The sequence below is a fragment of the Streptomyces sp. NPDC096311 genome (genome assembly GCF_044763085.1).
GTDB lineage: Bacteria > Actinomycetota > Actinomycetes > Streptomycetales > Streptomycetaceae > Streptomyces.
Window position 1 is genome coordinate 173014 of record NZ_JBIWFN010000001.1, and the last position, 452630, is coordinate 625643.

Here is a 452630-nt window from a genome sequence, read left to right on the forward strand (position 1 = left end):
ACGTCACCAAGGCCAACATGTTCTTCGCCCGGGGGCTGGCGATGGTCGAGGGCGACGCCGAGGCAATCTTCCTGCCCGCTCTCGCCGCCGTCCTGGGCATGCCCTTCAACGAGCACGGTGTCAGCGTGGTCAACGTCGGCCACGTCGGCCTGTTCCGGTACAGCCGTGTCTTCCAGCGCTCCGGCGAGCAGATCTCCGTCCCCGTTGCCTGCATCCGCGACCGCGACCTCGTTCCCGCCGGCACCCCGGAGGAGATGCGCGGCGGCCTGAAGTGCTGGGACGAGATGACGGAGCAGGAGATCGCCGCGCACGTCGCGGACCTCGCTGGCGACGACGACGGGCCGGTGAAGACCTTCGTGTCGAACTGGTGGACTCTGGAGTACGACCTCGCCGTCACCTCCTGGACCATGGCCAGGCTGATGCACCGGGCGGTCAAGCTCGCATCCGTTGCAGAACGGTCCTGGCCGGACGCCGCCAAGACCGAGCAGGTCATCGCTCGGGCCGACAGGGATATCGACGAGTGGGAAGGCCAGGGTCTCACTCTGGAACAGGCCGCCCTGAAGATCTACAGACCGCTCAAGCTCGACAGAGCCAGCAAGTCGATCACCGCGCAGTTCGCCGCGCAACTCCTCGCCTCCACTCCGCTGACGGAGAGCGACGTCCCGCCCTATCTGGTCGACGCCTTCAAGTACCTGTGTGGCGAGGTGGCCCCGTGACCGGCACGTACCTGCCCGATGCCTTCGCCACGCACAAAGCGGAGGCCATGGTGAAGCTCCTCGGACTCGACCCGCTCGACGCCGAGCAGTGGGACTTCCTGCAGAGCGAGACCACACAGGACCTCCAGGCCGCTCCGGGGTCGGGCAAGACCACCTTGATCGGGCTCAAGCTCGCGCTCATGGCCGACGCATGGACCTCCGTGACGCGCGGGGTGTGCGTGCTGTCCCACACCAACACGGCCAAGAACGAGATCGCCGACCGGGTGGCCTCCCTTGCTGCGGGGCGGAGCCTGCTGCGCTACCCGCACTTCATCGGCACCATCCAGTCCTTCGTGCACACCTTCCTCGCGCTGCCGGCCGTGCGGGCCAAGGGCGTCGAGGTCCGGTCCGTCGACGACGCGGCTTTCGAGACCGCAGCGATCCGGCTCCTGCAACACCCTGACTACTCCACCCTGCGCAGTTACGTGGAACGCCAGCGCGACGGCGCCAGCATCGTGACCGGGGCGACGTTCACCTACAAGGACAGCGAACTCGTGGTCACTGGCGCGACCAGGGAACCCCCCTTCCGCGCCGAGACAACCAGCGGCCAGCAGTTGTCCAGCCTCAAGTGGACTCTGGCCCGTCGAGGTGTCTTCCGCTACCTGGACATGTACGCCATCGCCCAGCAGTACCTCACCGAGCACCCCGGCATCGTCCCGGCCGTCTCCACGCGCTTCCCGTTCGTTCTCCTCGACGAGATGCAGGACACCAGCGCCACCCAGCACGAGCTGCTGGACCTCGTCTTCGCCTCCTCGCCCACCGTGGTGCAGCGGGTAGGCGACACCAACCAGGGCATCTACAGTGACGCCGGCGCCCTGCACGGACCCGCCTCGGTGTTCCCGCTGTCCGGCGCCGCGGAGCTGCCAGTCAGCCGCCGCTTCGGACCGCAGATCGCAGCAGTGGCCAGCCGCTTGGCCGTCCGGCGCCCTCAGCAAATCCACGGAGCCGGTCCCGACGGCCAGGTGGCGGTCTTGCTGTTCGACGAGGCCACAGCAACCGACGTCGTGCCGACCTTCGAACGCATGGCCGCCGTGATCGTCCCCGAGGACGTCCTTCTCAGGCGTCCGCCGCGTGTGCTGGGCGCGCGGCAGGGGCGGGGAGGCTCCCAGGCTTACCCGCAGTCGATCTCCTGCTACGTGCCCGGCTACACCCCGCCCGGCCGCCCGACGACGCACCGCGCCCTGATCGACGCGGCCCGCGCGGCAGGGACCCAGTGGAGGTCCGGCGCGGACAGCCACGAAGCGGCCACCGAGTTGTGGAACGCCCTGCGCGCGTCCTTCACGCCCCTGACCGGCGAAGGGCTGCCAGCGCTCGGCCGCCTTGAGAGGTCTGCGGCGACCCCCGGCGGCAGGGTGCGGATCCTGCTGCGCGAACTCCTCGTCCACGCGCTCGCGTTCGACGAGACGGGCTGGGGCATGATCACCGAGCAGCTCACCGTCCAGATGAAGCTGCTCGCCGACCGGCCGCTGAAGGCCGTCAGCCTTGAGTTCACCCCCGCGGCCGAGGCGGCCACAGCAGCGGGCGGCATCCCCAGGAGCTCCGCCGCAGTGCCGGCAGTGCGGGCCGTACCCGGGACCATTCAGAGCGCGAAGGGCGAGACCCATGCGGCGACGCTGATCCTGGAGTGCCTTGAGAAGAACGGCAAGAAGTTCGACGTGACCGAGGCGCTCCGCATGATCGCTGAGGGGAGCGACCCCCAGCGGGAGCTGAAGAGTATCCAGGCTGCTGTGCAGCTCGTCTTCGTCGGGGCGACACGCCCCACCCACCTGCTGGTGCTCGCTGCCCACCGCGACCGCAGCAAGCGGTACGCGGAGGTGATGATCGACGCGGGCTGGGACGTCCGAGACCTCACCGAGCACTGACCCCTGCATCCGTCCGTCTTTCTCGCGGTAGCGGCGCATGACCTTGGGGCCGGGGCCCATCCGCCCTGTTTCTCCATGCCGGCGTCGCGGTTGCCGACGCGCGCGGACTCGGTCACCAGCCCGCGGCGGGGGCTGTGCCCAGTGGGCCGGATGTCCAGCTGGGTGCGGGCGACGATGCGGGTGAGGACGTCGCCGACGATCACGGGGTCGAAGCCGCCGGACAGGACGGTCTTCCAGCGGCTGTGTACCGCGCGGAACGCGAACGAGTCGGGGGCGACGTCCCGGCCCAGCTCGTCCTTCCAGCGGCGCCAGGCCCTCACCGGGCAGAGGTGCGCCCGGGAGCCGTACGGGACCTCGACCGTGCGCGGGGCGATCTTGGACACCCGGACGTCCACGATCAGCCCGCGGCTCTCGGGGTCCTCGGTGATGGCCTCCTGCAGCTGGAGCTTGAGCTAACACCGCGCGGTGACGGCGACCCCGGACAGAACGCGGTCGATGGTGGCGGGGGCGGTCAGCTTGCCGGGCGGGCTGGAGCCAGCACCACTCCACGAACGCCACCAGCGTCCCGGACCGGACGGCGGCCGGCGGCAGTTCGGCGTCGGCGCAGAACTTGAGCCAGGTGCGCCAGTCGGCGGCGTAGCCGGTGCGGGTGCTCTCGGGGCGGTTGTTCTCGACGTGGGCGGTCGCCTCGTGGTCGATCCGGGTGAGGCGGGCCTCGGTTCGGGTCGTAGTGCTCGCCGTGACCGACAGATCCGCAGTTGTCATGGTCTCCCTTGAGCGCCCGTCGCGCCCGTTTTCCGTAGCGGAGTTTGTGTCGTCTGGATCCCCTACATGTGAGCGGTGGCGGCCACGGACAAGCGCGGTGTTCAACAACCGATCGGTTCATGGACAACAGCGGCAGCCATGGCAGGACCAGCTTCAGGTGTCCAGCCGGCCGATCCTTCCCATGCCGAAGGAGAAACCGTCGCGGCGGGCAGGATGTCCGGATGGACGCAGGGGTGGCCGCAGTCATCGCGGGGATCGCAGGAGCCGGAGGAGCAGCAGTCGGCGGACTGTGCGCTGTGTGGGGAGCACGGATTGGCGTACGAGGTGCCGCGGACTCGGCCCGACAGCAAGTACGCGACCAGGCGTACGCCGAACACGGACGGTGGTTGCATGAGCGCCGCATCGACACGTACGCGGAGTTCCTAAACGTCTGGGACACCGCCGCCCGGTCGCTGCGTCCCGCGTGGGAGACCATCGACCGCGTCGCCCACCTGGACGCCCCCGACCACGACGACTACGTGCGCGTCGCCGAAGAGTTGCTGACGTCGGTCAAAAACGCTGCGGTCCCTGTGGAGGCGATGCTGGAACGGGTGACGATGGTCGGCCCGGCGCCGGCGCACGCCGCCGCGGACGTGATGGTCGCTGCCCTCCATGAGATGCGCTGCGAAACGGAGACGCGCGGTGCGTGGCTTGCCGATCCGGACAGCAGCATCCCCAACCGCGGCTGGGAACCATGGAACGCAAGTGACCGTCAGGCGATGGGTGCACGGCAAACCTTCGTCGAGGTCGCCCGCGCCGTACTTGAAGCAGCACCCCAGCCGCCCGCTTAACCCCGCCGGGTTAGTTGGTGGTGTTGGCGAGCATCCGGCGGACGGCCTCCAGGCGCTGACGACAGCCGCGCCCCGCACGCAAAGCGCCCACCAGTGCGGGCATTTGGCGATCATAAATTAAGCGGGCATGCTATGTTGACGCTCGTTCGGTAAGCGACTAGCCCTCTGAGGGGGGATCATGGCTGGTGAGGTCACGCCGTCGCGGTGGGCCGTTGAGCAGTTTGGTGATCGCGCTGCAGATGTGATGCGGCACGTGGCTACCGGCCTGGCACGTGGCCAAAAGGCGGCCCGGTTGGTTCAGGTGACGGCCGAGTCCGCAGGGGCCGCCGACAAGCGTCCCTACGGCAGTATGTGGGCCACGCGCTACCACCAAGTCGTCTCGCAGTTCGACTTGGCTTCGCTACCTGGCTACGAGGCTCACAAGCCCAAGGGGGCGTCGTACAGCCTGGCGGTGGTCAACGGGCGGGTATTGATCCCCTTCCGGCACGCCACGTCACTGAAGGAGCCGATCTCCTGTGCGAAGCTGAGCACGAAGATCCCTCAGAAGGTGTCCCGTGACAACGGCGTAGACCCTGCTCCGAGTCTGTTCGACACTCCGAGCGCCGCCGAAGCGGAGGCGAACCCAACGGTGGCCGAAGCCGCCGTGGCGGCCAAAGCGGAGAAGCTGACAGTGATCTACGTTGCGTATGTGGCCAACGCCGACAGCGACGAGATTTTGGCCGCCTGGTGGGGCACGCCCTTGTCCCTGGAAGACGACGGCACCATGCGGTGGGAGCCCGAGCGGCTCGACATGAGCATCGCTACCGCGGAAGACTCCAGCCGTTCTCGCAATGATCTGCACGATGCTAGCGCTGTCATCCCTACACAGGGCTGGGCCGGGGGCGAGGTGCCTTCGCTGAATGTCACGCTCCGCGTCGAGGACAGCAAGCATCCGTCCGCCGAACAGGAACCAACGAACCCCGAAGCAGAAGACGGCGATGAGTGAGAAAACCCAGCCACCGCTGTTCACAGCACCAGGTAGCCGCAGCGCTCGCAGAGGCCGCGCTGGTCTGGAACAGCCATCCCCGGCCGCAGTACACGAGGCATTCGATCCCGCCCGGCTGGCCCAGGCGCGCAGCCTCCTGGGGATGACGAAGAAGCGTCTGGCCGATGAGCTTGGGGTGACCCCGGCCGCGGTGAGTCAGTACGAGATGGGCACCAACCGGCCTCGCCCTGACCTCCTGCCACGGTTGGCAGAGATCTTGGATGTGCCGTTGACGTACTTCTTGTCGGGGCGCCCCCATGCACGGCTGGATCCCTCGGCTGCGCATTTCCGCAGCCTGCGCAGCACGCGGTCCTACCAACGTGCCAAAGCCATCGCGTTCAGCGAACACGCATGGGAGCTGACCTATGCACTGGAGAAGCGTGTCCGGCTCCCGGTGGTTGACCTGCCCGGCTTCGCCGGCGGGGAGGTCCTCTCGGGCACCGAACTACCCAGCGACCCAGTTTCCGCCGCCCGAGCACTACGAGTCGCGTGGGGGCTGGGCGCCGGGCCGATCACCCACCTGATCCGGCGGTTGGAAGTGCGCGGAATAGTGGTGATCACCCCGCAGCGCGACGAGGACCTGCGATCCGTCGACGCCTTTTCCACATCGCGCCTTCCCCGGCCGTTGATCGTATTGACTCCGAACAGGACCAACGACGTCTACCGGCACCGCTTCAGCGCAGCCCACGAGCTGGGTCATCTGATCTTGCACGGCGACGCTAGCCCTGGTGACATCGCCCAAGAGCGTGAAGCCGACACCTTCGCAGCGGAGTTCCTCACACCCCGCGAGTCGATCCTGACCGAGCTGCCCGCACGAGCCGACCTGCACAAGTTGTCGCAGTTGCGCGACACCTGGGGAGTATCGGTGCACTCCCTGCTGTACCGCTGCCGAGAACTTGGTCTCCTGTCGGACTCTTCGGCGAGCCGTGCCTATCAGCGCCTGCACGGCCTACAGGGGCAACCCGGTTTCGCTCCGGACCCCCTGGCTGGCTATCCCAGCGAGCAGCCCACGCTGCTATCCCAGGCATTCGCCCTTGCCTGCGACAACGGCCTGACAATCACGGAATTGGCACGTGAACTGGCCTGGAGCGTGCGACAGGTTCGTCGAATGCTCGGCGACGAGGAAGTCCGGCCGGCCCTCCGGCTGGTCGGTAGCACGCCCTAAGCTCGCGCCACCGGCACGAACGCAGGTGCCCCCCGTCTGCTTGACCAGTGGGCTCAGCGCGAGGCTGTCCAGCGGGGCTGGTTGAGCACAACCAGCCCCGCGCCCCGTCGACCAATCGACCGCTGTCTGTCCGGCGTGGTCAAAGCACGCTTACAGCACGCGGAGCAGGGCGTTGTCCTCCCACTGGTCGACGAGTTCGAGGTAGCCGGCCCGGTACGGCGTGGACTACCCGGAGCGGGACTACTTCGCCCTGGAGACCCCGGTGGTCGCCGAGGTCCGCGAGGAGTTGGTCGAGCGGGTCGCCACCGGGCAGGACGTGGTGCTGGACCACGGACTGTAGAGGCGTGCCGCCCGCGACGAGTGGAAGAAGCTCGTCGAGGAGGCCAGCGGAAGTCCGCGGTTGCTGTACTTCCCCGTCCCCCGCGAGGAGTTGCTGCGGCGCCTGCCGAGCGCAACGAGCGGAAGGACGCCAACGCGCTGACCGTCTCGGAGTCGGCGCTGGAGGACTTCTACGCCCGCTTTGAGCCCCCTCACGACGAGGGCGAGGAGATCATCGAGCCCGGCTCCTTCTGACCCCCCGCGGGCGTTGGAGGCCGCCACGTGGCGACCAGTCGTGTCGCCTCCGCCTACCGCACCCGCCGCTTCACCCAGGTGCCCCGTCTGAAGAAGGTGCCGCGGGTGCCGACCCCTGCGGACCGCAATCCGCCAAGCCGTGGCGGCCCGGCACCTCCACGGTGATCTCCCGGACGGCCTCCACCACCTCGATGCGAGTCATCGCGGCCCGCTGCGGCCTTGACCTCTTCGGCCGAGACCTCCGCGGGGTGCATGACCCACTTCACCTCGATACTCGCTGCCCGCGCCACCAGCCGCTCCTCCGGCGGAAGCGCCAGCCGGGCCCTTCCAGAAGAGGCGCTGCGAAGTACGAACGGCGTCCCTGTGGAGTCCCGGTCGTGTCTCCTGGGAGGCGCCACCCGTCATCCCTGCACAGGAGAGTCCTCCGATGGCCTTGTGTGCGACGCCAGTGCGGCACTGCCGGGGCGCGCACGAGACACCGTGGGGACGTGCGCAGAACTCCAAGAGGTACACCGGCATCGATCGGCGTCTTATCGGTGTCCCCGTCGAGTCTCGTTCGTGTACTGGTGAGTCACCTCGGCGCGCTTCCTTGGCCAGACGGTTCCGCTCGTTCTCCTCACGCCGCTGGGCCTTCAGCGCCTTCCTCGCCGCGGCCTCGTCCATCTGCTTCGCCCACACCCGCTGCACTCTCCGAGGAGTCGGCATCCCCGCCACCAGCGCCTCCTACAGGCCGACCGACTTGAGCATGTTCAGCAGGATGTCGGTGTTGCCGATCGCAGTCTCCAGCGCCTCCCAGGCCGCTTCCAGCTGTTCGGCGTGCGCGGCCAAGGTGTCCACGTCGCCCTGGGCGACGGCGTCCTGACTTGCGGCGATCACGTCAAGCAGCAGGTACAGGCCACTCGCCGCGTGTGCGGCGGCCAGCGGGATCGGCCCGGTTCCATGGTGCTGGGCCATCAACCTGAGCGGCGTGCCGGCCCGCCCCAGCCAGGAGGACGCCGCCCAGCTCGCGGACAAGGAGAGGCTGCTGCGGGAGAAGGACACGATGATCGCCGACCTGCGTCAGCAGGTATCGAGGTGTACGAGGTGGGCTGGACCGGGTGACGGTCCCGGCCGCCCGTACGCACTCGGGTTCACGGCCACGCCCGACGCGTCCGGACAGTGCTGCCTATGCCATCAAAGGACCCTGAACCGAAACTTCCCGAACCTGGTCGATGGAGTAGCCGGCTCCGGCCCGCCCAACAGCCGGTCGCTGCTCGTTGCCGTCCTCGGACTCCCACCACTCGGCGGCGATGCGCAGCGCGTGGGCGTCTGAAGTCCTAGCCCGCTCGTACGACCACAGTTCGTAGCGCTCCTGCGGCTTGCTGAGGGGATGGTACGAGCGCAGGTTGCATACGATCACACCAGTGCGGTCCAGGTCACTTGCCAGATCGTCGGGCGGCTGGAGGTCGGTGCCGTAGAAGGGATTTGCTGCCAGGAGGCCGACAACCCAGTCTTCCTCGCCCCAGCGTTGATCGGCGGGCTCGATGATGTACCCCAGCACTTGCAGCGGGATGCGGCCGTCGAAACGTTCTCGGGTGACTGACCGTTCGACCAGCGGACGAAAGTAGCTGCGGCTGGGGACGTCGAACTGCCGGTAGAGCTGCTGCAGTGAGCCAGGGTCCAACGGTATTCCGATGAGCTGGAAGGAGACATTGCAGCGCATGACGTGGCGTGTTTCTTCTGCGGAGATGCTGCCTGACACGGTGTAGAAACCGCCGTCACAGACTTCGAAGTAGACGAACTCCTCGCTGTGGTGGGGATCTTCAAGCTCACTGGTCCGTTCTTCCCAGTTCCTGAGGGCCTCGGCAAAGCCATCGGCGCCACAGCCATGCCAGTTCCGGCCATGCTGCTGGATGCTCCACTGACTCCGCTCTCCCATCCACCCCAGTTCGTTCAGCGCGTCAAGGAGGCGGAAGAGGTCAGGCTGGCCCCATGCGGTGCATGGCATATCCAGGCACACGCCGCTTCCCGCAGCCGGCACCCAGTCGACATCGGGCAGGTCGAGGCAGAAGACCCCGGGGCTGAACCCTCCTGCTCCGTAGAACCATGGCACCGTGTCCCCGCTGCCGTTGAGCAGCCTGTAGCGGCTCACAGGCAGCTTCCCTGCCGTCTTGCGCGAACTGCGGGCGGCCTCCTCGGCCCCACGCTCCCTTTCGCCGCGATGGACACGCCCGTGGACAACGAGCTCATCGTGTTTCAGGCGAAGAAGGCGGTCCAACTCCTGCGGAGCCCTCAAAGCCCTGAGGATGTCGACCTCGTCGAAGACGAGGACCAGCCCATCCCTGCGGTCCCCGACGATCGCCTCGTCCGCTTGCTCGGTGATCCCGGACATCGTGAACAGCAGAGCCACAACAGTGCCGTCCAGACGGCCCAGGCGGCTGCGGACCGCATCGACGACCTTGGATCCAGCAGGTCGGCGCTCCCACTTCGCTTCGACGAGATAGTGCCGGCTGTGGGAGATGACCGCGAAGTCGGTCTGCCGGGGGCGCGCCATCCTCGGATTGTGCACGACCTGGTAGTGAGCCCGTCGAAACATCCGCTCCAGCAGTGATTCGAGCTTGTAGCCGCGGCGCTGCGCGTCGGAGACCGACCGCAGGGCGGCCAGATCCCGGAGCAGATCCGACTCATGCCAAGACTCGGTCTCGAGGTCGTCGTCCGCCGCGTCAGGGCGTTCCTCTTCATGGATCGCCATGACTGATCATCTTGGCGCACGGCTACCACAACGCCGCCCCTCCAGCGGGGCCGGCTGCCCCAGGGCACCCACTCGTCGCTCAAGGCCCGTCATCACGCGGTGGCGGGCTTCCCCTATGCGTTCGCCGACGGGTACATGTCCGCGAACATCTCAGCCGGGAACAGCTCGCCGCGATGCTCGGCCAGGAACGCGAACACACTCCCTGTCGGGATCAGATCCCGACACGTCTCCCCACACATCCGGCCCGACCATCTCGCCGCCCCCCCCTGACCCATCGCCACACAACGAGTTCTGGCCCTGCCGCGTCAGCGGCAGGGCCAGAACCCAAGATCTCCATCAACTTCATAGGCGGGTGCGTCCCGGCTCCCGGGTGGGAGACAAGTGGGAGATGATCATGGCGTGGTGATGCATTCAGGCGCTAGGAAATGCTAGATGGCGCCGCCCTCCCGCCCCCAACGACAGCCCCCTAGCCCCCCGATTCGGCTGCGTGAGGACTGATCACATCGGCGCTGACCAGCGCGATGATGACGATGCCGAGCGCGATCCGGTACCAGACGAACGGCATGAAGCTCTTGTGTGAGATGAACTTCATGAACCACGCGATGACGGCGTAACCGACCGCGAACGCGATCACCGTCGCGAAGATGGTCGGCCCCCACGCCACATGGCCGTTCGCGGTGGCGTCCTTGACCTCGAAGGCACCCGAGGCGAGCACGGCCGGCATGGCGAGGAGGAAGGAGTAGCGGGCCGCCGCGGCGCGGGTGTAGCCCATGAAGAGGCCGCCGCTGATGGTCGCGCCGGACCGGGAGACGCCGGGGATCAGGGCCATCGCCTGGCAGACGCCGTACAGCAGGCCGTCCTTGACGTTCAGGTCCTCGAGGGCCTTGCGCTGCTTGGGTGCCCGGTGCTTCCCGCCGGTCTCGTCACGCGCCGCGAGCCGGTCGGCGATGCCGATGACCACGCCCATGACGATGAGCATCGTCGCGGTGATCCGCAGATCGCGGAACGGGCCCTCGATCTGGTCCTTGAGTGTCAGGCCGAGCACGCCGATGGGTATGGAGCCGACGATGACCAGCCAGCCCATCTGGGCGTCGTGGTTCCGGCGCATCTCCTTGTTCGTGAGCGAGCGGAACCACGCCGCGAGGATCCGGCCGACATCCTTGCGGAAGTAGATCAGTACCGCCGCCTCCGTGCCGAGCTGGGTGATCGCGGTGAAGGCCGCTCCGGGGTCCTCCCAGCCGGAGAACGCCGCCGTCAGGCGCAGATGCGCACTGGAGGAAACGGGAAGGAATTCGGTCAGCCCCTGGACGAGTCCGAGGATGAGGGATTCAAACCAAGACATGAAGTGAGGTGGTCCAAGCGCTGATCGGAAAGGGTGACGGGCACGCCGGGCCGCTGTGTGCGGTGATCACGGGTGTTGGTGGCAGCGTAGCGTCCCCCAAGGACGGCTCGGCCACAGGGGTTTCGTGCGCAGACAGTGGTCGGGCGGTGGTCGGGCGGTGGACGAGCAGTGGGCGGACGGCGGCAGGACCTGGCGGGCGGGCCGTGACGGTCCTGTGCCGGGCCGGTGGGCAACGTTGTCCACGGGGTGACCGGGGTGTTGACCTGCCGCTGGACCGGCACATACGTTGCAGTAGAAGAGAAAGCGCTTGCTGCTGCCGGTTCCGTCTCGGTGACACCATGCGTTGGCCAACGTCTGACGTCACGTCCGGTGGAGCGCTGATCACGTACATGAGTAAGAGCACCGAGTCCGCCCCCAACCGTCCCGCGAGCCCGTTCGAGGGCCGCCGTATCCGGGCCGCTGTCATCGGTACGGGCGCCATCGCGCGCGGGAGCCATGTTCCCGCGCTCGCCCGGCTCGCCGAGGAGGGCGAGACGGAGATCGTCGCCGCGGTCGACATCGCGGAGGACGCCGTCCAGAAGTTCTGCGCCGAGGCGGGCATCCCGCACGCGTACACCGATCTGGACCGCATGCTGGAGGAGCAGCGGCCGGACCTGGTCGCGATCTGCACCCCGCCGACCCTGCACCGCGACCAGACCGTCGCCGCGCTGCGCGCCGGAGCCTGGGTCTGGTGCGAGAAGCCGCCGGTCCTGACGCTCGCCGACTTCGACGCCGTCGAGGCGGAGGAGGGGAAGGCCGGGGGCCCGTACGCGGCCATCGTCTTCCAGCACCGGTTCGGCTCGGGGTCCCGGCATGTGCGGCGCCTCATCGCCGAGCGGACCATGGGCCGCACGCTCGTCGCGCACTGCCAGACCACCTGGTACCGCAACGCCGAGTACTACGCCGTGCCCTGGCGCGGGCGATGGGAGACCGAGGGCGGCGGGCCCGCGATGGGGCACGGCATCCATCAGATGGACCTGCTCCTGGACCTGATGGGGCCGTGGAGCGAGGTGCGGGCGATGGCCGGGCGTCTGGTGCACGACGTGGAGACGGAGGACGTCTCGACCGCACTCGTCCGCTTCGAGAGCGGCGCGCTGGCCACGATCGTCAACAGCGTCCTGAGCCCGGACGAGGTGAGCCGCATCCGTATCGACTGCGAACGCGCCACCGTCGAGCTCACGCACCTCTACGGCCACAGCAACGACAACTGGCGGATCACCCCGGCCCCCGACGTGTCCGACGAGGACGTGGCGGCCTGGCGTGACTTCGGTACGGACGTGCCCAGCTCGCATCTGGAGCAGCTGCGGGAGCTGGTCGCGAGCATGCGCGCGGGTGAGCGGCCGCGCAGCAGCGGCGCCGACGGGCGTACGAGTCTGGAACTGATCACCGCGCTCTACAAGTCGGCGTTCACGGACACGACCGTCCGCGCGGGGGAGGTCGGGCCCGGGGACCCGTTCTACACGGCCCTGCACGGGGGCGCGCCGGGCTGGGCGCCGCCTGCCGCGTCCGCCGGTGAGTCCGCGTCCACCGTGAGCCAGGAGGGGTCGGCATGACCGAGTCCGCGCAGGGTGCGCTCCGTATCGTCCACGCTCATGGCGATCGCATCACGATCAGCGACACGACCACCGGCGTGGAGCTGTTGAGCTACGTCTACCGGCCCGAGGCGGCCTGGGAGGCCCCCAAGCCGTATCTGCACCCCCTCAGGACGCTGGCCGGTGACATCGTCACGGACTACCGGCCCAACGACCACCGCTGGCACAAGGGCCTCCAGATGACGGCCTCCCACCTGTCGGGCTCCAACCTGTGGGGCGGCAACACGTACGTCCACGGGGAGGGATACCTCGAACTCCCGGAGCGCGTCGGGTCGATGGCCCACGTCGGCTTCGACGAGGTGGTCTCGGACGGGAGCCGCGCGGTCATCGCCGAGCGCCTCACCTGGCATCCGTACGACGGTGAGCTGTGGGCCGAGGAGGAGCGCCGCGTCGAGGTGCACGACGTCGATCCCGCGTCGGGTTCCTGGGCGCTGACCTGGACGACCGCGGTCACCAACCGGCGGGACGAGGCGCTGCGCTTCGGCAGCCCGACCACCGCGGGGCGGGAGATGGCCGGCTACACAGGCCTGTTCTGGCGCGGACCGCGTGCCTTCCGGGACGGCCGGATCGTCGGGCCGGACTCCGAAGGGCCCGGCCTGATGGGGCAGCAGGCGCCCTGGCTCGCGTACTGCGGCGAGCACGACGGCGCCGACGGCCACGCGACGCTCGTCTTCGCGCACGGTCCCGAGAACGACCACACCGGGGAGGGCGGCGCCCACCCGGCCCATTGGTTCGTGCGCAACGATCCGTTCGCCGCCGTCGCCCCCTCGTTCGCCTTCTTCGAAGAGCTCGAACTCGCTCCCGGCGCCACCCTCACCCGCCGCTACCGTGTCGTCGTGGCCGACGGGGCCTGGGGACGCGAGGAGGTCGCCAAGTACCTGGAGGAGCACCCGTGGTGAGCGGCGCGCACGAGACCCCGGTGTTCACCGGGCTGCCGGGCGCCGTCGCCGTCTCGCACCTCTGCGTGTACGACTGGCCCGCCCCCGACGGAGTCTCCGGCGGCACCCCCCATCTGCACCTGACCTGTTCGGAGGCGTACGTCGTCACCGGCGGGCGTGGAGCGGTGCAGACGCTGACGACGTCCGGGTACGAGGTCACACCGCTCGAACCCGGCATCGTCGCGTGGTTCACACCCGGCACCATCCATCGCCTGGTCAACGAGGACGACCTGCGCATCACCGTCCTCATGCAGAACAACGGCCTCCCCGAAGCGGGTGACGCCGTGCTCACCCTGCCTCCGCAGTACCTGACCGACCCCGAGACGTACGCGGCCGCGACGGTGATCCCGGCCGACGCGCCCGAGGCCGAGCAGGAGCGGGTCGCCCGGGCCCGGCGAGACCTCGCCCTGGAGGGCTACCGGGCGCTGCGCGCGGCGGACGGGCCCGAGCCGCTCGCCGCGTTCCACCGGGCCGCGGCCGCGCTGGTGCGGCCCCGGCTCGCCGCGTGGCGCGAGCGCTGGCGGCGCGGTGCCGAGGCCGCCGCCGCGGCCACGGGAGAGCAGCTCGACCGGCTGGAGCGGGGCGACGTCTCCCACCTCGCCGACGCCCTCGTGCGGGCCGAACAGCCGTCCGCGCACGGCAAGTTCGGGATGTGCGGACGGCTCGACGTCTACAAGGGGACCGATTAGCCCCTACGGGGGTTCTTCCGGGCCCGCGCCGCCGCAGGCCCGTCCCTGAGCCGGTGCAGGCTCGTTCCTACGCCACCGCAGGCCCCGTCGCCGTCCAGCCCGGGGTCTGCGGGTGGGCCGTCAGGTCGCCGTGCTTGACCACCTCGCCGCACACTCGGCACACGACCTGCGGGACCAGCTCATGGCCGCAGGTGTGCTCCAGCACCATGGGACGGAATCCGCCCTCCTGGAGATGGCGGTCGCCCCACGCCATCAGCGTGTGCAGCACCGGTTCCAGTTCCAGACCGGCCCGGGTGGGCCGGTACTCGTAGCGCTTCGGGCGGTCGCTGTACTCGACCTTCTCCAGTACGCCCGCGTCGACGAGCCGTTTCAGGCGGGCGGTGAGCACATCGCGCGGTGCGCCGATGTTGCGGACGAGCTGGTCGAAGCGGGTGGCGCCGAGCGTCACCTCGCGCAGTACCAGCAGGGAGTACTTCTCGCCGACGAGAGCGAGGGTGTCGGCGATCGAACAGGGGCGGGCGTCCTTCATGCCACCAGTCTAGGGGGTGGGTTGGTTTGTCCAACCCGCTGAGTTACTCTTGAGTCACCTAGTGGGTTTGGAAAACAAACTCGGTGAGTTTGGAGATCAGCCATGCGTGACGCCGTCATCGTCGAAGCCGTACGCACCCCCATCGGCAAGGGCAAGCCGAACGGCTCCCTCGCCCACGTCCACCCCGTGGAGCTCCTCGCCCACACACTGCGCACTCTCGTCGAGCGCTCCGGAGTCGATCCGGCGCTGATCGACGACGTCATCGGCGGCACCGTCAGCCAGGTGGGCGAGCAGGCCGCGAACATCACCCGCTACGCGGCACTCTCGGCGGGCTTTCCCGAGACGGTGCCCGCGACCACCGTGGACCGCCAGTGCGGCTCGTCCCAGCAGGCCGTGCACTTCGCGGCCCAGGGCGTCCTGTCGGGGGCGTACGACATGGTCGTCGCCTGCGGTGTGGAGTCGATGAGCCGCGTGCCGATGGGCTCGAACGTCCGAGGCGCCGAGGATCCCTTCGGACCCGGGATCGCGGCGCGCTTCCCCGAGGGCCTGGTGCCGCAGGGCATCAGCGCCGAGCTCATCGCCGCCAAGTGGGGCCTGTCACGCGCACAGATGGACGCCTTCGCGGCGGGCTCGCACCAGAAGGCGGCCACGGCCTGGGCCAACGGCCTCTTCGACGCCGAGGTCGCGCCCCTGGAGGGCGTGACGCGCGACGAGAGTGTCCGGCCCGCCACCACCACGGAGATACTCGCCGGACTCAGGCCCGCCTACTACGACCCGGCCTACGCCGAGCGCTTCCCGCAGATCGACTGGTCCGTCACGGCGGGCAACGCGAGCCCGATCAACGACGGCGCCTCGGCCGTGCTGATCACGTCGAGCGAGACCGCGGCCAGGCTCGGCCTGCGCCCGCTCGCCCGCCTGCACAGCTTCGCCGTCACCGGCTCCGACCCGCTGCTGATGCTCACGGGCGTCGTTCCGGCCACCGAGAAGGTGCTGCGCAAGGCGGGGCTCGCCCTCGGCGACATCGACCTCTTCGAGGTGAACGAGGCCTTCGCGAGCGTCGTTCTGACCTGGCAGCAGGAGACGGGCGCGGATCTGTCCCGGGTCAATGTGCACGGCGGGGCGATCGCGCTCGGCCACCCGCTCGGCGCGAGCGGCACCCGGCTGACGACCACCCTCGTGCACGCGATGCGCGAGCGCGGAGCCCGCTACGGCCTGCAGACGATGTGCGAGGCGGGCGGACTCGCCAACGCGATGGTCATCGAGGCCGTGTAACCCCGGACGGCACCGGTCGTCCGCCGTCCCGAGAACCGCCGTGCTGGAGACTGATCAGTGCCGGAGGCCGATCAGTCTCCGCGCAGGTGGTGGCGCTTGCGCCAGGCCACCACCGCGCCGACCAGGGCCGGCAGCGCGATGAAGCCCATGGCGATCAGGAAGGCGGGGGAGGTCGGCGCCGAGGCCCGGGCGCCCGCGACGGCGTACGCGGCGGTGTTCGGGATCGATCCCAGGGCGGTGGCGAGGAGGAACGGCAGCCAGCTCATGCGGGAGACAGCCGCGCAGTAGTTCGCCGCCCAGAAGGGCACACCGGGGAAGAGCCGGGCCATCATCATCGTGCGGAAGCCGTGCCGGCTGAGCTGTCCGTCGGCCGCCTTCAGCCAGCGGGCGCGCAGCAGCGGGCGCAGCGCGTCCTGCCCGAGGATCCGGCCGAGTCCGAACGCCACGCCGGCGCCGAGCACCGTGCCCGCGAGCGCGGTACCGAGGCCCAGCTGCGAGCCGAAGAGCGCGCCCGCCGCGAGGTTGAGCAGCGGCCGGGGCACGAACGCCACCGTGCACAGTCCGTACGCCACCGCGAACACCACGGCCGCCGCGGCGCCGCTGAGCTGGGGCGGCCAGCCGTCGGAGAGCAGCCGCTGCGGTTCGAAGAGCAGCACGCTCGACGCGGCCACCGCGAGCAGCACCAGCAGCAGGGAGAGCCGGGACCAGGGCGAGAGCAGGACTCTCGTGCAACGGGCGGCGAGGCCCGTGGGTGTGGAGACGGCGAACTCCGCGGCGAGGGAGAGCTCAGCGACGGGAGCCGGGGGAACGGCTGTGGCGGTGCCCCCAGAGCGGGTGGTGGCATCGAGCATTCGGCGACACTAACCGACCCGTGTGTGTGATCGCCGTATGGTTCGTCTCATGGGCGTCACAGCTTCCGGAACGTCGGGTGCGCGGTTCGAGGTGCCGAACAGTTCCCTCGCGGACACCGTGCTGGAACGGCTCACCGCCACCTACGGCGCGGCGGCCGATCCGGAACGGGCCGTGTCCATGCGCGCGTACATGAAGGACATCGCCCCTTTCCTCGGTCTGACCACGCCCGATCGCCGCGCGCTGTCCCGCACGGTCCTCCTCGCAACAGCGGCCCCCGCAGAGGCCGATTGCACCGCCGTGGCCCTGCGCTGCTGGGCGTTGCCGGAGCGCGAGTACCAGTATTTCGCCGTCGACTACCTGCGCCGCCATGTGAGGCAACTCTCTTCCGGTTTCCTCCCGGTGACGCGCCATCTCGTCGTGACGGTCTCCTGGTGGGACACCGTCGACGCACTCGCCTCCCACGTGGTGGGAGGCCTCGTGGCCGCGGATCCGAAGCTGAGGAGCGACATGGACGCGTGGATCGAGGACGACGACCTGTGGGTCGCCCGTACGGCCCTGCTCCACCAGCTCCGTTACAAGGAGACGACCGACACCGAGCGGCTCTTCGCCTACTGCGTACGGCAGTCGGGGCATCCCGACTTCTTCGTCCGCAAGGCGATCGGCTGGTGTCTGCGCGAGTACGCGAAGACGGATCCGGAGGCGGTACGGGCCTTCGTCGCCCGGGAACGGGAGCGGCTCGCTCCCCTCTCCGTACGTGAGGCACTCAAGAACGTCGGCCCCTGACGCATCGGCAGAAACACCCGCCACATCTGCTTCGGTGGCGAGAAAAACCATTCGACGTGGCCGGATACGTCGGCGATGATCGCCTCATGTTCCGGCACGCCTTCCTCCTCGCAGCATCCGCAGTCGCGGATGCGCCGAAGGCTGCCGTCCCGATCATCGTGGCCGCCGTCGACGGCGCCCGAAGCTGACCCTTCCCGGATCGTCCGGCGGACCCCGCAGGGGGAGGGTCGGCAAGTCCTTGGGGTCCCCGTCCCGGCCGCTGAGCGCCGGGGCCATCACTCAGCTCCGCTGACACTCAAGAGGCTTCGAGGTACCGCCATGCCCAAGACGGCATACGTCCGCACCAAACCGCACCTGAACATCGGCACGATGGGTCACGTCGACCACGGCAAGACCACCCTGACCGCCGCCATCACCAAGGTCCTCGCCGAGCGCGGTTCCGGCAGCAGCACCCGATACGTGCCGTTCGACCGGATCGACCGGGCCCCGGAGGAGGCCGCGCGCGGCATCACCATCAACATCGCGCACGTCGAGTACGAGACCGACACCCGCCACTACGCGCACGTGGACATGCCGGGTCACGCCGACTACGTCAAGAACATGGTCACCGGCGCCGCGCAGCTCGACGGGGCGATCCTCGTCGTCTCCGCGCTCGACGGGATCATGCCGCAGACCGCCGAGCACGTGCTGCTCGCCCGGCAGGTGGGCGTCGACCACATCGTCGTCGCCCTGAACAAGGCCGACGCGGGCGACGAGGAACTCACCGACCTCGTGGAACTGGAGGTCCGCGAGCTGCTCTCCGCGCACGGCTACGGGGGCGAGTCCGTACCCGTCGTACGGGTGTCTGGCCTCAAGGCTCTTGAGGGGGACCCCCGTTGGACGGCGGCGATCGACGCGCTGCTCGACGCGGTGGACACCTATGTGCCCATGCCCGAGCGGTACCTCGACGCGCCGTTCCTGTTGCCGGTCGAGAACGTGCTCACGATCACCGGGCGCGGGACGGTCGTCACCGGCGCGGTCGAGCGCGGCACGATCCGGGTCGGCGACCGCGTCGAAGTGCTCGGCGCGGCCGTCGACACGGTGGTGATCGGCCTGGAGACCTTCGGCAAGCCCATGGACGAGGCGCAGGCGGGGGACAACGTGGCGCTGCTGCTGCGCGGGGTGCCCCGCGACGCCGTACGCCGCGGGCACATCGTCGCCGCGCCCGGCAGCGTCGTCCCCAGTCGCCGTTTCTCGGCCCAGGTGTACGTCCTGTCGACGGGCGAGGGCGGTCGTACGACGCCCGTCTCCACCGGGTACCGGCCGCAGTTCTACATCCGCACCGCGGACGTGGTCGGCGACGTCGACCTCGGCGAGCGGGCCCTCGCCCGGCCCGGCGACACCGTCACGATGGCGGTCGAACTCGGGCGCGAGGTGCCGCTGGAGCCGGGGCTCGGCTTCGCGATCCGCGAGGGCGGCCGGACGGTCGGCGCGGGGACGGTGACCTCGGTGGGCTGACGGCCGAGGGGCAGGACGAGGGTGCCCGCTCCCGCTACCGGGGGAGCGGGCACCGGCCCTTACCCATCGCCGTCGGAGAGGCCGCGGCCCGCGTGGGGTCCGGCAGCGACGACCGCGCGCCTGAAGGGGCGGCACAATGGACCCGTGGACGAGCCGATACCCGTGACACGGACCGTGGACCACGGAACCGCCAAGCTGATGCCGGACGTGGACAGGAAGCGGGCCTGGCTGCTCACGGTCGACGCCGCACCGCAGTCGTACGTCGATCTGGACGAGCCGACCCATCTGGAGTTCGAGTACGCCCGACGGCTCGGGCACGTCCTGGACACGGTCGTGGCGCCGGGACGGCCCCTGGACGTGCTCCACCTCGGCGGCGGAGCCCTGACGCTGCCCCGCTATGTGGCCGCGACCCGCCCCGGCTCACGGCAGGACGTGGTGGAGGCCGACCTGGGTCTGCTGGACCTGGTCCGCGAGTACCTGCCCGTGCCCGAGGACGCGGGCATCACGCTGCACGGCGCGGACGCGCGGGGCTGGCTCGAATCCGCCGCGCCCGCCTCCGCCGACATCGTGATCGCGGACGTCTTCGGGGGCGCGCGCGTCCCGGCGCACCTGACGTCCACGGCGTACGCGGGGGCCGCCGCGCGCGTGCTGCGCGAGGACGGCGTCTATCTGGCCAACCTCGCCGACGCCGCGCCCTTCGCCTTCCTGCGCTCTCAACTCGCCACGTTCGCGACCGTGTTCGAGGAGCTGTCCCTGATCGCCGAACCCGGTGTGCTGCGTGGCCGGCGCTTCGGCAACGCGGTACTTGTGGCCTCCCACCGCCCGCTCGACACGGCCGTCCTCGCCCGCCGCACGGCCGCCGACGCCTTCCCGGCTCGCGTCGAAAGCGGCGCCGCGCTGCGGGAGTTCATGGGCTCGGCCGCACCCGTGCGTGACGAGGACGCGGTTCCCTCACCCGAGCCGCCCGGCGGTGCCTTCAGCATCGGCTGACCGGCGCTCGAACTCCGCCACCGGTGGCCCGTGGGCCACCGCCTCGGTCCGCCGGGGCAGCCTGGGGTGTCATCGCCCTCGGGTGGCAGAGGATCATCGGTGGGCCGACCCGGCTACGTCACGCGACGTGGAGAGCCGGGCACACGGTGAGGCGCCCGTTGGGCTGGGGCCGTGCGGCCGTCGTTACCGCGAGGCGGCTTTGAGCTGAGCGGTGATCTTGTCCAGAGCCTTTTCGGCGGGGTGCTGTTTGATGAGCCCTTCACGGCCTGCGGCGCGGAGCTCCACCACCGCTGCGCCTTCGGGATCTGCGGCCACAAAGGCGGTCACAACGGTGGGGTTCAGGCCCCCGATCCCCACACCGACCACCGCTCGTACGGCGATGCCTCCGTTGTCCCGGGCCTCCGCGCCTATCAGGTTCCCTATGTCGGCCAGGGTCGTGTGGACCAGCTGGGAGACTGCCGTCACCGTTCCGGACAACTCGACAAGAGTGGTACTGACGTCCTTCTTTGTCCATTTGAAGCCTCGCGCGGCTCCACGAGCACCGCCCCGTGCCCCTGCTCGGCCCAAACCGTGCGTTCCGGTGGCCGCCCCTCCAGCGGCAGCTCCTATCGAGCCGCCCTTCGCACCGAGCTGCATCAGCGCGGCGAGCAGGAGCTCGTTCTCGCTGGCCTCATCGAACATGCCCGCCTCCTCAGCACCAACAAGACATGGCCCTACGACCAAAGTCACCCAGTCCTACCACTGGCCGGCAGCCTCCTCTAGATCGGCTGCCGCATGGGGTCCGGCGGCCGCAGCTCCATGGCCGGCCCGCAGGTCACCTCGCATACACAGCACCGCCGGGCAGCCCTGCGACTGCACGAGGACCGCACACCTGCGCGAGGGTCGGCCGCCGTCCGGCAGCTGTCCCCGTGCGGCGGGGGCTCAGGAACCCGTCGGGGTACCGTGCAGCCGTACCGTGCTGAGGATCTTTCGCACGGTCGCGTCCGGGACCTCGTCACTGACGCCCTTCGCGCCGTAGAACGACCAGGACACGAAGTCGCCCGCCGAGTTCTTGAAGCCGAACGAGGTCGCCGTGCCGTCGGAGTCGCACTTGCCCTTCTTGGGGACACCGGCCGTGTACGACGTCGCGACGCTGCCCTTGATGCCCGAAGCCGTCGTGTACGGCTGGGGCTTGCCGATCTTCAGCAGCTTCTCCGAGGCCTTCGCCTGGTCCGTGTAGCCGCCGAAGGCCCAGGAGGCCGAGTCGCCGCGGGCGATGGTGTCGGTGTTCTTGGCGCCGCTCTCCCCCTTGGTGCCGACCGCGGCCAGCGCCGTGTCGTCCGTGCGGCCGTCCTTGTCGTCGTCGGACGTGCACCACTTCTCCTTGAGGAAAGCGGGCGCGGACATGCCGATGTACGCGGAGCCGTCACCCTTCTGCTCGTCGTCGAAGCCGATGAACGTGCCGGGCGTGCGGACGTTCCAGTCCGGGGGGACGTCGAAGGCGGTGCCCCATTTGGGGTTGATGACGACCTTCCAGCCCGCGATCGTCGGCTTCTCCTCCTCGGCGCCGCGCGGGTTGTCACCGCTTCCGCTCGCACTGGGGGACGTGGAGGCGGACGCGCTGGGCGACTTGGACGCGTCCTTGCCCGCGTCGTCGTCCTTCTTGCTGCCGCCCAGGACGAGGAAGCCCGTCACACCGGCGGCCACGACCACGGCGGTGGCCGCCGTGATGGCGATGACCTTGGTCCTGTTTCCGCCACCGCCCGGCGGCTGGGGCGCGCCCGCGGGGGCCGGAGTTCCCCACTGGGGCTGACCCGGCTGGGGCCCGTAGGGGGCCGGCTGCTGCCCCGGCTGCGGGTACCCGGTCTGCTGGTATCCGGGCTGCTGATACGGATTCGGTTGCTGGTAACCCGGCTGCTGGTACGGGTTCTGGTCCTGCGGGTTCTGCTCGCCCCCGGGCGGCTGCTCTCCTGGCCACATGGGCCACAACCCTAGTGGCGCCTGCGACACGTTTCGGTCACCGGAGCTCGTCAGCCATGTACCGGTCAGGAATCGGGGGCGCATTTTTCGATTTCTTCACACTCGGCGACGGAGATCGACCGGTGGGCGCCTGTCGCGATTATCTACTCACGGGTAACATGTGGGTATGAACGCAGACCAGATGACGATCGGCGAGATGCTCACCGCCACGGTGCCGATGGCCCGGACACTGAACCTCGAGTTCGTGGAGACCACGCCGGACAAGGCCGTGGTGGCCCTGCCGGACCAGAGCGACTACCACAACCACGTCGGCGGGCCGCACGCCGGAGCGATGTTCACCCTCGGCGAGTCGGCGAGCGGGGCTATCGTCCTCGCCGCGTTCGGCGAGCAGCTGTCGCGCGCCGTGCCGCTCGCGGTCAGCGCCGAGATCGCGTACAAGAAGCTCGCGATGGGCCCCGTGACGGCCACCGCGATCCTCGGCCGCCCGGCCGCGGAGGTCATCGCCGAGCTCGACGCGGGTCAGCGCCCCGAGTTCCCCGTGGCCGTCACCATCCAGCGCGCGGACGGCGCCGTCACGGGCGAGATGACCGTCGTCTGGACCCTGCGGCCGAACGGCTGAGCCGAGCGAACGGAACGGCGGCGGGTCCGCCCGAACGCCACCCCCTGGCGCCGGCCGGGCCCGCCCGGCGTTCGTCGCCGTGTCACCGCCCCCGCGGCGCGGGGCCCGTGCTGCGGCGTACGACGAGCCGGACCGGCTCGATGTGATCGACCCGGGGCTCCGCCGAACCGTCGATGCGCGACAGCAGCAGCTGAAGCGAACGTCGGCCTGTCGCGGCGAAGTCGGTACGCACGGTCGTCAGCGGGGGCAGCATGTGGGCGGCCTCGGGGATGTCGTCGTAGCCGACGACGCTGACGTCGTCAGGAACGGGCCGCCCGGCCTCGTGCAGGGCGCGCAGCGCGCCGAGCGCCATCTGGTCGTTGGAGGCGAACACCGCCGTGACCTCGGGGCGCGCGGCCAGCCGGCGGCCCAGCGCGTACCCGGAGTCCGCGCTCCAGTCGCCGAAGAGCGGCTCGGGAACTTCGGCCCCCGCCGCCCGAAGGGTGTCCCGCCACGCTTCCAGTCGGTGCTCGGCGGACAGCCAGCCCGTGGGGCCCGCGATGTGGTGAACCGTGCCGTGGCCGAGCTTCAGCAGGTGTGCGGTGGCTTGCCGCGCCCCGTCGCGGGAGTCCGCGGTGACGTAGGAGGCGTCGTCCCCGAGGTCGTTCTCCAGGACCATCAGGGGGACGTCGAGCGCCGCCTCCGCCAGGGCCCTGCCCACCCAGCGCTGCGGTGCGATGGCGAGCAGGCCGTCCGCCCCCTCGGCCGACAGCGTGTGCACGGCACGCACCAGGGTGTCCCGGTCGGCCGTGTCGAGCGCGATGGAACTGACCAGGTAACCGGCTTCCTGGGCGGCGGAGTTGATCGCGGTCAGGATGGAGGCGGGCCCGTAGCGCGCCGCGTCGAACGAGATCACCCCGAGCATCCGCGTCCTGCCACTGGCCAGGGAGCGCGCGCTGCGGCTCGGCCGGTAGCCGAGTGTGCGCATGGCGGCCACGACCGCCTCCCGGGTCTCGGGCCGCACCGCGGGACTGTCGTTGAGCACCCGGGAGACCGTCTGTTTCGAGACACCGGCCAGACGGGCCACGTCGTCCATCACCGGGCGCGCCCCCGCGAAGCTGCGCCGGCTGCGTCCCCTGGGGCCCTCGGTTCCCTGGGGGGCGGCGCCGTCCGTGGCACCTCGGGTCATGGGGGCGCATCCTCCGACGTCACGGCGGCGGTCTGTCCCGATCCGCCCGGCAGGCCCACAGGATAGGGCCCGCCTGGCGCGTCGGCCGCCTAGGCCGTCTCCGTCGTGATCGCCCAGGCGCGGGTGGTCACCCACTCGACGCGCCACACGGCCGCCCGTCCCGTGACGTCGCCCGCCTGCTCGGGCACGTACACCGGAGCACCTGCTTCCCGGGGCAGCAGTCGCAGCGTCAGGCCATGGGTGCGCAGGGCTTCGGAGGGGAGCCGGTCGAGACCGAGGTCCCAGACGCGGCCGGAGAAGAACTGATCGGCGACGAGGGTGTCCCCGACGTACGCGCGGCCCACGTCGCCCGTCCAGTGAAAGCGCAGGAGGGTGCCGGACGGTTCACGCAGCAGCTCGTCCGGGACCTCCACGCGGTACTCGGCCGCGGAGGTCGTGAAGTGCTCGTCCGCCGGGGCGCTCGCCCGGCCCAGAGGGCCCTTCGTGAGCGCGGGCGGCGGTCCCGCGGGGCGCACCAGGGTGGCGGCGAGCGCGGTGTCCTCGGCGTCGACCCCTTCGGCGATCGTGCAGCGAGTGAACGGGCCGTCGGCCGTCGTCGACAGCGGAGTGCCGGCCACCGTCAACAGCCCTTCCGGCGCGGGGAGTACGGCGAAGGAGGGCCGCGTCGCCGAGCTGTGCACGCGAAGTCCGCCCTGGTCGAAGACGACCCCGTCCGGGCAGAGCACCAGCCGCTCGGCGCCCCAGGCCGTGCCCCGGTAGGCGGTGCGCGCGCTGTCGGCGTCGAGCACGAGCAGGCCGATGGCGTCGCCGTCCGCGGTCTTCACCTGGACCAGGGCGTCGGTGCCCGGGCGCAGACCGGTGATCAGGATCCGGTCGCCGGCCTCGGTGACCTCGCCGGAGGGCGTGTCGACGGACGCGACCGTGCCCGCGTCCAGGGCGAGTTCGACCGGAACGCCGTCGGTGGCGGCCAGCACCAGGACCGTACGCCCGTCGTCCTGGACCCGGCACACCGGCTGGGCGGTGGCCCAGTCGAGCCGCAGACCGGCGACGTCCAGACGCAGCGGCCAGCAGAAGTACGCGCCGGTCGGGACGGTGACCGGGGCGCTGGGCAACGTCAGGGCGGGAGCGTCGGGGAAGTCGACCCTGAAGGTCGTGCCCGGGTGGGCCGGCAGCGGCTCGTGCGGCTGGTGGTTGTTGACGAACAGGAAGCCGGAGGCGCCGTCGCCGCGCACCGCCCAGCGCAGGGTGTCCCGGTCAGACTGGGAGGTGGGCTGCCGCTCGGGCAGCACGGACTCCATGGGGGCGATCAGGTCGCCGAAGTCGGCCAGCAGCAGGTGCTGGAGGCGCAGTGCGTGGTACGAGGGCCGGACCTGGCCGTACTCGCCCAGCGGCGCCTGGAAGTCGTAGGTGAGGACGGGCAGGTCGTTGGGGTAGCCGGTGGCGTGGGACTCCTGGAGCGTGGTGAGTTCACCCGCCGGGTTCGTGCCGCCGTGGAACATGTAGTAGCCCTGCCAGACCGAACCACAGCCGATCTTGGTGAGGCCGAGCGCCCCGATGTCGTCGGGCTCGACGCGCGGCCTGCGGTGGTAGGCGACGGCCATGCCGCCGCCGAGCTCGCAGGTGGCCCAGGGAAAGCGGTCCGTGGGCGTGGGGTCGCCGCCGCGTACGGTCGTCGGGCGCAGGTCGGCGCCGATGCCCTCGTCGTCGCGCTGATGGGTGAAGAAGAAGTGCTTGCGGCAGGTGTCCGGCCAGCCGCCGTCCGCCTCCGTCCAGAACGTCTCGGTGTAGCCGCCGTACAGCGGGAGCAGTTCGTCGGGCGGCAGTCGGACCCCGCCCCACGCCGTGGACGTCCACAGCGGCGCGCTCAGACCTGCCTCCTGGGCCATCCGCTTCAGGGTGAGGAGGTGGCCGGGCTGGTCGTAGAGCTCGTTCTCGATCTGGATCGCGACGATCGGACCGCCGTGCGCCCGGTCCAGCCCGCGCAGCTGTTGCGCGATCGCCGTGAACCAGCCGCGGACGGGCTCCAGATAGGCGGGGTCGTCGGTGCGGGGCGCGCTGGTGCGGGCGAGCAGCCAGTCCGGGAAGCCGCCGTTGCGGGCCTCCGCGTGGCACCAGGGGCCGATGCGCGGGATGAAGTCCAGGCCGTGCCGGGCGCACAACTCGGCGAAGCGCCGCAGATCGCGGTCGCCGTCGAAGCGGACGCGGCCCTCGATCTCCTCGTGGTGGATCCAGATGACGTAACTGGCGACGACGGTGACCCCGCCCGCCTTCATCTTCAGCAGCTCCTCCTCCCAGTCCTGGGCCGGGTAGCGCGCGTAGTGGAACTCGCCGGAGACCGGGAACCAGGGGCGGCCGCCGCGCGTGAGGTAGCGGCTGGTCACCTCGATGGGGTCGGGCGCCCCCGGGGCGTCGGTGAAGGGGAGATGGCCGGTCAGGGGCGGTGCGGGGGGCGCGGGGACGCGCAGGAGATGCGGCATCGGGACTTCTCCGGTCCGGGTTGGGGGCGGGTGTCGGTTTCGGCGGGGTGCGGGTGCGGCGCGGTGCGGTGCGAGTGCGGGTGCGACGGGGTGCGGGCGCGGTGGGGTGGGGGCACTCGTCCCCGGTCCCAGTCCCAGTCCCAGTCCCGGTCCCGGTCCCGCTCTTGAGCCTGGGACTCGGGGTTTGGGAGCGTTCCCAGACTCAGTGATGTTATCGGTAACATCGAGCGCGTCAAGGGACTTTGGGGCCGATGGCGGAACGGCCCCGGAAGGCCGTGGTCCGCGTCGCGCCGGACCTCCCGCGGGCCGGGCGACGCCCTCGGAAACACCGGGGCCAAGTGGCGTTCCGCCTGTTCCGGAGGCGTTCACGGCGAGGCCACGCCCGTGTCCCCGCGGCCTGGCTGAGTGGTTCCAGCAAGTGAATCGCTCGGAGGCACCGGAGGGTCGCCCCATGGCCGGAACCGAACCCGTATCCGCCCCCGTCAACCGTCGTCGATTTCTGCTCGCCTCGGGCGCCACGGCAGCGGCCGGCGTCGCCGGAACCAGCGCGGGGGCGCTTTTGCCGCGCCAGCGCCAACAGCCCGCCGTCGAGCCCGCCGCACGGACCGTCGTCCAGCCACCGCCCCGCAGCGCCCCCCGGGCGGCGCCCTACGCCCTGACCACCCTGGAGACGACGGCCCGCCTCGGCGGCAGCGCACACACCGGCACCTACCGACGGCTGGTCTCGGGCCCCGGCTGGCCTCTGGTCGTCCGCAAGGAGCTCGCCACGCCCGGTGCCGGGCGGCAGGACCGGCGTACCCCGCTCGCGTGCTTCGTACAGTTCACCGACCTCCATCTCGCCGACGTGCAGAACCCGCTGCGCACCGAGTTCCTGCGCTCGCGCGGCGCCTCGTCGTGGCGGGCGCAGGAGGCGCTGACGGTGGCCGGGGCGGTCGCGCTCGTCGAGCAGGTGAACGGGCTCGGCGGTGGACCGAACACCAGGCTGCGCCCCGCTTTCGTGATGACCACGGGCGACAACGTCGACAACAACTCCGCGATCGAGCTGGAGTGGTTCCTGACCGTGATGAGCGGTGGCCGGATCACGCCGAACACCGGTGACCCGCGGGCGTACGAAGGCGCCCAGAACTCCGGTCTCCCCCTGTACTGGCACCCCGGGGACCCCCACGTGCGCGACCTGGACAAGCGGCGCGGGCTGCCCCTGATCCCCGGCTTCCTCGCCGCGGCCACCCGCCCGATCACCAGCCCTGGGCTGCGCATCCCCTGGTACTCCACGGTCGGCAACCACGACGACCTGCCCGGCGGCTGCCTATCGCCCGCGCTGAACGACTTCGCCGTCGGGTCCCGCAAACTGTTGTCGGTGTCCGCCGCGGACGCGGCCGCCTATGCCAAGGCGCTCGGGTCGGGCGACGATCCGAAGAGCGAGGTGCTCAAGGCGATCCTGACCAGGAACGCGGCCTCGGCGCGGACCGTGACCGCCGACGAGCGGCGCCGGCTGTGTACCCCGCACGACTATCTGTCCGCGCATCTCGACCCCGCTCACGCCGGTGCCGGTCCGGTCGGCCACGGCTACACCCAGGACAACCTGGACGGCGAGCGGATGTACTACTCCTTCAAGGTGGCCGAGAACGTCCTCGGCATCAGCATCGACACGACGTACCGCAGCGGCCACTACGAGGGTTCACTCGGCAGCGACCAACTCCGCTGGCTGGAAAGGACCCTGGCGGCGCACAGCTCCCGGTCCTACGACGCGGACGGCCGACTCGTCCGCAACACCGGGGCCGACGACGCCCACATCCTGGTCTTCAGCCACCACCACAGCCCCAGCATGACCCGCCGTCCCGACGCCGCCCGTACGGACGAGCCGCGCCACGACGGAGCGGAGGTCATCGCCCTGCTCAGCCGGTTCCCGAACGTGGTGGCCTGGATCAACGGGCACAGTCACGTCAACCGGATCACGCCGCACGAGCACGCGACGCCCGCCCGCTCCTTCTGGGAGGTCAACACCGCCTCCCACGTGGACTATCCGCACCACGCCCGGCTGATCGAGCTGACCGACAACGGGGACGGGACGGTGTCCCTGTTCACCACCCTCGTCGAGTCCGCCGCGCCGCACCGCACCGCCCGGGACTTCGACGACCTGTCCGCGGTGGGACTCGCCTCTCTGTACCGGGAAGTGGCCTACAACGCTCCGGGCCTCGCCGAGAGCATGAAGGGCGGCGTCCAGGAGGGCTGGGCGGGCGGTGCCGGGGACCGCAACGCGGAACTGGTGGTGGCGGGAGGCCCGGCGGCGGCATGACCCGCCCTCGCCGCGGGGTCCGTGCTGCGGTTCCTACCGCGGTCCCCGCGGCGCTCCCTACGGCGCTCGCTGCTGTGGTCCCTGCGGCGCTCCCCGCTGTGGTCCCTTCGGTTGTTGTCGGGGTGTCGGCGGTTCTTGTTCATTTCATTGACACGAGTCACCGACGGTCATAGTTTTCGCGCCGTACTCGTGCCGTGTGACGACGTGTCACGTCCCGCTGATGCCTGGTGTGTTCAAGGGCCGAACGCGGCCGTTGTCGTCGGCGCGTGTACCCGCGGTTCACGACGGCGTGTCCGCGCACCGAAGGAGTGACGGCTCATGTCCCACGCTGCTTCCGATGGGTTCTCCCGGCGTTCGACCCTGCGTCTGCTGGGTGGCGCCATCGCGGTCGCCGCGGCGGCCACCACCGCGGCCGGTCCCGTTCCGCTCGCCCGGGCGGAGTCCAGATCCGGCGCCGGCCCTCGCCTGGAGGGTTTGATAGTCAAACTCACCCTTGACGAGAAGATCTCCCTGCTGCACGGTGCCACCGACCCCGCCTCGCTCGGCCAGGCCGGATACGTACCCGGAGTACCCCGCCTCGGTATCCCCCCGCTCCGCCTGGCCGACGGCCCCGCCGGAGTCCGTGTCACCCGGCACGCCACGGCCCTGCCCGCCCCGGTGCTTCTCGCCTCGGCCTTCGACCCCGGCCTGGCCCGCCGCTACGGGCAGGTCATCGGGCGCGAGGGCCGTGCCCTCGGCCAGGACGTACTGCTCTCCCCGATGGTCAACCTCATCCGCACCCCGTACGCGGGCCGCAACTTCGAGACCTTCAGCGAGGACCCGCTGCTCGCCGGTGACCTGGTGGCGGCCGAGATCCGCGGCATCCAGGGCGAGGGCCTCATCGCGACCGTCAAGCACTTCGCGCTGAACAACCAGGAGCAGGACCGCATGTCCATCGACGTGCGGGCCGACGAGCAGACCATGCACGAGGTCGAACTGCGCGGCTTCGAGGCGGCCGTCGCCGCCCGCACCGGCGCGGTCATGGGTGCGTACAACAAGGTCAACGGCACCTTCGCCTGCGAGAACAAGACGCTCCTCACCGACATCCTGCGCGAGCGGTGGGGTTTCGGCGGCTGGGTGATGACCGACTGGTTCGCGGCCCACAGCACCGTCACCGCCCTCACCGCGGGCCTCGACATGGAGATGCCGGACGGGACGTACTTCGGGGCCGCCCTGAAGACCGCCGTGCAGAGCGGAGCCGTGGCCGAGTCCTACGTCGACCGGGCCGTACGCCGCGTCCTCGCCGTGATGGACCGCTTCGGGCTGCTCGACGGCAGCGTGCCGCCCCGTCCCGCCCGTGACCCGAAGGCGGGCGCGGCCGTCGCCCTGGAGGTCGCCAAGGCGGGCGCGACGCTCCTGCGCAACGAACGACACGCACTGCCCCTGACCGGCGCCGCCGCCCGCAGCATCGCCGTCGTCGGGCCCACCGGCTCCCTGCCGTTCATCAGCGGCGGCGGCAGCGCGCACGTCGTCCCGGACCACGCCGACAGCCCGCTCGACGCCATCCGCTCCCGCGCGGGAGGCGGCGCCCGGGTGTCGTACGCGCTCGGTGAGGACCTGTTCGGCAAGGCGATCCCCGACGGGGCGCTGACCGCGGGCATCGACACCGAGGGCCAGCGTGTCGCCGCCGGAGGGGCCTGGACGTACACGGGGACCCTCACCGTCGCGGACGCCGACGAGTGGACCTTCGTCATCCACTACTCCGGCATCCGGCCCACGGTGCTCGTCGACGGCGTCGAGCTCTTCCCGCCGCTGCCCGGCTTCGGCGAGTACTTCAGCGGCGGTCTGGTCTCCGCAGCGCCCGACGGACTCGCCGTGCGCCGCAAGGCCCTGAACCTCTCCCGGGGCGCGCACCAGGTCTCCATCACCGCGCAGGGCGCCGACACGGGACAGCTGTTCCGGCTGCGGCGTATCACCGGCGCGACCCGCGCGCAGGACGTCGCCGAGGCGGTCGACGCCGCGCGCGCCGCCTACAGCGTCGTCCTCTTCGCCTACGAGGACGCCACCGAGGGCCTGGACCGCGGCACCCTCGCGCTGCCCGGCAACCAGGAGCGGCTGATCAAGGCCGTCGCCGCGGCCAACCCCCGGACGGCCGTCGTCCTCAACACCTCCTCCTCGACCTCGATGCCCTGGCTGGAGGGCACGGCCGCCGTGCTCCAGATGTACTACCCGGGCCAGGAGGGCGCGGCCGCCACCGCCGCCGTCCTGTTCGGCGACTGCGATCCCGGCGGCCGGCTCACCCAGTCCTTCGCGGTCGACGACGCCCACCACCCGGTCGCCGGCGACCCGCACCGCTATCCCGGCGTGAACGGCACCGAGGAGTACTCGGAGGGGATCCACGTCGGCTACCGCTGGTACGACGCGCAGGGCGTGCGTCCGCTGTTCCCCTTCGGGCATGGACTCTCGTACACCTCGTTCGCGTACGAGGATCTGCGGGTCCGGGGGAGGGAGGTCGGCTTCACCGTGCGCAACACCGGGCGGCGCGACGGTGTCGAGGTGGCGCAGGTCTACCTGGGGCCGTCGCCCGATCTCCGGCTCGACCAGGCCGTACGGGTGCTGGCCGGGTACCGGCGGCTGACGCTGCGAGCGGGGGAGCGACGACGGGTGACGGTGCGCCTGGACCCGCGCACGCTGTCGTCCTGGGACGCGGGGCGGCACGACTGGGTCCTCGGCACCGGGCGGCGCGCGGTGTGGGTGGGGTCGTCGTCGCGGGACCTGCGGCTGCACGGCAGCGTGGGGGTGGGCGCGTGAACTGGGGGCAGACCGCCCGGTCCGGCCGCCTGCGCGCGCTGGTGGTGGGGGCGACGGTCTTCGCCGCCGCGCTCGCCGCCCCGACCCCGGCACCGGCCAACGCCGCCCCGACCCCTGCCCTTGCCGCCGCGGCCCCGGCGCACGCCGCGCAGGGCCCGACCGTCGTGCGCACCGCCGCCGGCCTGGTCCGGGGCGAAGTCACCGCCGAGGGACGCCAGTTCCTCGGCATCCCGTACGCACAGCCGCCCGTCGGCGCTCTCCGCTGGAGGAACCCGGAGCCGGTCGCACCCTGGCGCGGTGTGCGCACCGCACGGGACTTCGGCAACCGGTGTGTGCAGACAGCCAGTTGGGACCCCGGCTACGAGCGGCCCAGCCACACCGAGGACTGCCTCGACCTCAATGTGTACGTCCCCGAAGGCGCCGGAAGCCGGCCGGTGATGGTCTGGCTGCACGGCGGGGGGCTCACCGCGGGCGCGGGCGAGGACATCGTGCCCGACACCTTCGCCCGCCAGACCGGCACGGTCGTCGTGACCGTCAACTACCGCCTCGGCGCCATGGGATTCCTGGCCACGGCCGGACTCGACGGCGAGGCACGCGACGGGGTCTCGGGCAACTTCGGGATGCTCGACCAACTGGCCGCGCTGCGCTGGGTGCGCGCCGACATCGGCCGCTTCGGCGGTGATCCCGGCCGCGTCACCGTCGCGGGCGAGTCGGCGGGCGGACGTTCGGTCTGCACCCAGCTTGCCTCGCCGACCTCGAAGGGCCTGTACCGGGCGGGGATCGTCGAGAGCGGCGCCTACGGGAACTGCTCGGCGCGCACCCATGAGGCGGCCGTGACCGCAGGGGCGGCCTTCGCGCGGAAGGTGGGCTGCGCCGATCTGTCGGCGGCGTGTCTGCGCGGCAAGTCGTCCGCGGAGATCCTCGCCGCCCAGGGCGGATTCGACTGGGGGCCCGTCGTGGGCGGCGCCTTCCTGCCGGTACAGCCCTTCGAGGCGTACGCGAAGGGGGCCGCGGCCCGTGTCCCCGTGCTGAACGGGGCGAACGAGGACGAGGGGCGGCTGTTCGCGTTCGCCCGGTTCGATCATGCCGGCACCCCGCTCACCGCCGAGGGGTACCCGGCGGTCGTGAAGGAGGCCTGGGGCGTCGATCCGGGCGAGCGTGTGCTCGAGCGCTATCCGCTCGACGGCTACCCGTCGCCGACCCTCGCCTACGCCACCGCCTTCGGTGACTACCTCATGGCGTGTCCGGCGCTGCGGCTCGACGCGGTGCTCGCCGGGCGCGGGCCCGTGTACGCGTACGAGTTCGCCGACCGCACCTCGCCGCCGTTCGCCTCGCTGCGCGATCTCCACACGGGCTTCGACTTCGGGGCGACCCATGTGAACGAGGTGCAGTACCTCTTCAAGCACTTCGGGCTCATCACCCCGCTGAACGCGGAGCAGCGGGTGCTGTCGCGACAGATGATCCAGTACTGGGGGTCCTTCGTCAGGGGCGGGGTGCCGCGGGCCGACGGGCAGCCCGCGATGCCCGGCGGAGCCGGTCCGGTGCTCTCGCTGCGGACCGCCTCCCGGGGCGGAAACATCGTGAGTACGACCGTCCACCGGGAGCATCGGTGCGACCTGTGGGACGCCGCCGCGCGAGGCTGAGCGGTAGGCTTCCCGGCGTGTGCCCCTCGTCGCGGGCGCACGCCGGGAAGTGTGCGATTCGGGAGGAACCGGCGTTGGACGTCCAGCATTGGCTCGAGACGGTGCCCGCGGTCAGCATCTATGCGCTGGTGGCACTGGTCATCGGCCTGGAGAGCCTGGGCATCCCGTTGCCCGGTGAGATCATCCTGATCTCGGCGGCGCTGCTGTCCTCGCAGCACTCGGGCATCAACCCCGTCATCCTCGGGGCGTGCGCCAGCATCGGCGCGATCGTCGGCGACTCCATCGGGTACGCCATCGGCCGCAAGGGCGGGCGCCCCCTGCTGGCCTGGCTGGGAGCGAAGTTCCCCAGGCACTTCAGCGAGGGGCACGTCGCGACCGCCGAGCGGTCCTTCCAGAAGTGGGGCATGTGGGCCGTCTTCTTCGGCCGGTTCATCGCGCTGCTGCGGATCTTCGCCGGGCCGCTCGCGGGTGTGCTGAAGATGCCGTACTGGAAGTTCCTGATCGCCAATGTGCTGGGCGGGATCATCTGGGCCGGGGGCACCACCGCGGTCATCTACTACGTGGGTGTCGTCGCCGAGTCCTGGCTGAAGCGGTTCTCGTGGGTCGGGCTCGTGGTGGCCGTCCTCATCGGGCTTGCCTCGATGCTGATCGTGAAGCGGAAGGCGAAGAAGGCGGCGGCGGAGATCGAGACGGGGGAGCGGGAGCCGGTGGCGGCTGCCGAGTAGGTTTCCGCCGTCGTGTGTGTGCGGGTTGTACATGGCTGAAGGGGCGCTTCAGCTCTCGTGTGCCTCCTTGTGCGTCTTTGCCAGGTCCACGTAGAAGGTGCCGTTCAGGGTGAGGCCCTGGCGTTCCTCCTCCGTCAGGGGGCGCTTGACCTTGGCGGGGACTCCGGCCACCAGGGAGCCCGGCGGGACCCGCATCCCCTGGGGGACCAGGGCCTGGGCCGCCACCAGGGAACCGGCACCGATCACCGCGCCGTTGAGGACCGTGGCGCCCATGCCGATCAGGCAGTCGTCCTCGACCGTCGCGCCGTGCAGCACGGCGTTGTGGCCGACCGAGACGCGCTCGCCGACCGTGATCGGGAAGCCCGGGTCGACGTGGAGGGTGCAGTTGTCCTGGATGTTGCTGTCGGCGCCGACGACGATCGGACCGAAGTCGGCGCGCAGTACCGCGCCGTACCAGACGCTCGCGCCCGCGTGCAGGGTGACGTCCCCGATCACCACGGACGTCGGTGCCGTGAACGCCTCCGGGTCCACCTGCGGGTCCTTGCCGCCGATCCCCATGATCAGCGCCTGCTGCGTCATCAGCGTCTCCTTGTTGTCGTTGTCGGCGTCGTCGTCGGCGTCGGTACAGCGGCACCGTATGTCATCGCTCCCGGCCCCGGTGGGGCGAAGATCACAGCGGTGATCTCTGCTGGGCCCAGGCCGCCCTGAGTACGGTGAGCGGGTGCCCAGCAACAGGAACGTGTTCTCATCATGGCGGCGCCGCCTCGCGCAGCGCGCCGTCCACGCGTGCTGGGCCTGGGTGCAGCGCACGGGTTCGGTGACGGCCGAGCGCCCTGGGCGGCTGCGCTTCGGCGCGATGGGAACGGGTACCAGACTCGCCTTCCCGCTCGGCACCGTCTTCGGTGAACCCTGGATCCATCTCGGCGCCCACTGCATCGTCGGCGAACAGGTCACCCTCACCGCCGGTCTGATGCCCGACCTCGACCTCGGCGCCGACCCGATCCTGCGCATCGGCGACGGTGTCGTGCTCGGCCGCGGCAGCCACGTCATCGCCGACACGACGGTCACGATCGGCAGCGACTGCTACTTCGGGCCGTATGTGTACGTGACGTCCACGAACCACTCGTACGACGATCCGCAGGTGCCCATCGGCAAGCAGTGGCCCCGGATGGAGCCGGTGGAGATCGGATCCGGCTGCTGGATCGGCACCGGGGCGGTGATCCTGCCGGGGGCGCGGATCGGGCGAAACGTCGTGGTGGCGGCCGGTGCGGTGGTGCGCGGCACGGTGCCGGACCACTCGGTCGTGGCGGGGGCTCCCGCCCGGGTCGTACGGCGCTGGGACGCGGCCTGTGGCTGGCAGCCGCCGCTGCGGACGCCCGCGCCGGTCCCGATTCCCGACGGGGTGACCCCGGAGCAACTGCTCGCGCTGTCGGAGCTGGACGAGGAGACCGTGGAGCGGCTGGCGGAGCTGGACGCCGAGTCGTCCTGAAGCCGATCGGCAGGGATCAGCCGGTGGCCAGCAGTACCGTGCCGACCAGCGCCAGGCCCGCGCCCGCCGCCTGGATTCCGCGCAGCCGCTCGCTGAGGAAGCCCCGTGCGGCGAGGGCCGTGACCACCGGATAGAGCGAGGCGAGGACGGCGGCCACCGTGACCGGGCCGTGCTGGGCGGCGACGGAGTACGTGCCGTTCGCTGCGACGTCCGCGAGGCCGACGAAGGCGAGCGCAGGCAGGGAGCGCCAGGGGAAGCCGCCCTCGGGAAGGGCGGCGGTGCCACGCCGCACGGAGACGAGGAGCGCCGCGCCGCCGGTGGCGACGTTGGTCAGGCGCTGCACGAACAGCGCGAGGAACAGCCCGGTCACCGACGAGGACGCCTCCGCGATCAGCACGAACACCGTGCCGAAGCCGAGCGCGGCGATCAGGGTGAGGAGGACCGCCTGTCGCTGCACGGCGGCGCCTCTCCACTGGGGCCCGCCGGCGAGTACGACGCCCACGACGGCGACCGCGATGCCCGCCACCTGCGTCAGGCCGGGGCGCTCCCCGAGGAAGATTCCCACGGTGATGGGGACGGCCACGGCCAGGGAGCCGAGTGGGGAGACGACGCCCATCGGGCCCAGGGCGAGCGCCTTGTAGAAGGAGAGCAGCGCGACCGGTCCCACGAGTCCGGCGGCGAACGCGAACCACAGCTGCGGTCCCGCCGCGCTCCAGCCGCCGGTCACGACCACGATCGCGCCCAGTACCGCCGCCGCGATCGACTGCGAGACGACGACCACGGTGAGCGCGGGCGTACGCCGGGTCAGCAGCCCTCCGCCGAAGTCGGCCAGGCCCCACAGGAGGCTGGTGGCCAGGGCGAAGAGCGCTGTCAGTGCCGTCATCGGGCCCCTCGCAGTACAGTTCAGTGAACGATCAGGTGCACCACAGCATAGTTCATTCTAGTGAACTCTGTAATCTAGAATATTGGACGCGGACTCATGGACGGAATGTGTCGGATCTCGACCTGCTGACCCAGTCGCTGGCGCGCAACGTGAAGCGCTGGCGCACCGAGCGCGGCTTCACCCTGGACGTGCTCGCCGGCCGCGCCGGAGTCAGCCGCGGCATGCTCATCCAGATCGAGCAGGCAAGGACCAACCCCAGCATCGGTACCGTCGTGAAGATCGGTGACGCGCTCGGCGTCAGCATCACGACGCTCCTCGACTACGAGCAGGGCCCCAAGGTCCGGATCGTCCCGGCCGAGCAGGCCGTACGGCTGTGGCACACGGACGCGGGCAGCTACAACCGCCTCCTCGCCGGTACCGAGGCGCCCGGACCGCTGGAGATGTGGGACTGGCGGCTCATGCCGGGCGACGGCAGCCCCTCGGACCCGCACCCCACGGGGACGGTCGAACTCGTCCACGTCTTGGCGGGCGACCTCACTCTCGTCGTCGACGGGACCGACTACCGCGTCCCCGAGGGCGCGAGCGTGTCCTTCGAGGCCAACACCCCCCATACGTACGCCAACAAGGGCGACGTGCCGGTGGAGATGGTCATGGCGGTGTCGGTCCCGCTCGTGCACTGAGACGCCCCAGCGGGCGGACCGGAGCGGCTGTTAGCGTGCCGCCATGCGCGCTCCCCTCGGACACTTCGACCACGCCACGGCGGCCCCCGACTGCCTCGAGGAACTCACCCGCCCGGTCGCGGACGGTGTACGCCACTGGCGCGGCACCGTCCCCGCCGACCAGATCGTGTACGTCGACACGGACCCCGAGTGGGCCGACACCGCGACCTTCGTCGAGCACTACGGCAAGGAACTGCTGGACCAGTCCGCCAACTGCGTGGTCGTCGCGGGCAAGCGCGGCGGCGAGACCACGCTCGCCGCCTGCGTGGTCCTCTCCGCCACCCGCGTCGACGTCAACGGCGTCTTCCGCCGCCAACTCGGCGCCCGCAAGGCCTCGTTCGCCCCGATGGACACCGCCACCGGCGAGAGCGGCATGGAGTACGGCGGCATCACCCCGATCGGACTGCCCGGCGACTGGCCGGTGCTGGTGGACTCGGCGGTCGTCGAGCTGCCGTACGTCCTGGTGGGCAGTGGCCGGCGGCGCGGGAAGCTGCTGGTGCCGGGCAAGGCGTTCGCCGAACTGCCGAACGCGGTGGTGCTGGAGGGGCTGGGCATCGCCTGACCGGACAGGTCCTAGCTAGGCGACCATGTGATGCGCCAGCGTCAGGTGCGGGTCCGTCTCGCCCGGCGCGGGGGCCGGATCGGCGTGTACGAGGGCCGCGGTGAGCTTCGGTACGGCGTGCAGCAGGGCGTGTTCGGCCTCGACGGCGATCCGGTGCGCTTGTCGCACACTCGCCTCGCCGTCCACCACGACCGCCACCTCGGCGCGCAGCCGGTGCCCGATCCAGCGCAGCCGCAGCTCACCCACCCCGTGCACGCCGGGGATCTCCCGCAGGGCCCGTTCGGCCGAGTCGACCAACTCCGGGTCCACCGCGTCCATCACACGCCGGAAGACCTCGCGGGCCGCGTCGCGCAGCACCAGCAGGATCGCGGCCGTGATCGCCAGGCCCACCAGCGGGTCGGCGAGTTGCCACCCCAGTGCCGCGCCGCCCGCCCCCACCAGCACCGCGAGTGACGTGAATCCGTCAGTACGGGCATGGAGGCCGTCCGCGACGAGGGCGGCCGAGCCGATCTCGCGCCCGACCCGGATGCGGTGCCGGGCGACCCACTCGTTGCCGAGGAAGCCGATCAGCGCGGCCGCCGCGACGACTGGGATGTGGTGCAGGGGGCGCGGGTCGATCAGCCGCTCGAACGCGGTCCAGGCCGCGAAGGCGCCGGACGCGGCGATCGTCAGCACGATCACGATGCCCGCGAGGTCCTCCGCCCGGCCGTAGCCGTAGGTGAAGCGACGCGTCGCCGCGCGTCGGCCCAGCACGAACGCGATGCCGAGGGGGACGGCCGTGAGCGCGTCGGCGGCGTTGTGCACCGTGTCGCCGAGCAGCGCGACCGATCCGGAGACCACGACCACCACCGCCTGTGCCACAGCGGTGGTACCGAGGACGACGAGGGACACCCACAGGGCGCGCATACCGCGCGCCGAGGACTCCAGCGCGGAGTCGAGCTTGTCGCCGGTGTCGTGGGAGTGGGGGGTGAGGCGATGACGGAGACGGGAGAGGGGCCCGGAAGAGGTGCTGTGGGCGTGGGGGTGCGGATGAGGCTGCGGGTGGTCGTGCCCCGAGCGGTCGTGGCCGTCGCCGTGACCGTGGTCATGGCCGTGGGGCGTGCCGTGATCGTGGGAGTGGCCGTGGCCGCCGCTGTGGTCGTGGCCGTGCTGCAGGTCGCTCACGGGGGTCCCCTTCCGGTGCGCGGGAGTGGACGTGTCGGCGTCCATGGGGCCATTATGTGCGTATGAGCGCACGCATGCACCTATCACCTGCGCATGATGCGCATCCGCGTACCCCCGGCGAGGAACAGTTCGCGCTCGCCGCCGAACTCCTCGCCCTCCTGGGCGACCGCACCCGGCTCGCCCTCCTGCACGCGCTGACCGGCCAAGAGGCCGATGTCACGACGCTCACCGAGGCGTGCGGGGCCGCGCGCCCGGCCGTCAGCCAGCATCTGGCCCGGCTGCGTCTCGCCGGTCTGGTGAGCACCCGGAAAGAGGGCCGCCGGGTCATCTACTCACTCGGTGACGGCCACCTGCGCCGGGTGGTCGACGAGGCGCTGAACCTGGCCGACCACCGCCTCACCGATCGCCCGTCGCACGACTGAGCGAACCCCGCCGCGTTCAGTGACCGGTGTCGTCCTCGCCCGCCTCCAGCAGGTTCGCCGCCGCGCCCACGATGCTCGGGTCCGGGCTGCCGACGACCTCCTCGTCCTTGTCCGTGTAGGAGAAGCGGGCCAGGACGCTGCGCATCGCCTCGACGCGCGCCCGCTTCTTGTCGTTGCTCTTCACCACGGTCCAGGGGGCCTGTTCGGTGTCCGTCTCGCGGAACATGGCGACCTTCGCGGCGGTGTAGTCGTCCCAGCGGTCCAAGGAAGCCAGGTCCATCGGGCTGAGCTTCCACTGTCGTACGGGATCGACCTGGCGGATCGTGAAACGGGTGCGCTGCTCGCCCTGCGACACGGAGAACCAGAACTTGATCAGGTCCACCCCGTCGTCGACGAGCATCCGTTCGAAGGCGGGTGCCTGCCGCGTGAAGCGGCGGTACTCGTCGTCCGTGCAGAAGCCCATCACCCGCTCGACGCCGGCCCGGTTGTACCAGGACCGGTCGAACATCACGATCTCGCCCGCGGTCGGCAGATGTTCCGCGTACCGCTGGAAGTACCACTGGCCGCGCTCGCGCTCGGTCGGCTTCTCCAGCGCCACCACCCGGGCACCGCGCGGATTGAGATGCTCGGTGAACCGCTTGATCGTGCCGCCCTTGCCGGCCGCGTCACGCCCCTCGAAGACGATGACCAGGCGACGGCCTGTCGCCTTGATCCAACTCTGCAGCTTCAGCAGTTCTATCTGCTGGAGGCGTTTGTGCCACTCGTACTCCTTGCGCTCCATGCGCTCGTGGTACGGGTAGTTCTCACGCCAGGTCTCGACCGGACTGCCGTCCGACCGGATCAGTACCGGGTCGTCATGGTCGCTGTAATCGACGGTCAAACCCGTCAGCAATGGTGTCATCGCGGCCTCCCCGGCTTCACTTCAGTGGAACTGCGGCACGATCAGGTAAATTCCGTACGCGACGACCGCCGCGCAGGCCAGGAAAGACAGTCCGGCCTGTGCGAAGCCGAGGGCGTGGGTGCCGTCGGCGTCCTTCTCACGTGCCGCCTCGACCTGGGAGACACCCAGTACGCCGAGCGCGAAGACGACCACCACTCCGACAGTGACGGCGATGCTCACCGCGGTGACCTCGCCCAGTGCGGTCCAGTCCAATTGCATCGTACGACTTCCCCTTGGCTCAGGCGACGGTGCCGACGGTCGTCGGCCCAGCGGCACGGACGGTGACCTCGTGGGCGTCGTTCACATTGTCCGCACGCACAGGGTTGCGGCGCGAGGCGACCACGATGAACGCGGCGACGGCGGCGGCGCACAGGGCGATCACCACGGTGCCGAAGGTGCCGCCGTGTTTCACCACGCTCGCCGAGACCCCGCCGACCAGTGCGGCGGCGGGCAGCGTGACCAGCCAGGCGATCACCATGCGGCCCGCCGTGCCCCAGCGGACCTCGGCCAGCCGCCTGCCCAGGCCGGCGCCGAGGATGCCGCCGGAGCAGACCTGTGTGGTGGAGAGCGCGAAACCCAGGTGGGCGGAGGTGAGGATCACGGTGGTGGCGGCGGCCTCGGCCGCGAAGCCCTGGGGCGACTGGATGTCGGTGAGCCCCTTGCCCATCGTGCGGATGATCCGCCAGCCGCCGAGGTAGGTGCCCAGTCCGATGGCGAGACCGGCGGACGCGATCACCCACACCGGGGGACCGGCGTCGTGACCCAGCGCCCCCGCCGAGATCAGCGTCAGCGTGATGACGCCCATCGTCTTCTGGGCGTCGTTCGTGCCGTGCGCCAGGGAGACGAGCGAGGCCGAGGCGATCTGGCCGAGCCGGAAGCCCTTGGTCACCGAGTCCTGGCGGGCCCGTGCGGTGATCTTGTACGCGAGGTAGGTGGCCAGCAGCGCCGCGACGCCCGCCACGACCGGCGAGGCCACGGCCGGGATCAGCACCTTCTCGACCACCTTGTCGAAGTGCACGCCGTGCTCGCCCGCGCCGACCCAGACCGCCCCGATCAGTCCGCCGAACAGGGCGTGCGAGGAACTGGAGGGCAGCCCGAGCAGCCAGGTCAGCAGATTCCACAGAATCGCCCCGACCAGGCCCGCGAAGATCATTCCTGGGGTGACCAGGGTGTCGTCCACGATGCCGCCCGAGATGGTCTTGGCGACCTCGGTGGACAGGAACGCTCCGCCGATGTTCAGGACGCCGCTGATGAGGACCGCTGTTCTCGGTTTGAGTGCCCCGGTGGCGATGGACGTGGCCATCGCGTTCGCCGTGTCGTGGAATCCGTTGGTGAAATCGAAGGCCAGCGCCGTGACGATGACGACCGCCACGAGGAACGTGATGTGGTCCATCCCTTTAGGGAAGCGAGCGCAGGCGTACGCCGGGCGAACCGGAGGCGAAGGCGGTGTGAGCCGGAGTGAAGGTGACGGTAGGGGGGTCGGGCCTTGACGCGGTTGGCTCAGGGATCGGTCTGTGTGCGGTGGCTGAAACTCGTCCTACGCGCGGTACTCGTCCCGCGTCCGGTCCCCGTCCGCGGCTCGGTGCCGTCCTCTGCGCGGCCGCAGTCGGGGCACAGGCCCCGGTAGGTCACCTCGACATGGGAGACGGCGAAGCCGAACCGCTCGGAGGCGGGCAGATCGGACAGGGGGTCGCCGTGAGGGTGGACGTCCCGGACGGCGCCGCAGCCCGAACACACCAGGTGCTGGTGGGGATGGTGGGCGTTCGGGTCGTAGCGCTTGGCGCGGCCGTCGGTGGCCACCTCGATCACCTCGCCGAGCGACACGAGCTCGCCGAGGGTGTTGTAAACGGTCGCGCGGGAGATCTCCGGCAACCGGGCGGTGGCGCGTGCGAGCACCTCGTCCGCGGTGAGGTGCACGTGCTCGCCGTCGAGTACCTCGGCGACCACCCGGCGCTGGGCGGTCATCCGCCAGCCGCGTCCGCGAAGTCGTTCGAGCAGGTCACTCATGCTCACCAGCCTCATCATGCATCGTCCGACGAATGAATCCGTACGGGTCTGGTTCTCGTATTGACTTGGACTGGGTCCATCGTAGGATCAGTTCTGGCGACAGCCAAGGGACCGGACAACAGCAGGGAAAGGCACGTGACGTTCAGAAGACGGGTGGAGCTCGCCCACTTCAGTCGCGAGCGCACCCCCGAGCCCGGCAGCCCGACGCGGTTCGAGCGACGCGTCGGCGACTGCCACCACTACGTCATGCGCCGGTCGTACGGTGTCGTCGACGACGTCCCCAGGGGTCAGTGCCCCGGCTGTTTCGACTGTTTCGACCGACTGTTCCACCGCCCGCAGTTCCTGAGCACAGTGATCCGCCCCGTCCGGAAGGATTCCCATGTCCGAGAACCATGATGCAATCGTGACCGATGCGAAGTCGGAGGGCGCAGGTGGCTGCCCCGTCGCGCACGGGCGCGCCGCGCATCCGACCCAGGGCGGCGGAAACCGCCAGTGGTGGCCGGAGCGGCTCAACCTGAAGATCCTGGCCAAGAACCCCGCCGTCGCGAACCCCCTCGGTGAGGAGTTCGACTACGCCGAGGCGTTCAAGACCCTGGACCTGGCGGCCGTGAAACAGGACATCGCCGAGGTGCTGACCACCTCGCAGGACTGGTGGCCGGCCGACTTCGGCAACTACGGCCCGTTCATGATCCGCATGGCCTGGCACAGCGCGGGCACCTACCGCATCAGCGACGGCCGTGGCGGCGCCGGCGCCGGCCAGCAGCGCTTCGCCCCCCTCAACAGCTGGCCGGACAACGGCAACCTCGACAAGGCCCGCCGCCTGCTGTGGCCGGTGAAGAAGAAGTACGGCCAGAGCCTCTCCTGGGCCGACCTCATGATCCTCACCGGCAACGTGGCCCTGGAGCAGATGGGCTTCGAGACCTTCGGCTTCGCCGGCGGCCGCGCGGACGTCTGGGAATCCGAGGAGGACGTGTACTGGGGCCCCGAGACCACCTGGCTCGACGACCAGCGCTACACCGGCGACCGCGAGCTGGAGAACCCGCTCGGCGCCGTCCAGATGGGCCTCATCTACGTCAATCCCGAGGGCCCCAACGGCAACCCGGACCCGATCGCCGCGGCCCGCGACATCCGTGAGACGTTCCGCCGCATGGCGATGAACGACGAGGAGACGGTCGCCCTCATCGCGGGCGGTCACACCTTCGGCAAGACCCACGGCGCGGGCCCGGCGGAGAGCGTCGGCGCCGACCCCGAGGCCGCCCCGATCGAGGCACAGGGCCTGGGCTGGAAGAGCACGTACGGCACCGGCAAGGGCGCGGACGCCATCACCTCCGGCCTGGAGGTCACCTGGACCACCACGCCCACCCAGTGGAGCAACGGCTTCTTCGACAACCTCTTCGGCTACGAGTGGGAGCTGACCCAGAGCCCCGCCGGCGCCAACCAGTGGGTGGCGAAGGACGCCGAGGCGACCGTCCCCGACGCGCACGACCCGTCGAAGAAGCGTCTGCCCACGATGCTCACCACCGACCTCTCGCTGCGCCTCGACCCGATCTACGAGCCGATCTCCCGCCGCTTCCACGAGAACCCCGCGGAGTTCGCGGACGCCTTCGCCCGCGCCTGGTACAAGCTGACCCACCGTGACATGGGCCCGAAGTCGCTCTACCTCGGCCCGGAGGTCCCGGAGGAGACCCTGCTGTGGCAGGACCCGCTGCCGGAGGCGGAGGGCGAGGCCATCGGCGCTGACGACGTCACCGCCCTCAAGGCGAAGATCCTCGACTCGGGGCTGACCGTCCCGCAGCTGGTCTCCGCCGCCTGGGCGTCGGCCTCGACGTTCCGCGGCAGCGACAAGCGCGGCGGCGCCAACGGCGCGCGCATCCGCCTCGAGCCGCAGCGCGGCTGGGCGGCCAACGACCCCGACCAGCTCGCGGCGGTGCTGCGCACGCTGGAGGGCATCCAGCGGGAGTTCAACACCGGTGACAAGAAGGTCTCCCTGGCCGACCTGATCGTGCTCGGCGGCAGCGCCGCCGTCGAGAAGGCCGCCAAGGACGCCGGTCACGCCATCGAGGTGCCCTTCACCCCGGGCCGCGTCGACGCGACGCAGGAGCACACCGACGCGGAGTCCTTCGCCGCGCTGGAGCCGACCGCCGACGGGTTCCGCAACTACCTCGGCAAGGGCAACCGCCTCCCGGCCGAGTACCTGCTGCTGGACCGCGCGAACCTGCTGACCCTGAGCGCTCCCGAGCTGACGGTCCTCGTCGGTGGCCTGCGCGTCCTGGGCGCCAACCACCAGCAGTCGGCGCACGGTGTCCTCACCGCGAACCCCGGCACGCTGACCAACGACTTCTACGTCAACCTGCTCGACCTGGGCACGACGTGGACGCCGACGTCCGAGGACGCGACCACCTTCGAGGCCCGCGACGACGCCACCGGCGAGGTCAAGTGGACCGGCACCCGTGCCGACCTCGTCTTCGGGTCGAACTCCGAGCTGCGCGCGATCGCCGAGGTCTACGCGGCAGACGACGCCAAGGCGAAGTTCGTGAAGGACTTCGTCGCGGCGTGGGACAAGGTCATGAACCTCGACCGGTTCGACCTGGTCTGATTCTCGTCTGATCATCCAGGACAGGACGTCCAGGCCGACCCGTACCGGTCGGCCTGGACGTTTTTTGGTCCGGCGACCTCCCCCGGCGCCGCGTAAAAACGCTTGCCCCGAGCGTCCCGTCGTCATGAGGATGACGGAATGCCGATCTTCTCCGCCCCCGACGGGACCGAACTGGCCTACCACGTCACCGGCCAGGGAGAGCCGCTGCTCTGTCTGCCCGGTGGGCCCATGCGTGCCTCCGCCTATCTCGGCGATCTCGGCGGGCTGTCGCGGCACCGTCGGCTGTTCCTGCTGGATCTGCGGGGGACCGGTGACTCCGCCGTCCCGGCCGACCCGGCGACGTACCGCTGCGACCGGCAGGTGGACGACGTCGAGGCCTTCCGGGCGCACCTGGGGTTGGAGCGGGTCGATCTCCTCGCCCACTCGGCGGCAGGTGACCTCGCATTCCTCTATGCGGCCCGGTATCCGGACCGCATCCGCACCCTCACCTCGGTCACCGGGCGCGCCCGGGCCCTCGGGATCGACTTCACCGAGGAGCACCGCAGGGAAGCCGCCGCGCGGCGCGGGGCCGAACCGTGGTTCGCGGCGGCGTACGGCGCCTACGAACGGATCTGGGCGGGCTCGACGGCCGATGCCGACTGGGACGCCGTCGCCCCGTTCTTCTACGGCCGCTGGGACGCGACCGCGCAGGCACACGCCGCGACCGAGGTCGAACAGACCAATGAGGAGGCCGCGGACCTGTACGCGTCCGCAGGTGCCTTCGAACCCGCCGTGGCCCGCGCCGCCGTCGCCACGCTGGACGCCCGGGTCCTGCTGCTCGCGGGCGAACTCGACAGTGGCCCACTGCCGCGCGTGGCCGCCACCGTGGCGGAGCTGTTCCCCGAGGGGGAGCCGATCGTCCAGCCGGGGGCCGGCCACTTCCCCTGGCTCGACGACCCCCGGCGCTTCACGGAAACGGTGACGGCGTTCCTCGACCGGGCGCGGTGACCGGGGCGCGGTGACCGGGGCGCGGTCACCGGAGCCGGCCGGGCTCAGGCCAGTCGCAGGTCGACCCACTCGGCCGTTTCGCCCGGCAGCACATACCGCTCGATCTCGACGAACCCGCGCTGCACGGCGAACCGCAGCCCGTCCTCGTTGGACGCCAGTACGACCGTCTCGATCACGTCCGCGCCCAGCGCCCGCGCCTGCTTCAGCCCGCGCTCGTAGAGCTCCTCACCGAACCCCTGCCGACGGTGTGCGGGCAGGACCCGGGCGATCACCGTGGCCGTCGCGCCGCCGTCCTTGGGCGGACGCACGGTCGAGCAGCCCACCAGGACGTCGCCGAGGTACGCGATCTCCAGGTGGTTGCGCCCGGCCCGCTCACGGACCTCGTCGAGCGACAGGGCGGCGGGCGGCACGATCACATTGTGGACGTACTGCCAGTCCTTGAGACCGGCCTCGTCGTCCGACTGCTGAAAGGTGAGTGTGGACACCGGAGCAGCAAACCGATCCCCACCACCGGCCGTCAAGCGGGTTTGCCCCGAACCGGCTCGCCGTGCGGACGCCGCTCAGCCGAGGCGCGGGATCTCGATGGCGGGGCAGCGGTCCATGACCATGTCGAGTCCGGCGGCGCGGGTGCGGCCGTACGCGCCCTCGTCGACGACTCCGAGCTGGAACCAGACAGCCTTGGCACCGGCGGCGGCGGCTTCGTCGGCCACGGGCCCCGCGAGGTCGCTGTTGACGAAGACATCGACGACATCGACGTCGAACGGGATCGCGTCCAGCGACGGGTAGCCCTTCTCGCCGTGAACGGTCTCCGCCTTCGGGTGCACGGGGACGATCCGCTTGCCGTAGCGCTGGAGAACGTCGGCGACTCCGTACGCCGCGCGCCTCTCGTTGGACGAGAGGCCCACGATCGCCCAGGTGTCGCCGAGTTCGGTGAGGATCTTGCGGATCGTTGCCGGGTCGCCGTACACGGTCGGCCTCCTGGGTCTGGTGTCAAGGACTGTCATGGGCCCGCGTGGCCTGTCATGCGTGCTCAGCGGGAGAACAGCATGAGGCACACGGTGATTCCCCCTGGCGCGGGGGCCCTGTCCGTGAGTGACGAGCGGCGGGGGCCCACTGGGGGCATGCTGCCCCTCGTAGGCTGCCCCACCCCCCCCCGAGGCCCCAAGGAAGACCATGACCACCATCGCCATCATCGGAGCAGGACCCGGCCTCGGAGTCGCCGTCGCACGGCGGTTCGGCCGCGAGGGGTTCGACGTCGCCCTCATCACCCGCACCACGGACCGGGCGCAGACCCTCTCCGCCGAGTTGGTGGGGGAGGGCCTGACGGCGCGCGGTTTCGCGGCCGACGTACGCGATCCGAAGGCTCTCGAAGCGGCGCTGGACGCGGCGACCGCGACCCTGGGGCCCATCGAGGTCATGCAGTACAGCCCGGTCCCGCAGCGGGAGTTCATGCGGCCGGTCCTGGAAACCACCCCGGCCGACCTCGTGGGACCGATCGAGCTCTCGGTGTACGGCCCCGTCGCCGCCGTGCACCAAGTGCTGCCCGGCATGCGCGCCCTCGGCCGCGGCACCATCCTGTTCGTCAACGGCGGCACCGCCGCGGTACCCCACCCCGACCGGGCCGGTACGTCCCTCGCCTTCGCCGCCGAGAGCGCCTACGGACACCTGTTGCACGGTGCGCTCGCCGACGAGGGCATCCATGTCGCGCAACTCGTCATCCCCGGCGCGATCAGCCCCGGACATCCCAGGAAGGATCCCGCCGCGCTCGCGGAGGCCCTCTGGAACATCCATCAGGACCGGCACGGCTACCGGCATTTCGCCGACGACCTCGACTCCTGAGGGGCGGCGCCCGAGCAGCCCTCATGACCTTCGGCCTCACTCGACATTGCTTGACTTATGCAAGTAGACGTTAGAGTCGTCCCATGTCGACACCACCGCCCAGACCAGCAGATCCCGCGCTGACGGACGTGGCCGAGATCGAGCGTGCGCTCACCCGTATCTCGTATCTGACCAGCAGGGTTCGTCAGCATGAGCGCCTCATGGCGCTGGCCGGACTGCCGCTGGACCGGGCCGCCGTGGCGCTGCTGCGACAGGTCGCCGACTCCGGCTCGTTGCGGCCCAGTGAGCTGGCGAATCTGCTGTCCGTCGAGGCGTCCCACGTGACGCGGCAGGTGCAGCAGCTGGAGAAGACCGGCTATCTGACGCGCGTCCCGGATCCGAACGACCGCCGGGCCCAGCGCATCGAACTCACGCCGGCCGGCCGGGACGCGGTCGACCGCGTGCGGGAGGCGAGCTGCCGAGGCATGTCGGTCGCGTTGGCGGACTGGTCGCCGGGAGACCTGGAGCGGCTCGCCACGCTGTGCCATCGGCTGGCCGACGACTTCTTCACACACGCCGAGGACGAGATCGACCTGCGGCCCGAGGCTCCTCGCAAGGCCTGACGCCGGGGGTGCCTTCCTACGCGGGGCCACCCAGCTGACGCGGTGGCCGTGCCCCGGCGGACGCGCGGGCCGTTTCTGGCCACAACGCCGTTGCGGTCCTCGGGGGCGGTTTCGCGCTCCTGGGTCCGACTTCTCGGCGCCGAGGCTCGGTCGGGCCTCGGCGCCGCCGGTCAGGGGTGCCTGCCGTACGTCGCTTCCCGCCGCCCCGCAGGACCCCGTACCGTCAGCGGTTCCTGGGCAGCCTGAGGTGGCGCTCCGCGATGATCTCGCGGAGGATCTCGCTGGTCCCGCCGTAGATGGTGCCGACCACCGCCGCCCGGAAGCCCTCCTCGAATCTGCCGCCCGCGGGGGCGCCTGCCGCGTCCGGGGCCAGTACGCCCTCGGGGCCCAGGATGTCGAGGATGTCGCTGGAGTGGCGCTGCGCGGCCTCCGTGGCGAACAGCTTCCACATCGACCCCTCGACACCGGGGAGGTCGCCCTTCTGGGCGCGCCACCGGTTGCGCAAGGCGAGCAGGCGGGTGACCTCCTCGTCGACCGCCATCCTGCCGATCCGCTCGGCGGCCAGCGGGTCGTCGAGGACCGTCGTCCCGTCGGGGCGTCGCGCGGTGCGTGCCCAGGCGGCCAGATCGCTGGCCAGGGAACCGCCGTCCGAGCCGGGGCTGGACGCGGAGCGTTCGTGGACCAGCGCCACGTGCATGACGCCCCACCCGCCGTCGACCCCGCCGAGGCGTGCGGAATCCGGGACCCGCACGTCGGCGTAGAACGTGGCGTTGGTGCGCTGCCCGCCGAGCGTGTGGATCGGCTGGATGTCGTACCCGGCGCTGTCGGTCGGCACGAGGAACATCGACAGCCCCTTGTGCTTGGGCACGTCCGGACTGGTGCGGGCCAGCACGAACACATGGCTGCACAGCTGGGCGGTGCTGGTGAACATCTTCTGGCCGTTGATGACCCACTCGTCGCCGTCCTGGACCGCGGTGGTCTTCGCCGCGGCGACGTCCGAGCCGGAGTCCGGCTCGCTGTAGCCCAGGGCGATCAGCGTGTCGCCGCGGAGCGCGGCCGGGATGTACTCGCGCTTCTGCTCCTCGGTTCCCACGTGCTCGATGGTGCGCAGCACCATGGAGGTCGTGGACCAGCCGTCGGAGGCGAGCCCTCTGCGGCCGAGTTCGTCGAACACGGCCCGGGCGAAGCCGGGATCGACCCCGCTCCCCCCGTACTCGGGTGCCCAGTCGGCCGCGAGGATCCCGTCGCGCGCGAGCAGGGTGTGCAGCTCGGCCGTCTGATGCGTGCCGGAGCGGCGCTGTTCCTCCCCCCACTCCGGTCGCACATGGGCCTCGACCCAGGCGCAGGCAGCCTCGCGGTGCGAGGCCAGTTCGTCGAATTCGCGGAAGTCCATCGTCAGCCCGCCCTCTCTGCCGGTGCCGGTGCCGGTGCCGGTGCCTGGGCCTGTCCCTGGGCCTGTGTCGCGCCGAAGACGCGGTGCGCGAGCCGCGCGTACGCCGCGCGGGAGTCGCCCGCGACGAGTGACCACGCCTTGGCCCGCCGGAAGTAGAGCTGGATGTCGTACTCCAGCGTGTAGCCGTATCCGCCGTGGAAGTGCAGGACCTCCGACGCCGTCTTGTGGGCGGTCTCCGCGGCGAACAGAAAGGCCATGGTCGCCGAGGTGTCGGCCGTGGGCAGGTTCTCGTCCTGGGCCCAGGCCGCCTCGTAGGCCAGCAGGCGGGCGCCGTCGAGGGCGATCGCGTTGTCGGCCAGGCGGTGCTGGATGGTCTGGAACGTGCCGATGAGCACGCCGAACGCCTTGCGTTGCATCACGTAGTCGACGCCGATGTCGAGGGCCTTCGAGCCGAGGCCGAAGAGCGCCGCGCCGGTCAGCAGTTCCCACCGGCTCAGGGCGCGGCGATAGGCGCGGACGGCGGCCGGTCCGCGCGCCAGCACCAGGGCGTGTTCCGTGTCGATGGGGCAGTCGGCGAGCGGAAGTGCCCCGAGATTGTGGACGGCCCCGCCCGGCGCGGCGGGGCCGCGGTCCGGCTGCCGGAGCAGGAGGAGTTCGTCACCCCGCAGGACGGCCACGAGATCGGCCACCGCGCCCGCCGGCACCACCCGCGCGAGGTCGCCCGTCGCCGGGCGCAGGGCCAGGGTCGCCAGGAGCTCGCCCGCGACGGCGCGTGCGGTGAGGGATTCCAAGCGGGCATCCGGCGCGCCGGCCGACGACGAGCCCCCGCCGGGCAGCGGCGAACCTCCGTCGGACAGCGATGCGATGTCGGACAGCGATGCGATGAGGTCGTTCGCCACCGCCGCCTCGATCAGGGGCACCGGAGCCAGGGACCGCCCGAGGCACTCCGCCGCGATCGCCAGTTCCACGAAACCGGCACCGCCGCCACCGAGGTGCTCGGGTACGGCGATCGCGGCGAGCCCCAGGTCGACGACCCTCCGCCACAGCGCCGCGTCGAACCCGAGTGGCTCCGCCGCCCGTACGGCCGCGGTGGACGACTCCTTCTCGAAGAACGTGCGCAACGTGTCGCGAAGCGCACTCTGGTCGTCCGTGAAGTCCAGGTCCACGAGTCGTGCCCCCTAGTGAGTGACATAAGTCACATTCTCCCATTCTGGCATACGGCATTCTCGCCTACGGTGGGGCGCTGTGGCCAGGGGGACGACGTCCGGGCCGGGCTCGCTCACTCCGGGGGCCGTGAGACCCGTACGAGTCCGCACCGGTAGGCGATGACGACCAGTTGAGCCCGGTCGCGGGCGTGGAGTTTGGTCATGGCGCGGTGCACATGGGTGCGGACGGTCAGCGGGCTGACGACGAGTTCCTCGGCGATCTCGTCGTTGGACCTTCCCTCGGCCGCCAGCGCGGTCACCTCTCGCTCGCGAGCGGTGAGAGCCGCCAGCCGTCCGGGAAGCGCCGGCTGGGCACCGGGTGCGGGGGAGGCGAGGAACCGGGTGACCAGGGTGCGTGTGGCCCGGGGGGAGAGGAGCGCGTCGCCCGCCGCCACGGTGCGGATGCCGCTCAGGAGTTCGTCCGCGGTGACGTCCTTGCCGAGGAAGCCGCTGGCTCCGGCACGCAGGGACCGGGCCACGTCCTCGTCGGTGTCGAACGTCGTGAGGACGAGGACGCGGGTGGTGGCGAGGCCGGGGTCGGCGCAGATGGTGGCGGTGGCGGTGAGCCCGTCGGCCTCCGGCATACGGATGTCCATGAGGACGACGTCGGGGCGGTGGGTACGCGCGAGTGAGACCGCTGCCCGGCCGTCGGCGGCCTCGTCGACCACTTCCATGTCGGAGCAGGAGTCGATCAGGATGCGGAATGTCGCCCGCAACAGGGCTTGGTCGTCGGCGAGCAGGACGCGGATGGTCATGGGGATGAGGTCCTCTTCCGGGCCGAAGAAGGGTGAGGAGGGGGGATCTCCGACGTCGACGGGCTGTTGTCCGTCGGGATCAACCCTCCCGTCCCCCGGCCGCGCCCACGAGAGAGCCATCTCCCGAACCCCTGGTGCAGTGGGCTACACCCCCGGGGGCGGACCACCCACCTCCCGTACGCGGGACGGCAGGGGAAGCCCGCGTGTCCGGAATGGGTCCGACCTCCCTGCGCCCGGGCTCCCGCCCGCCTACGCTCGCTCCGTGCTGCGTATCACCGACGCCCGAACGGGCGAGCCCATCGACGCCGTCCCTGCCCGCCGGAGCCTGACCCGCGTCGAGGCGCACGTGGAGCGGGACGATCTGTCCGCCCTACGCGTGCTGCTGGTCGCCGACGTGCTCGCCAGGACCCTGGAACTCGGTGGGACCCCCGTCGTCACGGTGGCCGACCCGCCCCCGGAACTCCGGGCGCGCGCCGACGCGCTCGGCATCCGCCGGGCCGAGGGCGACCGGAGCGGTGCGGGTCCGGCCCTTCATGTGCTCGCGCCCGACGCCACCGCCGTGGACGGCATCCGCATCGAGGTAGCCCCGGTGCACGGCACGGCCGACCCGGCGCTGCTGAGGATGGTCCTGCTCGCGGCCCCGCGCCGGCAGTCCGTCGACCTCGCCGCGGCCGCCGGCCTCGACGGCGCCCGCGAGACGCTCGCGCGCTGGCGCAAGTCCGTCGCGACCTGGGCCACCCGGCCGTCCAAGCCCGTCCCCGAGCGCGTACGCCAGGAACTGCGCGCCGCGTGGGAGGACGACCTCGACGTACCCGCCGTACTCGAGGTGCTGCGGCGCGTCGAGCACGCGGACGACGTGCCGGACGGCGCCCGCTTCGAGACGTACGCCTACGCGGACCGTCTCCTCGGGCTCGAACTCACGCGTGACATCGGGGCGCAGCGGTGATCGCGCGCGCCGGAGCGGGCCCGCTGCGCAGACTCGTCGTCCTGCGGCACGCCAAGTCGGCATGGCCCACGGGTGTCGCCGATCACGAGCGGCCCCTCGCCCCGCGCGGCCGCCGCGACGCCCCGGCCGCCGGACGCGCCCTCGCCGAGTCGGACTGTCTGCCGGACCTCGCCCTGTGCTCCACCGCCGTACGCGCCCGCCAGACCTGGGAGTTGGCGGCCCGGCAGTGGGGCACCCCGCCGCCCGTACGGTTCGACCGGCGGCTGTACGGCGCCGAGGTGCCGGAGTTGCTGGCGGCCCTGCACGAAGTCCCCGACCAGATCAGGACGTTGCTGCTGATCGGGCACAACCCCGGAGTGGAGGAACTCGTGCTCGAACTGGCCGGGGACAGCCTCGACGACGCGTTGGACGACGTACGGACGAAGTTCCCGACCTCCGCGACGGCGGTCCTCGCCTGGCACGGGGACTCCTGGGACGCGCTCGCCCCGGGCACGGCGCTGCTGACGGGCATGACCGTGCCGCGGGGCAAGAAGAAGGACTGAGGAGGCAGAGCTAGCCCACGTGGATCCGGGGCCTGCGCTCCGGGTCCGGCTCGGCGCGCCGGAGCACTTCCCGGGTGACCGGGGCGACCTCGCCGTCGCCGAAGACGAGGAAGCGGACCAGGTGGCTGAGGGGGTTGCCCTCGGTCCAGTTGAAGTAGGCGTGCGGGACCTGGCCGGTGCGGTCGCGCAGCCGCATCATGACGGCCGCGATGGTGTTGGGCACGGTCGCGCCCTCGACGCGCAGCCTGCGCACCCCGTGCTTCTCGTCGCCGTGCACGGTCAGGTCGGCGGTGAAGTCCGAGGAGTCGGTCACGAACACCTCCAGGAACAGCACGGGACGGCCGTCCGGGATGTGCGTCTGCTCGCGCTGGCTGTACTCCTTGGCGCGGTACTCCCGGGTGCTGTGCTCGTGCGGCTCGTTCGCGATCAGCCGCAGCGGTCCGCTCGCCGCGGCCTCGTCGACGAAACGGGCCGCGGCCTCGTCGAACGTCACCTCGGCGGCGCGCAGTTCGAAGGCGCGGCGCACCCGCGAGGCGAACGAGGTGATCAGGATCGCCAGGATGAAGATCAGCGCGATCTTGATGCCGTCGGGGCGTTCGATGACGTTGGTGACCAGGGTGTAGCCGAAGACCGCGGTGATCGCGCCGAAGCCGATCGCGGCGGCGCGTTGGCCCCGCTGATGCACGGCGACCGCCGAGGCGAAGGACGCGGAGAGCATCAGGACCAGCACACCGGTCGCGTACGCGCCGCTCTGGTCGTCGACGTTCGCGTTGAACCACAGGGTGATGAGGACCGCGGCGGCCATGAAGACGAGCACGAGGGGGCGGACGGCGCGCGTCCACTCGGGGGCCATGCCGTAACGCGGCAGGTAGCGCGGGACGAGGTTGAGGAGACCGGCGAGCGCGGAGGCACCCGCGAACCAGAGGATCGCGATGGTCGAGAGGTCGTAGACCGTGCCGAACGCCTCGCCCAGGTGCTGGTGGGCCAGGTAGGCGAGGGCACGGCCGTTCGCCGCACCGCCGCTCTTGAACTCGTCCTGCGGGATCAGGATCGTCGTCGCCAGGCTGGACAGCAGCAGGAAACCGCTCATGATCACGGCGGCCGTGGTGAGCAGCCTGCGGGTCTCGCGGATCCGGCCCGTCGGCTTCTCGTACGTGTCCGTCGGGTCGCCCTCGACCTGCGGCATCACCGCCACGCCCGTCTCGAAGCCGGACATGCCGAGCGCCAGCTTCGGGAAGACGAGGAGCGCCACGCCGATCATGGCGAGCGGCGAGGAGTGTGCGGCCGTCATGGCGTCGGTCCAGTCGCCGATCTTCACCGGGTGGCTGAGCACCTGCCAGGCGGAGACGGCCAGAACGACGACATTGAGGGTGAGATAGGTGGCCACGAGCGCCACCGCGATCCCGATGGCCTCCTTGAAGCCCTTCAGGAAGACCGCGCCGAGCGCGGCTATGAGAAGGAGGGTGATCCAGGTGTTCCCACCGTGCATCCAGTGCGGAGCGAAAGGATTCTCCACGACGTGTGCGGAGGCGTCCGCTCCGGACAGGGTGATCGTGATCAGGAAGTCGGTGGCCGCGAAGCCGAGCAGCACCAGGACGAAGATCTTCCCGGCCCACCAGGGCAGCAGCCGCTCCAGCATCGCGATCGAACCCTCGCCGTGCGGGCTCTCCTTGGCGACGCGACGGTAGACGGGCAGCGCGCCGAGCAGGGTGAGCCCGATCAGGACGAGGGTCGCGAGCGGGGAGAGCAGTCCGGCGGCGAGGGCCGCGATACCCGGCTGGTAGCCCAGTGTGGAGAAGTAGTCGACGCCGGTGAGGCACATCACCCGCCACCATTTGTGGCCCTGGTGCTCGGCGTCCGGGGTGGCGTGCGGGCCGGGGTGCTTGGCCGACTGCTCGCTGAGTCCCTCCAGAAGCCACGCCCGCCAGCGCGGCGCGGCTGCGGAGGGCTCCCGTTCGAGGGGCTCCGCGGAGTCCGAACTGTCCACCTGGGTGCCGGTCATGCTGCGATCTCCCTGCGATCGGTCGGGCCGGCGATCCGGCTTCGGACAACGAGGAGCGAGTATCCACCACCCCGCCCCACGCACCTGAGCCGGGTCCGGACGTCCGCAGGGGCCCCGCCGAGACCGGAGCGGCGACCGGCATCGGCCGCGGGGCGACACGGGTTGTCCGCGAGGCGACCGGGGCCGTCGTGCTCTCGCCGGGGCGATGGCGTGGGGCTTGGGGCGCCTCCACGGGGGGCCTTGTGCGCCCGGAGGGGCGTGGTGCCCTCGCCGGAGGTGATCATCGGCGGACCCGCCGCCGCGGTCGGGCGCGGTGCGCGGCGGAGTCGGCGGCCGTGAGGTCGGCCCGTCGCCGCCCGTGCCGGGACGGGCCGCGCCGCGCGCGGTTGAACGCGCCGCGACCGCCGCGCGGCGAACCGCGCCCTCTCGCCGCGCCGACGAGATCCCCCGGAGCGTGCGGCACGCTCCGGGTCCGGCGTGCCGCACGCGCGCGGGAAGCGCATACGCTGGCGTGATGCAGGACGAGTACCGCACAGTGGCCCACGCGGGCGTGCACGAGACCGAGGTCAACCGCTCCCGCTTCCTGTGCGCTCTCGCCCCGGCGGCCACCGAGCAGGAGGCCCAGGAGTTCATCGCGGGCGTCCGCAAGGAGCACGCCGACGCCACGCACAACTGCTATGCCTACGTCATCGGAGCCGACGCCGCCGTCCAGAAGGCGAGCGACGACGGCGAACCCGGCGGCACCGCGGGCGTGCCCATGCTCCAGATGCTGCTGCGCCGCGACATGCGGTACGTCGTCGCCGTCGTCACCCGCTACTACGGCGGGGTCAAGCTCGGTGCGGGCGGACTGATCAGGGCGTACGGAGGCTCGGTGGGCGAGGCACTGGACGCCCTCGGCACACTCACGCGCAAACGCTTCCGGCTGGCCACGGTCACGGTCGACCACCAGCGGGCCGGCAAGATTCAGAACGACCTGCGGTCCACCGGGCGCGAGGTCCGTGACGTCCGGTACGGCGAGGCCGTCACGATCGAGATCGGACTGCCGGACACCGACGTCGAGCCCTTCCGGGCGTGGCTCGCCGATGCGACGGCTGGGACGGCCGGGTTCGAACTGGGTGGAGAGGCGTACGGGGACGCATAGGCGGGCGGCGCGGACCGATACGGGAGTAGCCGCCCGTGATGTCCGACCCGCCCGTTAGTCTCGGGGATCATGAGGATTCTGCACACGTCCGACTGGCATCTCGGCCGGGCCTTCCACCGGGTGAACATGCTCGATGCCCAGGCCGGGTTCATCGGTCACCTCGTCGCGACCGTGCGTGAGCACGACGTCGACGCGGTGGTCGTGTCCGGGGACGTGTACGACCGGGCGGTGCCGCCGCTGGCCGCCGTCGAGCTCTTCGACGACGCGCTGCACCGGCTCGCCGCCCTCGGAGTGCCCACGGTGATGATCTCCGGGAACCACGACTCGGCGCGCCGGCTCGGCGTCGGTGCCGGGCTCATCGGCCGCGCGGGCATCCATCTGCGGACCGAGCCCTCCGCCTGCGGCACGCCGGTGCTGCTCGCCGACGACCACGGCGACGTGGCCTTCTACGGACTGCCCTATCTCGAACCGGCCCTGGTCAAGGCCGAGTTCGGTGTCGAGAAGGCGGGGCACGAGGCCGTCCTCGCCGCCGCCATGGACCGGGTCCGCGCCGACCTCGCCACGCGCGCGCCGGGTACCCGTTCCGTGGTACTCGCCCACGCCTTCGTCACCGGCGGGGCGGCCAGCGACAGTGAGCGGGACATCACCGTGGGCGGGGTCGCCGCCGTACCCGCCGGGGTTTTCGACGGCGTCGACTACACCGCGCTGGGCCATCTGCACGGCAGCCAGACCATCACCGAGCACGTGCGTTACTCCGGCTCCCCGCTGCCGTACTCCTTCTCGGAGGTCGACCACCGCAAGAGCATGTGGCTGGTGGACCTGGGGCCGGAGGGATTCGTGGGCGCGGAGCGGGTGGACTGTCCCGTTCCCCGGAAGCTCGCCCGTGTCCGGGGGCACCTGGAAGACCTGCTCGCCGATCCGCGGCTGGCGCGCCACGAGGAGGCGTGGGTCGAGGCGACCCTCACCGACCCGGTCCGCCCCACGGAGCCCATGGCCCGGCTGACCGAGCGCTTCCCCCACACGCTCAGCCTCGTCTTCGAACCGGAGCGGGCCCCCGAGGACCCGGACGTCTCCTACGCCCGGCGGCTCGCGGGCCGCAGCGAGCAGGAGATCGCGGAGGACTTCGTGGCCCATGTGCGTGGCGCGGGCCCCGACGCCGACGAACAGGCCGTACTGAGGGACGCGTTCGACGACGTCCGCGCCGACGAGGCCGTCCGGGAGGTCGCCCGGTGACTCCACGTACGCACGACACAGGAGACGCGCCGCGAGACGCGCAGGACCCGCTGGACCCGAAGGAGGCCCGATGAGGCTGCACCGCCTGGACATCACGGCTTTCGGGCCGTTCGGCGGCACCCAGAGCGTCGACTTCGACGAGCTGTCGACCGCGGGGCTCTTCCTGCTGCACGGTCCGACGGGAGCGGGCAAGACGTCCGTCCTCGACGCCGTGTGCTACGCGCTGTACGGGGCGGTCCCGGGCGCCCGCCAGAGCGGCCAGGGCCTGACCCTGCGCAGCGACCACGCGGCACCCGCGACGCGCACCGAGATCACGCTCGAACTCACCGTCGCGGGACGCCGGTTGGAGGTCACCCGGCAGCCGCCGTGGGCCCGCCCCAAGAAGCGCGGCACGGGCACGACCACCGAAAAGGCGCAGAGCTGGCTGCGTGAGTACGAAGCGTCCGCGGCCACCTGGAAGGACCTCAGCCGCTCCCACCAGGAGATCGGCGAGGAGATCACCCAACTGCTCGGCATGAGCCGTGAGCAGTTCTGCCAGGTCGTGCTGCTGCCCCAGGGCGACTTCGCCCGCTTCCTGCGGGCCGACGCCGAGGCCCGCGGCAAGCTGCTCGGCCGGCTCTTCGACACCCACCGCTTCGCCGAGGTCGAGAAGCGGCTCGCCGAGCGGCGCCGGGCCACGGAGGCCGAAGTACGCGAGGGCGACACCGCGTTGCTCGCCGACGCGCACCGCATGCAGCAGGCCGCCGGGGACATCGTCGAGGTGCCGCCGCCCGCTCTCGCGCCCGGTGAGCCCGGCCTCGCCGACGCCGTCCTGACCTGGGCCGCCGTGGCCCGCAGTACGGCCCGCGAGCGGCTGACCCTCGCGCACACCGCGCGTACGGCGGCCGAGTCCGCGCAGGCCGCCACCGACCGCGTACTCGACGACGTACGCGAAGTGGCCCGGCTGCAGCGCAGGTTCACCGAGGCGCGGGAGCGCGCCGCGCGGCTGGAGGAGCGTGCCGACGCCCATCGGGAGGCGCAGACGCGGATGGAGCGGGCGCGCAAGGCGGAGACGGTGGCCCCCGCGCTCGATCTGCGCGACGCCGCCGAGGCCGAGCACCGCGGCGCGGCCACGGACGAGGCACGCGCGCGTCTCGCCCTGCCGGACACCTACGCCGGAGCCGGTGCGCCCGGGCTCGCGGCAGCCGCGCGCAAGGCGGCCGAGGAGCTCGGCGGACTGGAGTCGGCCCGCCGGGCGGAGCGCCGGCTCGGCGAACTCGCCCGGGAGCGCGCCTCCCTGGACCGCCAGGAGCGCGAGGACGAGGACGTCCGCCAGGACACCGAGAGCTGGCTCGCCACGTGGGAGGCGACCCGCGTGGAGCTCCAGGCGCGCATCGAGTCCGCGCAGGAGGCCACCACGCGCGCGGAGCAGCTCGCCGAGCGGCGCGATCCCGCCCAGGCGCGGCTCAGGGCCGCCCGGCAGCGCGACCAGTTCGCGCGGGACACGGAAGCCGCCCACGCCCAGGCCCTCGCCGCCCGTGAACGCGCGACGGACGCCCGGGTCCACTGGCTCGATCTGAAGGAACAGCGTCTTCAGGGCATCGCCGCGGAACTCGCCGCAGGTCTCGTCGACGGCGAGCCCTGCGCCGTGTGCGGCAGCTCCGCGCACCCCGCACCCGCGCGCAAGGACGCCGGACACGTCGACCGGGAGGCCGAGGAGCGCGCCCTCGCCGCGTACCAGCGCGCCGACGAACAGGCCACCGAGGACGAACGTCGGCTCGGCGTCGTACGCGAGGCGCTGGCGGCCGCCACCGCCGAGGCGGGCGACACTCCGACCGCGCAACTCGCCGAGCAGGCCGAGGAGTTGGAGCTGCGGTACGCCGAGACGCGGGCTGCTGGGTCCGGGCTGCACGCCGCGCGGGAGCGGCTCGCGCAGGCGGGACTCGAGCACGAACGGCGGGTCGCGGCCCAGCAGGAGATCGCGCTGCGATCTGCCGCCCGGGTCTCCCACCGCGACCGGAACGACCGCGAAAGGGCCTTTCTGGAGGAGGAGTTGACGCAGGCGCGGGGCGCCGCCGACAGCGTCACCGTGCGCGCCACGCAGCTGGAGCGGCAGGCCGCCCTGCTCACGGAGGCCGCCGAGGCCGTGCGCGCGGCCGAGGACACCGCGCAGCGTCTCAAGGACGCCGACGCGCGCCTGTCCGACGCGGCCTTCCGCGCCGGTTTCGACACCCCCCAGGCCGCGGCCGCCGCTCTCCTCGACGACGCGGCCCACCGGGACCTCCAACGACGCCTCGACGCCTGGCAGTTCGAGGACAGCGCGGTACGTGCCGTGCTCGCCGAGGCCGACACGGCGGCCGCCGCCGAGCGGCCGGCCGCCGACCTGGCCGCCGCCGAACGGGCCGCCGAGTCCGCCGCCCGACGGCTGCGGGAGTCCGCCTCCGCCCAGGACGAGGCCGCCCGACGCTGCACGGAACTGGACCGGCTGTCCACGCGCGCGGCCACGTCCGTACGCCGGCTCGCGCCGCTGCGTGAGGAGTTCGACCGGGTGGCACGCCTGGCCGGGCTGGCCGCGGGCACCTCGGCGGAGAACGAGCGCAAGATGCGCCTGGAGTCGTACGTCCTCGCCGCCCGCCTGGAACAGGTGGCCGCCGCCGCGACCGTACGACTTCAGCGCATGTCCTCCGGGCGCTACACCCTCGTCCACTCCGACGACCGCGCGGGCCGTGGCCGCAGCGGGCTCGGACTGCATGTCGTGGACGCCTGGACCGGCCGGGAGCGCGACACGGCGACGCTCTCCGGGGGCGAGACGTTCTTCGCCTCGCTCGCGCTGGCCCTCGGTCTCGCGGACGTCGTCACGGACGAGGCCGGCGGGGTGCGGCTGGACACGCTCTTCATCGACGAGGGCTTCGGCAGCCTCGACGACCAGACCCTGGACGAGGTCCTCGACGTGCTCGACTCCCTGCGGGAGCGTGACCGCAGCGTGGGCATCGTCAGCCATGTCGCCGACCTGCGGCGGCGCATCCACGCCCAGCTCGAGGTCGTGAAGGGCAGAACGGGATCGGTCGTACGGCAGCGGGGCGTCCAGGACTGAGTCGGCGGATCGCCGGGGGATCAGTGCCCCAGGGGGCGCCGGGGGAGCGGCGAGGAGTACACGACACTCGTGGTCACCGAGCCGAGGGTGCCGATCCGGCCGGAGATCGTCTCCAGGTGGCTCATCGAGCGCGCCGCGACCTTGATGACGAAGCAGTCGTCGCCCGTGACGTGGTGCGCCTCCAGGATCTCGGGCGTCGCCTCGACGAGGTCGTGGAACGGCTTGTAGTTGCCGTTCGGATAGCGCAGCCGGACGAAGGCGAGGATCGGCAGACCGAGGCTCTCCAGGTCGACCACGGCCGCGTACCCCTGGATGACGCCCGCCTCCTCCAGACGGCGCACCCGCTCGGTGACCGCGCTCGCGGACATCGAGACGGCACGGGCCAGCTCCGCGAAGCTGGCCCTGCCCTCGCGCTGGAGGACGTCGAGGATGTGCCAGTCGGTGGCGTCCGGGGAATACGCGGTCATGGGTGAGGGATAGCAGGGAAAACCCCGGCCGATCAAGAGCGATGCCGTGGATCGCCACTTCAGGAAGAGGATCGCCGGCCGTAGATTTCTGGCCAGGAGGTCCCCGTGGGGCCGGTGCCGCGAAGGTGCCGGTTCGGCGGGGCAGGGAGGGAAGGCCGGACGATGACTGAGACCGCCGACACCACTGTCACCACTGTGACCAGCGCCGCGACCAGGACGAACCCCGTGCTGCGGGTCGCCCCGGCGTCCCCGGCCGTGGCCGTCGCCCACTTCGGCGCGAGCCTCGCCTTCCACGCCGATGTCTCCGACGTCGCCGCCGCGCTGGCGGCGGGCGGCGACCCCGGCTTCGTGGTCCTCGACTCCCGCTCGACCGCGTCCTGGGACCAGGGGCACGTGCCCGGTGCGATCCACCTGCCCACCGTGCTCATTCCCGAGCAGGCCGAGCAGCTCCTCGACAGGTCGGTGCCCGTCGTCACCTACTGCTGGGGGCCCGGCTGCAACGGCGCGACCCGTGCCGCTCTCGCCCTCGCCGAACTCGGCTTCCCGGTCAAGGAGATGCTCGGGGGCTTCGAGTACTGGGTGCGCGAAGGCTTCGCGTACGAGACCTGGGAGGGAGACGAGCGGCGCGCGGCGGACCCGCTGACGGCTCCGGTGGACGCGGCGGACTGTGGCTGCTGATCGCTCCTAGGAGCGCGTGAGGCCCGTCGCGAGGCTGACGAACGAGCGGATGAGCGGGCTGGTGTGGGCGCTGTTCCACGCGATCACCAGGTCGCTGGGCGGCGCGTCCGCCAAGGGGATCACCGTGAGGCCCTCGGGCAGGGACTGGGAGTGGGCGAGGGGCATCAGTCCGACGGTGTCGTTCCACAGGACCGACTGGAGGCATTCGTGGGCGGTGCGGATGACGGGACCGTCACGGCGCCCGTCGGCACCGGGCGGGCCCGTCCAGAAGGCCTGCCACACCGGGTCCGTGCCCTCCGGGAACCGGAACCAGCGGCGGTCGGCGAGTTCGTCCAGGCGCAGCCGGTCGCGGTCGGCCAGCGGGTCGTCGGCGCGCAGGACCACACCGACCGGGTCCGACCGCAGCACGCGGGTGGTGATGCCGGTGTCGTCGAACGGCGCCCGCGTCAGGGCCACGTCGACGAGGCCGGCCCGCAGTCCGATGGTCGGGTCGGTCAGGTCGGCCTCGCGGATGCGGATGCGCACGGCTGGGTGTTGGCGCCGGTAGGCGACCGCCAGCCGGGTGCCGACCTGCTCGGCGCTGTCGGCGAGGGTGCCGATGGTCAGGGTGGCCGTGCCGGCCGTGGCGGCGACCCGGGCCCGGGCCTGGTCGGCCCGCGCCAGCAGGGTGCACGCCTCGTCGTGGAGGAGGGCCCCGGCCGGGGTGAGGGTGACGCCCGAGGGTGAGCGGCGCAGCAGTTCGCAGCCGAGGTCGGTCTCCAGCTGCTTGACGGCCCGGCTCAGCGGGGGCTGGGTCATGTGCAGTCGCGCGGCGGCGCGGCCGAAGTGGAGTTCTTCGGCGACCGCCACGAAGTAGCGCAGGGTCCGCAGCTCCATCATCGCTCCATCGCCGTCCCGAGCCGCTCACTCGACTTCGCTCAACTGCGACGATACCCGCGCGGTATCGGGTCTGCGAGATCGGTGTTGGACGCCCCCGGCCGTCCCGCGCTGGACTGGTGGCTCAGTGCAACACCGAGGAGTCGCAGTGTCTGAGGAAGCGGTGACGACGGATCCCGTCGTGCACGTCGAGGGTGTTCAGGAGCTGGCCCGTGACCTGGTGGTCATCCCCGACCGGCGGGTGCAGCTGGTGCCCAACATCGGCGTCATCGGCGGTCACGGTGCCGTGCTCGTCGTCGAGACCGGCTTGGGCCCGAGCAACGGCGAAAAGGTGCTGGAGTTCGCGGCCGACTATGCCGAGGGACGCCGGATCTACCTGACGACGACGCATTTTCACCCCGAGCACGCCTTCGGGGCGCAGGCCTTCGCCGGGGAAGCGACGTTCCTGCTCAACCGGGACCAGGCCGAGGATCTGAAGGTGAAGGGGCCGGGCTACCTGGAGATGTTCAAGGGGCTCGGCAAGCCGGTCGAGCGCCGGCTCCGGGGCGTCGAGCCGGCGCGGCCCGATGTCGTCTACGACCGGGCGTACGACCTGGATCTGGGCGGGCGGGTGGTGCAGCTGCGGGCCACCGGCCGGGCCCACAGCAGGGGCGACCAGGTGGTCAGGGTGCCGGACGCGGACGTCCTGTTCACGGGGGACCTCGTGGAAGCCGGGCAGTTCGCCATCTTCCCGTGGTTCCCGCCGTACGACACCGACGTGTCCGCAACCCGCTGGATCGCGGTGATGGAGAGGCTGGCGGCGCAGGCTCCCCGGATCGTGGTGCCCGGCCACGGCGAGATCGGCGGTGCGGGGCTGCTGGCCGACGTGCGCGACTACCTGCGGCTGCTGCGGGACGAGACGTGGGCCCGCCGCGACTCCGCCGTGGCCGAGCGGACGATCGTCGAGGAGATCTCGGCACTGATGATCGAACGGCACCCGGAGTGGGTCGGCCGGGAGTGGATCGAGAAGGGCGTCGGCTGCCTGTGCTCCGAACACGCCGAACATGCCGAACATGCCGAACACGCCGAGCACGCCCAGTAGTTCCGGTACTCCCCGTACCTGATGTTCCCCGTACTTGACACGCGGCGGCCGGGCTCGCGGTCGTCACCGTGAGCCCGGCCGCCGTCGGTGTCCGTCAGAGCCGGGACAGTTCGTCCACCAGGTCGTCCAGGCCCAGCGAGCCCTGGGACAGGGCCGCCATGTGCCAGGCCTTGGCGTCGAAGGCGGCGCCGTGCCGCTTCTTCGCGTTCTCGCGGCCCAGCAGCCAGGCCCGCTCACCGAGCTTGTAGCCGATGGCCTGGCCCGGGATGGAGAGGTAGCGGGTGAGCTCGCTCTCCACGAAGTCCGCCGGACGGCTGCTGTGCGCGCCGAAGAACTCCTGCGCCAGCTCCGGGGTCCAGCGCTCGCCCGGGTGGAAGGGGGAGTCTGCCGGAATCTCCAGTTCCAGGTGCATGCCGATGTCGACGATGACCCGGGCCGCGCGCATCATCTGCGCGTCCAGGTAGCCGAGCCGCTGCTCCGCGTCCTCCAGGAAGCCGAGTTCGTCCATGAGCCGCTCCGCGTACAGCGCCCAGCCCTCGGCGTTGGCGCTGACGAGACCGACGGTGGCCTGGTAGCGCGAGAGGTCGTCGACCACGTACACCCACTGGGCGAGCTGGAGGTGATGGCCGGGGACGCCCTCGTGGTACCAGGTCGAGACGAGGTCGTAGACGGGGAAGCGGGTCTGCCCCATGGTGGGCAGCCAGGTGCGGCCGGGCCGCGAGAAGTCCGCGGACGGCGCGGTGTAGTACGGGGCCGCCGCGCCGCCGGGCGGCGCGATGCGCGACTCCACCTTCCGTACCGGCTCGGCGAGTTCGAAGTGGGTGCCGTCCAGCGCCTCGATCGCCCGGTCCATCACACCCTGGAGCCACGCCTGGACCTCGTCGACGCCCTCGATGTGCCTGCCGTGCTCGTCGAGGTGCGCGAGCGCCACCCAGGGGGTCTCGGCGCCGGGCAGGATCTTCTCGGCCTCGGACTTCATCTCCGTGAGGAGCCGGTGGTACTCGGACCAGCCGTACGCGTACGCCTCGTCGAGGTCGAGATCCGTACCGTTGAAGTAGCGTGCCCAGCGCGCGTACCGCTCGCGGCCCACCGTGTTCGGCGCGCCCTCGATCGTGGGCGCGTAGACGTCACGCATCCAGTCGCGCAGCTCCACCAGGGCCTGCGTGGCCGTCCGGGCGGCCGTGTCCAGCTCGTCCCGCAGGGCGTCGGGCCCCGCGGACACGAAGTCCTCGAACCAGCCGCGGCCCTGCCCGTCCGGGTCCGACCACTCGGTGAGCTGCTCGATGAAGGTCGCGGTGGGGCGCGGGCCCGCGTACAGCTTGCGCTCCAGGCCGAGGGCGAGGGACTCGCGGTACCCCGTGAGGGCGGTCGGCACCGCGCGCAGCCGCTCGGCGATCGCGGCCCAGTCCTCGTCCGTCTCGGTCGGCGCGATGGTGAACACCTGGCGCACGGAGTGCGCGGCCGTCTGCATGTTGCCGACGGCCCGCAGGCCCTCGTCGGCGTCGTGGACAGCCAGTTCGGCGGTGAGCCGCTCGCGCAGCAGCCGGGCGCAGCGGCGCTCGATGTCGCTGTCCGCCCCCGGCTGCCGCTCCGCCTCGTCGAGCCGGGCGAGCGTCGTCCGCGCCAGCTCCGCGACGGCCTCCTGCCCCGCGGGCGAGGTGTCGGGGAGCTTGTCGGCACTCTCCTTCACACCGAGGTAGGTACCGAGGACCGGATCGAGGGCGATGAGATCGTCGACATACGCGTCGGCGACCTCGCGGGGCAGCGGGCTCTTCGTCTCTGACATGCCGACATCCTCATACGAGGACGGGTGCCGCGTCAGCCCGGTCGACCGGGCATGGGGCGGGCATCAGCCTGATTTTGCCGACGTCGGGGCCGCGGACGAGGGCGACGGAGGGGAGGGCGGGAGCAGGGGGCCGCAGTCCCACTGCTGGAAGATCAACCGGGTCTCCACCCGGGCCACCTCACGCCGGGACGTGAACTCGTCGAGGACCAGCCGTTGCAGGTCGGCCATGTCCGCGACGGCGACCAGGACGAGGTAGTCGTCGGGCCCGGTGAGGTGGAAGACGGTCCGGGACTCCGGCAGCGCCCTGATCCGCTCCACGAACGGCCCGACCAACTCCCGTCGATGCGGTCTGACCTGCACGGACAGCAAGGCTTCCAGGCCCCGCCCGAGCTTCGCCGGATCGAGGCGCAGCTGATGGCCGAGAATCACCCCCGCACGGCGCAGCCTCGCCACCCGGTCCAGGCAGGTCGAGGGCGCGACTCCGACCTGCGCGGCGAGATCGCGGTACGTCGTCCGTGCGTCGTTCTGGAGCAGCCGCAGCAGATGAAGATCCACCGGATCGAGTACGACAGATTCGGCCATGGCCCGAACGTAACACGGAGTGTGCGTCCGGGGCTCCGGCCGGTGTTCAGTCTGCTGTGCATGGAATCCGTGGTGCATGACGTATACGAAGCTCAGGACGACTCCTGCGACCCTCAGGGCGACTCCTATGACGGTCGGGACGACCTCCACGACGTTCAGGGCACCCGTGCCCGCGCGCCGCGTGCTCTCGCCACCGAGGCCGTGCACGCCGGGCGCGAGGACCTCGCCCGGCAAGGACTGCACGCCGCGCCGATCGACCTGTCCACGACCTACCCCTCGTACGACAGCCGCGGCGAAGCCGCTCGTATCGACGCGTTCGCGGCCGACGGCGCCGAGCCGGAGGGCCCGCCGGTCTACGGGCGCCTCGGCAACCCGACCGTCGCCCGTTTCGAGACCGCCCTCGCCCGCCTCGAAGGAACCGAGAGCGCGGTCGCCTTCGCGAGCGGCATGGCCGCGCTGAGCGCCGTACTGCTCGTGCGGAACGCGCTCGGCCTGCGGCATGTCGTCGCCGTACGGCCCCTGTACGGTTGCAGCGACCACCTGCTCACCGCCGGGCTGCTGGGCTCCGAGGTCACCTGGGTCGACCCGGCGGGCATCGCGGACGCCCTGCGCCCCGACACCGGCCTCGTCGTGGTCGAGTCCCCGGCCAATCCGACGCTCGCCGAACTCGACCTGCGCGCCGTGGCGCACGCCTGTGGCTCCGTGCCGCTGCTCGCCGACAACACCTTCGCCACACCCGTGCTGCAACGCCCCGCGGAGCAGGGGGCCCGTCTGGTCCTGCACAGCGCCACCAAGTATCTGGGCGGACACGGGGACGTCATGGCCGGAGTGGTGGCCTGCGACGAGGAGTTCGCCCGTGGGCTGCGCCAAGTGCGGTTCGCGACCGGGGGCGTGCTGCATCCACTGGCCGGGTATCTGCTGCTGCGCGGCCTGTCGACCCTGCCCGTACGGGTCCGGGCCGCGTCCGCCAATGCCGCCGAACTCGTCCGCCGGCTCGCCGCCGATCCGCGCGTCGAGCGCGTCCACTATCCGCGGATCGGCGGTGCCATGATCGCCTTCGAGGTCCACGGCGACCCGCACGAGGTCATCTCCGGGGTCCGCCTGATCACCCCGGCGGTGAGCCTCGGCAGTGTCGACAGCCTGATCCAGCATCCGGCGTCCATCAGCCACCGCATCGTGGCCGCCGGCGACCGCCGCGAGTCGGGGGTCGGTGACCGCTTGCTGCGCCTGTCGGTGGGGCTGGAGGACGTGGAGGACCTGTGGGCCGATCTGGACGGTGCGTTGGGGCGGTGACCAGGCAGAGGCCCCGGGCGAGGTGCCCGGGGCCTCCCGGTGTCCGTCCTACTTCTTCTGCCCCTGCTTCTGCTCCTGGTCGTAGGGCAGTCGGGAGCTCACCGGTGTGGCGTCCAGGCGGGCCGTGATGACGAGGGTGCCCTCCTCGATCTGGTAGTCGAGGGGGAGGTCCAGGCCGCGCATGGCGGCGACCATGCCGGTGTTGGAGGCCTGCGTGACGGCGTACACGCTCTCGCAGCCCGCCTCGACGGCCATCGTCACGAGTCGGCCGAGCAGTTCGGCGCCGATCCCGCGCCGCTGCCAGTCGTCCTCGACGAGCAGCGCGATCTCCGTCTCGTCGCCGTCCCAGAGGAGATGGCCGAGCCCGACGACGCGTCCCGAAGCCGTCTGCACGGCGAGGGTGCGTCCGAAGCGCGGGCTGAGCAGGTGGTTCAGATAACGGTCCGCGTCACCGACAGGCCCGTGGTAGCGCATGCTCAGCGTGCGCGGGGAGCAGCGCTCGTGCATCGCCTTCGCCGCGGCGAGATCGGAGACGTCGGCGCGACGCACCGTGATTGCGGGACCCTCCGGCAGCGTCAGCATGTCCTGGCTGAGCGGGATGCGCGGACCCAGCCGCGCGTCCAGCTCCACCAACGCCCGCGCCCGAGCGAACTCGGTCGGCGTGAAAGGCAGATACGGCCGTTCCACCGTGATCACCCCACCCTCCGGTGCGCGCAACCGCATCACCGTGTCTTCCAGCACTCCTTCGACCGGCGCACCCTCTTGCGCCCGGCCCGACCCGGGGGAGCGGGCGGGCAGCGAACGAATGGTGCACCTACCGAGCAACTGCCGGAGGGCGAGCGGAAGTTCCGCGGCGTCCAAAGCCGTGCGCGTGGCCAGCCCCAGGACGCGTGTCGGAACATCCACCAGGTCGTGGGCGTCGGCCCGTTCGATCCAGGTCCCGGTGCCGCCCGCCAGCGAGACGGCGCGGGTGATCCCGGACGCCTCCAGTTCGACGGGCGCGCGCAGCAGGAACTCGTCGACCGTGCCCTCGGCGAGCGGATGCGTCTGCAGGCTCAGGATGTCGACCCGCTGGTGGGCCAGTGCCACGCACAGCGCGGCCAGCGAACCCGGCTCGTCCTTCACCGTCGTCCGCATCCGCCACAGGACGGTCTCTCCCGTGACGGCCTCCGGCGCCGCCGTGGCCCGGTCGGCCTGCCCGGCCTCTCGCCCCACGGCGAGGGTCCGGGCACCGGTATCGCCCGCGGGCGGCGCGTGACCGTGGCGGCGTGCCCACCATGTGTGGAATCCGGCCGTGGCCACCAGGACCACGGACGAGATCACCAGCAGGGCCGGGCCGTCGGGGCCGTGTCCGATCAGGTTGGCGACGGCGTCGGCGACCGCGACGGCCGTGAACAGCGCGGCGAGCTCGACCACGTCGCGTCGCCAGTGGTGGACGGGGCGTCCGTGCTTCGCCCGGGTCACATCAGACATGTCTGGAGTCATGCGACCACTGTGAAGGAATGGTGTTGCGTGATCACGAACGGTCTGTGACTGATCGGTAAAGTGTCGTTCTATCCTTTTTGCGGTTCTTTTTGCCCTTGTTTTGCCTGCCTCGGATCACCTGGCTTACGTGCCTGGTCACAAGAGCGGCCGCGCACCGGGGGATGACTCCGGTGCGCGGCCCGACCCTTCCAGGGTACGGGAGTTGGGCGCCGTTACTGACCCACACGCCCCGGCTGCAACGCCTGTGTGAACAGCACCGTGCCGTCCAGGTCGCGCAGCCGCACCGTCAGCTCCCCGCTGTCGCCGTCGATGTCGACCTCGCCGAAGAACTGGTAACCGTCCGCCGGCGAGACATTGGCGGTGGCGGGAGCCTTGACGAAGACCCGGTCGGGGCCGAAGGTGCCGTCCAGCGCGTTCGCCTGGAAGGCGCCCGCGTTGAGCGGTCCGGAGACGAACTCCCAGAACGGCTCGAAGTCCTTGAAAGCGGCCCGCGAGGGGTCGTAGTGCTGTGCCGAGGTGTGGTGGACGTCGGCCGTCAGCCACACGGTCCCGGTGATCCGCCGGTGCTTGATGAACCGCAGCAGCTCGGCGATCTGCAACTCGCGGCCGAGCGGCGCGCCCGGGTCGCCCTGGGCGACGGCCTCGATGTTCGGCTTGCCCTCGACCGGGTCGGGCACGACCAGGCCCAGCGGCATGTCGGCGGCGATGACCTTCCACACCGCGCGCGACGCGGCCAGCTCGCGCTTGAGCCACTCCAACTGCTCGCGGCCGAGGATGCCCTGCGGGTCGGTCGTCTGGTCGTCGGGCGAGTTGGCGTTCCGGTAGGTCCGCATGTCCAGGACGAACACGTCCAGAAGAGGGCCGTGGTGGACGGTCCGGTAGATCCGTCCGTCCGGGCGTCCGCTGACGGTGGAGATCGGGAAGTACTCCGAGAACGCCCGCCGGGCGCGGAAGGCCAGGTCGTCGAGTTTCGTGCCGGCCGGGTAGGGAGTGCCGGCCCCGATGACCTCGCCCGGGTACCAGTTGTTGCGGACCTCGTGGTCGTCCCACTGGACGATGTTCGCAACCCGGGCGTTGAACCGGCGCAGCGCCGGGTCCAGCAGGTTGTAGCGGAAGTTGCCCCGGTAGTCGGCCAGGGTGACCGCGACGTGCGACTTCTCCTCGGTGGTGATGCTCCGGTACAGGCTGCCGTCCGGAAGCGGCGCCGTGGCGGAGATCGGGCCGTCGGCGTAGATGTTGTCGCCGCTGCACAGGAAGAAGTCCGGGTCCAGCTTCGCCATGGCGTCGAAGATCCGGTAACCGCCGATGGACTCGTTGATGCCCCAGCCCTGTCCGGCCAGGTCGCCGGACCAGACGAACCGGACGTCGTGGCGCCGCTTCGCGGGCGCGGTGCGGAAGGTGCCGGTCACCGGCTCGCCCGTACGGCGCGGGTCGTCGGGGTCGGCCAGCAGTACGCGGTAGTGGATCTGCTCGCCGGAGGGCAGTTCGCGCAGCCGTGTCGTACCGGTGAAGTCGGAGTCCGCACCGAGCAGCGGACCGTGCCATCTGCGGGGGTTGCGGAACGACTCGGTCGCGGACGTCTCGACGATCATCCGGGCCGGGCGGTCCGAGCGGACCCACACCAGGCCGGAGTGCGCGCTCACGTCTCCGGCCTGGACGCCCCACCCCGCCTCGGGCCGCCCGGACAGCGCGAACGCCGGGGCCGAGCCGAGTGCGGTGGGCAGGGCCAGGGCCGCGGAAGCGGCGAGGGATCCGCGCAGGACGCCGCGGCGACCGGGGAGGGGAAGAGGGCTTTGCGGGCGGTGTGACATGAATGCGCCTCCAGGGACGGAGTCGGCCGATGTGCCTAGTCACAACTACGGGTGCGCCGCAGCGCGCACGGAAACCGCAAGTGAACAACTGGCCCCGCCGGCAAGGGCACCGATGTCCGCCTCCGACCGCGCACTCCCACGGATGCGCAGGCCTTGCCACGCACACGGGCGCCCCCTCGGCGGTCAGGCGCGCAGCGCCCGCGCCATCAGACGTACACCGTCGCGGATCCGCGCGGGGGACTGGTGGGCGTAACCGAGCACCAGCCGTACGTCGGCGCGCTCGCCCGCCCGCCCGTAGTGGGCCAGCGGACGCACGGCCACCCCCGCCGCCGCCGTGCGCTCCAGGAAGTACTCCGGCGGCCCGTACCGCCCGGGCAGCGCGGCGATGACATGCAGACCCGCCGCGATCCCGGACACCTCGGTACCGGGAAAGTGCTCCTCCAGGGCGGATACGAGGGTGTCGCGCCGTTCCCGGTAGGCGCGCTGGCAGCGGCGCAGCTGCCGGTCGTAGTCGCCCCGTTCCACGAAGCGGGCCAGGAGCGCCTGGTCCACGACGGGGTTCCCCAGATCCATGGTGCGCTTGCGCTCGACGACCTCCTCGGCGAGCGCCGCCGGTACGAGCAGCCAGCCGAGCCGCAGCCCGGGCGCGAGCGACTTGCTGACCGACCCCGTGTAGGCGACGCGCTCGGGATCGAGCCCTTGAAGCGCCCCCACGGGAGCACGGTCGTAGCGGAAGTCCCCGTCGTAGTCGTCCTCGACCACCAGACCGTCCACCGAGCGCGCCCAGTCGAGGAGTTCCGTGCGGCGCCGCGCCGAGTAGGCGATCCCCGACGGGAACTGGTGGGCGGGCGTGGTCACCACCGCCCGTACGCTCGACTCCTTCAGCGGCCCGGTGGCCAGCCCTTCGTCGTCCAGCGGCAGCGGTACGGCGTCGAGGCCGGCCGAGGCGTAGAGGGTGCCGTGCTCCGGGCTTCCGGGGTCCTCGACGCCGATCGCGCGCACCCCGCGCGCGTGGAGCACGAATCCGAGCAGGGTCGTCGCCTGCGCGACCCCGGAGACCACGATGACGCGCTCGGGGTCCGCGACCACGCCGCGGCGCCGTGCGAGCAGTTCGGCGAGGGCGGTGCGCAGCCGGGGCAGACCGCGCGGATCCGGGTAGCCGAGCGCTTGGTGGGGCAGTTCGGCGAGGACCCCGCGCTGGGCGGCCGCCCAGGCGGCGCGCGGGAACAGGGACAGATCCGGTGTCCCGGGAAGGAAGTCGGCGCGGGCCCCGGCGGGGCGCGGTGCGAGGTCACGCGCGCGCGGGTGGGCCGCCCGGGCGGCGCCGCCGACCCAGGTCCCCGCGCCCCGGTCGCTGCGCAGATACCCCTCCGCGGTCAACTGCTCGTACGCCTCGGTGACCAGCCCCCGCGACACCCCGAGGTCGGCGGCGAGCTCGCGACTGGACGGCAGCCGGGTACCCGGCGCGAGCCGCCCCGTGCGGACCGCCTCGCGCAGCGCGGCCTGCAAAGCGCGCCCACGCGCGCGTGCCGGTGCCGCGGCGGCCGGCACGAGCAGCTCCCATGCGGCCCCCGACGGCGTCATCTCCCCGGCGGCCCCCGACGGCGTCATGTGGTCCCCGATGGCGTCATGAAAGTGGACCTTAAACCGGACCGCCGCCCTTCGTAGCGTCACCGTCATGAACACCACCGCCCTCCGCGGGTCGCTGCTCGCCGCCCTCGCCTGCGTCCTCGTCGGAGGCTCCTTCACCGCCAACAGCGTCCTGGGCCACTACCCGTACGCGGGGGGTCAGTTCCTTCGCTACGGTCTCGCCTGCGTGCTGCTCCTGCCGCTGGTCGGACGGGGTGGCACGGCACCGCTGCGGCGGCTGGCGGTACGCCGGTGGGGGCGCCTCGTGCTGCTCGCGGCCGTCGGCATGGTCGGCTTCAACCTCGCCGTGATCGCCGCCGAACGCACCGCGGAACCAGCCGTTCCGGGCGTTTTCGTGGGCTGCGCCCCCGTGGTCGTGGCCGTGGTCGTCCCCCTTCTTGAGGGCCGTCGGCCCCGACGTCCGGTCCTGTACGGGGCGTCGCTCGTCGCGGTGGGCGCCTTGACGGTCCAGGGCTGGGGGCGCACCGACGGCACGGGGATCGCGTACTCCGTGTGTGCGCTCGCGGGCGAGGTGGGCTTCGCGGTGCTCGCCGTACCGGTGCTGCGCCCGCTCGGGCCCCGGCTGCTGTCGGCCACCGTCTGCGGGATCGCCGCGGTCGAGTCGGCGGTGGCCGGGATCCTCACCGCGCGCCTCACCGGCGGCGCGTGGCTGCGGATGCCGGACACCACCGAGGCCGCCGCGCTGTCGTGGCAGGCGGCGGTCGTCACGGTCGTCGGCTTCGTGTGCTGGTACATGGGCATGCAGCGCATCGGCGCGGAGCGCGCCACGCTCTTCTCCGGGCTCATCCCCGTCGCCGCGGCCTGCACGGCGCCGCTGGTCGGCACGGGCGTCGTCCTGGGCTCCGGCGCGTGGCGCCTCACCCGGCGTCGGTCAGCGGCTGCCGTCGAGGATCACACGGGCGACGAGCGCCGGGTCGTCGTTCATCGGGACGTGACCGCAGCCCGGCAGCCGCACCAGCCGGGCCCGGGGAATGATGTGCTTGGCCCGGATCCCCTGGCGGCGCACCAGCAGCCGGTCCCGGGTGCCCCAGGCCACGGTGACGGGCAGCCCCGGGATGTCGTCCGTGAACTGGACGGTGGTGCCGGCCCGGAGGGTGTCGGCGAAGCCCTCGGCGCGGGCCAGCGCGAGGGTCTCGGCGACCACGGCCTCAGGTGAACGGCGGCCGGGCCGGGCGTAGATGGTGCTGGTCAGGGCGGCCCGCCCGGCCGCCGAGCGGGAGAGCCGCTCGATCACCGGGAGCGGCAGGCGCCGCGCGCCCTGCCGCATCGCGAGCAGCACACCGAACGCGTAGCGCCGCTCGACCGGCGACCAGAACCCGGCGGGCGAGATCGCGGTGACGGACCGTACGAGCTTCTCGCGGCCCAACTCCAGGGCCAGCAGGCCGCCCAGGGAGTTGCCCGCCACGTGCGGACGCTCGATCTCCAGCGCCTCGCACAGCGCGCCGAGCGTGGGCACCACCGTCCCGAGGTCGTGCCTGAGCCCGTCGGGCAGCGCCGGGGACTCGCCGAACCCGGGCAGGTCGACGGCTATCACCTCGCGTTCGGCGGCCAGGATGTGCACGACCGGGTCCCAGGCCTGCCGGTGGTGGCCGATGCCGTGCAGCAGGAGCAGCGGTTCGCCGGTGCCCACGCGCGCGTAGGACATGGTCACGGTCCGCGGACCGTGCGCGGAGGGAAGGCTGAAGGAGACCGTGGCGGACATGATGCTGCTCCTCTTCTGGTGGCACGTTGAGGCACGTTGACGAACCGTCTTCGTAGACAGCTTGTCAGCAACTGCTACCGACGGGTAGCCCCCGGTCGTCACGAGACCGACGCGTTCACCGGCGCCGCCTGGACACAGCGGGATGTGGCGGGATGGGATGGAGCCGTGACCATCGACACCGCGACCGAGGTCTTCGAAGAGCACCGCCCCGTCCTGATGGGCGTCGCCTACCGCATGCTGGGGCGGGTTGCCGACGCCGAGGACGTCGTCCAGGAAGCCTGGCTGCGCTGGTCCGGCGCCGACCGCGCCGAGGTGCGCGAACCACGCGCCTACCTGGTGCGCATCGCCACCCGGCTCGCCGTCGACCGGCTGCGCCAGGTGCAGTCGCGCAACGAGGCGTACGTGGGACCGTGGCTTCCCGAGCCGTACCTCACCGACTTCGGGGACACCGCCCCCGACACCGCCGAGCGGGCCGTGCTCGCCGACTCCGTCTCGCTCGCCGTCCTCGTCGTCCTGGAATCCCTGTCCCCCCTGGAACGCGCGGTGTTCGTCCTCAGAGAGGCGTTCGGTTACCCGTACGCGGACATCGCCGCCGTCCTCGACCGGGGCGAGCCGGCCGTGCGCCAACTCGCCGGACGGGCGCGCAAGCACGTCGAGGAACGACGCCCGCGTTACGAGGTCGACCCGGCCGAACGCCGCGACCTGACCGAACGGTTCCTCGCGGCGGCGGCCGGAGGAGACCTGGAGGGGCTCATGTCCCTGCTGGCCCCGGACGTCCGTCTGATCGGCGACAGCGGTGGACTGTCCAAGGCGCCGCTGCGGGTCATCGAAACCGCCGACAAGGTGGGCCGTTTCCTGTACGCCGTCGCCCAGCAGGGTGTTCCCGACCCGTCGTACCGCTCCCTGGAGCTCAACGCAGGCGCCGCGCTCCTCGTCCTCTCCGGCGGCAAGCCCGACAGCACCGTCCAGCTGGATGTCGTGGACGGCCGGATCCAGTGCGTCTACATCGTGCGCAACCCCGAGAAGCTGGTGTCCCTGGGCAACCAGTAGCCCCTGCGGTCCCCTCACGCCCCCTCGAAAGCCCCCGTTTTCTGGACGGGGGCTTTCGACGTCGTGTCACGGACATCACCCCGCGCGAACGCCCTGTGAACGCTGCGCGGCACGGCGCCTCCGCAATCCGTAAGGGATCGAGGATTGGTCTTGACCAAGGGTGGGGGCGGCCCTATGGTCGCAGAGATAGTGCAAGAACCTTTAATAAACAAGGGCGCTAAAACGCCGCCGGGCCACGGCGATTGCGGAGGACAGGGTGGGGACCACGCAGCTGGAAACGGTGCCGGAGCCGAAGTACTGGCATCTCAAGACGGTGCTCACCGAGGCATTGGACTCGGAGTTCTCCGTGGGCGAGGTCCTGCCCAACGAACGTGACCTCGCGGCCAGGTTCGGCGTCGCTCGCGCCACGCTGCGCCAGGCGCTGGAGCAGCTGGAGCTCGAAGGGCGACTGCAGCGCCGCCGCGGGGTGGGCACGACCGTCGCGCCGCCGCGCGTGGGCGTGGCCGTCGGAACCGAGCAGCATGTGTGGCCGGGCGCGGTCGGCGACGCCTGGCGGCCCGTGGACTGCGCGGTGGCGATCCCGCCCGCCGCGGTGGCCGAGGTCCTGGAGACGGACCCCGACCACCAGGTGCACACGATCCGCCGCTCCCGTGTGACGCACGGCCAGCCGGTCGCCGCCGAGCTGCTCTACATCCCGGCGTCCTCGGTGCCCGGCCTCTCCGCGATCGACGCCCCGTCGGGGGCGACCCTCGCCCGTGCCGTGCTGCGCGAACTGCAGCACCTCGACCTGGAGGGCCAGGACCGCGCCGTGGAGCTCGGCTCGGCCCGCGCGGACGACGCCAAGGAGCTGGACCGGCTGCCCGGGGCGCCCGTCCTCGTCGTCACGACGCGTTACTTCGCCGAGGGGCGCACCGCCGCGGTCTCCGTGGCCACGTATCGCGCCGACACCTGCCGGCTGACCTTCGGCGACTCCGGCGGCGTGGAGATCCACCACGACCCCGAGCGCCGCGCCTCCTGAGCCGCGGCCGAGGTCCCAAGCCGTCACGCCCCGCGACACTCCGGGGTGTGACGGCCTTCCCGTACCCGTGAGACCGCTGGTCAGCGGCGTGCGGTCACGGTCCCCTCCACCGCGAACAGCTGCTCCTCCACATGATCGAGGGCCAGCCGCAGGGCGCCCGTCGCGATGGCCGCCTCGCCCAGCAGGGAGAGCGCCACCTTGGGCGGGCGCAGACAGTAGCGCGCCAGCTCGCGCCGCAGCGGTTCCAGTACGCCGTCCAGACCGGCCGCCCAGCCGCCGATGACGACCAGCTCCGGGTCGAGGGCGAGGACGAGGGCCGCCACGTCGTGCACGAGGCGCTGGATGAAGCGGTCGACCGCCGCGCGAGCCCGCTGGTCACCGCCCTTGGCCAGCGCGAAGACCTCGGCGACGGCCTGCTCGTCGAGCGGGTGCAGCGGTTCGTCCGTGGTCGACAGCAGCGTCTCGGGAGTGGCTCCGCGGCCGAGCAGGTGGAGCGCCCCGATCTCCCCGGCGGCGCCGCCGTATCCCCGGTGCAGCCGCCCGCCGATCAGCGAACCGGCCCCCGGACTCAGCCCGGCCAGCACGAACACCACATCGTCCGACTCGGTCGCCGAACCCTTCCAGTGCTCGGCGACCGCCGCCGCGTTGGCGTCGTTCTCGACGAGCACCGGGCATTTGAAGGAACGGTTCAGCCGGTCGCCCAGGCGCAGCCCCGTCCACTCGGGCAGCGCCGTGCCCAGGCGCACGGTGCCGTCCGCCTCGACGATCCCCGGGCTGCCCACGCCCACCGCACGCAGGGAACTGCGCGCGACACCCGCGCGGCGCAGCAGATCGGCGACCGCCGTGCGCAGCCGTTCCAGCCGCTCGTCCGCCGACGCGGTCTCATCCACTTCCTTGGACATGGCGCCCAGCACCCGGCCGTCCAGATCGGCGAGGAGCCCGGCGACGCGATGGGGACCGATCTCCAGGCCCAGCAGATGGCCCGCCTCGGCCCGGAAGCGAAACCTCCGCGCGGGACGGCCCTGACGCCGTGCCGCGCCCTCCTCGGCCGCCTTCTCGACCACGAGCCCGGCCTCGATCAGCCCTTCCACGACACCTTCGACCGTGGGCCGGGACAACCCGGTCACCCGGGTGATCTCGGTCAGCGTCGCGCAGTCCGTGGCACGCAACGCGTGCAGCACCACCGCGGAATTGATCCTTCGCAGCAGAGAGGGGTCCCCGCCGGTCAACCGCCCCAACGTCCGTCCTCCCAGCTCGCGCGCGTGTTGGCCGGATCGTACTCGGCGCGGCGCGCCCCGGCGAGAGCCGGGGACCTCCTTTGCTACCGACCGGTCGCTTCGGCCACCGGCGGACCGCCGTTTCAGCCGGGAGCCACGAACCCCGACTCGTACGCCGCGATGACCGCCTGCGTGCGGTCCCGGGCTCCCAGCTTCGCCAGTACGGCGCTGACGTGCGACTTGACCGTCTCGGTCCCGACGATCAGCCGCCCGGCGATCTCCGCGTTCGACAGCCCCCGGGCCATCAGCCGCAGCACCTCCGCCTCCCGCTCGGTCAGCGCGGCCCGCTCCATGGCCGCCCGCGCCGCCGGATTCCCGCCGCCGTCCCCGTACTCGGCCGCCAACTGCCGTACGGACGCCGGGAACAGCAGCGACTCGCCCTCCGCGACGAGCCGCACGGCGTGCACGATCTCGGCGGGCCTGGCCCGCTTCAGCAGAAAACCGTCGGCACCCGCGCGCAGCGCCTCGTAGACGTACTCGTCGTTCTCGAACGTGGTGACGACGAGGATCTTCGGGGGATCGCTCACGGTCCGCAGGACCGCGCGCGTGGCCTCGATGCCGTCCATGAGCGGCATGCGGACGTCCATGGCGACGACGTCCGGCCGCAGCCGCCGCACGAGCGGGATCACCGCGGCGCCGTCGGCCGCCTCGCCGACGACCTCGATGTCGGGCTGCGCCTCCAGGACGGCCCGCAGACCCGCGCGCACGAGCGGTTCGTCGTCGACGAGGAGAACGGTGACCGGCATCCGGCCAGCGTAGATCAGCGCAACGGCAGCTCGACCCGCACCTGCCAGTCACCCCTGTCCGGCCCGGTCCGCGCGCGCCCGCCGAGCAGCGCCGCCCGCTCCCGTATGCCCCGCAGGCCACTGCCGCGGCCCGGCCCCGGCATCCCGGCCGTCAGCGGATTGCGGACCTCCAGGCCCAGAGTGCCGTCGTCGACCGCGATACGGACCCGCACCGGCACGCTCCCCGCGTGCCGCAGCACGTTGGTCAAGGACTCCTGGAGGATGCGATAGCCCTCGCGGGAGACCGGTCCCGGCACGGTCTCCAACGCACCCGTCACCTCGGCGTCGACCTTCGCGCCCGAGCCGCGCGCCGACTCCAGGAGCCGGTCGGCCTCGCTCAGTGTGGGTCGGCCGCTCGCGGGGCGCCCCGCCTCGCGCAGCACGCCGAGCACGCGCTCCAGGTCCTCCAGGGCGGCCCGGCCGGTGTCCTCGATCGTGAGCAGCGCCCGATCGGTGAACGCGGGGTCACCGGCCGCCCGTGCCGCGCCCGCCTGCACCACCGCCACGGTCAGCGCGTGCCCGATCGAGTCGTGCAGCTCACGGGCGATGCGCGTGCGTTCCAGGAGCTGTTCGGTGCGTTCCTCCAGAGCGGCGAGGCGCTCGGCGGGGGAGGGGCCCAGCAGCCGACGTGCGATGACCGTGACCAGCTCGCCGAGGCCGACGACCGCGCCGTACAGGGCGAGCAGCGGCACGGGTACGAGCAGGGCGCAGGCCCACGGCGGGGGCGACAGGGGCAGCAGTGTGATGTCGACGGGGCGACCGCAGGCGGCCCCGGCCAGTTCGATTGCGGTCGCCGGGAGCCAGACGGTGACCCCCGTCGCCACCGCCCCCAGGCCCATCCGTACTTCGAGCCACAGCACGGTCCGCAGCCGGTCCCGCCAGGTCGCCGACGGCGCGACCGAGATCGCCGCGTCCCGGTCGCCCCGCTCCCGCGGCTCGTCCGGCGCCAGCATGTACCGCGCCTGCACGCCCTCGCCCCGACGCACGGCCGGGACCAGCCCCAGCGGGATCAACAGCACCGCGGGCACCCACGGTCTCGACATGTCGATGAACAGCCACACACTGACGAACAGCATCGGCACCCACAGATGCAGCAGGCGCGTGTAGGTGGTCCCCAGGAACATCGGGCGCAGAAAGCGGGCCATCGCGCCATCGTCCCAGCCGGCCCCGGCAACCGGCTTCCCCCGAGCGGGGGAGACGATCTCCACCGGCGGGGGAGTACCGACCGCGCAAGCGCCGCCAGGCTGGGTCCATGACCAGCATCGACGTCCAGAACCTGACCAAGGAGTACGGCAGTCTGCGCGCCGTGGACGACCTCACCTTCAGCGTGCTTCCCGGCCGCGTCACCGGCTTCCTCGGACCCAACGGCGCCGGAAAGTCCACCACCATGCGGCTCGTCCTGGGCCTGGACCGGCCCACGTCCGGCACCGCCACCGTCGGCGGCCGGCCCTACGCCTCGTTCGACGAACCCCTGCGCCAGGTCGGAGCACTGCTCGACGCAGGGGCCGCGCACGGCTCGCGCACCGCGCGCGACCATCTGCGGGCCCTCGCCGCGAGCAACCGCATCTCCGAACGCCGGGTGGACGCCGTGCTGGAGGAGTCGGGGCTCGCGTCCGTGGCGCGGCGCAGGGTGAAGACGTACTCCCTGGGCATGCGACAGCGCCTGGGCATCGCGGCCGCGCTCCTCGGTGACCCGCCCGTGGTGCTGCTCGACGAACCGTCGAACGGGCTCGACCCCGAGGGGATCGTCTGGATCCGTGAGGTGCTGCGCCGACTGGCCCGTGAAGGCCGCACGGTGTTCGTCTCCAGCCATCTCATGAACGAGACCGCGTCCTTCGCCGACCACCTCGTCGTCCTCGGCCGGGGCAGGCTCCTCGCCGACACCCCCTTGCGGGAGTTCATCCACGCGCGCGTGCGGCCCCGGGTACGGGTGCGCAGCACGGACGGCGCCGCTCTCGGCGCGCTGCTCGCGCGTCACGGTCACGAGGCCGTCGAGGGTGCGGACGGACGGTGGACCGTCCCGCACGCACGTGTGGAGGACATCGGGCTCCTCGCCTCAGGCGTGGGCCTGCCGATCCTCGAACTCGTGTTGGAGGAAGGCACGTTGGAGCAGGCGTACCTCGACCTGACGGCCACCGAGGCCGAGTTCACCGCCGTACCGTCGCCCACCCGGCCCCAGGAGGCCCGATCATGACCTTCGCACCCGTACTCCACGCGGAGTGGATCAAAATCCGTACGCTGCGGTCCCTCGTCGCGGGACTGCTCGCCGTGCTCCTGGCGACGGCGGCGTTCTCCGCGCTCGCCGGCCTTGACGACTCCGGGGGCCAGGACTTCGACCCGCTGTACTCGGTGTTCTTCGGTGTGAGCTTCGGGCAGATCGCGGCGATCACCTTCGGCGCGCAGGCCGTCGCGGCCGAGTTCCGGGGCGGCGCGCTGCGGGTGTCGCTGGCCGCGGTGCCCCGGCGGGGACGGTGGTTCGCGGCCAAGGTGGTGGCGATCGGGGTTCCCGCGCTGGCCGTCGGCCTGCTGACAGGGCTCGTGAGCCTGCTTGTGGGCGAGGCGGTCCTCGGAACCAGGGCGAGCGGGCTGACGTGGGGCGAAGGAGCGCGCGGGGCCGTGGGCTGCGGCCTCTACCTGGCGCTGATGGCCCTGTTCGCCGCCGGGCTCACGGCCGTACTGCGCAGCGCGGTCGCCACATTGGGCATCCTGGTGCCGTTCCTCCTGATCGTCTCCTTCGTGATCGGCGGAGTGTCGGGCGGCGCGGCCGACTTCCTGCCCGACCGGGCGGGCCAGGTGGTGCTCCACGAGACGTGGGACGGCGCCCTCGGCCCCTGGAGCGGGCTCATGGTGACCGCGGCCTGGACGGCGGCGGCCCTCGCGGCGGGCGCGTGGAGCGTACGGCACAGGGACGCCTGACGGCACGCCAATTGTCAGTGGCAGCGGCTTTACTGGATCTCATGACCATCGCACGGCAGCTGGCCACGATCGACCGGCTGTGCTCCCAGGACTTCCCCCTGGAGCACGGCGGGTCGTTCGGCAGTCCCGGGGGACCCGGTTTCCACCTCGTCGAGTTAGAGCGGAGCGCCGGCTTCGCGGAGGGCGACGACGGGGAGCGCGAGGAGCAGATCGAGGCCTGGCGGGAGGGCCTCGCACAGCGGCTCGCCGACCGGTGGGGGGAACGGGGGCACATGAGCCTGGACGGCGTCTTCCTGCGCGCTCAGCAGGGCGACGAGCACATACCGGAGCCGTGGGCCTCCCTCGGTGCGCACGTGCGGAACGTGTACGTGTGGCAGGCGCGCGGTCATGGCCGCTGGGTCGCCCTCGGCATCTCCCGGCTGGGCGCCGACCCGGAGTTCAGCCTGCTCGCCCTGGTCACCGAGATCGACCCGCCGTGACCTGATCCGCTACCCCTCGGCGGCAGCCACCCGCAGTCGTCCGAACTCCTCGGCCATCGTCGCCGCCGTCCAGTGCGCGTTGAGCCCACTCGGGTTGGGCAGCACCCAGACCCGGGTGTCCCCGATCGTCCGCTCCTGCGGGCCGATCACGGCCTTCCGGTCTTCGAAGGCCGCCCTGTAGGCGGTCACCCCCACCACCGCCAGCCACCCCGGCCGCAGGCGCTCCACCTTGGCGCTCAGCAGCCGTCCGCCCTCGCGGTACTCCTGCGCGGACAGCTCGTCGGCCCGGGCGGTCGCGCGCGCCACCACGTTCGTGATGCCGAGCCCGTACGACGGCAACTCGCCCTGCTCCGACGGCTTCATCAGCCGGGGCGTGAACCCCGACAGATGCAGCACGGGCCAGAAGCGGTTGCCGGGACGGGCGAAGTGGTGGCCCGTGGCGGCGGTCATCAACCCCGGATTGATGCCGCAGAAAAGCACCTCGAGGCCGTCCCCGACGACGTCCGGCACCAGCCGGTCGCGGGCGGCCTCGAGGTCCGCGGGAGTGAGCCGCGTCAGAGGATCGCCCCCGGCGTGTAGCCCGCGGCCTCCGGGTGCTGCTTCACGATCTCCTCGATGCGGCCGACGACGGCGGCGACCTGGTCGGCAGCGGCGCCGGTGAACGACAGCTTGTCGGCCATCAGCTCGTCCAGTTGCGCGCGGTCGAGCGGAATGCGCTGGTCGGCGGCGAGCTTGTCGAGGAGTTCGTTGCGCTCGGCGCCCTGTTCGCGCATGGCGAGCGCGGAGGCGACGGCGTTCTCCTTGATCGCCTCGTGCGCGACCTCACGGCCGACGCCCGCGCGCACCGCGCCCATCAGGACCTTGGTCGTCGCGAGGAACGGCAGGTAGCGGTCCAGCTCGCGTGCGACGACGGCCGGGAAGGCACCGAACTCGTCGAGGACGGTGAGGAAGGTCTCCAGCAGGCCGTCCAGCGCGAAGAACGCGTCGGGCAGTGCGACCCGGCGGACCACCGAGCAGGAGACGTCGCCCTCGTTCCACTGGTCGCCCGCCAGCTCGCCGGTCATCGAGGCGTAGCCGCGCAGGATGACCATGAGGCCGTTGACACGCTCGCAGGAGCGGGTGTTCATCTTGTGCGGCATCGCCGAGGAGCCGACCTGGCCCGGCTTGAAGCCCTCGGTCACCAGCTCGTGCCCGGCCATCAGCCGGATCGTCTTGGCCGTCGAGGACGGCGCGGCCGCCAGCTGCACCAACGCGGTCACGACCTCGTAGTCCAGCGAGCGCGGGTAGACCTGGCCGACGGAGGTGAAGGCCTGCGAGAAGCCGAGGTGCCCGGCGATCCGCTGCTCCAGCTCGGCGAGCTTCGCCGCGTCCCCGCCCAGCAGGTCGAGCATGTCCTGAGCGGTGCCGACCGGGCCCTTGATGCCGCGCAGGGGGTAGCGGGCGAGCAGCTCCTCGACGCGGCCGTACGCGACGAGGAGCTCGTCGGCCGCGGTCGCGAAGCGCTTGCCGAGGGTGGTGGCCTGGGCGGCCACGTTGTGCGAGCGGCCGGCCATGACCAGTTCGGCGTACTCGCCCGCCAGCTTGCCGAGCCGGGCCAGGACGGCCACCGTGCGGTCGCGCATCAGCTCCAGCGAGAGCCGGATCTGCAGCTGCTCGACGTTCTCGGTGAGGTCCCGGGACGTCATGCCCTTGTGCACGTGCTCATGCCCGGCGAGGTCGTTGAACTCCTCGATCCGCGCCTTCACGTCGTGCCGCGTGACCTTCTCGCGCTCGGCGATCGAGGCCAGGTCGACCTGGTCGAGGACGCGCTCGTAGTCGGCGATCGCGGCGTCCGGGACCTCGATCCCGAGGTCCTTCTGCGCCCGCAGCACGGCGAGCCAGAGCTGACGCTCCAACTTCACCTTCTGCTCGGGGGACCAGAGCGTGGCGAGCTCGGCGGAGGCGTAGCGTCCGGCGAGGACGTTGGGGATACGGGGCTTTGCAGGCGCGGCAGTCACGTGGACGGAGTTTACCCGGCGTCCGGAGGCGCTCCGGAACGTCCGCACGCTCCGGAGCCCAGGTCAGCGGTGGTGGCCCTGGCCCGGCCCCCTAGGGGCGGATGCCGTCGCAGGCGATCGGCAGATGGCGCGGGCCGCGCAGGACCGCGTTCTGCCGGTAGGGCGGCGGGTCCTCCAGCAGCCGGGGGTTCTCCAGTCTGCGGGCCAGCTCGCTCAGCGCGAGCTGTGCCTCCAGGCGGGCGAGCGGGGCGCCGAAGCAGCTGTGGATGCCGCTGCCGAAGCCGAGGTGCTGGATGTCCCCGCGGTCCGGGTTGAAGCGGTCCGGATCCTCGAAGCGGTCGGGGTCGCGGTTGCCCGCCGCCAGCACCAGCCACACCGACGCGCCCTTGGGGATGGTGACCCCGCGGACCTCGATGTCGGTGAGGGTGGTGCGCTGCGGCACCAGCTGCACCGGCGGCTCGAACCGCAGCAGCTCCTCGACGACGGGCACGGCCAGGTTCGGGTCCTTGCGCAGCCGCTCGAGCACGTCGGGGTTGCGCAGCAGGGTCAGCATGCCGTTGGTGATGAGGTTGACCGTCGTCTCGTGGCCGGCGATCAGCAGGAGCGCCGCGGTGCTCAGGACCTCCATCGTCGTCATGACACCGTCCGGCCCTCCCGCCGTGGACAGCTGGGACAGCATGTCGTCGCCGGGCTTCTTGCGGCGTTCCTCGATGAGCCCGGCCAGATACATGCCCAGCTCGGTGCGGGCGTTGTGGGACACCTTGGCGCGCTCGTCGGTGTCCGCGCCGGGGTCGGGGTCCAGGCTGGCGGCGATCGTCTCCGCCCAGGAGTGGAAGCGCGCCTCGTCCTCGCGCGGTACCCCCAGCAGCCGGCAGATCACGGTCACGGGGAAGGGATAGGAGAACTGGTCGACCAGATCGATCCGGTCCGGGTTGTCGATGCCGTCGATGAGCCCGGAGACGATGTCCTTCAGCTCGCCGTGCATCTCGTGGACACGCCGCGGGGAGTGCGGCGGCCCGAACGGCCGGTTCGTCATGCGCCGCAGCCGGTCGTGCTCCGGCGGGTCGAGGCGCAGAAAGCTCGGCGGAAGAGCCGTCTCGTCGTCCGCTTCGGCGGCCAGCGGGTTCGCGGTCGCCGGCGTCTTCAGATTGCGGGCGTCGGAGCTGATGCGCGGATCGTGGAGCAGGCTCTGGATGTCGTAGTACCTGCTGAGGACGAACGGTCCGTCCGCGTCGTGGTACACCGGCGTCTTGCGCAGCTCCTCGTACAGCGGATACGGATCGGCGCGGTGGGCGTAGTCGATGATCTGCCGCAGGATGGCTTCGGTCATGGGTGCGTCCTAGGGAGCGTCGGATCAGTGCCGAGCGGGGGTGAACGTCAGCCGTCGGTCGTCCGGCGCGTATCCGCTGAGGGTGACGGTCGGGCCGTGGGTGGGCACGGACGGGTCGGGGAAGTCGGCGGGCATCGGCTGCTGCCCCTCGGGGCGGCGGTCCACCGTGGGGAAGGCCGGTGGGAAGGGTGCCGTGGTCTCGATGAGCTGCTGGTAGAACTGCAGCCACTTCGTCTGGTCGAAGGTGACGGCGCCGATGACGCGCCCCTGGTACCCGTAGACGCCGGTGAACCGGTGCTCGCTGCGGGAGCCCTGGGCGATGAGGATCTCCGTCCCCATCGACGGCACCCCGACGGACTTGATGTTCACGCCGAACTGGGAGGACCAGAAGGCGGGCACCCAGATGTGGGGGCGACGGTCCGCGCTCTCGCTCAGCATGTTGTGCGCGGCGGTCTCGGCCTGGGCGACGGCGTTGCCCCAGTGCTCCAGGGACAGGAACTGGTATCCGAACAGTGGGTGCGGGGACCGTGCGACGTCACCGGCCACATAGATGTCGTCGGTGACGATGCCCCGGATGTCGAAGGCCCGGCACCCGGCGTCACAGGCGATGCCCCGCAGACCCGCGCCGAGTCCGGACCCGGCGAGCCATTCGGTGTTGCGCTGGGCGCCGAGGGAGACGACCACCACGTCGGCCTGGACGGTGTTCCCGTCGGAGAAGTGCGCGGCGCGGACGTGTCCCGCGGAGTCGCCCTCCAGACGGGTCACCATGACGCCGCAGCGCAGGTCGACGCCGTGTTTGCGGTGCAGTTCGGCCGCGACCTCGCCGACGACTCCGCCGAGCGCTCCGACCAGCGGCGCGTCGGCCCGCTCGGCCACGGTGACCGCGATTCCGCGTTCCCGGCAGGCGGAGGCGATCTCGGAGCCGGTGAACCCGGCGCCGATGACGAGCACGCGGCGGGGGCCCTGCGCGAGCGAGCGCTCCAGCGCTTCGGCGTCGTCGCGGGTCCGCAGCACGAACACCCCGTCGAGCTCCGCCTCGTCCTCCTGGGGCCAGGGTCTGGCTCGTACACCGGTGGCGATGAGCAGCCGGTCGTACTCCACCTCGTCGCCGTCGGCCAGCCGTACCCGCCGGGCCGCGATGTCGAGGCCGGTGGCCGGAACCCCGAGGCGCCACTGCGCGTCGATGGCGTGGTGCCGGGGGAGACCGGTGCGGTCCGCCGTCGCCCTGCCCAGCAGGACCTGCTTGGACAACGGCGGTCGGTCGTACGGCTCGTAGGGCTCGTCCCCGATCATCGTGAGGGAACCGGCGAACCCCTTCTCCCGCAGGGTCTCCGCGGCCCGAAGTCCCGCCAGTGAGGCGCCGACGACGACGATGCGACCGTCACGCTTGAGCCGGTCCAGCGATCCGTCGGCGCTCACCGGCCGGCCTCCCGGTCGGTTCCGGGGTTCCCGCCGGGGGAGTTCGCGTCCACCATGATGGCCTGGACGGGACACGCGGCCACGGCTCGCGCCATGTCCTCGCGCCGGTCCTCCTCGACCTCGGGGTTGTAGAGCAGGGACTCGTCCCCGTGCATGGCGAAAACATCGGGAGCCAGGAACGCACACTGCGCGTATCCCTGGCAGCGGTTGAGATCGACGACAAGCCTCACCGAGGATCAGCCTTTCCGTGGCCCGTGCTCGCCCCCTCCTCCACAGCATGCGCGAGAGGGTGCTCAGCCGCTCGCCGGGGCGCGCAGGCCGACACGGAGGATGTGCAGGCTGACGACCAGTGCCCAGGCCGGGAAGACCAGCTCCGACCAGGGCAGTGAGGATCCCGCGACGAGCAGGACAAGCCCCGCGAGATAGCCGAGGAGGGCGAGCGGACGGGGGAGGACGCCGAGACGGTGACCGATGGTCGAGGTCGTGAAGACGAACACGGCGGCCATCCGGAGCGCGTACGTCGTCATCAACGTGTAGGCGAAGTGGCGGCCGAAGCCGGAGGGCTGGCTCAGGACACTGCCCGCCGCGGCGCCGGCCGCGAACATGGTGGCCACGTAGACCAGTCCGCTGCCCATGAAGACGGTGGCGATGAATCTGTCCTCGGCATCGCCGACCCGTGCGCGCAGCGCGCCCATGAACCACAGGAAGAAGATCCCCGCGAACGGGAGGATCTCCAAAGCCGTACGCACCGCCCACCGTTCGTTCGGCGCGACGGTCGCGTCGGCGGCGTTCCCCGCCGGGATCGCGATCCGCACCAGCACGATCGCCGCCGCCAGCAGCAGAGCGAACACCGTCCCCGCCAGCCCGGCGGCGCGCGGCGTCCGCAGCCGTTCTTCCCTCGGCTCCATCGGCGCTCGCTCTCTACCCGAAGCCCCCGTTCCCCTCTCGGTCCAGCAAGCAGGCACCGGTGCGCCCACGCCACCGGGGACACCCGTGGGGGTGATGCCCCGCTCAGCCGGAGGCCGGTTGCGGGAGTCGGCCGCGCTACGAGGCGTCGGCCAGCTCCGCCAGGATGTCGCCGTGGCACAGCTCGGGTGCGCACCAGCAGGCCAGCGTCTTGCCCCGCAGGGCGGGCACCTGGTCGAGGAGGTCGGGGCGTTCGAGGAGATACGCCCGGTACTTCTCCATGATCTCGGCGCGGGTGCCGTCGCGCTTCTTGGCGGGGGTGTCGTAGGCGAAGGGGTTGTAGAGCGGGTGCTGCGGGAGGTCCCAGTGGCCCATGGTCCAGCGGCGGCCGATGTAGACGAGGTCCGCGGGGGCGTGTTCGAGCCGGGGGCCGAACTCGTGGATATGACCCTTGAGGTTGATCACGGTGGTGGGCATGGGATTCCCTTCGGCCGTCCGCCTCACCACCAGTGTCTACCCCATGGACCCCTCGTACGGCAGCAGCTCCGGCCGCTTGGCCGGGCGTCCGTCCCCGGCCGCCGGGCCGGACAACCCGTGCGAGGTGCAGCGGGTCGGCGCCGATCGTCAGGGCTTCGTGCAGTACCCGGTCGCCGTGGATGCGTTCGAGGCAGACGCCGCGGTGAAGGAGGGGCCGCTTGAGGTATGCGGTGCTGACGGGCCCGGTCCCCAGGGCGGTCTTGGCGTTGATGAGCATGTGTCGGTTGGGGGTCTTCGGGGCGCTGTCACGTTGTCGGGCGCGTGGGTGTCTGACGGTGAGTCTGGACATGGATTTCGGCTGCTGCCTGTGCTGTGGAGGGACTGTCGCCGCCGTGCCGCTCGACCCTCGATGCCGGAGCTACCCCCGCGTGTGCGGGGCCGACGGCGCCAAGAACCGCAAGCACTGGTCCGCGACCCGTGGCAGCGGCGCTATGTGGGCCGCTTCGTTGGTTGACCTCGGCCTGCGGCGTGGACGGACCAGCCGAGCGCGGCTCCGACGGCGTACCAGAACAGGTCGGGCGTGTGGAAAGTGGAGCCCAGAACGAGGCGGGCGACGACGCTCCGCCGGGACAGCTCCGCGGGCGCCCCGCTGAGCTGGAGGAACTCGACCGCCCAACTGATCCCCAGTGCGATGCCGGCCGCCGTCAGGGGCTTCGCCCGGGGCGTGGCCAGGACGGCAAGGGCGTAGATGAGGGTGGTGTAGAGCGCGTCCCCGGCGTACTTGGCGATGTCTCCTTCCATCCCGGCCCTGGCCCCGAGCCCCACGGCAACTGTCAGCACGGTCGCCCCGGCCGCGATGAGGCGGGTGCGCACCGGGCCGCCGCCGGTCACCGGTGGATCTGTCATGCGGACACCCTCTCATCCGGCCGCGTCGGGGCTCAGCCGCTCTCGTCGTGCTCGCGCGAGCGCCGGCGCTTGGCCGGGGACGGATGGGGTGGCGGAGAGCCAGGCAGGCCGTGGCCACCATCAGCCCGAGCACGAGGGCCGACGCGCGCCCCGTAGCACCCCGGAGCCGGTGGCGGCGTGTTCGGTGAACCACGCCACGGCAAGGCACCAAAGCAGCCCATTGCCGAGTCTGTCGGCCCATCGACGCATTCGCCTCCCCAGCACGATTCCTGGAAATGCGAGCGAGAAGCAGTCAGATCGCCCATGGCGAAAGAAAAAGTGACGGTGTGCCTTCCCCCCTGCGCCAGGGGGAGGTCCACGAGGCCATCAGCGCGGCCATGGCCCCCTACGATTACCACCGCGAGGGCGTCCCCGATGACCCTGAGTGGATGGGTGAGTGGGACTACTGGCAGATCGACGGCCGTGGATGTGAGTTCCCCGTGTTCCCCGGATCCGAAGACGATCCGCGCCTCATCAGGGGCGAGTTGGATCTACGATGCGTACCCCCGTGTCTTCCCGCCCGGCACCTGCGACGGCGGCCCCCGAGGGCTCCTGGACTTCGACGCCGCCCGTCGGCCCGTGGCCGCCGACATCGCCGCGACGGCGGGTTACTACGACCAGTCACACATGACGGCCGAGTTCCGCCACTTCATGGGTGTCCCAGCGGCCGCGTTCACCGCGGGCCGGCGTCTCGCCCCGACTCCGTGCACTGCTTGAGTTCCAAGACCGGCAACGGTGGGGTCGCAGCAGCTTGTCGAGGATGGTCCGGTCGCTGATCCGCGTACGGTGGCAGCTCAGCGGGTGCGTTGGATCCTAGACGGGCCGCTGTGGCAGCGAGGCCGCGAATTGATCCCACAGGGGTTCGGGCAGCCATGATGGCAAGGCAGGCACAGGGCTCCCGGTGATTACAGAGCGTTGCAGCTCAGCGACTCTGGTGGGAGGCTGACGGGTGCCGGTGGTGAGACCGGTGTGACCTTTCGGTCCGGTCGGGGGCATGGAGCGGGGGGCTATGACGCCAGCCGCGGATCGGCGAACAACAGCGGGCGCTGGCAGGGAGGAAGGCTGCGCCCCGCGCTCAATCGGTGCATGTCTGGCGGTCCGGGTTCCGGGTCAGGGCCCCACCTGTCGCCAGTCCGTCACAGGGCCGGGGTTTGTGTGGTCCACCGGGGTGACCCAGAAGGCTTTGCCCAGCTCAGCGCTGAACTGGGCGCCTGTCCGGCCGTCCCCCGATGAGCGTCCCGTCAGCCGTCGTCCTATCCACGGCAGCAGGTGCTGCCTGGCGAAGCTGGCGTCGGCGGCGCGGCGGGCGACCCAGCCGGGCGGCGCCGACGGCGGCATCGGCGTACGCCACTCCTTGTCCTCGGGTTCGTACCCGAGCGTCTGCCAGACGGCCTCCGCGACCCGGCGGTGTCCCTCGGCCGTCAGATGCAGCCGGTCCACGTCCCACATCCGGGGGTCGGCGAGCGAGGGCGCGCCGTAGAGGTCGGCCACCAGCGCGCCGTGCCGGTCCGCGAGCTCGTCGACGACGGAGAAGAGCTCCTCCATACGCGGCCGGAACCGTTCGAGCACAGGACCGTTGCGGCCCGGGCTGCGCATCAGGACGAGCCGCTCGCAGGCGGGGGCGAGCCGCTCCACGGCCTCTTCCAGGAGAGCGCGGACGCGTCCCATGTCGACCTTGGGGCGCAACGTGTCGTTGAGTCCGCCGACGAGGGTGATCACGTCGGGCCGCATCGCGACCGCCACGTCCACCTGTTCCTCGACGATCTGTCCGATCAGCTTGCCGCGCACCGCGAGGTTGGCGTATTTGAAGCCGGGCGTCCGCGTGGCCATCCGGCCGGCGAGGAGGTCGGCCCAGCCGCGGTAGGAGCCGTCGGGCAGCCGGTCCGACATGCCCTCGGTGAAGGAGTCGCCGACCGCGACAAGACTGGTGTAGGTGGCATTCGTCTGCATGGCGGACAAGATGCTAACCCGCACGCATACTCGCCGGTCGGTCGGGCCTCCTCCGGGCCCGGCCCGCCGCGCTCACACCGTCTGTCCGAACAGCTCCCTCAGCACGTCCTCCATCGTCACCAGCCCCGTCATCCGTCCGTCGCTGCCCATGACGGCCGCGAGATGCGTACGACTGCGGCGCATCGCCGTGAGCACGTCGTCCAGCGGGGTGCTCTCCCGTACCCGCGCGATGGGCCGCATGTCCTCCACCCGGAACGGCGCCTCGCGCGGTATCGCGTCCAGCGCGTCCTTGACGTGCAGATAGCCCACGATGCGGCGCCCCTCGTCCACGACCGGGAAGCGCGAGAAGCCGGACTCGGCGGACAGCCGCTCCAGCTCGTCCGGAGTGACGCCCACGCGCGCGTAGACGACACCTTCCAGTGGCAGCACCACGTCCCGTACGGGCCGGCGGCCGAGCTCCAGCGCGTCGTGCAACCGCTCCAGAGCGCGGTCGTCGATGAGCCCCGCCTCGCCGGAGTCCTTGACCAGCCTGGCCAGCTCGTCGTCGGAGAAGGTGGCGACGACCTCGTTCTTCGTCTCCACCCGCAGCAGCTTCAGCAGGCCGTTCGCGAAGGCGTTGACCGTGAAGATCACCGGGCGCAGCGTCCGGGAGAGCGCCACCAGCGGCGGTCCGAGCAGCAGCGCGGTGCGCACCGGTTCCGCGAGCGCGATGTTCTTCGGCACCATTTCGCCGAGCAGCATGTGCAGATAGGTCGCCAGGGTGAGCGCGATCACGAACGAGATCGCGTGGCCCGCGCTCTGCGAGACGCCCACCGCGTGGAACGCCGGTTCCAGCAGGTGCGCGATCGCGGGCTCGGCCACGATGCCGAGGACCAGCGTGCACAGGGTGATGCCCAGCTGCGCTGCCGCCAGCAGCGCGGACACGTGCTCCAGGCCCCACAGAACGCTGCGTGCCCGCCGGTCGCCCTCCTCGGCATGCGGCTCGATCTGGCTGCGGCGCACCGAGATCAGCGCGAACTCGCCGCCCACGAAGAAGGCGTTCACGACCAGCGTCGCCAGCCCGATCAGAAGTTGCACGACGGTCATCGCGGCCCCCTCTCCTCGTCGTACCGCTGCTCCTCGTCGCGCGGCGCGTGCAGCAGCACCCGCGCGGCCCGCCGCCCGGAGGCGTCCACCACGTCGAGCCGCCACCCGGCGACCTCCATGGCGTCGCCGACGGCGGGGATGCGGCCGAGCCCGGTCGCGAGGAAACCGGCCAGGGTCTCGTAGGGCCCCTCGGGCACCCGCAGTCCGACGCGGGCCAGCTGGTCGGTGCGGGCGGACCCGTCGGCCGAGTACAGCGCCCGCCCCTCCTCGTCCGTGCCGGCCGGGGCCAGGTCCGGCGTCTCGTGCGGGTCGTGCTCGTCGCGGACCTCGCCGACGACCTCCTCGACGATGTCCTCCAGGGTGGCGACGCCCGCCGTGCCGCCGTACTCGTCGATGACGGCGGCCATGGTGCGTCCGCCGGACAGCCGGTCGAGCAGCCGGTCGACGGTCAGTGACTCCGGTACGAACAGGGGTTCGCGCATGATCCGGGAGACGGGGGTGCGGGGCCGCGACTCGGCGGGTACCGCCACCACGTCCTTGATGTGTGCCACGCCCACGACCGAGTCGAGGTTGCCGCGGTAGACGGGGAAGCGGGACAGACCCGTCGCCCGGGTCGCGTTCGCCACGTCCTCGCAGGTCGCCTGGACGTCCAGCGCGATGACCTGGACGCGCGGGGTCATCACGTTCTCCGCGGTCAGGTCGGCGAGGTTCAGGGTGCGCACGAACAGCTCGGCGGTGTCCGCCTCCAGGGCGCCCTCCTTGGCGGAGTGCCGGGCCAGGGCGACCAGCTCCTGAGGTCCGCGCGCGGAGGCCAGCTCCTCGGCCGGTTCGAGGCCGAAGACCCGTACGACACGGTTGGCCGTGTTGTTGAGATGCGTGATGAACGGGCGGAACGCGGCGCTGAACCAGCGCTGCGGCGTCGCCACCCGCTTGGCCACGGCGAGCGGCGAGGAGATCGCCCAGTTCTTGGGGACCAGCTCGCCGACGACCATCAGGAAGACCGTCGACAGGGCCGTACCGATGACCAGTGCCACCGAACGGGACGCGGAGGACGAGACGCCGATCGACTCCAGCGGACCCGCGATCAGCTTGGCGATCGACGACTCGGAGAGCATGCCGACGACCAGGTTGGTGACGGTGATGCCGAGCTGGGCGCCGGACAGCTGGAATGTCAGATTCCGTGCGGCCTTGAGGGCGCCCGACGCGCCGCGCTCGCCGCGCTCGACGGCCCGCTCCAGCTCGCTGCGCTCGACCGTCGTCAGTGAGAACTCCGCCGCGACGAAGGCGCCACAGGCCAGCGAGAGCAGCACCGCCACCAGGAGGAGGAGCACTTCGGTCATCGGGTCACCTCCGTCCCAGGATCGGCCAGGGGCGGGGGGATCGCGCGATGTCGGGTACGGGGAGGCTCGCCCATCGGCGGACGCTCACACCTTTCATGGGAGGACCGGATGATCCTCCCATGGTAAAGGATCGGCAAAGTACCTTCTTGGGTGCTGGACGCCGATCCCGCATCCGCCCGCGTGCCTACAGAGGCTTGACCCAGCGTCGCCAGTGGTCCTCGCGATGGTAGCCACCCGCGGCCCAGGTGTGGTGGGCCCGTTCGTTGGCTTCCAGGACCATGGCGTCGACGCGTCGTCCGCCCAGGGCGGCGAAGCGTCGTTCCGCGGCTTCCAGCAGAGCGGTGGCGATGCCTTGCCGACGGTGGCCGGGGTGGACGGCCAGTCGGTAGGCGGAGCATCGCCATCCGTCGAAGCCGGCTATCACGGTTCCGGTGAGGAGGCCGTCGCGCTCCGCGAGGAGCAGGGCTTCGGGGTCTGTGGTGAGGAGCCGGGCCACCCCGTCGTGGTCGTCGCTGATGCTCGTTCCTTCCGCGGCTTCGCGCCAGAACCGCAGCACGGTGTCGATGTCCGAGAGGGTGGCGTGGCGGATGTGGAGATCACTCATGGGGCGAGCCAAGCAGAAGGCCGACCCGTTCGACGAACGGTTTCCGTCACGTCTTCGGCACGGCCAAGGGCTGTCGCACCACTGAAATGATGAGTTCCCGCAGTCGTTCGGTGCACAGGCGCATGTTCTTGTAAGCGATGTCGGTGTCCGGATAGCGGCAGGCGAATTGCACGCCCTCGTGGAGCCTGGTGAGCCATACGCACACCTGGTCGCCGTACGACACGCGGATCAGCCCGCGCGCCTTCAACTCCTGCCAGCGCTCCGACCCCGGAATGTCGCGCGCGTCGACGAACGAGACGATCGAGTACAGGTCCGGGGACGTCGGTCGGAAGTCGGATCCCAGCAGTCGGAGCACACGGGCGACGGGCATCTGGGCCAGCGGGCGGTTCTCCCGCAGCGCGGCGCGGACCATCCCCAGTGCGCTGTCGAAATCCTGCGCCTGCGCCACGGGAATCTCGATCGGCGCGGCACCCACGTACCAGCCCACCGAGTTCGTCCACCGGGACTTCACCCGGGTGTGGAACGGCACGACGGTGCGATACACCTGCAGCCCGTTGAGCTCCCGGACGATGAGACCGATGGCCGCGAGAACGCCCACCAGGCTTCCGCCGTACGGCCGGCAGTACGCCTCGAAAGCCATCGCGTCCGCGTCGTCCACGAGCATCTCGTGCATGAATCTCTGGGTGGGCAGCGGCCCCTCGGCGACGAGACCGAGGTCGACGGGGAAGTTCGGGAGCCGCCCGCCGCACCGGGCGATGAACTCCCGCCAACGGGCCACGATCGTGTGCGTGGCGTTGATCCGGTCTGCGTCCGTGCGCTCGGTCGCGCAGAAGTCGACGTAGCTGGCGACGGGTGCCGTGTCCACGGCGCGCCCCAGAAGACCGGCCGCGTAGAGCTCGTGGATCTCGCCGGGGATGCGCTGGATCGAGACCGCGTCGACGTTACTGTGGTCGAACGCCATGTAGACGCTGGTGCCGTCGTCTCTGACGACCGCGGTGAAGATGAAGTTCGGCCAGATGAGCGCGTCGGCCGTGACATCGAAACGGTCCTGCAGATACCTGGTCAGCACCGCCGCGTCGGGAAAGTCGCCGATGTCCTCGCGGTGCAGTGCGACGGCGTCGGCGTCCAGTGTGAAACGGCGCATCTCGTCACCGACCCAGCGGAAGCCGCTGCGCAGTGTCTCGTGCCGCAGTGTCCAGGCTCGCAGGGCACCCTGGAGGACGTCGAGATCGACCCGTCCCGGCATGTCGAATGCCGCGCCGAGCCAGGTGGGTACGAACAGACCGTCCTCGCGCACCGATCGCGACGTCCTGATGTGGGACTCCTGTACGTACGCGGGAGGGCGGGAGTCGTCCGGCAGACCCGTCGCCGCCTCGACGACCGTCGGATGCAGCGTCCACTCCACCAGACGTCCGGGGCGGATCTCGCAACGCTGGATGTCGGTCATTCGCACGGGGCTCTCCGTTCACCTGCCCGTCGGAGGCCGCCACCGGGCACGACTGTCGATCCACGCCTCCATGCCTCTCCGGCATCGCTCACTGCACGACGAGATCAACGATCGGATATTCGGAAGGCAACGCCGTGAACGAGACCCGTGCCGAACGGGCGCGACCACGGAGCGTGGCGGTGAGACAGGAGGGTCCGATGTCAGGTCGAGCCGGCGAAGCCCGCGATCCGGACGGTCACTCGCCCCGCAGCGCCTCGACGACGGGGGCGAACGCCTCCATGTTCGGCTCCAGGACCGTCAGATACGAGAATCCGTACCGTTCCCGCTGCGCCCGCACCTGCGCGACGATCTGCTCCAGGGTTCCCAGCAGCACGATCGGCAGCTCCAGGGCCTCGTCCTCGGTCAGGTTCGGGAGACGGGGCAGCCAGGGCCCGGATCGCGGCGCCGCGATCCTCGGTGACGGCGAGGACCTGGATCAGCAGATTGAGCTCGGCGGGCTCCTTGCGTCCCTCGGCCGCCTCCCGGTACCGGGCGACGCGTTCGTCCAGTGCGGCGGCCGTGATCGGCTCCAGCGTGCCGCCCGGGCTGGTGCGCGCCCCGGTGAACGCCGCGATGTCCGCGCGCTCGGCGGTGAGCCGCAGCATCCGGTCGCCGTTGGCGCCGATCAGCAGCGGCACGCGGGGTCGCTGCAACGCTCCCGGCTGGTGCTCGTCCGAACCGAGGAGGCTCTCCAACTCCTCGACGGTGCGCCGGAGATGGTCGACCCGCTCGCGCGGTGAGCCCCAGGGGAGGCCCGCCGTGTCGTGCTCCGCCCGGATGTAGCCGGTGCCGAGCCCGAGTTCGAGGCGACCGCCCGTCAGCGTGTCCGTGGTGGCGACCTCGCGGGCCAGCAGCGTGGGATTCCAGAAGCCCGCGTTGAGCACGAAGGTGCCGAGGCGGGGCCGCTCGGTTACCTCCGCCGCGGCCACCAGCGAGGGGAAGGGCGCGGGCATGCCCAGGTGGTCGGGGACCAGGATCACGTCGTAACCGAGATCCTCGGCGCGTCGGCACTTGGCGCGCCACTCGTCGAGGGGCGCGGGGGCGAGCAGATTGACGCCGAACCGGAACGGGCGAGAGGAGCCCAAGGACTGCGACATGAACTCTCCTCATTCACAAGCCACCTGTGCGCACGTGGCGAACGGGGTGGGCCGGACGCGAGGACATCGGTGGACGGGGCACGCACATCAACAGGATGCGGACACCACAGGACGCGTACATCATTCGTGCGCGATGGCCGCCAGGACGTTCATGCGCGAGGCACGCAGCGCCGGCAGCAGCGCCGCCACGATGCCCACGACCGCCGAACCCACGACCACGGCGACGATGGTGGTCCAGGGGATGGCGAGCGACTTCATGCCCTGGAGCGCGAGGACCCGCTGCACACAGACGCCCCAAACCAGCCCGAGCGCGAGGCCGAGGACGGCGCCGAACACGGCGATCACCACCGACTCCAGCCTGATCATCCGGCGCAGTTGGCGCCTGGCGAGCCCGATGGCGCGCAGCAGCCCGATCTCACGGGTGCGTTCGACCACCGACAGGGCGAGGGTGTTGACCACGCCGAGCACCGCGATCACGATCGCGAGTCCGAGCAGCGCGTACACGAGGTAGAGCAGCACGGCGATCTGGTCGTGCACGAGCTTCTTGTAGTCGGCCTGGTCACGGACCTGCACCTGCGGATACGGCTTGAGTGTCTGCTCCAGTTGCGCGCGCAGCCGGTCGGGGCTCGTGCCGGGAGCCGCGTTCACGTACAGGGCCGAGTCCTGCCCGCCGGGCACGTACTTCTCGACCGTGCCGAAGCCGAAGACCAGCCCGCCCTGCATTCCGAACCCCCCGGAGCCGCCCTGGTCGGTGAGCGCCCCCACCGTCAGCTCGGTCTTCCGCCCGGCGGGGAACTCGACGGGGATCACACTGCCGACGCGCACGCCGTGCTCCCGCGCGAACTGCGCGTCCATCGACAGGTGCCCGGCACCGAGCGCCGCCGCCGTGTCCCCCTGGGTGTACGTGACGTGGGCGACGTCGTCGAGCCGCGGATCGTAGCCCGCCGCGGTCGTCTCGACCCGCTTGCCGTCCGGCAGCCGCACCGCGACCGGCGTGAACCGCTGGCGGACGACGAGCCCAGCACCCTGGGTGGCGCGCACCTTGTCCGTGATCTCCCTGGTGAACGGCACGAAGTTGCTGTTCTGGATCACGAAGTCGGAGCCGAGCGTCTTGTCGATCTGGTGATCGAAGGACTTGCTCATGGACGCGCTCGCCACGGACATCCCGCCGACCAGCGCGAGGCCCACCATCAGCGCGGCCGCCGTGGCGCCGGTGCGCCGCGGATTGCGCAGCGCGTTGCGCTGGCTCATCCGGCCGACCGGGCCGAACAGGGCGGGGAAGGCACCGCCCAGGACCCGGATCACCGGCCGTACAAGGAGCGGACCCGCGATCACCGTCGCGATGAGGGTGAGTACGACACCGAGACCCAGCAGGGAGGCGGAGGTCGCGGTCCTCGACGCCGTGGCGCAGCCGGCCAGCGCGGCGGCTCCGGCCACGCCCACGACCGAGCCCACCAGGGCGCGCGTCCGCAGCGGCCGTCCCACCCCGGCGACCTCGGCGTCCGAGAGGGCCGCCATCGGGGAGACACCGGCCGCACGCCGGGCGGGGAGATACGCCGCCACGAAGGTGACGCCGACCCCGACGACGTACGACGTGACGGGGGTCGGCCACCCGATCACCATCTCGGTGGACTTGAGGTTCATCCCGAACGCGCTCATGAGCCGGATCAGCCCGAGGGCGAGACCGATCCCCGCGGCGAGTCCGAGCGTCGAGCCCACCAGACCGAGCAGCAGCGCCTCGGTGAGCACCGACCGCCGCACCTGCCGCCGGTCGGCGCCGAGCGCGCGCAACAGGCCCAGCTCACGCGTGCGTTGGGCGATGAGCATCGAGAAGGTGTTGACGATCAGAAAGACGCCGACCAGTACGGCGATGCCGGCGAAGCCGAGCATCACGTACTTGATGACGTCCAGGAATCCGCCGAGCTGCGCGGCGGCGTCCTTGGCCTGCTCGTCGGCGGTCCTCACCTCATACGTCCTGGTGCCCACCTGCGCCGCGACCCGCTGCTTGAGCGGAGCGTCGGCGACCCCGGGCGCCGCGTCCACCGCGATGCTCGTGGCGGCGTCCGGGCTGCCGAGCAGGTTCGCCTGCGCGGTGGGGGTGTCCAGGAACAGCAGCGCGGCACCGGGGTTGGTGGTGGTGAAGGTGGCGACGCCGACGATCCTCACCGGGAAGGTGCGCTCGGCCTGCACCGTCAGGGTGTCGCCGATCGCCACATGCTTGCGCTGGGCGGTGTCCGCGTCGAGCAGTGCCTCGTCGGCGCCGTGCGGGGCGTGGCCGGAGGTCAGTTTCACCGGGCTGCGCTTGGTGACCTGCCAGTTGGTGGCGATGGTCGGCGCGCCCGAGGTGGGTCCGATCGACTTGTTCTCGCGGTCGACGATGGTGAGGTTCTCGACGCTCACGTCCACATGGGTGGCCGCCACGCCGTCGACCTTCGCGAGCCGGTCCGCGAGCGAGGCGGGCAGCGTCGGCGTGGCGCCGGTCGCCACCCGCGACTTGAGGTCGTTCTTCGGCGACACGGTCACATCGGCCGCTGTGGAGGCGAAGAGGCGGTCGAACGTACGGGTGACCGTGTCCGAGAAGATCAGGCTGCCCGCCACGAACGCCACGGACAGCACGACGGCCAGCGCCGAGAGCAGCAGTCGTCCCTTGTGGGCGAGGAAGCTCCGCAGAGTCGCCTTGAGCACGGCCGCCGCCTCAGTCCTTGTCGAAGGTGTCGAGAGATGCGTCGTCCGAGTCGGCGGCCAGGACCACGTCCACGTCGTCGGAGGCGCCCCCGGCGGCCGGGCGGCCTGTGGAGAAGTGGCGCATGCGCTCCAGCACCGCCTCCGCCGTCGGCCGTTCCATCTCGTCCACGATCCGCCCGTCGCCGAGGAACAGCACCACGTCGGAGTGGGCCGCCGCGCCCGGATCGTGCGTGACCATGACGACGCTCTGGCCGAGGTCGTCGACCGCCTCGCGCAGGAAGCCGAGGACCTCGAGCCCCGCACGGGAGTCGAGGTTGCCGGTCGGCTCGTCCGCGAAGATCAGCTCGGGCCGGGAGGCGAGCGCCCGCGCACAGGCGACGCGCTGCTGCTGTCCGCCGGAGAGCTGCGCGGGCCGGTGCTTCAGCCGGTCCCGCAGCCCGAGCGTGTCGATGACCTGGTCCAGCCACTTCTGGTCGGGTTTCTGGCCCGCGATGTCCATCGGCAGCGTGATGTTCTCGGCCGCGTTCAGCGTGGGGATCAGATTGAAGGACTGGAACATGAACCCGATCCGGTCCCGGCGCAGCCGGGTCAGCTCACGGTCCTTGAGCCCCGTGATCTCGGTGTCGCCGAGCCACACCTGTCCGGCCGAGACGGTGTCGAGTCCCGCGAGGCAGTGCATCAGCGTCGACTTCCCGGAACCCGAGGGGCCCATGACCGCGGTGAAGCGGCCGCGCGCGATGTCCACGTCGACCGAGTCGAGGGCGAGGACGGTGGTCTCGCCGGATCCGTACGCCTTCGTCAGGCCGCGGGCGCGGGCGGCGACCGCGTCGGCGTCCCGTCGTCCGACGGCGTGCTCCGCAGCAGGTGTGGACAAGGCCGCCTCCTCCGTGATGGACGTCCTGACTCCCCGGTCCCGGCCGAGCGTAGTGTGACCCCGCCCACAGCCGGTATCCCCCCGAGGTACCGGCTCCGGCGAGTCGCGCCCTTGCGGGTGCTAGCACTTCGGCGCTAGCTTCGAGGTATGGCGAAGACTCAGCTGAACGTGCGGGTGGACGAGGGCACGGCCCGGGCGGCCCGGGAGCGGGCCCTGGAGCGCGGCATGAGCGTGAACCGCTACATCGAAGAACTGGTCAGACAGGACACCGGGGAGGTCGGACACACTTTCGTCGACGCCGCCTCCGACTTCATGAAGCAGTACGGAGACGTCTTCGCCGAGGAGTTCGGCGCGGACCGGGAGGGCTCACGGGACACGTTCCGGGACGGCTCGCGCGAAGGTCGTCGTTGATCCCTTGAGCAGTCTCAGAGTCGACCTCGCCTGGCTCCTCATGATCGCCGAACAGAAGACGCCCGGAGATCCCCAGGTCACCGACTGGGGAGCCCTCGTCGCCGCCGTCAGCCGGCACGAGGCGGAGATATTCGGCATTCCCGTCTACGACAGCCCGCACGCCCGCGCCGCCGCGCTGCTCCAGTTGCTGCTGCACGTCCCGGCGCTCGAACGGTCCAACGCGATGTTCGCCTCGGCCGTCGCGTACGCCTATCTCGTCGCCAGCGGCCTCAAGGTCGTCACCTCGCCCGAGCAGGTGCGCGAACTCGCCCGCCTGGTGAAGGGCGGCGACGCGACCGTGCACGAGATCGCACAGGAGCTGCGGCAGTGGAGTCTGTGACTACTCCCCGACCAGCGGGCGCCTCGCGCTGCCCAGCACACAGTACGACGTGGGCAGCCGCGGCCCCTTCTCGGGAATGAACAGCCGCCGGTAGGGGCCCAGTTCGAACCCGGCCTCGCGCAGCGCGGCGATCGGGTCGCGGGCCAGATGGCAACCGCCGTTCAGCCGCGGCCACACCGTCCGGTCCAGTCCGCGCTGGACGGACGCCATCACACGTCCGTCGCCCTTGCCGTGCTCGAAGAACCACACCGTGCCACCGGGCCGCAGCACGCGCCGCACCTCACCGAGGGCCCGCGGCACATCGCGCACACTGCACAGCACCAGCGAGAGCACCGCCCCGTCGAACGCCTCGCTCTTGACCGGCAGCGCCTCCGCCGCGCCCGGCACCACGTCCACGGGCACCTCGGAGCGCAGCGCGGCCTCCACGGCCAACTGCCGCAGCAGCCGCTCGGGTTCGATCGCCACCACCTCGGAGACGGCGCTCGGGTAGTGCGCGAAGTTCAGCCCGTTGCCCGCGCCGATCTCGATGACCCGCCCCGAAAGACCGGTGAGCAGCCGGTCGCGTACCGCACCGATGCCCATCCTGGTCTCGGCCGTCACGCTGATGCGGGCGTAGTAGCGGGCGAACAGCGGATGGTGCACGGCGTCGTGCGACAGCTTGGCGGAGCCGGCTGACCTGAAGGGCATGACGGACCTCCCGGGAGGACGGGGTCTTACCGGGATTGTCCCCCCGGGACGTCCGCCACACGCTTGACGACACTCGACCTGCGTCCTACGCGGGTCGGCCCACGCGTCAGGCGATGAAGTCGCGCACCTGCTCGTAGACGCCGTAGTCGTTGTTCATGTCGGTGTGCGAGATGCAGCCGGCCTCCACATTGGTGGCACCGCTCAGGATCGCACTGGTGTCCGGGTTGATCAGCTCGTCGCAGTTCGACCAGTAGCTGGCGTACGAGACACTGCCCGGCGTCTCGTCACCGGAGTTCAGCGCGGTCAGGAAGGAACTGCCGGTGTACATCTCGGCGCACGAGGTGTAGAGCCACTTGCACCAGCTCGCGACCGTGGTTCCGTGGTTCACCCCGGCGGTGGACACGAAGTCGTCGACGTACGAGGTCCCGCCGAGGTTCTTGAGGTAGTAGCGGGCACTCAGCGCTCCCATGGAGTGGACGACCAGGTCCACCTTCGACGCGCCGGTCTGCGCGAGGACGTTCTTGACCTCGGTGGAGAGCTGCTGGGCCGTGGTCACGTTCGACTGTCCCCAGTCGTACGACCACGCGAACAGCTCGGAGCCGCTGTAGCCGTCGGCCTTGAAGTCGGCGATCCAGTCGTCCCAACTGCTCGCCGAACTGCTGAGGCCGTGCACGAAGATGACGGGGTTGTGGGTCGCGGCCCGGGCGGGCACGGCGGACAGGGAGAGCGACGCGAGGAGCGCCGCGACCATGGCGGAGAAGAACGTGGCGATGCGACGCGAGCGGCGTTGCATGGTGCCTCCAGACAAGGGTGGGGTGCCTGGAGTGTCAACCGGGGTCTACGCGCGCCGCATCGGTGAAATCGCCGGTCTTTACTTGCCAGTTAACTCACCAGTAACGTCATTCGGGTGGTGACTTCGGTGAACCCCGTACGCGGCCCCGCACAACCCGAGCTCGGCCCCTCGCTTCCCGAAGGCGTACGGGTACGGATCCTGCGCACCGCGCACGGCGACCGCCGCGCCGCCGCGGAACTCGCCTCCGCGCTGACCGAGCGTCAGCTGACCGGCCTCGACCCGCTGCCGGCCCAGCCTCCCGTACTCCTGCGCGCGTACCGTCAGGAGGTCCGCGCCCTGCCCGACACCACCCGGCGCCTCCTGCTCCTCGCGGCGGCCGACCAGTACCCGGTCGACACCCATGCCTTCCTGCGGGCCGTCACCGCGGCCCGGCTCGACACCCGGCCCCTCGTCACCGCCGAGGTGGCCGGAGTCGCCCACGCCACGGCGGGCGGGATCGTCTTCCGCGATCCATGGACCCGGATAGCGGCCTACGAGACCGCCTCCGTGACGGACCGGCGCGCCGTCCACCTCCTGCTCGCCCGCGTCCTGCGCGGCGAGGGCGAGTCACCCCGGCGGTCCTGGCACCGGGGCGCCGCGGCGCTCGGTCCCAGCCGACGCCTCGCCGCCGAACTCCGGGCGGCGGCCCACACCGCGCGCACCGCGGGCGACCCCGTCCTGGCCTGCGCCCTCGTCGAACGCGCCGCCGCGCTGTCCCCCGAGCCGGGCGAGCGGGCCCGCCTGCTCGCCCGCGCCGCCGCCGACGCCTGGCGGTCGGGCGACGCCGACCGTGCCCGCCGGCTCGTCGCCGCCACCGACGACGACGCCCTGGGCGGTCTGCTCGCGCTGCGCGCGGGCAACGCGACGGACGCGTTCGACGCGCTGCTGACGGCCGCGGTGCGCTACGCCGACGACGGCACGGAGCCGACCCGTACGGACCACCCCCAGCACGCCGCCGTCCATCTCCTCGCCCGCGCCACCGAAGCCGCGATCTACACCGGCGACCTGCGCCGGTGCCGGGAGGCGGCGGCCGTCGCCGACCGGCTGGGAATCGTGCCGCCCGGCACGCTGGGCGGACTGGCCGCCGCGTTCGAGGGCCGGTACGACGACGCGCGGGACCTGCTGAAGGCGGCGGCCGGGCGCTGCGGTCCCGGGGGCGATCCCACCCTGCTGATCCACTCCGGGATCGCCGCACTCATGCTCGGCGACCACACCGCGGCCGCCACCGCCACCGTCCGGGCCGCCGCCTCCGCCCGGGCCGGGGGAGACGGGGTCACCGTTCCCCAGGCCATGGAGTTCCGGGCGTACGCCGACTTCTGGACCGGTCGGCCACGGGCCGCCGAGGCGGCCACCCTGGAGGCCCTCCGCCAGGCGTACACCACCGGCCAGGACAACGGGGCCTGCCATCTGCAGGCGGCCCTCGCGATGTTCGCCGCGGTCACCGGCGACGAGGACGTCTGCCGGGAGCGCGCCGAGGCCGCCCGCTCCTACGCCCTCGCCCGCGGGCTCGGCCTGCCCGCCGCGCTGGCCCTGTTCGCGCTCGCCTTCCTCGACCTGAGCACCGGCCGCTTCGCCGCCTCGGCGGCCCGGCTGCGCGCCCTCGCCGGATTCGGCCCCGGGCACGGGCACCGCGCCATCCGGCACATCGCCACCCCGCACTACGTCGAGGCCGCCGTCCGCACCGGCGACACACGGGTCGCCCGGGCCGCCCACGCCGACTACGACCACTGGGCGCGTACCGTGCGCAGCCCCGACGACCTGGCGCTCAGCGCCCGCTGCCGCGCCCTGCTCGCCTCCGGCGCGGAGGCCGTCGAGCACTACCGCACCGCCCTCGACCTGCACGCCTCGGGCACCCGTGACTTCGAACGCGCCCGCACGGAGCTGCTGTTCGGCGGTGCGCTACGGCGACTGCGGCACCGGACGGAGGCCCGTGACCGGCTGCACAGCGCCCTCGAGGCGTTCGAGCACTTCGGTTCGCCGCAGTGTGCGGCTGCGGCGCGGACCGAACTCCGCGTCCTGGGGGAGCCCGTCTCGCCGGTGCGGGGCGCCGACGATCTCATCGCCCGCCTCACCGCGCAGCAGTTGATGGTCGCGCGCATGGCGGCCGACGGGGCGACCAACCGGGAGATCGCGGCGCGGTTGTTGCTCAGTCCGCGGACCATTGATCATCATCTGCGGGGGGTGTTCACGCGGTTGGGCATCCGGTCGCGGATCGAGTTGGTGCGGTTGTTGGGGGAGGGGTGAGGGGCGGTTGGTGTCGTTGGTCGGCTGCGGGGCGGTTGTGGCTGGGCGCGCCCACGCGACGGAGCCGCACAGTGTCACAGCCCACGCCCTAGGGGGCGCCTGCTGCCTGCGTCGCATGGAAAGTGCGCGGATCCCAGCTCCCCCCGAGCCGCGGCGCCAGCCAGCTCGGCGCGTCCGTGCGGAAGGCGGTGACGTCGTAGGACCCGGCCCCCGCGGGTAGCGCACCCAGGAGCGGGGTTTCGGCCACGAGGGGCAGATCCGCGAGGTTGCAACGCGACGCCAGGTCGGGGGCGTCGGGCCAGCTGCCGATGACGATTCCCGCCAGGTCCAGCCCACGGCGCCGTAGTTCACGAGCCGTCAGCTCGGTGGTGTTCAGGGTGCCGAGGCCCGCTGACGCCACCACCAGCACCGGCGCGCCCAGCAGGCTCGCCGCGTCCGCCAGCGTGCCGCCCTCGTCGTCGAAGCGGACGAGGAGACCGCCCGCTCCCTCGACCAGCACGAGGTCGTGCTCGGTGGCCAGTTCGGCCGCCGCCTTCGCCACCGCGACCTGGCTCACCGGGGGCAGCGAGGCCCGCCGCGCGGCCGTCGCCGGAGCCAACGGCTCCGGATAGCGGGCGAGTTCGAGCGTGGTCACGGCGCCCGCGAGTCGGGCCACCTCGTCGGCGTCCCCGCGCTCGTCCGGACGTACCCCCGTCTGCGCCGGCTTGAGCACGGCCACGGAGCGTCCGGCCGCGACGGCCGTGGCGGCGACGGCGGCCGTCGTGACCGTCTTGCCGACCTCCGTGCCCGTCCCCGTGATCACCAGAACCGCCATGTCATCCCTCCCGTGCCGCCGCGCACACCGCGCGCGCGATCCGTGCCACGTCCGCGTCACCCGTGACGTACGGCGGCATCGTGTAGACGAGGTCGCGGAACGGGCGCAGCCACACGCCCTCGCGCACGGCCGCCGCCGTGGCCGCCTTCATGTCGACCTCGTGGTCGAGCTGGACGACGCCGATCGCGCCCAGGACACGTACGTCCCGGACACCCGGCAGCGAGGACGCCTCCGCAAGGCCGTCCCGCAGACCCGCCTCGATCCGCTTGACCTCGGTCTGCCAGTCCTGTCCGAGGAGCAGGTCGATCGAGGCGCAGGCCACCGCGGCGGCCAGCGGATTGCCCATGAAGGTCGGGCCGTGAGCCAGCACCGGGACCTCACCGCGTGAGATGCCCTCGGCCACCCGCGCCGTGCAGAGCGTGGCCGCCATCGTCATATAGCCGCCGGTCAGCGCCTTGCCGACGCACATCACGTCCGGCGTGATACCGGCGTGCTCCGCCGCGAACAGCGCACCCGTCCGGCCGAAGCCGGTCGCGATCTCGTCGAGGACGAGAAGCACGTCGTGCGCGTCGCACGCCTCCCGCAGCACCCGCAGATACGCGGGGGAGTGGAACCGCATCCCGCCCGCGCCCTGTACCACCGGCTCCACGATCACCGCGGCGAGCTCGTCGGCGTGCCGCCCGATCAGCTCGCGCAGCTGGTCGGCGTACGACTCCTCGTACGCGGCCGGCGGGGCGTCGGCGAACACCTGGCGCTGGAGCACGCCCTGCCACAGCTCGTGCATCCCGCCCTCGGGGTCGCACACCGACATCGGCTGCCAGGTGTCCCCGTGGTAGCCGCCGCGCCAGGTCAGCAGCCGCTGCTTGCCCGGGCGGCCGAGCGAGCGCCAGTGCTGGAGGCACATCTTGACGGCGACCTCGACCGACACCGATCCGGAGTCGGCGAGGAAGACGTGCTCGAGACCCTCGGGCGTGATGTCGACAAGTCGCTTCGCCAGCCGCACGGCGGGCTCGTGCGTGAGCCCGCCGAACATGACATGGCTCATGCGCTCCAGCTGGTCGCGCGCCGCGTCGTTGAGGACCGGGTGGTTGTAGCCGTGGATGGCCGACCACCAGGACGACATGCCGTCGACCAGCTCGCCCGAGCCGTCCGCCAGCCGCAGGCGTACCCCGCTCGCCGACTCCACGACGAGCGGTTCCTGGCGCCCGGGCATGGGGCCGTACGGATGCCAGACGTGCCGCCGGTCCAGCTCCAGCAGTTCGCGCACGGGCAGCGTGGACGGCTCGGACCGGTCAGGCATTGGGCGCGAGATCCGTTCCGGCACCTCGGCGGCGTACGGCGACGAGATCCGTACGCGCTTCGGAGGTCTGCTCCTCCTCGGCCTTCACCTGCACGGAACCGCACACGCCGCCGCCCTCGTGCGACCCGCACCCGGCGTCCGCGTGCGACCCGCACCCGGCCTCGGCATGCGCACCGCAGCCCGCGCCCGCCGTCGCGCGGTGCTCCGGCAGGGTCACCTCACCCGCGCCCTCCACCTCGAATCCGGCGTCCGCGATCATCTCCAGGTCGGCCTTGCCCGCCTGGCCCTCGCTGGTGAGGTAGTCGCCGAGGAAGATCGAGTTGGCCAGGTTCAGGGCGAGCGGCTGCATCGTCCGGAGGTGGACCTCGCGGCCGCCCGCGATACGGACCTCCGCGTCCGGGCAGACGAAACGGACCATGGCCAGGATGCGCAGGCACCGCTGCGGGGTGAGGTTCCACTCCTTGGCGAGCGGGGTGCCCTCGAAGGGGATCAGGAAGTTCACCGGAACGGAGTCCGGGTCGAGCGCGCGCAGCGAGTAGACGACGTCGACGAGGTCCTCGTCCGACTCGCCCATGCCCGCGATCAGACCCGAGCAGGCCGACAGACCGGCCGCGTGCGCCTTCTGGACCGTGTCCACCCGGTCGGCGTACGTGTGCGTGGTCGTGATGTCCCCGTACGTCCCCTCGGACGTGTTCAGGTTGTGGTTGTAGGCGTCCGCTCCCGCCTCGCGCAACCGCTCGGCCTGGCCGTCGGAGAGCAGACCCAGGCAGGCGCACACCTCGACGTTCTCGTGTCGGTCCTTGATCGCCTTGATGGTGTCGGAGACCCGGTCCACGTCACGGTCCGTCGGACCGCGGCCGCTGGCCACCAGGCAGACCCGCTTGGCGCCCCCGGCGAGCCCGGCCGCCGCGGCCTGCGAGGCCTGGTCCGGCTTGAGCCAGGTGTACTTGAGGATGTCGGCCTTGGAGCCGAGGCGCTGCGAGCAGTACGAGCAGTCCTCGGGGCACAGACCGGACTTCAGATTGACCAGATAGTTGAGTTTCACTCGACGGCCGAACCAGTGCCGGCGGACTTTTCCGGCCGCGGCCACCACGTCGAGCACGTCGTCGTCGGACGTGGCCAGCACGGCCAGCGCCTCGTCACGGGTCGGCAGCTCGCGCCGAAGCCCCTTGTCCACCAGCGTGTTCAGCAGGTCCATGAGATCTGATCCTGACGTATGCGAGCCGCTGCGGCCAAGGAGAGTTTGCACAACAGAGACGGTTCGACGTGTGGGTATTGCCACATCATGGGCGCCGCGTCGCCCCGCTAGGGTCTGTGCACTGCCTACAAAACGACCACCTTCATGACCCCTTCACGACCACTCCCAGGGCCCGGAGGCACCAGCATGGCCGGATCGCCGTTCGCGTGGATCGACGAGCAGGCGCACCAGCGCCGCCAGGCCGGACTCGTCCGCACCCTGCGCCCCCGCGCCGCCGACTCACCCCTTCTCGATCTGGCGAGCAACGACTACCTCGGGCTGGCCCACCACCCCGAGATCACGGCGGCCGCCGCACAGGCCGCGCGCCGCTGGGGCGCCGGTGCGACCGGCTCGCGGCTCGTCTCCGGCACGACCGAACTTCATGGCGAACTCGAACGCGAGCTGGCGGAATTCTGCGGCTTCGAGTCCGCGCTCGTCTTCTCCTCCGGCTACGCGGCCAACCTCGCCGCCGTGACCACGCTCGCGCCGCACGGCTCGCTGGTCGTCTCGGACGCGGGCAACCACGCCTCCCTCATCGACGGCTGCCGGCTCGCCCGGGGCACGACCCAGGTCGTGGCGCACGCCGACCCCGACGCCGTGCGCAAGGCGCTGGGCACGCACGAGGGTCCTGCCGTCGCCGTGTCCGACACGGTCTTCTCGGTGGACGGCGACGCGGCCCCGCTGGCCGAACTCGCCACCGCCTGCCGCGAGCACGGCGCGGCGCTGCTCGTCGACGACGCACACGGGCTGGGCGTCCTGGGCGACGGCGGCCGGGGCGCCCCGCAGGCCGCGGGGCTCGCGGGCGCGCCGGACGTGGTCGTGACCGCCACGCTCTCCAAGTCGTTCGGCAGCCAGGGCGGAGCCGTCCTCGGACCCGCCCCGGTCATCGACCACCTGGTCAACGCGGCGCGCACCTTCATCTTCGACACCGGTCTCGCGCCCGCGGCGGCGGGCGCGGCCCTCGCGGCGCTCAGGCTGCTGCGCCGTGAGCCGGAGCGCGCCGCCCGGGCTCGCGCGGTGGCGACGGCGCTGCACACCCGGCTGACCGCCGAGGGCCTGGAAGCCGTACGACCGGACGCCGCCGTGGTCTCCGTGCGCGCACCGTCCGCCGAACAGGCCGTGCGGTGGGCCGCCGACTGCCGGGAAGCGGGACTCGCCGTCGGCTGCTTCCGCCCCCCGTCCGTGCCCGACGGCATCTCCCGGCTGCGGCTGACCGCCCGCGCGGACCTCACCGACGCGCAGATCGAGCACGCCGTCGGCGTGATCAGTTCAGTCCGGCGACAAAGCCCTCCCAACTGGCGGGAGTGAAGAGCAGGGCGGGGCCCGCTTTGTTCTTGGAATCGCGCACGGCGACCAGTCCGGCCCAGGGTCCTGGGCCGGGTCGGGCCGTCTCGACGCAGTTGTTCATTCCCGTACTGCGGCTGCTGCGCAGCCATCGCACGTCGTGGAGTGAAGTACTGGAAAGTACGTACCGAGGCAGTGCAGTCATGGGGGTGCCTCCTTACGCGCCGTCACCTATCCCGGCGATGTAGTCCAACGAGTCCTCGGGCGAAAGGGCGTGGAACTGAAGGGCGTTGAAGGCCTCGGTGTAGGCCTGAAGGTCTTCTTTCCGTTCGAGGTAGAGGCTACTCGTCAAGTGGTCGAGAACAACCACATCCAGATCAGTTGTGTTCGGAAATGAGAAGATAACGAAAGGCCCGGTGACGCCGATATGGGCTCCCGCGGCGAACGGCAGGACCTGAAGCCGCACTTGAGGCAGGGTGGCGGCCTCCCGCAGACGCTCCAGTTGCCGAGCCATCACCTCCGGGCCGCCGACCTCGCGTCTTAACACGGCCTCGTCCAGGACCGCGGTCAGTTCCAGCGGCGGATTCGAACGCAGGACGTCCTGCCGGGCGAGGCGCACCTCGACGAGCGCGTCGAGCTTGCCGTCCTCCAGGCCGCCGACGGCGACCCGGGTCACCTCCCGCGCGTACTCGGGCGTCTGGAGCAGTCCGGGTACCACCGAGGTCTCCAGCGTGCGCATGCCGCTGGCCTGCGACTCCAGACTGATGAAGTCGCGGTACGTGGGCGGCAGGACGCCGCGGTAGGCGTGCCACCAGTGATGGCGGCCGTTGCCCTCGGAACCCGCGAGGCCGACCAGGAGCTCCCGTAACTCGTGCCCCGTGACGGCGTAGACGTCCAACAGGCGCTCCACATCGGCCGGTTTCACTCCACTGATACCGGTCTCGATCCGGCTCACCTTCGACTGGTGCCAGCCGACGAGACGGGCCGCCTCACCACTGGTGAGACCCGCATCGGCGCGCAGCGCGCGCAGTTCGGCACCGAGCTTGCGGCGGCGCACCGCGGGACCGTGCTGCATGGCTGTACTCCTTACTCCTCCCGAGCCGCCCAAATACGCTCCGCCGTCGCAGAGTTCACCGCATCGAGCGACAGATATATGCATATCTCGGTGGATCGCACCCGTGACCGGCCCAGTGATGGCAGTCTGGCGCGAAGCACCAGTCCGGGACCGTACTCGAACCATCCGCTCCGTGTCGGACTCCGGTCCCGTGGGAAAGGGACGACGTCGCCATGGCAGATCACCAGGAAGCATCCGTCACTCTGCCGAGCGATCCCGCCTCGGTCTCCGCGGCCCGGAAATTCGTCGCCGATGTGCTGGCCGAATGGGGCCTGCCGTGCGACGCCGAAGTCGCGGACACCGTACGCCTGATCGTGTCAGAACTAGCCACCAACGCCGTCCAACACACGTTCGGGCAGTCGCCCACCTTCACGGTGGACGTCCGGCTCGACCGGGATGAACACCTGCGGATCGGCGTCACCGACAGCCATCCGCGCTTTCCCAAACGTCTGCCCGCCGCCGTCCAGCAGGACAACGGGCGCGGCATGGTGATCATCCGCTGGCTGACCGCCGAATGCGGCGGCAGACTCGTCGTCCGGCCCACCCGCGAGGGCGGCAAGACGGTCGCCATCGAGCTGCCCTGGACGGTGCCGGCCCAGCCGGTGACGGCCGGTGGCCCACAAGAGCCCTGAGGAGCGGCTCAGTTGTCGTGTCTGCCCCGTCCGGCGCCTCGCGGCGGGGCCCGGAAGACCTCGGTCGGCGGCACCGACCGGTCCCCGGCCCGGCGGGCGACGGAGAGCGTACGGCGCGGATCTCCCGGTCCCGGCGACCGCGGCCCCACCGGAGCCGCCGCCGTCCCGGCCACCCTCTGCGCTACGACCGCGCTGTCCGGCTGGTTCGGCCGGCGGCAGTCGGGATGAACCGCCCGCCGCGGCAGGGGCTCGTCACCGACGCGCTCGACCCGAAGGCGCCGAGCACCTTCCTCAGCCGACTGCCGCGGTTCGTGCCCGCGGGTGGTCCGGCGATGAGCGCGCTCACGGTTCTCGTTCCGGTGCTTCTCTCGGAGCCGGCGCTCCGCTGACGACGGCACGGTGCACCAGGCCGGGCAGGAGGCCCCACAGCGCCACACAGACGAGCAGGGTGCCCGCGCCCGAGGCGATCCCGGCGGCGCGTCCCAGCGCCACGTCCACGACGAGCAGCACCGATCCCGTCAGCGTCAGCATGAGCACGCCCATCCCGACCGTGGCCAGGACGGAGGAGACCCGCACGATGGTCGGCTTCGCGCCCTGCCGGAACAGCGACCTGTGCAGCGCGGCGGGCGCCGTGAAGAGCGCGGCGGCCGCCACGGCCAGCAGGAGGGTGGTGACGTACGTGGCGCGCTGCACCGTGTCGAGGGACGGGAAGCGCGGGGTGAACGCCAGCGTCAGCAGGAACGCGAAGAGGATCTGCACACCGGTCTGCGTGACGCGCAGCTCCTGGAGCAGCTCGCCGAAGTTGCGATCGGCGCGCTCCAGGGGCGTCTCGTTCCGTTCCTCGGGGGAAGGTCGCTCAGCCATGGTGAACGAGTAACCGGTTCGTCCGCTTTTCACGCCCGGGGGTGGAACCCCGAGGGGGTGCCGGCCGGCCGGCACCCCCTCGGGCAGGTCAGCTGACCCGGCCGTACCAGACGCTCTTCGTCCAGATCTTCTGCAGCTTCACGACCTCCCCTGTCTTCGGGGAGTGCCAGATCTTTCCCTTCCCGGCGTAGATGCCGACGTGGTACACGTTCCGGCCCGAGTGGAAGAACACCAGGTCTCCGGCCTTGCGGTGGGACGCGGAGATGTGGTGTGTCTTGTTGTACTGCGCCGCGGCCGTACGAGGCAGCGTCTTGCCCGCCTTCTTGTACGAGTAGAGCGTGAGCCCGGAGCAGTCGAAGCGGCGTGGCCCGGCGGCGCCGTACTGGTACGGGGAGCCCTTCTTGGAAGCCGCGACCTGAAGTGCCTTCGTCGCCAGCGTGGCCGCTTCGGCGTCGGATGCGACGCCAGGAACCACAAGGCTGCCGCCCACGGCGGCGAGGGTGAGCGCCGAGGCCGTACCGGCCCGGGTCCACAGCGACGGGACACGATTGAGCGCAGTCATGCGCAACCCTTCGTCAGCCGCCTGTGAAGGATGACCTGTCGGATTCGGGCTGGCGAAGTAGCCCGGCCGCTTGCGCGGCTTCACCCCAAGGGCCGCCCGGATCTCTCCGGCGACCCGTCTTGCTGGGTCCTCCACTCCTGCCGATGCACTTCTGTCGACCGGTCATCCGGGCAGCGGCAGGACTCGGCGTCCGCCCGGACCGCCCCGCCGCTGTGGCGGGGGCTTGTCGTCGGAAGGGATCTTCACGCATAGCGGTCGGAAAATCCGAGCGGAACCGGCGATTTGTGGCGTTACTCACCACTCACCCGTTCGGGTGGACGACCCTCTGTTCGGGCGATGTTGGGGACGCCGACGACGGTCCCACCAGCACCGGAGCGTCTCATTCCGCCTCCGGGCTACGCGCGTTGCGCAACTTTTTCGGTTCCCCGAAGGGGCCTGTGACTACTCCATCAGGGGGTACACCATCTGGTCCGTTTGAACCCCGGGCCGGACGCCTCGCTGACTTGGCGTACACGGCGACCCGGGTGTGGGTGTGTCAGTTGTCGGCGTCGGGCGGCAGGGTGACGCGGGCCGCCCGCCGCTCACCGTCGAGGACGCGCAAAGCCTGCGCCAGCGTCGGCGCGTGCACCTCGCTCTCGCCGCGCTGGTGCATCAGCGCGAGGGCGTCCCGCAGCTCGGTGGCCTTGGCGACCAGCGCCTGGGCGGCACGCAGCCCGCGGTAGGTGTCTCCGGGCCTGGCCGGGTTGATACGGCCCAGTAGGTCGACCACGTCGAGGTAACGGTCGATCAGCTCGGCCTCGGCGCGCGTCAGCGCGGGCAACGGGGGCAGTTCGGGCACCATCGGCGGATCACCTCGCGTCGGGTGTGGCGTTCCTCGCACCGGGCGCGGTGCGCGAGGTCTTGCGGCTGGGGATGATCCCGTCCACCAGTCCGTACGCCAACGCGGCCTGAGCGTCCAGGATCTTGTCCCGCTCGATGTCGGCGGCGACCTGTTCAGGACTCTGCCCCGTGTGGCGGACGAGCATGTCCTCCAGCAGCCTTCGAGTGCGCATCAACTCCTCGGCCTGGAGGGCCAGATCGCTCGCCTGTCCCTGTACCGGCTCGGGAAGTGACGGCTGGTGGATCAGCACCCGGGCGCCCGGCAGTGCGAACCGCTTGCCCGGCGCGCCGCCGGCCAGCAGCACGGCGGCGGCCGAAGCGGCCTGCCCCAGACAGGTGGTCTCCACGTCGCAGCTGACGAACTGCATCGTGTCGTAGATCGCCGTCATCGCGCTGAACGAGCCGCCGGGGGAGTTGATGTACAGCGCGATGTCCTGGTCCGGTGCCAGATATTCGAGGTGCATGAACTGCGCCATCACGTCGTTCGCCGAGGTGTCGTCGATCGGCGTCCCGAGGAACACGATCCGCTCGTCGAGCAGCTTCGCGTACGGATCCAGGGTCCGGTGCCCCATGCTCGTCCGTTCGGTGAACTCGGGCAGGACGTGACGGGCGGACGGTTCATTCATGGCACGCGCCTCCTGTGAAGGGTTCTGTAAAAAATGTACAGGACGTACAGAGTGGGGGAAGGGTGCTCGGCTGACAGCGAAATTCCCCGTGCGCCGCCGGTGGAGAGGGTCGCCAGATCGTGCGCACGCATCGTTTTCGGTGGAGCTGAACGAGATCGTCCACTCTGTGGAGGTGCCGGGGGCCCGGACTAAGCTGGTGGGCATGGCCTACGAGATTCCGGTGACGCAAGCCAGGGCTGAGCTCGCCGATCTGATCAACCGGGTGGTGTACGGGGGCGAGCGCGTCGTGGTGACACGGCATGGCAAGCCCCTCGTCGCCCTGGTCTCCGCCGCCGACCTGGAGCGGCTCGAGGAACTCCCGGAGTCCGCCGACGAGCAGGTGGTCAGCTCCCTCTCCAGCGTCCGCGAGGTCGCGTCCGCCCCGCGTGAGCGCCAGCGCTTCGGCATCGCGGCGGAGCACCGGGGGCACGGCGCCTCGTAGGGTCCCTTCGGCGGCGACGGTGAGGGTGACGGCCGCGTCGAAGGCGAGCGGCCGTCGCGCCGTATACGGTCCGGCCCATGGCCTCGTCCCGGGCCGCGGCCTCGACGACGGCCCGGGAGCGTCCACGTCGGTCATGTGTGCAGCACAGCGCGGTTAACGTCCTCGAAACGACGGCCAACTAGCGTGCCCATCCACGCCACCAGGGGTTTTGGTGGCTGCGGCCACCGGACCCCGCACGGTCCGGAGCGAGGACTGTGAGGTGGGACGCCGTGCAACTGACCCCGCACGAGCAAGAGAGGCTGCTGATCCATGTGGCCGCCGACGTGGCCGAGAAGCGACGGGCCCGCGGGCTCAAACTGAACCACCCCGAGGCGGTCGCCCTCATCACGTCGCACATCCTCGAGGGCGCGCGCGACGGCCGTACGGTCGCCGAGCTGATGTCCTCCGGACGCAAGATCCTCACCCGGGACGACGTCATGGAGGGCATCCCCGAGATGATCCATGACGTCCAGGTCGAGGCGACCTTCCCGGACGGCACCAAGCTCGTCACCGTCCACGACCCGATCGTCTGACGGGGGAGCGAGAGCCATGATTCCCGGAGAGATCCTGTTCGCCGACGGACCCGTCGCCTTCAACGAGGGCCGTGAGGTCACCCGGCTGACCGTCCTCAACGCCGCCGACCGGCCCGTCCAGGTCGGCTCCCACTACCACTTCGCCGAGGCCAACCCCGGTCTGGACTTCGACCGCGCCGCCGCGCGCGGCAAGCGGCTCAACGTCGCCGCCGGCACCGCCGTGCGCTTCGAGCCCGGGATCCCCGTCGACGTCGAACTCGTTCCGCTCACCGGCGCCCGTGTCGTGCCCGGCCTGCGCGGGGAGACCGGAGGTGCCCTCGATGCCTGAGCTCTCACGCGCCGCATACGCCGACCTGTTCGGCCCCACCACCGGCGACCGCATCCGGCTCGCCGACACCGATCTGCTGATCGAGATCGAGGAGGACCGTTCCGGCGGCCCTGGGCTCGCCGGTGACGAGGCCGTCTTCGGCGGTGGCAAGGTCATCCGCGAATCCATGGGCCAGGCGCGCGCCACGCGCGCGGAAGGCACTCCGGACACGGTCATCACCGGTGTCGTGATCGTCGACCACTGGGGGATCGTCAAGGCCGACGTCGGCATCCGCGACGGCCGGATCACCGGCATCGGCAAGGCCGGCAACCCGGACACCATGGACGGGATCCACCCCGACCTCGTCATCGGCCCCGAGACCGAGATCATCGCGGGCAACGGACGGATCGTCACCGCGGGTGCCATCGACGCGCACGTCCACCTGATCTGTCCGCAGATCGCCGACGAGGCGCTCGCCTCCGGCATCACGACGCTGGTCGGCGGCGGTACAGGTCCCGCCGAGGGCTCGAAGGCGACGACGGTCACTCCCGGCCCCTGGCACCTCGCCCGGATGCTGGAGGCGATGGAGCAGTACCCGCTCAACTTCGGTCTGCTCGGCAAGGGCAACACCGTCTCGCGCGACGCGATGCTGTCGCAGATCCGGGGCGGGGCGCTGGGGCTCAAGCTGCACGAGGACTGGGGCTCCACGCCCGCCGTCATCGACGCCGCGCTGACCGTCGCCGACCGCACCGGTATCCAGGTCGCCATCCACACGGACACCCTGAACGAGGCCGGGTTCGTCGGCGACACGCTCTCCGCGATCGCCGGCCGCGGCATCCACGCCTACCACACCGAGGGTGCGGGCGGCGGGCACGCGCCGGACATCATGACCGTCGTCTCCGAGCCGCACATACTGCCCAGCTCCACCAACCCGACCCGGCCGTACACCGTCAACACCGCCGAGGAACACCTCGACATGCTGATGGTCTGTCACCACCTCAACGCGGCCGTCCCGGAGGACCTGGCCTTCGCCGAATCCCGCATCCGGCCCTCCACCATCGGGGCCGAGGACATCCTGCACGACCTGGGCGCCATCTCGATCATCTCGTCCGACGCGCAGGCGATGGGCCGGGTCGGCGAGGTCATCATGCGGACCTGGCAGACGGCCCACGTGATGAAGCGGCGGCGCGGCGCCCTCCCCGGTGACGGGCGCGCGGACAACCACCGCGTACGTCGATATGTCGCCAAGTACACGATCAACCCGGCGCTCGCGCAGGGCCTCGCCCGCGAGATCGGCTCCGTCGAGACCGGCAAGCTGGCCGACCTCGTGCTGTGGGAGCCCGCGTTCTTCGGGGTCAAGCCGCAGCTCGTCATCAAGGGCGGGCAGATCGCATACGCGCAGATGGGCGACGCCAACGCGTCCATCCCGACACCGCAACCGATCCTGCCCCGGCCGATGTTCGGGGCGATCGGACGGGCACCCGCCTCGAACTCGTTCAACTTCGTGGCGCCGCTCGCCATCGAGGACGGACTGCCGGAGCGGCTCTCGCTGGGGAAACGGTTCGTGGCGATCGACTCGACGCGTGGGGTGACCAAGGCCGACATGCGGGAGAACGACGCCCGGCCGCGAGTACGGGTCGATCCCGACAGTTTCGCCGTGCACATCGACGGGGAGCTGGTCGAGGCCACTCCGGCCGCCGAACTGCCCATGGCCCAGCGTTACTTCCTCTTCTGATGTCCCGCGCGGCACTACTCGTCCTGGCCGACGGCCGCTTCCCCGCCGGAGGGCACGCCCACTCCGGCGGGGCCGAGGCGGCGGTCAAGGCCGGGCGGATCAGCGGGGCGGCGAGCCTGGAGGACTTCTGCCGGGGGCGACTGCAGACGGCGGGGCTGGTGTCGGCCGCCCTGGCCGCGGCGGCCGCGCTCGGGGTCGATCCGGCGCTGCTGGACTCGGCCGCGGACGCGCGCACGCCGTCGCCGGCTCTGCGGGTCGCCGCGCGGCGGCTCGGGCGGCAGCTGATGCGGGCGGCTCGGGCGACCTGGCCGTCCGGGGAACTCGACGCGCTGGCACGGGACTTTCCCAAGGGAGCGCACCAGCCGGTCGTCCTGGGGCTGGCGGCGCGGGCCGCCGGGCTCGGGCCCGAGGACGCCGCGTACTGCTGCGCGTACGAGAGCGTCAGCGGTCCGGCGACCGCGACCGTGCGCTTGCTGAGCCTTGATCCGTTCGACGCCACGGGGGTGCTGGCCCGGCTCGCGCCGGAGTTGGACGTCGTGGCGCGTGCGGCGGCCGACGCGGCGCGGAAGGTGGTCGACGGTGGGGTCGACGCGTTGCCGTCGGCGTCGGCGCCGTTGCTGGAGATCAGTGCGCAGGCGCATGCGGCTTGGGCCGTACGGCTCTTCGCGTCGTAGGTGGATCGCCCACGCCGCCCCTGCCCATGCCCACCCCTGGGGCTCCGCCCCCGGACCCCCGTACAGGCCTGCAAGACGACACCTCGGAGCCGCCATCATGCATCTCGACCACGATCACTCCCGCGACGGGGCCTCCGCCGTCGGTGCCGACGCTCGTCGGCCCGACGGCTCGCGGCGCGCTCTGCGCATCGGGCTCGGTGGGCCCGTCGGGTCCGGGAAGACGGCGACCGTCGCCGCGCTCTGCCGGGCGCTGCGGGAGGAGCTGTCGCTCGCGGTCGTCACGAACGACATCTACACACGGGAGGACGCCGAGTTCCTGCTGCGGGAGGCCGTGCTCCCGCCGGAGCGGATCACCGCCGTGGAGACGGGGGCGTGCCCGCACACCGCGATCCGGGACGACATCTCCGCGAACCTCGAAGCGGTGGAGGACCTGGAGGACGAGGTGGGGCCCTTGGACCTCATCCTCGTCGAGTCCGGGGGTGACAACCTCACCGCGACGTTCTCCAGGGGACTGGTGGACGCGCAGGTCTTCGTCATCGACGTGGCGGGCGGGGACGACATTCCGCGCAAGGGCGGGCCCGGTGTCACCACCGCCGACCTGCTCGTCGTCAACAAGACCGACCTGGCGCCGTACGTGGGGTCCGACCTGGGACGGATGGCCGCCGACGCCAAGGCGCAGCGGGCCGAACTGCCCGTCGTCTTCCAGTCGCTGCGGACCGAGGCCGGGGTGACGTCCGTCGCCGACTGGGTGCGGGAGCGGCTGGCCGCGTGGACGGCATGACCACAGCGGGAGTACGGGCCACCGCACGGATCGGGGCACGGGCCGACGGGCGCGGCGGTACCGCGCTGCCCGTGCTGGAGGGAGAGGGGCCGCTCGCCCTGCGGCGCACCCGGGCGAGCGGGGACGAGGCACGCGTCATGCTCGTCGGGGCGATGAGCGGGCCGCTCGGCGGTGACCGCTTCGCCGTGCGGGCGGAGGTGGGAGAGGGGGCACGGCTGCACGTCGGATCGGCCGCCGCGACCATCGCTCTGCCGGGACAGGCCAAGGGCGAGGCCCGATACGACGTGCGGCTCGACGTGTCCTGCGGGGGTGAACTGCGCTGGCTGCCCGAGCAGTTGATCTCCGCCCAGGGAAGTGACCTGTACGTGTCCTCGCGCGTCGAGCTCTGCTCGGGCGCTCGGCTCGTCTTCCGGGAGGAGCAGGTACTCGGGCGGGTCGGCGAGCAACCCGGACGGCTCACCAGTCGTCTTACCGTACGGCTCGACGGACGGCCGCTGCTGGACCAGGAGCTGTCGTGCGGTCCCGGCGCACCCGGCGGCTGGGACGGTCCCGCGGGGCTCGGGGGACATCGGGCACTGGGTCAGCTCGTCGTCGTACGGCCGGAGTTCGTGAGTGAGCCGCCGCAGGCGCGGCTGTTGGGGGAGTACGCGGCTCTCATGCCGCTCGCCGGGCCCGCGGTCCTGGTGAGCGCCCTGGCGCCGGACGCGCTGCGACTGCGGCGCGTGCTGGACGAGGCCTTGCGCGCACTCGACCGATAAGTGCTCTCCGCTCAACGGGACTTGGTACTCCGGTTATCGGAATGGTAAAGAAGGCCGGTCGCCCCTGTTCTCAGGGACCTCACAGCAGAAAGGATCCCCGTACCAATCGCAACGATGTACGGGGAGGTCCCACTTGAGGGCTAAGAGACCGACGAGACGCCTGACCGCGTTCGCTTCGGCCGGAGCACTCGTCACGGCGACCCTGATAGCCGGAGCCGTCGCGGCGCCGTCGGCCACCGCCGACTCGCGTCACGGTCAGGACCGCGAGGCCCGCGGTGCGGCGATCGCCGCCGCCCGAGCCGCGAAGGCCGGGATCAACTGGCAGGACTGCCCTGCGGACTGGGGCTTCGAGAAGCCGATCCAGTGCGGCTGGGTGTCCGTCCCGCTCGACTACGCCCACCCCTACGGCAAGCAGATCAAGCTCGCCGTCGACCGTATCGGGAACACCGGGACCAAGGCGGAGCGCCAGGGCGCGCTCGTCTACAACCCGGGTGGCCCCGGCGGTTCGGGCATGCGCTTCCCGCGCCGTGTCACCACCAAGGCCCCCCTGTGGGTGAACACCTCGAAGGCGTACGACTTCGTGGGCTTCGACCCGCGCGGTGTCGGCCACTCCGCCCCGATCTCCTGCATTGACCCGCAGGCGTTCGTGAAGGCGCCCAAGGCCGACCCGGTCCCGGACTCCGAGGCCGACAAGCGCGTCCAGCGGGGGCTCGCCGCCGCGTACGCGGACGGCTGTGCCAAGCGCAGCGGCAAGGCGATGCTGGCGCAGATGACCACGCCCAACACCGCCCGCGACCTGGATGTCATCCGGGCCGGACTCGGTGAGAAGAAGCTCAACTACCTGGGCGTCTCCTACGGCACCTACCTCGGCGCCGTCTACGGCACCCTTTTCCCGGGCCACGTCCGGCGCATGGTCGTCGACAGTGTCGTCAACCCGGCGAAGGAGAACATCTGGTACCAGGCCAACCTGGAGCAGGACATCGCCTTCGAGGGCCGCTGGAAGGACTGGGAGGACTGGGTCGCGGGGAACGACGCCGCCTTCCACCTCGGCGACACCCGCGCCAAGGTCCAGGACCAGTGGCTGAAGCTGCGGGCCACCGCGAAGAAGAGCCCGCTCGGTGGCGTCGTGGGCCCCGCCGAACTGATCTCCTTCTTCCAGAGCGCCCCGTACTACGACTCGTCGTGGGTGCCGGTCGCGACGGCGTTCAGCAAGTACGTCGCCGGTGACACCCAGGCGCTCGTCGACGCCGCCGCCCCCGACATGTCCGACACCGCGGGCAACATCGCCTCGGAGAACGGCAACGCCGTCTACACGGCCGTCGAGTGCACCGACGCCAAGTGGCCCACCAGCTGGTCGAAGTGGGACAAGGACAACACGAAGCTCCACAAGAGCTACCCGTTCATGACGTGGGCCAACGCGTGGATGAACCTGCCCTGCGCGACCTGGCCGGTCAAGCAGCAGACCCCGGTGAACGTCAAGACCGGCAAGGGCCTGCCCGCCGTCCTGATCGTGCAGTCCACGCGTGACGCCGCCACTCCGTACCCCGGCGCCGTCGAACTGCACAAGCGCTTCAAGGGCTCCCGCCTGATCACCGAGAACGGTGCGGGCTCGCACGGTGTGACCGGCCTGGTCAACCCGTGCATCAACACCCGGGTGGACTCCTACTTGCTCACGGGCAAGACGGACGCGGCCGATGTGACGTGCACCCCGCACGCCACGCCGACCCCGTAACACCCCACGCACAGAGGGGCGGCCGGATCCCCGGCCGCCCCTTTTGCCTGCCGTGCCCCTCTCAACTCAACGGTATCCGAGGGAACTTGCGGGCCTGGGCCGCGACCTCGGCCGCCTCCTCCGCTTTGACGACGGCCGCGTACCGGTCGACGTACTCCTGCTCGGAGAGGGTGAGGATGGCGTACATGATCTCGTCGGTGACGGCGCGCAGGATGGCCTTCTCGTTCTCCATCCCGGCGTAGCGGGAGAAGTCGAGGGGCTTGCCGAAGCGGATCACCACGGGGTGGAGGCTCGGGATCTTCTGGCCCGGCGGCTGCGCTTCGAAGGTGCCGATCATGGCGCAGGGGATGACCGGAACCCCGGCCTTCAGCGCCATGACCGCGACGCCGACCTTGCCCTTGTAGAGGCGCCCGTCGTGCGAACGCGTCCCCTCCGGGTAGATGCCGAGCAGTTCGTCCTTGCGCAGCACGCCCAGTCCCTCGCGGATCGCGGCCTGGCCCGCGTCCTTGCCGGAGCGGTCCACCGGGATCTGCCCGGCGCTGCGGAAGAAGGCGGCCGTCAGCCGTCCCTTGATACCGGGTCCCGTGAAGTACTCGGCCTTCGCCAGGAAGGTGATCCGCCGCTTCAGGATCGCGGGCATCAGGAAGTGGTCCGAGAACGAGAGATGGTTGCCGGCCACGATGGCGGGACCCGACGCCGGTATGTGCTCAAGGCCCTCGATCCGAGGCCGGAACACCAGCCTCAACAATGGACCCAGAAGCACGTATTTGAGCACGTAGTAAAACACGGTGTCTCTCCAACTCTACGGAATCGGCTCTGGGGCCGCGTTCTTCCGGACGTCATCCCTGAGGATGCTCTACTGGCCACGTGGGGGATAGGGGCGGCTCGTGACGCTCGTCAAACGCCGCGTGCCCGGTGGCGGCGTACCGCGTCGCGGTTGGCGCAGCGTGGGGAGCAGTACCGCTGCCGTCCGGTGCGGGAGGTGTCGGCGAAGATCGTGTTGCACTCGCTCACGGCGCAGCGTCGGAGGCGGTGCATGCCTCGTCCGGTCAGGTGCAGTGCGGTACCCACGGCGATGAGCGAGAACAGTACGGCGCCGAGTGTCTGCCGGTCGTCGCGGAAGTGCAGGTGCCAGCCGCTGCCGGCGTGGTTGGTCATCCGCGGGTGGGCTGCGGCCGCCGCCAGCATCCGGTTGAGGAGTTCGGCGCGTTCCTGTTCGTCGGTGGCATCGACGACCTCCTCCCACGCCTCCAGTGCGTCCTGGGCGCGGACGAGGTCCTGGGGAGTGGCCGGGTTCTCCAGCACCAGCCCGGCGGCGCGGCAGCGCTCCGCGAGCTCCTCGGTGCCGGCCGGGCGTCGGTTGGCCAGATCGGCGGCCAGGTTCACGGCATCCTCGCCGTAAGGGTTGAGGTGCATAAGACCATTACATCAGTCTGGTCGGCATGGGACAACGCAAAGGAAACGGGCCGGCCGTGCGGCAGGCGGTGGAGTACGACCTGGTGGAGCTCGTACGTCTGCGGGCCCTGCTGTTCGAGAACCTCGGTGGTCACTTCTTCAGCCCCGCGTCGGCGGACGAGGACTGGCTGGACGCCCTGGCCGTGGTGCTGAAGGAACAGCTGACCGCGGATGCCGTGCGCATCCTCGTGGTGGACGGTGACGGTGACGGTGACGGTGACAGCGACGGCGACCGTGGCCTGGCCGCCTGTGGGATCGCCACCATCGAGCAGCGGCTGCCCGGCCCGCATCTGCGCAACGGCCGGATCGGGCACGTGATCGGCGTGGTCACCGACCCGTCGTACCGGCGCCGCGGTCACAGCCGCTCGATCATGCGGGGCCTGCTCGACTGGCTCGGGGAACGTGAGGTCGCCCGAGTGGACCTGTACGCCTCCGCCGAGGGTGAACCGCTGTACCGCGAACTCGGCTTCACCAACCACCCCGACCCCGCGCTGTACTGGCGCCCGTGAGTCACCGGCCTCCACGGGGGCGCGGGGCTTGTGGTGTGGTGGGTCGCCGGTGGGCCGGGAAGGCGGTGGGCGCGCTCTCCCGGCCCGTCGTACGGGCTCAGGACGCGGACAGCTCCGCGCGGACCGTCCGGGCCGCGGTGACCAGGTTCTCCAGCGAGGCGCGGTCTCGGGCCAGGCGCGGGTCTTCAGGCCGCAGTCGGGGTTGACCCACAGTCGTTCCGCGGGAATGGCCTCAAGTCCCTTGCGCAGCAGGGCCGCCGCCTCGTCCGCGCCGGGTACGCGTGGGGAGTGGATGTCGTACACGCCGGGTCCGGCCTCGCGCGGGTAGCCGTGGCCCGCGAGTTCACGGGCGACCTGCATGTGGGAGCGGGCGGCCTCGAGGCTGATGACGTCGGCGTCGAGGTCGTCGATGGCCTGGACGATGACCGAAGTCCCGGCCGCCTCAAGGTCGTTCACCTCCTCGCGCAGGGCGAGGGCGACCTGTCGGGCGGTGTCGGCGAGGGGCTGGTCGTCGCGGACGAAGGACCAGGCGAGCATGGTGACCGGGCCGGTGAGCATGCCCTTGACCGGCTTGGTCGTGAGGGACTGGGCGTACGTCGTCCAGCGCACCGTCATCGCGTCCGGGCGGGAGATGTCGCCGGCCAGGATCGGCGGGCGTACGTAGCGGGTGCCGTAGGACTGGACCCAGCCGTGCCGCGTGGCGAGGTAGCCGGTGAGCTGTTCGGCGAAGTACTGGACCATGTCATTGCGTTCGGCCTCGCCGTGCACAAGGACGTCGAGGCCGGTCTTCTCCTGGAAGGAGATCACCTCGCCGATCTCGGCCCTGATGCGTTCCTCGTACCCGGCGCTGTCGATCCGGCCCGCGCGCAGGTCCGCCCGCGCGGTGCGCAGTTCGGAGGTCTGCGGGAAGGAGCCGATGGTGGTGGTCGGAAGCAGGGGCAGCCGCAGGTGGGCGCGCTGGGCTGCGGTCCGTTCGGGGTAGGGCTGGGAGCGGCGGGCGTCGGCATCCGGCCCGGCGAGGTCGTGCGGGCTCTCACCGAGCGGCTCGTCGACGGGCACGGCGTGCGGACGGCCGCGGAGTCCCGCGATCGACTGCATCACTACGACACGGCGTCCCGCACTCTCCCTCTGTCGGGCCGTCTGCGACCGGGGCAGCGGGCGTTCCGTCCGGCGACTCAGCTCGCCCTGCTCGAGTACGGCGACGAACTCGACCAGCAGGCCGCCGCCGACTTTCCCGCCGGTTCACCGTCGCATGCGCTGGCCCGGATCGGCATCGCCAACTACTTCGCCGCCGCGCTGATCCTGCCCTACCGCACCTTCCACGCGGCGGCGGAGGAGGTGCGGTACGACATCGAACGCCTCACCGACCGCTACGGCCTCGGCTACGAGACCGTCTGCCACCGTCTGAGCACCCTCCAGCGCCCGCGGCTGCGCGGAGTTCCCTTCTCCTTCGTCCGGGCCGACCGGGCCGGCAACCTGTCCAAACGGCAGTCCGCGACCGACTTCCACTTCTCCCGGGCCGGCGGCACCTGCCCCCTGTGGAACGTCTACGGGGCGTTCGCGGCCCCCGGCCGTATCCACGTCCAGATCGCCGAAATGCCCGACGGCCAGCGCTACTTGTGGACGGCACATGCCCTGACCCGCCACCGCGGAGGCTGGGGCGAACCCGGCAAGACCTATGCCATCGGCCTGGGCTGCGAGATCCGCCACGCCGCACGCCTCGTCTACGCCGACGGACTCGACCTCGGCAATGCCGCCGCCGCTACCCCCATCGGCATGGGCTGCCGCAGCTGCGAACGCACCGACTGCCCCCAGCGTGCCGTACCCCCGCTCGGCCGGCGATTGAGAATCGACGAGAACGACAGCACGTTCGTCCCGTACCCGGTGGTCGACCCGTCGCCTTGAGGGCAACGGGAAGGCGTCCGGCGGGGACGCGAGCGTGTGAGTGCTCCAGCCGTCAGGTGTCGAAGCGGCGGCGGGCGGCCTCGATGTCGCCGAGGTACCGGTGGGTCCAGCCGCACATGGCATCGACCGTGGCGCGAAGGCCCTGGCCCGATGCGGTGAGGGTGTATTCGACCCGCGGCGGCACGGTGGGGTGCACGCGGCGCTCGATCAGGCCGTTGCGTTCCAGCATGCGCAGGTTCTGGGTGAGCATCTTGTGGCTGATGCCCTCGATCTCGTTGCGCAGCTCGGTGAAGCGCAGGGTGCGTTCCCCGAGAGTCTCGATGATCAGGAACGCCCACTTGTTCGCGACGTCGGAGAAGATCTCCCGCGCCAAAGAGTCCGCGCGCCTCAGGTCCGCATCCTCGGGCAGGCCTCTGAACTGCTTGGTCACCATAAGGTTCCCCAGTCACTGAAAAGTGCGTTCTTCCAGGTCAGCGGCCACTCTCCTACAGTTCCCGAGTAACCACAAGAGAGCGAGGGCCTCTTGGCTCGGTGGATGCGAGCCCATGGGCGCTCATGGCAAGGAGGCAGGCAGCATGGCCATCACCCTGGTGAACCCCGACGGATTGCCGAAGATCCCGGTGTACCGGCAGGTGGCGATCGCGACCGGGTCGAAGCTCGTCTTCATCGCCGGGCAGGTCGCCTGGGACGCCGAGGGGGTCACGGTCGGCGAAGGTGACCTCGCCGCTCAGGTCGAGCGGAGCTACCTCAACGTCGGTACCGCACTGGCCGAGGCCGACGCCTCCTTCGACGACGTGGCGAAGCTGACCATCTACGTCGTCGACTGGAGCCCCGACAAGATGCCCCTGGTCCTGGAGGGAGTCGCGCGGGCCTCCGCGAAGCTGGGGATCACCCCGATGGCGCCGGGCACGCTGATCGGCGTGGCGGCACTGGACGTCCCCGACCATCTGGTGGAGGTCGAAGCGACCGCGATCCTCGACTGAGGAGCCCGCTCTTTGCCGTCGCCCGTCACCCGTCGCCCGTCACCCATCGACGGAGATGACACACATATGTGTCATCTCCGTCATTGGTGTTAGGTTCGGCGGTGTGCCGAGTGACAGCCAGTTGATCTTCGCCGACCACGTCGGGCGGTTCTATGCCCGCCAGTACGGGTTTCCGCCGATGGCCGGGCGCCTGTTGGGGTACCTGCTCGTCTGTGATCCGCCTCATCAGACGATCGACGAGCTGAGCCAGGCGCTGCTGGCGAGCCGGAGTGCCATCACCGGTGCGGTGAAGCTGCTTGAGAGCTACGGGACGGCGCGGCGCTCGCGTGCCGCCGGTGAGCGTATGGACCGGGTGAGCCTGGATCCGGCCAGTCGGCAGCCGCAGAACTTCGACGCCGCCGTCCACCAGGAGCATGCGGCGCTGTTCAGGGAGGGGCTGGCGCTGCTCGCCGATGATCCACCGGAGCGGCGTGCGCCACTCGAAGAGATGGTCGCGCTGGCCGAGTTCCTGGCCGAACGCCTGCCCAGGCTGGTGGACGAGTGGCACGCGCACCGCGACACGCTGCGCGCCTCGGGAAAGCTGCCCAGCCCCGGCGCGTAGCCGCACCAGGTCCGGGGCCGGCCGGCCCCGGAGCGAAACCATGGAGAGGCTGCCCGTCATGACCCAGCCCGACCTGTCCGCCTTGCGGGAACGCGCCGAGCACGGCGACGCCTCCGCGGCCGACGAGCTGATCGAACTCGCCACCGAACTCGGCGACCTGAACGAACTGCGCCGCCTCGCGGACGCGGGCAACCCCACCGCGACCGACGAACTCATCCAACTCGCCGCAGAGCAAGGCGATCTCCAAGAACTGCGCCGCCTTTCGGACCGCGGCAACGCCACGGCCACCGACCAGCTGATCGAACTCGCCACCGAACTCGACACCCTGGACGAGCTGCGACGCCTCGCCGGCCAGGGCAACACGACAGCGGCCGAGCAACTCGCGGAGCTCACCGCCGAGTGAGGGGTTTCCTCAAGGGATCGTTGCTCCGCTCGTCGACGGTGACCTCGGCACCGGCCCGGCCGCGCCGCCCGTTCGGCGCAGTCGGTCAACGGCGGCGGCATCTCGGCGGGGGCACGGCGTGCCCATCGCGTCGGCTGCCGCCGCCGGCGTCCGGGGCCGGTGTCAGACCCCCTGTGACAGCACCTTCTCCAAGGCGCCCAGGGCGGAGTGGAGTTCCTCACCGGTGATGGTCAACGGCGGGGCCAGCCGGATCGTCGATCCGTGGGTGTCCTTGACCAGAACTCCCTCACGCATCAGGCCCTCGCTGATCTCGCGCCCGGTGCCGATGGCCGGGTCGATGTCGACGCCCGCCCACAGCCCGCGAGAGCGGAAGCCTTCCACGCCCCGGCCCACGAGCGCCGTCAGACCGTCCCGCAGGACCACGCCCAACTCCGCCGCCCTGCTCTGGTATTCACCGGTCTCCAGGAGTCCTACGACCGCGGAGCCGACCGCGGCGGCCAGCGGATTGCCGCCGAAGGTCGAGCCGTGCTCACCGGGCCGCAGCACCCCGAGCACGTCCCGGCGGCCGACCACCGCCGACACCGGCACGATGCCACCGCCGAGTGCCTTGCCGAGGAGGAGCAGGTCGGGGACGACGTCCTCATGTTCCACGGCGAGCGTGGTGCCGGTGCGGCCCAGGCCGGACTGGATCTCGTCTGCGATGAACAGACAGCCGGCGCGCCGGGTCAGCTCCCGGACACCGGTCAGGTAGCCGTCGTCCGGGATGACGACGCCCGCCTCGCCCTGGATGGGCTCGATCAGCACAGCCGCGGTGGTCTCGTCGACGGCCGCCTCCAGCGCGGCGAGGTCGTTGTACGGGACGACGCGGAAGCCCGGGGTGAAGGGGCCGAAGCCGGCGCGGGCCGTCTCGTCCGTCGAGAAACTCACGATCGTCGTCGTACGGCCGTGGAAGTTGTCCGCGGCCACCACGATCGTCGCCCGGTCCGGTGCGACGTTCTTCACCTCGTACGCCCACTTGCGGGCCACCTTGATGGCGCTCTCCACCGCCTCCGCGCCCGTGTTCATCGGCAGGACCATGTCCAGGCCGGTCAACTCGGCCAGCGACTCGGCGAACTCGGCCAGCCGGTCGTTGTGGAAGGCGCGCGAGGTGAGCGTCAGCCGGTCCAGCTGACGGTGGGCCGCGTCGATCAGCACCGGGTTGCGGTGGCCGAAGTTGAGGGCCGAGTAGCCCGCCAGCATGTCGAGGTAGCGGCGGCCCTCGACGTCCTCGACCCAGGTGCCCTCCGCGTGGGCGACGACCACGGGAAGCGGGTGGTAGTTGTGCGCGAGGACGGGCTCCTCGGCGCGGATCAGGTCGGCGGAGGAGCGCGGACCGGCGGCGGAGGACGCGAGCGTACGGGCGGGAGCGGTCATGAGCGGATCTCCTGGGTGCAGCACTTGATGCCACCGCCGGCCTTGTGGAACTCGGAGAGGTCGACGGGGACGGGGACGTAGCCGTGGCGGGCCAGCCGGTCGGCGAGGGCCTCGGCGCGCGGCGCGATGAACACGTGGCGGCCGTCGGAGACGGAGTTCAGGCCGAAGGTGAACGCGTCCTCACGGGTCGCGAGCACCGCGTCCGGGAAGAGCCGGGTCAGGACCTCGCGACTGCCGGGCGAGAACGCCTCCGGGTAGTACGCGATGTTCGCCTCGGGCCCGTCGTCCAGGACGAAGAGTGCCGTGTCCAGATGGTAGAAGCGCGGGTCCACCAGTTGGAGGCTGACCACCGGGACGCCGAAGAACTCCTGCACCTCGCGGTGCGCCTCGGGGGTCGTTCGGAATCCGGTGCCGGCCAGTACGTACCGGCCCACCGGGACGAGGTCGCCCTCGCCCTCGCAGACGGATTCGGGACGGTAGACGTCGAAACCGGCCGCCTTGAACCAGGTCTCGTACGCCGTGGACTCGGGGCGGCGCTGCGGCGCGTGGAAGTACGAGCCGAAGACCCGGCCCGCCAGGACGAGCGCGGAGTTCGCCGCGAACACCATGTCCGGGAGTTCCGCCACGGGCTCCACGGTGTCCACGGTGTGGCCATGGGCCCGGTAGGCGCCGATCAGCGCCGCCCACTGGTCACGGGCCAGATCGACGTCCACGTGGGCGTCGGTATGCATCCAGGGATTGATCGCGTACTGCACGGCGAAGTGTCTGGGTTCGCAGACGAGAAAGCGCCGAGGGCGCGGCACACGGCTGTCGGGCACAGAGAGGTTCCTCCGCTTCCTGCGGTGTCGACGGGGGGTGCCTCCAAGGTAGGAAACGGGGGATACGGGGGACAAGCGACAAGAGCTGCGTATGTGCGCAGCATCGCTGCGTAATCACTCAGGTCAACGCAGGTTTGATGCGTCCTGCGCATCCTGTGGGGCCGCGTGGGTGGCGCCCGCCTCCGGGGCCTCCGGCAGCAGATGCGACAGCACCATGTAGCTGATCGTCTTCCGGATGAAGGGCTCGGTGCGGATCCGCTCCAGCACCTCCTCGAAGTGGTCCACATCCGTGGCCCGTACGTGGAGCAGCGCGTCCGCGCCGCCCGTCACCGTCATGGCCGCGGTGATCTCCGGATGGTTGCGGACCACCTCCGCGAGCCGCCGGGGCGGCGCCGCGCCTTCGCAGTACACCTCGACGTACGCCTCCGTGCGCCAGCCGAGCGCCGTCGGCTTCACCGTGGCCGTGAACCCGGTGATCACACCGGTCTCGCGCAGCCGGTCGACACGGCGCTTGACCGCGGTGGCCGACAGTCCGATCGCCGTGCCGATCTCGGCGAAGCTCGTCCGGGCATTGGCCATCAGGGCCGTGATGATCTTGCGGTCGAGTTCGTCGAACATCGCGGGCTTGCTGTTCATGGCGGCACTGTATCCAGCGAGAACGCCCACGCAACCAGCGACAACGTCCGCATGTCCAGCGACGACGTCCACGTCCCGCACATGTCCAGGCATGCCGATCGCTCCTACACTCCACTCTCATGCTGCGCGCGCTCGCCGTCGACGACGAACAACCGTCCCTCGAGGAACTCCTCTACCTCCTGAACGCCGATCCCCGGATCTCCAGCGCCGAGGGCGCGAGCGACGCGACCGAGGCGCTGCGCCGGATCAACCGGGCCCTGGAATCCGGACCCGGCGGGCCCGAAGCCATCGACGTCGTCTTCCTCGACATCCACATGCCCGGACTCGACGGGCTCGACCTCGCCCGGCTGCTCACCGGCTTCGCCTCACCGCCGCTCGTCGTGTTCGTCACCGCCCACGAGGGCTTCGCCGTCCAGGCCTTCGACCTCAAGGCCGTCGACTACGTCCTCAAGCCGGTACGGCGGGAGCGGCTGGCCGAAGCCGTCCGGCGGGCCGCCCAACTCCAGGACACCGCACCGCGGATACCCGTCCACGAGCCCGACCCGGACCACATATCCGTCGAACTCGGCGGCGTCACCCGCTTCGTGGCCGTCGAGGACATCACCCATGTCGAAGCACACGGCGACTACGCACGTCTGCACACCGCCCAGGGCAGCCATCTCGTCCGCATCCCGCTCTCCACCCTGGAGGAACGCTGGCGCTCACGCGGCTTCGTCCGCATCCACCGGCGCCATCTCGTCGCCCTGCGCCACATCGGCGAACTCCGCCTGGACGCGGGCACCGTGAGCGTCCTCGTCGACTCCGTCGAACTCCAGGTCAGCCGTCGGCACGCCCGCGAACTGCGCGATCTGCTGATGCGCCGGACCACGAGCTGAGAGGGGGAAGCGGCGTGCCGCAGGACCCGACCGAACGCCGGGTGGTCGTCACCGGGGTGCCCCGGCGCACCCGGCGCACCCGCCGCACCTCCGGTTACTACCGGCCCAGGACCGAGATCGACGAACAGACCACGCTCGGCCACACCTACGTCCGCTCCCTGATGCGCAGTCAACTCCGCACCGCACTGGTGGTGTTCGCCGTCCTGGTCCTGCTGGTCGGGCCACTGCCCCTGGTCTTCGCCGCGATGCCGGACGGCGCGAGCCCGGAGTGGGCCGTGCTCGGCTTCTGCGTCTACCCACCCCTGGTCCTGCTCGCCCGCTGGTACGTGCGGCGCGTGGAGCGCAACGAGAAGGACTTCGTGCGCCTGGTCGAGGACCGCTGAGCCGAGAACGAGGACCGCCGAGCCGTGAATCAGAACTACGCCGTCCCCGCCGTCGCCCTCGTCGTCGTGGCGACCGTCCTGGTCGGCGCGTTCGGCTTGCGCATCTCCCGGACCACCTCCGACTTCTACGTCGCCTCACGCACCGTGGGCCCCCGGCTCAACGCGGCCGCGATCAGCGGCGAGTACCTCTCCGCCGCCTCCTTCCTCGGCATCGCGGGCCTCGTCCTCGTCCAGGGCCCCGACATGCTCTGGTACCCCGTCGGCTACACGGCCGGTTATCTCGTGCTGCTCCTGTTCGTCGCGGCCCCGCTGCGCCGCTCCGGCGCGTACACCCTGCCCGACTTCGCGGAGGCACGCCTCGGCTCACCGGCCGTGCGACGCCTCGCCGGTGCCTTCGTGGTCGGGGTCGGCTGGCTGTATCTGATGCCCCAACTGCAGGGTGCCGGGCTGACGTTGGCCGTCCTGACCGATGCGCCCGACTGGTTCGGCGGGGTGCTCGTCGCGGTCGTCGTGGTCGCCACCGTCGCCGCCGGAGGCATGCGCAGCATCACCTTCGTGCAGGCCTTCCAGTACTGGCTCAAGCTCACCGCCCTGCTGGTCCCCGCACTCTTCCTGGTCCTCGCCTGGCAGGCCGACGGCGCCCCGCGCCAGGCCTTCACCGAACCCGCGACCTTCCGCGAGCAGCGCGTCGTCCGCATCGACGCCGGTCTCGACCTGAGGCTCTCGGCCCCGCTCGGCGTCACGGCCACCGGCAAGGTCGACGGCCACCGCTACGACGGCGAGCGGCTGCGACTCCCCGCGGGCGTCCACCACATCGAGCGCGGCACCCGGCTGACCTTCGCCAAGGGCGACCCCGTCCCGGCCGCCGACCGGGGCAGCAACGGCGGCATGTCGACCTCGCTCGCTGCGGGCCGCGAGGAACGCCCGCTGTACGCCACGTACGGACTGATCCTCGCCACCTTCCTCGGCACGATGGGACTCCCGCACGTCGTCGTCCGCTTCTACACCAGCCCGCACGGCGTCGCGGCCCGCCGCACCACGGTCGCCGTCCTCGGCCTGATCGGCGCGTTCTACCTGCTGCCGCCCGTCTACGGGGCACTCGGCCGCCTGTACGCCCCCGAACTGAGCCTCACCGGGAACGCCGACGCCGCCGTCCTGCTGCTGCCCGACCGCGTGATCGGCGGGCTCGGCGCGGATCTCCTGGGCGCGCTGGTGGCGGGCGGGGCCTTCGCGGCGTTCCTGTCGACCGCGTCCGGACTGACCATGGCGGTGGCCGGGGTGCTCACCCAGGACGTGCTGCCCTCGCGCGGCGTACGCCACTTCCGGCTGGGCACCGTACTCGCCATGGTGGTACCCCTCGCGGCGAGCGTGATCGTCGGCGGACTGCCCGTCGCCGACGCCGTCGGACTCGCCTTCGCCGTGTCCGCGTCCTCCTTCTGCCCGCTGCTCGTCCTCGGCATCTGGTGGCGGCGGCTGACCCCGCCGGGCGCGGGCGCCGGAATGCTCGTCGGCGGCGGCGGCGCCTTCGTCGCCGTCGCCGCGACCATGGCGGGCTATCCGGGCTCGGGCGCGCTGCACGCACTGCTCGCCTGGCCCGCGCTCTGGTCGGTGCCGCTCGGGTTCCTCACCATGATCCTGGTGTCGCTGGCCACGGCCGGACGGGTGCCGGCCGGGACGGCGGCGATCCTGGCCCGGTTCCACCTGCCGGAAGAACTGGCCGGAGGAGACAGGCGCGCGGACGCCGACGCACGCGGGGAGGCCAAGGCATGAGCGAATCATCGAGCGGGGCGATGACGGCATGAGCGGATTCCTGGCGGGCCTCTGCGTCGCCGTGCTCCCGCTGCTCGCCGCCGGGTTCTGGCTCGGCAGGCGTACCGCGCGGCCCGAGAACCTCGGCGGCCTCGGCACCCCCGTCGAACACGCCACCTTCGAGACCCTGCACACCGCCTCGCTGGCCGCGCCCCCACTGCGCGCGGGCCTCACCGGCGAGACCGCCCGCAAGTCCGCCCGACGACTGCGCACCCTGCTCGGCACGGACGCCCTGTGCCTCACCGACCAGGACACCGTCCTCGCCTGGGACGGCCTGGGGGAGCACCACCGCACCGAGATCATGGAACGGCTCGGCAGCCCACTGGAGACCGGCCGCGGCGAGGCCTTCCGGCTGAAGTGCGACGAGCCCGACTGCTCCCTGCGCTGGGCCGTCGTCGCACCGCTCACCGTCGACGACCGCGTCCACGGAGCGCTCGTCGCCTGCGCGCCCCGCGAGTCCGCCGTCCTCGTCCGGGCCGCGGGTGAGGTCGCCCGCTGGGTCTCCGTGCAACTGGAACTCGCCGACCTCGACCAGTCCCGCACCCGTCTCATCGAGGCCGAGATCAAGGCCCTGCGCGCCCAGATCTCCCCGCACTTCATCTTCAACTCGCTCGCGGTGATCGCCTCGTTCGTCCGCACCGACCCCGAGCGTGCCCGCGAACTGCTCCTGGAATTCGCCGACTTCACGCGCTACTCGTTCCGCAGACACGGCGACTTCACCACCCTCGCCGACGAACTGCACGCCATCGACCACTACTTGGCACTGGTCAGAGCCCGCTTCGGCGACCGCCTCTCGGTCACCCTGCAGATCGCCCCCGAGGTGCTGCCGGTCGCGCTGCCCTTCCTCTGTCTCCAGCCCCTCGTGGAGAACGCCGTCAAACACGGACTGGAGGGCAAGGCGGACAAGTCGAACAAGAGCCACATCAGCATCACCGCCCAGGACGCGGGCGCCGAGGCGCTGGTCGTGATCGAGGACAACGGCACCGGAATGGACCCCGACCGGCTGCGCCGCATCCTCGCCGGGGAGGTGAGCCCGTCGGGCGGCATCGGACTGTCCAACGTCGACGACCGGCTCCGCCAGGTGTACGGGGACGAGTACGGCCTCGTCATCGAGACCGCGGTGGGAGCGGGCATGAAGATCACCGCCCGGCTGCCCAAGTACCAGCCGGGGGTGCACTCGGCGGGACCGCTGCCCAGGCAGTGACAGTGACCAGCGCGCGGTCAGGCGTTGCGCGAGGCGACCATGCCGACCGTGAGCAGACCGAGCACCACCCAGCCGAACCACAGCCAGCCGTTGCTGCCGAGCGCCACCGTGTAGGCCGTCACCATGACGAGTCCGCCGACGGTGAGCACCCCCATCGCCTTCGTCGAACCGGGCATCGCAGTACACCCTTCTCCCGGCGGGGTCCGCGACGCGGGCCGTGGCCTGCGCCCATTTTCACCCGAACGGGCGTGGTTCGCCAGGGCCGGGTGTGCTACTCGCCTCCGTGCATGAGGGCCTTGTCCAGACGCTCGATGCTGCAGACCACCAGGTAGTACCCCTTCCTCCACAGTCCTGTGCTGCGCAGGCCATGACTCACATAGGTGTCGGCGGGATAGCCGCGTTGCTGTGGCGGGGCGTCGGCCGCGCATTGCGCGTCCGCCTCAGCATCGGGCTTCTTGCCGGGTGTGAGGGTGGTGAGGTGCGTGATCCGGAAGACCAGGCCCGCATGGTCCTGGTCGCAGGAGACGAGCTCGTAGTGGGTGTATTCGCTCGCGTCCCCGCGGGCATGGCCGAGGCAGTCGTCCTGCTGCATCTGGGTCGCGTCCTCGAATGCCATCCCGTACGGGCGGAGGCCGCCGAGCCTGCCGTACACCGGACCGTGCCTCCCGACCAGCAGGCATGCGACGTTGCCGCCGGTGGCGTCGAAGCCCTCGCGGGTGGGCACCACGGCCAGGCTCTGGACATGCCAGGCGAGTTTGTCGGCGGTCGCCTTCGTCCGCTCCGCGCACTGGTCCGGTCCGTCGCTGCCGGCCTCCTCGAAGGAGCGGGCCTTGTACAGCTCCATCACCTGCCCGTCGGGGCGCAGCGCTCCGCAGCTCGGATCCAGTTGCAGACGCGGGGTGCCCGAGGACGGTGCGGGGGACGGGTCGCTCAGTACGCAGTCGCCCTTCTTGAGCGGTGCGGAGAGTCCGACCTGGGCGCCGTACGGGGCCATGGGCGTCCGCGTTCCGCCGTACCGGGCCATACCCCAGATCACTCCCGCCGTCAGCGACAGCGCGAGGAGCAGTGCCGCGGTCACCTGCAGGAGCACCGTCCGCTTGCGGCGCCCCCCGCCGGGCTCCGGGGCGGGTGCGGCAGGGCCCGGGTAACTGGGCGGACCGAAACCGGCACCGGACCGCGGGGGGTGCGGGGTCGGCGGACCGAAGCCCTGGCCCGGGCTCGGCGCGTACGCGGTCGGGGCACCGGCACGGGTGCCGGCCGCCTGTGCCACGGGTGTGTACGCCGCGTGGTGCGCCGGCGCGGGAGAGGCCTGGGCCGTGGGGACGTACGAACCCGGCGCCGCGAAACCCTGGTCCTGGGCCGGCCCCTGATCCTGGGACAGCCCCTGGTCCCGGGCCAGTCCCTGGTCCCGGGCGGGGGACGGGCTCTGGTCGTGTGCGGGCGGCGCGTACTCGTGGTCCCTGTACGGGCCGCCCGGGGTCCGGCCCGGTGGCGCCGGACCGCCGGGCCCGTCGGAGGTGACGAGCCCCGCCCACGCGGGCTGCGAGCCGGTGTCGACCTGGGTCGGCGGATGGGGCTCGGGCAGGATGATCCGGGCCAGGGCCGCCGCCGTCCGCTCCGCGGAGATCCGCAGGCCGGGGTCCTTGACCAGCAGCGCGTCGATGATCGGCCCCAGCGCACCGGCCCGAGGGGACGGCGGCGCCTCCTCCGAGACCACCGCGGCGAGCACCCCGAGGTGGCTGTCGCGGTCGAAGGGGCCGTGGCCCTCCACACCGAAGTACAGAGTGCAGCCCAGCGAGAACAGGTCGGACGCCGCGGTCGGCTGCCCGCCCTGCGCCCGTTCCGGTGCCAGATAGCCGGCCGTGCCGACGAGGACGGAGGTACGGGTCCAGCGGGTCTCGGGGGAGTCCGGCTGGACCGAGACGCCGTAGTCGGTGAGGAGGATGCGCGCGCCGGGGGTACCCGCGCGGTCCGGGGCGAGCAGGATGTTGGCCGGTTTGACGTCCCGGTGCATGATGCCGCGCTCGTGCCCGGCGGTCAGCGCGTCCAGCACCGCGAGGCCGACCCGGGCGCACTCGTCGGGGGCCAGCGGGCCGCGCCGGGCGAGCCACGCCCGCAGGTCCTCGGCGCCCGCCACGTACTCCATCACGATCCACGGCAGGCCGTCGTGCTCCAGGACGTCGTGGACCGTCACCACGTGCGGGTGGCCGCGCAGCACCGCCGCGTGCCGGGCCTCGGCGCGGGCGCGCGCGATGCGCGACTCGTGCTCCTCACTCCCTTCCCGGACATCGCGGAACCTGATCTCCTTGAGCGCCACGTCACAGTCGAGCCGCTGGTCGTGGGCGAGCCAGACGTGGCCCATCCCGCCGGAGCCGACCTGCTTCAGTAGCAGATACCGGCCGTCGATGATCCGACCCACTCCCGACTGCGCTGATCCTGCTGTCATCCGGTTGCCCCCGGGTTCTGCGTTGTCGTACGCGGGTCAGGCCGCGCTCTCGGTGGGCCCACCGGGCGCGGAGTCGCTCGTACCCGGGTCGACCGGGGCGGGCGGTGTGCTCGACACGGGCTCACTCGGCGGTGGCGCGCTGCTGACGGTGGGCCTGGTCGAGGTCGGTCGGTGCGAGGTCGGTTCGGTCGTCGGCACGGTCGGGGCAGTGGCCGTGGGGGTGATCGGGGCACTGCTCGCAGGTGAGCCGGTCGGAGCGGTGTGTGACGGGGAGGACGTCGTTCCGCCGCCCGTTCCGCCGCTCGTGTCCGTGGGGGTGTCCGTGGGCGTGGCGGGCTTCGTGGGGGAGGAGGTGCCCGTGTCCGTGGGGACACCCGATCCGGTGCCGCTGTCGGACGGCGAGGCACTGCCCGCCGACGCGCTGGCGGACGCGCCGCCGGACGAGGGGCCGGACGATCCCCCGGACGGGGTGGGCGGGGTCGTCCCGGGATCCGAGCCCGTTCCGTTCGTGCCGCCCGAGCCCGTTCCGTTCGTGCCGCCCGTGCTCGTGCCGGAATCCGACGGCGTGGTCGGACCACCGCCGCTCTCGGGCGGGCTGTCGGACGGCGCCGACAGGACGACCGACGTGCCCCAGGCGACCTGGCTGCCCTCGGTCGGCCGGGACGCCGTCACCTGGGCGTCGTCGGCCGGCAGGGTGTCACCGGAGTACGACATGCCCAGCCCCGCGTCGGTCAGCCGCCGGGTCGCCTCGGCGAAGGTCATGCCGGTGACCGGTGGCACGGCGTGCTTCTGCTGGGTGTCGAAGGACTTGTCCTGGCTGCCGTCGCTGCCCACCGGGCGGGCGATCCCCCGGTCGGGGTTGTGCACGTCGACGAGCTGGAGCTTGCGGATCTCCTGCGCTCCGGGCGGCGGCTCGACGAGCACGACGCGGTCCTGCCGGTAGTCGGCCCACTGCTTGTTGCCGTCCTTGAACCGCACGGCGGTCTTCGAGGCCTTTCCCTCGAAGGGGAGCAGCGGATTGCCGCAGGAGCACTTCACCGCGGGCAGTCCCTGTTGGTCGACCAGAATGGCGATTCCGGCCTGCAGCAGTGCGGCGTACGAAACCGCCTTGCCGTTCTTGTAGTCGTGATTCGTCACGAGAGTGTCGTGACGCAGTACGACGGGTGTGAGTTGATCGATATAACTCGGGATCTGATCGGTGCTTATATGCAGGACCCGCGCCCATTCCTGGGCCTTCGCCGAGTTCTTGGGGTCGGTGAGGAATTTCTTCAACTTCGCCACGGCGCAGGTGCCGGGTTTCGTGGTGCCGCCCCACACGCCGGTGTCGGTGTCGGTGCCTGTGCCTGTGCCTGTGCCGGGTGCGGTACCGGGGTCGGGCGCCGGTGAGCCGCTTCCGCCGCTGCCGTCAGGGGCCCCGCCGTACAGCCCGGGGCTGTTACTGGCCTGCACACCACCGCTGGGCCGGGCCTCGGGCAGATGGATGTCCGTGCCGAGCTGTCGGTCCTCCTTGAAGAAGGGGGAGACCGAGGAAACCCCCGCCGCCACGGCCCGCACTACGAACAACTGATCGGATTTGCTGCACCCGCTGACTATCAGTACCGAAACCAGCAGTAGAGCGAGCCTTCGGGCGGCGGAAATCCCCGCCCTCTGCATGGACGCACGAATTGACATGACCGCTCCCCCTGCGGTTTCCCCCGTTGTCCCCCCATGCTACTGAACCGAAAAGCCCTGCACGCAAGGTGAATTGCAAAGTTAATTCAGCGGCCGCGTGCGTTGAGTGAGGCCAGATAGGCGTTGTACGCCTCGAGTTCCTTGTCGCCGTCGCGGTCGGCGGCCCGGTCCGTGCGGCGGGCCTGCCGCTTCTCGGAGGCGTACCACTGGAAGAGCAGCGCGATCAACACGAGGACGGAGGGGATCTCGCTGAACGCCCAGGCGATGCCGCCCGCGGCGCTCTGGTCGGAGAGCGCGTCGATGCCGAGCGAGGCGGGCGGGTTCTTGTACGTCTCCACCATCGGCGCGGACGCCATCATCAGCGCGATACCGAAGAACGCGTGGAACGGCATGCCCGCGAACAGCTCCAGCATCCGCATCAGATAGCCCGGCCGGTGCGGTCCGGGGTCGACGCCCATGATCGGCCAGAAGAAGACCAGGCCGACGGCGAGGAAGTGGCACATCATCGCGATGTGCCCGGTCTTGGAGCCCATCAGGAAGTCGAAGATGGGGGAGAAGTACAGCGCGTACAGGCTCGCGATGAACAGCGGGATCGTGAACGCAGGATGCGTGATGATCCGCATGTAGCGGCTGTGCAGGAACATCAGCAGCAGTTCACGCGGACCCTTGTTGCCTCGCGTGGCGGCCACCGGCAGGGCGCGCAGCGCCAGTGTGATCGGCGCTCCGAGCAGGATCAGGATCGGCGAGAGCATGCTGATCACCATGTGCTGCACCATGTGCACGCTGAACATGACCATGCCGTAGTCGTTCAGCTTGGTGCACATCATGAGCATCACGGTCAGCACGCCGAGCACGAAGGCGATGGTCCGCCCGACCGACCACTTGTCACCGCGCCGCGCGAGCCGCACGACCCCCCAGCCGTACAGGCCGAGTCCCACCAGGCAGGCGACGAGGAAGAACGGGTCCGCGGACCACTCGAGCCCCCGCCCCAGCGTGAACGGCGGCAGATCCATGGTCATGCCGTGCCCGCTGTGATCCATCCGCCGGCTCCTGATTCGTACGTTGTGCGCTGTCTGTCCGAACCAGAGTAGGACTGACCCCTGCCCCAACGGTGACCGGGGTCAGCGCAGCGCCCCGTCAGCGGCGCGGGGCTGTGTCACTATGCGGCTCCGCCGCGTGGGCGCGACACGCCACGACGCTCCCGCAGCCGAGAACGAACCCTCAGAGCACGCACTCCGCCTCGGCGTACCGCTCCTCAGGAACCGTCTTCAGGCTCTCCACCGCCTCCGCGAGCGACACCATGACGATGTCCGTCCCCCGCAGCGCGGTCATCTTCCCGAAGTCGCCGCGATGCGCGGCCTCCACCGCATGCCAGCCGAACCGCGTGGCGAGCACGCGGTCGTACGCCGTCGGCGTCCCCCCGCGCTGGACGTGCCCGAGGATCACCGGCCGGGCCTCCTTGCCGAGGCGCTCCTCCAGCTCCAGGGAGAGCTGCCGGGCGATGCCGGCGAAGCGCTCGTGCCCGTAGACGTCCTTGCCGCCCTCGTCGAACTCCATGGTGCCCGGGCGAGGCTTCGCCCCCTCCGCGGCGACGACGATCGCGAACCGCTTGCCTGCCTCGAAGCGCTCGCCGACCCGCGCGGCCAACTCCTCGATGTCGAAGGGGCGTTCGGGGACGACGATGGCGTGCGCGCCCGCGGCCATGCCGGAGTGCAGGGCGATCCAGCCGGTGTGGCGGCCCATGACCTCCACGATCAGCACCCGCTGGTGGGACTCGGCCGTCGTCTTCAGCCGGTCCAGGGCCTCGGTCGCGACGCCGACGGCCGTGTCGAAGCCGAAGGTCACGTCCGTGACGGCGATGTCGTTGTCGATGGTCTTCGGCACGCCGACGATCGGCAGGCCGTTGTCCGAGAGCAGCCGGGCCGCCTTCAGCGTGCCCTCGCCGCCGATCGGGATGATCGCGTCGAGGCCGAGCTCCTCGACATGGCCCTTGGCCCGCTCCACGCCGTCACGCAGCTGCGCGGGCTGGACCCGGGAGGAGCCGAGGATCGTGCCGCCGCGAGCCAGGATGCCGCTCACCGCGTCGAGGTCGAGCTTCAGGTAGTCGCACTCCAGAAGCCCCTTCCAGCCGTCCCGGAAGCCGATGACCTCGTCGCCGTGGTCGACGACGGCGCGGTGCACGACGGACCGGATGACGGCGTTCAGGCCGGGGCAGTCGCCGCCGGACGTGAGGACACCAATGCGCATAGCCCGAAATACCTTCTCAATGTGGGCCGGGTACCGGACCACGCTGTCCGGCTGGAATCCCGGTCACCCTACCGGCGGGACGGGGTGGTGCCGTAGCGGGCGTCCGCCTGGTGGACGCGGCCGCACAAGTGAGCGGACACCCGGTCAGGCGGGCCCGACCTGGGTACACCGTGCCGGAAACGCCTAGGGCGCGCTTGAGGTATCCCTCGAGCGCGCCCTGTGGACATCCGTACCGTTTGTCCGTTGTTGGCCGACCGTTCAGGCGGGCTGCTGTGCCGCGGAGATGCGCTCGCCCCGGAGCGCCTCGTACCAGCGGTCGTCGATCGGTGGCAGCGCGTTCACGTCGAGTGCCAGCTTCAGCAGCAGGTCCGCGATCTGCGGGTTGCGGGCGAGCACGGGCCCGTGCATGTACGTGCCGAAGACCGTGTCGTTGTACGCGCCCTCGGTGCCGTCGCCGGTGCCGTTGCCCTTGCCGAGCCGCACCTGCGCGAACGGACGCGCCGTGGGGCCGAGGTGGGTGACGCCCTGGTGGTTCTCGAAGCCGGTCAGCTGCGGCAGGCCCAGGCGCGGGTCGATGTCTCCGAGTACGTCGCCGACGCAGCGCTCGCCCTCGCCGCGCGTCGAGACCACGTCGAGCAGGCCGAGGCCGGGCTCGCGCTGCCCGAGGTCGTTGATGAACTCGTGGCCGAGGATCTGGTAGCCGGCGCAGACCGAGAAGACGATCGCGCCGTTGCCCACCGCGCGGTGCAGACCGCCGTCACGGCGCAGACGCTCCGCGGCGAGCCGCTGCGGCCGGTCCTCGCCGCCGCCGATCAGATAGATGTCGCCGGAGGTCGGGATCGGCTGGTCGCTGCGGACGTCGAGACGGGCGACGTCGAGACCGCGCTGGCGGGCCCGGCGCTCCACGACGAGGGCGTTGCCCTGGTCGCCGTAGGTGCTCAGCAGGTCCGGGTAGATCCACACCAGGCGCAGGCTGTTGTCACTCATTCTCTTGGTCCTCCGTGGCTGCTCAGTTGCCGACACGACGCCTCAAATCCTGGAATGCGGTGTAGTTCGCGATGACCTCGATGCGACCGGGCGGGGCGAGCTGCACCGCCTGGTCGAGGTTCTCGCAGACCTGGAAGGACTGGTTGGCGACCTCGAGACGCACGGCGAGGTCGAGCTTGCGGTCGCCGAGCACGAAGATGGGGTGCCCGGTCAGACGGGTGTAGTCGACGTCCCACAGCCAGGAGGTGTCGGTACCGTCGGCGCCCCGCGCGTTCACGGACAGGATGACCGGGGTCGGCGGAGGGTCGATCAGGGAGAACGTCTCGAGCCAGCCCGCGGGGTTCTTGGCGAGCAGCAGACGCAGGTCGCGCTGCATGAACTGCACCACGTCGTAGCGTCCGGCGACCGCCTGCACCTGGTACATGCGCTCCAGGGCGACCTGCGGGGGCACTCCGAAGACCGCGGCGACGGCGGCCGACGAGGCGGCGTTCGCCTTGTTGGCCCGGCCGGGCAGCTGGAGGTGGATCGGCCACGCGGAGCCGTGCGGGTCGAGCACGTGGTCCCCGGACAGCGCCCAGGTCGGCGTCGGACGGCGGAAGCCGCAGTCGCCGCAGAACCAGTCGTCGCCGGGGCGCTGCATCACACCGCCGCAGGACGGGCAGGACCAGGCGTCGTCCTTCCACATCTGACCGGCCGCCACCCACATGACGTTCGGCGAGGAGGAAGCGGCCCACACGACGAGCGGGTCGTCGGCGTTGGCGACCACGACGGCCTTGGAACCGGCCAGGCCCTCGCGCCAGTGCTCGGCCATCATCCGGGTCTCGGCGGCCCGGTCGAGCTGGTCGCGGGAGAGGTTGAGCAGCGCGATGCACTTCGGGTCGGTGTCGCGGGCGACACCCGCGAGGTACTTCTCGTCGACCTCGATGACCGCGAACTTCGCGTCCGAACCCCCGGCGAGAGCCGAGGTGATACCGGCCGGCATGTTGGCGCCCAGCGCGTTGGACACGACCGGGCCCGCGGCGCGCAGCGCCTCCGCGATCAGCCGGGTCGTCGTGGTCTTGCCGTTGGTCGCCGACACCAGGATCACGTCCAGGTGGGTGGCGAGCCTGGCCAGCAGATCGGGGTCGAGCTTGAGTGCCACCCGGCCACCGATCACCGATCCGCTGCCGCGTCCGGCGGCCCGCGAGACGGCCGCCGCCGCCTTGCCCGCCGTCACGGCCAGCTTGGCCCGCGGCGTCAGCGGGTCCGAGTTGCCTGACATCGTTTCTCGATCCTCCTTGCGTACGCGCCGCGCCTCTGCCCCCGGCACCGTGTGGGCCTCAGCCTATCGAGATCCACTCACGTGCCCGAATCGCGGCACCTCCACGGTGCCCGCGCGACATTCGCGCGCCCATGAGGACCGTACCCTTGCCGCCATGCGACACGGCTCCATCCCCGGCACCCGAGGGCGCGTCCGGCCGGTGACTCTGCTCGGCGACCCCGTTCTGCACACACCGTGTGAAGACGTCACGGACTTCGGTCCCGAACTCGCCCTACTCGTCGAGGACATGTTCGCGACGATGTACGCCGCCCAGGGCGTCGGCCTCGCCGCGAACCAGGTCGGCGTCGCCTCGCGGGTCTTCGTGTACGACTGCCCGGACGACGAGGACGTCCGCCATCTGGGACACGTGGTGAACCCCCGTCTCGTCGAGGCGGACGGAGTGGTGCTGCGCGGGCCGGAGGGCTGTCTCTCCCTGCCCGGCCTGGAAGCGGGGACGGAGCGGTATGACCACGCCGTTGTCGAGGGTTTCACGGTGGACGGGGGGCCGGTGCTGGTCCATGGCACGGGGTGGTTCGCCCGGTGCCTCCAGCACGAGTACGACCACCTGGAGGGTGGTCTGTACGTGGACCGGCTGAGTGGGTGGCGCCGGCGCCGGGTGATGAGGCGGGCGGCGCGGGCGTCTTGGGGGCGCTGAGCATTGCGGGCCGGCTGCGGGTTGTTTTCGGCTGAGCGCGCAGTCCCCCGCGCCCCTGGAGCGGCGCCGACCTGAGCGCCCCGGTGTGAGGGGCGCGGGGAACTGCGCGACCAGCCACGAGCAACCCGCAGCCGACACCCGACCTCAGAACCCAGGACCCCCGACACGATCGCCGGCCGCGGCCAGCCGGCCCCACAGCAGGTCGGCCAGACTCCGTACCAACTCGGCCCGGGAGCAGGGCTGCTCACCGAGCCACCAGTCCCCGGCGGCATGCATCATGCCGACGATCCCGTGCCCCCACACCCGCGCCAGCTGCTGACTGCCCGGTCCGAGATCCACCCGTTCCTCGATGACCTCGGCCAACTCCTCGCCCATGCGGCGCAGCAGCGGCGCGGAGTGCTTGCCCAGGTCGAAGCCCTGATCGGCGGACGAGGCGCCCTCCGTGGGGTGCATCAGGAAGCGGTAGACCTGAGGGTGCGCCTCGATGGCCGCGAGATACGTGTCGAGCGTGGCCTCCACCCGCTCCCGGCGCTCCGCGGGCGCGTCCAGCGCGGCCCGCAGCGCTCCGAGGAGGGCGTCGGTGTGCCGCTTGGCCAGGGCCGCGTAAAGTCCACCCTTGTCGCCGAAGTGGCGGTACAGGATCGGCTTGGTGATGCCCGCCTCGGCGGCGATGGCGTTCATCGAGGCACCGGGGCCGTCGCGGAGCACCACTCTGTCGGCGGCCTCCAGCAGCTCGCGCCGGCGGCGGTCGGCGGACCTCTGCTGATCGGTCCGCTGTGTGGTGTCCATGATCTCTCCCCACCCGTGGTGATTCGGTGACGCCTGCGCAAAGTAACACTCATCGGCCCATGCGTATCGAACGGGCAGCCGAGCGGAACGTGGGAGTTGACTTTTACTACTGATCAGTAACAGACTCCAGTTACCGCAAGTAACGCTTTAGTGCAGTGCTGGAGGGGACATGGCCGAGTTCACCATGGAGCTCAACGACGAACAGAGGGAGGTCCGCGACTGGCTCCACGGGTTCGCCGCCGATGTGATCCGCCCCGCGGCCGCCGAGTGGGACGAGCGCGAGGAGACTCCCTGGCCGGTCATCCAGGAGGCCGCGAAGGTCGGCATCTACTCCCTGGACTTCTACGCACAGCAGTACTTCGACCCGACCGGTCTCGGCATACCCATGGCCATGGAGGAGCTGTTCTGGGGCGACGCGGGCATCGCCCTGTCGATCGTCGGCACCGGTCTCGCCGCCGTGGGCGTCCTCGCCAACGGCACCGAGGAACAGATCGGCACCTGGATCCCCCAGATGTACGGCGACGCGAACGATGTAAAGGTCGCCGCGTTCTGCTCCTCCGAGCCCGACGCCGGCTCCGACGTCGCCTCGATGCGCACGCGTGCCGTCTATGACGAGGCCAAGGACGAGTGGGTGCTCAACGGCACCAAGACCTGGGCGACCAACGGTGGCATCGCCAATGTCCATGTCGTCGTCGCGGTCGTCGACCCGGATCTCGGCTCCAAGGGGCACGCCTCCTTCATCGTGCCGCCGAACACGCCGGGCCTCTCCCAGGGCCAGAAGTTCAAGAAGCACGGCATTCGTGCCTCGCACACCGCCGAGGTGGTCCTCGACAACGTTCGCATCCCCGGTTCCTGCCTGCTCGGCGGCAAGGCGAAGCTGGACGAGCGCCTGGCCCGCGCCCGGGAGCGCGCCAAGGCGGGTGGCGGCGAGCGGGTGAAGAACGCCGCGATGGCCACGTTCGAGGCGTCGCGTCCGGCCGTCGGGGCCATGGCGGTGGGCACGGCCCGCGCCGCGTACGAGGTCGCCCTCGACTATGCGATGACGCGTGAGCAGTTCGGGCGTCCGATCATCGACAATCAGGGTGTCGCGTTCCAGCTCGCCGACATGCGTACGTCGGTCGATGCGGCGCGTCTGCTGGTCTGGCGCGCTTCGTGGATGGCGATCAACGGGAAGCCGTTCACCGCGGCCGAGGGGTCGATGTCCAAGTTGTTCGCCAGTGAGACGGCGAAGAAGGTCACCGGTCAGGCGATCCAGATCCTGGGTGGAAATGGCTACACCCGCGAGTATCCGGTGGAGCGGATGCATCGGGATGCGGCCATTTACACCATTTTCGAGGGTACGAGTGAGATCCAGCGGCTGGTGATCGCCCGGACGCTTTCCGGGATGCCGATTCGGTAGTCACCCTGCGCCCCCGAGAAGGGGCGCTGCGGCTAGCGGTGTTTCAGAGGGGTGAGCTGCTCGATGTCGTATCGCGCCCTCAGTTCCTCGATGGCCGCGTGGTCGGGTGGGCCGCCCGAACCCAGGATCTCCAGCAGCTCCTCGAAGTAGCGCTCGTGGTCCGGGGGCGGGGAGGCCTGGAAGAACATCTTCGCCTGGGTCTCGGTGGGGTTGGCGAAGGCGTGTGGACAGCCCGGGGGCACGACGATGACGGTGCCCGGGGTTGCCCGTACCGCCCGGTTGCCCGAACTCGACTCCCACTTCTGCCAGTTGTCGGGGGTCCGGATCCGGGGCTCGAAGGCGAGCACGTCCAGCTCGCCTTCGAGCACGTAGAACAGCTCCTCGCTGCGTGAGTGCACGTGGGCGCCCACGTCGAAGCCGGGCGGTACCAGCACCTCGAAGGTGGACGCGGTGCGCGAGTGCGAGCCGGTCACCTTGAAGGTCACGTGCTGGGCGGGGGTTTGTACGATCCGGCCGTGACCCGGTGGTACGAGGAGTCCTTCGGTCATGGTCATCGGTCGCTCACCACGTCACGGGCAGAGCCTCGGGGCCACGGATCAACGCGCCTTTCCTGAACGGGACCTGGCGTGGGGGGACGGCGAGCCGCAGCCCCGGCATCCGGTCCAAAAGCGCGTCCACCAGGAGTTCCGACTCCAGCCTGGCCAGCATCCCGCCCGGGCAGTAGTGCGGGCCGAAGCCGAACGCCACGTGCGGGTTGGGGTTGCGCTCGAAGTCGAGGTGCTCCGGGTCCGGGAAGACCTCCGGGTCGCGGTTGGCGGCCAGGTACGAGACGTAGACCGGATCGCCGGCCCGGATCAGTACGCCGCTGATCTCGACGTCCTTCCTCGCGATCCGTGACAGGCCGACCATGTTGCGGTGCGGGATGTAGCGCAGCAGCTCGTCGATGGCCTGGGGGCGGATCCGAGGGTCGGAGCGCAGCCGGTCGGCCAGCGCCGGGCGGGTCATGAGCAGGTAGAACATCTGCCCGCTGTTGTTCGTGACCGCCTCGCCGCCGATCTGGAGGAGGACGGCGAGTCCGACGGCCTCCTCCAGATCGATCTCGTCCCGGCCCACGGCGGCACCCAGCAGCGAGGTGACGTCCTCGTCCCTGCTGTGGTTCCGGGCGCCGATGAGCTTCCTGAAGTAGGCGCCCATCTCGTCCTTGGCCTTCTCGCTGACCTCGGCGCCGTGCGCGGAGGACAGGATCGGCTGCGTCCAGGTGTGCATGCCCTTCCGGTCGTCGGGCGGGACGCCCATCAGTTCGCAGATGACCGAGATGGGGAAGGGACTGAGGACCGCTTCGGTGAGATCGGCGGGCGGTCCGATCCGCAGCAGCTCGTCGACCATCTCGTCGAGCGTGCGCCGGGCCTTGTCGCGGACCCGCTCCACCCCGCGTGCCGTGAAGGCCGCAGCCACCGAGCGGCGCAGCCGGGTGTGGTCGGGCGGGTCCAGGAAGCCCACCGCGCCACGGGCCGGGATGAAGTGCGGGGCGAGCCGGGTGACCTGCTGGTCCAGGACCGCCTCGCGGCCGAAGCGTGGGTCGTTGGCGACCTTGCGCACATCGTCGTGGCGGGTCACCAGCCAGGCCCAGCCCTCGCCGTTGGGCAGTTGGATCCGGGTGACCGGTCCCTCGCGCATCAGCTCGGTCAGGACCGGGTCGAAGTCCACGCCCTTCAGGTCGAGGGCGGGCCAGTGCCGGACAGGCGGCAGTGGCCCGATGATCGTCTTCTCGGTCATGTCCGTTCACACCGTCTCGTCGTTGGTGTCCTGCCAGCGGCCCAGGGCCATCTCCGCGGTGATGCCGGGGCCGAAGCCCGCGAGCAGTCCGCGTGCGGAGTGCTCGGCGCCGCCCTCGTCGAACAGCCGGCGCAGCGCGTCCAGGACGACGGCGCTGGCGATGTTCCCGTACTCGGTGAGGGTGGCCCGGCTGAAGCGGAAGGCCTCCGGCGGGACCTCGAGGAACTTGCTGAGGTCGTCGAGGATCCTGGGGCCGCCCGCGTGGATGATGTAGAAGTCCAGTTCGGAGGCGTCCCAGTCGTGCTGTCGCGCGAGGGCGTGGAGGGCGGGGGCGAGCGGTTCCATCGTCCCGGGAACCCGCTTGTCCAGCAGGAAGTGGAAGCCCGTGGCGCGGACGTCGTACATGATCCAGTCCTCGGTCTTGGGGACCAGGTAGGAGCCGTTGCGCTCCAGGTGGACGCCGGTGCCGCCGTTGCCGCGGACGACGGCGGCGGCTATGCCGTCGCCGAACAGGCCGTTGCAGAGCAGCGAGCCGACGCTGAGATCGGTCGGCTGGTAGCAGAGCGAGCAGAACTCGCAGGCCACGATGAGTGCGTTGGCGTCGGGGTACGCCGTGCAGAAATCGTGGGCCCGGTTGATCGCGGCGCCGCCCGCCGCGCAGCCCAGCTGGGCTATGGGTATTTGCCGGGTGTCGCTGCTGAAGTCCATCGAGTTGATCAGCCAGGCCGTGAGCGAGGGCATCATGAACCCGGTGCACGAGACGTAGATGATCATGTCGATGTCGGTGGTGAGCAGCTCGGCGTCATCCAGCGCCCGCTGTATGACGGCGGGGACGCGGGCCTTGGCCTCACTCTCGTAGACCTTGTTGCGTTCTTCGAAGCCCGGGTGTTTCAGCGTCTCCTCGATGGGCTGCACGATGTGCCGGGTTTGGACACCGGTGTTCTCGATCAGTCGGAGTGCCAACGGCAGTTGCGGGTGGTCCTCGTGACGGGAGCGAGCCAGCTCCAGCGTCTCCTCCATCGTGATCACGTATTCCGGTACGGAGACCGAAGGTCTGCACAAAGTCGCCATGACGCGCGCCTTCTTTCGCCTTCCGGGGAACTCTCGTCCCCCGGCGGAAGAGTGGTTCACCCTCGGGGGTGGTTCACCCACAGGGGTGGTCCACCCACGATCACCCGGAAGCGTGGGGATCTCTCGTCGGGTTACTCCATTCCGGGGATTCTTGGGAGGGTGCAGGAGTACGAGGGAAGAGGCCCCGGGACGGCCGAACCGAAGGAGTACGCCATGGTGCGCACGGCCAGGGAACTGCTGGAGGACACCACGGGGAAGCTCGCCCCGGACCCCCACGCCAACCGGCTGTTGCCCCTCATCGCCCGGGGCGCGGCCCAGCGTTCCACGCTCGCCGCCCTCGCCCTGGAACAGCGCCATGTGATCGCCGCGGACCGCCGCGCGTTCCTGCATCTGGTCGAGCGTCCGGACGTCGAGCCGCAGAGCGCCGCCTTCTTCGCCATGCTCGCGGAGGGTGAGGCTCTGGCCCAGGACAAGCTGGATGTGTTCGCCGCCGCCTGCGGGGTGGACGAGGCGCGGGCGGCGTCCTACGAGCCGCTCGCGGACTGCCAGGCCTATCCCGCGTACGTCGCCTGGCTGGCCCTGAACGGCTCAGGGGCCGACGTGGTGCTCGCCCTGAGCGGCAACTTCACGACGTGGGGCGGCTATTGCGCGGTGATCGCCGAAGCCCTGCGCCGCCACTACGGCTTCGGCGGCGAGGTGTGCGGCTTCTTCGACTTGTTCGCGGCACCCGCCCCGGAGCTGGAGCGGAAGGCGCTCACGGCTGTACAGGCGGGGCTGGACGCGGGGCGGATCGGGGAGACCGAGGTCCTCCGGTACGGGCGACTGCTGCAGAGCTATGAGGCGAAGTTCTGGCACGCCCTGTGGGAACTCGACCAGCGGCCGACCTGAGGGCGCGTCGGCCCGGCGCGCGGACCGGGCGGACGCGCGCCGTCAGTCGGACGTCGTCCCGCTGCTGTGCGCGATGCAGGCCACGTCGATGCGGTCGGCGAGCTTGGCGAGTTCGATGGTCAGCGTCGCCACCGTGTCCTCGTCGAGTCCGTCCTGGCCGGCCTCCACCAGGTGCAGCCACCGGCCGCCCACCGTGCGCAGCAGTTTGCTGACGTCGGCGGCCGCCACCTGCAACGTGCCGCGGTCGTCGACGATCAGAGGCAGGGTCACTTCGCGGTTCACAGGGGGATGGTAGCTGCGGAACGCTTACGCTCCGTGCCATACGGTGGTGATGTTGCAGAACTCGCGGATTCCGTGTCCCGACAGTTCACGCCCGTAGCCGGATCGCTCGACCCCGCCGAACGGGAACGCCGGGTGGGAGGCGGTCATCCCGTTGAAGAACACGCCGCCCGCCTCCAGGTCGCGTACGAACCGGTCCGCCTCGGCCTCGTCGTTCGTCCAGACGTTCGAACTCAGCCCGAACGGCGTGTCGTTCGCGAGCGCCACCGCCTCGTCCAGATCGGCGGCGCGGTAGAGCGTGGCGACCGGCCCGAAGGTCTCCTCCTGGTGGACGCGCATCTCGGGGGTGATGTCGGTGAGGATGGTCGGCGCGTAGTACCAGCCGTGCTCCGTGAAGCCTTCGGGGCGCTCGCCGCCGCAGAGCACGGTGGCGCCGTTCTCCACCGCGTCGTCGACGAGTTCCTCCAGGTCACCGCGGCCCTGTTCGGTGGAGAGCGGGCCGATGTCGGTGTCCTCGGCCAGCGGATCGCCGACCTTCAGCGCCTTCATGCCCGCCGTGAAGCGCTCGGCGAAGGCGTCGAACACGTCCGTGTGCACAATGAACCGCTTGGCGGCGATGCACGACTGCCCGTTGTTCTGCACCCGGGCCGTCACCGCGGTCCTCGCCGCCCGGTCCACGTCGGCGGACGGCATGACGACGAACGGGTCGCTGCCGCCCAGCTCCAGCACCGTCTTCTTGACCTCGTCCCCGGCGACCGAGGCCACCGCGCGACCCGCCGGTTCACTCCCGGTCAGCGTCGCCGCCTTGACCCGGGGATCGCGCAGGATGCCCTCCACGGCGCCCGAGCCGATCAGCAACGTCTGGAAACAGCCCTCCGGGAAGCCCGCCCGGCGGAACAGGTCCTCCAGGTAGAGGGCGGTCTGCGGCACGTTCGAGGCGTGCTTGAGCAGGCCGACATTGCCCGCCATCAGGGCGGGCGCCGCGAACCGGACCACCTGCCAGAGCGGGAAGTTCCACGGCATGACGGCCAGCACCGGGCCCAGCGGCCGATAGCGCACCAGGACGCGGGAGGCGCCGGAGTCCTTGACGTCGGAGCCGGCGGGTTCCTCGTCGGCGAGCAGCTCCTCGGCGTGGTCGGCGTACCAGCGCATCGACTTCGCGCACTTGGCGGCCTCCGCGCGGGCCTGCTTGACCGGCTTGCCCATCTCCGTGGTCATCACCCGGCCGATGTCGTCCCGCTCCTCGTCGAGGAGGTCGGCTGCCCTGTGCAGCAGCCGTGCACGCTCGGCGAAGGACGTGGTGCGATAGGCGCGGAACGTGGTCTCGGCCGTGGCGAGCCTGCGCTCGATCTCCTCGGCGCCGAGCGCGTCGTACGTCTTGAGCCTCTCGCCGTTCGCCGGGTTCACCGTCGCGATGGGCATGGCCGACCTCCTGAAGCGGGCTGTTCCTCGAGCCTGTTTTCCGACCCTCCCGCGCGGCGAGGTGCGGCGCAACGCGGAGGGCGCTGTCAGTCCGAGTGCTCCGCCAGCCGGTCGAGAAACGCCGTCTGCGCCGGCACGATCAGCTCCGCGGCCCGGTCCAGGCCGAACCATTCCACCCGGTCCAGCTCGGGAAACTCCTGGCGCCGCCCCGACTTCGGCGGCCACTCCATCGCGAAGGTGCCCGGGACCACGGTCGCCGGGTCGAGGTCCGCCTCGATCGCCCAGGCCGTGACGACCTTGCCGTTCTTCTGTTTGACCTCGCCGAGCGGGACGGCCTCGCCGTCGGGCGGCGGCAGCCCCAGCTCCTCCTGGAATTCCCGGCGCGCCGCGTCCCAGGCGGTCTCGTCGGGCTCGTACTCGCCCTTGGGCACGGTCCACGCCCCGGCGTCCCGCCGCGCGAAGAACGGGCCGCCCATGTGGCCGAGCAGCACCTCCGGGCCGTCGCCGGCGCGCCGGTACAACAGAAGCCCCGCACTGCGCTTCCCCGTCACGGAGCCACCTCCGGGTGTGCGGCGAGCAGGGTCTCGACCGTGTCGGCCTCCGCGGGCGCCTTGTCCTCGCGGTAGCGCACCACGCGGGCGAAGCGCAGGGTGACCCCGGCCGGGTAGCGGGTGGACCTCTGCAGACCGTCGTAGGCGATCTCCACGACGAGTTCGGGCCGTACGGTGACCACGTGGCCGCTGTCCTCGACGGCCAGCTCCTGGAGGCGCTCGGTCTGCCAGGCCAGCATCGCGTCCGTCATGCCCTTGAAGGTCTTGCCGAGCATCGCGAAGGAACCGTCCGCGGCGCGGGCCCCGAGGTGCAGGTTGGAGAGCTTGCCGGTGCGCCGTCCGTGGCCCCACTCGGCCGCCAGGACCACCAGGTCGAGGGTGTGCACGGGCTTGACCTTCAGCCACGACGCCCCGCGTCGGCCCGCGCTGTAGGGGGCGTCCAGGGCCTTCGCCACCACGCCTTCGTGACCGCGCTCCAGCGTCTCGGCGAGGAATCGTTGTGCCGGGGGGATGTCCTCGGGCCCGTGGGCGAGGGCGCGCCGCACCCGCATCGGCTCGGGCACCAGCCGCGCCAGCTCCGCGTGCCGTTCGGCGAACGGCAGATCCAGCAGATCCCGCCCGTCGACCGACAGCGCGTCGAAGAAGACGGTGGAGACGGGCACGCTCTTCGCGGCCGTGGCCACATCCACCCGCGAACCCACCCGCCCGGCCGTCTCCTGGAAGGAGCGTGGCCGCCCGTCCTCGTCCAGCGCGATCACCTCGCCGTCCAGGATGAACCGGGTGCCCTTCAACTCCATCGCGGCGGAGGTGAGCTCGGGCAGCCGGTCGGTGATGTCGTCGAGGGTGCGGGTGTAGATCCGTACGTCGTCGCCGTCGCGGTGCAGCTGTACGCGGATGCCGTCGAGCTTCTCCTCGACGGCACACGCGCCCAGCTTCTCCACGGCCTCGGACACGGACGTGGCGCTGTGGGCGAGCATGGGCAGCACCGGGCGGCCCACGGTGAGCCGGAAGTCGTCCAGGGCTTCCGGGCCGTCCGTCAGCAGCGCCTGCGCCACCGTGTGCAGCGATCCGGCGAGCATCACCGCCCGCCGTACGTCCGCGGCGGGTGCGCCGGTCGCCGCGGCGAGCCCCTCGACCGCGACCGCGTCCAGCGCGCCCTGCCGCACCTCGCCGGTGAGCAGCCCGAACAGGAACCGCTGCTCGTCCTCGGTGGCCGCCGCCCGCAGCTCGTCCATCAGCCGCCTGCGCTCCGCCTGCGAGCCGGCGCCCGTGACCGCGCCGACCTCCGTCAGCCGGGCGTCCACGTCCCGCACCGTGAGCGAGGGCTCGGGCGCGGGCGGCACAGGCCCGCTCAGCAGCTTCCAGCCGATGCCGAGCCGCCCCTGTGGGAGACGGCCCGCCAGATACGGGATCACGATCGGCACGTCGTCCGCGTCGGCGTCCCGGAACAGCTCGGCGAGCAGAGCGATCTTCCGGGACCGCGCCGAGGTGGCGGCGACCTCCCGGGACACATGGGCGAGCCGGGCGAGCAGCATGGAGCCATGGTGCTACGGAGGGGCGCCGTCCACACCCGGGCCGTCAGCTCCGGGGCCAGGACCTGTCCGGCCCGTAACGGTGCAGGCGCGGGGTGCCGATGGCATCAGCCGCTCCGCGGCGGGCGCGCCTCTCGCGCCGTGAAGGGGCGCGGGGAACGGCGCGACCAGCCACGACGGCGCCGCAGACGATCGACGGCACGTCCCGGCCCCTCCAGCGGAGCGCTCAGGCGGCGTCGAGGTCGGCGAAGAGCAGCTCACCGTTGAGCGTGGCCGCCGCCCGGTAGCCCGCGCCCGCGGCGTTCACGACCTGTTCGGCGAAGCCCACCGCGTTGCCCGCCGCCCAGACGCCGGGCACGGTCGTCAGGCCCGTCTCGTCGACCACCGGGTACGTGCCGAACGGGGTCTCGCGCAGCTCGGCGCCCAGCCGCTCGAACAGGTCGTTGCGGGGGACCGCGCGCGGCGCCACGAAGAGCGTCGAGCGGTCGTGGACGGTGCCGTCCGTGAGCCGGACCCCCGTGAGCCGGTCGCCCTCGACGACGAGCCCCGCGACCTCACCGGGCACCACGACGACCCCGGCGGCGGCGAGCCGTCGCGTGTCGTCGGCCGCCAGCTCCCCCTCGGCGACCGTGTGCAGGAAGAGGGTGACGTCCTTGGACCACTGGGAGACCATCAGTGCCTGGTGGACACTCATCGGCGTGGCGGCCAGCACCCCGAAGGACTGGTCGCGGACCTCCCAGCCGTGGCAGTACGGGCAGTGCAGCACGTCCCGCCCGAAGCGCTCGGCGACCCCCGTGACCGTCGGGAGCTCGTCCGCCAGCCCGGTGGCGAGGATCAGCCGCCGCGCGTGCACGGTCCGTCCGGCCGCGAGCGTCACGAGGAACTCGCCACTGTCCTGCCGGGACACGTCCACCGCCCGGTCCCGGACCAGCTCGACGCCGTACCGCGCGATCTCCTCGCGCCCCGCGGCGAGGAACTCCGCGGGCGGCATGCCGTCCCGGGTCAGATAGCCCTGCAGATGCGCGGCGGGCGCGTTGCGCGGCTCGCCCGCGTCGACGACGAGCGTGCGGCGCCGGGCCCGGCCGAGGACCAGTGCGGCGGACAGGCCGGCCGCGCCGCCTCCGACGACGACGGCCTCGTACCTCTCGGTCATGTCGGTCATGGTGACCACCTCCACCGCAGACGGTCGCCCCACCGGTGCGGCATTGACAAACAGCTTTGCCGAATCTGCAATATGGGCATGAGCAAGGGCATGGATGACGAGGAACGGACGGACGAGGTGCTGGCCGAGGTCGGGCCGAGGCTGCGGCGCATCCGCAAGGAGCGGGGCGCGACACTAGCCGGCCTGTCCGAGGCGACCGGCATCTCCGTGAGCACGCTGTCGCGGCTGGAGTCGGGGCTGCGCAAGCCCAGTCTGGAGCTCCTGCTGCCGATCGCCCGGGCCCACGAGGTACCGCTGGACGAGCTGGTCGGCGCGCCCCCGGTGCGCGACCCGCGCGTACGCGCCCAGCCGATCGTGCGCGGCGGCCGCACCCACTGGCCGCTCACCCGGCAGCCCGGCGGACTCCAGGCGTACAAGGTGCTCGAACCGCAGCGCAAGCTCGAGCCGGAACCCCGGACCCACGAGGGTTATGAGTGGCTGTACGTGATGTCGGGGCGGCTGCGGCTCGTGCTGGCCGACCATGATGTGGTGCTCGGTCCGGGGGAGGCCGCCGAATTCGACACGCGGGTGCCGCACTGGTTCGGGTCGACGGGGGAGGGGCCCGTGGAGTTCCTGAGCCTGTTCGGGCCACAGGGGGAGCGGATGCATGTGAGGGCGCGTCCGGCCCGCCCGTGAGGGCGTGACGCACGCGACTGTTCCCTCATCGGCAAGCGACCGCTTAGTATGCGATCGAGCCCGGTCAGACAGAGCAGTCCCGTGGAGGCCCCGCATGCAGGCATGGCAAGTGCACCAGCTCGGCGAACCGAGCCAGGTGATGCAGCTCCAGGACGTGGAGCGACCGGTGCCCGGTGAGGGGCAGGTCCTGCTCAAGGTGCGCGCGGCGAACATCAACTTCCCCGACGTGCTGATGTGCCGTGGGCACTACCAGGTCAGGCCGCCACTGCCGTTCACGCCCGGTGTGGAGATCTGCGGCGAGACCGAGGACGGACGCCGCGTGCTGGCCAACCCCGCGCTGCCGCACGGCGGTCTCGCCGAGTACGCCGTCGCGGACGCCGCCGCCCTGCTGCCCGCGCCCGACACCCTCGACGACGCCGAGGCCGCAGCCCTGCACATCGGCTACCAGACGGGGTGGTTCGGTCTGCACCGCCGGGCCCGTCTCGAAGCCGGCGAGACGCTGCTCGTCCACGCCGCCGCCGGAGGGGTCGGCAGCGCGGCCGTGCAGCTGGGCAAGGCGGCGGGCGCCACCGTCATCGGTGTGGTCGGCGGGGCCGACAAGGTGGCCGTGGCGCGCGAGCTGGGCTGCGACGTCGTCATCGACCGGCGTACCCAGGACGTCATCGCCGCCGTGAAGGAAGCCACCGGCGGCCGGGGCGCCGACGTGATCTACGACCCCGTCGGCGGTGAGGCGTACACCCAGTCCACCAAGGTCGTCGCCTTCGAGGGCCGGATCGTCGTCGTGGGCTTCGCCAGCGGCTCGATCCCCAGCCCGGCGCTCAACCACGCCCTGGTGAAGAACTACGCGATCCTCGGCCTGCACTGGGGCCTGTACGGCACCAAGAACCCCAAGCTGATCCAGCACTGCCACGAGCAGCTCACCGAGCTGGCCGCGCGCGGCGCCATCAAGCCCCTGGTCAGCGAGCGCGTGCCGCTGGGCGGCGGTGCGGCCGCCGTGCAGCGGGTCGGCGACGGTGTCACCACCGGCCGGGTCGTCGTGGTGCCCTCTCTCGAGAACGGAGCAGCCGCATGACCGACGCAGCCGAACTGCGCACCCGTGCGAAGGAGTTGCTGGCGGCGCACCCGCCCGCGACCACGGACCGCCTCGACTTCCTCAAGGCCCGTTTCGACGCCGGACTCGCCTGGGTGCACTACCCCGAGGGCCTCGGCGGGCTGGGCGCCCCGCGCGCCCTCCAGGCCGTCGTGGACGCCGAACTGGAGGCCGCCGACGCCCCAGACAACGACCCGCGGCGCATCGGCATCGGCCTCGGCATGGCCGCGCCGACCATCCTCGGCTTCGGCACGGAGGAACAGCAGCGGGACTTCCTGCGGCCGTTGTGGGTCGGCGAGGAGGTCTGGTGCCAGCTCTTCAGCGAGCCCGGCGCCGGGTCCGACCTGGCCGCGCTCGGTACGCGTGCCGTCCGGGAGGGTGACGACTGGGTGGTCAACGGGCAGAAGGTGTGGACCTCCAGCGCCCACCTCGCCCGCTGGGCCATCCTCATCGCGCGCACCGATCCGGACGTGCCCAAGCACCGCGGCATCACGTACTTCATCTGCGACATGACCGACCCGGGCGTCGAGGTGCGGCCGCTGCGCCAGATCACCGGCGAGGCCGAGTTCAACGAGGTCTTCCTCACCGACGTCCGCATTCCCGACGCGCACCGGTTGGGTGAGGTCGGCGACGGCTGGCGGGTCGCGCAGACCACGCTCATGAACGAGCGCGTCTCCATCGGCGGCATGCGCATCCCCCGCGAGGGCGGCATGATCGGCCCGGTCTCCAGGACCTGGCGCGAGCGTCCCGAACTGCGCACCCACGATGTGCACCAGCGGCTGCTGAAGCTGTGGGTGGAGGCCGAGGTCGCCCGGCTCTCCGGCGAACGGCTGCGCCAGCAGCTCGCCCTGGGCCAGCCCGGCCACGAGGGCGCCGGGATGAAGCTCGGATTCGCCCGCCTCAACCAGGAGATCAGCGGCCTTGAGGTCGAACTCCTCGGCGAGGAGGGCCTGCTGTACGACGACTGGACGATGCGCCGACCGGAACTGGTCGACTTCACCGGCCGCGACGCCGGCTACCGCTATCTGCGCTCCAAGGGCAACAGCATCGAGGGCGGGACCAGCGAGGTCCTGCTGAACATCGTCGCCGAACGCGTGCTGGGCCTGCCGTCCGAGCCGCGCACCGACAAGGACGTCGCGTGGAAGGACCTCGCCCGATGAAAACGACGACAACGACGACAACGACGACAACGACGGCGACACAGAGCACCCAGCCCGATCTGCTGTACTCGGAGGAGGAAGAGGCGCTGCGTGCCGCCGTCCGCGACCTCCTCTCCGACCACTGCGACGCGGCGGGCGTCATCACCCGGACCGAGACGGACACCCCGCACGATCCCGAGCTGTGGAAGGCGCTCTCGGACGGGATGGGCCTGGCGGGCCTGCTCGTACCCGAGTCGCTGGGCGGCCAGGGCGCCACCCACCGCGAAGTCGCCGTGGTGCTGGAGGAGTTGGGGCGTGCGGTCGCGCCGGTGCCGTATCTGACCAGCGCCGTCGTCGCCACCGAGGCGCTGCTGGCCTACGAGGGCGAGGAGGCCGCCGCGCTGCTGACGGCGCTGGCGTCGGGCCGGACGATCGGCGTGCTCGCCGTCGCGCTGTCCGTGGCACCCGGCGGCGCCCACCAGGCCGTACGGAACGAGGACGGCTTCCTGCACGGGGAGCTGACGGGGATCGCGGACGCGGCGGTGGCCGACGTGCTGCTGGTTCCGGCGGACGACGGCGGACTGTACGCGGTGGACGGGGACGCCGTGACGGTCACCCCGCAGGTGTCCCTCGACCTCACCCGGCCGCTCGCCAGGGTCACCTTCGACGGGGTGCGGGCACGTCGCCTCGGCGCCGCGGAACCCGCCGTACGACGGGCCCTGCGCAGCGGCGCCGGACTGCTCGCCTCCGAGCAACTCGGCCTCGCCGACTGGTGCTTGACCGAGACGGTCCGCTACCTCAAGGAACGCAAGCAGTTCAACCGGCCCGTCGGCGGATTCCAGGCGCTCAAGCACCGGCTCGCGCAGCTGTGGCTGGAGGTCGTCAACACGCGCGCCGCCGCCCGTGGTGCCGCCGACGCGCTCGCGACGGGCAGCGAGGACACCGACGTGTCGGTCGCCGTCGCGCAGGCGTACGCGGCGCCCGTCGCCGTCCACACCGCCGAGGAGGCCCTCCAACTGCACGGGGGCATCGGGATGACCTGGGAGCACCCGGTTCACCTCTATCTGAAGCGGGCCAAGGCGGACTCGATCGCGTACGGCACGGCGGGAGCCCACCGCGCCGCGCTGGCCGAACTGGTGGACCTGCAAGCCCCCTGACGTACATCTGCCAGAGGCCCGTCCCACCGGGGGCGGGCCTCTCGGTGTGCGCACCGCGGGTGAAGTGAACGGACAGCGGCGGTCCGGCCAACTCCCCTCAGCCCAAGGTTTGTTGGGCCTCCGAGGACCGCATACTCGCTGAGTTCCGTAGCGCACCCCTCAGGGAGGCAGAGCATGGCCCTCACCACCCGTCGCAGAGCCCTCACCACCCTCGGCGCCGCCCTAGCGGGCTCGGTCGCCCTGCCCGCCTCGCGGGCACTGGCGGGGGAGGAGAAGCACCACCACACGCGCCCCCTGTGGCGTGCCCACGCGCACAACGACTACGAGCACCCGCGACCCCTGTTCGACGCCCTCGACCACCGCTTCGGCAGCGTCGAGGCCGACATCTACCTCGTCGGCGACCAACTCCTCGTCGCCCACGACCCGGTCGACCTCGACCCGACCCGCACCCTCGAATCCCTCTACCTCGCGCCCCTGGCCGCCCGTGTGAAGGCCAACCACGGCTCGGTCTACCGGGGATACCGGAGGCCCCTGCAACTCCTCATCGACATCAAGACCGAGGGCTCGTCGACGTACCTCGAACTCGACCGCCATCTGAGCCGCTACCCACACCTGTTCACCACCTACGCGCACGGCCGGGTGCGCCCGGGGCCGATCACCGCGGTGATCTCCGGTGACCGCGCCGCCCGTACGCCCATGGAGGCGCAGAGCGTGCGGCGCGCCTTCTACGACGGCCGGCTCACCGATCTCGGCAGCGCGGCCCCCGCCTCCTTCATCCCGCTGATCTCGGACAACTGGACGCTCAACTTCACCTGGCAGGGTGACGGTCCGTTCCCCGACGCCGAGCGTGCGAAGCTGCGCGGCATCATCGCGGCGGCGCACCGACGCCACCAGAAGGTGCGGTTCTGGGCCACGCCCGACCTGGCGGGCCCGGCGCGCGAGGCCCTGTGGGGCGAACTACTGGCCGCCGACCTCGACTACTTCAACACCGACGACCTCGCCGGGCTCGAAGCCTTCCTCGACGCGCACGAGTAGACGCGCACGAGCAGGCGCACGCGCTGGTGTGCGAGTGGGCGTAGACACCACACGTTCGGAGGACACGTCAGCCGCCCGGGCGAACCCTCCGCTACGCGACACTTGCGGCCGAAAGCCGCGGTGTCGACGTGGCGGAGGAGGTTGACGATGGCCATTTCCATCTCTGTGGTGGTACTGCTCCTGATCCTCGCGGTGGTCTTCCTGCGCAACGGCGCGCTGAAACCCTCGCACGCGGTGGTCTGCGTACTGCTCGGCTTCTATCTGTCGAGCACCAGCATGGGGCCGACCATTCAGAACGGGCTCACCGCGACGGCGGACATCGTGAGCAGCCTGCGCCCCTGACGTGCGGGTCCAGGTGCGTGTCAGGCCCTGTGTCAGCTGCCTGAGAACACTCCGATGCCGTTGGGGACCGGGCGTTCGGCGCCGCCGGAGGGGTGGTTGAGGACGCTCACCGCGCCCGCTCCCGGCATCCGCGCGACCATGGTCGTGGAGCCGCCCCCGTCCAGACTGAACGCGTCGACGGAGCCCAACGTCCGCATGGTGTGCGCCACTTCGGCGATGGTCAGTCCGCCGCGGTGGGCGGGCGCGCCGTCGAGGGCGAGCAGAAGCAGGCGCCGCCCCTTGTTCGCGATGCCCACGGCGGTCCGTACGGCCGAGGTGGTGTTGTTCAGACCGGGCAGCGGCTGCCCGTGGGTGAGGACCGGATAGCCGCCGATGGCGAAGCGGTACCGGATCCGGGTGCCGGCCGCGACGAGCCAGTGCTGAATGCGGACCGCCTGCCCCTTCGCCAGCTCGCGCAACTGCTGCGCGCCCGCCTCGCGCCCCACCAGCACGGTGGTGCCGGACGCGATGGGACCGCCGCCGGGTGTGGAGGCCGCCGACACGACCCGGCCGCGGCGGACCGTCACCTCGTAGGTGTCCGCGCTGCAGGGCGCGGCGCGGTCGATGTCGGTGCCGCAGACGGCCCGCTTGCGGGAGACACCGCCCCAGGCTGAGGTGAACGCGCCGATGGAACCCTGCGGCAGCGCGTACTGGTTGAGCCCACCGAGCGCCCACCGCCCACGGGAGCTGCGCACGGAACCGTCGAGGGCCAGACTGTCCAGCCGCGCCCGGCCGTCCAGGCCCACGCCGAGCACGTTCTTCGTGGTCGTGCCGGGCGGCAGGGCGGGGCCGAAGCGCTGACCGTCGGGGACCGCCGCCTTCAGGGTGCGGCCGTTCGCGATCGCGGGACCCACGGTCGCGCCCGTGGCCTCGACCCCAGGATGCTGGGCCTCGGAGATGTCGAAGAAGTCACCGTTGACACCGGCGACGGCGCCCTGCGCCTCGGCCAGCCGGGAGACGGCCGCTCGGGAGGCCACGGCCCCGGAGTGGAGGAGATCGACACGCACATGACGGTTTGTCAGATCGACGCTCAGTACGTGTGCGCGCGCCACGCCCTGGGCGGCCGGGAGGTCGAACTCCTTGTACGTGATGCCCGGGGCGACGGCCTTGCCGACGCGAGCCTTCGCGTCCGCGACGGTGCCGTTCCAGGTGTGGGCGCCTTCCACGCCGCTGGCCGGTGCCGCCCCCACCAGGGCCGCACCGGCCAGCGCGCTCCATGCCGTGAGAACCGTCAGTGCTGTTCTGAGTCGTCCGTCGCGAGGTGTCACGGTGCCCCCTGAGGTCTCGTCAACTGTCTTCGGACTCAAGGGGATTGCAGCAGACTGTGACGACCTGCGCGGGGCCTAGGCGTCTACGACGCGGGAACGGATGAGAAAACGCACTCCTTCGGGTGCTTCCAGGGAGAAACCGCTGCCGCGGCCCGCCACGACGTCGACGATCAGTCGCGTGTGGCTCCACAGCTCGTACTGGCTCTTCGACATCCAGAACGTCACCGGCTCGTCGAGCCCCTCGACGTCGAGCTCGGCGAGCAGCACGTCGGAGCCGCCGGTGCGGAACTCGCCCTCCGGGTAGCACATGGGCGCACTGCCGTCGCAGCAGCCGCCGGACTGGTGGAACATCAACGGTCCGTGGACCGCCCGCAGCTGCCGCAGCAACTCGGCGGCCGAGGGCGTCAGCTCCACGCGCGGGGCGGCGTCCGTCGTCTCCTGCTGGTCCATGGCGTGTCCCTGCCTTGATGCGCGGAAACGGATGCCACCGCTTCGCGCGAGGGTCGGTCGGTCCGGCCCAGTCAACTCCCGGCTTGGTTGCAGACAGGTTGCACGGCAGGGGGGAGGATCAGGTGGCAGGGCGAGGGAGGAGCCACGTGCGCCCGGTGCGCGCCGGCCGCCCGTCAAGGCTGGTGTGTGACCCTCACCTCTACGGTCAGCGTGCCTCTGTTGTCCTCGGAGCAGGACCCGGCGGCGTCGTTGATCCCCAGTTGCAGGGGGCCGTTTTGAGCCGCCCGGAAAGTCAGTTTCCGCCCGACGGTGTGGACGGGGGCGTCCTGACTGTCGGAGAGGCGTGCCAGCAGGGTGCCGAACGGCGCCGCCGGCTTGATCTTGCAGCTCTTCGCCCCGTCCAGCGACTGGTCCGTGAGCGCGTCGTAGCCGGTCGGCCCGGTCACGGGCTTGTTCCGGTAGTCGACCGTCCATTCTCCGGAAACGAACCGCACGGTGACCCGGTCTCCCTGCTGGACGGTCAGTCGGGTCACCGACTGCCAGCCGGTCGTCGAGCGGACGACCTGACTGACGGTCGCCGTCGTGGGGTCCTCCTTGAGCGGCAGCACCCCGGTGAGGAAGAGACCGCCGCCGACGCCCGACGCCAGCACCGCCGTACCGGCCAGTGCCCACCAGAGCCGCTTCGGTCCCCTCGGGCGGGACGACTGCCGTGACGCGGGCCTGAGCGACGTGGTGTGCAGGGCCGTCGGTACGGGCTCCCCGGCCGGGACGAGTCGCTCCTGGCCGCTGGTCACGGTGTCCGCGTCGGTCGACGCGGCAGAAGGCTGGAACACGCGCACGGTCGGTGACGGCAGTGGCCCGGGGTCCGCCTCTCCCGCCGCGACACGCCGCAGCGCGGAACGCGCGGTGGCCGCCGAAGGGCGCTCGTCGGGGGACTTGCGCAGCAGTGCCTCGACGACCGGGCGCAACGGGCCGAGCCGCTCCGACAGGACGGCTTCCTCGTACGCCACCGCGTGCAGCGTCGCGGGCCGTGCCGGTCTGCGGAACGGGGACTGTCCGCCGCAGACCGTGGCGAGGGTCGCGCCCAGGGACCACAGGTCGGAGGCCGGGCCGACCGGCGATCCCATCACCCGCTCGGGTGCCATGTACTCGAGCGAGCCGATCAGTTCACCGGTGGTCGTCAGGAACTCCCCGTCGTCCAGGGCCGCGATACCGAAGTCGGTGAGGACGGCGTCGCCGTCGCGGCGCAGCAGGACGTTGGCGGGCTTGACATCACGGTGCAGGGTGCCGGCCGCGTGCACGGCCTCCAGCGCGTCGAGCAGTTGCACACCCAGGGCGGCGGTGTGCTGCGGCGTGAGCGGCCCGCTCTCGGTGATCCGGTGGGCCAGCGAGGGCCCCTCGACGAGTTCCATGACGATCCACAGCCGGTCCTCGGACTCGACCAGGTCGTGGACACCCACCACATGGGGATGCGACACCCGGGCGACCGCGCGCGCCTCACGGACCGCGCGGCGCACCCGTATGCGCTGCTCCTCGTCGCCCTGGGTGAGGATGTGCAGTTCCTTGGCCGCGACCGAGCGGTCCAGCAGCTGGTCGTGGGCGCGCCAGACCGTGCCCATCCCGCCTCTGCCGAGAACGCCGTGAAGGAGATACCGACCGGCGATCAGCCGCCCTGAGCCTCGTTCCGAACGCGTTGCCGCCTGGTGATCGCCATCTCCGGGTATCACGCGCTCTCTCACGTTTCCTTCGCGGTGGACTGGGCGCCCGCCGGTCGTCGTTCGATCAGTTGTTGTTCGTTCGCTCGGTGTTCCGGGCTGAGCATAGCGGAGTGCATTGTGGCGATATGCCGTCAACTCGCGTGCGGAGAGGGGCTTTTGACGGCCGGCGTTCTCCGGATGTCCGGCTGCCTCTCCGTCGAGACCGCGGCGGGAAGGTCGCCGACCGCGATGATCTGTGCAGGGGGTGTCAACGGGCGTCCAGGAGATCGCGCCGTACTCGGTCGCGTTCGGACGGATCGTCGTCTACGGCCGTGCGGGCTGCCCAGGGGCCGGTGGTCAGGATGCCCAGGGCGAGGATGGCCAGGCCGCAGCCGGCGATGATCCACCAGGCGGCCGGGCGTGCCCCGGCGGCGATCACGGCGCCGGTCACCGCGATGCCGAGCGCGGCGCCGACCTGACGGCTGGTCGCGGCGATCGCGGCGGCCACCCCGGCCTGGGCGCGCGGCAGGCCCGAGACCGCTGTGTGGGTGATGGGCGCGTTGACGAAGCCGAAGCCCAGTCCGAACAGTGCGTACGCCGCGTAGAGCAGGATGTCCGAGCGCTCGGCGGATCGGGTGGCGACGATGGCCAGCAGGCCGCCGGCGGTGATGCCGGCTCCGGCGAGCAGCAGCGGGAGGCGCGGGCCGCGGTTGCCCACGATCCGCCCGGCCAGTGGCGGGCACACCAGTGACAGCACCGCCATCGGCAGCAGGTGCACCCCGGTGCTCAGTGCGCTGAGCCCCCACACCTGTTGCAGGTAGAGGGTGTTGGCGAACAGGAAGCCGCCGAGTGCGGTGAAGGCGCACACCGCCATCACCGTCGCCCCGCTGAAGGGCGCACTGCGGAAGAGGCGCGGGTCGACCAGCGGTTCGGCGCGTCGCTTCTCGTAGGGGATGAAGGCGGCCAGCGCGCCGGCCGCGGTGATCAGGCAGATCACGATGGCGGGGGAGGTCCAGCCCCGGCCCGGTGCCTCGATGATGGCGTACGTCAGTGTGCCGAGCGCGGTGATCACCAGCAGTTGGCCCACCGGGTCCACCCTGCGGGGCCGTGGCGCGCGTGACTCAGGGACGAACAGGGTGGTGAGCAGGAGCGCGGCCAGCCCGATCGGCACGTTCAGCCAGAACACCGACCGCCATCCGGCCGTCTGGATCAGTACGCCGCCGAGGATCGGCCCGGCCGCCATGCTGATGCCCACCACCCCGCCCCAGACGCCGATGGCCCTGGCCCGCTCCCGCGGTTGTGGGAAGGCGTTGGCGAGGATGGCCATGGCGACCGGGGTGAGCATGCAGCCGCCCACCGCCTGCGCCATGCGGAACACGATCAGCCAGTCCAGCGATGGTGCCAGGCTGCACAGCGCCGATCCGCCGGTGAACAACACGAGCCCGAGGAGGAAGACGCGCCGTCTCCCGATGCGGTCGGCCGTGGATCCGGCCAGGATGAGCAGCGAGGCCAGCACGATGGTGTAGGCGTCGAGGGTCCACTGCAGGCCCGGCACGGAGCTGTGCAGGTCTTCCTGTATCGAGGGCAGGGCGACGTTCAGGATGGTGGTGTCGAGACTGACCAGGAGCACGCTCAGGCAGCAGGCGGCCAGGACCAACGCGGGTCTGCTGCGGCCGGGTTGAGACACGTCGGCCGCACTTTGCGGGGTCAGTGCCGCGGCCGGTCGGTGGCGTGGGCCTCGGCGAAGTCCCAGAGCACCGGGAGGAACTGCTCGGGCGTCTCGGTCTGGGGCATGTGGCCGGTGCCTTCCAGCAGCCGGAACTCCGCGTCGGGGATGGCCTGCGCGTACGCGCGTCCGTAGTCGGGGTCCACGACCTGGTCACTGGCGCCCCACGCGACCAGGGTCGGACGGGTGATCTTGGCGAGGCGGTCGGTCAGGGTGGGGTCGGCCATGGCGTGCGGGCCCGAATAGAGCTGCAGGGTCGCACGGTTGGCGGCCATGACCGCGCGCTGCGCCTCGGTCAGTTTGCTGGGATCGAAACGGAACTTCGAGGGGTCGTGGAAGGACAGGCGGGACAGCTCGACGGGCGTCAGGGAGAAGGTGTCGGCTATCGGGAGGCCGGGGACGGGGATGCCGACGGCGTTGACGAGGGTGACACTGCTGATCCGAGGGCTGCTCAGGGTCGCGAGTTCGGCGGCGATCCAGCCGCCGATCGAGTTGCCGACAACGGCGACGTCCCGCAGGTCGAGTACGTCGAGCAGGTGGGCGTAGACCTGGGCCAGGGTCGTGACGTCGGTCAGCCACTCGGGGCGGGCAGTGCCGTCGAAGCCGGGGTGCACGGGGGTGAACACCCTGGCCGGACGCTGTTCGGCCAGCAGGCCGGCGAACGGGGTGACGGTCTGCGGGCCGCCGCCTCCGTGCAGCAGCAGGAAGGGGTGCCCCTCCTGCCCGAAGAGATCGACGGTGACATCGAGGGTGCCCTGGTCGAGCGTGAGCGTGTGGGTGCTGCGCGTCATACGGTGCTCCTCAAGTGGGCTGTGTCGAGGGGAAGTTGCCGTCACGCGAAGTCGGTCGCGGGGACGGTGGCGTAGCGGCTCATCACCGCGACGGTCGACTCCGGGGTCAGTTCCCGGCCGCCCGCGATCATGTTCCGCAGGTCGCGGAAGTACTGCACGTACAGGTCGGGCGTGAAGGTGTTGAGCATCACCGCGGGCGTGTTGCCGAGGTTGGCGAAGGTGTGCGGGGCGCCGGGCGGGATCATGGCGAGCGTGCCGGCCGGGGCCACGTGGGTCGTCTCCCCGATGGTGAAGTGCACGGTGCCGGAGACGACGTAGAAGCCCTCGTCGTGCTGGGCGTGACGGTGCTGGGGCGGGCCCTGGGTGTGCGGGGCGATGGTGATCTCTCCGATTCCGAGGCGGTGCCCGGTGGTGCTGCCGTCCTCGAGGATGCGCATCTGTGTGGGGCCCAGCTGGATGGTCTCGCCGCCGTCCGGGCCGACCACGGAAACCGTACTCATCGCTTCTCCTTCGTGAGAGTTGACTCTCATGAGATTAGGGAGTCGAGTTCTGTAATGCAAGACAACTCTCACGACGAGGGGCGGCTGCTAAAATGCGGGTGAGTCAACAGGAGGAGTCCCACGATGACGGCGCAGGCGGGCACCGGCCGCACCAACCAGAAGCAGCGCACGCGAACGGCGATCGTGGCGGCCGCCCGGGATCTCACCGGCACGGGCGCCGAGGTGACCATGCCGGCGATCGCCCGCGCGGCCCTCGTCTCCGAGGCCACCGCCTATCGGTACTTCCCCGACCTTCCGTCGCTGATCAGCGAGGCCCTGGCCGGCGTCTGGCCGCCCCCCGCCGAGGCGCTCGCGCCGGTCGCGGACTCCGCCGACCCCGTCGAACGCGTCACCTTCGCCTGCGAGTTCCTCCTCCGCGGCATCCTCGCCCGCCAGGGCTCGGTACGCGCGATGATCGCCGCCACCATCACCCGGCCCGAGACGGTGACCACGCGACCGGGCATTCGTTTCGGACTCATCGACCATGCGCTCCTCCCTCTGGAGGAGACGCTCGGCGCGAGGGACCCGGACGGCTTCACCCAGCTCAAGCGGGACCTCGCGGTGGTCGTGAGCGCCGAGGCGCTCTTCACCCTCACCGATCTGTGCGGGCTCGACCCCGACGAGGCCATCACCAGCGCCGTACGGACCGCGACCACCCTGACCGAGGCCGCGGTGCGCGCGATCGCGTAGCGGTGGGGCGCGGTCAGAAGGGTGGCGTATCGAGCGCGGCAGGACGCAGGGCCACCGCGCGGCTGAACCGCATCCACCTGGCCGTCGCCCGCAGGACCCCGCACTTGCCCGGCAACTTCGACGACGTCGACGACTTCGTCTATCCCCTGGTGCTGCTGGCCACGTTCGGCGACCGTCCGCAGACCTCGCTGGGCCTGCCCGGCACGAGTGAGCCCATGAAGGCCGCGTGGCATCGCTGGGCGCAGGCACTCTTCCGCACACTGGAGCGCGAGTCCGGTCCCTTGGCCGACGAGGCGTTTCCCGTGGACTGGAGCGCGATGATCGAGTTCGCCCTGAAGTTCGAGTCCCGGCCTTACGAGCAGACGGACTCCGGCCACCGCGTGGCGAGGGCGATGATGGACTTCTTCTCCAGGCGCTGGTTCCCTGCTCCCTTACGGGCGTTCGGCAACGACCTGACCCGCTACCTCGCCGGGGAGCGGGTCTGCCGACTCCACCGGATCGGTGGATCGGCAGGTCGGCGGAGCACCGCGGCATGCGGATCCCGACGGTGACAGCCGACCCGCTCGGCCAACGGTATGGAGAGCGACAGCCGCGTCGCCCGGACCCCGAGACCGATCGTTGCGGGTTTCACCCGACGGCTGCCCGAAGGACGGACCTGGGGCCGAGGCGGGCGCACCCCGGTCGTGACGGTGAGCGGGTGGTGCTCGGGGCGGCTGTCGGTCGCCGGGCTGATCGCCATGCGGCCCAGGTCCCGCACCCGGCCGTGCCACCGTGAACGCGGACCTCATCAATGGAGCAGCGACTGCCCAGGCGGACCAGTTGGAGTGGACAGGACCCGAGTACCAGGGGCCAACTGGGAGAAGAGGTCCGCCGGCCTCGTTTCCCGCGGCTGCCTGGATGCGCCGTCCGACACCATGGAGCGCTCATGAAAGGAATGGCCGCGGCGACAGTGCCGACGGCTTCCGCCACGCAGCTTGCTGCCGCAAGCGGCTGTCCCAGCCGGACGACCTCGTCCGCCTGCGCCAGGCCCGCCTCTGGAGCGCCGGCGGCAGGCATCCCCGTGGTACGTCGTCAACGCATCCGGCAGCAAGGTCGACCCCGATCGATTGGGGACTGATGACCGGGCACATGGGCGCGCGGACGCGGCGTCCCGCACGAACGGTGGCGGGCTTCTTGGCTGCTTTGCTGCCGGTCGCGGTCGCGGTCGGGCTATATGTGTTCGGCCGCACGCACACACCCGACTACACCAGCGGCCTGTTCGGGCAGCACGGCGGCGTCTACGAACTCAAGGCGCGCCTGGGCAGCGCTCTGATGGGACTCGCGGTCGTCCAACTGCTGCTAGGGCTGTGGATGTACCGGCGCCTACCGGGAGCGGGGGCCGCGCCGCACCGGGTGCACCCCACACACCGGCTCATCGGCCTCCTTGCCTTTCTGCTCTCGCTGCCCATCTCCTACCACTGCATCACCGCCTACGGAGTTGAGTTCACGAGCAGCCGAGGGGCGGTGCACTCCATCACGGGCTGCGTCCTGTACGGCGCGTTCGTCGCCAAGGTGCTGGTGGTGCACAGCCGCCGACTGCCCGGTTGGGCGCTTCCGGCCGCCGGCGGCGCCCTGGTCGTCGCCATCGCACTGCTGTGGTACACAGCCGCCTTGTGGTTCTTCACCGGCTCCGCCCCCGGCTTCTGATGAACCGACAGCTCACGGTGCGGAAGTTCCCACACAAGCTCGCCCGGGACATCTGCCACGGCAAGCGCGGGCAGATCATGCAGGCGTACCGCACGCGAACCTCACCTGCCTCGGCGTGCCTCTCGGCCTCGCGCGCACTGGAGCGTGATCGAATACGGCATGGCATCGTCCTGGACTGGTGAACGGGTACGCCTACGCGCTGTCGAGCCCGACGACTGGACAGCGTTCGCGCGCTTTGCCGACGATGACGGGCGGCGAGGGAGCCGGCTGGATCTACCGAGGTCCGCCGAGAGCTACCGTGCCTGGGCGAAGGAGCAAGCCGTTGCCCCGTGCGATGACGACCGCTTCCGGTTGGCGGTCGAAACGACGGCCAGGGGAGAGCTGGTTGGCGCCGTCGGCTCACATCGCACCGGCCGTCGTTCAGGCTGGTTCGAGTTTGATGTCACGATCGGCGCTGACCACCGGCGCAAGGGCTACGCATCAGAAGCCGTAGTGCTGCTGATGCGCTTCATGTTTGCCGAGCGGCGCTATCACAAATGTCTAGGAGCGATCTTCGCCCACAACGAGGCATCGCTGGCACTCACCCGTCAGCTCGGCTTCACTGAGGAGGGGCGCTTGCGGGAACACGTCTACTTCGCCGGCCGGTACCACGAACTCGTCATGATGGGCATGCTCGCCAACGAGTTCGACCAGCTACACGCGATGAGCGAACCATGAGCCGGGGCCATGAGCTGGTCATCCAAGCGTGTGCGGAACGGCACTCGAACTTGTTCAGCGTTCGCTGTTGGCGGGTGGACGCGGCCTGTCACTGCAAGCAGGCCTGACCTCAGGTGCGCAAGGTGGCGCGCAGGCGCAAGCCGACCGTTGCGAGACCTTCCAAGGTGGTGACCTGGTAGCTGGGTTCCGGTCCGGGCGGCTCGCTCAAGTGGTAGCGGCGGGCGGTCTGTGCAGTCAGGAGCGTCAGCATCGCCATGGCCAGAGCGGCTCCCTCGCAGCCGTGCGGCCCGGTGCCGAAGGAGAGGAAGACCCCGGGTTTCGCCGGCGAGCCCGAATCATCGAGCCAGCGCTCGGGCTGGAACCGGTCCGGATCGGAGTGTTCCCGTGCGTCGCGGTGGGCGGTGTAGGGGCAGACGAGAACGGTGGACCCGGCGTCGATGGTGTAGCCGGCAAGCTGAGTCTCTCGCGTGGCGCGCCGGGTCAGCAGCCAGCTCGGGGGGTGCAGTCGCAGCACCTCGCGCACCAGCGCCTGGGTGTATTGCAGGCGGTCGAGGTGGGTGCTGGTCGTCGCGGCCGGGTCCGCGGGCAGCAAGGCGGCTTCGGCCGCGACGCGTCCCGCTGCCTGGGGGTATCGGGCCAGGTGGAGCAGGATCCATCCGGCCGCCCGGGAAGGTGTCTCGAAGGTGGCGACGGTGATCCCGGGGAGAGTGTCGATGATGGCCTCTTCCGGCAGCAGGCCGTAGCGGGCGGAGGGCCGGAGCATCTGTCCCAGCATGTCGTCACCGAGCCGGCCCGATGAACGGCGCCGGCGGACGATGGGCCGCAAAGCGTTGACGAAGGCGACTTGCTGCCGTGTGCGGAACCGCCGTGCCGGTGTGGGGATCCAGCGCGGCCATACCCAGCGAGAGGGACGTACGAGCACCTCCCGGGCCAGGAAGAGCTGTGAGGCAAAGGGCAGCAGGGTGGGAGCGTCTTCGGAGAAGAGGTAGCGCACGCCGATCTCTGCCAGGGCGTGCCGGACCGGGGGCAGAATCTCGACGTCCTGGCCCGTGGGCCACTGGTCAGCAAATCGAGCGGCACTGGGCGCGATCTCACCGATCCGGGCTGCAACCGCCTGCGCGCGCAGTCCGCGCATGCGGGCGGCGTGAGCGCGCGCACGCTCCTCAGACGTCGGTGCTCCGCCCGACCGCTTCAGCGGCGGGAAGAGAGGTGAGGATGCCTTGGGGAAGTCCTGCGCGCGGCGCAGGACTGCTTCACACGGCTCGGCCGTAGCGGCTACGTAGACACCCGGCTCCAGCTGCCAGACGTCCCCGCACTCGTCAGCGCCACGGCGAGCCAGGGCAAGCCGGTCGCGGCTCCAGGCCGCGAAGCTGCCATCAGGCAACCGCGGCGGCTCATTCATTCGGCCCATGAGATCGTGCCTGACTCTCGTCCCTGTCCAGGTCGATATCGTCGGCAGCGTGGCTGGCAGCCGGCGGGCACGCAAAGGCGCCCGCCGACAGTGCGGTCAGACCGAGTCGTCGCCGGCGTACGCATCCCATTCATGGGCCCCGTACGCACCGTAGTGGCGGGTGAAGGACAGTCTGCCGAGCAGCTTGGCGATCATGATGCACTCCTCTCGCCTGTCTGAACCCTCCCAGTCGAGGGTTCAGCAAAGAAGTTCCCGCCAGCACTCAATGGCACGCGTACCATTTTCTCACACATGCCCCATATGTCATATTCGGATCATCGGCCACACGTACGGAAACCTGGTCGCCAGAACCTTCGGCAACGGGTGCAGCGGCCATCGAGCGTGCAATTCAGCCCGACGCCGGTCGATCCCTGTCGATCCGTGCAGAATCTTGACCGGCACGCGGGATGGCAAGAGGGCTCTGCGACCGCCATCGGCCGGATGCCGGACAGGTGACGAGCTCACACGGTGCGATCCATGCTCGCCAGACCGTGACGTAGCGCCGCGGCGGCAGCGCGGTGATCAACCGGACGAGGGTGACGCGCTGCGACTGGCCACCGGGAAGTTCGGCAGGTTTGTGGTGGGCGAGGTGGAGGATGCCGAGCTGGTCGGGTCAGCGGTGGGCCCGTCGAGCGCCCGTACTGCGGCCGCGTCTCATCCGAAGCGAGCCACACCAGGCAGCGCCAGGCGGCGTGTTACACCAGCGTCTGGTGAAGGACGCGCACGACCCGCCCCTTTGACGGTGCCCTCCGCGCGCGCTCTCTGCTCCCTGCTCGCAGTACTAAGCTCCGCCGGTCCGCTGAGTCGGCTGCTCCAGCAGCTCTGCGTCACAGGCCTTGGGGCAGTCCCGGCCGTATGGTGCGGCGTCCCCGGCGGGCCGTGTCACGACGGCGTCGTGCAACGTGAGCCGCGGCCCCTGTGCCGGCCACGAAAGGTCCGCCGACTCCGGCTCTCCTGGCCCGCAGACTCGTGCTGGGTGTCCTCGGTCGCGGCGCTGATGGGCACCGCCTGCCGACTGCGCGGAGTTCCTCGGGCCCGCCAGTGAGATTCTCTCCTGGCACCCCAGCCCCGCCTCGCAGTTCATGGCCCAGACCATCGGCGCCCTGGCGGCTGATGAGGCGTCCGGCTCTTCGCGCGAAGCGCCATCCGGTGTACCGGACGTGGTTCACAGCCGCACTGAAGCGACCGCGTGGTTGATTACGTGAGGGGGTGGGATTGTCATCGCCGCGCGACGACGTCACTCAGGTGCGTTCCGCTCACTGCCCACCGCTGCAAGGTCGGGCCGTCGATCAGCCGGACGCGGTCTTCCGAGGTGGACCAGACGCGGCAATCGGTGGTGAAGCGGCCGTTGGTGACCAGGAACGGCCGCGGATGGGGACGCATGATTGCGGCGGCCCCGAACAACTCCCGCGCCACGTTCGCGGGGACGCTTCTCTTGACCCCGTGCTGGAAGTGCTTGCACTGCACGACGATCGGATAGCCCAGGGAGTCATACGCGAGGACGTCTACGCCGCCATCACCGCTGCCTCCCCCGGCCTGCTCCACCCGAAAGCCGTCCCGGTGCAGGAGTTCGGCGACGAACCGTTCGAAGTCGGCGTGATGGAGGGCGTCGATCTTGGCTCTCGACCACCCCTGCGCCTCCTGATCAGCTGCCTGCCGGACCGGTGCGCCGGCTTCACCCAGCCGTAGCGCTGCGGCGATGGTGTCACCCAACGCCCGTGCCACCTGCGGGGACGACGCGGTGGCGATCTGCCGGACTACTTCTCCTCGAGGGCCCTGGAAGATCCAGTCCGTGGGGAAACCGCGGACGAGCGCGGCTTGGTCCAGCGCGAGACAGGGGCCATTCGGCCCCCGAAGGCCAGTCTGAGGATCGGACACAACGCGTCGGATGTCGATGCCGCAGGCGCGCCAGGCGCAGATGTCATTGCGGTAGCGGTCTTCATCGGCATCCTCCGGGATGTCCACCAGCATGGGCACGGGATTGCCCCGCGCCCTGGCCGCCCAGGCTTGATAAGCATTCCGTGCGTCCGGACGAGCGGCGGCGGAGGAGAAGCGCTCTCGCATGCTCGAGTCGAGCAGTGCGAAGGTGTCCGGCTCCTGAACCTCGAAGGCAGGACTGGGAGGTGTGAAGAACGGTGCTGTCTCGGAAAACAGGGCCGCCATGACGGCACTGCTCCAGGGACTGGCCCCTCCGAACTGGAGTGCATCATGAACCGTCCACGTGCACAGCACATATCCAGCGCGCTCCAGACACTCCCGCACGAACGCGCGGTAGTCATCGAACTCCGTGCCGAGCAGGCCGAGGGGCATCTCCAGCAGAAACGCCTTGGGACGCAGAGCGTCAACGAGGCTCAGAAGGGCGGGTACGTCGTCGCGTTCACCCTCGCGATGGGGTGTCTCCGCACGGGCGTGGAGAAGGTCGAGCTCCAGAGGTTCGTAGTCCCCGACGGGGAGGTACTCCGCTATGTGGCTCTGGACGACCCGGCAGTCGGGGAGTTCCGGGCGAGGGTCTCCGCAGCGTACTTGTTGCCTTCGACCAGCTCTAGGTTGCGAAACCCGGCTTGACGACGGGCGGTAGGCGTCGTTCAACCTCTTGAAGACCACCCCCTCCCTCCCGACCGACGCCCACGGCAGCCACTCGCGCACGACGTCAGCCTCGGTGGTCGACGGGCACAGCGCCCACGGCGCCGACAGCTGGCGGGGGGCGAACACGGACTCCAGCGCGGCTCGGCGCCGCCGGTATGGCCACCCGGTCGTGTCCGTCCCGGACAGCCGCGGCAGATCGATTGCGACGAAGTGGGTCGGCCGCTCCTTCGCGGCCCGGGCAGCCCCGGCACCGCGCCGGGCAAGCCGGTTCTGCAACCACTCGAACGCGAGGCGGCCCGCGGCATCCCATACGACCAGCTCGCCGTTTATGTGAGCTGTTTCAGGTGTCTCATGAGCGGGTGCCAGCCAGGGCCCGTCACCGCAGCAGGTCGACTCTGACGGTCGAGCCTCGGAGTCCTTCACTCCTGTTGCTCCGCGGCTCCGTCGTCGGGCGAGAACTTGGGAGCGCCCGGTGCCGGGTCCCGGGACAATGATCGGCATGACGTCTCTCCACTCCAACCCACTCTTCACTCGGCTTGCCGATGCCGAACGGATCCTCGTCGCGGGCGCGGGTGGTGGATTCGACATCTACTCCGGCCTGCCGTTGGCTCTTTCCCTCCTGCACCAGGGCAAGCAGGTGTACCTCGCGAACCTCTCCTTCAGCGCACTCGAGGGTCTTCCGATAGACGACTGGGTCGCCCCCGACCTGGTCGCGATCACCCCCGACTCCGCTGTGCACCAGAGCTATTTCCCCGAGCGGACCCTTGCTCAGTGGCTGCGCCAGCACGGCTACCCGTTCACCGTGTACGCCTTCCCCCAGACCGGGGTTCGTCCGCTGCGCGCCGCCTACCAAGCACTGATCGAGCTGCACTGCGTCGACGCTGTGGTGCTGGTTGACGGCGGTACGGACATTCTGTTGCGCGGTGACGAAGCGGGGCTCGGCACTCCGGAAGAAGACCTGGCCAGTGTGGCGGCGCTGGCCGCGCTGGACGGTATACCGACCCGCCTCGTCGTCTCAGTCGGCTTCGGTGTGGACGCGTACCACGGCGTAAACCATGTGCAGGTATTGGAGAATATCGCCACGCTGGAGCGCGACGGCGCGTACCTCGGCGCGTTCTCGATACCGCGCGCGACTCGTGAGGGCGCTCTCTACCTTGACGCGGTGACACATGCTCAGCACCACACCCCGGAGCACCCCAGCATCGTGAACGGTTCAATCGCGGCAGCCGTGCGCGGCTCGTTCGGCGACGTCCGGTTCACTGATCGCACCCGGGGCAGCGAGTTGTTCGTGAACCCGCTGATGTCCCTGTACTTCGCCTTCGACCTGCCGGGCCTGGCAGCCCGCTGCCTCTACCTGGATCGCATCGAGGACACCCACCTGATGCGCCAAGTCCATTCGCGAATCGCCGAGTTCCGCGAATCCATAGTCACTCGCCCACCCCGCCGCTTCCCACACTAGTGACGAGGCCCACTGCGCACTGCCCAGTGACATCGCTGCGTCCGCCAGGAACGACGCCATAGTCAGCGGGAATTCAGCGGCACCACCAGCTCTCGGGGCTGTGAATCAGCTGCTCATGCGCAGCAGACCGCGTTTGAGATCTGGGTCCGTGGCCTCTCGGAGTGTGTTCTAGGCTCAGCCACGTGATCTTCGACAGGTTCCCCTTCGTCGGCGGCTTCAAGGAACTGGAGTACGGCAGGCCGGACGGGCCGTCGATCCGGGCCGCTGTGCAGGCCGCCGCGCCGGAACATGAAGGTGATCTGGTTCGGTACCTCCGCGGGGGCGCGGCTTTGATCGCCACGCCGTCGATGGTGCCCGACGTGCTGAGTGGGACTGGCGCGGTCATCGGTGGGCTTCACCTGCTCACCGATGGGCAGTGGCTGTGGTACTCCGACCTGGCCCACTACGTACGGAACTACCACGTCGCGCTCGACCCCAGGTTCATTGAGCACGCACGGCGCAACGACTGGGACCGTCCCGGAGATCGCTGACGAGGGCCTCGAAGCGATGCTGACGTTGCTCCTTGAAGACGAGGACGAGCCGGACTGAGGTGGGTGCTGTCCGTGCCTCGCGATCACGCCGAACTTCGGGTCAACGGGCGCGACCCCGGCCGGGAAGCCGGCCCCATCCGGGTGAGTCGGCGGACCCTGAGGCCGATCATCGCCCACTGGATCATGGTCTTTGATCGGGCCGGGCTGGCCTCGTAGCCCCTGGCCAGGCGCCGGTGGGCGGTGAGCCACGAGAAGGTGCGTTCCACCGCCCACCGTTTCGACCGAGCCTGGAAGCCCCGTTGGTCGGGGTCCTTGCGGACGATCTCCAGTTCACGGCCGAGAGCCTGGGCCATCCAGTCGACCAGACGGCCGGCGAAGCCCTGGTCGGCCCGGACCTTCCGGACACCTGGGTGATCGAGGCGAGCCACAGCAACGGATGCCTGGCGCCGTCGCGGCCTTGAACGTTCGCCGCCAGGACGTGGACGGCCGGCGGCCCCTGGCGTCCCCGTGGCGGCCGTACTGGAGACCGGCGAGGACGGGCGGAGGAGGTCACCGCCTGGTGCGTGGTCGTGCGGGTGTGGCGCAGCCGCCCCCCCCGCCGAGGCGCGGGTGTCGCCGAGCCGACCGGGCCGGGGCTGTCGGTACACCTCATGGCAAATCCCTGTGAAACAGCCTCTGACCTGCGATAATGAGGACAGGGCGCAGGTGTAAGAGCCATACCCGGCTTACTTTCTGGCCTTGCTCTGAGAGATACGCAGTGACGTGAACGCCGCCCGGAGTTCGTTCGTGAAGATGCCCGGAACTTCCCAGGCCGCGAAGTGGCCGCCGTTGTCGACCTTGTGGTAGTAGAAGAGGTCGTGGTAGGCGCGTGACGCCCAGCTTCGAGGGGCCTGGTAGATCTCGCCGGGGAACACCGTGATGGCGGCCGGGATGGACACCGACACGGCGTTGAAGTTGTTGGCGTTGTTCTCCCAGTAAAGACGCGACGAGGAGACGGCGGTGTTCGTCACCCAGTAGAGGGTGATGTCGTTGAGCATCTCGTCCTTGGTGAGTACGCGCTCGGGGTGGCCGCCGCTGTACGTCCATGCCGCGAACTTGTCGTACATCCAGGAGGCCAGTCCGACGGGCGAGTCTGTCAGTCCGTATCCCTCGGTCTGTGGACGGGTGACCATCATGGCCGAGTAGCCGGATCCAGTCTTGTAGAAGGTGGCCAGCTTGTTGTAGGCAGCCTTCTCGCCGGGGCCGAGATCGGCTGGAACCGGGTAACCGCAGGCGAGTTTCTGCGCGATGTCGGGCGGGACGGTGGCCGGGAAATTGACGTGGATCCCGAGCAGCCCTGCGGGCTTCTGCACGGCCATCTTGTCTGAAATCACGGCACCCCAGTCACCGCCCTGGGAAACGTAATGCTTGTATCCCAGACGTTCCATCAGCACGGCCCAGGCGCGCGCAATGCGGTCGGGATTCCACCCCGTAGTCGTCGGCCGCTCCGAGAAGCCGTAACCGGGCATCGACGGTATGACGAGGTGAAAGGCGTCCTCGGCGCGCCCTCCGTGGGCTGTGGGGTCGCTGAGCGGCCCGATGACCTTCAAAAACTCCAGAATGGAGCCAGGCCAACCGTGGGTCAAGATGATCGGCAAGGCGTTCGCGTGGCGCGAGTGAACGTGGATGAAGTGTATGTCCAGTCCGTCGATCTCCGTTATGTATTGCGGCAGGGAGTTGAGTTTCGCCTCGATATTCCGCCAGCTGTACGCCGTTGACCAGTAATGGGCGAGTTCCTTCATCGTGGCCAGCTGGACGCCCTGGGACTGATCGCGGACGGTTTCCCGGTCAGGCCACCGAGTGGCCTTGATGCGTCGACGCAGATCAGCCAGATCCGTCTCCGGAATGTTCACGTGGAAGGGGCGGATGCTCTTCCTCTCACTTGCTGAGACCGGCTTACCCGAATATTCCCAGGATCGCAGACCGAGAGCCCCTGTCGCCGCCACGGTCACAGCGGCGGCCGAAGTGGAGATGAATTTTCGACGGGAGTACGAACGGAGAAATTCGGGCATGGCGGATCTCCTTGAACTATTTCTGAGTCCGGAGTCGCGGAGTATGCGGAGGGGGTGAGCGCTTCCTCGATGAGGTCCATACTCACGGGCGCGAACGGGAATTCTGTACACACCGAGTTACTGCACCGCAGGTGAACTGAATCAAGCTTGGAGTCGCCGGGCACCTACCGCTCATGCAACGCAACAGGCTTATTACTGTCCGTAACGCTATCTTCCTCTCTGTGAGCAAGCAACTCGGTCGAGGGCACCAGGTGCGCGAGATCATCCGACGGGCTCGCGCTGGCGAGAACCAGAAGGTGATCGCCGAAGAGTTCGGCATCTCGCAGACGCACGTCTCGAACCTCAAGAACGGCAAGGCTTGGTGGCGGATCACATATCGTCGACGGCCTGGTCGCAGGCGGCCTGCCCCCCCGAGCGGGCCGTTACTTACTCGGGTACCGCGCGATCTGGTGTTTGAAGTTCCCCCGTAGTCGTGGACAGCAGATGGTTAGGCTGCGGGGGTGAGGTCTTGTGCTGTCAGGGTCCTGGTTTCGACCGGGGTGACGTATCCGTAGACGGGATGCTTCCGCGGGCGGGTGCGGTGGTACTCGACCTCGGTGAAGCGGGAGACGTCGGCGCGAGCCGCCTCGTGGGATGCCCAGATCGTGGTCCCGGTCTCGGCTTTCAACGGCCCGAAAAAGCTGTCAGTTGCGGCGTTGTCGTGACATGAGCCCGTTCTTCTCATGCTCTGCCGAAGACCCGACTCCCGTATGAGAGTGGGGTATTCGCGTGAGGTGTATTCCGGACCGTGATCCGAGTGCGCCATGCGGCCCTCCTTCGGCCCGCCTCGGGCGGCGGCCATCCTCAGCGCGTCGATGACGAGCCCGGCCCGATGATGGTCGGCCATCGCATAGCCGACGACCTCGCGGGTGGCCAGGTCTATCACCGTGGCGAGGTACCAGCAGCCGGCCGGCGTGGGCAGGTAGGTGGTGTCGGAGACGAGTTTCGTGCCGGGCTCGGTGGCGGTGAAGTCCCGTCCGACCAGATCCGGTGACGGGGCCGCTTTCCGGTCCGGCCGGGGCAGGCCGCGATGTCGGCGGCGGGTGATCCCGCGGATGTCGTGCTCACGCATCATCCGCTCGACCCGCTTGTGGTTGGCCTGGTGCCCGTTCCTTCGCAGCGCGGCTGTTCCTCGGGGCTCGGTAGGCCCGCCGTGACACGTCATGGATGTGCCGGATCCCGGCGACCAGCTCGTCCTCCTGGCGGGCCCGTTCCTCGGCCGCCGGACGGGCGGCGAGGCAGGCGTAACAGCCCGAGCGGGCCACGCCCAGCACTCTGCACATCAGGGCGACACTGTGACCACCGGGGTTCGTCCCGGTAGCCTTCTGCGCGTCGATGAACGCGTGGCGCACGGCTACTTCGTCGACTCCCTCGCGAGGAAGGCCGCGGCTTTTTTCAGGACCTCGATCGTCTGCTGCTGTTCCCGGTTCTCCCGCCGCAGACGACGCAGTTCTTCCTTCTCATCGCTGGTCAGAGCACCCGCGGCCCCCTGGCCCCGATCCGCCCTGTGCTGGTTCACCCGGTTCCGCAGGCCCTCCGGGCTCACCCCGATCTCCCGGGCAGCCTCCGTCACCGTCTTCCCCGACGAACGGACCAGCGCGACCGCGTCCCGCTTGCACTCGGCCGTGTACCGCTTGCTCGTGTTGCTCTTCTTGCCCACTACCTGGAACTGCTTCCTCCGGGACCAACCGCCCCAGAATCAGGCCGTCCAGCCCCACGGGGGAACTTCAGGGTGATGACCGGTAGGTTTTCTCACCGAAGGTTGAGTGATCGTTTAGGGCTGGCTGTCCGGGGACAAAGTGCGGTCCTGATCAACTCGACATCGCGCGGTCCGCGGACGAGTTGACGGCTGCTGACGGGATCGTGAAGAAGGCCAGTGCTGAGAGAACCGCCGCACTCGCTGCGAGTGCCAAAGTACCTGGAAGGGACCGGGTCATGACCGGTCCGGCAACCGCTGCCCCCAGGGCGAATCCGGTGATTTTCAAGCTGGCGCCGGTGGTGAAGATCTGGGCGCGGAGGTGTTCTGGGGCCTCCCGGTGGCGGATGGTGAACAGGGCGGACAGTTGGGGTCCTTCACCGATCCCCGCGATGAGTACGGCCACGATGAGCACGACTGGCTGACGCCACGTGGCCAAGGCCAGCGCGGCAGCCTGGACGAGAGCACTGGCCCAGATGATCGTGTCGGGGGCGACTGAACGCGGAAACCGGGCGAGCACGGCGTTGGCCACAAGGGCGGAGATCGCCGCGCAGGAGAGCAGCACCGCGCCGCGGCCGGCTCCGCCCAGGACGCGCTCGCCCAGGAGTGGGATGCACGCCGTCAGTATGCCCTGGGCGACACAGGAGACGACCGAGGTGAGGGTCGCTCGGGCCAAAGACGGCCGTCCGACGATGACCCGCATTCCGGCAGCGAGGTCGCTGATCAGTGAGGTTGTCCGAGCGTCCCGCGCGCGACCGGGGCGGGCGGGCAGCATCCACGCGGCGGGCAGTGCCAAGGCGATGAGCGCCACGGAGACCACCACGGCCGTCGGGGCTCCCAGCGCCTCTGCCACGCCGCCGGCGAGAGCCGGACCGGCCAGACTCGCCACGCTGAACGTCATGGCATCGAGCGTGTTCGCCCGGGGCAGGTGGTCGCCCAGCACCACACGCGGAAGCTGGGCCGTCCAACCGCCCGACAGGGCCGGCCCCAACAGCCCCGTCAACACTGCGATCAGGATGATGACAGCGAACGGCAACCGGCCCAGTCCCACGAGAACCATCCCCAGCCCCGCCGCATACAGGACGAGAGCCGCGGCCAGCAGGCGTCCCGGCCGTCGTGTTCTGTCGAGGAGCGTCCCGAGCACCGGCCCCCCTACCGCGGCAGAGATCGTGATACCCGCGAGCAGCGACGACGCGTCGGTAGTCGATCCGGCCAGGGCGAATCCCGCCAGCATCAGCGCCGGTCCCGACATCTCGTCCCCGGCACGAGCTGCCACAGCCCCGGCCAGATAGAAGCGGAGCGAGTAACGCTTTTTCATCGCCAAGACGTTACGGAGGTAACTCAAAACTCGGCAAGATGCGTTACATTGCGCGCGTGTCCTCCAACAGCGACGACTGGTCCACCCGGCACTCTGTGCTGACCACGGCTCGGCGGACCGCCGCACTGATCAACGCTCTCGCTGACGACTGCCCCGACCCGGCCGAAGTCGCCGACGTGCTCCGCGCATACGGTGAGACAGACCCCATCGACCTCACCACCCGCGATGTTGCCGGGATGCGCGCAGCCGCCGCCCTCTTGCGGCAAGTCTTCGCCGCCGAGCACGCCGATGACGCCGCAGCCACCCTCAACCGTCTCCTGCAGGAACACACCAAACCCCTCCGTCTGACCTCGCACGGCGGCAGCAGCCCCTGGCATCCCCACCTCGACCACGACGACAACGCCCTCTGGGACGAGTGGCTCCTCGCCTCGTCCTGCATGGCCCTGACTGTCCTCGTCTGGGACCGTCAACGTCCGCCCGGCAGGATCTGCGCATCACCCACCTGCCAGAACGCCTTCATCACCCAGGGCAGCGGTCCCGAACGCCGCTACTGCTCCCGCCGATGCGCCACCCGCGAACGAGTCGCAGCCCATCGACGCTCCCACTCCGCCGAGCTGAAGTTCCCCCGTGGGGCTGGACGGCCTGATTCTGGGGCGGTTGGTCCCGGAGGAAGCAGTTCCAGGTAGTGGGCAAGAAGAGCAACACGAGCAAGCGGGACGCGGTCGTGCTGGTCCGTTCGTCGGGGAAGACGGTGACGGAGGCTGGCCGGGAGATCGGGGTGAGCCCGGAGTGCCTGCGGAACCGGGTGAACCAGCACAGGGCGGATCGGGGCCAGGGGGCCGCGGGTGCTCTGACCAGCGATGAGAAGGAAGAACTGCGTCGTCTGCGGCGGGAGAACCGGGAACAGCAGCAGACGATCGAGGCCCTGAAAAAAGCCGCGGCCTTCTTCGCGAGGGAGTCGACGAAGTAGCCGTGCGCCACGCGTTCATCGACGCGCAGAAGGCTACCGGGACGAACCCCGGTGGTCACAGTGTCGCCCTGATGTGCAGAGTGCTGGGCGTGGCCAATCCCCTCATCGAGCAGTCCATGCAGGAGTGGGACCGCGTCGGTCAAGGCGTAGCTCCTGCGGGGTGAGCCAGGATTTGGACCGGAAATAGACCGGAAGAGCTGGTCGGGGGCGGGACAGGCGTCGAAGGAGCTGGGAGTTATCGTGCAGACCGGACCTAGCGCTGAGTGAGCCGCGCGAATGGCGCCTGAGGGGGAAGCCCAGCTCAGGCGCCATTTCTTGTGCCTCTAGAAGAAGCCCAGCTTCTTCGGTGAGTACGACACCAGCAGGTTCTTGGTCTGCTGGTAGTGCTCCAGCATCATCTTGTGCGTCTCGCGGCCGATGCCGGACTGCTTGTAGCCGCCGAACGCCGCGTGCGCGGGGTAGGCGTGGTAGCAGTTCGTCCACACCCGGCCCGCCTGGATCGCACGGCCCGCGCGGTAGGCGATGTTGATGTCGCGCGTCCAAACGCCGGCCCCGAGGCCGTACAGCGTGTCGTTGGCGGTCTTGATGGCGTCGTCGAAGTCGTCGAACGACGTGACCGAGACGACCGGGCCGAAGATCTCCTCCTGGAAGATCCGCATCCGGTTGTCACCCTCGAAGATCGTCGGCTGGACGTAGTAGCCGCCCTTCAACTCACCGTCGTGCTCGACACGTTCGCCACCGGTGAGGATCCTGGCGCCTTCCTGCCGACCGATGTCCAGGTAGGAGAGGATCTTCTCCAACTGGTCGTTGGAGGCCTGTGCGCCGATCATCGTGTCGGTGTCGAGCGGGTGGCCCGGCTTGATCAGCTCGGTGCGGGCGACCGCCGCCTCCATGAACTCGCCGTAGTGACCGCGCTGGACGAGTGCCCGTGACGGGCAGGTGCAGACCTCGCCCTGGTTGAGGGCGAACATCGTGAAGCCCTCGAGCGCCTTGTCCCGGAAGTCGTCGTTCTGCGCCCAGACGTCGTCGAAGAAGATGTTCGGGGACTTGCCGCCGAGCTCCAGCGTGACCGGCTTGATGTTCTCCGAGGCGTACTGCATGATCAGCCGCCCGGTCGTGGTCTCACCCGTGAACGCCACCTTCGCCACCCGCGGGCTGGACGCGAGCGGCTTGCCCGCCTCCACGCCGAAGCCGTTGACGATGTTGACGACGCCCGGCGGCAGCAGGTCCGCGATCAGGCTCATCCAGTAGTGAAGGGACGCCGGGGTCTGCTCGGCGGGCTTGATGACGACCGCGTTGCCCGCCGCCAGCGCCGGGGCGAGCTTCCAGACCGCCATCAGGATCGGGAAGTTCCAGGGGATGATCTGCGCGACGACCCCGAGCGGCTCGTGGAAGTGGTACGCGACGGTGTCGTCGTCGACCTCGCCGAGCGAACCCTCCTGGGCACGGATCGCCCCCGCGAAATAGCGGAAGTGGTCGATGGCCAGCGGGATGTCGGCGGCCAGGGTCTCGCGTACCGGCTTGCCGTTCTCCCAGCTCTCGGCGACCGCCAGCTTCTCCAGGTTCGCCTCCATCCGGTCGGCGATCTTCAGCAGTATGTCGCCTCGCGCGGTGACGGAGGTGCGGCCCCAGCCGGGCGCGGCCGCGTGCGCCGCGTCCAGCGCGCGCTCCACGTCCTCGGCGGTGCCCCGCGCGACCTCCGTGAACGGCTGTCCGTTCACCGGACTCGGGTTCTCGAAGTACTGCCCACGAGCCGGCGGCACGTACTCGCCGCCGATGAGGTGGTCGTAACGCGCCTGGTAGGAGACGATCGCGCCCTCGGTGCCGGGCGCCGCGTAACGGGTCATGCTGGTCTGCCTCCCGGAGAAGCGCTGCCCGCCGTTGGACAGCTCTCGCCGCGAGGCTAGGAGCGCGGACGTTGCAACGACGTTGCGGACGCGGCAGGCCGGCCCTGCCCGGCAACCGACCGACGCCGCGCCGCGAGCGCCGCGGGATACGGTCGGCCCGGCGGCGCGGCCTGTTCGCGCTCCAGCGCCTCCAGTCGGGCCCGCACCGCCGCCGTCGGGCGTACGGCGGCCAGCGCCCGCCACACGTCGAGGTCGTCCTCGCCCCACGGCGCGCGCGCCCAGTCCGCCAACAGGTCGGGGTCGCGACGCGCGATGAGCGCCGTACGCAGCCCGTCGGCGAGGCGGCGCCGCAACCGCACCACGGCCGGGGCCCCCGAACCCGGCAGCAGCGGACCGGCGTACGCCGCCGCGGCCGCCGTGACCGCACCGGCAGCGAGCCGCCGTTCGACGACCGCCACGTCGGACTCGACCGGCCCCGTGAGCCGGTAGGGCCGCGAGCCCAGCAGGCCGGGGCCGAGCAGCCGGCGCAGTCGGGTCAGCTCGGCGCGCAGGGTCACCGGCGTCACCGACTCCTCCTCGTACAGCGCGCACAGCAACTCGTCGCCCGAGAGTCCCTCCGGGTGTCTTGCCAGCAGCACCAGGATCTCGCTGTGCCTGCGGCTTAGCCTGACCTTCCGCCCGCCCGCGACCAGTTGAGCCTCGTCGCGGCCCAGCGCGGTCAGCTCGACCGTGTCGGCCGCTGCTTCCGCCGGTACGAGCAGCGCCAACTGGGACTCGGCGGCCCGCGCCACCGCCTGCACGAAACCGAGACTGTGCGGATGCGCGAGCCCGTCCCCGCCTGTGATGTCCACCGCGCCGAGCACCCGCCCCGTGCGCGGATCGTGCACCGGCGCCGCCGCGCACGTCCAGGGCTGGACCCGGCGGATGAAGTGCTCGGCCGCGAACACCTGCACCGGTCGGTCCACGGCGACCGCCGTTCCCGGCGCGTTGGTGCCGACCGAGGTCTCCGACCACCGCGCGCCCGGTACGAAGTTCATCCGCCCAGCCTGCCGCCGCGTCGCCGGATGTCCCTCGACCCACAACAGCCGGCCTTGCGCGTCGCACACCGCGAGAAGGTGCTGGCCGTCCGCCGCGAACGTCCCCATGAGCTCCCGGAAGAGCGGCATCACCCGGGCCAGCGGATGCTCCGCCCGGTAGGAGCCCAGGTCGCCGTCCGTGAGCTCCACCCGTGCCGTGCCGTCCGGTGCGACACCGGCCCGTGCCGATCGCCGCCATGAATCGGCCACCACGGAGCGCACCGGTCGCGGCACCGTGCCCGCCTCGGTGAACGCCTCGTGCGCGCGGCGCAGTACCCGCACCCGCTCGACGGGATCGGCTCCTGGTTCGAGGGCCACCCACGGTTCGGTCAACTCGGCCTCCCGGTAGGCGATGCGGCTGAGACCATCGTCACTCCCGGTGCGGGCGCGGACAAGCATCGTGACGGAGCTCCTCACGTGGCGCTCACATCGGCGTGGGTCGTCGGGGAGCCGCGGCGGGCGCTCCGTCAGGCGAAGTTGACGAGCTTCATGTACCGCGTCCAGTCCCAGTTCGGCCCCGGATCCGTGTGGTCGGTGCCTGGTACCTCGTAGTGGCCGATGATGTGAGCCCGGTCCTTGGGGATGCCGTGCTTCGCGCAGATCGCGGCCGTGAGCTTGGCGGACTCCTCGTAGAGCGCGTTGGTGAAAGAGGCGGGCCGGTCCACCCAGCCCTCGTGTTCGATGCCGATGCTGCGGGTGTTGTAGTCCCAGTTCCCCGCGTGCCAGGCGATGTCGCGCTCCCTGACACACTGGGCGACATGCCCGTCGGCTGATCGCACGAGGTAGTGCGCGGACACCTTCTTCTGGGAGTTCTGGAAGATGGCCACGGTCGTTGGAAAGGTCTCCTGCGTGACGTGAATGACCACGTAGTCGAGCGGATAGGCCGTCGGCCGGGTGGACGCCGTGTAGTTGGAGGTGCTTGCCGCTGCCCATTCGGCGAGCGGATAGTCGACGACCGCCGTCTCCGCTGTTGCCTGTGCGCCGGGAAGTAACGCGTAGGGGAGGGCGGCGAGGGCGGCGCCGCCCTTGAGCAGGCGCCGCCGACTCGGGAACGATCTGGCCCGTTCCATGGGGGAGTTGCCTTTCGGGGATGGGGGGATGAGGGTCAGCCGCGCTCAGCGTCGCAGCGTCGCGGCGGTGTCACGCAGTCGCGCGTGCAGGCCGCGGTGTGTCTCGCGCGCGGGCAGCCACTCCTTGCGGATCTTGGCGACGCACGTGTAGTTGGTGTCGCAGACATTGGCGAGCGGCGATTCGACCGCCTGGGTCGCGAACTGGTAGGCGTCGAGTTCGCTGAACCCGTAGTCGCGCACCAACCACTGCACCAGGTCGAGCTGCGATATGCGGAACGCGTCCTCCAGCGGGCGTGCCGAGCCGGTCGAGATGATGTGTGTGTCGGACTCGATGCGTGGCCAAGGGGTGGCGACTCCCTTGAGCAACTCGACGATCACCACCGTGTTCATCGCGCACTCGACGGCCACACCACATGTCTCGCCCTCGCCCTGTCGGGCATGCCCGTCACCGAGGCTCAACAGCGCGCCCTCGACGTTCACTCCGAGGAAACAGGTGACGCCCGCCCGCATCTCCGGAGTGTCCATGTTCCCGCCGTGCGCGTCGGGCACCAGCGCGGAGCGCACCTCGAGGTTCGCGGGCGCCACGCCGACGGTGCCGTGCATCGGGTCCATGGGCAACTCGATCCGGATGTCACTGTCCCGGGCGCTGAACAGGGCGGTGCGCCGCTCCCGGTCGAGCTGCCAGATCCACACGGTCTCCGGCAGCGGAGGCTGCAGCGTGGCCGTGGTGTGCGTGGAGGTGAGCGCGCCGAACAGCGGGACCGTCGTCGAGGCCGCCCAGTCGCGAGCGGGCTCGATCGACACGAAGTGCACCGCCACGGTGTCGCCCGGCTCCGCGCCCTCCACATGGAAGGGGCCGGTCTGCGGATTGAGGAACGGGAACTCGCACACCTCGGACACCAGGTCCTTCTCCGAGCGCACCCGCCCGGCGAAGCAGTCCTCCGTGTACAGATCGAGGACGGTGCCCGGTGCGATGCGTGCCACGGGCGGCGCGCCGCCGAACGTCCAGGCGTACTCGCCCGGTCCGGGGCGCACGGTCAGGATGCGTGGGTCACTCATGGCTGCACGGCTCCGCTCTGCCGAAGGTCGGGGGACTCGGGGGACGAGGTCTCGTCGAGGTGGACACGGGCGGTCTCGGCTATGCGCCCGGGGTGGCGGCGCGACAGGACGATCAATACCACGACCCCGGCCGTCATCCAGGCTCCGACAACCGGTCCCGCGTACGAAACGGGCGCGGTGAGCTCCGAAACGAAGTCGAAGACGGGCAGGCCCGCGGCCGTCAGCAGCGCGGGCACGAAGGCGACGATGCCCAGCAGAGGGAAGAGCAGATGCCGCACCGGTTTGAGCAACTCGCGTCTGCGGCGCAGGAAATAGCCCGCACAGGCGAGGTTCACCACGATGTACACGCCGATGACGACCGTGACGATGATCGTCGCGAGCAGCAGGAACGCCGTGACGGGGTCGTAGTACAGGCCGAGGCCCAGCGCAGCCGCGACCGCCACGCCGCACTGCGCCGCGACGCCGGCGACGGGGGAGCGGTGCCTCGGATGCACCTGCGCGAAGAGCCGCGGGAACACCTTGATCCGGGCCAGGGCGAAGGCCGTGCGAGTGGAGACCGTCGCACAGGCGTTGGCGTTGGCGATCGTGGAGTTGACCACCGCCAGAAACACCAGCACCCAGAACACTCCGAAGGAAGTGCGGGCCACGCCTTCCCAGGACGCCGCGCCGGAGGCTCCGAAGCCCCCGAAGCGGTCGGGGCCGAAGTACACCGACATGGCATACGTGGTGAGGACGTAGAAGAGACCGATCCCCAGCGCCGCGCCGAGGACCGCGCGGTGCATGGTCCGGCGGGGATCCTTCGTCTCCTCGGCGAGCGGTGCCGCCGCCTCGAATCCGGCGAAGGCCAGCACCGTGTAGACCGATCCCGCGAACACACCACTGACGCCTTCGTATCCCTCGGCCGTGTGAGAGGTCCCGAACACCGACAGCGTGTTGCCGCCCCCTGCCTTGACGATCAGCCATATCGCGAAGACGAGGAAGACCAGCACCTCGAAGACGCCGAGGACGGTGCCGAAGCGGGCCGAGGCGCGCACTCCGAAGTATCCGGCGACCGCGATGATCGCCGCGCCCGCGAGCGACCACGGCCACCACAGGTCGTCCGGGTAGGAGGACCATTCCTGATGGAGTGTGCCCGCCGTTGTGAACCCGAGTTGCAGGAGCAGCAATGGTGGCACCAGCGCCTCGACGAACACATAGCCCCAGCCCACGAGGAACCCCACGGCCGGGTGCAGTCCCTGGGCCGCGTACGTGGCCACCGAGCCCGCGGCGGGCAACTGTCGTGCCAGCTCGGCCACACAGGACGCGGTGAAGAGGCAGGCGACGAGGGCTATCAGCACGGAGAGGGGAAGACTGCCGCCCGCGAAGGCAGCGCCCGACGGAATGGACGCGGCGACCGCCGCGGCCGGCGCCATGGCCGTGATGCTCTGGAACAGGACCTCCCGCAGCCCAACGGCCTCGCGGCGCAGTCCTGGAACCGTCTCCCCCGACATCTGAACCCCCGATCCCCAGATTCGCCCGGACAACCAGCCATCGGCCCGACTGCTGCGCCTCGCGTGAATTACGGTACGGCGCTTGCCGGTTGGGCGGGAGGGGCATGGCGTTCGTCAGTGGACAACTCCGGGACTGTGGACAACTCGGTCACCCGTGAGGGGGAAAGGGACCCTGAGTACCGCGCCGTCGACCGCGATGGCGATGACTGCAATGGCGGTCATGACCGTCAGGACCGTGCTACGCCCGCTCCGCGAACCCCGCCGGATCGTCGAGCACCGCCCGCACCACCGAGTGGGCGGCCCCCAGCAGGGGCCCCTCGGGCCCCAGGGGTGACACGGACACGGTGCAGGCGGGGCCCGCCGTGCGCCGGGCCAACTCGCCCTTCAGCGAAGGCAGCAGCCACGGTGCGAGACCGGACAGCGCTCCACCCAGCACGACCGTCTCCGGATCGAGGAGGTTGACCGCGCCCGTGAGCGCGATACCGAGCGCGGTCCCGGCGTCGCGCAGGGCAAGCCGTACCTCCGCGTCGCCCTGGGCGGCGCGCTCGGCCAGCAGCCCGACCCGGTCCTCACGCGGCTCCAGACCGGCCGCGCGCAGCACGGCCTCCTCACCCGCGTACTGCTCGAGGCAGCCCCGTCCGCCGCACGGGCAAGGAGGCCCGTCCGGCCACACCGGCACATGCCCCAGCTCGCCCGCGAAACCGCGGGTTCCGCGCAGCAACCGTCCGTCCACGACCACGGCCGCGCCGATGCCGATCTCCGCGGACACATGCAGGAAGTCACGTGGGGTGGCATCGCCGAGCCACAGTTCCGCCAGACCACCGAAGTTGGCCTCGTTGTCCACGGTCAGCGGGAGGTCCCCCGGCAGCAGCGCGCCGAGATCCGTGTCATGCCAGTCGAGGTTGGGGGCACGGACCACGGTCCGGTCGTCGCGGGCCACCAGACCGGGCACCGCGACCGCGAGGCCCGCGGGCCACAGCCCTTCCCGTTCGGCCTCGGCGACGACCTGCCGCACCAGCGCGGTCAGCTCCTGGAGCACCGGCTCGGGCGGCCGCCCGCGGTTCGTGCCGTGCCGCACCGCCCGTGCCCGTACGTCACCGCGCAGATCGACGGCGCACACCGCCAGATGGTCGACGCCCACCTCCGCGCCTATCCCGGTGGGGCCGTGCCCGCTGACGGCGAGTGCCGAGCCCGGTCGCCCCACCCGTCCGGGCCGCTCGGGGCCCAGCTCTTCGAGGAGCCCCGAGCGGATCAGCTCGTCCACCAGCGTCGAGACCGCCGCCCGCGTCAGACCGATGCGCGAGGCGACTGCGGCACGCGACAGCGGCCCCTCCGCGCTCACGGTGTGCATGACACGGGAGAGGTTGCGGCGGCGCATGCCCTGTTGGGTGTCGGGCAGTCGACGGCCGGAACCGGTCGGGTGGGCCTCGTGCAGTGGTGCGGTCATGCCTCCGTCAGTCCTCGTCCGGCCGGTCCTACTAGGGGCTGTCCTCGTCCGTGCTCGCTCAGCGTTCGCTCAGTCCTTGTTCGGTTCCCGTTCCAGGAGCGGGGCCGCGTCGGAGAGTACCCCGGCGATCCTGGCGAGCGTCTCCTCGTCCCGGTCCACGGCATCGAGCACCGGCCCGTGGGCCGTTCCCCAGCGGCGGGCCACCGCGGCCGGGTCCTCGCCGGTCAGCAGGCCCGCGGCCTGCGCGGCGGCGCCCAGCGCGACCAGTTCCTTGGCCTCGGGCACCTGAACCGGACGTCCCGACAGCCGGCGTACGGTCTGCTGCCAGGCCGTTCCCCGGGCACCCCCGCCGATGAGCAGCAGCGGCGCGGAGCGGTCCGCGTCCGGGTCGAGCACCAGGTCGAGGGCGCCGAGGAGCGAGTGGACCGCGCCGTCGTACGCCGCCTGCAGCAGCTGGCCGCCCGTCGTGTCGTGCCTGAGGCCGTGCAGCAGCCCCGAGGCATGGGGCAGGTTCGGGGTGCGCTCGCCGTCCAGGTAGGGGAGCAGTGTCACGCCGGCGCCCGGTTCGACGGCCTCGCGGTCGAGGCCCAGCAGCGCGGCGACACGATCGACGGCGAGCGTGCAGTTCAAGGTGCAGGCCAGCGGAAGCCAGTCGCCGCGGGCGTCGGCGAAGCCCGCGACGGTGCCGGTCGGGTCGGCGGGGCGTCGCGTCGAGACGGCGTACACCGTGCCGGAGGTGCCGAGGCTCAGTACGGCGGTGCCGGGGCGCAGTCCGAGGCCGAGCGCGGCGGCGGCGTTGTCGCCGGTGCCGGCGGCGACCAGCGTGCCCTTGGAGAAGGGCAGATCATCGCGGGCGTGCACGGTTCCGGCCACCTCGCCGGGCCGTGCCATGCGGGGGAGCAGCGCCGGGTCGAGTCCGACGTGCGCGAGGACTTCTTCGTCGTACCTCTCCGTACCGGATGCCCACCAGCCGGTACCGGAGGCATCGCCGCGGTCGGTCGTGCCCTCTCCCGTGAGGCGTTCGGTGAGGTAGTCGTGGGGCAGCCGTACGGCCGCGGTCGCGCGGACGGCGTCGGGTTCGTGCTCGGCCAGCCAAGCCCACTTCGTGACCGTGAAGGAGGGGCCGGGCACGCTGCCGGTGCGCTCGGCCCAGGCCTTCGGGCCGCCCAGCTCCTCGACCAGCCGACGGGCCTGTGGCGCCGAGCGCACGTCGTTCCACAGCAGGGCCGGGCGTACGGGATCGCCCTGGGCGTCGAGGGTGACGAGCCCGTGCTGCTGGCCGCCGATCGACACCGCGGCGGCCTCGTGGGCCGCCTCGCCGCACTGGTGCAGCGCCTCGCGGAGCGCGTCCCACCACTGCCGCGGGTCGCTCTCGCGGCCGGCCCCGGTGGAGACGGTGTGCGGCGCCTGCCCGCTCGCCACCACCTGTCCGGTCGACGCGTCGACGACCAGGGCCTTGGTGGACTGGGTGGATGTGTCCACCCCGACGACGAGCGGACCCTCGGCTGCTGACATCGGGCTCTCCCTCTTCCGCGGCTCCGCGGGATCTGTCCGGTCTGTCTTGGTGATGGGGCTCCCGGACCGGTGTGGCCCAGGTTTCGCATTTCGTCTCTTCCCAGAGATGCCTCCGCATACTAATTTGTTAATCGCCATGACGAAATAGTCGGAGCTAGCAAGGAGCTGCAGCATGAACTACCAGCCCACCCCCGAGGACAGGTTCACCTTCGGCCTGTGGACCGTCGGCTGGCAGGGAAGGGACCCGTTCGGCGACGCCACCCGGCGGGCCCTGGACCCGGTCGAGTCGGTACAGCGCCTGGCCGAGCTCGGCGCCCACGGTGTGACCTTCCACGACGACGACCTGATTCCCTTCGGGTCCTCGGACAGCGAGCGCGAGTCGCACATCAAGCGCTTCCGTCAGGCCCTGGACGCGACCGGCATGCGGGTGCCGATGGCCACCACCAACCTGTTCACGCACCCCGTCTTCAAGGACGGCGCGTTCACCGCGAACGACAGGGACGTGCGTCGCTACGCGCTGCGTAAGACGATCCGCAACATCGATCTCGCGGTCGAACTCGGCGCGCAGACGTATGTCGCCTGGGGCGGCCGTGAGGGCGCCGAGTCCGGCGCCGCCAAGGACGTGCGCGTCGCACTCGACCGCATGAAGGAGGCCTTCGACCTCCTCGGTGAGTACGTGATCTCCCAGGGTTACGACCTCAAGTTCGCGATCGAGCCGAAGCCGAACGAGCCGCGCGGCGACATCCTGCTTCCCACCGTCGGCCACGCGCTCGCCTTCATCGAGCGCCTGGAGCGCCCGGAAATGTACGGCGTCAACCCCGAGGTGGGCCACGAGCAGATGGCCGGGCTGAACTTCCCGCACGGCATCGCGCAGGCCCTGTGGGCCGGCAAGCTCTTCCACATCGACCTCAACGGCCAGTCCGGCATCAAGTACGACCAGGACCTGCGCTTCGGCGCCGGTGACCTGCGCTCCGCGTTCTGGCTGGTCGACCTCCTGGAGAGCGCCGGGTACGCGGGGCCGAAGCACTTCGACTTCAAGCCCCCGCGGACCGAGGACTTCGACGGGGTGTGGGCGTCGGCAGCGGGCTGCATGCGCAACTACCTGATCCTTCGGGAGCGTACGGCCGCCTTCCGTGCCGACCCCGAGGTCCAGGAGGCGCTGCGCGCGTCGCGCCTCGACGAACTGGCGCAGCCCACCGCGGCGGACGGCCTGACGGGGCTGCTCGCGGACCGTGCGGCGTTCGAGGAGTTCGATGTGGAGGCGGCCGCGGCGCGCGGGATGGCCTTCGAGCGGCTGGACCAACTCGCCATGGACCACCTGCTGGGCGCGCGGGGCTGATCGTGCCCCAGTGAGGTCTGGCCCGTCTCCTGGCGGGCCGGGTCTCACATCTCGCTGCGCGGATCCTGCGGGGAATGATCCGGAATCATGCGATCCATGGCATGAGTCCGTATCAACTTCGGCACAGGGGTCGCGCCATGACCGGTTCGAGGCGAGTCTTGACGGTATGGCCACCCCGCCCTTACCGCCCCAGCCTCCCCGGCCGCCAGGAAACACGCCCCCTCCGGGAAACGGTGGCTTCGGCCCGCCGTCCGGAGGCTACGGGCCTCCTCCGGGAGACCAAGGTCCCCCTTTCGAGGGCTACGGTCCCCCTCCGGGGGGTGACGGTCCCGAGCCTCCCTCTGGATTTCCCGCTGGTCCGGGAGGCCCTGGTAGGGGGCGGCGCCGTAGCCCGCTGTTCCTCGCGCTCGCCGCACTCGTGGTCGTTGCGGTTGTCGTCGCCGTGGTGCTGATGGCCCGCGGCGGCAGCGACACGCCCGAGAAGAAGGGGTCGACCGAGAGTGGCGGCACTCAGGGATCGTCTTCCCCGTCGCTGAGTATTCCGTCCGAGCTGCCCAGCGAGCTGCCCTCGTCGCTGCCTTCGTCCTTGCCTTCGTCCTTGCCCTCGGAGCTGCCGAGTGATCTGCGCAGCATTCTGCCGAGCGACCTGCAGTCGCTCCTGCCGACCTAGGGGGGCGGTGCGCTGCCGTAAGCCGCCGAGATGATGGGCACGCGCGCGTGGACGCCGATGCGCGACTCACGCACGCGTGCCCGACGAAAGGATCCTGAGGTCAGATCCCGTGCGGCAGTCGTACGTACGTGACCGTCGTCTCGATACCGCTGTCCACCAGGCGGCCCTGCGCGTCGAACGCGCCCGCCCCGTCGGTCATCCCGAAGTCGTTGTCGTTGATCAGCGCGAGTGTGTCGTGGTCCACGCGCGCGACGCCCTCGATCTTTCCGGGTACCCCCGCGACCGTTCCCAGGTCCACGACCAGACGCTTGGCGAGCACCGGGACGCCGGAGGCGGCCGGGTCGTCGAGCTGTTCCAGAGAGGGGGACGTCGTGTCGCTGTCCCAGGGGCCGCCGAGGATGTTCACGCCGCGCGTGAGTTCCACCACCTGCAACCGCGCCGCCTTGTCCGTGCGTTCCTCCACCAGCAGTCGATCATGGCCGACGGCCACCACGGAGGAGATCTTCAGCTCCGACGTGTCGTCCTCGGTGGGGTCGACCACGTTCACCGGGTCGAAGCGGTAGGCGTACTCGGCGGTGACGGCCCGCTTCTTCGGGGAGAAGCGCAGCAGCCGCGTCGTGCGCGAGGCGTCCGCCGCGTTGCTGTCCGGCAGGGAGAGCGGGCTCTGCACGGCCAGCACCAGGTCGCCGCCGGGAAGCTGGGCGAGCCCTTCGAAGCCGCGATTGATCTTCCGGTGCAGCAGGACGGCCGGCAGCGCCTCGACCACCGGGTAGTCGGTTCCGGTCAGGTTCAGTCCCTTGGGCACATAGCGGGTGAGGACCTTCCCGCGCACGGAGACATGGATCAATGAGGGTCCGTACTCGTCGACGAGCCAGAAACTACCGTCGGCGGAACGGACGATGCCTTCGGTGTCCACACCGTTCGGGTCGTACGTGAGGGGGGTCTGCGCGTCGTAGGAGTACGGCGCCTCGTCGCGCCCCGCCTGGTTGGACAGCCCGGTGACGGGCTTCCCGGAGGACGTGGTGATCGGGAGCGCGTCCAGCACCTTCACGGTGTCACCGGACACCTTGATCTTCACGATCGCCGGGTCGAAGCCGGGCACCGGGAACGTGCGGCGCTTCTTGCCGTCGACCTTGATCTGCCCATTGGGGCCGCGGTCGGTGACCGTCCAGAACTCGCCCCGGCGCCCAGCCGGGTAGATGTCGCTGCCGATCCCACCGAGGTCCACGTCCCGGTCGTCGCCCACCGTGCCGGGCAGCAGCGCGTTGCTGAACATGCCCAGGGGGATGTCGCCGAGGGTCGCGGTGCGCGTGACCCTCGGCTGCGAGGGGTGGCCCTGAGCGTTCGCGGTGCCGACCGCCACGAAGGCGGCCAGCATCGCGAGCGGTACACCCGCGGCGACGGTTCGGTGGACGTGACGCCGACCGACGGCATGCGGGGACATCGAGCCTCCTGAGGCACAAGTTCGTTGACAGCGGCCAGAGTTGGCCGCCGCGCCGAACGTCGTACGACTTACTGATCGTTTCAGAATGAAGTTCGGAGTCGTCTCAAGCAGATGATGCTGCAGGCGAGTTGGAGCAGGCTGAGGTGGATGTCGGCGCGTACGGATGACGCTCGCTCGCGCCGTGCCCGCGCTGATCGACCGCGACGACCCGATACAGGGCAACCAGCCGCGAGGCCACCACCTCCCACTCACCCGCATGACCGGCCAAGCCGTGCAGCAGCACGACCGGCTCCCCCGGCCCGCCCCGGTCCCGGCAGACAAGCCGAACCCCGTCGCGCACCACCACACGCTCGGACCACATCACGACCGCCCCCAGGAATCGTCTCGCCCCGATCATGCCCCGACAGCCACGAGCCGCGCTCAAGGCCGCCCTTCTCGAAGGCGCGCCGCCATGAAACACCGGCCACGTCCGCGGCGACGGTGCCCTGCGACCGCAGCGGGGCAACTGCCACTGTCAGACCCAGGTGGCAGCATCACCGAAGTGAACGCCCTGAGGCGTCCTCAACTCACCTCCGTAGCAAACGAAGAGGAGCATTCCCCTTGCGACTGCATCGCGTAGCGCCCGGCATCGCCGCGGGCATCCTCGCCCCGGCCCTCCTGCTCGCCACCCCGTCCTTCGCCGCCACGGCGGCACCGACCGCGGTGACGGTGCCCGCGGTGTCCTCGTCCGCGGACGAGCCGGACGCCGACGACCTGAGGGTGGCCATAGTCCGGATCCTCGCCGATCCGGACAGCGGCCGGCGTGTGACACGAGAAGCCAACGCCCTCCTGGACGCCAACGACCCCGAGGCGATGCGCGCCTGGCTGGAGACCGGCTACCGGATCGCCCAGGCCGAGGACGACCGCGTCGCCATCGCCCGCATCCTCGCCGACCCGTCCATCAGCCCGGCCCTGCGCGCGGCAGCCAACGCCGCCCTCGACGACAACACACCCGAAGCACTGCGCCACTTCCTGGAAGTCGGCAGGTACCAGGTCGCCTGACCGGCACGGCGCCGCACCACAGCGAGTCGCCCGGGTGGCACCCCCTGCCGCACGCACGGTCGCCGGAACGCCGAGAATCCGGGCGGGGCCGCCTGCACCTCTGTGTGCCGGCGGCCCCGCCCGGCAGGCCCTGTGCCGGCTCGGCGCCCTCCACCGCAGAGCTCTGTGGTCTCGCCGCCTGGTGCGGCATGGGCCACTGACACCTCCGACAGCAGAAAGCACATTCTTCGATGACCACACAACCTCTACGCACCGAGCGCAGCGGTCCGCAGACCGCTTCCGTCGTGACCGACCTGCCGTTCAAGCCTCAGCTCGTCAAAGCGGTGTTCAGGGACGTGACCTCGTTGCACGTCTCCCGGCCGGCCGCGTGGGCCGCCGCGTCGGTGACGCGGACCGTGCTGACGGAGATCATCGACGGCGCGAGAAGCGCGGCGGCCGAGGAGGCCAGGAAGAGGCTGATTCCCAAGGACCTCATCTCGGCGATCGACCGGAACGTCGAGGTGGAGGTGGGATCGGCGTGGTACCTGCACAGCCCGACCTTCCACGGCCTGATGGGCGAGGTGCGCAACGCCGATGGTGCGCTCGTGTCTCTTCGTGAGCGCCGCGGGGCGCGTACACCGAGTGGTGTGGCCGGCGCCCACCGGTTCGAGGCCGGGGTGAGACGGCTGCTGGGGAGCCGGGGGGTGAGGGCGGTCCCGGCGATGGTCCGCGACCTGGACGGAATCGCAAGCGTGTTCCTGACGGCCCTGGCCCGGGACGCGGCCAAGGTCGTCCGCGAGGGCGGGGTCAAGCGGTTCGGGACGGTCAGTCTGGTGGTGCCGGGCGAGCCAGCCCCGGCCCCGCTGCTCAAGGACCCCCTCCTCGCCCTGTCCACCCGCCGCGGGGACGGGCGGACTGTTGGCGGGGACGACGTCCTGGCCGCCGTCACAATGCAGCTGTTCGGCGATCTCAAACAACGCGCCATCACCGAGGCAGCCGAGATGACACGGAACACGTCGGCCAACTGATCGGGCCCGCCCCTGCGCTCTGCCCACTGCACACGGTTCCCACGTGTGCGCGGCTCCCGGAATCTGCCGCCCGCATTCGGCTCCGGTCGGCTCGCGAGAACGGGCTCGTCGCATGGGCGCGGACCGCCGGCCGCCGGACCGCCGGCCGCAGGCACCCCACGGGGAAGACCTCCCTTTACTGATCGTTTCAGAATGAGTTGAGCTCGGATCTTGTGCTCGGCGATCTTGGTCGGCAGGGTGTCCGGAGTGCGAGCTGATCTTGTTCCTGACGACCTGTGGGAGCGGGTGGCCCCGCTTCTACCGCCCGCCCCTGAGCGCCGCCGCCGCTACCCCGGGCGGCTGCGGGTTCCCGACCGGGCCGCACTCGCCGGCGTCATGTACGTGTTGCGAACCGGTGTCGCGTGGCGCGATGTCCCCGCAGAGGCCGTGGGCTGCTCCGGGGTAACGGCCTGGCGCTGGCTGCGAGACTGGACCGAGGCCGGCGTCTGGCCACGACTGCACGCCGCTCTGCTGGCCGAGCTGCGCCGCGCCGACCTGCTGGACTTGGACGACTGCTCCGTGGACGGGTCGCACGTCCGGGCCCTCAAGGGGGGATCACGTCGGTCCCTCGCCCGTAGACCGCGCCCGTTCCGGCTCCAAGCACCACCTGATCGTCGACCGCCACGGAACCCCGCTCGCCGTGACGCTGACCGGCGGGAACCGGCACGACGTCACCCAACTCCTGCCCCTGCTGGACGCCGTCCCATCGATTCGCGGTCGGCGGGGACGCCCCCGCCGCAAACCCCGGCGTCTGTATGCAGACCGGGGCTACGACTTCAACAAGTACCGCCGCCTGCTGCGCAACGCGGCATCAAGCCGCTGATCGCGCGACGCGGCGTCGCCCACGGTTCCGGACTGGACAAGGTGCGCTGGGTGGTCGAGCGCACCTTCGCGTGGCTGCACCAGTTCAAACGGCACCGCATCCGATACGAACGACGCGCCGATCTCCATCAGGGCCTGCTCGAACTGGCCTGCAGCCTCATATGCCTCCGCCGCATGCGAACCTCATCCTGAATCGATCAGTTGGCTACGCTGAACCACCCCGGCCGCACCTCGGTCAGAAGCGGTTGCAGGGACCGCACTGCGGACCGCAGGTCCTGATCCGTGACGTCGAGAGGCTCCGGCAGGCTCAGCCCGTAGCAGCGCAGCCGCCAGAGGTCGAAGACTTCGCTCCCGTCGGCTGCGAAGTCCACATCGACCTCAGTGCCGTTGTCGCTGACGAAGCGGCATCCTGCCCCGTGAACCGTGAAGGAGTAGGTGCCGATGTGCCCACTCCGGCTGATTTGGCGACGCGAACGGGCCAGGCCGAGGACATCTGCCAGTCGCTCCAGCGAGGGGATCGTCACCTTCATGGCCTCGTCAATCGCGTTCAGAGCGTGGACGTAACCGAGCACGAGGTCTCGCGCAGCCCCAACCCGTTCCATACGGCGTAATCCCCCCTGAGCCCGTGGCTGAAGGGATTGTTCCATGGGCCGCCAGCGTCTCCGCAGGACGGCATTCTGAAACGATCAGTTAGAGGTGAACGTGGGGCGTCAACCACTTATCGGGCCGCCGCCCGGGTCTGCCTGCGCCGTCGCGAAGGCGGTGGCCGGGTCCCCTGCCGCCGGCCCCGCGGGCGTCCAACGGCCCCGCTCCTTGCGGTACGGCCACCATCGGCCGTCACGCCCCAGACGCAGCTGGGCAGGTGCGCCGACGGCGGTCCAGCGGTTGCGGGTGGCACGCAGTCGCGGCCACTCGTCCACGTCCCAGGCCGCCTCCAGGGCGGCACGCGCGCGTGCGAGTACCTCCGCTTCCACGGTCCACTCGTCCTCCAGCACGGCCAGAGCGACCACACCCCCGTGGTGCCAGGCGCGTACGGCGAGCGCCAGTTCCTGCCTGTCGCGCCTCGATCCGTCGGCCAGCCGCTCCACGATCGCACCCTCGGGGGCCGCCGCCGCAAGCCGGACCGCGTCCTGCTCGACCGTCAACTCCGCCGCCGGTGCTTCCTGCCCGTGAGTCGGTCTGAGCGCCTCGGCGAGCAGCCGGTGCGCCTCGGCCGCGGTCGCGGTAGCGAGGAACTCCAGGGCGGCCGGGTCGACGCCGGGTGCGGGCGCGGCCTCGGTGTCCAGGGAGTGCGACAGACCGGGCACCTGGGGCAGTATCGGAGGAGCGGGCAGGGGCGGCAGGATGTCCCCGGCCGCGTACGCCTCGCCGGCGTCCACGTCCTGCTGAGCGGATTCCTGGGCGTCCGGCCGATTCTTCGCGGTCGCGCTGCCACGCGACTGAAGCTCGTCCAGCAACGTGCGTTCGGCGCGGCCGCGCATCAGCAGCAGGGCGAACGGATCCTGGTCGAGCAGCCGCGCCATCTGATAGCAGAGCGCTGCGGTGTGCCCGCAATGGTCCCAGGCCCCGCAGTCGCACTCGGCCTCCAAGTCACCCAAACCCGGAAGCAGCTCGACTCCCGACGCCGCCGCGTCCTCCACCAGATGCGGGGGCATCTCGCGGTCGAGCAGTGCCGCGACATGCCCGGCCCGCTCGACGGCCATGTCCAGGAAACGGTCCCACTGCTCCTCGGACAGTTCCTGAAGCAGCACGTCCGAGCGGTGTGCGGTACCGTCCCGGTCCCGAACGACGGCGGTGACGCGCCCCGGCCGCACCCACACGGCGCCCACCGCCCCCGTACGCGCGAGTCTGCGGCCCGTCTTCACCGCCTTCGAGTCCAGCGCCGCGTCCTCCAGCGCCTTCAGCCAGGCCCGGCCCCACCACGTCTGCGCGAAGCCCTGCCCCTGTGCGGGCGGCAGCGCTGCGAACGTACGCTCCTCGTTCCCATCCGTCATCGTGCGTCCCCTCGAAGCTCCACTAGGTCGGCCAGTTCGGCGTCGGTCAGCTCCGTGAGCGCCGCCTCTCCGGCGCCGAGGACCGCGTCGGCCAACTGCTGCTTGCGCCGCAGCATCTCGGCGATGCGGTCCTCGATGGTCCCCTCGGCGATCAGTCGGTGCACCTGCACGGGCCGGGTCTGGCCGATGCGGTACGCGCGGTCCGTGGCCTGCGCCTCCACGGCCGGGTTCCACCAGCGGTCGTAATGCACGACGTGCTCGGCCCGCGTCAGGTTCAGGCCCGTGCCCGCGGCCTTCAACGACAACAAGAAGACCGGGATTTCGCCCTCCTGGAAGCGCTCCACCATCGCCTCGCGCTCATGGACGGGCGTTCCGCCGTGCAGGAACTGCGTCGCGACGCCGCGCACCGCGAGATGGCGCTCGATGAGGCGCGCCATCCGCACGTACTGCGTGAAGACCAGAACGCTCGCTCCCTCGGAGAGGATGGTGTCGAGCAGCTCGTCCAGCAGCTCCAGCTTCCCGGACCTGCCCGGGATCTTCGGCCGGTCCTCCTTGAGGAACTGCGCCGGGTGGTTGCAGATCTGCTTCAGCCCGGTGAGCAGCTTCACGATCAGACCGCGCCGCGCCATGCTGTCCGCGCCCGAGATCTCCGCGAGGGTCTCGCGCACCACCGCCTCGTACAGACCCGCCTGCTCCTTGGTGAGCGAGACCGCACGGTCGGTCTCGGTCTTCGGCGGCAGCTCGGGCGCGATGCCGGGGTCCGACTTGCGCCGCCGCAGCAGGAACGGCCGGACCAACTGGGTGAGCCGCTCGGCTGCCGCAGGATCCTGAGCGCCTTCGACGGCCTGCGCGTAACGCGTCCGGAAGGAGCCGAGACTCCCGAGCAGGCCCGGCGTCGTCCAGTCGAGGATCGCCCACAGCTCCGAGAGGTTGTTCTCCACCGGCGTGCCGGTGAGCGCCACGCGCGCGCGTGCGCCGACGGTGCGCAGCGCCCGCGCCGTCGCCGAGTAGGGGTTCTTCACGTGCTGCGCCTCGTCCGCGACGACCATGCCCCACGACACCGCGGCCAGTCGCGGCGCGTCGAGCCGCATCGTGCCGTACGTGGTGAGCACGAACTCCCCGTCCACCAGGCCTTCCAGACTGCGCCGCGAGCCGTGGAAACGGCGCACCGGCGTGCCGGGCGCGAACTTCTCGATCTCGCGCTGCCAGTTGCCCATCAGGGAGGCCGGACAGACCACGAGGGTGGGGCCCGCCGCCGACGTGTCGGTCTGCCGGTGCAGATGCAGGGCGATCAGCGTGATCGTCTTGCCCAGCCCCATGTCGTCGGCGAGACAGCCGCCCAGTCCCAAGGAGGTCATGCGGGCGAGCCAGTTGAGGCCCCGCACCTGGTAGTCCCGCAGTGTCGCGGTGAGCGCGGCGGGCTGCCCGACCGGTTCCTGTCCCTCCGGGTCCGAGAGCCGCTCCCGCAGCGTCGCCAGCCACCCCGTGGGCCGTACGGCGACCCTGCGGCCGTCGACCTCCGTGGAGCCCGTCAGAGCGGCGCTCAGCGCCTCGACGGGCGTGACCTTGCGATCCTGTTGCGCCCGGGCTCGGCGCACCTCCTGCGGGTCGATGAGGACCCACTGGTCGCGCAGCCGCACCATGGGGCGGTTCGCCTCCGCGAGGTGGTCCAGCTCCTGTCGGGTGAGTCGCTGATCGCCCAGCGCGAACGACCAGTTGAAGGCAAGCAGCGCGTCCGCGGACAGGAAGGAGGGTGCGGCCGACGCGACCTTGTCCGGACTCCGCTCGTCGTCCGGCGGGCCGATGACGGCGCGCGCGGTCAGCTTGCGCGCCAACTCCTTGGGCCAGTGCACGTCGACGCCGGCGGACTCCAGCATGCGGGCGCCCTCGCGGAGGAGTTCGGTGACCTCCTCGTCGGCGAGTTCGACGGCGTCCGGCACCGTCGCCGAGAGCAACGGGGTGAGCGGGGGCCAGGCGCGGGCCGCACGGCGCAGGGCGAGCAGGACGTCCATCCGCGCGCGCGGGCCGAAGGCCGCCGATCCGGCCCAGACGGCGGAGGCGTCCGCGACAAGGCCCGGGTCGTTCACGCTGTGCACCTGCAGCACCCCACGGAACGGGAGCGGTGTCTCGTCCGCCCCGGCCGACGCCAGCCCAGGGACCTCGACGCGCAGCGAGACGCGTACGCCCGCGTCGTGCCCCGCTGCCACGTCGGCGGCCCAGGCGCGTTGCTCCGGCACATACTGCGGCTCCGGCGCCGCGAAGGCCACGCCACCCGCGGCCTGCGACGCGGCGGGGGAGCGGGGCAGCGCGTCGGCGACCGCGTCGAGGAAGGCTCGCAGCAACCTCTCCGGGTCGGGCAGCCGCACCGGCTCACGGCCGTCCACCGGTACGGCATGCGCGTCGGGCGGCATCGCCGCGGCGAGTTCGCGTACGCGCTCCAGGTCGTCGGCCCGCAGTGGACCGGCACGCCACGCGTCGTGGTCGCTCGCCGTCAGCCCCGGCAGCAGCAGCCCCCGTGCGGCGAGTTGCAGGGCGAGCACGGCGGCCGCGCCCCAGAACGAGGTCGCCCGGTGTGCGTGCGCGGCGGCACGCGCGCGCGTGAGGACCGGCAGCGCGGCGCGCACCGGGAGCAGGACGGCGGGCACGGTCACGAGCTCGACACCGTCGTCTCCGGGCAGTGCGACGGTCAGGTCGTCCAGGGCGCCGGGCGCCACCACAGGGGGCACGTCGCCGTCGGGCCGCCAGAAAGCGACGCTTCCGGTACGGGACGGATCGGCGGGCATGAACACGGCACAGCATGGGGCCAGTTCGGAGATCTCGGCGGGCGTCGCCGCAGGAATTCTCTGCACAGCGATGGCGCATTCCTCAAATTTGACTACTGGGTCGGAGTCGCCGAGGGTACAGCACCGCGTGCACCGGGCGGGGATGCCCGGACCGTGAGGTGGCTCCCCCCGGGCTGGGGGTGTAAGTAACCCCCCTCGATGGACGGGGAAAGCCTCAGTACGGACGCGGGTGGTGGCGTCATGGTCGCCGAGGGTCACTGGTTCGTACGTTTCATCAGGTCAGTCCCTTGCCTGAGAAACCGGAGACCCGCCATGCCCCAGACCGCCACAGCCGTCGTGGAAGACCTTCCAGGGGTGGGTGCCGGGCAGAACCCCGGAAGCGACTTCGCGCCCCTCCTGCGCACCGTCAGGGCCCGGGGTCTCCTGGACCGGCGCCACGGCTGGTACGCGCGCGTTATCACCGTGAACGCGCTGGCCCTGGCCGCGGTCGTCACGGGGGTAGCCCTGATCGGCAACTCCTGGTGGGAGCTCGTCCTCGCCCCACTGCTCGCCGTGTTCTCCGCCCGCACGGCATTCATAGGCCACGACGCGGGCCACACGCAGATCACCGGCAACAAGTCGGTCGGCCGTGCGATCGGCCTGGTTCACGGCAACCTGCTCCTCGGACTGAGCTATTCCTGGTGGAACCACAAGCACAACCGCCACCACGCCAACCCGAACCACATCGACAAGGATCCCGACGTCGTCGCCGACGTCCTGGTCTTCACCGGTGAGCAGGCCGAGGTCCGGGTGGGGTTCCGGCGCTGGCTCACCCGCAACCAGGCCTGGCTCTTCTTCCCGCTCACTCTCCTGGAAGGCGTCGCCCTGAAGGTCCACGGCTTCCAGGACCTGCGCCGGCAGCCCCCGCGTGAGCGGGTGGTGGAGGCACTGCTGCTGGTGACCCACGTCGTGGCCTACGCGACCTTGCTGCTCACTTCCATGTCCCTCGGCAAGGCCCTGGTCTTCGCCGCTCTGCACCAGGCGCTGTTCGGCCTGCACCTGGGCATGGCCTTCGCGCCCAACCACAAGGGCATGGAAATGCCCGACCCGGACGGCGAGCGCTGGGGTCATCTGCGCCGCCAGGTGCTCACCTCCCGCAATGTTCGCGGTGGCACCCTGGTCGACTGGTTCCTCGGTGGCCTCAACTACCAGATCGAGCACCACTTGTTCCCCAGCATGCCCCGGCCCCATCTGAAGCTCGCCCAGCCGCTGGTGCGCGCACACTGTCGGGAATTGGGTATCCCCTACGTGGAAACCGAGCTCGTCGACTCCTACCGGCAGGCCCTGCGTCACATGCACGAGGTCGGCGAACCCCTCAGGGCCGAGGAGCCGCAGAAGGTCTCAGGGGGTGAGTGAGCCCGGACGATCTCAGGGGTGAGTCAGGGGAGCGCCTCAGGGATGTCTCAGGGTCGCGCACTGGAACCGTGAGAGGCGCGGACCCGTTTTCAGGACAGAGAGCGGCAGCAGCCGCGAAGGAGGCGACACATGTCGAAGAACGCGAAGATCGCCGCAGGTGGTGTGGCGGTCGGCCTCATCCTGCTGATCTGGTTGCCCTGGTGGGTCTCCTTCCTGATCGTGGTGGGAGTTCCGGCGGCCGCGTACCTGACGCTGGACCCCTCGCAGCGGCGCAGGCTGCGCCGCATCACCCGCAAGGAACTCGGCCGCTGAGGCGCTGCCGATCGGGTGCGCCTCCCGGCATGCGGGAGGCGGCTCGGTCGCCGCTCGCGGACCGTGCCGTCGGCAGGGTCCGCGAGCGTGCGCGTGCCCCGCTTCGTCCGGGGTGAGAAGCGACCCGCTGCGCGTCCGCTCAACTGGGGCGTACGGCCATCTTGTCTAGGGCCTCCAGGAGACCGGGCAGTTCCGGGCCCCGGCCGACGGGCAGGACCTCTCCGGGTTCCTCGTCGAGGAGGACGAAGGCGATGTCGTCGGTCCGGGCGACCATGGACCAGCCGGGGCCGTCCGCGCGCAGGGTCCGGGCATCGCCGGTGGCGAAGGACGAGCGGACGCGGCCCAGGGGCGGCGGGGTGTCCACGTAGGAGCGCGCCTCCGCGAGCACACGGCGGATTCCGCCGCGGGTCTCGCCGCTGTCGCCGTCGCCGTCGGTGCTCTCCGTCTCGTCCGGGTGGGCGTCCTCGGGCTCGGCGGTGTCCTTCGACGTGACGAAGTCGCCGTCGTCGATCTGTTCTCGCCAGATCGCCCACTGGAGGGCGATCTCGTCGGCTCCGAGGCGCCGTTGGGCCGGTCCCCAGACTGCGGTGTTCGGTGGGGTGAGCGCCGGCCGATCCGTGAGCTCGGGCGCGGGATCGTGCGGGGCCGGCACCCCAGGAGCCGCGACGGCGACGTCCAGGGGCCAGCCGGGCAGTGCGGAGACGACCGTGCGCTCGTCGGGCGACAGCTCGTGCTCCATCCCGCAGTCCCAGGACGCGATGGCGACGGCGACCAGCGAGACGTCGTCGATCACGACCGTCCACCGTGCACCCTCGCCATCCTGGCCGAGCACGAGACCGTACCCGTCGGCCAGGGGGGCCAGGTCGAGCGCCGCGCAGGCCTCCGGGTAGTCGTCCCCCAGCACGCTGGGGAACTTCGCGGGCGTCAACAGCACCGCTGTCAGCACATACAGCGCGTCGTCGTCCCCGGTGGCGACGGCGCCATCGTCCGTCCCGGCCATCCCAGCCTCCCGATCGCTACGTTCGTCGGCGCACCATAATGCGACCCGAAGGCGCTTGTCACGAGCCCGAAACAGACGCGGAGCTGCAGTTATCCGGCTGGACGGGGGCGAAACGCCCGGCCCGCGCCCACCGCGGTCAGGCGGCGGGCAGGCCGAGCAGCGTCCGCGCCACCGTCCGAGGCGACTCGTCGCGCTCCCGCGCCAGAGCGATGACGGCACGGCAGGCCAGCTCGTTCACCCCGAACGACAGCGCCTCGGGCGACACCCAGGCCGCGGCTTCGTCGATCCGCTCCTGGTCGTCCTCCGCGCAGGCCGACACGTAGGCCGCGGCCGCCTCGAAAAGATTGTGTGTACGTTTCTCCGGTCGCCGTTTGGCGGGCTGCTGCGCCTCGGCCTCGTCGGCCGCCTTCCGGCGCCATATCTCGCGGAGTCTGCCGAACATTCCGGTCATCGGGCCACCTTCCCCCTGCGCGGTTGCCATCGCTGATCGTTCACCTGCTGCTACTCAACGTAGGGTTGAAGGTCCGGCGGCAGAAGAGGGACGACCCGGTGAAGCGTCGCGAACGTTCCCTTCGAGTGAGTCGATCGTGGCCCGCAGCCAGGTGAGTTCGGCCTGGCTCGTGGCTCGGGCGATGGTGAGAATGCCCTGCCGGAAGGGATCGTCGAGTTCTTCGGCGCGCAACGGCCGGTCGCCTTCGTAGAAGAAGCTCGCCGGCTCCTCCAGGAAGGCGAGCCTGCGGCGCAGTACCGCGGCCTGCGCCGCGGGGTCGGCCAGGTGCCTGAGGAAGGCGAGCACCGTGAACCAGCGGTTCTCGTCGGTGATGTCGCGCTGTACGGGGTCCGCGAGTCGGCGGCGCAACTCGCTTCCCCCCTCCTCGGTGAGCGTCAGGACATGACGAGGGGCGGCCACGGAGCCGGGCTGCGTCGCCCGCGCCAGCAACCCCGCCTTCTCCAGCCGCTTGATCGCGGGATACAGCGTGCTCTCTGCGACGGGCTTCACATGGCCGGTCAGCGCGGTGATGCGCTTGCGCAGCTCGTAGCCGTGCAGCGGGGCGTCGTACAGAAAACCGAGGATGGCCAGCTCAAGCATGCCCCGCATTCTGCCGCACCAGCGGTGTACATCACTGCCTTGGTACATCGCTTCCTCTATACATCGAACCCGATGTATTGTCCTGGGGCACGAGAAACGATGAGGCAGACCTGAGGGAGAGCGATGAGGCAGGCCGAGTTCGACAGCAAGGGAAGCTGCATCCGCTGGACGGAGGCGACGGGCGCTGAACCGGCCCGGGTGTACGTACACGGACTGGGGTCGGCCTCTACGGTCTACAACGCCCACATCGCGGCCCGGCCCGAACTGGCAGGGCGCCGGACCCTGTTCGTCGATCTGCCCGGTCACGGCATCAGTGATCGGCCCGCGGACTTCGGCTACACCCTGGAGGAGCAAGCGGACGCGCTAGCGGCCGCCCTGGACGAGGCCGGTGTCACTGCGGCCGAGCTGGTCGCGCACAGCATGGGCGGCGCGGTGGCCATCGTGCTCGCCCATCGGCGTCCCGAGCTCGTGTCCAGGCTGGTACTCGTGGAGGCGAACCTCGACCCGTATCCACCGGTCAAGGCGGGCAGCAGCGGCATCGCCTCGTACACGGAGGAGGAGTACGTCGAAAACGGTGGCCACGCGCGCGTGCTCGACAAAGTCGGCCCCTCCTGGGCGGCGACCATGCGGCTCGCCGACCCGCGCGCGCTGCACCGCACCGCGATCGGCCTTGCGCGCGGCACGGTCCCCACGATGCGCCACCTGCTCGAAGAGCTGTCGGCGGACCGTGTCTACCTTCAGGGGGCACTGAGCGGTGAACTGGCGAACAGGGAGGGGCTGGAGGCCGCCGGAGTCCGGGTGGTGACCGTTCCCGGTGCCGGGCACAACGTCATGTTCGACAACCCCGACGTCTTCGTGGCCGAGGTCGCCGGTAAGGTCTGAGCCCTCAGCCCCGCCGTGTGGCCAGCGCCAGGAAGCGGGCGTCCTCGTCGACGTATGAGGTCATGTCCCAGCCGGAAGCGGCCAGCAGAGGGCGGAGATTGGCCTCCGCCCTCAGGTCGTCCGGTGTGATCCGGCGCCCCTGGCGCGCGGCGAGGCGGGCCCGGCCGATCGGATGGAACAGCGCCAGCGTGCCACCGGGCCGCACCACCCGCCACAACTCCCTCAGATTCTCAGCGGGGTTGGGCAGATGCGCGATCAGCCCCGCCCCGAAGGCGGCGTCCAGTGATTCCGTGCGCAGCGGCAGCGCAGTGACGTCGGCCAGCAGCAACTGCCCGTCGCGGTGCCGTCCGGCCCGTACCGCGGCCGCCAGCATGGCCGGGGTCAGATCGGCTGCGACGACCACTCCGGAGGGCCCCACGGCCGCGCGCAGCGGCGGCAGCGCCCGCCCGGTACCGCAGCCCGCGTCGAGAACGCGGTTCCCCTCGTGCAGCCCGAGTTCGCCGACCGCCGCCGCATAGGCCGGCCCGTCGTCGGGGAACCGCGCGTCCCAGTCGGCCGCGCGCGCAGTGAAGAACTCCTGGACGTGTGTGTGGTCGTCGCTCATGTTCCGCATGATCTCTCACCGACACGAAGGACGACGCTGTGCACACGTTCGAGCGTCACGCGATCGGTCACGTACCTGTCTGCGTCATATTTCAACACCTTTCGAAATGCGCCCCCTTTGCGCGCCCCTGACCGGGCTAGCGTCCCTGGGCCATGGGACACCTGGACCACGCCGCCTTCGGCTGGCTGACCCCCGTGCTGTCGTACGTGATGGCCTGTATAGGCGCCGCCCTGGGGCTGCGCTGCACGGTCCGCGCGCTCGGCGCCACCGGGCGCTCGCGCCGCAACTGGCTGCTCACCGCGGCCTCCGCGATCGGCACCGGCATCTGGACGATGCACTTCGTGGCGATGCTCGGCTTCAGTGTCAGCGGTACGGAAATGCGTTACAACGTGCCGCTGACCATCCTCAGTCTGCTCGTCGCGATGGTCGTCGTCGGCGCGGGCGTCTTCGCCGTCGGCTACGGCCGCGACCGGGGCCGTGCGCTCGTCCTCGGCGGGCTCACCACCGGACTCGGCGTCGCGAGCATGCACTACCTGGGCATGGCGGCGCTGCGGCTGCACGGCGCCGTGCGCTACGACCCGGTGCTCGTCGGGCTCTCCGTCGTGATCGCCGTGGTCGCGGCCACCGCGGCCCTGTGGGCGGCACTCAACATCAGGTCGCCCGTCGCGGTCGCCGTCGCCTCCCTCGTCATGGGTGGGGCGGTGAGCAGCATGCACTACACCGGAATGATGGCGGTGAGTGTGCGTGTCAGCCCCTCCGGGGAGGCCCTTCCCGGGGCCACGGCGATGCAGTTCATCTTCCCCCTCGCCGTCGGCCTCGGGTCCTATCTCTTCCTGACCTCGGCATTCGTCGCGCTGTCTCCGACGGCCCGCGAGCGCGAGGCATCCGCATCGGCCCAACGGCCGGTCGAGGGCGTCGCCCGCTAGTGGCGGGTCCGAGCCGCGACGGCTCGGACGACACGCCTCGAACCACTCCGAGCGAGGAGGCCATGCGTACACCCCGTAAGACCCCATCAGCCGGCGCCGAGCCGTCGGCCCCACCGCCGCAGCGCGGCCGCCGCGCTCACGCGGGACCGCCCGCGGACGAGTACACCGACCCCGACGAGGACGCCACAGGGACGCCGCCAGAGGCATCCGCGCGCGCGGGACAATGGCGCATACGTCCTCGTACGGTGCGGGCCAAGATCGTCTGTCTGCTCATGGTGCCGGTCGTCTCGCTGCTCGCCCTGTGGGCCTACGCCACGGTGAGTACCGCCCAGGACATCGCGCGGCTGCGGCAGTTGCAGCGTGTGGACTCCACCGTCCGAGCCCCGGTCGACGACGCCGTCGCCGCGCTCCAGGCCGAACGCGCGGCCGCCGTCCGCCATGCGACCGACCCGACCTCCGAGCCGCAGAGCGATCTCAAGACACTGGCGGAACGCACGGACCGCGCGGTGGCGAAGCTGCGACTGGGCGGCCGCAACACCGTCGCCGACGGCGCCGACCTGCCCGCCGGAGTGGCCGGACGCCTCGCCGCCTTCGTCAACGGGGCCGAGAGCCTGGGGCCCCTGCGCTCCGCCGTACTGGAACGCCGTACCGGATGGGACGAGGCGTACGGGCAGTACACCAGGACCATTTCGGCAGCCTTCGCGGTCGGCGGCGCCCTCACTGGCATCCAGGACGCCGACCTGGGCTCCGACGCGCGCGTACTCCTCGAATTCTCCCGGGCCGGCGAAGCGCTGGCCCAGGAGGACACCATGCTGTCCGGTGCCCGGCTCGCCCACACCCTGGATGGTGAGCGACTGCGGCAGTTCACCGGGGCGGTCGCCACCCGCCGCGCCCTGACCGACGCCGCAGTCCCGGATCTGCGTGGACCCGAACAAACCTCCTGGCGCGACCTTGTGACGGGGAGCGCGTACGTCGACGTACGCGCCGTCGAGGACAAGGTGCTCGCGTCGAGGCCCGGCGGAAACGCCGTCGACGCCGCGCCGGAAGCCGACTGGAACACCGCCCACGCGCGCGTGCAGGACGCCATGCGCGCCATCGAGGCGAAGGCGGGCCGGGGTGTCGCGGACCGGGCCGACCCCTTGACCCGCGGTCTGCTGACACCCGCCGGCGCCGCTGTCGTGTTCGGCCTCGCCGCCGTCGCCACCTCCCTCGTGATCTCCGTACGTATCGGACGCGGCCTCGTCGTCGAGCTGGTGCTCCTGCGCAACAGCGCCCTCGAGATCGCTCGACGCAAGCTGCCCGAGGCGATGCGCAAACTGCGCGCGGGGGAGGAGATCGACGTCCGCGCGGAGGCTCCGCCAGGACCACCGTCGGAGGACGAGACCGGACAGGTCGCGGAGGCCCTGGGCACCGTGCACCGGGCCGCCCTGCGCGCCGCCGTCGAACGCGCGGAACTGGCCAGCGGGATCTCGGGGGTCTTCGTCAATCTCGCCCGGCGCAGCCAGGTCCTCGTGCACCGCCAACTGAGCCTGCTGGACAGCATGGAGCGCAGGTCCGAGGACCCGAACGAACTGAGTGACCTCTTCCGGCTCGACCACCTCACCACCCGGATGCGGCGCCACGCGGAGAGCCTGATCATCCTTTCCGGCGCCGCACCCGGCCGGGCCTGGCGCATGCCGGTCTCGCTGACGAACGTGGTCCGCGCGGCCGTGTCCGAAGTCGAGGACTACGCGCGCGTGGAGGTACGACAGCTGCCCGAGGCATCGGTGGGCGGCGCCGCCGTGGCCGACCTCACCCACCTCCTGGCGGAAATCGTCGAGAACGCCGCCCAGTTCTCCCCGCCGCACACCCGCGTCCGCATCACCGGCGAACCGGTCGGCAACGGCTACGCCGTGGAGGTCGAGGACCGAGGGCTCGGCATGGGCAAGGAGACACTCGACGAGGCCAATCGGCGCATCGAACAGTCCGAAGCGCTCGACCTGTTCGACAGCGACCGGCTCGGCCTCTTCGTGGTCAGCAGGCTCGCGGCCCGGCACGGCATCAAGGTGCACCTGCGCACCTCGCCCTACGGGGGCACCACCGCTGTCGTCCTGCTGCCGACCGCCCTGCTGCACGGAGGCGCGGTGGAACGTTCCCCCCGCAAGACAGACGACGAAAGGCCCGACGAACGCGAGTACGCGCGTGTGGCGGCCGCTCCGGAGCACGACTCCGTCCAGGCTCCCATTGAGCGGCCCGCCCTCGTGCCCCTCGTGCAGACCGCTGTCGAACCCGCACCGCACGGCTTGCCGGAAGCGCCCGTGAACGTCTCGTCCGAAACTCCTCTGAACGGCTCGCCGGAAACGACACCACCTGGAGTCACCACTTTGCGGCTGCACCGCCCTCCGGACGACTCCGAGGGGTCCGACGACCTCCCACGGCGCGTACGGCAGGCGAGCCTCGCGCCCCAACTGCGCGCACAGCGAACCGAGGAGTCGGCACAAGTGGCGGCCCACCAGCACGACGACACACGCACCCCCGAACTCGTACGGGACCGTATGGCGGCCTACCGCGACGGCTGGGCACGCGGCGGCGGCAGATCATCCGGTCGCGGCGCCACTCCAGACCCCGACGCGGGCAGCGACAGCAGTGAAGGAGACCCCGCATGATCCAGGACCCGGGCATGAGGGCAGCCCAGCGATCCGGCGAACTCGACTGGCTGCTGGACGACTTGGTGCTGCGCGTTGCCGAAGTGCGGCATGCGGTGGTGCTGTCGAACGACGGACTGGCGGTGGGTTCCTCCACCGGCCTCAGGCGCGAGGACGCCGAACACCTGGCCGCCGTCGCCTCGGGCTTTCACAGTCTGGCCAAGGGCGCGGGCCGCCACTTCGGCGCCGGGGGTGTACGCCAGACGATGGTGGAGATGGACGACGGCTTTCTGTTCGTCGCGGCAGCGGGCGACGGCTCGTGCCTCGCCGTCCTCACCGCGGTCACGGCCGACATCGGTCTGGTGGCTTATGAGATGGCGCGGCTGGTCAAGCGCGTCGGCGAGCACCTCTACACGCCGCCGCGGGTCGCCGCGCAGCCGCCCGCCGCCGGATGACCGAGGGCGGGCGGCGCAGATGACCGAGGACCTCGCGGGCAGCCAGTGGTACGACAGCGAAGCGGGACCGCTCGTCCGTCCCTACGCGATGACGGGCGGCCGCACCAAACCGGGCCCTACCGGAGTGCGCTTCGACCTGATCGCCCTGGTCACCCTTGACAAGGGTGCACCCGGAGTCGACGAGGACTCCCTGCTCGGGCCGGAACACCGGGCCCTCATCGACCTGTGCCGCACGGAGACGCAATCAGTGGCCGAACTCGCCGCGGGCGCGGATCTGCCGGTGGGCGTGGTCAGGGTGCTGCTCGGCGACCTGCTGGAACTGGGCTGCGTCACCATCAGCCGCCCGGTGCCGCCCGCACAACTGCCCGACGAGCGGATCCTCCGCGAGGTGATCGAGGGACTGAGGGCGCTCTAGATGAACGACGCGACTCCACACATCCAGGGGAACTACGCGACTCCGCACACCCAGATGAACCACGCGATTCCACACACCCGCACCGACGCACACCCGGCACCGTTCGACCGACGCCGACCGCTGCCGCCACTCCCGAGAGAAGTGATCGATGGTCTCCGAGAACTCCGACGCCTCGGCCGACGAAACGACCGCCCTGGCGTTGAAGATACTGGTCGCCGGCGGGTTCGGCGTGGGCAAGACCACCCTGGTGGGCGCGGTCAGCGAGATCAGGCCGCTGCGCACCGAGGAACTGCTCAGCGAGGCGGGTCAGTCGGTGGACGACACCGACAGAGTGACCCACAAGGTCACGACGACCGTCGCCATGGACTTCGGACGCATCACCATCCGGTCCGGCCTCTCCCTCTACCTCTTCGGCACGCCGGGCCAGGACCGGTTCTGGTTCCTGTGGGACGAGCTGTCGCAGGGCGCGTTGGGGGCCGTCGTCCTCGCGGACACCCGCAGGCTCGAGGACTGCTTCCCCGCGGTGGACTACTTCGAGCACCGGCACATCCCGTTCGTGGTGGCCGTCAACTGCTTCACGGGCGCCCGCGCCTACGGCGCCCAGGACGTGTCCCGCGCCCTCGACCTCGACCGTGGCACGCCCGTGGTGCTCTGCGACGCCAGGGACCGCGACTCCGGGAAGGAGGTACTCATCCGGCTCGTGGAGTACGCCGGGCGGGTACACACCGCCCGGCTGCTCGACTCCGTCGGTTGAGGCCACGGAAAAATCGGGCCGAGGCCTCCGAAGGAGAGACCTAGTCCGTCATCGAGGCCCTAGCCACGACCTTCTCGATCCTCACGCGGACGAGGAGTTCACCGGGGACGCCGTTGCGCTTCCCGAACTCCTCGGCCCGGTCCTCACCCATGTAGCGTGCGCCGATCCGAGCTGCCCAGTGACGCAGCTCGGCCGGATCCTCCGACAACTCGGCACGACCCTCCAGAACCACGAAGTCGAACGGTGGCCGGTCGTCGTCCACGCAGAGGGCGACTCGCCCGTCGCGGGCCAGATTCCGTCCCTTCACAGTCTCCTTCGCGGTGTTGAAGAGCACATGGTCGCCGTCCAGCAGAAACCAGATCGGCGCCACGTGCGGGCTTCCGTCGGCGCGGACGGTCGACAGCTTTCCGGTGCGGGTGCCCTGCGAGACGAAGGCCCGCCATTGCTCATCGGTCATCTTCTGTGCCATGCGCCCATCCTCCTTGCCCGGAGGGCGGCTGTGGGGAAGGCTGGCTGGTCGGATCCTCCAGCCAGGGGGAAAAGCAACACGGGGAGATGGAGCATGGCGCAGAACACGGGGCTCGGCTGGCTGCTCGACGATCTGACCGAGCGCGTCGAACACGTACGGCACGCGTTGGTGTTGTCCAACGACGGGCTGGTGACCGGCGCGAGCGCAGGACTTCGACGCGAGGACGCCGAGCATCTCGCGGCGGTCTCGTCGGGGCTGCACAGCCTGGCGAAGGGGTCAGGTCGGTACTTCGGCGCCGGTCAGGTGCGCCAGACGATGATCGAGTTCGACGACGCGGTACTTTTCGTCACCGCGGCGGGCGCGGGCAGCTGTCTGTGTGTCCTCAGCGCCGCGGAAGCCGACATCGGCCAGGTTGCCTACGAGATGACACTGCTCGTCAACCGTGTCGGCGAACACCTCGGCGTGGACGTACGCCAACCGGAACGTTCGTCTTCCGTAGATCTCTGACCTGCGGACACGTCATCGCGGTCAGAGTTATCCACAGGCTGGCCGCGAGATCCGCCGAACCGGCTACGGTTTTTCTCGAAGCAAGCGCCCGACGGCGCGAGCACCTCACTCCACGGGGGAGAACCGTCATGTCCGGCAACACCATCACGCAGTCCACCACGCCGCAGTCCACCGCATCGAGGTCCGCCACATCGTCGCTCGCACGCGCCGCGCGAGAACTGGAGCTCAAGCGCGGCGAGTTCGACCTCGCCCTGCATCTCGGACGCGTCCGCACCGTTCCCGACGAGGGCGGAGGCGGACGCCGCGTCAATCGTGCGGAGATCGAGCGGGTGCGCTCCGAGGACGGCTTCCCCGAGGCATTGCGGGAACGTGTCAAGGCCGTCGGCACCACGGAGGGCGCGGCACTCATGGGCGTGACGGCCGCCAGGTTCACGCGCCTCGCGCGCCTGGGCCTGGTGGTGCCCGTGAAATTTTACCTGAACCGGTACAGGGCTGTGGTCTGGCTGTACCTGGCCGAGGAACTGCGCCAGTTCGGGGCGGACGAGCAGAACGCGCCGCTGCTGAAGGGCCGTACCCCCGAGGGACTCCGCGACCAGCTCGAAGCCGGCCTGGACCTCCGCCCCCGCAACTGGCGGGGCCGGCACATGGGATTCCTGCTGCGGCAGACCGAGGACCCCTGGGCGCGGGCCGCGATCGTGGCCTCCCTGCTCGACCCCGTTCAGGTGGCCGAGATCGTCAGGGACCCCTACGAGCGCGCGTATCTGAACCGCTTCCGGCCCGAGCGGGCTGCCCACGGCGCCGCGCCGGACACGCCCGCCGCGCACCTCGTCTCGCGCATCATGACGGCCGAGGATCCCGACGAGATCAGCTGGCTTCGTGCCGATCTGGGCCAGGCGCTCGTCGAGGCCCGAGAACTCCGCCCCGCGCCCCGCCCGACGCCGAAGGCATCGCCGACGTCGGTCTCCGCCTTGAGCGGGGCGGCTCCGGCGGTCTCACGACCGCGGGAAGCCACCCTCGACGACCCGGCCCCGAGCGTGGAGCCCGAGCGGCCACGCAGGCTCCTCGGGTGGCTGCGCCGCAGAAACCCCTGACCCTTTTCCTGCACCCCTACTGCGACCCTTTTCCTGCATCCCTACAGCGCCCGGAAAAGCCCCTCCTGGACGACCGAGACGAGCAGGCGTCCCTCCAGGTCGTAGATGCGCCCGCGGGCCAGCCCGCGACCGCCCGTCGCGATCGGCGACTCCTGGTCGTACAGGAACCACTCGTCCGCGCGGAACGGCCGGTGGAACCACATCGCATGGTCGAGCGAGGCCATGTCGAAGCCGCGCTGACCCCACAGCGGCTCCACCGGGATGCGGACGGCGTCGAGGAGGGTCATGTCGCTCGCGTAGGTGAGGGCGCAGGTGTGCACCAGCGGGTCGTCGCCCAGTGGCCCGACGGCACGCATCCACACCGCGCTGCGCGGCTCCGCGTCCTTTATCTCCTCCGGGGTCCAGCGCAGTCCGTCCACGTACCGGATGTCGAACGGCTGGCGGCGTGCCATGCGCTCCAGCGACTCGGGAAGCGCGCCCAGATGCTCGGTGATCTCCTGCGAGACCGTCGGCAGCGACTCCGGGTGCGGTATCTCGCGGGCCGGCGGCAACTGGTGCTCAAAGCTCCCATCCTCAGGCTTGTGAAAGGAGGCGGTCAGATTGAAGATCGTGCGCCCCTGCTGCACGGCGGTGACGCGACGGGTGGTGAACGACCGCCCGTCCCTGACCCGTTCGACCTGGTACACGATCGGCACGCCCGGGCGGCCCGGGCGCAGGAAGTACGCGTGCAGTGAGTGCACCGGCCGGTCGCCCTCGGCGGTGCGCCCGGCCGCCACCAGGGCCTGGCCCGCCACCTGGCCGCCGAAGACCCGCTGCAGTGATTCGTCTGGACTGCGGCCACGGAAGATGTTGACCTCGATCTGCTCCAGGTCGAGCAGGTCGACGAGCCTCTCGGCTGGGTTCGTCATGTGTGGGATTCTCCTGTGCTCACAGCTGGCCGACGTCGGTGACCTTGACGACCGCGCGACCCTCCGCGTCGGAGGCCACGAGGTCGACCTCCGCGCTGATGCCCCAGTCGTGGTCACCGTTCGGGTCGGCGAAGGTCTGACGGACGCGCCACAGACTGTTCTGCGGCTCCTCCACGATCGAGAGCAGCTTGGGTCCACGGGCGTCGGGGCCCGTGCCGAGGTCCTCGTACTCGTCCCAGTACTTGTCCATCGCCTCGCCCCAGGCGTCGGCGTCCCAGCCGGATTCTCCGTCCATCTCGCCGAGCTCGTCGACGTTGTCGAGTGCGGCGAGTTCGACTCGGCGGAACATCGCGTTGCGGACGAGGACACGGAAGGCGCGGGCGTTCGACGTGACCGGCTTGACCTGGTCGGCCCTCTCCTGGGCCTCCTCGGCCGTCATCTCCTCGGGGTTGGCGAGCTGCTCCCACTCGTCGAGGAGGCTCGAGTCGACCTGGCGCACCAGCTCGCCCAGCCAGGCGATCAGATCCTCCAGGTCCTCGGACTTGAGGTCGTCCGGGACCGTGTGTTCAAGCGCCTTGTAGGCACTCGCGAGGTAGCGCAGGACAATGCCCTCAGTACGGGCGAGCTCGTAGTAGGAGACGAACTCCGTGAAGGACATGGCCCGTTCGTACATGTCACGGATGACGGACTTCGGCGACAACGGATGGTCACCGACCCACGGGTGGCTCTTGCGGTAGGTGTTGTAGGCGTGGAAGAGCAGCTCCTCCAGCGGCTTGGGGTACGACACGTCCTGGAGCCGCTCCATGCGCTCCTCGTACTCGACGCCGTCCGCCTTCATCGCCGCCACGGCCTCGCCGCGCGCCTTGTTCTGCTGGGCCGCGAGGATCTGCCGCGGGTCGTCCAGGGTGGACTCCACGACGGACACCATGTCCAGGGCGTAGGAGGGGGACTCGGGGTCCAGCAGCTCGAACGCGGCGAGCGCGAAGGTCGACAGCGGCTGGTTGAGCGCGAAGTCCTGTTGCAGATCAACGGTGAGGCGCACGATGCGACCCGTGGCGTCCGGCTCGTCGAGTTTCTCGACGATGCCGCCGTCGAGGAGCGAGCGGTAGATCGCGATCGCCCGCCGGATGTGCCGCAGCTGTTGCTTGCGCGGCTCGTGGTTGTCCTCCAGCAGATGCCGCATCGCCTCGAAGGCGTTCCCGGGCCGGGCGATCACCGCCAGGAGCATGGTGTGGGTGACGCGGAAGCGGGAGGTGAGCGGCTCGGGATCGGAGGCGATGAGCTTCTCGAACGTGTTGTCCGTCCAGCCGACGAAGCCCTCGGGAGCCTTCTTGCGGACCACCTTGCGGCGCTTCTTCGGGTCGTCGCCCGCCTTGGCGAGCGCCTTCTCGTTCTCGATGACGTGCTCGGGCGCCTGCGCCACCACGAAGCCCGCCGTGTCGAATCCGGCGCGCCCGGCGCGGCCGGCGATCTGGTGGAACTCACGGGCACGGAGCGTGCGCACCCGGTTGCCGTCGTACTTCGTCAGTGCGGTGAACAGCACGGTGCGGATCGGCACGTTGACGCCGACACCGAGGGTGTCCGTGCCACAGATGACCTTCAGCAGACCGGCCTGGGCCAGCTTCTCCACCAGTCGCCGGTACTTTGGCAGCATGCCCGCGTGGTGCACGCCGATGCCATGGCGTACGTACCGGGAGAGGTTGCGGCCGAACTTGGTGGTGAAGCGGAAGTTGCCGATCAGCTCGGCGATCTGGTCCTTCTCCTCGCGCGTGCACATGTTGATGCTCATGAGCGCCTGCGCCCGCTCCACGGCCTGCGCCTGAGTGAAGTGGACGATGTAGACCGGAGCCTGCTTGGTCGCGAGCAGCTCGGTGAGCGTCTCCGTCAGAGGGGTCAGCACGTATTCGTAGGAGAGCGGCACGGGCCGGGTCGCCGAGCGGACCACCGACGTGGGCCGTCCGGTGCGCCGGGTGAGGTCCTTCTCGAACATCGAGACGTCGCCGAGCGTCGCCGACATCAGGATGAACTGCGCCTGCGGCAGTTCCAGGATCGGGATCTGCCACGCCCAGCCGCGGTCGGCCTCCGCGTAGAAGTGGAACTCGTCCATGACGACCTGGCCGACGTCGGCGTGCTTGCCGTCCCGCAGCGCGATGGACGCCAGCACCTCGGCGGTGCAGCAGATGATGGGAGCGTCGGAGTTCACGGAGGCGTCGCCGGTCAGCATGCCGACGTTCTCGGTGCCGAAGATCTTGCACAGCTCGAAGAACTTCTCCGAGACCAGTGCCTTGATCGGCGCCGTGTAGAAGGTGACCTCGTCGCGGGCGAGCGCAGCGAAGTGGGCGCCCGCGGCGATCATGCTCTTGCCCGAGCCGGTGGGCGTCGAGACGATCACGTTCGCACCCGAGACCACCTCGATCAGCGCCTCCTCCTGATGGGGGTAGAGCGTGAGACCGCGTTCCCCGGCCCACGACTCGAAGGCTTCGTAGAGGGCGTCGGGATCTGGGGTCTGCGGCAGCTGATCGATGAGGGTCACGCCCCCATCTTGCCTGTCGACCCGCTCGATGGGGGAATCGGATGCTCGTCCAAAGATCACGACCGTTACGCTGTGGCGCCGACGAAGCGTCAGCGTATGCGGGCAACTGGACAGCGGCTAAAGAAGAATGGGGCGGGGAACGGTCATGATGGGACCAGCACACTCACTCTCGGGAGCCGCGGCCTGGCTCGGTGTCGGAGCGGCAGCGGCCGCCACCGGTCACACGATGCCCTGGCCGGTGCTCCTCGTCGGCGCCCTGATCTGCGCGGGAGCCGCGCTCGCCCCCGACCTGGACCACAAGGCGGCGACGATCTCGCGGGCCTTCGGGCCCGTCTCACGGACCCTGTGCGAGATCGTCGACAAGCTCTCGTACGCCGTCTACAAGTCGACCCGCAAGCCGGGCGACCCACGGCGCAACGGCGGCCACCGCACACTGACGCACACCTGGCTGTGGGCGGTGATGATCGGCGCGGGCACCGCGGTCCTTGCGATCACAGGTGGCCGCTGGGCCGTCCTGGCCATCCTCTTCGTGCACATGGTGCTCGCGATCGAGGGACTGCTGTGGCGGGCCGCCCGCGGCTCCAGCAGCGACATCCTGGTCTGGCTGCTGGCCGCGACCAGCGCCTGGATCCTCGCCGGAGTCCTGGACAAGCCGGGCAACGGCTCGGACTGGCTGTTCACCGCACCCGGCCAGGAGTACCTGTGGCTCGGCCTGCCGATCGTCCTGGGCGCCCTGGTGCACGACATAGGCGACGCGCTCACGGTGTCCGGCTGCCCGGTCCTGTGGCCCATCCCGATCGGCCGCAAGCGCTGGTACCCGATCGGCCCGCCCAAGGCGATGCGCTTCCGGGCCGGCAGCTGGGTCGAGCTCAAGGTGCTCATGCCGGTCTTCATGCTGCTCGGCGGAGTGGGCTGCGCGGCAGCGCTCAACGTCATCTGAGCGAGCGCGTCAGCCCCGCATGCCCGAGGAGGAGTGTCAGCTCCTCGTGCCCGAGCGCGGGGGGCAACCCCTCACGCCGTCCCGTCCTGGCCCGCTCCCTGCCCCGCACCCCCGTACCGCCTCTCGAACTGTGCGATCCGGCCCTCCGAGTCCACGGTCCGGGCCTTGCCCGTGTAGAAGGGGTGGCTCTCCGAGGAGATCTCGACCTCGACGACCGGGTAGGTCTCGCCGTCGTCCCACTCGATGGTCTGGTCGCTCGTCGCGGTGGAGCGGGTGAGGAACGCGTACCCGGCGGCGCGGTCGCGAAAGACGACGGCGTGGTAGTCGGGGTGCTTGTCCTGCTGCATGGGTGCTCCTTGGGGGAGAGGGGCGGGGGCCGGTCAGCCGGACGCGGTGTCCTCGTCGACGATGTGCATCGCGGCCTCCTCGGCCGAGGCCGCGGCCCCGTCGATGCCGACGTCGGTGGCGATCAACCCGCTCTCGTCGTCCTCGTGCGCTCCTTCATTGGGGGCGACGAGACGACCGGAGCGGCTGGCGCCCACTTCGTTGTCCCAGGCTTCGCCGTCGGTGCCCTGGCAGTCTCCGATGCCGTCCCCGTCCGGCTCGGCGACGTCGGGCATCTCCTCCGCGAGGCGCTGGTCCAGGCTCTCGCCCTGTCGGCGCTCCGCGGCGGTCACCCCGGAGTGCTCCACCGCCCACGGCCGCTCCGGTGGGGACCAGCCCCGGTCGAGCGGGTCACCGACACCGTCGGAGAGCAGGGTGTCCTCGGAGTCGAGCAGCCCCGCGTCGTCCTGTACCTCGGATCCGTCGGGCTGGTAGACGTCGTCTCCCCATCCGTCGACGCTGTTCACGGGTACCTCCAGGTGATGCGGGCGAGCCCGATCCCACCGCGCTCGACGGCGGGCGCGCGGGCCACTCGACACAGGCTTCGCCCTTCGCGAACCGGGTGGTTCCCGGGCGTTCCCCGAGCCGGTGCCGATATCCAGCCTTCCACTCCGGTTCGGCACTGCGCAACGCCACAAGGTCCGAGGCGGTACGGGCCCGCCCGCGCAGGCAGGTCCAGGGCGCCGGTGCGACCGCTGTCGCACACGAGCCCGGACCGCACCGGCAGGGCACCCTCACCCGTGCCAGGACCTCCACAGCGCCGCGTAGGCGCCGTCCGCCGCGACCAGCTCGTCGTGACTGCCCAGCTCACAGATCCGGCCGTTCTCCACGACGGCGATGACGTCCGCGTCGTGGGCGGTGTGCAGCCGGTGGGCGATGGCGACCACGGTGCGTCCCTCGAGGACGCGGGCCAGCGAGCGTTCCAGGTGACGGGCCGCGCGCGGGTCGAGCAGCGAGGTCGCTTCGTCCAGGACCAGGGTGTGCGGATCGGCGAGGACCAGCCGGGCCAGTGCGATCTGCTGAGCCTGGGCAGGGGTGAGCGCGATCCCGCCCGAGCCGACCTCGGTGTCCAGACCGTCGTCCAGCGCCCGCGCCCAGCCCTCCGCGTCGACCGCCCCGAGCGCCGTCCACAGCTCGGCGTCGACCGCTCCCGTCCTGGCGAGCAGCAGGTTGTCGCGCAGGGAGCCCACGAAGACGTGGTGCTCCTGGTTGACCAGGGCCACGTGGGAGCGGACCGCCTCGGCGGGCATCCGGGACAGTTCGGCCCCGCCGAGCGTGACGCGGCCGTCCCGGGGCGCGTAGATCCCGGCGAGCAGCCGGCCAAGGGTGGACTTGCCCGCACCGGAGGGTCCGACCAGCGCGAGTCGGGTACCCGGGGCGACCTCCAGAGAGACCTCGCGCAGCACGTCCACCCCGGCCCGGTAGCCGAAGCGCACCTCGTCCGCGCGCACGTCCCGCCCGTCCGGGATCATCTCCGCGTCGCCCGCGTCCGGCTCGATGTCCCGGACACCGACCAGCCGGCCCAGCGACACCTGGGCGACCTGCAGCTCGTCGTACCAGCGCAGAATCAGGCCCACCGGATCGACGAGCATCTGCGCGATGAGCGCGCCCGTCGTCAGCTGCCCCACACCGATCCAGCCCTGAAGGACGAAGACCCCGCCGATCATCAGGACCGAGCAGAGGATCATCACGTGCGTGACACCGATGACCGGGAAGAGCACCGTGCGCAGCCAGAGCGTGTAGCGTTCCCAGGCCGTCCACTCCTTGATCCGGCGCTCCGACAGGTCGATGCGGCGCTCGCCCAGGCGGTGCGCCTCGACGGTGTGGCCCGCGTCCACGGTCTCGGCGAGGGCGGCGGCGACGGCGGCGTAACCGGCGGCCTCGGAGCGGTAGGCGGACGGTGCGCGCTTGAAGTACCAGCGGCAGCCGATCAGCAGGATGGGCACGGCGACCAGTACGGCGGGGGCGAGCGGCGGGGCGGTCACGGCGAGCCCGCCGAGCAGCAGAGCCACCCACACCACGCCGATGGCGAGTTGCGGTACGGCTTCGCGCATCGCGTTGGCGAGCCGGTCGATGTCCGTGGTGATGCGGGACAGCAGGTCGCCCGTGCCGGCCCGCTCGAGGACACCGGGCGGCAGCCCGACCGACCGTACGAGGAAGTCCTCGCGCAGATCGGCCAGCATCCGCTCGCCGAGCACGGCCCCGCGCAGCCGCACCTCGCGTACGAACACAGCCTGCACGACGAGGGCGACGGCGAACAGCGCGGCGGTGCGCTCCAGATGGAGCTCGCGCGCGTGGTCCGCTACCCGCTCGACGATCGAGCCCAACAGGTAGGGGCCGGCCATCGAGGCCACCACGGCCACCGTGTTGGCGGCGATGAGCAGCAGGAAGGCCCGACGGTGCCGCCGGAAGAGTTCGGTCACGTAGGCGCGTACGGTCGCAGGGGCGCCGACGGGCAGGGTGTGCGCCGTCGTCGGGGCCGCCGGGTCGTAGGCCGGTGGGGCCAGGCCGATCATGCGGTCTCCTCGATTTCTTCCAGTTCCTTCAGTACGCCGCCCAGGTCGGCCTCGTCTTCTTTCCGCACGTGGCTTCGCGCGGGTCCGTCCTCTTCCCGCGCACCGCTTCGCGCGGCCTCGTCATCGGTCTCCCGGGTCACCACGGCCCGGTACCGCGGCTCACCGCGTACCAGCTCGCGGTGGACGCCGACCGCCGCGACCTCGCCGTCGTGCACCAGAACGACCCGGTCCGCGTGGTCCAGGAGTAGCGGCGAGGAGGTGAGGATGACTGTTGTGCGTCCGGCGCGCAGGGCGCGCACCCCGTCGGCGATCCGGGCCTCGGTGTGCGAGTCGACCGCGGAGGTCGGCTCGTCGAGGACCAGCACTTCAGGGTCCGTGATCAGTGACCGGGCCAGAGCCAGGCGCTGGCGCTGGCCGCCGGAGAGGGAGCGTCCACGTTCGGTGATGCGGGCCTCCATAGGGTCCCCGGCGTCCAACGACCCCTGGGTGAGCGCGTCCAGGACGTCGCCGCACTGCGCGGCGGTCAGTGCGGCCTCGGCGCTGACAAGACCCGAGGAAGGCACGTCGAGCAGCTCGCGCAGCGAGCCGGACAGCAGCACCGGGTCCTTGTCCTGGACGAGGACGGCCGTACGGGCGGAGTCGAGCGGCAAGTCGTCGAGGGGTACGCCTCCGAGGAGCACTGAGGTGCCCCCCTCCGTGGGGTGGCCACCCAGCCGCGCGGCGAGCACACCCGCCGCGTCCGGGTCGCCGCACACCACGGCGGTGAGCCGCCCGGCGGGCGCGAGCAGCCCGGTCGCGGGGTCGTACAGATCACCGGCCGGCACCTCGGCCGAGCGCGATCCGCCGCTGTCCATGGCCCGTTCCAGGGACAGCACCCGGGCGGCGCGCTTGGCGGACGGGCGGGAGAAGGAGTAGGCCATCGCGATCTCCTCGAAGTGCCGCAATGGGTACGTGAGCAGCATGACCGCGCTGTACACGGTGACGAGTTCGCCGACCGTGATCCGGCCGTCGCGGGCCAGGTGAACGCCACGCCAGATGACGGCGATCATCAGCAGGCCGGGCAACAGCACCTGGATGGCCGAGATCAGCGACCACATACGGGCGCTGCGCACGGCCGCGCGGCGGACCTCCTGGGAGGCGCGGCGGTAGCGGTCGAGGAACAGTTCCTCGCCGCCGATGCCGCGCAGCACGCGCAGGCCCGCGACCGTGTCCGAGGCCAGCTCGGTGGCGCGGCCGGCCTTCTCGCGCTGGAAGTCCGCGCGCCGGGTGGCACGGGGCAGCAACGGCAGTACGGCGAGCGCCAGGACGGGCACACCCACCGCGACAAGTATGCCGAGCGCGGGCTGGTAGACGACCAGGCCGGCACAGACCAGCACGACGGTCAGGGCGGCTGCCGCGAACCTCGACAGGGCCTCCACGAACCAGCCGATCTTCTCGACGTCGCCGGTCGAGACCGCGACGACCTCGCCGGCCGCGACACGTCGCGTCAGGGCGGAGCCCAACTGGGCGGTCTTGTGGGCCAGCAGCTGCTGGACGCGCGCGGCGGCGGTGATCCAGTTGGTGACCGCGGCGCGGTGCAGCATGGTGTCGCCCAGCGCGATGCAGGCGCCGCACAGCGCCAGCAGCCCACCGGTCAGGGCGAGTCGGGTGCCGGAGCGGTCGACGACTGCCTGGACGGCGAGGCCGACGCAGAACGGCAGCCCGGAGACGGCCACGAAGTGCAGCAGTCCCCAGGCAAGGGCCTTGAACTGCCCGCCGAGCTGATTCCGGCCGAGCCACCACAGGAATCGGGGACCCGAGCGCGCGTCCGGCACACCCGGGTCGGGATAGGGAAGGTCTTGAATCTGCATGACGTCCCAGTGGCTCGTGTAAGGGGTGGGGTCAGGGGGTGGGGCCGGGGCGATGCCGTGGCGTTCCGGCGACCGGCCGACCGTGGGGGGTCGGCAGCAAACCGTGAAAGGTTCGCGTCACGGCGCTACCGGAGGCAAACGGTTTTTCATCCCAGGACATGGATTCAGGACAGAGAATCGGGACACGCGTTCGGGAGACAGGAGTTGGGTCAGGGGCTCCGAGACAAGGCTGGGACCGCTTCCGGCCCATCGAAAGAGTGCCCGGAAAGGCAACACCTGACCGAGAAGTCGGGGGGGTAGGCGTTATTCGTCCGATACGTGATGCAACGATGGGCCGCATGCGAAAAGACGGTGCGAGGCGTACGGGGTTCACCGCTGTGGCGTGCGGTGTCCTCGCTGTGTTCCTGTCGGCCTGTGGTGGTTCGGAAGGGGGGAACGGTGCGGCGAAGGGCCACGGCGGAGCCGGTGCCAAGGGAGAACACGCCCCCGCGCGCACCGTCGATCTGACCCGGATACCCGAGGTGGGCAACCGTCTGCAGGCCCGGATTCCGTCCAACGCCCACCAGGTGGTGGCGGTCTACGGCGAGGGCAGGGACTCCGCCGACGCCACGGTCGTGCTGTACGCGAAATCCGGATCCACCTGGGACGAGCGGCGTTCCTGGCACGCGCACAACGGGACGAAGGGCTGGACCACCGACCATCATGAGGGCGACAAGCGCAGCCCCGTCGGGGTGTTCTCGCTCACCGACGCGGGCGGAGTGCTCGACGACCCGGGCGCCCTGCTCCCGTACGACCACTCGGCGGCCTATCAAGCTCCCCGCGACTGGGCCAGGTCGCACTGGCACGACTTCGACTACGTCGTCGCCATCAACTACAACCGCCGTGTGGGAACCCCGCCGGACGACCCGGACCGTCCCCTGGGTCAGTCGAAGGGCGGCAGCATCTGGCTGCACATGGACCATGGCAGCGGTACGTCCGCGTGTGTCAGCGTGCCCAAGCCGGCCATGGAATACCTCCTGCGGACGCTCGACCCGCATCAGCACCCCGTCATCGTGATGGGGGACAAGGCCGATCTGAAGGTGTAGCGGCCGCGGCCGACCGGGCCGTCCCGCGTGGCGCGGTGACCGAGTGCCCATTGCGGGCGGGCCGACTCCCCCGTAGAACACCGCACATGAGAAGACGGATCGTCATGTCCATGCTCGCCGGAGTGATCCTCTCGGCGAGTACCTTCCTGGGAGCGGGCCCGGCCCCGGCGGCAGTGCCGGCGGACGCAGCCCGGCCCGCCGCCTCCCCCGCCCGGTCGACGGACCGGGTCGCCGCCACGCCCCGCGACGCGCCCTTCGATGCGCCCGCCGGGACTGCCGCTGACACGCCCGCCGAGTTCGGCACCGACTGGCACGACCCGCTGACCGCCGCCCCGCCGGTGGCGAGACCGGCCACCACGTCCTGCGCGGTGACGGTCGCCGAGGCGCAGTTCCGTGACTTCACGCCGTACCGGGGCACGTACACACCGCCGAGCGGCTGCGGCGACCGCTGGAGCAAGGTCGTCCTGCGACTCGACGGCAACGTCAAGGGGCGCCAGTTCGACCGGCTCGGCTATCTGCACATCGGCGGCGTGGAGATCTTCCGTACCTCCACCCCGGAGCCTTCGCCCGACGGCATCGAGTGGTCCGTCGAGAAGGACGTGACCAGGTACAGCGACACGTTCCGGCGCGGCGGCGACGTCGAGATGCTCATCGGGAACGTCGTCGACGACACGTACACCGGAGTCCTCGACGTGAAGGTGACCCTGACCTTCTACGCGCAGGGCGGCGCGGTGAAGTCCGCCGCGACCCCCGACCGTGTCCTCACCCTCCAGGACGGCACCCTCACCACCCCGCGCAACAGCGAGCGCATCGTCGCCGAGGTGTACGCGACCGGCTCCGGTGGCGGCTGCGAGGAGTACTGGTACCTGACGGTGCCCGACCCCGCCCCGTACTCCTGCAAGGCGGACAAGGGCCCCTATCGCGAGGTGCAGATCAAGGTGGACGGCCAACTCGCGGGCATCGCGGAGCCGTTCCCGACCGTGTGGACCGGCGGCTGGTCCAACCCCTTCCTCTGGTACGTGATCCCGGGCCCACGCGCCTTCGACATCAAGCCGATCGAATACGACCTCACGCCCTACGCCGGTGTCCTCAACGACGGTCGCCCGCACCGGATCGACGTCTCCGTCGTGGGCGTCCCCGCGGGCCAGTCCGGCTGGAGCGCCCCGGTCGACGTCCTCGTCTGGCAGGACGCGAAGCGCGCGCACGTGAGCGGCGCGCTCACCGAGGTCAGGGCGGGCGACCTCACCAACTCCTCGACGTACACACCTGGTTCACAAGAGCGGCTCGACACCGTGGGCGGACACTGGCTGACGACCGCCGGATACGTCGACACCTCGCACGGCCGGGTGTGGACCACCGTGCGCCGCACACTCGCCAACACCTCCGCGCACCACTGGACCGACGGCGAGAACACGGACGCGCTCAAGGCCACCTGGACCGACGACGAGACGGTCACCGTCGATGGGCGCGGACCGGTCGGCGTGCGGCGCACCCACCGCACGTACACCATGGACGGCACCACGACGCTCGCCGCGGACGACCGGTTGCGGACTGTGCTGACGCTCGGCGACCGGGCCGCGGCCGACGAGACGCGCGGCGGCCGGCGCATCACGTGGTCCCGGCTCGACGACACGTACGCGGGAGACGCGACGTACACCGCGAACGTGCCCCGCGACCAACGGCATGCGGTCGGTACGACAAGCGAGCGGTACCGGCTGTACGGCTCGGACGGCTGCTACGACCGCGTTCTGGTCACCGCGCAGGGAGTGCTGACGCGCGATCGCGGCGACTGCTGAGCCTGCTGGGGCCCCGCGCGCGGAACGGCACGTCTGTTCCAGGATTTACATGGACGTGACACAGAGGTATCCGGCGGCACCGGCAACTCCTCAAGAGTGATCGCTGCGGAAGGAAGTTTCCGCATACCAGAAGTCCCCTCTGGAGGAGTGCCCGTGCCGCCGTCCGTACCGTCCCCGCGACGCGTCGCACGCATACTGCGTACCTCACTGTTCGCGCAGGTCGCCTGTGCGCTCGTACTCGGAATCGTCGTAGGAAGGTTGTGGCCGGACACGGCCACGACCTTCCAGCCGCTCGGGGACGGTTTCGTACGCCTCATCAAGGCGGTCATCTCACCGCTCGTGTTCTGTGTGGTGGTCGTCGGCATCACCAAGGCCGGTGACCTGAAGGCCTTCGGCCGGATCGGGCTCAAGGCCCTGGTCTGGTTCGAGGTCGCGTCCACCGCCGCACTGCTCCTCGGTCTGATCGCGGCGAACGTCGTCGGCCCGGGCTCGGGCATGCACGCCGACCCCTCGAAGCTCGACGCCTCGGCGGTCGACGGCAGGACCGGCGGCGGCTCGCTGCCGTCGACCGGCGAGTTCATCCTGAACGCGCTGCCGCAGAGCGCGGTCGGGGCCTTCGCCGAGAACTCCCTGCTCCAAGTCCTCGTCCTCGCCTGCCTGGTGGGCGCGGCACTGCTTCACCTCGGCAACTCCAAGGTGCCCAAGGTGCTGCCGGCCGTCGAGCAGGTCCAGGACGTCGTCTTCGCGATCGTCGGCTTCCTCATGAAGCTGGCACCGCTCGCGGTGTTCGGCGCGATGGTCCATCTGGTGGGGGAGTACGGGCTCGGCGTCATCAAGACGTACGGCAAGCTGATCGTCCTGTGCTACGCGGTCGCGCTGGTGTTCCTCGCGCTCCTCGCCGTCGCTCTGAAGGCGGTCACGGGGCTCAGCCTGTGGAAGTTCGTCCGTTACACCCGCGAGGAGATGCTGCTCGCGCTCGGAACCGCCTCCAGCGAGACCGTCATGCCGCGCATGATGCAGAAGCTGCGCCAGGCGGGCTGCCGCGACGACGCCGTGGGCCTGGTCCTGCCCACCGGCTACTCCTTCAACCTCGACGGCGCCTCGATCTACCTGTCGATCGGCACGTTGTTCATCGTGCAGGCGGTGGGCGTGGATCTGAGCCTGGGCCAGCAGATCACGGTCGTCCTCGTTCTCATGCTGACCAGCAAGGGCATGGCGGGTGTGCCGGGTTCCGCCTTCCTCGCTCTGTCGGCGACGGCCTCCTCGCTCGGTGTCATCCCCGCCGGAGCCGTCGCCCTCCTCCTCGGCGTGGACCGCATCATGGACTCGATGCGCGTCGCGACCAACCTCCTCGGCAACTGCGTCGCCGTCTTCGCGGTCTCCCGCTGGGAGGGTGCGCTCGACACGGAACGGGCGAAGAAGATGCTGGACGGCGAGATCGCGTTCGTGGAGGAGGATGACGAGCCGCCGACGCGGCAGTCGCCGACGGAAGAACCGGGGCCCGAGTCGACCAAGGCGGAAGCCCCCGGCCGTTCGACCAAGGCGGAAGTCCCCGCCCACTCGGTCAGGCCGGAAGTCCCCGTCCATTCGGTCGAGCCGGAAGTCCCCGCCCGGTCGGCCAAGGGGCCTGCCCCCGAGGCCGGTTGACCGACCCGGGACGGGGCACCGCCCCGGCGCCTCCGGAACGGGCCGCGCGCACGCACTCCAGTCGTACGGAGTGGGGCCGCGGCCCGTCGCGTTGTCCGCCGCGTGACGAGGCCGCCCGCGGCAACCCCCTCAGCAGCGGTGCTCAAGCCTGGGCATGCCGTCCACCAGCGTGTCCAGCAGCCCCCCGAGCACCTCGCGCTGCTCGTCCGTCAACGGCGCCAGGATCTCCTCCGCGGCCGACCGGCGTGCGCCGCGCAGCTCGCGCAGTGCCTCGCGCCCCTCGTCCGTGACCTCGATCCGGATCACCCTCCGATTGGTGGGATCGGGGACCCGACGCACCTTCCCGCTCGCCTCCAGGCCGTCGACCAGCGTGGTCACGGCCCGGGGCACCACCTCCAGGCGCTCGGCGAGATCCGCCATGCGCGGCGGTGAGCTGTAGTGCGCGAGCGTGCGCAGCAGCCGGGACTGGGCCGGGGTGATGCCCAGTTCGCGCTGCTCCAGGTGCCGCTTCTGGATGCGGTGCACACGTCGGGTCAGCCGCAGCAACTGCTCGGCGAGCAGGCCGTCGGCATCGGGGGTGGTCATACGGGAACAATAACAGGATGCGGTTCATTGTGAGTATAGGTAACAATGAGCTAAGCTCCGCCAGTCATTGTTTCCCTGCCCTGTGTCACCGTCGTCTCACCTCCCGTAGGAGCCCATGCGTCCCGACCAATCCACCTGGACCCCGTCACCCGCCGAGGGCGAACAGCCACGGCAGGTGCGCCGCATCCTGAAGCTGTTCCGGCCCTACCGCGGCCGCCTCGCGATCGTCGGCCTGCTGGTCGGCGCGTCGTCCCTCGTCACCGTCGCGACCCCCTTCCTGCTGAAGGAGACCCTGGACGTCGCGATCCCCCAGGGCCGCACCGGTCTGCTGAGCCTGCTCGCGCTCGGCATGATCCTCAGTGCGGTCGTCACCAGCATCTTCGGTGTCCTGCAGACCCTGATCTCCACGACCGTCGGCCAGCGCGTCATGCATGACCTGCGCACCGCCGTCTACGGCCGGCTGCAGCGCATGTCGCTCGCCTTCTTCACCCGGACCCGCACCGGCGAGGTCCAGTCCCGCATCGCCAACGACATCGGCGGCATGCAGGCGACCGTGACCTCCACCGCCACCTCGCTGGTCTCCAACCTCACCAGTGTGGTCGCCACGATCGTCGCGATGGTCGCCCTGGACTGGCGGCTCACCGTGGTCTCGCTGCTCCTGCTGCCGGTCTTCGTGTGGATCAGCCGACGCGTCGGCAACGAACGCAAGAAAATAGCGACCCAGCGCCAGAAGCAGATGGCCGCGATGGCCGCCACCGTCACCGAGTCGCTCTCCGTCAGCGGCATCCTGCTCGGCCGCACCATGGGCCGCGGCGACTCGCTCACCAAGGCGTTCGAGGCCGAGTCCGACAGCCTGGTCGACCTCGAGGTGAAGTCGAACATGGCGGGCCGCTGGCGCATGTCCGTCATCGGCATCGTCATGGCCGCCATGCCGGCCGTCATCTACTGGGCCGCGGGCATGGCCCTCCAGTTCGGCGGCCCGTCCGTGTCGATCGGCACGCTCGTCGCCTTTGTCTCGCTCCAGCAGGGCCTGTTCCGGCCGACGGTCAGCCTGCTGTCCACCGGCGTCCAGATCCAGACCTCGCTCGCGCTCTTCCAGCGCATCTTCGAGTACCTCGACCTGCCCATCGACATCACCGAGCCGGAGCGCCCGATCCACCTCGACCAGGTCAAGGGTGAGATCCGTTTCGAGGACGTCGAATTCCGCTACGACGACAAGAGCGGCCCGATCCTCGAGGGCATCGACATCACCGTCCCCGCGGGCGGCAGCCTCGCCGTCGTCGGCCCGACCGGCTCCGGCAAGTCCACGCTCAGCTATCTCGTGCCACGGCTGTACGACGTCACGGGCGGCCGCGTCACGCTGGACGGCGTCGACGTACGGGACCTCGACTTCGACACGCTCGCCCGCGGGATCGGCGTCGTCTCCCAGGAGACGTACCTCTTCCATGCCTCGGTCGCGGACAACCTGCGCTTCGCCAGGCCCGACGCCACCGACGAGGAGTTGCAGGCGGCGGCGAGGGCGGCCCAGATCCACGACCACATCGCCTCACTGCCCGACGGGTACGACACGGTCGTGGGTGAACGCGGCCACCGGTTCTCCGGCGGCGAGAAGCAGCGCCTCGCCATCGCCCGCACGATCCTGCGGGACCCGCCGGTCCTCATCCTCGACGAGGCGACCAGCGCCCTGGACACCCGTACGGAGTACGCCGTGCAGGAGGCCATCGACGCCCTGTCGGCCAACCGGACCACGCTGACCATCGCGCACCGGCTCTCCACCATCCGTGGCGCCGACCAGATCGTCGTCCTGGACTCCGGCCGTGCGGTCGAACGCGGCACGCACGAGGAGTTGTTGGAGCGGGAGGGGCGCTATGCGGCGCTGGTCCACCGGGACGCCGAACTGGAGCCGACAAGATGACGATATGCCGGGTTTGTAGGCTTTAGCGGGTTACCGTGCCCGCATGCAGATGAACACTCCGCCACGGAGCACGATTCGACTGACGCGCCGGGGCCGGGTCGCCCTCATCGCGACCGGAGCCGTCGTGGCGGCCACCGCCGTGACGGTGCCGCTGCTCACCCTGACCACGGAGGACGAGGAGACGCGACCCACGTCCCTCGTCATCCCGGAGGGCTGGCGCACCGGCCAGGTCTACGAGGCTGTCGACAAGGCCCTCGCGCTGCCCCTGGGATCCACCAAGAAGTCCCTGGCCAAGGCCAACCTCAAGTTGCCCAACGACGCGGAGGGCAACCCCGAGGGGTACCTCTATCCGGCGACGTACCACCTCGACAAGACGGTGACCCCCGAGTCCCTGCTGGCGCTCATGGTGAACACCGCGAACAAGAAGTTCAGCGGCAGCCCCCTCACCGCGGGTGCCCAGCGCAACGCGATGAACCTCTATCAGGCGATCACCATCGCGAGCATCATCCAGGCCGAGACCTCCACCAAGGCCGACATGGGCAAGGTGGCCCGGGTCATCTTCAACCGCCTGGAGCGGGGCATGCCGCTGCAGATGGACGCGACCCTCGACTACGCGCTGAACCGCTTCACGCCGACCACGACCACGAACGACACGAAGCTCGAGAGCCCCTACAACTCGTACCAGCGCATGGGGCTGCCACCCACACCGATCTCCAACCCCGGCCAGGCCGCGATGCGTGCCGCGATCAACCCCACCCCGGGCAACTGGCTGTACTTCGTCACGGTCAAGCCGGGCGACACCCGGTTCACGGCCAGCTACGAGGAGCAGCAGAGGAACGTCGCCGAATTCAACCGGCTCCGGAGGAGTGCCTCACCCTCGACCTCGCACGCACCCTCGACCTCGATTTCGACCCCGGTTCCGGGCTCGCCCTCCGCCTCCGCCCCGAGCTGAGGCCCGCTGCCCGCCTCGACACCGCCCACCAGGTCTCCGAGCCGGCCACGGGGCATCAGGCGCCGACGGTCACTCCCGCCAGCAACCGCCTGATGTCCCGTACCGCCGCGCGCCCGGCCCGGTTGGCGCCGATCGTGCTGGCGGAAGGCCCGTACCCGACCAGATGGATCCGGGGATCGGCGAGCGCGCGCGTCCCCTCGACGCGGATGCCGCCGCCCGGCTCACGCAGCCGCAGCGGCGTCAGATGATCGAGGGCGGCGCGAAAACCGGTCGCCCACAGAATGACGTCCGCGTCGACGTGACGCCCGTCCGCCCACTCGACACCGTCCGGGGCGATCCGGTCGAACATCGGCTGCCGGTCCAGCACGCCGTCGGCCAGCGCCTGCCGGATCGCGTCGTTCAGCGGCAGCCCCGTCACCGACACGACACTCTTGGGCGGCAGTCCCTGCCGTACCCGTTCCTCCACGAGCGCGACGGCCGCGCGCCCCACGTCCTCGGTGAAGGGTCCCTCACGGAAGACGGGCGGCCGCCGTGTCACCCAGGTGGTCGCGGCCGCGTACGGGGCTATCTCCATCAGATGCTGAGTGCCGGACGCGCCGCCGCCCACGACGATCACCCGCTGCCCGGTGAACTCCTCGGGCCCCGGGTACTGCGCCGTGTGCAACTGCCGCCCCCGGAAGGTCTCCTGGCCCGGATAGCGCGGCCAGAACGGCCGGTCCCAGGTGCCCGTGGCATTGATCAGCGCCCGCGTCGACCACGTACCGTCGGAGGACTCGACCAACAGCCGCCCGCCGGCACCCTCCCGCACGGCCCGCACGTCCACCGGCCGCCTCACCCGCAGGTCGAAGGTGCGCTCGTAGGTGTCGAAGTACTCCGCGATCACCTCGGAGGACGGCCGCGCCGGGTCGGCGTCCTCCAGCTCCATCCCGGGCAGGGAGTGCATCCCGTGCACCTTGCCGTACGTCAGTGACGGCCACCGGAACTGCCAGGCGCCGCCCGGACGCGGTGCGTGATCCAGCACCACGAAGTCCCGTTCGGGCTCGAAACCGCTCCGCCGCAGGTGATAGGCGCTGGACAGTCCTGCCTGCCCAGCGCCTATGACGACGACATCGACCTCGCGGACTTCACGCGCCTGCGCCCCGGTGTTGTTCACGCTTCCACCAACTCGACCGGGGTGCGGGATCTTCCCGAACGGCGACGCCTGTGAGCCACTCGACGCGCGATCTGCCGGCCGGGAACCTGGAGGGACGGTCCTCAGGAGTCCTTGTCAGACGCGGGGCGTGGTGGTGGAGGGGGGCAGGCCGCCGTTGAAGCGCGTGTCCACGAAGGCGGCGAAGTCGACCTTGCCCGGGATCAGCTTCAGCTCGGTGAAGGTGTCCGCGATCTGCTGCTCCGACGCGATGAGCGGCTCGTCGACGGCGACCGCGATCCGGCTGGCGTTGGTGCGCTTCACCGAGGCGAGCGCCACCTCGTACGGCAGGCCGGTGTCCTTCGCCCACACCTTGGCCCAGGCGTCCGGATGCCGGTACACCCAGTCCTGGGCGCGCCGCAGCCGCTCCAGATAGTCCTTGACGGCCGCGGCCTTCCTGGTGTCCTTCAGTGCACTCGGCGCCGCCACCTGGAAACTCAGCCCGTTGACGACGCCGTCCCCGTCGGCCAGGATCCGGCCCTGCTTGGTACTGAGGACCTGTGAGGTGTACGGGTCCCACACCGCCCACGCGTCCACCTTGCCGCCGGTGAACGCGGCGAGCGCGTCGGCGGGCTGCAGATACGTGACCTTCACATCGCTCAGCTTCAGACCGACCTCCTTGAGCGAGGCGATCAGCTGGAAGTGCGCGGACGAACCCTGCGCCACGGCGATGGACCTGCCCCTGAGCTCCTCGGGCGTCCGCAGTGACGAGTTCTTCGGTACGAGGATGGCCTCGCCCTTGGACGTGCCGTGCCAGGCGGCCGCCACCGAGACCTTCGAGCCCGCGCCGGCCGCGAAGACGGGCGGGGTGTTGCCGACGCCGCCGATGTCGACGGCCTTGGCGTTGACGGCCTCCAGGAGGGGCGGCCCGGAGGTGAACGTCGACCACTTGATCTTGTAGTCGAGGTTCTTGAGTTCTCCGGCCGCCCGCAGCACCGCCTCGGAACCTCCCTTCTGGTCACCGACGTTGAGCGTGAGGGAACCCTTGCCATCCGTTCCGGCACCAGCGGTGTCGGCGGCCGAGTTCCCGCCGCAGGCGGCCAGGAGCAGGGTCAGAGGCAGGAGCAGAGCGGCGGGGACGAGGTGTCGGCGCATGACGATTCCGTTCGATTGGTTCGGGCGAGGTGAGGTGAGGCGAGGTGAGGCGAGGTGACGGTGAAGTGAGGGTGAGGCGATGGCGAAGGGCGACTGAGAGGGGAGGAGGAGCTCAGGCGACGGTGTCCACGCCCAGGCGCTCCAGGAGGCCGGCACGCAGGTCGGCGAAGCGGGGGTCGGCGATGTCGCGCGGGCGGTCCAGATCGACCTGCGTCTCGTACGCGATGACACCGCCGTCCATGACGAGGACCCGGTCGGCGAGCAGCACGGCCTCCTCGACGTCGTGCGTGACCAGCAGCACGGCACAGCCGCGGCGCCGCCACAGTTCGCCGACCAGCCGCTGTGCCTTGATGCGGGTGAGGGCGTCCAGCGCGCCGAACGGCTCGTCTAGCAGCAGCAGATCGGGTTCGCGGACCAACGCACGGGCCAGCGAGGCGCGTTGCGCCTCGCCGCCGGAGAGCGTCTTGGGCCAGGCGTTCGCGCGGTGAGTGAGTCCGACCTCGGTCAGCGCTTGCTCGGCGACGGCGCGTTCGGGCTTGCCGGGCAGCCCCAGCAGGACGTTGCGCCACACCTTCTTCCATGGCATCAGCCAGGGCGCCTGGAACGCGACGGCCTTGCGCCGCGGGACCAGCACGGTGCCCTCGATATCACGGTCGAGCCCGGCGAGGATGCGCAGCAGCGTGGACTTGCCGCAACCGCTGCGGCCGAGCAGGGCCACGAACTCGCCCGGACGCACGTCGAGTTGGAGGTCGTCGATGACGGCGCGCCCGTCGAAGGAGCGGGTGAGCCCGTGCACGCGTACGGCGGAGGCCTGGGCGCTCGGGTGTTGCCGGCCGGTCGCGGTCTTCTGCTGGGCGGTGGCGCCCTTCTGGAGGGTCACCGGCCCGTGAACGTCGGTCGCCATTGCAGCAGCAGCCTTTCCAGGGAGCGGACGATGAAGTCGGCGAGCAGGCCGAGGAAGGCGTAGACGATCAGGCAGGCCACGATCACATCGGTCCGCAGGAAGTCACGGGCCTGCACCATGAGGAAACCGATTCCGGCGTCCGCGTTGATCTGCTCGGCGAAGACGAGCGCGAGCCAGGCGATACCGAGGGAGTAGCGAAGACCGGTCATCGCCCCAGGTAGCGCGCCCGGCAGTACGACATGCCGGACGAGCCCCCACCGCGAGAGTCCGAGGGACTCCCCGGCCTCGATGAGCTGGGAATCGACGCCGCGGATACCGGCGTACACGTTCAGATAGAGGGGGAAGGACACCCCCAGCGTGATGATCGCGATCTTCGGGGCCTCGCCGATCCCGAACCAGATGATGAACAGCGGGATCAGTCCCACGAAGGGCACTGTCCGCAGCATCTGGACGCTCGCGTCCACGAGGTCTTCGCCGATCCGGAAGAGCCCGGAGACGAGCGCGAGTCCGGTACCGACGAGGGTTCCGAGCAACAGCCCCACCGCGACGCGCTGCACGGAGACGCCCATCGCGTTGGGCAGCGAACCGTCGGCGATCAGATGGCCGACGCCCCGCGCGATGGTGCCCGGCGAGGCGAGGATGTCTGGGGTCAACACCCCTGTGCTGCTGAGGAGTTGCCACAGCGCGAAGAGCAGGAGCGGGCCGGAGGTGCGGCGCAGCCAGCGGGGTACACGGGTGCGGCGGGTGGAGAGGGGGACGATCGGAACGAGCTCGGGTGGCGCCGGCTGGGCCGCACCACTCCTGGAGATGTCCGAAATATCGGGCTCGGAGGGGGTGGGCGGGGCGTGGCTGATGCTCATGAGTGCTCCACGGGGAGGAGAGCGGCCGGAGAGGAATACGCCATGGCTCCGCCGCGTCAGCGGCTCAGGCGGAGCCGCGACGTGCGGGTGGAGCGGAGCGAGGGCGGGGCGGAACGGGGGAGTGAAAGGGCGTCAGCGGCCGCGGTGACACGCGGCGGAGGCCACCCGCAGCAGGTCGATGTGACCGCGCGTGGTGAGCATGGCTGAACGCAACATGCGGGTGAAAGTAGCCAGGTGGTCCATGCCCGGTCAATGGTGTCTCGCGGAACGGAACGCGTATGCAGTGCAATCGGACGCGTGGGCACGGGCGCGAGCTGTCGGTCGTGTGCGGAAGCCGCGGGCGGGTGAGAATCGGGTCATGCCCGATGCCTTCATCACCCGAGTCCTGAACGTCACCACCGGTTCGGCGGAGACGGTCTTCGACCTCACCCGCGACTGCGAGGCCTTCCTCCGAGAGGCGGCGGCGGGCCGCGACGGCCTCCTGAATGTCTTCGTGCCCCACGCCACCGCCGGTGTCGCGATCATCGAAACCGGCGCCGGAAGCGACGACGACCTCCTCGCCGCGCTGCACTCCCTGCTGCCCGCGGACGACCGCTGGCAGCACCGCCACGGCAGCCCCGGGCACGGCCGTGACCACGTACTCCCCGCCGTCGTCCCGCCCCACGCGACGCTTCCCGTGCTGGGCGGGAGGCTGGAACTGGGGACGTGGCAGTCGGTGTGCCTGGTGGACACGAACCGGGACAATCCTCGGCGGCAGGTGCGGTTGTCGTTTCTGGGCTAGAGCGTTCCTGGCCGACGTGTGTGCGGGAGTTCGGCGTCGGTCGTGGGAATCAGCTGTCCAGGCGGGTGGCCCGAGCCTTCAGCTCTTCCACGAAATGATCCCAGTCGGGTCCGAAAGAGAGGAGATCGGCCGCTGCCTCGCGCAGCAGTTCGGGATCGTCCGGGCGCTGCAGGCAGGCCAGCCGGTACGCGAGATTGCGGGCCCAGACCGGCATGGCCATCCAGTCCTCGGCCCATGCGCCGCGCAGCGCCGGGAGGATTTCTTCAGGAGTGGCGAACGTGATCTTCTCGATGAAGTCCCGGACCGGGGCCGGGATGCGCGGCGCATCCTCCGCGTAAGTCGAACTGATCAGTTCTTCTGTCGGCTGCGTCAGTTCAGGCATGATCCATCTTCGTTCACGGGTTGAGCCAGTATGTGGCCAGACGGTACACGGAGTCGGGTGTCTGGGAGACGCGGTAGCCGATGTCATGGCCACCGATCTTCACCGATCCGTCCATGGGACCGGTGAAGCCCGGCCCCACACGGGGCATGGTCCCGCCGTTCATCATGTGGTCGTAGACGGAGTTGACGATTCCCTGCTCGATCTGGTCGGGGGACAGGCCGGTGGTCCGCAAGTCGTTCGGGAACGCCGTTCGCGCCCGTGTGCGCCCGGTCGTATCCGCGCAACTACTTCCGGCATTACGACCCGGGCGCAGGGGGTGTACGTGGTCGCGCTCGCGTTCCACGTGGTGGTGCCCCAGAGGGTGCTTCGGGTCCGCCATGCGATGTCGCCGTGTTCGTCGACGAGTTCGCGTGGGGTGCCGACGAGGTCGGTGACGATGGCGAAGAACCGGGAGTCCAGGTGAACGTCACGCGCTCGACGACCGTCGTGGCGTCCGCCGCCATGCGGAGTTTCGCCGTACGCCGCCCCTTCGGGGCGTACGTGTAGCGCCACACCGTCCCGTCGGGAGTGGTGACCTGGGTGGGAGGCGGGCCAGGTGGCCGTGGTCTGGTTGCCTGCCGCGTCGTAGGCGTAGGTCTCGGTCCAGCCGGTGGCACGCACGGGGGTTCATGATCCGGCGGAGTCCCCCGTGGGCGGACGGGGGTACGGTGGCGCTACCCAGCGCACCTTGCATGCCGTCATCCGTATTCCGTCCCGCGCCCCGCGTTGACGGACTCCTTGGTTCTCACGCCTGGGCGACCATGAATCACTGGAAACGCCATCGAAATTCGCGATGGCGTGATCCAGAATCCGAAGACCCTCTCCTTCCAGCACCGGTCGGCGCTGTATCCCCACGACCTCGAGGTCCCGGCGCCCCGCCCCGCCGCTCGGGTGGCCTGACGGCGCCTGGGAGAGCCCGCTGGGCAGGCCTGCGTGGGCTCGATCGGCCGGCCTGCCGGTCGGGTAATGGTACTTTTCGTGTCCGGACGCGCGTGCCGTGCTAAAGTTGAGGCCAGTTGTGGTTCGCGTAAAATCCAAGTGCCTTTGATGACTTTATGTCGTCGGGCATTTTTGCATTTCGCAGAGCGTGGACCCCTGGGTACCGCCCGGAAGTCGGATTCGGTTCGTTCTTGCAATTCATTCGGTTCATCGCTGCCGAGAATTCCTCGATACGTGCCATATCGAGGAAGGTTCTCCATGAACCGCTCAGCTCGCACGAGTGACCGTTTCGCCAAGCCCCGTCGGCAGGGCGCCCAGGGTCGCCCCGGCGCCCGTTCAGGCGGCGACGGCCGCCGTCCCGCCGCACCGCAGGGCGAGTTCGCGCTGCCGGAGACCATCACCCCGGCCCTTCCTCCGGTCGCGGCCTTCGGTGAGCTGGATCTCCCCGTCGAGTTGCTGAACAAGCTCACCAGCCTCGGAGTGAACGAGCCCTTCCCGATCCAGGCCGCCACGCTGCCGAACTCCCTCGCGGGACGCGACGTCCTGGGTCGCGGGCGCACCGGATCGGGCAAGACGCTCGCCTTCGGCCTCGCGCTCCTCGTGCGCACGGCAGGACAGCGGGCGGAGGCCCGCAAGCCGCGCGCCCTGATCCTCGTTCCCACCCGCGAGCTGGCCCAGCAGGTTACCGACGCGCTCACTCCGTACGCCCAGCTGCTCAAGGTGCGACTGGCCACCGTGGTCGGTGGTATGTCGATCGGGCGGCAGGCCGCCGCGCTGCGGGCCGGGGTCGAGGTCGTCGTCGCGACCCCGGGCCGGCTCACCGATCTCGTCGAGCGCAATGACTGCCGCCTCGACCGGGTGAGCATCACCGTCCTGGACGAGGCCGACCAGATGGCCGACATGGGTTTCATGCCCCAGGTCACCCAGCTGCTGGACCAGGTGCGCCCCGACGGTCAGCGCCTCTTGTTCTCCGCCACCCTGGACCGCAACATCGACCTCCTGGTCCGTCGATATCTCCATGACCCGGTGGTGCACTCGGTCGATCCCTCGGCGGGCGCGGTGACCACGATGGAGCATCACGTACTGCAGGTGCATGGCGCCGACAAGTACGCCACCGCCACGGAGATCGCCGCCCGCGACGGGCGTGTGCTCATGTTCCTGGACACCAAGCACGCTGTCGACCAGTTCACCAGGCACCTGCTGGGCAGTGGGGTGAAAGCCGCGGCACTGCACAGCGGCAAGTCACAGCCCCAGCGCACGCGCACGCTGGCCCAGTTCAAGACCGGTCACATCACGGTCCTTGTGGCGACCAACGTCGCTGCCCGCGGTATCCATGTCGACGATCTCGACCTCGTCGTCAACGTCGACCCGCCCAGCGACCACAAGGACTACCTGCACCGAGGCGGCCGTACCGCCCGCGCCGGGGAGTCCGGCAGCGTCGTCACGCTCGTGGTGCCCGCCCAGCGCCGCGACATGATCCGTCTCATGTCCGACGCGGGCATCCGGCCACATGTCACCCAGGTCCGTTCCGGCGAGGCGGAGTTGAGCCGTATCACCGGCGCGCAGGCTCCCTCCGGTGTTCCCATCGGCGGCAGCCGGCCGGCCGCGGAGCGACCCGAGCGCGGCGGTGCCCCCTTCCGGGGCCTGGGCACCCGCCCGGGCCGCGCCGGTGGCGAGTCCCGCCGGGCCGCCGAGGCACGTCAGACGGCCGAGGCCCGCAAGGCCGCTCGGGTTCGTCGTGGCGCATAGGCCGAGGCGTGGCAACGGAACCTGTGCGTGACGAACTGTGTCCCTCCCGCGCCGAGGTTCACACGCAAGAGGGACACGCGAGTGACGCGGTGACCTGTCTGGAACGCCTCGAACGCATCTCCGGCTGGATGGGCAGCGGAAGGAAACGGCTGAGGTTTCTGCTCGCGATCCTGATCGCCGAAGGGCTGACCAACCGCTGGACGGCCAGGGTGCTGCGGCTCAGCGAGGAAGCGGTCGCCGGCGGCGAGAGCGGCCAACTTCCCACGATCGCAGGCCACATGGCGGTTCGGGCGCACTAGCACATGAGTCGGCCCGGGAAGCACATGTGTCGCACATATCTGCGCGACAGGAGCATCCGGTTCCACTCGTGCGTACTATCTCTACACTGCTGCAGGCCGTGGCAGTTGTGTCCTGCGAGTGATTGGCCCATGTCATGACTGAAGTCAGCTCCCCTTCCCACTCCACAGAACTCACGTCGCAGTACATCGCCCAAGTGACGGGCGACCTCGACCGCAATGCCAAGGAGCAGGAGCGTGTCGCTGCGGAGATCGAGGCCCTGCAGGAGCAGTTGAGTGCCCTGCAGCACGATCACACCGTGCTGGTGAACATGCAGGACGCGCTCGGTGGTCCCAGCCCGGACCCCGGGGCGGAGGCCGCGACTGCGCCCACCGTGCCTCACCAGGCCTCTGCCGAACCCAAGCAGAGCAAGGGCAAGAAGGCGGCCGCCGCGGGCGCCAAGAAGACGGCGTCCAAGAAGCCCGCCGCCAAGACCTCATCCGTGAAGGCGTCCCCGGCCGCCGCCAAGCCGACCCTCGTCGAGCTCATCCGAGGACACCTGGAGAAGCAGAGCGAGCCGCGTTCCGCCGCCGAGATCACCACCGCGCTCACACAGGCCCACCCCGACCGGAGCGTGAAGACCACGGTCGTGCGCACCACCCTCGAAGGACTCGTCGCCAAGAGCCACGCTCACCGCACCAAGCAGGGTTCGTCGGTCTTCTACACCACGGCAGTCACCTCGGAGCCCGCGTCGGCCGAGCCGCAGCAGGAGACGGTGTCCGACTGAGCATCCGCAGGAGCACGTGACACCTGGCAACTGGTAGCCGGCAACTGGGAACTGACACCGGCATCGGGCCGCAGGTCGGTCCGCGAGCAGGGCCGTGCCGCCAGGAGAATGCGCGCCGTACGACCGAGTAGTCGCCCTCTTGGGCCGAGGCGGCGCACAGGTGGTGGCCGTGCATCGAAACGGCGAGGGGCTCGGGGGAGCCCGTCACCGCGGCGATGCGTGACGGCAGGTGCTCGCCCACCGGGTCCGTGACTGCCACCCAAGCGCAGTGGTGCCACTTCTCGTCCAGCACACGGAGATCACAGCGCTCCAGGTGGGCCGGCCTCGGGGGGCGAAGGTTTCGTCGAGGTAAGGGCCGTACGCGGTGTCAGAGACATCGACTCCTGGCTGTAGTCCACGCCGCCGTACGCGCTGGGTCGTCGTACCGCTCGGTCTCGTAGTAGGGGCCCGCGGACAGTCCGCTCCTCACCGCGAACCCGTTGCCCACTCGCGTGCCGCCTCGCCGTGTGCCACGGCGTAACGGGCCAGTGCCCGTTCGTCGGAGAAGGCCAGGGCGAAGCGGATGCCCTTCGGATCGGCGGTCAGGAAGCCGCGCCATGGTCCGGACCGGGCCCGTCGTCGACGCTCCCGCGAAGACGTCACGGGCTCCGGCACGGCCGGTCGGCCCGCCCTTTCCGCGTAGTCCGCAAGCCGTGACCTCGGAATTCGCGGCTCCCCTGCCCCGTCCCCCTGCTCAGACCTGCGTCCCCTCGTCACGACCGCACACAACACGTCGCAATGGCGCGCGCGGCACACCCCTGTCGCAACGGAGCACGGACCAAATAGACGGGGAACAGGCACTGGCCGGGGGCTCCGTGGTGCGGGCTTTGTCGCTCTATACGATGAGGCGTCCTGGGGGGGGGATTGGGGGAGAGACCATTGGGTTGGGCGGTCGACGAGCGTCGCGGTGATACCGGAGACGCTCATGCGTACGGCGACGGGCTCGACGACGACCGGTCGCCGTCCGCCGCGAGTGACGACGCGGGCGCGCGGCCGCGCGACCCGCTACGCCGGTTCGTGTCGTTCGTCGGGCGCACGCTGTACGGCGAGTGGCACGGCATCGTCGTGGATCCGGTACGGCAACTCGTGCGCCGTGGGCTGTCCGGACTCCTGCTGGCGTTCGTGGCCGTCTTCGGGGTCATCTTCTTCCACGCGCTCGCCCAACATCCCACCGGTGCGGTGATCGTGCGGCTGACCGGCGGAGTGAAGGCCTGTCTGCCGCTGCCCCTGGCTCTGCTGCGTACTCCGGTGTCGCTGTACGTGCCCGCTCTCGACCTTCCCGTGTGGGCGGGCATCACCCAGCTGTTCTTCGCCTTCGCGCTCGCGGAACTCGCCCTCGGCCGGGCCCGGACACTGTTCATCGCGTACGCCACCACCCTGGCCGGCACGCTCACGGTCCGCGTGATGATCGCGCTCGGCCCGGGCTGGTGGGGGCTCGGCCTGCCGCCCGAGATCGGGCAGGTGCTCGACACCGGACCCTCTGCCGCGGTGGTGGGACTGTTCACCTACCTCTCGGTCATCCGGCGCGCCCCCATCGTGTTCGCGCTCACCGGCGGCTCGATGGTGTGGGAGTCGATCGTCAAACCCAATCTGGCAGGCCGTGAGCACCTGATCGCCGTGGGCGCCGCGATCGTCCTGGCGGTGCTGCACGGGCGCTGCCGAAGACTGCGGGAATCCCTCGGCGCCCTGCTTTTCTCGGCATGGTCACGCAGCGGCCTGGAGCGGCTGTTCCCGCCCCGTGGTGAGGGGCGTACGCAGGGCACGAGGACTCAATCGCGCTGAGGGTCCCCGACCGGGGACGGCCGTCCCCGGTCGGGGAGGAGAGGCGTGTTCAGAGGGCGCGCTCGAAGAGGTCGAGCAGGGCTGCCCAGTGGCGTTCGGTGGCCTTGGCGTCGTACACGGCGGTGTCGGCCATGGTGTAGCCGTGGTGCGCGCCGGTGTAGACCTCGCTGCGGTGGCGGACACCCGCCTCGGTGAACGCCTTGTCGAGGCGCTCGATCTGCTCGGGAGGCAGGGAGGCGTCCTGGTCGGCGTGGCCGAAGTACAGCTCCGCGGTGATACGGCCGGCGAGCAGGTGCGGGCTGTCCGGTGCGTCGGTCGCCAGCCGGGCGCCGTGGAAGCCGGCCATGGCCGCGACCCGCTCGGGGTAGGTGCCGGCGGTGCGCAGGGCCAGGCCTGCGCCCATGCAGTAGCCGGTGGTGCCGACCGGTCCGTCGGCGGCCTGCGGGCAGGCCGCCAGCCAGGACAGATAGGCGTCGGCATCGCGCATGGCCAGGTCGGGGGTCAACTCCTGGATGAGCGGCATGAGTTGCCCGAACAGCCCCGGACGGTGGGCCGCGTCGATGAAGTCGGGCAGCTCCACCACCGGGGCAGGACCGTGGCGGTAGAGGAGGTTGGGAACCAGCACGGTGTAGCCGGCCCCGGCGAGCCGGTCGGCCATCTCCTTCAGCCGGGGGCGCAGTCCGATGGCGTCCATGTAGAACAGCACCGCCGGGTGGGCGGTGTTGTCGTCGGGGTGGGCCAGATAGGCGTCGGCCGAGCCGTCCTGGGTGGGGATGTTCACGGAGGTTCCGCGTACGTCACGTACATCGGTCATGGGCGTCCCTCTTCCTTCTTCTCTCGGGTGTCTCCGGGGCGTCTTCCGGGTGTTTCGGGGTGCCGCGCGGATCTCCGCGGCCACCTGATCGCGGCGGTCCCGTCGTGCAGTCTGGCACTCGTGGTGCGGTCGGTTCGGCAGGGCCCCGCTGTCGTTCCCGTGCCCGGAGCCGCCGTCGTGCGCGGACGGATTCCTGGCGCGCCGCCGGACGCGTGCGAGCCTGGTACCGGCAGTCCCAGGAAGACCGGGCTACTGGCTGCGCACATCGTCCGGTCGCAGGGTGGAGTCATGACGACCACACTCATCACCGGAGCGAACAAGGGGCTCGGCCATGAAACCGCCCGCCGGCTCGTCGCCGCGGGCCACACGGTCTACGTCGGCAGCCGGGACGCCGAACGCGGACGCCGGGCCGCCGAACAGCTGGGCGCCCGGGCCGTCCAGCTCGATGTCACCGACGACGCGTCGGTGCAGGCCGCCGTGAAGGCCATCGAGGCCGAGGGCGGGCTTGATGTACTGATCAACAACGCGGGTATCGAGTCCAGGGGCGAGGGCAACTCCGTGATCGGCGCCGCGGAGGTGACCGCCGATGTGATGCGGGAGACGTTCGAGACGAACGTCTTCGGCATGGTGCGCGTCACCCACGCCTTCCTCCCGCTGCTCCAGGCCTCGGCCGCCCCGGTGGTCGTCAACGTCAGCAGTGGGCTGGCCTCGCTGGCCCGGGTGAGCGATGCGGGCACTGCGGCGTACGCCTACCCCGGCGTCGCCTACCCGGCTTCGAAGACCACCGTCAACATGATCACCGTGCAGTACGCGAAGGCGTTCCCGAACATGCGGATCAACGCGGTGGAGCCCGGCTTCACCAAGACCGACCTGAACGGGAACACCGGCATCCAGACCGTCGAGCAGGGCGCCGAGATCATCGTACGGATGGCGCAGATCGGCCCCGACGGTCCCACCGGGGGCTTCTTCGACGCCGAAGGCACCCTTCCCTGGTAGTCCGAGCCGGTACGCCACCACGTACGCGTGCCGGATCCCGCGACCGCCACTCAGCCCCACCGCCCCATCGCCCCACCGAACGATCAGGAGCATCGACATGACCGTGCAGTCACTTCCCGGCGGAACGTTCACCATGGCCAAGGACCTGACGGTCACCCGCATGGGCTACGGAGCCATGCAGCTCGCCGGTCCGCACGTGTTCGGGCCGCCGGCCGACCGGGACGCCGCCGTGGCCGTTCTGCGCGAGGCGGTCGAGCGGGGGATCACACACATCGACACCTCCGACTTCTACGGCCCGTACGTCACCAACCAGATCATCAAGGAAGCGCTGCACCCCTACCCGGCCGGCCTGCACATCGTGACCAAGGCCGGAGCACTGCGGGACGCCGAGGGAGGCTGGCCGAAGGCGCTGTCGCGCGACGAGCTGCGCCAGGCCGTGCACAGCAACCTCGAGAACCTCGGCCTGGACGCACTCGACGTCGTCAACCTGCGGGTCGGAGGGCTGGACGCTCCCGAGCCGGGTTCGCTCGCCGAACCGTTCACCGTGCTTGCGGAGCTCCAGCAGGAGGGGCTGATCAGGCATCTCGGTGTCAGTACCGTCTCCGCCGAGCAGATCAAGGAAGCCCAGTCCATCGCGCCCGTCGTGTGCGTGCAGAACTTCTACAACCTCGCGAACCGCGCTGACGACGCGCTGATCGACTCCCTGGCCGAGCAGGGCATCGCCTACGTGCCCTACTTCCCCATCGGCGGTTTCTCCCCGCTGCAGTCGGACACCCTGCACGCGGTCGCGGGCCGGCTGGAGACCACTCCGGTCGCCGTCGCCCTGGCGTGGCTGTTGCAGCGTTCCCCGAACATCCTGCTCATCCCCGGCACCTCCTCGGTGGCGCACCTGCGTGACAACATCGCCGCTGCCGCCCTGGTCCTTCCCGAGAAGGAACTGGCCGAGCTGAACGGGATCGCGGTGTGAGGAACGTGGGATCGTCACGCCCGGGGTACGGGCGTGGCGGCCCCATGGCGGTGTCCGGCGCGCCGGGTGACCGCACCGTTCGATACGAACTTGTTTCTCACGAACATGTTCGTTATCCTTGTGCGGCATGACTCCAGAGAAGCCCGCTCCGGTCAGCCGACGGGAACGCCCGGCGAAGCCCGCCCTGACCAGGCAGGGAATCATCGACGCCGCGCTGGCGATCCTTCGTGACGAGGGACTGGGCAAGGTGACGATGCGCCGCATCGCGGCGGCTCTCGACACCGGCCCCGCGTCGCTCTACGTCTACGTCCGCAACACGGGGGACCTGCACGCGCAGATCCTCGATTCCCTGTTGGGGCCGGTGAAGGTGCCCGCGCCGGAGGCCGGGACCTGGCGGGACCGGTTGAAGGCGCTGCTGGTCAGCTATGGAGAGGTGCTCTTCCTGCACCCGGAGATCGCCCGGATGGCGATGTCCACGCAGCCGAGCGGCCCGAACTACCTGGCGCTGGCCGACGCGCTCCTCGGTCTCCTCGACGAGGGCGGGGTGTCCGGCAAGGAAGCGGCCTGGGCCATGGACCTCCTGCTGTTGTATCCCACCGCCGTGGCCGTCGAACACAGCTCCCCGAAGTCCGCCACGCAGGAGGCCGACGAGTTCTCCGCCCTGGCCGCGAAGATCGCCACCGCGGACCCGGCGCGCCACCCCCACCTCACCCGGCTCGGCGACACCCTCGTGTCGGGAGACGGCCCGAGCCGCACCGACTGGGCTCTGGACGTCATCCTGGACGGAGTCCTCGCCGCGGCCTCTCGCGCGTCGGCCGAACAGCGTGGCGGGTGAGAGTGGGGTGTGTGTTTCCCCTGTGCGGCAAGTCGCGCTCGAATGTATGTCTAGGGTTGATCCGTAAGCGCGGGAAAGCAGCGAGGGCCGTGACCAGGCCCTCGGAACATGTCTCCGGCGGTACGGACAACGCGAGTTCAGTGCCTCGCACCTGAGAGTGGTTGTCGTGGCGGCAGGCGATTGAGTGCCGGAGCCCGCGGAGAACCGCCCGCGGTCTGTGCCGCGGGTGAGGGAACGACAAGGGGTTTTGATGGAAGGCGCGGATCTTCCAGTGGGGGACCGGTGCGCGCCGGTCCGTGGCGTCGCCGATCAGTTGGCGCGGTAGGCGCCTGTGCGGTGGGACGAGGGCCGCGAGGGCGCGGGGGGACCGACACAGGCGCAGGACCCGGAGCAAAGTCACCGCGGAACCGGTGGCCGCCCCGCGGGCCGGGCCGTCCCCTGGGTCATGCGACAGGAACGCAAGGGCATACGACCCCATATCGTCGTCCTGGCCGCGTGGACGTTGCTCTGGTTCCTGCTGGTCCAGAGACACGGGGGGATCTCCTGGCACTACCTGCGCACCGGGGGCCAGCTGCTCTTCGGCGCCGTTCCGGGTGGCGGGCTGGCCATCTACGCCAACCATCCGGAGTTGCAGATCGGCCCCGTGAGCTTTCTGGCGGCCGCACTGTTCGCCCCGCTGCCACCCCACATGGCGGAGGTGCTGGCGGAGGCGGTGATGTCCGCGCTCGGCCTCTACATGCTGGTGCTGGTCGGCCGCAGTGCGGCCGACCACAACCGCGGCACAGGACTCAACCACCGCCGACTCCAGCAGCGGGTGCTCGTGGCAGGGGTGGCCTTCATTCCCATGTGGGTCGAAGTGGCGGTCCGCTTCGCCCACTTGGACGACGTACTCGCGCTGTTCTTCACCACTCTGGCCGTACGTGCCCTGGTGCGGGGCCAAGGGCGCACGGTGGGCATCATGCTCGCGCTGGCGGTGGACTCGAAACCCTGGGCGCTGGCGTTCGCGGCACTGCTGCTCGCCCTGCCGGCCACGCAACGACGCAACTCCGCGCTCTGGACGGTCGGCCTGGTGGCCGTCGCGTGGCTGCCGTTCTACGTCACCCACCTCAACTCGGCCGCCGCCGCCAGATTCACCATCGCCAACCAGCCCGCCTCGGCGCTGCGTTGGCTGGGCGTCCTGGCCCCGGCCACGCCCTGGTGGGACCGCCCGGCCCAAGTGCTCCTAGGACTCGGTCTCGGCGCGCTGGCGGTACTCAGAGGCCGCTGGCCCGCGGTCGTGCTGCTCGGCGCCGATGCCCGCATCGCACTGGATCCGAGTGTCTACACGTACTACAGCGCCTCGATCCTGCTCGGCACCCTGCTGTGGGACGCGGTCGGGCAGCGTCGTCTGGTGCCGTGGTGGAGCTGGATCGCCCTGCTCTCCCTGTACGGCAGCACCTTGCTGGTGCCCTCGGACCGTGTCTGCGGTCTGATCCGGCTGGCCTTCGCCGCCGGTTCGGCGGGCTACGTCCTGCTGGGGCCCGTGCCACGCCGACGGCGAACCGTGACGGAGGCTCGTTCTCCGGCGTCCCCTCAGGTGTGACCATCCATCCGCAGGGATGAATGGGTTGATGAATGTCACACAGCCAAAAACCTCCTAATTCGGACATATGCCTTTTACTGCGCACCGGGGTCTCTTCTGTCCCTGTAGCGTCGCCGTCATTCGGGAATCGGGATGAGCCCGCACATGGGCTCCCGTTGTGACCGCAGACACAGAGCAGGGAATCTTCATGCCGGACATGCACGCACTGCGCCGCGCGCGGCGTGGACTGGCCGCTACCGCGGCGGCCGGGTCCGCGCTCGCGGCGCTCTTCGCCGCCACCCCGGCCCAGGCGAGCACCGCCGACGCCGCCTCCGAAGCCACCGCCACCGTCGGCGGCTCCCAGGTGAAGTGCACCTCGCAGCGGCCAGAGCTCGCGGCCCGGCTGTCCAAGGACATCGCGGGTGCCCTGCACGGGCGGGACCACGCCGCGGCGCTCGCGCTGTACGACCGCACCACGGGGACCTCGTGCGGCTTCCGGGCCGACACCGCCTTCGACTCGGCGAGCGTGGTCAAGGTCACGATATTGGGGGCCCTGCTGCGCCAGAGCATGGAGCAGCAGCGGGCCCTGACCGCTCACGAGGTGGAACTGACCACCGCCATGATCACCAAGTCGGACAACGACGCGACGAACGCCCTGTGGCACCAGATCGGCCACACCGGCATCCAGCACTTCCTGACCCTGGCCGGGATGGGGGACACCGTCCCCGGGCCCAAGGGTTACTGGGGGCACACCCAGGTCACGGCCGGGGACCAGCTGAAGCTGCTCCGGCTGCTCACCTCGGACAACTCCGTCCTCGACCAGGGCGCGCGTACCTACGCCCTCCAGCTCATGAACCAGGTCGTCCCCGAGCAGCGTTGGGGAACGCCCGCCGGAGCCCCCGCGTCGGCGACCGTTCAGGTCAAGAACGGCTGGCTGCCGCGCGACACCCACGGCTGGCGGGTGCACAGCGTCGGTGTGTTCACCGGCGGCGGCCACGACTACGGACTGGTCGTGCTCTCCCAGGACAACCGCACGATGGCCGACGGCGTCGCCACCATCGAGAGCGCCGCCCGTGCCGTCAACCGGGACCTGAACACCTCAACTGCCGCGTAGGTATTCCCCTTTCGCGCCGATCAGTCGGACGTTAGGGTGCGGGCAGCGAGTGTGATCCCCGAGGAGTCGAGACATGGTCGGTCGTCCGGGCGCGCGTTGACGTCGTAGGCCCTCAGCGGCCCGTCATCGCGTGCTGCCCTTGATGCGCGGCACAGCGAGCCTTCCCCCACCCGAACCGTCGGCGTCCTCGACGTGCGCCGGGTGGCGGGCTCTGTCTTGCGCGACCCAAGGGGTTTCCAGTGCCGGACGCTTCCTCCTGTCAGCCCTCCTCGTCATCCCCGTCCTCCTCGTGCTCCTCGTCATCTCCGTCCTCCTCCGCGTCCGGCCCAGGGCGTCCGGATGCGCCGGCCCTCCGGCGCGACGCCGACTTCCGCCGGCTGTGGGTGGGACAGACGGCCTCCCAACTCGGCGAACACGCGAGCCTGGTGGTCCTTCCGCTGATCGCGGTTCTCACACTCGACGCCGATGCCGGCCGGCTGGGCGTCCTCCGCGCGGTGGGGCAGGCGCCGACCCTGCTGCTCGCGCTCCTCGTCGGCGCGTGGGTGGACCGATGGCGGACCCGCACGGTGATGGTGCTGGCGGACCTCGGCCGGGCCCTGGTGCTGGGCGCCGCCGCCCTGGCCGGACTCCTCGGCGGGCTCGGCCTGTCGGCACTCCTTGTGGTCGCCTTCACCGTCGGGGCCCTGTCGGTGTTCTTCGACGTGGCGTACCAGGCCTCTCTCGTACGACTGGTGGAACGTGACCGGTTGACGCTGGCCACCAGCGCGATCGAGGGCAGCCGCTCGGCGGCACAGATCGTCGGCCCCGCCCTGGGCGGCGCGCTGGTGTCCCTCCTGTCGGCGCCGATCGCCGCCGCGTCCTGCGCCCTGTCCTTCGCGGGGTCGTTCCTTTCGATCCGGCGGATCCGGCGCCGCGAAGCGGTCCCCGAGCGGTCGGGACCGGCCCCTCGGGTCTGGCGCCGGATCCACGAGGGCCTGCGCTTCGTCGCCGGGGACACCTCGCTGCGGACCGTGGGCCTGGCCTCGGCCGCCTTCCAGTTCTCCTTCGCGGCGACGATGACCGGCTATCTGCTCTTCCTGCCACGGGACTTGCACCTGTCGGGCAGCGTCGTGGGGCTGACACTCGCCGCCACGGGGCCGGGCGCGCTCCTGGGTTCTGTGCTGGCCGCCCGGCTCCCGAGCCGGTTCGGTCACGGCGTGGTGCTCGTGTCGGCGGCGGCGCTCGGCGACGGCGTGATGCTGTGCGTGCCCGCGCTGAGCGGCCCCTCCGCGGTGACGATCGCCTCGCTCGTCGCGGTCAACTTCGTGTTCGGGACCTTTGGCCAACTGGTGAACGTCACGGTCATGGCCGTGCGGCAGGCCGTCACCCCGGACGGGATGCAGGGCCGCGTGGCCGCGACGATCACGTTCGTCGGCATGGGGGCCGCCCCGCTCGGCTCACTGCTCGGCGGCTTTCTCGCGGGGGAGTGGGGGCTGCGCACCAGCCTCCTGGTGACGGCCGCCGGCATGATGCTGTCCCCGGCGCTGATGGCCCTGTCCCCACTCGCCCGCCTGGGACGCGAGCTGCCCCCGCGGGAGGCGCCGCCCGGCCATCGCCCCCTCTCGTCCGGCCATCGCCCCCTTCCGCCCGGCTGAGCGGTCGCGGGAGCGGTGATCGGCCGCCGGGGCAGCTCACCTCTCCGTCTTCGACCCGTTCGGGTAGCGGTCGCGCATGGCGGGGCTCGCCGCCGGGCCTGCCGCGAAGACGAAGGCGTCGCTGTCGTCGAGCCGGTGGCCGGTCCTGGCGTCGACGACGACGGGCTCGACCTCCTCGCCGCTGTCCGCGTCGACGAGGATCATGCTGCGGTCCTGCGGCGCCAGCCGGGAGTTGCCCCAGGCGGCCAGGGCGACTATCACCGGGCGGAGCGAACGGCCGAGCTCCGTCAGGACGTACTCGTGGCGTACAGGGTTGGTCTGGTACGGCCGACGCTCCAGCAGTCCGTCCGCGACGAGGCTCTTGAGCCGGGCCGTGAGCATGCTGGAGGAGATTCCCAGGTTCTCCTGGAACTGGTCGAAGCGGGTGTAGCCGTCGAAGGCGTCGTGGAGGATCAGCAGCGTCCACCACTCGCCCACGTGTTCCACCGTCGTGGACAGCGGGCACTCCCGGTCCTCCAGCCTGATGCGGCTCGCCACGGCGACCATCCCCTCGGTTACTGCTAAAGTCGAAGTTATTAGCTTCTATTTTAGCAGTAACGGGGCGGCGGTGTTCGGCATGCCCGCACCCGGGAACGGAGCGCACCATGGCCATCCACCCCGGCGAATCCCTCGCGGGCCGTCGAGCCCTGGTCACCGGCGGCACCAAAGGCACCGGAGCGGCCATCGCCCGACGCCTCGCCGAGGCCGCGGCGACCGTACTCGTCACCGCCCGCAGCCGTCCCGACGAGGTCGACGAGAAGACGTTCATCGCCGCCGACCTGTCCACGGCCGACGGCGCCGCACGGGTGGTCGGTGAGGTGGAGGCCCGGCTCGGAGGTGTCGACATCCTGGTCAACACCCTCGGCGGCTCCGAGGCGCCCGCCGGGGGCTTCGCGGCACTGGGCGAGGACGACTGGGCCAGGGAACTGAACGTCAACCTGATGGCCGCCGTCCGCCTGGACCGCGGACTGCTGCCCGGCATGATCGCGGCCGGAAAGGGCGCCCTCGTGCATGTCACATCGATCCAGCGCCGCATGCCGCTGTGGAACGGAACCCTCGCCTACGCCGCCGCCAAGGCCGCCCTGACCACCTACAGCAAGGGCCTCGCCAACGAGGTCGCCCCGCACGGCGTCCGCGTCAACACCGTCTCGCCCGGCTTCGTCCAGACCACCGCGGCCGACAACCTCGTCGCCAGGATCGCCCACGACGCCGGCATCACCCAGGACGCGGCACTGGCCCAGCTCATGGACTCCCTCGGCGGCATCCCCCTCGGCCGTCCCAACCGTCCCGAGGAAGTGGCCGAACTCGTCGCCTTCCTCGTCTCCGACCGCGCCTCGGCCATCGTCGGCGCCGAGCACGTCATCGACGGCGGCACCACCCCCACGGTGTGAACCGCCCTCACCGACAGCACCTGAAAGACGCCACCACCGAGAGGCCCGTCATGCAGCACGACCAGCCCCAGGCCATCGCTCCGGACACCCTGCCCGAGGTGATCACCCGCTACCTCGCGGCGCACCGCGCCCACGACACCGCCGTGGCCGTCGCCACGTTCACCCAGGACGCCACGGTGATCGACGACGGCAACACCTACCAGGGCACCGCTGCCATCGAGCGGTGGCTGAACCGGTCGGCGACCGAGTTCACGTACACCATCGATCTCACCGGGGCCGAGCGCACCGACGCGAGCCACTACACCGCCACGCACCACCTCGAAGGCGACTTCCCCGGCGGAACCGTCGACCTGCGCTACCGGTTCACGCTCCGCGGCGGCCTCGTGGAACGCCTCGTCATCGAACCCTGAAGCCACTCCAGCCCCTAGCGCGAGGCCAGTTTTCGGAGTATCAGGGCGCAGAGCGGCGTGGGGAGAGCGCGCAGGGTGCGGACCAGGGCGGTCGTGGTCCAGGGGAAGTACGCCTGTGCCGGTTCCCTTTCCAGGGCGCGTACGACGTGTCGTGCCGCCCGGTTCTGGCCGACCTGGAAGGGCTTGGGGAGACCGTCGGCGCCGACGCGGTCGGTTGCGACGAAGCCCGGGTGGATGCTGGTGAACCGGATGCCGTGGGGCGCGAGTTCGACGCGTGCGGTGTCGATGAGGGTGCGGGCAGCGGCCTTCGCGGCGGAGTAGGGGCCCTGGCGGGGGATGCCCATCAGGCCGGCCAGCGAGTTGGTGTGGGCGATCAGGCCTCCGTCGCGCTGGGTCTTCATCTGCGCGATCAGCGGGACGAGGTAGTGGACGACGACGTCGTAGTTCAGGGCCGTGATCCGTGCGATGTCGGCGACGGTGACCTGGTCCATGGACATGTCCGGGCCCTGGCCGGCGTTGAGGAGCGCGATGTCGACGGATCCGTACTCCGCGACGCACGCGGCCACCACGGCGGAGGCCGCCCCCGGGTCCAGGGCGTCGGCGGCGATGTCCAGACAGGCGCTGCCCGCGGCTCGGATCTCCTTGGCCACGGAGGCGAGTTCGGGGGCCCGCCGCGCCGTGATGACCAGCCGGTTGCCGTGGTGCGCGAGTCGGCGTGCCACCTCCGCGCCGATGCCCGAGGAGGCACCGACGATCAGCACGGTTCGGTCGGTGATGCGGGTCATGGTGTCACCTCGCCCGGAGGACGGGCCGTCACAGGAAGTGCCGGCCCTCGCCCCGGTACGTCGGTACGGTGTCGACCACCTCGCCGCCGCTGACCAGGTGGAGTTCGCCGACCCGCTCGCACAGTTCACCGGCCTTGGCGTGCCGCAGCCACACCCGGTCTCCGATGCGCAGGACCTGCGCGGGCTTGCCGAGCAGTGGGGTCTGCACCTCGCCCGCCGCTTCGGTGGCGGTGACGCGCAGGCCGGGGGGCCAGGCCAGGGTGGGCAGCCGGTCCTTGCCGGGCGGCCCCGACGCGATCCATCCGCCGCCCAGGAGCGTCGCGATCTTCGGGGAGGGGCGGCGTACGACGGGCAGCACGAAGTACGCGGCGGGGGCGGGCCGGAAGGACCGGTAGAAGTCGAAGAGCCCGGGACCGTACAGGCCGGAGCCCGCCGCGAGCTCGGTCACGGCGTCCTCCCGCGTGGTGGTCTCCAGGCTGCCGGTGCCGCCGCCGTTGACGAACCGCAGCGGGGTGACGGCACGTACGGCGGCGACCGCGGCCTCCCGTCGGTGGCGCAGTTCCTCGACGGAGGAACGCTGCATCGCGCGCACGACGGCCCGCTTGAGCAGCGAACCGGGCTGGTTGTCGCCGAGGCCGGCGACCTGGCCCTCGTACCCCATGATCCCGGTCAGTTCGAAGCCCGGACGGGCGGCGACCTCGCGCGCGAACGCGGCCGCCTCCCGCGGCGTGTGCACCGGGGACCTGCGCGGCCCGAGGTGGAGACGGCCGCCCGCCAGTCGCAGGGCGGCGTCCAGTTCCAGGCAGACCCGGACGCGGGTCTGCCGGGGGCCGGTCGCCGCGTCCACGAGGTCGAGGTGCTCGACGGAGTCCACCATGAGGGTGATCCGGGAGGCGAGCCGTTCGTCGTCGGCCAGCCGGCGCAGCGCGGTGGCGTCGGTGGTGGGGTAGCCGACGACGACGTCCTCGCACTCCTCGGCCAGCCACAGGGCTTCGGGCAGCGTGAAGCCGAGGATGCCCTGGAAGCCGGGGCGGGCGAGAGCCCGGCGGATGAGGGCGCGCGAGCGCAGCGACTTGCTCGCGAGCCGTATCGGTTTGCCGCCCGCGCGGCGTTCGAGGTCGACGGCGTTGGCGTCGAAGGCGTCCAGATCGATGACGCCGAAGGGCGGCTCCAGGCCCGCGGTCGCCGTCCGCAACCGGTCGAAGCGCCCCTGTTCCGTGGGGGCGGACCGGGCCGGCGTGGTGGCGGTGTCGGTGGTCATCGGTTGTTGTCTCCTCGCTCGCGCACCACGGCCGTGGCCGGGGCGATGCTCCTGCTGCGGCGTTCCGCCATGGCCGCCACCCTGGGGATCACGAAGCGCATCAGCCGGGGGAACACCCCGGCGACCCGCTGAACGCGTCCGCCGACGGCGGGGTGGACGACTTCGACCGGCTTCTTCACGATCGCGTCGACGATGACCGAGGCGACCTTCTCGGGGGTGAGCGGCTTCTCGGCGAAGGTGATCACCGCGCTGGGGTCGGCCATCTCCTGCTCCAGCATCGGCGTCCGGGTGCCGGGCGGGTGGATGATGCTGAACGTCACCGGCCCGCCCCGTTCCTCGATCGCCACGCTGTGGTGGAAGGCGCGCAGCCCGTGCTTGGTCGCGCCGTAGGTGGTGTAACCGGACAGCGGCAGGAACGAGGTCATGCTGCAGACCGTGATGATGTGCCCGTGCCCCTGGGCGCGCATCCGGGGCAGCGCGGTCAGCGTCCCGGTCATCGGGCCGAGCAGGTTGACCTCGACCATGTGGCGGTGCTGTTCCAGGGACAACTGGCGTGCGTATCCGGTATGGATGATCCCGGCGTTGTTGACGAGAACCTCGACGGGGCCGAGCCGGGACGCGACGGCGTCGAAGGCCTCCTCCCAGGCGTCCTGGTCACGGATGTCGAGGGGGATCGCGCAGGCGGCGGGGCCGAGTCGGTCGGCGAGGCGGGTGGCACCGGTCAGGTCGATGTCGGCGAGGGCGACCCGGTGGCCGCGGCGCACCGCCTCGCGCGCGGTGGCGGAGCCGATGCCACTGGCCGAGCCGGTCACCAGGACGACGCTCATCGAGGCCTGCCCTGACATGTGCCGCCGCTGCCGTACGAGGTGTCGTCGTCGCCGTACGAAGGGTCGTCGTGGGCGCGGTACGAGGTGTGGTGGGCGCCGTCGCCCGTTCGATGTCCGTGCATGTGAACTCCCAGGAGGCGGACGGGGGGTGGCCCCGTGGACGGAGTGCCGCGTGTCCGCGAGCGGAGGGGGCGGGCCGACTGTCGGGGCGGGCCCGTGCGTCCGCGGTCAGGACGGCAGGACGTACGCCTCCAGGCGTGCGCCGCCCAGCTGTGCCGCGCGCTCCGGGTCGTCGGTGGGGACGGTGGCGGCGTACAGGGTGTCGCCGCGCGGGCCCGCGACCAGGCAGCTGAGCGTACGTTGGCTGGTGGCGACGCGGTCCAGGACCGTGCCGCCGGGGCCGACCCGGACGCACTCGCCGCGCAGCGCGTTGGCGACCCAGGCCGTGCCGTCCTGGCCCGGTGCGATGCCGTCCGGTGCGATGGGGGTGTCGGAGCGGTCGGCGATCGCCTGGTGGTCCAGCAGGGACGAGACCCGCCGGGTGATCCGGCCGCGCAGCCCGGGACTGTTGAGGGACTTCCACAGCCAGGCCGGGACCAGCGGAGCCCAGGGGCGTGGCGGGCCGAGCCGTCCGTCCGGCAGGACGGGCAGCGCGGTGAGCCGCATCGCCAGTGTCTCGGCGACCAGCAGGGTCCGGCCCTCGTCGATGAGGAAGCAGCCGTTGGGGAACACCAACGGCTCGCTCAGGCCCAGCAGTTCGCCCTCCGGTGACAGGCAGGCGAGCGGCGCCCTGGGCGGGCCCGGCGGTGCGTAGAGCATGGCGTTGGGCCGCTGTCGGACGAAACCGTGGTAGTCGAAGCCGAAATTGCCCACGTAGGCGCGGCCCTGCTCGTCGACGAGCATGTCGTTGACCGGGCCGCCGGCGATGTCCCCGAGGTCCGCGTGCACGACCAGGGAGCCGTCCGGTTCCTGGCGGTGGACGCGGCGTCCGTCCATCGAGACGACCAGCATCCGTCCGTCGGGCAGCCAGCCGAGGCCGCCGGCCCGGCCGGGGACCTCCAGCACGGTCTCCGGCTCCCCGCGGGTGTCCCAGCGGTGCACCGTCCCGTGGGCGAAATCGCAGAACCACAGCGCGCCGTCGTGCCAGCGCAGGGACTCCAGCGTGCCGAATCCGTCCAGAACGACAGTGGCTTGCGGTCGCACTTCCGCCTCCTGAGGGGGCTCGTGCCAGGCGTCGGGTTCCGCTACGGTCGCCCACCGCGTAGAAGTAAGTCAAGAGTCTTGGACGCTTGACTTACTTCTACGCGGATCCGAACTCCGAGCCGACGCGCGGCCCGTGGGTCTGGCTATCCTGGCGGACGAACCCGCAGGTGAAGAGGGGAGATCGTGTGTCCCGTATGGCGGCGAGCGACCGGAGGGCCGAGCTCCTCGAGGCCGCGATCCGGGTCATGACGCGTGACGGCGTGGCCAAGGCCACCACCCGTGCGATCGTCAACGAGGCCGGTATGACCCTCGGGGCCTTCCACTACTGCTTCGACTCCAGGGCGCAGCTCCTCGAACGCGTCACCGAGACCCTCACCGAGCGCTACGTCGCCGAGGTCCGGGGCCTGTTCGCGCCGCACAGGGACATCCGCGACAGCGTCCTCGACAGCCTGCATGCGTTCTGGAAGGGGTTCGAGGCCAACCCCGGCGAGCACCAGATCAGTTACGAGCTCACCCAGTACGCGCTGCGCAATCCCGGCTTCGAGAACATCGCCCGGAGACAGTACGAGATCTTCCTGGCCGCCTTCGCCTCCCTGCTCGAACTGGCCGCAGACAACGCCGGGATCGAGTGGACGCAGCCCGTGCCGATCCTCGCGCGGTACGTGCACTCGGTGATCGACGGCCTGAACATGACCTGGCTCGTCGACCGCAACAGCGACCACAGCCAAGCGGTTCTGCACCTGCTGGCCGACCACCTTCTCCAGTACGCCCGGCCGTCGGCCGTCTGACGCGTGCGCCGTCGGCGGCTTGGAATGCGCTATGATTGATCTTGAGCAGACCGCTGGAAGTCTCGGCGGCAGGCCTCGCGTTGGTGGTCCAAGGAAAGACGCCCCGCTTCCTGCGGGGAGATGCAGGTGCAAGGCCTGCCCGGCGCTCCACAGAACCCCGCCCCCGGATACCGGAGGCGGGGTTCGCTCGTTGCGGCCGGTGCCGTCAGCGGTCCCGGAGGGGCGCGTTCGGGGTGCGGGTCCAGGAGAGGACACCGGTGAGCGCGATCCGCAGGAGGGCGCGCAGTTCGACGTGCAGGGGGGCCCTGCCGTCGGCGGCCTGCGTCCAGCGGTAGAGAAGTCCCAGGTAGGCGTCGCGCAGCATGTTGCCCGCCACCACCGGGTCGATGTCGCGGGCGATGTCCCCGCGGGTTTGCCCCATCGTGATGACCCGGGTGAAGACGTGTCCCGCGTAGTCGGGCTCCTCGAGGAGGGGCTGGCCCGATCTGACCCAGGCGGTCAGCATCACCCGGGTGAGGTCCGGCTCGGCTTCGTTGAAATCGGCCAGGGCGGCCATGCACCGCTCCAACTGGACGGTGGCGTCGTCGTCCCTGTGCGAGAGCGACTTGTCCATGAAGGCCCGCAGGTCGTCCTGGCGCTGCTCCGCCCATGTCGTGACGACGTCTTCCTTGCGCTGGAAGTGATTGAAGAACGTTCCCCGGGCGACATCGGCGCGTTCCGCGATCTGGTCGATCGTCGTACGTTCGTACCCCTGCTCGGCGAAGAGCTCCAGAGCTGCCGTGTACAGGCGGTCGTGCATGCGCTGCCTGCTCCGTTCCCGCCGGCCGGGGGGACGTACGGGCTGGGAATTCTCAACCGTCATCGGCTCTCTCATTCTCTCGGCTCCGACCGGACGTCTCCGCGAACCTTCGGAGTCGACGACGGGCATCCCTACCGTCGTGCCAAGAGACCGGGTCCACGGCGACCGTATCGGTATACCGTAGTCCATTAATGCATCGCGGTTCTAGGTGCGGTACGTGACGCGTTGAACGCCGGAGCGGTCGTACCGCGTGGAGTGCGGTACGACCGCTCCGGCTGAAGGCGACCTGGTCGCCCCTGGGCAGGCCTCAGCGGCTCCGGGGCTCGGGCGCCGCCTCCTCGCGGAGGTCGGCCGCGATGGCGGCGGCGCTCTCGTTGCCCAGCAGACGGCTGGTCGGGAGATCCACCCCGAGTTCCCGGTGCAGGATGCGCCTGAGCTGGGTCGCCATCAGCGAGTCGAGGCCCAGGTCGCGCAGTGACCGCCGTGGATCGACCCGGTCGACGGTGGTGCCGAGCATCGTCGCGGTATGGATGAAGAGGCGCTCCGCGGGCGGACGGGAGGCGTGCGACCGGCCGGCCCCCGGTTTCGGCAGTTTCGGCAGGGGAACCCGCTCGACGGGAGGAAGCGCCGCGCCGGCAGCCGTCATCGCGTCGGATTCGTGGTGTGCCGCGTCGGTGCGACCCGGCGACCGGACCATCGCGATGCCCTCGAACTCGGCGAGCACGCGCCCGTCCGGCGCGGTGAGCAGGACATCGCAGCGAGTACGGTCCCGGTCGGCTTCGGGGGCCGAGCGGGCCGTGCTCCAGTACTCGCCGCCGGGTGCGTCGGCCAGCAGGACGCGGGCGAAGGAAAGGGGCAGATGGGCCCGCGTCGGGTCGTCCGCCGCCGTGGAGTGCGGCCAGGCTCCCAGCATGGCCAGCAGACCGGCCTCCAGAGCGCCGCTCACCGCACCCGAGGGCGCGTGCAACCGCGCCACCGCCTCGATGGCCGTCTTCAACGCCTGGTGCGACCGCGTACCGCTGTTCGTACTCGGCGGCAACGGCCCCGTCGACGCCGGCAAGCGCCGCCCGTGGATCGACTGGATCCACACCTCGCAGAACATCGAGTCCGTCGTCAAGGACTACGTGAAGTGGTGCGACCAGCCCATCGGCCAGCGGGCCACGGTCGAGTCCCTTTACCGCGCCTTCAAGCTGATGAACACCCCCGATGCAGGCGCCGGTGTTCGTGGCGCTCGACTTCGACGTGCAGGAGCAGCCGCTCGAGGACGGCGTACGGCTGCTCCCCGCGCGGGCCACCGAGGCCGCCCGGCTGCCCGCGCTGAACGGCGCCGACCTCGACGACCTGACCGGGCGACTGCTCGCCGCCCGACTCCCGGTCCTGGTCGTCGACTTCTCGGGCCGTGACCCCGGTACCGTCGCGCAGCTGGTCGCGCTCGCCGACGCACTGGGCCTGGCCGTCGTCGACCGCGGCAACCGGCTCAACTTCCCCAACACCCACCAGCTCAACGTCAGCCACACCTCGGGCACGCTCCTGTCCGACGCCGACCTCGTCCTCGCCCTCGAGGTGCAGGACCTGGTCGGCGCCCTCGGCTCCTTTCTCACGCTCACCGACCAGGGAGCGCCCGCGAACGGCGCCGACATCGTCACCGTCGGCTTCAACGAACTGCTCACCAGCAAATGGGCCGCCGACTACCAGCAGTTCGTGCCGGTCACCCGCGCCGTCGCAGCCGACACCGCGGACTCGGTGGCCGCGCTGCGTACGGTCGTCGAGGACCCGGCCGGTCCGTTCGCGGCGCCCGCGTTCACCGAGCGCCGCGAACAGCGCATCAAGGCCCTCACCGACCTGCACACCGAAGCCCGCGCCGACTGGGCGCGCCAGGCCGAGGAGGCGAAGGGCCGCGACGGTATCCACGTGTCGGCTGCCGTCGACGAGATCCACCGTGCGGTCCGCGACGAGGAGTGGATCCTCACCAACACCGGCAGCCTCACCATCGACGGCTGGGTGAAGAAGCTCTGGCCGCTGGAGCGACCCGGCAGTTACCTGGGCCTCAACGGCGGCGGCGGCCTCGGCTACGGCCTCGGCGCGTCGATCGGCGCGGCGCTCGCCCACCAGAGCGACGACACGCTCTGCGTCGACCTCCAGGCCGACGGCGACTTCCTCTACACGCCCAGCGCGCTGTGGACTCTCGCCGCCTACGACGTGCCGCTCCTGGTGATCGTCATGAACAACCGCCTCTATCTGAACTCCACCCAGCACGCCGAGCGCATCGCAGGCAACCGCGACCGGGACATCGACCGCGCGCACATCGCCACCAGTTTCTACGACCGGCCCGTCGACTTCGTGACACTGGCCCAGTCGTTCGGTGTCCACACCCTGCCGCGGGTGGAGCGCGTCGACGCCGTCGCGCCGACCGTGCGCGAGGCGGTCGCCCACATCAAGGAGCACGGCAAGCCCGTCCTCGTCGAGATCCTCATGGAGTGACCGGACCGGCCCGCCCGGACCGGGCCACCGCCTTCCCAGCCCGCGACTTCCCAGGAGGCACCCACCATGACGGTGGTCTTCGAATGCATCTACGACGACGAGCGGCACTTCGGACTGGGCGTGCCGGAGGCCGGAGCGCCCCTGCGCCTGTATCCCCTATCCGGTGACACCCTCGCCGCGCTGCTCACCACGGCGGTCGGCGAGGGGGCGGACACCGCCGCGCTGCTCACCCTGGGCCGGGCGGCCGTCGACGTACCGGCCGCGGAACGTCACCGGGCGCGGCTGCTGCCGCCGCTGCTGCCCGCGCACGTGGGGGACGCGCTGGTCAGCGGCTTCATGATGACGCACAACGTGAAGGTCGGCGCCGAGGTCCCGGACCAGCCCAACTGGTTCGTCAAGGGGCTCGGGGACGTCCTGAAGGTGCCGGGCGAGGCGCTGTCCGTACCCGGCGACGCCGTGGCCGTGTGCGAGGAGGCCGAGGTGGTCCTCGTCTACGTGGGCGACGAACGAGGCACGCCCCGCTACGCCGGCTACACCTTCGGCAACGACGTCACCGACATAGGCCGCTTCAAACAGCACGCCGGACACCTGTCGTACGCGAAGCTGTGCGATGCCGGGGTGTCCCCCTGGCTGCACCTCGGCGAACCGCCGCGCTCGGTGACGGGCGAGGTCACCGTCGAGCGTGGCGGGGCACCGGCCTGGAAGGGCCCGTTCACCACCGGTGCCGACGCCCTCCACTACGACCTGCCCACGATGATGTCGCGCCTCTTCTCCTACGAGGCCCTGCACCGCCCCGGCCGGGTGCACTACGTCTACATCGGCGCCGACCGCAGCAGCTTCCACGCCGGGTTCCGGACCGCGGACGGCGACCGGGTCACCATCGACGTCGCGAGCCACGGTGTGCGGCTGTCCCACCCGCTGGTGTGGACGCGCCGCCCCGGACAGGACTGACGCCGTGACCCCGCTGCGCCGGCTCAGTGACGTCGAGGCGGCGTTCGCCCGCACCCACGCGCTGATGCACGGCACCACGCAGGTCACCACCCATGTCACGGTGCGCGGCGACCTCGACCCCGAGCACTTCCGGCGCGGCGCCGGGCGGTGGGCCGCCGAGCTGCCGCTGCTGTCGTTGCGCATCGAGGAGCGGCCCGACGGTCTGTGGTTCACCACCGGCCCCGGACCCCGGACCGGACAGATCCGGCACGACCCGCTCGGCGCGCCGGACTTGCCCGACGACGTACTGCGCCGGGAGCTCAACGGCGTGCTGGAGACCGGTGGTCCACTGTGGCGGCTGCGCCTCGTCCGCGACCCGGGCGCGGGGGTGTCGCACCTCTACTTCACCCGCAACCACGCGATCTCGGACGGCCACTCCACCGGTGCCGTGGTCCGCGCTCTGCTGGACGCGCTGTTCGCCCCGACCGAGGGGGTGAGCGGTCACGACGTCCGGACCCTGCCGCCCAACGGCGACGCGTTGACGTACCGTCCGCCCGCGTCGCCGGACGCCCCGGTACGGAAGCCCGTGCCGGGGCCCGATCCCCTGCCGTTCGAGGCGCACCGGCCGTGGGACGAGCGGGCCGCGGACTTCGTCCCGCTGGCGTTCACCCGGGAGGAGAGCCTGGCCCTCAAGTCCTGGTGCAGGGAACGGGAGGTGACGGTCAATCAGTTCTTCGCGGTCGCGCTGGCCGAGTCGTACGCCGAGGCCACGGGCCGTTCGGAGGTGACTCTGTGCACGGCCGTGTCGCTGCGGCGACGATACGAGGAGAGCGCCGAACTGCCGGACGTGGGCTGTTTCATCAACGTCCTGAACGTTGCCGTGCGGGTCGGCCGGGGCGATCCGGCCGACGAAGCCCGTGACTACGCCGCGGCGCTGGCGCGGGCGGACTCCGCGTGGCGCCCGCCCCGCCGGGACCACGCGGTGATCCGGCGGGCGGTGGAGGAGACTGCCGCCGCCCGGTCGGCCGCCGGTATCTGCATCACCAACGTCGGTGTCGTCGACCCGGCGCTCGGCCCGCACACCGCGCGGGTCACCGGCTATCGCACCGTGGTCAACCGCGTGGGCGCCAACTACGGGGTGGTCCTCCATCTCGCCACCCTCGGCGGGGCGTTCACGACGGCACTCGCCTTCGGTACCCCCAGCACCGACCCGGACACGGTGCGCGCCGTGGCGAAGGCACTGCGCGAGCGCGTGCTGCGCCCCGCCGCGGCGGCACGGGGACTGTCGGCGGGAGCCTCCCGATGAGGTGCTCAGGCCTTGTTCTCGGTGTCCTTGGTCTCCCAGGCGTCCTCGGTGCGCAGGACCAGGGCGAGGAGGCCGGGGAAGCGCTCGTCGAACTCGGCGCGGCGCAGCCGGTTGAGTCTCTTGGGTCCGGCGTCGCGCTGCTCCAGGAGGCCGGCCTCGCGCAGTACGGCGAAGTGGCGGCTGAGGGTCGCTTTGGTGACCGGCACGTCGAAGCTGCCGCACGACCGTTCCCAGTCGGCGGCCCCGGCCAACTCCCGTACCAGGGTCTGGCGGACCGGGTCGGCGAGGGCGAGCAGCGCCGCCTCCAGCTGTACCTCGCCCGGGGGAGTGTGGATCGGTGGCGTCCGGTGACTCGAGGCTGCCGTCGGCTGTCGGCTTTCCACGGTCGACCGCCCGCCCCGTGTCGTCGACTCTCGGCTCTGTGCCGTCATGGCTGGTTGCTCCGTCCCGACTCGCTTGGTCCGTGAGGCGTGCCGTACACGGATTGCAGAGTGTTCGATGATCTGCATACACTCGGACTGTTCGCTTGTAGACGAACAGTCTACCGGAGCCCGCTGCGTATCGCCCGGCTCCGGCCCCCCACCGCCCTCCGGCACGACGGAAGGAAAACCGTGCCTCAGACCCAACCCCACAAGACCCGGCCGGGACTGACGCTGTTCGCGGCCTGCCTCGGTTTCGTGGTCGTCATCCTGGACGTCAGTGTCGTGAACGTCGCCACCAAGGCGCTCGGCGCGGACTTCGGCGGCAGTCTGTCCGGTCTTGAGTGGGTGATCAACGGCTACACGCTCACCTTCGCGGCCTTCCTCCTGACCGCCGGTGCCATGGGCGACCGTTACGACCCCAAGCAGATCTTCATGGCGGGCTTCGCCCTGTTCGCCGTGACGTCCCTGGCCTGCGGCGCCGCCCCCTCGTTGGTCGCCCTCATCACCGCCCGTGTGGTCCAGGGCGTCGGCGCCGCGATGATCGTGCCGTCCTCGCTGTCGATCGTGAACACCAACTTCCCCGACCCGGCGGAACGCACCCGCGCCGTGAGCCTCTGGGCCGCGGCCGGCGGACTCGCCCTCGCGCTCGGCCCGGTCGTGGGCGGCCTGCTGGTCGACTCGCTCGGCTGGCGCTCGATCTTCTACGTCAACGTCCCCATCGCCGCCGTCGGCATCGTGCTCGTGCGGGCCCACGCCCGGCCCGCCCCCGTGCGCGATGCCTCGGTCCGCCGCTCGCTGGACCTGCCCGGTCAGCTGCTCGCCGTCGTCGGCCTGGGCGCGTTCACCGGAGCGATCGTGGAGGCCAACGCGCAGGGCTGGTCCTCGGCCATCGTCCTGACCTGCCTGGCCGTCTTCCTGGTCGCGCTGGTCGGCTTTCTCGCGGTGGAGCGCCGCAGTGGCGACCCGATGCTGCCCCTCCACCTGTTCGGCCGACGGGCGTTCAGTTCCACGTCCCTCATCGGAGTGCTGCTGAACTTCGCCTTCTACGGCCTGATCTTCGTCTTCAGCCTCTTCTTCCAGCAGTTCTGGGACTACTCGCCCATCGGTGCCGGACTCGCGTTCCTCCCCATGACGGCCGCCATCATGATCGCGAACCTGTCGTGCGGTCCGCTGGTCAAGCGCTATGGCGCCCGGACCGTACTGATCACGGGCAACACCCTCGCCGTCCTCGGCTACCTGGCCACGGTCCCCGTCGTCGACTCCGGGGCGTACGCGCAGATGACCGCGCAGTTCGTCGTCGCCGGATTCGGCATCGGCCTGGTCGTCCCCTCCATGACCAACGCCATGCTCGGCTCCGTGGACCCGGCCAACGCCGGTATCGCCTCCGGCGTGCTCAACGCCTCACGTCAGCTGGGCGGCCTCATCGGGGTCGCGGTGATGGGTCTGCTCGTCGGCCAGGCCGCATCCGACCACTTCCTGTCCGGCCTGCGCGCGGCCCTGCTCTGCGCCGTGGTGGCCCTCGCGATCAGCGCGGTGCTCAGCGCGGTCGGCCTGCCCAGGCGTCGGGCGACCACGGCGACGGCCCCGGCGGACGCCGTGTCCAAGGCCGGGTCCGAGCCCGAGCCCTCTCTGAAGACCGCCGACGCGCGTTGACGGCCGCCGCCCGGTCGCCCTACCCCAAGGAGTCCCCGTTCCATGCCTCACCTCGTGCTCGAATACTCCGGCAACGTCCGGAAGCGCATAGACCCGGTCGCCCTCTTCGGGAAGCTGCACACCGAACTGGCCTCCGTCGGAGGCTTCCGCATCCAGGACTTCAAGAGCCGTGCCGTCCGCATGGACCAGTACTTCATCGGGGACGGCGCCCGCGAGCAGTCGTTCGTCAACCTCGACGTACGGACGTTCGGCGGCAAGTCCCCGGAGGCCAGGACGGCGGTGAGCGAGGCCGCCCTGAGCGTGCTCGCCGACGCCTTCGAGGCGACCCTGCGCGAGACGGCCTGCGACATCTCCGTCCAGATCACCGAGCTGGACCGCCCGAGCTTCGCCCGGACCCGGTCCGAGGACCACAGCGGCCGTCCCGCGGCCTGACCGGCCCCGCCCCCTCCACGTACAGGAGCAGAACCAGTCATGAGCGCATACGCAGACCAGCGCGTCCTGGTCGTCGGCGGCACCTCCGGTGTCGGCCTCGCCGCCGCCCGGGAGTTCGTCACGCAGGGCGCCGACACCGTCATCGCCTCGCGCAGCCCGCAGCGGCTCGACGCGGCCCTCGCGGTGCTCGGCGGGCTCACCGCGTCCGGCGGCGGGGCGGTGAACGGGCAGACCCTGGACATCCGTTCCGAGGAGGAGGTGGAGAAGTTCGCCGCCACCGCCGGGGAGTTCGACCATGTCGTCGTCTCGGCGGGGGAGACCCCCATGGGGCGGGTCGACGCCCTGCCGCCGGCCGACGCGTACGCCGCCATGGACAGCAAGTTCTGGGGCGCGTACCGCATCGCCCGGTCCGTCCGCGTCCGGCCCTCCGGGTCGCTGACACTGCTCGCCGGCTACCTCTCCCAGCGGCCGGGCCGGGCCTCGGCCCTGCAGAGCGCCATCAACGCGGCCCTCGAGGCCCTCGTGCGCGGCCTGGCCCTGGAGTACGCGCCGCTGCGCGTCAACGCCGTCTCGCCGGGGCTGCTGCGGACCCCGCTCTGGGAGGGGATGGACGTCACCGCCCGCGAGCGGATGTACGAGGCGGCGATGCAACGACTGCCCGTGGGGCGCGTGGGGGAGGCGGCCGACGTCGCCCAGGCGGTGCTCTTCGTCACCGGCAACGCCTACGCGACGGGCACCACCGTGTACGTCGACGGCGGCGGAACCATCGCCTGACGACACATGACCTGACGCCCCTCGCCGTACCGCGGCGGGTGCGCTGTGAGGCCCCGTCTCCGGTACTCGGGAGGCGGGGTTTCCCGCAGATGTGACAGATCTCTTCTCCAGCGACCTACCGGCCGGTATACAAGCGATGTTGAGCCTGCAAGCAACGCCGCGTCAGTGTCGACGGAGGAGAGATGATGAACCATCACGTGGTCCGGGACGACGTCACCCGAAGACGACGGCACGCCTCCGCGCTGGGAGCCGCCCTCGGTAGTGGTGTCCTGCTCCTCGGCGTCGCCTCCGCGTCTCCCGCCGTCGCGAGCGGACCGCACTCCCATCGGGGAGCCGACTACGTGGCGCTCGGCGATTCGTACACCTCCGGACCCCTGATCCCACGTCAGGTGGACGCCAACTGTGCCCGGTCCGACCAGAACTACCCCTCGCTCGTCGCGACGCGGCGGCCGACCAGAACGTTCACGGACGTGAGCTGCGCCGGTGCGACGACCGACAACATGTGGAAGGCGCAGGGAACCAACGGACCCCAACTGAACGCCGTCGAGCGCTCCACGGATCTGGTGACCGTGCAGATAGGCGGCAACGACATCGGCTTCGGCTCCATCATCGGCACCTGCGCCGCGCTGAGTTCCAAGGACCCGTCGGGCAACCCCTGCCAGCAGTACTACAACTCCTCGGGCTTCGACCAGCTGACTCGGAACATCATCGAGACGGCTCCCAAGATCGCGCGGGTGCTGCGCGCCGTGCACGACAGGGCCCCGCACGCCCGCGTGCTCGTGGTCGGTTACCCGGACCTCCTGCCCGACGACGGCAGCGGCTGCTATCCGTCCGTCCCGTTCGCCGCCAAGGACTTCGCCTACCTGCGTGACGTCGGGAAGCGGCTCAACCTGATGATGCGCACGATGGCCCTGTTCAGCCGTGCCGAATACGTCGACACATACAAACCAACTGTCGGACACGACATGTGCAAGGCACCCGCCGACCGGTGGATCGAGCCGCTGCAGCCCGCTTCACCCGCCGCCCCCGCACACCCCAACGCCAAGGGCGAGGCGGCCATGGCCGGGGCGGTGCTCCGGCGGCTGTAGCTCCTGTGCGGTGCGCGATCTCCATGGATCCCACGAACTCCACGAACTCCATGGACCAGGCATGTTTACACGATCCGCCCAGGGTCACACGGGTCAGTGAGCACCTGATCCGAGAGCACCGAGAGGTGAGTTCCATGGCTCGCGACCAGAAAGCCAAGGCCAAGGCCGAGCAGGCCAAGGGCAAGATCAAGGAGACCACGGGTCGTGCCGTGGGCAACGAGCGGATGACGGCCGAGGGGCGTGTGGAGAAGGCCAAGGGTGACGCGCGTCAGGCGAAGGAGAAGACCAAGGACATCTTCCGCGGCTGATGCCCGGCGGGTTGATGCCCAGCCGGTTGATGCCCGCCCGTGGGGCGCACGGCTTACGCGGAGCAGGGGGCCCGTCGCATGGAGCGACGGGCCTCCTGCTCCGCTCCGCGCGCACCCGCGCCGAGCGGTGGAGGTTCGTAGGCTTTCCCCGCCGAAGATCGTAGGCTTGCCCCTCCGGAGACTGTGTGGGGGAGCCATCTATGACCACGGCCAGGGACCTCTTGATCACCGCCATGGACGTGGACCCGGACCGCCCCGTGGGCCAGGGCGACCTGTCCCTCGCACTCGCCGGAGCCGAGGTGATCGACCTCCTGGCCGCTGACGCCGTCCACCTGGACGGCGACCGCCTCGTGCCGGCCCCGGAGCCGACGACGGAGGACGGCCTCCTGGCCGAGGCCGCGTCCTCACTCGTACGGCAGGTGCCCTACGAACCGGTCGAGGACTGGCTGTGGCGCAGGGGGCGCGGCCTGGCCGCGGTCCATCTCGCCGCCCTCGAGGCGGACGGTCAGCTGACCCGGCAGCGCCAACGCCGGCTGCTTTTCGGGGCCGTCCGGATGGTCGTGGTCGACTCGCCCGCCCGGCGCCGGGCCCTGCACCGCTGGGCCGCCGACGAGCCCGTCCTCGTCTCCCTCGCGGCGGCCGTCGGGATTCCGGCCGAGCAGGGCGCGGACGTACCGGTCGTGACCGACGACGCGGTGACGACCGTGCTGGCCGCCGTCAACGACGCGGTCATGGAACTGGAAGCGGTACGCCAGCGCCGGTCCATCGAGAACGCGGCGTTCGCCAATCTCTGGCGAGGCGCGTGACACGAGCGGGCACGCCGCGTCACGCTGGTTTCAGAGGGTGGCCTCGGGGCGGCGCCGGTTTCCGGTAGCGATCACTCGCCCTTGCCGGGCCCGTTCTCGGGCGTGCCGGTGCCTGTCCCAGTGTCGGTGCCCCTGCCCGTGGCCCGGTCCGGGCCGTCGTCGCGGGCCGTGCGCCGTGCCCGTACGGTGCCCGCGACCCGCTGGAACGTCCGCGTCAGCTGGTGCAGCGGGTTGCCCTCCTGACCGGCGGACGTCTCGTGCGCACCGGACGCCGTCGTCCGGAGGTCTCGGAGCTCGGCCAGCGCCGCATGCGCGAGTTCGGTCGCCTCGCGGTACTGGTCGCGCGACTTCGTCATGGTGTCGAGTGCCTCGGCGTAGACAGCCACCAGCGCCCGCGCCTCCTCCAGCGTCAGCAGCTTCCAGTCCTCCCGGAGGCCGGTGAGGGCGTCCTGTGCCGTTTCCGGCAGCGGCCGGGGCAGCGCCGCGTACCGTACGACCTTCTCCAGGAGCTCCGTCGGCTCCGAGCCGTCGAGGAACACACTGCGTACGGTGCAGTCCTGCTCGTCGTACCCGGGCCGGGCCGGGGAACCGGGCAGGATCACGGCGCCGCCGCGCGGCACCCGTACGCCCAGGTCGTACAGCGCCCAGTTGACCGCCTGGAACTGCTCGGGTGCGGCGCGGTGTTCCACGACGCGGTGACGCAGACCGGGCGGGAGCAGCCGGGCCAGCGGGAGGCGACCGCGTTCGTCGGTGGTCATCGCCTCGTGGATGACGACGTTGATGCTCCAGCTGTGCTGCGCGGCCTCCTTGAGCAGGCGGCGCAGTGCCTTGTCCTCCTGCGGGAGCGGGTTGATGTCCCGCAGGCGGAGCCCGGCCACGATGTCGTGGTCCCAGGGGACCTCGTGTCCCTCGGGCCAGAACATGGTCGCGGGAGAGGGCCACGCGAGGTCCCAGGGCCGTTCCGCCTCGGCCACCAGCGTCCAGCGGGTTCCCTCGGCGGCGTGTTCGCGTCCGTCCGTCGTGAGCCGTGCGCGAACCGTGACGGCGTCGTCGACCAGCCAGCGCGCCTCGAAGACATGTCCCTCGGAGTCCGAGGAGTTCTCTGCGTCCAGGAAGTCGTGGATCGTCTCGTCGGCCTTCAGCCTCCACAGGTTCTCCCTGAGGATCTCCTGCGGGGCGGGCCCGACGTGGCGCCCGCCGGCCAGCCAGACGGTTTCCGGGGCGGTGGCGCGGGCGGTGGAGGGCTTGGGCATGAGTCACTTTGCGGTGGGAGGCGGCGTGGCCTCCCAGTATGGTCAGCGCGGGTGGCCGGTCGGGCGGCGAGGCCCGCGTGGATCACGTACATCCCCTCTTGCGGAACTTTGACCGCTCCAGTGCCTTATGTGTGCTTTGAGGCGCCGGAGATGTCGCTGCGTCCGTCACGCCGGGCGCAGCGCGCTGTGAATCGCCTTCTGTCCGGCGAAGAAGAGGGACTCTTCGCGTATCGAGGCACCCGGGCTGGGGGCGTGGATCATCATGCCGTTGCCGGTGTAGAAGCCGACGTGGCTGACGTTGTCGTAGAAGAAGATCAGGTCGCCGAACTGGATGTCGGTCAGAGGAATCGCCGCACCGGCGGTCGCCTGCCCGTGCACGGTACGCGGGAGCGCGACCCCGGCGGCCCTCCAGGCGGCCTGGACGAGGCTGGCGGAGTCGTACGAGTCCGGTCCGGTCGCGCCCCAGACGCACGGCTTGCCGATCTGCTCGCGGGCGAAGGCGAGGGCTTTGGCGGCCTTCCCGCCGTACGCCGACTCCGCGGTGCCGACGGCCGTGTTGACCGCACCGGCGGAGACACCGGTGCCCACGGGCATACCCGCGGCCAGGGGCATTCCCGTGCCGAGGGACATGTCCGCGCCGGGAAGCATGCCCGTGGTCAGGGGCATCCCGGTGCCGAGGGACATGTCGGCAGCGAGAGGCATCCCCGCACCCATGGTCATGTCCGCGGCCCGCGGTAGGCCTCCGCCGAGGGACATGTCCGCGCCGGGAAGCTTGCCCGTGGTCAGGGGCATCCCGGCGCCGAGGGACATGTCGGCACCGAGCGGCATCCCCGCACCCATGGACATGTCCGCACCGGGCGACATGCCCGCGGCCAGAGGCATCCCCGTGCCGAGGGACATGTCTGCGCCGAGCGGCATTCCCGTACCCATGGACATGCCCGCACCGAGCGGCAGCCCGGTGCCGAAGGACATGTCCGGGCCGAGTGCGGTCGACTGCTGTCGCTGCCACTCCTCCGCGGCCTGCCGGCGAGCCTGATCCTCCGGGGTGGGCCAGACGGCCTCGGCCGGACGTGACTCGATCGCCGCGGGCCCGGGGTTCCAGCGCGCGGCGTGCTGGGACACCAGATCACGGGCCAGCGCCAGCTTGCGCTGGATCTTCTCCTTGGACGTCTTCAACGAGGACTGCCCCGGCCCGGCGGGCAACGCGGGCAGCAGGGCCGTGGCGGCCTCCAGTGCGGGTTGCGGCGCAGGCTCCGGCGCGGCCGGCAGTGCGGCGACGGCCCTGGCCGTCAACTCGGCCACGGGCCCGGCGGCCGCCTCGGCGGAGGGACCCGCGGTCAACTCCAGAACGGGGCGGGCGGTCAACTCCCGCCCACGGTTGGTGAGCTCGTCCTCCAGCCGCTTCGCCGGGCCCGTGGGCCGCGCCTCGGCCGGGCGGTTCGGCATCCGGTCGGCCGGCAGCCTGGCAGGCGCGGACGGACCCAGCTGCGCGCGCGCCGCGTCGAACCAGGTTCTGGTGATGTCGTCGAGGGCGGGGTCGCGGCGCCCGCGCGCGGTTCCCGGTGCCGGGTTGACGCGGCTTCGGCTCCCCGTGGTCATCGCGCGGGTCCCGTTGACGAACCCGACGGCGTTCTCGGCCTGGTCGTAGAGGGAGCTGATCCGCTGCTGCACCTCCTCGCGGCTCGGACCGTCCGCGCCACTGAGGGCGGCCGCCGCGCGTGCGGAGTCAGGCATGCCAGGGAGGCTGTTGCCTCCAGGGCGCGGGGTTCGTTCCGGCGCCATGGGAGCCGTACTCCTTCCGTACTCCGCCTATTGGGTCGGCCGTCGGGTTCGGGCGGAGGATTCAGGAAGGCTGCCCTACAGCCCTTGCCCGATCGGGCAGTTGGGCCGATTCACCCCAAGGTCGGTTGGGTCCAGGTTCCGGTTGCCACGGGGGCACCGGATTCGGCGGAGGTCGCGCGACCCGGCGAGGTTCGCCGGAGGGAGTCGTGCGGCCTACCGCCAACTTAGCCAATTTGTGTGCCTGATGTGAAGATTGGAGCGCGAACTGTCCGATATGTAATTGTGACCTTCGTCTACGTGTCCCGGCCACGACCAGGATGTCGTACGACCGCCGTGCGCCCCACGGTCGCCGCGAGCGTGCGCAACCGGCGCCAGTCCAAGGGGGGTTGGGCCTCCGGTACACCGGGCCGTTCCTTGGGGACGCGGACGCGCAGGGCGCCGGGTTCGACGCGGCAGCGCACCGGGACGGGCAGGACCAGGGCCTCGCCGTCGATGCCGGCCTCGATCTCCGCGCGGTCGGCGTCGATGACCACCTCACGGGTGGTCAGGACCGCGAGTCCGTCCGGCGCGGGGTCCAGTACGAGCGCGGCGGCCTCGGCCGCGCTGTCCACCGTGATGCCGAGGACACCGAGCAGCCCGGAGTCGAGCCGTTCGCGGCGACCGAGACCGGCCGGATCGTTGGTGCGGTAGGGGTTGTTGCTCACCAGTACGGCCTGCGGGGCGTCGAGCGTCGTGTCCGCGGCGCGAGCGGTCAGTCGCGGCCCGCGCTGACGGGTGAGCAGGTCGGGCAGGAGGTCCAGGATGGTGCCGATCTTGTCGTCGCGGTACGCGGGACTCTGCACGACCGCCGCGTACGCGCCGAAAGAGGCGTTGTTGACGAACGGGTGGCCGCCGGCGAAGCCGAGGTCCACGCGGAGTTCGACGCCGTCGGTGAGGGCGTCCAGGCAGGTCGCCGGGTCGTCGCGGTCGAGGCCGAGGTCCATCGCGAAGTGATTGCGGGTGCCGGCGCAGACCACCAGGAACGGCAGACCGTGTTCGGCGGCGACGGCCGCGACCAGTGCCTGGGTACCGTCACCGCCGGCGACGCCCAGCAGATCCGCGCCGTCCGCGACGGCGGCCCGGGCCAGCGCGGTGACGTCCTGGTGCTGGTCAGGGTCGAGGAGCACGACCTGCGCGCCGAGCCGCTCCGCCTTCTCCCGCAGTCCGAACTTCGCCACCTTGCCACCGCCGGAGTGCGGGTTCATGAGGAGGAAGGGGCGCCGCGGCGGCGGTGCCCTGCGTTCCTTCGGGCGCGGGGCGCGCGTCCGGTCGCTCCGCAGGGCGTACCGGCCGCTCCAGACGGCCACGGTCCACAGTGCCAGGGACACGGGAACGGCCCAGAGCAGCCCGGCCACGGCGAACAGGGTGAGCACGGCGCCGGGCACGACGGCCGCCAGCACGGCCGCCACCCAGCGCAGCGGGCCGCGCCGGGTCAGCGCCCACCACAGCGCCGCCGCCGTGACGGCCACGCCGAGGAGCGCGACCAGGAGCAGCAGTACGCCGTCCACGCCTCCGTAACCGAGCGGCAGCAGCACCGCCAGCGCCGCCGCGACCAGCGCGCCCCTGGCCGCCCACCGTTTCCCGTGGCCGACCCGCGCGCTCGTGTCCACACCCATCGCTCCTCCACGGACGTCGTAGAAGTCCGGCCCTGGCGGGTCCGGCCGCACGGAGGCCCGGTTCGGCGGGCCGTTGGCTGTGTGCGGGGTCGGCCATCGACGACACAGTCGTATGCAACCGTCGGGTCAGGCCCCGCGCAACCGCCACGCTCCGCCTGGCCCGCGCCGACCGGGGCCGGCCCGGACGGTTCTCACCGAACCCTTGGTCCACCCCTCGGGGCCGGGACCGTCGCGGCTGATGCACGATGGGCGGCGGCGGGCCCCGGCAGGACGCCGGGTGTGGCGGGGAGGGTCAGTGGTGAAGAGTGGGCAGCGCGGCCGTGTCCTGGTCGTGGACGACGACGCGGCGATCCGCCGCTCGCTGGAGCGGGGCCTGAGGCTCGGCGGATTCGCCGTGGATCTCGCCGACGGGGGCCGGCCGGCCCTGGCGGTGGCCCGGCGGACGCCGCCGGATGTGATCGTGCTGGACATCTCGATGCCCGACCTCAACGGCATCGAGGTGTGCAGGGCACTGCGGGACGAGGACAACGACGTACCCGTGCTGATGCTCTCCGCACTCGACGAGACCGCCGACCGGATCGCGGGCCTGCAGGCGGGCGGCGACGACTACCTCGTCAAGCCCTTCGCCCTGCAGGAGCTGGTCCTGCGGCTGGAGGCACTGCTGCGGCGCCGGCCGCCGCGGGACAGCGGCACCGTACGGGCCGGCGGGCTGCTCCTGGATCCCGCCGCCCGCAGGGTGAGCCTCGACGGGCGGCCGGTGGAACTGACCCGGCGCGAGTTCGAACTCCTCCACTTCCTCGCCCGCAACGCCGGCATCGTGCTCAGCCGGGACCAGCTCCTCGATCGCGTATGGGGCTACGACTTCGAGGTGCGCACCGACGCGGTGGACACCTTCGTCAGCTATCTGCGCCGCAAACTGGAGACGTCGGGGCGCTCCCGGATCATCCACACCGTACGAGGCGTGGGCTTCGTCCTACGCGACGACGACCCGCAGGAGCGGCCGTGAGACTGTCCACGCGGATCGCCCTGGCCGTAGGCGCCACCGTGCCCGTACTGGTACTGGCCACCGGCTGGCTGCTGCTGCGGCTGGTCGCCGCGGATCTGCACGATCAGCAGGACACGCATCTGCGTGAGCGCGCGGTGGCCGTCGCCAAGGACGCCCGGGGGCTGCTGCGCGCGAGCGCCGCCGACCGGTCGGCGGCGGTGGAGCAGGCCCGCGAGCGCCGGGTGTTCACCTCGGCCCTGGACGTGGGCGTACGGCTGATCGGCCCCGAGGAGACCTTCACCGGCGGCCCGCAACCGGCGGCGGACGTGGCGCTGCCCGCCAGGGCGCCCGTGCCGGTCACCCTCCGTGCCGACGGCAGGAGCTGGCGGATCCTGTCGACCCGGGTGACCGGGGCGCGCCCCGGCGTGCGCGGCACCCTGTGGCTGTTCGCCTCGGACACCGCCGCCGACACCCAGGTGCGCCTGGTCCGACGGCGCGCGGTGACCGTCGCCCTGCTCGCCGCACCGCTGTCCGGGCTGCTCGCCTGGGCCGTCGCCACCCGGGCGAGCGCACCGCTGCGCCGTCTGCAACGCCGGGCGAGCGGCCTCGACCCCCGCTCCAGTTCCACCCGGCTGGACCACAGCCCGACGCGGATCGTCGAGGTCGACGACCTCGCACACACCCTGCAGACCGTCCTGGCGCGCTACGACGAGCAGGCGCTCAGGACCGCCGAGGCACTGGCCACCGCCCGCTCCTTCGCCTCGGCGGCCTCGCACGAACTGCGCACCCCGCTGATGAGCATGCAGACCAACCTGGAGATCCTCACCGAGCATCCGGAACTCGCCGGACCCGACCGCGACGAAGTGCTGCACGACCTGAGCCGCGAACACGCACGCCTCCTCGGAGTCCTCGTCATGCTGCGCGACCTCGGCCGCGCAGACCTTGTCGAGGCGGACGCCTTCGGCCCGGTCGACCTCGCCGATCTCGTCGAAGCGAGCACGGAGGAACAGCGGCGACGCCATCCGCACGCACGGGTGGCCGGCCACTGCGCAGCGGGGCTGCGCGTACACGGCTGGGAGGCGGGACTGCGGAGCCTGGTGGACAACCTGCTCGTCAACGCCCTGGTCCACGGACACACGGACGGGCAGCCCCCGCAGGTCGAGGTGACCTTGCGCGCGAGCGGCGCCGAGGCGCTCCTGGTCGTCGAAGACCGGGGCCCTGGCATCCCGCCCGCGCTGCGCACCGAGGTCTTCGAACGCTTCCGCCGCCGACCGGACAGCCCTGGCTCCGGCCTCGGACTGACCCTGGTCGCCCAGCAGATCGCCCTGCACCGAGGTGGGATCCGGGTACTGGACCGGCCCACGGGTCCGGGTACCCGCGTCGAGGTCACCCTGCCGCTGGGCGACGGCACCGGGGACACGGGGGCCACGCTTCCGCTCCCGCGCAACTGGATGATCACGGCCGCCGACCGGCCACAAGAATTCCACAAAGACGGCTCCTAGCTTTCCCGGCGACAGGGCAGTCGCCCGTGAACGCGGAGGAGTTCGTCATGCCAAGCACCAGGAAGACCGTGATCTCGGTCGTCTCGTTGGTCGCCGCCGGATCGCTGTTCGGCGCCGCCGGCGCCGCTACCGCCGACGCCGCGACTCCCGCGCCGTCCGGCACCCCCACGGGCGACGGCGCGGCGGCGCTCTGCAAGCGCGCGCCGAAGATCGACCGGCGGATCGACCGGATCCTCACCCGGCTGCGCGCGGACGCTTCCCAGCGTGGCTCCATCGCCCGTCTCGAGCAGCGGGTGGCGAACGCCAAGTCCGCGGGGCACACCCAGATCGAGACCTACCTGAACGACCGGCTCACCGCCCGGCGCTCCCTGGTCCCCACCCTGGAGACCCGCCAGAAGGACCTGGCCGACGTCGAGAAGTGGTGCGGCGCCCACGACAACGGTCGTACGAACTGATGCGCGCGCGCCACACCGTGCCGGCTGTACTGGCCGCCCTGCTGTTGCTGGCCGGATGCGGCCATGGCGGGAGCACAAAGAGCACACAGAGCACGCAGGGCACACAGACCGCTCAGGGCACGCAGACCACTCGGCAGCCCGCACCCTCCTCCTCCGCGGACCTCGGTCACCTGCGGAAACTCGTCGACGACGCCGATTCCGCGGCGAGCGTGGCGGAGTCGGACATGGCCCGGGAGTGAGGTCAGCGTTCCGTCGACGGGGGCGATCCGGTGGGATGGAGCCGGTGGTGGCCGTCGACGGAGCGGGTGGCGAATTGCGGTCGATGCGGGTGGTGGGAGGTGGTGCGTTCGATGACCAGGAGGGCGGCGTCGTCGCCGGGGTGGTCGCCGACATGCTCGAGGAGGTCGTCGTGGATGTGCCGCAGCAGGGCGTCGGGGCTGGAGACGGGAAAGGAGGCGACCCGATCGAGGAGCGGGTAGAAGGCGCCCGACGGTGAGCGGGCTTCGATGACGCCGTCGGTGTAGAGCAGGAGGATGTCACCGGTTTCGAAGGTGAACGGGTCGGGTCGGTGGCTCGCGGCGGGCAGTTCGCACATGCCCAGCGGGGGGAGGGGGTGGCGCGGGTGCAGGACCGTGACCTCCCGGTTGTGCAGCAGGATGGGTGGTGGATGACCGCAGGTGATCATCCAGGCGTCCGGCCCCTCGTCGGGGATGTCGAGCACGAGCGCGGTGATGAAGTGCTCGCCCGGGTCGTGCTCGGTGTCGGCCACGTCCTCCAGGTCGCGGCACACGCTGACCTCCAGCGCAGCCGTGAGCTCGGGCAGGGTGGCGTACCGGTGAGCGCCCTCCCGGAACGAGCCGAGCACCACCGAGGCCTCACCGATGGAGGCCAGACCCTTGCCGCGTACGTCCCCGATGATCACCCGCGTGGAGGGCTGGGCGGCGCGGGAGACCGCGAACAGGTCGCCGCCGATCTGCGTCTCGTCCTCGGCGGCCAGATACAGCCAGGCCACGCGCAAGGGACCGATCCGGCGGGGCGGCGGTCGCAGCAGGACCCGCTGAGCCGTCTCGGCCACCGACCGTGCCCGGCTCAGCTCCCGGGCACGCCGCTCACGTACATGGCAGACGAAGACCACCAGCGCGGAGAGCACGGTCAGGGCGATGATCTGCGCGACGTGGTTGGAGGTGGTCAGCCCGCCGTGGAACACCGCGATGAAGACCTGGGCGGCCACGGCCAGCACCCCCACGGCCGCAGTCAGCCGTGGCCCGGCCAGGGAGGCGGTGAGGGCGGGGGCGATGACCAGCAACGGACCCAGGTGCACATCGGTCGGGGAGTGGAGGTCCACCACCGTGATCACTACGATCAGCGCGAGTGGGATTGCCACCAGTCCGCGGCCCGACGGCTGCTCCACGAGGCGGTCCACTGACACACGCCGGACACCCACAAAGCCTATTTTGCCCCCGATTCCGAGGCCTGTGCTCCCCGGCGACGAGTCATAAGATCGGCTTATGAGGTCATAGATCCCACCCGACTACTGACTAAGGTTTGCCTTAGTTTAGGCTTCCCGACGAGCCACCCTGCCACCGTTCGAAGGGAACCTGATCATGCCTCGCCCTCTGCGGGTAGCCATTGTCGGAGCCGGCCCCGCCGGGATCTACGCTGCCGACGCGCTGCTGAAGTCCGCAGTTGCGGTCGAGCCCGGTGTGTCCATCGACCTCTTCGAACGGATGCCGGCCCCCTTCGGTCTGATCCGTTACGGCGTGGCCCCCGACCACCCGCGGATCAAGGGCATCATCACGGCCCTGCACCAGGTGCTCGACAAGCCCCAGATACGTCTGTTCGGCAATGTCGACTACCCCGGGGACATCAACCTCGACGACCTGCGCACCTTCTACGACGCCGTGATCTTCTCCACGGGGGCGACGGCCGACCGGGCCCTCGACATACCCGGCATCGGCCTCGACGGCTCCTACGGTGCAGCGGACTTCGTCTCCTGGTACGACGGCCACCCGGACGTGGCGCGGACCTGGCCGCTCGAAGCGGAGAAGGTCGCCGTCCTCGGCGTCGGCAACGTCGCGCTCGACGTCGCCCGCATCCTCGCCAAAACCGCCGACGAACTGCTGCCGACCGAGATCCCGCAGAACGTCCACGACGGCCTCAAGGCCAACAAGGCCCTGGAGGTCCACGTCTTCGGCCGCCGCGGTCCGGCGCAGGCGAAATTCAGCCCGATGGAGCTGCGGGAACTGGACCACTCCCCGAACATCGAGGTCATCGTCGACCCCGAGGACATCGACTACGACGAGGGCTCGATCGCGACCCGGCGCGGGAACAAGCAGGCCGACATGGTCGCCAAGACCCTGGAGAACTGGGCCATCCGCGACACCGGTGACCGCCCGCACAAGCTGTTCCTGCACTTCTTCGAGTCCCCGACCGAGATCCTCGGCGAGAACGGCCAGGTCGTGGGCCTGCGCACCGAGCGCACCGCACTCGACGGCACCGGCAACGTCAAGGGAACCGGCGAGTACAAGGACTGGGACCTCGGTGCGGTCTACCGCGCCGTGGGCTACCTGTCCGACGAACTGCCCAAGCTCCCCTGGGACGCCGAGTCGGGCACGGTCCCGGACCAGGGCGGCCGGGTGATCGAGGAGACCGGCGAGCACCTGCAGTCGACGTACGTGACCGGCTGGATCCGACGCGGCCCCGTGGGTCTGATCGGCCACACCAAGGGCGACGCCAACGAGACCGTCGCCAGCCTGCTGGACGACCACGCGAACGGACGTCTGCACGCGCCCGGCTCGCCCGACCCGGAGGCCGTGGACGCGTTCCTCGGCGAGCGGGACGTCCGCTTCACCACCTGGGAGGGCTGGTACCGCCTGGACGCCGCGGAGAAGGCGCTGGGCGAACCGCAGGGCCGGGAACGCGTGAAGATCGTCGAGCGCGAGGACATGCTCGACGCGAGCGGCGCGTAGGCTTCGGGGGCTCCTCAGGCTCCTCAGGCTCCTCAGGCTCCTCAGGCCCCTCAGGCCCCTCAGGCCCCTCGGCCCTTCGGCCTTGGAACCCGCTGGCCTCAGGACCCTTTGCTCGCGTTGATGGTGTTGATGACGGCGTCGGCCATACCGCGTTCGCCGCGTGCGTTGGGGTGGACGGGCGCGGCGGGGGCGAGCGGCACGAGGGGTTCGACCCAGCGGGTCTCACGCGCGGAACACGCCTCGTGACCGTTCGACGGGGCGTAGGTGTCGACATACCCGGCACCTGCGGCTTCGGCGCGTTGCCGCAGGGTGGCGTTGAGCCGCTGCTGCTCCTGGTGGAGGAAGGTGACGTCGCCGGGTGCGAGACCCATGTCGCGGCCGCAGTCGCCGGCCGTGGCGGGCAGGATCGCCGGGTACCCGACCACGTAGACGCGTGCCCGCGGCGCGCGGCGTCTGACCTCGGCCAGGGTGTCGGCGAGGCGGTCGCCCACGGTGTTGACCTTCTGCCGGACGGCGTCGGTGGTGCCGTCGACGTACTGGCTGCGGCAGGGGGCGTGGTCGCCGGTGTACTTGCCGCTGCCGGTGGCGAAGTAGAGGACGCCGGATGTGGCGCACCGTGTGATCAGTTCGCTGAAGCCGATGTCGTTGCCGCCGATGCCGAGGGTGACGAGGGCGGTGCGGGTGGTGAGGGCGGAGAGCTGGGCGGGGTTGGTGCCGTGACCGGTGGTCTGGGGTGCCGTGAGGTCCTCGACGGTGGCGCCGGTGCAGCTCATGTCGTGGAAGTCGGCTGTTTCGACGCCGAGTTCGTGGGCCACCAGGGTGGGGTAGTTGTGGTCGGAGCGATCGCATCCCGTGGGGGTTCCGGTCCCTGAGGGGATGCCGGCGCCGGCGGTGTAGGAGTCACCCAGCGCCACATACGGACCGGGACCTGCCGATGACCCGGAGGCGGGCGTACTCTCTGGCGCCCCGGAGACCGTCGAGTGGCTCGGCTCTCCGGAGACGGCCGCGCTTTTCGGGGCGGCGGTGGCCGAGTCGTCGTTGTCTTCCAGGCTGGTGGCGGCGAAAAAAATGCCGCCCGCGGCCATGACGGCGAGCCCGGCTCGTGCGGAAGTCCTCATGTGTCAACGATCCCGGCGCGGGCTCGCCGTCACGAGAGAGCCCACTCCCGAACCGATGGTGTAGCGGGCTACACCATCGGTTCGAGCGACGCCCTTCAGTCCACGTAGTCGGCGACCAGAGTCGCGAACTCGTCGGGGGTGACCAGCCGGATGCCGAGGTCCTCGGCCTTGGCGCGCTTGGATCCGGCGCCTTCGCCGGCGACGACCAGCGTGGTTTTCCTGGAGACGCTGGAGGAGGAGCGGCCACCGGCGCGCTCGATGAGTTCGTTCATCTGGTTGCGGCTGAGCTTCTCCAGCGGGCCGGTCATGGCTCCGGTGACGACGACCGCCATCCCGGTCAGCGGCCCGCCCGCCGGCTCCGCGCCCTGGGCGCCAGTATCGGTGTCGGTGTCGTCGGCGGTGACGGGCGCAGTGGCACCGGGCTCGGTCATGTTGACCCCGGCCGCGGCGAGCTTGTCGATGAGCGGGGCGAGTTCGGCGAGTTCGGCCACGATGGACGGGGCCTTTTCCGTGCCGATGCCCTCGACCCGCTGCATCGCTTCGGCGTCGGCGGCACGGATGTGGTCCATGGTCGCGAAGTACCGGGCGATACGACGGGACATGGAGCGGCCCGTGCCGCGGACGCCGAGCGCGCACAGCACCCGCGACAACGGCTGCCCCTTGGCCGCGCCGATCGCCGCGAGGAGATTGTCGGTGCTGGTCTCGCCCATCCGTTCCAGGGCGAGGAGCTGGTCGCGCGTGAGGGCGAACACGTCGGCCAGATCGGCGACCAGGCCGGCCTCGACGAGCTGGACGACACGGGTGTGGCCCAGGCCCTCGATGTCGAGCTGGTCGCGGCCGGCGGCGTACGAGAGGGCGGCGACCAGGTGGCAGTTGCGGCCGTTCTCGCAGCGCCAGCGCTGCTCGCTGGTGTCGATGGTGGAGCCGCACCGCGGGCACACCTCGGGGAAGACGATCGTCCGCTCTTCTCCGGTGCGCAGATGGGCGACGGGGGCTTCGACGCGGGGAATCACGTCCCCGGCGCGGTGGACCATCACGTGGTCGCCCAGACGCAGGTCGCGGCGGGTGATGTCGGCAGGGTTGTGGAGGGTGGCGTAGGTGATGGTGGAGCCGTCGATCTCGACCGGTTCGAGGACCGCGCGCGGAGCGATGATGCCGGTGCGGCCCACGTTCCACTCCACCTCCAGCAGCCGGGTGATCTTCTCCACGGCCGGCAGCTTGTAGGCGATCGCCCAGCGCGGTGCACGCGAACCGGATCCGGCGGCCTCCTGATCGGCGGCGAGGTCGGCCTTGATGACTATCCCGTCGATCCCGAACGGCAACTCCGGCCGAAGCGCGGCGATCTCCTTGACCCGGGCCAGGACCTGCTCGGCGGTCTCCGCCGTGGTCCCGGGCACGGCGGTGGCGGTGGTCGTGTTCACGCCGAGTTCGCCGCACCGGGCCATCAGCTCGCTGTGCGCGGCCTCACCCAGCCGTGTCGCGAGGGTCTCCTCGGTGCCGGGCAGTGGCAGCAGGGCATAGCCGAAGAAGGTCATCGGCACGGTGTAGGCGCGGTCCTTGGCGCGCAGCGTGCCCGCCGCGGCGTTGCGCGGGTTCGCGAACGGCTGGCCGCCGTGCGCGGTGCGCACCTCGTTGGCGTGCTCGAACTGGGCGGTGGTCATCAGGACTTCGCCGCGCACCTCCACCGTGACCGGCTCGGTCAGTTCGGCCGGGAGGCCTTCGACGGTGGCGATGGCATGCGAGACGTCCTCCCCGGCCGTCCCGTCGCCACGGGTGATCAGCCGGGTGAGGCGACCACGGGTGTACCGGGCGGCGATCGCGAGCCCGTCGAGCTTCGGCTCGACACCGAACCGTGTGACGTCATGGCCGATCCGCCGGGCCAGTGACGCGGTCCAGGCGGTGAACTCCTCCGGCGAGAAGACGTTGTCCAGGCTCAACATGGGCACCGTGTGCGGGACATCGCCCTCCGCGGCGCCACCGGCGACCTTCCCGGTCGGTGAATCGGGCAGCACTTCGTCGGGATGAGCGGACTCCCACGCCGCGATGCCCCGCACGAGCCGGTCGTAGGTGTCGTCGTCCAGTACCGACGTGCCGCCCGCGTAGTAGGCGGCCGAAGCCTTCACGGCGTCCTCGACCGCCTGCGCGTAGGCGGCGGCATCCACGATCACTGCGGCTGGTGTTGTCATACCCGCCATCCTGCACGCCACCACTGACAACGCCCCGGTACGCGTCTGGCGCACGCGGGAAACCAGGTGACCGCGAGGGCGGTGACCACTACGGTGAACTCGTTCAGGTGCGAAGGTTTCGGCTACTTCTCCTGTCAAGAGAGAGACGCGGGTTCGAATCCCGTCGCCCGCCCCGGCGGGTGTCGTCCAGCGGCCCAGGACACTTACGTCGCCGACACCGATCCCGATCTCTGAACACCGCGACACGAGCCGTCCGCCACGGGGGAGTACAGGCGGACGGCTTCGTCGTGCGCATAGGAGCGGCTGTCGGTGACGACGGGCCGCCGCTCCCGCTCCCGCCCGCAGTCCGCAGGCCGCGGCTCGGCTTACTCGGGCGGCGCGGAGCCCGGCGCGCCCACCCGTAGACCGTCCATCACGAGGTCCAGAAGGCGGGTGGCGCGCGGCTGCCAGTCCCCGTCCGCGTCGATCTGCCAGAGACCGGCGATGAAGAGGAAGAAGTCCTCCGGGGTCACTCCGGGGCGGATGGTGCCTGCCTTGTCGTTCGCCGCCAGGAGCAGCGCGATGGCCGCGGACATCCCGCTGTGCCCCAGCCGGGTCAGGGTGCCGTGCGCGAGGGTGGTCGCGCGCAGGGCCTCGGCCAGGCCGACCTTGGTCATGGCGAACTGGGCGAGGCGGTCCATCCACTCCCGCAGGGCCCGGTCCGGCGCACGCGTCTCGAGCAGCTGCGCCGCGGTGTCGGCGACCTGCTGCACCTCGTGGCGGTAGATCTCCAGGAGGAGTGCCTCGCGATGGGGGAAGTTGCGGTAGAACGTCCCTTGCCCGACCCCCGCCTTCTTGGCGATCGCGCTGAGCGGGGTGTCGGCCGACCTCGTCAGCTCGGCCAGGGCCACCTCGAGAATGCGCTCGCGATTGCGTTGCGCGTCCGAGCGCAGCGGGGTGGCCTTCTTCTGCTGCACTCGGGCCTCCTTCGTCCTTCGCCCGCCCAGGCGAGTACCTTGCTAACCGGACAGCTGTCCGGTAGGTTCGGGATGAACGGACAACTGTCCGGTTAGAGGTTCACCTTACCGCCGGATCCGGCCAGTGTGGACCATCGGTGCCCCCTTTTCCCGGCCCTCTCGCGACTTCCTTTCCCCCTCAGACAGGCGAAAGAAGGCTGATCATGGCCCCCACGACGTCCAGCGCCACGACCTCGACGTCCAGCACCATCACCCTGCACGTCAACGGTGAGAAGTACACGCTGCCCGTCGACCATCGCACCACCCTGCTCGACGCCCTGCGTGAGCGCCTCGATCTCACCGGTACCAAGAAAGGCTGCGATCAGGGCCAGTGCGGCGCCTGCACGGTGCTGCTCGACGGACGCCGGGCCGTCTCCTGTCTGCAACTCGCCGTCGCCGCCGAGGGACGCGAGATCACCACCATCGAAGGGGTGGCGGACGGTGAGCGGCTGCATCCCGTGCAGCAGGCCTTCCTCGACCTCGACGGCTACCAGTGCGGTTACTGCACGCCCGGCCAGATCTGTTCGGCCCTCGCGGTGATCGAGGAGCACGCGGCGGGCTGGCCGAGCGCCGTGACCGCGGACGTGCGGCCCGAAGCGGGGGTTCCGCAGCTCACGCCCGAGGAGATCCGTGAGCGGATGAGCGGCAACCTGTGCCGGTGCGGCGCGTATGTGTCGATCGTCCAGGCCGTCGCGCGGGCGGCGCAGTCGTCCGATACACGGTCGTCCGAGACCAAGGAGGCGGCGGCATGAGGGAGTTCGACTACGAGCGCGCCTACGACGTCACCGGCGCGGTCGCTCTGCTGGGCGCCGACCCGGACGCACGCTATCTCGGCGGTGGCACCAATCTCGTCGACCTGATGAAGAGCGGGGTGGAGCGGCCCGCCCGGCTCGTCGACGTGCGTGAACTCCCCCTCGACCGCGTCGAGTTCACAAGGAGCGGCGGGCTGCGGATCGGCGCGACCGTGACCAACAGCGACCTCGCCGCCCATCCCGACGTGCGGCGCCACTACCCGGCATTGACCCAGGCCGTGCTGGCCGGAGCCTCCGGTCAGCTGCGCAACATGGCCACGGTCGGCGGAAACCTGCTCCAGCGCACCCGCTGCGGCTACTTCGCCGATCTGGCGAAGCCCTGCAACAAGCGGGTCCCCGACAGCGGTTGCCCGGCCGTCGAGGGCGAGCACCACAACCACGCCGTCCTCGGTGCCTCCGCGCACTGCGTGGCCACGCACCCCTCGGACATGGCCGTGGCCCTCACCGCCTTCGACGCCGTCGTCTCGTACGAAACGGCGGACGGGCCGGGGGAGTTGCCGCTCGCGGAGTTCTATCTGCCGGTGGGTGACACCCCGCACCTGGAGACCGCCCTGCCGCCCGGCGCGCTGATCACCGGCGTCACCCTGCCGGCCGCCCCGGTCGCCGCCCGCTCCCGCTACCGCAAGGTGCGCGAGCGCGCCTCGTACGCGTTCGCGATCGGCTCGATCGCCGCCGCCCTCGACGTCCACGACGGTGTCGTACGCGAAGTGCGCCTCGCCTTCGGTGCCGTGGCCTCCCGGCCGTGGCGGGCCCGCGCGGCCGAACGGGCGCTGACCGGGGGACCGGCGAGCGCCGAGGCCTTCGCCGCCGCCGCGGACGCCGAGCTCGCGGCCGCCCGGACGCTGCCCCACAACGGATACAAGGTGCCCCTGATGCGCAATCTCGTCGTGGCGATGCTGACCGAACTCACCGAGGAGGCAGCCCGATGACCGGTACGACCGCGACCACGACCGCGACGACGGCGGCGACCGCGACGTTCGGGGCCGTCGGCGCCGCCCACACCCGCGTCGAGGGCGTGGCCAAGGTCACCGGGGCAGCGCGCTACGCAGGCGAGGTCCCGTATCCCGAACTCGCCCACGGCTGGCTGGTGTTGTCCACCGTGGCCCGTGGCCGGATCCGCGCGGTGGAGTCCGCGCCCGTCCTCGCGATGCCGGGCGTCGTCGCCGTCCTGCACCACGAGAACGCCCCACGTCTCAACGGCGACTACACGAACGCCTTCGGGGCGCCCGACCCGATCGCCCAGATCTTCCAGCACGACCAGGTCCCGTTCGTCGGCTGGCCGGTGGCGCTGGTCGTGGCCGAGACGCCCGAGCAGGCCAGGGAGGCCGCCGAGGCCCTCGTCGTCGTGTACGACGAGGAGCCCCACGACGTCGTGTTCGCCGCCGGGCTCCCCGGGGTGTACGCGCCGGAGAGCGCCCCCGCCGCGCAGAAGGGCGACCTGGAGGCCGAACTCGCCGCGTCCGCCGTCGTCGTGGACGCCGAGTACAGCACTCCGGAGGAGCACCACAGCCCCATGGAGCCGCACGCGGCGATCGCACGCTGGGACGGCGGCCGGCTCGAGGTCGTCGACTCCAACCAGGGCAGCAGGTTCGTGGCGGACGAGCTCGCGAAGCTGTTCTCGCTCGACCCCCAGTCGGTGCGGGTGCGCTCGGAACACGTCGGCGGCGGCTTCGGCTCCAAGGGCACCCGCCCGCACTCGGTCGCCGCCGCGATGGCCGCGACCGTCCTGCAGCGTCCCGTGCGCGTCGTACTGACCCGCCGCCAGATGTTCTCGCTGGTCGGCTACCGCAGCCCCACAGCCCAGCGGGTCAGGCTCGGCGCCGACGCGGACGGCCGGCTGCGCGCGTTCGACCACCGGGCCGAGTGCCTCACCTCGACCGTGTACGAGTTCGTCGAGCGGTGCGCCGAGTTCGGGCGCGCGATGTACGACTCCGACGCGCACTACTCGCAGACCCGAGTCGTACCGCTCGACGTGCCGACCCCGAGCTGGATGCGGGCGCCGGGCGAGGCGCCGGGCTCGTTCGCGCTGGAGTCCGCACTCGACGAACTCGCCGAGAAGTGCGGACTCGACCCGATCGCGCTGCGCGCCCGCAACGAACCGGCCGTCGGCCCCGTCTCCGGGCTGCCGTTCAGCGGCCGCAACCTGCTCGCGTGCTTCGAGGAGGGGGCCCGCCGGTTCGGCTGGGCGGACCGTGACCCGCGTCCCGGTATCCGCCGCGAGGGCCGCTGGCTGCTCGGGACCGGCACCGCCGCCTCCACGTTCCCCGTGCTGTCCGCCCCGTCCACGGCGGCCGTGACGGCCGAGCCGGACGGCAGCTTCACCGTACGGATCACCGCGTCCGACATCGGAACCGGGGCCCGGACCGCGCTCACCCTGATCGCCGCGGACGCGCTGGAGGTGGCGCCGGAGCGCATCCGGATGCGCATCGCGGACAGCGACTTCGGCTTCGCGATGATCGCCGGCGGTTCGATGGGCACCCGCTCCTGGGCCTGGGCGATCAGGGTCGCGGCGGACGAGCTGCGCGAGCGGCTGGCCCTGGGCGGCGGCATTCCGCCCGAGGGGATCACGGCACGCTCGGACACCTCCCAGGCGGTCGGCGCGCTGGAGCAGAAGGAACGGCACTCCTTCGGGGCTCAGTTCGCCGAGGTCGCCGTCGATGTCACCAGCGGGGAAGTGCGGGTGCGGCGGATGCTCGGCATCTTCGCGGCCGGCCGGATCGTCAACCCGCTGACCGCGCGCGGGCAGTTCGTCGGAGGCATGATCTGGGGCCTGTCCATGGCCCTGCACGAGGAGGCTCACCGGGACCGGGCGAGCGGCGGCCATGTGGGCGCCGACCTCGCCGGCTACCACTTCTCCGCACACGCCGACGTACCCGACATCGAGGCGGACTGGGTCGACGACCCCGACCCCGGGGACCCGGTCGGCATCAAGGGCATCGGCGAGATCGGGGTCGTCGGAGCGGCGGCGGCGATCGCCAACGCGGTCTGGCACGCGACGGGTGTACGCCACCGGAACCTGCCGATCCGCCCGGACCGGGTGCTCCTGGCGGGCACGGGAGGGGATCGGGATGCTTGACATCGCCGACGAGCTGAACCGGTGGGCCGAGGAGGGCCGGGACTTCGCCGTCGCCACCGTCGTGAGCGTCGGCGGCAGCGCTCCGCGCGGCCCGGGCGCCGCCCTCGCGGTCGACAGCGGCGGCACGGCCATCGGCTCGGTCTCCGGCGGCTGTGTGGAAGGCGCCGTGTACGACCTGTGCGTCCAGGCGCTCCAGGACGGCCGGACGGTGCTGGAACGGTTCGGCTACAGCGACGAGGACGCCTTCGCGGTGGGGCTGACCTGCGGCGGGGTCATCGAGGTCCTGGTCACCCCGGTGCGCGCGCAGGAGCCTGAGCGGCCGGTGTACGCGGCGGCCCTTGCGGCCGCGTCCCGGGGTGAGGCGGCGGCCGTCGCCCGGGTGGCCCGGGGACCGGCGGAACTGCTGGGCAGGGTGCTGCTCGTCCGCCCCGACGGCTCGTCCGACTCCTCCGAGGCGTCCACGTCGTACGCGGGAGGCCCGGACGTCCTGCACGAGGGGAGTCTCGGCGGTCGCCCGGAGCTGGACCGCACGGCGGTGGCCGAGGCTCGTGCCCTGCTGGCGGCGGGCCGCACCGGCACCCTCGAACTGTCGGAGGACGGCGCGCGCTGCCCGGGTGGCGTGACCCTGCTCGTCGAGTCGAGCGTGCCACCGCCCCGAATGATCGTCTTCGGCGCCGTGGACTTCGCGACGGCGCTGGTACGGGTGGGCAGGTTCCTCGGCTATCACGTGACCGTGTGCGACGCCCGCCCGGTCTTCGCCACCCGGGTCCGCTTCCCCGACGCCGACGAGATCGTGGTCGACTGGCCGCACCGCTACCTCCGGCGCACCGCGACCGACGACCGCACGGTCCTGTGCGTGCTCACGCACGACGCCAAGTTCGACGTACCGCTGCTGGAGTCGGCCCTGCGGATGCCGGTGGCGTTCGTCGGCGCCATGGGGTCACGCCGCACGCACGAGGACCGTGAGCGGCGGCTGCGCGAAGTCGGCCTCGGCGAGCGGGAGCTGGCCCGCCTGAGATCCCCGATCGGGCTCGACCTCGGGGCCCGTACGCCCGAGGAGACCGCGCTGTCCATCGCGGCGGAGATCGTCGCGGCCCGGGAGGGCGGGACAGGCGCTCCGCTGACCGGCTCCAGAACACCGATCCACCGCGACGGGGGCGGACGGGGGACCGGTGCGCAGGGGGCGCGGGAGGCTGCCTGAGAACGGCGCGTGTGGTCGAACGACCCGAGCGGGAGGTGCACGGGTCGACCACTCTGGAGGTACCGCCGGTTCCCGGCCGGCACGACCTGGGAGGTTGGAATGGACACCATGCACGCGGTGCGCGGCCACCGGCGGGGCGGCCCCGAGCAGCTGACCTACGAGGTCGCCCCGCGTCCGGCGCCAGGCCGGGGAGAGGTCCTGGTCGAGGTGCGGTCCGCGTCCATCACACCGGACGAACTGGCCTGGGACGCGACCTGGACCGACAGCCTCGACGACAGCGGCAGCGAGCGGGTGCCCATCGTGCCGTCGAAGGAGGTGTCGGGTGTCGTCGCCGAGCTCGGCCCCGAGGTGTCGCACTGGGACGTCGGCGACGAGGTGTACGGGCTGATCCCGTTCACCCGGGACGGGGCCGCGGCGGAGTTCGTCGCCGTCCCCGCGGCCGTACTCGCCGCCAAGCCCGCCAGGCTCGACCACGACCACGCGGCGGCGCTGCCGCTGGCCGGGCTGACGGCCTGGCAGGGTCTGGTCGAGCACGGCGGCCTGCGCCCCGGTGCCCGGGTGCTGGTGCAGGGCGGCGCGGGCGGGGTGGGCTCCTTCGCGGTGCAGGTCGCGGTCTCACTCGGCGCCTCGGTCACCGCGACGGCCGGCGCCGAAGCCGCCGACTTCGTACGCGAGCTGGGCGCCGAACAGGTCATCGACTACCGGAGCGAACGCTTCGAGGAGCAGGTCAAGGACGTCGACCTGGTCTTCGACACCGTCGGCGGCGACACCCAGGAGCGCTCCTGGAGGGTATTGCGTCCCGGCGGCCGTCTGGTGAGCATCGTCGCCCCGCCCGACGCCACGAAGGAGGGCGGCAGGTTCTTCATCGTGGAACCGGACCGCTCCGGGCTGGAGGAGCTGTCCCGCCTGGTCGCGGACGGCGAACTGGCCCCGCCCGTCGACCGCGTCTTCCCCCTCGATCAGACCGCGCAGGCGTATGCGGCACTGGAACAGGGCCACCGCCGGGGCAAGATCGTGCTGCACGTCTCCTGAGCCCACACCGGACACGCAGGTCGTCGAGCCGTGGCCGCGGCTCAGGAAGCCGAGGCCGAGCGAGTGAGCCAGTCGTACGCGGTCTGTGCGGTGAACTCGCGCTGACCGCCGCGCAGGAGCAGACCCGCCGTGGCGAACTCCCGGTCGTCGGCCTGTGCGGCGACGTACGGGACGGCGATGCAGCGCATCCCGGCCGCGTGTGCGGCGGCGGCGCCCGGAGCGGCGTCCTCCAGGACCACGCAGTCCGCCGGGTCGGCGTCCAGACGGCGCGCCGCTTCCAGGAAGACGTCCGGGGCGGGCTTGCCGTGCGCGACCTCGTCGGCCGAGACGACGGTCGTCAGATGGGCGGCCAGGCCGGTGCCCGTCAGGATCGCCTCGATCGCGGCGGGTGCGGAGCCCGAGGCCACGGCCGTCGGAACGCCCTCGGCGGCCAGCAGTTCCACGAACTTCCGCATCTCCGGGTACACGTGCGTGGCGGCGCGGGCCAGCTCCAGATAGCGCCGGTTCATGTCGGCGAGCAGGGCGTCCAGCGGGGGCCGCAGGCCGTAGCGCTCCCTCCAGAGCGCCACCGTCTCCCGGGTGCTGATGCCGACGTAGCGCTCGTGCTCGGTCCAGGTGAAGCCGGTGATGCCCTGCTCGGCGAGCGTCTGGCGGCCGGCCTCGAAATAGTTCGGCTCGCTGTCCACGAGTGTGCCGTCGAGATCGAAGATGACCGAAGTACGGCCGAGAGTGCTCATGGGATCCAGGATGCCAAGCGAGGACCGGGCGCGGCCGATCACCCCTGTGCCACCCGTCAGCTTCTGGTCGCACGCCCGATCGACTCAACCAGCGGCAGCACCCGGTGCGGAACCCGCTCGCGCAGTGCCACCTCGGTGCGGGTGCGGACGACACCGGGCATGCTGATGAGCGCCTGGATCACGTCCTCCAGGTGGGCGTTGTCGCGCGCCACGACCCGGGTGAGCAGATCGCCGCCGCCCGTGATCGAGAACGCCTCGATGATCTCCGGTACGGCGGACAGCGCGTCGCCGACCTCGTCGAGGTGGCCCTGCGTGACCTCGATGTGCACGAAGGCGAGGACAGGGTGGCCGAGCGCCGCGGGGGACAGCGAGGGGCCCGTACCGGTGATCACCCCGTCCCGTTCCAGCCGGTCGAGGCGGGCCTGGAGCGTGCCGCGGGCGACGCCGAGCATGCGGGCGTACTCGCGCACGCTGGTGCGCGGCTGCTCCAGCAGGAGCCGCAGGATGCGGGTGTCGAGTTCGTCCACGGCCATGATCCACCGGCCTCCCTGCCGCCTGGGCTGATCTTCTTCGACCGTACCAATGGCTCAGCCCGCCGAGAGCCCGGTGGGCCGGTTCACCTCCTCCCGCTCAGTTGTCCGCCGCGCCGCGTTTGCCGGTGCGCCGCCCACCGCGTTACCTGGAGAGGTGGCGCAGGGCTCGAGGAGCGGCGAGGAGCGACGATGATCACGCAGGAGCAGGTCGACCGCATTCTCCGGCTCGGCGGGAGCGGGCTCCCGTTCGTCTCCCTCTACCTTCCGGTGCAACCGGACCAGCCCGGCCGTCGTACGTACCGGGCCCGGCTGGCCGGCCTGCTGGAGGGCATCAGGCCGCTCGCGGACGACCGCTCGCTGGAGCACGCCGTACGGCTCTCGCTGCACGACGACATCGCGAAGATCGAGCAGAGGCTCGGCGAGGAACCTCAGCGGCCCGGCACCGTCGTCGTCTTCTCCTGCAGTGGCCACGGCGTCTACGAGGAGGTGTGGCTGCCGCGCGCCACCCACGAACGCGTCGTGGTGGACGCGGACCCCTATGTCCGTCCGATGCTGGCGGTGCTCGACGAGTACGACCGCACCTGCGCGGTCGTCGTGGACGAGGTCACCGCACAGGTCTGGGAGTACCACCTGGACGAGGTCCGGGAGCTGGAGGCGATCCGTGACCGGATGCTGCGGGAACCCGAGCACGCCGAGGGGCTCGACGAGGTCCGGGTCCGCGACAGGGCCGACGAGCTGAGCAAAAGGCACTACCGGCGGCTCATCGGCGAGCTCAAGCGCCTGTTCAAGGAGGGAGGCTTCGATCTGCTGGCCATCGGCGGGCACCTCTACCAGGTACCGGCCTTCATCGAGTTCCTCCCCCGTGACCTGCACGACCGGCTCGTCGGCCGCTTCACCGTCGACCGCGGCACCGCGACCGCCACCGACATCCGGGACAAGGTTCGTGTCCTCGTCACCGACCGCGCGTACCAGGAGCAGGAGCGGCTGGTGGGCGAGATCCTCGAGTCCGTCGCGACCAAGCACCACGCGACGGTCGGGCTCGACGACACCCTGTGGGCGGGCTCGCTGGCCGCGATCCGGACGCTGGCCGTGGACGCGGAGGCCGTCGCTCCGGGAGTCGTCTGCGACCGCGACGGGCTGCTGGCCCGCACGGGGGAGCGGTGCCCCCTGTGCGCAGACGCCCTGCGCGAGGTCCCCGACGTCATCGAGGAACTGGTGAAGAGCGTCAACGAGGACGGCGGCGAGGTCCGCCACATCGAGAGGGAGACGGACCTGCACACGCACCTGACCGGGGCCCTGCTGCGCTTCGAGCTCCCCGCGCACCCGGTCGACACGGAGTGATGCCAATGGCATCCACATGGCTCCCCGCACCGCTCGTGTGACTGTGCCAATGGTCCAGTCATGCGGAGTCCACTTGAGCCGACAGCCCCGATGATGCTGTGATGGGCGGGTCGATGGCGCTGCGGGACCCCCGCGGCGCCTTTTGCATGCCTGAAGTACAGGCTGAGCTCAAGGGGCGGGGAAACAGTGCTGAAGAGGGTGTTCGTGGCACCGGACCCGGGCCGGCTGCGGCTGCGCGGCGCCATCCGGGCCGTCCTCGGCATCGGCCTGGCGGTGGCCCTGTGCGGCGTCACCGGTTCCTCCCTCGCGGGTGCGGTCGCGGGAGGACTCGCGGCGCTGCTCGCCCTCTTCACGGTCACCGACGCCACGGTGCGCGGACAGCTGGCGACGACGGCGCTGCTGCCCGTGGCGGGCCTTCCTGTCCTGGCTCTCGCGGCCACCCTGCACGACCATCCGACGGCGCGCGGCGCGGCCTTCCTCGCCGTCGTCGGCGCCGGTGTGTACGCCCGGCGCTGGGGCGCGCGCGGCCATGCCCTCGGCGTCTTCGGGTTCATGGCCTTCTTCATGGCGCAGTTCCTGCACACCGTGCCCGCGCGACTGCCCGAGCTGTACGGCGCCGTACTGCTCGCCCTCCTCGCGTCCTCGGCGGTCCGATTCGGACTGTGGTGCTACGAGCGCCGGATGCCGCCCGCCGCCCCGCCCGTCCCCCCGGCCGGCCGGGGCCTCACCCGTCCCACCACCCGCCAGGCGGTCCAGGCCGTCGTGGCCGCCGCCTTCGCCCTGGGCGTCGGAAGCCTGCTGTCCCAGGAGCGCTGGTACTGGGCCGTCGGCGCCGCCTGGTGGATCTTCGTCAACACCACCTCGCGCGGCGAGACCCTGATCCGCGGCTACCGCCGGGTCCTCGGAACGGTGATCGGCATCGCCCTCGGGGCCTCGGTCGTCGTCCCCCTGCACGGTGCGCCCGTACCGACCGTGGTCCTGCTCGCCGTGTGTGTGTTCGTCATCTTCTACAGTGCCGCGGTCTCGTACACCTGGATGATGCTCGCGGTGACGGTGATGGCCGAGCTGCTGTACGGGATGTTCGGCGTGCTGGACCAGCACCTGGTCGTGCTGCGTCTGGCAGAGACCGGCATCGGGGCGATCGGCGCCGCGCTGGCGGTCCTGCTCGTGCTGCCGGTCACCACGCACGCCACGACGGACGCCTGGATCGTACGGGCGATCCAGTGCGTCCACGCCTGCACGACCGAGGCCGCGGCCCGTCTGAACGGCTCCTCCACCGCCGACCCCGCGGCACGCGTCGCGGAGCTGGAGACCGTGCTGAACAAGGTGCGGCTCTCGCTCACACCCCTTCTGCACCCCCTCAATCCCCTGCGCGCCCGTGGCCGCAGGGCGCGCCAGGTACTCGCGGCGCTGAACACCTGCGCCCGGGAGGTACGGGGCCTCGCCGCCATCGCGTCGGACCCCGTGGCCTCCTGCGACAACCGCCTCACCGTCGCGTGCGAGCGCGTCGAGAGGGCCGTCGAGGCACTCACCTCATCCGAACCGCGTCGGATCACGGTCCAGGCCGGAACACCTCCCCTGGAAGAGCCGGTACTCGCACACCTGCACGGACTCGAGCGGGCACTCGCCGAACTCGCCGCGCCCCTTCTGCACCCCCGCGCTTCGAACCCCGTGCGCGTCTGACACGCGCGAGGCACGTGCACGGGCCACGTAGAGGGTGGATCACCGCCCGGGCGGGGTAACCCCGCGGCTATCGGACGCACGGAACCCGCGGACCGTGCGGGAGCGGCCCGCGGGCCAAGCCGCTTGGGGGTGGCACCATGCGGGACTTCCCGCGAGGAACCGGACAGGGAGAGCGCTTCGGCGAGGACGGGAGCGCGCGGCACCCGATGCCGTGGGCCGACGGGCCGGGCGGCTGGCTGGACCGTGTTCCGGCAGGTCGCAGCGCCCGCGCAGCGACCCCGACCGCACTGCCTTACGCCGGCGGTGCCCGGCGGACGCAGCCGTCCGTCCCGGGTCTCGGCGGGCGCCTGATACCCGTGCCGGGCCGTTTTGACGCCCCGACGTCGCACGACGACTCCCCGCCGTACGCACTCCTGCGCGCCGCCGCCGAGTTCCTCACCCTCCGCCACACCGAGGAGCGCCTCGGCGACCCGGCCCGGCGCATCGCCGCCGCGCGGGCCGAGATCGCGGAGACCGGCACCTACCGCCACACCACCGAGGAACTCGCCTTCGGTGCCCGGGTCGCCTGGCGCAACGCCAACCGCTGCATCGGGCGCCTGTACTGGCGGTCCCTGTGCGTCCGTGACCGCAGGGACGTGCGGACGGCCGAGGACGTCGCCGAGGCGTCGGCGGACCATCTGCGGGAGGCCGGCGGCGAGGGCAGGATCAGGGCGCTCATCACCGTCTTCGCGCCCGACCGGCCGGGCCGCCCCGGGCCACGGATCTGGAACGAACAGCTCATCCGGTACGCCGGCTACGCCCGCCCGGACGGTGGCGTGACCGGCGATCCGCGCAACGCGGGGCTCACCGCGCTGGCCCGGCGGCTCGGCTGGCCCGGTGGCCCCGGCACCCCGTTCGACGTCCTGCCGCTGGTGATCCAGGGTGCCGACGGCAGGCCCGACGACCCACCCCGCTGGTTCACGCTGCCGCAGGACGCGGTGCTCGAAGTGGAGCTCGCCCACCCCGAGTACACCTGGTGGCGCTCGCTCGGACTGCGCTGGCACGCCGTGCCCGCGCTCGCCAACATGTGCCTGGAGATCGGCGGCATCTGCTACCCGGCGGCCCCGTTCAACGGCTGGTACATGGGCACCGAGATAGGCGCCCGCAACCTCGCCGACACCGACCGCTACAACCTCCTGCCGTACCTCGCCGACCGCCTCGGCCTCGACACCCGCACCGACCGCTCGCTGTGGAAGGACCGCGCCCTCGTCGAACTCAACCGCTCCGTCCTGCACTCCTTCGACCGCGCGGGCGTCACCGTCACCGACCACCACACCGAGTCCCGGCGCTTCCTCACCCACCTGGGCCGCGAGGAGAGCAAGGGCCGCCGGGTCGGCGCGGACTGGTCGTGGATCGTGCCGCCCATCTCCGGCAGCGCCACCCCCGTCTTCCACCGCACCTACGAGACCGTGGAACGGCATCCCGCGTACGTCCACCACCCGCAGGCGCGCGCACGGGCACTCGGGGAGACGGGCGGGCCCTTGGTCTAGACCGTTGGTCGCCGACTGCTACCGTCGGCCCCGGACAGCGCGGGACCGAGAGGGGAACGGCAGTGGCAGACGGCGGCACGCGGGAACAGCGGGCGTTCATCGGCTCGTTCACGGCGGCGGGAGGCCCCGGCGTCCTCACCGCGGCCGTGGACCGCGGCAGCGGCGCACTGACCCTCCTGAGCGCGGTGGACGGCGTACCCGATCCCTCGTACCTCGCCCTGTCGCCGGTCCACGACATGCTCTACGCGGTCAGCGAGACGGCCGACGGCGCGGTGGCCGCGTACCGGGTGGACGGCGACGAGCCGAAGCCCGCCGGGCCGTTGGTCTCCGTCGGAGGCAGCGGCCCCACGCACCTCAGCGTGTGCGCAGGACACGTCCTGACCGCCAACTACGGCTCCGGCAGTGTCACGGCCCTGCCCGTGCGCGACGACGGCACGCTCGTCGGCGCCGCCTCCAGCGTGCTCCAGCACAAGGGCCGCGGCCCGCACCCCCGGCGCCAGCAGAACCCGCACGCCCACCAGGTGCAGCCCGACCCGAGCGGGCGCTGGGCCGTCAGCGTCGACCTCGGCACGGACTCCGTGCGGGTGTGCGCGCTGGACGGCGGCCGGCTGACACTGCACCGCGAGATCGCGCTGCGCCCCGGCTCCGGGCCCCGCCACCTGGCCTTCCACCCGCGCGGCGAACACGCGTACGTGCTCAACGAACTCGCCCCCACGGTCACCGTCTGCCGCTGGAGTGCCCAGGAAGGCTCTCTGCGTACCGTCGGAGAGACGCCGGTGCTCTCAGGGGTTGCGGACGGTGACGCGTACCCCTCGGGCATCGTGGTGTCGCCCGACGGGCGCTTCGTGTGGACCGCCACCCGCGGCCAGGACGTCGTCTCCGTGCTCAGGCCCGACGCGGTGGGCGAAGGGCTGCGGCTGGTCGCCACGGTGCCCTGCGGCGGCACCTGGCCGCGCGCGCTGGCCCTCGACCCCTCGGGGCGCTTCCTGTACGCCGCCAACGAGCGCTCGGGGGACGTGACCTGGTTCGCGGTCGACCCGGACACGGGGGTGCCGCGACGGGGCGGCTCGGTGGAGGTTCCGGCGGCGTCCTGCGTGGTCCTCGGCTGACCCGCCCGGCGGTGGCCCGCTGCCGCGGCGGGAGTCGCCGACGTACGACCCGCCGACGTACGAGAGAGCCGACGAGAGAAGGGCCCGCTCCGGTGAGAGGAGCGGGCCCTTCGACGTGCGAGGGGTGGTGCCTGGGCGGTCAGCGGGCCGGCGCGCCCTGCGGCTGCTGCGGGGCGATGCCCAGCGCCGTCGTGTACTTGGCCAGCGCGAGCTTGCCGATCGCCGGGTACGGGCCGAGCGCCTCGGCGGCGGAGCAGCCCGCCTCCTTGGCGGCCGCGTCCAGCAGACCGGCGTCGATCTCCGGTCCGATCAGGTACGGAGCCAGGGCGAGCTGCTGAGAGCCCGAGCCGCGCAGCTGCTCGGCGGTGGCCGCGATCGCGCCCTCCTCGTCCAGCGCCGCCGCCATGACCGGCACGGCGAGCCGCGCGGCGAGGAGCATGCCGGTGATCCCGGCCGCCTGTACGGCCTCTTCGCCGCCCACGGAGGCGAGGATGATGCCGTCGGCGGCCGTGGCCACGGTGAACAGCCGGGCACGGTCGGCGCGCGCCAGACCCGCCTCGGACAGACGTACGTGCAACGCCTCCGCGAGCAGCGGGTGGGGGCCGAGAACGTCGGTCAGGTCGGCCGCGATCCGGCTCTCCATGACGGCCTGGCGGACCCGGCGCAGCAACGCGTTGTCCGGGCCGGCGAGCAGCGGCACCACGACGGCGACGGGGCCGTCGGGCTCGGTCACATCCGCACCGGCGGCACGAGCCTGCTCATAGCGGGCGGTGCGCTCCTCGGCGGCACGCGTGAGCACGGACTGCAGCGTGGGGAACTCGGCGTCGTCCCCGTCGAGGTACCCGATCCGGGCGTCGAGGCCGGGCAGCTCGGAGCGCGCGATGCTCACGACCTCCTCGGCGAGGCTGCGCGTGGCCGCGCTGGAGGTGCCCGGCACCGCGAGGACGAGCGCAGGCGCGCCCTCGGGAGCCGCCAGCGGCTCGGGTCGGCGGTGCCGCCCGGGCTGGCGAGGCCGCGGCATTCGTACTGGCAGGCCGGACGCGGGCCCAGTGGGGGAGCTCATGGCGACGCATGTTACTGGTTTCTTGGGCTCCCCTGTTCGGGGAGGGTGCAGGTGAGCGGTATCCGTCCCCTTTTGTCTGATGAGTTACGCGTGGATCAGAAATGATCAGTGTGGCCGGACTCTCCGGTGCGGTGGTGCTCCCGTCACGACCGGCGCGGGAGCCGACTTCACTTGTCCGACAGGGTGGATGAATCCCCCTTTCGGGGGACGGATGGCGAGGTCGTGCCCTTTTCGGTCATCACATAGAGCATGTGTACGTCTCGGGGGAGCGTGAGCCGGTCGCCCGCCAGGTCGACGGCGATACGTACGGCGCCGTCCAGCGGGGTGCCCGCGGCAGGTACCTGCCGGGCGTGCGGCAACCGCTCCGTCAACTCCGCGCGCAGCGGTACGAGGAGAGGGGCGCCCATCTTGAACAGCCCCCCGGTGAGAGCGACCCGGTCCTCCCCGGTGTCCGGGCAGACGGCGGCCGCGGAGTCGGCCAGGTGCCGGGCGGCGGCGCGCAGCACGTCGCGCGCGACGGGGTCGCCGACGGCGGACGCGGCGCATGCGGCCACCTCGGGCGCGAAGGAGGCGAGTACGGCGGGCCGGTCGGTGCGTGGATACAGCTTGCCCGGCAACCCGGCCACCGGCCCGAACATCTCCTCGGCCCGCGCCAGTAGCTGCGTCGACCCGCCTGGGCGCCCGTCGAAGGCCCGCAAGGCCGCCTCGAGCCCGGCGCGGCCGATCCACGCCCCGCCGCCGCAGTCGCCGAGCAGATGGCCCCAACCGTCCGCCCTTCGCCAGCTGCCCAGATCGGTGCCGACCGCGATCATGCCGGTGCCCGCGGCGATCACCGCGCCCGGCCGGGGGCCGAGCGCGCCGACGTACGCGGTCACCGCGTCAGCGGCCAACGCGAGCCGCCGCACGCCGAGTTCGCGCTCCAGTGCGGAGGGCAGCTCGGCGCGCAGCGCGTCGCCGAGGGTGGCGAGACCCGCCGCTCCGACGGCGACGGCCCCGAGTTCCTCCGTCCCGTTGGCCGCCATCAACTCCCGGGCCATCGGGAGCAACTGCTCCAGCAGATGTGCGGCGTCGATGCCGCGCGGGCCGGTGCGGACCGGCTCCTTGGAGGTCAGCGGAACGCCCACGACATGCCCGCGCACGGCCAGCGCCGCCCGCAGCCCCGAGCCACCCGAGTCCACCGCCAGCACACCGGCCGACACGTGGGAGGGACGCAACAGGCTCCCCTCCTCTCTGCTGACCGGCCGCCGGTCGATCGGTTGGGTGATCGGCTCGATGATCTCGGCGCGGAGGAAGACTAGCGCCGAGAGGCGGGTCCGCGCGCGGCGCTCGTCCGTATGAATCCGTAGGAATGTGTCACGGCGTGTGCCAGTAGAGTGGCACGTCGTGGCACCACGACCCTTGCATGAACTCATCGAAGCAGGCTGGGCGAAGGCTCTGGAACCTGCGGCCGAACGCATCGCCGCCATGGGGGACTTCCTCCGGGCCGAGATAGCGGCGGGCCGGACCTATCTCCCGGCCGGGGCGAATGTCCTACGGGCCTTCCAGCAGCCTTTCGACGACGTCCGCGTGTTGATCGTCGGCCAGGATCCTTACCCCACGCCGGGGATGGCCATCGGGCTGAGTTTCGCCGTGTCGCCCGAGGTGCGTTCACTGCCGGGCAGCCTGGAGAACATCTTCCGGGAACTGCACACGGACCTGGGGCTGCCGAGGCCCTCCAATGGCGATCTGACGCCCTGGACCGAGCAGGGGGTGCTGCTGCTCAACAGGGCGCTGACGACGGCGCCCCGCCAGCCCGCGGCGCACCGGGGCAAGGGCTGGGAAGAGGTCACGGAGCAGGCGATCCGGGCGCTCGTCGCGCGGGAGAAGCCGCTGGTGTCGATCCTGTGGGGGCGTGACGCCCGCAATCTGCGGCCGCTGCTCGGGGATCTCCCGGCGATCGAGTCCGCGCACCCCTCACCGATGTCGGCCGATCGCGGCTTCTTCGGCTCGCGTCCGTTCAGCCGGGCCAACGAGCTGTTGGAGAGGCAGGGCGTCCAGCCGGTGGACTGGCGCCTGCCGTAGAGCGGTCACCGGATCTCGTGCCACCCGCGAGGGTTTTGGGGTTCACGGCGACGATCCACCCTGCGGTCACGAACACCGTCCGCGGGGTGGGCGAGCGCCTCGCCGTGGGGGCAGGCGCTGGGCCAACTGGCGTGCCCGGCCGACGACTTCGCGTGGGGCGCGCTGGTCACCGTGTACTCGGAGCCCCTGGCCGATGACCGGGTGCCTCGAGGAACTGGTCGCGGGATGCCGCCGGTTGGGGCGCGATCGCCACGGAGCTCCCCGACGGCCTGACCGGGCCGGCGGCCGAGGCGGTCCACGTTTTCGGGCGGCATCGTGCAACCCCGCCATCGCCGAGCGCGTCGACGTGCACGAGACTGTGCTCCGCGACTGCGTTCCGCAGCTCGTCCGCACCGGCCCGGGAGGGACCAACAGCATGATCATTTTTGGCACCAGGGGATACCTGTACCAGCTCGCGATACTGACGCTGGTGTGTGGCAGCTGCGGCAATCCCTCGGCGCACACGCTCCGCAAGCGTGTCACGAAGTTCACGCTGTTCTTCGTGCCGCTGTTCCCGATCTCGTCGAAGTACGCGACGCAGTGCACCTTCTGCGGCGTGGAGCAGAAGGCGACCAAGGAGCAGGCGGAGCAGCTGCAGGTGCAGGCCGCGAGCGCGCACGCCGCCCAGCAGTACGGCCAGCCGCAGCAGCCCCAGCAGCCGTACCAGGCCTGAGCCGGGGGCGGGGGCCGGCGCGGCGGTTCGTCGACGGCGCCGTGCCCCCCGCGGACGGCGCCGGTCCGCCGCCGACCCCTTCCGCGCGAGTCGTCCAGGCCACATTCCGTGCCGCATCGGTCGGAAATGTCCCTTGTCGGGCCATGATGGACTACTTGGACATGGCTTCTCGACGGAAGGGAACCCTCTCATGGGTCTGATCGGATCGATCGGCCTGATCCTGCATCCCCGGCGCAATCCGGGACCGGTCATCGAGTCGGTCGTGCAGTGGGCCCGCAAGAACGATGCCGAGGTGCTGGGGCTGCCGGACGAGGTGGGCCGTATCGACTGCAGCGCCGTGGCCGTACCGGATGAGGACCTCGTCGCCCGGGCTGACCTGGTCGTCAGTCTCGGCGGGGACGGGACCATGCTCCGTTCCATGAGGCTGCTGTCCGGAAGCGCCACTCCGGTGCTCGGCGTCAACCTGGGCCGGCTGGGCTTCCTCGCGGAGATCGATGTCGACGAGCTCCAGTCGGCGCTGGACCGGATCGACAGCGGCCAGTTCACCACCGAGGCCCGGATGGCCGTACGAACGCGCCTCCCGGACGGGCGCGAGGTCCGTGCGTTCAACGACATCGCCCTCGTACGGGTACCCGGCAGCGGCATGGCCGCCATCGCGATCCGGCTCCAGGGCGAGGAGTTCATCCGCTACGCCGCCGACGCCGTCGTGGTCTCCACCTCGACCGGATCCACGGCGTACAGCTTCGCCGCGGGCGGCCCGATCCTCTCGCCCCGGGTGGAAGCCATCCTGGTTGTTCCCGCCAGCGCGCACTCGTCGTTCGACCGGGCGCTCGCCCTGCCCGCGGACGAGGACGTCACCCTCGAACTGCTCCCCACGACCGGGCGACTGGCGGTCGAGGTCGACGGCGAGGTGCTCGGCTACCTCGACGCGGGCGACCGGGTCACCGTGTCAGCATGCCCCGCGGCTGCTCAGGTCGTACGCCTGGGCGGTACGACGTTCTACCAGCGAGCACGCAGAAAACTCGGCATCAAAGGAAGTATCGAAGCGGGCGCGCGCACCTCCCAGGACCCCGCAGACCCCATGGCAGGGCCCTGAAGAGCGGGCCGAGGAACGCGTCGTGAGCGGCACAGCGGCCGACCCGGGGAGGCCCGGGCACCGCGACCCGACTCGGCGACCGGGGCTCAGTCCTGCCGGCCGACCCCTTCAAGCGCCGCCCGTTGCCGCGCGGCGCGCACCGCCGCCGACAGCGAGGCGATGTCGTAGGCGCCGTAGTGGCGGCGGCCGTTGACGAAGAACGTCGGGGTGCCCGAGACACCGCTGAGGTCGGCGGACTCCACGTCCGCCGCGACCCGGGCCGTCCCCGTGCCTTCGCGGAGATCCTTGCGGAAGCGTTCGGTGTCGAGGCCGATCTCCTCGGCGTAGCGGAGCAGGTCCTTCGGCCGCAGGTCACCCTGGTGCTGCATCAGCAGATCGTGCATCTCCCAGTACCCGTCCTGGTGGGCCGCGGCCTCGGCGGCCTCCGCGGCGAACTGGGCGTTCGGATGGACGTCGGTCAGCGGCAGATGCCGCCACACGTAGCGCACGTCGCCGAAGTCGGCGAGCAGCTCGCGGACCACGGGCTCGGCCAGGCCGCAGTACGAGCACTCGAAGTCCCCGTACTCGACGAGCGTCACGGGCGCCTTCAGCGGGCCGCGTACGTGGTCGCGGTCCACGTCCACGGGGTCGCTGAGGTCGACGATGGTGGTGCCCGTACCGAGGAGGGCCCGGATACGGGAACGCTTGGGAAGGGCGCCGATCACCGAGGTGACCAGCCAGGTGAGGAGGAACGCGCCCACCACGGCGGCGAGGATGCCGACCTTCGCCTCCGCCAGCCGGGCCCCGTCGAAGGCGAGCGTCGCGATGAGCAGGGACACGGTGAACCCCACTCCCGCCAGGGTGCCGCCCGCGGTGACGGCGCCCCAGCCGACCGGCGGGTGCAGCCGCCCGCGGCTGGCGCGTGTCGTGAGCCAGGTGGCGCCGATGATGCCGAGCGGCTTGCCGAGCACGTAGCCGAGGAGGATGCCGAGGGCGATCGGTGAGGTGAAGGCATGGGCCAACTGGTCGGCGCTGATGGTGATGCCGGCGTTGGCGAGGGCGAACAGCGGCACGATCACATAGCTCGTCCAGGGGTGGAACATCCGTGTGAGCCGGTCGTTGGGCGAGAGCGTCGAGGCGATCCCGCGCCGTACGGAGCGCTCCAGTTCCGGCGTCGGCTGCTCGCGGAAGCGCCGGAAGAGATGGCTGGCTCGTTCCAGGTCGACGCGCTCGGCGGGGTAGGCGTAGGTGAGCAGGCCCATCGCGAGCCCGGTCACGACCGGATCCACCCCCGACTTGAGCAGCGCGACCCACACCGCCGCGCCCAGCACCGCGTACAGGGCGGGAATGCGCATCCCGAGGGTGCGCCGCACCAGCACGACGGCCGCGAAGAGGCCGAGCGCCGTCAGCAGCGCGGGCAGGGCCAGGGCGCCGCTGTAGGCGACGGCGATCACGGCCAGCGCCAGAAAGTCGTCCACGACGGAGACGGTGAGGATGAAGACCCGCAGACTGTTGGGCAGCCGTGCCCCGAAGAGGGCGAGCATGCCCAGGGCGAAGGCCGTGTCCGTCGACATGGCGGCGCCCCAGCCGTGCAGGGAGTCGTGGCCCGCATTGAGAGCGAGGTAGATCGCGATCGGCACGACCATGCCGCTGAGCCCGGCGAGCAGCGGCAACGTGACCCTTCTGCGCTCCCGCAACTCGCCCAGGTCGAACTCCCGGCGCGCCTCGAGTCCCACGACGAAGAAGAACAGCGTCATCAGCCCGCTGTTCACCCACTCCCGCAGGTGCAGGGAGACTCCGCCCGCCCCGATGCGGACCGACAGCTCGGTGCTCCAGAAGGCCTCGTACGTGCCCGGCCCCAGGTTGGCCCAGGCGAGGGCCGCGAGCGTGGCGGCCAGCAGAACCGCGGCACTGCCGGTCTCGGTCTGCAGGAAGGAGCGCAGCGGACCGCGCCCGCCCTTGCCGCACACGGTCTGCCCCGACATGGGCGAGGTCTCAGCTGGCACAGTCACTCCCTGATTCTCGCCCCGCGCGTGGTCCGGCACGCGACGAAACGGTGTCGGGGAGGAGATCCGCTCAGTGGTCGGCGACGAGGTCCCTGATGGCCTTGACGACGTCGGCGGGGGCCTCCTCGGCCATGAAGTGACCGCAGGAGACGGTCGTGTGCCGCAGGTCGGGTGCCCAGGCGCGCCACCGCGCGGCGGCGTCGAAGCCGAGGGCCGCGCCCCAGTCCTGCTGGAGAACGGCCACGGGCATCCGCAGCCGGTTCCCGGCAGCACGGTCGGCCCGGTCGTGTTCGACGTCGATGCCGGCCGAGGCGCGGTAGTCGGCGACGATGGAGGGGACGGCCGCGCGGGAAGCCGCCAGGTAGGCGGCGCGGATCTCGTCCGGGATCGCCCTCGGGTCCCGCGTCCAGATGTCGAGGAAATGACCGAAGAAGACGTCCGCGGCGGCGTGGATCATCCGCTCGGGCAGACCCGGCGGCTGGGCCATCAGGTAGAGGTGGAAGCCGACGGCCGCGCCGGTGCCCTGCATCACGTCCCACATGTCCAGCGTGGGCAGCACGTCGAGCGAGACGAGATGGGTGATCGCCTCGGGGTGGTCCAGGCCTGCGCGGATGGCGACCAGCGCGCCCCGGTCGTGTCCCGCCAGCGCGAAACGCTCGTGGCCCAGGGCGCGGGCGAGCGAGACGACGTCGGCGGCCATGGTGCGCTTGGCGTACGCGTTCCCGTCGGCGCTGGTGTCGGCGGGCTTGTCGCTGGCACCGTAGCCCCGCAGGTCGGGACAGATGACGGTGTGGTCGGCCGCGAGGTCGGCGGCCACGTGCCGCCACATCAGGTGGGTCTGCGGGAAACCGTGCAGCAGCACGATCGGACTGCCCGATCCGGCGACGGCGACGTGGAGCGCGACCTGGTCGGCGACGGGGACGCGCCGGTAGTCGAAGCCGGGGATGGTCGGTGCCATGGTTCGCCCTTTCTGGAAGGCGGAAGCGGAAGGTGTCGGACACGACGAGCCTGCCGGGCGCGAATCAGCAGATGATCAGCGCGTGATCAGTACGGGGTCAGCACGTCGTCGGCGCAGTACCGTGGCGAGGGTGTCGGGAGAGGCGAGAGGGGTGCGGGTCGCGTTCGGTGTGCTCGGACCGACCGTGGCCGAGAGCGACGGCCGCGCGCTCGCGCTGAAGGGACCGAGGCACCGGGCCGTGCTGGCTCGGCTGGTGGTGGCCCGCCGCAGGGTCGTCCCTGTTGCCTACCTGGTCGGCGACCTGTGGACGGATCCCCCGCCCGGCGCCGTGGGCGCCGTACAGACCTTCGTCGCCGCGCTGCGACGCGTCCTGGAGCCGGACCGGCCGTCCCGGGCCCCCGCCCGGCTGCTGGTCACGGACGGCCCCGGGTACGCGCTGCGCCCGGAGCCGGACGCCGTGGACGCCTGGTGCTTCGAGACGGCCGTCGGCGCCGCCGCGCGACTGCCGGCCACGCAGGCGCTGCCGCGACTGGAGGAGGCGCTGGCACTGTGGCGCGGGCCCGCCTACGCCGAGTTCGAGGAGGAGGACTGGGCCCGGGGCGAGCGCTCCCGCCTCGCCGAGCTGCGGCTCCAGGCGGTGGAGCAGCGGGCCCGGACGCAGCTGGACCTCGGCCTGGCCGCCGAGGCGGTGCCCGACCTGGAAGTACACCTCGCCGCTCACCCCTGGCGCGAGGACGCCTGGCGGCTGCTGGCGCTGGCGCTCTACCGGCAGGACCGCCAAGGGGATGCTCTGGGCGTGCTGCGCAGAGCCCGGGCGGTCCTGGCCGACCAGCTGGGGGTGGACCCCGGGCCCCGGCTGCGCCACCTGGAGGCGGACATCCTCGCCCAGGATCCGGGGCTCGATCCTCCGGCCGGGCCGACGGCGACCGCGGCCCGGCTGTGGACACGGACGGCGGCGGCCTACGACCGTACGGTCGCCGCCGGTGCCCGGGCCCGGTTGGAGACGACGGTGAGCCTGATCCGCAACCTCGCGGTCACCGGGGGCGGTGGGCTCGCGGCCGCCAGGCAGCACCGTATGGAGGCCGTCGCGGCGGCGGAGGAGTTCGGCGACCCGGACCTGACCGCCCGGGTGATCGGCGCCTACGACGTCCCCGCGATCTGGACCCGCAGCGACGATCCGGAGCTGGCCCGACGGATCGTCGAGGCCGCCGAGCGCGCCCTCACCGCTTCGCCGGGCGACGCGCACGAGGCCGCGCGGTGTCGCCTGCTGGCCACGATCGCCCTGGAGACGCGCGGCAGCCGAGCACCACGCGGCCCCCAGGCCGCCCGCGAGGCGGAGGAGATCGCCCGTCGTCTCGACGATCCCGCGCTGCTGGCGTTCGCGCTGAACGGCGCGTTCATGCAGTCCTTCACCCGCGCGGGCCTGGCCCCACGGCGTGACGAGATCGGCGCGGAGCTGGTCGAACTGGCCGCCCGGCACGACCTGGTGACCTATGAGGTACTCGGTCACCTCATCCGGCTCCAGGCACGCGGCGCGCTGGCCGACTTCGCCGCGGCCGACCGTCATGCCGCCGCCGTGGACCGGCTGGCCGAGCGCCACGAGCTGCCGCTCGCGGGCGTCTTCACCCAGTGGTACCGGGCGTTGCGGCGGGCCGCGTCCGGGCAACCGGCGGGGGCCGAGACCGCCTATCGGGATGCCGCCGCACGGCTGGACGGCGCCGGGATGCCGGGCCTGGCACGTGGGCTTCTCCCGTTCGCCCTGCTGTGCCTGCGGGTGCGGCACAGGAGGACGTGGTCCGACACCGGTCCAGGGGGTACCGATTCGGGGGGTACCGGTCCAGGGCCGGTCGAGATCGACCTGGGGGAGGACTGGGGCCCGTACCGCCCTTGGGCCGCGCCCTTCGCCCTGCTGGCATCCGGACACCGGGCCGAGGCACGGGCGGCACTGCGCGCGCTCCCGGAGCCGCCACGCGATCTGATGTACGAGGCGTGCTGCTGCCTGGAGGCCGTGGTCGCGCGGGAGGTCGGTGACCGGGACGTCCTGGAGCGGGCCCGCACCCGCCTGCTGCCGGCCGCCGGGGAACTCGCCGGCGCGGGCAGTGGCCTGATCACCCTCGGCCCCGTCGAGGACCACCTCGCCGACATCACCACCGCGCTGCGGACACCGACGAGTCCAGTTCCGCCCAGATGATCTTTCCCTCGTGTGTGTGCCGGGTGCCCCAGCGGTGCGCGAGCTGGGCGACGAGGAAGAGGCCGCGTCCCCCTTCGTCGGTGGTCCGGGCGTGCCGCAGCCGCGGGGAGCTGTTGCTGGTGTCGGTGACCTCGCAGATCAGACGGGATGCGCGCAGCAGCCGCAGTCGCACGGGGCCCGGTGCGTAGCGCACCGCGTTGGTGACCAGCTCGCTGACGACGAGTTCGGTCTCCATGGCCAGCTCTTCCAGTCCCCATGCACGGAGTTGGCGGGTGGCGAGGGCGCGGGCCCCGGCCACGGCGGCGGGATCGCAGGCCACGTCCCACGAGGCGACGTGGTCGGCGCTGAGCGCGTGCGTGCGCGCCACGAGGAACGCGACATCGTCGGACTGCGGCGTGGAGGTCAGGCCCCGCACGTTGGCGCAGAGCGTCTCGAGCGGGAGATCGCAAGGGCGCAGGGCGTCCCCGAGGTGGGCCATTGCGACGTCGACGTCCCGCTCGCCGCCTTCGATGAGGCCGTCGGTGTAGAGGCCGATCAGGCTGTTCTCGGCGAGTTCGATGTCGACTGCCTCGAACGGGAGTCCACCCAGCCCCAGTGGCGGACCGGCCGGCAGTTCCGGGAAGCTGACCCGGCCCTCCGGAGTCACGAGGATGGGCGGCGGATGGCCGGCCCGGGCGAGCGTGCACTTCCGTGTGACCGGGTCGTAGATGGCGTACAGGCAGGTGGCACCCATCACCGCGGTCCGGATCAGGTCGGCCGACGCGTCATGGGACTCCTCCTCGCTGAGGCGGAGCACGAGGTCGTCGAGGTGGGCCAGGAGCTCGTCGGGCGGCAGATCCATGTCGGCGAGCGTCTGCACCGCGGTGCGCAGCCGGCCCATCGTGGCGGCCGCACTCAGACCGTGGCCGACCACATCGCCCACGACCAGGCCGACTCGGGCTCCGGACAACGGGATGACATCGAACCAGTCCCCGCCCACACCGTCCTTGGCGTCCGCGGGCAGATACATGGAGGCCACGTCCACGGCCATGCCGCCCTCCAGCGTATGGGGCAGAAGGCTGCGCTGGAGCGTCAGCGTGGCGTGGTGCTCCCGTGTGTAGCGGCGGGCGTTGTCGACGCAGACGGCCGCTCGTGCGACCAGTTCCCGGGCGAGCAGGACGTCGTCCGAGGTGAAGGGAGCCGGGTTCTGCGAGCGGACGAAGGTGGTGAGGCCGAGGACGGTGTCCCGGGCCCGCATCGGCACGGAGATGAGTGAGTGAAGTCCGAACTCGCGCATGCTCGATGTCCTGGACGGCTGTTCGACGACCCATTGAGGGTTGTCGGGGTTCAGCACCGGTATGAGGACGGGCTCGCCGTTCACGAGGAGGTCGAGATCGTGCGGGGGAGGGATGAAGTCCACCGGATCGCCGACCTGGGCGATCGCTTCCGGACACCCCTCCCGGACGGAACTCATGCCCGCCCGCCGCATCACCGGCCCCGTCACCGCCGGACCCGCGTCGGACAGCCAGGTTCCTCGCCCCTCGGTGCCCTCGGTGCCCTCGGTGCCCTCGGTGCCCTCGGTGCTGAAGACCGGCTCCAGCAGATCCACGATGGCGAAGTCGGCGAACCGGGGCACGGCGAAGTCGGCCAGCTCCTGAGCCGTCTCCATGACGTCCAGGGTGCTGCCCACACAGGCGCCGGCCTCATTGACCATGGAGATCAGTTGGCGGGCGTTCCACCGGTCGGTGACGTCGAGCACCATGTAGCAGATGTCCGTGACGGCGCCCTCGACGTCCACCAGGGGAAAGAACGACGTGGAGTAGGCGTGCTGCCGATGCGGGTCGGCCCAGCTCCAGCCCAGGTACTCGAAGTCGCTGACCGGCTCGCCGGTCCGCAGTACCTTGCGCATCACGTCCTCGATGGTCTCCGCGTGGAGGCCCGGGAAGAGGTCGGTCAGGCGCCGGCCCAGACGCTGCTCACGCGGTATGCCGCCGATGCTCTCCAGGGTGTTGTTGACCCAGGTGCAGCGCAGGTCCATGTCCACGATGGCCATTCCCACGGGCGAACGGATCAGGAACCCGTCCAGCACGGACTGCCCCATGGCCCAGCGCGTGATGCGCTCCCGTGCCGAGAGGAGAAAACACTCGTCGTCGCCGACCTGGAACGACGCGGAAACCCGCAGGTTCACCGCGACACGACGGCCGTCGCGATGCGACAGCGTGACCACACCGCTCCAGGCCCGGCCCCCACGGCAGCGCTCCATGATCGCCGCTACGCGGCAGGGGTCTTCGGGCACCGCCAGCAGACGGCCGACGGAGCCCCCGACGACCTCGCGGGCCGAACGGCCGAGGAGTTCTTCCGCGCTTCTGGTCCAGCCGATCACCATGCCGGCCAGGGTGACGATCGCCGCCGCGTCCGAGGCTGCTTCTTCCACACCGATACAGGGCTCTGTGCCGGGACCTTCGCCCGATTCCGGAATCGCAGGTGTCACGTCTTCACCGCCATCCCCATACCTCCATGCTCGCGCCTCCTGCAGCGGCGCGCCAGCGGCACAAGGGACCGTTCGACGCGGTGAATTCGCTACCGGTCGGGTCGGCACCACCACGGCGGGTGACCGACGCCGGATGTCGTCCCAGGGGCGGCTCCCGGGCCTCAGCCGACGACCGCGGCGCGTACGCACAGCACGTCCGGCAGATGAGAGGCCAGTTGCCGCCAGCTGTCCCCGTCGTCCGCCGACGCGTACACCTCGCCGTTGCGATTGCCGAAGTACACACCCGCCGGGTCCGCGCCGTCCGTGCAGAGCGCGTCGCGCAGCACCGTGCCGTAGTGGTCCTCCGTGGGCAGCCCCGCCGTCAGCGGATCCCAGGTCCTGCCGGCGTCCTGCGTACGGAAGACACGACAGCGCCGGTCGGCAGGGACGCGGTCCGCGTCCGCGTTGATCGGGAAGACGTACGCCGTGTCGCCGCGGTGCGGATGCGCGGCCACCGCGAACCCGAAGGTGGACGGCAGGTCCGCGCCGATGTCGGTCCACTCACCGCCCGCGTCGTCGCTGCGGTACACACCCCAGTGGTTCTGGAGGTAGAGCCGGTCCGGGGTCGACGCGTCCTGTGCGATCTTGTGCACGCACTGACCGAACTCCGGGTTCGGATCCGGCAGGAACACCGCGGAGACACCGGAGTTGGACGGCTTCCAGCTCGCCCCGCCGTCGTGCGTACGGAACACCCCTGCCGTGGAGACGGCGACCGTGACGGCCGCTGGGTCGCGCTGGTCGGTGAGGACGGTGTGCAGGCCCTCGCCACCGCCGCCCGGCACCCACTGCGACCGGGTGGGGTGCTCCCACAGGGCCCGGACCAGCTCGAAGGACTCGCCCCTGTCCTCGGAGCGGTACAGTGCGGCCGGCTCCGTGCCCGCGTACACCACGTCCGGCTCGGCCGCCGCCGGGTGCAACTGCCACACCCGCTCCAGCGAAGCCCCGGTGTCCTTGGGGAACTTGACGGCCGGCTGGGCCGGTTCGGTCCATGTCCGCCCCAGGTCGTCGGAGTGGAAGACGGACGGACCCCAGTGCGCGCTGTCCCCTCCGGCCAGCAGCCGTGGTGTCTCGCCGCGGGTGTCGATCGCGACCGAGTACACGGCCTGCGCGTTGAAGTACGGACTGTCGTCGAACTCCCAGGCGGCGGCGCGCCGCCGTCCGATGAACAGCCCTTTGCGTGTACCGACGGTGAGCAGTACTTCGGCCATGCCGATCACCTCCGCGACGACGTCGTCTCAGACATCGGCCAGTCTGCACCCCGGCACTGACAGTCTCCCCTGTGCGCTGAATTTCCGCAGGTCAGCCGGGTGGCGTCGGTGATCGGCGACGTCTCTTCCCGGCCGGCGCGCCTACGGGTGGTGGATGGCCGGAATCCTGGAACGCACGGGTCGTGGGACTCGTTGTGAGCATCGGAGGGACCGATCCCGTATGGGAGGGCGATGTGGCATGTCCGTGCGGTCGTGAGGAGGACGCCATCGATGGCGGCATTCCGTGGTCCGAAGGCTCCGAAGGTGTGGCTGTGGCGATGGCGGCGCAATCCGCTGCGGCGTCGCAGTGACGCGCTGGAGGCCTGGATCGTGCTCGTCGCCTGGGCGCTCACCGCGCTCGGCGGGGTGCTCACCGGTCTGCTGGCGACGCAGTCCGTGGAGAACGGCCTCGCCAGGCAGCGGGCCGAGTGGCACTCGGTGCTGGCGTTGCTCAACGACGACGTGCCGAAGTCGACCGCGTCGGCGAACGACGCCGACATGGTCTGGGCGAAGGTCCACTGGTCCGCGGCGGACGGCTCGCCGCACGCCGGCCAGGCTCGGGTGTCCGTCGGCAGCCCCGCGGGCACCCCGGTGACGGTATGGACGGACGCCCACGGCCGCCTCGTCACCAAGCCTCCCACGCCCTCCCAGGCCCAAGTGCGTGCCGCGCTGGTGGGCGTTCTGGTGGGGGTGAGTGTCGCGGGTGTGCCGTTCATCGGCGGACAGCTGGTACGCGGACGAATGGAACGGCGGCGCATGGCGCAGTGGGACGAGGACTGGCAACGGGTCGGCCCCCTGTGGGGGCGGAAGACAGGCTGAGGGGAGCGGGGTCTGGGTGTGGAGCGGGGGCCTGGGGAGGGGGAGGGTTACGGGGCCGGGGCGCCGGACGCTTGGCCTCCGCCGCCCCCACCCCGCAGGACCCCCGCGGTCAGGCCGGATCGTGGTTCCCCTCCGGTGCCCACGCGGCCGTGAGGAGGGATGCCGTGGCGGCCGAGGCGTAGGTGGACGACGCGAGCCAGGCGCGGACGTACGCCTCAGGGTCGGCCGGCCGCAGTCGGCCCAGCGCGTCATGGCGCCGGTCCGACGCGGTGTCCACCAGCGCCCGCGCGCACGCGGCCCCCGTGGTCAGACCCACCGCGGCGAGCCGACGGGGGAGTTCGCCGTCGGTCACGCCGGCGGTGACGGCGCGGCCACCCGCGACCGCGCGGTCCACGGCCCGCCGCAGGAGGTCGAGTTCCGTGGGGAGCGCGGGCGCCGGGGCGGAAGGGATGACGGCCGTTCCGGTCCTGGGCAGGTGGGTGCGATTGAGGCGGCGCAGGCCGAGGTCCGCGCGGATCGGGTCGCCGTCCGTACCCTGCCAGGCCGCGGCGAGCGCGCGTACACCGCTCGGCCGGTCCGCCGTGAGCCGCGCGACGAGGCGCAGGGACAGACCGTGGGCCCCCGCCAGAAGCCGGAGGTTCTCGACGTAGGGGAGTTCGGGACGCTCGTCCGGCGCCAGGAGTCGCACGGTGGGGCCACCGTCCACGGCGAATTCTCCGCCGGTGATCGTCCCGGTGAGAAAGAGCAGGTCACCACCCGCGTCCCGGTCGTCGGCGGGTTCGGCCGACCACCGCAGCGCGGCGGCCACCTGGTCGGCCGGGGAACGCCGCCAGAGCGTGCCGAGCGGCTCCTCGTGCCAACGGGCCCCCGACGCCCGTACCGAACGGACCGCGCCGCCACCGCCGATCCGCCCGTCCGGCGAGACGGTCGGGTCGGTGAGGATCGCCCCGCCGTGGTCGCCCAGTTCCCGCAGGGTGAGGGCGCTGCCGCCGGGGACCGCGGAGCCCGCGGCCTGCCGAGCACGGTCGGCGTCGCCCGGCGCCACGTCGGACAGCGAGCGGAGCCGGCCGTCCTGCGCGAGGGCGTACGTGACCGCCCCGGCGTACCCCGAAGCGGTCACCACCGGCTCGGTGAACAGACCGTGCAGCCGCAGCGAACCGTTCGCCGTATAGGCCCGACGTGCGGTGCCGATCAGATCCGGGTCCGGCGCGCGGTCCAGCCCGACGGCGACGGTCAGCAACTCCGCCAGCTCCGAGGCCAGTTCGGGCAGCCGGAACGCGGGGTCCGCGGTGCCCGCCTCGGCGAGCCGTCGCGCCACCCGGAGCGCCGCGGCCGCGGCGCGGTGGAGCCCGGCGACGCGCGCCGAGTGGGCGGCATGGAGGAGCGTGGCGCGGTGCACGGCACCGGAGCCCGTCACTCCGGCTGTCAGTACGGCGGTCGCGGCCGCCCGGAGGGCGTGCACCGCCGCGGACTGCGGGGGAGTGAGGCCGAGGGCCCCGGTCTCCGGAGGGACTGGGGTGGAGGCGCCGGCGTCCGACGGCACGACAGCCGTCGCGGCCGGTCCGTCCGTCTCCTCCGCCAGCGGTGCCAGCGTCAGGACCGCCGCGCGATGCAGACACGCCGGCGCGAGCAGACAGCTGCACACGGCATCCTCGGCGGACGTCACCACCCCGGCTGTGGTGGTGAGCGTGACCGTCGTCGCGTCGTCGACCCGCACCACGACCGTCGCGTCCGTCACGGCGACGGGCCAGTTGGCCGCCTTGGCGGCGGCCGAGTCGGCACGTTTGCGCAGACGCGTCGGGAGCGACTCCAGCGCGGCGGCCGCCACTTCGGCCGTCACCGGGGGAAGCGTGGTCATCGGTGTGTACCTCCCATGCGTTCGCCCACCCAGCGGGCCAGTTCCAGCGGGCTGAGGGCCGCCACCGGCATGCCCGCGGCCACCAACTGTCCCGCCACTCCGGCCGAGTAGCGCGGTCGGCCCGCGTCGTCCAGTGAGGCGCAGCCGAGGACATGGCAGCCCGAGTCGACGAGCGCCCGCACCTCGGACAGCAGTGGGCCCACCGGACCCCCCTCCTCGAAGTCGCTGATCAGGACGACCAGCGTGCGGGAGGGAACCGTCACCAGTGAGCGCGCGTGCCGCAGGCCCCGGGCGATGCTCGTCCCGCCGCCGACCCGCACCTCGAGGAGCAGCCCAAGGGGATCGTCCACCCGGTCGGTGAGATCCACGACCTCCGTCGAGAACGCCACGAAGTGCGTGCTCAGTGCCGGGACCCCGGCGACCACGGACGCGGTGAGCGCCGCCCAGATCGTCGACGCCTCCATGGACCCGGACACATCGACGACCAGCACGAGCCGCCAGTCCGCCGCCCTGCGGGCCCGGGTACGGAAGACCGGCCGTTCGGGCAGCACCGTCACCGCTCCCGTCGCCGGATCCCGGCGCGCCGTCGCGAGGTTCGCGCGCACGGTGCGGGCGAGATCCAGGGGGCCGCCCGGTCTGCGGCTGGGCCGCGGATGCGCGAGACCGGCGAGGGCGGGCCGCAGTCTGTGGGCGAGAGCGTCCGTGAGCTCCTTGACCAGCCGGGCCACCAGGGGCCGAAGCCGCGCCAGTTGCTGCTCGGGCATGCCTCCCGCGTACGAGAGGACCGTCCGCAGGAGCTCGACCGAAGGGCGGGCCGAGGCGGGGTCGAGTTCCTGCAGGGCGTCGACGCGTCCGGCGTCGGCCGCCGCGGCCAGCACCTCTTCCCGTACCCCGGGTCCGAAGAGCGCCGCGAGCTCCTCGGACCAGCTCCGCACATCCGGGAACGACGCCTCGCTCCCGCCGCCGGCACCGTCATCGCCGGGCTCTCCGACCCCCTCGCCGCGCCCGCTCCCGTACAACTCGTCGAGTGCGCGCGCGATCCGGCCGGCCCGCCCCGTCAACTTCCGTGCCCTGCCCAGCAGGAGCCGCCAGCGATCTCCGGGGCCGAGACTGTGGGGTGCGGCGGGATGGTTGGGCACGGCGGGACTGTTAGGTACGGCGGGGCTACTGGGTAGGGCAGGGCTGTTGGTTACGCCGGGGTTGTCATGCGGGGTCTGATGCGAGGTCGGTGTCGGGTCCGTGCCCAAGGGGTCCAACCCCACCGTCGCCAACGCCGTCCGCCCCGCCAGATCCGCCGCCGCCATCCGGGCCAGGAACCCCGGCTCCGCCACCGTGTCCGGCAACTCGCCCACCGCGTGGCCGGTGCGGTCCTCCACCGCGGCGAGCATCCGGGACCGGGCCGCCGGCGCCAGGACGTCGAAGCCGGCGCGCAGGGCCGGCAGGCGGTCGAGGAAGGCCCGGTCGGTGAGGGACTCGACGCGCTCCAGCAGCGGGTCCACGGCCTCGCCCGTCTCGAGCAGCGGACCGGCGGCGAGCAGTGTGCCGCGCAGGAACGCGGCGAGGTCGGAACGGAGTTCGGGAGTCACGGCACCGTCGACACGGGAGGCCAGCCGGGTGCCGAAATCCGTCGCCTCCCGCAGCCCCAGCAGCACCCGGGCGGCTCCCGCGGCGCCGCGGATCAGCGGCGTACCGTCCTCGTCCAGCCGGCCGAGGGCGTCCGCGAGCCGGAGTCCGCCGCCCGCGCCGTCGACCCGGGTGGCGAGGTCCACCAGAGCGCGCGCGTCGGCGGTGTCGGTGGAGCCGGTCAGCCCGTCGAGCGCGCGGACACCGGCGGCGCCCAGCTCCTCGTACGCGGCCTCGATCCGCTCCTTCTCCCAAGGGGCGGGCAGCCCCGGCACATGCCCCGCGCCGATCCGGCTCAACAGGTCGAGCCCGCCCAGGAGTTCGGGCAGGGTGCCGGACGCGGGCAGCAGTTCGGCGACTTCCGTGAGGCGCTCCGAGGCGAGCCCCGGGAGGGCGCAGCGGGCCGCGTCCTCGAGCCCGGCGAGCACCTGGGCCGCGGTCGGACCGCCGTCGCGCCGCTCCGCCGCCCGTCGTCGCGCCAGTACGCCGCCGGCCGCCTGTTCCAACGTCACTCCGTGAACGCCGGTCACATCCAGCATCGCCGCGGTCGAGGGCGTCCAGGTCACCGTCCACCGTGTGGTGAGCGCGGCGCCGTCGCCGACCCGCGCGACGGCGGCCTCCTCGCCGTAGGGAACACGGCAGACCGCCATCCTGCGCAGACAGATCTCGCGCCGGCCGTCGAGTTCGGAGCGCAGCGCGTCGAGCCGCAGCTCACGGCGGGCGGGAGCGGTGGGGGAGGGCAGGGAGAGTTCCGCGAGGAGGCCTTCGACCGCCGGGCCAAGGCCGGAGCGTGGCGTGCCGGGAGCGAGTCGCCCCTGCCGGTCACCGACGAGCACCCGCTCCATGGCCGCGGCCACCACCCGTCCCCGACCCAGCAACCGGCCCTGCGTGAGTACCGTCTGCACCGCCTCGACCAGCTCGCCGCGGCCCGCGGCGGGCAGCCCGCGCAGCGTGGCCAAATCCCGCGCCACCCGCACCACTTCCCGGGCGTCGGCGGGGCCACTGGGATGTCCCGCCTCGCGGACGGCGGCGCAGATCCGCACGGCCGTCGCCGTCAGCAACTCGTCCAGCCGCCCCGGCTCCCCGGCGGCCCGGAACACCCCTCGCTGCCACTCCGGATCACGGATGCCGGCCGGATACCCGGACCTCTCGTCGAGCAGCGGGTACGAGTAGGGCACGAGGGAGGTGATGACCGAGGGGACAGCTTCCGCGGATCCGGCACCCGAACCCACCGGCCCGGCACCCGAACCCACCGGCCCGGAACCCGAACCCACCGGCCCGGAACCAGCCCGCAGCAGGGCGGGCGCGTGAAACGCCCCGATCACCGCTGCCGTACGCCGCCCCGCGTACTCCGCCAGTCGTCCCCGCATATTGGCCTCGCGCCGCAGGTCGTACGGGTCCACGGCGTCCTCTCCGGTGTCCGCCCGCAGCGCCCAGCCGACGAGCAGCGCGGCGCGCCGCAACTCCTCCGCCCCGGCGCCCGGTGCGCCCGACTCCACCAGTCGCGCCCACAGGTCGTCCTCCGTCCGGCCCCCGGCGCGCGCTCGCAGGGCGGCCGCCAGCCGCCCACGCCCGCCACCCGCGCGGCCCGCACCCGGCTCTTCCGCCACCTCCCGCGCCCGCTCCTCCGCGTCCCGCGCGGCCAGGGGCAGGTCGAACGGCACGACCGGCACCCCTGCCTCCCTCGCCCAACGAATCGCCGCGAGCTCCGGGGAGAACTCGGCGAAGGGCAGAAAGACCACCCCGCCGTGCTCCCGGCTCCCCGCCAGCGCCACCGGTGGCACCGTCGCCGGATCCCCCAGGTGTTCCAGCCACGGCGCGAACTCCTCCGGAAGCTCGATGAGGAGCACCTCCGGCGCCGCCGCCGACAGCATCCCCGGCACGGCCGCCGCGAGCGCCGGTGAATGGTGTCGCACGCCGATCAGGAACGGCTCCCGACACCCGGCCAGCGCCTCCAGAGCCACCTCGGGCGACGCCGCCGAGTCGGCCGCTGCCTCACACGAGGTCATCGCGCAGCTCCCACAGCGTCCGCCACAGCGCGGCGCCCTGCTCCGCGCGCCGCCGCACCGGACCGTCCCAGTAGCCCAGCAGTCGTGCGTGATCGGCCGGGTCGTCCTTGCGCACCGTGCCGAGCAGATGGCCGGGCAGGGTGCGCACGACATCCCTGCCGTCCCCGAGATACGCGGCGCCCAGGCCCATGGACGTGGCGACCTGCACCGCCTCCGCCGTCGACATCACCGTGGTGGGCCGCTCGACCTCCCAGCCCTCCGCGCTGCGGCCCGAGCGCAGATCCCGGAAGGCCGTGACCAGTGCCTCCAGCACCGCGTCGTCGACGGAGAAACGGGCACCCGAGCGGGCGAGCGCCCCCGTGGCCTGGCCTCGGACCAGCTCCGTCTCCGCGTCGAGGTCGTCGATCGGTCCGACGGTCTCGAAGTTGAAGCGGCGCTTGAGGGCGGCGGACATCTCGGAGACACCGCGGTCACGGAGGTTGGCCGTCGCGATCAGCGTGAACCCCGGCACGGCGTGCACCGTGCCGTCCCCGTCCGGGCCACCGGCCAACTCCGGTACGGCGATGCGCCGTTCCGACAGAAGGGACACCAGGGCGTCCTGCACCTCGGGCAGACAGCGTGTGACCTCCTCGATCCGGGCGACGGCTCCGCGGGTCATCGCCGTGAGCACGGGTGAGGGGACCATGGCCGCTCGGCTTGGCCCCGTGGCGAGCAGCATCGCGTAGTTCCAGCCGTATCTGAGCTGGTCCTCCGTGGTGCCCGCGGTGCCTTGCACGGTGAGCGCGCTGGTGCCGCACACGGCGGCGGCCAGCAGCTCGGAGAGCATCGACTTGGCGGTGCCGGGCTCGCCGACCAGCAGGAGTCCCCGCTCGCCCGCGAGCGTCACCACGCACCGCTCGACGAGTCCCCGGTTGCCCACGAACTTCCGTGACACGACGAGCCGTCGCCCGTCCGCGCCGCTCAGCGTCTCGCCGTCCGAACCGCACACGAACGTCACCACGGCGCGCGGGGTCAGGTGCCAGCCCGGCGGTCGCGGCCCCTCGTCGTACGCCGCGAGAAACGCCAGCTCCTCGGCGTGACGGTCCTCGGGCAGCTCGATCTGCCGCGCGCCGGTCACGTTCGACACGCCTGACACGTCCGTTACGCCCATCGCCTCCGTCACGTCCGTCCTGGCCGTCGCACCCGCTGCCGTCATCCCGCTCGCCGTGCTCTGTCCGCCGCTCATGCCCTGCCTCCGCTCCGGCCGACCCGGCCACCTCTGCCGCCCCGGCCACCGCGCCCGGCGAACTCCTCGAACCCGGGCGCGTCACCCTCGACGACCCGCCGCCAGGCCCGCGCGAACAACTCCGGCACCGGGCGGTCCGGCACCACGAAACCGTGGGCCGTCTCCGGCAGCAGCGGGGTCTTCCAGCTTTCGACGGGCAGCCGCGGCGCTTTGCGCTCCAGCCAGCCGCCGGGCAGGAACTGCGCTCGCCCGGCCCGGGACCGCTTCGCCTCCACCACCAGCCCGGCGGCGGCCAGTTCGGCCCGGGCCCGCTTCAGCCGCGCGGGCTTCCAGCCGGTCCAGGCCGCCTGGTTGCGGTCCGTGGGGTCCGGGAGTGCGAGCAGCATCAGATAGAGCCCGGCCGCGTCCTCGGAGAGCCCGCACCGCTGTGCCGCCTCGGACACCAGCTCCGGCACGCTGTGGGCCGGGTGCTGTGCGGCTCCGGGAGGGCCGTCCGCCGTGATCAGGGCGGTGAACTCCTCGCTCAACAGCGTGCGCAGCGACTGCAGTTGCCCGCTGTCCCGGCTCAGTGCCGCGAGCAGCTGCAGCGCCGGGTGATCGGGTCCGCCCTCCTCGCCCGCCTGCGGCAGTACGGCCGACGGCCGCAGCCATACGGTGTCCCACTCCGAGCGGTGCCGCATCGGCGCCAGCACGATCGCCGGGCCCGCCCGCAGCAGGCCCTCCGCGTCCCCGCCTCCCTGGGCGGGCAGCCCGAACGTCTCCCGTACCCGGGTCGACACCGTGTTGCCGTCATGCCCCCAGGTCACCCCGAGGTCGAGCAGCAGCCCGGGGTCGGTGAGGCGCTCGCGGAGCATGCGCAGGGTCTCGGGCAGCGTCGCGCGCAGCGGATCGCCGTACGGCAGTCGATAGGCGAGCCAGCGCAGCATGCTGACGTACGCGGCCAGGGTGGAACCGGTGAACAGGGCCTGGGTGTCCAGCGGTTCGAGTCCGTTGCCCCGCATCCGCTGCTCGGTGCGACCGGTCAGTTCAGGGCGCGCCTGGGGGTTGAGGACGGCGTCCAGCATCCGGCCCGGCCCGATCTCGCTCACCATCCGCGCGATCAGCTCGGGCGGCGCCGCCCGCCGCTGCCCCCGCCGCTCGATCCAGATCCGTACGACGGGCTCCAGGTCGAAACCGTCGGTCCACAGCCGCTCGATGTGTCCGGGATCCGTGGGGACCAGCGCCGCGGTGAACAACTGTCGTTCCGTGAGGGAGAGTTCGCCGAGGGCGCTCCGGGCGGCCTGCGCCTCCGCGCTCTTCGCGCCCAGCGGCTGGAGGTGCTCCGCGGGCAGGAGCCCGTCCTTGCCGTAGGAGTTGAGCCCGGGCAGCCCGAGGAGCAGCAGCGCTCCGGCCACCGCGCTCACCCCCACCCGCTCGGCGAACTCCCGTGCCTGCTCCGGCCGGTAGGGCAGCGGTCCCCGCTCCCTCACGAGCGCCACCAACCGCCGTACGGCGGGCGCCAGGACCTCGTCCCCGGACGTGCCCCGGATCTCCGACTCGACGATCGCGAAGCCCTCCCAGGGGCCGAACTCGCCCGCCGGGTCGTACTCGACGGCGTTCCAGTACGCGTCGTCCGCGTCGACCTTCTGGCAGGACAGGATCAGCAGCCGCCGGTCGCCCGAGGCCAGCACCTCCCCGACGCGCTCCGGGCGCTCCGACCGGGAGGCCTTGAGCTGCATGACCCGCAGTCGTCCGCGGGGATCGACGAGTACGCCGTCGCCGACCGACAGGACGACGTCGAGGAATTCCAGCAGCCCGGCGCGCCGGCCCTCCGGCGTGGTGGGCGCGGCGGCGCGCAGGGCGGCAGCCGCCGTGCCGGGACCGGTCAGCGAGAGCCAGGCGACGCCCGTGCCGACGAAGGGGAACTTCGCGGGCGGTGTGCCCGGGACCAACAGTGAGCGCAGCGCTTTGAGCTGGTCGACCGCGGTGGTGGCGTGCTGCTCGTTGCCGTAGTAGCCGTAGAAGTGTCCGGGAGCGGTGAGCTCCCGCAGCGCCTCGCGCAGGACGTGGTCGTACGCGTGCCGGACTTCGTCCTCCTCGTCCTGCGGCGCGGCGACCGGCCGCTCGGCCCGCTCGGCCCGCTCGCCGAGCGTGGCGATTCGCTGGGCGCAGCGGGCCGTCTCCTCGACCAACCCGGCCACCCCGAGGGCGAGCCGCTCGTAGGTGACGGCGGGCAGCAGCCGGGCCACGGCCTCCCGGGGGCTCTCGCCGTCCCGGACAGCGGCCAGCAGCGCGGTGGCGTCCGCGTCGGTCACGGCCCGCAGCGCGGCCGAGCCGTGCTCGTCGCGCGGGCGCAGCGCGTGCCAGTACCACAGCGGCGGCAGGAAGCGGGTGCCCGCCGCATGTGCGCTGCCGCGGTCGCCCAGCTGGACGCGGGCCAGCGACAGGCCGTCCCTGTCGCACAGTTCGACGATCGTGCGGTTCCAGCCCATCTGCACGGGGTGCAGGGCGGCGCCGCCCGGCAGCCGCAGGGGCGGGGCCGGAACACCCTTGGTGGTCGCAGGACTGCGGTTCCCGTCGACCGAACAGGCGGTCCAGGCACCGGAGTTCTCGTCGTGCGTCACCCACCAGCCGAGCAGCCCGTCCTTGCTGCCGAACGGCGAGCCCTCCAGACCCGGCTGGACCGGCAGCAGCCGGCAGTCCGTCTGTGTGAGGACGATGCCAGGGCGGGCGTCGGCGAGCGCCGAGTCGAAGAACGCGGGCACCGACATCCGGCCGCGCTTGGCGGAGGCGGGGTCGTACTCGTGCCAGCGGTTCTCGTGCAGCACCCAGTACGAGATGCCGTCCGAGGCGATCTCGCGGTGCTGCTCGGCGAACGTGGTGTCCCCGGCGTGCACGGGCCGGCCGCCGAAACAGCGGCCGCCGTCGGGCAGCGCGAGCGACACCGGGTGGCCGCCGTACCAGCCGCCCGGCAGGCCGGTCGGCCTGAACACGTCGGCGGGGCGCCCGGACCAGACGGCCCGCTGTTCGTTCCCGTACCCCGACGCGACGAGCCACTGGCCGTCCACGTGACGCACCGTCGGCTCGCCGTACTGGCGTCCCTGGGACGGCAGGGTGAGCGTGCGCGCGTCGAGCAGCGCGTCGGGGCCGGCCAGCGCGACCTGGGTCTCGACACGGACGATCAGTGCGGGCCAGGCGTCCGCGTACTGGTACGAACGGCCGTGCTGGTGCGGCCACGGGTGTTGCCCGCTCGTCGGCGGGGCGACCTTGCCGAGGGTGTTCAGGGCCTCTTCGAGGGCGGGCCAGCCCAGTTCGTCGAGGATTCCCGTACGCAGGGTGCGGCCCAGGACCGGCGCCGGATCGAAGCCGACGATCCGCCGAACCGCCTCCGGTGCCGTCGCCAGTACGCCGGGTGCCGAGAAGCGGGAGACCTTGCTCAGCAGCTCGTCGAGCCCCGGCAGGCCGACCGGCTCGGCCAGTTCGGCGGCACGGTCCCGAAGCCAGCCCGCCACGGCCGTGCGCAGCGCCGGATGGTCCGCGAGCCGCCGCACGCGGGCCGAAGGCCCGGACCCGTCCACGATCGACAGGCTCTCCACCGCCCTGCGCAACAGAGGAGCGAAGCGCGGGTCGGTGGTGACCGCGAGCAGGTCCCGGCGGCCCGGGCGCTCGTCGTCCGTCCAGTAGCGCAGCTCCAGGCCTTCGGTCCCCGGCGAGGGGTCGGCGACCGGCACACCCGCCGCCAGGGCGGTGTCCAGGAGGTCGAGATCCACGTAGGAGTTCCAGCCCTGCTCGCGCAGCAGCCGCACCGGCTTGCCGTCGGCGATCAGCCGGGGAGCCAGCCGCTCCACCAGGGCGAGTTCCTCGACGAGCCGCTTGCGCTGCCGCCAGCCACGCTGACGGTGCCGGTCCCAGGAGCTCAGCCAGTCGGCGGCGTCGACCGTGCCGTCGAGCAGCAGACCGATCGCCCCGCAGGCGTCGAGCAGCGCGAGCCACGCCGCGTCGAACTCCTCGCGCTGATCACCGCCCGTGGACGGCATCAGCGTCAACAACCGCTCCCGTACCGCCGGATCCTCGTGCGCCAGCTCCGCCAGAGCGGCCAGCGCGGACTTCCAGAAGCTCCCGGCCGCGCGGTTCATGGCGCCCGAGGGGAGGATCTCGGCGAGCAGTGCACGCTCCTCGGCGCGCGGATCGAGTCCCGCACCCTTCGCCAACCGCCGCAGATCCTCCAGCATGCCCGCGTAAGGAGCGATCCCGGCCGCACAGCGCTGCGACGACAGCGTCCTGAACTGCTCGTAAGCGGCTGCCCCGGACAGTCGTGCCGCCAGCCCCTTGGCGTGGTCGCGCAGCGCCTTCCCGCTCAGCGCGCCCGCCCCGGCGAACTCCAGGAACACCTCCCGCAGCCGGTCCTCGTCCACGGCGAGGGCGTGCCGCTGCTCGGCTGCCCGGGCCTTGCCGAAGAACGACGCGGCGTGCTGGCGCGACTCCGCCGCCAGGAACGACCGGGCCACCTGCTCGTAGTACGTCGGCAGGAAGTGCGGCACCGAGCGGTCCAGCCGGGCGCCGATCTCGTCGAAGCCGTCCTTGGCGTGGCCCGGCTTGCTCGACACCATCCGGGTGAGCCGCTCCATCTCCTTGACCACGGCGAGCGCATGGTGCCCGTTCACCGGGTCGTTGACCAGCGCCCAGGCGGGGAAGCCCAGCGACTGGCGCCTCACCCGGCCCACCGGCGCCGAGTCGGCGGTGCCGAAGCCCAGGTACTCCAGGGCGAGGTCCTCGGCGGGCCCGATCGCCTCGGGAACCAGCCGCACCACCGTGCGCCCCTCCAGCACGGGATGCCCGTACGTCCGCGCTGTCAGCACATCGCCGGGACCCTCGCCCAGCGGCAGTACCGCTCCCGACTCCAGCAGCTGATCCCCGCTCACAGCTCCCCCTCCTCGTCCTCGCCGTTCACCACACGCCCCGCGTACACCAAAGCCGCCATCCGAACCCCCTCCGACCAGGCGACCGGCCCCACCTCCCGCAACGGCAGCCGACGCCCGCCCGCGGCCCGCCACTCCAGGCCGCCGGTGCGGGTCTCGGACTCCGGGTAGTCGGCGCCGATCCAGTAGGCCGCCTCCACCGCGACCCCGTTCTCGATCAGCGGGCACACCGCGTACCCGCCGCGCACCCGATAGCCGTACGAGCCCGCCCGCGCGGTCGCGTGCCGCAGTTCCTCGAACTTCCCGTCCGCGTAGGCACTCCACTCGAAGGCGGCGCCGTCCCTCTCGTCCGGCCGCGGCCAGACCTCCCGGAACAACTGGCCGGCGCCCTGCTCGACACCGAGCTCCGCCGCGAACTCCCGCAGCTCCTCCAGGTCTTCGAGGAGCACCGGATGCGGTATCACCACCGTCCGCGCGGCGAGCCGGACCGAGTCGCCGTCCAGGTCGACCACGCCGAGGCCCTGCTCCGGATCCGCGTCCCGCAGGAACCCGGCGCGCTCCAGCGCGACCGTGCCGTCCGTGTCCACCGGCGCCACCACCAGGTCGCGCAGCGCCGCCTGCCAGGCGGCGTCGGGCCATACCCGGGCCAGCAGGTCCGTCGGCACGGGCAGGGAGCGGACGATCCAGGTGTCCACCTGGGAGCGGCACTCCCGCTCATGCCGCTCCAGCCACTCGGTCAACTGCCGCAGCCGGGCGACCTCCACGTCGTCCCGCAGCTTCGCGGGCACCTGCTTCAGCATGCGTCCCGCCGCGTTGCGGCACCGCACCTGTGCGCCGTCCAACGTGACGGCGTACCCACTGGATGTCTCGATCCAACCCATGACAGGACCCCTCCCGAACCCACCTGCCGACGATGGTGATCACAGTAGGGGAGGGGTCTGACAATGCCTCGACGAGCTGTGCTCAAGCGGCCTTGAGCTGCGGCTTCTACGCGGCGTCCAGGGCGGCGCGGCAGGCACGCAACAGCTGTTCGTCCTCGCCGATGTTGTCGCTCCCGTAGGTGCCGGCCCGTGCCTGGTGCCGCCGTGGCATGGCGAGTTCCGTACGGAGCAGATCGTGGGCGGGCGCGCCCGCCGGACCCATCCTGGTCAGACAGCCGGCGAGGAGGATGCGGGTGTGCGCGTTCTGCTCCCAGGCGGAGCGGAGCGCCGGGAGGACCGGTCCTGGATCCCCGGCGATGTCCCACAGAGCGCCCGCGGCGCTCGCACGCGGCCACACCGTCCCGGAGTCGGCCATGCCGCGCAGTGCCGGCAGCGCGGACCGGGCCGCGGGCCCCAGTCGGCCCAGGGCCTCGGCCGCGTTGCGTGCGTGGAACTGTCCCGCCACCAATTCCCTTCGCAACGTGGGCAGTACGGCCTCCGCGTCACCCTCCAGCGACCAGAGCGCACCGGCCGCCGCCACCGCGCACGACCCGTCCAGCAGCTCACGCAGGGCCGGGATCGCCTCCCGAGCGTCCGGGCCGCACCTGCCGAGCGCGTCGGCGATCGCCCGCACGAGCCACTCCCGGCTCCGCAGCCCCTCCGGCGCCCCGTGCAGCAGCCGCAGCATCTCCGGTACCGCCGGCGCGTGTCCCAGCCTGCCGAGCGCGAACAGGAGCGGCACCGCACGGTCGTAGGTGTCGAGTGCGTTGAGGGGGACCTCGCGGAGCCGCTCGCGCAGCAGCGGAGCGAGTGTGGCCGCCGCCGGACCCAAGTGCTGGACCTCGTACCCGGCTTCGGGGGGCACGACCGGCCCGTCCAGCACCTCGGCGAGCGCCGCCACCGCGCGCGGATCGCCGGCTCTGGCCAGCGCCTTGAGCGGGGCGGCGAGGGCCGGTGCCCCGTGCTCCCACTGGCGTATTCGGTGCTCGGGGCCGACCGCCACCAGGGCGGCCAGGTGGTCGGCGGCCGGGGCGGCCAGACCGAAGAGTGTCTCCAGGACGGAGGCCGCGGCATCGCGCAGCCGCTGCTCCTCGGTGACGACCTGTTCGCCGATCAACGCGACCAGCTCTTCGTACGAGCCCCGCCATTCGCGGAACAGACCCGCCGCCATCCACACGCCGTTGCACCGGTCGGCCGTCTCGTCGCTGCTCAACTGCCCCGTGAGCAGGGCGATCCGGTCGGCGGTACGGCCGCCGAGCGCGGTGTGCAGGGTCCGCAGGAGATGGCCCCCCTCCTCGTCGGCGGGGCGCAGGCGTCGCAGGTGGCCGATGAGGGTGTCGGTGTCGGGTCGCTCGGGCTGGTCCGGCACCCGGGGGCGTGGTGATCTGGCCCGGAGCAGCGCGATGACGGTAGGAACGAGGTCGGCCGGAAGGCGATCGGGTGCGCAGCCGGCGAGTTGGCCGAGGGCGGCGAGCCGCAACCCGGCGTCGTGCGGAGCGGCACCGAGTTCGACCAGGTATTCCACCGCGGGAGCGGCGGACGCGGGGTGCAGACGTGCGAACAGTCCCAGGCCCTCGGCCAGGGCCGGCCGGACCTGTTCCTCCTCTTCCTCCTCCAGTCGTCCCGCCAACAGCCCGAGCACGCGCTCCGGTTGGCCGAGGAACCGCACGAGCGCCGTCGGTGCCGCCCGGCGGACCTCCGGGTCCCGGTCGGCGAGCAGGCCGATGAAGGCCGCGGCGCCCGACCGTACCGCCGTGCGGGCCATGGCGTAGTTGCCCTCGGCGCCGTCTCCGTCTTCGAGCGGGCCGTCGTCGAAGGCGTCCCCGCCTGCGATGCTGACGAGCAGCTCCACGACGCCGCCCCGGTCGCAGAGTTCTTCGTGCCCGACGAGTTCGAACAGGAACGGGATGCACGCGAGCGTCGAGTCGTAGACATCGCCCTGGTGGTGCACGGCTCCGTACATCCCGTCGAGCGCTCTCTCACGCTCCTGAGAGCACGCGGAGGCCAGTCCTCGGAGCAACTCCGGGACGTCCTCGGCGCTTCCGTAGGCATGTTTCATCGAGGCCCAGCCGACCTCGTCCATCCCGGTGAACACGGCATCCTCCCCAGGCGTACGACAACTCATCGTGAGTGTGCACCAAGGTACTGACAGTCACGTGTGCCTTTGGGGGCGTGTTCCGGCGACAGGGCCGGCAACGGCCCGCCGCCCTCGCCCAGGGGATTCGCATCGGGGCGGGGACGGCGGGGAGCCGACGGGACGCGTCAGACGCCGACGCCGAAGTCGGAGGCGATCCCGGACAGACCCGAGGCGTACCCCTGGCCCACCGCACGGAACTTCCATTCCGTGCCGTTGCGGTACAACTCGCCGAAGATCATCGCGGTTTCGGACGCGGCGTCCTCCGACAGGTCGTAGCGCGCGAGTTCGGTGCCGCCGGCCTGGTTGACGACACGGATGAACGCGTTGCGGACCTGGCCGAAGCTCTGTCCGCGCGCGTCGGCGTCGTGGATCGAGACCGGGAACACGATCTTGGCGACCTCGGCCGGTACGCCGGCCAGGTTCACCTTGATCGACTCGTCGTCGCCCTCGCCCTCACCGGTCAGGTTGTCGCCGGTGTGCTCGACCGAACCGTCCGGGCTCTTCAGGTTGTTGTAGAAGACGAAGTGCTGGTCCGAGAGGACCTTGCCCGACTCGTCGACCAGCAGCGCGGACGCGTCGAGGTCGTAGTCGGTGCCCGTCGTGGTCCGCACGTCCCAGCCCAGACCGACCAGCACCGCGGTCAGGCCCGGCGCCTCCTTGCTGAGCGAGACATTGCCGCCTTTGGACAGGGAAACTCCCACGCTGCTCTCCTCCGTGCTGCCGTCGGCCGGGCGAGTGGATGCCCGGCGCTGGATGGATCGACACCAAAAAACTACATCACTGTAGAAATAAAGCGGGAGTTGCCGGCCGAAACGCAGTGGTCCTACGTGCTCCTCGCCACGGTGCCGGGCGGGACCAGGCCCGTTGCGTACGCCGTGACGACCGCCTGGACGCGGTCACGGAGGCCGAGTTTGGCGAGGATGCGGGCGACATGGGTCTTTGCCGTCGCCTCGGCCAGGTGGAGGTGGGCGGCGAGTTCGGTGTTGCTCAGGCCCTGGGCCGGCAGACGCAGGACTTCGAGTTCGCGCGGGGTCAACGGGGCCAGGTCGCGAGAGGTGCGGCCGTGTCCGGGGACCGGCGGGCGTGGCGTTCGACCGGACGGCGGGTGATCGTCGGTGCCAGGAGCGCGTCGCCGGAGCGGACCAGGCGGACTGCGGAGACCAGGTGTTCGGGGGCGACGTCCTTGAGGAGGAACCCGCTGGCCTCGGCGGCCGGCGCCGCGTACACGAGGTCGTCGAGATCGAACGTCGTCAGGATGATCACGCGGGGCGGGTCGGACGCGCCGGCCAGGATGCGGCGGGTGGCCTCCAGGCCGTCCAGTCCCGGCATCCGGATGTCCATCAGCACCACGTCGGGGCGGGTGCGGCGGACCGCCTCCACGGCTTCGGCGCCGTCGGCCGCCTCCGCGACCACGTCGATGCCGTCGGCCATGGGGATCATCCGGAAGCCTGTACGGGCGAGGGTCTGGTCGTCGGCGACCACCACGCGCAGCGGTGACGTCATCACATCACGCCTGCCCTGGGGCGCAGCGCCGGGCTGAACCTGCCCGAGTCCGTCATCGCCGTCTACCGCACGCCCGAACTGATCCTGCCCGCCCTCGGTGGACTGCTGATCGCGGTCCTGGGCGCGCCGCTGCCCGTGGGCCGGGCCGCCCGGACCCGCACCGCCGTCGCCCTGTGCACGGAAGGGCGGCGGAACAGGAGCGGAACGGGAACGAAAGAGGGGCGGAAGAGGGTGCCGGGAGCCGTCCGATCCGCACCCATGGTTGTACTGTTGCGCAAAGCGGCAATCTTCAAGTGGGTGGCGGCCAGTGGGGCGTGCCCTCGACCGAGGCGAAGAAAGGCGGGCGCGCGATGCTCCGCAACGGACTGGAACCCTGGCACCTGCTGATCGTGGCGATCGTGCTCATCGTGCTGTTCGGTTCGAAGAAGCTGCCGGACACCGCCCGGGCACTGGGCAAGTCGATGCGCATCCTCAAGAGCGAGACCAAGGCGATGAAGGACGAGAACCCCGAGTCCGCCGTCACCGCCGAAGAGGGCATGGCTCCGGTGACTCCCACGGCGGTCATCAAGAACTCCGCCGAGCAGGCCGCCCCGCGAGCGACGGCCGAGGCTCCGAGCGCCGCGCACTGAGCCCATGGGGTCCGTGTCCGAGGACGGCGCACACCGCCCCCGGACACGGACACGTCTGAGGACTCAGTCCTCTTCGCCGCCTTCGTCGTCGTCGCCCTCGAAGAAGTCGCCCACCTCGTCGATGACTTCGGCCGCGACCAGCCCGCCCACCACGCCCACCGCGAGTCCGGCCGCGCCTGCCGCGACCGCGGTACCGAGGCCGGGCCCGGAGCGGTGGCCCTCATGACCGGACCCATGGCCGGATTCATGACCGGACCCATAGCCTGGCTCATGCCCGGACCCATGGGCCGAGTGATGCCCGTACCCGCTTCCGGCGGCATACGGATCGGCGTGGCCGTACGTGGCGTGGGAGCCGTACGACGCCCGGTGCTCGACCAACTGCCTGATCCAGCCGTCGACTTCGCCGTTCCAGTCGCGGGCCCCGACATCGTGATGGCTCACCCAGAAGCGGGTGAGGGTGTCCTGCCCGGACTCGAAGAGCCCGCCCCGCTTGTCGGCCTCCAGGACGATCTCCATGCCGGCCGGGGTGGCGAGGAAGGTCAGCTCGATCTCGTTCACCACGTGCGTGTACTGCGGCGCGGGCGTCAACTCGATCTCCTGGTAGAAGGGCAACTGCTGCCCCGTACCTCCGATGTGGCCGAGTTCGAGGTCGGCGGACTTGAAGCCGAAGCCCAGCTGCCCCAGCGCCTCCAGGACCGCTTCCTGGACCGGCAGCGGACGCACCGCGAGCGGATCCAGGTCGCCCTTGTCCCTCGCACCGGCCACCGCGAGCTCGGTGCGCACACCGAGGACGATGCCCAGCGGCTGCCCGTACAGCTCGCTGACCGGTGTCTCCCACGGCAGGGACACGCTGAACGGAACGCTGTGCCGCTCCTGCTCGGCGAGGCGGAAACCGCCGCCGACCGTGAACCGCTCGAAGACGACGGCGCCCTCGCTCTCGCCGTCCTCGTGCTCGGCCTCCACCCGGGCGATCAGTTCGAGCCCGATGTGCTCGATCTCCACGTCCGTGCTGCCACCCTGGAGATGGACCTGCCCGGACAGGATCCCGCCGGGCACCACCGCGCCGCCGTCGAGAACCGTGTCCACCGAGGGGCCGCCTGCGCCCATCGCGCCGAGCAGCCGTTTGAACACCATGTCGGTGTGGCTCCTTCACTGATCGCACTCATCGCTTCGAACCGGCTCGGAGCGAGCCCCGATCCGGTGTGATCAGAACTGACGGCATCGGCAAAGAAGTTCCCAAGTCACCTGGACGGAGGCATCTTTCACGACTTCGTGCGCCCGAAGCAGCGCTCCAGCTCGGCCAGGTCGTAGAACGCGCTGCCCTTCGCCACGGGCGCGCAGCCCGCCTTGAACGCGGTCTCCTTCTCGTTGTAGAGCATCCGCACCAGATAGGTGTCGCCCTTGCGGAACACGTCCCACTGGATGTTCGCGGCCATCGGGGCCACCGAGCCGCCCCGCCAGGGGTTGTCCGTATAGGTGTACGGCTGAGTCGTCGTCACCGGCTTCGTGCTGCCCGGCAGCCGCATGAGAGCGGCGAGCGGGATGATCTCCTCGGCGTGGGTGAAACGCAGCTCCGCCCCGAGGCCGCCGGTTCCGTCACGCTTGGCCTCGGCCTTCTTGAAGAAGTCGTCGAGCAGGACGTCCGCCATCTTGTACGTGATGTCGCTGTCCGCGAAGCCGGGTCCCTTCTCGTAGAAGTCCTCGGCGTCGCTGAGGTAGCCGAACCAGGCGGCGTCGCGCGGGGCGAGGTAGCGCTCCAGGTGCCAGCTGCCCTCGTCGGTCATGGCCGGGGCGATGCTGTAGAGGTTGTAGACCGCCTGGGCCGCGTCCACGTCGCTGCCGATGGAGGCGAACTCCCCGGCCGAGATCCGCCGCACGAAGGCCGGGGTGAAGATCCTCTTCAGGATGTCGCGGGCCGCGCGGTGGGTGGCCGGCTGCTCGGAGACGCTCTTGAGAGTGGTGGCCAGCCGCTGGTCGTGGGCGATGTAGTCGCGGTAGGCGGCACCGCCCGCGGACTTGTGGAAGTAGAGCAGGTCGGGGTCGGTGCGCGCCGGGCCGATGAGGGGTGCGAGAGCCGGGTCGGCGTCGGCGAGGGCCGAGGCGAAGAGGGCGCCGCTGTCGACGGCGCGGCCCTGGCCCGAGCTGACCACGTCGATCGGCTCGGAGTCCTTGGCGATCCGCGCGAACAGTCCGGGCAGCCGCTGCGCCATGCGGGCCGCCGTGCCCTGGATCTCCCGCTTGCCCCGGCCGCTGAGGTTGCCGTATCCGACCTTCTCCATCGCCGCTTGCAGCGAGCGGACCTGCGGGCCGAACTCCGCACCGGCACGGGTGAGTTCGCCCTCGCTCTCGGCCTTGTCCCACAGCTGGAGGATCAACTCTCCGTCCTCGCCGCTCGTCGCCGCGCGCGAACCGTGCCGGGACACGTTCTCGGTGAACACCGGGACGAACCCCTTCGGTGCCCGCTGGTACGTACGGGGGTTCTGCTGCGGCGCGTACGGCGTCTTCGTCCCGTAACTGCCCGCCGCCCCGCCCGCCGCCTGCGCCGGGAGCGGGGACATGAGGAGGACGGAGAGCGCGGAGAGGGTGAGGGCCAGGGCGGGGGCGGCCGCGATGCGTTTCATGAGGGCGTCGATTCGTCCGGGGGCGGGCTCGGTGATCGGCCGCATCGTTTCCGGACGACGTGAACGTCGGATGACCGTGACATGGCGGGCGCCGGGTGTGCGTGCCCCGGCGCCCCTCCCTCGAACAGGCCCGAAAAGTTACCTGGTTGACGAGGTGCTGGTCGGGGAACTGCTCTGCTGTCCGGGGATCTGCCCGCTGCCGTGCGGGGGTTGTGACCGACCTCCCGGCCTCCGCAGGAGCGGGCGGCGGCCGAGCGCGGGCAGCGCGGGCGGAGTGAGGAAGCCCTCCGCGCGGGCGGCGGCGATCCCGATGCGGGGCAGGTCGCTGCTCTTCTCGAACAGGAGGTAACGGGGCTCCCAGACGGGCCGGTACTTGGCGTTGGCCCGGTAGAGAGACTCGAGTTGCCACCAGCGGGAGAGGAACGTCAGCACCGCGCACCACAGACGCAGTACCGGTCCGGCGCCCAGCCGGGAGCCGCGCTCGAAGACGGAACGGAACATGGCGAAGTTCAGTGAGACCCGCTGCACCCCGATCTCCTCGGCGCGCAGCAGGAGTTCGATGACCATGAACTCCATGAGGCCGTTCTCGGAGTCACGGTCCCGGCGCATCAGGTCGAGCGACAGTCCCTTGTCTCCCCACGGTACGAAACTCAGCACGGCCCGCGGTGCGTCCTGGCTGTCGCGGCACTCCAGCATCACGCACCGGCCGTCGCCCGGGTCGCCGAGCCGGCCGAGCGCCATGGAGAACCCGCGCTCGGTCTCGCCGTCCCGCCAGTGGTCCGCCCTGTCGATGAGGGTGGCCATGTCGGCCTCGGGGATGTCCTCGTGGCGGCGGATGCCGACGGTGTACCCGGCCCGGCGGATGCGGTTGTGCGCCTGGCGCACTCCGCGCATCGCGCGCCCTTCGAGGGTGAAGTCGGCGCGGTCCACGATGGCTTCGTCGCCGAGTTCGAGGGCGTCGAGGCCGTGCCGGGCGTAGATGGTGCCGGCCTCCTCGCCGGCGCCCATCACAGCCGGCGTCCAGGCGTGCCGCCGCGCCTCGTGCAGCCATGCCTCGATCGCACCGGGCCAGGCCTCGGGGTCGCCGATCGGGTCGCCGGAGGCCAGGGTCACTCCGCCGACCACCCGGTAGGCGATCGCCGCCTTGCCGCTCGGGGACCACATGACGGCCTTGTCGCGGCGCAGCGCGAAGTAGCCCAGCGAGTCCCGCTCACCGTGCTTGGCGAGAAGGCCGCGCAGACCTCGCTCGTCGTCCTCGCCGAGGAGTTCCCGCCCGCGCGGGGCGCGGAAGCAGGCGTAGAGCACGAGCAGGAAGGAGGCCGCGATCAGGATGTTGACGATCACGTCCACCCAGCGGGGCGCGACCACCGTGTCGAGGCGGTCGGCGAGCGGGCCGACGCTGACCCCACGCAGCAGCGTGTACGCGATCCGGTCGCTCAGGGGTGCCCCGGACACCTTGTTGGTGGCGCTCACCAGCAGCGTTCCGAGGGTGCCGCTGACCAGGAAGCCACCGGCGCCGACGGCCAGCGCCAGCCGGGGGTTGGAGCGGTCCCCGACGGCCTGGAACTCCTTTCGCCCCACCAGCAGCGCGACGACGAAGAGCCCGGTGAACACGGTCGAGAACCAGTTGAAGCCGTGCCGTCGGTACTGCTCCTGCGTGAGGGCCAGGACGTACAGACCGAAGAGCGGTCCCGCCAGCAGCATGTTGAAGATCCATGCGGCCCGTTTGCGGCGCCGCATCACCAGGGCCAGGAACAGCGCGAGCGCGGCCGAGACCAGCCCGGCGGTGGCCAGGTACGGCGTGAAGAACTCGCCTCCGTTGTGCTCGTGCACCTCTTCCCGGAACGGCAGCGACGTGACCGCCACCAGGTTGAGCAGCGCGAGCAGTCGCAGGTACCAGACCGTGGCCGCGGCCGCCCGTGGCCGCAGCCGGTCGCCGATGGCCGGCCGTCCGGTCGGGTCGGTCCGGCGCGACTTCGAGTTCCTCTGTTCCGGGACGAGTACTGGCTGTTGTGCAGACACCGTGGAGCATCACCTTGGGGAGAGGGCGGTGGGGGAGAGCTGTGGGAGCGGGGGCGGGTAACCCTGTGTGTTCGCTGAGAGCGACACAGCGGGGAAACCCTACATGCTGTAAGGAAAGGGTGAGTTGTGGTCGCGGTGAGGATTGCCGCCGAGGGTCTTAACGAGTGGCGGTCGGCGGTGTTGCGGGGAAAGACTGCCTGGTCCCGGCGGTGTCGAGGGGTAAGCAGCTGGTAAGAATCGAAGCGCGGACGGACTCTTCGTGGCCTGGGTGCGACCGCGCCGCCACGCTGTCGCCGTGCACCCCGCGCAGGGACGCGGACACGGGGCCTCTTGTCCGTCGCTCTCGTGTTCCCGCAGCTCAGAGGCGTGATTCTCGCCTTGCGTGGCCCTCGCGACGACTGATCGGCCGATCCGCCCTCGACGCGGCCGACCCGGGCCCGGCGGGTGATCCGCGTCCACTGTGTCGCGATTTGCACGCTCTCTTGACCGTTAGTTAGGCATGCCTACACTAAGCCCCGCCCTTGGCCGTCCGGCCTGGTACTTGCTGCATCGGAGAGAGGCCCGAGGTGTGGGACGACGCGTTTCCCAGCTTTCTGATCGGTCTGCGTGAGGGGCTGGAAGCGGGACTGATCGTCTCGGTTCTGGTAGCCACGCTCGTACGGTCCGACCAGCGCGCCCGACTGCCCCATGTATGGACGGGAGTCGCCGCCGCCATCGGGTTGTCGATGAGCTTCGGTGCGGTCCTCACGTTCACGGCGGCGAACCTGCCCGGGAAGTCGCAGGAGGCGTTCGGGGGCACGCTGAGTCTGGTCGCGGTCGTGTTCGTCACCGCCATGGTGTTCTGGATGCGGCGCTCGGCCCGTACGTTCTCCGGCGAGATCAAGCAGAAGGTCACCGCCGCGCTGGGCATGGGCGCGGGCGTACTGATCGCCACGTCGTTCCTCGCCGTCGGCCGCGAGGGCCTGGAGACCGCGTTGTTCCTGTGGACCACCGCGCAGGCCGCGGGGAGTTCCTCGGGTCCGCTGGCCGGAGCGGCGGTCGGACTGCTGATCGCCGCGGCGCTGTGCTGGGGCCTGTACCGGCGCGTCCTGCACATCAACCTCACGCGGTTCTTCAGCATCACCGGCTCCGTGCTCATCGTCATCGCCGCGGGCGTCCTCGGCTACGGCATGCGCGACCTCCAGGAAGCCACGGTGATCCCGGGCGGCACGTCGTACGCCTTCGATCTGTCGGCGCATCTCGACCCGGCCTCCTGGTACGTCACGGTCGTCCAGGGCACGCTCAACCTCACCCCGCAGATGACCTGGCTTCAGGTCGGTGTCTACGGCGCGTACCTGGCGATCGTGATGACGCTGTTCGTGCACGGCGTCCGCGGGGCGGCCCCGGCGAAGCCGGTGCCTGTGGTGTCCGCCGCCGCCGTGGCCGCCGCGCCGACGGCCGGGGCGTCCGCACCCGCCGAGGGCACGAAGCCCGCGACGCGGGCCGGAAGTGTCGTTGCGTCGACCGCCGTCGAGGCCGAGCGGTCCGCCGCGCCCGCTCCGGCCGAGGGTGCGGCCGGGTCTGTTTCCGCCGACGCCGACAAGGCCGCCACGTCGGCCGCGATCGAGGCCGAGGCCGGCCGGTCCGCCATGTCCGCCGCCGAGGGCGAGCGCGCCTCCGAAGGCGAGCCCGCCGCCGAAGGCGAGAAGTCCGCCGAGCCTGTCTCCTCCGGCCCCGAGAAGCCGTCCGCTCCCGCCGAGGGCGCCGCGGCCACGCCGTCCACCCCCCGCCGCTTCCCCCGCTGGACGGTCCCCGCCGCTCTCGTCGCCGCGCCCGCGCTCATCGCGGGGATCACCATCGCCGCCGGCAGCGGAAAGCCCGCGTCCGGGACGCCCGTCGTCGAGGTGTCCGCGGCCGCCTGCGGCAAGGGCTTCACCGCGCCCAAGCCGGGCCGACAGACCTTCCAGGTGCGCAACACCGGCTCCCGTACCTCCGAGATCTATCTGATCGATCCGGTCAGCAACGCCGTCTACGGCGAGGTCGAGGGCATCGCCCCCGGCACCACCCGCGCCCTGATCGCCACCGTCGGGACGGGCTCGTACGCCTGGCGCTGTGTGCCCAACGGCGGGAAGGCCGTCACCTCGGCGGCTGTCCGCGTCAGCGCGGGCGGCGGTTCCGTCCAGGCCGTGCTGCCGGTCTCCGAGAAGGACCTCGCCGCACCGCTGGCCGCCTACCGGACGTACGTCGACCAGGGTCTGGCCGACCTGCAGACCAGGACGCGCACCCTCCAGAGCGACCTCGACGCCGACAAGCTCGACCAGGCCCGCAAGGACTGGCTGCCCGCGCACACGCGGTACGCCTCGCTCGGCGCCGCCTACGGGACGTTCGCCGACTTCGACGCGAAGATCAACGGCCGTACGGCCGGACTCGCGGGCGGGGCCGACGACCCGGCCTTCACCGGCTTCCACCGCATCGAGTACGGCCTGTGGCACGGTCAGTCCGCCGCCACCCTCGCGCCGTACGCCAAGCAACTCGCCGCCGATGTGGACGCCCTGCGCAAGGACTTCCCGAAGCAGGACTTCGACCCGGCAGACCTCCCGCTGCGCACCCACGAGATCCTCGAGAACACCCTGCACCGCGAACTGAGCGGCAACGCCGACTACGGCAGCGGCACCGAGCTGGCCACCACCGAGGCCAACCTCGACGGCACCCGCGAACTGCTCACCCTGCTCCGCCCGCTGATCGACCAGCGCAACGCCAAGGTGATCCCGGCCGTCGACACGTGGATGCGGCGCACCGAGCAACTCGTGCTCGGCCGGCGGGCCGAGGACGGCACCTGGACGCCGCTGGACAAGCTGTCCGACACCGACCGGCAGCGCCTCGACGGCGCGGTCGGCCAGTTGCTGGAAGAGCTCGCCCCGATCCCGGACCTCCTGGAGATCCGCAAGGCCGCGTGAGCGGCCCAACGCCTGCTTGAGCGACCCCAAGGCCGCGTCAGCAGCCCGGCGCGGCGGCGCCGCCCCGAGACCGTCGGCCCACCCGCACCGAACCACCGCCCCCGCAGTACCGGGACCATGTGCCCACAGGAGAGGACCTCCCCCGATGACGACCCCGAGCCAGGACGACCAGGCCGTGCCGGGCGGCTGCCCCTTCGGCCGCCGTACGTTCACCAAGACAGCCCTCGGCGTCGGCGCGGCCGGAGCCGCCCTGGCGGGCGCCGGGCTCGTCGGGGCCCAGGTGGCCGCGGGCAGCACTCCCGCCGCGGCGGCCGACTCGGGCAGCGGCAGGGTGTCCTTCCACGGCGCCCACCAGGCCGGCATCACCACCCCCGCGCCCACGGCCGCCGTCTTCGTCTCCTTCGACGTCATCGCCGAGGACCGCACCCAACTGGTCACCCTGCTGCGCACGATCACCGAACGGGCCCGCTTCCTGACCACCGGTGGCACCCCGGTCGACCTCGGCGTGGGCGCACCGCCCTCCGACAGCGGTCTGCTGGGACCGGACCTGCCCGCGGACGACCTCACCGTCACCGTGGGCGTCGGGGCCTCGCTCTTCGACGACCGCTACGGCCTCGCCGACCGCATACCGCGCCACCTCAAGCCGATGCGCACCTTCCCCAACGACAACCTCGGCGCCGCCGAGTGCCACGGCGACCTGTCGTTGCAGCTGTGCGCCGCCAACTCCGACACGGTGCTGCACGCCCTGCGCGACATCACCCGGCACACCCGCGGCGCGATTCAGATCAAGTGGCGCATCGACGGCTTCCAGAACCCGTCCCGTCCAACCGGCGCGCAGCGCAACCTCCTCGGGTTCAAGGACGGCATCGCCAACCCCGACACGACCTCGTCCCGCGAGATGGACAAGCTGGTCTGGGTCACCGCGGCCGACGGCGAGCCGGCCTGGGCGGTCGGCGGCAGCTACCAGGTCATCCGGATCATCCGGATGCTGGTCGAGTTCTGGGACCGGGTCTCGCTCACCGAGCAGGAGAAGATGATAGGCCGCCGCCGTGACACCGGCGCTCCGCTGGACGGCGCCCAGGAGACCGACCTCCCGCGCTACACCAAGGACCCCAAGGGCGAGGCGATCCCGCTGGACGCCCACATCCGGCTCGCCAACCCCCGTACGGCCAAGACCGACACCGCCCGGATCCTGCGCCGCGGCTACAACTACGACCGGGGCGTCGACAAGGCGGGCAACCTCGACATGGGCCTGGCCTTCTGCTCCTACCAGCAGGACGTGGTCCGTCAGTTCGAGGCGACCCAGACGCGTCTGATCGACGAGCCGCTCGTCGACTACATCAGCCCCACCGGAGGCGGCTACTTCTTCGCGCTGCCCGGGGTGAAGGACACGTCCGACTGGCTGGGCCGCTCCCTCGTGGAGGGCTGAGGCGAAGGGGGAAGAGGGGGTTGGGCCGGGGCCGGCAGCGGGGGCAGGCACGAGGCCGTCCCGTCCAGCGTGCCGAGCAGAAACGGCATCACTCCCCGCTCCAGCAGGGCCAGTTGCCACTCCTCATGGGCACGCCTCACCTCGGGATCGCGGTCCTGCGAGGTGGGGCGGTCGCGCGTCGCCAGTGACCAGAGAAGGTCGCCCAGCGCCGCGCCCGCCGTCACCGCGGCCAGGATCACCACCACCATGATCAGCCCGTCGTTCAGATGCGGGCGTACGTCGAGGGCGTGCAGGTCGAACCCGCTCAGGACGTACACGCCCGCGGCGACGACACCGAGGCTCGGCACGAGCAGCGCCGAGACGGACACGGAGCCGTCTCCCACACGCACGGTGGCCTTTGAGGGGCCCTCATGCCGTCCGGACGCCCGCACCCGGAGGTACCGGTCGTACTCGACCGCGGCGGTCCGGGAGAGCGAGGGGCGCGCCTGAAGGGCTTCGGCGCGCAGGCGCTCGCGCGTGTCCCGCGCGCCGACGCGTTCCACGGCTGCCATGATCTCGGGGGAGTGGAGGGCCCGGTCCAGGATCCGCTCGAAGGTGCCGTCGCTCGGCGCCGCCGGACCGTCGTCACGTTCCTTCATTTGGGGGTCCCCCGAGACGTAAGAGGCTCACGATGAGGCAAACCCTACAGTATGTAGGGTTTCTGCTCGTCAACCTCTTCGGTGTCGTGTCTCCCTCGGGTCGCGGGATCTTCCCGGGCAATTCGGCACGGGACACGTCGCCCTGCGCCGAGCGTCACGGCCTCCCGGTGGCCCGGTGCACGAAGGCCGGCGGGAGGTTCGGCCACACCACGGGTGAGCGTTCCAACCGGTCGAAGCGGCACGCCAGTTCGGCGGTGAAGTCACGGGCGGGCGGAGTCCAGGCCGCGTGCAGATACGCGAAGGTGGTGAACCGACCGCCGGTCGCCAGGACTTCGCTCACGGCGTCCAGGACGTGCCCGCGCCGCTCTCGCGACATGACCGTCCACGGCAGCCCGGATACCACCGCGTCGACCGGTCCGCTCACCACGGCGGGCAGCTCGGCGGCCGAACCCCGCACCACGGTCAGCCGATCGTCGCGCCGTGCGGCCGACAGCCGTGCCGCGAGCACCGGATTGAGCTCGACCGCGACGAGCCGCGCCTCGGGCGCGAGCCGGGCGAGGATCGCGTCGGTGAACACCCCGGTCCCCGGGCCCAGTTCGACGACGAGCCGGGCTCGCTCCAGACCGATGCCCTCGGTCATCGCGTGGGCCAGCCGACGTGAACTGGCCGCCACGGCACCGGTCATGAGGGGCCGTCTGAGGAACTCGGTGGTGATCGACATGGCGGCCATGCTGGAAGCGCGCCGGGTGGCCGCACGTCGTATCCCCGGCCGGTGCGCGTACGACCGCGGGAGGACCCCGTGACGCCCCGCAGGACGATGCGGCGGAGCGGGCCCCGGTCATAGCGTGAGGCGGTGCATCGGCTGATCGAGACCCTGCTCCGCCGGCGGCGCGGCCACCCGTGGCTGACCGACGTCCTGTTGGTCGTGCTGGTGGCCGTGCCCCCGGTCATCCGCCCGGAGCCGGGCTGGCGGCCGGTCTGGGTACAGGCAGGCGTGTACGTCGCCCTCGTGCTGCCGCTGCTGTGGCGCCGCCGTCGGCCGGTGCTCGTCGCGGTCCTGGTGACGGCGGCCTTCTGGGCGCAGTACCTCGGACACGTGTGGGGACAGGAACCGGGGCGCGGCGCCGTCGCCCTGGCCGCGGTCCTGGCCACCCTCACCGTGCGCGGTCTGCGCCGCGCCGCCGCGCTGACGATGGTCTGCGCCGCCGCCTGCGTAGCGCTCTGGATTCCCGCGTGGCAGCGGGAGTACGTGGGTCCGGGCGCCCGAGGTGCCTGGCTCACCCCGCTCGCGGTGGGGCTGCTGCTGACCGGGGCCTGGGTGTTCGGCGAGTACGTCCGTGCCCGGCGCGCCTATCTCGCCGAGTTCGAGCGGCGGGCCGTACTCGTCGAGTCGGAGCGCCTCGCCCTGGCCCGGGTCGCCGTCGCCGAGGAACGGGCGCGCATCGCCCGCGAGATCCACGACGTCCTCGCGCACAGCGTGAGCGTGATGGTGGTCAACGCCGAGGGCGGCAGGCTGATGCGGCATGTCGACCCCGCCGTCGTCGACCGCACCCTCGGCATCATCAGCGCGACCGGCCGCGAGGCCCTCGGTGAACTGCGCCGGCTGCTGGAGGTGCTGCGTACGCCCGACGCGGACGCCTCAGCCGATCTTCCCGACGTCGACCACAGCCCCGACTCCGCTCTCGGCTGCGGCCCCGATGCGGCTCCCGAGCCCCTCGCGGCCGATCTGCGTCGGCTGATCGGACGCCTCAACACCAGCGGCACGCGCGCCCGGCTGGACCTGCGCGGTGAGCACGGCGGCCTTCCGGCGGACCTCACCGTGCAGACGTACCGCATCGTGCAGGAGGCGCTCACCAACATCGTCAAGCACGCGCCGCCGGACGCCACGATCCACGTACGGGTCGACACGGGCACTCAGGGGCCCGGGCGGCTGGTCCGCGTGCGGGTGGAGAACTCGGCCGGAGCCTCAGCCGCAGGGGGTGCCGTCGCCGAGCGCCCCGCCCCGCTGCCCTCGTCCGGTCGCGGTCTCACCGGCATGCGCGAACGCACCGCCCTGTACGGCGGGAGTGTCGACGCCGGGCCCACACCCGACGGCGGCTACCAGGTCGCCGCCACCCTGCGCGCCGCCGAGCCCGAGCCCACCGGGACGGGCTCATGACCGGCCCGACCTCGATCCCGACCTCGACCCCGTCCCCGTTCCGCGTACTGATCTGCGACGACCAGGAGCTGATCCGGATGGGGCTGCGCATGGTCGTCGACAGCCAGCCCGACCTCACCGTGGTGGGCGAGGCCGCCGACGGCGACGCGGCGATCGCGGGCGCGGCGGCCCTGGCGCCGGACCTCGTCCTGATGGACGTACGCATGCCCGGTCTGGACGGACTCGCCGCCACCGAGCATCTCTGCGCGCAGCCCCAAGGACCCCGGATCCTCGTCGTCACCACCTTCGACCTCGACGAGTACGCCTACGCGGCCCTGCGTGCCGGCGCGAACGGCTTCCTCGTCAAGGACGCCCCGGCCGAGGAGATCCTGGTGACCGTCCGGGCGGTGCTGCGGGGCGAGGTCATGGTGGCGCCCGCGCTCACCCGGCGCCTGGTCGAACGCTTCGTCCTGCACGGGCCCGCGTCCGCGTCCACGCCCGCCCAGCGCCGCCGCCTCGCCGCCCTCACCGAGCGGGAACGGGAAGTCCTCGCCCTGGTCGCCCGGGGACTGGCCAACGGCGAGATCGCGGCCCGCCTCTTCGTCGGCGAGACGACCGTCAAGACCCACCTCGGCCGCATCCTGACCAAGCTCGGCCTCCGGGACCGTATCCACGCGGTGATCTTCGCCTACGAGAGCGGGCTGGTACGGGTCGGGGACTGAGCGGTGACGGGCATCCCGCCGTCCGGCGGGACTTCTCCGCCGTCTGGCGCTGCCGTGGGACCGCGGGCGCGCGGCACGATGACAGCCAGTGGTCACAGGGACGTGGCCCGGACGCAGGGAGAGCCGATGACCACCCAACCGTCAGCCGAGGCACAGGGCTCCCAGGTCGGACCGCCCCCGCCGTTCGACCCGGAGCTCGCTGCCGCCCTCGAGATCATCCGCGAACAGCTGCCGTCCTCGTTCAGCATCGAGATGATCCCGGCGCTGCGCGAGGGCATCACCCTGTCCGACGGGACGGACCTGGACCTGACCCGGGACGGCGCCTTCGCGGTGGAGGAGCGCACGGTGCCCGGGCCGCAGGGCGCACCGGACATCTCCCTGCTCATCTGCCGGCCGACCCGGGCCGCCGGGGCCGTGCCCGTCGTCTACAACGTGCACGGTGGCGGCATGGTGATCGGCGACAACCGCACCGGCGTCGGGGAAATGCTCGACTGGGCCGAGGAGCTGGGCACGGCCGTGGTGTCGGTGGAGTACCGCCTCGCGCCCGAACACCCGCATCCGGCCCTCGTCGAGGACTGCTACGCCGGACTGATGTGGACGGCCGAGCATGCCGGGGAACTGGAGTTCGACCCAGAGCGGATCATCGTCGCGGGCGCGAGCGCCGGGGGCGGTCTGACCGCGGCGGTCGCCCTGCTCGCCCGGGACCGCGGCGCACCGGCGCTCCTGGGGCAGGTGCTGCTGTGCCCGATGCTCGACGACCGCAACGACACCCCCTCCAGCCATCAGATGGCCGGTCTCGGCGTGTGGGACCGCGCGGCGAACCACATGGGGTGGACGGCCCTGCTCGGTGACGCCCGCGGCGGCCCGGACGTCTCTCCCTACGCCGCCCCGGCCCGCGCCGACGACCTCTCCGGGCTGCCCCCGGCCTTCATCGACGTCGGCTCGGCCGAGACCTTCCGGGACGAGGCCGTCGCCTACGCGAGCGGCCTGTGGCAGGCGGGCGGCCGGGCCGAACTCCACGTGTGGCCCGGTGGCTTCCACGGATACGACCTGATGGCGCCGCAGGCCGCCCTGTCCCAGGACACCAAGGCGGCACGGCTGCGCTGGCTGCGCCGGCTCCTGGAGAACTGACCCCCTCCACCGGGCGTTCCTGCCGGTGACGGCTTGGCATCGGGCGCCGGAGGACGGAGCATGAGGGGCGACGCTTTCCGGTGGCCTGTGCGAGGTGAGTGAGTTCGGTGAAGGAGCTGGCGGGCAGGCTCGCGGCGCTCGACCCCGACGCGGGTGCCGCACTCCAGGTGATCTCCTACTTCGACCGGCTGATCGAGGGCCGGGCGGGTCTGGAGTCCCTGGTGCGCGGCGCGGCCGTGCTGTCCGGCAGCCCGGCCCGGCTCGTCGACGAGGAGCGCGGGGTCCGCGTCCGGGTCGAGGCCGACGGGACACGCCGGGACGACGGCGGCCCCCTCGACCCGGCCTGGCCCTCGGCCCCCTTGACGCCGGACGGACCACCTGCCGTCTGGCTGGAGCGCACGGGAACCTTCGACCGCACGGGAGTCTCCGACGGGGTCCACGCGATGGTCCTCGAGCGCGCCGCGGCCGCCGCCCGGGTGGTGCTGGACAGGACGCGCGGGCGGGCCCCGGCAAAGACCCGCCAGGCCGACCCCGCCTCGGTCGAGGTGCTCCTGGACGCCTCCGCCACCGAGCACGCCCGACGGCAGGCGGCCGTCCGGCTCGGCCTGCGGGACGTGGCCGCCGCCCGTGTGGTGGCGACCGCCGAGGGCGGGCCGCTCGTCGAAGCGGTGCCCGCCACCGGCGACAGCACGCCCACCACCGGTGGCCGTCGCGCGGGCATCGGCCCCGCGGTGCCCGTACGGGACCTCCCGGCGTCGTGGGCCGCCGCCCGGACCGCCCTGCGGTTCACGGCGGAGGGCACCGACCAGGACCCCGGCCCCCGCACGGTGTACGCGGACGAGCTGGGCGGCCTCGCGCTGCTCGCGGACACGGTCGGCCCGACCACGGAACCTGTTCCCGACGTCCGCGCCCTCGAACACGCCGTCGCGACGGCCCCCTGGGCGGCGAGCACGCTGAACGCGGTCGCCTTCAGCACGAGTCTGCGAGCCGCCGCGGCGGAGCTGAACGTGCACCACTCCACACTCCAGGACCGCCTCGTCCAGGCCGAGCACTGGCTCGACTGGCCGGTCCATGACCCGCACGGCCGGCTCCGCCTCCAACTGGCGCTGGTCCTACGACGGTTGCACCGGAACGCGGCACGCTAGCGCGCGCTCCCGGGACGGCCCACGCGGGGCGGTCGTAGCGCTACACGGAGCGGTGGTACTGGTCGGGGACGTGGACCTGGACCTCCGCGCCCAGTTCACGGGCCGCCAGGCGCGCGAACGAGGGGTTGCGCAGCAGCTCGCGCCCCAGCAGCACGGCGTCGGCCTCGTCGTTGGCGAGGATCTTCGCGGCCTGTTCTGCGTCGGTGATGAGACCGACGGCGGCGACGGGCAGCGAGGTCTCCGCCTTGACCCGGGCGGCGAAGGGGACTTGGTAACCCGGCCCGACCGGAATGCGTACGCCCGAGACGTTGCCGCCGGTGGAGACGTCCAGCAGGTCGATGCCGTGCGCGCGCAGCTCGCCCGCGAAGCGGACGGTGTCGTCGGCGCTCCAGCCGCCCTCCTCCAGCCAGTCGGTGGCGGAGATCCGGAAGAACAGCGGCTTGTCGTCGGGCCAGACCTCCCGCACCGCGTCCACGACCTCGAGGGCGAAGCGGACACGGTTCTCGTACGAGCCGCCGTACGCGTCGGTGCGGTGGTTGGAGTGCGGGGAGAGGAACTCGTTGACGAGGTATCCGTGGGCGCCGTGGATCTCGGCGATCTCGAAACCGGCGTCCAGGGCGCGCCGTGCCGCGTCCGCGAACTGGCCCACGATCTCCCGGATCCCGGCCACGGTCAGCTCGGTCGGCACCGGGTGCCGCTCGTCGAAGGCCAGCGCGCTGGGAGCGAGCGGCTGCCAGCCGTACGCGTCCTCACCGACCGGCGCGCCGCCCTTCCAGGGACGGTCGGTGGCGGCCTTGCGGCCGCTGTGCGCGAGCTGGATCGCGGGCACGGTGCCCTGGCTCCTGAGGAAGCGGGTGATCCTGCGGAAGGCCTCGACCTGTGTGTCGTTCCAGATGCCCAGGTCGTAGGGGCTGATCCGGCCCTCGGGGGAGACGGCGGTGGCCTCGACGACGATCAGCCCCGTGCCGCCGGCGGCACGGGCGGCGTAGTGGGCGAAGTGCCAGTCGTTCGGCGCGCCCGCCGAGGGTCCCTCCGGCGCGGCCGAGTACTGGCACATCGGGGGCATCCACACCCGGTTCGGGATGGTCACCTCGCGCAGGGTGAAGGGCTCGAAGAGCGTGCTCACGGCGGACTCCGTTCGTCGAGGGTGCCGAGCTGCATCTCGTACGATAGACGTCGTAGTACGGCGTGTGTCAAACTACGAGAGATGTCGAACAATCCTCGTACACTGAGGTTCCTGGACGAAGATGAGGTTCCTGAACGAAGTGGAGCCACCGTGACGACCGCAGACCCCCGCAGCCGCAACCTGCCGCACCCCGTGCGTGCGGACATCCGCCTGGAGTCGGTGCTGCACGCGCTCTCCGACCCCATGCGGCTGCGGATCGTGCGCGAGCTCGCCGCCGCCGTCGGCGACGAGCTCTCCTGCTCGCACTTCGACCTGCCGGTCACCAAGTCCACCACCACGCACCATTTCCGGGTGCTCCGTGAGAGCGGGGTGATCCGGCAGGTCTACCGGGGAACGGCCAAGATGAACGCCCTGCGCGGAGCCGACCTGGACGCGCTGTTCCCCGGGTTCCTCGACAGCGTCCTCGCCGCGATCGAGCGGCAGGGCGAGCGGCTCGGCGAACCTCGGCGAACGGCTGGGTGACCGGCCGGGCGATCGGCCGGGCGATCGGCCGATCGCCCGGTGGGGATCAGACTGAGGCGGCCTTCGGTTCGGCGGCGGCCCCGGCCGAACCCGCCTTCCCCGGCAGGTGGTTGAAGAGCAGGTTCAGGACGATCGCCGTCAGGCACCCGGCGCTGATCCCGCTGTTCATCACCGTCTGGAACCAGTCGGGGAACTTCGCGTAGACCGTCGGCACGCCGACGGGGAGCATGCCCACGGCGACCGAGACGGCCACCACCGTCAGGTTGTCGTTGCCCTTGAAGTCCACCTCGGCCAGCGTCCGCAGCCCGCTCGCGGCGACCGTCCCGAACATGACCAGACCCGCGCCGCCAAGGACCGGCGCCGGCACCGCCGCGACCACCGCGCCCAGTTTGGGCAGCAGACCGAGCAGGACGAGGATGCCGCCCGCGGTCGCCACCACCCAGCGGCTGCGCACCCGGGTCATGCCGACCAGACCCACGTTCTGCGCGAACGCCGTGTAGGGGAAGGTGTTGAACACACCGCCGAGCACCGTGGAGAGACCGTCGGCGCGCAGACCGTCGGCCAGCGTGCGCGGCTCGACCTTCCGGTCGGTCATCTCGCCGACCGCGATGAGGTCACCGGTCGTCTCCGTCATCGTCACCAGTGCCACGACCAGCATCGAAACGATCGCGGAGGCGTGGAAGGTCGGCGTGCCGAAGTGGAACGGCGTGCTGATCCCGACCCAGTCGGCGTCCCCGACCCCGCCGAAGTCCGTGAACCCGAACGGCACCGCCACGGCGAGGCCCACCGCGATGCCGACCAGCACCGCGATGCGGCTCAGGAAGGGCGGCGCGAACCGCTGCACAGCCAGCACCACGGCCAGGACGAAGCCCGCGAGCGCCAGGTTCTTCGGTTCCCCGAAGTCCTTCGCGCCCACGCCGCCGGCCGCCCAGTTGCCCGCCACCGGCAGCAGCGAGACCCCGATGATCAGGATGACGGTGCCCGTGACCAGCGGCGGGAAGAAGCGCAGCAGCCTGCCGAAGACCGGCGCCAGCAACACGATCGCGAGCCCCGCGACGATCACCGATCCGTAGATCGCGGTCAGTCCGCCGCCCGTCGTCCCGATCAGGACCATCGGCGTGACCGCCGCGAAGGTGCAGCCCTGCATGATCGGCAGTCGTACACCGAACCGCCAGAAGCCCACGCACTGGATGAGGGTCGCGATACCGCACACCAGCAGGTCCGCGGTGATCAGATACGCGAGGTCGGCGGGCGAGAGCTTCATCGCCCCGCCCACGATCAGCGGCACGGCCACCGCGCCCGCGTACATCGCGAGCACGTGCTGCAGCCCGAAGGCGGCCAGGTGGCGTACGGGTGGGACCTCGTCGACGGGATGCACGGGATGCGCGGGTGCGGTGGTCGCCATGGGCACTCCAGGAGCGGCGGGTGGGGACGGGGACGGCCGGACGGCGCGAGGAACGTCCGAACAGCACGAGACCGTAAAGGGCTTGAACAGTTTGTTGATTTCCGGCCCGTTGCCGCTATGTGTCATGCCCACCGAGTCGCGCCCGACCCCGCCGGAAACGCCCTAGGACGAAGTCGCCGTCCGTGCCGCCGCCAGCAGTGACGTCCAGTCGGGCAGCTTGACCACACCCCGTCCGAGCGAGGCCCCGAGCTCCGCCTCCGCCCGCTCGATCGCCTCCCATCCGGCCCACGGAACCGGTGTCGCCCCGGCCGCCCGCAGCCCCGCGAGGGGATCCTCGGCCAGCTCCCGTCGTACGAGTTCGGGGGCGTCCTCGACGAGCGAGGTCACCGTCTCCTTGGCGCACGGCCGGTTGGTGCCGATGACTCCGGTCGGGCCCCGCTTGATCCAGCCCGCCACATACTCGCCCGGCGCGACCACGCCGTCCCGCAGCACCCGGCCCGCGCGGTGCGGCACCGTGCCGTGGTCCGTGTCGAAGGGCAGTCCCTCGAGGGGGACGCCCCGATAGCCGACCGAGCGCAGCACCAACTGCGCCTCGATGTCCTCGTACCGCCCCGTGCCCGTCACCCCGCCGTGCCCGTCGGGCGCCGTACGCTCGAAGCGCACCGCGCCCACCCGGGTGCCGTCGCCCTCGTCGGGAAGCAGCTCGACCGGGCGCAGGAAGAAGCGCAGCCGGATCCGGCGGGCCCGGTCCTGCGCCGGCGCGGCGGCCCACCCCCGCAGCACCTCCACATTGCGGCGCTGCGCGGCGGGCAGGTCCGACGGGTCGGTGTACTGCGGATCGAGTGCCAACTCCTCGGGATCCACCACGACTTCGGTGTCCGGCAGCGAGCCGAGCTCGCGCAGCTCCTTGGTGGTGAACCGCGCCTGCGAGGGACCGCGCCGCCCGATCATGCTGATCTCGGTCACCTTGCTCGCGGCCAGCGCGCTCAGCGCCGCCTGCGGCACGTCCGTGGGGCTCAGCTCGGACGCGCCGCGGGCCAGCATCCGGGCCACGTCCACGGCGACGTTCCCGACGCCGACGACCACCGCCGAGCGCGCGCCGAGCACGAAGCCGTCGGTGACGGAGTCGGGGTGCGCGCTGTACCAGGACACGAACTCGGTCGCCGAGCAGCTGCCCGACAGCGCCTCGCCCGGCACTCCGAGATGGCGGTCGGTGGCGGCCCCCACGCAGTAGACCACCGCGTGGTACAGCTCCCGCAGCCGGGTCACGGGCACCCCGCCCGGGCCGACCTGGACACCGCCCAGGAACCGCACCCGCTCGTCCTCCAGGACCGCCCGCAGATTGTTCTGCAGCGACTTGATCTTCTCGTGGTCCGGCGCCACGCCGTAGCGCACCAGGCCGTACGGGCACGGCAGCCGGTCCAGGACGTCCACCCGGACCTCGGACAGCCCGCTCTGGACGAGGCTCTGGGCGGTGTAGACCCCGCTGGGCCCCGAGCCGATGACGGCGACATACAGCACGGCGGAACTCCCAATCCGAAACCCGAACAGCTCGAGGAGATCGCTGATGGCTCCAGCATCGCACCACCGACGCTCCGCTGACAGGGTCCGGCGCGCGGCACACGCCTACGGGTTCATCCGCACGGGAAGTCATGACATGAATACATATGGTGATCGTTCCGGTGGTCGCCGGAGGTGTCGCCGAGCGTCACCGCAACGCGCGCATCCTGCTGATCTCGCTCGCCTGCTGGGCGATCACGTCGTCGGCCATCTCCTCGACCTGGATGTTGTTGCCCTGGGCCTTCACCTCCGTGGCCATGGCGATCGCCCCGTCGTGATGTGTGATCATCAGCTTCAGGAAGAGCGCGTCGAAGGCTTTGCCCCGCGCCGCGCGCAACTCCTTCAGCTGCGCCTCGGTCGCCATGCCGGGCATCGCCTCGTGCCGGTGCTCCGTGGCCCGCTTGTCGCCGCGGTGGGCCGTGAGCCAGCCCTTCATCGTGGTGATCTCCGGCCCCTGCGCGGCCGCGATCCGCGCGGCGAGCCGCTTCACCTGACCCGACGCTGCCTGCTTCGGGGCGAGTCCGGTCATCTCCAGGGCCTGGGTGTGATGTTCGATCATCTTCCGCGCGTAGGCGAAGTCCGCCGTGTTGGGGGAGTCGTCCTCGTTGCGCTGCTTCGCGGCGTCCGCGGCGGAGAGTGTCTCGGCCGCCTCGCCCGGCTTGCCGGGGGCGATCACCGAAGGCCCGCTCGTCCCGGCGGACCTGGGCGCGGAAGTCGAGCCGGAGTCGCAGCCCCCGAGCGCGAGCACGGCGACCGTCAGCGAGGCCGCGCCCAGGAGCGCACGGGACGCGCGGGACGTACGACGGAGCAACACATCGACCTCCAGGGGCACATGAAGCGCCGGACACCTCACGGGTGTTTCATGACCGTCCTAGCACGCCGGTGAACGTTACTGATTGAAAACCTTCATTACGAGTGCGTTGCCATCTGTTGATCAACGCATGGTCCGGACAATACTTCTGGGGTCCGTGAACCGTTCGACTGCGAACGGCTACAAGGGAGGACGCAGTGACCCTGTTGATCGATCCCCGAACGCGGCGCAGACGCCTGGGAGTTGCGGTGGCCGCGGCCGGACTTCTGGCCGCCCTGCTCACGGCCGGCCCGGCGGCCGCGACCCCCGATCCCGGGGACGGCCCCGCCGTTGCGGAGAAGGTGTCCCGCAGTGACGTCATCGAGACCAGGACGGCGATCGCGAACGGCGAGATACCCGGGCAGGACGAGATCGTCCACTCCGACAACATCGAACACCTCACCAACATCCCCAAGGACGCGCTGCCCGGCACCAATTCCGACCTCGCCTTCCAGGGCACGTACGCCTTCGCCGGCAACTACGACGGCTTCCGCATCTTCGACATCAGCAACCCGAAGGCGCCCAGGACGGTGGCGCAGGTGCTCTGCCCGGGCTCGCAGAACGATGTGTCCGTCTCCGGCAACCTGCTCTTCCTGTCCACCGACTCCTCGCGCAGCGACAACTCCTGCAACAGCACCACGCAGCCCGCGACCGAGAAGTCCTCGTGGGAGGGCATGAAGGTCTTCGACATCACCGACAAGGCGAACCCGAAGTACGTCGCCGCCGTCGAGACCGCCTGCGGCTCGCACACCCACACGCTGGTGCCCGAGCGCAGGAATGTCTACATCTACGTCGCCTCGTACTCGCCGAGCGCCACCTTCCCCGACTGCCGGCCCCCGCACGACGGCATCTCGGTCATCAAGGTGCCGCGCGAAGCCCCTGAGAAGGCCGCCGTGGTGAACTTCCCGGTGCTGTTCCCGGGCGAGGGACCGGACGGCGGCGGCAACCCGGGGGCGCCCACCAACCCGGGCGTCTCCAAGACCACCGGCTGCCACGACATCACGGTCCTGCCCTCCAAGGACCTGGCCGCCGGTGCCTGCATGGGCGACGGCATCCTGTTCTCCATCAAGGACCCGGAGCACCCGAAGGTCATCGACCAGGTCGAGGACAACGTCAACTTCGCGTTCTGGCACTCGGCGACCTTCAACCAGAAGGCGAACAAGGTCGTGTTCACCGACGAGTTGGGCGGCGGTGGGGCGGCCACCTGCAACGCGGCCATCGGCCCGAACCGCGGCGCCGACGGCATCTACGACATCGTCGGCAAGGGCGACAAGCGCAAGCTCGTCTTCAAGAACTACTTCAAGATCCCCCGCCACCAGGCCGACACCGAGAACTGCGTGGCCCACAACGGCTCGCTGATCCCCGTCAAGGGCAAGGACCTCATGGTCCAGGCCTGGTATCAGGGCGGTGTCTCCGTCTGGGACTTCACCGACTCCTCGAACCCGAAGGAGATCGCCTACTTCGAGCGCGGACCGCTGACCACCGACAAGCTCACGGTCGGCGGCTCCTGGTCGGCGTACTACTACAACGGCTACATCTACTCGAACGACATCGCCAAGGGCTTCGACGTCCTCAAGCTCAGCGACCGGCGCACCGATCCGGCCAAGTGGGTCCACCTGCGCGAGCTCAACGTCCAGACGCAGCCGCACTACTTCGACTGATCGTCGGGCGGCTGCTCGTCCGGTCGCCGGCCGGTCGTGAAGAACCGTGACAGATCGCTCTCGCACGTCCCGCCGGGCACCTCGGTGTCCGGCGGGACACCCATCTCCCAGTCGAGGTGGTAGCGCTCGAACAACTCGGCCCGCAGCCTCGGGACCGGCATCGGCGCACCCGGCACCAGGGCCGCGTATACCGCGCCCATGAGCACCGCCCGCAGCATCGGGTAGTCGGTGTCGGCGTCCTGGGAGCCGTACTTGGCGACGGTCTCCCGCAGGAGCTGCGCGAGGCGCTGCTGCTCCGGACACTGCACGAACCCCTCGCCCTGCAAGATGCCCGCCATGTGCTGACGCATCAGCACGGGCCGGTCCCGCGCCAGGCCCAGAATCGCGTCGATGGCCCGAGCCAGCCGCTCCCGGCCGTCCTCGGTACGAGGCTCGCGCTCCAGCCCCTCCTCCAGCGTGCGGTGCATCATCCGGTGCACGGCGGACTGCAGGAGCTGGCGTTTGCCGGGGAAGTAGTACGACACCAGTCCGCGCGCCGATCCCGCGCGATCCGCGATGTCCCCGAGCGTCGTCGCCTCGTAGCCGCGCTCGTTCACCAGCTCCACCGCGGCCTGCAACAGCCGCTCCCGGGAACGCCGCCGCAACTCTTCATTGACCGACGGGCTGCGCGGGGACATGCTGGAACTCCTGTGTTGACTGGCTGCCAGCCAACTATACTCAGAGCGTCCGGGCCATGACCCACCGCGGGGGAGGCTTCGGGCTGCCGTCCGCCTGGGGCGACGCGGGGGATCGTCTCAGGCGGACGGGCACAGGGCGAGCGGAAACTCCCGGGCGGGCAGGATTCCCGAGCGAGTCGCACAGCCGCCGTGGCCTCCTTAGAGTGGGCGAAGGTGCCGAGGAGGCGGGTGGAGATGGATCAAGAGCAGATCCTGGCCAAGATCACGGCGATGGTGGACGACGAGCGCCGGCTGCGCGACGCCGTCGCGTCAGGGCAGATCGACAGCGCCACGGAACACGAACGGCTCGGACAGCTGGAGCGCGACCTCGACCAGTGCTGGGACCTGCTGCGCCAGCGGCGCGCGAAGTCCGAGTTCGGGGAGAACCCGGACGAGGCGCGCGTACGACCGTCTTCGCAGGTCGAGGGCTATCAGAGCTGATCGCGAGGGGTCGCCCCCGGGCCTGCGGGCCGTCCCCGGGCCTGCGGGTCGCTCCCGGGCCTGCGGGCCGTCCCTGGGCCTCCGGGCGGTCCTCGGGCCTCCGGGCCGACATCGACGGCCCTCGGGGCCCGCGGGCGCTCCCGGGAAGCGGCACGGGTCAGCCGACCAGGTCCAGCACCGGCCGCAGTCCCTCCGGGCGCCGCGCCGCGGGCAGGTGGTCCACGAAGTGCACCGCACAGCCCAGCGCCGCCGCACCCCCGTCCGCGCGGCGGTCGTCCCCGACCATCAGTGTGTCCTCGGGGGCGACGCCCAGCGTGTCGCAGGCGGTCGCGAACAGCCGGGCGTCCGGCTTCTGGATGCCGTGCTCGTACGACAGCACGTACGCGTCCACGTACCGGTCGAGGCCGTGCTCACGGAAGACGGGCCGCAGATCCCAGCCGATGTTGCTGACCACCCCGACCGCGACCCCGCGCTCGCACAGGGCGTCGAGCACCTCGGCCGTGTCGGGGTAGGGCCCCCATGCCGCCGGGAGCATGTGACGGTCGTACAGCGCGTCGTGCAGCCGGGCATCGGGCAGCGGCACCTGGCGGGAGATCGCGGTGTACATGGCCCGGTGCCGCTCGGCGCTCTCGTCCCGCCTGCGCCACAAGTCCTCCGAGCCCTCCGGCAGTCGGGGTGCGACGCCCCCGCCGGGCAGCGCGCCCACCGTCTCCAGGGCGTCCGCCGCCTCGGTCAACTCCCGCTCCGGCAGGGTGAGATCGGCGTCCCTGAGCACCGCGCGCAGCCAGGACTCGGTCGGTTCGGCACGGAACAGGGTTCCGGAGAAGTCGAAGAGCACGCCGTTGATCGTCATGAGGGAGATCCTTCGGGCGCGCTCCGCGCAGGTCAAGCACGCTCCGGGCGGGTCTAGCACACTCCGCGCCGGTCAAGTACGTTCCGAGCCGAAGAGGCGCTCATGGGTCATCACCGCCAGGGCGACCACCAGCGCGCCGAGCAGCCAGCCGCCCAGGACGTCCGAGGGCCAGTGGACGCCCAGCCAGACACGGGTCAGGCCGACACCCACGACGCAGACCACGGCCAGCGCCAGTGCCGTACGTCGCAGCGCGCGCCCGGCGCCGTACAACTCGAGCAGCCACAGCAGCAGCCCGCACACCACCGTCGCGGTCATGGCATGGCCCGAGGGGAAGGCCGCGTAGTGCGCGGAGTCCACGGGGTCGGGCCAGACGGGGCGTGCGCGGCCGACCGCCGCCTTCAGTGACTGCTGCGCCACCGTGCCCAGCACACAGGTGGCCGTCACCCACAGCGCCGGCCACCGCGCCGAACGCCGCCACACCAGCCGGAGCACGACCAGCGCACCCAGCGCGCGCATCGTCCACGGGTCCCACACCCAGTCCGTCAGGACGCGGAACACCTGCGTGGCACCCGGTTCGTCGACCGCCCAGCGGTGCGTGGCGCGCGCGATATCGTCGTCGAGGGCCAGCAGCGGTCGCCAGGAGAACGCGACCAGCAGGAGAAGCAGCACGGACGCAACGGCGAGCACCGCCGCGGTGACTGCCGCGGTCCGTGGGGTCGGAGTACGAAGCGGAGGGTCGAGGGGCGGGGAGCGCATACGGTGATCCTCGCCGACGTACGGGGCCGGAGGCCAACCCCGTGGCGCCGAACCGCCGCCGGCGCGGCTAGCCGAGCGCCCGCAGGCCCGGTACGAAGGCCACCAGCAGGGGGATCACCGGCACCAGCGTGGCCGCCGCCGTCAGTCGCAGCCGCCGCGACGGCGTCAGCCGGTCCGGGGGAGCGAGCAGGCGGTGCACCCGCTGCGGGACGTGGGCCTGCGGAGTCGGACAGGGGCCGAACACGCCCCGGTCCTCGTTCAGTTCCACCAGCGCGAGGGCGGTCGTGAGGCGGCCGAAGCGGCGGGAGGCCATGTCGTCGGCGGCGAGTTCGACCAGGCGGTGCATCTCGTCGCGGAACGCGGCGAACACGGGCACCTGCGGAAAACCGACGGCGAGCGCGGCCGAACAGTGCAGCAGCCAGTCGTGCCGGGCCTGCGCGTGACCCTGCTCGTGGGCGAGCACGGCGTCCAGCTGACGCCCTTTGAGACGGCGCAACGCGGCTGTGGTGACGACCAGTTGAGGAGCGGTTCCGGGCAGCCACCAGGCGTCAGGACGCTCACCCTCCAGCACCACCAGCCGGTCACTGCTCGGCTCCTCACCGGGCAACAACGGCGCGCGTACGAGGAGTTCGTCACGGCTCTGCCGACGGTGGGCCCGGGCCCGCAGCACCTCGCGGACCAGCATCGCCGCGGTCCAGGCACCGCCGCAGGCGAGCGCCACGGCGGTCGTCGCGGCCCACGGGCTCCCCTTGCTCAACGCGTAGGCGTCCACGACGGAGTGCGGAGCGGGGGCGAAGACATGGCCGCGCACCGCCACCCACGCGGCGGCCGCGCTGAGCGTCATCGACAGGGCGCAGCACAGCAGAACGGCCGCCACCACGCACTGCCACGCCCACAGGGCGACCACGGGTTCATGGTCCGGCCAGTCCGCCCGGGCGAGCAGTCGTGGAGCGACCACGGCGGCCAGGGCGCCGAGCAGCAACAGTGCCGCGGGGACCATCATGGGTGAAGCCTATGAGCGGAGCGTCGCCGGGGGATACGGCCCGCGACGACAAAGTGACGTACGCCACGGTTTCACATGGCCGGGGCCGGAGCGGCGCTCAGAGCGTGACCAGCATGGCCAGCATCGCGATCCCCATGGACAGGCGGCACGCCTGTGACAGCTCGGGGCGGTCGCCCCAGCCGAGGGGCCGGGGGGTGCCGCGGAGCGTCCCCGAGTCGCCGGCCACCGCCGCGACCGGCAGCAGTCGGGCCCCGGAGCGCAGCACGTACCCGATGAAGTAGACCAGGAGTGCCCCCGTGACCAGCGGAATCCCGGAACCTCCGCCACCGTGCTCGTGGTGTCCGGGGGAGGCGGCCATCGAGGCGGCCATGTAGACCATGGCGCAGGCCCCGACCAGATGGTGCAGATGGTGCGGGCTGCTGCGGACCGACCACAGGGCGCGCAGAGCGGCGGCAGCGAACACCACGGCGTACGCGAACCAGGCCCAGCGCGGCGGAGTGGCCGCCGCCGCGGGCACGGCCATCGCGGCCATGCCGAATCCCATGAGCGCCTCGGCGCCCGCGGTGCGGCGCTGCTCCTCGACGGGGCTGCGCATCCGCAACAGGCAGTAGGCCCCGCTCGCCGCGCACAGCGCTACGAGCAGCCAGCCGGGTGACGCCGGTCCGTGCACCGCGTACCTCCCCGCTCGACGGAGTCGGACAGTCGTTGATGTCGGACAGTCGGTCAGGGCATGCCCGGGCCGGACGGTGCGCAAGCGAGCGCACAGGTGTACACGGGGGAGCGTGCGGGAGTGCGTCGCAGGTGGGCGCGGGTCGTGGGCGCAGGTGGGCGTGGGTGGGCGTGGGTGGGCGTGGGTGGGCGGTGACGGGAGAAAATATATTTCACGAGTAAAACACCTGCTAAGCTTGGAGGTATGAGCAGTGCGACCCCCCAGATCCCCCGTGTACATCGACGTCCCCATGGACGTCACCGCTCTCGTGGACGTCGCCTCCCGCTGGCCGGTGTGCTGCGGCTCGGCCGCCCCGCCGACATCTGGTTCAAGCCCGCGCTGAGCGCGGTCGTCTCGGTCGCTCCGCCGAATCTGACGCTTCTTGCGCTCGGCCGGCTCGACCTGGCGATGTACACCATGGCCGGATCGCTCTGCGCGCTCTACGCCCACAACCGTCCGTACGCCGCCCGCGCCCGCGCGCTCGCCTGGGTCGTCCTCGGCATGCTCGGCGGCCTCGCCGTCGCGCTGACCGCGGCCTCGCTCACGACGAACGCCGTCGTGCTGGTCACCCTCGGCGCGTTGCTGGCCGCCGTGCAGAAGGCGCTGTGCGACGCCACGCGCATCGGGCCGCCCGGTCACGTGGTCCTCGCCTTCATCAGCTCCGCGTCCCTGTTCGTGCCGCAGACGCTCGGCCAGGTTCCCGGCCATCTCGCGCTGGGCGCCGCAGCGGGCGCCTGGGCGTGGATCGTCGGCATGGCGCCCGGACTCATCCGCCCGCACGGGCCCGAGCGCCGCGCGACGGCGCACGCGCTGAACGCCGCGGCCACCTACGCCGAGACAGCGGGCACCGGTGACGGGGCCGCCCGGGCCCGCGCCGCCGCGGCCGCCGCCGTGCACGGAGCCTGGCAGTCGCTGCTCTCCACCGGCGCCCGCAGCGCGCCCCGGCGTGCCCTGGAACGGCTCGTCGTACGCGCCGAGGTGGCGATCGCCGCGCCCGCCGACACGGAGCCCGAGCGGCTGCGGGCGTGGGCGCGCGAGGTGCGGGGCGCCGGGCCCGTACCTCGTCCGGACGACCTCGGGGAAGCCGCCGACGAACTCCTGGGTGTGGAAGTCGAACTCGCCGTGCCCCCGACCCCCTTGTTCCGTCGCCTGGGCCCACTCGCCCCGATCGCCCTGCGCACCGCGCTCGGCTGTGCCCTCGCCGGATACGCGTCGCTCGCGCTCGGCGTCGGCCGCCCCTACTGGGCGCTGGTCACCGCCGCCTCGCTCTACCAGGCCAACATCACCCTGACCTGGAGTCGGGGAGTGCAGCGCGTCTTCGGCAACCTGATCGGCGTCCTGTTCTTCGCCGTGCTCACCCCACTGGCCCATCTCAGCCAGGCGGTCCTCGTCCTGCTGTGCCTCGCCCTCAACTTCGGCGCCGAGGCCCTGATCGGCCGCAACTACTGGCTCGGCAGCATCTGCGTGACCCCCATGGCGCTGCTCATCACCGAGTTCGCCCGCGTCCAGCAGCCCGGCGAGCTGATGACCGACCGGGTCGCGGACACCCTGGTGGGTGCGCTGGTCGGCTTCGTCGCGGCCGTCGCGGTCACCAACCGGCGGGCCGGCGCCCGTATCGAGGACGCCCTCGACGCCGTCGAGCGGGCCCGTGAACGTGCCGTGGGCCTGCTCGACGCCGAGCGGCCCGAACCCGGCGCCCTGGAGTCCGCCCGGCGCGCGCTGTCCGGTGCCGTCGTGGAACTGCGCGCCACCGCCGACGCCGCCGCCGGCGAATGGTGGCAACGCGCCCTGCCGGAGGAGCGGGTGATGCGGGCCGAGCAGTCCGGACACCGTACGCTCGCGGCGACGGTACGGCGGCAGGGACTGCACTCCTTGGAGGGCGCACAGGCATGACGGCAGCGGATGGGCGCGCGACGGACGCGGCACTCGGCCAGAGCGGCACTGCGATCCCGGCGGCACCTCGGCGCGCGGCGCCGCAGGGGCAGTCGAGTCGGATGAGCGAGCCCCCGGCCGGGCGGTCGGGTTCGGCGGGCGCCGTGGTCGGTGATGCTGCCGACGCGGACAGTCCGGCGACCCGGCGCTCGGCGTCGGCGGACGCGCGCGCCGGTGGGCGCGGCCCGTCGGGCGACTCGGCCGGACGGGGGCTCTCGGCGGGTGCTCCGCTCGGAGCAGTGGCGTCGACGGACGACGGGATCGGAGAAGCGGTCCGCGCGGGTACCGCGGCCGGGGGGTCCACGCCGGCGCATCCGCAGGCCGGCCGGTCGGCGTCGGCGGAGCCGGGCCCCGGGCCTGCGCGGGCGGTCGGATCGGGTACGCCCGCCGCTCGCCCCAGCACCACACCGGCCACCGAGACCGCCCCCCAGACTCCCTCGGGTGCCTCGGGTGCCTCGGGTACTCCGGCTCCCTCGGGGAGCCCATCCGCCTCAGGCACTCCGGCCGCTTCGGGTAGCCCGGCTGTCGCGGGTACTCCGGCCCCCTCGGCCAGCCCGGCCGCCGCGGGTGCCCCGGCTCCCTCGGACAATCCAGCCCCCTCAGGTACCGAGACCCCCTCAGGTCCCCAGCCCGCCTCAGGTGCCCCCACCCCCACACCCCCCGGCACCCCACCCCCGGTCGACACCATGGCCGCCGTGGTGCGGCAGTGGCAGGCCGTGCATCCCGGGATCGACACCGGGCCGATGGAGATCATCGGCCGGATCAACCGCTCGGCCGCGCTGCTCCAGCAGGCCGAGGACGCCCCGTTGCGCCGGGCCGGGCTCACCCGTCCGGAGTTCGACGTCCTCGGGACTCTGCGCCGCACCGGTCACGAGCTGACCCCCAGTGAGATCGCCCGCGAGACGTTCTCCTCCGGTGCCGCCGTCACCAAGCGCCTGAAGCAGCTGACCGAGCGCGGCCTGGTCGAGCGCCGCGGTGACACCCGCGACCGCCGGGTCGCGCACGTCCGGCTCACCGACGCGGGCCGCGACCTCGTCGACGGCATCCTGCCCCAGCAGCTCGCCTACGAGACGACGGCCCTGTCCGGGATCGACCTGGACCGACAACGCGAACTCGCCGACCTGCTCGGTGAGTTGCTCGGTCAGCTCGAAGGCCGTCTCGGAGTGCCACGCGTCTGAGGCGGCCCGGGGCCCACTGGCTTCGGGGGCACGCGCCGTTGACACGAGCCGCGCGCCGCTCCTACGTTCAGGCTCGCCCGGTTCGGAGTTCCGGCTGGCGTACGGAATGTCGAACAAGCAGCGCGACCGCGGAGGCGCAGTGGCAGCAGACACCGAGACGCTCACCATCGACCTCGGCACCGACACCGGCGCCTTCCACGGCGGGGCGAGCGGCACGCTCTACGGCCTGTACGGCGACGGAGTGCCCAGCCACAACGTGGTCGAGGGCATGTACGTGCGCACGGTGTCGACCAAGGCCCAGGACGGCACCCAGCACCCCGGCGCCGACGCCCTCGACATCCTGCCCTCCTTCGTGGACTGCGGCGGCAGGGACGTCTACCTCTACATGACCGACATCTACCGCGGCTTCCCCTACCAGTGGCCGGGCGCCACCGGCGAGGAACGCCTCGCCGACTACCGGGCCAGGGTGGAGAAGCAGGTCAGGCAGGTCCTGACGACGGGTCCCCTCAAGTCCCACATCGTCTACGTACCGTTCAACGAACCCGAGGGCAACATGTTCGGCACGGGGGAGTGGAGCTACGACAAGACTTCCTGGCACACCGACCCACGGCACTACTTCGCCGCCTGGAAGGACCTCTACCACCTCATCAAGGGCCTGGACCCGCACGCGCGCATCGCGGGCCCCAACACCTGCGTCCTGTACGAGGAGGTGCGGGGCTTCCTGGAGTTCGCCAAGGCCCACGATGTCCTCCCGGACGTGGTGACCTGGCACGAGCTGTCGACACCCGCCGCGATCCGTACGAACGTCACCAAGTACCGCGACATGGAACGGGAGGTGGGGATCGGCCCCCTCCCCGTCAACATCAACGAGTACGCGCACAACTACCACCTGTCCGTGCCCGGGCAGATGATCCAGTGGATCTCCGCCATCGAGGAGTCGAAGATCGACGCCGACATGGCGTACTGGAACATCGACGGCAACCTCAACGACTCGGCGGTCGAGGCGAACAAGGGCAACGGCCAGTGGTGGCTGTTCCACACCTACGGCCGGATGACCGGCCGCACGGTCCACGTACGGGCGCCGCACCCCAATGCCCAGTACACCCTCCAGGGCGTCGCCACGCTCGACCGGGACAAGCGCCAGGCCCGTGCCCTGTTCGGCGGCAGCGGTGGCGCCGCGGATCTCGTCTTCGAGAACGTCCCCGCCCAGATCTTCGGCGGCACGGTCCACGCCAGGCTCCATGAGATCCCGTGGACCGGCCAAGTCGGCGCCTCGGCACAGCCCTTGCGCATCAAGGACCTCGAACTACCGGTCGGCGAAGGCAGGGTGGTCCTTCCCCTCGCCGACCTCGACGCGATGTCCGCCTACGAGGTGATCCTCTCGCCCGGCGGCGACGGGGCCCTCGCCCCGCCCTCGATCGGCTGGCGCCGCTCGTACCACGCGGAGAACGCGACCTGCACGGGCGAGGGGCACAGGAGGAACGGGCCCGAGGGATCCCCCTGCGACGTCGACAGGTTCGCCACCTCGGGCACCTATCACGTCGGCGGACTGCGCACCGGCTCCGACCTCGCCGTCGCCTTCTCCATCGAGGTCCCGCAGGACGGGACGTACGACCTGAGCGTCCTCGCGGGCTCCCACAACCTCCACGAACTCGTGCGGGAGCAGGGCCCCACCAACGTCTTCCTGCGTGTCGACGCGGCGGACCCCCAGGAACTGCGCCTCCCCCTCGGCTACAAGCCGGTCGTCTGGGGGCACACCGACACCCGGGTGGAGCTGACGGCGGGCGCGCACACGCTCACCCTGTCCGCGCGGGACCCCGACCTCGGCGCCACCAAGGGCGACGCGATCATCGACCGGATCGACCTCGTCCTGCGGGACGCGCACGTGAGGGCGCCCGCGCTGTACGAGGCCGCGTACGCGGGTCTCGGAGCCGGCGCCCGTGTGACGTACGAGCACCGCGGCGCCCGCGGGCCGGGTGCCGTACTGCTGCCGCCAGGAGGGACCGCCACGTTCTGGGTGCACGCGGCCGCCGACGGCGAGGCGCTCGTGACGGTCGATCACATCGGTCCGGGAGAGGGGCTGTTGACCGTCAACGGGGTGGAGGTGGGAGGCCTCGACCGGGACGGGATCCCGCTGTTCCTGGCCGGCGGCATCAACAAGCTGACGGTGACCGGCACTTCGGAGCGCCTCGTCCTCGACCGGCTGTGCGTGGGACCGGGAACCGGACGCCTCGAGACCACCGTGTACCCCGCCGAGGAGGGCACCGTGACCGGCGAGGCCAAGGTGACCGGCGCCCACACCTTCGCCACCGGCGGGAAGGCGGTCGAGGGCATCGGCAGGGGGCCGGACAACGCCCTCACCCTGACCGTCACGGCGGCACACACCGGACGTCATGCCGTGACCGTCCGCTACTCCAACGGCGAGCAGCCCCCGGCCACCCACTACAACCCCGATCCGGTCTGCCGCCACGCGGACCTGTCCGTGAACGGGGAGCCGGCACGCCGGATCCTCTTCCCCACCACCTTCCACTTCAACAACTTCTGGGACCTCGCCGTCCCCGTCACCCTGAACAAGGGCACCAACACCCTCACCTTCACCGCCGACGAACGGCCCGACTTCGACGGCGACACCGCCAACGCCCACCAGCAGCGCTCCGCGTACGCGCCGGTCATCGACCAGGTGGCGGTGACACCCCTTGGCATGAGTTCCGGCCGAGCGTCCGGCTAGCCCTCCTCGCCCGCCACATGAACCCCGAAGTTGGCCCCCTGCGGGTCCCGCAGGACGGCGATCCGGGGGCCCTGCGGCACGGACGTGGGCTCCATGAGAATGCTGCCGCCCGCCCCGACGGCGGCGTTCGCGGCGGCGTCCACGTCCTCGACGGCGAAGTACGGCAGCCAGTGCGGCGGCACCGCGTGCGGGAAGTTGTCGTCCATCGCCACCATGCCGCCGAAGTCGGCTCCCCCGATGCCCCACTGCGTGTAGTGCTCGGAGGCGTTCACGGTCCAGCCGAAGACCGTGGTGTAGAACTCGACGGCCCGGTCCGGGGCGCGCGTCAGCAGCTCCACCCAGCCGAGCGCGCCCGGCGCGTTGAACAGCCCCGCGCCCGGGAAGGCCCGCGCCTGCCACAGCTGGAAGGCCGCTCCGATCGGGTCGAACGCCACTGCGAAACGCCCGACGTCGAACACGTCCATCGGGCCGAGGACGACCGTGCCGCCCGCGGCCTGCACCGCGTCCACGGCGGTGTCCGCGTCGGCCACGGCGAACGACACGTTCCAGGCGACCGGCTGCGACTCCTGGTACAGCGGGGAGATCGCGGCGACCGGTGCGTCGCCGAGGTGCGCGACCGTGTAGCCGCCCGCCTCCTGGCGCGGGTCGGTCTCCGGGCGCCAGCCGAACAGATCGGCGTAGAAGCGCTTGGCCGCCTCCAGATCGCTGGTCCCGAGCTCGGTCCAGCACGGACCGCCGGGCACCGGCTTGTCGAGCTTCATGACGTTCCTCCGCCCTTCCGCCAGAAGGCCCCTCCAGCACGCTATGCCCGTGCCCGGGCCGTGGCCATCCGGCGCAGGGCGTCGTGCGATCAGATTCCGGGGCGGTAGCGCAACGGATGATCCGCCGGGATCTCCACGAGCACGATCTCGACACCGTCAGGATCGGCGATCCACATCTCGATCAGCCCCCACGGCTCCTTCACCGGCGGGCGCACGATGTCGACCCCGGCCGCCGACAGTTCCTCGTACGCCGCCTCGGAGTCGGCCACCTGGAGCCACAGCCTGAGCGCGGGCGAGGGCGGGGTCGGGGAGCGGCCCGAGACCTCCAGGAAGCCGCCGCCGAGGAAGTAGACCGTGCCGCGTTCGGGCCCCGTCCCGAACTCCCGGTGGATGGCGAGCCCCAGCCGCTCGCCGTAGAAGGAGCGGGAGCGTTCCGGGTCGGTGGGCCGCAGAAGGATCCGACTGCTCAGTACATGCACCATGCACCCGGAGCCTAGGGCCTCAAGGGCGGGGGCGTTACGCTCAGCGGTGCCCGAGCCGCGCCAGAGATTTCGGAGAACCGTTCCATGGACACCGCCGCCGCCACCGGACTGACCTTCCGCGATGCCACCGACGCCGATGTGGACGCCCTCGTCGCCCTGATCGAGTCGGCCTACCGCGGGGACTCCAGCCGGACCGGCTGGACCACGGAGGCGGACATCCTCGAAGGTCAGCGGACCGACCCGGAGGGCGTGCTCGCCGTCATCAAGGCGCCGGGCAGCCGCCTGCTGACCGTGGAGCGGGACGGCGCCGTCGTCGCCTGCTGCCAGCTCGAACACCGCGGCGACCACGCCTACTTCGGCATGTTCGCGGTCAGCCCCGCACTCCAGGGCGGCGGACTCGGCAAGGTGATCATCGCCGAGGCGGAGCGGCACGCCCACGAGACCTGGGATGTCACGGAGATGCACATGACCGTGATCTCCGCGCGCGAGGACCTCATCGCCTGGTACGAGCGACGCGGCTACCGCCGTACGGGAAAGATGACCCCCTTCCCGTACGGCGACGAGCGCTTCGGCATTCCGCAGCGCGACGACCTGCAGTTCGAGCTGCTGGTCAAGCCTCTGGCACAGCCGGCGGAGTGATCCTCAGGCCGTGAAGCGGCCGGTGCGTTTGATCTGGGGGTAGTCGGTGGTCGCGCCGTCCAGCTCCAGGGCCCGCACCAGCCGCAGGTGGTCCTGGGTGTTCACCACCCAGCCGATGATCCGCAGATCCGCCTTGCGGGCGCGCTCGACGACCTCCAGGGTCAGCCGGCGGATGTTGAGGCAGACGGTGGCGGCGCCGGCCTCCACGGCGCGGTCCACGACATCGACGCCGTAGCGGCTCGCGATGAGCGCCGTGCGGACGCCCGGCACGAGCCGCGTGATCTCGGCGATCGCCTCGTCGTGGAACGACGACACCTCGACCCGCCCCACCAGATCGCGCCGGTGCATCACCTCGGCGAGCGCCCGCGCCGCCGCCGTGTCCTTGATCTCGGCCTGCAGCGGCGCCCTGACGGCGTCCAGGACCTCTTCGAAGACGGGCACGCGTTCACCGTGCCCGGCGTCCAGGGCGCGCAGCTCGGCGAGGGTCATCTCGGCGATCGGCCCCGAGCCGTCGGTCGTACGGTCCACGTCCGCGTCGTGCATGACGACCAGCGCGCCGTCCTTGCTCAGATGCAGATCGAGTTCGATCAGGTCGAGGCCCGCGTGCTGGGCGGCGATGAAGGAACGGAGGGTGTTCTCGGGTTCGACACCCATCACTCCGCGATGACCGATGGTGAGGAAGTTCAAGATTCGACTCGCTTCCGTCGACGGCGGCTCGGCTCGCGCGTGGTCTCGGCGGCACCCACGCGGCAAGGCCGCAGCCTAATCGTCCCGCCGCGCGATGTACCCGTTCGTACGCCAGGCAGGGCGTGTCTGCCGCAAGGGGAGAGCGGGCCGTTGCGCCGGCGCGCGTCACCCGGGCGTGGGCGAGTCTTTCCGCGGTTGACCCCGAGCGCCCCGGAGCCGTTGCTCCTGCCACTTCCCGGCCCTCCCCGCGGATGCCCGTGTGCCCGGCGCCTTATAGGGGAAGTAGTCGCCTCCACGGTATCCGGCAGGAAAAAGAGCGGTGAAGACGGGGTGGTGCAGGATAATCTATCGAGTCTCCCCTTGCGGGAAGGAACCTCGTTTACATACGGTGTGCATACGCGAGGTTCTCCCGTGGAGGGTGAGAGATGACGGAAATTCTTGTGCCAGTGGGTGTGGAGGAGCGGGTTCCTCCCGTGGGCAGGGTGGTGGAGCACCCGGCTTGGCCTGTGCTCAAGGATGCCGTGGAGGAGATCCGGCCCTGGCAGTCCAAGGACGGGTCGATCGACTTCGAGGCCGAGGGCGCCCCGGACGCGGCCGACGCGGCTCTGGCCGTACGCCGTGCCGTAAACGCCGTCGAGCAGCTCGCCCCGCTGCTGCCGCACGACGCCGAGTACCACGAGGCGCTCGTGAAGGATCTGCGCCGCTGGGCCGACGGTGGCTTCCAGGTGCCCGACTTCCTGGACTCCCTGCTGGCCTTCCAGCCCGCCGCGCACCGTGAGGACGGCCTCCAGCACCTGGTCGTCTTCCCGATGTACACGCAGAACGGCAACCCGGACCGCAACTTCGAGGCGGTCGTGCTGCGCATGGTCTGGCCGGAGTGGCTGGCGGAGCTGGAGCGCACCCGCTACGACAACCCGCTGTTCTGCGGCATCACCTTCGAGGACTTCACGGCGGGCTACGACACCAACTCGGCCGTCCTCTTCCCGGAGACGATCGCCGTGCGCGAGGCGCCGGAACGTTTCTCCTGGGGTGGCATCTTCTGCGACCGCGAGGCTGCCCGCTTCCGCGCCGTCACCGACGCCGCCGTGGACGTCCTGGGCCTTCAGCTGCCCGAGGACATCGCCGCGATGGTGCAGGACCAGGAGCGCTGCGAGCAGGCCTTCGTGCTGTGGGACATGGTCCACGACCGCACCCACAGCCACGGCGACCTGCCGTTCGACCCCTTCATGATCAAGCAGCGACAGCCGTTCTGGATGTACGGCCTCGAAGAGCTGCGCTGCGACCTCACCGCCTTCAAGGAGGCCGTGAAGCTGGAGGCCGAGGGCCACCAGCACGGCCGTGACGTGCAGTACGCGGTGCTCTTCGACCGGATGTTCCGCTTCCCGGTCACCGGCGACCGCGTCCGCAACTACGACGGTCTCGGCGGCCAGCTCCTCTTCGCCTATCTGCACCAGCACGACGTCGTGCGCTGGACCGACAACAAGCTGCAGATCGACTGGCAGCGTGCCCCGCAGATCACCAACCAGCTGTGCGCCGAGATCGAGGAGCTCTACCGGGCCGGCATCGACCGTCCCAAGCTCGTCCACTGGTTCAAGGCGTACGAGCTCGTCTCCACCTATCTCGCCCCGCACCCCGGCTCCCGCTGGGCCAAGGGCCCGGACGCCCTCGATCTGACCCAGCCGCCGCGTAAGCTCGTCGACGACGTGCTTCCGGACGAGTTTCCGCTGAGCATGTTCTATGAGGCGCTCTCCAAGAAACTGAAGAACGTGATCGCCTCCACCAAGGGCATCACCGCGACGAGCGCCGAGCGGGCCGCCGCGTGAGCGCTCGTACCGGGGATGTTCAGGAGGCGAAGGCGATGTCACACGGAAACGGCAACGGACCTCTCAGCGGCGCGGTGATCGCGGTCGCCGGAGCGGGTGGACCCGCCGGGCGCGCGACGCTGGCCCGGCTCGCCGACGCGGGCGCGACCGTCATCGGATCGGACAACGATCCCGAGCGGCTCGCGGAGGCCGTGGACGCGGCCCGCTACGGGCACGGCGGCGCCACCGTCGTGGGCGACACCGTCGACCTGCTCGATCTCGAGTCGACCCGCGACTGGGCCGTCCGCGTCGAGAAGGACTTCGGCCACGTCGACGGCCTGGTCCACCTGGTCGGCGGCTGGCGGGGCAGCGAGACCTTCACCAGGACGAGCCTCGACGACTGGGACTTCCTGGAGCTGCTGCTCATCCGCACGGTGCAGAACACGTCCCTCGCGTTCCACGAGGCCTTGCAGCGCAGCGACCGTGGCCGCTACCTCCTGATCAGCGCCGCGGGTGCGAGCAAGCCCACCGCGGGCAACGCCGCCTACTCCGCCGCCAAGGCCGCCGCCGAGGCGTGGACGCTGGCCATGGCGGACTACTTCCGCAAGGCCGGGGGCGAGCAGGGCCCGACGTCCGCGGCTGCCATCCTGGTGGTCAAGGCACTGGTGCACGACGCGATGCGCGCCGAGCGCCCCAACGCGAAGTTCGCGGGCTTCACGGACGTCGAGGATCTGGCCGAGGCCATCGCCGACGTCTGGTCGCGGCCCGCCGGTGAAGTGAACGGAAACCGTCTGTGGCTGACCGAGAAGCCGTGAACCCTGCGAAGACCGACGCCCGGCGTCACCACGACCCGGCCGTCCGCGGCTTCGCCAGCGACAACTACGCGGGGGCCCACCCCGAGGTGCTCGCCGCCGTGGCCCTGGCCAACGGCGGGCACCAGGTCGCGTACGGCGAGGACGACTACACGGCGAACCTCCAGCAGATCATCCGCAGCCACTTCGGCGCCACCGCCGAGGCCTTCCCGGTCTTCAACGGGACCGGCGCGAACGTGGTCGCGCTCCAGGCGGTCACCGACCGCTGGGGCGCGGTGATCTGCGCGGAGAGCGCGCACATCAACGTCGACGAGGGCGGCGCCCCCGAGCGCATGGGCGGCCTCAAGCTGCTCACCGTGCCCACGCCCGACGGCAAGCTCACCCCCGAGCTGATCGACCGTCAGGCCTACGGCTGGGACGACGAGCACCGTGCGATGCCGCAGGTCGTCTCGATCACCCAGAGCACCGAACTGGGCACCCTCTACACGCCCGACGAGATCCGAGCGATCTGCGACCACGCCCACGCGCACGGCATGAAGGTGCACCTGGACGGGTCCCGGATAGCCAACGCGGCCGCCTCCCTGGACGTCCCCATGCGGACGTTCACCAACGCGGTCGGCGTCGACCTCCTGAGCCTCGGCGGGACGAAGAACGGCGCGCTGTACGGCGAGGCCGTCGTCGTCCTCAACCAGGACGCGGTCAGTCACATGAAGCACCTGCGCAAGCTGTCCATGCAGCTCGCCTCCAAGATGCGCTTCGTCTCCGTGCAGTTGGAGGCGCTGCTCGCCAAGGACCTGTGGCTGCGCAACGCCCGCCACTCCAACGAGATGGCCCAGCGGCTGGCCGAGGGCGTGCGCGCGGTGCACGGCGTGGAGATCCTCCACCCGGTCCAGGCCAACGCCGTCTTCGCGCGTCTCCCGCACGACGTGAGCGAGCGGCTCCAGAAGCGCTTCCGCTTCTACTTCTGGGACGAGGCGGCGGGCGACGTCCGCTGGATGTGCTCCTTCGACACGACCGAGGACGACGTCGACGGGTTCGTGGCGGCGCTCAAGGAGGAGATGGCTCACGCGTAGCCCGAGCGCAGCGTCTGCATAGGTATGCGGTCACCTGAAAAGTCATTGACTCTCGGGTGATCGCATTCCTATGCTCTCCGGGCATGGAGCTGATCCAGAACACTGCCGACCTGTCTGCCTACTTGGCCGACGACGAGGTCATCGACCATGACCATCCGCTCGTACGGGAGACGGCCGCCCGGCTGGCCAAGGAGGCCGTCGACTCGTATGCCTATGCGCGGGCGGCCTTCGAATTCGTGCGCGACACCATCCCGCACTCGCAGGACTCCGGCGATCTTCGGGTCACCTGGCGTGCCTCCGACGTGCTGGAGCGACGTACCGGCATCTGCTACGCGAAGGCCCACGCCCTGGCCGCGCTGCTGCGGGCCGAGGACATCCCCACGGCGTTCTGCTACCAGAAGTTCGACCAGGTGCACGGGCTCGTCGCCGTGCGGTTCAACGGTGCCTGGCACCGGCAGGACCCCCGCGGCAACAAGCCGGGTGTGGACGCCCAGTTCTCCCTGGACGGCGAGCGGCTGGCCTTCACGCCCGACCCCGAGTTCGACGAACTCGACTATCCGGTCCTGTACGCCGAACCTCACCCGGTCGTGCTGAGCGCCCTCAAGGCCGCCCCCGACCGGCCGTACCTCTGGAAGACGCTGCCCAGCGCGCTCTGAGACCGGCCGCCCATCACCCGGACGCGGGCGAGGTGGTCCGGTGCGACGGGGCGCGGTGGGGTGCGACGGGGCCGAACTCGCCGCACTCCTGGAGTAGTTCAGCCCCGGGGCGCGGCGTGGGTCACCGGCCACGCCCCGGCGTGACGATTCAGCGGGCCTCGGCCGCCTTCACCTCTTCGGGGGTCGGCGCCGTGCCGCCGAGGTGCGCGGGCATCCACCAGGTGTCGTCCGGGCCCTTGGGGCGGACCGGATAGGAGCGCTGCGCGGCCTCCAGGAGTTCCTGGGCGCGCTCGCGCAGCCGCCGGGTGATGGCGCCCGCGTACTGGTCCTGCGGCGCCTCCACCGGCTCGCCGACCCGGATGGTGATCGGCGTGTGGCTGCGCTTGAAGTTGCGCGGGTGGCCCTTGGTCCACAGCCGCTGGGTGCCCCACAGGGCCATCGGGATCAGCGGTACGCCGGCCTCCTGGGCCATGCGCGCGGCACCCGACTTGAAGCTCTTCAGGGTGAAGGACTGGGAGATGGTCGCTTCGGGGAAGACGCCGACGATCTCGCCGGACCGCAGTGAATCCAGCGCGTGCTGATACGCCGTCTCGCCCTGCTTGCGGTCCACCGGGATGTGCTTCATGCCCCGCATCAGCGGACCGGAGATCTTGTGCCGGAAGACCGACTCCTTCGCCATGAAACGCACCAGGCGCTTCTGCGGCAGGGCGGCCAGACCGTCGAAGATGAAGTCCAGATAGCTGATGTGGTTGCTGACCAGCACGGCGCCGCCCGAGCGCGGAATGTTCTCCGATCCCTTGCAGTCGATCTTGAGGTCCCAGGCCTTGAACAACACTTGGGCGAGACCGACGACGGGACGGTAGACAAGCTCTGCCATGGACGGGGTGGACCCTTTCTCTCTGCTCGGGAAGGGGTCTCCCGGCGGGAAAGTTACGCAGCCGTAGGTTTACGGCATTGCGCAGATCGTGCCCCAAGAACGGACGAGTGGCCAGTCCCAGTGCCGCGATGCGGCGAGATCCTCGTCACGTGTCCCCTGATCGACCTCGGAGTTCTCACACACCGTCACTGGGCGCGTACCGTCACTCGACGTACAAGCAGGTACGTCTCGCAGCCGAGGCAGTACCCGAACGCCGCGTTGAGGAACGCGGCCGCCAGCGCGCAGCCAGTCGCGCCGAACCCCAGCCAGTTGGGCCCCGCCGTGAAACCGATCAGCCCGACCACGGCGAACACGAGCCCGACGGCCTGCGCGAACTGCGGTGGCTGCGGCGACTCGAACTGTGCGGGCGGCCCGAGTCGGGGGCGAACGGCCTTGCGGAACAGCCAGCCGTAAGGAGAGCGCGCCACGCCGCCCGAGGCGCCCAGCGCGAACGCCAGTACCTGCCAGGCCAACAGCCAGGTGCTGCCGGTGATCAGAACGGCCGCCAGTACGACGGTCGTCACGGCCGCACCGAACCGCGGCCCTCTTGCGTCAATGTCCATGAATCAAGCATTCCGTATGAAGGGCGGTCCAGGGACCCGGGAATCTTTGCGGTCTCGTGAATGCTAGTGCTGGAGATGACCGGACTTGTGGTGTGCGTGGTGGTGCTCGCGGCGGCAAGCGCGTTCGGAGTGCTGCATCGGCGGCGGAACGGGAGGGTGAGAGTGCGCGGGCGTGACGGTGGAAAGCGGCTCGGCGCGGCGGAGTTGGGGGAGGGGCTCGGTGAACGGGCCACGCTCGTCCAGTTCTCCAGTGCTTTCTGTGCTCCGTGCCGGGCCACCCGGCGGGTGCTCACCGAGGTGGCCGGAATGGTCCCGGGCGTGCATCACGTGGAGATCGACGCCGAGGACCGCCTCGAACTCGTCCGCGAACTCGAGATCCTCAAGACCCCGACCGTGCTCGTCCTCGACGCCGACGGACGGATCGTGCGGCGCGCCACCGGACAGCCGCGCAAGGCGGATGTGATCGCGGCGCTGGGAGAGGCCGTCTGACTCGTGGCGATCATGGTGAGGCATCTCGCAGATGACCGGACGTACTTGACTGCACGCACCACCTATCGTCAACCTGACCGTATGCCCCCGGAACTCCTTCTCTTCGAGCGCGTCCACGTGGACCTGGCCCGCACCGCGAGTGCGCGCTGTCCGGCCTGTTGAGCACCGACGGATCTGCTCTTCACCACTCGCAGAAGGACGACTCCATGACGGCCACGCCCGACCTGGACACTTTTCGGCTCGCCTCTCCCGATGCGCAACTCGCCTCCCCCGACCTCCTGCGCTCCGCCTTCCGGCAGCACGCGGCCGGTGTCGCCGTGATCACGGCGCAGGGCGGCTCGGGTCCCGTGGGCTTCACCGCCACCTCGCTCAGCTCGGTCTCCGCCGAGCCCCCGATCGTCTCCTTCGGTATCGGTGTCGGCGCCTCGAGCTGGCCCGCGATCTCCGAGTCCGACCACGTCGGCATCCACATACTCGGCGAGCACCAGCAGGAACTCGCCGCCACCTTCGCCCGCAGCGGCGCCGACCGCTTCGGCGCGCCCACCCGTTGGCGCAAGGGCCCGGAAGGTGTTCCCGTCCTCGACGGCGTACTGGCCTGGCTCGTCTGCCGGGTCGCGGCGCGGGTGCCGGCCGGGGATCATCGCATCGTGCTGGCGGAGGTCGTCCTCGGTGATCCGTCGGGCGTGGGCCGCCCGCTGCTGTACCACCAGGGGCGTTTCAACGGCCTGCGCGACTGAAGCTACTCGCCGGTCCTACTGGCGGGTCCTACTCGCCGGTTACGCAGCGTTGCCAAGGTCACAGTTCAAAGCGCTTGCTTAGTGGGCAGGAACTGGGTGTACTGGCGAGTAATATTTCGTTCGGAGCGCGGGCCGCCCCGACCGGGATCGGCCGCTTCAGGCGCCTATGCTGCCTGAAAGAAGGCAGCCCAGAAATGACGATGCAGTAGGAGAGCCGGCGTGAGCTTGAGGATCGTTGTCACTGTGAAGTACGTGCCCGACGCCACTGGCGACCGGCACTTCGCCGATGACCTGACCGTGGACCGTGACGACGTGGACGGTCTGCTCTCGGAGCTCGACGAGTACGCGGTGGAGCAGGCGCTGCAGATCGCCGACGAAGCGGACGACGCCGAGATCACCGTGCTGACCGTCGGCCCCGAGGACGCCAAGGACGCGCTGCGCAAGGCGCTTTCCATGGGCGCGGACAAGGCCATCCACGTCGAGGACGACGACCTGCACGGCACCGACGCGATCGGTACGTCGCTGGTGCTCGCCAAGGCGATCGAGAAGGCCGGCTACGACCTGGTCATCTCCGGCATGGCGTCGACCGACGGCACCGCCGGTATCGTCCCCGCCCTGCTGGCCGAGCGCCTGGGCGTACCGCAGGTCACGCTGCTCTCCGAGGTCTCCGTCGAGGACGGCGTCGTGAAGGGCCGCCGTGACGGCGACACCGCCTCCGAGCAGCTGGAGGCCTCCCTCCCGGCCGTCGTGTCGGTGACCGACCAGTCGGGTGAGGCGCGCTACCCCTCCTTCAAGGGCATCATGGCCGCCAAGAAGAAGCCGGTGGAGTCCTGGGACCTGGAGGACCTGGAGATCGAGGCGGACGAGGTCGGTCTCGAGGGTGCCTGGACCAAGGTCGACTCCGCGACCGAGCGCCCGGCGCGCACGGCCGGCACGATCGTCAAGGACGAGGGCGAGGGCGGCAAGCAGCTCGCCGAGTTCCTCGCGGGCCAGAAGTTCATCTAAAGGCCCGTTCGAGGCTCGCTGAACCTCCACTCGCTGACCGCCCCTCATCTTTCGTAAGCAGGAGAGAAGAAGTCCCATGGCTGAAGTTCTCGTCTACGTCGACCACGTGGACGGCGCCGTCCGCAAGCCCACCCTGGAGCTGCTGACGCTGGCCCGCCGCATCGGTGAGCCCGTCGCCGTCGCCCTCGGCTCCGGCGCCGAGGCCACCGCCCCCGCGCTCGCCGAGCACGGTGCGGTCAAGGTCCTCACGCACGACGCCGCCGAGTACGCCGACTACCTGGTCGTCCCGAAGGTGGACGCGCTCCAGGCCGCGTACGAGGTGGTGTCCGCCGGGGGCTCCCTGGCCGCCGTGCTCGTCCCGTCCTCCGCCGAGGGCAAGGAGATCGCGGCCCGCCTCGCGGTCCGCATCGGCTCCGGCATCATCACGGACGCGACCGACCTGGAGGCCGGTGACGAGGGCCCGGTGGCCACGCAGTCCGCGTTCGCCGCCTCCTTCACCACCAAGTCCCGTGTCGCCAAGGGCACGCCGGTCATCACGGTCAAGCCGAACTCGGCCGCCGTGGAGGCCGCCCCGGCCGCGGGCGCCGTCGAGGCCCTCGCGGTCTCCTTCTCCGAGAAGGCCACCGGCACCAAGGTCACCGCGCGCACCCCGCGCGAGTCGACCGGCCGCCCCGAGCTGACCGAGGCCGCGATCGTGGTCTCCGGCGGCCGTGGCGTCAACGGCGCCGAGAACTTCTCGATCATCGAGGCGCTCGCCGACTCCCTCGGCGCGGCCGTGGGTGCCTCGCGTGCCGCGGTGGACGCCGGCTGGTACCCGCACACCAACCAGGTCGGCCAGACCGGCAAGTCCGTCTCGCCGCAGCTGTACATCGCCTCCGGTATCTCGGGCGCGATCCAGCACCGCGCCGGTATGCAGACGTCGAAGACGATCGTGGCGATCAACAAGGACGCCGAGGCGCCGATCTTCGACCTGGTCGACTACGGCGTGGTCGGCGACCTCTTCGAGGTCGTCCCGCAGCTCACCGAGGAGATCAAGACCCGCAAGGGCTGATCGAGTCCGGCTCCGGCCGTACGAGGCCCCCGTGACCGCCGGCGCGGTCACGGGGGCCTCGCTCATGCCAGGCTCAGCCAGGCCTGCACGGGCAGATGGTCGCTCGGGAACTGGCCGTCCACCGAGAAGGTGTTGACGGCCGCCCGGTGCACGGTCACCCCGGGTCCCACCAGGATCCAGTCGATACGGTCGCCGTCCGGTGTCAACGGCTGGTAGCCGTGGAAGGTCCCGTAGAGCGTGCCGCGCTCGGCCGCCGCGTCCCAGGTGTCGACGAGCCCGGCGCCCAGCATCGCTTCGTACACCGGGTTCTGGTGGGCGACGGCATTGAAGTCGCCGGTCACGACGAGCGGCAGCACGCGGTCGAAGCGCGCGATGCGTTCGGACATCAGACGCGCGGCACGCATGCGTGCGTACTGACTCGCGTGGTCCAGATGGGTGTTGAGCACATAGAACTCCCGTGCGTCCCGCAGGTCGCGGAAGCGGACCCAGGTGACGATGCGCGGGAAGGCGGCGCCCCAGGTGTTCGAGCCGATCAGCTCGGGGGTGTCGGAGAGCCAGAAGCTGTCGTGCTCGACCGGTGCCAGCCGACGGGTGTCGAAGAAGATCGCCACCGCCTCGTCGTGGCTGCCGCCCACGCGGCCCGTGCCGATCCAGTCGTAGTGCGGTCCGAGGTCGGATTCGATGTCACGCAGTTGCTGGTAGATGCCCTCCTGGGTGCCGATGACGTGGGGCGCCTCCCGGCGCAACAGCGCGCGCATCACCGGGCGGCGCACGGCCCAGCTGTTGGGCTCGGCGGTGCTCGCGAAGCGCAGGTTGAACGTCATGACCTCCAGACGGTGGCCGCCGCGCCGGCTGGCGGAGGCGGACGCCGTGGTGAGCAGGGGTACGACGACCGCGGCGGCCACCACCGTCCGCAGACCCATGCGTCGCGTCACTCTGCGGGTGTTCGACATGTGTGATCCCCTCCCCTCGGGGCCAGCATGAGGGGTGTGCCCCGCGCCGCGAAAGAAGGCGTGGGACAGGAGTGCACATGACGGACCATGCCGTGGACAGGTGTTGACCATCGGGAAGGGCCATGGATAACTTCGCTCTACGGATTGTTGATTCCGTGGAGCGGAAAACTGGAGGGTGTGGGATGGGTCAGGGCCAGCAGGAGAACGTGGCGACGAGCCTCGCGGGCGCCGTCAGCGAGGAGATCAGCGCCTCCCTCGCCCCGGTCGACGCCGAACTGGCGCGCCGCTACCCCGGAGACCCCGGCACCCGGCAGCCCGTCCACACCGTGTACGTCCCCGGCGATGTGTTCACCGCCGACACCATCCGCTCCTGGGGCGACCGGGCCCTCGCCGCCCTCGACGAGCACGCCCCCGACGCGGCGTCCTTCGCCGCCGTCCTCGGCCTCACCGACGACCTCGCCGAACCCGTGTACGACCGCGTACGCGCCAAGCTGGAGCGCGAGCCCATCGAGGACCTGCGGGTCGACTTCGAGGACAGCTACGGCCCACGCCCGGACGCCGAGGAGGACGAGGCGGCGGCCCGCGCGGCCCGTCTGATCGCCGAGGCGTACGAGAACGGCACGGCTGCCCCGTACATGGGCATCCGCATGAAGTGCATGGAGGCACCGGTACGAGACCGGGGCATCCGCACGCTCGACATCTTCCTGACGGGCCTGATGGAGTCGGGAGGCCTGCCCGCGGGGCTCGTGCTGACGCTGCCCAAGGTGACGTACGCCGAGCAGGTCACCGCGATGGTCCGGCTCCTGGAGGAGTTCGAGAAGGCGCGCGGCCTGGAGCCCGGCCGCATCGGCTTCGAGATCCAGATCGAGACCAGCCAGTCCATCCTCGCGACCGACGGCACCGCGACCGTCGCCCGGATGATCCAGGCCGCCGAGGGCCGCGCCACCGGACTGCACTACGGCACCTTCGACTACAGCGCCTGCCTCGGCGTCAGCGCCGCCTATCAGGCCAGCGATCATCCGGCCGCCGACCACGCCAAGGCGATCATGCAGGTCGCGGCCGCCGGCACCGGCGTTCGCGTCTCGGACGGCTCCACCAACGTGCTGCCGATCGGTCCCACCGAGAAGGTCCACGACGCCTGGCGCCTCCACTACGGCCTCACCCGCCGCGCCCTGGCCCGCGCCTACTACCAGGGCTGGGACATGCACCCCGGCCACATCCCGACCCGTTACGCCGCCGTCTTCGCCTTCTACCGCGAGGGGTTCGAACAGGCGGCCGCCCGCCTCTCCCGGTACGCCAACCACACCGACGGCGACGTCATGGACGAGCCCGCCACCGCCAAGGCCCTCAGCGGCTACCTCCTGCGCGGCCTGGACTGCGGTGCCCTCGACATCGCGGAGGTGGCGCGGGTGACGGGTCTGACGAGGGCCGACCTGGAGGGCTTTGCCGTGCCGAGGCGGGGCGATCTGACCATCTCGGGGAAGTGAAACTCCCTGCTTTCAGGGGCGCGAGGCTGTGCCACCGTGTGGCTCCGCCGCGTGGGCGCGACCAGCCACGTTTGGCCCGCACTGTGGCGACGGACCCTCTACGCGCATCTCTCGAGCCCCGAAGCCATGGTGAGCCCCTCTGTGGCGAACAACTGCGTGCCCCGCGCACAGAGCGCGGCGTCGCCGCGAGCCCGCGCGCAGAACTCCTCCGGCGTCTGCCCGAACAGCTCCCGCAGCCGCTCCGACCCGGCGAGCAGTGAGGCGAGCAGCGGGCGCTCGCCGGGGTGCGCGCGAGGTGATCCGGAACCGTTGTGGAGCACTCCGCGGCGGTTGACGTACACATGGGCACCCGGCAGGAGCTCACCGGAGTCCAGCTCGATCCGCACGTCGGAGGCGGACAGCCACGCCCGGCCGTACGCCCCCTCGGCCACCGCAGCGCCCTCACTCGCGTCCACCACCGCGAGCTGCGCCGCGTCCAGCCACGTGAGGAACAACTCGGCGACGGCGCCCGGCGCGTGGAAGGGCGACGCGGAGACGTACCCCATCAGACTCACATGGGCCGAGACGCCGACCCCGAGGCCGAAGACCCGCGTCCGCACCATCGGGATCGTGCCCGACACCCCGGACTGCGCCATCTTGTGCCGGAGTTGGGCCGGGCAGGCGTTGGAGCCGACCGCGAGGACCGGGACGCGGTCCTCGTACACCCTGCGCGTGAGCGGCAACAGCCGGTCCCCGTCGAGGAGTACGGACTCCTCGGGCCGGGCGCCCGGGTAGCTCAGCGGGTGCTCGCGGGGCGCCTCGGCGAGGCCGAGCGCTTCGAGAGTGCGCGGGTCCGGCGCGGCCACGGCTCAGTCCGCGGGCGGCAGTTCGCCCGAGCCGCGGGTGATCAGACGGGTCGGGAGTTCGATGCGTTCCGGAGTGATGAGGGTGCCCTCCAGCTGGCGGAAGAGGCGTTCGGCGGCGGTGCGGCCGAGGGTGGCGGCGTCCTGGGCGACGACGGTGACGCCGGGCTCGAGGAGGTCGGCGAGCTCGATGTCGTCGAAGCCGACGAGCGCGACGGGCCGGCCGCGCTCGGCGATGACACGGACGACCGTGACGGTGACGCGGTTGTTGCCGGCGAAGACCGCGGTGACGGGGGAGGGGCCGGACAGCATGTCCTCGGCCGCCTTCCGCACCCGCTGCGGGTCGGTGACGCCCAGGGACATCCAGTCGTCCTCGACGGGTATGCCCGCCTCCTCCATGGCCGCCCGATAGCCGCGCAGCCGTTCGGCGGCGGTGTGGATACGCGGCATGTCGCCGATAAAGCCGATCCGGCGGTGGCCGTGGGCGATCAGATGGGCGACGCCGCCGCGGGCCCCGCCGAAGCTGTCGGACAGCACCACGTCGGCGTCGATCTGTCCAGCCGGGCGGTCCACGAACACCGTGGCGACGCCCGCCTTGATCTCGGGCTCCAGATAGCGGTGGTCGTCACCGGCCGGGATGATCACCAGCCCGTCCACGCGGCGTGCGCACAGGGCGAGAACCAGTTCCTGTTCGCGGTCGGGGTCCTCGGCGCTCGAGCCGTTGATCAGCAGCGCGCCGTGGGCGCGGGCCACCTCCTCGACCGCGCGGCTGAGGGGGCCGTAGAAGGGGTCGGCGAGGTCCTCCAGGACCAGGCCGATGCTCGCGGTGCGGCCCTTGCGCAGCACCCGGGCGCTGTCGTTGCGGCGGAAGCCCAGCGCGTCGATGGCCTCCTGGACGCGGCGCTCGGTGTCCGGAGTGACTCCGGGCTCACCGTTGACGACCCGCGAGACCGTCTTGAGGCCCACCCCGGCTCGTGCCGCCACGTCCTTCATGGTCGGACGGTTGCCGTAGCGGTTCTCGGATCGGCGGGCGGTCTCTGCCACGATGCGCTGTCCTGTCCTGTCGTCCACGGTTCCCGTCGTCCACGCGGCGGTCCCTGTCGGCCACGGGTCCTGTTGTCCACGGGGGTGCGTCGGTCCATGGGGTTGTATGAGGATGTGGCGTCGAGCATAGAGCCTGGACAACGTTGTCAGATGCGGGAGACACTGTCCACCGCATTCTCCGGCCTGCGCCCCCCATCGCGAGACCGGTCTGCCCCTTTCACCAGGTTCACCGGGAGAACTGACACTGATGCACACCGACCTCGTGGCCGCGCTCGACATCGGCGGCACCAAGATCGCCGGAGCGCTGGTGGACGGCCGCGGCCGTATTCTTCTGCGCGCGCAGCGCGCGACGCCCGCGCAGGAGGACGGCGACACCGTGATGGGGGCCGTCGAGGAGGTGCTCGGAGAGCTGACCGGGTCACCGCTGTGGAGCCGGGCGGGGACCGTCGGCATCGGCAGCGCGGGGCCGGTGGACGCCTCCGCGGGCACGGTGAGTCCGGTGAACGTGGCGGGCTGGCGCGACTACCCGCTCGTCGAGCGGGTCCGTGCGGCGACCGGGGACCTGCCGGTCGAGCTGATCGGCGACGGGGTGGCCATCACGGCCGCCGAGCACTGGCAGGGTGCGGCGCGCGGCCATGACAACGCCCTGTGCATGGTGGTCTCGACGGGTGTCGGGGGCGGGCTGGTCCTGAACGGTCAGCTCCACCCCGGTCCCACGGGCAACGCGGGCCACATCGGGCACATCAGCGTGGACCTCGACGGTGACCCCTGCCCGTGCGGTTCGCGCGGCTGCGTGGAGCGCATCGCGAGCGGTCCGAACATCGCGCGGCGGGCGCTGGAGGGCGGCTGGCGGCCGGGGTCCGACGGTGACACCTCGGCCGCCGCGGTGGCCGCCGCCGCGCGCGAGGGCGACCCGGTGGCGGTGGCCTCGTTCGCACGCGCGGCGAAGGCGCTGGCGGCGGGCATCGCGGCGACCGCGACCCTCGTCGAGATCGACATCGCCGTCATCGGCGGGGGAGTGGGCAAGGCCGGGGACGTGCTCTTCGAGCCGCTCCGCAAGGCGCTGGCCGACTACGCCACCCTGTCGTTCGTGCAGCGGCTGACCGTGGCGCCGGCACTGATGGGCACGGACGCCGGTCTTGTCGGCGCGGCGGCGGCCGCGCTCAGCAGGCAGCCGAGCACGTCCGCGGAGCGGGTCGCGGGCTGATCACCGCGCCGGGCCGCGGCTGATCGGCCGGGGTCTGTGGGGGCCCCTGGTTGGGGGCCGGTGGTCTGAGCCGGGTCGGTTGGGCGGGTGTGCGCCGCGGTTTGTGTGTGCGGGCCGGGTGGGCCGACCGGGGGTGTGGGTGAGCCGCCGGAGGTGAGGGGAGGGTGGTCGCGGCTCGAGCCGTGACCGGGTTTGCGGTCCGGGACCGACGCGCCCTGCGGGGAGCCTGCTTGGGGCAAGTCATCCGGCGCGGTCGGCTCGGCCCCGGTCGGGCCGAGTACTTCGATGGTCGGCGGAGTGTCCGGGGCGGGGTGCCGACGTGAGGCGGCCCGACGGCCGGCAAGCGGCCGATCGGCCGGGTTTCCGTCCGCTGCCGAGCCGGAGGAGCCCCCCGGCTCGGCGCACTGGTCAGCAGGTCAGTCGGGCGTCCGCCCAGTCCGCGTGGTCCGAGTCGACGCCGTCGCCGCCGTCGGTGACGACGAGGCGAACCACCTGGGCGCCGGTCACGTCGGCCGAGACCGGCTGGGCCGGCATGGCGTTGGTGAGGACTCCGGTCGAGGCGACCAACGCGTCATCCGCCCAGATCTCGAACGCGACGGTGCCCTTGGCGCCCTTCTCGTCGTCGACGCCGACATCCGCGGTGACGGTTTGGCACCGTTTGCCGGTGTAGTACTCGATGGCGCTCGGGGCGTGCGCACCGAGTCCCTTGGCGTAGACGACTCCGCCGAGAGTGATCGGATGACCGTCGCCCGCGGCGCTCTCCCCGTTGCTGGTGTTGCGCTCAACCGGGCCGAATCCATTGGTCGTCGACAGCCATGGCAGGTCGCCGAGGTACGAGACGCCCGAAGGGGGAGCCACGACGACCGACACCGTGAGCGGGAGCACGCTCTCGGCGCGTATGCCGGTCGGCGAGCGGTACGTGGCCCTGAGCGCCAGGTCGTACGATCCCGCGGCCGTGCCCTCGGGCGCGGTGACCCGCCACTTCGTACGCAGGGAGTGTCCCGTGCGCACCGTGCCCGCCGTGGTGGGTGAGCCGGCCGCGACCTTCCAGCCCGCCGGACCGCTCAGCGCCACCGAGACGCGCCGCGCGGCCGTACGGCCCAGGTCGGTCACCGCCGACGTCAGGGAGACCGGCTTGGCCGCCTCCACCAACGGGCTTGCGTCCAGGCCGAGTTCGACGGCGGGCGGGTTCTTGGCCCAGTGGCGGTCGGCCGAGACGCGGACGAGAACCGTGCCGTGCGCGGGGACGGTCGCGGAGATGGCACCGGCGGTGTTGTAGCTCCGGTGCTGCCACAGGTCGCGCAGGGTGTAGCCGTGGGCGGCCGGCAGCCCCACGGCCGCCGTGGTCGTGGCGATGTGCTGGGCGCTGCCGGTCTCGTTGAACAGCGCCACCGTCCGGCTGCCGTCCTTCATCTCCTTGGCGACGACCCAGCGTCCGCCCTCGGACGAGAGCACGGTGCCCTGCTTGCCCTGCGGGTCCTGGTCGACCGCGATGACTTCCTTGTTGTCGAGGATGTCGAAGGTGGCGGGCGACGCCTTGCGCAGATCCGAGCCGATGAGCAGCGGAGCCGCCATGACCGACCACATCGAGAAGTGCGAGCGGTACTCGGTGTCGGTCATGCCACCGTTGCCGACCTCCAGCATGTCCGGGTCGTTCCAGTGACCGGGACCGGCGTGCGGGGCGAGGGGCAGGTTCTGCTTGAGGATCGACAGCATCGAGCCCCAGTTGTCGCTGATGTCACCGGTCGTGCGCCACAGATGTCCGACGTCCGAGGCCCACTCCCAGGGCTTGTTCTGGCCCCATTCGCAGAGGCTGTAGACGATGGGCCGCCCGGTCGCCTTCAGCGCGTCCCGCATGGTCGTGTAGCGCAGCTTGGCGTCCACGCCCTGGTTGTTGCAGTTGTCGTACTTGAGGTAGTCGACGCCCCAGTCCGCGAACTGCTGGGCGTCGCTGTACTCGTGGCCGAGGGCGCCCGGAAACCCGACGCTGCTGCACGTCTTCGTGCCCGCGCTGGTGTAGATGCCGAGCTTGAGCCCCTTGGCGTGCACGTAGTCGGCGACCGCCTTGATCCCGTTCGGGAAGCGCACCGGGTCGGGGACCAGCTTGCCGTCGGCGTCCCGGGACGGCAGGGCCCAGCAGTCGTCCAGATTGACGTACTGGTACCCGGCGTCCTTGAGCCCCTTCTCCACGAAGAGGTCCGCGATCCCCTTGACCATGGTCTCGTTGAACTCGGCCCGGCAGTGTGTGGAGTTCCAGTTGTTGAAACCCATCGGAGGGGTGAGCGCGAGGCCGTCGGCCAGGGCGGGGGACGCGGGGGCTTCGGTGGGGGCGGGGGCGGCCAGGGCCTCCGGGGCGGTCAGGCCGGTCGTACACAACAGGGCCGTCGCGAGTGCTCCGACCACTCTTCGGCGGGTTGTGCGGGTGGGAAGGTGACGCATCGTTACGTTCCTCCGAACTCGCGAAAGATAGGATGACTGCATGTCCGCGACAAGGGTGCGCGCTTACGGTAGGACCTGTCCAACTCTGTTGGAAGAGAAGTGGTAACGGTTGTTCGATATCTCGTCTGAACCCTTGACGACACTCCGACATGGGAGTGAGATCCAAGCCTCGCGTTCGGTTGTGTTGGGTGGCACCCCGAGGAGGGGGACATGGCACAGTCATCGTTGAAGGGGATTGTCGTGCCCGAAGGCACCTCAGGTCATCGGATGTCCCGGCGAAATCTCTTGCGTGGTGCGGCAGTCGGCGCCGGCGCGCTCACGCTCCCCGCCCTGCTGTCCGCCTGCGGCGACGGACCCGGCGGAAACAAGAACGAAGTCACCGTGGGGTCCAACGCCTCGGACCCGGTCCCCAAGAAGGCGTACGGGGCGGCCTTCTCGGCGTACGAGAAGAAGTCCGGCAAGAAGGTCAAGGTCAACACCAAGGACCACAACGACTTCCAGGAGAACATCAACCGCTATCTCCAGGGCACGCCCGACGACGTCTTCATGTGGTTCGCGGGGTATCGCATGCAGTACTTCGCGGAGAAGGGGCTCCTGCACGAGATCAGCGACGTGTGGAGCGGCTTCACCGGCTTCTCCGACGCGCTGAAGGAGCAGTCCACCCACTCCGGCAAGCAGTACTTCGTGCCGTACTACTACTATCCGTGGGCCGTTTTCCACCGCAAGAGCCTCTTCCAGTCCAAGGGCTACCAACAGCCCAAGACCTGGGACGACTTCATCGCGCTGGCCAAGCGGATGTCGAAGGACGGGACGCCGGTCGCCTTCTGTGACAAGGACGGCTGGCCCGCGATGGGCACCTTCGACTACATCAACATGCGCCTGAACGGCTACGACTTCCACAAGTCCCTGATGGCCGGCACGGAGGCATGGACCGACACCAAGGTGAAGAACGTCTTCGACACCTGGCGCGAGGTCATGCCCTACTACCAGAAGGGCGCCCTCGGCCGGACCTGGGAGGAGGCCGGGCAGAGCCTGCAGCAGCGCAAGACGGGGATGGCGGTCTTCGGAATGCCGCATCCAGGCACCCAGTTCCCCGAGAACGAACGCGACGACATCGACTTCTTCGCCTTCCCCGAGATCGATCCGCAGTACGCGCAGGACGCCGTGGAAGCACCCATCGACGGCTTCCTGGTCGCCAAGAAGTCGAAGAACCTCGACGGCGCCAAGGCCCTCCTGAAATGGCTGGGGACCCCCACCGCCGAGAACACCTACCTCGCCCTCGACCCCAACAACGTGGCCGTCAACGACGGGGCCGACACCACCAAGTACAGCGCCCTGCAGAAGAAGTCGGCCCAGCTCGTCTCGGGCGCCAAGCAGATCTCGCAGTTCATGGACCGCGACACCCGTCCGGACTTCGCCTCGACCGTGATGATCAAGGCGATCCAGGACTTCATCGGCAACCCGAAGGACGTCGACGGTCTCTGCAACAGCATCGAACGACAGAAGAAGACCATCTTCTCGTCGCCCGTCGGCTGATCACTGGGGGAAGACGTTCCGTGGCGCTCAACATCCCACGGCGCGCCGGACGACGGCGGCTGCGGCGGTTCACCCGCCGCGACACCGTCGTCCTCGGCGTGCTCCTCGGCATACCCGTCCTGCTCGACATCGTCATCGTCTGGGGCCCGACCCTCGCCTCCATCGGGCTCTCCTTCACCTCCTGGGACGGCGTCGGCGACATCCACTGGGTGGGCGGCGACAACTACAAGAACGTGTTCGAGAACTACCCGGCGTTCTGGCCCGCCGTCCGCCACAACGTCCTGTGGCTGCTCTTCCTCGGCCTGATCGCCACCCCGTTCGGACTGTTCCTCGCGGTGCTCATCGACCGCGGAGTGCGCTTCAGCCGCTTCTACCAGTCCGTGATCTACCTGCCGGTCGTGCTCTCGCTCGCCATCGTCGGCTTCATCGCCCAGCTGATCCTCGGCACCGACCAGGGCGTGGTCAACACGATCCTCAACAACCACGAGAACCCGATCGACTGGCTCGGCGACGCGCACCTCAACATCTGGATGATGATGATCGCGGCGAGCTGGCGGCACACGGGTTACGTCATGATCCTCTACCTCGCCGGACTCAAGTCCGTCGACCCGCAGCTGAAGGAAGCCGCCGCGATCGACGGCGCCAACGCCCGCCAGACCTTCTTCCGCGTCGTCTTCCCGACCCTGCGCCCCGTCAACGTGATCGTCGGTGTCATCACTGTCATCGAGGCGCTGCGCGCGTTCGACATCGTCTACGCGGTCAACAAGGGCCGCAACGGCCTGGAACTGCTCTCCGTCCTGATCACCGACAACATCATCGGGGAAGCCAGCCGCATCGGATTCGGCTCCGCCATCGCGGTCGTCCTGCTCACCGTCTCCCTGGGGTTCATCGTGACGTTCCTGGTCCAAGAGCTGCGAGGTGCGCGCGAACGATGACCGCCGACATCCGCACCGGCGCCCCCGTGCGCCCGGCACCCGCTCCGGAGCCGAGGCCCGCTCCCCGCCGCCGGCCGCGCCCCGGCCGCTTCGGCGTCCACATCTTCCTGATGGGTGTCTCGCTCGCCTTCCTCGCGCCGCTCCTGCTCGCCGTCTACGCCTCGCTGCGCCCGTACGAGGAGACGGCGCAGAACGGCTACTTCTCCTTCCCGAAGCACCTGTCCTTCGAGTACTACCGGCGCGCCTACAGCGAATCCGGCATGGGCAAGTACTTCACCAACACCCTGCTCATCGCCGTGCCCGCCGTCCTCGTGACCCTCTTCCTCGCCTCGTTCGTCGCCTTCGCCGTGTCCCGGCTGAAGCTGCGCGGGGGTCTCGTCCTGCTGATGTTCTTCACCGCGGGCAACCTGCTGCCCCAGCAGGTCATCGTCACCCCGCTGTACGTCCTGTTCAACAAGATCCCGCTGCCGTGGTGGATGTCCGACTCGCTGACGATGTACGACTCCTACTGGGCCGTCATCATCGTCAACATCGGGTTCCAGATGGGCTTCTGCGTCTTCGTGCTGGCCAATTTCATGCGGACGCTGCCGCAGGAGATCCTCGAGGCCGCCATCGTCGACGGCGCGGGCGTGTGGACCCAGTTCTGGCGCATCACCCTCCCGCTGTGCCGCCCCGCCCTCGCGGCCCTCGGGACCCTCGAGTTCACCTGGATCTACAACGACTTCCTCTGGGCCCTGATCTTCATCTCCAATCCCGACAAGCTCCCGATCACGTCCTCCCTCAACAACCTCCGCGGCCAGTTCTTCACCGACTACAACCTGCTGGCCGCGGGCTCGGTCCTGGTCGCCCTCCCCACGATCCTGGTCTTCCTGCTCCTGCAACGGCACTTCGTCGCGGGCCTGACCCTGGGCTCCACCAAGGGGTAGGCCCTGACCTGCAGACTTACGGGGCGTCAGGGAGCCACTGGCGCCCCGTCGACGTGACCGTCGCCCCGCACGGCCAGGGCCTGCGACGGAGACTTCAAGGCAAACCAAGCGTCCATGGCCTGCCGTCCGCGGCCGTCGGCCTCCGGCATGAAGTGCGTATGAACCCGGAGGGTGATCGACGGGTCCGCAGGGCCGAGCCACTTCGAGACCGACACGACCAACTCCCGCGCGTCCAGCCGCACGCCGGCGAAACGGCCATCTTCACCGGCAACGTGAAGTAGGCCCACACGGCGCGCCCGCGGCCGGATGGGCGCGGGGGCGCTCGCGGTGACCCCACCCTGGCGCATCCCGCAGTGCGCCACGTCGGTGCACCCGTCGGCCTCGGGCTGGGCCGCTCGTCACGTCGGCGGAGACCACGCTTCAGGGCCGCCGCCGTGCCACTCGATCACGTTTGAGTTGGCTACATCGACTTCGTCGATCCCTTCCAGCCCGGCGTAGCGGAGGAAGGCGGCCAGGTCGCGCAGTGAGTGTGCGGTGAGCAGTTCTCCGTTGACGCGCACCTGTCGGCTGCCGTCGGTCGGCGATGGTGGGTACACGATCACGTGCAGCTCTCCGGGCATGGTTTCAGGCTCGCTCGGCCCGCCCGGATGCGCATCCGGAGCGCGGGCTCAGAGCGCCGCGCGCGGCACGTGCCGGACGGCGTGGGCGCTCGTAGGCTGATGTAGTTTCTTGCCGCACACGGCATGTTGATCTTCGGTGACCCGTGGGTTCTGGGTGGCCTTAGACCCTGGTCGTGGGTGCGCGGGCGGATCCGGTGACGGTGTCACCGTTCCGGGTCGATGGCGCGCTGCTGCTCGCGCGCGGTCACTTCCGTTCCAGCGCGGCCAGCCGCAGCTCAAGCTGGTCGACCCGGTGCCGTAGCAGGGTGACCTGGGCTTCCAGGCTGACTTCCCGTTCCGCCCTGCGTTGAATGCGCGGTGACGCGGCTGCGCGCTCGATCACCGCGTCCAGCTGGACCAGGCGCTGTGGCCCGTTGGGGCCGTCCACCAGCCGGGACTGTATCTCGCCGTTGCGGTACCAGGACCGCAGGGCCGAGCGGGAAACGCCGGTCTCGGCTTCCGCCTTGGCCAGCGTGACCCAGGGTGTCTCGTCCAGCTGCTCGAACAGCTCCAGCTCGTTCTGCCAGCGCGCGAGCCGGTCCTCCCAGTCCGACGGTGTCTCCATCACACCCTCCCTTCAGCAGAGTGACCCTATCAATAACAGTGTATTGACATGGTGGAGACCATGGAGCCATGCCATTTGAACGGTTCACGGTGGAAGCCCGCAAGGTGGTCGTCACGGCTCAGGAGGAGGCGAGGCTGCTCAAGCACCACCACATCGGCACGGAGCACATCCTGTTGGGGTTGCTCGACGCGCCGGACAGCACGGCGGCGAAAGTTCTGCACCGGCTCGGGTACGACAAGGAGACGGCGCTGGTCGATGTCGCGGCGGTCGCCAAGCCCGGCGCGGAGCAGCTGAGCGGCCACATCCCGTTCGCGCCGAGCGCGAAGAAGACGCTGGACCTCGCCCTGCGAGAGGCGCAGCAGCTGCACCACACCTACATCGGTACGGAACACATCCTGCTTGCCCTGGTCACCGGGGAGGGTGAGGGCCTCGGCGCGAAGGTGCTTGCCGAGCGGATCGATCCGGTCAGCAAGATCCGTGCCGCGGTGTTGGCATCAGTGGAGGGATCGCAGGACGTCGCGACCGGCCCATGGCCGGCCGGCACACCTGCCACCCAGGACACCGTGTCCGCCGCCAGCGCGCTGGCCGGTGGCGCACCGGTCGGCAGCCATCACCTGCTTGAGGCGATGCTGCGGGCGGAGAACAGCATGGCGGCCAGGGTGCTGCGCGAACTCGGGGTCGACCCGGACGCGGTCGCCGCCAAGATCGACGAACTGGATCCGGAGACGACCACGGACGCGAACCCGGAGGAGGCCGCTGCGCGCAGGATGGACATCCGGCTGGTCGACGACGAGGTGCACCTGATCCTGCGGGACCCGGCAACGGTCACGCTCGCCAAGAAGGTCACCGAGCTGTCCGACGGCCCGATCCGAGGCGTCGGGCCGGTCGCCGGCATGTTCGTCCCGCTGTGGCGGTCGACCCACCAGGTGCTGCTGCAGATCCAGCGTGTGCTGGAACCGGAACCCGCGGCAGAGGACGGATCCGCCGCGAGCAAGGCGGCCAGGGTCGTGCGCACGGTCCTGGCGCCCCGGCTCCGCCGGTGAATCGTCTGGTCAACGGGCCGGAACCGGTCCGTGGGACGGGTGAGGACGGGGGCGTGGTGGGCGACGGTGCGCCGGTGCCGTTCTCGCCGACGACCAGGGCGTCGTTCACAGGCGCGTGCGCCGCGCCCACCGTGGCGCAGCGTGGCGCCTGGCAGGCCGTCCCCGCCGGCCGGCTGGCGCTGGTGGTCGCGCCTCGCCGGGCCGGTCGAGGCCGGCCTGCCGACCAGGTTTCCGGCCGTGGCGATCGGCGAGCCCGGTATCGCGTTCGGCGCCCCGCCGCCGGTGGCCCGCGCGCACCACGGGTTGATGTCCCACTAGCAGGCCATACGGCGAATCGGAGGCAACCATGACCATCACCATCGTCGGAGCCGGACTGGGCGGCCTGGCCCTGGCCCGTGTGCTGCACATGAACGGCATCGACGCCGTCGTGTACGAACGGGAACCGTCGCGCGGCGCGCGCGGTCAGGGCGGCATGCTCGATCTGCACTCCGGGACCGGGCAGCGAGCGATGCGCGAGGCCGGCCTGATCGACCAGTTCCACGCGATTGCCCGTCGTGAAGGCCAGGACCTGCGACTTCTCGAGCCGGACGGCACCCTGCTGCTGCAGGAGGAGACGCCCGACGACGCCCCGCTCGAGCGGCCTGAGGTCGACCGTGCCGATCTGCGCAACCTGCTGCTGGACTCTCTCCCCGAACACGCGGTGCGCTGGGGGCACGCGTTCGAGGCCGCCGACCATGGCCTGCTGCGCTTCGCCGACGGCAGCAGTGCGCCGTATGACCTGCTGGTCGGCGCCGATGGCGCGGACTCCCGGGTCCGCGCGCTGCTCACCGACGCCCGCCCGGCGCACACGGGCCACAACGTCGTCGAGCTCGGTATTCCTGACATCGACCGCACCCACCCGGACCTCGCTGCGATGGTGGGGCGCGGCAACTACTGGGTGCTCGGCGACGGACAGTCCCTGTCGGCGCAGCGGAACGGCGACGGCCGCGTACGCATCTACCTCGGCTTCTACAACACCACCGAGGACTGGTTCGCGACCAGTGGGGTTCCGTTCGGCGACCCAGCCGCCGCCCGGGTGCGGCTGATCAACCTGTTGACCGGCTGGGACTCACGGTTCACCGCACTGATCGCAGCCTGCGACGACACGGTCGTGCCGCGGTCGATCACCACTCTCCCGGTCGGCCTGACCTGGCCGTCGAGGCCAGACGTCACGCTGCTCGGCGATGCCGCGCACCTGATGCCGCCGGTGGGGCAAGGGGCCAACATGGCGCTGCTCGACGGCGCCCTGCTCGGCCTCGGGCTGGCCGCGCACCCGGACGACATTCCCGCCGCCGTCAAACAATACGAACGCGAGATGTTCGAACGCACCAGCGCTGCCGGTCGGCAGTCCGCGCACGTCCAGGACATCCTGATGTCGCCGGACGCCGGCCGGAAAATGCTCGCGTTCTTCCAACCTGGCGTCTGACAGGCCCGCCCTGATCGCTTTCGTCTGCCGGCCCGCGTTGTCAGTGGCCGCCCGTAGCATTGCCGTCAACATCCCAACGATCCAGTCGGGTTGTTGCTGATGCCCCGCCCGGAACAGCGCCCGGTGCGGGGCTCGCTGCTGTCAGAAGCCTTCCCGGCCGGTGAGGCAGGTCTGCCCCAGGCCGCGTTGCGGCGACTGCGTCATCGCCTTCTTCACCGACTACAACCTGCCGGCCGCGGGCCCCGTCCTCGTCGCCCTCCCCACGATCCCGGTCTTCCTGCTCCTGCAACGGCACTACGTCGCGGGCTTGACACTGGGGTCCACCAGGGACTGATCCGCGCGTCACTCGCAGCCGACGCCGTCTCCGTCGCGGTCGAGGTGGCGGCCGTAGCCGGGGTCTCCCACGTGGACAGGCGCGGCGCCCGCCGCCCGGGCCGCGGCGCAGTTCTCGTAGTACACGGAGCCCCCGCCACTGTCGTCGCTGCCGCCACCGCCCGCGACGGCGGGCTGCGCGGTGACCGTCGCGCGTACGGTCTCCGTGCTCCGCACGGTCACGGTCGCGGCGGGCGTCGCCATGACCGTCTCCGTGGCCGTCCGCGTCGCTGTCGCGGTCGTCGTGGTGGTGACGGTGGTGGTCGGACCGGGCTTCGCCGCGGCGGACTCGGTGGTGTTCCCGCCGCTGTTACTGATGCCGACGCCGATGAAGAGGGCCACGGCCAGCGCGGGCAGTACGTAGCGCTTGCGGGCCCAGCCCGGTGCGGTGCGGGCCCGTGCGGCGGGTGGTGCCGTGTACGGGTTGGTCATGTCGTCCCCCTGAGGTGTTTCGAGTGGGATGACGGTAGTGCCGCTGATGTGTCCGAAGGGGAGGAGCGGGAGTTGCGTGACCCACCCGTGACTCCTCGTCGCGTGCGGAGTTGAACCGGGCATGAAGAAGCGCAGCATGCTCGCCATCGCCTCCCTCGCCACCGGGTTCGTCGTCGCGGCGATCACCCCGTCCCACGCCGTCGACGGCGACTCCCTAGGCGACCTGCCCGTCAAGGACACGCTCAGCAGCCTCGACCACACGCTCAGCAGTGACAGCCTCGCCGTGGACGACACCGCGCTCGGCCAGGACGGCTGAGGCGCCGGGACGGACACACGGCGCCGGTGCTCCCCGGGACGGAACACCGGCGCCGCGCCGTCGGCTCCCTCATCTGCGGCTGGTTTCCGTGGCAGGGTGAAGCGGGCAAGCCTCAGGGGGCCAATAGAAGAGGGGGAACTGTCCGTGATCGTCTGGATCAACGGAGCGTTCGGTGCGGGGAAGACCACCACCGCACGGGAACTGATCGACCTGATCCCGAACAGCACGCTCTTCGACCCCGAGGTGATCGGCGGCGAGCTCGCGCACCTGCTGCCCGCCAAACGCCTCGCCGAAGTCGGCGACTTCCAGGACCTGCCGATCTGGCGGCGCCTGGTGGTCGACACCGCGGCCGCCCTGCTCGCGGAGCTCGGCGGCGTGCTCGTGGTTCCCATGACCCTGCTGCGCCAGGAGTACCGTGACGAGATCTTCGGCGGCCTCGCCTCGCGCCGGATCGAAGTACGCCATGTGCTCCTCGCCCCGGCGGAAACGATCCTGCGGGCGCGCATAGCCGGCCGGGAGATACCCGAGGACCTTCCCGACGGCGAGATACGCGTGCGCCAGTGGTCCTACGACCACATCGAGCCCTACCGCGCGGCGCTCGCCTCCTGGCTCACCGCCGACGCCCACCTCGTCGACACCAGCGCCCTCACCCCGTACGACACCGCGCTGCGCGTCGCCGAAGCCGTACGCACCGGTGACGCGTCGGCGTGCGACATCGTGCAGACCCCCGAACCGACCTCCGAGACCGTCGCCGCCGGAGTCCTCCTCTTCGACGAGGAGGACCGGGTGCTGCTCGTCGACCCCACCTACAAGGCGGGCTGGGAGTTTCCCGGCGGCGTCGTCGAACCGGGGGAGGCTCCCGCGCGCGGGGGCATGCGCGAGGTCGCCGAGGAGACCGGCATACGGCTCGAGGACGTACCCGGTCTGCTGGTCGTGGACTGGGAGCCGCCCGCACCCCCGGGCTACGGCGGTCTGCGCCTTCTCTTCGACGGCGGCCGCCTCGGCTCCGACGAGGCCGGCCGGCTGCTGCTCCCCGGCCCCGAACTGCGCGCCTGGCGCTTCGTGACCGAGCGGGAGGCGGCGGACCTGCTGCCACCGGTGCGCTACGAGCGGCTGCGCTGGGCCCTGCGGGCGCGGGAGCGCGGCGCCGCACTCTACCTGGAGGCCGGCATACCGCTCGGCTGACGTCGATGCCGGGCCACCCCTCGGCCGGCGTCGGCGGTGTACGGACATCGGGTGATCCGGCGTCGGCGGTGTACGGACATCGGGTGATCCGGCGTCGGCGGTGTACGGACACCGGGTGATCGGGTGCCGACGGTCAACGGCGCACGGAGTGGAGGCCGTTCAGCAGGCCGAGCCAGAGGGTCCTCGCCGGGTGGCGAGGACCCTCTCTGCCGGGTGGTCAGCTCGCGGCGTACTTCTGGAGGAACAGCGCCTCCGTGACCGAGAGACGCTCCAGCTCGTCGGGGGAGACGCTCTCGTTCACGGCGTGGATCTGCGCCTTCGGCTCGCTCAGGCCGATGAGGAGGATCTCCGCGTGCGGGTAGAGCGAGGCGAGGGTGTTGCACAGCGGGATGGAACCGCCCTGGCCCGCGGACTGCATCTCCTCGCCCGGGTACGCGACCGCCATCGCCTCGGCCATCGCCGTGTACGCCGGGCTGGAGGTGTCGGCGCGGAACGGCTGGCCCTGGCCGATCTGCTCGGTGCTCACCCGCGCGCCCCACGGCGTGCGCGCCTCCAGATGCGCCTGCAGGAGCTTGGTCGCCTCGACCGCGTCCACGCCCGGCGGCACCCGCAGGCTCACCAGCGCCCGAGCGCCCGCCTGCACGGACGGGGTGGCGCCTACGACCGGCGGGCAGTCGATGCCGAGCACGGTGACGGCCGGACGCGCCCAGATGCGGTCGGCGACCGTACCCGAGCCGATCAACTCGACCCCGTCCAGCACCTTGGCGTCCTTGCGGAACGCCTCTTCCTCGTACTGCAACCCATCCCAGCGCGCGTCCCCGGACAGCCCGTCGATCGTCGTAGAACCGTCCTCGGCGCGCAGCGAGTCCAGTACGCGGATCAGCGCGCCCAGCGCGTCGGGCGCCGCCCCGCCGAACTGGCCCGAGTGCAGATTGCCTTCCAAGGTGTCGATCTGCACGCGAACGAGGGTCATCCCGCGCAGGGTCGAGGTGACCGTCGGCAGACCCAGCCGGAAGTTGCCGACGTCGCCGATGACGATGGTGTCGGCGGTCAGCAACTCGGGGTGCTGTTCGGCGTACTGCTCAAGACCGCCAGTGCCCTGCTCCTCCGAACCCTCGACGATCACCTTGACGCCTACCGGAACGCCACCGTTCGCCTTCAGCGCGCGCAGCGCGAGCAGGTGCATGATGAACCCGCCCTTGCAGTCGGCGGCGCCGCGCCCGTACCAGCGGCCGTCGCGCTCCGTCAGCTCGAACGCCGGGGTCGTCCAGGCAGCCTCGTCCAGCGGCGGCTGCACGTCGTAGTGCGCGTACAGCAGCACGGTCTTGGCGCCCTCGGGCCCGGGCAGGAAGCCGTACACCGACTGCGTGCCGTCCGGGGTGTCCAGCAGCGCCACGTCCTGAAAACCCTCGGCGCGCAGCGCGTCGGCGATCCAGTTCGCGGCGCCCTCGCTCTCACTCCTGGGGTACTGGTCGAAGTCCGCCACCGACTTGAAGGCCACCAGTTCGGTGAGCTCCGCCTGTGCCCTGGGCATGAGCGAGGCGACGGTCTCGGCGACCGGATTCGACGACATGGGCACGCTCCTTGTAGGTGCGACGTTGTACTTCTGTGTACAAGTGATCGGGTGGTGCGTACGCGCGTCCCTGGTGTGCAGGGCGCATACGCCCCCGATCCTCCCACAGTGGCCTGCGGCGATGCCCGCCGTAGGATGCTCGGGACCGTGGCGGCAGACGGCTGGACTGGGAGCAGTAGACCATCGTGAGCAGCGAGAACTCTTCGGCGGACGACGAACAGCGGGTGTGGGACGTCGTCGTGGTGGGCGCGGGGCCGGCGGGCGCCTCGGCCGCCTATGCGGCAGCGGTCGCGGGACGCAGCGTCCTGCTGCTGGAGAAGGCGCAACTGCCCCGCTACAAGACGTGTGGCGGCGGCATCATCGGCCCCTCGCGCGACGCCCTGCCGCCCGGCTTCGAGCTACCGCTCCAGGACCGGGTGCACGCGGTCACGTTCTCGCTCGACGGCAAGTTCACCCGCACCCGGCGCTCCAAGCAGATGCTGTTCGGGCTCATCAACCGGCCCGAGTTCGACCAGCAGCTCGTCGAGCACGCCCAGAAGGCGGGCGCCGAGCTGCGCACGGGAGTGACGGTCTCGCGGGTCGAACAGCACGGGTCCGCCGTGCCCGACCGGCGCACCGTCGCCGTCGTCCTCCAGGGCGGCGAGGCCGTGCTGGCGCGGGCGGTCGTCGGCGCGGACGGCAGCGCCAGCCGCATAGGGGCGCACGTCGGGGTGAAGCTCGATCAGGTCGACCTCGGCCTGGAGGCGGAGATCCCGGTGCCGGAGACCGTCGCCGAGGACTGGCAGGGACGGGTCCTGATCGACTGGGGGCCCATGCCGGGCAGTTACGGCTGGGTGTTCCCCAAGGGGGACACGCTCACCGTCGGCGTGATCTCCGCGCGCGGCGAAGGCGCCGCCACCAAGCGGTACTTGGAGGACTTCATCGCCCGGCTCGGGCTCGCCGGCTTCGAGCCGAGCATCTCCTCCGGGCACCTGACGCGCTGCCGCGCCGACGACTCCCCGCTGTCGCGCGGGCGCGTGCTGGTCTGCGGCGACGCGGCGGGGCTGCTCGAACCCTGGACCCGCGAGGGCATCTCCTTCGCGCTGCGCTCCGGTCGGCTCGCGGGGGAGTGGGCGGTCCGGATCGCCGAGGCACACGACGCGGTGGACACCCGGCGCCAGGCGCTCAACTACGCCTTCGCCATCAAGGCGGGACTCGGCGTGGAGATGGCCGTCGGCAAGAGCATGCTCGCGGCCTTCGAGCGTCGGCCGGGCATGCTCCACGCGGCGATCACCAGTTTCCGGCCCGCCTGGAGGGCGTTCGCCGGGATCACCCGCGGTTCGACCACGCTGGGCGAGATGGTGCGTTCCCACCCGATGGCAGGGCGCGCCCTGTCCGCGTTCGACCGGCGATCGGCCGTCGCCGCGCCGACGGCCGCCGAGAGCACTCCGACCACGGAGTGACCGTGGGGCGCGGAGCCTCGCCCGTGGAGTGGCCGGTGGCTGACGGGGGGTGGCGGTCGGCTTGCGGCCGGTCAGCCCGTGACCGTGATCCGGAAGACCGGGTGGTCGGGGGCGATGCGCCGCAGCTCCTCGGGGGACGAGTCGGGGCCGACGCCACCGAAGAAGACACCGACCTCCGCCTTCCAGCGCTTGAGGTAGGCACGCAGCAGCGGAACCTTGTCGTCGTCGCCGACCTCGGTCGCGGTGAACGTGTCCACCCTCTTGCCGAGGCGCAGCTCGCCGCCGCCCGCGGCCCGCATGTTGTGCGTCCACTGGACGTGGCCGCGGGGGGCGACCAAGTACTGCTGTCCGTCCACGGTGAGCAGATTGACCGGGGTGGTGCGCCACGCGCCGCTCTTGCGGCCACGGACGGCCAGGACCCGGGAGCCCCAGATGCTCAGGCCGCGGCGGGTCATGAACGCCACGCAGCGGTTGAAGACGTTGACGGTGAACCAGCCGGGCTTCTGGACGTGCGTGGACATGATGACCCCTGTCGGTTGCGAGAGCACCGCTCTCTGAGTGGGAGCGGTGCTCGCTTTTGTGAGCACTGCTCTCGCTTGTGAGCAGTCTGCATGAGATCGGTGATCCAAATCAAGAGCGGTGCTCTCGTTTCCGTGCACCGCTCTCGAATGTGTGCGCCCGATCTACTTTGTGTGCACTGCTCTCGTTTGTGTGCACTGCTCTGAAAACGTGGCACACTTTCCCGCATGAGCACCGCACGCGGAGCACGCGCCCGAGCCAGGATCGAGGTCACCGCGGCCATCAAGGAAGAGGCGCGCAGACAGCTCGCCGCGGAGGGCGCCGCCAAGCTCTCGCTCAGAGCCGTCGCCCGGGAGCTCGGCATGGTCTCCTCCGCGCTCTACCGCTACTTCCCCAGCCGTGACGACCTGCTGACCGCGCTCATCATCGACGCCTACGACTCCCTCGGCGAGAGTGCGGAGGCGGCGCACGCGCAGGTCGCGGGCGCCGGGCCGCGCGAACGCTGGATCGCGGTGTGCGTGGCGGCGCGCCGCTGGGCCTTGGCGCAGCCACACGAGTACGCGCTCATCTACGGTTCGCCCGTGCCCGGCTACGCCGCGCCGGACACGACCATCCCGGCCGCCTCCCGCGTGGGGCTCCTGCTGGTCGGCATCGTGCGTGACGCGTACCGGGGCAAGGGGGTGGCCCGCACCCCGCTGTCGCCCGAGCTGAAGGCTGAGGCGCAGCGGATGGCCGCCGACCTCGCCCCCGACCTGCCGCCCGAGGCGGTCGCGGGGCTCGTCGCCGCCTGGGCCCAGCTCTACGGGCTGATCGGGTTCGAGCTCTTCGGGCAGTTCAACCGGCTCGTGGAGGACCGCGAGCCGTTCTTCCGGCACGCGGTGGACCAACTCGCCCACGGCGTGGGCCTGGTGTACCCCGAGCCGACCGGGTCCTCGGGCAAGGGGAACGGCACGAGCGGTCCCTGACGACGACCGGGTGGTGATCCGTGGAGAGACCGGGCGGTTACTCCGTGGAGAGAGCGGGTGGTACTCCGTGGGGAGTACGCGTGATCACCTCGCCCGGCTGACGCTCCCGGCGGCCCGCGCCGTCTAGCGTGACTGGCATGGAAGAGCAGCGAACCCCCAGGTCCCCGGTGTGGGGCGGGGTACCGCCGTGGTGGCGGCACGGGCCACCGGGGTGGCACCGATGGAGCGGCGAGGACCATGGTGGCGGTCGCGGTGACCGGTGGCCGTGGCGCTCCACCCTGCTGCTGACCGTGTTCGTGCTGGGCGGCTCCCAGTTCGCGGCGCACGCCCAGGACGGCGAACGCACCCCCCTGGACCTCTTCGCGAGGGCGCTGCTGATCCTCGGCACCGGCCTGCTGCTGTGGCGGCAGCGGTACCCGGTGCTCGTCGCCTTCGGCACCTCCGCGGCGGCGCTGGTCTATCTGGCTGCCGGATATCCGTACGGGCCCGTCTTCGTCACCGTGGCCGTCGGCTGCTTCGGCGCGGTCGTCGCGGGGCACCGCTGGGCCGCCTGGACGGCCGTCGGCATGCTGTGGGCCAGTCATCTGCTGGTGGGGCACTGGCTCTACCGTTGGTTGCCGCCCGCGGGGGACCGGGCCGCCTCCTGGAACCAGGAACTCGGCATCATCACCTGGGGCGTGGTGATCGTGGTCGTCTCGGAGCTGGCCCGGATACGCCGTGAGCAGTGGGCCCGCGACCGCGCCGAACGCGCGCGGGCCGCCGCCCGGCGTGCCGACGAGGAACGGCTGCGGATCGCCCGTGAACTGCACGACGTCCTCGCCCACAGCATCTCCGTGATCAACGTCCAGGCGGGCGTCGGCCTCGCGCTTCTCGACTCCGACCCGGAACAGGCGCGTACAGCGCTCACCACCATCAAGGAGGCCAGCAAGGAGGCGCTCGGCGAGGTCCGCCAGGTGCTCGACACACTCCGTACGCCGGGGGAGGCGCCGCGCGCGCCGGCGCCCGGGCTCGACCGGCTCCCCGAACTCGTCGAACAGGCGGCGAGCGCGGGTCTGACGGTCGGGATCGAGAAACCCGGCGGCGTTCCGAAGCTTCCGCCGGGTACCGACCTCGCCGCGTTCCGTATCGTCCAGGAAGCCCTCACCAACGTCGTACGGCACTCGGGGTCGCGGCACGCGCGGGTGCGGCTCGAAGCCGCAGAGGGCACGCTGCGGCTGCGGATCGACGACGACGGGCCCGCGACCGGCACCGACGCGGGCGGCAGCGGCAACGGGCTGGCCGGTATGCGGGAGCGGGCCGTCGCCCTCGGTGGCACGATCGAGGCGGGCCCACGCGACGACGGAGGGTTCCGGGTGCTGGCCGTGCTCCCGCTGAAGGTCAAGGAGGACCGGTGAACGGTGAAGGAGAGCCGGCAGATGGCGCAGGAGAGCCGGTGGGTAGCCGGGGAGGGTCGGTGGGCGGCGCGGGAGGACCGGTGGACGGCGCGGGGCGACCGGTGATCCGCGTCCTGCTCGCCGACGACCAGTCACTGGTCAGGGCGGGCTTCAAGGCGTTGCTCGACGCACAGGCGGACCTGGAGGTGGCCGGTGAGGCGGCCGACGGCGAGGAGGCGGTGCGCAAGGTGCGCGAACTGCGCCCCGACGTCGTCCTGATGGACATCCGCATGCCGCTGCTCGACGGCCTCGCCGCGACTCGCCGTCTCACCGACGACCCGGACCTGAAGGACGTGAAGGTGGTCATGCTCACCACCTTCGAGCTCGACGAGTACGTCTTCGAGGCGATCCGTTCCGGCGCCTCCGGCTTCCTCGTCAAGGACACCGAACCGGACGAACTCCTGCGCGCGGTACGGGCGGTGGTCGGTGGCGACGCGCTGTTGTCACCGGGCGTGACGCGCCGTCTGATCGCGGAGTTCGCGGCCCGCTCCAAGGAGCCCGCCGCCGCGGAGTCGCTCGTCCGGCTCACCGAGCGGGAGCGGGAGGTGATGGCCCTGGTCGGTATCGGACTGTCCAACGACGAGATCGCGCGGCGTCTGGTCGTCAGCCCGCTCACGGCCAAGACCCATGTCAGCCGCACCATGGTGAAGCTCGGCGCCCGTGACCGGGCCCAACTGGTCGTGCTGGCCTATGAGTCGGGGTTGGTGCGGCCGGGGTGGCTCGGGTGAGTGCCGGCCGCGCGGCCGAAGCGAACAAGTACCGTGACCACGCGTACCGCGAAGAGCGCGGTCGCCAGCAGTACCCCCGAGGTGATCAGGCCCTTCTCGATGGTGAGAGGGAGATCGAAGAGCAGGGCGGGGCCTGATACGGCGCCCAGCGCCAGGCCCGCCGCGAAGGTCGCGCTGAGGAGCGCGTACCCGATCTCGACCGTCATCGCGTCCCGCTTTTCCTGCGCGCGTCTCCCCATGGTTCGAGTCTGTCACGACAGCGCGCCCGGCGGGCAAGGGGTTGCCCGCCGGGCGCGTCGGGTCGAAGCGGCGGTTCGAAGTGCCGTGCCGGTGCGGAGAGTTGAGGTCGCCGGCGAACCGGTTCAGTCGCCGATCGCCACCCGCCCCTGCGAGTCCTCCCGTACGGAGTCGTCCCCCACGGAGCCCTTCCCCATGGAGTCGTTCCCCATGGACCGTGCGACCACGACGGTCTGCCGCGGGCGCGGGGTCCGCAGCCCCGGCAGTGTGATCAGCAGCCCCGCCACGGCGATCCCCGTCACCACGATCAGACCGGGCCGGTAGCTGTCGAGGACGGCCTGCGGCGAGGAACCCGCCGAGGAGTTCGCGGTCACGACGGCCGTCACCACGGCCAGGAAGAGGGCGCCGCCCACCTGGACGGAGGTGTTGAGCAGACCCGAGACCATGCCCTGCTCGTGGTCCTCGACACCGTTGGTGGCCTGGATGTTGAGGGAGGGGAAGATCAGTGCGCAGGCCGCGCCGATCAGCAGCATGGTCGGCAGGATCACGGCGGCGTACCCCGGGTCGAGGCTGATGCGCAGGAACAGCGCGTAGCCGACGACCATCAGCACGAAGCCCACCGCGATGAGCCGCGGGGTCCCGAAGCGGTCGACGACGGCGCCGACCTTCGTGGAGGAGAGCGCGACCAGCGCGCCGGCGGGCAGGAAGGCGAGCGCGGTGTGCAGGGCCGACCAGCCGAGCAGCGACTGCATGTACAGCGTCACCAGGAACTGGAATCCGACGTACGAGCCGAAGAACGCCATCGCGCCGAGCTGGGCGCGGATCTGACTGCCGGAGCGGAGCACGCCGAGCCGGATCAGCGGCCCTGCCGAGCGCCGCTCGACACGGACGAAGACGGTGAGCAGGACGGCCACGGCGAGGAAGGACAGGAGGGTACGGGTCGAGGCCCAGCCGACCTCGGGGGCCTGGACGACGGTGAACACCAGCAGCAGCATCGAGGCCGTGCCGAGGACGGCGCCGGGGATGTCGTAGCCGTTGTGGTCCTTCTCGCGTTCGCTGCGCGGCAGCAGCTTCAGACCGACGAGCAGGGCGAGCAGCGCGATGGGCGCGGGCAGCAGCATGGTGAGGCGCCAACTGGCCTCGGTGAGCAGGCCGGACAGGACGAGGCCCATCGAGAAGCCGGTGGCCGCGCAGGTCGTGTAGATCGACAGGGCGCGATTGCGCAGGGGGCCCTCGGCGAAGGTCGTGGTGATGATCGACAGACCCGCCGGGGCGGTGAACGCCGCGCTCAGGCCCTTGATGAAGCGGCTGGCGATCAGCAGCGGGCCCGAGTCGACGAGCCCGCCGAGCAGCGAGGCGAGCGCGAAGACACCAAGGGCCACCAGGAAGACCTGGCGGCGGCCCAGCAGGTCGGCGGTGCGGCCGCCGAGGAGGAGCAGTCCGCCGTATCCCAGGATGTAGCCGCTGACGATCCATTGCAGGGTCGAGGTGGAGAGGTCCAGTTCGGAGCCGATGGACGGCAGGGCGACGCCGACCATCGACACGTCCAGTGCGTCCAGGAACATCGCGGCGCAGAGCACCAGCAGGGTGCCCCACAGCCGCGGGGTCCAGCGTCCCTCGGTGGTGGGGATGGTGAGCGGAGAGGTCATGCGGGAGACAGTACATGCGCATGCATCGGATGCAAGCGCATTTAATTCTGATGCAACAAACTCGATTCTTTGCTACGGTGCGCCCATGGCGGCGAAGAAGGCCGAGCAGGTGCTCGTGGACCAGTGGCGTGACATCCTCGCGGTGCATGCGCGCACCCTGTGCGAGCTCGACCGCGAGCTGCACCGGCACGGCCTGGGCGCAAGCGACTTCGAGGTGCTGGACGTGCTGGCCGGGGGTGCCGCGTCCGACGGTGACCGCTCCTACCGCGTCCAGGAGATCTCCGACCGCGTCCATCTGAGCCAGAGCGCCCTCTCCCGGCTGATCGCCCGCCTGGAGAAGGACGGTCTCGTGACGCGCGGCATGTGCGCGGAGGACCGGCGGGGGGTGCGTGTCTGCCTCACTCCGAAGGGGCGAACGCTCCATGCCGAGGTGCTGCCTGCGCAGCGGGCGGTGCTGACGCGGATGCTCGCGGGCGGGACGGCCACCGGCGACTGACACCGCGGAACGCAGGCCGGAGGCAGCCGCACGCGGACCGCCACCGCATGCGGACCGACCCGGGCCGATCGGGGGCGGGCCCCGGTGTCTCAGCCCCAGGTGATGCCGGACTTCTCCCGCCACAGCGCGGCGAGCGAGGCGTCACCGGTCACGTCCGGGAACGGCAGCCGGTTCCACAGCGCCAGATAGAGCCGTGCCGCGGGCCCCGCCAGCTCGCAGTCGACGTGCCCGCCCGCCGCCGCGCTCCGCTCGCTGACCGGCGGCTCGGGCGACAGCCGTACGGTCCACACCGCGTCCACGTCGGTGGCGCGCACCCGCAGCACACGGGGCGTTCGGGAACGCACCTGGCTCCTCGGACGTCCGTGGAAGCCGCGCAGCAACTCGTCGATCCCGTCCACCGCGAAGCCCCGCGTCACCGTGTCCGGCGTCTCGCCGAGCGCCGACTGCGCGTCGACCCGGTGCATGGCCGTCTCGTGCGCCTGCCGCCGCGCCCAGAAGGCGAGCGGTGAGGGTGCGGGCAGAAAGCTCCAGCAGGACAGGTCGGGCGGAGCGGCCGCGAGCGTGTCGACCAGGCGACGGTGGCCGTCCCTGAACCAGGCCAGCAGTTCGGTGCCGTCCAGCTCGGGCAGGCCGCCGTCCGGGTGGTACGCGGCGTATCCCTCGGCGACGAACGCCGTCGCCCACCGGTGCACCATGCCCGTGTGCCGCACCAGATCCCGCACCTGCCACCCCGGGCAGGTCGCCACCTTGGCGTCGGGCCCCGCCTGCTCGGCCGCCGCGGCGAGCGACCGGCCTTCCTCGTCCAGGGTCTCCACGAACTCCGGAATCTCCATGCGGCGAGTGTGCCGGACGGAGTGGGCTCCGGGGGACCGTGGACGCGTAATCGCGTCACCTGACGGGGATCACTGCCGACGGCACGGTGGGCCGCCGCCCCGGCGGCCGGCGTCGGCGGCGGGCAAGGAGAAGCCCCGGCTGGACGGGGGAGACCAGCCGGGGCCGTATGTCGTGGCCGACGGAGGGCGGTCGCCTCGCGGCGGAACGCTCCATGGGGCATCGCCGGACGATCGTCCCCATGGGCTGTAGGTGAGACCCGGGGACACTGTCCCCTCCGCAGCCACGTACGGATCAACGGCCGACCCCCCTGAGTTGTTCCCGCCCGGCCCCGTCGCCCGCTGTGAGGTGGAGCACGCCCGTCCGGTCCGCGGGGGCGTCCGCCAGGGCCCGGGGGCGGCGCGCCGTCAGCTCACGGCGGCCCGGCGCGTCCCGAATCCGATGAGTGCGGCCAGCGCCGCCAGCACCGTCACGCTGGTGAGGGCGATGGGCAGCGAGAACCAGCCGGCCATGAATCCGATCGCGGGCGGCCCCAGGAGCATGCCGCCGTAGCCCAGCGTCGAGGCGATGGCGACACCGCCGGGGCCGGCGAGGGAGCCCGCGCGTTCGACGGCGACGGGGAAGATGTTGGCGAGTCCGAGCCCTGTGATCGCGAAGCCGAGCAGGGTCGCCCACACGGAGGGGGCGAGCGCGCCGAGCAGCATGCCAGTGGCGGCCGTGGCACCGCCCCCCACCAGCGTCCGTGTGCGGCCCAGCCGTTCCAGTAGCGTCGTACCGCCGGCCCGGCCGATGGTCATGGCGAGCGCGAAGCAGGAGTAGCCGGCGGCCGCGACGCCCGGGTGGGCCCGCAGGTCCTGTTCCAGGTGGAGGGCTCCCCAGTCGGCCAGGGCGCCCTCGCCGTACGCGGTGCACAGGGCGATCAGGCCGAAGACGAACACCAGCCGCCGGGTGCGTGCGTCGAGGCGACGCGGGGCGCGCTCCTTGTGCGACTGTCCGTGCTCCGGGGGCGCCGGAGGCTCGTGGCTCAGCAGGACGCGTCCGGCGAGGGCGGTCACCAGCAGGCCGATCACGGTGAGCGCGAGCAGATGCCGGGTGGGGGACAAGGAACCCGCCACCAGTGCGCCGAGCCCCGCGCCGACCATGCCGCCCAGGCTGAACGCCGCGTGGAAGCTCGGCATGACAGGCCGTCGTAGCGCGGCCACCAGGTCGACGGCGGCGCTGTTCATGGCGACGTTGATACCGCCGTACGCTGCTCCGAACACGAGCAGGACCAGCCCCAGCGTGACCGCCGAGTGCGTCAGCGGGGGCAGGGACACGCTCAGCGCCAGCAGGATGCCGCAGACGACGGTCACCGGATGGCTGCCGAAGCGGCGGCACAGCCGGCCGGTGAGCGTCATCGTGATCACCGCTCCGGCGGAGACGCCGAGCAGCGCGAGCCCCAGGGCGCTCACCGAGGCGCCGGTCTGCTCCTTGATGGCAGGGATGCGGACCACCCAGCCCGCGAAGACGAAGCCGTCGAGGGCGAAGAAGGCGGTGATGGCGCCACGCAGGCGGGTGAGGTCGTCGGGGCCCCGCACGGCACTGTGCGATCGGGTTTTGTTTATTAGCGGCACAAACTCAGCGTAGGTGGCGGGCGGGGGGTGGGGCAAGGGAGGCGCTCGGCGGCATGCGCCGGGGGTGTGCCGGCCTGTCGCGCCGAGCGGGTGACCATGATCGACCCTATCGGCCGACAGAGGTGGCACACAGGTGGCACAGAGGTGGCGAGGAGCGGCCGTGCACTTCGCGCCGGCCGCCGATTGAGCCGCGATGGTGGTCGCGGGCCGGACCGAGAGCACGTTGAAGGACACGGTCGGGGAGAGCGTCGAACGTGGCGGCCTCGCCCACACGGTGGTGGGGGACGTGTGCGAGCGCGGTGACGTCGACGGCATGGTGGACGAGACCGCACGGGAGTTCGGGGGCGCTGGACGTGCTCGTCAACGACGCGCAGTCCTCGGTGCAGCGCCGCTGGAACAGACCTCGTACGACGACCTCGAACGGACGTACCGCAGTGGCCCGTTGGCGACCTTCCACGCGATGCGGGCGGCCCTGCCCCAGCTGAGGACGAGCCGAGGCGGCGTGGTGAACCTCGGCTCGTCGACCGCCGTGCGGGGCGAGTCGGCCTTCGCCGCGTACGCGATGGCCAAAGAGGCGATCCGGGGCCTGAGCCGGATGGCGGCACGGGAGTGGAGCGCGTACGGGATCCGTGTCGACGTCGTCTGTCCGGCCGCTCAGCCCGGCCGCGGAGGTGCACCTCGCCGCCCACCGCGACAAGGCCGAACGGCTCGTCGCCGGCATCCCCCTGGGGAGCCTCGGCGACCCCGAGGAGGACATCGGCCGGGCTGTGGCGGCGCTGGTGAGCGACGACATGGGCTGTCTGACGGGGGCGACCCTGATGCTGGAGACGGCCGGAACCTCCTGGGCTGATGTGACGTCGTGCCTCAGGCGGCCGGTTCGCGAGCGAACATGCGAGTGGTGCACGAGGTGCGAAGGAGGTCTCAGCGCCGCAGGTGCCTCAGTACGGATCGCACCGCGCGCTCCACTGCCTCGCGCGCCCGGTCGGTATGGTCGATGGTCTCGAAACCGTGGTGGCCGAGCGGAACGTCGATCACCTCGACATCGGCGTCGTACTTCTCGGCGGCGGCCAGGAATTCCTCGACCGTCACCGCGATCTCCGCGCGCTCCAGCTCCACCCGGGTCAACACGATCGGCAACCGTCCCGCGGTACGCACCGCGTCCGCCGGGCGGAACCGGGAATCGACGAGCCCCCAGTTCGGCATCGGTGCGAGTATCGGATAGCTCACCGCGACGCACCGCAACCACGGCGGGGGCGCCGCGAGCCAGTCCGCCGACAACAGCCCGCCACCGGAGAAGCACCACAGCGCCACGCGATCCCCGTCGACGCGCGGATCGGCCCGTACGAGGTCGATCGCATCGGCTACGTCCTCGGCGGCCCGCGCGAAGTCGGCGAGACCGTGCAGCCGATGGTCCAGCGTCACGCCGATGGCCCCCATACCCGCCACGTACCGTCCGTAGCCGATGAAGCCCGGCCAGTCCCGGGGAGTCGGCCGTACGTCGGGGTGGACCGGGCCACCGTGGACGAACACCACCGCCGGCCTCGGGCGGTCGGCTTCAGCGAGGTCGTCGGGGAGGTGGAGATCGACCCGTCCCACCCGCTCGCGAGGCCGCTCCGCTACATCCATCAGGAAGGGGCGGAGGTGCGCCGGTTGTTCGTTCACCTTCGCGGCCACCCGGTGCCCTTCTCCCGCGGCGGCCCGGACCAGGGTCTCGGCCACCTCGTCGGGGCAGGAGAGCATCGGCCAGTGCCCGGTGCCGAGTTCGAAGAAACTCACCCGGGGGTCGGTGAGCACCTGGAAGCGGGGATCCCCCATCCCCACAAGGGCCTCGACCATGGCGATGCTCGAACCGTTGGCGATGCACAGCACGCCGGTCTTCGGCAGCTCGGAGACCGCTTTCGACAGGCGGAGCGGCTGAGTGAGCGTGCCCACCGGCTGCGGAACGGCGTCTGCCGCCAGCCGAGCCAGCACGGCGGGCGAGAGGCCGGCGACGCTGCCCCAGCGCTGCCACTCCTCAAGCGGCGGCGGCGGGATCCGCCAGTCGTCTTCGGCCGGCTCGGCCCGGTGCAGCAGCCGGTCGCGGACCGCTTGGTCGGGAACCAGAGTGAGGGCCTGATCGCCGTGCTGGGGCATGCCCGCGTCCAGGTGGACGATCCGGGCGATCCGTTCCGGGCGCCGGTCGGCGGCGCCGAGCACCGGGTGGATGCCGTAGCAGTGACCGACCAGCACCACCTCTGCCGCGTCCGTCCGGTCGATCGCCCGCAGCAGATCGTGGATGTGTGTCTCCAGGTCCGTGTCAGGTCCCGCCGCATGGCGGTGGTCCCCCATGCCGGTGAGCGTCACCGGATACGCCTGTGCCCCCGACTCCCGCAGCCGAGCGGCCACCGCCTGCCATATCCAGCCGCCGGTGTGGGCGCCCGCCACCAGGATGAATGCCGTCATCGATGTCTCCTCGTACGCCGTGGTCGCAGGGCCGTCCGTACCGGCCGTCCGCGCTCGTCGGTACGGTAGGAACTCCCCCTGAGGGAGGTTCAAGACGTGCGCCCGGAAAGCCCATGGAGCATCGGAGAGCTCGCCGAGCACGCGGGCGTCACCGTCAAGACGGTCCGCTTCTACTCGGACCGCGGTCTGCTGCCCGAGGCCGCCCGCAGCGCAGGCGGCCACCGCAGGTACGGCCCCGAGGCACTCGACCGGCTCCACCTGATCCGCTCCCTGCGCACCCTCGACCTGCCGGTCCCCGAAGTAGGCCGGATCCTCGACCAGGAGGACACGCTGGAGGACGTCGTCGCGGGGCAGCTGCGGCAGATCGGCTCGCGGCTGGCCGCCCTGCGCTGGCAGGAGGCAGCCCTCCAGCTGCTCCAGGAGTGTGCACCCGAGGAACGCGCCGAGCGGCTGCGGCTGATCGGCGCCGTGTCCGTCCCGCCCAGCACGGCCGCGCTGGCACGCTTCTGGCGGCGCTGGCTGCCGGCGCGGCTCCCGGCCCGCTTGGTCTCCGCCATCGTCGAACAGGCGGTTCCGCAGCTCCCCGAAGGCCCGACGCCGGCCCAGGTGCTGGCCTTCACCCGGCTGCACGCCCTCGTGTCCGCCCCCTGCACCGGCAGCGGTCACGGCCAGCCCGCGGCGCACGGGCCCGACGGGGGCCGCCCGGCCGTGCTCTACGACGGTCTCGTCGAGGCGTATGCGCTGGCATCGCCGTGGCTGCGGGCGGGGCGGCCACCGCACGAGGGTGAGGCACTCGACTGCTTCGTCTCCGCCTACGCCCGCTCACGCGGCACGCGGGACACTCCCGCCTTCCGCCGGGTACTCAGTCGGCTGTTGGCCGCGGATCCCCGTATCGACCGCTACTGGGAACTCACCGCCGAGCTGTCCGGCCAGTCGGAACCGACCGCAGGTGCCGCCCACGACTGGCTCTGCGCCGCGCTGGACACCCAGACCGCCCGATCGGCGGACTGGCGCTCGACGACCAACGGAGCGAGACCGAGCGACAGTTAGTTGCCGGACATTGCGGACCGGGTCTGCGTACTGCGCCGCGGCCGCGTGGAAATGGCCGGTCCTCCACGGGAGGACTGAGTCCGTCGCCCCGGAGTCACTCGGCCGTAAGGGCGGCCTGCGAGGCTGCGCCCATGGACATGACGGCGCTCGCGCGCACCCTGCTGGACCCCATCCAGGCCCATCGCACCGCCGGTATCGAGGTGATCTCCGCCGCCGACGGCGCGGCCGAGATCGCGCTGGAGACACCCCGGGCGCTGACGAACGTCATCGGCTCGCTGCATTCCTCGGGGCTCATCACCCTGGTCGACGCGGCGGGGCTGGGCGCGATCCTCGCCGCGAGCGCGGACGCCGCCGACTTCCAGGGCGTCGTACCGCTGGGCAGGTCCGCGTCCCTGGAGTTCCTCGCTCCCGCGCGAGGACGGCTGGTGGCCCGCTGCCGCCTCTCCGAGGAGGCGCTCGGCGTCCTGCGCCCGCTGCTGCGGGGCGAGACCGACCGGGCCAGGTTCGCCACGCACGCCGAGATCACCGATGCGACGGGCACGCCCGTGTGCCGCGGGGGCTTCGACTGGAGCGTGCGCCGCATGGCGTGACGCTTCCCGGTCGGCGCCGGGGTGGTGGAACGACGCGCCGTGGAAGCGCGAGGCCTTCGCCGCCCAACGCGAGCGCGTCCCGCTGCTGTGCACCCGGGCGGAGGAGACCGGCGTACGCGAGATCACCGGCTTCGCCGACCTCGTTCCCCTGTCGCTCTCGCCCACCGGCTACACGTCGTACCCCATCTCCCGCGTCACCGGCGACCGGTGGGACCGGCTCCTGCGCCGGGTGAGCGATGAGCGAATCGGCCTCCGATCCGCGGTCGGGACGCGAGCGCCGGACGGCCTGGTCGGGTCCGGGCAGGCCAATTCCCACTCTTCCGTTACGACAGACACCCTTGACAGCTTGCGTACTGATTCGCGACGTTTGAGCCTCGCGGAACAGTTCGAGACGCGTCATGGGGGAATGGGGGCGGTCGGCCGTGCGATCGATGAACAACGATCCTCACGCCTTAGGGGTCCGCGCTGCGAACGGTACGTCCCTCGCGGAGCCCGCGGAAGGGCGGTTGATCTGAGGTGGAGATCACGATCCACAGACCGGAGGAGCTGGGCAGTTCGCTCCTCCTGGCCTGGCATCGGGTGATGGACGAGTCGCCCGACTACGCCAACCCGTTCCTGGCCCCGGAGTTCGCGGCGGGGATCGACAGGTACCGAGGCGGGGCGCATGTGGCGGTCCTCCACGAGAGAGGGGAGCCCGTCGGCTTCTTCCCGTACGAGCGCAACTCCCTGGGCGTCGGACGGGCCATCGGTCTCGGTCTCTCCGACTGTCAGGCCCTGGTGCACCGCCCCGGGGTCACCTGGGACACACAGGAACTGCTGCGGGCCTGCGGGCTGTCCGTCTTCGAGTTCGACCACCTCGTCGAGGAGCAGAAACCGTTCGGCAGACATGTCACCGGGACGTTCGCCTCACCGGCGATAGACCTGAAGGTCGGCGAGGGCACCTACGCCGAGTGGCTGCGCGGCGCCTACCCAGGACTGGCCAAGACGACGTTGAAGAAGGAACGCCGCCTGGGACGCGACCTGGGCGAGATGCGGTTCGTCTACGACGAGCGCGACCCGCGGGTGCTGCGCACCCTCATGCGCTGGAAGTCCGCCCAGTACCGCAGGACGGGACGGATGGACCGGTTCGCGCGGCCCTGGATCGTGGACCTGGTGGACCATCTCTTCCGGGTCCGCGAGGAGCACTTCAACGGCGTGCTGTCCGTGCTGTACGCAGGTGACCGGCCGGTGGCCGCACACTTCGGACCGACCTCGCGCACGCTGTTCGCGGCCTGGTTCACCGCCTACGACCCCGAACTCCGCTACTACTCGCCAGGGTTGATCATGCACCTCCGGATGGCCGAGGCCGCCGGGCGGGAGGGTGTGCGGCTCATGGATCTGGGCCGTGGCGACAAGGAGTGGAAGGACTGGCTCAAGACCCGGGAGCTGCGCGTGGGCGAAGGGTTCGCGACCCGCCCCCACCCGATGGCCACGGCGCACCGGCTCTGGCGCAGGCCGGTGCGGGGCCTGCGTAACACTGTCCTGGCCCATCCCAGGCTGCGGGATCCGGCCGACCGGCTGCTGAAGACGGTCGGCACGCTGCGTACCTCGGGCCGGCCGGACTCCGGCGCGGCGGGCCCCCGCGCCCGCTGAGCCGGTTTCTCCACCGAGGGTCCGGGTGGCCGTGCGGCATCGGCGGACGCGTCCACCCGGAGGGTTTCCGGGTGGTGTCGCGTGGCTCTCAGTGGCATGGGCGACGTGGTGGGTAATCTCGCGCTCCGACCGGCGGCATCGCTGCGAGCGGACCCAGGAGAAGACCCATCACCGAACCGGAGCCCGTAGGGGCGGAGCCCGCCCCGGGAGATCAGCCCCGCGAGGCCGAGCAGCTGAGGGACATGCTGCGGCAGCCCGCGTACCGGCGGACGTTGCTGTTCTGCGGACTGATCGGGATCCCGGTGTCGTTCGTCGCGTTCTGGTTCCTCGTCCTGCTGCACGAGCTGGAGCACCTGATCTGGGTGGACTGGCCGCACCGTCTCGGGTGGTCGAATCCGCCGTGGTGGTGGCCGTTGCCGCCCGCTCTGGTGTCGGGTGCGGTCGTCGCGCTGGTCGTCCTGCGGTTTCCCGGCCGGGGCGGTCACATCCCGGCGGGGGGCCTGCAGCCCGGAGGTGCGTCGAAGGCCGCCGTTCCCGGCGTGGTCCTCGCCGCGCTGGCGAGTCTGCCGCTGGGAGCCGTGCTCGGACCCGAGGCGCCCCTGATCGCCCTGGGCGGTGGTCTGGCGCTGCTGTTCCGGGATCTCGTACGCGTTCCCGCGACCGAGGCGAACACGGCGTTGCTCGGTGCCGCGGGCGCCGCGTCGGCCATCTCCGTGATCTTCGGAAGTCCGGTGGTGGCGGCCGTGCTGCTGATGGAGGCGTCCGGAGTGGGCGGGCCGCAGCTGTTCGCGGTGATGCTCCCCGTCCTGCTGGCCGGCGGAATCGGCGCCATCGTGTTCACCGGCTTCGGACACTGGACCGGACTGAAGACCGGGAGCCTGGAGATCGGACTGCCCGCGCCCTCCGTCCTCGACGCCGGGGACGTGGTGTGGTCGGTGCTCATGGCGGTCGTCATCGGGGCGGCCATCCACTGGATCATCGCGGGCGGGCGGATCGCGGCGCGCCTCGTGGTCGCGCATCCGTTGCGCAACACGGTGCTCTGCTCATTCGGTGCGGCCGTCTGCGCGGCGCTCTACGCGGGCCTCACCGGCCGTTCGCCGTCCGACGTCGCCCTGTCGGGCCAGTCCATCCTGGGTCAGGTCGCCACCCACCCGCACGCCTGGCCGGTCGGCAGCCTGGTGGCGGTCCTGGTGTTCAAGGGCATCGCGTACGCGCTCTGCCTGGGCAGCCTGCGCGGTGGTCCGGTGTTCCCCGCGCTGTTCCTGGGCGGCGCGATGGGCGCCCTGCTCGCGCCGCTGCCGGGGCTCGGCGTCGTGCCGGGCGTGGCGGCGGGCATGGCGGCCTCGTCCGCCGCCGCGCTCCGGCTGCCGGTCAGCTGTGTGGTGCTGGTCGTGCTGATGGTGGGCAACTCGGGCACGGTGCCGGTGATCGTGCTCGCCGCCGTGGTGTCCTTCGTGACCACCGAACTGCTGCCGCAGGGGCAGGCCATCCCGGAGTTCAGGGACGGAGGGCGTCGAGCGCCTCGTCCAGCGTCGTCGCGGCCATGATCAGGGAGAGATGGGTGAAGGCCTGCGGGAAGTTGCCGAGTTGCTCCCCGCTGGGACCGATCTCCTCGGCGAACAGGCCGACGTGGTTCGCGTACGTCTGCATCTTCTCGAAGGCATAGCGGGCCTGGGGGAGGCGTCCCGCGCGGGCGAGGGCGTCGACGTACAGGAAGGTGCACAGACTGAAGGTTCCTTCGGAGCCACGCAGTCCGTCGGGCGAGGCCCCGGGGTCGTAGCGGTAGACCAGGCTGTCGGAGACGAGGACGCGGTCCATGGCGTCGAGGGTGTTGAGCCAGCCGGGGCTGCGGGGGGCCAGGAATCCGACCCGGGGGACGAGCAGCAGGGAGGCGTCCAGGACGTCGCCGCCGTAGTACTGGACGAGGGCCTGCTCCTTGTCGTTCCAGCCGCGCTCCATGACCTGTTCGAGGATCGCGTCCCGGGCCCGGGTCCAGCGCACGGTGTCGGCCGGCCTGCTGAACTCCTGCGCCAGCTTCAGCCCGCGGTCGAACGCGGTCCAGCACATCACCCGGCTGTAGGTGAAGTCCTTTCGCCCGCCCCGGGTCTCCCAGATGCCCTCGTCGGGCCGGTCCCAGGAGTCGGCGAGCCAGTCGAGGGTGGCGGCGAGCCCCTTCCAGCCGTGGTAGCCCGCCTGTTCGCCGACCTGGCGGCCCTCGGCCAGGGCGTAGAGGACCTCGCCGTAGATGTCGAGCTGCAGTTGGTCACAGGCGGCGTTGCCGGCCCGGACCGGGTAGGAACCGCGATAGCCCTCGAAGTGCTCCAGGATCTCCTCCGTCAGATGAGGGTCGCCGTCGACCCGGTACATGATCTGGAGGGGTTCGTCGTCGGGGCCCTCGCGGGCGCCCAGACGGTCGCCCAGCCAGCGGGTGAAGCGGGTGGCCTCCTCCACGAAGCCCAGGTCGAGCAGGGCCCGCACCGAGAGGGAGCCGTCCCGCACCCAGGTGTAGCGGTAGTCCCAGTTGCGCTCCCCGCCGAGCTGCTCGGGCAGTCCCATGGTGGCGGCGGCGACCGGGGCACCCGTGGGGGCGTAGGTGAGGAGCTTGAGGGTGATCGCGGAGCGGTGCACCATGTCCGTCCAGCGGCCGTGATAGCGCGAGGTGCGCACCCACTGCTGCCAGAAGTCGACGTTCCGCCACAGATCTTCGGTGATCCCTTCGACGGTGGGGGGCGGGGGCGCCGCCCCGTCCGGCGCGCAGACGGTGAACACCACGGCCGCCGTCTCCCCGGCGTTGAGGGTGATGGCCCCACGGACGTCCTGTCCGTCCCGTTCGAGCGGGATACTGCCCTGGAGGTAGGCGGTCGTCCCGGGAGCCCGGAACGTGGCCGTCTCCTGCAGCGGCCTGTCGTGCGTCAGGTCGAGTTCGTGGGAGGCCCGCGCGTAGTCGAACCGCGGCCGGCATTCGAGTGTGAAGCGCACGGTGCCGCGCACCGAGCGGACGACCCGCACCAGGCTGTGCCGGTCGGTCGCCGTCGGGCCCGGCTGGACCGGCATGTGGTCGACGATCTCGCCGACTCCGTCGGGCGACATGAAGCGGGTCACCACGACGGCGGTGTCCGGGTAGTAGAGCTGTCTCCAGGTGCCCTCGGGGCGTTCGGGCGCGATGACGAAGTAGCCGCCGCCGTCGTGGTCGAGCAGCGCGGCGAAGATGCTCGGTGAGTCGAAGCGCGGTGCCGCGAACCAGTCGATCACCCCCTGGGACGAGACCAGAGCCGCGGTCTGAAGGTCCCCGACGAGCCCGTGGTCGGCGATGGGCGGATAGCGATCCATGCTGCTCTCCTTGTCAGGCGTGTCAGGCGGTTTCAGCCTTGACCCGCCCGGAACGGACGGCGTCGACGAGTGCCCGGTGGTCCTGCTCGTTCTGGTCGGCATAGCGCTCGGCGAACGTCACCAGCGCCCGGTCGAAGACCTCGCCCCCGCCGAGGTAGGCGGCGACGGCGATCCGGTCCCCCGACCTCGCGTGCGCGCGGGCCAGCGTGGCACCGCACAGTTCACCGAAGGACCGCATCCCGTCCGGCACCATCGACTCGGGCTCCGCGATGCCCTTCCAGTCCCGCAACTGCCGTACGTAGAAGTCCCGTCGGCCGCCGTCGATGCCGTCAGCCCGGGCCCAGCCGAGGAAGATGTCGCTGGTGGCCTGCATGAGCCGCTGACCGCGGACCACGCGCTCGCCCTGCGTCCGACAGTCGCTCGCCCCGGTGAACGGCGCGAGTACCGACTCGTCGGCCTCCTTGGCCTGCAGGAGCAGGGGATCCTGGTCGTCGCGGCCGAGCAGCAGAATGATCCAGCAGCGGGTGCCCACGCTGCCGACCCCGACCACCTTGCGGGCCACGTCGACCAGCCGGTACTGCTCCAGCAGCAACCGCCGGTCCGACGGGAGGCTCTGGCCGTACCGTTCGATCATCCGGCGGATCAGCTCCTCCAGCGCGTCGCGCTCGACGTCCGCAAGCAGGTCCCGGAGCGGTGTGACCAGGGGGGGATCCGCAGCGATGCGGACCCTTCCGTCGACGACGTGGGTGAGTTTGTCGAAGGCCTGGAGGCTGTCGCGGGTGCGTGCCTTCGCCACCGACCGTGACCAGCGCGCGCGGGCCCGCGCGCTCACCTCCGGGAAGACGTGGGTCCGCACCCAGTCCTCGTCGAACCGGGCGTACCACACGGGGAGATTGCCCAGCGCGGCGAAGCGCCGCTGCCACTCGCGGTACGACCGCACCGTCGACCGCACGACGCCGGCCCGCTCCTTGGCGCTGAAGCCGTTCGCCCGGCCGACGATGACGAGACTCGTGGTCAGCCGCTTGACGTCCCACTCCCACGGGGCGGGCAGTGTCTCGTCGAAGTCGTTGATGTCGAACATCATGCGGCGTTCGGGCGAGGCCAGCAGCCGGAAGTTCAGCAGGTGCGCGTCGCCGCACACCTGCGTCGTGATCCCGCTGCGGGGAGTGCCGGCGAGGTCCCCAGCCATGATGGCGGCGGCCCCCCGAAAGAAGCGGAACGGTGACTCGATCATCCTCCCGTAGCGGATCGGTACGAGCTCGGGCACCCGGGTCGCGGACTGCGCCTCGATGACGTCCACGGGGTCGGGCCGCTTCTGAGCGGGAGCGAACTCCGCGTGACTGGAGCGGGGTACGGCGGCCCGGGCGGCCTTGCCGGTCTCGGCACGCTCGCGGGGCGTGCGGTGCGGGACGACGCCGTCGGCCGGGTGGTGCGAGGTCATCGCGGTCGGCCCGCGATGCGATCACCGACCATGTTGTTCTTCTCGGCCAGGGCCAGATGGATGCCGCCGAGGGGATACTCCCAGTCGTCGGATCCCAGGTACCAGTCGTGCAGGGCCAGGGTCTTGTGGAACCTGGTGTCGTTCGGTTCCTCGGACACGGCCCTTGGGGCGAGGTTGTTGTGCCGCATGTAGTGCAGGCCCACGACATCCGAGCTGTTGGCCGGCCCCTGCGGATGCCGGTCGCTCGCCGAACGCGGCGGCAGGACAGCGGAGTTGACGGAGCCGCGGGCGACGACCGAGGTGACGCTCTCTGCCTCTCCGTGTTTGTCGAACCGGAATTCCGGCGCGCGGTGTTTCCCTTGGACGAAGACGGCGGTGGAATCCCGGTGGTCGCGTTCACGAGGAAGATGGTCCCCGCGTTCTGGAAGGAGGATCCGCTTCCCCGTGGGCACCAGCCGGTGGCCGATCGTGCCACCGCCCGCACCGGTGCCGACCACGATGACGTCGTAGTGCTGTGCCTCGATCATGCAGGCCACCGTCCCCACTGTCCACCGTGGGCATCTGCCCCGAAACCCAAGGTATCCCTGGGGGATATTTCCGGCGAGTTGGACTATTCGGGTGAACCGAGGTGCCGGGACACGGCGGGTTCCCGCGCGATCACCGCCCCGGCGGTGATCGCGGCGGCGATGACGACGCAGAGCCCGATCAGCCATGACAACACCGTGAAGACCGCACCCAGCGACCCATAGCGGTCCAGGCTGCGGTTGAGCGCGCTGGGCACGTACAGCTTGGCGACCACCGACAGTGTGGTCATGGCCACCCCGGTCAGGAGCGCACCGGGCAGCAGGGGCAACCAGGGGACGCGCGCGGCCAGCAGCAGGTGCTGGGACCACCACCAGACGCCCACCTGGGCGACCAGCAGGAGCGGCACGCCCAGCCACGCCCCCACGCCGAACCCGGTGCGCAGCGGTCCCTGCAGGGCGAGGATGACCAGCCAGGCCGCGATCCACACGAGCCATCTCCAGGCGGCGATCCGCGCGCTCGCACCCGGCAGTCGCCAGGCGCGTTGGCACAGGCGCTGCATCGCCCGGCTGCACGCCGTGGCGGAGAGCAGCACCATCAGCGAACTGACCACTCCGGCGCTCTGCTGCAGGTTCGCGGGATCGGCGTCGAAGACCTTCTTCAGCTCGAGTTCGGAGGAGCCATTGATACCGAAGACGTCATGGAGAGAGGAGACGATCTCGTCGCGCACCGCCCGCGGGGCGAAGGACGCGACCACGAAGAGCAGCGGAACGGCGGTCAGGAACAGCTGGGCCGCCAGCCGGGTCGCGGAATCCAGCAGGTTCACCGCGATCAGGTGCGAGGTGAGACGGGTGATCACCGGGAAGCGCTCCTCGGCGCTGCCGCGCAGCCGCCGCAGCCGCGCCCCCAGCTCCGTGGCCCGCCCGCGCAGGCGGCCCGCCCCTCCGTCGGTGGACGGGCCGGGTCCTCTGCCTGCGTGCAATTCCGCTCCCCGGGTCCGGACTGGGCTCCACGCCCCGAGGCGTGACCACGCACCAGGGTGCCGTCCCGGGCAGCCGCCCGCCTGCGGCGCGAGCGCCGTTGCGCCGTACGGGGGAGAGGCCGCCCGAGGCGTTCCGTACGGCACCGCTGGATGGTGGGTGCGGGCGGGAGCGGTGACGATGGGGCCATGCGCGCATCCGGCGGCGCCCCGAACCCCGCGCGGCCCTGCGGAGGCAGCGATGGTCCTTGACCTGGTCCTCATCGGTCTGGCGATCGCCGTGAACCCCTTCTCGGTCACCGCGTTCGTGCTGGTGCTGTCCGCGCGGGGCGGGATCTGGAACGGGCTGGCCTTCGTCCTCACCTGGCTGGCCAGTTTTGTCGCGATCATCGCCGTGGTGCTGCTGATGACCGGCGGGAAACCGCCGCCGCCCAAGTCGGCGCCGTCCACGGCCGCCCTGGCCGCCAAACTGGCCATCGGCGTGGGCCTCGTCTGGTACGGCGAGCGCACCCGCCGCAGGAGGGGCAGGCGGCGCACGTCATCCGGGACGATGTCCCGGCTCGACCGGATCTCCCCGTGGACGGCGGCCGGGCTGGCGCTGTTCCTCCAGCCCTGGGGGCTGGTGGCCGCCGGTGCCGCCACCGTGGTGGAGGCGGACCTCTCCCACGCCGCCTCGTACGCGGCGTTGATGGGCTACTGCCTGCTGGCCAGCTCCAGCCTGCTGGCCATGGAGATCTACGCGACCTTCGCCCCCGAGTCGTCCCGCGTCCGGCTCGGGCGGCTGCGGACGTGGTTGGAGGGCCATCAGGACGAGGCGGTCGTGACGGTGTGCCTGCTGCTGGGGCTGTGGCTCGTGGGCAAGAGCATCTACCAGCTGACCGCCTGACCCTGACCGGCCATCACCGCACCGCCCGGGTGACGGCCGCGATCACGGCACCACCAGGGCGAGCGCCGGCCACCACGGGACCGCCGGGTGAAGACCGTTGTCACAGGATCGCCAGGGGATTGACGGGCGAGCCGGTGGCCGCGGGCATCCGGAGCGGAGCGATCACGCACAGGAACGACCAGCGGCCTTCCCGCGCGCAGATCGGCGCGAGGTCCTCGAACCGCAGATAGTCGAGCAGATGCAGTCCCAGGGCGTGGACGGCGAGCACATGCACCGGGAAGGCAACCCCTCGCACCGCGCTCGGGGCCGTGTCGCTGTTGCTGTCACTGCCGAGCACCGCCACCTCCCGGTCGGCCACGAACTCCATCGCGGTCGGATGGAGTCCGGCACGGGCGGCGGCCACGTCCCAGGGGCCCAGCTCCTCGCGGCGCCGGCGGTGTCCGACCCGTACGAGCAGGATGTCGCCGCGGCCGACCCGTAACCCCTGCCGGGTCTCGGCGGCGCTCAGGTCCTCGGCGGTCACGTTCGATCCGGGCTCGAGCCAGGAGAGGCCGTGCACCCGGGGTATGTCGAGGAGGACCCCGCGTCCGACGATGCCGTCGTGGGCCGGCTCGACGGACAGGACGCTCGCGCCCTCCGGCGACAGCGCGTCCGCCGCCGGTATGCCGCCGTGCAGCGTGCCGTCGTAGATGACATGGCACAGCGTGTCGAGGCGACTGTCCACATCGACGTGAACGTTCATGGCGAAGCGGTCCCGCGCGAAGTCCGGGCCCTTCGCGACCGGTTCGCCGTCCGCCGGAGCGGTGAGCCGGTGCTCGGCCGGATCGGCGTCGTCGGGTTCGGCACGGGTCTCCACGGGGGCGGCGAGCGACACCGTACGTCCCGACCGCACCTCGCTCAGGGCCGCCAGCACCTGTTCCGCGGTGATCGTGTCCAGGGCGCCCCGGCGCCTGCCACCGCCGGAGACCGTGCCGCGCAGTCGGCGGTAGAGCGACCGGAACTCGGCCTCGCTCAGCTCGTCGGGCATCGGCATGGCACCAGCCTCCGACAGAAGCCGGATTCCGGCACGCCGAGTTGCCGGGGGCAGGCACCACCGCGTCGATGAAGAAGCAACGCGCGGCCTGCGGGACCTGGGTCTTGAGCGCCTCGGCTCCCTCGTCCTCGATCCGGTGGGCACGGCGCCAAGTGTCGGCGCGAGGTCAGGCGGACGGCGTAGGGGTGGACGGCGTCGGAGGGGACGGTGTCGTAGCGGCCGCGGCCGAGGGAGCGCCGGTGTCCAGGAACTCGCGGATCGCGAAGGCGACCAGCACGATCACCACGGTCCACACCACGACCCATGTGGTCGGGTAGTTCCAGGTGAACAGCACGATCGCGGCGACCGCCAGGATCGCGGCGCCGATCCACCGCTTGAAGCGGTGCACGAACCCGCCGACCGGACCCAGCGGGAGCCCCGCCGACACGGCGACGTCGCGCAGGGCGCCGATGCCCCTGCGACAGCCCGTACGGGTGAGGACGGCGATCCGGGACGGCCCGACGAGGAAGGCGCCGGCAGCCGTCACGAGCGCGAGCGCGCCGACCGTCCGAACACCCGCGCGCAGGAACCTGACGAGGGAGTCGAACACCGTGGCGGCGGCGTCCTCGGACGTCCCGACGGGCAGATGGTCGAGATAGACCGCCCGCGCGACGGCCAGGACGATGCCGAGCACCACCATGGCCGCGAACACCCCGAGCGCGGCCCCGATCAGGGCCCGGCGACGGCTGGTGGCCAGATACACGCCCACGGCGGCGATCAGCACGGCGATGACGGGGAGCCAGCCGCCGATGATGTCCAGCACCCGCAGATAGGTCTTGATCTTGCCGATGTCCTTCGACGCGAACACCACGAAGTCCGTGTGGACGGCCGGGATCCGAGCGGCCGGCTTGAAGCCTGCGCTGACCAGCCGGTCCTTGACCTGGGTCACGATCGGCGCCACGTCGATGGTGACCTGACCGTTCTTGGCGGACACCGCACCGGAGGAGTTGCCCGTGAGGGCCTTGTCCAGCGCGCCGTGGGCCCGGCGGTTCGCGTCCACCCAGACGGTGTCGAAGGCCTTGCTGGACACCACCCGCTGCACGGTGTCGCCGACCAGACTCTTCAGACCGCTGGTGATCGGGCCGCCCAGGTCGCCGAGCAGCGTGGCGAGCCTCGGCGGGGCACCCTTCTCCGCCGCCGCCCGCTCCAGATCCTTGACCAGCGCGTCCACGTCGATCTGCGCCAGCACCGCGGTGGTGACCCGGTTGGTGACCGCCTTCTGCACATCCGGATCTCTCGCCAGCGGCCCCACGGTGGCGACATAGCGGTCGGTGTCCCGGACGATGCTGTTCGCCCAGACCGCGACGACGGCCAGCAGCGACAGCAGCGAGGCGAGGAGAATCAGCAGGACCGAACCCGTCGAGCGGAGCCAGTGGTGCCGCGCGGCCCCCGACGGCCCCCCGGTCTCCAGAGCGCTCACCCGGTGCCGCAGCTCGTCCAGTTCGTTGCGCTCCCGCGCCGACAGCCGCTGCTCGCCGGACGGTTCTGGGGGCTTTTGATCCGGGTCCGGTGGAGGCGGGCTGCTCGTCATGGTTACAGCAGAGGCGGACGGATCCGATCCCGCGACCCGGAACCGGCCCGGCGGGTGAACACCGCACCGAAGTGCGGCGCCTTCCGTCCGATGCTGCAATGGAATTAAGGGCCCGTGGATGCGCAGGCATTCGGGGACTGGGGAAATTCCATGACCACCCAGAGGTGAAGCCGTGAGCGATTCTGCCGTGAGCGATGAATTCGCCGAAATGGGTCCGATCGACTATCTAGTCGTCGAGTTCCCCGGCAACCGCATGACCGGCGAAGGCCTTCCCCTGCTGGTCGACCTCGTGGACCGCGGCGTCATCCGGATCCTCGATCTGATGTTTGTCAGAAAGGAGGAGGACGGATCCGTGGTCGGCCTGGAGATCGCCGACCTCACCGGCGACGGAGCCCTCGACCTCGCCGTCTTCGAGGGCGCCTCCTCCGGCCTGCTGGGCGAGGACGACATCGAAGAAGCCGGCAGCGCCCTGGAGCCCGGCAACTCGGCCGGAATCCTGGTCTACGAGAACCTGTGGGCCGCTCCCTTCGCCACCGCCCTGCGCCGCGGCGGCGCGCAACTGGTCGCCTCCGGGCGGATCCCGGTGCCGGCCGTGCTGGCCGCACTGGACGCGACGGAATAGCACCCGGCGCCGCCCGCGCGTTCGGGAGGCATCGTCGCCGTACTGGTGAGCGCCCGATCCCTCAGGGGCCCGGGCGCCCGGCGCAGCGCTCGACGGCGGCCCGCACCCGGGCGAGGTTCACCGGCAGGCCGGCCGTGGCATCCAGGGTCATGCCCGGCTCGTCCCGCTCCAGCGGCTCCAGCGTCTCGAACTGCGAGTCGACCAGGTGGGCGGGCATGAAGTGGCCGGTGCGCCGGGACACCCGGTCCCGGGCCGTCGCCCGGTCCAGGGCGAGGTACAGGTACTGCAACGCCGGCCCCCCGGCCTCCCGGAACTCGTCGCGATAGGCGCGCTTGAGGGCCGAACAGGCGACCACCAGTCCCTCGTGGGCCTCGGCGGAGCGACGGATGCGGTCGGAGAGGGCACGCAGCCAGGGCGCGCGGTCGGTGTCGACCAGGGCGTGGCCCGCGGTCATCTTCGCGATGTTCACCGCGGGATGGAAGTCGTCGCCCTCGACGAACGCCAGGCCGAGCTCCCCGGCGACCGCTTGGCCGAAGGTGGTCTTCCCGGATCCCGACACGCCGAGGACCACTATGATCGGGGGCCTTTTCCCGTCCCCTTCGCCGCCTCCGGCGCTGCCCCCTGCCCCGGTCACGGGTTCTCGGGTTCCCGGCCTGGTGCCGTCTGCCGCAGGTCCGCCTCGTTGAGGGGCTGGAGGGCCCCGCGGGTGTCCAGCCGGTAGAGCAGAACGAGCGGCGGCCCGACGAGCACCACCGCGATGACCGTGACCAGCATCAGCCAGCGCAGCGTCGTCGACGCGCCGGCCGCCTGGGACACGGTCAGCGAGGTGGGGATGAGATAGGGCCGCTGGGCCAGTCCCCAGGCCACGACGACAAGGGCCACGCTGCCGATCGCGGTGACCCTCGCCCATCCCGTCGCGACGTGGTACAGCAGCCAGGCGGTGGTCAACGCGCTGACGACGGCGAGGAGCACGAGGAGGAGACCGACACCGCCGGTCAGCCCGTCGTGGACGTAGGGCGCGTCGTCGTGGGTCACGGCGAGGCCGACGATCGCCAGCACGGCGAGGACGACGAGAGCGCACCAGGCCCGCAGCCGGAAGTATCCGACGAGGTCGGGGGCGTCGAAGCGGCAGGCGTCGGCGGTCAGGAACACCGCCCCGAGGAAGGCGGTCGCGGCGACGGTGAGCAGCCCGGCGATCACGGAGGTCCCGTTGGACCAGGCGTCGGCGGACGCCTGTGTGCCGGGAGCCACCCGGCCCGTGGCGATCCCCCCGACCGCCGCGCCGAGGAAGAAGGGGGTCAGCAGCGAGGAGACGGCGAAGGCGGCGCCGTAGACCCTGCGCCGGGCGAGGCGTCGCGTGGGCTTGCGCAGAGCGAAGCCGGCACCGCGCAGGACGAGTCCCACGGCCGCGAGTGCCAGCGGGAGCCACATGGCGGAGAAGACCGTCTGGAACAGGACCGGGAACCCGGTCCACATGATGACCAGGATGAAGATGAGCCAGACGTTGTTGGTCTCCCAGACGGGTTCCATGGCGTGGTCGATGAGCCACCTAGGGCGCTTGCCGCGTTCGGTGCCGCCCGCGACGAGGTCCCAGAATCCAGCACCGTAGTCCGTGCCACCGGCACACGCGTAGGCGGCCACCGCCACCAGCAGCACCCAGGCGACGACGTCCTCGATCATTCGTCTCCCCTGTCCCCGCCCGCGGTGGCCGACAACGGGCGGGGCCCGTAGGGAGTGTCGCCTTCCACGTCCTCGGCGGCGGCACCCGCGGGCGCGCCCTCGTCGGCCAGCCGCCAGCGGTGGCTCATCTTCGCGAGGACGGTCAGGAAGGAACCGAAAGCAAGGACGTAGACCACCACGACGATGCCGAACATCGTCCACAGGGACGCGGCGCGGGTGCCCGTGACCGCCTCCGAGACCCGCATGTTCTGGTAGACGATCCAGGGCTGCCGGCCCACCTCGGTCGTGATCCAGCCGCACTCCACGGTCAGCAGACAGGCGGCGCCGGCGAGGGCGGCACACCGCAGGAACCAGGGCGACCGGGGCAGTTCACGACGCCGCAGCCGGCACCAGCCGTACCAGAGCGCGAGCAGCACGAGCAGGCTTCCGACGGTCACCATGATGTCGAACGCCCAGTGGGCGATGGTGGCCTGGATCACCGTCGGGCGGTCGCTCGCCGGGACCGACGTCAGTCCGGTCACCTCGGTGGCCGGTCTGAATCCGGCGAGGACCGAGTCCAGTTGGGGGATCTTGATCCCGCCGGAGACCGACCCGTCGGCGTGCAGACGCCCGAAGACGTACTCCGGTACGTGGGTGTCGGTCTTCCACACCAGCTCGGTGGCCGCGAACTTCACGGGCTGCTTGTGGAAGACGGAGCGGGCGATGGAGTCCCCGAGCACGAACTGCACGGGGGTGAGGATCGCGGCGACGGTGAACGGCACGGTGAAGCCGAGCCGGTGGTAGCGGTCCCGGCGGCCGCGCAGCAGGCCGACCGCGTACACCCCGGCGACGACATATCCGGCGGTCAGGATCACGCCGACCACGAAGTGCCAGTACTCGGGGCCGAACATCGGTGTGAAGACCGCCTGCCGCACATCGACGTTCACCGGCCTGCCGGACGCGTCGAGAGTGAAGCCGCGCGGGGTGTTCATCCAGGCGTTCGCGGCCACGATGCCGAACGCCCCCATCAGGGCGGCCAGCGGCAGCGGCAGGCCGAGCCAGAAGTGCGTCCACGGCTTGAGCCTGCGCCAGCCGTACAGGTAGATGGCGATGAGGATCGCCTCGAGGAAGAACGCCCAGGCCTCGATCCCGAAGCCGAGGCCGAAGACATCGCCCCACCGGCCCATCATCCCCGGCCACAGCAGACCGAATTCGAAGGACAGCACGGTGCCCGTCACGATGCCGATCGCGAACTGGACGGCTATGACCGCCGACCAGCGTCGTGCGAGCAGCAGGGCGACGGCGTCGCCCTTGCGCAGCCCGCGGTAGTGCATGAGGAGCGTGATGGCGGGCAGGGCCACGCCGAAGGGTACGAGCAGGATGTGGGAGGCCAGGGTGAAGGCCATCAGCTCCCGGGCCGGGAGGAGTTGTGGTGGACCGTCCGCGAGAAGGTGGCCGACTGCGCTGTTCACATGACCTCGGTGGTTCGTACGGGATGGCGGAGGGGCCCTGCGCTTCAGCCGCCGGTGGCGAAACCGGGAAACAGCGTCATGCCGCCGTCCACGTAGATCGTGGTGCCCACGACGTAGTCGAAGAGGTCGGACGCGAGCGCCGCCACCGCGTTCGCGATGTCGTCCGGGTCGCCCACGCGGCGGTAGGGGATGAGCCGGAGGAGGTCGGCCTCGGCCTCGGGAGTGTCCCAGGCGTCGCGGTTGATGGGCGTGCGGATCGCGCCCGGGGCGACGGCGTTCACCCTGATCCCCTGCGGCGCGAGCTCCTGAGCGAGGGTCGCCATGAGCATCTGCACCCCGCCCTTGGACGACGCGTAGTTCACATGGCCCGCCCACGGGATGATCTGGTGGACCGAACTCATGCAGATGATCTTCCCGGCCGAACGGGAGACCTCGGGGACGACGCCCCGCCGCAGGAACTCCTTGGTCGCTTCGCGGGCGCACAGGAACTGTCCGGTCAGATTGACGTCCAGCACCTTCTGCCACTGGGCCATGGTCATCTCGGTGACGGGGGCGTCACGCTGGAGCCCGGCGTTCGCCACCATGACGTCGATGGTCCCGAACTCCTCGACCATGCGGGACACCATGTCGACGACCTGGTCCTCCTGGGACACGTCCGCCTCGTGCGCGTAGGCGCGCACCCCGAAGCCCTCGATCTCGCGTACGACCTCTTCCGCGGCGTCCCGCCCGGACACGTAGTTCACCACCACGTCGGCGCCCACCCGGCCGAGCCCGATGGCCGTGGCCTTGCCGATGCCGGAATTCGCGCCCGTCACCAGCGCCTTCTGCCCCTTGAGGAGCGGGAAGGCAAGGGGTTGGCGACCATCACTGCCGCTGGTTTCCACTCATGTCTCCCTGTGGGTGCCGACGCGGACCATCGGAGGAATCCGCTTTTCGGAGGAATCCGCCCCACAACGAAAACACTGGTGAGTCGGGCCGGCTCGTCGGCACGTCCGCTGTCAGCCGCTCGGGGGGCCGACCCGGGCTGAACGGCCGAATGCCCACCCGCGGGGTCCACCCGGGACGGCGCGCTCGGCTACTCGGTGCGGGGCTGCCGGCTGATTCCGACGCACAGCGCCCAGATGACGAAGGCGTCGACGGCGATCAGCACGATGGCCCAGACGGGGTAGTACGGCAGCCACATGAAGTTGGCGATCATCGACAGGCCCGCCAGGACGATGCCGACCACGCGTGCCCACATCGCTCCGGTGAACAGGGCTGCGCCCGCGAGAACGACCAGGACGCCGAGGGAGAGGTGGATCCAGCCCCAACTCGTCAGATTGAAGTTGTACGCGTAGTTGCGGGTGACGACGAAGACGTCGTCCTCGGCGATGGCGGAGATTCCTTCGAATATCGCCATCACTCCACCGAAGATCATCATGACTGCGGCGAAGGCGGTCCAGCTGGACGCCCACGCTCCGCCGCTCCCGGTCTCGTGTCGCTGGTGCGTTCCAGTCGTGGCCATATCGAGCTCCTCCCACGTAGACCTCACCACTGACCTGTGACCGGTCGGTGGTCCACATTTCAGCTTGCCATGAGAGTCACCGACCGGCAGAACGGTGGAATTCCCGTGGGGTGGCGCCGATGCCGATGTGCGGGGGAATCCGTGCGGTGCTCCAATGGAGGTGTCCCATGCGCCGAGAATTGCCCGCCGACAATTGTCCGTCGGTCAGGGAGTGTGGATATTTCGCAGGCCGCCTTCCGGATTCGCGGGCCGCTTTTCCAGAAAGGAAACCGCCGTGCCAGGTCTCCTTCGCGGGGTCGCCCGCACAGCCGTGGTGGCCGGTACCGCGACCGCCGTGTCGAACCGTGTGTCACGCCGTCAGCAGGGGCGATGGGCTCAGCAGGAGTACCAGGAGGCCCCGCCGCAACCCGCGCCCGCCGCGCCGCCCCCGCCCCCCGCCCCGTCGGCCGACGACATGAGCGGCAGGATCGATCAGCTGAAGCAACTCGGGGAACTCAAGGCCCAGGGTGTCCTGACCGAGGCCGAGTTCGAGGAGCAGAAGCGCCGGATCCTTGGGTAGTGAGGTGCCATGAACCTCACAACTCCGCAAGGCCTGCGGTGGGAGCCCAGCGGGCGCTGGGTGCGCGGGTGCAAGGGCGAGGTCACGGTCGTCGACAGCCGGCACCCGGTCCTCGTCTGGGAGCCCGAAGTGCCCGTTCCGCTGTACGCGTTCCCTCGCGAGGAGGTCCGCGAGGACCTGCTCCGCCCGGCGAAGAACCCGCCGACCGGCACCCACAGCGGATCGCGGGTCTTCTACGACCTCGAAGTCGACGGCGAACTGCTGGAGAACGCGGCCTGGACGTTCCCCGCCGACGACCTGGCCGGCCACATCGCCTTCGAGTGGTTCAGCCGCAGCGGCCGGGGGCTCGACCACTGGTACGAGGAGGACGAGGAGATCTTCATCCACCCCCGCGATCCGCACAAGCGGGTGGACGCCCTCCCGAGCAGCCGTCACGTCCGGGTCGAGATCGACGGCACGGTCGTCGCGGACACCCGCCGTCCGGTGCTGCTCTTCGAGACCGGCCTGCCGACGCGGTACTACATCCCGCGTGAGGACGTCCGCCTCGACCTGTTCGTCCCCAGCGACCTCAGCACGGGGTGCCCCTACAAGGGCACCGCCGCGTACTGGTCGTGGCGAGGTGGCGGCGACGACCCCGCGAACCTCGTCTGGAGCTACCCGGAGCCACTGCCCGCGGTGGGCGCCGTCAAAGACCTCCTCGCCTTCTACAACGAAGCGGTCGACATCACCGTGGACGGGGAACGACTGGAGCGCCCCGTCACTCCGTTCACCTCGACACCCCCGGCGCGACCGGCGCCGTGACGGCGGCGTGGGCTGTCAGCCGGCCTTGTCGACGAAGTCGTCGGTGCAGGTCTTGGACAGGCCGACGGTGTGACCCTTGACCGTCGGGTCGAAGGCGGAGAGGACCTTGTAAACGGTCTTGGGACCGTCGGCGGGCATCAGACCGTCGGGGGAGAGGAAGGTACCGGGCTCGTGCCGACGGGCTGGGGCCGACCGGGTGGCAGGCACCTGGGCGGCCCCGTGATCGGCGAGGGCTCAGCCGTTCGGTCCTGCCGGGGTCGTGGTGGTCTTGAAGCCCTCGGTCTTGTTGGCCTGGAGGGCGAAGTCATTGGTGAACGTCTTGCCGAGGTCCACCGACCCCTTCACATTGCCGACCAACTGCTCTGTCGCCAGAGAGGTCTTCGGACCGCCGGCCGGCATCAGACCGTCCGGGAGGAACTGACCCTTGTCCGCGGTCAAAGCCGAGATGTAGTCGGCCTTGGTCACCAACTGGTTCGACACGTACGACGCCGGCAGCTTGTTCGCGATGTCGGCCGCGCTGTGCGTGTTGATCCAGTGCATGGTGGCGACGAGCGCGTCGACGACCTTCTGCGTCGCGTCCTTGTGCGAGTTCACCCAGTCGGTGCGGGCTATGACACTGGCCGCGGGGTAGGCACCGCCCATCGCCGCCGTGGCACCGTTCGTGGTGGCCAGGTCGATCGCGGAGGCACCGACACCCTTCTTCTGGATCGCGGCGACCGTCGGCTGCGTCGTCATGACGCAGTCGACCTTGCCGTTCTGCAGCGCGGCGATGGCCGTGGACCCCGAGCCGACCCCGATCCGGTGGTACTGGCTGGTCTTGACGCCCTTCTTGGCGGCCAGGAACTGGGTGAGGGTGTCGGTACCCGAGCCCAGGTCCGTGACGCCGAGGGTCTTGCCCTTCAAGTCGGCGCCCGAGGTGACGCCCGACTTCTTGGTGCACATCTCACGCTCGCCCGGCGCGCCGGAGAGCTGGACGACGTCCTCGACCGCCTTCCCCTTCGCCTGGAACTCGATCGTGTGGTTGTACCAGGCGCCCGCCATGTCCACCTGCCCCGAGGCCATGGCTTCCTCGGCGCCGACACCGCCGTCCTGCTCGGTGCTCAGCTGGACGTTGACGCCGTACTTCTTGTAGAAGCCGAGCTGCTGGGCGAGTTGGTACGGCAGGTAGATCTGCTTGTCGAGGCCGCCGGCCATGAGCTTGACCGTCGGCGTGGAGCCCGAACCGCCGCTCGCGGCGGACGAGTTCCCGGAACAGGCGCTGACCGCGCCGAGGGCGAGAATGGTGAGCAGAGACGCGGCGACGGCGACGGGTCGTCTGGACATGGCTGACCACATTCCTTTGCTGAGGGTTCTGAGATGGAGCTGAAAGTTCTGAGATGAGGAGGGGAAGTACGGGGGCGTCAGAGGGAGTTCGCCTCGGACGGCGCCGGCGGGCGCCAGGACAGCAGCCGGCGCTCCAGCTTGCTGATCAGCCACTCGGCGCCGAGCACGATGACCGAGATGACGAGCATCGTCGCGAACACGCCGTTGGGGTCGAACTGGTTCTGCGCGGTCTTGATGACCAGGCCGAGCCCGCTCTGTGCGCCGAGCACCTCGCCGACCAGCGCGCCGACGATGGCGAAGCCGAAGGCGCTGTGCAGGCTGGCGATGATCCAGGTGAGCGCGGAGGGCACGGTGACGTGCCGGATGATCTGCAACTGCGAGGCGCCGAGCACCTTGGCGTTGGCGAGGATGTTGCGGTCGACCTCACGGACGCCCTGGAAGGCGTTGAAGAAGACGATGAAGAACACCAGCACCGCGGCCAGCAGGATCTTCGGCAGCACACCGATGCCGAACGCGACGATGAAGATCGAGCCGAGCACGATACGCGGGATCGCGTTGACCACCTTGATGTAGGGGCCGAGCACATCGGCGAGGAACCGGCTCTGGCCGAGTGCGACGCCGAAGATCACGCCGGCGACGGCCCCGAGGGCGAAGCCGGCGAGCGCCTCCTGGATCGTTGTCCAGATGTTCGAGTAGAAGGACCCGAACTCGGTGCCGTGCTGGAAGAGGTCGACCAGCCGCTTGGCGATGCCCGACGGCTGCCCGAAGAAGAACGGGTCGACGATCCCCCAGGTGGTGAACGCCTGCCAGCCGCCGATGACGAAGGCCGCGAGGCCGATACGGCCAGCCCACACCAGCGCGGTGCGCCGCCGGGCGGCCCGCTTCGCGGTGGCCGCGGCCGAGGACGGTGCGCCGTCCTTGACCAGCGCGGCGGAAACTGCGGACGTCGTGCTCATGCCGTACCTCCTGCGGTGCGTGCGTAGGCGCGCTCCACCTCCTCGCGCAGCGTTTCCCAGATCTGGTGCTGAAGTTCGATGAAGCGGGGCTGGAAGCGGATCTCCTGGACCGCGCCGCGCGGGCGGGGCAGGTCGATGTCGAAGACCGCCTTGACCGATCCGGGGCTGGACGTCATGACGACGACCCGGTCGGCGAGCGCCACGGCCTCGTCGAGGTCGTGGGTGATGAAGATGACCGACGGACGGATCTGCTCCCACAGGCCCAGCAGCTCGGTCGACATGATCGCCTTGGTCTGCACGTCCAGGGCGCCGAACGGCTCGTCCATGATCAGGATCTTCGGTTCGTTGATCAGCGCCGCGGCCATCGCCACGCGCTTGCGCATACCGCCGGAGAGCTGGTGCGGGTAGCGGTCCTCGAACCCGGACAGGCCCACCCGCCGCAGCCAGTCGCGCGCCGAGACCTGGGCCTTCTGCTTGGGGACGCCGCGGAAGACCGGGCCCATCAGCACATTGCCGAGGACGGTCTTCCAGGGCAGCAGCGCGTCGGTCTGGAACATGAAGCTGACGCCGTCGGTGACACCGTCCACCTCACGGCCGCCGACCTTGACCGAGCCCTCGCTGGGCCGGTCGAGCCCGGAGACCATGCTCAGGGTCGTCGACTTGCCGCAGCCCGTCGGGCCCACCACCGCGCAGAACTGGCCCGGCTCCACGGTGAACGAAACGTCCTGCAGCGCCGTGAACACCTCACCCGCGGGAGTCAGAAATCGTTTGGTGAGCCCTGAAATCTCGACTCGCGCGCTGTCCTGGCCGCTTTTGTCGGCGACCGTGCTCAACGCGGCATCGTTTCGCGAAGCCATCTGAGGCCGTCTCCTTCCCTAACCTCGGGGTCGAGGAAGGCAGACGCTAGAGGCCGCCCCGAATTACGTCGCTGTTTCAGACGTATCTCGCGTTAGTTGTGTTAACCGGGGTTCTGCACGTTCTGCTCAGCGGGCCAAGGGTGGGCAGGATGTCCCTGGTGGGGCACAATCACGCCACCACGGGTTACGGCGAAGGGGCCGGGCCCGGCAGCAAGACAAGGGCGAAGGCACCTGTGATGCCCATCCGAATCCGGATCGGCCGCGCCGGGAAGGGGAGGCTCTCCGCGCGGATTCTGGCCAACCAACTGGCCATCCTGTCCCTCTCCGGAGCCATCGGTTTCGTACTGTTCGCGTTCGCTCAGCGGGCCGAGATCGACCGCTCCTACGAGCAGCGGGCGCTGGCCATCGCCCAGACCACGGCCGCCGAGCCGCAGATCCAGCAGGCCATGGAGTACGGCGGTGGCGGCGACATCGTGCAGACCGTCGCCGAACGGATCCGGAGAGCGTCCGGGGCGTCGTACGTGGTCGTGATCGACCTGCACGGCATCCGCCACTCGCACCCCACCCCGGCACTGATCGGCGAGCCGGTGGGCGAGCCGATCGCGGTGCTGGACGGCCTCCCCCACGTCGGCTCCGACCAGGGCGCGACCGGGCGGTCCGCCAACGGCAAGGCTCCGCTCAAAGGGCCCACGGGCACGCTGGTCGGCGAGGTGTCGGCCGGCATCCCGGAACACGACGTACTCAGCGAGCTGTGGCGGGAGCTGCCCACCTTCGGCCTGTACGCCACGATCGCCACCGCGCTCGGTTCGGTGGCCGCGTTCCTGCTGGCCAGACGCCTGAAGCGGACGACGTTCGGGCTGGAGCTCGAGGAGATCGCCGGGCTGCTGCAGGACCGGGAGGCGATGCTGCACGGCATCCGGGAGGGCGTGGTCGCCTTCGACCCCGAGGGCCGGGTCACCGTCATCAACGACGAGGCGCGCCATCTGCTCGGTCTGGGCACGGCACTGGGCGGCCGGCTGGACGAACTCCTGCCCGAGGGGCGGCTGCGCCGAGCACTGGACGGCAGCCTCACCGGGACCGACATCACGGTCCTCACCGACGACCACTGCCTGGCCGTCAACCGGATGCCGGTGACGCTGCACGGCCGCGCGCTGGGAGCGGTGGTCACCGTGCGCGACCGCACCGAACTGGTCGGACTGCTCAGGGAGCTGGACTCGGTGCGTGGGCTGACGGACGCGTTGCGGGCCCAGCAGCACGAGTTCACCAACCGGATGCACACCCTGGCCGGGCTGCTGGACGTGGGGGAGTACGAGTCCGCGTACGAGTACGCCGTCGAGCTGGCCGGAGCCGACCAGGAGCTGACCGAGTCGGTGCGCGAGCACATAGGCAACGCCTTGATGGTGGGTCTGGTCGTGGCCAAGACGACGGTCGCCGCCGAGCGTGGCGTACGGATCGTGCTGGGTGAGGACTCCGCGCTCGGCGAGCAGCCGCCGCATCTGCACCGGCTGCTGACCATCGTCGGCAACCTGCTGGAGAACGCCCTCGACGCCGCGGTCGGCGGACCGGCCCCGGCAGGCGGCCGGGAGGTACGGCTCACGGTCGTCGAGGCCACCACGGAGGTGCTGGTGCGGGTGGCCGACACCGGACCCGGCATCCCGCCGGGCGCGGCCGAGTCCATCTTCGAGGACGGCTGGTCGACCCGGCCGGACCGCGGCACCGCCCGGCGCGGCCTCGGACTGGCTCTGGTCCACCGGCTGGTCCAGCGGCACGGCGGCACCATCACGGTCAGCGAGGGGCCCGGGGCGGTCTTCACCGTGACGCTGCCCCTGCCGGATGCCGCGCCCGCGCCGCGGGGCGCACTGTTCACGACGGCCCTGCCGGTACCGGCGGGCGCCCTGGCCGCAGCCGATGGAGGGGAGCGCTGGTGATACGGACCCTGGTGGTGGACGACGACTTCCGGGTGAACGGACTCCACTGCACATACGTGGCCCGCGTCGAGGGCTTCGAGGTCATCGGCCAGGTGGCCAACGTGGCCGAGGCGCTGGACGCCGTCCGTACGCTCCACCCGGAACTGCTGCTCCTCGACATCTTCCTGCCCGACGGCAGTGGCCTCGACGTGCTGCGACAGCTGACCGGCGACGCGGGTGGCGCCCGCCCCGACGCCATCGTGATCACGGCCGACCGGGACATCACTTCCGTACGGACCGCGATGAAGCTCGGAGCCGTCGGATACCTCGTCAAGCCCTTCGGCGCCGACGCCCTGGCCGAGCGGCTCGCCGCCTACCGCGCACTCCAGCACCGGGTGGACGTCCTGGGCCCGGAGGCGGAGACCGACCAGGCCGACGTGGACGCCCTGTTCAGCGTCGTCCGCCCCACCGCCCTGCCCGCCGTCCCGGCCAAGGGCCACTCCGCGCCGACCCTCGCCCTGCTCCACGAGACGGTCCGCACCGCCCGCCGGGACGTGTCGGCGGCCGAGGCGGCGGAACTCACCGGCGTCTCCCGCGCCACGGCCCAGCGCTACCTGTCCTACCTCGTCCGGGAGGGCATGGTCCGACTGGAACTGCGCTACGGTGCGACCGGCCGCCCCGAACACCGCTACCGCACCGTGTCCTGACGTCGCGGCCGGTGCTTGCGGCGCACACTGAAGGCATGCTCACGGCGGGCCGCTCCTGCTCGGCCTCCACTCACAGGAGTCACGCATGCCCCTGCTGCGTACAGGCGACCTGGACCTTTACCACCAAGTCGTCGGGGAGGGCGACCCGCTCGTCCTCGTCCACGGTTCGTGGAGCGACCACACGTCGTGGCAGCCCGCGATCGAGGCCGGTCTTCGGGCGTCGTTCCGAGCGGTCACCTACGACCGCCGAGGTCACGGGAAGAGCGAAGCGGGGCCGGGCCAGGGCACCCGCCGGCAGGACGAGGACGACCTCGAGGTTGATCGAGCGGCTCGGACCCGCGCCCGCGCACGTGGCGGGCCGTTCCTTCGGCGGGTCGATCGCTCTGGGCCTTGTGGCGCGCCGGCCGGAGTTGTTCCGCGGCATCACGGTCCGCGAGCCTCCGCTCGTCGCGATCGTGACCGAGGATCCGGACGCCCTGAGGCAACTGCGCCCGACGCGAGCCTCGATGGACGCCGTCCTCGCCCATCTCGGCAAGGGCGAGGACCGGCAGGGCGCACGGCAGTTCGTTGAGGAGGTGGCCATGGGACCCGGCACCTGGGACCGGCTGCCGGCCGCCGTGCGCGAGACGTTCCTGCACAACGCGCCCACCTGGCTGGACGAACAGCCCGACCCCGGCTGGGCGGAGATCGACACCGACGCCCTCGCCCGGTTCGCCGCACCGGTACTGCTCAGCGGAGGCACGCAGAGCCCGGTGTGGTCGGCGGCGATCCTCGACCGGCTGGCCGCGGCCCTGCCACGGGCGCGGCGGCAGACCGTCGAAGGAGCGGGACGCATTCCCCATGTCACGCATCCGCAGCGGTACGCCGCCGCCCTCACGCGCTTCGTTCGGACGTCCTGAGACGCGGGCCCCGTCACTCGTCGGTACTGTCGGAAGTGATCGCCGCTCGCTCTCCGCTCCTGGTTCACCGACCGGGCGGCGGAGCGAAGGAGGCAGGGTGTCGTGACCGTGATCTCCCTGAAGTCCGCCCAGGTGCGGGAAGGGCTCACGCTGCCCTACGCCGAGGCCGGCTACCCCGGTGGCACACCGGTCGTCTTCGTGCACGGCCTCGGCGACTCCTGGTGGGCCTTCGAGCCCCTCCTCAGACGCCTTCCGGCCGCCCTGCGCGGATATGCGCCCACCCAGCGCGGCCATGGCGACGCCGACCGCCCGTCCGAGGGCTACACACCCGAGGACTACGCCGCCGACCTCGTCGCCTTCCTGGACGCCGTCGACATCGACCGCGCCGTGCTCGTCGCGTCCTCGAGCGGCGGCGTGCCCGCCCGGATGGTCGCGGGCAGCCATCCCGACCGGATCTCGGGGCTGGTGCTGATCGGCGTACCCGGCACGCTCGAGGACAAGCCGGCGGTGACCGGGATGCGGGAGGCCGTCGAGGGGCTCTCGGACCCCGTCCCCCGGGAGTTCGTCGAGGAGTTCGTCTCCGGCGCGGTGGACCGGCCCGTCGCCAGGGGCCTCGTCGAGACGATGATCGACGAAAACCTCAAGGTCCCCGCGTACGTCTGGCAGCAGACCCTGCGCGGACTGCTCGACACCGATCTGCGCGCGACCCTCGCGGGCATCCTGGTGCCCACCCTCGTCATCTGGGGTGACCAGGACGACCTGCTGCCCCGCGGCGACCAGCGGACCATCCTGGACGCCATCCACGGTTCACGCCTGATCGCCTACGAGGGCGTCGGGCACGACGTCCACTGGGAGCAGCCCGACCGCGTGGTCGCCGATCTCGCCGCCTTCGCCGCACACATCGAACACCCCGGGGCTCCCGGCACGTCATGAAGGCGTGGGGGACGGCAGTTTGGCCAGTTACCTATTGAATACCCGGGGTTACATCCACTGGGCCGACAAGTCTTGCTATCGTGTTACTCGTTAGTAGCAAGCCGAGCGGGGGGCGCGAGGGGCCGGCGTATGCATCGCCGCCGTTCCTCGGGCGGGTTGGTCGAGACGGACTGTCCGGCAAGGGGGCCGGGCGGCCGGCGACCCCTGTGCGTACGCACCCCGCGGCCTTCGAACTCTACTTTTCTCGCTCACTCATTCGAACAGGTGAGACTCCTCATATGGCTCGTTCCCTGGTCGACTTACTGACCACGCACGCCTCGCAACAGCCGGAGCGGACGGCATACCGCTACCTCGTCACGGGCGACTGCGACGGAGAGATCCAGGACATCTCGTACGGACGTCTGGCCCGTCGGTCCCGAGCCGTCGCCGCCTGGCTGCAGGAACGCGGCCTGGCCGGATCCCGTGCCCTGCTGCTGTACCCGCCCGGCCTGGAGTTCATCTGCGGCTACCTGGGCTGTCTTTCGGCCGGGGTCGTCGCCGTACCGGGCGTTCCCCCGCAGGGGCGGTCGCAGAACCACCGTGCCCTGACCCGCATGAAGCGCCTCATCGCCGACGCGGACGCCAAGGTGATCCTGGGCGGCCGTGAGGTGCTCGCCACCCTGGCCGCCCAGGCGGAACACCTGCCCGAACTGGACGGGCTCACTTGCGTCGCCACCGAGGACATACCCGACGAGGCGGCCGACTCCTGGCGCGAACCCGACCTCACCGCCGACTCGGTCGCCTTCCTCCAGTACACCTCCGGCTCCACCTCCGCCCCGCGCGGCGTCATGGTGACGCACGGGAACCTGCTGGACAACCAGCGGGCCGTCACCGAGCGGATGGGCCACACCCCGGACACGCTCGCGCAGTACGAGCACGAACTGTTCGTCAGCTGGCTGCCGGTGTACCACGACATGGGCCTCATCGGTCCGGTCCTGAACACCGTCCACCTCGGCGCCACCGCCACGCTCTTCTCGCCCCTGCACTTCCTCCAGCGGCCCGCGCGTTGGCTGACCGCCCTCGGCCGCTACCGCCCGCACACCAGCGGCGGCCCCAACTTCGCCTACGAGTTGTGCCTCAAGCACGCCACCCCCGAACTCCTCGACGGACTCGACCTCGGCCGGTGGAAGGTCGCCTTCAACGGCGCCGAACCGGTACGGGCCGCCACCCTGCGGCGCTTCACCGAGACCTTCGCCCCGGCCGGCTTCCGACGCGAGGCCCTCTATCCGTGCTACGGCCTCGCCGAAGCCACGCTCATCGTCACCGGTGGCTCGGTCGACACCCCGCCCACCCTCGCCCCGGCCCCCGGGTCAGGGCCGCACGTGGGCGCGGCCGACGCGGCCGCCGTCGGCTCCGGGCGGCCGGTCCCCGGTACGACCGTGGTGATCGCCGACCCCGAACGGCGGGAGGAGTTGCCCGAGGGGGAGGTCGGCGAGATCTGGGTGAGCGGCGCGGGCGTCGCCAAGGGCTACTGGCGCAACGCCCTCGCCACCCGCGAGACCTTCCGGGCCACGCTGAAGGACCGCCCGGACCGTTTCCTGCGGACCGGCGACCTCGGTTTCCTGCGCGAGGGCGAGCTGTTCGTCACCGGCCGCCTCAAAGACCTGATGGTCATCGACGGACGCAACCACTACCCGCAGGACCTGGAGCTGTCCGCCGAGATGTCCCACGGGGCGCTCCGGCCGGGCTGCACCGCCGCGTTCTCCGTGGACGGCGGTGTCGAGGGCGAGCAGCCCGTCATCGTCGCCGAGACGGTTTTGGACGCGGCGGCCGACTCCGAGCGGATCACCGAAGTGATCCGCAGCGCGATCGGCGAGGCCCACGGCCTCGCGGTGCGTGACGTCGTGCTGGTCCACCCCGGCACCATCCCCAAGACGTCCAGCGGGAAGATCCAGCGCCACGCCTCCCGGGCGGCCTACCTCGCCGACGCCCTCGCGGTGGTCGGCGCGCCCGCCGCGACATGAGGTAGACGAGGTCACCCCCCGTCGGCGCGGACACCCGCGCCGACGGGGCACCCCGGTCGTACCCGCCGTACGCCAGGGGTTCCTCAGTCGCGCGCCGGTGTCTGCGCCGTACACCAATTGCCGTACACCAATTGCCGTACACCAGTTGCCGTCCACCGGTCGCCGTCCACGGTCGCCGTACCCGTCGTACGGAATCCGCCTGAACCCTAGTTCACGAGGACACCTTTCCCGATGCCTGCGAGCGAGTCCCCGAAGCAGTTCCCCGAGATGTCCCTCACGGCCTCCGAGGACGTGACCTCCGAGGACGTGCGGGCCTGGCTGACGTCGGCCGTCGCCGAGGCGGCCGGGCTCGACCCACTGGCCGTCGCCCCCGAGCGGCCGATCGCCGAATTCGGCCTGGGATCACGCCAGTTGGTGACCTTGGCCGCGGAGCTCTCCGGGCGGATCGGCCGCGCCGTGGAGCCGTCTCTCGTCTTCGACCACCCCACCGTCGCGGCGCTCGCCGCGGCGGTCCTCGACGAAGGGCCCGACGGCGCGGCGGCGCCGGTGCCGGCGGACGCGCCCGTACGCGGCGACGAGGACATCGCCGTCATCTCCATGGGCTGCCGCTACCCCGGCGGCGCCGACGACCCCGAGGCGCTGTGGCGGCTGCTCGCCTCCGGCGAGGACGCCATCACCGAGGTGCCCGCGGGCCGTTGGGACACCCGGGGGCTCTACGACCCCGACCCGCAGGCCCCCGGCAAGGCGTACACCCTGCGCGGCGGCTTCCTCTCCGGCATCGACCGTTTCGACGCGTCCTTCTTCGGGATCTCACCGCGCGAGGCCGCGGCCATGGACCCCCAGCAGCGGCTGCTGCTCGGGACCGCCTGGGAGACGATCGAGCGCGCCGGGATCGTGCCGGACACGCTGAACGGCAGCTCCACCGGCGTCTACATCGGGCTGTACGACAGCGGCTACCAGGCCACGGCCGCGCTCGGCCGGCTCGACGGGCACGTGGGCACCGGTTCCGCGTCCAGCGTGGCCTCCGGACGCATCGCCTACACGCTCGGACTTCAGGGCCCGGCGGTCACCGTCGACACCGCCTGTTCCTCCTCCCTCGTCGCCCTGCACCTGGCCGCGCGGGCGCTCGCGAGCGGCGAGTGCGACCTGGCGCTGGCGGGCGGCGCGACGCTCCTTGTCACCCCGCGCGGACACGTCGAGTTCAGCCGGCTGCGCGGGCTGTCGCCGTCCGGGCGGTGCAGCCCGTTCTCGACCGACGCGGACGGCGTGGTGTGGGCCGAGGGCTGCGGTCTGGTGCTGCTCAAGCGGCTCGCGGACGCACGCCGCGACGGCGACCGGGTCCTCGCCGTCGTCAAGGGGTCGGCCATCAACCAGGACGGCCGCAGCCAGGGTCTGAGCGCCCCGAGCGGCCCGGCGCAGGAACGGGTGGTGCGCGCCGCCCTCGACGCGGCCGGACTCCGCCCGGACGACCTGGACCACGTCGAGGCGCACGGCACGGGCACCCGGCTCGGCGACCCCATCGAGGGCCGCGCGCTCGCCGCCGTCTTCGGGCCGGGGCGCCCGGCCGACCGGCCGCTCGGCGTCGGCTCCCTCAAGTCCCAGACCGGTCACACCCAGGCCGCGGCGGGCATCGGCGGTGTCATCAAGACGGTCCTGGCCCTCGGCCACGAACTGCTCCCCGCCTCGCTGCACGCCGACACCCCGACCGAGCACGTGGACTGGGCGGGCGGCGGCCTGCGGGTGCACAGCGCGGCCCGGGCATGGCCGCGGGGCGGCGACCGGGTGCGGCGGGCCGGGGTGAGCGCGTTCGGGATCAGCGGTACGAACGCGCACGTGGTGCTGGAGGAGGCGCCGCGGGACCTCGTACGGCCGGCCACCGGGACACCCCTGGCGGAGCTGCCCGGCGCGACCCTCTTCCCGCTCTCCGCCCGCACCCTCCCTGCCCTCCGGGGCCAGGCCGCGCGCCTCCTCGAAGCGCTCGACGAACAGCCGCAGCCGGCGCTGTCCGAGGTGGCCGCGACGCTGGCCCACCACCGCACGCACTTCGAGCACCGGGCCGTCGTCCGGGCGGCCGACCGCGACGGCCTGCTGAGCGCCCTGCGCGCACTCGCCGAGGGCCGAACCGACAGCGGCACGGACTCCGGCACCGGCACGGACTCCGGCACCGGCATCGGTACCGATACGGTCGTCGGACCCCAGCAGGCCCTCCCCGCCGGCAAGTTGGCCTTCGTCTTCCCCGGCCAGGGCTCCCAGTGGGCCGGTATGGCCCGCGATCTGCTCGACCGCGACCCGGTGTTCGCGGACGAACTCGACCGCTGCGACGCCGCCCTGCGCCCTTTCACCACCTGGTCGGTGGCGGCCGTGCTGCGTGGTGCCGAGGGCGCCCCGCCCCTGGACCGTGTGGACGTCGTGCAGCCGGTCCTGTTCGCCGTGATGGTGTCCCTGGCCGCGGTGTGGCGGGCCCGGGGCGTACGGCCGGACGCCGTGGTCGGGCACAGCCAGGGCGAGGTCGCCGCGGCCTGCGTCGCGGGCGCGCTCAGCCTGAACGACGCCGCCGCGGTGGTCGCCCTGCGCAGCCAGGCCCTGACCGGGCTGTCGGGCACCGGCACCATGGCCGTCGTCGCCCTCCCGCACACCGAGGTCGAGGACCGCCTCGCCGACCTCGACGGACGGGTCTCGGTCGCCGCCGTGAACAGCGGCCGCTCGACGGTGATCGCCGGTGACGTCGAGCCCCTGGAAACCCTGCTCGCCGACCTCGACCGCGAGCAGGTCTTCGCCCGCCGCCTCGATGTCGACTACGCCTCCCACAGCCCCCGGGTCGAGCCGGTCCGCGCGACGGTCCTCGACGAACTCGACGGCGTCACCACCTGCCCGACCTCCGTCGCCTGGTACTCCACCGTCACCGGCGAGCCGGTCACCGAGGAGCTGGAAGCCGACTACTGGTACACCAACCTGCGCGAGCCCGTGCGCTTCGCACCCACTGTGGAGCGCATGGCCGCGGACGGCTATCGCTGGTTCGTCGAACTCGGCCCCCACCCCTCCCTCGTCACCGCCCTGCACACCGTCGCCGAGGACTCCGGCCACGAGAACCTGGTCGCCGTCGGCTCACTGCGCCGCGACGAGGACGGGTCCGCCTGCCTGGACCTGGCCGCCGCCGAACTCCACGTCCACGGACGGCGGATCGACTGGCGCCGGCTGGTCCCCGACATCGCCCCCGCCGACCTGCCGACGTACGCCTGGGATCAGCGGCGCCACTGGATCGAGCCCGAGTCCACGACCGGTGCCTCCGGCCTCTTCGACCGTGCCGCGCACCCCCTGCTCGGTATCCAGCTCCAGTCGCCGGACGAGACCCGCTGGACCTTCCGGGGCGAGTGGTCCAAGGACACCGCCGACTGGCTGCCCGACCACACCGTGTTCGGCCGGACCGTGGTCTCCGGCACCACCCTGATGGAACTCTGCCGCGCCGCGCTCGCCGTGGCCCGCCCGGAGGACCCGGCCGACCTCACCGACCTGCTCCTCCTCAGCCCTCTCACCCTCCCCGACTCCGGCACGGTCGAGGTGTCCGTCGAGGTGGTCACCGCCGGTCCCGTACCGGAGATCACCGTGCACAGCCGCCCGCGCAGCCAAGAGGCCACGGGCTGGACCCTGCACGCCACCGCGTCCGCGTCCGCGCCCGCCACGCCGACGGGGGAACGGCCTCCGGCGTGGCCGGAGGCAGCCGAACCGGCCTGGGCCCCGGGGACGTACGACCGGCTCACCGAACTGGGCCTCGGCTACGGCCCGGCCTTCCAGGGCGTACGGTCGGCGGTCACGACCGGCGACGGTGAACTGCTGGCCCGGCTCTCGCTGCCGCCCACGGCCCGCGACGCGGCAGACCCGTACCCCCTCCACCCCGCCCTGCTGGACGCGGCGCTGCACGTGGCCGCCGGGCTCGACGCGTCCGACGGCCGGGTGCCGCTCCCGGTCGCGATGGGCCGGTGCGTCCTGCCGCCCGGGGGCGCGAGGGACCTCACCGCGGCCGTACGACGCACGGGCGGCTCCGGCGCGGACCTCACCCTGGACGTGACGCTGTGGGACACCGACGGCTTCCCGGCCGGTCGTCTGGAGGGCGTACGACTGCGGGCCGCGGACCCGGCGGACCTGAACGGCACCCCGGAGAACGCCCGGCACCTGTACGAGGTGGTCTGGACGGCCGTACCCGAACAGCCCGTCGCGGCGCCGGGCACCGAGTGGGCCGTCGTCGGCGACCCCTCGGACCCGGAGGTCGCCGGCGCCCTGCGCGGCCTCGCGGCGGCAGGGACCCACGTCCGGAGCGGGACGGGCGGCGCGGACGTGAGCGGGACGGGCGGCGTCGACGTGCTCGTACGGTTCTGGCCGCGCCCGGCGGCGGACACCGAACCGGCCGCCATGGCACAGGAGTTGGCGGCCGCGGCCCTGGCCGAACTGCGTGCCCTGATCGCCCTCCCGCAGGACGCGGCACCTGCCCGGACCGTGTGGGTGACGCGCGGTGCGGTCGGGGCCGTCGACGAGGACACCGTGCCCGGCCTCGCCCAGTCGGTGCTGTGGGGACTCGCGCGCAGCGCCCGCGCCGAACACCCGGAACTCGGCCTGACCCTGCTCGACCTCGACGACTCCGATCCGGCCGACGCGCTCCCGACTGCCGCCACCCACGCCGAGGAGTCCGAACTCGCCTTCCGCGCGGGCACTCTGCTGGCGCCGCGACTCGTCCGCGCCCGCAACCGGGACGCGACCGGCACCCCGGTCGTCCTCGACCTGGTCGGCCGCCCCACCGTCGTACCCACCGACGGCACGGTGCTGATCACCGGAGGTCTCGGTGCCGTCGGGCGGCACCTCGCCCGGCTGCTCGCCGAACACGGCGTTCCCCGCCTGCTCCTGACGTCTCGTCAAGGACCCGACGATCCGCGCGCCGCCGAGGTCGCCGCCGAACTGACCGCGCTCGGCGCCGAGGTCGAGGTCGCGGCCTGCGACATCGGGGACGCGGCGGCCGTGGCCGGGCTGCTCGGCCGTATCGGGGAGGAGGCGCCACTACGCGGTGTCGTGCACTGCGCCGGAGTCCTGGCCGACGGGGTGGTCGCCGAGCTGACGCCCGAACGCCTCGCACAGGTGTTGCGCCCCAAGGCCGACGGCGCCGCCCACCTGCACCGGCTCACCGCCGACGCGCGAGTCGACCTGTTCCTGCTGGTCTCCTCGGCCGCCGGAGTCGTCGGCAACGCGGGCCAGGGCAACTACGCGGCGGCCAACGTCTTCCTCGACCAACTCGCCCACCACCGGCGGGCCCTGGGCCTGCCCGGCGTCTCCCTCTCTTTCGGCGCATGGGCGGGCGAGGGCCTCGCCGCCGCACACGCCGACCTGGACCGGATGGCCCGCCTCGGCCACCGCGCCCTCACCCCCGACCAGGGCCGCGCACTCGTCGAACTCGCCCTGCGGCAGGGCGCCCCGCACCTGGTCGCCTGGGCCCTGGACCTGCCCCGCCTGCGCGAGACCGTGACCACCGCGGACGGCGGTACGGCGACGCTGTGGCGCTCGCTGCTGCCCGCGCCCCGCACCGGACGCGACGGCGGCGACGGTCTGGCCGGCCGCCTGGCCCGGCTGCCCGAGGCCGAACGCGCCGAACGCGTCCTGGCCCTGGTCCGCGAGGAGATCTCCCGCGCCCTCGGCCTGCGCTCGACGGAGTCCGTCCGCCCCGACCAGCCGCTGCGCGAACTCGGCATGGACTCGGTGACGGCGGTCGAACTCCGCAACCGCATCGGCGCCCGGATCGGCGCCAGGCTCCCGGCCACCCTGCTGTTCGACCACCCCACCGCGGCGCGGCTCGCCGCGCACCTGCTGTCCACCGCCCTCGCGGCGGGCGACCGCACCACTCCCGCCACACGGCCCACACGGACAACACGCGCCACGACGCCGGCCTTCGACGAACCGGTGGCCCTGGTCGCCATGGCCTGCCGGCTGCCGGGCGGTGTGAGCGATCCGGAAGGCCTGTGGAACCTGGTCGCGGAGGGGCGCGACGCGGTGGGCCCCTTCCCGGCCGAACGCTGGGACGTGGCGGCGCTGTACGACCCCGACCCGGACGCCGTCGGCAAGTCCTACGCCCGTGAGGGCGGCTTCCTGAACCACGACGACCTGGCGTCCTTCGACGCGGGCTTCTTCGGGATCGCCCCGAAGGAAGCGGCCGCGATGGACCCGCAGCAACGGCTGCTGATGGAGACGGCGTGGGAGGCGCTGGAGCGCGCCGGGATCGTGCCCGCCGAACTCGCGGGCAGCACCACCGGCGTGTACGTCGGCATGTTCGGCAGCGACTATCTGGCGGGGTCCCGCCTCGACCAGCTGGACGGGTACGTCGGTACGGGCTCGGCGCTGAGCGTGGCCTCGGGGCGGCTCGCCTACGCGCTGGGGCTGGGCGGCCCCGCGCTGACGGTGGACACGGCGTGCTCCTCGTCGCTGGTGGCACTGCACCTGGCGGCGCAGGCACTGCGGTCAGGGGAGTGCGACCTCGCGCTCGCCGGTGGCGTGACGGTGATGGTGACCCCGGGAACCTTCGTGGAGTTCAGCCGGCTGCGGGGCCTGTCCCCGACCGGCCGCTGCCGCTCCTTCTCCGATGACGCCGACGGCGCCATCTGGGCCGAGGGCGCCGGCATGGTCGTACTGAAGCGACTGAGCGACGCCCGGCGCGACGGTGACGAGGTGCTGGCCGTGCTGCGCGGCACGGCCGTCAACCAGGACGGCCGCAGCCAGGGGCTGTCCGCGCCGAACGGTCCGGCGCAGGAACAGGTGATCCGGCGGGCATTGGAGCTGTCCGGGCTGGAGCCCGCCGACATCGACTATGTGGAGGCGCACGGCACGGGCACCACGCTGGGCGACCCGATCGAGGCGAACGCCCTGTCGGAGGTCTTCGGCGACTCACGTCCGCAGGACCACCCCCTGTACCTGGGCTCGCTCAAGTCCAACATCGGACACGCGCAGGCGGCTTCGGGTGTGATCGGGCTCGTCAAGGTGGTGCAGTCGCTGCGCCACCGGACCCTGCCGCGCACCCTGCACGCCGACACCCCCAGCAGGCACGTCGACTGGGAGAACAGCGGGCTGCGGCTGGTGCGGGACACGGTGGCCTGGCCGTCGTTGCCCGGGCGGACACGACGGGCCGGAGTGAGTGCCTTCGGGATCAGCGGGACCAACGCGCATGTGATCGTGGAGGAGGCTCCGCCGGTCGAGACGGCGCGCGGAACGGACGAAGTCCCGTCGGGGAAGCGACTGTTCGTGCTGTCGGGACGCAGCGAGGCCGCCCTGCGGGGGCAGGCCGCGCGACTGGCTAACCACCTGACCGAGGAGGCCGACGAGGACCTCACTCTCCTCGATGTCGCCCACACCTTGGCCCGGCACCGCAGCCACTTCGAACGGCGTGCCGCCCTCGTCGCGGGTGACCGGGACGAACTGCTGCTACGCCTGGACGCGTTGGCGAGCGGGCGGGCGCCCCTTGCCGCGCCCCGCGACGACGGGAGGGGCAGGGTGGCCTTCGTCTTCGCCGGGCACGGCGGTCAATGGCCCGGAATGGGCGTGGAGTTGATGGCCGGGTCGGAGGCGTTCCGCGAGGAGCTGGTCCGCATCGATGAGGCCGTTCGCCGACGGGCCGGCTGGTCGGTGCTCAACGCCCTGCGGGCGCCGGAGGAGTTCGCCCCGCTCGGCCGCACCGAGTTCCTGCAACCGGTGCTGTTCGCGGTCAACGCCTCACTGGCCGCCGCCTGGCGCGCGCTCGGCGTCCGCCCGGACGCCGTCGTCGGGCACAGCCTGGGCGAGATCGCCGCCGCGTACAGCGTGGGCGCCCTCACCCTGGACGAGGCCGTGACCGTCGTGACCGGGCGCGGGCAGGCCGTCGTACCGCTGGTGGGCCAGGGGGGCATGCTGTCCCTGGAACTGCCCTGCGCGCGGGTCGAGGAGCTGCTCGCGCCGTTCGCGGGCCGCCTGTTCGTCGCGGCGGTCAACAGCGCCCGGTCCACGGCCGTCTCCGGCGAGGCCGACGCGCTGGCCGAGCTGCGCCGCCGCCTCGACGAGCGGGGCATCGCCGCACGCCCGCTCTCGACACCGTTCGCCTCGCACACCCCCTTGATGGACCCGCTCCACGCGGAGCTGCTCGAGCGTTTCTCCGGCGTCAGGGGCGCCCGGACACCGACCCCGCTGTACTCGGCGGTGCTGGCCGAACCCGTCCCCGGCGACCGGCTGGACGCCGACCACTGGTACGCCAACCTCAGGGAGCCGGTCCGGTTCGCGGACACGATCCGACGGATGCTGGACGACGGCTACCGCTACTTCGTCGAGCTGAGCCCGCACCCCTCGCTCACCTCGTCGATCGAGGCGGTGGCGGCGGAGGCCGGGATCGACGCGGTCGGCATCGGCTCGCTGCGCCGGCAGAGCGACGGACACGGCGTACTGCTGCGCGGGCTGGGGGAGTTGTACACGGCCGGGCACACGCCCGACTGGCCGCTGCTGTTCCCGGAGGGCCGCCGGGTCGGCCTGCCCACCTACGCCTTCGCCCGCGAACGCCACTGGCTCGCGCCCGCCCCGGCCACCGCCTCGGCCGGTGGATCACCGCTGCTCGGCACGCACGTGGAGGCCAGCGACGCACCCGACCGGCACCTCTTCCAGGCCGACGTCGACCTCGACGACAGCCGCTTCGCCTATCTCACCGACCATCGGGTCACCGGCGAGGTCTGGCTGCCCGGCGCCGCCTTCCTCGACATGGCCCTGGAGGCCGCGTCCGCGCTGCGGGGCGGCGGCGAAGTACGGCTGGCCGACGTCAGGTTCGTACAGCCGCTGTCACTGGACGTGGACCGGCCCGTACGGCTGCAACTGGTCCTGAGCCCGGCCGAGGACGGCTTCCGGGACTTCACCATCGCCTCGACACCCGCCGGTGGGCACGGCGCACCGTGGCAGCGGCACGTCAGCGGACGGCTCGCGGTCACCGCGGAAACCGCCGCCGAGGACGAAGAGCGGCTCGACGCCGTGCGTGAACGGTGCGACGAGCAGGTCGATCTGTCAGCGGTCTACGCCGGGCTCGCGGCCCTGGGCATCGACTACGGCCCCGCCTTCCGGGGGCTGGAGGAGGGCCGCCGTACGGACGTGGCCGCCCTCGGCCGCCTGGCCCGCACGCCCGCCGCCGGTCATCTGCTGCATCCCGCCGTCCTCGACGCGGCCTTCCACACGGCCGCCCTGCCGGGCGGCGCTCCCGGGGGCCGGGCGTTCGTGCCCGCGGCCGTCGGACAGCTGAGGTTCACCGGACTGCGCACGGCGCCCGTGTGGGCGACCTGCCGACTGCGATCCGTGGACGGCGACACGGCGACCGTGGACCTGCGGCTGTGGGACGAGAACGAACAACTGGTTCTGGAGGCACGGGAGTTCGCACTGGCCGCACTGTCTCCGCTGGACGGCGCGCTCTTCGAGACCCACTGGCAGCCGCGTCCGGCCGCGCAACAGCCGCCTGCCGAGGGCAGTTGGCTGATCCTGGCGGACGACACGGGTGTCGCGGCCGAACTGGAGGAGCGGCTCGGCTCGGCCGTGCCGTGCGTGATCGCCCGCAGGGGTGAGTCGTTCGGCGTGGAGGGACCCGGTCGTTACGTGCTGGACCCCGCCGATCCGCGGCACCTGGCCCGCCTCCTGGACGAGGCCTTCTTCGACGGGCCGCCCGAGCGGGTGGTCCAGCTGTCCGCGCTCGACGCCCCGGCGATCACGGATGCCGGTGCGGCCGAGGTGGCGGCGCGGCTGTGCTGCCTGAGCACGCTGCACCTGGTACGGGCGCTGGCGGACCGGCCGCGGGGTCGGGCCCCCCGTCTCTTCGTCGTCGCGCGGGGCAGCCAGGCCGCCGGTGACAGCGCGCGGGTGACGCATCCCCAGCAGGCCCTCGCCTGGGGCTTCGGCCTCGCGGTGGCGCAGGAGTACCCGGAGCTGGCGGCCACCCTGATCGATCTGCCGCCCACCGACGGTCTCGACGCCCTGTGGACACAACTGCGGCACGCGGACGACGAACGGCTCGTGGCGCTGCGGGAGCCGGGCCGACTGGTCCCGCGCCTGGCCCGCACCCGCCCCGACGACGGCGGCAGCGGCGAGATCACCCCCAACGGCGTGTACCTGATCACCGGCGGTCTGGGCGGCCTCGGCCGGGTCGTCGCCGAACGGCTGGTCCGCCGCGGCGCCCGCCGACTGGCGCTGATGAGCCGCGGCGAGCCCGACGCGCACACCGCGAGCTGGATCAGGGGTCTCGAAGAAATCGGGACCACCGTCCACCTCGCCCGCGCCGACGTGGCCGACCGCGAGGAACTGACGGCAGCCCTGGACGCCGTACGACGGGAAGCGGGGCCGATCGCCGGAGTCGTCCACGCGGCCGGTGTCCTCGACGACGCGACGGTGGCGAACCTGACCGACGAGCGCGTCCTGCGCGTGCTCGCCCCCAAGGTCCTCGGCACCACACTGCTCACGGAACTGATCCCGGAGGCCGAGAGCCTCGTCCTGTTCGCCTCGGCGGCCGGTCTCCTCGGCTCCGCTGGACAGAGCCCGTACGCGGCGGCGAACGCCTTCCTCGACGCCTGGGCGCACCACCTCTCCCGCGTCGACCGCCGGGCGCTGAGCCTGGACTGGGGCGCCTGGGCGGGCGTGGGCATGGCCGCCGAGTCCGGCGCCCGGGCCGCCGAGGCCGGCCGGTCCGGGCTGCTCGCCTTCTCCCCGCAGGACGGGGGCGAGCTCTTCGAACGGGTGCTGGCCACCTCCCGCCGCCAACTCGCCCCCCTCGCCCTGGACTGGGAGGCCCTCGCGCACGACCCGGACGCGGCCCGCACCCGTCCGATCCTCGGCGACCTGATCGCCGTACCGACCGGCGGTGACGGCGCGGACGACCTCGTCGCCGGCGTGTTCGCGGCGACGACGGAACGGGACCGCGCGGACCGCCTCGAAGCGTATGTGCGGGCCCAGGTCGGCCAGGTCTCCGAAGGCACGGTGGACGTCTCCGCGACCACGGCCCTGAAGGAACTCGGCCTGGACTCCCTCATGCTCGTCCGGTTGCGCAACGCCTTCGCCCGCGAGCTGGGCGCCGAACTCCCGGCCGCCACCGTGTTCTCCGCCTCCGACATCCGCGGCCTGGCCCGGGCACTCGGAGAGGTGCTGCCCGAACAGGACGCGGTCGCGCAGGCCGGGGAGCGGCGGCCCGAGACACGGCGGCCCGAGGTCGACGTCGAGGTGCCCGAGAGCGACCCGCGGCCCGCGACCCGCGATGTCCTGCGACTGCTGCGCAGCGCCCGGCCGGGCATGCCGGACGCGGCCCACGCCGTCGGTCTGGCTCTCCGGCTCACCACGCCCACCACCCGCGAGGCGCTCACCGACATCCTCACCCGCCTCGCCGGACGGCACGCCGCGCTGCGCACCGCCATCGTGACCGGTGCCGGAGGCGAACACGCGCGGCTGCTCCGGGTGGACCGGGAGCTCGCAGGTCCGGTGCTGCGCTGGACGGACGTGCCCGGCGACGACGAACTCGACGCGGCCGACCGGCTGCGTCGGCTGCTGGAACCGTCCTTCGACCTGGCGAATCCTCCGTTGTGGCGGTTCGAGCTGCTCGACGCCGGTGACCGGGGCCAGGTCCTGGCGTTCGGCGCGCACCACGCGGTGAGCGATCTGCAGTCGCTGCTGCTCGTGGCGGCGGAAATCGACGTCGAACTGTCCGGCACCTCGCTCGGCGACGCCGTCACCAACCGGGACATCGATCTCCTGATCGAGGCGCAGCAGACGGACGACACGCCTGGCGAGGGCGTGACCGCATGGCGCGAGGCCTTCCAGGGCAGTGCCCGACTCGACCTGACGCTCGCCCGGTCCCGTCCGGCGACACGCTCGTACCGGGCCGGCAGCGTGAGCGTGACGATCCCGGACGGGCTCATGGAACGGGTGTCGGCCGCCGCGAGCGGGCTCGCGATCACGCCCGCCGCCTTCTGCCTCGGCACCCTGACCGTGCTGCTCGCCAGGATGCGGCAGAAGGAACGTTTCGTTCTCGCCGTGCCCGTCGACACCCGCATCCACGCCGACGCGTACGACGCGGTGGGCTTCTTCGGAGTGCCGGTGCCGTTCCCGGCCGAAGCCGGGGCGGACGAACGGATCGAGCAGGTGCTGCGCCGCACCGACGGCCGCCTCGACCGGGTCCTCGCGAAGGGCGCCATGTTCTCGGACGTACTGTCGACCCTCGCCCGACAGGGGCTGCACCGGGCGAACGCGCCCTTGGTGGAGGTGTACTTCAACTACGTGCGCTCTTCGGCGGGCCGCCTCGCCCACCTGGAGGTCCTGCCCGCCGGGACCGGGTACTCCGACCTCGACCTGATGATCACCATGACCCCGGACGAGGGCCGGATCAGACTCGACCACAACCTCGACATCCTGGACGCGGCGACCTCCGCCGGACTGGGGGAGGAGTTCCTGCGGCTGCTCGCGGAGGCGGCGGACGATCCGACGGCGGCGGTCCGTCCGACGCCGGGCGCGGCGGTCGAGGCGACGGCGGCGGTCCGTCCGACGCCAGGCACGGCGGTCGAGGCGACTTCGGAGATCCGTACGACGACCGGTACGGCGGTGGCGGTGCCCGAGGGGACGACCGGGGACACCTGCCGCTCCCCGCGCCGGTCGCTCGCCCTCGCCGCCACCTTCGCCCTCGGGAATCTGCCCCTGCTGTGTGAGGCGGCGGTCGAGGAGGGCGCGCGGGACGGCGGCCTGACCGTCGCGCAAGCCCCGTACCACCAGGTGCTCGCCGCCCTGCGTGACCCCTCCGGCGTCTTCGCCGACCCCACCGCGGCGGTGGGCGTGGCGCTGCTGCGGGCGGCGGACCTGGAACGGTTCGGCCCGGTGGACGACGCGCTGCTCGCCGAGTTGCGCACCGCGTTCCCGGCCGCGCTGCGTGCCCTGTCCGAACGGACGCGGAAGCCGCTGGTCGTCGGCTTCCTGCCGTCCGCGCACGCGCAGGACCGTTTCGCACGGTGGGAGCGCGAGATCGCCGACGAACTGGCCGAGGCGCCCGGCATCGCGGTGCTCCGCCCCGACGACTGGACCCGGTGCCACGCCGTCGAGGAACCCTTCGACGAGCGGACCGAGCGCATCGCCCACCTCCCCTTCACCCCGCACTTCCAGGCGGCGGTGGCGCTGTGCCTCGCCGACGTCGTACGTGCGGTACGGCGCCCCACGCCCAAGGTGATCGCGGTGGACGGCGACGAGACGCTGTGGGGTGGGGTGGCCGGGGAGATCGGCCCGGCGGCGGTGGACCTGACCGGGCCGCGTGCCCTGCTCGCCCGCCGGCTCCTTCAGTGGCGTGCGGCGGGCGCGCTGTTGGCACTGGTCAGCAACAACGACGAGGCCACGGTACGGGCCGTCCTGGACCGCCCGGACAGCCTGCTCAAGGCCGAACACTTCAGCGTGCTCTCCGCGGCCTGGGGCCCGAAGTCCGGCCGGCTCGCCGAGGCGGCCCGGACGCTCGGCCTCGGCCCGGACAGCTTCCTGTTCCTCGACGACAACCCGGTCGAGATCGCGGGAGTGCGGTCCGCGCTGCCGGAAGTGCTGTCGGTGACGTGCCCGCCGTCGGCCGAACTGGGCGCATTCCTGGGCAGGTTGTGGCCGCTCGTCCCGGCCGCGGCGACGGCCGAGGACGTGCTGCGGGCGCGGTTCTACGCACAGGAGCGGGACCGGGACGCGGTGCGCGCGCAGGCCGGATTCGAGGAGTTCCTCGCCCAGTTGGAACTTGAGGTCGACATCCGGGCCCTGTCCGGGGCCGATGTCGAGCGGGCCGAACAACTCGTCCGCCGTACCAACCAGTTCACCCTGCGGGCCCGGTCCGCGGACGGGGGTGATCTCGGACGGTGGCGGGAGCGCGGTGAGGTGTGGACGGCCGCGGCCCGGGACCGGTTCGGCGACTACGGCCAGATCGGGCTGCTCGCCCTGTGTGCGGACGGCGACCAACTCGACGTACTGGGCTGGCTGATGAGCTGCCGGGCGCTCGGCCGGGGAGTCGAGGAACGGCTGTTGCGGTGGCTGGCCGACCGTGCCGACGAGCTGGGCTGCGTCAAGGTCCGGCTGACGGCGGAGCGCACCCGGCGCAACGTACCGGCCCGGCGGCTGCTGGCCGCGCTCGGTGGCGGGGACCAGGAAGACGAACATCTGGAGACCGTGGTCACGCCGGAACACCTGCGGTCCTTCCGGTCCTGGCGGCGAGGGTGAACCGGCGGCGCCGACGGGTGAGATCGGCGGCAGCGGTGGCAGTGGTGGCAGTGCGCGAAAGGACAAGTGACGGGGTGAAGGGCTCTCATGCGTGAGGTGAACGAGGACGCGTCGGCGTACGCCGCACAGCGGGCGACGGCCGAGGCGGTCGAGCGGGGTGGTGGCGGTGGGCTGAGCGTGGACGCCCTGCTGGCGAAGGTGAGGACGGCCGCGGCGCCCACGCCTACCGGTTCCGACGGGTGCGTTGCGGCGGCAGCGGGTCCGGACGTGGTGCCGGACGTGGAGCGTCCGGCGGCAGCGGTCCCGGACGTGAGGTGTCCGAGGGCGGAGGTCCCGGACGTGGAGGCTCTGGCGGCAGCCATCGCCGCCGTGGCGGGCCGCCATCTGCCCGAGGGGCATCTGTCGCCCGACGTCGACTTCTTCGACGCCGGGGGCACCTCGGTGGGGGCCGTGGAACTCGTCGCGGCGCTGGAGGACGAGCTGGGCATGGAGATCGCCCTCGACGACGTCTTCGCCGACGCCCGTCCGACCAGCCTGGCCCACCGTCGGCTGTCGACGGTGGGCGCCACGGCACCCCTCCCGGCCCCGGCCGCATCGGACACGCCGACGCCCGGGACGACTTGGGCCCCGGACACGGCAGGTACAGCCATATCCGAGGGGACCTCGGCCCCGGTCACGGTGGGAAGTCCGCATCGGTCGTCCGCCGCCGGCACCCGTCCGGCGCCCGCACCCGGCATCCTCCCCGTCCCGGCCCTTGGCACCGCTCCCGCGGTTGCCGTCACCCCCACCCCGTACGCCACGGCCCGTCCCGAGGACCTCGACCAGATCCTGGCCGACCTGGCGCTCGCCGACCGGCTGCCCTGGACCGGCGACCCCGAGCCGCTGCCGCCCCGTCGGATCCTGCTGACCGGCGCCACCGGCTTCCTCGGCAGCCATATGCTCCTCGACCTGCTGCGGCACAGCGACGCCCACGTCTACTGCCTCGTCCGTGCCGCCGACGAGGAGGCGGCCCTCGGGCGGCTCGGTGAGGCGCTCAAGGGGTACGAGCTGCCCTGGTCGTCGGAGGTCCGCCGCCGCGTGACCGTGCTCCCCGGCGACATCCGGCGCCCACACCTGGGCCTGTCGGACGAACTGTGGACCACGCTCACCCACGAGCTGGACAGCGTCGTCGGCGTGGCGGCGGCCGTGGACTTCCTGCGTGGCTACCAGTCGCTGCGGCAGAGCAACGTCGTCGGCTCGCTGACCCTCGCCGAGCTCGCGGCGACCGGCCGGCCGAAACCGCTGCACCACATCTCCTCCATCGCGGTCTTCAACGAGGTGGGCATCACCGCGATGGGCGAGGACGACCCGCTCGCCCATGTCGACCGCCTCGTCGCGGGCTACGACCAGACGAAGTGGGCGGCGGAGGTCGCCCTGCGACGGGCCCGCGACCACGGCCTGATCGTCACGGCCCTGCGTCCCGGCGGCATCGGCGGCCACACCAGGACCGGCGCCTACAACCCGCAGGACCTCAGCAGCGGTCTCCTCTCGGCCTTCGGCCGCTTCCGCACGGTCCCCGCCTTCAACCACCTGAACGCGGCCCCGGTGGACTGGGTGAGCCGGGTCGCGGTCGGCGTCGTCTGCGAACCCGACGCGTGGGGCTACGACTACCACCTGACCGGCGTACCCAACACCCTGGACGACGTCGTACGGGACATGGCGCTCGGCGGGATGCACGTACGCGTACAGGACTGGGACGAGTGGCGGACCCATGCCCTGGCCCGGCTGGAAGCCGAGCCGGTGCCCGAACTGGCCTTCCTCACCAGGGTGTTGCAGAGTCCCACCGCGCTCAAACTCTGCGAGGCGACCCTGAAGGGTCCGGCGGCGACCGCCGAGCGCACCGCCGCGCTCGTCGAGGCGCTCGGGTTGCGGCCCGCCGCACGCTACGACGCCCAGGCCCAGCTGAGGACGTTCGAGCGACTCGCCGAGGACGGGTTGGCCCGGCTGCCGCACAAGGACGACCCGCCCTACTTGTGGTTCTCCGAGACGACCGAGGGCGGTGTCGGCCCGGTCGGAGCCCCCGCCGACACTCCCTGCTCGATGGCGCTCACCCTCTCCCTCGCGAGCATGTACCAGCTGGTGAAGGAGCGCCGGGTCGATGTCACCGGCGAGTTGACGTGCGCGGCGGTGCATCCCGAACCGCTGGTCGTCGAGCACGGCGACGTCTGGATCCGGCCAGAGGAAGGCATCCCGCAGCGGCACGGTATCCGCCACCGACTCCTCAGCTACCGGCTGGCGCTGCGTGACGCGGAAGGCGGCCGCTGGTGGCTGGAGGGCCACAAGTACGCCCGGGCCCGTCGTGACGTGTGGCGCCAGACCCGGGCGCTCACCGTCGAGATCGGCCGTGAGGGCGCACCGGCGGCCCTGGCGGGCGAACTCGTCGTGCCCGCCGGCACCTATCTGCGCGACCAGGTCGACGGCATCAAGGTCGACCCGCGCCTGACCAGCCAGGAGAAGCGGGCCGCCAAGCTGACCTGGCTCGCCTGGTTCGGCCTGGAGATGGGCCGCGGTCTGCTCGGCCCCTTCGCCCGGGCCGCCGCCGACCTCCTCGACCTGCGCCGCACCCCGACCCCCTCGGAGCAGCACCGATGATCCTCCGGAGCAGTGACTCCCGCACCAGGCCGACGCTCCGCAGGGTCAGGAGCACCACGACCCTGCGCCCCCTCCACCACCGCCTCGACCCGGCGCGGGTCGAGGAGATCCCCTTCCGGGCGGGCGACGGCGTACGCCTCGGCCTGACCCGCGTGGACAGCGGCGACACGGACCGCCCCGCCGTGCTGCTCCTGCACGGGCACACCGCGTCCGCCGACATGTTCCTGCTGCCCGAGACCCGCAACCTGGTCGACGTCCTGCTCGACGACGGCTACGAGCCCTGGCTGCTCGACTGGCGGGGCAGCTGCCGGCTGCCGTACAACGAGACCGGCCGGAAGTACACGTACGACGACGTCGCCCTGTACGACATCCCCGCCGCCGTCTCCCACATCCGCCGCCGCATCGGCGAGCGGCCGCTGTTCGTGGTCGCCCACTGCGTCGGCTCCCTCACGCTGTCGCTCAGCATGACGGCCGGGCTGGTCCCGGGTCTCGCGGGCGTGGTGTCCCAGGGCGTGTTCCTGACACCGAAGCTCGCGGGCCGCACCTCGCTGCGCATGTCGCTGGCCGGGGAGCTGCTCAGGTCCCGCATCGATCACCTACCGGTCGACATCCGCAAGGCCGGCCTGTGGTCGAAGTACACCCCCCTGTTCGCGCTCGCCTCGCGCGGGGCGAGCTGCCCGGATCCGACCTGCCAGATCCTGCACAACTCGGCGTGGGGGACGGGCGCCTCGCTGTTCGTGCACGAGCACCTGTCCGAGGCCACCCACCACCGGCTCGCCGAGCTGCTGGGCCCCGCCCCGCTGTGGATCCTGCCGCATCTGCGCCGCATCGAGCTGGCCCGCACCGTGGTGCGCTGGCACGACGGCGACCACCGCTACCGGGCGCTGCCGCAGAACGCGCTGGACGCGGCGGCCCGTATCGACACCCCGGTCCTGCTGCTCGCCGGCAGCGAGAACGGCCTGTGGCTCGATTCCCAGAGGCTCTGTCACGACGTACTGGCCCGCAGACAGCCACAGCTGGACGTCGCGTACACCGAGATTCCCGGCTACGGCCACCTGGACACGTTCCTCGGCCGGGGCGCGGCCCTCGACGTGTTCGGGCACATCCTCGAATTCCTCGGCGGACGACGGTGACGGCGGCCGGGGCGGCCGGTTACCGTACCCGTCAGTAACCGGACCGCATCGCAGGAGGCCACCCATGCCGCAGCTCGAAGTCGACGGCGCCAGACTGACGTACGACGACGAGGGCCCCCGCGACGGTGCGGGCACGCCCCTGGTGTTCATCCACGGCTGGACCGCCAACCGGCACCGCTGGGACCACCAGCTGGCGCACTTCTCGGCCACGCGGCGGGTCATACGTGTCGATCTGCGCGGCCACGGCGAGAGCGACGGGTCGGGACGGCGGAGCGTCGGGGAGCTGGCCGGGGACGTCCTCGCCGTCCTCGATCACCTGAAGGTCGAACGGTTCGTCCCCGTCGGTCACTCGATGGGCGGGATGATCGCGCAGACCCTGGCGCTGGGCCATCCGGACCGGATCGAGCGCATGGTCCTGGTGAACTCGATCAGCCGGATGACGTACAGCCGCGGGAGGGGCCTGCTGATGGCGGTGTCCACGCGGGTGCCGTTCAAGCTGTTCGTCGCCGCCAACATCCAGCGGGCCTTCGCCCCCGGGTACCCGCGCGAGGAGATCAAGGAGTACATCCGGACCTCCGCGGCCACACCGCGGGAGGTGGTCATGACCTGCTACGGCGCGATGCGGTCCTTCGACGTCCTCGACCGGGTCGGGGAGATCCGTGTCCCCACCCTCATGATCCACGGCTACTACGACATCCAGCTGCCCGTCTCCCAGATGCTGCGGATGGCGAAGGCGTACCCGGACGCGGAAGTGCGCATCCTGGACGCCGGCCACGAACTCCCGGTGGAGAAGCCCGAGGAACTCACCTCGACCATCGACCGGTTCCTGACCGAGCGCCCCTGAGGCGCCCGCGCGCCTACGAGGTTGCCCTGGGCCCTGTCGTCGTGACCGGCAGTGGGCGCCGGGCGACCTCGTGGGCCTCCTCGGGAGGCAGGCCCAGCATGCGCAGGACGAGTTCGGCCATCTCCTCGTCGGCGCCGGGGCCCGACTGCTCGGACTTGGCGGACGACTTCAGCTGGAGCAGCCCGAGGAGGGAGCCGCCGACGGCGCTGAGGGCGACGAGGGGACTGTCCACCTGGAAGCGGCCGGAGGCGTTGCCCCTCTCGATGTCCCGCAGGGCGCGGGGGCCCAGGCCGAAGTCGGCGTGGATGTAGGGGAGGCCGCCGTAGCGCAGGACGCGGGTGAGTTCCGGGTGGGTGTCGGCGAGCCGGAAGGTCAGCCGGACGCTCACCGCGAACACCTCGGCGGGGTCGTCGAGGTCGCCGGTGATCGAGTCGATCAGCTTGCCGTACTCCTCCAGCGCGTCGACGACCGCCGCCTCGAAGAGCTCCGCCTTCGTCTGGAAGTGGTTGTAGAAGGAGCCGAACCCGACGTCGGCACGCTCGGCGATCTGCTGGATGCTGACCTCGCTCGTGCCCTGCTCGGCCAGGATCCCCTGGGCAGCGGTGATCAGGGCATGGCGGGTCCGGGCGCGCCTGCGTTCGAAGCGGTTGGCGGGCTGGGCGGCGGCTTGGTCGGGCATGCGCTCATCCTAGCCGCGACCTCTTCAGAACTGATGAGGAGATCAGTCGGCGGGCGTGGTGATCTCGCGACGGACGGGCGAACCGTCGTTCCTCGCAGAGCCCGCGGCACGGCAAAGGCCGGAGCGGCGGACCCCCGCTCCGGCCTGCGCATCTCCGTCAGAACTACAGTCCGGCGGTCGACAGCCAGCTCTTGGCCACGTCCAGCGGGTCCTTGTTGTCGTTCTGCACCTGAGCGTTGAGCTTGACCAGGGTGTCCGTGTCGAGCTTCGCCGATACGGCGTTCAGCGCGGAAACTCCGGCGGCGGAGAGACCGCTCTTGTAAGCCAGCGGCGTCACGTTCTCAAAACCGAAGAGATTCTTCGGGTCCTGAAGGACCACGAACTTGTTCTTGGTGATTCCGGGGTCGGTCGTGAAAATATCTGCGGCCTGAATGTTGTTGCCCTTGAGGGCGGCCACGGTCAACGGCCCACCCGCGTCCAGCGCCTTGAACGACTTGAATTCAAGGCCGTATTCGGACTTGAGGCCCACCAATCCCTGCTTGCGCGTCTGGAACTCCGGCGATCCCCCGATGACCAGGTCCTTGGCCGAGGCGGAGAGGTCGGCGATCGTCGACGAGGTCGTGAGCTTGTACTTCTTGGCGGTCGCCGCGTTGACCGCGATCGCGTCCTTGTCCTCCGCCTTGGAGGGCTCGAGCAGGCTCAGCTTGGAATCGAGCGCGGCCGTGATGGCCTTGCTGGTGTCCTCGACCGTGGTCGGGGCCGCCTTGGCGTTCAGATAGGCCAGCAGCGCGCCGTTGTACTCGGGCAGGACGGTGATCGTGCCGTTCTTGATCAGACCGTAGGTGGTCTCACGGCTGCCGATGTTCAACTTGTAACTGACCTTGATGCCCTTGGCCTTCAGGGCCTCGCCGTAGATGTCGGCGAGCAGGATGCTCTCGGGGAAGTTGTTGGAGCCGACCACGACCGTGCCGCCCTTGGCGGTGTCGCCCTTCAGCGGGTCCTTGCTGTCGGAGTTGTCGGAGGAACCGCAGCCCGTGAGGGCGGCAGCAGCCACAACCAGCAGGGATACAGCGTACGTTGCGGTCGTTCTGGTGCTTCTGGCGTGAGTCACGTTGGTCATCCAGACTTGTGCATGGGCGGTCGGCGGCCGGAAGGCATGGCGTGATGACGATCCAATCGAGCCCAGTAACGCACCGTCAAGACACGAATAGATCACCGATGGAGACCACACGGCTTCGCCGCGTGGGCGCAACCTGACCGAAACGGGCGTGAATCCGACGTATCACCCTGTCAGTTTTTGGTTGATCATGGCCGTACTCTTGCGGCAGCCGCTAATGTTGGCCGAGTCGGGGGACCTGGTTCCACTTGCTCGGCCCGAGCGTGCTGACATGACCCACGTCCACGCAGCCCGGGCTGCGGGCTTCCAATTGGGAATGAAGTCAAGGAGGTTTGGTGCCCGCGCACAGAAAAGCCGCCCGGGGGCCGCAGACCACGGCTCCCCGAATAGGCCGGACGCCTTCCCTCCTCGACCGTTGGCCTTTCCGCAGGAAACTCAACGTCCTGGTGATTGTCCCGCTCGCGGTCGTTTCGGCGATGATCGCCTATGTCGTGTACGCCGAGATCGACTCGGCCCGTTCCGCCGCCTCCACCGCGCAACTCGTGCGGGACAGCGCGCAGGTCACCCAGCTCATCGACGGCGTGCAGACCGAACACCGCCAGGCACTCCTCGTCTCCCTTCGCTACGAGGCCGCCCGCTCCGGCGACAAGGCGC

404 protein-coding genes, 12 pseudogenes and 2 riboswitches (2 of these 418 only partly in view) are annotated in these 452630 nt (G+C 71.2%); of the genes and pseudogenes, 202 read left to right on the forward strand and 214 right to left on the reverse strand.

The window, feature by feature from the left end:
* From ACIRA5_RS00735 to ACIRA5_RS00755, 5 genes are all read left to right on the forward strand, one after another.
* A protein-coding gene (locus ACIRA5_RS00735; protein ID WP_403685990.1) for an ATP-dependent nuclease crosses the window boundary here: on the forward strand, positions 1–716 show its 3' end. It extends 1165 nt beyond the left edge of the window; the window shows 716 of its 1881 coding nt (coding positions 1166–1881); its start codon lies beyond the left edge, outside the window; the stop codon is at positions 714–716.
* Positions 713–2617, forward strand: a complete 1905-nt coding sequence (locus tag ACIRA5_RS00740; RefSeq protein ID WP_403685991.1) for a UvrD-helicase domain-containing protein — start codon at positions 713–715, stop codon at positions 2615–2617. The genes ACIRA5_RS00735 and ACIRA5_RS00740 overlap by 4 nt, the downstream gene beginning before the upstream one ends.
* 1151 nt (positions 2618–3768) lie before the next feature.
* Positions 3769–4212, forward strand: coding sequence for a hypothetical protein (locus tag ACIRA5_RS00745; protein WP_403685993.1), 444 nt, complete (start codon positions 3769–3771; stop codon positions 4210–4212).
* 178 nt (positions 4213–4390) lie between these two features.
* A complete protein-coding gene (locus ACIRA5_RS00750; RefSeq protein WP_403685994.1) occupies positions 4391–5197 on the forward strand; it encodes a hypothetical protein in 807 nt (268 codons plus the stop codon).
* Between the two features lie 115 nt (positions 5198–5312).
* The gene (locus tag ACIRA5_RS00755) at positions 5313–6401 is read left to right on the forward strand and encodes a helix-turn-helix domain-containing protein (RefSeq protein ID WP_403687171.1); all 1089 of its coding nucleotides are present in this window, start codon (positions 5313–5315) and stop codon (positions 6399–6401) included.
* Between the two features lie 1296 nt (positions 6402–7697).
* Here ACIRA5_RS00755 and ACIRA5_RS00760 read toward each other — a convergent pair.
* From ACIRA5_RS00760 to ACIRA5_RS00770, 3 genes are all read right to left on the reverse strand, one after another.
* On the reverse strand, positions 7698–8015 hold the full coding sequence (locus ACIRA5_RS00760; protein ID WP_403685996.1) for a DUF6245 family protein: 318 nt from the start codon (positions 8013–8015) through the stop codon (positions 7698–7700).
* A gap of 124 nt (positions 8016–8139) precedes the next feature.
* Entirely contained in the window at positions 8140–9705 is a 1566-nt protein-coding gene (locus ACIRA5_RS00765) for a restriction endonuclease (protein WP_403685997.1), read from the reverse strand.
* Positions 9706–10171: 466 nt separating this feature from the next.
* The gene (locus ACIRA5_RS00770; protein ID WP_403685998.1) at positions 10172–11047 is read right to left on the reverse strand and encodes an undecaprenyl-diphosphate phosphatase; all 876 of its coding nucleotides are present in this window, start codon (positions 11045–11047) and stop codon (positions 10172–10174) included.
* Positions 11048–11436: 389 nt separating this feature from the next.
* Here ACIRA5_RS00770 and ACIRA5_RS00775 point away from each other — a divergent pair, with 389 nt between their 5' ends.
* From ACIRA5_RS00775 to ACIRA5_RS00785, 3 genes are read left to right on the forward strand one after another with little or no spacing between them, the layout of a single operon-like run.
* Entirely contained in the window at positions 11437–12639 is a 1203-nt protein-coding gene (locus tag ACIRA5_RS00775) for a Gfo/Idh/MocA family protein (protein WP_403685999.1), read from the forward strand.
* Entirely contained in the window at positions 12636–13577 is a 942-nt protein-coding gene (locus ACIRA5_RS00780) for a PmoA family protein (RefSeq protein ID WP_403686000.1), read from the forward strand. Before ACIRA5_RS00775 ends, ACIRA5_RS00780 begins: the two co-directional genes overlap by 4 nt.
* Complete coding sequence (locus tag ACIRA5_RS00785) at positions 13574–14305, forward strand: cupin domain-containing protein (RefSeq protein ID WP_403686001.1); 732 nt, start codon at positions 13574–13576, stop codon at positions 14303–14305. The genes ACIRA5_RS00780 and ACIRA5_RS00785 overlap by 4 nt, the downstream gene beginning before the upstream one ends.
* Before the next feature lie 67 nt (positions 14306–14372).
* Here ACIRA5_RS00785 and ACIRA5_RS00790 read toward each other — a convergent pair whose 3' ends face one another.
* Complete coding sequence (locus ACIRA5_RS00790) at positions 14373–14834, reverse strand: winged helix-turn-helix transcriptional regulator (protein WP_403686002.1); 462 nt, start codon at positions 14832–14834, stop codon at positions 14373–14375.
* 102 nt (positions 14835–14936) lie between these two features.
* On the opposite strand from ACIRA5_RS00790, the gene ACIRA5_RS00795 reads away from it, so the two are divergent.
* A complete protein-coding gene (locus ACIRA5_RS00795; protein WP_403686003.1) occupies positions 14937–16106 on the forward strand; it encodes a thiolase family protein in 1170 nt (389 codons plus the stop codon).
* A 71-nt stretch (positions 16107–16177) separates the two neighbouring features.
* On the opposite strand, the gene ACIRA5_RS00800 is transcribed toward ACIRA5_RS00795, so the two are convergent.
* Positions 16178–16957: a TVP38/TMEM64 family protein gene (locus ACIRA5_RS00800; RefSeq protein ID WP_403686004.1), complete on the reverse strand. Its 780-nt coding sequence runs from the start codon at positions 16955–16957 to the stop codon at positions 16178–16180.
* A gap of 49 nt (positions 16958–17006) precedes the next feature.
* Between ACIRA5_RS00800 and ACIRA5_RS00805 the strand changes: the two genes are divergently transcribed.
* From ACIRA5_RS00805 to ACIRA5_RS00815, 3 genes are all read left to right on the forward strand, one after another.
* Complete coding sequence (locus ACIRA5_RS00805; protein ID WP_403686006.1) at positions 17007–17741, forward strand: DNA alkylation repair protein; 735 nt, start codon at positions 17007–17009, stop codon at positions 17739–17741.
* A 318-nt stretch (positions 17742–18059) separates the two neighbouring features.
* Positions 18060–19238, forward strand: coding sequence for an elongation factor Tu (gene tuf, locus ACIRA5_RS00810; protein WP_403686007.1), 1179 nt, complete (start codon positions 18060–18062; stop codon positions 19236–19238).
* A 144-nt stretch (positions 19239–19382) separates the two neighbouring features.
* On the forward strand, positions 19383–20228 hold the full coding sequence (locus ACIRA5_RS00815; RefSeq protein WP_403686008.1) for a spermidine synthase: 846 nt from the start codon (positions 19383–19385) through the stop codon (positions 20226–20228).
* A gap of 183 nt (positions 20229–20411) precedes the next feature.
* On the opposite strand, the gene ACIRA5_RS00820 is transcribed toward ACIRA5_RS00815, so the two are convergent.
* Together ACIRA5_RS00820 and ACIRA5_RS00825 are read right to left on the reverse strand one after the other, a co-directional pair.
* On the reverse strand, positions 20412–20909 hold the full coding sequence (locus ACIRA5_RS00820; RefSeq protein ID WP_403686010.1) for a hypothetical protein: 498 nt from the start codon (positions 20907–20909) through the stop codon (positions 20412–20414).
* Between the two features lie 240 nt (positions 20910–21149).
* Complete coding sequence (locus ACIRA5_RS00825; protein ID WP_403686011.1) at positions 21150–22187, reverse strand: hypothetical protein; 1038 nt, start codon at positions 22185–22187, stop codon at positions 21150–21152.
* Positions 22188–22368: 181 nt separating this feature from the next.
* Here ACIRA5_RS00825 and ACIRA5_RS00830 point away from each other — a divergent pair, with 181 nt between their 5' ends.
* Positions 22369–22806: a DUF4442 domain-containing protein gene (locus ACIRA5_RS00830; protein WP_403687174.1), complete on the forward strand. Its 438-nt coding sequence runs from the start codon at positions 22369–22371 to the stop codon at positions 22804–22806.
* Positions 22807–22888: 82 nt separating this feature from the next.
* Here ACIRA5_RS00830 and ACIRA5_RS00835 read toward each other — a convergent pair whose 3' ends face one another.
* Entirely contained in the window at positions 22889–23974 is a 1086-nt protein-coding gene (locus tag ACIRA5_RS00835; protein WP_403686012.1) for a LacI family DNA-binding transcriptional regulator, read from the reverse strand.
* Between the two features lie 89 nt (positions 23975–24063).
* Complete coding sequence (locus tag ACIRA5_RS00840) at positions 24064–26451, reverse strand: beta-galactosidase (RefSeq protein ID WP_403686014.1); 2388 nt, start codon at positions 26449–26451, stop codon at positions 24064–24066.
* Between the two features lie 451 nt (positions 26452–26902).
* On the opposite strand from ACIRA5_RS00840, the gene ACIRA5_RS00845 reads away from it, so the two are divergent.
* The 4 genes from ACIRA5_RS00845 to ACIRA5_RS00860 all read left to right on the forward strand — a co-directional run bounded on the left by ACIRA5_RS00845 (position 26903) and on the right by ACIRA5_RS00860 (position 33905).
* Positions 26903–28747 (forward strand): TIGR03767 family metallophosphoesterase, encoded by a 1845-nt coding sequence (locus ACIRA5_RS00845; RefSeq protein WP_403686016.1) that lies wholly within the window; start codon positions 26903–26905, stop codon positions 28745–28747.
* A 318-nt stretch (positions 28748–29065) separates the two neighbouring features.
* Positions 29066–31537 carry a beta-glucosidase gene (locus ACIRA5_RS00850; RefSeq protein ID WP_403686017.1) on the forward strand — a complete coding sequence of 824 codons (2472 nt, stop codon included), beginning with the start codon at positions 29066–29068 and terminating at the stop codon, positions 31535–31537.
* A complete protein-coding gene (locus ACIRA5_RS00855) occupies positions 31534–33180 on the forward strand; it encodes a carboxylesterase/lipase family protein (RefSeq protein ID WP_403686018.1) in 1647 nt (548 codons plus the stop codon). Before ACIRA5_RS00850 ends, ACIRA5_RS00855 begins: the two co-directional genes overlap by 4 nt.
* 74 nt (positions 33181–33254) lie before the next feature.
* Positions 33255–33905: a DedA family protein gene (locus tag ACIRA5_RS00860; RefSeq protein ID WP_403686019.1), complete on the forward strand. Its 651-nt coding sequence runs from the start codon at positions 33255–33257 to the stop codon at positions 33903–33905.
* 48 nt (positions 33906–33953) lie between these two features.
* On the opposite strand, the gene ACIRA5_RS00865 is transcribed toward ACIRA5_RS00860, so the two are convergent.
* Entirely contained in the window at positions 33954–34484 is a 531-nt protein-coding gene (locus ACIRA5_RS00865) for a gamma carbonic anhydrase family protein (RefSeq protein WP_382366171.1), read from the reverse strand.
* A 142-nt stretch (positions 34485–34626) separates the two neighbouring features.
* Between ACIRA5_RS00865 and ACIRA5_RS00870 the strand changes: the two genes are divergently transcribed.
* The gene (locus ACIRA5_RS00870; protein ID WP_403686021.1) at positions 34627–35394 is read left to right on the forward strand and encodes an acyltransferase; all 768 of its coding nucleotides are present in this window, start codon (positions 34627–34629) and stop codon (positions 35392–35394) included.
* Positions 35395–35410: 16 nt separating this feature from the next.
* On the opposite strand, the gene ACIRA5_RS00875 is transcribed toward ACIRA5_RS00870, so the two are convergent.
* Positions 35411–36268 (reverse strand): EamA family transporter, encoded by an 858-nt coding sequence (locus ACIRA5_RS00875; RefSeq protein WP_403687176.1) that lies wholly within the window; start codon positions 36266–36268, stop codon positions 35411–35413.
* Between the two features lie 116 nt (positions 36269–36384).
* On the opposite strand from ACIRA5_RS00875, the gene ACIRA5_RS00880 reads away from it, so the two are divergent.
* Positions 36385–36957, forward strand: a complete 573-nt coding sequence (locus ACIRA5_RS00880; protein ID WP_403686022.1) for a helix-turn-helix domain-containing protein — start codon at positions 36385–36387, stop codon at positions 36955–36957.
* Between the two features lie 43 nt (positions 36958–37000).
* Positions 37001–37558 (forward strand): YbaK/EbsC family protein, encoded by a 558-nt coding sequence (locus tag ACIRA5_RS00885; protein WP_403686023.1) that lies wholly within the window; start codon positions 37001–37003, stop codon positions 37556–37558.
* A gap of 15 nt (positions 37559–37573) precedes the next feature.
* On the opposite strand, the gene ACIRA5_RS00890 is transcribed toward ACIRA5_RS00885, so the two are convergent.
* A complete protein-coding gene (locus tag ACIRA5_RS00890) occupies positions 37574–38767 on the reverse strand; it encodes a cation diffusion facilitator family transporter (RefSeq protein ID WP_403686025.1) in 1194 nt (397 codons plus the stop codon).
* 17 nt (positions 38768–38784) lie between these two features.
* On the opposite strand from ACIRA5_RS00890, the gene ACIRA5_RS00895 reads away from it, so the two are divergent.
* On the forward strand, positions 38785–39144 hold the full coding sequence (locus ACIRA5_RS00895; protein WP_352053555.1) for a metalloregulator ArsR/SmtB family transcription factor: 360 nt from the start codon (positions 38785–38787) through the stop codon (positions 39142–39144).
* Between the two features lie 16 nt (positions 39145–39160).
* Here ACIRA5_RS00895 and ppk2 read toward each other — a convergent pair whose 3' ends face one another.
* From ppk2 to ACIRA5_RS00915, 4 genes and pseudogenes are all read right to left on the reverse strand, one after another.
* Complete coding sequence (gene ppk2 / locus ACIRA5_RS00900; RefSeq protein ID WP_403686027.1) at positions 39161–40045, reverse strand: polyphosphate kinase 2; 885 nt, start codon at positions 40043–40045, stop codon at positions 39161–39163.
* 21 nt (positions 40046–40066) lie between these two features.
* Complete coding sequence (locus ACIRA5_RS00905) at positions 40067–40303, reverse strand: hypothetical protein (protein ID WP_403686029.1); 237 nt, start codon at positions 40301–40303, stop codon at positions 40067–40069.
* 19 nt (positions 40304–40322) lie between these two features.
* Complete coding sequence (locus ACIRA5_RS00910) at positions 40323–41477, reverse strand: anion permease (protein ID WP_403686031.1); 1155 nt, start codon at positions 41475–41477, stop codon at positions 40323–40325.
* A 200-nt stretch (positions 41478–41677) separates the two neighbouring features.
* Positions 41678–42091 (reverse strand): annotated as a pseudogene (locus ACIRA5_RS00915) (Fur family transcriptional regulator); the annotation flags it as partial.
* 135 nt (positions 42092–42226) lie between these two features.
* On the opposite strand from ACIRA5_RS00915, the gene ACIRA5_RS00920 reads away from it, so the two are divergent.
* From ACIRA5_RS00920 to ACIRA5_RS00930, 3 genes are all read left to right on the forward strand, one after another.
* Positions 42227–42487, forward strand: a complete 261-nt coding sequence (locus ACIRA5_RS00920) for a hypothetical protein (RefSeq protein WP_403686033.1) — start codon at positions 42227–42229, stop codon at positions 42485–42487.
* A complete protein-coding gene (gene katG / locus ACIRA5_RS00925) occupies positions 42471–44687 on the forward strand; it encodes a catalase/peroxidase HPI (RefSeq protein WP_403686034.1) in 2217 nt (738 codons plus the stop codon). The genes ACIRA5_RS00920 and katG overlap by 17 nt, the downstream gene beginning before the upstream one ends.
* 138 nt (positions 44688–44825) lie before the next feature.
* Positions 44826–45674 carry an alpha/beta fold hydrolase gene (locus ACIRA5_RS00930; protein ID WP_403686036.1) on the forward strand — a complete coding sequence of 283 codons (849 nt, stop codon included), beginning with the start codon at positions 44826–44828 and terminating at the stop codon, positions 45672–45674.
* A gap of 44 nt (positions 45675–45718) precedes the next feature.
* Here the strand turns inward: ACIRA5_RS00930 and ACIRA5_RS00935 are convergent, their stop codons facing one another.
* Entirely contained in the window at positions 45719–46159 is a 441-nt protein-coding gene (locus ACIRA5_RS00935; RefSeq protein ID WP_352053562.1) for a GNAT family N-acetyltransferase, read from the reverse strand.
* A 75-nt stretch (positions 46160–46234) separates the two neighbouring features.
* Positions 46235–46642, reverse strand: a complete 408-nt coding sequence (locus ACIRA5_RS00940; RefSeq protein WP_095855949.1) for a CoA-binding protein — start codon at positions 46640–46642, stop codon at positions 46235–46237.
* Positions 46643–46847: 205 nt separating this feature from the next.
* Here ACIRA5_RS00940 and ACIRA5_RS00945 point away from each other — a divergent pair, with 205 nt between their 5' ends.
* Positions 46848–47513, forward strand: a complete 666-nt coding sequence (locus ACIRA5_RS00945) for an SDR family NAD(P)-dependent oxidoreductase (RefSeq protein ID WP_403686038.1) — start codon at positions 46848–46850, stop codon at positions 47511–47513.
* An 83-nt stretch (positions 47514–47596) separates the two neighbouring features.
* Positions 47597–48115, forward strand: coding sequence for a MarR family winged helix-turn-helix transcriptional regulator (locus ACIRA5_RS00950; protein ID WP_403686039.1), 519 nt, complete (start codon positions 47597–47599; stop codon positions 48113–48115).
* Between the two features lie 223 nt (positions 48116–48338).
* On the opposite strand, the gene ACIRA5_RS00955 is transcribed toward ACIRA5_RS00950, so the two are convergent.
* The 3 genes from ACIRA5_RS00955 to ACIRA5_RS00965 all read right to left on the reverse strand — a co-directional run bounded on the left by ACIRA5_RS00955 (position 48339) and on the right by ACIRA5_RS00965 (position 51468).
* Positions 48339–49508 carry an acyl-CoA dehydrogenase family protein gene (locus tag ACIRA5_RS00955; RefSeq protein ID WP_403686041.1) on the reverse strand — a complete coding sequence of 390 codons (1170 nt, stop codon included), beginning with the start codon at positions 49506–49508 and terminating at the stop codon, positions 48339–48341.
* A 2-nt stretch (positions 49509–49510) separates the two neighbouring features.
* Positions 49511–50674 (reverse strand): acyl-CoA dehydrogenase family protein, encoded by a 1164-nt coding sequence (locus ACIRA5_RS00960; protein WP_403686042.1) that lies wholly within the window; start codon positions 50672–50674, stop codon positions 49511–49513.
* A 113-nt stretch (positions 50675–50787) separates the two neighbouring features.
* Complete coding sequence (locus tag ACIRA5_RS00965) at positions 50788–51468, reverse strand: response regulator (RefSeq protein ID WP_403686044.1); 681 nt, start codon at positions 51466–51468, stop codon at positions 50788–50790.
* 262 nt (positions 51469–51730) lie between these two features.
* Between ACIRA5_RS00965 and ACIRA5_RS00970 the strand changes: the two genes are divergently transcribed.
* Together ACIRA5_RS00970 and ACIRA5_RS00975 are read left to right on the forward strand one after the other, a co-directional pair.
* Positions 51731–52414 carry a hypothetical protein gene (locus ACIRA5_RS00970; protein ID WP_403686045.1) on the forward strand — a complete coding sequence of 228 codons (684 nt, stop codon included), beginning with the start codon at positions 51731–51733 and terminating at the stop codon, positions 52412–52414.
* Entirely contained in the window at positions 52411–52956 is a 546-nt protein-coding gene (locus tag ACIRA5_RS00975; RefSeq protein ID WP_352053570.1) for a histidine phosphatase family protein, read from the forward strand. The genes ACIRA5_RS00970 and ACIRA5_RS00975 overlap by 4 nt, the downstream gene beginning before the upstream one ends.
* A 10-nt stretch (positions 52957–52966) precedes the next feature.
* Here the strand turns inward: ACIRA5_RS00975 and ACIRA5_RS00980 are convergent, their stop codons facing one another.
* The gene (locus ACIRA5_RS00980; RefSeq protein ID WP_403686047.1) at positions 52967–54958 is read right to left on the reverse strand and encodes an amino acid transporter; all 1992 of its coding nucleotides are present in this window, start codon (positions 54956–54958) and stop codon (positions 52967–52969) included.
* Between the two features lie 514 nt (positions 54959–55472).
* Here ACIRA5_RS00980 and ACIRA5_RS00985 point away from each other — a divergent pair.
* The 3 genes from ACIRA5_RS00985 to ACIRA5_RS00995 all read left to right on the forward strand — a co-directional run bounded on the left by ACIRA5_RS00985 (position 55473) and on the right by ACIRA5_RS00995 (position 60405).
* Positions 55473–56099, forward strand: a complete 627-nt coding sequence (locus ACIRA5_RS00985) for a YigZ family protein (protein ID WP_190169121.1) — start codon at positions 55473–55475, stop codon at positions 56097–56099.
* A gap of 69 nt (positions 56100–56168) precedes the next feature.
* Complete coding sequence (locus tag ACIRA5_RS00990; RefSeq protein ID WP_403686049.1) at positions 56169–57332, forward strand: exonuclease SbcCD subunit D; 1164 nt, start codon at positions 56169–56171, stop codon at positions 57330–57332.
* Positions 57333–57402: 70 nt separating this feature from the next.
* Entirely contained in the window at positions 57403–60405 is a 3003-nt protein-coding gene (locus ACIRA5_RS00995; protein ID WP_403686051.1) for an AAA family ATPase, read from the forward strand.
* Between the two features lie 20 nt (positions 60406–60425).
* Here ACIRA5_RS00995 and ACIRA5_RS01000 read toward each other — a convergent pair whose 3' ends face one another.
* Positions 60426–60872, reverse strand: a complete 447-nt coding sequence (locus tag ACIRA5_RS01000; RefSeq protein WP_403686053.1) for an Lrp/AsnC family transcriptional regulator — start codon at positions 60870–60872, stop codon at positions 60426–60428.
* A 162-nt stretch (positions 60873–61034) separates the two neighbouring features.
* On the opposite strand from ACIRA5_RS01000, the gene ACIRA5_RS01005 reads away from it, so the two are divergent.
* Positions 61035–61550 (forward strand): rhodanese-like domain-containing protein, encoded by a 516-nt coding sequence (locus ACIRA5_RS01005; RefSeq protein ID WP_403686054.1) that lies wholly within the window; start codon positions 61035–61037, stop codon positions 61548–61550.
* A gap of 6 nt (positions 61551–61556) precedes the next feature.
* Here ACIRA5_RS01005 and ACIRA5_RS01010 read toward each other — a convergent pair whose 3' ends face one another.
* On the reverse strand, positions 61557–62426 hold the full coding sequence (locus tag ACIRA5_RS01010; protein ID WP_403687179.1) for a LysR family transcriptional regulator: 870 nt from the start codon (positions 62424–62426) through the stop codon (positions 61557–61559).
* Positions 62427–62574: 148 nt separating this feature from the next.
* On the opposite strand from ACIRA5_RS01010, the gene ACIRA5_RS01015 reads away from it, so the two are divergent.
* Positions 62575–63507: an MBL fold metallo-hydrolase gene (locus tag ACIRA5_RS01015; RefSeq protein WP_403686056.1), complete on the forward strand. Its 933-nt coding sequence runs from the start codon at positions 62575–62577 to the stop codon at positions 63505–63507.
* 94 nt (positions 63508–63601) lie between these two features.
* Here ACIRA5_RS01015 and ACIRA5_RS01020 read toward each other — a convergent pair whose 3' ends face one another.
* On the reverse strand, positions 63602–65293 hold the full coding sequence (locus ACIRA5_RS01020) for a DUF885 domain-containing protein (protein WP_403686058.1): 1692 nt from the start codon (positions 65291–65293) through the stop codon (positions 63602–63604).
* Between the two features lie 63 nt (positions 65294–65356).
* On the reverse strand, positions 65357–65875 hold the full coding sequence (locus ACIRA5_RS01025) for an Lrp/AsnC family transcriptional regulator (RefSeq protein ID WP_403686060.1): 519 nt from the start codon (positions 65873–65875) through the stop codon (positions 65357–65359).
* Between ACIRA5_RS01025 and ACIRA5_RS01030 the strand changes: the two genes are divergently transcribed.
* Positions 65837–67168: a trans-sulfuration enzyme family protein gene (locus ACIRA5_RS01030; protein ID WP_403686061.1), complete on the forward strand. Its 1332-nt coding sequence runs from the start codon at positions 65837–65839 to the stop codon at positions 67166–67168. The two genes, ACIRA5_RS01025 and ACIRA5_RS01030, sit on opposite strands and share 39 nt — an antisense overlap.
* Positions 67169–67216: 48 nt before the next feature.
* On the opposite strand, the gene ACIRA5_RS01035 is transcribed toward ACIRA5_RS01030, so the two are convergent.
* From ACIRA5_RS01035 to ACIRA5_RS01045, 3 genes are all read right to left on the reverse strand, one after another.
* Complete coding sequence (locus ACIRA5_RS01035) at positions 67217–68641, reverse strand: GNAT family N-acetyltransferase (RefSeq protein ID WP_403686063.1); 1425 nt, start codon at positions 68639–68641, stop codon at positions 67217–67219.
* A gap of 224 nt (positions 68642–68865) precedes the next feature.
* Positions 68866–70464 carry an alkaline phosphatase D family protein gene (locus ACIRA5_RS01040; protein ID WP_403686065.1) on the reverse strand — a complete coding sequence of 533 codons (1599 nt, stop codon included), beginning with the start codon at positions 70462–70464 and terminating at the stop codon, positions 68866–68868.
* A gap of 183 nt (positions 70465–70647) precedes the next feature.
* Complete coding sequence (locus ACIRA5_RS01045; RefSeq protein WP_403686067.1) at positions 70648–72075, reverse strand: PLP-dependent aminotransferase family protein; 1428 nt, start codon at positions 72073–72075, stop codon at positions 70648–70650.
* A gap of 67 nt (positions 72076–72142) precedes the next feature.
* On the opposite strand from ACIRA5_RS01045, the pseudogene ACIRA5_RS01050 reads away from it, so the two are divergent.
* Positions 72143–72547, forward strand: a pseudogene (locus tag ACIRA5_RS01050) (EamA family transporter); the annotation flags it as partial.
* Positions 72548–72985: 438 nt separating this feature from the next.
* On the opposite strand, the gene ACIRA5_RS01055 reads toward ACIRA5_RS01050, so the two are convergent.
* Positions 72986–73816 carry an alpha/beta fold hydrolase gene (locus tag ACIRA5_RS01055; protein WP_075025299.1) on the reverse strand — a complete coding sequence of 277 codons (831 nt, stop codon included), beginning with the start codon at positions 73814–73816 and terminating at the stop codon, positions 72986–72988.
* A gap of 165 nt (positions 73817–73981) precedes the next feature.
* Here ACIRA5_RS01055 and ACIRA5_RS01060 point away from each other — a divergent pair, with 165 nt between their 5' ends.
* Both ACIRA5_RS01060 and ACIRA5_RS01065 read left to right on the forward strand, forming a co-directional pair.
* On the forward strand, positions 73982–74866 hold the full coding sequence (locus tag ACIRA5_RS01060) for an RNA polymerase sigma-70 factor (RefSeq protein WP_352046664.1): 885 nt from the start codon (positions 73982–73984) through the stop codon (positions 74864–74866).
* A gap of 256 nt (positions 74867–75122) precedes the next feature.
* Complete coding sequence (locus ACIRA5_RS01065) at positions 75123–75884, forward strand: GntR family transcriptional regulator (RefSeq protein ID WP_403686069.1); 762 nt, start codon at positions 75123–75125, stop codon at positions 75882–75884.
* Positions 75885–75964: 80 nt separating this feature from the next.
* Here ACIRA5_RS01065 and ACIRA5_RS01070 read toward each other — a convergent pair whose 3' ends face one another.
* The 3 genes from ACIRA5_RS01070 to ACIRA5_RS01080 form a co-directional block, all read right to left on the reverse strand.
* Positions 75965–77122, reverse strand: coding sequence for an ROK family transcriptional regulator (locus tag ACIRA5_RS01070; RefSeq protein WP_403686071.1), 1158 nt, complete (start codon positions 77120–77122; stop codon positions 75965–75967).
* Positions 77123–77244: 122 nt separating this feature from the next.
* Positions 77245–77907, reverse strand: coding sequence for a response regulator transcription factor (locus tag ACIRA5_RS01075; protein ID WP_261685463.1), 663 nt, complete (start codon positions 77905–77907; stop codon positions 77245–77247).
* 14 nt (positions 77908–77921) lie between these two features.
* Entirely contained in the window at positions 77922–79091 is a 1170-nt protein-coding gene (locus ACIRA5_RS01080; protein ID WP_403686073.1) for a sensor histidine kinase, read from the reverse strand.
* A 107-nt stretch (positions 79092–79198) separates the two neighbouring features.
* On the opposite strand from ACIRA5_RS01080, the gene ACIRA5_RS01085 reads away from it, so the two are divergent.
* From ACIRA5_RS01085 to ACIRA5_RS01095, 3 genes are read left to right on the forward strand one after another with little or no spacing between them, the layout of a single operon-like run.
* Complete coding sequence (locus ACIRA5_RS01085) at positions 79199–80140, forward strand: ABC transporter ATP-binding protein (RefSeq protein ID WP_403686075.1); 942 nt, start codon at positions 79199–79201, stop codon at positions 80138–80140.
* Positions 80137–80862 (forward strand): ABC transporter permease, encoded by a 726-nt coding sequence (locus ACIRA5_RS01090; RefSeq protein ID WP_403686076.1) that lies wholly within the window; start codon positions 80137–80139, stop codon positions 80860–80862. The genes ACIRA5_RS01085 and ACIRA5_RS01090 overlap by 4 nt, the downstream gene beginning before the upstream one ends.
* A 41-nt stretch (positions 80863–80903) precedes the next feature.
* Positions 80904–81341: a hypothetical protein gene (locus ACIRA5_RS01095; RefSeq protein WP_403686078.1), complete on the forward strand. Its 438-nt coding sequence runs from the start codon at positions 80904–80906 to the stop codon at positions 81339–81341.
* A 9-nt stretch (positions 81342–81350) separates the two neighbouring features.
* Here the strand turns inward: ACIRA5_RS01095 and mug are convergent, their stop codons facing one another.
* The 8 genes from mug to ACIRA5_RS01135 form a co-directional block, all read right to left on the reverse strand.
* On the reverse strand, positions 81351–81899 hold the full coding sequence (gene mug, locus ACIRA5_RS01100; protein ID WP_403687181.1) for a G/U mismatch-specific DNA glycosylase: 549 nt from the start codon (positions 81897–81899) through the stop codon (positions 81351–81353).
* Complete coding sequence (gene purB / locus ACIRA5_RS01105) at positions 81896–83338, reverse strand: adenylosuccinate lyase (RefSeq protein ID WP_403686079.1); 1443 nt, start codon at positions 83336–83338, stop codon at positions 81896–81898. The genes mug and purB overlap by 4 nt, the downstream gene beginning before the upstream one ends.
* A gap of 91 nt (positions 83339–83429) precedes the next feature.
* Positions 83430–84668: a cytochrome P450 gene (locus ACIRA5_RS01110; RefSeq protein WP_403686080.1), complete on the reverse strand. Its 1239-nt coding sequence runs from the start codon at positions 84666–84668 to the stop codon at positions 83430–83432.
* Positions 84669–84692: 24 nt separating this feature from the next.
* Entirely contained in the window at positions 84693–86087 is a 1395-nt protein-coding gene (locus tag ACIRA5_RS01115) for an NAD(P)/FAD-dependent oxidoreductase (protein WP_403686081.1), read from the reverse strand.
* A complete protein-coding gene (locus tag ACIRA5_RS01120) occupies positions 86084–86317 on the reverse strand; it encodes a ferredoxin (protein WP_352046675.1) in 234 nt (77 codons plus the stop codon). The genes ACIRA5_RS01115 and ACIRA5_RS01120 overlap by 4 nt, the downstream gene beginning before the upstream one ends.
* A gap of 63 nt (positions 86318–86380) precedes the next feature.
* Positions 86381–86995 carry a hypothetical protein gene (locus ACIRA5_RS01125; RefSeq protein WP_403686082.1) on the reverse strand — a complete coding sequence of 205 codons (615 nt, stop codon included), beginning with the start codon at positions 86993–86995 and terminating at the stop codon, positions 86381–86383.
* 136 nt (positions 86996–87131) lie between these two features.
* Positions 87132–87470 carry a DUF4326 domain-containing protein gene (locus ACIRA5_RS01130; RefSeq protein WP_403686083.1) on the reverse strand — a complete coding sequence of 113 codons (339 nt, stop codon included), beginning with the start codon at positions 87468–87470 and terminating at the stop codon, positions 87132–87134.
* 489 nt (positions 87471–87959) lie between these two features.
* Positions 87960–88376 carry a DUF2809 domain-containing protein gene (locus ACIRA5_RS01135; protein WP_403686085.1) on the reverse strand — a complete coding sequence of 139 codons (417 nt, stop codon included), beginning with the start codon at positions 88374–88376 and terminating at the stop codon, positions 87960–87962.
* A 468-nt stretch (positions 88377–88844) separates the two neighbouring features.
* On the opposite strand from ACIRA5_RS01135, the gene ACIRA5_RS01140 reads away from it, so the two are divergent.
* Complete coding sequence (locus ACIRA5_RS01140) at positions 88845–89132, forward strand: hypothetical protein (RefSeq protein ID WP_403687244.1); 288 nt, start codon at positions 88845–88847, stop codon at positions 89130–89132.
* 20 nt (positions 89133–89152) lie between these two features.
* Here ACIRA5_RS01140 and ACIRA5_RS01145 read toward each other — a convergent pair.
* The 9 genes and pseudogenes from ACIRA5_RS01145 to ACIRA5_RS01185 form a co-directional block, all read right to left on the reverse strand.
* Positions 89153–89306 (reverse strand): annotated as a pseudogene (locus ACIRA5_RS01145) (IS5/IS1182 family transposase); the annotation flags it as partial.
* Between the two features lie 219 nt (positions 89307–89525).
* Complete coding sequence (locus tag ACIRA5_RS01150; RefSeq protein WP_403686086.1) at positions 89526–90365, reverse strand: SGNH/GDSL hydrolase family protein; 840 nt, start codon at positions 90363–90365, stop codon at positions 89526–89528.
* Between the two features lie 72 nt (positions 90366–90437).
* The gene (locus ACIRA5_RS01155) at positions 90438–91451 is read right to left on the reverse strand and encodes a hemolysin family protein (protein ID WP_403686088.1); all 1014 of its coding nucleotides are present in this window, start codon (positions 91449–91451) and stop codon (positions 90438–90440) included.
* Complete coding sequence (locus ACIRA5_RS01160) at positions 91448–92791, reverse strand: hemolysin family protein (protein ID WP_403686089.1); 1344 nt, start codon at positions 92789–92791, stop codon at positions 91448–91450. The genes ACIRA5_RS01155 and ACIRA5_RS01160 overlap by 4 nt, the downstream gene beginning before the upstream one ends.
* A gap of 184 nt (positions 92792–92975) precedes the next feature.
* On the reverse strand, positions 92976–93395 hold the full coding sequence (locus ACIRA5_RS01165; RefSeq protein WP_403686090.1) for a GNAT family N-acetyltransferase: 420 nt from the start codon (positions 93393–93395) through the stop codon (positions 92976–92978).
* Positions 93396–93441: 46 nt separating this feature from the next.
* The gene (locus ACIRA5_RS01170; protein ID WP_403686092.1) at positions 93442–94842 is read right to left on the reverse strand and encodes a condensation domain-containing protein; all 1401 of its coding nucleotides are present in this window, start codon (positions 94840–94842) and stop codon (positions 93442–93444) included.
* Positions 94843–95077: 235 nt separating this feature from the next.
* Positions 95078–95978, reverse strand: a pseudogene (locus ACIRA5_RS01175) (LLM class F420-dependent oxidoreductase).
* 120 nt (positions 95979–96098) lie between these two features.
* Positions 96099–98663, reverse strand: a complete 2565-nt coding sequence (locus ACIRA5_RS01180) for an FtsX-like permease family protein (RefSeq protein ID WP_403686094.1) — start codon at positions 98661–98663, stop codon at positions 96099–96101.
* A gap of 10 nt (positions 98664–98673) precedes the next feature.
* Positions 98674–99537: an ABC transporter ATP-binding protein gene (locus ACIRA5_RS01185; RefSeq protein ID WP_403686095.1), complete on the reverse strand. Its 864-nt coding sequence runs from the start codon at positions 99535–99537 to the stop codon at positions 98674–98676.
* 147 nt (positions 99538–99684) lie between these two features.
* On the opposite strand from ACIRA5_RS01185, the gene ACIRA5_RS01190 reads away from it, so the two are divergent.
* Positions 99685–99948: a toxin-antitoxin system HicB family antitoxin gene (locus ACIRA5_RS01190; protein ID WP_352046687.1), complete on the forward strand. Its 264-nt coding sequence runs from the start codon at positions 99685–99687 to the stop codon at positions 99946–99948.
* 4 nt (positions 99949–99952) lie between these two features.
* Positions 99953–100327: a hypothetical protein gene (locus tag ACIRA5_RS01195; protein ID WP_054228993.1), complete on the forward strand. Its 375-nt coding sequence runs from the start codon at positions 99953–99955 to the stop codon at positions 100325–100327.
* On the opposite strand, the gene ACIRA5_RS01200 is transcribed toward ACIRA5_RS01195, so the two are convergent.
* Both ACIRA5_RS01200 and ACIRA5_RS01205 read right to left on the reverse strand, forming a co-directional pair.
* Complete coding sequence (locus tag ACIRA5_RS01200) at positions 100328–101014, reverse strand: class I SAM-dependent methyltransferase (RefSeq protein ID WP_403686097.1); 687 nt, start codon at positions 101012–101014, stop codon at positions 100328–100330.
* 106 nt (positions 101015–101120) lie between these two features.
* Positions 101121–101807 (reverse strand): esterase/lipase family protein, encoded by a 687-nt coding sequence (locus tag ACIRA5_RS01205; protein ID WP_403686098.1) that lies wholly within the window; start codon positions 101805–101807, stop codon positions 101121–101123.
* A gap of 114 nt (positions 101808–101921) precedes the next feature.
* On the opposite strand from ACIRA5_RS01205, the gene ACIRA5_RS01210 reads away from it, so the two are divergent.
* Entirely contained in the window at positions 101922–104090 is a 2169-nt protein-coding gene (locus ACIRA5_RS01210; RefSeq protein WP_403686100.1) for a LuxR C-terminal-related transcriptional regulator, read from the forward strand.
* 88 nt (positions 104091–104178) lie between these two features.
* On the opposite strand, the gene bioD is transcribed toward ACIRA5_RS01210, so the two are convergent.
* Genes bioD through bioB form a run of 3 tightly spaced genes read right to left on the reverse strand, consistent with a single transcriptional unit; the run spans position 104179 to position 107402 of the window.
* On the reverse strand, positions 104179–104904 hold the full coding sequence (bioD, locus tag ACIRA5_RS01215; protein WP_403686102.1) for a dethiobiotin synthase: 726 nt from the start codon (positions 104902–104904) through the stop codon (positions 104179–104181).
* A gap of 1 nt (position 104905) precedes the next feature.
* The gene (locus tag ACIRA5_RS01220) at positions 104906–106204 is read right to left on the reverse strand and encodes an adenosylmethionine--8-amino-7-oxononanoate transaminase (protein WP_403686104.1); all 1299 of its coding nucleotides are present in this window, start codon (positions 106202–106204) and stop codon (positions 104906–104908) included.
* Positions 106197–107402 (reverse strand): biotin synthase BioB, encoded by a 1206-nt coding sequence (gene bioB / locus ACIRA5_RS01225; protein WP_403686105.1) that lies wholly within the window; start codon positions 107400–107402, stop codon positions 106197–106199. Before bioB ends, ACIRA5_RS01220 begins: the two co-directional genes overlap by 8 nt.
* Before the next feature lie 186 nt (positions 107403–107588).
* Between bioB and ACIRA5_RS01230 the strand changes: the two genes are divergently transcribed.
* A complete protein-coding gene (locus ACIRA5_RS01230; RefSeq protein ID WP_403686107.1) occupies positions 107589–108749 on the forward strand; it encodes an 8-amino-7-oxononanoate synthase in 1161 nt (386 codons plus the stop codon).
* Here the strand turns inward: ACIRA5_RS01230 and ACIRA5_RS01235 are convergent.
* Positions 108706–108930 (reverse strand): DUF397 domain-containing protein, encoded by a 225-nt coding sequence (locus ACIRA5_RS01235; RefSeq protein WP_352046696.1) that lies wholly within the window; start codon positions 108928–108930, stop codon positions 108706–108708. The two genes, ACIRA5_RS01230 and ACIRA5_RS01235, sit on opposite strands and share 44 nt — an antisense overlap.
* Before the next feature lie 12 nt (positions 108931–108942).
* Positions 108943–109800 (reverse strand): helix-turn-helix domain-containing protein, encoded by an 858-nt coding sequence (locus ACIRA5_RS01240; RefSeq protein WP_403686109.1) that lies wholly within the window; start codon positions 109798–109800, stop codon positions 108943–108945.
* A gap of 212 nt (positions 109801–110012) precedes the next feature.
* Between ACIRA5_RS01240 and ACIRA5_RS01245 the strand changes: the two genes are divergently transcribed.
* A complete protein-coding gene (locus ACIRA5_RS01245; protein WP_266416963.1) occupies positions 110013–110471 on the forward strand; it encodes an ATP-binding protein in 459 nt (152 codons plus the stop codon).
* Positions 110472–110813: 342 nt separating this feature from the next.
* Here ACIRA5_RS01245 and ACIRA5_RS01250 read toward each other — a convergent pair whose 3' ends face one another.
* From ACIRA5_RS01250 to ACIRA5_RS01265, 4 genes are all read right to left on the reverse strand, one after another.
* Positions 110814–111335 carry a DUF6328 family protein gene (locus ACIRA5_RS01250; RefSeq protein WP_403686110.1) on the reverse strand — a complete coding sequence of 174 codons (522 nt, stop codon included), beginning with the start codon at positions 111333–111335 and terminating at the stop codon, positions 110814–110816.
* Between the two features lie 88 nt (positions 111336–111423).
* A complete protein-coding gene (locus ACIRA5_RS01255; RefSeq protein ID WP_054228982.1) occupies positions 111424–111897 on the reverse strand; it encodes a C40 family peptidase in 474 nt (157 codons plus the stop codon).
* A 3-nt stretch (positions 111898–111900) separates the two neighbouring features.
* Positions 111901–112086: riboswitch (cyclic di-AMP (ydaO/yuaA leader) on the reverse strand.
* 346 nt (positions 112087–112432) lie between these two features.
* Positions 112433–112738, reverse strand: coding sequence for a hypothetical protein (locus tag ACIRA5_RS01260; RefSeq protein ID WP_054228981.1), 306 nt, complete (start codon positions 112736–112738; stop codon positions 112433–112435).
* A gap of 7 nt (positions 112739–112745) precedes the next feature.
* Entirely contained in the window at positions 112746–113402 is a 657-nt protein-coding gene (locus ACIRA5_RS01265) for an ATP-dependent Clp protease proteolytic subunit (protein ID WP_403686111.1), read from the reverse strand.
* Between the two features lie 202 nt (positions 113403–113604).
* On the opposite strand from ACIRA5_RS01265, the gene ACIRA5_RS01270 reads away from it, so the two are divergent.
* From ACIRA5_RS01270 to ACIRA5_RS01305, 8 genes are all read left to right on the forward strand, one after another.
* Positions 113605–113883 carry a type II toxin-antitoxin system Phd/YefM family antitoxin gene (locus tag ACIRA5_RS01270; protein WP_060902456.1) on the forward strand — a complete coding sequence of 93 codons (279 nt, stop codon included), beginning with the start codon at positions 113605–113607 and terminating at the stop codon, positions 113881–113883.
* Between the two features lie 269 nt (positions 113884–114152).
* Positions 114153–114455 carry an urease subunit gamma gene (locus ACIRA5_RS01275; RefSeq protein WP_054229180.1) on the forward strand — a complete coding sequence of 101 codons (303 nt, stop codon included), beginning with the start codon at positions 114153–114155 and terminating at the stop codon, positions 114453–114455.
* Between the two features lie 16 nt (positions 114456–114471).
* Positions 114472–114783, forward strand: coding sequence for an urease subunit beta (locus ACIRA5_RS01280; protein ID WP_054228979.1), 312 nt, complete (start codon positions 114472–114474; stop codon positions 114781–114783).
* The gene (locus ACIRA5_RS01285) at positions 114776–116497 is read left to right on the forward strand and encodes an urease subunit alpha (RefSeq protein ID WP_403686114.1); all 1722 of its coding nucleotides are present in this window, start codon (positions 114776–114778) and stop codon (positions 116495–116497) included. Before ACIRA5_RS01280 ends, ACIRA5_RS01285 begins: the two co-directional genes overlap by 8 nt.
* Positions 116497–117171 (forward strand): urease accessory protein UreF, encoded by a 675-nt coding sequence (locus ACIRA5_RS01290; protein WP_403686116.1) that lies wholly within the window; start codon positions 116497–116499, stop codon positions 117169–117171. The genes ACIRA5_RS01285 and ACIRA5_RS01290 overlap by 1 nt, the downstream gene beginning before the upstream one ends.
* A gap of 97 nt (positions 117172–117268) precedes the next feature.
* Positions 117269–117952 carry an urease accessory protein UreG gene (gene ureG, locus ACIRA5_RS01295; protein ID WP_403686118.1) on the forward strand — a complete coding sequence of 228 codons (684 nt, stop codon included), beginning with the start codon at positions 117269–117271 and terminating at the stop codon, positions 117950–117952.
* Entirely contained in the window at positions 117949–118710 is a 762-nt protein-coding gene (locus ACIRA5_RS01300) for an urease accessory protein UreD (RefSeq protein ID WP_403686119.1), read from the forward strand. Before ureG ends, ACIRA5_RS01300 begins: the two co-directional genes overlap by 4 nt.
* A 133-nt stretch (positions 118711–118843) precedes the next feature.
* The gene (locus ACIRA5_RS01305; protein ID WP_403686120.1) at positions 118844–120442 is read left to right on the forward strand and encodes an alpha/beta hydrolase; all 1599 of its coding nucleotides are present in this window, start codon (positions 118844–118846) and stop codon (positions 120440–120442) included.
* 61 nt (positions 120443–120503) lie between these two features.
* Here ACIRA5_RS01305 and ACIRA5_RS01310 read toward each other — a convergent pair whose 3' ends face one another.
* Both ACIRA5_RS01310 and ACIRA5_RS01315 read right to left on the reverse strand, forming a co-directional pair.
* Positions 120504–121229 carry a lysophospholipid acyltransferase family protein gene (locus tag ACIRA5_RS01310; protein ID WP_352046705.1) on the reverse strand — a complete coding sequence of 242 codons (726 nt, stop codon included), beginning with the start codon at positions 121227–121229 and terminating at the stop codon, positions 120504–120506.
* Between the two features lie 110 nt (positions 121230–121339).
* Positions 121340–121858 carry a CGNR zinc finger domain-containing protein gene (locus ACIRA5_RS01315; protein ID WP_403686122.1) on the reverse strand — a complete coding sequence of 173 codons (519 nt, stop codon included), beginning with the start codon at positions 121856–121858 and terminating at the stop codon, positions 121340–121342.
* Between the two features lie 26 nt (positions 121859–121884).
* Here ACIRA5_RS01315 and ACIRA5_RS01320 point away from each other — a divergent pair, with 26 nt between their 5' ends.
* Positions 121885–122406: a GNAT family N-acetyltransferase gene (locus ACIRA5_RS01320; protein ID WP_403686124.1), complete on the forward strand. Its 522-nt coding sequence runs from the start codon at positions 121885–121887 to the stop codon at positions 122404–122406.
* A 97-nt stretch (positions 122407–122503) separates the two neighbouring features.
* Here ACIRA5_RS01320 and ACIRA5_RS01325 read toward each other — a convergent pair.
* Positions 122504–123494, reverse strand: a pseudogene (locus ACIRA5_RS01325) (5-methyltetrahydropteroyltriglutamate--homocysteine S-methyltransferase); the annotation flags it as partial.
* Here ACIRA5_RS01325 and ACIRA5_RS01330 point away from each other — a divergent pair.
* Positions 123469–124311, forward strand: coding sequence for a short-chain fatty acyl-CoA regulator family protein (locus ACIRA5_RS01330; protein WP_403687183.1), 843 nt, complete (start codon positions 123469–123471; stop codon positions 124309–124311). The pseudogene ACIRA5_RS01325 and the gene ACIRA5_RS01330 overlap by 26 nt on opposite strands.
* 52 nt (positions 124312–124363) lie before the next feature.
* Here the strand turns inward: ACIRA5_RS01330 and ACIRA5_RS01335 are convergent, their stop codons facing one another.
* Complete coding sequence (locus ACIRA5_RS01335; protein WP_403686126.1) at positions 124364–124744, reverse strand: winged helix-turn-helix transcriptional regulator; 381 nt, start codon at positions 124742–124744, stop codon at positions 124364–124366.
* 142 nt (positions 124745–124886) lie between these two features.
* On the opposite strand from ACIRA5_RS01335, the gene ACIRA5_RS01340 reads away from it, so the two are divergent.
* The 3 genes from ACIRA5_RS01340 (at position 124887) to ACIRA5_RS01350 (ending at position 126298) form a co-directional block, all read left to right on the forward strand.
* Positions 124887–125294, forward strand: a complete 408-nt coding sequence (locus tag ACIRA5_RS01340) for a RidA family protein (protein ID WP_403686127.1) — start codon at positions 124887–124889, stop codon at positions 125292–125294.
* Between the two features lie 103 nt (positions 125295–125397).
* Positions 125398–125895: a GbsR/MarR family transcriptional regulator gene (locus ACIRA5_RS01345; protein WP_403686128.1), complete on the forward strand. Its 498-nt coding sequence runs from the start codon at positions 125398–125400 to the stop codon at positions 125893–125895.
* A gap of 58 nt (positions 125896–125953) precedes the next feature.
* Positions 125954–126298, forward strand: a complete 345-nt coding sequence (locus ACIRA5_RS01350) for a hypothetical protein (protein WP_403686129.1) — start codon at positions 125954–125956, stop codon at positions 126296–126298.
* A 162-nt stretch (positions 126299–126460) separates the two neighbouring features.
* On the opposite strand, the gene rocD is transcribed toward ACIRA5_RS01350, so the two are convergent.
* The 3 genes from rocD to ACIRA5_RS01365 all read right to left on the reverse strand — a co-directional run bounded on the left by rocD (position 126461) and on the right by ACIRA5_RS01365 (position 129165).
* A complete protein-coding gene (rocD, locus tag ACIRA5_RS01355) occupies positions 126461–127711 on the reverse strand; it encodes an ornithine--oxo-acid transaminase (RefSeq protein WP_403686130.1) in 1251 nt (416 codons plus the stop codon).
* The gene (gene ddaH / locus ACIRA5_RS01360) at positions 127708–128529 is read right to left on the reverse strand and encodes a dimethylargininase (RefSeq protein ID WP_403686132.1); all 822 of its coding nucleotides are present in this window, start codon (positions 128527–128529) and stop codon (positions 127708–127710) included. The genes rocD and ddaH overlap by 4 nt, the downstream gene beginning before the upstream one ends.
* A gap of 123 nt (positions 128530–128652) precedes the next feature.
* Positions 128653–129165, reverse strand: a complete 513-nt coding sequence (locus ACIRA5_RS01365; protein ID WP_266580697.1) for an Lrp/AsnC family transcriptional regulator — start codon at positions 129163–129165, stop codon at positions 128653–128655.
* A 119-nt stretch (positions 129166–129284) separates the two neighbouring features.
* Here ACIRA5_RS01365 and ACIRA5_RS01370 point away from each other — a divergent pair, with 119 nt between their 5' ends.
* Genes ACIRA5_RS01370 through ACIRA5_RS01385 form a run of 4 tightly spaced genes read left to right on the forward strand, consistent with a single transcriptional unit; the run spans position 129285 to position 133436 of the window.
* A complete protein-coding gene (locus tag ACIRA5_RS01370) occupies positions 129285–130040 on the forward strand; it encodes a LytTR family DNA-binding domain-containing protein (protein ID WP_075025347.1) in 756 nt (251 codons plus the stop codon).
* 14 nt (positions 130041–130054) lie between these two features.
* On the forward strand, positions 130055–130423 hold the full coding sequence (locus ACIRA5_RS01375; protein ID WP_403686133.1) for a hypothetical protein: 369 nt from the start codon (positions 130055–130057) through the stop codon (positions 130421–130423).
* A gap of 24 nt (positions 130424–130447) precedes the next feature.
* A complete protein-coding gene (locus ACIRA5_RS01380) occupies positions 130448–132193 on the forward strand; it encodes a cation acetate symporter (RefSeq protein ID WP_403686134.1) in 1746 nt (581 codons plus the stop codon).
* A gap of 28 nt (positions 132194–132221) precedes the next feature.
* Entirely contained in the window at positions 132222–133436 is a 1215-nt protein-coding gene (locus ACIRA5_RS01385; protein WP_403686135.1) for a sensor histidine kinase, read from the forward strand.
* Between the two features lie 17 nt (positions 133437–133453).
* Here the strand turns inward: ACIRA5_RS01385 and ACIRA5_RS01390 are convergent, their stop codons facing one another.
* The 7 genes from ACIRA5_RS01390 to ACIRA5_RS01420 form a co-directional block, all read right to left on the reverse strand.
* Positions 133454–133612 carry a hypothetical protein gene (locus ACIRA5_RS01390; RefSeq protein WP_352046719.1) on the reverse strand — a complete coding sequence of 53 codons (159 nt, stop codon included), beginning with the start codon at positions 133610–133612 and terminating at the stop codon, positions 133454–133456.
* A 95-nt stretch (positions 133613–133707) separates the two neighbouring features.
* Positions 133708–135882, reverse strand: coding sequence for a serine/threonine-protein kinase (locus ACIRA5_RS01395; protein ID WP_403686136.1), 2175 nt, complete (start codon positions 135880–135882; stop codon positions 133708–133710).
* A gap of 36 nt (positions 135883–135918) precedes the next feature.
* Positions 135919–137427, reverse strand: coding sequence for a DUF6777 domain-containing protein (locus tag ACIRA5_RS01400; RefSeq protein WP_403686138.1), 1509 nt, complete (start codon positions 137425–137427; stop codon positions 135919–135921).
* 212 nt (positions 137428–137639) lie between these two features.
* Positions 137640–138593 carry a cytochrome c oxidase assembly protein gene (locus ACIRA5_RS01405; RefSeq protein WP_403686140.1) on the reverse strand — a complete coding sequence of 318 codons (954 nt, stop codon included), beginning with the start codon at positions 138591–138593 and terminating at the stop codon, positions 137640–137642.
* 181 nt (positions 138594–138774) lie between these two features.
* On the reverse strand, positions 138775–139800 hold the full coding sequence (locus ACIRA5_RS01410; RefSeq protein ID WP_054228956.1) for a 6-phosphofructokinase: 1026 nt from the start codon (positions 139798–139800) through the stop codon (positions 138775–138777).
* Positions 139801–140058: 258 nt separating this feature from the next.
* Complete coding sequence (locus ACIRA5_RS01415) at positions 140059–140787, reverse strand: glutamine amidotransferase (RefSeq protein ID WP_352046723.1); 729 nt, start codon at positions 140785–140787, stop codon at positions 140059–140061.
* Between the two features lie 22 nt (positions 140788–140809).
* Complete coding sequence (locus ACIRA5_RS01420) at positions 140810–142048, reverse strand: MurT ligase domain-containing protein (RefSeq protein WP_054228954.1); 1239 nt, start codon at positions 142046–142048, stop codon at positions 140810–140812.
* A gap of 154 nt (positions 142049–142202) precedes the next feature.
* On the opposite strand from ACIRA5_RS01420, the gene def reads away from it, so the two are divergent.
* Complete coding sequence (gene def / locus ACIRA5_RS01425; protein ID WP_403686141.1) at positions 142203–142742, forward strand: peptide deformylase; 540 nt, start codon at positions 142203–142205, stop codon at positions 142740–142742.
* A 144-nt stretch (positions 142743–142886) separates the two neighbouring features.
* On the opposite strand, the gene ACIRA5_RS01430 is transcribed toward def, so the two are convergent.
* Positions 142887–143531, reverse strand: coding sequence for a TetR family transcriptional regulator (locus ACIRA5_RS01430; RefSeq protein ID WP_054228952.1), 645 nt, complete (start codon positions 143529–143531; stop codon positions 142887–142889).
* Between the two features lie 169 nt (positions 143532–143700).
* Here ACIRA5_RS01430 and ACIRA5_RS01435 point away from each other — a divergent pair, with 169 nt between their 5' ends.
* Positions 143701–144930 carry an acyl-CoA dehydrogenase family protein gene (locus ACIRA5_RS01435; RefSeq protein WP_403686143.1) on the forward strand — a complete coding sequence of 410 codons (1230 nt, stop codon included), beginning with the start codon at positions 143701–143703 and terminating at the stop codon, positions 144928–144930.
* A 32-nt stretch (positions 144931–144962) separates the two neighbouring features.
* Here ACIRA5_RS01435 and ACIRA5_RS01440 read toward each other — a convergent pair whose 3' ends face one another.
* Genes ACIRA5_RS01440 through ACIRA5_RS01450 form a run of 3 tightly spaced genes read right to left on the reverse strand, consistent with a single transcriptional unit; the run spans position 144963 to position 148053 of the window.
* Positions 144963–145484, reverse strand: coding sequence for a cupin domain-containing protein (locus tag ACIRA5_RS01440; protein WP_403686145.1), 522 nt, complete (start codon positions 145482–145484; stop codon positions 144963–144965).
* Positions 145485–145491: 7 nt separating this feature from the next.
* Positions 145492–146706, reverse strand: a complete 1215-nt coding sequence (locus ACIRA5_RS01445; RefSeq protein ID WP_403686146.1) for a cytochrome P450 — start codon at positions 146704–146706, stop codon at positions 145492–145494.
* 6 nt (positions 146707–146712) lie between these two features.
* Positions 146713–148053 (reverse strand): type III polyketide synthase, encoded by a 1341-nt coding sequence (locus ACIRA5_RS01450; RefSeq protein WP_403686147.1) that lies wholly within the window; start codon positions 148051–148053, stop codon positions 146713–146715.
* On the opposite strand from ACIRA5_RS01450, the gene ACIRA5_RS01455 reads away from it, so the two are divergent.
* A complete protein-coding gene (locus tag ACIRA5_RS01455; RefSeq protein WP_403686149.1) occupies positions 147991–148665 on the forward strand; it encodes a transcriptional regulator in 675 nt (224 codons plus the stop codon). The two genes, ACIRA5_RS01450 and ACIRA5_RS01455, sit on opposite strands and share 63 nt — an antisense overlap.
* 42 nt (positions 148666–148707) lie before the next feature.
* On the opposite strand, the gene ACIRA5_RS01460 is transcribed toward ACIRA5_RS01455, so the two are convergent.
* The 5 genes from ACIRA5_RS01460 to ACIRA5_RS01480 all read right to left on the reverse strand — a co-directional run bounded on the left by ACIRA5_RS01460 (position 148708) and on the right by ACIRA5_RS01480 (position 153602).
* On the reverse strand, positions 148708–148947 hold the full coding sequence (locus tag ACIRA5_RS01460) for a DUF6213 family protein (protein ID WP_054228947.1): 240 nt from the start codon (positions 148945–148947) through the stop codon (positions 148708–148710).
* Between the two features lie 24 nt (positions 148948–148971).
* The gene (locus ACIRA5_RS01465) at positions 148972–150366 is read right to left on the reverse strand and encodes an NADP-dependent succinic semialdehyde dehydrogenase (protein ID WP_403686150.1); all 1395 of its coding nucleotides are present in this window, start codon (positions 150364–150366) and stop codon (positions 148972–148974) included.
* 86 nt (positions 150367–150452) lie between these two features.
* On the reverse strand, positions 150453–150917 hold the full coding sequence (locus ACIRA5_RS01470; RefSeq protein WP_403686151.1) for an NUDIX domain-containing protein: 465 nt from the start codon (positions 150915–150917) through the stop codon (positions 150453–150455).
* The gene (locus tag ACIRA5_RS01475; RefSeq protein WP_403686152.1) at positions 150914–152452 is read right to left on the reverse strand and encodes an ATP-dependent DNA ligase; all 1539 of its coding nucleotides are present in this window, start codon (positions 152450–152452) and stop codon (positions 150914–150916) included. Before ACIRA5_RS01475 ends, ACIRA5_RS01470 begins: the two co-directional genes overlap by 4 nt.
* Positions 152453–152675: 223 nt before the next feature.
* Positions 152676–153602, reverse strand: coding sequence for an NAD(P)/FAD-dependent oxidoreductase (locus ACIRA5_RS01480; RefSeq protein WP_403687185.1), 927 nt, complete (start codon positions 153600–153602; stop codon positions 152676–152678).
* An 87-nt stretch (positions 153603–153689) separates the two neighbouring features.
* Here ACIRA5_RS01480 and ACIRA5_RS01485 point away from each other — a divergent pair, with 87 nt between their 5' ends.
* The 6 genes from ACIRA5_RS01485 to ACIRA5_RS01510 all read left to right on the forward strand — a co-directional run bounded on the left by ACIRA5_RS01485 (position 153690) and on the right by ACIRA5_RS01510 (position 159049).
* Entirely contained in the window at positions 153690–154286 is a 597-nt protein-coding gene (locus ACIRA5_RS01485) for a helix-turn-helix domain-containing protein (RefSeq protein WP_403686153.1), read from the forward strand.
* Between the two features lie 94 nt (positions 154287–154380).
* Positions 154381–155358 carry an NADPH:quinone oxidoreductase family protein gene (locus ACIRA5_RS01490; RefSeq protein WP_352046734.1) on the forward strand — a complete coding sequence of 326 codons (978 nt, stop codon included), beginning with the start codon at positions 154381–154383 and terminating at the stop codon, positions 155356–155358.
* Positions 155355–156536 (forward strand): acyl-CoA dehydrogenase family protein, encoded by a 1182-nt coding sequence (locus ACIRA5_RS01495; protein WP_403686155.1) that lies wholly within the window; start codon positions 155355–155357, stop codon positions 156534–156536. Before ACIRA5_RS01490 ends, ACIRA5_RS01495 begins: the two co-directional genes overlap by 4 nt.
* Positions 156533–157672: an acyl-CoA dehydrogenase family protein gene (locus tag ACIRA5_RS01500; RefSeq protein ID WP_403686157.1), complete on the forward strand. Its 1140-nt coding sequence runs from the start codon at positions 156533–156535 to the stop codon at positions 157670–157672. The genes ACIRA5_RS01495 and ACIRA5_RS01500 overlap by 4 nt, the downstream gene beginning before the upstream one ends.
* Positions 157673–157846: 174 nt before the next feature.
* On the forward strand, positions 157847–158707 hold the full coding sequence (locus ACIRA5_RS01505; RefSeq protein ID WP_403686158.1) for a phosphatidylinositol-specific phospholipase C/glycerophosphodiester phosphodiesterase family protein: 861 nt from the start codon (positions 157847–157849) through the stop codon (positions 158705–158707).
* Between the two features lie 147 nt (positions 158708–158854).
* A complete protein-coding gene (locus tag ACIRA5_RS01510) occupies positions 158855–159049 on the forward strand; it encodes a hypothetical protein (RefSeq protein WP_403686159.1) in 195 nt (64 codons plus the stop codon).
* Between the two features lie 32 nt (positions 159050–159081).
* Here ACIRA5_RS01510 and ACIRA5_RS01515 read toward each other — a convergent pair whose 3' ends face one another.
* From ACIRA5_RS01515 to ACIRA5_RS01540, 6 genes are all read right to left on the reverse strand, one after another.
* Positions 159082–160356: a phosphodiester glycosidase family protein gene (locus tag ACIRA5_RS01515; RefSeq protein ID WP_403686161.1), complete on the reverse strand. Its 1275-nt coding sequence runs from the start codon at positions 160354–160356 to the stop codon at positions 159082–159084.
* 75 nt (positions 160357–160431) lie between these two features.
* Positions 160432–160806, reverse strand: coding sequence for a DUF779 domain-containing protein (locus ACIRA5_RS01520; protein WP_403686162.1), 375 nt, complete (start codon positions 160804–160806; stop codon positions 160432–160434).
* A gap of 173 nt (positions 160807–160979) precedes the next feature.
* Positions 160980–162545 (reverse strand): protein kinase, encoded by a 1566-nt coding sequence (locus tag ACIRA5_RS01525; RefSeq protein WP_403686163.1) that lies wholly within the window; start codon positions 162543–162545, stop codon positions 160980–160982.
* Positions 162546–162771: 226 nt separating this feature from the next.
* Positions 162772–164190 carry a DHA2 family efflux MFS transporter permease subunit gene (locus tag ACIRA5_RS01530; protein ID WP_403686164.1) on the reverse strand — a complete coding sequence of 473 codons (1419 nt, stop codon included), beginning with the start codon at positions 164188–164190 and terminating at the stop codon, positions 162772–162774.
* A 20-nt stretch (positions 164191–164210) separates the two neighbouring features.
* Complete coding sequence (locus tag ACIRA5_RS01535; protein ID WP_403686166.1) at positions 164211–165020, reverse strand: alpha/beta fold hydrolase; 810 nt, start codon at positions 165018–165020, stop codon at positions 164211–164213.
* Positions 165021–165061: 41 nt separating this feature from the next.
* Positions 165062–165520 carry a cupin domain-containing protein gene (locus ACIRA5_RS01540; RefSeq protein WP_403686168.1) on the reverse strand — a complete coding sequence of 153 codons (459 nt, stop codon included), beginning with the start codon at positions 165518–165520 and terminating at the stop codon, positions 165062–165064.
* Positions 165521–165643: 123 nt separating this feature from the next.
* Here ACIRA5_RS01540 and ACIRA5_RS01545 point away from each other — a divergent pair, with 123 nt between their 5' ends.
* The 4 genes from ACIRA5_RS01545 to ACIRA5_RS01560 all read left to right on the forward strand — a co-directional run bounded on the left by ACIRA5_RS01545 (position 165644) and on the right by ACIRA5_RS01560 (position 168652).
* Positions 165644–166249: a TetR/AcrR family transcriptional regulator gene (locus ACIRA5_RS01545; RefSeq protein WP_403686170.1), complete on the forward strand. Its 606-nt coding sequence runs from the start codon at positions 165644–165646 to the stop codon at positions 166247–166249.
* Between the two features lie 2 nt (positions 166250–166251).
* Positions 166252–166800, forward strand: a complete 549-nt coding sequence (locus ACIRA5_RS01550) for a hypothetical protein (protein WP_403686172.1) — start codon at positions 166252–166254, stop codon at positions 166798–166800.
* 565 nt (positions 166801–167365) lie between these two features.
* Positions 167366–167935 (forward strand): DUF6529 family protein, encoded by a 570-nt coding sequence (locus ACIRA5_RS01555; RefSeq protein ID WP_403686173.1) that lies wholly within the window; start codon positions 167366–167368, stop codon positions 167933–167935.
* A 144-nt stretch (positions 167936–168079) separates the two neighbouring features.
* The gene (locus ACIRA5_RS01560) at positions 168080–168652 is read left to right on the forward strand and encodes a GNAT family N-acetyltransferase (protein ID WP_403686174.1); all 573 of its coding nucleotides are present in this window, start codon (positions 168080–168082) and stop codon (positions 168650–168652) included.
* Between the two features lie 109 nt (positions 168653–168761).
* On the opposite strand, the gene ACIRA5_RS01565 is transcribed toward ACIRA5_RS01560, so the two are convergent.
* Together ACIRA5_RS01565 and ACIRA5_RS01570 are read right to left on the reverse strand one after the other, a co-directional pair.
* Positions 168762–170036 carry a cytochrome P450 gene (locus tag ACIRA5_RS01565; RefSeq protein WP_403686176.1) on the reverse strand — a complete coding sequence of 425 codons (1275 nt, stop codon included), beginning with the start codon at positions 170034–170036 and terminating at the stop codon, positions 168762–168764.
* Positions 170037–171320: 1284 nt separating this feature from the next.
* Positions 171321–172265, reverse strand: coding sequence for a restriction endonuclease (locus ACIRA5_RS01570; RefSeq protein ID WP_403687187.1), 945 nt, complete (start codon positions 172263–172265; stop codon positions 171321–171323).
* Between the two features lie 45 nt (positions 172266–172310).
* On the opposite strand from ACIRA5_RS01570, the gene ACIRA5_RS01575 reads away from it, so the two are divergent.
* Complete coding sequence (locus ACIRA5_RS01575) at positions 172311–172667, forward strand: hypothetical protein (protein WP_403687246.1); 357 nt, start codon at positions 172311–172313, stop codon at positions 172665–172667.
* 9 nt (positions 172668–172676) lie between these two features.
* On the opposite strand, the pseudogene ACIRA5_RS01580 reads toward ACIRA5_RS01575, so the two are convergent.
* Positions 172677–173276: pseudogene (locus tag ACIRA5_RS01580) on the reverse strand (hypothetical protein); the annotation flags it as partial.
* Between ACIRA5_RS01580 and ACIRA5_RS01585 the strand changes: the two are divergent.
* Together ACIRA5_RS01585 and ACIRA5_RS01590 are read left to right on the forward strand one after the other, a co-directional pair.
* Entirely contained in the window at positions 173188–174147 is a 960-nt protein-coding gene (locus ACIRA5_RS01585) for a DUF1152 domain-containing protein (protein ID WP_403687190.1), read from the forward strand. The pseudogene ACIRA5_RS01580 and the gene ACIRA5_RS01585 overlap by 89 nt on opposite strands.
* 182 nt (positions 174148–174329) lie before the next feature.
* Positions 174330–174677, forward strand: coding sequence for a hypothetical protein (locus tag ACIRA5_RS01590; RefSeq protein WP_403686177.1), 348 nt, complete (start codon positions 174330–174332; stop codon positions 174675–174677).
* 83 nt (positions 174678–174760) lie between these two features.
* Here the strand turns inward: ACIRA5_RS01590 and ACIRA5_RS01595 are convergent, their stop codons facing one another.
* From ACIRA5_RS01595 to ACIRA5_RS01615, 5 genes are all read right to left on the reverse strand, one after another.
* On the reverse strand, positions 174761–175324 hold the full coding sequence (locus tag ACIRA5_RS01595) for a transposase (RefSeq protein WP_403686179.1): 564 nt from the start codon (positions 175322–175324) through the stop codon (positions 174761–174763).
* 78 nt (positions 175325–175402) lie between these two features.
* Positions 175403–176728, reverse strand: coding sequence for an epoxide hydrolase family protein (locus tag ACIRA5_RS01600; protein ID WP_403686181.1), 1326 nt, complete (start codon positions 176726–176728; stop codon positions 175403–175405).
* 487 nt (positions 176729–177215) lie between these two features.
* A complete protein-coding gene (locus ACIRA5_RS01605) occupies positions 177216–177932 on the reverse strand; it encodes an IS3 family transposase (protein ID WP_403686182.1) in 717 nt (238 codons plus the stop codon).
* A gap of 189 nt (positions 177933–178121) precedes the next feature.
* Positions 178122–178427 carry a transposase gene (locus ACIRA5_RS01610; RefSeq protein ID WP_403686184.1) on the reverse strand — a complete coding sequence of 102 codons (306 nt, stop codon included), beginning with the start codon at positions 178425–178427 and terminating at the stop codon, positions 178122–178124.
* Positions 178428–178578: 151 nt separating this feature from the next.
* Positions 178579–179781 carry an MFS transporter gene (locus ACIRA5_RS01615; protein WP_403686185.1) on the reverse strand — a complete coding sequence of 401 codons (1203 nt, stop codon included), beginning with the start codon at positions 179779–179781 and terminating at the stop codon, positions 178579–178581.
* A 38-nt stretch (positions 179782–179819) separates the two neighbouring features.
* Here ACIRA5_RS01615 and ACIRA5_RS01620 point away from each other — a divergent pair, with 38 nt between their 5' ends.
* Together ACIRA5_RS01620 and ACIRA5_RS01625 are read left to right on the forward strand one after the other, a co-directional pair.
* Entirely contained in the window at positions 179820–180467 is a 648-nt protein-coding gene (locus ACIRA5_RS01620; protein ID WP_403686187.1) for a CGNR zinc finger domain-containing protein, read from the forward strand.
* Positions 180467–180751 (forward strand): transposase, encoded by a 285-nt coding sequence (locus ACIRA5_RS01625; RefSeq protein WP_403686189.1) that lies wholly within the window; start codon positions 180467–180469, stop codon positions 180749–180751. The genes ACIRA5_RS01620 and ACIRA5_RS01625 overlap by 1 nt, the downstream gene beginning before the upstream one ends.
* A gap of 323 nt (positions 180752–181074) precedes the next feature.
* Here ACIRA5_RS01625 and ACIRA5_RS01630 read toward each other — a convergent pair whose 3' ends face one another.
* The 7 genes from ACIRA5_RS01630 to xylB form a co-directional block, all read right to left on the reverse strand.
* Positions 181075–182598, reverse strand: a complete 1524-nt coding sequence (locus ACIRA5_RS01630) for an aldehyde dehydrogenase family protein (RefSeq protein WP_403686191.1) — start codon at positions 182596–182598, stop codon at positions 181075–181077.
* A gap of 56 nt (positions 182599–182654) precedes the next feature.
* On the reverse strand, positions 182655–184007 hold the full coding sequence (locus tag ACIRA5_RS01635; RefSeq protein ID WP_403687192.1) for a GAF domain-containing protein: 1353 nt from the start codon (positions 184005–184007) through the stop codon (positions 182655–182657).
* Positions 184008–184141: 134 nt separating this feature from the next.
* Entirely contained in the window at positions 184142–184744 is a 603-nt protein-coding gene (locus tag ACIRA5_RS01640; protein WP_403686192.1) for an N-acetylmuramoyl-L-alanine amidase, read from the reverse strand.
* A 45-nt stretch (positions 184745–184789) separates the two neighbouring features.
* Positions 184790–185803: an acetamidase/formamidase family protein gene (locus ACIRA5_RS01645; protein WP_403686193.1), complete on the reverse strand. Its 1014-nt coding sequence runs from the start codon at positions 185801–185803 to the stop codon at positions 184790–184792.
* Positions 185800–187293, reverse strand: coding sequence for an APC family permease (locus ACIRA5_RS01650; RefSeq protein ID WP_403686194.1), 1494 nt, complete (start codon positions 187291–187293; stop codon positions 185800–185802). The genes ACIRA5_RS01645 and ACIRA5_RS01650 overlap by 4 nt, the downstream gene beginning before the upstream one ends.
* A 238-nt stretch (positions 187294–187531) precedes the next feature.
* Entirely contained in the window at positions 187532–188740 is a 1209-nt protein-coding gene (locus ACIRA5_RS01655; RefSeq protein WP_403686196.1) for an ROK family protein, read from the reverse strand.
* Positions 188741–188809: 69 nt separating this feature from the next.
* Positions 188810–190255 (reverse strand): xylulokinase, encoded by a 1446-nt coding sequence (gene xylB, locus ACIRA5_RS01660; RefSeq protein WP_403686197.1) that lies wholly within the window; start codon positions 190253–190255, stop codon positions 188810–188812.
* A gap of 172 nt (positions 190256–190427) precedes the next feature.
* Here xylB and xylA point away from each other — a divergent pair, with 172 nt between their 5' ends.
* Positions 190428–191594 carry a xylose isomerase gene (xylA, locus tag ACIRA5_RS01665; RefSeq protein ID WP_054228923.1) on the forward strand — a complete coding sequence of 389 codons (1167 nt, stop codon included), beginning with the start codon at positions 190428–190430 and terminating at the stop codon, positions 191592–191594.
* Between the two features lie 418 nt (positions 191595–192012).
* A complete protein-coding gene (locus ACIRA5_RS01670; protein ID WP_403686199.1) occupies positions 192013–192264 on the forward strand; it encodes a hypothetical protein in 252 nt (83 codons plus the stop codon).
* 100 nt (positions 192265–192364) lie between these two features.
* Here the strand turns inward: ACIRA5_RS01670 and ACIRA5_RS01675 are convergent, their stop codons facing one another.
* A complete protein-coding gene (locus ACIRA5_RS01675; protein ID WP_403686201.1) occupies positions 192365–193708 on the reverse strand; it encodes an esterase-like activity of phytase family protein in 1344 nt (447 codons plus the stop codon).
* Positions 193709–193868: 160 nt separating this feature from the next.
* A pseudogene (locus tag ACIRA5_RS01680) lies at positions 193869–194069 on the reverse strand (alpha/beta fold hydrolase); the annotation flags it as partial.
* Between the two features lie 239 nt (positions 194070–194308).
* Here ACIRA5_RS01680 and ACIRA5_RS01685 point away from each other — a divergent pair.
* The 3 genes and pseudogenes from ACIRA5_RS01685 to ACIRA5_RS01695 all read left to right on the forward strand — a co-directional run bounded on the left by ACIRA5_RS01685 (position 194309) and on the right by ACIRA5_RS01695 (position 196809).
* Positions 194309–194749: an ALF repeat-containing protein gene (locus ACIRA5_RS01685; protein WP_403686203.1), complete on the forward strand. Its 441-nt coding sequence runs from the start codon at positions 194309–194311 to the stop codon at positions 194747–194749.
* A gap of 230 nt (positions 194750–194979) precedes the next feature.
* On the forward strand, positions 194980–195756 hold the full coding sequence (locus ACIRA5_RS01690) for a hypothetical protein (protein WP_403686205.1): 777 nt from the start codon (positions 194980–194982) through the stop codon (positions 195754–195756).
* 246 nt (positions 195757–196002) lie between these two features.
* Positions 196003–196809 (forward strand): annotated as a pseudogene (locus tag ACIRA5_RS01695) (IS5 family transposase).
* Between the two features lie 5 nt (positions 196810–196814).
* Here ACIRA5_RS01695 and ACIRA5_RS01700 read toward each other — a convergent pair.
* From ACIRA5_RS01700 to ACIRA5_RS01710, 3 genes are all read right to left on the reverse strand, one after another.
* Complete coding sequence (locus ACIRA5_RS01700; RefSeq protein ID WP_403686207.1) at positions 196815–197264, reverse strand: DUF6896 domain-containing protein; 450 nt, start codon at positions 197262–197264, stop codon at positions 196815–196817.
* Between the two features lie 63 nt (positions 197265–197327).
* Entirely contained in the window at positions 197328–198611 is a 1284-nt protein-coding gene (locus ACIRA5_RS01705; protein WP_403686209.1) for an SWF or SNF family helicase, read from the reverse strand.
* The gene (locus ACIRA5_RS01710) at positions 198608–201460 is read right to left on the reverse strand and encodes a DEAD/DEAH box helicase (RefSeq protein ID WP_403686210.1); all 2853 of its coding nucleotides are present in this window, start codon (positions 201458–201460) and stop codon (positions 198608–198610) included. Before ACIRA5_RS01710 ends, ACIRA5_RS01705 begins: the two co-directional genes overlap by 4 nt.
* Positions 201461–201706: 246 nt before the next feature.
* On the opposite strand from ACIRA5_RS01710, the gene ACIRA5_RS01715 reads away from it, so the two are divergent.
* Both ACIRA5_RS01715 and ACIRA5_RS01720 read left to right on the forward strand, forming a co-directional pair.
* Positions 201707–202789 carry a fatty acid desaturase family protein gene (locus ACIRA5_RS01715; protein ID WP_403686212.1) on the forward strand — a complete coding sequence of 361 codons (1083 nt, stop codon included), beginning with the start codon at positions 201707–201709 and terminating at the stop codon, positions 202787–202789.
* A gap of 129 nt (positions 202790–202918) precedes the next feature.
* Positions 202919–203101: a hypothetical protein gene (locus ACIRA5_RS01720; RefSeq protein ID WP_067372573.1), complete on the forward strand. Its 183-nt coding sequence runs from the start codon at positions 202919–202921 to the stop codon at positions 203099–203101.
* Positions 203102–203240: 139 nt separating this feature from the next.
* On the opposite strand, the gene ACIRA5_RS01725 is transcribed toward ACIRA5_RS01720, so the two are convergent.
* The 3 genes from ACIRA5_RS01725 to ACIRA5_RS01735 all read right to left on the reverse strand — a co-directional run bounded on the left by ACIRA5_RS01725 (position 203241) and on the right by ACIRA5_RS01735 (position 205191).
* Positions 203241–204101 (reverse strand): hypothetical protein, encoded by an 861-nt coding sequence (locus ACIRA5_RS01725; protein WP_403686214.1) that lies wholly within the window; start codon positions 204099–204101, stop codon positions 203241–203243.
* Between the two features lie 136 nt (positions 204102–204237).
* Positions 204238–204543, reverse strand: a complete 306-nt coding sequence (locus ACIRA5_RS01730; protein WP_403687195.1) for a hypothetical protein — start codon at positions 204541–204543, stop codon at positions 204238–204240.
* Positions 204544–204606: 63 nt separating this feature from the next.
* Positions 204607–205191 carry a PadR family transcriptional regulator gene (locus tag ACIRA5_RS01735; RefSeq protein ID WP_403686215.1) on the reverse strand — a complete coding sequence of 195 codons (585 nt, stop codon included), beginning with the start codon at positions 205189–205191 and terminating at the stop codon, positions 204607–204609.
* A 123-nt stretch (positions 205192–205314) separates the two neighbouring features.
* Here ACIRA5_RS01735 and ACIRA5_RS01740 point away from each other — a divergent pair, with 123 nt between their 5' ends.
* Entirely contained in the window at positions 205315–206073 is a 759-nt protein-coding gene (locus tag ACIRA5_RS01740; protein WP_403686217.1) for an alpha/beta fold hydrolase, read from the forward strand.
* A 4-nt stretch (positions 206074–206077) separates the two neighbouring features.
* Here the strand turns inward: ACIRA5_RS01740 and ACIRA5_RS01745 are convergent, their stop codons facing one another.
* A complete protein-coding gene (locus ACIRA5_RS01745; protein ID WP_403686218.1) occupies positions 206078–206677 on the reverse strand; it encodes a class I SAM-dependent methyltransferase in 600 nt (199 codons plus the stop codon).
* A 152-nt stretch (positions 206678–206829) separates the two neighbouring features.
* Between ACIRA5_RS01745 and ACIRA5_RS01750 the strand changes: the two genes are divergently transcribed.
* The 5 genes from ACIRA5_RS01750 to ACIRA5_RS01770 all read left to right on the forward strand — a co-directional run bounded on the left by ACIRA5_RS01750 (position 206830) and on the right by ACIRA5_RS01770 (position 211851).
* The gene (locus ACIRA5_RS01750; RefSeq protein WP_403686220.1) at positions 206830–207603 is read left to right on the forward strand and encodes an MHYT domain-containing protein; all 774 of its coding nucleotides are present in this window, start codon (positions 206830–206832) and stop codon (positions 207601–207603) included.
* A 62-nt stretch (positions 207604–207665) separates the two neighbouring features.
* Positions 207666–210248, forward strand: a complete 2583-nt coding sequence (locus ACIRA5_RS01755) for a nitrate- and nitrite sensing domain-containing protein (RefSeq protein ID WP_403686221.1) — start codon at positions 207666–207668, stop codon at positions 210246–210248.
* A complete protein-coding gene (locus tag ACIRA5_RS01760) occupies positions 210245–210682 on the forward strand; it encodes a roadblock/LC7 domain-containing protein (protein WP_352046793.1) in 438 nt (145 codons plus the stop codon). Before ACIRA5_RS01755 ends, ACIRA5_RS01760 begins: the two co-directional genes overlap by 4 nt.
* Before the next feature lie 19 nt (positions 210683–210701).
* Positions 210702–211097 (forward strand): DUF742 domain-containing protein, encoded by a 396-nt coding sequence (locus ACIRA5_RS01765; protein WP_075025429.1) that lies wholly within the window; start codon positions 210702–210704, stop codon positions 211095–211097.
* A 148-nt stretch (positions 211098–211245) separates the two neighbouring features.
* On the forward strand, positions 211246–211851 hold the full coding sequence (locus ACIRA5_RS01770; protein ID WP_403686223.1) for a GTP-binding protein: 606 nt from the start codon (positions 211246–211248) through the stop codon (positions 211849–211851).
* A 40-nt stretch (positions 211852–211891) separates the two neighbouring features.
* On the opposite strand, the gene ACIRA5_RS01775 is transcribed toward ACIRA5_RS01770, so the two are convergent.
* Positions 211892–212320: a PPOX class F420-dependent oxidoreductase gene (locus ACIRA5_RS01775; protein ID WP_403686225.1), complete on the reverse strand. Its 429-nt coding sequence runs from the start codon at positions 212318–212320 to the stop codon at positions 211892–211894.
* Between the two features lie 93 nt (positions 212321–212413).
* Between ACIRA5_RS01775 and ACIRA5_RS01780 the strand changes: the two genes are divergently transcribed.
* Together ACIRA5_RS01780 and ACIRA5_RS01785 are read left to right on the forward strand one after the other, a co-directional pair.
* Complete coding sequence (locus ACIRA5_RS01780) at positions 212414–212827, forward strand: roadblock/LC7 domain-containing protein (protein ID WP_403686227.1); 414 nt, start codon at positions 212414–212416, stop codon at positions 212825–212827.
* 128 nt (positions 212828–212955) lie between these two features.
* The gene (locus ACIRA5_RS01785; protein ID WP_403686229.1) at positions 212956–213918 is read left to right on the forward strand and encodes a DUF6397 family protein; all 963 of its coding nucleotides are present in this window, start codon (positions 212956–212958) and stop codon (positions 213916–213918) included.
* A 41-nt stretch (positions 213919–213959) separates the two neighbouring features.
* On the opposite strand, the gene ACIRA5_RS01790 is transcribed toward ACIRA5_RS01785, so the two are convergent.
* Both ACIRA5_RS01790 and ACIRA5_RS01795 read right to left on the reverse strand, forming a co-directional pair.
* Positions 213960–214826: an acyl-CoA thioesterase II gene (locus tag ACIRA5_RS01790; protein ID WP_067372601.1), complete on the reverse strand. Its 867-nt coding sequence runs from the start codon at positions 214824–214826 to the stop codon at positions 213960–213962.
* Positions 214827–214845: 19 nt separating this feature from the next.
* Positions 214846–217359 carry a DUF3516 domain-containing protein gene (locus ACIRA5_RS01795; protein WP_352046800.1) on the reverse strand — a complete coding sequence of 838 codons (2514 nt, stop codon included), beginning with the start codon at positions 217357–217359 and terminating at the stop codon, positions 214846–214848.
* Positions 217360–217504: 145 nt separating this feature from the next.
* Here ACIRA5_RS01795 and ACIRA5_RS01800 point away from each other — a divergent pair, with 145 nt between their 5' ends.
* Positions 217505–218299, forward strand: coding sequence for a metal-dependent hydrolase (locus ACIRA5_RS01800; RefSeq protein WP_403686232.1), 795 nt, complete (start codon positions 217505–217507; stop codon positions 218297–218299).
* Positions 218300–218370: 71 nt separating this feature from the next.
* On the opposite strand, the gene ACIRA5_RS01805 is transcribed toward ACIRA5_RS01800, so the two are convergent.
* From ACIRA5_RS01805 to ACIRA5_RS01820, 4 genes are all read right to left on the reverse strand, one after another.
* A complete protein-coding gene (locus ACIRA5_RS01805; RefSeq protein ID WP_352046802.1) occupies positions 218371–218646 on the reverse strand; it encodes a type B 50S ribosomal protein L31 in 276 nt (91 codons plus the stop codon).
* A 33-nt stretch (positions 218647–218679) separates the two neighbouring features.
* Entirely contained in the window at positions 218680–219150 is a 471-nt protein-coding gene (locus ACIRA5_RS01810) for a DUF5709 domain-containing protein (protein WP_067372614.1), read from the reverse strand.
* A 267-nt stretch (positions 219151–219417) separates the two neighbouring features.
* The gene (locus tag ACIRA5_RS01815; protein ID WP_403686235.1) at positions 219418–221199 is read right to left on the reverse strand and encodes an ABC transporter ATP-binding protein; all 1782 of its coding nucleotides are present in this window, start codon (positions 221197–221199) and stop codon (positions 219418–219420) included.
* The gene (locus ACIRA5_RS01820; RefSeq protein WP_403686237.1) at positions 221196–223049 is read right to left on the reverse strand and encodes an ABC transporter ATP-binding protein; all 1854 of its coding nucleotides are present in this window, start codon (positions 223047–223049) and stop codon (positions 221196–221198) included. Before ACIRA5_RS01820 ends, ACIRA5_RS01815 begins: the two co-directional genes overlap by 4 nt.
* Positions 223050–223387: 338 nt before the next feature.
* Here ACIRA5_RS01820 and ACIRA5_RS01825 point away from each other — a divergent pair, with 338 nt between their 5' ends.
* The 3 genes from ACIRA5_RS01825 to ACIRA5_RS01835 all read left to right on the forward strand — a co-directional run bounded on the left by ACIRA5_RS01825 (position 223388) and on the right by ACIRA5_RS01835 (position 227577).
* The gene (locus tag ACIRA5_RS01825) at positions 223388–224134 is read left to right on the forward strand and encodes a hypothetical protein (RefSeq protein WP_403686239.1); all 747 of its coding nucleotides are present in this window, start codon (positions 223388–223390) and stop codon (positions 224132–224134) included.
* An 86-nt stretch (positions 224135–224220) separates the two neighbouring features.
* Positions 224221–225930, forward strand: a complete 1710-nt coding sequence (locus ACIRA5_RS01830) for a peptide-N4-asparagine amidase (RefSeq protein ID WP_403686241.1) — start codon at positions 224221–224223, stop codon at positions 225928–225930.
* 153 nt (positions 225931–226083) lie between these two features.
* Positions 226084–227577, forward strand: coding sequence for a cation:dicarboxylate symporter family transporter (locus ACIRA5_RS01835; protein ID WP_403686243.1), 1494 nt, complete (start codon positions 226084–226086; stop codon positions 227575–227577).
* A gap of 129 nt (positions 227578–227706) precedes the next feature.
* Here ACIRA5_RS01835 and ACIRA5_RS01840 read toward each other — a convergent pair whose 3' ends face one another.
* The gene (locus tag ACIRA5_RS01840; protein WP_067372629.1) at positions 227707–228162 is read right to left on the reverse strand and encodes a MarR family winged helix-turn-helix transcriptional regulator; all 456 of its coding nucleotides are present in this window, start codon (positions 228160–228162) and stop codon (positions 227707–227709) included.
* Between the two features lie 115 nt (positions 228163–228277).
* On the opposite strand from ACIRA5_RS01840, the gene ACIRA5_RS01845 reads away from it, so the two are divergent.
* Positions 228278–230077, forward strand: coding sequence for an ABC transporter ATP-binding protein (locus ACIRA5_RS01845; protein ID WP_403686245.1), 1800 nt, complete (start codon positions 228278–228280; stop codon positions 230075–230077).
* A 43-nt stretch (positions 230078–230120) separates the two neighbouring features.
* Positions 230121–231029 (forward strand): endolytic transglycosylase MltG, encoded by a 909-nt coding sequence (gene mltG, locus ACIRA5_RS01850; protein WP_403686247.1) that lies wholly within the window; start codon positions 230121–230123, stop codon positions 231027–231029.
* Positions 231030–231084: 55 nt separating this feature from the next.
* Here the strand turns inward: mltG and ACIRA5_RS01855 are convergent, their stop codons facing one another.
* The 5 genes from ACIRA5_RS01855 to ACIRA5_RS01875 form a co-directional block, all read right to left on the reverse strand.
* Positions 231085–232182, reverse strand: coding sequence for an NAD(P)-binding domain-containing protein (locus tag ACIRA5_RS01855; RefSeq protein ID WP_403686249.1), 1098 nt, complete (start codon positions 232180–232182; stop codon positions 231085–231087).
* Between the two features lie 114 nt (positions 232183–232296).
* Positions 232297–233313, reverse strand: a complete 1017-nt coding sequence (locus ACIRA5_RS01860) for an ABC transporter substrate-binding protein (RefSeq protein ID WP_403686251.1) — start codon at positions 233311–233313, stop codon at positions 232297–232299.
* Positions 233314–233425: 112 nt separating this feature from the next.
* On the reverse strand, positions 233426–234217 hold the full coding sequence (locus tag ACIRA5_RS01865; protein ID WP_403686253.1) for an ABC transporter ATP-binding protein: 792 nt from the start codon (positions 234215–234217) through the stop codon (positions 233426–233428).
* A complete protein-coding gene (locus tag ACIRA5_RS01870) occupies positions 234190–235077 on the reverse strand; it encodes an ABC transporter permease (protein ID WP_403686255.1) in 888 nt (295 codons plus the stop codon). The genes ACIRA5_RS01865 and ACIRA5_RS01870 overlap by 28 nt, the downstream gene beginning before the upstream one ends.
* Positions 235078–235209: 132 nt before the next feature.
* Positions 235210–235320 (reverse strand): putative leader peptide, encoded by a 111-nt coding sequence (locus ACIRA5_RS01875; RefSeq protein WP_403686257.1) that lies wholly within the window; start codon positions 235318–235320, stop codon positions 235210–235212.
* Positions 235321–235435: 115 nt separating this feature from the next.
* Between ACIRA5_RS01875 and ACIRA5_RS01880 the strand changes: the two genes are divergently transcribed.
* Entirely contained in the window at positions 235436–235858 is a 423-nt protein-coding gene (locus ACIRA5_RS01880; RefSeq protein ID WP_403686259.1) for a YjbQ family protein, read from the forward strand.
* Between the two features lie 49 nt (positions 235859–235907).
* Here the strand turns inward: ACIRA5_RS01880 and ACIRA5_RS01885 are convergent, their stop codons facing one another.
* The 3 genes and pseudogenes from ACIRA5_RS01885 to ACIRA5_RS01895 all read right to left on the reverse strand — a co-directional run.
* The gene (locus ACIRA5_RS01885; RefSeq protein ID WP_403686261.1) at positions 235908–236240 is read right to left on the reverse strand and encodes a hypothetical protein; all 333 of its coding nucleotides are present in this window, start codon (positions 236238–236240) and stop codon (positions 235908–235910) included.
* Between the two features lie 13 nt (positions 236241–236253).
* On the reverse strand, positions 236254–236472 hold the full coding sequence (locus tag ACIRA5_RS01890) for a hypothetical protein (protein WP_403686263.1): 219 nt from the start codon (positions 236470–236472) through the stop codon (positions 236254–236256).
* Between the two features lie 80 nt (positions 236473–236552).
* A pseudogene (locus tag ACIRA5_RS01895) lies at positions 236553–236906 on the reverse strand (RHS domain-containing protein); the annotation flags it as partial.
* A gap of 570 nt (positions 236907–237476) precedes the next feature.
* Here ACIRA5_RS01895 and ACIRA5_RS01900 point away from each other — a divergent pair.
* The 3 genes from ACIRA5_RS01900 to ACIRA5_RS01910 all read left to right on the forward strand — a co-directional run bounded on the left by ACIRA5_RS01900 (position 237477) and on the right by ACIRA5_RS01910 (position 240030).
* Positions 237477–238967 carry a DEAD/DEAH box helicase gene (locus ACIRA5_RS01900; protein WP_403686265.1) on the forward strand — a complete coding sequence of 497 codons (1491 nt, stop codon included), beginning with the start codon at positions 237477–237479 and terminating at the stop codon, positions 238965–238967.
* Positions 238968–238975: 8 nt separating this feature from the next.
* Positions 238976–239266 (forward strand): hypothetical protein, encoded by a 291-nt coding sequence (locus tag ACIRA5_RS01905; RefSeq protein ID WP_403686267.1) that lies wholly within the window; start codon positions 238976–238978, stop codon positions 239264–239266.
* A gap of 134 nt (positions 239267–239400) precedes the next feature.
* Complete coding sequence (locus ACIRA5_RS01910; protein WP_403686269.1) at positions 239401–240030, forward strand: hypothetical protein; 630 nt, start codon at positions 239401–239403, stop codon at positions 240028–240030.
* Positions 240031–240495: 465 nt separating this feature from the next.
* On the opposite strand, the gene ACIRA5_RS01915 is transcribed toward ACIRA5_RS01910, so the two are convergent.
* Entirely contained in the window at positions 240496–240672 is a 177-nt protein-coding gene (locus tag ACIRA5_RS01915) for a hypothetical protein (RefSeq protein ID WP_403686270.1), read from the reverse strand.
* A gap of 414 nt (positions 240673–241086) precedes the next feature.
* On the opposite strand from ACIRA5_RS01915, the gene ACIRA5_RS01920 reads away from it, so the two are divergent.
* Positions 241087–241851, forward strand: a complete 765-nt coding sequence (locus tag ACIRA5_RS01920) for a hypothetical protein (protein ID WP_403687198.1) — start codon at positions 241087–241089, stop codon at positions 241849–241851.
* A 49-nt stretch (positions 241852–241900) separates the two neighbouring features.
* Here ACIRA5_RS01920 and ACIRA5_RS01925 read toward each other — a convergent pair whose 3' ends face one another.
* Positions 241901–242665: a dienelactone hydrolase family protein gene (locus tag ACIRA5_RS01925; protein WP_403686271.1), complete on the reverse strand. Its 765-nt coding sequence runs from the start codon at positions 242663–242665 to the stop codon at positions 241901–241903.
* A 288-nt stretch (positions 242666–242953) separates the two neighbouring features.
* Here ACIRA5_RS01925 and ACIRA5_RS01930 point away from each other — a divergent pair, with 288 nt between their 5' ends.
* The 6 genes from ACIRA5_RS01930 to ACIRA5_RS01955 all read left to right on the forward strand — a co-directional run bounded on the left by ACIRA5_RS01930 (position 242954) and on the right by ACIRA5_RS01955 (position 249772).
* Positions 242954–243661 (forward strand): SDR family NAD(P)-dependent oxidoreductase, encoded by a 708-nt coding sequence (locus ACIRA5_RS01930; protein WP_403686272.1) that lies wholly within the window; start codon positions 242954–242956, stop codon positions 243659–243661.
* 97 nt (positions 243662–243758) lie between these two features.
* Positions 243759–244628, forward strand: a complete 870-nt coding sequence (locus ACIRA5_RS01935) for an aldo/keto reductase family oxidoreductase (protein ID WP_403686273.1) — start codon at positions 243759–243761, stop codon at positions 244626–244628.
* Positions 244629–244755: 127 nt separating this feature from the next.
* Positions 244756–245463, forward strand: a complete 708-nt coding sequence (locus ACIRA5_RS01940) for a TetR/AcrR family transcriptional regulator (RefSeq protein ID WP_403686275.1) — start codon at positions 244756–244758, stop codon at positions 245461–245463.
* A 445-nt stretch (positions 245464–245908) separates the two neighbouring features.
* The gene (locus ACIRA5_RS01945) at positions 245909–247045 is read left to right on the forward strand and encodes a hypothetical protein (protein ID WP_403686276.1); all 1137 of its coding nucleotides are present in this window, start codon (positions 245909–245911) and stop codon (positions 247043–247045) included.
* A gap of 196 nt (positions 247046–247241) precedes the next feature.
* Positions 247242–248138, forward strand: coding sequence for a serine hydrolase (locus ACIRA5_RS01950; protein ID WP_403687201.1), 897 nt, complete (start codon positions 247242–247244; stop codon positions 248136–248138).
* Between the two features lie 239 nt (positions 248139–248377).
* Complete coding sequence (locus ACIRA5_RS01955; protein WP_403686277.1) at positions 248378–249772, forward strand: MFS transporter; 1395 nt, start codon at positions 248378–248380, stop codon at positions 249770–249772.
* Between the two features lie 36 nt (positions 249773–249808).
* On the opposite strand, the gene ACIRA5_RS01960 is transcribed toward ACIRA5_RS01955, so the two are convergent.
* On the reverse strand, positions 249809–250318 hold the full coding sequence (locus ACIRA5_RS01960; protein ID WP_403686279.1) for a winged helix-turn-helix transcriptional regulator: 510 nt from the start codon (positions 250316–250318) through the stop codon (positions 249809–249811).
* 98 nt (positions 250319–250416) lie between these two features.
* Here ACIRA5_RS01960 and ACIRA5_RS01965 point away from each other — a divergent pair, with 98 nt between their 5' ends.
* Positions 250417–251202: an SDR family oxidoreductase gene (locus ACIRA5_RS01965; protein WP_403686281.1), complete on the forward strand. Its 786-nt coding sequence runs from the start codon at positions 250417–250419 to the stop codon at positions 251200–251202.
* Positions 251203–251252: 50 nt separating this feature from the next.
* Positions 251253–251612 (forward strand): nuclear transport factor 2 family protein, encoded by a 360-nt coding sequence (locus tag ACIRA5_RS01970; protein WP_403686282.1) that lies wholly within the window; start codon positions 251253–251255, stop codon positions 251610–251612.
* Between the two features lie 14 nt (positions 251613–251626).
* On the opposite strand, the gene ACIRA5_RS01975 is transcribed toward ACIRA5_RS01970, so the two are convergent.
* The 5 genes from ACIRA5_RS01975 to ACIRA5_RS01995 form a co-directional block, all read right to left on the reverse strand.
* Positions 251627–252397, reverse strand: a complete 771-nt coding sequence (locus ACIRA5_RS01975) for an SDR family NAD(P)-dependent oxidoreductase (protein WP_403686284.1) — start codon at positions 252395–252397, stop codon at positions 251627–251629.
* Between the two features lie 28 nt (positions 252398–252425).
* On the reverse strand, positions 252426–253658 hold the full coding sequence (locus ACIRA5_RS01980) for an amino acid deaminase/aldolase (protein ID WP_403686286.1): 1233 nt from the start codon (positions 253656–253658) through the stop codon (positions 252426–252428).
* The gene (locus tag ACIRA5_RS01985) at positions 253655–254485 is read right to left on the reverse strand and encodes an SDR family NAD(P)-dependent oxidoreductase (RefSeq protein WP_403686288.1); all 831 of its coding nucleotides are present in this window, start codon (positions 254483–254485) and stop codon (positions 253655–253657) included. The genes ACIRA5_RS01980 and ACIRA5_RS01985 overlap by 4 nt, the downstream gene beginning before the upstream one ends.
* Positions 254482–254607, reverse strand: coding sequence for a hypothetical protein (locus tag ACIRA5_RS01990; protein ID WP_403686290.1), 126 nt, complete (start codon positions 254605–254607; stop codon positions 254482–254484). Before ACIRA5_RS01990 ends, ACIRA5_RS01985 begins: the two co-directional genes overlap by 4 nt.
* A gap of 106 nt (positions 254608–254713) precedes the next feature.
* Complete coding sequence (locus ACIRA5_RS01995; RefSeq protein WP_403686292.1) at positions 254714–255688, reverse strand: SMP-30/gluconolactonase/LRE family protein; 975 nt, start codon at positions 255686–255688, stop codon at positions 254714–254716.
* A gap of 194 nt (positions 255689–255882) precedes the next feature.
* On the opposite strand from ACIRA5_RS01995, the gene ACIRA5_RS02000 reads away from it, so the two are divergent.
* A complete protein-coding gene (locus tag ACIRA5_RS02000; RefSeq protein ID WP_403687203.1) occupies positions 255883–256476 on the forward strand; it encodes a TetR/AcrR family transcriptional regulator in 594 nt (197 codons plus the stop codon).
* A gap of 205 nt (positions 256477–256681) precedes the next feature.
* On the opposite strand, the gene ACIRA5_RS02005 is transcribed toward ACIRA5_RS02000, so the two are convergent.
* Positions 256682–257275: a TetR/AcrR family transcriptional regulator gene (locus ACIRA5_RS02005; protein ID WP_403686294.1), complete on the reverse strand. Its 594-nt coding sequence runs from the start codon at positions 257273–257275 to the stop codon at positions 256682–256684.
* A 307-nt stretch (positions 257276–257582) separates the two neighbouring features.
* The gene (locus ACIRA5_RS02010) at positions 257583–258392 is read right to left on the reverse strand and encodes a phosphopantetheine-binding protein (RefSeq protein WP_403686296.1); all 810 of its coding nucleotides are present in this window, start codon (positions 258390–258392) and stop codon (positions 257583–257585) included.
* Positions 258393–258481: 89 nt separating this feature from the next.
* Between ACIRA5_RS02010 and ACIRA5_RS02015 the strand changes: the two genes are divergently transcribed.
* The 3 genes from ACIRA5_RS02015 (at position 258482) to ACIRA5_RS02025 (ending at position 261992) form a co-directional block, all read left to right on the forward strand.
* Positions 258482–259756, forward strand: a complete 1275-nt coding sequence (locus ACIRA5_RS02015) for a thiamine pyrophosphate-dependent enzyme (protein WP_403686297.1) — start codon at positions 258482–258484, stop codon at positions 259754–259756.
* 66 nt (positions 259757–259822) lie between these two features.
* On the forward strand, positions 259823–260707 hold the full coding sequence (locus ACIRA5_RS02020; RefSeq protein WP_403686299.1) for an FAH family protein: 885 nt from the start codon (positions 259823–259825) through the stop codon (positions 260705–260707).
* A gap of 4 nt (positions 260708–260711) precedes the next feature.
* Entirely contained in the window at positions 260712–261992 is a 1281-nt protein-coding gene (locus ACIRA5_RS02025; RefSeq protein ID WP_403686300.1) for a hypothetical protein, read from the forward strand.
* 5 nt (positions 261993–261997) lie between these two features.
* Here the strand turns inward: ACIRA5_RS02025 and ACIRA5_RS02030 are convergent, their stop codons facing one another.
* Entirely contained in the window at positions 261998–262423 is a 426-nt protein-coding gene (locus tag ACIRA5_RS02030) for an ArsR/SmtB family transcription factor (RefSeq protein WP_403686301.1), read from the reverse strand.
* A 180-nt stretch (positions 262424–262603) separates the two neighbouring features.
* Between ACIRA5_RS02030 and ACIRA5_RS02035 the strand changes: the two genes are divergently transcribed.
* From ACIRA5_RS02035 to ACIRA5_RS02060, 6 genes are all read left to right on the forward strand, one after another.
* Positions 262604–264067, forward strand: coding sequence for an MFS transporter (locus ACIRA5_RS02035; RefSeq protein WP_403686302.1), 1464 nt, complete (start codon positions 262604–262606; stop codon positions 264065–264067).
* 42 nt (positions 264068–264109) lie between these two features.
* On the forward strand, positions 264110–264499 hold the full coding sequence (locus tag ACIRA5_RS02040; protein ID WP_403686304.1) for a 5-carboxymethyl-2-hydroxymuconate Delta-isomerase: 390 nt from the start codon (positions 264110–264112) through the stop codon (positions 264497–264499).
* A 39-nt stretch (positions 264500–264538) separates the two neighbouring features.
* Positions 264539–265273 (forward strand): SDR family oxidoreductase, encoded by a 735-nt coding sequence (locus ACIRA5_RS02045; protein WP_403686305.1) that lies wholly within the window; start codon positions 264539–264541, stop codon positions 265271–265273.
* A 185-nt stretch (positions 265274–265458) separates the two neighbouring features.
* Positions 265459–266361 (forward strand): SGNH/GDSL hydrolase family protein, encoded by a 903-nt coding sequence (locus ACIRA5_RS02050; protein ID WP_403687206.1) that lies wholly within the window; start codon positions 265459–265461, stop codon positions 266359–266361.
* 134 nt (positions 266362–266495) lie between these two features.
* On the forward strand, positions 266496–266669 hold the full coding sequence (locus ACIRA5_RS02055; protein ID WP_075025472.1) for a CsbD family protein: 174 nt from the start codon (positions 266496–266498) through the stop codon (positions 266667–266669).
* Between the two features lie 200 nt (positions 266670–266869).
* Positions 266870–267475: a GPP34 family phosphoprotein gene (locus ACIRA5_RS02060; protein ID WP_403686307.1), complete on the forward strand. Its 606-nt coding sequence runs from the start codon at positions 266870–266872 to the stop codon at positions 267473–267475.
* A gap of 71 nt (positions 267476–267546) precedes the next feature.
* Here ACIRA5_RS02060 and ACIRA5_RS02065 read toward each other — a convergent pair whose 3' ends face one another.
* The 3 genes from ACIRA5_RS02065 to ACIRA5_RS02075 all read right to left on the reverse strand — a co-directional run bounded on the left by ACIRA5_RS02065 (position 267547) and on the right by ACIRA5_RS02075 (position 272165).
* The gene (locus ACIRA5_RS02065; protein WP_403686309.1) at positions 267547–268728 is read right to left on the reverse strand and encodes a hypothetical protein; all 1182 of its coding nucleotides are present in this window, start codon (positions 268726–268728) and stop codon (positions 267547–267549) included.
* A gap of 165 nt (positions 268729–268893) precedes the next feature.
* Positions 268894–270462 carry a C40 family peptidase gene (locus tag ACIRA5_RS02070; RefSeq protein WP_403686311.1) on the reverse strand — a complete coding sequence of 523 codons (1569 nt, stop codon included), beginning with the start codon at positions 270460–270462 and terminating at the stop codon, positions 268894–268896.
* Positions 270463–270518: 56 nt separating this feature from the next.
* Positions 270519–270688, reverse strand: a riboswitch (cyclic di-AMP (ydaO/yuaA leader).
* Positions 270689–270803: 115 nt separating this feature from the next.
* Positions 270804–272165: a diacylglycerol/lipid kinase family protein gene (locus tag ACIRA5_RS02075; RefSeq protein WP_403686312.1), complete on the reverse strand. Its 1362-nt coding sequence runs from the start codon at positions 272163–272165 to the stop codon at positions 270804–270806.
* A 298-nt stretch (positions 272166–272463) separates the two neighbouring features.
* On the opposite strand from ACIRA5_RS02075, the gene ACIRA5_RS02080 reads away from it, so the two are divergent.
* The 4 genes from ACIRA5_RS02080 to ACIRA5_RS02095 are packed head-to-tail and all read left to right on the forward strand — an operon-like array spanning position 272464 to position 275346.
* Positions 272464–273171 carry a response regulator transcription factor gene (locus ACIRA5_RS02080; protein WP_403686313.1) on the forward strand — a complete coding sequence of 236 codons (708 nt, stop codon included), beginning with the start codon at positions 272464–272466 and terminating at the stop codon, positions 273169–273171.
* On the forward strand, positions 273168–274652 hold the full coding sequence (locus ACIRA5_RS02085) for a sensor histidine kinase (RefSeq protein ID WP_403686314.1): 1485 nt from the start codon (positions 273168–273170) through the stop codon (positions 274650–274652). The genes ACIRA5_RS02080 and ACIRA5_RS02085 overlap by 4 nt, the downstream gene beginning before the upstream one ends.
* Positions 274653–274699: 47 nt before the next feature.
* Complete coding sequence (locus tag ACIRA5_RS02090) at positions 274700–275107, forward strand: hypothetical protein (RefSeq protein ID WP_097288809.1); 408 nt, start codon at positions 274700–274702, stop codon at positions 275105–275107.
* Positions 275107–275346 carry a hypothetical protein gene (locus ACIRA5_RS02095; RefSeq protein ID WP_403686315.1) on the forward strand — a complete coding sequence of 80 codons (240 nt, stop codon included), beginning with the start codon at positions 275107–275109 and terminating at the stop codon, positions 275344–275346. The genes ACIRA5_RS02090 and ACIRA5_RS02095 overlap by 1 nt, the downstream gene beginning before the upstream one ends.
* A 2-nt stretch (positions 275347–275348) precedes the next feature.
* On the opposite strand, the gene ACIRA5_RS02100 is transcribed toward ACIRA5_RS02095, so the two are convergent.
* Positions 275349–276536 carry a PP2C family protein-serine/threonine phosphatase gene (locus ACIRA5_RS02100; protein ID WP_403686316.1) on the reverse strand — a complete coding sequence of 396 codons (1188 nt, stop codon included), beginning with the start codon at positions 276534–276536 and terminating at the stop codon, positions 275349–275351.
* 175 nt (positions 276537–276711) lie between these two features.
* Here ACIRA5_RS02100 and ACIRA5_RS02105 point away from each other — a divergent pair, with 175 nt between their 5' ends.
* Entirely contained in the window at positions 276712–278076 is a 1365-nt protein-coding gene (locus tag ACIRA5_RS02105) for an FAD-dependent oxidoreductase (RefSeq protein ID WP_403686318.1), read from the forward strand.
* Between the two features lie 98 nt (positions 278077–278174).
* Here the strand turns inward: ACIRA5_RS02105 and ACIRA5_RS02110 are convergent, their stop codons facing one another.
* From ACIRA5_RS02110 to ACIRA5_RS02120, 3 genes are all read right to left on the reverse strand, one after another.
* Positions 278175–279194, reverse strand: a complete 1020-nt coding sequence (locus ACIRA5_RS02110; protein ID WP_403686319.1) for an SGNH/GDSL hydrolase family protein — start codon at positions 279192–279194, stop codon at positions 278175–278177.
* 95 nt (positions 279195–279289) lie between these two features.
* A complete protein-coding gene (ligA, locus tag ACIRA5_RS02115; protein ID WP_403686320.1) occupies positions 279290–281380 on the reverse strand; it encodes an NAD-dependent DNA ligase LigA in 2091 nt (696 codons plus the stop codon).
* 365 nt (positions 281381–281745) lie between these two features.
* Positions 281746–282336: a TetR/AcrR family transcriptional regulator gene (locus ACIRA5_RS02120; protein WP_403686322.1), complete on the reverse strand. Its 591-nt coding sequence runs from the start codon at positions 282334–282336 to the stop codon at positions 281746–281748.
* Between the two features lie 203 nt (positions 282337–282539).
* Here ACIRA5_RS02120 and ACIRA5_RS02125 point away from each other — a divergent pair, with 203 nt between their 5' ends.
* The 5 genes from ACIRA5_RS02125 (at position 282540) to ACIRA5_RS02145 (ending at position 288496) form a co-directional block, all read left to right on the forward strand.
* Positions 282540–283127, forward strand: coding sequence for a (2Fe-2S)-binding protein (locus tag ACIRA5_RS02125; RefSeq protein WP_099939933.1), 588 nt, complete (start codon positions 282540–282542; stop codon positions 283125–283127).
* Positions 283124–284116: an FAD binding domain-containing protein gene (locus tag ACIRA5_RS02130; RefSeq protein WP_403686324.1), complete on the forward strand. Its 993-nt coding sequence runs from the start codon at positions 283124–283126 to the stop codon at positions 284114–284116. Before ACIRA5_RS02125 ends, ACIRA5_RS02130 begins: the two co-directional genes overlap by 4 nt.
* Positions 284113–286263: a xanthine dehydrogenase family protein molybdopterin-binding subunit gene (locus ACIRA5_RS02135; protein WP_403686325.1), complete on the forward strand. Its 2151-nt coding sequence runs from the start codon at positions 284113–284115 to the stop codon at positions 286261–286263. The genes ACIRA5_RS02130 and ACIRA5_RS02135 overlap by 4 nt, the downstream gene beginning before the upstream one ends.
* A complete protein-coding gene (locus ACIRA5_RS02140) occupies positions 286256–287464 on the forward strand; it encodes an XdhC family protein (RefSeq protein ID WP_403686326.1) in 1209 nt (402 codons plus the stop codon). Before ACIRA5_RS02135 ends, ACIRA5_RS02140 begins: the two co-directional genes overlap by 8 nt.
* A 99-nt stretch (positions 287465–287563) precedes the next feature.
* The gene (locus ACIRA5_RS02145; RefSeq protein WP_403686328.1) at positions 287564–288496 is read left to right on the forward strand and encodes an NADP-dependent oxidoreductase; all 933 of its coding nucleotides are present in this window, start codon (positions 287564–287566) and stop codon (positions 288494–288496) included.
* 41 nt (positions 288497–288537) lie between these two features.
* Here ACIRA5_RS02145 and ACIRA5_RS02150 read toward each other — a convergent pair whose 3' ends face one another.
* Together ACIRA5_RS02150 and ACIRA5_RS02155 are read right to left on the reverse strand one after the other, a co-directional pair.
* Complete coding sequence (locus ACIRA5_RS02150) at positions 288538–289233, reverse strand: HAD family hydrolase (protein ID WP_403686329.1); 696 nt, start codon at positions 289231–289233, stop codon at positions 288538–288540.
* 56 nt (positions 289234–289289) lie between these two features.
* Positions 289290–289766: an Lrp/AsnC family transcriptional regulator gene (locus ACIRA5_RS02155; RefSeq protein ID WP_352050844.1), complete on the reverse strand. Its 477-nt coding sequence runs from the start codon at positions 289764–289766 to the stop codon at positions 289290–289292.
* 189 nt (positions 289767–289955) lie between these two features.
* Between ACIRA5_RS02155 and ACIRA5_RS02160 the strand changes: the two genes are divergently transcribed.
* The 4 genes from ACIRA5_RS02160 to ACIRA5_RS02175 all read left to right on the forward strand — a co-directional run bounded on the left by ACIRA5_RS02160 (position 289956) and on the right by ACIRA5_RS02175 (position 295428).
* Positions 289956–291107 carry a hypothetical protein gene (locus ACIRA5_RS02160; protein WP_403686332.1) on the forward strand — a complete coding sequence of 384 codons (1152 nt, stop codon included), beginning with the start codon at positions 289956–289958 and terminating at the stop codon, positions 291105–291107.
* A gap of 186 nt (positions 291108–291293) precedes the next feature.
* Positions 291294–292790, forward strand: coding sequence for an FUSC family protein (locus ACIRA5_RS02165; RefSeq protein ID WP_403686334.1), 1497 nt, complete (start codon positions 291294–291296; stop codon positions 292788–292790).
* 137 nt (positions 292791–292927) lie between these two features.
* Positions 292928–294319 (forward strand): nitric oxide synthase oxygenase, encoded by a 1392-nt coding sequence (locus ACIRA5_RS02170; RefSeq protein ID WP_403686335.1) that lies wholly within the window; start codon positions 292928–292930, stop codon positions 294317–294319.
* A 62-nt stretch (positions 294320–294381) separates the two neighbouring features.
* Positions 294382–295428: a lactonase family protein gene (locus tag ACIRA5_RS02175; RefSeq protein ID WP_403686336.1), complete on the forward strand. Its 1047-nt coding sequence runs from the start codon at positions 294382–294384 to the stop codon at positions 295426–295428.
* A gap of 139 nt (positions 295429–295567) precedes the next feature.
* Here ACIRA5_RS02175 and ACIRA5_RS02180 read toward each other — a convergent pair whose 3' ends face one another.
* Both ACIRA5_RS02180 and ACIRA5_RS02185 read right to left on the reverse strand, forming a co-directional pair.
* Positions 295568–296491, reverse strand: a complete 924-nt coding sequence (locus tag ACIRA5_RS02180) for a sirohydrochlorin chelatase (protein WP_211118650.1) — start codon at positions 296489–296491, stop codon at positions 295568–295570.
* Positions 296492–296658: 167 nt separating this feature from the next.
* Positions 296659–297705: an N-acetylglucosamine kinase gene (locus tag ACIRA5_RS02185; protein ID WP_403686337.1), complete on the reverse strand. Its 1047-nt coding sequence runs from the start codon at positions 297703–297705 to the stop codon at positions 296659–296661.
* Positions 297706–297874: 169 nt separating this feature from the next.
* Between ACIRA5_RS02185 and ACIRA5_RS02190 the strand changes: the two genes are divergently transcribed.
* The 3 genes from ACIRA5_RS02190 to ACIRA5_RS02200 all read left to right on the forward strand — a co-directional run bounded on the left by ACIRA5_RS02190 (position 297875) and on the right by ACIRA5_RS02200 (position 300360).
* Entirely contained in the window at positions 297875–298552 is a 678-nt protein-coding gene (locus ACIRA5_RS02190; RefSeq protein ID WP_067372796.1) for a uracil-DNA glycosylase, read from the forward strand.
* Between the two features lie 415 nt (positions 298553–298967).
* A complete protein-coding gene (locus ACIRA5_RS02195; RefSeq protein WP_403686338.1) occupies positions 298968–299264 on the forward strand; it encodes a zinc-ribbon domain-containing protein in 297 nt (98 codons plus the stop codon).
* Positions 299265–299454: 190 nt separating this feature from the next.
* Positions 299455–300360 (forward strand): NAD(+)/NADH kinase, encoded by a 906-nt coding sequence (locus ACIRA5_RS02200; protein WP_403686339.1) that lies wholly within the window; start codon positions 299455–299457, stop codon positions 300358–300360.
* A gap of 86 nt (positions 300361–300446) precedes the next feature.
* On the opposite strand, the gene nhaA is transcribed toward ACIRA5_RS02200, so the two are convergent.
* Together nhaA and ACIRA5_RS02210 are read right to left on the reverse strand one after the other, a co-directional pair.
* Positions 300447–302324 carry a Na+/H+ antiporter NhaA gene (nhaA, locus tag ACIRA5_RS02205; protein ID WP_403687207.1) on the reverse strand — a complete coding sequence of 626 codons (1878 nt, stop codon included), beginning with the start codon at positions 302322–302324 and terminating at the stop codon, positions 300447–300449.
* 91 nt (positions 302325–302415) lie between these two features.
* Positions 302416–303303, reverse strand: a complete 888-nt coding sequence (locus ACIRA5_RS02210; RefSeq protein WP_403686341.1) for an alpha/beta fold hydrolase — start codon at positions 303301–303303, stop codon at positions 302416–302418.
* A 151-nt stretch (positions 303304–303454) separates the two neighbouring features.
* On the opposite strand from ACIRA5_RS02210, the gene ACIRA5_RS02215 reads away from it, so the two are divergent.
* The gene (locus ACIRA5_RS02215; RefSeq protein WP_403687210.1) at positions 303455–305494 is read left to right on the forward strand and encodes a BTAD domain-containing putative transcriptional regulator; all 2040 of its coding nucleotides are present in this window, start codon (positions 303455–303457) and stop codon (positions 305492–305494) included.
* On the opposite strand, the gene ACIRA5_RS02220 is transcribed toward ACIRA5_RS02215, so the two are convergent.
* A complete protein-coding gene (locus ACIRA5_RS02220; protein WP_403687213.1) occupies positions 305448–307952 on the reverse strand; it encodes a SpoIIE family protein phosphatase in 2505 nt (834 codons plus the stop codon). The genes ACIRA5_RS02215 and ACIRA5_RS02220 overlap by 47 nt on opposite strands.
* A gap of 173 nt (positions 307953–308125) precedes the next feature.
* Complete coding sequence (locus tag ACIRA5_RS02225) at positions 308126–309211, reverse strand: WD40/YVTN/BNR-like repeat-containing protein (protein ID WP_403686343.1); 1086 nt, start codon at positions 309209–309211, stop codon at positions 308126–308128.
* Between the two features lie 270 nt (positions 309212–309481).
* Here ACIRA5_RS02225 and ACIRA5_RS02230 point away from each other — a divergent pair, with 270 nt between their 5' ends.
* Positions 309482–310069 (forward strand): hypothetical protein, encoded by a 588-nt coding sequence (locus tag ACIRA5_RS02230; RefSeq protein ID WP_403686345.1) that lies wholly within the window; start codon positions 309482–309484, stop codon positions 310067–310069.
* 109 nt (positions 310070–310178) lie between these two features.
* Here the strand turns inward: ACIRA5_RS02230 and ACIRA5_RS02235 are convergent, their stop codons facing one another.
* From ACIRA5_RS02235 to ACIRA5_RS02270, 8 genes and pseudogenes are all read right to left on the reverse strand, one after another.
* Entirely contained in the window at positions 310179–311927 is a 1749-nt protein-coding gene (locus tag ACIRA5_RS02235) for a hypothetical protein (protein WP_403686347.1), read from the reverse strand.
* Positions 311924–315559 carry a DUF5682 family protein gene (locus ACIRA5_RS02240; RefSeq protein ID WP_403686349.1) on the reverse strand — a complete coding sequence of 1212 codons (3636 nt, stop codon included), beginning with the start codon at positions 315557–315559 and terminating at the stop codon, positions 311924–311926. Before ACIRA5_RS02240 ends, ACIRA5_RS02235 begins: the two co-directional genes overlap by 4 nt.
* Complete coding sequence (locus tag ACIRA5_RS02245) at positions 315546–316709, reverse strand: AAA family ATPase (RefSeq protein WP_403687215.1); 1164 nt, start codon at positions 316707–316709, stop codon at positions 315546–315548. Before ACIRA5_RS02245 ends, ACIRA5_RS02240 begins: the two co-directional genes overlap by 14 nt.
* A 71-nt stretch (positions 316710–316780) precedes the next feature.
* The gene (locus ACIRA5_RS02250; RefSeq protein ID WP_403686351.1) at positions 316781–321685 is read right to left on the reverse strand and encodes a hypothetical protein; all 4905 of its coding nucleotides are present in this window, start codon (positions 321683–321685) and stop codon (positions 316781–316783) included.
* Positions 321682–322563 (reverse strand): DUF4132 domain-containing protein, encoded by an 882-nt coding sequence (locus ACIRA5_RS02255; protein ID WP_403686353.1) that lies wholly within the window; start codon positions 322561–322563, stop codon positions 321682–321684. Before ACIRA5_RS02255 ends, ACIRA5_RS02250 begins: the two co-directional genes overlap by 4 nt.
* Before the next feature lie 106 nt (positions 322564–322669).
* A complete protein-coding gene (locus ACIRA5_RS02260) occupies positions 322670–324697 on the reverse strand; it encodes a HEAT repeat domain-containing protein (protein ID WP_403686355.1) in 2028 nt (675 codons plus the stop codon).
* A gap of 167 nt (positions 324698–324864) precedes the next feature.
* Entirely contained in the window at positions 324865–325440 is a 576-nt protein-coding gene (locus tag ACIRA5_RS02265; RefSeq protein WP_054228841.1) for a TerD family protein, read from the reverse strand.
* A gap of 122 nt (positions 325441–325562) precedes the next feature.
* Positions 325563–326242 (reverse strand): annotated as a pseudogene (locus tag ACIRA5_RS02270) (response regulator).
* Positions 326243–326592: 350 nt separating this feature from the next.
* Between ACIRA5_RS02270 and tatA the strand changes: the two are divergent.
* Positions 326593–326871: a Sec-independent protein translocase subunit TatA gene (tatA, locus tag ACIRA5_RS02275; RefSeq protein ID WP_403686357.1), complete on the forward strand. Its 279-nt coding sequence runs from the start codon at positions 326593–326595 to the stop codon at positions 326869–326871.
* Between the two features lie 63 nt (positions 326872–326934).
* Here tatA and ACIRA5_RS02280 read toward each other — a convergent pair whose 3' ends face one another.
* The 3 genes from ACIRA5_RS02280 to ACIRA5_RS02290 all read right to left on the reverse strand — a co-directional run bounded on the left by ACIRA5_RS02280 (position 326935) and on the right by ACIRA5_RS02290 (position 331514).
* Positions 326935–328005, reverse strand: a complete 1071-nt coding sequence (locus tag ACIRA5_RS02280) for a sporulation protein (RefSeq protein ID WP_403686359.1) — start codon at positions 328003–328005, stop codon at positions 326935–326937.
* A 128-nt stretch (positions 328006–328133) separates the two neighbouring features.
* The gene (locus ACIRA5_RS02285) at positions 328134–329492 is read right to left on the reverse strand and encodes a histidine-type phosphatase (RefSeq protein ID WP_403686361.1); all 1359 of its coding nucleotides are present in this window, start codon (positions 329490–329492) and stop codon (positions 328134–328136) included.
* A 138-nt stretch (positions 329493–329630) separates the two neighbouring features.
* On the reverse strand, positions 329631–331514 hold the full coding sequence (locus ACIRA5_RS02290; protein ID WP_403686363.1) for a phosphatidylglycerol lysyltransferase domain-containing protein: 1884 nt from the start codon (positions 331512–331514) through the stop codon (positions 329631–329633).
* Positions 331515–332080: 566 nt separating this feature from the next.
* Here ACIRA5_RS02290 and efeU point away from each other — a divergent pair.
* The gene (gene efeU / locus ACIRA5_RS02295; protein ID WP_403686365.1) at positions 332081–334450 is read left to right on the forward strand and encodes an iron uptake transporter permease EfeU; all 2370 of its coding nucleotides are present in this window, start codon (positions 332081–332083) and stop codon (positions 334448–334450) included.
* Between the two features lie 145 nt (positions 334451–334595).
* Positions 334596–335879, forward strand: coding sequence for an iron uptake transporter deferrochelatase/peroxidase subunit (efeB, locus tag ACIRA5_RS02300; protein ID WP_403686367.1), 1284 nt, complete (start codon positions 334596–334598; stop codon positions 335877–335879).
* On the opposite strand, the gene ACIRA5_RS02305 is transcribed toward efeB, so the two are convergent.
* Together ACIRA5_RS02305 and ACIRA5_RS02310 are read right to left on the reverse strand one after the other, a co-directional pair.
* Positions 335810–336517, reverse strand: coding sequence for a hypothetical protein (locus ACIRA5_RS02305; RefSeq protein ID WP_403686369.1), 708 nt, complete (start codon positions 336515–336517; stop codon positions 335810–335812). The genes efeB and ACIRA5_RS02305 overlap by 70 nt on opposite strands.
* Positions 336518–336671: 154 nt before the next feature.
* Positions 336672–337238: a class I SAM-dependent methyltransferase gene (locus ACIRA5_RS02310; protein ID WP_403686371.1), complete on the reverse strand. Its 567-nt coding sequence runs from the start codon at positions 337236–337238 to the stop codon at positions 336672–336674.
* A 132-nt stretch (positions 337239–337370) separates the two neighbouring features.
* On the opposite strand from ACIRA5_RS02310, the gene ACIRA5_RS02315 reads away from it, so the two are divergent.
* The 4 genes from ACIRA5_RS02315 (at position 337371) to ACIRA5_RS02330 (ending at position 341652) form a co-directional block, all read left to right on the forward strand.
* On the forward strand, positions 337371–338675 hold the full coding sequence (locus tag ACIRA5_RS02315; protein ID WP_403686373.1) for a sensor histidine kinase: 1305 nt from the start codon (positions 337371–337373) through the stop codon (positions 338673–338675).
* Positions 338672–339376: a response regulator gene (locus tag ACIRA5_RS02320; protein ID WP_403686375.1), complete on the forward strand. Its 705-nt coding sequence runs from the start codon at positions 338672–338674 to the stop codon at positions 339374–339376. Before ACIRA5_RS02315 ends, ACIRA5_RS02320 begins: the two co-directional genes overlap by 4 nt.
* Before the next feature lie 126 nt (positions 339377–339502).
* Entirely contained in the window at positions 339503–340507 is a 1005-nt protein-coding gene (locus ACIRA5_RS02325; protein ID WP_403686377.1) for an alpha/beta hydrolase, read from the forward strand.
* A gap of 107 nt (positions 340508–340614) precedes the next feature.
* Positions 340615–341652 carry a helix-turn-helix domain-containing protein gene (locus ACIRA5_RS02330; RefSeq protein WP_403686378.1) on the forward strand — a complete coding sequence of 346 codons (1038 nt, stop codon included), beginning with the start codon at positions 340615–340617 and terminating at the stop codon, positions 341650–341652.
* A 40-nt stretch (positions 341653–341692) separates the two neighbouring features.
* Here ACIRA5_RS02330 and ACIRA5_RS02335 read toward each other — a convergent pair whose 3' ends face one another.
* Positions 341693–342778: an NADH:flavin oxidoreductase/NADH oxidase gene (locus ACIRA5_RS02335; protein ID WP_403686380.1), complete on the reverse strand. Its 1086-nt coding sequence runs from the start codon at positions 342776–342778 to the stop codon at positions 341693–341695.
* Positions 342779–342928: 150 nt separating this feature from the next.
* Between ACIRA5_RS02335 and ACIRA5_RS02340 the strand changes: the two genes are divergently transcribed.
* The gene (locus ACIRA5_RS02340; RefSeq protein ID WP_403686382.1) at positions 342929–343300 is read left to right on the forward strand and encodes an ArsR/SmtB family transcription factor; all 372 of its coding nucleotides are present in this window, start codon (positions 342929–342931) and stop codon (positions 343298–343300) included.
* 46 nt (positions 343301–343346) lie between these two features.
* On the opposite strand, the gene ACIRA5_RS02345 is transcribed toward ACIRA5_RS02340, so the two are convergent.
* The 3 genes from ACIRA5_RS02345 to ACIRA5_RS02355 all read right to left on the reverse strand — a co-directional run bounded on the left by ACIRA5_RS02345 (position 343347) and on the right by ACIRA5_RS02355 (position 347097).
* Positions 343347–344705: a nucleobase:cation symporter-2 family protein gene (locus tag ACIRA5_RS02345; protein WP_403686384.1), complete on the reverse strand. Its 1359-nt coding sequence runs from the start codon at positions 344703–344705 to the stop codon at positions 343347–343349.
* A 162-nt stretch (positions 344706–344867) separates the two neighbouring features.
* A complete protein-coding gene (locus ACIRA5_RS02350; RefSeq protein WP_403686386.1) occupies positions 344868–346226 on the reverse strand; it encodes an FAD-dependent oxidoreductase in 1359 nt (452 codons plus the stop codon).
* A gap of 187 nt (positions 346227–346413) precedes the next feature.
* The gene (locus ACIRA5_RS02355) at positions 346414–347097 is read right to left on the reverse strand and encodes a DUF305 domain-containing protein (RefSeq protein ID WP_403686388.1); all 684 of its coding nucleotides are present in this window, start codon (positions 347095–347097) and stop codon (positions 346414–346416) included.
* 176 nt (positions 347098–347273) lie between these two features.
* Between ACIRA5_RS02355 and ACIRA5_RS02360 the strand changes: the two genes are divergently transcribed.
* Entirely contained in the window at positions 347274–348776 is a 1503-nt protein-coding gene (locus tag ACIRA5_RS02360; protein WP_403686390.1) for an LVIVD repeat-containing protein, read from the forward strand.
* Here ACIRA5_RS02360 and ACIRA5_RS02365 read toward each other — a convergent pair.
* Positions 348764–349453 carry a TetR/AcrR family transcriptional regulator gene (locus ACIRA5_RS02365; protein WP_403686392.1) on the reverse strand — a complete coding sequence of 230 codons (690 nt, stop codon included), beginning with the start codon at positions 349451–349453 and terminating at the stop codon, positions 348764–348766. The two genes, ACIRA5_RS02360 and ACIRA5_RS02365, sit on opposite strands and share 13 nt — an antisense overlap.
* Positions 349454–349687: 234 nt before the next feature.
* Between ACIRA5_RS02365 and ACIRA5_RS02370 the strand changes: the two genes are divergently transcribed.
* Positions 349688–349933, forward strand: coding sequence for a DUF2630 family protein (locus tag ACIRA5_RS02370; protein WP_352050879.1), 246 nt, complete (start codon positions 349688–349690; stop codon positions 349931–349933).
* Positions 349934–350090: 157 nt separating this feature from the next.
* On the opposite strand, the gene ACIRA5_RS02375 is transcribed toward ACIRA5_RS02370, so the two are convergent.
* The 4 genes from ACIRA5_RS02375 to ACIRA5_RS02390 all read right to left on the reverse strand — a co-directional run bounded on the left by ACIRA5_RS02375 (position 350091) and on the right by ACIRA5_RS02390 (position 353215).
* Entirely contained in the window at positions 350091–350786 is a 696-nt protein-coding gene (locus ACIRA5_RS02375) for an HAD family hydrolase (protein WP_403686394.1), read from the reverse strand.
* Between the two features lie 72 nt (positions 350787–350858).
* On the reverse strand, positions 350859–351542 hold the full coding sequence (locus tag ACIRA5_RS02380) for a phosphatase PAP2 family protein (RefSeq protein ID WP_403686396.1): 684 nt from the start codon (positions 351540–351542) through the stop codon (positions 350859–350861).
* A gap of 67 nt (positions 351543–351609) precedes the next feature.
* The gene (locus ACIRA5_RS02385) at positions 351610–352545 is read right to left on the reverse strand and encodes a M56 family metallopeptidase (RefSeq protein WP_403686398.1); all 936 of its coding nucleotides are present in this window, start codon (positions 352543–352545) and stop codon (positions 351610–351612) included.
* Between the two features lie 97 nt (positions 352546–352642).
* Positions 352643–353215 carry a DUF5134 domain-containing protein gene (locus tag ACIRA5_RS02390; RefSeq protein ID WP_403686400.1) on the reverse strand — a complete coding sequence of 191 codons (573 nt, stop codon included), beginning with the start codon at positions 353213–353215 and terminating at the stop codon, positions 352643–352645.
* Positions 353216–353458: 243 nt separating this feature from the next.
* Between ACIRA5_RS02390 and ACIRA5_RS02395 the strand changes: the two genes are divergently transcribed.
* The 3 genes from ACIRA5_RS02395 (at position 353459) to ACIRA5_RS02405 (ending at position 359092) form a co-directional block, all read left to right on the forward strand.
* A complete protein-coding gene (locus tag ACIRA5_RS02395; protein WP_403686402.1) occupies positions 353459–355147 on the forward strand; it encodes an FUSC family protein in 1689 nt (562 codons plus the stop codon).
* Positions 355148–355872: 725 nt separating this feature from the next.
* Positions 355873–356364: a MarR family winged helix-turn-helix transcriptional regulator gene (locus ACIRA5_RS02400; protein ID WP_403686404.1), complete on the forward strand. Its 492-nt coding sequence runs from the start codon at positions 355873–355875 to the stop codon at positions 356362–356364.
* Positions 356365–356470: 106 nt separating this feature from the next.
* The gene (locus tag ACIRA5_RS02405; RefSeq protein ID WP_403686405.1) at positions 356471–359092 is read left to right on the forward strand and encodes a cellulosome protein; all 2622 of its coding nucleotides are present in this window, start codon (positions 356471–356473) and stop codon (positions 359090–359092) included.
* Here ACIRA5_RS02405 and ACIRA5_RS02410 read toward each other — a convergent pair.
* On the reverse strand, positions 359089–359853 hold the full coding sequence (locus tag ACIRA5_RS02410; protein WP_403686407.1) for a VOC family protein: 765 nt from the start codon (positions 359851–359853) through the stop codon (positions 359089–359091). The two genes, ACIRA5_RS02405 and ACIRA5_RS02410, sit on opposite strands and share 4 nt — an antisense overlap.
* A gap of 89 nt (positions 359854–359942) precedes the next feature.
* Positions 359943–360335: a VOC family protein gene (locus tag ACIRA5_RS02415; RefSeq protein ID WP_403686409.1), complete on the reverse strand. Its 393-nt coding sequence runs from the start codon at positions 360333–360335 to the stop codon at positions 359943–359945.
* An 84-nt stretch (positions 360336–360419) separates the two neighbouring features.
* Between ACIRA5_RS02415 and ACIRA5_RS02420 the strand changes: the two genes are divergently transcribed.
* Positions 360420–360974 carry a GNAT family N-acetyltransferase gene (locus ACIRA5_RS02420; protein ID WP_403686411.1) on the forward strand — a complete coding sequence of 185 codons (555 nt, stop codon included), beginning with the start codon at positions 360420–360422 and terminating at the stop codon, positions 360972–360974.
* A 3-nt stretch (positions 360975–360977) separates the two neighbouring features.
* Here ACIRA5_RS02420 and ACIRA5_RS02425 read toward each other — a convergent pair whose 3' ends face one another.
* On the reverse strand, positions 360978–361661 hold the full coding sequence (locus ACIRA5_RS02425) for a glycerophosphodiester phosphodiesterase (RefSeq protein WP_403686413.1): 684 nt from the start codon (positions 361659–361661) through the stop codon (positions 360978–360980).
* Positions 361662–362086: 425 nt separating this feature from the next.
* On the opposite strand from ACIRA5_RS02425, the gene ACIRA5_RS02430 reads away from it, so the two are divergent.
* The 4 genes from ACIRA5_RS02430 to ACIRA5_RS02445 all read left to right on the forward strand — a co-directional run bounded on the left by ACIRA5_RS02430 (position 362087) and on the right by ACIRA5_RS02445 (position 366004).
* The gene (locus tag ACIRA5_RS02430; protein ID WP_403686415.1) at positions 362087–363484 is read left to right on the forward strand and encodes a DUF6421 family protein; all 1398 of its coding nucleotides are present in this window, start codon (positions 362087–362089) and stop codon (positions 363482–363484) included.
* A 35-nt stretch (positions 363485–363519) separates the two neighbouring features.
* Complete coding sequence (locus tag ACIRA5_RS02435; protein WP_351701844.1) at positions 363520–364278, forward strand: SDR family oxidoreductase; 759 nt, start codon at positions 363520–363522, stop codon at positions 364276–364278.
* On the forward strand, positions 364275–365348 hold the full coding sequence (locus ACIRA5_RS02440; RefSeq protein ID WP_403686417.1) for a threonine aldolase family protein: 1074 nt from the start codon (positions 364275–364277) through the stop codon (positions 365346–365348). The genes ACIRA5_RS02435 and ACIRA5_RS02440 overlap by 4 nt, the downstream gene beginning before the upstream one ends.
* A gap of 83 nt (positions 365349–365431) precedes the next feature.
* A complete protein-coding gene (locus tag ACIRA5_RS02445) occupies positions 365432–366004 on the forward strand; it encodes a transglutaminase domain-containing protein (protein ID WP_403686419.1) in 573 nt (190 codons plus the stop codon).
* Positions 366005–366152: 148 nt separating this feature from the next.
* On the opposite strand, the gene ACIRA5_RS02450 is transcribed toward ACIRA5_RS02445, so the two are convergent.
* Together ACIRA5_RS02450 and ACIRA5_RS02455 are read right to left on the reverse strand one after the other, a co-directional pair.
* On the reverse strand, positions 366153–366881 hold the full coding sequence (locus ACIRA5_RS02450) for a lysophospholipid acyltransferase family protein (protein ID WP_352050895.1): 729 nt from the start codon (positions 366879–366881) through the stop codon (positions 366153–366155).
* A 185-nt stretch (positions 366882–367066) separates the two neighbouring features.
* Positions 367067–367483, reverse strand: a complete 417-nt coding sequence (locus ACIRA5_RS02455; RefSeq protein WP_403686421.1) for a DUF4395 domain-containing protein — start codon at positions 367481–367483, stop codon at positions 367067–367069.
* 75 nt (positions 367484–367558) lie between these two features.
* Here ACIRA5_RS02455 and ACIRA5_RS02460 point away from each other — a divergent pair, with 75 nt between their 5' ends.
* From ACIRA5_RS02460 to ACIRA5_RS02475, 4 genes are all read left to right on the forward strand, one after another.
* A complete protein-coding gene (locus tag ACIRA5_RS02460; protein WP_403686423.1) occupies positions 367559–367972 on the forward strand; it encodes a TlpA family protein disulfide reductase in 414 nt (137 codons plus the stop codon).
* Between the two features lie 206 nt (positions 367973–368178).
* A complete protein-coding gene (locus ACIRA5_RS02465) occupies positions 368179–368709 on the forward strand; it encodes a flavin reductase family protein (RefSeq protein ID WP_403686425.1) in 531 nt (176 codons plus the stop codon).
* A 219-nt stretch (positions 368710–368928) separates the two neighbouring features.
* Positions 368929–369714: an electron transfer flavoprotein subunit beta/FixA family protein gene (locus tag ACIRA5_RS02470; RefSeq protein WP_403686426.1), complete on the forward strand. Its 786-nt coding sequence runs from the start codon at positions 368929–368931 to the stop codon at positions 369712–369714.
* Between the two features lie 76 nt (positions 369715–369790).
* A complete protein-coding gene (locus tag ACIRA5_RS02475; RefSeq protein WP_168506416.1) occupies positions 369791–370765 on the forward strand; it encodes an electron transfer flavoprotein subunit alpha/FixB family protein in 975 nt (324 codons plus the stop codon).
* A gap of 62 nt (positions 370766–370827) precedes the next feature.
* Here ACIRA5_RS02475 and ACIRA5_RS02480 read toward each other — a convergent pair whose 3' ends face one another.
* A complete protein-coding gene (locus ACIRA5_RS02480) occupies positions 370828–371718 on the reverse strand; it encodes an endonuclease/exonuclease/phosphatase family protein (protein ID WP_403686428.1) in 891 nt (296 codons plus the stop codon).
* Between the two features lie 182 nt (positions 371719–371900).
* On the opposite strand from ACIRA5_RS02480, the gene ACIRA5_RS02485 reads away from it, so the two are divergent.
* Positions 371901–373205, forward strand: coding sequence for a DUF6986 family protein (locus ACIRA5_RS02485; protein ID WP_403686429.1), 1305 nt, complete (start codon positions 371901–371903; stop codon positions 373203–373205).
* Positions 373206–373303: 98 nt separating this feature from the next.
* On the opposite strand, the gene ACIRA5_RS02490 is transcribed toward ACIRA5_RS02485, so the two are convergent.
* Together ACIRA5_RS02490 and ACIRA5_RS02495 are read right to left on the reverse strand one after the other, a co-directional pair.
* Positions 373304–374050: a hypothetical protein gene (locus tag ACIRA5_RS02490; RefSeq protein ID WP_403686431.1), complete on the reverse strand. Its 747-nt coding sequence runs from the start codon at positions 374048–374050 to the stop codon at positions 373304–373306.
* Positions 374051–374053: 3 nt separating this feature from the next.
* A complete protein-coding gene (locus ACIRA5_RS02495) occupies positions 374054–375118 on the reverse strand; it encodes a LacI family DNA-binding transcriptional regulator (protein ID WP_403686433.1) in 1065 nt (354 codons plus the stop codon).
* Between the two features lie 220 nt (positions 375119–375338).
* Here ACIRA5_RS02495 and ACIRA5_RS02500 point away from each other — a divergent pair, with 220 nt between their 5' ends.
* Positions 375339–376298, forward strand: a complete 960-nt coding sequence (locus ACIRA5_RS02500) for an ROK family protein (RefSeq protein ID WP_403686435.1) — start codon at positions 375339–375341, stop codon at positions 376296–376298.
* 408 nt (positions 376299–376706) lie between these two features.
* Here ACIRA5_RS02500 and ACIRA5_RS02505 read toward each other — a convergent pair whose 3' ends face one another.
* Positions 376707–378737: an NPCBM/NEW2 domain-containing protein gene (locus tag ACIRA5_RS02505; protein ID WP_403686437.1), complete on the reverse strand. Its 2031-nt coding sequence runs from the start codon at positions 378735–378737 to the stop codon at positions 376707–376709.
* A gap of 267 nt (positions 378738–379004) precedes the next feature.
* Between ACIRA5_RS02505 and ACIRA5_RS02510 the strand changes: the two genes are divergently transcribed.
* Genes ACIRA5_RS02510 through ACIRA5_RS02520 form a run of 3 tightly spaced genes read left to right on the forward strand, consistent with a single transcriptional unit; the run spans position 379005 to position 382134 of the window.
* On the forward strand, positions 379005–380273 hold the full coding sequence (locus ACIRA5_RS02510) for an ABC transporter substrate-binding protein (protein WP_352045537.1): 1269 nt from the start codon (positions 379005–379007) through the stop codon (positions 380271–380273).
* A gap of 20 nt (positions 380274–380293) precedes the next feature.
* The gene (locus ACIRA5_RS02515; protein ID WP_079065231.1) at positions 380294–381208 is read left to right on the forward strand and encodes a carbohydrate ABC transporter permease; all 915 of its coding nucleotides are present in this window, start codon (positions 380294–380296) and stop codon (positions 381206–381208) included.
* Entirely contained in the window at positions 381205–382134 is a 930-nt protein-coding gene (locus ACIRA5_RS02520; protein WP_403686439.1) for a carbohydrate ABC transporter permease, read from the forward strand. The genes ACIRA5_RS02515 and ACIRA5_RS02520 overlap by 4 nt, the downstream gene beginning before the upstream one ends.
* A gap of 398 nt (positions 382135–382532) precedes the next feature.
* On the opposite strand, the gene ACIRA5_RS02525 is transcribed toward ACIRA5_RS02520, so the two are convergent.
* Together ACIRA5_RS02525 and ACIRA5_RS02530 are read right to left on the reverse strand one after the other, a co-directional pair.
* Positions 382533–382754 (reverse strand): hypothetical protein, encoded by a 222-nt coding sequence (locus tag ACIRA5_RS02525; protein WP_403686441.1) that lies wholly within the window; start codon positions 382752–382754, stop codon positions 382533–382535.
* 244 nt (positions 382755–382998) lie between these two features.
* The gene (locus ACIRA5_RS02530; protein WP_252841671.1) at positions 382999–383358 is read right to left on the reverse strand and encodes a hypothetical protein; all 360 of its coding nucleotides are present in this window, start codon (positions 383356–383358) and stop codon (positions 382999–383001) included.
* 68 nt (positions 383359–383426) lie between these two features.
* On the opposite strand from ACIRA5_RS02530, the gene ACIRA5_RS02535 reads away from it, so the two are divergent.
* The 4 genes and pseudogenes from ACIRA5_RS02535 to ACIRA5_RS02550 form a co-directional block, all read left to right on the forward strand.
* Positions 383427–384401: a Clp protease N-terminal domain-containing protein gene (locus ACIRA5_RS02535; RefSeq protein ID WP_403686443.1), complete on the forward strand. Its 975-nt coding sequence runs from the start codon at positions 383427–383429 to the stop codon at positions 384399–384401.
* Between the two features lie 141 nt (positions 384402–384542).
* The gene (locus ACIRA5_RS02540; protein ID WP_403686445.1) at positions 384543–384719 is read left to right on the forward strand and encodes a hypothetical protein; all 177 of its coding nucleotides are present in this window, start codon (positions 384543–384545) and stop codon (positions 384717–384719) included.
* 28 nt (positions 384720–384747) lie between these two features.
* Positions 384748–385866: an FAD-dependent oxidoreductase gene (locus ACIRA5_RS02545; RefSeq protein WP_403686446.1), complete on the forward strand. Its 1119-nt coding sequence runs from the start codon at positions 384748–384750 to the stop codon at positions 385864–385866.
* 208 nt (positions 385867–386074) lie between these two features.
* A pseudogene (locus ACIRA5_RS02550) lies at positions 386075–386200 on the forward strand (carbohydrate ABC transporter permease); the annotation flags it as partial.
* 8 nt (positions 386201–386208) lie between these two features.
* Here the strand turns inward: ACIRA5_RS02550 and ACIRA5_RS02555 are convergent.
* A complete protein-coding gene (locus ACIRA5_RS02555; protein WP_403686447.1) occupies positions 386209–386670 on the reverse strand; it encodes an excalibur calcium-binding domain-containing protein in 462 nt (153 codons plus the stop codon).
* A 121-nt stretch (positions 386671–386791) separates the two neighbouring features.
* Here ACIRA5_RS02555 and ACIRA5_RS02560 point away from each other — a divergent pair, with 121 nt between their 5' ends.
* Both ACIRA5_RS02560 and ACIRA5_RS02565 read left to right on the forward strand, forming a co-directional pair.
* Complete coding sequence (locus tag ACIRA5_RS02560) at positions 386792–386986, forward strand: hypothetical protein (protein ID WP_095856190.1); 195 nt, start codon at positions 386792–386794, stop codon at positions 386984–386986.
* A gap of 144 nt (positions 386987–387130) precedes the next feature.
* Positions 387131–388171, forward strand: coding sequence for an NUDIX domain-containing protein (locus ACIRA5_RS02565; protein WP_403686449.1), 1041 nt, complete (start codon positions 387131–387133; stop codon positions 388169–388171).
* A gap of 217 nt (positions 388172–388388) precedes the next feature.
* On the opposite strand, the gene ACIRA5_RS02570 is transcribed toward ACIRA5_RS02565, so the two are convergent.
* A complete protein-coding gene (locus ACIRA5_RS02570) occupies positions 388389–389744 on the reverse strand; it encodes a dipeptidase (RefSeq protein WP_403686450.1) in 1356 nt (451 codons plus the stop codon).
* Positions 389745–389929: 185 nt separating this feature from the next.
* Between ACIRA5_RS02570 and ACIRA5_RS02575 the strand changes: the two genes are divergently transcribed.
* A complete protein-coding gene (locus ACIRA5_RS02575) occupies positions 389930–391186 on the forward strand; it encodes a geranylgeranyl reductase family protein (RefSeq protein WP_403686451.1) in 1257 nt (418 codons plus the stop codon).
* Positions 391187–391257: 71 nt separating this feature from the next.
* Here the strand turns inward: ACIRA5_RS02575 and ACIRA5_RS02580 are convergent, their stop codons facing one another.
* The gene (locus ACIRA5_RS02580) at positions 391258–391707 is read right to left on the reverse strand and encodes a nitroreductase family deazaflavin-dependent oxidoreductase (RefSeq protein WP_403686452.1); all 450 of its coding nucleotides are present in this window, start codon (positions 391705–391707) and stop codon (positions 391258–391260) included.
* Between the two features lie 225 nt (positions 391708–391932).
* On the opposite strand from ACIRA5_RS02580, the gene ACIRA5_RS02585 reads away from it, so the two are divergent.
* From ACIRA5_RS02585 to ACIRA5_RS02595, 3 genes are all read left to right on the forward strand, one after another.
* On the forward strand, positions 391933–392670 hold the full coding sequence (locus ACIRA5_RS02585; RefSeq protein ID WP_403686454.1) for a TetR/AcrR family transcriptional regulator: 738 nt from the start codon (positions 391933–391935) through the stop codon (positions 392668–392670).
* 137 nt (positions 392671–392807) lie between these two features.
* Positions 392808–394064: a sensor histidine kinase gene (locus tag ACIRA5_RS02590; RefSeq protein WP_403686456.1), complete on the forward strand. Its 1257-nt coding sequence runs from the start codon at positions 392808–392810 to the stop codon at positions 394062–394064.
* A gap of 101 nt (positions 394065–394165) precedes the next feature.
* Positions 394166–394831 carry a response regulator transcription factor gene (locus ACIRA5_RS02595; protein WP_054228788.1) on the forward strand — a complete coding sequence of 222 codons (666 nt, stop codon included), beginning with the start codon at positions 394166–394168 and terminating at the stop codon, positions 394829–394831.
* Here ACIRA5_RS02595 and ACIRA5_RS02600 read toward each other — a convergent pair.
* Positions 394792–395070 carry a DUF6332 family protein gene (locus ACIRA5_RS02600; protein WP_403686458.1) on the reverse strand — a complete coding sequence of 93 codons (279 nt, stop codon included), beginning with the start codon at positions 395068–395070 and terminating at the stop codon, positions 394792–394794. The two genes, ACIRA5_RS02595 and ACIRA5_RS02600, sit on opposite strands and share 40 nt — an antisense overlap.
* 123 nt (positions 395071–395193) lie before the next feature.
* The gene (locus ACIRA5_RS02605; protein ID WP_403686459.1) at positions 395194–396717 is read right to left on the reverse strand and encodes an MFS transporter; all 1524 of its coding nucleotides are present in this window, start codon (positions 396715–396717) and stop codon (positions 395194–395196) included.
* An 85-nt stretch (positions 396718–396802) separates the two neighbouring features.
* On the opposite strand from ACIRA5_RS02605, the gene ACIRA5_RS02610 reads away from it, so the two are divergent.
* Positions 396803–397213: a MarR family winged helix-turn-helix transcriptional regulator gene (locus ACIRA5_RS02610; RefSeq protein ID WP_403686460.1), complete on the forward strand. Its 411-nt coding sequence runs from the start codon at positions 396803–396805 to the stop codon at positions 397211–397213.
* 89 nt (positions 397214–397302) lie between these two features.
* On the opposite strand, the gene ACIRA5_RS02615 is transcribed toward ACIRA5_RS02610, so the two are convergent.
* Positions 397303–398046: a maleylpyruvate isomerase family mycothiol-dependent enzyme gene (locus tag ACIRA5_RS02615; protein ID WP_403686462.1), complete on the reverse strand. Its 744-nt coding sequence runs from the start codon at positions 398044–398046 to the stop codon at positions 397303–397305.
* Between the two features lie 405 nt (positions 398047–398451).
* Positions 398452–399621 carry an MFS transporter gene (locus ACIRA5_RS02620; RefSeq protein WP_403686463.1) on the reverse strand — a complete coding sequence of 390 codons (1170 nt, stop codon included), beginning with the start codon at positions 399619–399621 and terminating at the stop codon, positions 398452–398454.
* 229 nt (positions 399622–399850) lie between these two features.
* On the opposite strand from ACIRA5_RS02620, the gene ACIRA5_RS02625 reads away from it, so the two are divergent.
* Positions 399851–400507 (forward strand): SDR family NAD(P)-dependent oxidoreductase, encoded by a 657-nt coding sequence (locus tag ACIRA5_RS02625; protein ID WP_403686464.1) that lies wholly within the window; start codon positions 399851–399853, stop codon positions 400505–400507.
* Between the two features lie 71 nt (positions 400508–400578).
* Here the strand turns inward: ACIRA5_RS02625 and ACIRA5_RS02630 are convergent, their stop codons facing one another.
* A complete protein-coding gene (locus ACIRA5_RS02630) occupies positions 400579–402099 on the reverse strand; it encodes an alpha/beta fold hydrolase (RefSeq protein ID WP_403686465.1) in 1521 nt (506 codons plus the stop codon).
* 96 nt (positions 402100–402195) lie between these two features.
* Between ACIRA5_RS02630 and ACIRA5_RS02635 the strand changes: the two genes are divergently transcribed.
* From ACIRA5_RS02635 to ACIRA5_RS02650, 4 genes are all read left to right on the forward strand, one after another.
* Positions 402196–403149 carry a MerR family transcriptional regulator gene (locus ACIRA5_RS02635; protein WP_403686467.1) on the forward strand — a complete coding sequence of 318 codons (954 nt, stop codon included), beginning with the start codon at positions 402196–402198 and terminating at the stop codon, positions 403147–403149.
* 131 nt (positions 403150–403280) lie between these two features.
* Positions 403281–403739, forward strand: coding sequence for a PaaI family thioesterase (locus ACIRA5_RS02640; protein WP_403686469.1), 459 nt, complete (start codon positions 403281–403283; stop codon positions 403737–403739).
* Between the two features lie 516 nt (positions 403740–404255).
* Positions 404256–405371, forward strand: coding sequence for a GNAT family N-acetyltransferase (locus ACIRA5_RS02645; RefSeq protein WP_067372984.1), 1116 nt, complete (start codon positions 404256–404258; stop codon positions 405369–405371).
* Between the two features lie 242 nt (positions 405372–405613).
* On the forward strand, positions 405614–406918 hold the full coding sequence (locus ACIRA5_RS02650; RefSeq protein WP_403686470.1) for a chloride channel protein: 1305 nt from the start codon (positions 405614–405616) through the stop codon (positions 406916–406918).
* On the opposite strand, the gene ACIRA5_RS02655 is transcribed toward ACIRA5_RS02650, so the two are convergent.
* From ACIRA5_RS02655 to ACIRA5_RS02670, 4 genes are all read right to left on the reverse strand, one after another.
* The gene (locus ACIRA5_RS02655; protein WP_403686471.1) at positions 406869–408701 is read right to left on the reverse strand and encodes a glycoside hydrolase family 15 protein; all 1833 of its coding nucleotides are present in this window, start codon (positions 408699–408701) and stop codon (positions 406869–406871) included. The two genes, ACIRA5_RS02650 and ACIRA5_RS02655, sit on opposite strands and share 50 nt — an antisense overlap.
* 22 nt (positions 408702–408723) lie before the next feature.
* Complete coding sequence (locus ACIRA5_RS02660; protein ID WP_403686472.1) at positions 408724–410142, reverse strand: DUF2252 domain-containing protein; 1419 nt, start codon at positions 410140–410142, stop codon at positions 408724–408726.
* Positions 410139–410669 (reverse strand): hypothetical protein, encoded by a 531-nt coding sequence (locus ACIRA5_RS02665; protein WP_403686474.1) that lies wholly within the window; start codon positions 410667–410669, stop codon positions 410139–410141. Before ACIRA5_RS02665 ends, ACIRA5_RS02660 begins: the two co-directional genes overlap by 4 nt.
* Positions 410670–410752: 83 nt before the next feature.
* Entirely contained in the window at positions 410753–411646 is an 894-nt protein-coding gene (locus ACIRA5_RS02670) for a YhjD/YihY/BrkB family envelope integrity protein (protein WP_403686475.1), read from the reverse strand.
* A gap of 238 nt (positions 411647–411884) precedes the next feature.
* Here ACIRA5_RS02670 and ACIRA5_RS02675 point away from each other — a divergent pair, with 238 nt between their 5' ends.
* Complete coding sequence (locus ACIRA5_RS02675; RefSeq protein ID WP_403686476.1) at positions 411885–412529, forward strand: GAP family protein; 645 nt, start codon at positions 411885–411887, stop codon at positions 412527–412529.
* A 100-nt stretch (positions 412530–412629) separates the two neighbouring features.
* Here ACIRA5_RS02675 and ACIRA5_RS02680 read toward each other — a convergent pair whose 3' ends face one another.
* Positions 412630–413562 (reverse strand): cyclase family protein, encoded by a 933-nt coding sequence (locus ACIRA5_RS02680; RefSeq protein WP_403686478.1) that lies wholly within the window; start codon positions 413560–413562, stop codon positions 412630–412632.
* A 166-nt stretch (positions 413563–413728) separates the two neighbouring features.
* Complete coding sequence (locus ACIRA5_RS02685) at positions 413729–415132, reverse strand: hypothetical protein (RefSeq protein ID WP_403686479.1); 1404 nt, start codon at positions 415130–415132, stop codon at positions 413729–413731.
* A 208-nt stretch (positions 415133–415340) separates the two neighbouring features.
* Between ACIRA5_RS02685 and ACIRA5_RS02690 the strand changes: the two genes are divergently transcribed.
* Positions 415341–415754, forward strand: coding sequence for a DUF6325 family protein (locus ACIRA5_RS02690; RefSeq protein ID WP_403687218.1), 414 nt, complete (start codon positions 415341–415343; stop codon positions 415752–415754).
* A gap of 61 nt (positions 415755–415815) precedes the next feature.
* On the opposite strand, the gene ACIRA5_RS02695 is transcribed toward ACIRA5_RS02690, so the two are convergent.
* From ACIRA5_RS02695 to ACIRA5_RS02715, 5 genes are all read right to left on the reverse strand, one after another.
* The gene (locus ACIRA5_RS02695) at positions 415816–416388 is read right to left on the reverse strand and encodes a gluconokinase (protein ID WP_403686480.1); all 573 of its coding nucleotides are present in this window, start codon (positions 416386–416388) and stop codon (positions 415816–415818) included.
* Positions 416385–417434 (reverse strand): cytochrome d ubiquinol oxidase subunit II, encoded by a 1050-nt coding sequence (locus ACIRA5_RS02700; RefSeq protein ID WP_403686482.1) that lies wholly within the window; start codon positions 417432–417434, stop codon positions 416385–416387. The genes ACIRA5_RS02695 and ACIRA5_RS02700 overlap by 4 nt, the downstream gene beginning before the upstream one ends.
* Positions 417431–418819, reverse strand: a complete 1389-nt coding sequence (locus ACIRA5_RS02705) for a cytochrome ubiquinol oxidase subunit I (protein ID WP_403687220.1) — start codon at positions 418817–418819, stop codon at positions 417431–417433. The genes ACIRA5_RS02700 and ACIRA5_RS02705 overlap by 4 nt, the downstream gene beginning before the upstream one ends.
* Before the next feature lie 110 nt (positions 418820–418929).
* Positions 418930–419769 (reverse strand): SDR family oxidoreductase, encoded by an 840-nt coding sequence (locus tag ACIRA5_RS02710; RefSeq protein WP_075025575.1) that lies wholly within the window; start codon positions 419767–419769, stop codon positions 418930–418932.
* A 191-nt stretch (positions 419770–419960) separates the two neighbouring features.
* Positions 419961–420389, reverse strand: a complete 429-nt coding sequence (locus tag ACIRA5_RS02715; RefSeq protein ID WP_403686483.1) for a hypothetical protein — start codon at positions 420387–420389, stop codon at positions 419961–419963.
* A gap of 274 nt (positions 420390–420663) precedes the next feature.
* Between ACIRA5_RS02715 and ACIRA5_RS02720 the strand changes: the two genes are divergently transcribed.
* A complete protein-coding gene (locus ACIRA5_RS02720) occupies positions 420664–420948 on the forward strand; it encodes an SHOCT domain-containing protein (RefSeq protein WP_391392274.1) in 285 nt (94 codons plus the stop codon).
* A gap of 9 nt (positions 420949–420957) precedes the next feature.
* Positions 420958–421749 (forward strand): DUF427 domain-containing protein, encoded by a 792-nt coding sequence (locus ACIRA5_RS02725; protein WP_403686485.1) that lies wholly within the window; start codon positions 420958–420960, stop codon positions 421747–421749.
* A gap of 15 nt (positions 421750–421764) precedes the next feature.
* Here ACIRA5_RS02725 and ACIRA5_RS02730 read toward each other — a convergent pair whose 3' ends face one another.
* From ACIRA5_RS02730 to ACIRA5_RS02745, 4 genes are all read right to left on the reverse strand, one after another.
* Positions 421765–421956, reverse strand: a complete 192-nt coding sequence (locus ACIRA5_RS02730) for a hypothetical protein (RefSeq protein WP_403686486.1) — start codon at positions 421954–421956, stop codon at positions 421765–421767.
* Positions 421957–421983: 27 nt separating this feature from the next.
* Positions 421984–423072: an ABC transporter substrate-binding protein gene (locus tag ACIRA5_RS02735; RefSeq protein ID WP_403686487.1), complete on the reverse strand. Its 1089-nt coding sequence runs from the start codon at positions 423070–423072 to the stop codon at positions 421984–421986.
* A gap of 77 nt (positions 423073–423149) precedes the next feature.
* A complete protein-coding gene (locus tag ACIRA5_RS02740) occupies positions 423150–424028 on the reverse strand; it encodes an ABC transporter permease (RefSeq protein WP_403686488.1) in 879 nt (292 codons plus the stop codon).
* Positions 424025–424885 carry an ABC transporter ATP-binding protein gene (locus tag ACIRA5_RS02745; RefSeq protein ID WP_075025582.1) on the reverse strand — a complete coding sequence of 287 codons (861 nt, stop codon included), beginning with the start codon at positions 424883–424885 and terminating at the stop codon, positions 424025–424027. The genes ACIRA5_RS02740 and ACIRA5_RS02745 overlap by 4 nt, the downstream gene beginning before the upstream one ends.
* A 236-nt stretch (positions 424886–425121) precedes the next feature.
* Here ACIRA5_RS02745 and ACIRA5_RS02750 point away from each other — a divergent pair, with 236 nt between their 5' ends.
* The 10 genes and pseudogenes from ACIRA5_RS02750 (at position 425122) to ACIRA5_RS02795 (ending at position 450180) form a co-directional block, all read left to right on the forward strand.
* Entirely contained in the window at positions 425122–426813 is a 1692-nt protein-coding gene (locus ACIRA5_RS02750; RefSeq protein WP_403686490.1) for an ATP-binding protein, read from the forward strand.
* Positions 426810–427499 (forward strand): response regulator, encoded by a 690-nt coding sequence (locus ACIRA5_RS02755; RefSeq protein WP_403686492.1) that lies wholly within the window; start codon positions 426810–426812, stop codon positions 427497–427499. Before ACIRA5_RS02750 ends, ACIRA5_RS02755 begins: the two co-directional genes overlap by 4 nt.
* An 85-nt stretch (positions 427500–427584) precedes the next feature.
* A pseudogene (locus ACIRA5_RS02760) lies at positions 427585–427767 on the forward strand (alpha/beta fold hydrolase); the annotation flags it as partial.
* Between the two features lie 49 nt (positions 427768–427816).
* A complete protein-coding gene (locus ACIRA5_RS02765; protein WP_403686494.1) occupies positions 427817–428398 on the forward strand; it encodes an alpha/beta fold hydrolase in 582 nt (193 codons plus the stop codon).
* Positions 428399–428500: 102 nt separating this feature from the next.
* Positions 428501–429331, forward strand: coding sequence for an alpha/beta fold hydrolase (locus ACIRA5_RS02770; RefSeq protein ID WP_403686495.1), 831 nt, complete (start codon positions 428501–428503; stop codon positions 429329–429331).
* 278 nt (positions 429332–429609) lie between these two features.
* A complete protein-coding gene (locus ACIRA5_RS02775) occupies positions 429610–431334 on the forward strand; it encodes a fatty acyl-AMP ligase (RefSeq protein ID WP_403686496.1) in 1725 nt (574 codons plus the stop codon).
* A 231-nt stretch (positions 431335–431565) separates the two neighbouring features.
* Positions 431566–445572, forward strand: coding sequence for an SDR family NAD(P)-dependent oxidoreductase (locus ACIRA5_RS02780; protein WP_403686498.1), 14007 nt, complete (start codon positions 431566–431568; stop codon positions 445570–445572).
* Between the two features lie 87 nt (positions 445573–445659).
* Entirely contained in the window at positions 445660–448203 is a 2544-nt protein-coding gene (locus ACIRA5_RS02785) for a thioester reductase domain-containing protein (RefSeq protein ID WP_403686499.1), read from the forward strand.
* Positions 448200–449336 carry an alpha/beta hydrolase gene (locus ACIRA5_RS02790; RefSeq protein WP_403686501.1) on the forward strand — a complete coding sequence of 379 codons (1137 nt, stop codon included), beginning with the start codon at positions 448200–448202 and terminating at the stop codon, positions 449334–449336. The genes ACIRA5_RS02785 and ACIRA5_RS02790 overlap by 4 nt, the downstream gene beginning before the upstream one ends.
* Positions 449337–449400: 64 nt before the next feature.
* The gene (locus ACIRA5_RS02795; RefSeq protein ID WP_352045495.1) at positions 449401–450180 is read left to right on the forward strand and encodes an alpha/beta fold hydrolase; all 780 of its coding nucleotides are present in this window, start codon (positions 449401–449403) and stop codon (positions 450178–450180) included.
* 13 nt (positions 450181–450193) lie between these two features.
* Here ACIRA5_RS02795 and ACIRA5_RS02800 read toward each other — a convergent pair whose 3' ends face one another.
* Together ACIRA5_RS02800 and ACIRA5_RS02805 are read right to left on the reverse strand one after the other, a co-directional pair.
* On the reverse strand, positions 450194–450859 hold the full coding sequence (locus ACIRA5_RS02800) for a TetR/AcrR family transcriptional regulator (RefSeq protein WP_403686503.1): 666 nt from the start codon (positions 450857–450859) through the stop codon (positions 450194–450196).
* 163 nt (positions 450860–451022) lie between these two features.
* Positions 451023–451979, reverse strand: coding sequence for a glycine betaine ABC transporter substrate-binding protein (locus ACIRA5_RS02805; protein WP_403686505.1), 957 nt, complete (start codon positions 451977–451979; stop codon positions 451023–451025).
* A gap of 332 nt (positions 451980–452311) precedes the next feature.
* Here ACIRA5_RS02805 and ACIRA5_RS02810 point away from each other — a divergent pair, with 332 nt between their 5' ends.
* A protein-coding gene (locus ACIRA5_RS02810) for an ATP-binding protein (RefSeq protein ID WP_403686506.1) crosses the window boundary here: on the forward strand, positions 452312–452630 show its 5' end (the start). Its footprint extends 2546 nt past the window's final position; the window shows 319 of its 2865 coding nt (coding positions 1–319); it begins with the start codon at positions 452312–452314; the stop codon falls past the right edge of the window.

Excerpts from the sequence above, each read along its gene's own strand:
- ACIRA5_RS01820 (WP_403686237.1), bottom strand. The coding sequence starts at position 223,049 with ATGCAGATTCAAGACCTTCCCTATCCCGACCCGGGTGTGCCGGACGCG.
- ACIRA5_RS01130 (WP_403686083.1), bottom strand. The coding sequence starts at position 87,470 with ATGCCCACCACCGTGATCAACCTCAAGGGTCATATCCACGAGTTCGGC.
- ACIRA5_RS01650 (WP_403686194.1), bottom strand. The coding sequence starts at position 187,293 with ATGTCGGGGGAGACGGTTCCAGGACTGCGCCGCGAGGCCGTTGGGCTG.
- ACIRA5_RS00850 (WP_403686017.1), top strand. The coding sequence starts at position 29,066 with ATGTCCCACGCTGCTTCCGATGGGTTCTCCCGGCGTTCGACCCTGCGT.
- ACIRA5_RS01840 (WP_067372629.1), bottom strand. The coding sequence starts at position 228,162 with ATGACCACCCCCGATGCCGACGGCCTGCTCGCCGAGCAGTTGCTGCGG.
- ACIRA5_RS01205 (WP_403686098.1), bottom strand. The coding sequence starts at position 101,807 with ATGCAACGCCGCTCGCGTCGCATCGCCACGTTCTTCTCCGCCATGGTC.
- ACIRA5_RS01755 (WP_403686221.1), top strand. The coding sequence starts at position 207,666 with ATGCGTACACCCCGTAAGACCCCATCAGCCGGCGCCGAGCCGTCGGCC.
- ACIRA5_RS01010 (WP_403687179.1), bottom strand. The coding sequence starts at position 62,426 with ATGGAGCTGCGGACCCTGCGCTACTTCGTGGCGGTCGCCGAAGAACTC.
- ACIRA5_RS01975 (WP_403686284.1), bottom strand. The coding sequence starts at position 252,397 with ATGACCCGCATCACCGACCGAACCGTGCTGATCGTCGGTGCCTCCTCG.
- ACIRA5_RS02235 (WP_403686347.1), bottom strand. The coding sequence starts at position 311,927 with ATGACCACGCTTCCCCCGGTGACGGCCGAAGTGGCGGCCGCCGCGCTG.
- ACIRA5_RS00830 (WP_403687174.1), top strand. The coding sequence starts at position 22,369 with ATGACGATCGGCGAGATGCTCACCGCCACGGTGCCGATGGCCCGGACA.
- ACIRA5_RS01395 (WP_403686136.1), bottom strand. The coding sequence starts at position 135,882 with ATGACAGCAGGATCAGCGCAGTCGGGAGTGGGTCGGATCATCGACGGC.
- ACIRA5_RS01280 (WP_054228979.1), top strand. The coding sequence starts at position 114,472 with ATGATTCCCGGAGAGATCCTGTTCGCCGACGGACCCGTCGCCTTCAAC.
- xylA (WP_054228923.1), top strand. The coding sequence starts at position 190,428 with ATGAACTACCAGCCCACCCCCGAGGACAGGTTCACCTTCGGCCTGTGG.
- ACIRA5_RS02570 (WP_403686450.1), bottom strand. The coding sequence starts at position 389,744 with ATGTCGTCGAATCCGGTCGCCGAGACCGTCGCCTCGCTCATGCCCAGG.
- ACIRA5_RS02105 (WP_403686318.1), top strand. The coding sequence starts at position 276,712 with ATGCCTCGCCCTCTGCGGGTAGCCATTGTCGGAGCCGGCCCCGCCGGG.
- ACIRA5_RS01690 (WP_403686205.1), top strand. The coding sequence starts at position 194,980 with ATGACCACACAACCTCTACGCACCGAGCGCAGCGGTCCGCAGACCGCT.
- ACIRA5_RS02445 (WP_403686419.1), top strand. The coding sequence starts at position 365,432 with ATGGAGCTGATCCAGAACACTGCCGACCTGTCTGCCTACTTGGCCGAC.
- def (WP_403686141.1), top strand. The coding sequence starts at position 142,203 with ATGCGACACGGCTCCATCCCCGGCACCCGAGGGCGCGTCCGGCCGGTG.
- ACIRA5_RS01455 (WP_403686149.1), top strand. The coding sequence starts at position 147,991 with ATGGTGCGCACGGCCAGGGAACTGCTGGAGGACACCACGGGGAAGCTC.
- ACIRA5_RS02320 (WP_403686375.1), top strand. The coding sequence starts at position 338,672 with ATGACCGGCCCGACCTCGATCCCGACCTCGACCCCGTCCCCGTTCCGC.
- ACIRA5_RS02280 (WP_403686359.1), bottom strand. The coding sequence starts at position 328,005 with ATGGTGTTCAAACGGCTGCTCGGCGCGATGGGCGCAGGCGGCCCCTCG.
- ACIRA5_RS02240 (WP_403686349.1), bottom strand. The coding sequence starts at position 315,559 with ATGACCTCGTGTGAGGCAGCGGCCGACTCGGCGGCGTCGCCCGAGGTG.
- nhaA (WP_403687207.1), bottom strand. The coding sequence starts at position 302,324 with ATGTCGGGGCAGACCGTGTGCGGCAAGGGCGGGCGCGGTCCGCTGCGC.
- ACIRA5_RS01315 (WP_403686122.1), bottom strand. The coding sequence starts at position 121,858 with ATGCACCTCAACCCTTACGGCGAGGATGCCGTGAACCTGGCCGCCGAT.
- ACIRA5_RS00800 (WP_403686004.1), bottom strand. The coding sequence starts at position 16,957 with ATGCTCGATGCCACCACCCGCTCTGGGGGCACCGCCACAGCCGTTCCC.
- ACIRA5_RS02305 (WP_403686369.1), bottom strand. The coding sequence starts at position 336,517 with ATGAAGGAACGTGACGACGGTCCGGCGGCGCCGAGCGACGGCACCTTC.
- ACIRA5_RS01790 (WP_067372601.1), bottom strand. The coding sequence starts at position 214,826 with ATGACGAACCCAGCCGAGAGGCTCGTCGACCTGCTCGACCTGGAGCAG.
- ACIRA5_RS01005 (WP_403686054.1), top strand. The coding sequence starts at position 61,035 with ATGACTGAGACCGCCGACACCACTGTCACCACTGTGACCAGCGCCGCG.
- ACIRA5_RS02800 (WP_403686503.1), bottom strand. The coding sequence starts at position 450,859 with ATGCCCGACCAAGCCGCCGCCCAGCCCGCCAACCGCTTCGAACGCAGG.
- mltG (WP_403686247.1), top strand. The coding sequence starts at position 230,121 with ATGCAGATGAACACTCCGCCACGGAGCACGATTCGACTGACGCGCCGG.
- ACIRA5_RS01435 (WP_403686143.1), top strand. The coding sequence starts at position 143,701 with ATGGCCGAGTTCACCATGGAGCTCAACGACGAACAGAGGGAGGTCCGC.
- ACIRA5_RS01020 (WP_403686058.1), bottom strand. The coding sequence starts at position 65,293 with ATGTCAGAGACGAAGAGCCCGCTGCCCCGCGAGGTCGCCGACGCGTAT.
- ACIRA5_RS01675 (WP_403686201.1), bottom strand. The coding sequence starts at position 193,708 with ATGTCCCCGCATGCCGTCGGTCGGCGTCACGTCCACCGAACCGTCGCC.
- ACIRA5_RS01965 (WP_403686281.1), top strand. The coding sequence starts at position 250,417 with ATGGCCATCCACCCCGGCGAATCCCTCGCGGGCCGTCGAGCCCTGGTC.
- ACIRA5_RS02545 (WP_403686446.1), top strand. The coding sequence starts at position 384,748 with ATGACCATCACCATCGTCGGAGCCGGACTGGGCGGCCTGGCCCTGGCC.
- ACIRA5_RS01075 (WP_261685463.1), bottom strand. The coding sequence starts at position 77,907 with ATGCCGGTCACCGTTCTCCTCGTCGACGACGAACCGCTCGTGCGCGCG.
- ACIRA5_RS02690 (WP_403687218.1), top strand. The coding sequence starts at position 415,341 with ATGGGTCCGATCGACTATCTAGTCGTCGAGTTCCCCGGCAACCGCATG.
- ACIRA5_RS01390 (WP_352046719.1), bottom strand. The coding sequence starts at position 133,612 with ATGCCCGGTTCGACGAAGGCGATGGGGGTGCTCACCGTCGGCGGACTC.
- ACIRA5_RS00770 (WP_403685998.1), bottom strand. The coding sequence starts at position 11,047 with ATGTCTTGGTTTGAATCCCTCATCCTCGGACTCGTCCAGGGGCTGACC.
- ACIRA5_RS01885 (WP_403686261.1), bottom strand. The coding sequence starts at position 236,240 with ATGCCTGAACTGACGCAGCCGACAGAAGAACTGATCAGTTCGACTTAC.
- ACIRA5_RS02055 (WP_075025472.1), top strand. The coding sequence starts at position 266,496 with ATGGCTCGCGACCAGAAAGCCAAGGCCAAGGCCGAGCAGGCCAAGGGC.
- ACIRA5_RS01545 (WP_403686170.1), top strand. The coding sequence starts at position 165,644 with ATGACGGCGCAGGCGGGCACCGGCCGCACCAACCAGAAGCAGCGCACG.
- ACIRA5_RS01990 (WP_403686290.1), bottom strand. The coding sequence starts at position 254,607 with ATGCACGGACATCGAACGGGCGACGGCGCCCACCACACCTCGTACCGC.
- ACIRA5_RS01585 (WP_403687190.1), top strand. The coding sequence starts at position 173,188 with ATGACGTCTCTCCACTCCAACCCACTCTTCACTCGGCTTGCCGATGCC.
- ACIRA5_RS01930 (WP_403686272.1), top strand. The coding sequence starts at position 242,954 with ATGACGACCACACTCATCACCGGAGCGAACAAGGGGCTCGGCCATGAA.
- ACIRA5_RS00980 (WP_403686047.1), bottom strand. The coding sequence starts at position 54,958 with ATGACCGGCACCCAGGTGGACAGTTCGGACTCCGCGGAGCCCCTCGAA.
- ACIRA5_RS02075 (WP_403686312.1), bottom strand. The coding sequence starts at position 272,165 with ATGGGTGTGGACACGAGCGCGCGGGTCGGCCACGGGAAACGGTGGGCG.
- ACIRA5_RS01265 (WP_403686111.1), bottom strand. The coding sequence starts at position 113,402 with ATGAATGAACCGTCCGCCCGTCACGTCCTGCCCGAGTTCACCGAACGG.
- ACIRA5_RS02740 (WP_403686488.1), bottom strand. The coding sequence starts at position 424,028 with ATGAGCACGACGTCCGCAGTTTCCGCCGCGCTGGTCAAGGACGGCGCA.
- ACIRA5_RS02400 (WP_403686404.1), top strand. The coding sequence starts at position 355,873 with ATGGCCGCCGTGGTGCGGCAGTGGCAGGCCGTGCATCCCGGGATCGAC.
- ACIRA5_RS02405 (WP_403686405.1), top strand. The coding sequence starts at position 356,471 with ATGTCGAACAAGCAGCGCGACCGCGGAGGCGCAGTGGCAGCAGACACC.
- ACIRA5_RS00795 (WP_403686003.1), top strand. The coding sequence starts at position 14,937 with ATGCGTGACGCCGTCATCGTCGAAGCCGTACGCACCCCCATCGGCAAG.
- ACIRA5_RS01730 (WP_403687195.1), bottom strand. The coding sequence starts at position 204,543 with ATGTTCGGCAGACTCCGCGAGATATGGCGCCGGAAGGCGGCCGACGAG.
- ACIRA5_RS01165 (WP_403686090.1), bottom strand. The coding sequence starts at position 93,395 with ATGAGTGATCTCCACATCCGCCACGCCACCCTCTCGGACATCGACACC.
- ACIRA5_RS02000 (WP_403687203.1), top strand. The coding sequence starts at position 255,883 with ATGGCGGCGAGCGACCGGAGGGCCGAGCTCCTCGAGGCCGCGATCCGG.
- ACIRA5_RS01110 (WP_403686080.1), bottom strand. The coding sequence starts at position 84,668 with ATGACCGAAGCCATCCTGCGGCAGATCATCGACTACGCCCACCGCGCC.
- ACIRA5_RS02525 (WP_403686441.1), bottom strand. The coding sequence starts at position 382,754 with ATGCCCGGAGAGCTGCACGTGATCGTGTACCCACCATCGCCGACCGAC.
- ACIRA5_RS01620 (WP_403686187.1), top strand. The coding sequence starts at position 179,820 with ATGCGTTACATTGCGCGCGTGTCCTCCAACAGCGACGACTGGTCCACC.
- ACIRA5_RS02030 (WP_403686301.1), bottom strand. The coding sequence starts at position 262,423 with ATGACGGCACAGAGCCGAGAGTCGACGACACGGGGCGGGCGGTCGACC.
- ACIRA5_RS02555 (WP_403686447.1), bottom strand. The coding sequence starts at position 386,670 with ATGACCAACCCGTACACGGCACCACCCGCCGCACGGGCCCGCACCGCA.
- ACIRA5_RS02615 (WP_403686462.1), bottom strand. The coding sequence starts at position 398,046 with ATGGAGATTCCGGAGTTCGTGGAGACCCTGGACGAGGAAGGCCGGTCG.
- ACIRA5_RS02590 (WP_403686456.1), top strand. The coding sequence starts at position 392,808 with ATGGAAGAGCAGCGAACCCCCAGGTCCCCGGTGTGGGGCGGGGTACCG.
- ACIRA5_RS02365 (WP_403686392.1), bottom strand. The coding sequence starts at position 349,453 with ATGTCCCCGCGCAGCCCGTCGGTCAATGAAGAGTTGCGGCGGCGTTCC.
- ACIRA5_RS01615 (WP_403686185.1), bottom strand. The coding sequence starts at position 179,781 with ATGAAAAAGCGTTACTCGCTCCGCTTCTATCTGGCCGGGGCTGTGGCA.
- ACIRA5_RS01715 (WP_403686212.1), top strand. The coding sequence starts at position 201,707 with ATGCCCCAGACCGCCACAGCCGTCGTGGAAGACCTTCCAGGGGTGGGT.
- ACIRA5_RS01510 (WP_403686159.1), top strand. The coding sequence starts at position 158,855 with ATGGCCATTTCCATCTCTGTGGTGGTACTGCTCCTGATCCTCGCGGTG.
- ureG (WP_403686118.1), top strand. The coding sequence starts at position 117,269 with ATGCATCTCGACCACGATCACTCCCGCGACGGGGCCTCCGCCGTCGGT.
- ACIRA5_RS01350 (WP_403686129.1), top strand. The coding sequence starts at position 125,954 with ATGACCCAGCCCGACCTGTCCGCCTTGCGGGAACGCGCCGAGCACGGC.
- ACIRA5_RS01220 (WP_403686104.1), bottom strand. The coding sequence starts at position 106,204 with ATGCCTGACCGGTCCGAGCCGTCCACGCTGCCCGTGCGCGAACTGCTG.
- ACIRA5_RS01245 (WP_266416963.1), top strand. The coding sequence starts at position 110,013 with ATGGCAGATCACCAGGAAGCATCCGTCACTCTGCCGAGCGATCCCGCC.
- ACIRA5_RS01445 (WP_403686146.1), bottom strand. The coding sequence starts at position 146,706 with ATGACCGAGAAGACGATCATCGGGCCACTGCCGCCTGTCCGGCACTGG.
- ACIRA5_RS01095 (WP_403686078.1), top strand. The coding sequence starts at position 80,904 with ATGACCATCGCACGGCAGCTGGCCACGATCGACCGGCTGTGCTCCCAG.
- ACIRA5_RS02245 (WP_403687215.1), bottom strand. The coding sequence starts at position 316,709 with ATGGGCGTAACGGACGTGTCAGGCGTGTCGAACGTGACCGGCGCGCGG.
- ACIRA5_RS00865 (WP_382366171.1), bottom strand. The coding sequence starts at position 34,484 with ATGACGCAGCAGGCGCTGATCATGGGGATCGGCGGCAAGGACCCGCAG.
- ACIRA5_RS01705 (WP_403686209.1), bottom strand. The coding sequence starts at position 198,611 with ATGACGGATGGGAACGAGGAGCGTACGTTCGCAGCGCTGCCGCCCGCA.
- ACIRA5_RS01170 (WP_403686092.1), bottom strand. The coding sequence starts at position 94,842 with ATGACCGACATCCAGCGTTGCGAGATCCGCCCCGGACGTCTGGTGGAG.
- ACIRA5_RS01440 (WP_403686145.1), bottom strand. The coding sequence starts at position 145,484 with ATGACCATGACCGAAGGACTCCTCGTACCACCGGGTCACGGCCGGATC.
- ACIRA5_RS01320 (WP_403686124.1), top strand. The coding sequence starts at position 121,885 with ATGGGACAACGCAAAGGAAACGGGCCGGCCGTGCGGCAGGCGGTGGAG.
- ACIRA5_RS02345 (WP_403686384.1), bottom strand. The coding sequence starts at position 344,705 with ATGGCGACCACCGCACCCGCGCATCCCGTGCATCCCGTCGACGAGGTC.
- ACIRA5_RS01815 (WP_403686235.1), bottom strand. The coding sequence starts at position 221,199 with ATGATCGGCCTGGCCCCACCGGCCTACGACCCGGCGGCCCCGACGACG.
- bioD (WP_403686102.1), bottom strand. The coding sequence starts at position 104,904 with ATGGCGGTTCTGGTGATCACGGGGACGGGCACGGAGGTCGGCAAGACG.
- ACIRA5_RS02660 (WP_403686472.1), bottom strand. The coding sequence starts at position 410,142 with ATGACCTCGCACCACCCGGCCGACGGCGTCGTCCCGCACCGCACGCCC.
- ACIRA5_RS01570 (WP_403687187.1), bottom strand. The coding sequence starts at position 172,265 with ATGGCGGCCCTGTTTTCCGAGACAGCACCGTTCTTCACACCTCCCAGT.
- ACIRA5_RS02785 (WP_403686499.1), top strand. The coding sequence starts at position 445,660 with ATGCGTGAGGTGAACGAGGACGCGTCGGCGTACGCCGCACAGCGGGCG.
- ACIRA5_RS00945 (WP_403686038.1), top strand. The coding sequence starts at position 46,848 with ATGACCACCATCGCCATCATCGGAGCAGGACCCGGCCTCGGAGTCGCC.
- ACIRA5_RS02475 (WP_168506416.1), top strand. The coding sequence starts at position 369,791 with ATGGCTGAAGTTCTCGTCTACGTCGACCACGTGGACGGCGCCGTCCGC.
- ACIRA5_RS01480 (WP_403687185.1), bottom strand. The coding sequence starts at position 153,602 with ATGACCGAGAGGTACGAGGCCGTCGTCGTCGGAGGCGGCGCGGCCGGC.
- ACIRA5_RS01655 (WP_403686196.1), bottom strand. The coding sequence starts at position 188,740 with ATGACCGCACCACTGCACGAGGCCCACCCGACCGGTTCCGGCCGTCGA.
- ACIRA5_RS02795 (WP_352045495.1), top strand. The coding sequence starts at position 449,401 with ATGCCGCAGCTCGAAGTCGACGGCGCCAGACTGACGTACGACGACGAG.
- ACIRA5_RS02725 (WP_403686485.1), top strand. The coding sequence starts at position 420,958 with ATGAACCTCACAACTCCGCAAGGCCTGCGGTGGGAGCCCAGCGGGCGC.
- ACIRA5_RS01865 (WP_403686253.1), bottom strand. The coding sequence starts at position 234,217 with ATGGCGACCGACGTTCACGGGCCGGTGACCCTCCAGAAGGGCGCCACC.
- ACIRA5_RS02750 (WP_403686490.1), top strand. The coding sequence starts at position 425,122 with ATGCCCATCCGAATCCGGATCGGCCGCGCCGGGAAGGGGAGGCTCTCC.
- ACIRA5_RS01735 (WP_403686215.1), bottom strand. The coding sequence starts at position 205,191 with ATGCTTGAGCTGGCCATCCTCGGTTTTCTGTACGACGCCCCGCTGCAC.
- ACIRA5_RS02145 (WP_403686328.1), top strand. The coding sequence starts at position 287,564 with ATGGACACCATGCACGCGGTGCGCGGCCACCGGCGGGGCGGCCCCGAG.
- ACIRA5_RS01285 (WP_403686114.1), top strand. The coding sequence starts at position 114,776 with ATGCCTGAGCTCTCACGCGCCGCATACGCCGACCTGTTCGGCCCCACC.
- ACIRA5_RS00930 (WP_403686036.1), top strand. The coding sequence starts at position 44,826 with ATGCCGATCTTCTCCGCCCCCGACGGGACCGAACTGGCCTACCACGTC.
- ACIRA5_RS01255 (WP_054228982.1), bottom strand. The coding sequence starts at position 111,897 with ATGACTGCGCTCAATCGTGTCCCGTCGCTGTGGACCCGGGCCGGTACG.
- ACIRA5_RS02625 (WP_403686464.1), top strand. The coding sequence starts at position 399,851 with ATGGTGGTCGCGGGCCGGACCGAGAGCACGTTGAAGGACACGGTCGGG.
- ACIRA5_RS01860 (WP_403686251.1), bottom strand. The coding sequence starts at position 233,313 with ATGCGCCGACACCTCGTCCCCGCCGCTCTGCTCCTGCCTCTGACCCTG.
- ACIRA5_RS01370 (WP_075025347.1), top strand. The coding sequence starts at position 129,285 with ATGCTGCGCGCGCTCGCCGTCGACGACGAACAACCGTCCCTCGAGGAA.
- ACIRA5_RS01925 (WP_403686271.1), bottom strand. The coding sequence starts at position 242,665 with ATGACCGATGTACGTGACGTACGCGGAACCTCCGTGAACATCCCCACC.
- ACIRA5_RS02655 (WP_403686471.1), bottom strand. The coding sequence starts at position 408,701 with ATGGATCGCTATCCGCCCATCGCCGACCACGGGCTCGTCGGGGACCTT.
- ACIRA5_RS01805 (WP_352046802.1), bottom strand. The coding sequence starts at position 218,646 with ATGCAGCAGGACAAGCACCCCGACTACCACGCCGTCGTCTTTCGCGAC.
- ACIRA5_RS01190 (WP_352046687.1), top strand. The coding sequence starts at position 99,685 with ATGGCGAAGACTCAGCTGAACGTGCGGGTGGACGAGGGCACGGCCCGG.
- ACIRA5_RS01725 (WP_403686214.1), bottom strand. The coding sequence starts at position 204,101 with ATGGCCGGGACGGACGATGGCGCCGTCGCCACCGGGGACGACGACGCG.
- ACIRA5_RS01150 (WP_403686086.1), bottom strand. The coding sequence starts at position 90,365 with ATGCAGACGAATGCCACCTACACCAGTCTTGTCGCGGTCGGCGACTCC.
- ACIRA5_RS02015 (WP_403686297.1), top strand. The coding sequence starts at position 258,482 with ATGCAGGCGCCGGTGTTCGTGGCGCTCGACTTCGACGTGCAGGAGCAG.
- ACIRA5_RS01870 (WP_403686255.1), bottom strand. The coding sequence starts at position 235,077 with ATGAGCATCAGCCACGCCCCGCCCACCCCCTCCGAGCCCGATATTTCG.
- ACIRA5_RS01260 (WP_054228981.1), bottom strand. The coding sequence starts at position 112,738 with ATGGTGCCCGAACTGCCCCCGTTGCCCGCGCTGACGCGCGCCGAGGCC.
- ACIRA5_RS02630 (WP_403686465.1), bottom strand. The coding sequence starts at position 402,099 with ATGACGGCATTCATCCTGGTGGCGGGCGCCCACACCGGCGGCTGGATA.
- ACIRA5_RS01785 (WP_403686229.1), top strand. The coding sequence starts at position 212,956 with ATGTCCGGCAACACCATCACGCAGTCCACCACGCCGCAGTCCACCGCA.
- ACIRA5_RS00905 (WP_403686029.1), bottom strand. The coding sequence starts at position 40,303 with ATGCAATTGGACTGGACCGCACTGGGCGAGGTCACCGCGGTGAGCATC.
- ACIRA5_RS02110 (WP_403686319.1), bottom strand. The coding sequence starts at position 279,194 with ATGAGGACTTCCGCACGAGCCGGGCTCGCCGTCATGGCCGCGGGCGGC.
- ACIRA5_RS01035 (WP_403686063.1), bottom strand. The coding sequence starts at position 68,641 with ATGTCTGATGTGACCCGGGCGAAGCACGGACGCCCCGTCCACCACTGG.
- ACIRA5_RS02375 (WP_403686394.1), bottom strand. The coding sequence starts at position 350,786 with ATGACGATCAACGGCGTGCTCTTCGACTTCTCCGGAACCCTGTTCCGT.
- ACIRA5_RS02135 (WP_403686325.1), top strand. The coding sequence starts at position 284,113 with ATGACCGGTACGACCGCGACCACGACCGCGACGACGGCGGCGACCGCG.
- ACIRA5_RS01540 (WP_403686168.1), bottom strand. The coding sequence starts at position 165,520 with ATGAGTACGGTTTCCGTGGTCGGCCCGGACGGCGGCGAGACCATCCAG.
- ACIRA5_RS01910 (WP_403686269.1), top strand. The coding sequence starts at position 239,401 with ATGACTGAAGTCAGCTCCCCTTCCCACTCCACAGAACTCACGTCGCAG.
- ACIRA5_RS01465 (WP_403686150.1), bottom strand. The coding sequence starts at position 150,366 with ATGCCCATCGCGACGGTGAACCCGGCGAACGGCGAGAGGCTCAAGACG.
- ACIRA5_RS01935 (WP_403686273.1), top strand. The coding sequence starts at position 243,759 with ATGACCGTGCAGTCACTTCCCGGCGGAACGTTCACCATGGCCAAGGAC.
- ACIRA5_RS01385 (WP_403686135.1), top strand. The coding sequence starts at position 132,222 with ATGAGCGGATTCCTGGCGGGCCTCTGCGTCGCCGTGCTCCCGCTGCTC.
- ACIRA5_RS02195 (WP_403686338.1), top strand. The coding sequence starts at position 298,968 with ATGATCATTTTTGGCACCAGGGGATACCTGTACCAGCTCGCGATACTG.
- ACIRA5_RS01290 (WP_403686116.1), top strand. The coding sequence starts at position 116,497 with ATGTCCCGCGCGGCACTACTCGTCCTGGCCGACGGCCGCTTCCCCGCC.
- ACIRA5_RS02455 (WP_403686421.1), bottom strand. The coding sequence starts at position 367,483 with ATGGACATTGACGCAAGAGGGCCGCGGTTCGGTGCGGCCGTGACGACC.
- ACIRA5_RS01845 (WP_403686245.1), top strand. The coding sequence starts at position 228,278 with ATGCGTCCCGACCAATCCACCTGGACCCCGTCACCCGCCGAGGGCGAA.
- ACIRA5_RS01090 (WP_403686076.1), top strand. The coding sequence starts at position 80,137 with ATGACCTTCGCACCCGTACTCCACGCGGAGTGGATCAAAATCCGTACG.
- ACIRA5_RS02045 (WP_403686305.1), top strand. The coding sequence starts at position 264,539 with ATGAGCGCATACGCAGACCAGCGCGTCCTGGTCGTCGGCGGCACCTCC.
- ACIRA5_RS01720 (WP_067372573.1), top strand. The coding sequence starts at position 202,919 with ATGTCGAAGAACGCGAAGATCGCCGCAGGTGGTGTGGCGGTCGGCCTC.
- ACIRA5_RS01945 (WP_403686276.1), top strand. The coding sequence starts at position 245,909 with ATGCGACAGGAACGCAAGGGCATACGACCCCATATCGTCGTCCTGGCC.
- ACIRA5_RS02095 (WP_403686315.1), top strand. The coding sequence starts at position 275,107 with ATGCGCGCGCGCCACACCGTGCCGGCTGTACTGGCCGCCCTGCTGTTG.
- ACIRA5_RS02700 (WP_403686482.1), bottom strand. The coding sequence starts at position 417,434 with ATGATCGAGGACGTCGTCGCCTGGGTGCTGCTGGTGGCGGTGGCCGCC.
- ACIRA5_RS01800 (WP_403686232.1), top strand. The coding sequence starts at position 217,505 with ATGATGGGACCAGCACACTCACTCTCGGGAGCCGCGGCCTGGCTCGGT.
- ACIRA5_RS01125 (WP_403686082.1), bottom strand. The coding sequence starts at position 86,995 with ATGGAGCCGAGGGAAGAACGGCTGCGGACGCCGCGCGCCGCCGGGCTG.
- rocD (WP_403686130.1), bottom strand. The coding sequence starts at position 127,711 with ATGACCGCTCCCGCCCGTACGCTCGCGTCCTCCGCCGCCGGTCCGCGC.
- ACIRA5_RS02460 (WP_403686423.1), top strand. The coding sequence starts at position 367,559 with ATGACCGGACTTGTGGTGTGCGTGGTGGTGCTCGCGGCGGCAAGCGCG.
- ACIRA5_RS02430 (WP_403686415.1), top strand. The coding sequence starts at position 362,087 with ATGACGGAAATTCTTGTGCCAGTGGGTGTGGAGGAGCGGGTTCCTCCC.
- ACIRA5_RS01825 (WP_403686239.1), top strand. The coding sequence starts at position 223,388 with ATGCGAAAAGACGGTGCGAGGCGTACGGGGTTCACCGCTGTGGCGTGC.
- ACIRA5_RS01880 (WP_403686259.1), top strand. The coding sequence starts at position 235,436 with ATGCCCGATGCCTTCATCACCCGAGTCCTGAACGTCACCACCGGTTCG.
- ACIRA5_RS01410 (WP_054228956.1), bottom strand. The coding sequence starts at position 139,800 with ATGCGCATTGGTGTCCTCACGTCCGGCGGCGACTGCCCCGGCCTGAAC.
- ACIRA5_RS01415 (WP_352046723.1), bottom strand. The coding sequence starts at position 140,787 with ATGAGTGACAACAGCCTGCGCCTGGTGTGGATCTACCCGGACCTGCTG.
- ACIRA5_RS01300 (WP_403686119.1), top strand. The coding sequence starts at position 117,949 with ATGACCACAGCGGGAGTACGGGCCACCGCACGGATCGGGGCACGGGCC.
- ACIRA5_RS01960 (WP_403686279.1), bottom strand. The coding sequence starts at position 250,318 with ATGGTCGCCGTGGCGAGCCGCATCAGGCTGGAGGACCGGGAGTGCCCG.
- ACIRA5_RS02200 (WP_403686339.1), top strand. The coding sequence starts at position 299,455 with ATGGGTCTGATCGGATCGATCGGCCTGATCCTGCATCCCCGGCGCAAT.
- ACIRA5_RS02535 (WP_403686443.1), top strand. The coding sequence starts at position 383,427 with ATGCCATTTGAACGGTTCACGGTGGAAGCCCGCAAGGTGGTCGTCACG.
- ACIRA5_RS01495 (WP_403686155.1), top strand. The coding sequence starts at position 155,355 with ATGACCGACGCAGCCGAACTGCGCACCCGTGCGAAGGAGTTGCTGGCG.
- ACIRA5_RS01940 (WP_403686275.1), top strand. The coding sequence starts at position 244,756 with ATGACTCCAGAGAAGCCCGCTCCGGTCAGCCGACGGGAACGCCCGGCG.
- ACIRA5_RS01160 (WP_403686089.1), bottom strand. The coding sequence starts at position 92,791 with ATGACCGAAGTGCTCCTCCTCCTGGTGGCGGTGCTGCTCTCGCTGGCC.
- ACIRA5_RS01335 (WP_403686126.1), bottom strand. The coding sequence starts at position 124,744 with ATGGTGACCAAGCAGTTCAGAGGCCTGCCCGAGGATGCGGACCTGAGG.
- ACIRA5_RS02465 (WP_403686425.1), top strand. The coding sequence starts at position 368,179 with ATGACGGCCACGCCCGACCTGGACACTTTTCGGCTCGCCTCTCCCGAT.
- ACIRA5_RS02685 (WP_403686479.1), bottom strand. The coding sequence starts at position 415,132 with ATGACGAGCAGCCCGCCTCCACCGGACCCGGATCAAAAGCCCCCAGAA.
- ACIRA5_RS02505 (WP_403686437.1), bottom strand. The coding sequence starts at position 378,737 with ATGCGTCACCTTCCCACCCGCACAACCCGCCGAAGAGTGGTCGGAGCA.
- ACIRA5_RS01600 (WP_403686181.1), bottom strand. The coding sequence starts at position 176,728 with ATGCCCGAATTTCTCCGTTCGTACTCCCGTCGAAAATTCATCTCCACT.
- ACIRA5_RS00750 (WP_403685994.1), top strand. The coding sequence starts at position 4,391 with ATGGCTGGTGAGGTCACGCCGTCGCGGTGGGCCGTTGAGCAGTTTGGT.
- ACIRA5_RS02170 (WP_403686335.1), top strand. The coding sequence starts at position 292,928 with ATGCGGGACTTCCCGCGAGGAACCGGACAGGGAGAGCGCTTCGGCGAG.
- ACIRA5_RS02735 (WP_403686487.1), bottom strand. The coding sequence starts at position 423,072 with ATGTCCAGACGACCCGTCGCCGTCGCCGCGTCTCTGCTCACCATTCTC.
- ACIRA5_RS00985 (WP_190169121.1), top strand. The coding sequence starts at position 55,473 with ATGCAGGACGAGTACCGCACAGTGGCCCACGCGGGCGTGCACGAGACC.
- ACIRA5_RS00820 (WP_403686010.1), bottom strand. The coding sequence starts at position 20,909 with ATGTTCGATGAGGCCAGCGAGAACGAGCTCCTGCTCGCCGCGCTGATG.
- ACIRA5_RS02640 (WP_403686469.1), top strand. The coding sequence starts at position 403,281 with ATGGACATGACGGCGCTCGCGCGCACCCTGCTGGACCCCATCCAGGCC.
- ACIRA5_RS00890 (WP_403686025.1), bottom strand. The coding sequence starts at position 38,767 with ATGGACGCCGACACGTCCACTCCCGCGCACCGGAAGGGGACCCCCGTG.
- ACIRA5_RS02130 (WP_403686324.1), top strand. The coding sequence starts at position 283,124 with ATGAGGGAGTTCGACTACGAGCGCGCCTACGACGTCACCGGCGCGGTC.
- ACIRA5_RS01640 (WP_403686192.1), bottom strand. The coding sequence starts at position 184,744 with ATGGAACGGGCCAGATCGTTCCCGAGTCGGCGGCGCCTGCTCAAGGGC.
- bioB (WP_403686105.1), bottom strand. The coding sequence starts at position 107,402 with ATGGACCTGCTGAACACGCTGGTGGACAAGGGGCTTCGGCGCGAGCTG.
- ACIRA5_RS01900 (WP_403686265.1), top strand. The coding sequence starts at position 237,477 with ATGAACCGCTCAGCTCGCACGAGTGACCGTTTCGCCAAGCCCCGTCGG.
- ACIRA5_RS02065 (WP_403686309.1), bottom strand. The coding sequence starts at position 268,728 with ATGCCCAAGCCCTCCACCGCCCGCGCCACCGCCCCGGAAACCGTCTGG.
- ppk2 (WP_403686027.1), bottom strand. The coding sequence starts at position 40,045 with ATGACACCATTGCTGACGGGTTTGACCGTCGATTACAGCGACCATGAC.
- ACIRA5_RS01780 (WP_403686227.1), top strand. The coding sequence starts at position 212,414 with ATGGCGCAGAACACGGGGCTCGGCTGGCTGCTCGACGATCTGACCGAG.
- ACIRA5_RS00845 (WP_403686016.1), top strand. The coding sequence starts at position 26,903 with ATGGCCGGAACCGAACCCGTATCCGCCCCCGTCAACCGTCGTCGATTT.
- ACIRA5_RS02415 (WP_403686409.1), bottom strand. The coding sequence starts at position 360,335 with ATGGTGCATGTACTGAGCAGTCGGATCCTTCTGCGGCCCACCGACCCG.
- ACIRA5_RS02225 (WP_403686343.1), bottom strand. The coding sequence starts at position 309,211 with ATGGCCGAAGTACTGCTCACCGTCGGTACACGCAAAGGGCTGTTCATC.
- ACIRA5_RS00790 (WP_403686002.1), bottom strand. The coding sequence starts at position 14,834 with ATGAAGGACGCCCGCCCCTGTTCGATCGCCGACACCCTCGCTCTCGTC.
- efeB (WP_403686367.1), top strand. The coding sequence starts at position 334,596 with ATGACGACCCCGAGCCAGGACGACCAGGCCGTGCCGGGCGGCTGCCCC.
- ACIRA5_RS02210 (WP_403686341.1), bottom strand. The coding sequence starts at position 303,303 with ATGGCACCGACCATCCCCGGCTTCGACTACCGGCGCGTCCCCGTCGCC.
- ACIRA5_RS01485 (WP_403686153.1), top strand. The coding sequence starts at position 153,690 with ATGAGCAAGGGCATGGATGACGAGGAACGGACGGACGAGGTGCTGGCC.
- ACIRA5_RS00965 (WP_403686044.1), bottom strand. The coding sequence starts at position 51,468 with ATGACCATCCGCGTCCTGCTCGCCGACGACCAAGCCCTGTTGCGGGCG.
- ACIRA5_RS01365 (WP_266580697.1), bottom strand. The coding sequence starts at position 129,165 with ATGAACAGCAAGCCCGCGATGTTCGACGAACTCGACCGCAAGATCATC.
- ACIRA5_RS02585 (WP_403686454.1), top strand. The coding sequence starts at position 391,933 with ATGAGCACCGCACGCGGAGCACGCGCCCGAGCCAGGATCGAGGTCACC.
- ACIRA5_RS00805 (WP_403686006.1), top strand. The coding sequence starts at position 17,007 with ATGGGCGTCACAGCTTCCGGAACGTCGGGTGCGCGGTTCGAGGTGCCG.
- ACIRA5_RS02435 (WP_351701844.1), top strand. The coding sequence starts at position 363,520 with ATGTCACACGGAAACGGCAACGGACCTCTCAGCGGCGCGGTGATCGCG.
- ACIRA5_RS01830 (WP_403686241.1), top strand. The coding sequence starts at position 224,221 with ATGAGAAGACGGATCGTCATGTCCATGCTCGCCGGAGTGATCCTCTCG.
- ACIRA5_RS02790 (WP_403686501.1), top strand. The coding sequence starts at position 448,200 with ATGATCCTCCGGAGCAGTGACTCCCGCACCAGGCCGACGCTCCGCAGG.
- ACIRA5_RS02600 (WP_403686458.1), bottom strand. The coding sequence starts at position 395,070 with ATGGGGAGACGCGCGCAGGAAAAGCGGGACGCGATGACGGTCGAGATC.
- ACIRA5_RS02485 (WP_403686429.1), top strand. The coding sequence starts at position 371,901 with ATGGGTCAGGGCCAGCAGGAGAACGTGGCGACGAGCCTCGCGGGCGCC.
- ACIRA5_RS01760 (WP_352046793.1), top strand. The coding sequence starts at position 210,245 with ATGATCCAGGACCCGGGCATGAGGGCAGCCCAGCGATCCGGCGAACTC.
- ACIRA5_RS02310 (WP_403686371.1), bottom strand. The coding sequence starts at position 337,238 with ATGTCGATCACCACCGAGTTCCTCAGACGGCCCCTCATGACCGGTGCC.
- ACIRA5_RS01575 (WP_403687246.1), top strand. The coding sequence starts at position 172,311 with ATGAACCGTCCACGTGCACAGCACATATCCAGCGCGCTCCAGACACTC.
- ACIRA5_RS01475 (WP_403686152.1), bottom strand. The coding sequence starts at position 152,452 with ATGCTGCTCGCCCGGCTCGCCCATGTGTCCCGGGAGGTCGCCGCCACC.
- ACIRA5_RS02560 (WP_095856190.1), top strand. The coding sequence starts at position 386,792 with ATGAAGAAGCGCAGCATGCTCGCCATCGCCTCCCTCGCCACCGGGTTC.
- ACIRA5_RS02180 (WP_211118650.1), bottom strand. The coding sequence starts at position 296,491 with ATGAGCTCCCCCACTGGGCCCGCGTCCGGCCTGCCAGTACGAATGCCG.
- ACIRA5_RS01500 (WP_403686157.1), top strand. The coding sequence starts at position 156,533 with ATGAAAACGACGACAACGACGACAACGACGACAACGACGGCGACACAG.
- ACIRA5_RS02370 (WP_352050879.1), top strand. The coding sequence starts at position 349,688 with ATGGATCAAGAGCAGATCCTGGCCAAGATCACGGCGATGGTGGACGAC.
- tuf (WP_403686007.1), top strand. The coding sequence starts at position 18,060 with ATGCCCAAGACGGCATACGTCCGCACCAAACCGCACCTGAACATCGGC.
- ACIRA5_RS02040 (WP_403686304.1), top strand. The coding sequence starts at position 264,110 with ATGCCTCACCTCGTGCTCGAATACTCCGGCAACGTCCGGAAGCGCATA.
- ACIRA5_RS01490 (WP_352046734.1), top strand. The coding sequence starts at position 154,381 with ATGCAGGCATGGCAAGTGCACCAGCTCGGCGAACCGAGCCAGGTGATG.
- ACIRA5_RS02580 (WP_403686452.1), bottom strand. The coding sequence starts at position 391,707 with ATGTCCACGCACGTCCAGAAGCCCGGCTGGTTCACCGTCAACGTCTTC.
- ACIRA5_RS02510 (WP_352045537.1), top strand. The coding sequence starts at position 379,005 with ATGTCCCGGCGAAATCTCTTGCGTGGTGCGGCAGTCGGCGCCGGCGCG.
- ACIRA5_RS02150 (WP_403686329.1), bottom strand. The coding sequence starts at position 289,233 with ATGAGCACTCTCGGCCGTACTTCGGTCATCTTCGATCTCGACGGCACA.
- ACIRA5_RS01405 (WP_403686140.1), bottom strand. The coding sequence starts at position 138,593 with ATGGATCACAGCGGGCACGGCATGACCATGGATCTGCCGCCGTTCACG.
- ligA (WP_403686320.1), bottom strand. The coding sequence starts at position 281,380 with ATGACAACACCAGCCGCAGTGATCGTGGATGCCGCCGCCTACGCGCAG.
- ACIRA5_RS01750 (WP_403686220.1), top strand. The coding sequence starts at position 206,830 with ATGGGACACCTGGACCACGCCGCCTTCGGCTGGCTGACCCCCGTGCTG.
- ACIRA5_RS01135 (WP_403686085.1), bottom strand. The coding sequence starts at position 88,376 with ATGACAGATCCACCGGTGACCGGCGGCGGCCCGGTGCGCACCCGCCTC.
- ACIRA5_RS02285 (WP_403686361.1), bottom strand. The coding sequence starts at position 329,492 with ATGAAACGCATCGCGGCCGCCCCCGCCCTGGCCCTCACCCTCTCCGCG.
- ACIRA5_RS00885 (WP_403686023.1), top strand. The coding sequence starts at position 37,001 with ATGCGCGCTCCCCTCGGACACTTCGACCACGCCACGGCGGCCCCCGAC.
- ACIRA5_RS01520 (WP_403686162.1), bottom strand. The coding sequence starts at position 160,806 with ATGGACCAGCAGGAGACGACGGACGCCGCCCCGCGCGTGGAGCTGACG.
- ACIRA5_RS02255 (WP_403686353.1), bottom strand. The coding sequence starts at position 322,563 with ATGGGTTGGATCGAGACATCCAGTGGGTACGCCGTCACGTTGGACGGC.
- ACIRA5_RS01085 (WP_403686075.1), top strand. The coding sequence starts at position 79,199 with ATGACCAGCATCGACGTCCAGAACCTGACCAAGGAGTACGGCAGTCTG.
- ACIRA5_RS01770 (WP_403686223.1), top strand. The coding sequence starts at position 211,246 with ATGGTCTCCGAGAACTCCGACGCCTCGGCCGACGAAACGACCGCCCTG.
- ACIRA5_RS02005 (WP_403686294.1), bottom strand. The coding sequence starts at position 257,275 with ATGCACGACCGCCTGTACACGGCAGCTCTGGAGCTCTTCGCCGAGCAG.
- ACIRA5_RS01645 (WP_403686193.1), bottom strand. The coding sequence starts at position 185,803 with ATGAGTGACCCACGCATCCTGACCGTGCGCCCCGGACCGGGCGAGTAC.
- ACIRA5_RS02325 (WP_403686377.1), top strand. The coding sequence starts at position 339,503 with ATGACCACCCAACCGTCAGCCGAGGCACAGGGCTCCCAGGTCGGACCG.
- ACIRA5_RS01230 (WP_403686107.1), top strand. The coding sequence starts at position 107,589 with ATGGCCGGATCGCCGTTCGCGTGGATCGACGAGCAGGCGCACCAGCGC.
- ACIRA5_RS00840 (WP_403686014.1), bottom strand. The coding sequence starts at position 26,451 with ATGCCGCATCTCCTGCGCGTCCCCGCGCCCCCCGCACCGCCCCTGACC.
- ACIRA5_RS02705 (WP_403687220.1), bottom strand. The coding sequence starts at position 418,819 with ATGGCCTTCACCCTGGCCTCCCACATCCTGCTCGTACCCTTCGGCGTG.
- ACIRA5_RS01025 (WP_403686060.1), bottom strand. The coding sequence starts at position 65,875 with ATGGCCGAATCTGTCGTACTCGATCCGGTGGATCTTCATCTGCTGCGG.
- ACIRA5_RS02745 (WP_075025582.1), bottom strand. The coding sequence starts at position 424,885 with ATGGCTTCGCGAAACGATGCCGCGTTGAGCACGGTCGCCGACAAAAGC.
- ACIRA5_RS01270 (WP_060902456.1), top strand. The coding sequence starts at position 113,605 with ATGGCCTACGAGATTCCGGTGACGCAAGCCAGGGCTGAGCTCGCCGAT.
- ACIRA5_RS02090 (WP_097288809.1), top strand. The coding sequence starts at position 274,700 with ATGCCAAGCACCAGGAAGACCGTGATCTCGGTCGTCTCGTTGGTCGCC.
- ACIRA5_RS02520 (WP_403686439.1), top strand. The coding sequence starts at position 381,205 with ATGACCGCCGACATCCGCACCGGCGCCCCCGTGCGCCCGGCACCCGCT.
- ACIRA5_RS01040 (WP_403686065.1), bottom strand. The coding sequence starts at position 70,464 with ATGTCACACCGCCCGCAAAGCCCTCTTCCCCTCCCCGGTCGCCGCGGC.
- ACIRA5_RS02230 (WP_403686345.1), top strand. The coding sequence starts at position 309,482 with ATGGCGGCATTCCGTGGTCCGAAGGCTCCGAAGGTGTGGCTGTGGCGA.
- ACIRA5_RS02385 (WP_403686398.1), bottom strand. The coding sequence starts at position 352,545 with ATGATGGTCCCCGCGGCACTGTTGCTGCTCGGCGCCCTGGCCGCCGTG.
- ACIRA5_RS02530 (WP_252841671.1), bottom strand. The coding sequence starts at position 383,358 with ATGGAGACACCGTCGGACTGGGAGGACCGGCTCGCGCGCTGGCAGAAC.
- ACIRA5_RS02125 (WP_099939933.1), top strand. The coding sequence starts at position 282,540 with ATGGCCCCCACGACGTCCAGCGCCACGACCTCGACGTCCAGCACCATC.
- ACIRA5_RS00825 (WP_403686011.1), bottom strand. The coding sequence starts at position 22,187 with ATGTGGCCAGGAGAGCAGCCGCCCGGGGGCGAGCAGAACCCGCAGGAC.
- ACIRA5_RS01630 (WP_403686191.1), bottom strand. The coding sequence starts at position 182,598 with ATGACCCGTTACGCGGCGCCCGGCACCGAGGGCGCGATCGTCTCCTAC.
- ACIRA5_RS01200 (WP_403686097.1), bottom strand. The coding sequence starts at position 101,014 with ATGCCCTTCAGGTCAGCCGGCTCCGCCAAGCTGTCGCACGACGCCGTG.
- ACIRA5_RS01555 (WP_403686173.1), top strand. The coding sequence starts at position 167,366 with ATGACCGGGCACATGGGCGCGCGGACGCGGCGTCCCGCACGAACGGTG.
- katG (WP_403686034.1), top strand. The coding sequence starts at position 42,471 with ATGTCCGAGAACCATGATGCAATCGTGACCGATGCGAAGTCGGAGGGC.
- ACIRA5_RS00995 (WP_403686051.1), top strand. The coding sequence starts at position 57,403 with ATGAGGCTGCACCGCCTGGACATCACGGCTTTCGGGCCGTTCGGCGGC.
- ACIRA5_RS01980 (WP_403686286.1), bottom strand. The coding sequence starts at position 253,658 with ATGACCACCGACACCGCCACCACGCCGGCCCGGTCCGCCCCCACGGAA.
- ACIRA5_RS00990 (WP_403686049.1), top strand. The coding sequence starts at position 56,169 with ATGAGGATTCTGCACACGTCCGACTGGCATCTCGGCCGGGCCTTCCAC.
- ACIRA5_RS00950 (WP_403686039.1), top strand. The coding sequence starts at position 47,597 with ATGTCGACACCACCGCCCAGACCAGCAGATCCCGCGCTGACGGACGTG.
- ACIRA5_RS00955 (WP_403686041.1), bottom strand. The coding sequence starts at position 49,508 with ATGGACTTCCGCGAATTCGACGAACTGGCCTCGCACCGCGAGGCTGCC.
- ACIRA5_RS01155 (WP_403686088.1), bottom strand. The coding sequence starts at position 91,451 with ATGACCGTCGTGCAACTTCTGATCGGGCTGGCGACGCTGGTCGTGAAC.
- ACIRA5_RS02160 (WP_403686332.1), top strand. The coding sequence starts at position 289,956 with ATGATCACGCAGGAGCAGGTCGACCGCATTCTCCGGCTCGGCGGGAGC.
- ACIRA5_RS02680 (WP_403686478.1), bottom strand. The coding sequence starts at position 413,562 with ATGCCGATGCCCGACGAGCTGAGCGAGGCCGAGTTCCGGTCGCTCTAC.
- ACIRA5_RS02780 (WP_403686498.1), top strand. The coding sequence starts at position 431,566 with ATGCCTGCGAGCGAGTCCCCGAAGCAGTTCCCCGAGATGTCCCTCACG.
- ACIRA5_RS01765 (WP_075025429.1), top strand. The coding sequence starts at position 210,702 with ATGACCGAGGACCTCGCGGGCAGCCAGTGGTACGACAGCGAAGCGGGA.
- ACIRA5_RS01505 (WP_403686158.1), top strand. The coding sequence starts at position 157,847 with ATGGCCCTCACCACCCGTCGCAGAGCCCTCACCACCCTCGGCGCCGCC.
- ACIRA5_RS01420 (WP_054228954.1), bottom strand. The coding sequence starts at position 142,048 with ATGTCAGGCAACTCGGACCCGCTGACGCCGCGGGCCAAGCTGGCCGTG.
- ACIRA5_RS00835 (WP_403686012.1), bottom strand. The coding sequence starts at position 23,974 with ATGACCCGAGGTGCCACGGACGGCGCCGCCCCCCAGGGAACCGAGGGC.
- ACIRA5_RS01740 (WP_403686217.1), top strand. The coding sequence starts at position 205,315 with ATGAGGCAGGCCGAGTTCGACAGCAAGGGAAGCTGCATCCGCTGGACG.
- ACIRA5_RS01080 (WP_403686073.1), bottom strand. The coding sequence starts at position 79,091 with ATGGCCCGCTTTCTGCGCCCGATGTTCCTGGGGACCACCTACACGCGC.
- ACIRA5_RS02050 (WP_403687206.1), top strand. The coding sequence starts at position 265,459 with ATGAACCATCACGTGGTCCGGGACGACGTCACCCGAAGACGACGGCAC.
- tatA (WP_403686357.1), top strand. The coding sequence starts at position 326,593 with ATGCTCCGCAACGGACTGGAACCCTGGCACCTGCTGATCGTGGCGATC.
- ACIRA5_RS00775 (WP_403685999.1), top strand. The coding sequence starts at position 11,437 with ATGAGTAAGAGCACCGAGTCCGCCCCCAACCGTCCCGCGAGCCCGTTC.
- ACIRA5_RS01950 (WP_403687201.1), top strand. The coding sequence starts at position 247,242 with ATGCACGCACTGCGCCGCGCGCGGCGTGGACTGGCCGCTACCGCGGCG.
- ACIRA5_RS02500 (WP_403686435.1), top strand. The coding sequence starts at position 375,339 with ATGCACACCGACCTCGTGGCCGCGCTCGACATCGGCGGCACCAAGATC.
- ACIRA5_RS01000 (WP_403686053.1), bottom strand. The coding sequence starts at position 60,872 with ATGACCGCGTATTCCCCGGACGCCACCGACTGGCACATCCTCGACGTC.
- ACIRA5_RS01055 (WP_075025299.1), bottom strand. The coding sequence starts at position 73,816 with ATGTCCGCCACGGTCTCCTTCAGCCTTCCCTCCGCGCACGGTCCGCGG.
- ACIRA5_RS00910 (WP_403686031.1), bottom strand. The coding sequence starts at position 41,477 with ATGGACCACATCACGTTCCTCGTGGCGGTCGTCATCGTCACGGCGCTG.
- ACIRA5_RS01700 (WP_403686207.1), bottom strand. The coding sequence starts at position 197,264 with ATGGAACAATCCCTTCAGCCACGGGCTCAGGGGGGATTACGCCGTATG.
- ACIRA5_RS02410 (WP_403686407.1), bottom strand. The coding sequence starts at position 359,853 with ATGAAGCTCGACAAGCCGGTGCCCGGCGGTCCGTGCTGGACCGAGCTC.
- ACIRA5_RS01985 (WP_403686288.1), bottom strand. The coding sequence starts at position 254,485 with ATGAGCGTCGTCCTGGTGACCGGCTCGGCCAGTGGCATCGGCTCCGCC.
- ACIRA5_RS01235 (WP_352046696.1), bottom strand. The coding sequence starts at position 108,930 with ATGACTGCACTGCCTCGGTACGTACTTTCCAGTACTTCACTCCACGAC.
- ACIRA5_RS01970 (WP_403686282.1), top strand. The coding sequence starts at position 251,253 with ATGCAGCACGACCAGCCCCAGGCCATCGCTCCGGACACCCTGCCCGAG.
- ACIRA5_RS02395 (WP_403686402.1), top strand. The coding sequence starts at position 353,459 with ATGAGCAGTGCGACCCCCCAGATCCCCCGTGTACATCGACGTCCCCAT.
- ACIRA5_RS02480 (WP_403686428.1), bottom strand. The coding sequence starts at position 371,718 with ATGTCGAACACCCGCAGAGTGACGCGACGCATGGGTCTGCGGACGGTG.
- ACIRA5_RS01430 (WP_054228952.1), bottom strand. The coding sequence starts at position 143,531 with ATGGACACCACACAGCGGACCGATCAGCAGAGGTCCGCCGACCGCCGC.
- ACIRA5_RS02715 (WP_403686483.1), bottom strand. The coding sequence starts at position 420,389 with ATGGCCACGACTGGAACGCACCAGCGACACGAGACCGGGAGCGGCGGA.
- ACIRA5_RS01250 (WP_403686110.1), bottom strand. The coding sequence starts at position 111,335 with ATGGCTGAGCGACCTTCCCCCGAGGAACGGAACGAGACGCCCCTGGAG.
- ACIRA5_RS02665 (WP_403686474.1), bottom strand. The coding sequence starts at position 410,669 with ATGATCGAGGCACAGCACTACGACGTCATCGTGGTCGGCACCGGTGCG.
- ACIRA5_RS02605 (WP_403686459.1), bottom strand. The coding sequence starts at position 396,717 with ATGACCTCTCCGCTCACCATCCCCACCACCGAGGGACGCTGGACCCCG.
- ACIRA5_RS01605 (WP_403686182.1), bottom strand. The coding sequence starts at position 177,932 with ATGACGTGTCACGGCGGGCCTACCGAGCCCCGAGGAACAGCCGCGCTG.
- ACIRA5_RS02060 (WP_403686307.1), top strand. The coding sequence starts at position 266,870 with ATGACCACGGCCAGGGACCTCTTGATCACCGCCATGGACGTGGACCCG.
- ACIRA5_RS02420 (WP_403686411.1), top strand. The coding sequence starts at position 360,420 with ATGGACACCGCCGCCGCCACCGGACTGACCTTCCGCGATGCCACCGAC.
- ACIRA5_RS01045 (WP_403686067.1), bottom strand. The coding sequence starts at position 72,075 with ATGACGCCGTCGGGGGCCGCCGGGGAGATGACGCCGTCGGGGGCCGCA.
- ACIRA5_RS01775 (WP_403686225.1), bottom strand. The coding sequence starts at position 212,320 with ATGGCACAGAAGATGACCGATGAGCAATGGCGGGCCTTCGTCTCGCAG.
- ACIRA5_RS02380 (WP_403686396.1), bottom strand. The coding sequence starts at position 351,542 with ATGCGCTCCCCGCCCCTCGACCCTCCGCTTCGTACTCCGACCCCACGG.
- ACIRA5_RS02140 (WP_403686326.1), top strand. The coding sequence starts at position 286,256 with ATGCTTGACATCGCCGACGAGCTGAACCGGTGGGCCGAGGAGGGCCGG.
- ACIRA5_RS02020 (WP_403686299.1), top strand. The coding sequence starts at position 259,823 with ATGACGGTGGTCTTCGAATGCATCTACGACGACGAGCGGCACTTCGGA.
- ACIRA5_RS01240 (WP_403686109.1), bottom strand. The coding sequence starts at position 109,800 with ATGCAGCACGGTCCCGCGGTGCGCCGCCGCAAGCTCGGTGCCGAACTG.
- ACIRA5_RS02450 (WP_352050895.1), bottom strand. The coding sequence starts at position 366,881 with ATGGCAGAGCTTGTCTACCGTCCCGTCGTCGGTCTCGCCCAAGTGTTG.
- ACIRA5_RS02805 (WP_403686505.1), bottom strand. The coding sequence starts at position 451,979 with ATGACCAACGTGACTCACGCCAGAAGCACCAGAACGACCGCAACGTAC.
- ACIRA5_RS01340 (WP_403686127.1), top strand. The coding sequence starts at position 124,887 with ATGGCCATCACCCTGGTGAACCCCGACGGATTGCCGAAGATCCCGGTG.
- ACIRA5_RS00780 (WP_403686000.1), top strand. The coding sequence starts at position 12,636 with ATGACCGAGTCCGCGCAGGGTGCGCTCCGTATCGTCCACGCTCATGGC.
- ACIRA5_RS02610 (WP_403686460.1), top strand. The coding sequence starts at position 396,803 with ATGGCGGCGAAGAAGGCCGAGCAGGTGCTCGTGGACCAGTGGCGTGAC.
- ACIRA5_RS01745 (WP_403686218.1), bottom strand. The coding sequence starts at position 206,677 with ATGAGCGACGACCACACACACGTCCAGGAGTTCTTCACTGCGCGCGCG.
- ACIRA5_RS02650 (WP_403686470.1), top strand. The coding sequence starts at position 405,614 with ATGCTGCGGCAGCCCGCGTACCGGCGGACGTTGCTGTTCTGCGGACTG.
- ACIRA5_RS02775 (WP_403686496.1), top strand. The coding sequence starts at position 429,610 with ATGGCTCGTTCCCTGGTCGACTTACTGACCACGCACGCCTCGCAACAG.
- xylB (WP_403686197.1), bottom strand. The coding sequence starts at position 190,255 with ATGTCAGCAGCCGAGGGTCCGCTCGTCGTCGGGGTGGACACATCCACC.
- ACIRA5_RS01875 (WP_403686257.1), bottom strand. The coding sequence starts at position 235,320 with ATGGACCACCTGGCTACTTTCACCCGCATGTTGCGTTCAGCCATGCTC.
- ACIRA5_RS00895 (WP_352053555.1), top strand. The coding sequence starts at position 38,785 with ATGAGCGCACGCATGCACCTATCACCTGCGCATGATGCGCATCCGCGT.
- ACIRA5_RS00765 (WP_403685997.1), bottom strand. The coding sequence starts at position 9,705 with ATGGCGATCCATGAAGAGGAACGCCCTGACGCGGCGGACGACGACCTC.
- ACIRA5_RS02675 (WP_403686476.1), top strand. The coding sequence starts at position 411,885 with ATGGTCCTTGACCTGGTCCTCATCGGTCTGGCGATCGCCGTGAACCCC.
- ACIRA5_RS01030 (WP_403686061.1), top strand. The coding sequence starts at position 65,837 with ATGAAGATCCACCGGATCGAGTACGACAGATTCGGCCATGGCCCGAAC.
- ACIRA5_RS02155 (WP_352050844.1), bottom strand. The coding sequence starts at position 289,766 with ATGGCCGTGGACGAACTCGACACCCGCATCCTGCGGCTCCTGCTGGAG.
- ACIRA5_RS02070 (WP_403686311.1), bottom strand. The coding sequence starts at position 270,462 with ATGCCTGACTCCGCACGCGCGGCGGCCGCCCTCAGTGGCGCGGACGGT.
- ACIRA5_RS01535 (WP_403686166.1), bottom strand. The coding sequence starts at position 165,020 with ATGACGCGCAGCACCCACACGCTCACGCTCGACCAGGGCACCCTCGAT.